This window comes from Rhodococcus sp. H-CA8f, assembly GCF_002501585.1.
Lineage (GTDB): Bacteria > Actinomycetota > Actinomycetes > Mycobacteriales > Mycobacteriaceae > Rhodococcus_F > Rhodococcus_F erythropolis.
Window position 1 is genome coordinate 2,476,463 of record NZ_CP023720.1, and the last position, 446,038, is coordinate 2,922,500.

Annotated in this window: 386 protein-coding genes, 4 tRNA genes, 1 other RNA gene, 2 pseudogenes and 1 riboswitch (2 of these 394 cut by a window edge); of the genes and pseudogenes, 248 read left to right on the forward strand and 145 right to left on the reverse strand. The window is 62.6% G+C overall.

From position 1 onward, the window contains the following. Positions 1 to 449 carry the 3' portion of a helix-turn-helix transcriptional regulator gene (locus CPI83_RS11700; RefSeq protein WP_097387245.1) on the forward strand. The gene continues 358 nt to the left of window position 1, outside the view, so only the last 449 of its 807 coding nucleotides appear in the window; its start codon lies off the left edge, out of view; it ends in the stop codon at positions 447 to 449. Here the strand turns inward: CPI83_RS11700 and CPI83_RS11705 are convergent. Both CPI83_RS11705 and CPI83_RS11710 read right to left on the reverse strand, forming a co-directional pair. Next, positions 424 to 1,161: a polyprenol monophosphomannose synthase gene (locus CPI83_RS11705; RefSeq protein WP_003944487.1), complete on the reverse strand. Its 738-nt coding sequence runs from the start codon at positions 1,159 to 1,161 to the stop codon at positions 424 to 426. The genes CPI83_RS11700 and CPI83_RS11705 overlap by 26 nt on opposite strands. A 99-nt stretch (positions 1,162 to 1,260) precedes the next feature. Further along, on the reverse strand, positions 1,261 to 3,327 hold the full coding sequence (locus tag CPI83_RS11710; protein WP_097387246.1) for a TPM domain-containing protein: 2,067 nt from the start codon (positions 3,325 to 3,327) through the stop codon (positions 1,261 to 1,263). Positions 3,328 to 3,507: 180 nt separating this feature from the next. Here CPI83_RS11710 and CPI83_RS11715 point away from each other — a divergent pair, with 180 nt between their 5' ends. Next, positions 3,508 to 4,086: a YdcF family protein gene (locus CPI83_RS11715; RefSeq protein ID WP_128638009.1), complete on the forward strand. Its 579-nt coding sequence runs from the start codon at positions 3,508 to 3,510 to the stop codon at positions 4,084 to 4,086. A 5-nt stretch (positions 4,087 to 4,091) separates the two neighbouring features. Continuing rightward, positions 4,092 to 5,390, forward strand: a complete 1,299-nt coding sequence (locus tag CPI83_RS11720; RefSeq protein WP_019748992.1) for a deoxyguanosinetriphosphate triphosphohydrolase — start codon at positions 4,092 to 4,094, stop codon at positions 5,388 to 5,390. A gap of 13 nt (positions 5,391 to 5,403) precedes the next feature. On the opposite strand, the gene CPI83_RS11725 is transcribed toward CPI83_RS11720, so the two are convergent. Then, positions 5,404 to 6,942: a serine/threonine-protein kinase gene (locus CPI83_RS11725; protein ID WP_232816910.1), complete on the reverse strand. Its 1,539-nt coding sequence runs from the start codon at positions 6,940 to 6,942 to the stop codon at positions 5,404 to 5,406. A gap of 84 nt (positions 6,943 to 7,026) precedes the next feature. Here CPI83_RS11725 and dnaG point away from each other — a divergent pair, with 84 nt between their 5' ends. Beyond that, positions 7,027 to 8,946, forward strand: coding sequence for a DNA primase (gene dnaG / locus CPI83_RS11730; protein ID WP_003941578.1), 1,920 nt, complete (start codon positions 7,027 to 7,029; stop codon positions 8,944 to 8,946). 1 nt (position 8,947) lies between these two features. On the opposite strand, the gene CPI83_RS11735 is transcribed toward dnaG, so the two are convergent. Beyond that, positions 8,948 to 9,199, reverse strand: a complete 252-nt coding sequence (locus CPI83_RS11735; protein ID WP_003941570.1) for a hypothetical protein — start codon at positions 9,197 to 9,199, stop codon at positions 8,948 to 8,950. A gap of 136 nt (positions 9,200 to 9,335) precedes the next feature. Here CPI83_RS11735 and CPI83_RS11740 point away from each other — a divergent pair. Then, a tRNA-Asn gene (locus CPI83_RS11740) sits at positions 9,336 to 9,408 on the forward strand. 72 nt (positions 9,409 to 9,480) lie between these two features. Here the strand turns inward: CPI83_RS11740 and CPI83_RS11745 are convergent. Both CPI83_RS11745 and CPI83_RS31200 read right to left on the reverse strand, forming a co-directional pair. Further along, on the reverse strand, positions 9,481 to 9,702 hold the full coding sequence (locus tag CPI83_RS11745) for an HAD-IA family hydrolase (RefSeq protein WP_232816911.1): 222 nt from the start codon (positions 9,700 to 9,702) through the stop codon (positions 9,481 to 9,483). Positions 9,703 to 9,899: 197 nt separating this feature from the next. Next, positions 9,900 to 10,097, reverse strand: coding sequence for a hypothetical protein (locus CPI83_RS31200; RefSeq protein WP_003941659.1), 198 nt, complete (start codon positions 10,095 to 10,097; stop codon positions 9,900 to 9,902). Positions 10,098 to 10,274: 177 nt separating this feature from the next. Between CPI83_RS31200 and CPI83_RS11755 the strand changes: the two genes are divergently transcribed. Then, positions 10,275 to 10,348, forward strand: a tRNA-Ile gene (locus CPI83_RS11755). A gap of 827 nt (positions 10,349 to 11,175) precedes the next feature. On the opposite strand, the gene CPI83_RS11760 is transcribed toward CPI83_RS11755, so the two are convergent. Together CPI83_RS11760 and CPI83_RS30725 are read right to left on the reverse strand one after the other, a co-directional pair. After that, positions 11,176 to 12,138, reverse strand: coding sequence for an HTTM domain-containing protein (locus tag CPI83_RS11760; RefSeq protein ID WP_080910074.1), 963 nt, complete (start codon positions 12,136 to 12,138; stop codon positions 11,176 to 11,178). Continuing rightward, positions 12,135 to 12,626 (reverse strand): hypothetical protein, encoded by a 492-nt coding sequence (locus tag CPI83_RS30725; RefSeq protein WP_020969946.1) that lies wholly within the window; start codon positions 12,624 to 12,626, stop codon positions 12,135 to 12,137. The genes CPI83_RS11760 and CPI83_RS30725 overlap by 4 nt, the downstream gene beginning before the upstream one ends. A 366-nt stretch (positions 12,627 to 12,992) precedes the next feature. Here CPI83_RS30725 and CPI83_RS30730 point away from each other — a divergent pair, with 366 nt between their 5' ends. Together CPI83_RS30730 and CPI83_RS11775 are read left to right on the forward strand one after the other, a co-directional pair. Further along, entirely contained in the window at positions 12,993 to 13,709 is a 717-nt protein-coding gene (locus CPI83_RS30730) for an SGNH/GDSL hydrolase family protein (protein ID WP_024487644.1), read from the forward strand. Positions 13,710 to 14,337: 628 nt separating this feature from the next. Next, complete coding sequence (locus CPI83_RS11775) at positions 14,338 to 14,685, forward strand: hypothetical protein (protein ID WP_024487645.1); 348 nt, start codon at positions 14,338 to 14,340, stop codon at positions 14,683 to 14,685. 194 nt (positions 14,686 to 14,879) lie between these two features. Here CPI83_RS11775 and CPI83_RS31205 read toward each other — a convergent pair whose 3' ends face one another. Next, positions 14,880 to 15,221: a hypothetical protein gene (locus CPI83_RS31205; protein ID WP_020969943.1), complete on the reverse strand. Its 342-nt coding sequence runs from the start codon at positions 15,219 to 15,221 to the stop codon at positions 14,880 to 14,882. Positions 15,222 to 15,464: 243 nt separating this feature from the next. Here CPI83_RS31205 and CPI83_RS11785 point away from each other — a divergent pair, with 243 nt between their 5' ends. Continuing rightward, the gene (locus CPI83_RS11785) at positions 15,465 to 15,983 is read left to right on the forward strand and encodes a DinB family protein (protein WP_020969942.1); all 519 of its coding nucleotides are present in this window, start codon (positions 15,465 to 15,467) and stop codon (positions 15,981 to 15,983) included. Here CPI83_RS11785 and CPI83_RS11790 read toward each other — a convergent pair whose 3' ends face one another. Further along, positions 15,984 to 17,456 (reverse strand): mannitol dehydrogenase family protein, encoded by a 1,473-nt coding sequence (locus CPI83_RS11790; RefSeq protein ID WP_020969941.1) that lies wholly within the window; start codon positions 17,454 to 17,456, stop codon positions 15,984 to 15,986. It lies immediately after the preceding gene. Between the two features lie 7 nt (positions 17,457 to 17,463). Then, positions 17,464 to 18,474 carry an NAD(P)-dependent alcohol dehydrogenase gene (locus tag CPI83_RS11795; protein ID WP_029255625.1) on the reverse strand — a complete coding sequence of 337 codons (1,011 nt, stop codon included), beginning with the start codon at positions 18,472 to 18,474 and terminating at the stop codon, positions 17,464 to 17,466. Between the two features lie 139 nt (positions 18,475 to 18,613). Here CPI83_RS11795 and CPI83_RS11800 point away from each other — a divergent pair, with 139 nt between their 5' ends. The 13 genes from CPI83_RS11800 (at position 18,614) to CPI83_RS11860 (ending at position 33,502) form a co-directional block, all read left to right on the forward strand. Then, entirely contained in the window at positions 18,614 to 19,612 is a 999-nt protein-coding gene (locus tag CPI83_RS11800) for a sugar-binding transcriptional regulator (protein WP_084326281.1), read from the forward strand. A 63-nt stretch (positions 19,613 to 19,675) separates the two neighbouring features. Beyond that, positions 19,676 to 21,028 (forward strand): sugar ABC transporter substrate-binding protein, encoded by a 1,353-nt coding sequence (locus tag CPI83_RS11805; protein ID WP_047887969.1) that lies wholly within the window; start codon positions 19,676 to 19,678, stop codon positions 21,026 to 21,028. Next, complete coding sequence (locus tag CPI83_RS11810; protein ID WP_019748978.1) at positions 21,025 to 21,975, forward strand: sugar ABC transporter permease; 951 nt, start codon at positions 21,025 to 21,027, stop codon at positions 21,973 to 21,975. The genes CPI83_RS11805 and CPI83_RS11810 overlap by 4 nt, the downstream gene beginning before the upstream one ends. Beyond that, a complete protein-coding gene (locus CPI83_RS11815) occupies positions 21,975 to 22,841 on the forward strand; it encodes a carbohydrate ABC transporter permease (RefSeq protein WP_007731137.1) in 867 nt (288 codons plus the stop codon). Before CPI83_RS11810 ends, CPI83_RS11815 begins: the two co-directional genes overlap by 1 nt. 27 nt (positions 22,842 to 22,868) lie before the next feature. After that, entirely contained in the window at positions 22,869 to 23,963 is a 1,095-nt protein-coding gene (gene ugpC / locus CPI83_RS11820) for a sn-glycerol-3-phosphate ABC transporter ATP-binding protein UgpC (protein WP_019748976.1), read from the forward strand. A gap of 95 nt (positions 23,964 to 24,058) precedes the next feature. Further along, positions 24,059 to 24,976, forward strand: a complete 918-nt coding sequence (locus tag CPI83_RS11825; RefSeq protein WP_019748975.1) for a carbohydrate kinase — start codon at positions 24,059 to 24,061, stop codon at positions 24,974 to 24,976. 95 nt (positions 24,977 to 25,071) lie between these two features. After that, complete coding sequence (locus CPI83_RS11830; RefSeq protein ID WP_097387247.1) at positions 25,072 to 27,288, forward strand: MMPL family transporter; 2,217 nt, start codon at positions 25,072 to 25,074, stop codon at positions 27,286 to 27,288. Between the two features lie 18 nt (positions 27,289 to 27,306). Continuing rightward, complete coding sequence (locus tag CPI83_RS11835) at positions 27,307 to 28,509, forward strand: sensor histidine kinase (RefSeq protein ID WP_092763371.1); 1,203 nt, start codon at positions 27,307 to 27,309, stop codon at positions 28,507 to 28,509. Beyond that, positions 28,506 to 29,180, forward strand: a complete 675-nt coding sequence (locus tag CPI83_RS11840) for a response regulator transcription factor (protein ID WP_019748972.1) — start codon at positions 28,506 to 28,508, stop codon at positions 29,178 to 29,180. The genes CPI83_RS11835 and CPI83_RS11840 overlap by 4 nt, the downstream gene beginning before the upstream one ends. 65 nt (positions 29,181 to 29,245) lie before the next feature. After that, complete coding sequence (locus CPI83_RS11845; RefSeq protein WP_097387248.1) at positions 29,246 to 30,550, forward strand: HNH endonuclease signature motif containing protein; 1,305 nt, start codon at positions 29,246 to 29,248, stop codon at positions 30,548 to 30,550. 310 nt (positions 30,551 to 30,860) lie between these two features. Further along, complete coding sequence (locus CPI83_RS11850) at positions 30,861 to 31,988, forward strand: NDMA-dependent alcohol dehydrogenase (RefSeq protein ID WP_019748970.1); 1,128 nt, start codon at positions 30,861 to 30,863, stop codon at positions 31,986 to 31,988. A 36-nt stretch (positions 31,989 to 32,024) separates the two neighbouring features. Then, positions 32,025 to 32,864: a serine hydrolase domain-containing protein gene (locus CPI83_RS11855; protein WP_070386530.1), complete on the forward strand. Its 840-nt coding sequence runs from the start codon at positions 32,025 to 32,027 to the stop codon at positions 32,862 to 32,864. A gap of 128 nt (positions 32,865 to 32,992) precedes the next feature. Beyond that, positions 32,993 to 33,502, forward strand: a complete 510-nt coding sequence (locus CPI83_RS11860) for a DUF3145 domain-containing protein (RefSeq protein ID WP_003941617.1) — start codon at positions 32,993 to 32,995, stop codon at positions 33,500 to 33,502. 125 nt (positions 33,503 to 33,627) lie between these two features. On the opposite strand, the gene CPI83_RS11865 is transcribed toward CPI83_RS11860, so the two are convergent. The 6 genes from CPI83_RS11865 to aceE form a co-directional block, all read right to left on the reverse strand. Beyond that, positions 33,628 to 35,061 (reverse strand): carboxyl transferase domain-containing protein, encoded by a 1,434-nt coding sequence (locus CPI83_RS11865; RefSeq protein WP_092763375.1) that lies wholly within the window; start codon positions 35,059 to 35,061, stop codon positions 33,628 to 33,630. A 108-nt stretch (positions 35,062 to 35,169) separates the two neighbouring features. Next, positions 35,170 to 36,420, reverse strand: a complete 1,251-nt coding sequence (locus CPI83_RS11870; protein ID WP_020969930.1) for a KasA/KasB family beta-ketoacyl-ACP synthase — start codon at positions 36,418 to 36,420, stop codon at positions 35,170 to 35,172. A 7-nt stretch (positions 36,421 to 36,427) separates the two neighbouring features. After that, entirely contained in the window at positions 36,428 to 36,703 is a 276-nt protein-coding gene (gene acpM / locus CPI83_RS11875; RefSeq protein ID WP_003941649.1) for a meromycolate extension acyl carrier protein AcpM, read from the reverse strand. Between the two features lie 84 nt (positions 36,704 to 36,787). After that, a complete protein-coding gene (locus tag CPI83_RS11880) occupies positions 36,788 to 37,696 on the reverse strand; it encodes an acyltransferase domain-containing protein (RefSeq protein WP_020908154.1) in 909 nt (302 codons plus the stop codon). Between the two features lie 127 nt (positions 37,697 to 37,823). Then, positions 37,824 to 39,152, reverse strand: coding sequence for a helix-turn-helix domain-containing protein (locus CPI83_RS11885; protein ID WP_019748966.1), 1,329 nt, complete (start codon positions 39,150 to 39,152; stop codon positions 37,824 to 37,826). A gap of 99 nt (positions 39,153 to 39,251) precedes the next feature. Beyond that, positions 39,252 to 42,107 (reverse strand): pyruvate dehydrogenase (acetyl-transferring), homodimeric type, encoded by a 2,856-nt coding sequence (aceE, locus tag CPI83_RS11890; RefSeq protein ID WP_007735476.1) that lies wholly within the window; start codon positions 42,105 to 42,107, stop codon positions 39,252 to 39,254. A gap of 233 nt (positions 42,108 to 42,340) precedes the next feature. Here aceE and CPI83_RS31210 point away from each other — a divergent pair, with 233 nt between their 5' ends. The 6 genes from CPI83_RS31210 (at position 42,341) to CPI83_RS11925 (ending at position 45,510) form a co-directional block, all read left to right on the forward strand. After that, positions 42,341 to 42,901: a hypothetical protein gene (locus tag CPI83_RS31210; RefSeq protein WP_020969928.1), complete on the forward strand. Its 561-nt coding sequence runs from the start codon at positions 42,341 to 42,343 to the stop codon at positions 42,899 to 42,901. 177 nt (positions 42,902 to 43,078) lie between these two features. Then, positions 43,079 to 43,504 (forward strand): DUF3052 domain-containing protein, encoded by a 426-nt coding sequence (locus CPI83_RS11905; RefSeq protein WP_003941575.1) that lies wholly within the window; start codon positions 43,079 to 43,081, stop codon positions 43,502 to 43,504. Between the two features lie 35 nt (positions 43,505 to 43,539). Continuing rightward, positions 43,540 to 44,004, forward strand: coding sequence for a peroxiredoxin (locus tag CPI83_RS11910; RefSeq protein ID WP_019748962.1), 465 nt, complete (start codon positions 43,540 to 43,542; stop codon positions 44,002 to 44,004). 32 nt (positions 44,005 to 44,036) lie between these two features. Next, positions 44,037 to 44,108 (forward strand) — tRNA-Val (locus CPI83_RS11915). 92 nt (positions 44,109 to 44,200) lie between these two features. Further along, positions 44,201 to 44,425 carry a hypothetical protein gene (locus CPI83_RS11920; RefSeq protein ID WP_003941648.1) on the forward strand — a complete coding sequence of 75 codons (225 nt, stop codon included), beginning with the start codon at positions 44,201 to 44,203 and terminating at the stop codon, positions 44,423 to 44,425. A gap of 65 nt (positions 44,426 to 44,490) precedes the next feature. Next, the gene (locus tag CPI83_RS11925) at positions 44,491 to 45,510 is read left to right on the forward strand and encodes a cobalamin biosynthesis protein (RefSeq protein ID WP_020908150.1); all 1,020 of its coding nucleotides are present in this window, start codon (positions 44,491 to 44,493) and stop codon (positions 45,508 to 45,510) included. Here the strand turns inward: CPI83_RS11925 and CPI83_RS11930 are convergent. From CPI83_RS11930 to CPI83_RS11940, 3 genes are read right to left on the reverse strand one after another with little or no spacing between them, the layout of a single operon-like run. Beyond that, positions 45,451 to 46,389, reverse strand: coding sequence for an SURF1 family protein (locus tag CPI83_RS11930; RefSeq protein WP_097387249.1), 939 nt, complete (start codon positions 46,387 to 46,389; stop codon positions 45,451 to 45,453). The genes CPI83_RS11925 and CPI83_RS11930 overlap by 60 nt on opposite strands. Positions 46,390 to 46,437: 48 nt before the next feature. Further along, positions 46,438 to 46,929, reverse strand: coding sequence for a low molecular weight protein-tyrosine-phosphatase (locus tag CPI83_RS11935; protein WP_029255616.1), 492 nt, complete (start codon positions 46,927 to 46,929; stop codon positions 46,438 to 46,440). Continuing rightward, complete coding sequence (locus CPI83_RS11940; protein ID WP_060938881.1) at positions 46,916 to 47,611, reverse strand: HAD hydrolase-like protein; 696 nt, start codon at positions 47,609 to 47,611, stop codon at positions 46,916 to 46,918. The genes CPI83_RS11935 and CPI83_RS11940 overlap by 14 nt, the downstream gene beginning before the upstream one ends. Positions 47,612 to 47,667: 56 nt before the next feature. Here CPI83_RS11940 and cobC point away from each other — a divergent pair, with 56 nt between their 5' ends. From cobC to CPI83_RS11960, 4 genes are all read left to right on the forward strand, one after another. After that, complete coding sequence (gene cobC, locus CPI83_RS11945; RefSeq protein ID WP_097387250.1) at positions 47,668 to 48,702, forward strand: Rv2231c family pyridoxal phosphate-dependent protein CobC; 1,035 nt, start codon at positions 47,668 to 47,670, stop codon at positions 48,700 to 48,702. Beyond that, complete coding sequence (locus tag CPI83_RS11950; RefSeq protein ID WP_060938883.1) at positions 48,699 to 49,832, forward strand: Nif3-like dinuclear metal center hexameric protein; 1,134 nt, start codon at positions 48,699 to 48,701, stop codon at positions 49,830 to 49,832. The genes cobC and CPI83_RS11950 overlap by 4 nt, the downstream gene beginning before the upstream one ends. Before the next feature lie 108 nt (positions 49,833 to 49,940). Next, positions 49,941 to 50,678 carry a C4-type zinc ribbon domain-containing protein gene (locus CPI83_RS11955; protein WP_019748955.1) on the forward strand — a complete coding sequence of 246 codons (738 nt, stop codon included), beginning with the start codon at positions 49,941 to 49,943 and terminating at the stop codon, positions 50,676 to 50,678. Then, positions 50,675 to 51,799 carry a bifunctional RNase H/acid phosphatase gene (locus CPI83_RS11960; RefSeq protein WP_097387251.1) on the forward strand — a complete coding sequence of 375 codons (1,125 nt, stop codon included), beginning with the start codon at positions 50,675 to 50,677 and terminating at the stop codon, positions 51,797 to 51,799. The genes CPI83_RS11955 and CPI83_RS11960 overlap by 4 nt, the downstream gene beginning before the upstream one ends. Positions 51,800 to 51,828: 29 nt before the next feature. Here the strand turns inward: CPI83_RS11960 and CPI83_RS11965 are convergent, their stop codons facing one another. Together CPI83_RS11965 and CPI83_RS11970 are read right to left on the reverse strand one after the other, a co-directional pair. Next, entirely contained in the window at positions 51,829 to 53,064 is a 1,236-nt protein-coding gene (locus tag CPI83_RS11965) for an SLC13 family permease (RefSeq protein ID WP_019748953.1), read from the reverse strand. 28 nt (positions 53,065 to 53,092) lie between these two features. Continuing rightward, positions 53,093 to 53,620, reverse strand: coding sequence for a DUF1697 domain-containing protein (locus tag CPI83_RS11970; RefSeq protein ID WP_019748952.1), 528 nt, complete (start codon positions 53,618 to 53,620; stop codon positions 53,093 to 53,095). 54 nt (positions 53,621 to 53,674) lie between these two features. On the opposite strand from CPI83_RS11970, the gene rnpB reads away from it, so the two are divergent. The 3 genes from rnpB (at position 53,675) to CPI83_RS11985 (ending at position 56,096) form a co-directional block, all read left to right on the forward strand. Further along, an RNA gene (rnpB, locus tag CPI83_RS11975) (RNase P RNA component class A) lies at positions 53,675 to 54,089 on the forward strand. 319 nt (positions 54,090 to 54,408) lie between these two features. Beyond that, on the forward strand, positions 54,409 to 54,594 hold the full coding sequence (locus CPI83_RS11980; RefSeq protein WP_007735457.1) for a hypothetical protein: 186 nt from the start codon (positions 54,409 to 54,411) through the stop codon (positions 54,592 to 54,594). 92 nt (positions 54,595 to 54,686) lie between these two features. Further along, positions 54,687 to 56,096, forward strand: coding sequence for an RNB domain-containing ribonuclease (locus CPI83_RS11985; protein WP_097387252.1), 1,410 nt, complete (start codon positions 54,687 to 54,689; stop codon positions 56,094 to 56,096). A gap of 4 nt (positions 56,097 to 56,100) precedes the next feature. Here the strand turns inward: CPI83_RS11985 and pip are convergent, their stop codons facing one another. Genes pip through panB form a run of 3 tightly spaced genes read right to left on the reverse strand, consistent with a single transcriptional unit; the run spans position 56,101 to position 58,427 of the window. Then, complete coding sequence (pip, locus tag CPI83_RS11990) at positions 56,101 to 57,084, reverse strand: prolyl aminopeptidase (RefSeq protein WP_029255612.1); 984 nt, start codon at positions 57,082 to 57,084, stop codon at positions 56,101 to 56,103. Next, on the reverse strand, positions 57,084 to 57,524 hold the full coding sequence (locus tag CPI83_RS11995; protein ID WP_020969914.1) for a hypothetical protein: 441 nt from the start codon (positions 57,522 to 57,524) through the stop codon (positions 57,084 to 57,086). The genes pip and CPI83_RS11995 overlap by 1 nt, the downstream gene beginning before the upstream one ends. A gap of 51 nt (positions 57,525 to 57,575) precedes the next feature. Beyond that, entirely contained in the window at positions 57,576 to 58,427 is an 852-nt protein-coding gene (gene panB, locus CPI83_RS12000) for a 3-methyl-2-oxobutanoate hydroxymethyltransferase (protein ID WP_003941624.1), read from the reverse strand. 207 nt (positions 58,428 to 58,634) lie between these two features. Between panB and CPI83_RS12005 the strand changes: the two genes are divergently transcribed. The 3 genes from CPI83_RS12005 (at position 58,635) to CPI83_RS12015 (ending at position 64,665) form a co-directional block, all read left to right on the forward strand. After that, complete coding sequence (locus tag CPI83_RS12005; protein ID WP_097387253.1) at positions 58,635 to 60,206, forward strand: alpha/beta hydrolase; 1,572 nt, start codon at positions 58,635 to 58,637, stop codon at positions 60,204 to 60,206. A 107-nt stretch (positions 60,207 to 60,313) separates the two neighbouring features. Then, positions 60,314 to 61,654 (forward strand): glutamine synthetase family protein, encoded by a 1,341-nt coding sequence (locus tag CPI83_RS12010; protein ID WP_003941637.1) that lies wholly within the window; start codon positions 60,314 to 60,316, stop codon positions 61,652 to 61,654. Then, positions 61,651 to 64,665, forward strand: coding sequence for a bifunctional [glutamine synthetase] adenylyltransferase/[glutamine synthetase]-adenylyl-L-tyrosine phosphorylase (locus tag CPI83_RS12015; protein ID WP_097387254.1), 3,015 nt, complete (start codon positions 61,651 to 61,653; stop codon positions 64,663 to 64,665). The genes CPI83_RS12010 and CPI83_RS12015 overlap by 4 nt, the downstream gene beginning before the upstream one ends. A 9-nt stretch (positions 64,666 to 64,674) precedes the next feature. Here the strand turns inward: CPI83_RS12015 and CPI83_RS12020 are convergent, their stop codons facing one another. Further along, the gene (locus CPI83_RS12020; RefSeq protein WP_198586346.1) at positions 64,675 to 65,526 is read right to left on the reverse strand and encodes a fused MFS/spermidine synthase; all 852 of its coding nucleotides are present in this window, start codon (positions 65,524 to 65,526) and stop codon (positions 64,675 to 64,677) included. A gap of 175 nt (positions 65,527 to 65,701) precedes the next feature. Between CPI83_RS12020 and CPI83_RS12025 the strand changes: the two genes are divergently transcribed. From CPI83_RS12025 to CPI83_RS12040, 4 genes are all read left to right on the forward strand, one after another. Next, on the forward strand, positions 65,702 to 66,829 hold the full coding sequence (locus tag CPI83_RS12025) for an NDMA-dependent alcohol dehydrogenase (protein ID WP_020908136.1): 1,128 nt from the start codon (positions 65,702 to 65,704) through the stop codon (positions 66,827 to 66,829). A 189-nt stretch (positions 66,830 to 67,018) separates the two neighbouring features. Next, positions 67,019 to 67,840, forward strand: a complete 822-nt coding sequence (locus CPI83_RS12030; RefSeq protein ID WP_019748943.1) for an alpha/beta hydrolase — start codon at positions 67,019 to 67,021, stop codon at positions 67,838 to 67,840. 43 nt (positions 67,841 to 67,883) lie between these two features. Continuing rightward, on the forward strand, positions 67,884 to 68,915 hold the full coding sequence (locus CPI83_RS12035; RefSeq protein WP_092763395.1) for a cupin domain-containing protein: 1,032 nt from the start codon (positions 67,884 to 67,886) through the stop codon (positions 68,913 to 68,915). Positions 68,916 to 68,933: 18 nt separating this feature from the next. Beyond that, positions 68,934 to 69,455 (forward strand): hypothetical protein, encoded by a 522-nt coding sequence (locus CPI83_RS12040; RefSeq protein WP_097387256.1) that lies wholly within the window; start codon positions 68,934 to 68,936, stop codon positions 69,453 to 69,455. A gap of 48 nt (positions 69,456 to 69,503) precedes the next feature. Here CPI83_RS12040 and CPI83_RS12045 read toward each other — a convergent pair whose 3' ends face one another. Next, positions 69,504 to 70,190: a GntR family transcriptional regulator gene (locus CPI83_RS12045; RefSeq protein ID WP_020969908.1), complete on the reverse strand. Its 687-nt coding sequence runs from the start codon at positions 70,188 to 70,190 to the stop codon at positions 69,504 to 69,506. Between the two features lie 128 nt (positions 70,191 to 70,318). Here CPI83_RS12045 and CPI83_RS12050 point away from each other — a divergent pair, with 128 nt between their 5' ends. From CPI83_RS12050 to CPI83_RS12060, 3 genes are read left to right on the forward strand one after another with little or no spacing between them, the layout of a single operon-like run. Continuing rightward, positions 70,319 to 71,239 carry a rhodanese-like domain-containing protein gene (locus tag CPI83_RS12050; protein WP_097387257.1) on the forward strand — a complete coding sequence of 307 codons (921 nt, stop codon included), beginning with the start codon at positions 70,319 to 70,321 and terminating at the stop codon, positions 71,237 to 71,239. A gap of 43 nt (positions 71,240 to 71,282) precedes the next feature. Then, positions 71,283 to 72,128, forward strand: a complete 846-nt coding sequence (gene thiM / locus CPI83_RS12055) for a hydroxyethylthiazole kinase (RefSeq protein WP_020908130.1) — start codon at positions 71,283 to 71,285, stop codon at positions 72,126 to 72,128. Then, entirely contained in the window at positions 72,128 to 73,237 is a 1,110-nt protein-coding gene (locus tag CPI83_RS12060; RefSeq protein ID WP_097387258.1) for an LLM class flavin-dependent oxidoreductase, read from the forward strand. Before thiM ends, CPI83_RS12060 begins: the two co-directional genes overlap by 1 nt. On the opposite strand, the gene CPI83_RS12065 is transcribed toward CPI83_RS12060, so the two are convergent. Beyond that, entirely contained in the window at positions 73,230 to 73,580 is a 351-nt protein-coding gene (locus CPI83_RS12065) for an inorganic pyrophosphatase (protein WP_019748936.1), read from the reverse strand. The two genes, CPI83_RS12060 and CPI83_RS12065, sit on opposite strands and share 8 nt — an antisense overlap. 2 nt (positions 73,581 to 73,582) lie before the next feature. After that, entirely contained in the window at positions 73,583 to 74,362 is a 780-nt protein-coding gene (locus CPI83_RS12070; RefSeq protein WP_202022306.1) for a helix-turn-helix domain-containing protein, read from the reverse strand. 56 nt (positions 74,363 to 74,418) lie between these two features. Between CPI83_RS12070 and CPI83_RS12075 the strand changes: the two genes are divergently transcribed. Beyond that, positions 74,419 to 74,811: a VOC family protein gene (locus CPI83_RS12075; RefSeq protein WP_019748934.1), complete on the forward strand. Its 393-nt coding sequence runs from the start codon at positions 74,419 to 74,421 to the stop codon at positions 74,809 to 74,811. A 72-nt stretch (positions 74,812 to 74,883) separates the two neighbouring features. On the opposite strand, the gene CPI83_RS12080 is transcribed toward CPI83_RS12075, so the two are convergent. From CPI83_RS12080 to CPI83_RS12100, 5 genes are all read right to left on the reverse strand, one after another. Further along, the gene (locus CPI83_RS12080) at positions 74,884 to 75,927 is read right to left on the reverse strand and encodes an alpha/beta hydrolase family protein (RefSeq protein WP_020908125.1); all 1,044 of its coding nucleotides are present in this window, start codon (positions 75,925 to 75,927) and stop codon (positions 74,884 to 74,886) included. 150 nt (positions 75,928 to 76,077) lie between these two features. Next, positions 76,078 to 76,443, reverse strand: a complete 366-nt coding sequence (locus CPI83_RS12085; RefSeq protein WP_020908124.1) for a DUF3349 domain-containing protein — start codon at positions 76,441 to 76,443, stop codon at positions 76,078 to 76,080. A gap of 11 nt (positions 76,444 to 76,454) precedes the next feature. Further along, complete coding sequence (locus tag CPI83_RS12090) at positions 76,455 to 76,781, reverse strand: DUF3349 domain-containing protein (protein WP_020908123.1); 327 nt, start codon at positions 76,779 to 76,781, stop codon at positions 76,455 to 76,457. A gap of 34 nt (positions 76,782 to 76,815) precedes the next feature. Beyond that, positions 76,816 to 77,097 (reverse strand): hypothetical protein, encoded by a 282-nt coding sequence (locus CPI83_RS12095; protein WP_003941641.1) that lies wholly within the window; start codon positions 77,095 to 77,097, stop codon positions 76,816 to 76,818. A 14-nt stretch (positions 77,098 to 77,111) separates the two neighbouring features. Continuing rightward, a complete protein-coding gene (locus CPI83_RS12100) occupies positions 77,112 to 78,299 on the reverse strand; it encodes an inorganic phosphate transporter (RefSeq protein WP_097387259.1) in 1,188 nt (395 codons plus the stop codon). A gap of 183 nt (positions 78,300 to 78,482) precedes the next feature. Here CPI83_RS12100 and CPI83_RS12105 point away from each other — a divergent pair, with 183 nt between their 5' ends. The 3 genes and pseudogenes from CPI83_RS12105 to CPI83_RS12120 form a co-directional block, all read left to right on the forward strand. After that, positions 78,483 to 78,791 (forward strand): pyridoxamine 5'-phosphate oxidase family protein, encoded by a 309-nt coding sequence (locus CPI83_RS12105; RefSeq protein WP_019748929.1) that lies wholly within the window; start codon positions 78,483 to 78,485, stop codon positions 78,789 to 78,791. Between the two features lie 96 nt (positions 78,792 to 78,887). Next, positions 78,888 to 79,346: a DUF5994 family protein gene (locus CPI83_RS12110; protein WP_003941615.1), complete on the forward strand. Its 459-nt coding sequence runs from the start codon at positions 78,888 to 78,890 to the stop codon at positions 79,344 to 79,346. Positions 79,347 to 80,115: 769 nt separating this feature from the next. Beyond that, positions 80,116 to 80,398: pseudogene (locus CPI83_RS12120) on the forward strand (ATP-binding protein); the annotation flags it as partial. Between the two features lie 86 nt (positions 80,399 to 80,484). On the opposite strand, the gene CPI83_RS12125 reads toward CPI83_RS12120, so the two are convergent. Further along, positions 80,485 to 81,426, reverse strand: coding sequence for an alpha/beta hydrolase (locus tag CPI83_RS12125; protein ID WP_069146901.1), 942 nt, complete (start codon positions 81,424 to 81,426; stop codon positions 80,485 to 80,487). Positions 81,427 to 81,536: 110 nt separating this feature from the next. On the opposite strand from CPI83_RS12125, the gene CPI83_RS12130 reads away from it, so the two are divergent. The 5 genes from CPI83_RS12130 (at position 81,537) to CPI83_RS31325 (ending at position 85,411) form a co-directional block, all read left to right on the forward strand. Continuing rightward, on the forward strand, positions 81,537 to 82,502 hold the full coding sequence (locus CPI83_RS12130; RefSeq protein WP_097387260.1) for a YafY family protein: 966 nt from the start codon (positions 81,537 to 81,539) through the stop codon (positions 82,500 to 82,502). 122 nt (positions 82,503 to 82,624) lie between these two features. Next, positions 82,625 to 83,119, forward strand: coding sequence for a hypothetical protein (locus CPI83_RS12135; RefSeq protein WP_232816912.1), 495 nt, complete (start codon positions 82,625 to 82,627; stop codon positions 83,117 to 83,119). 57 nt (positions 83,120 to 83,176) lie between these two features. Continuing rightward, positions 83,177 to 84,412 carry an IS21 family transposase gene (gene istA, locus CPI83_RS12140; RefSeq protein ID WP_097387261.1) on the forward strand — a complete coding sequence of 412 codons (1,236 nt, stop codon included), beginning with the start codon at positions 83,177 to 83,179 and terminating at the stop codon, positions 84,410 to 84,412. Beyond that, positions 84,412 to 85,197, forward strand: coding sequence for an IS21-like element helper ATPase IstB (gene istB, locus CPI83_RS12145; RefSeq protein ID WP_097387262.1), 786 nt, complete (start codon positions 84,412 to 84,414; stop codon positions 85,195 to 85,197). The genes istA and istB overlap by 1 nt, the downstream gene beginning before the upstream one ends. A gap of 10 nt (positions 85,198 to 85,207) precedes the next feature. Further along, complete coding sequence (locus CPI83_RS31325) at positions 85,208 to 85,411, forward strand: YdeI/OmpD-associated family protein (RefSeq protein ID WP_269801283.1); 204 nt, start codon at positions 85,208 to 85,210, stop codon at positions 85,409 to 85,411. Positions 85,412 to 85,555: 144 nt separating this feature from the next. Here the strand turns inward: CPI83_RS31325 and glnA are convergent, their stop codons facing one another. Beyond that, the gene (glnA, locus tag CPI83_RS12155; RefSeq protein ID WP_021344608.1) at positions 85,556 to 86,992 is read right to left on the reverse strand and encodes a type I glutamate--ammonia ligase; all 1,437 of its coding nucleotides are present in this window, start codon (positions 86,990 to 86,992) and stop codon (positions 85,556 to 85,558) included. 213 nt (positions 86,993 to 87,205) lie between these two features. On the opposite strand from glnA, the gene CPI83_RS12160 reads away from it, so the two are divergent. Beyond that, positions 87,206 to 87,679 (forward strand): RDD family protein, encoded by a 474-nt coding sequence (locus tag CPI83_RS12160; RefSeq protein ID WP_019748923.1) that lies wholly within the window; start codon positions 87,206 to 87,208, stop codon positions 87,677 to 87,679. A gap of 72 nt (positions 87,680 to 87,751) precedes the next feature. Here the strand turns inward: CPI83_RS12160 and CPI83_RS12165 are convergent, their stop codons facing one another. The 5 genes from CPI83_RS12165 to sucB all read right to left on the reverse strand — a co-directional run bounded on the left by CPI83_RS12165 (position 87,752) and on the right by sucB (position 93,208). Then, positions 87,752 to 88,507 carry a DUF4191 domain-containing protein gene (locus tag CPI83_RS12165; RefSeq protein ID WP_003941625.1) on the reverse strand — a complete coding sequence of 252 codons (756 nt, stop codon included), beginning with the start codon at positions 88,505 to 88,507 and terminating at the stop codon, positions 87,752 to 87,754. Between the two features lie 76 nt (positions 88,508 to 88,583). Next, on the reverse strand, positions 88,584 to 89,594 hold the full coding sequence (lipA, locus tag CPI83_RS12170; RefSeq protein WP_003941610.1) for a lipoyl synthase: 1,011 nt from the start codon (positions 89,592 to 89,594) through the stop codon (positions 88,584 to 88,586). Positions 89,595 to 89,645: 51 nt separating this feature from the next. Continuing rightward, complete coding sequence (lipB, locus tag CPI83_RS12175; protein ID WP_042952174.1) at positions 89,646 to 90,407, reverse strand: lipoyl(octanoyl) transferase LipB; 762 nt, start codon at positions 90,405 to 90,407, stop codon at positions 89,646 to 89,648. 29 nt (positions 90,408 to 90,436) lie between these two features. Further along, entirely contained in the window at positions 90,437 to 91,324 is an 888-nt protein-coding gene (locus tag CPI83_RS12180) for a TIGR01777 family oxidoreductase (protein ID WP_097387263.1), read from the reverse strand. 120 nt (positions 91,325 to 91,444) lie between these two features. Next, complete coding sequence (gene sucB, locus CPI83_RS12185) at positions 91,445 to 93,208, reverse strand: 2-oxoglutarate dehydrogenase, E2 component, dihydrolipoamide succinyltransferase (protein ID WP_097388178.1); 1,764 nt, start codon at positions 93,206 to 93,208, stop codon at positions 91,445 to 91,447. Positions 93,209 to 93,572: 364 nt separating this feature from the next. On the opposite strand from sucB, the gene CPI83_RS12190 reads away from it, so the two are divergent. Continuing rightward, positions 93,573 to 93,923, forward strand: a complete 351-nt coding sequence (locus CPI83_RS12190; protein WP_003941713.1) for a hypothetical protein — start codon at positions 93,573 to 93,575, stop codon at positions 93,921 to 93,923. Positions 93,924 to 93,978: 55 nt separating this feature from the next. On the opposite strand, the gene CPI83_RS12195 is transcribed toward CPI83_RS12190, so the two are convergent. After that, positions 93,979 to 95,496 carry a leucyl aminopeptidase gene (locus CPI83_RS12195; protein ID WP_020908114.1) on the reverse strand — a complete coding sequence of 506 codons (1,518 nt, stop codon included), beginning with the start codon at positions 95,494 to 95,496 and terminating at the stop codon, positions 93,979 to 93,981. A 159-nt stretch (positions 95,497 to 95,655) separates the two neighbouring features. Here CPI83_RS12195 and gcvT point away from each other — a divergent pair, with 159 nt between their 5' ends. Further along, positions 95,656 to 96,756 carry a glycine cleavage system aminomethyltransferase GcvT gene (gene gcvT, locus CPI83_RS12200; RefSeq protein WP_097387264.1) on the forward strand — a complete coding sequence of 367 codons (1,101 nt, stop codon included), beginning with the start codon at positions 95,656 to 95,658 and terminating at the stop codon, positions 96,754 to 96,756. Between the two features lie 32 nt (positions 96,757 to 96,788). Next, positions 96,789 to 97,892: a branched-chain amino acid aminotransferase gene (locus tag CPI83_RS12205; protein ID WP_097387265.1), complete on the forward strand. Its 1,104-nt coding sequence runs from the start codon at positions 96,789 to 96,791 to the stop codon at positions 97,890 to 97,892. Here the strand turns inward: CPI83_RS12205 and CPI83_RS12210 are convergent. The 6 genes from CPI83_RS12210 to CPI83_RS12235 all read right to left on the reverse strand — a co-directional run bounded on the left by CPI83_RS12210 (position 97,886) and on the right by CPI83_RS12235 (position 103,004). Next, complete coding sequence (locus CPI83_RS12210; protein ID WP_232816914.1) at positions 97,886 to 98,722, reverse strand: dienelactone hydrolase family protein; 837 nt, start codon at positions 98,720 to 98,722, stop codon at positions 97,886 to 97,888. The two genes, CPI83_RS12205 and CPI83_RS12210, sit on opposite strands and share 7 nt — an antisense overlap. Before the next feature lie 112 nt (positions 98,723 to 98,834). Next, the gene (locus CPI83_RS12215) at positions 98,835 to 99,809 is read right to left on the reverse strand and encodes a helix-turn-helix domain-containing protein (RefSeq protein ID WP_097387267.1); all 975 of its coding nucleotides are present in this window, start codon (positions 99,807 to 99,809) and stop codon (positions 98,835 to 98,837) included. Positions 99,810 to 99,818: 9 nt separating this feature from the next. Continuing rightward, positions 99,819 to 100,586: an adenosylcobinamide-GDP ribazoletransferase gene (locus tag CPI83_RS12220; RefSeq protein ID WP_097387268.1), complete on the reverse strand. Its 768-nt coding sequence runs from the start codon at positions 100,584 to 100,586 to the stop codon at positions 99,819 to 99,821. 2 nt (positions 100,587 to 100,588) lie between these two features. Then, on the reverse strand, positions 100,589 to 101,647 hold the full coding sequence (cobT, locus tag CPI83_RS12225) for a nicotinate-nucleotide--dimethylbenzimidazole phosphoribosyltransferase (RefSeq protein WP_232816931.1): 1,059 nt from the start codon (positions 101,645 to 101,647) through the stop codon (positions 100,589 to 100,591). Positions 101,648 to 101,757: 110 nt separating this feature from the next. Continuing rightward, on the reverse strand, positions 101,758 to 102,345 hold the full coding sequence (gene cobU, locus CPI83_RS12230; RefSeq protein ID WP_021334110.1) for a bifunctional adenosylcobinamide kinase/adenosylcobinamide-phosphate guanylyltransferase: 588 nt from the start codon (positions 102,343 to 102,345) through the stop codon (positions 101,758 to 101,760). A gap of 2 nt (positions 102,346 to 102,347) precedes the next feature. Next, positions 102,348 to 103,004, reverse strand: coding sequence for a DUF3043 domain-containing protein (locus CPI83_RS12235; RefSeq protein WP_007730051.1), 657 nt, complete (start codon positions 103,002 to 103,004; stop codon positions 102,348 to 102,350). A 134-nt stretch (positions 103,005 to 103,138) separates the two neighbouring features. Here CPI83_RS12235 and CPI83_RS12240 point away from each other — a divergent pair, with 134 nt between their 5' ends. The 3 genes from CPI83_RS12240 (at position 103,139) to CPI83_RS12250 (ending at position 105,880) form a co-directional block, all read left to right on the forward strand. Beyond that, positions 103,139 to 104,206, forward strand: coding sequence for a glycerate kinase (locus CPI83_RS12240; RefSeq protein ID WP_097387270.1), 1,068 nt, complete (start codon positions 103,139 to 103,141; stop codon positions 104,204 to 104,206). Between the two features lie 149 nt (positions 104,207 to 104,355). Next, complete coding sequence (locus CPI83_RS12245) at positions 104,356 to 104,706, forward strand: iron-sulfur cluster assembly accessory protein (RefSeq protein ID WP_007730053.1); 351 nt, start codon at positions 104,356 to 104,358, stop codon at positions 104,704 to 104,706. A gap of 196 nt (positions 104,707 to 104,902) precedes the next feature. Continuing rightward, the gene (locus tag CPI83_RS12250; RefSeq protein WP_003941700.1) at positions 104,903 to 105,880 is read left to right on the forward strand and encodes a carbohydrate kinase family protein; all 978 of its coding nucleotides are present in this window, start codon (positions 104,903 to 104,905) and stop codon (positions 105,878 to 105,880) included. 63 nt (positions 105,881 to 105,943) lie between these two features. On the opposite strand, the gene asnB is transcribed toward CPI83_RS12250, so the two are convergent. Continuing rightward, on the reverse strand, positions 105,944 to 107,869 hold the full coding sequence (gene asnB / locus CPI83_RS12255; protein WP_019748911.1) for an asparagine synthase (glutamine-hydrolyzing): 1,926 nt from the start codon (positions 107,867 to 107,869) through the stop codon (positions 105,944 to 105,946). Positions 107,870 to 108,188: 319 nt separating this feature from the next. On the opposite strand from asnB, the gene CPI83_RS12260 reads away from it, so the two are divergent. Further along, a complete protein-coding gene (locus CPI83_RS12260; protein WP_019748910.1) occupies positions 108,189 to 109,253 on the forward strand; it encodes a cytochrome c oxidase subunit II in 1,065 nt (354 codons plus the stop codon). A 39-nt stretch (positions 109,254 to 109,292) separates the two neighbouring features. After that, positions 109,293 to 109,709 (forward strand): cytochrome c oxidase subunit 4, encoded by a 417-nt coding sequence (locus tag CPI83_RS12265; protein ID WP_003941723.1) that lies wholly within the window; start codon positions 109,293 to 109,295, stop codon positions 109,707 to 109,709. A 107-nt stretch (positions 109,710 to 109,816) separates the two neighbouring features. Here CPI83_RS12265 and CPI83_RS12270 read toward each other — a convergent pair whose 3' ends face one another. Continuing rightward, positions 109,817 to 110,206: a DUF3224 domain-containing protein gene (locus tag CPI83_RS12270; RefSeq protein WP_020908106.1), complete on the reverse strand. Its 390-nt coding sequence runs from the start codon at positions 110,204 to 110,206 to the stop codon at positions 109,817 to 109,819. A gap of 66 nt (positions 110,207 to 110,272) precedes the next feature. On the opposite strand from CPI83_RS12270, the gene CPI83_RS12275 reads away from it, so the two are divergent. Then, positions 110,273 to 110,569 carry an antibiotic biosynthesis monooxygenase gene (locus tag CPI83_RS12275; RefSeq protein ID WP_020908105.1) on the forward strand — a complete coding sequence of 99 codons (297 nt, stop codon included), beginning with the start codon at positions 110,273 to 110,275 and terminating at the stop codon, positions 110,567 to 110,569. A 151-nt stretch (positions 110,570 to 110,720) separates the two neighbouring features. Here CPI83_RS12275 and CPI83_RS12280 read toward each other — a convergent pair whose 3' ends face one another. From CPI83_RS12280 to CPI83_RS12295, 4 genes are all read right to left on the reverse strand, one after another. Next, entirely contained in the window at positions 110,721 to 112,325 is a 1,605-nt protein-coding gene (locus CPI83_RS12280) for a cytochrome bc complex cytochrome b subunit (protein ID WP_044480654.1), read from the reverse strand. A gap of 59 nt (positions 112,326 to 112,384) precedes the next feature. Beyond that, complete coding sequence (locus tag CPI83_RS12285; protein ID WP_020908103.1) at positions 112,385 to 113,527, reverse strand: ubiquinol-cytochrome c reductase iron-sulfur subunit; 1,143 nt, start codon at positions 113,525 to 113,527, stop codon at positions 112,385 to 112,387. Next, the gene (locus CPI83_RS12290) at positions 113,524 to 114,375 is read right to left on the reverse strand and encodes a cytochrome c (protein WP_020908102.1); all 852 of its coding nucleotides are present in this window, start codon (positions 114,373 to 114,375) and stop codon (positions 113,524 to 113,526) included. Before CPI83_RS12290 ends, CPI83_RS12285 begins: the two co-directional genes overlap by 4 nt. A 64-nt stretch (positions 114,376 to 114,439) precedes the next feature. Continuing rightward, positions 114,440 to 115,051, reverse strand: a complete 612-nt coding sequence (locus CPI83_RS12295) for a heme-copper oxidase subunit III (protein WP_020908101.1) — start codon at positions 115,049 to 115,051, stop codon at positions 114,440 to 114,442. A 127-nt stretch (positions 115,052 to 115,178) separates the two neighbouring features. Between CPI83_RS12295 and CPI83_RS12300 the strand changes: the two genes are divergently transcribed. Together CPI83_RS12300 and trpD are read left to right on the forward strand one after the other, a co-directional pair. Beyond that, entirely contained in the window at positions 115,179 to 115,667 is a 489-nt protein-coding gene (locus CPI83_RS12300) for a hypothetical protein (protein WP_037134446.1), read from the forward strand. A gap of 140 nt (positions 115,668 to 115,807) precedes the next feature. After that, positions 115,808 to 116,899, forward strand: a complete 1,092-nt coding sequence (gene trpD, locus CPI83_RS12305) for an anthranilate phosphoribosyltransferase (protein ID WP_020908099.1) — start codon at positions 115,808 to 115,810, stop codon at positions 116,897 to 116,899. An 8-nt stretch (positions 116,900 to 116,907) separates the two neighbouring features. On the opposite strand, the gene CPI83_RS12310 is transcribed toward trpD, so the two are convergent. Together CPI83_RS12310 and CPI83_RS12315 are read right to left on the reverse strand one after the other, a co-directional pair. Next, a complete protein-coding gene (locus CPI83_RS12310; protein WP_003941677.1) occupies positions 116,908 to 117,183 on the reverse strand; it encodes an Lrp/AsnC ligand binding domain-containing protein in 276 nt (91 codons plus the stop codon). Positions 117,184 to 117,261: 78 nt separating this feature from the next. Next, positions 117,262 to 119,022, reverse strand: coding sequence for a DEDD exonuclease domain-containing protein (locus CPI83_RS12315; RefSeq protein WP_198586348.1), 1,761 nt, complete (start codon positions 119,020 to 119,022; stop codon positions 117,262 to 117,264). A gap of 521 nt (positions 119,023 to 119,543) precedes the next feature. Then, positions 119,544 to 119,722, forward strand: a riboswitch (cyclic di-AMP (ydaO/yuaA leader). Between the two features lie 14 nt (positions 119,723 to 119,736). On the opposite strand from CPI83_RS12315, the gene CPI83_RS12320 reads away from it, so the two are divergent. From CPI83_RS12320 to CPI83_RS12335, 4 genes are all read left to right on the forward strand, one after another. Then, positions 119,737 to 120,294 (forward strand): C40 family peptidase, encoded by a 558-nt coding sequence (locus CPI83_RS12320; protein ID WP_019748904.1) that lies wholly within the window; start codon positions 119,737 to 119,739, stop codon positions 120,292 to 120,294. Between the two features lie 324 nt (positions 120,295 to 120,618). Further along, a complete protein-coding gene (locus CPI83_RS12325) occupies positions 120,619 to 121,671 on the forward strand; it encodes a C40 family peptidase (protein WP_020969878.1) in 1,053 nt (350 codons plus the stop codon). A gap of 74 nt (positions 121,672 to 121,745) precedes the next feature. Then, entirely contained in the window at positions 121,746 to 123,104 is a 1,359-nt protein-coding gene (locus CPI83_RS12330; protein WP_232816915.1) for a hypothetical protein, read from the forward strand. A gap of 106 nt (positions 123,105 to 123,210) precedes the next feature. After that, positions 123,211 to 124,338, forward strand: coding sequence for a glycosyltransferase family 4 protein (locus CPI83_RS12335; RefSeq protein WP_019748901.1), 1,128 nt, complete (start codon positions 123,211 to 123,213; stop codon positions 124,336 to 124,338). Positions 124,339 to 124,420: 82 nt separating this feature from the next. On the opposite strand, the gene CPI83_RS12340 is transcribed toward CPI83_RS12335, so the two are convergent. Next, the gene (locus CPI83_RS12340) at positions 124,421 to 126,232 is read right to left on the reverse strand and encodes a long-chain fatty acid--CoA ligase (protein ID WP_019748900.1); all 1,812 of its coding nucleotides are present in this window, start codon (positions 126,230 to 126,232) and stop codon (positions 124,421 to 124,423) included. Positions 126,233 to 126,391: 159 nt separating this feature from the next. Here CPI83_RS12340 and CPI83_RS12345 point away from each other — a divergent pair, with 159 nt between their 5' ends. The 8 genes from CPI83_RS12345 to CPI83_RS12380 all read left to right on the forward strand — a co-directional run bounded on the left by CPI83_RS12345 (position 126,392) and on the right by CPI83_RS12380 (position 133,040). Then, complete coding sequence (locus CPI83_RS12345) at positions 126,392 to 126,778, forward strand: hypothetical protein (protein WP_019748899.1); 387 nt, start codon at positions 126,392 to 126,394, stop codon at positions 126,776 to 126,778. A 63-nt stretch (positions 126,779 to 126,841) separates the two neighbouring features. Further along, positions 126,842 to 127,279, forward strand: a complete 438-nt coding sequence (locus tag CPI83_RS12350) for an SRPBCC family protein (protein ID WP_097387273.1) — start codon at positions 126,842 to 126,844, stop codon at positions 127,277 to 127,279. Next, entirely contained in the window at positions 127,280 to 128,548 is a 1,269-nt protein-coding gene (locus CPI83_RS12355) for an ArsA-related P-loop ATPase (protein WP_097387274.1), read from the forward strand. After that, the gene (locus tag CPI83_RS12360; protein ID WP_019748896.1) at positions 128,545 to 128,940 is read left to right on the forward strand and encodes a hypothetical protein; all 396 of its coding nucleotides are present in this window, start codon (positions 128,545 to 128,547) and stop codon (positions 128,938 to 128,940) included. Before CPI83_RS12355 ends, CPI83_RS12360 begins: the two co-directional genes overlap by 4 nt. Positions 128,941 to 129,064: 124 nt before the next feature. Then, entirely contained in the window at positions 129,065 to 130,105 is a 1,041-nt protein-coding gene (locus tag CPI83_RS12365) for an ROK family protein (RefSeq protein ID WP_020969875.1), read from the forward strand. 94 nt (positions 130,106 to 130,199) lie between these two features. After that, the gene (locus CPI83_RS12370; RefSeq protein WP_020969874.1) at positions 130,200 to 131,006 is read left to right on the forward strand and encodes a lysophospholipid acyltransferase family protein; all 807 of its coding nucleotides are present in this window, start codon (positions 130,200 to 130,202) and stop codon (positions 131,004 to 131,006) included. A 66-nt stretch (positions 131,007 to 131,072) separates the two neighbouring features. After that, on the forward strand, positions 131,073 to 131,564 hold the full coding sequence (locus CPI83_RS12375; RefSeq protein WP_003941683.1) for a polyadenylate-specific 3'-exoribonuclease AS: 492 nt from the start codon (positions 131,073 to 131,075) through the stop codon (positions 131,562 to 131,564). Between the two features lie 90 nt (positions 131,565 to 131,654). After that, the gene (locus CPI83_RS12380) at positions 131,655 to 133,040 is read left to right on the forward strand and encodes a 3-deoxy-7-phosphoheptulonate synthase class II (protein WP_007730070.1); all 1,386 of its coding nucleotides are present in this window, start codon (positions 131,655 to 131,657) and stop codon (positions 133,038 to 133,040) included. A gap of 83 nt (positions 133,041 to 133,123) precedes the next feature. Here the strand turns inward: CPI83_RS12380 and CPI83_RS12385 are convergent, their stop codons facing one another. After that, a complete protein-coding gene (locus tag CPI83_RS12385) occupies positions 133,124 to 133,552 on the reverse strand; it encodes a protein-tyrosine phosphatase family protein (RefSeq protein ID WP_097387275.1) in 429 nt (142 codons plus the stop codon). A 27-nt stretch (positions 133,553 to 133,579) separates the two neighbouring features. Further along, complete coding sequence (pknB, locus tag CPI83_RS12390) at positions 133,580 to 135,643, reverse strand: Stk1 family PASTA domain-containing Ser/Thr kinase (protein ID WP_019748891.1); 2,064 nt, start codon at positions 135,641 to 135,643, stop codon at positions 133,580 to 133,582. A gap of 317 nt (positions 135,644 to 135,960) precedes the next feature. On the opposite strand from pknB, the gene CPI83_RS12395 reads away from it, so the two are divergent. After that, positions 135,961 to 136,329, forward strand: a complete 369-nt coding sequence (locus CPI83_RS12395) for an Rv2175c family DNA-binding protein (protein WP_020969869.1) — start codon at positions 135,961 to 135,963, stop codon at positions 136,327 to 136,329. 20 nt (positions 136,330 to 136,349) lie between these two features. Here the strand turns inward: CPI83_RS12395 and CPI83_RS12400 are convergent, their stop codons facing one another. The 4 genes from CPI83_RS12400 to CPI83_RS12415 form a co-directional block, all read right to left on the reverse strand. Beyond that, positions 136,350 to 137,294, reverse strand: a complete 945-nt coding sequence (locus CPI83_RS12400; protein ID WP_020908087.1) for a phytoene/squalene synthase family protein — start codon at positions 137,292 to 137,294, stop codon at positions 136,350 to 136,352. A 10-nt stretch (positions 137,295 to 137,304) separates the two neighbouring features. Beyond that, entirely contained in the window at positions 137,305 to 138,882 is a 1,578-nt protein-coding gene (locus CPI83_RS12405; protein ID WP_020969867.1) for an alpha-(1->6)-mannopyranosyltransferase A, read from the reverse strand. A gap of 98 nt (positions 138,883 to 138,980) precedes the next feature. Beyond that, a complete protein-coding gene (crtI, locus tag CPI83_RS12410; RefSeq protein ID WP_097387276.1) occupies positions 138,981 to 140,573 on the reverse strand; it encodes a phytoene desaturase family protein in 1,593 nt (530 codons plus the stop codon). A gap of 2 nt (positions 140,574 to 140,575) precedes the next feature. Continuing rightward, a complete protein-coding gene (locus CPI83_RS12415; protein ID WP_021344573.1) occupies positions 140,576 to 141,715 on the reverse strand; it encodes a polyprenyl synthetase family protein in 1,140 nt (379 codons plus the stop codon). A gap of 170 nt (positions 141,716 to 141,885) precedes the next feature. On the opposite strand from CPI83_RS12415, the gene CPI83_RS12420 reads away from it, so the two are divergent. Then, a complete protein-coding gene (locus CPI83_RS12420; RefSeq protein ID WP_097387277.1) occupies positions 141,886 to 142,875 on the forward strand; it encodes a methylenetetrahydrofolate reductase in 990 nt (329 codons plus the stop codon). A gap of 47 nt (positions 142,876 to 142,922) precedes the next feature. Here the strand turns inward: CPI83_RS12420 and CPI83_RS12425 are convergent, their stop codons facing one another. The 3 genes from CPI83_RS12425 to CPI83_RS12435 form a co-directional block, all read right to left on the reverse strand. Beyond that, complete coding sequence (locus tag CPI83_RS12425; RefSeq protein WP_232816916.1) at positions 142,923 to 143,717, reverse strand: DUF3153 domain-containing protein; 795 nt, start codon at positions 143,715 to 143,717, stop codon at positions 142,923 to 142,925. Positions 143,718 to 143,787: 70 nt separating this feature from the next. Next, on the reverse strand, positions 143,788 to 145,386 hold the full coding sequence (locus CPI83_RS12430; protein ID WP_097387278.1) for an NAD(P)/FAD-dependent oxidoreductase: 1,599 nt from the start codon (positions 145,384 to 145,386) through the stop codon (positions 143,788 to 143,790). Further along, positions 145,383 to 145,988 (reverse strand): GNAT family N-acetyltransferase, encoded by a 606-nt coding sequence (locus CPI83_RS12435; RefSeq protein WP_020908081.1) that lies wholly within the window; start codon positions 145,986 to 145,988, stop codon positions 145,383 to 145,385. Before CPI83_RS12435 ends, CPI83_RS12430 begins: the two co-directional genes overlap by 4 nt. Before the next feature lie 147 nt (positions 145,989 to 146,135). Here CPI83_RS12435 and CPI83_RS12440 point away from each other — a divergent pair, with 147 nt between their 5' ends. From CPI83_RS12440 to CPI83_RS12570, 25 genes are all read left to right on the forward strand, one after another. Then, positions 146,136 to 146,687 carry an SAV_6107 family HEPN domain-containing protein gene (locus CPI83_RS12440; protein WP_020908080.1) on the forward strand — a complete coding sequence of 184 codons (552 nt, stop codon included), beginning with the start codon at positions 146,136 to 146,138 and terminating at the stop codon, positions 146,685 to 146,687. Positions 146,688 to 146,924: 237 nt separating this feature from the next. Continuing rightward, a complete protein-coding gene (locus CPI83_RS12445) occupies positions 146,925 to 147,371 on the forward strand; it encodes a DUF3040 domain-containing protein (RefSeq protein WP_019748880.1) in 447 nt (148 codons plus the stop codon). Positions 147,372 to 147,967: 596 nt separating this feature from the next. After that, positions 147,968 to 148,399 (forward strand): division/cell wall cluster transcriptional repressor MraZ, encoded by a 432-nt coding sequence (gene mraZ / locus CPI83_RS12455; RefSeq protein ID WP_003941779.1) that lies wholly within the window; start codon positions 147,968 to 147,970, stop codon positions 148,397 to 148,399. Positions 148,400 to 148,589: 190 nt separating this feature from the next. Further along, positions 148,590 to 149,603 (forward strand): 16S rRNA (cytosine(1402)-N(4))-methyltransferase RsmH, encoded by a 1,014-nt coding sequence (gene rsmH / locus CPI83_RS12460; RefSeq protein ID WP_097388180.1) that lies wholly within the window; start codon positions 148,590 to 148,592, stop codon positions 149,601 to 149,603. Beyond that, positions 149,600 to 150,244 carry a hypothetical protein gene (locus CPI83_RS12465; protein ID WP_019748878.1) on the forward strand — a complete coding sequence of 215 codons (645 nt, stop codon included), beginning with the start codon at positions 149,600 to 149,602 and terminating at the stop codon, positions 150,242 to 150,244. The genes rsmH and CPI83_RS12465 overlap by 4 nt, the downstream gene beginning before the upstream one ends. Next, the gene (locus CPI83_RS12470) at positions 150,241 to 152,115 is read left to right on the forward strand and encodes a penicillin-binding protein 2 (RefSeq protein ID WP_020908076.1); all 1,875 of its coding nucleotides are present in this window, start codon (positions 150,241 to 150,243) and stop codon (positions 152,113 to 152,115) included. The genes CPI83_RS12465 and CPI83_RS12470 overlap by 4 nt, the downstream gene beginning before the upstream one ends. 168 nt (positions 152,116 to 152,283) lie before the next feature. Then, on the forward strand, positions 152,284 to 153,918 hold the full coding sequence (locus CPI83_RS12475) for a UDP-N-acetylmuramoyl-L-alanyl-D-glutamate--2,6-diaminopimelate ligase (protein ID WP_097388181.1): 1,635 nt from the start codon (positions 152,284 to 152,286) through the stop codon (positions 153,916 to 153,918). Beyond that, complete coding sequence (gene murF / locus CPI83_RS12480; protein ID WP_097387279.1) at positions 153,915 to 155,474, forward strand: UDP-N-acetylmuramoyl-tripeptide--D-alanyl-D-alanine ligase; 1,560 nt, start codon at positions 153,915 to 153,917, stop codon at positions 155,472 to 155,474. Before CPI83_RS12475 ends, murF begins: the two co-directional genes overlap by 4 nt. Next, the gene (gene mraY, locus CPI83_RS12485; protein ID WP_003941699.1) at positions 155,471 to 156,553 is read left to right on the forward strand and encodes a phospho-N-acetylmuramoyl-pentapeptide-transferase; all 1,083 of its coding nucleotides are present in this window, start codon (positions 155,471 to 155,473) and stop codon (positions 156,551 to 156,553) included. Before murF ends, mraY begins: the two co-directional genes overlap by 4 nt. Positions 156,554 to 156,558: 5 nt before the next feature. Next, entirely contained in the window at positions 156,559 to 158,082 is a 1,524-nt protein-coding gene (murD, locus tag CPI83_RS12490) for a UDP-N-acetylmuramoyl-L-alanine--D-glutamate ligase (RefSeq protein WP_097387280.1), read from the forward strand. Further along, positions 158,079 to 159,557: a putative lipid II flippase FtsW gene (ftsW, locus tag CPI83_RS12495; RefSeq protein WP_020908072.1), complete on the forward strand. Its 1,479-nt coding sequence runs from the start codon at positions 158,079 to 158,081 to the stop codon at positions 159,555 to 159,557. The genes murD and ftsW overlap by 4 nt, the downstream gene beginning before the upstream one ends. Continuing rightward, positions 159,554 to 160,723, forward strand: a complete 1,170-nt coding sequence (murG, locus tag CPI83_RS12500; RefSeq protein WP_021334090.1) for an undecaprenyldiphospho-muramoylpentapeptide beta-N-acetylglucosaminyltransferase — start codon at positions 159,554 to 159,556, stop codon at positions 160,721 to 160,723. The genes ftsW and murG overlap by 4 nt, the downstream gene beginning before the upstream one ends. Then, the gene (gene murC, locus CPI83_RS12505) at positions 160,720 to 162,228 is read left to right on the forward strand and encodes a UDP-N-acetylmuramate--L-alanine ligase (protein ID WP_019748871.1); all 1,509 of its coding nucleotides are present in this window, start codon (positions 160,720 to 160,722) and stop codon (positions 162,226 to 162,228) included. Before murG ends, murC begins: the two co-directional genes overlap by 4 nt. Continuing rightward, positions 162,225 to 163,031 carry an FtsQ-type POTRA domain-containing protein gene (locus tag CPI83_RS12510; RefSeq protein ID WP_019748870.1) on the forward strand — a complete coding sequence of 269 codons (807 nt, stop codon included), beginning with the start codon at positions 162,225 to 162,227 and terminating at the stop codon, positions 163,029 to 163,031. Before murC ends, CPI83_RS12510 begins: the two co-directional genes overlap by 4 nt. Positions 163,032 to 163,289: 258 nt before the next feature. Further along, positions 163,290 to 164,477 carry a cell division protein FtsZ gene (gene ftsZ, locus CPI83_RS12515; RefSeq protein ID WP_003941788.1) on the forward strand — a complete coding sequence of 396 codons (1,188 nt, stop codon included), beginning with the start codon at positions 163,290 to 163,292 and terminating at the stop codon, positions 164,475 to 164,477. 108 nt (positions 164,478 to 164,585) lie between these two features. After that, positions 164,586 to 165,353: a peptidoglycan editing factor PgeF gene (pgeF, locus tag CPI83_RS12520; protein WP_051296029.1), complete on the forward strand. Its 768-nt coding sequence runs from the start codon at positions 164,586 to 164,588 to the stop codon at positions 165,351 to 165,353. A 6-nt stretch (positions 165,354 to 165,359) separates the two neighbouring features. Next, positions 165,360 to 166,109 carry a YggS family pyridoxal phosphate-dependent enzyme gene (locus CPI83_RS12525; RefSeq protein WP_019748868.1) on the forward strand — a complete coding sequence of 250 codons (750 nt, stop codon included), beginning with the start codon at positions 165,360 to 165,362 and terminating at the stop codon, positions 166,107 to 166,109. An 85-nt stretch (positions 166,110 to 166,194) separates the two neighbouring features. Beyond that, on the forward strand, positions 166,195 to 166,845 hold the full coding sequence (locus CPI83_RS12530; protein ID WP_003941752.1) for a cell division protein SepF: 651 nt from the start codon (positions 166,195 to 166,197) through the stop codon (positions 166,843 to 166,845). Between the two features lie 189 nt (positions 166,846 to 167,034). Then, the gene (locus CPI83_RS12540) at positions 167,035 to 167,313 is read left to right on the forward strand and encodes a YggT family protein (RefSeq protein ID WP_003941780.1); all 279 of its coding nucleotides are present in this window, start codon (positions 167,035 to 167,037) and stop codon (positions 167,311 to 167,313) included. 126 nt (positions 167,314 to 167,439) lie between these two features. Further along, positions 167,440 to 168,267: a DivIVA domain-containing protein gene (locus CPI83_RS12545; protein ID WP_003941722.1), complete on the forward strand. Its 828-nt coding sequence runs from the start codon at positions 167,440 to 167,442 to the stop codon at positions 168,265 to 168,267. 49 nt (positions 168,268 to 168,316) lie between these two features. Next, a complete protein-coding gene (locus CPI83_RS12550) occupies positions 168,317 to 168,631 on the forward strand; it encodes a hypothetical protein (protein ID WP_020908069.1) in 315 nt (104 codons plus the stop codon). A gap of 291 nt (positions 168,632 to 168,922) precedes the next feature. Then, positions 168,923 to 172,036: an isoleucine--tRNA ligase gene (ileS, locus tag CPI83_RS12555; RefSeq protein ID WP_097388182.1), complete on the forward strand. Its 3,114-nt coding sequence runs from the start codon at positions 168,923 to 168,925 to the stop codon at positions 172,034 to 172,036. Positions 172,037 to 172,104: 68 nt separating this feature from the next. Further along, positions 172,105 to 172,443 (forward strand): TfoX/Sxy family protein, encoded by a 339-nt coding sequence (locus tag CPI83_RS12560; RefSeq protein WP_084326173.1) that lies wholly within the window; start codon positions 172,105 to 172,107, stop codon positions 172,441 to 172,443. A gap of 36 nt (positions 172,444 to 172,479) precedes the next feature. Next, on the forward strand, positions 172,480 to 173,844 hold the full coding sequence (locus CPI83_RS12565) for a DNA polymerase IV (RefSeq protein ID WP_019748863.1): 1,365 nt from the start codon (positions 172,480 to 172,482) through the stop codon (positions 173,842 to 173,844). A 131-nt stretch (positions 173,845 to 173,975) separates the two neighbouring features. After that, on the forward strand, positions 173,976 to 174,467 hold the full coding sequence (locus CPI83_RS12570) for a hypothetical protein (RefSeq protein ID WP_228117853.1): 492 nt from the start codon (positions 173,976 to 173,978) through the stop codon (positions 174,465 to 174,467). A gap of 83 nt (positions 174,468 to 174,550) precedes the next feature. Here the strand turns inward: CPI83_RS12570 and CPI83_RS12575 are convergent, their stop codons facing one another. From CPI83_RS12575 to CPI83_RS12585, 3 genes are all read right to left on the reverse strand, one after another. Further along, positions 174,551 to 175,942 (reverse strand): glutamate decarboxylase, encoded by a 1,392-nt coding sequence (locus tag CPI83_RS12575; protein WP_097387281.1) that lies wholly within the window; start codon positions 175,940 to 175,942, stop codon positions 174,551 to 174,553. A 142-nt stretch (positions 175,943 to 176,084) separates the two neighbouring features. Continuing rightward, complete coding sequence (locus tag CPI83_RS12580; RefSeq protein ID WP_232816917.1) at positions 176,085 to 176,849, reverse strand: sensor domain-containing protein; 765 nt, start codon at positions 176,847 to 176,849, stop codon at positions 176,085 to 176,087. Next, on the reverse strand, positions 176,846 to 177,772 hold the full coding sequence (locus CPI83_RS12585) for a hypothetical protein (RefSeq protein ID WP_097387282.1): 927 nt from the start codon (positions 177,770 to 177,772) through the stop codon (positions 176,846 to 176,848). Before CPI83_RS12585 ends, CPI83_RS12580 begins: the two co-directional genes overlap by 4 nt. Before the next feature lie 68 nt (positions 177,773 to 177,840). Between CPI83_RS12585 and lspA the strand changes: the two genes are divergently transcribed. The 5 genes from lspA (at position 177,841) to dnaE (ending at position 184,746) form a co-directional block, all read left to right on the forward strand. After that, the gene (lspA, locus tag CPI83_RS12590) at positions 177,841 to 178,542 is read left to right on the forward strand and encodes a signal peptidase II (protein WP_097387283.1); all 702 of its coding nucleotides are present in this window, start codon (positions 177,841 to 177,843) and stop codon (positions 178,540 to 178,542) included. Then, positions 178,539 to 179,465, forward strand: a complete 927-nt coding sequence (locus CPI83_RS12595; RefSeq protein WP_007733161.1) for an RluA family pseudouridine synthase — start codon at positions 178,539 to 178,541, stop codon at positions 179,463 to 179,465. Before lspA ends, CPI83_RS12595 begins: the two co-directional genes overlap by 4 nt. Next, a complete protein-coding gene (locus tag CPI83_RS12600) occupies positions 179,462 to 180,145 on the forward strand; it encodes a hypothetical protein (protein ID WP_019748857.1) in 684 nt (227 codons plus the stop codon). The genes CPI83_RS12595 and CPI83_RS12600 overlap by 4 nt, the downstream gene beginning before the upstream one ends. Before the next feature lie 26 nt (positions 180,146 to 180,171). Next, a complete protein-coding gene (rarD, locus tag CPI83_RS12605; RefSeq protein ID WP_037120403.1) occupies positions 180,172 to 181,110 on the forward strand; it encodes an EamA family transporter RarD in 939 nt (312 codons plus the stop codon). Between the two features lie 99 nt (positions 181,111 to 181,209). Continuing rightward, complete coding sequence (gene dnaE / locus CPI83_RS12610) at positions 181,210 to 184,746, forward strand: DNA polymerase III subunit alpha (RefSeq protein WP_007733155.1); 3,537 nt, start codon at positions 181,210 to 181,212, stop codon at positions 184,744 to 184,746. 94 nt (positions 184,747 to 184,840) lie between these two features. Here dnaE and CPI83_RS12615 read toward each other — a convergent pair whose 3' ends face one another. Continuing rightward, on the reverse strand, positions 184,841 to 185,074 hold the full coding sequence (locus tag CPI83_RS12615) for a hypothetical protein (protein ID WP_020908060.1): 234 nt from the start codon (positions 185,072 to 185,074) through the stop codon (positions 184,841 to 184,843). 220 nt (positions 185,075 to 185,294) lie between these two features. Here CPI83_RS12615 and CPI83_RS12620 point away from each other — a divergent pair, with 220 nt between their 5' ends. From CPI83_RS12620 to ilvA, 3 genes are all read left to right on the forward strand, one after another. Then, a complete protein-coding gene (locus CPI83_RS12620; RefSeq protein WP_019748853.1) occupies positions 185,295 to 185,729 on the forward strand; it encodes a nitroreductase family deazaflavin-dependent oxidoreductase in 435 nt (144 codons plus the stop codon). A gap of 116 nt (positions 185,730 to 185,845) precedes the next feature. After that, on the forward strand, positions 185,846 to 187,621 hold the full coding sequence (locus tag CPI83_RS12625) for a pyruvate dehydrogenase (RefSeq protein ID WP_097387284.1): 1,776 nt from the start codon (positions 185,846 to 185,848) through the stop codon (positions 187,619 to 187,621). Positions 187,622 to 187,700: 79 nt separating this feature from the next. Continuing rightward, entirely contained in the window at positions 187,701 to 189,056 is a 1,356-nt protein-coding gene (ilvA, locus tag CPI83_RS12630; RefSeq protein WP_019748851.1) for a threonine ammonia-lyase IlvA, read from the forward strand. Between the two features lie 13 nt (positions 189,057 to 189,069). On the opposite strand, the gene CPI83_RS12635 is transcribed toward ilvA, so the two are convergent. Then, positions 189,070 to 189,591, reverse strand: coding sequence for a TetR/AcrR family transcriptional regulator (locus tag CPI83_RS12635; RefSeq protein ID WP_019748850.1), 522 nt, complete (start codon positions 189,589 to 189,591; stop codon positions 189,070 to 189,072). Between the two features lie 128 nt (positions 189,592 to 189,719). Between CPI83_RS12635 and CPI83_RS12640 the strand changes: the two genes are divergently transcribed. Beyond that, positions 189,720 to 191,264: an MFS transporter gene (locus CPI83_RS12640; RefSeq protein ID WP_019748849.1), complete on the forward strand. Its 1,545-nt coding sequence runs from the start codon at positions 189,720 to 189,722 to the stop codon at positions 191,262 to 191,264. 50 nt (positions 191,265 to 191,314) lie between these two features. Here CPI83_RS12640 and treZ read toward each other — a convergent pair whose 3' ends face one another. Both treZ and CPI83_RS12650 read right to left on the reverse strand, forming a co-directional pair. Continuing rightward, positions 191,315 to 193,036 (reverse strand): malto-oligosyltrehalose trehalohydrolase, encoded by a 1,722-nt coding sequence (treZ, locus tag CPI83_RS12645; protein WP_097387285.1) that lies wholly within the window; start codon positions 193,034 to 193,036, stop codon positions 191,315 to 191,317. Between the two features lie 69 nt (positions 193,037 to 193,105). Continuing rightward, on the reverse strand, positions 193,106 to 194,467 hold the full coding sequence (locus tag CPI83_RS12650) for an NAD(P)-binding domain-containing protein (RefSeq protein ID WP_097387286.1): 1,362 nt from the start codon (positions 194,465 to 194,467) through the stop codon (positions 193,106 to 193,108). A 95-nt stretch (positions 194,468 to 194,562) separates the two neighbouring features. Between CPI83_RS12650 and CPI83_RS12655 the strand changes: the two genes are divergently transcribed. From CPI83_RS12655 to CPI83_RS12670, 4 genes are all read left to right on the forward strand, one after another. Then, positions 194,563 to 195,447, forward strand: a complete 885-nt coding sequence (locus CPI83_RS12655) for a metalloregulator ArsR/SmtB family transcription factor (RefSeq protein ID WP_097387287.1) — start codon at positions 194,563 to 194,565, stop codon at positions 195,445 to 195,447. A 64-nt stretch (positions 195,448 to 195,511) separates the two neighbouring features. Then, positions 195,512 to 195,898: a metalloregulator ArsR/SmtB family transcription factor gene (locus CPI83_RS12660; RefSeq protein ID WP_020969839.1), complete on the forward strand. Its 387-nt coding sequence runs from the start codon at positions 195,512 to 195,514 to the stop codon at positions 195,896 to 195,898. After that, positions 195,895 to 196,998: an ACR3 family arsenite efflux transporter gene (gene arsB / locus CPI83_RS12665; RefSeq protein ID WP_020969838.1), complete on the forward strand. Its 1,104-nt coding sequence runs from the start codon at positions 195,895 to 195,897 to the stop codon at positions 196,996 to 196,998. The genes CPI83_RS12660 and arsB overlap by 4 nt, the downstream gene beginning before the upstream one ends. Then, positions 196,995 to 197,408, forward strand: coding sequence for an arsenate reductase ArsC (locus CPI83_RS12670; RefSeq protein WP_019748843.1), 414 nt, complete (start codon positions 196,995 to 196,997; stop codon positions 197,406 to 197,408). The genes arsB and CPI83_RS12670 overlap by 4 nt, the downstream gene beginning before the upstream one ends. A gap of 21 nt (positions 197,409 to 197,429) precedes the next feature. Here the strand turns inward: CPI83_RS12670 and CPI83_RS31330 are convergent, their stop codons facing one another. From CPI83_RS31330 to CPI83_RS12680, 3 genes are read right to left on the reverse strand one after another with little or no spacing between them, the layout of a single operon-like run. Beyond that, positions 197,430 to 197,561: a hypothetical protein gene (locus tag CPI83_RS31330; protein WP_007733137.1), complete on the reverse strand. Its 132-nt coding sequence runs from the start codon at positions 197,559 to 197,561 to the stop codon at positions 197,430 to 197,432. Continuing rightward, the gene (locus CPI83_RS12675; protein ID WP_019748842.1) at positions 197,558 to 198,148 is read right to left on the reverse strand and encodes a TetR/AcrR family transcriptional regulator; all 591 of its coding nucleotides are present in this window, start codon (positions 198,146 to 198,148) and stop codon (positions 197,558 to 197,560) included. The genes CPI83_RS31330 and CPI83_RS12675 overlap by 4 nt, the downstream gene beginning before the upstream one ends. A gap of 40 nt (positions 198,149 to 198,188) precedes the next feature. Further along, positions 198,189 to 200,201, reverse strand: a complete 2,013-nt coding sequence (locus tag CPI83_RS12680) for an MFS transporter (RefSeq protein ID WP_024487828.1) — start codon at positions 200,199 to 200,201, stop codon at positions 198,189 to 198,191. Positions 200,202 to 200,379: 178 nt separating this feature from the next. Between CPI83_RS12680 and CPI83_RS12685 the strand changes: the two genes are divergently transcribed. Genes CPI83_RS12685 through CPI83_RS12695 form a run of 3 tightly spaced genes read left to right on the forward strand, consistent with a single transcriptional unit; the run spans position 200,380 to position 201,669 of the window. Continuing rightward, the gene (locus CPI83_RS12685; RefSeq protein WP_003941743.1) at positions 200,380 to 200,574 is read left to right on the forward strand and encodes a DUF1918 domain-containing protein; all 195 of its coding nucleotides are present in this window, start codon (positions 200,380 to 200,382) and stop codon (positions 200,572 to 200,574) included. A gap of 57 nt (positions 200,575 to 200,631) precedes the next feature. Continuing rightward, the gene (locus tag CPI83_RS12690; protein WP_019748839.1) at positions 200,632 to 201,255 is read left to right on the forward strand and encodes a TetR/AcrR family transcriptional regulator; all 624 of its coding nucleotides are present in this window, start codon (positions 200,632 to 200,634) and stop codon (positions 201,253 to 201,255) included. A gap of 57 nt (positions 201,256 to 201,312) precedes the next feature. Continuing rightward, the gene (locus CPI83_RS12695; protein ID WP_097387288.1) at positions 201,313 to 201,669 is read left to right on the forward strand and encodes a PLD nuclease N-terminal domain-containing protein; all 357 of its coding nucleotides are present in this window, start codon (positions 201,313 to 201,315) and stop codon (positions 201,667 to 201,669) included. Between the two features lies 1 nt (position 201,670). Here the strand turns inward: CPI83_RS12695 and CPI83_RS12700 are convergent, their stop codons facing one another. After that, entirely contained in the window at positions 201,671 to 202,561 is an 891-nt protein-coding gene (locus CPI83_RS12700) for a LysR family transcriptional regulator (RefSeq protein ID WP_097387289.1), read from the reverse strand. An 83-nt stretch (positions 202,562 to 202,644) separates the two neighbouring features. On the opposite strand from CPI83_RS12700, the gene CPI83_RS12705 reads away from it, so the two are divergent. After that, complete coding sequence (locus CPI83_RS12705) at positions 202,645 to 203,541, forward strand: EamA family transporter (RefSeq protein WP_097387290.1); 897 nt, start codon at positions 202,645 to 202,647, stop codon at positions 203,539 to 203,541. A 34-nt stretch (positions 203,542 to 203,575) separates the two neighbouring features. Here CPI83_RS12705 and CPI83_RS12710 read toward each other — a convergent pair whose 3' ends face one another. Next, positions 203,576 to 204,169 (reverse strand): TetR/AcrR family transcriptional regulator, encoded by a 594-nt coding sequence (locus CPI83_RS12710; protein ID WP_046378694.1) that lies wholly within the window; start codon positions 204,167 to 204,169, stop codon positions 203,576 to 203,578. Between the two features lie 55 nt (positions 204,170 to 204,224). Here CPI83_RS12710 and CPI83_RS12715 point away from each other — a divergent pair, with 55 nt between their 5' ends. Continuing rightward, entirely contained in the window at positions 204,225 to 204,644 is a 420-nt protein-coding gene (locus CPI83_RS12715) for a PaaI family thioesterase (protein ID WP_020908051.1), read from the forward strand. A 16-nt stretch (positions 204,645 to 204,660) separates the two neighbouring features. Here CPI83_RS12715 and CPI83_RS12720 read toward each other — a convergent pair whose 3' ends face one another. From CPI83_RS12720 to CPI83_RS12740, 5 genes are all read right to left on the reverse strand, one after another. After that, entirely contained in the window at positions 204,661 to 205,590 is a 930-nt protein-coding gene (locus tag CPI83_RS12720; protein WP_092763462.1) for an NADP-dependent oxidoreductase, read from the reverse strand. Positions 205,591 to 205,656: 66 nt separating this feature from the next. Next, positions 205,657 to 206,469 (reverse strand): mycofactocin-coupled SDR family oxidoreductase, encoded by an 813-nt coding sequence (locus CPI83_RS12725; RefSeq protein ID WP_019748832.1) that lies wholly within the window; start codon positions 206,467 to 206,469, stop codon positions 205,657 to 205,659. 94 nt (positions 206,470 to 206,563) lie between these two features. Continuing rightward, positions 206,564 to 208,930 (reverse strand): malto-oligosyltrehalose synthase, encoded by a 2,367-nt coding sequence (treY, locus tag CPI83_RS12730; RefSeq protein WP_097387291.1) that lies wholly within the window; start codon positions 208,928 to 208,930, stop codon positions 206,564 to 206,566. A gap of 13 nt (positions 208,931 to 208,943) precedes the next feature. After that, the gene (gene glgX / locus CPI83_RS12735; protein WP_097387292.1) at positions 208,944 to 211,283 is read right to left on the reverse strand and encodes a glycogen debranching protein GlgX; all 2,340 of its coding nucleotides are present in this window, start codon (positions 211,281 to 211,283) and stop codon (positions 208,944 to 208,946) included. A 57-nt stretch (positions 211,284 to 211,340) separates the two neighbouring features. After that, positions 211,341 to 212,633 (reverse strand): adenosylmethionine--8-amino-7-oxononanoate transaminase, encoded by a 1,293-nt coding sequence (locus CPI83_RS12740; protein WP_020908047.1) that lies wholly within the window; start codon positions 212,631 to 212,633, stop codon positions 211,341 to 211,343. Positions 212,634 to 212,671: 38 nt separating this feature from the next. On the opposite strand from CPI83_RS12740, the gene CPI83_RS12745 reads away from it, so the two are divergent. From CPI83_RS12745 to CPI83_RS12755, 3 genes are all read left to right on the forward strand, one after another. After that, the gene (locus tag CPI83_RS12745) at positions 212,672 to 213,817 is read left to right on the forward strand and encodes an 8-amino-7-oxononanoate synthase (protein ID WP_097387293.1); all 1,146 of its coding nucleotides are present in this window, start codon (positions 212,672 to 212,674) and stop codon (positions 213,815 to 213,817) included. After that, positions 213,814 to 214,497 carry a dethiobiotin synthase gene (gene bioD, locus CPI83_RS12750; protein WP_097387294.1) on the forward strand — a complete coding sequence of 228 codons (684 nt, stop codon included), beginning with the start codon at positions 213,814 to 213,816 and terminating at the stop codon, positions 214,495 to 214,497. The genes CPI83_RS12745 and bioD overlap by 4 nt, the downstream gene beginning before the upstream one ends. Positions 214,498 to 214,577: 80 nt before the next feature. Next, entirely contained in the window at positions 214,578 to 215,990 is a 1,413-nt protein-coding gene (locus tag CPI83_RS12755) for a GGDEF domain-containing protein (protein WP_230091164.1), read from the forward strand. Between the two features lie 59 nt (positions 215,991 to 216,049). On the opposite strand, the gene CPI83_RS12760 is transcribed toward CPI83_RS12755, so the two are convergent. The 7 genes from CPI83_RS12760 to CPI83_RS31335 form a co-directional block, all read right to left on the reverse strand. Next, the gene (locus CPI83_RS12760; RefSeq protein ID WP_003941745.1) at positions 216,050 to 217,432 is read right to left on the reverse strand and encodes a tripartite tricarboxylate transporter permease; all 1,383 of its coding nucleotides are present in this window, start codon (positions 217,430 to 217,432) and stop codon (positions 216,050 to 216,052) included. Further along, complete coding sequence (locus CPI83_RS12765; protein WP_020969828.1) at positions 217,429 to 217,935, reverse strand: hypothetical protein; 507 nt, start codon at positions 217,933 to 217,935, stop codon at positions 217,429 to 217,431. Before CPI83_RS12765 ends, CPI83_RS12760 begins: the two co-directional genes overlap by 4 nt. A gap of 61 nt (positions 217,936 to 217,996) precedes the next feature. Next, complete coding sequence (locus CPI83_RS12770) at positions 217,997 to 218,965, reverse strand: hydroxymethylglutaryl-CoA lyase (RefSeq protein ID WP_080910802.1); 969 nt, start codon at positions 218,963 to 218,965, stop codon at positions 217,997 to 217,999. Positions 218,966 to 218,970: 5 nt separating this feature from the next. Then, complete coding sequence (locus CPI83_RS12775) at positions 218,971 to 220,260, reverse strand: hydroxymethylglutaryl-CoA reductase, degradative (protein ID WP_020908041.1); 1,290 nt, start codon at positions 220,258 to 220,260, stop codon at positions 218,971 to 218,973. Positions 220,261 to 220,366: 106 nt separating this feature from the next. Beyond that, positions 220,367 to 222,340 carry a helix-turn-helix domain-containing protein gene (locus tag CPI83_RS12780; RefSeq protein WP_069146908.1) on the reverse strand — a complete coding sequence of 658 codons (1,974 nt, stop codon included), beginning with the start codon at positions 222,338 to 222,340 and terminating at the stop codon, positions 220,367 to 220,369. Positions 222,341 to 222,350: 10 nt separating this feature from the next. After that, on the reverse strand, positions 222,351 to 222,866 hold the full coding sequence (locus CPI83_RS12785; RefSeq protein WP_097387295.1) for a tail fiber domain-containing protein: 516 nt from the start codon (positions 222,864 to 222,866) through the stop codon (positions 222,351 to 222,353). Next, positions 222,850 to 222,978 carry a hypothetical protein gene (locus CPI83_RS31335; RefSeq protein ID WP_021333694.1) on the reverse strand — a complete coding sequence of 43 codons (129 nt, stop codon included), beginning with the start codon at positions 222,976 to 222,978 and terminating at the stop codon, positions 222,850 to 222,852. The genes CPI83_RS12785 and CPI83_RS31335 overlap by 17 nt, the downstream gene beginning before the upstream one ends. Before the next feature lie 288 nt (positions 222,979 to 223,266). On the opposite strand from CPI83_RS31335, the gene CPI83_RS30990 reads away from it, so the two are divergent. Further along, on the forward strand, positions 223,267 to 223,431 hold the full coding sequence (locus CPI83_RS30990) for a hypothetical protein (protein WP_019748819.1): 165 nt from the start codon (positions 223,267 to 223,269) through the stop codon (positions 223,429 to 223,431). Between the two features lie 5 nt (positions 223,432 to 223,436). On the opposite strand, the gene CPI83_RS12790 is transcribed toward CPI83_RS30990, so the two are convergent. From CPI83_RS12790 to CPI83_RS12800, 3 genes are all read right to left on the reverse strand, one after another. Next, positions 223,437 to 223,811: a VOC family protein gene (locus CPI83_RS12790; protein WP_019748818.1), complete on the reverse strand. Its 375-nt coding sequence runs from the start codon at positions 223,809 to 223,811 to the stop codon at positions 223,437 to 223,439. Positions 223,812 to 223,840: 29 nt separating this feature from the next. Continuing rightward, positions 223,841 to 224,254 carry a VOC family protein gene (locus tag CPI83_RS12795; protein ID WP_019748817.1) on the reverse strand — a complete coding sequence of 138 codons (414 nt, stop codon included), beginning with the start codon at positions 224,252 to 224,254 and terminating at the stop codon, positions 223,841 to 223,843. A gap of 101 nt (positions 224,255 to 224,355) precedes the next feature. After that, positions 224,356 to 224,928 (reverse strand): XRE family transcriptional regulator, encoded by a 573-nt coding sequence (locus CPI83_RS12800; RefSeq protein WP_097387296.1) that lies wholly within the window; start codon positions 224,926 to 224,928, stop codon positions 224,356 to 224,358. Positions 224,929 to 224,992: 64 nt separating this feature from the next. Here CPI83_RS12800 and CPI83_RS12805 point away from each other — a divergent pair, with 64 nt between their 5' ends. After that, complete coding sequence (locus CPI83_RS12805) at positions 224,993 to 225,688, forward strand: AzlC family ABC transporter permease (protein WP_198586349.1); 696 nt, start codon at positions 224,993 to 224,995, stop codon at positions 225,686 to 225,688. Beyond that, positions 225,685 to 226,005 carry an AzlD domain-containing protein gene (locus CPI83_RS12810; protein WP_065352568.1) on the forward strand — a complete coding sequence of 107 codons (321 nt, stop codon included), beginning with the start codon at positions 225,685 to 225,687 and terminating at the stop codon, positions 226,003 to 226,005. The genes CPI83_RS12805 and CPI83_RS12810 overlap by 4 nt, the downstream gene beginning before the upstream one ends. On the opposite strand, the gene CPI83_RS12815 is transcribed toward CPI83_RS12810, so the two are convergent. Beyond that, complete coding sequence (locus tag CPI83_RS12815; RefSeq protein WP_097387298.1) at positions 225,991 to 226,647, reverse strand: TetR/AcrR family transcriptional regulator C-terminal domain-containing protein; 657 nt, start codon at positions 226,645 to 226,647, stop codon at positions 225,991 to 225,993. The genes CPI83_RS12810 and CPI83_RS12815 overlap by 15 nt on opposite strands. Before the next feature lie 164 nt (positions 226,648 to 226,811). Here CPI83_RS12815 and bioB point away from each other — a divergent pair, with 164 nt between their 5' ends. From bioB to CPI83_RS12830, 3 genes are read left to right on the forward strand one after another with little or no spacing between them, the layout of a single operon-like run. Next, positions 226,812 to 227,825, forward strand: coding sequence for a biotin synthase BioB (gene bioB, locus CPI83_RS12820; RefSeq protein WP_024487821.1), 1,014 nt, complete (start codon positions 226,812 to 226,814; stop codon positions 227,823 to 227,825). Then, positions 227,822 to 228,046, forward strand: a complete 225-nt coding sequence (locus tag CPI83_RS12825) for a hypothetical protein (protein WP_019748812.1) — start codon at positions 227,822 to 227,824, stop codon at positions 228,044 to 228,046. Before bioB ends, CPI83_RS12825 begins: the two co-directional genes overlap by 4 nt. An 11-nt stretch (positions 228,047 to 228,057) precedes the next feature. Beyond that, positions 228,058 to 228,648, forward strand: coding sequence for a DUF2567 domain-containing protein (locus CPI83_RS12830; RefSeq protein WP_019748811.1), 591 nt, complete (start codon positions 228,058 to 228,060; stop codon positions 228,646 to 228,648). Positions 228,649 to 228,693: 45 nt separating this feature from the next. Here CPI83_RS12830 and CPI83_RS12835 read toward each other — a convergent pair whose 3' ends face one another. After that, positions 228,694 to 229,524 carry an SDR family oxidoreductase gene (locus CPI83_RS12835; protein WP_019748810.1) on the reverse strand — a complete coding sequence of 277 codons (831 nt, stop codon included), beginning with the start codon at positions 229,522 to 229,524 and terminating at the stop codon, positions 228,694 to 228,696. 83 nt (positions 229,525 to 229,607) lie between these two features. On the opposite strand from CPI83_RS12835, the gene CPI83_RS12840 reads away from it, so the two are divergent. Further along, positions 229,608 to 230,210, forward strand: a complete 603-nt coding sequence (locus tag CPI83_RS12840) for a TetR/AcrR family transcriptional regulator (RefSeq protein WP_019748809.1) — start codon at positions 229,608 to 229,610, stop codon at positions 230,208 to 230,210. 113 nt (positions 230,211 to 230,323) lie between these two features. Further along, the gene (locus tag CPI83_RS12845) at positions 230,324 to 230,656 is read left to right on the forward strand and encodes an SDR family NAD(P)-dependent oxidoreductase (protein WP_019748808.1); all 333 of its coding nucleotides are present in this window, start codon (positions 230,324 to 230,326) and stop codon (positions 230,654 to 230,656) included. 14 nt (positions 230,657 to 230,670) lie between these two features. Here CPI83_RS12845 and CPI83_RS12850 read toward each other — a convergent pair whose 3' ends face one another. Then, positions 230,671 to 231,399 carry an NUDIX domain-containing protein gene (locus CPI83_RS12850; RefSeq protein ID WP_007733069.1) on the reverse strand — a complete coding sequence of 243 codons (729 nt, stop codon included), beginning with the start codon at positions 231,397 to 231,399 and terminating at the stop codon, positions 230,671 to 230,673. Positions 231,400 to 231,501: 102 nt separating this feature from the next. On the opposite strand from CPI83_RS12850, the gene nadA reads away from it, so the two are divergent. Genes nadA through nadC form a run of 3 tightly spaced genes read left to right on the forward strand, consistent with a single transcriptional unit; the run spans position 231,502 to position 234,979 of the window. After that, complete coding sequence (nadA, locus tag CPI83_RS12855) at positions 231,502 to 232,539, forward strand: quinolinate synthase NadA (protein ID WP_020908027.1); 1,038 nt, start codon at positions 231,502 to 231,504, stop codon at positions 232,537 to 232,539. Further along, on the forward strand, positions 232,536 to 234,107 hold the full coding sequence (locus CPI83_RS12860; RefSeq protein WP_097387299.1) for an L-aspartate oxidase: 1,572 nt from the start codon (positions 232,536 to 232,538) through the stop codon (positions 234,105 to 234,107). The genes nadA and CPI83_RS12860 overlap by 4 nt, the downstream gene beginning before the upstream one ends. Continuing rightward, positions 234,107 to 234,979, forward strand: coding sequence for a carboxylating nicotinate-nucleotide diphosphorylase (gene nadC, locus CPI83_RS12865; protein ID WP_003941805.1), 873 nt, complete (start codon positions 234,107 to 234,109; stop codon positions 234,977 to 234,979). Before CPI83_RS12860 ends, nadC begins: the two co-directional genes overlap by 1 nt. 6 nt (positions 234,980 to 234,985) lie before the next feature. Here the strand turns inward: nadC and CPI83_RS12870 are convergent, their stop codons facing one another. Beyond that, positions 234,986 to 235,894 carry a LysR family transcriptional regulator gene (locus CPI83_RS12870; RefSeq protein ID WP_020908025.1) on the reverse strand — a complete coding sequence of 303 codons (909 nt, stop codon included), beginning with the start codon at positions 235,892 to 235,894 and terminating at the stop codon, positions 234,986 to 234,988. A 107-nt stretch (positions 235,895 to 236,001) separates the two neighbouring features. Here CPI83_RS12870 and dapA point away from each other — a divergent pair, with 107 nt between their 5' ends. The 6 genes from dapA (at position 236,002) to CPI83_RS12905 (ending at position 243,368) form a co-directional block, all read left to right on the forward strand. Then, positions 236,002 to 236,895 (forward strand): 4-hydroxy-tetrahydrodipicolinate synthase, encoded by an 894-nt coding sequence (dapA, locus tag CPI83_RS12875; protein WP_060938946.1) that lies wholly within the window; start codon positions 236,002 to 236,004, stop codon positions 236,893 to 236,895. Positions 236,896 to 236,943: 48 nt separating this feature from the next. Beyond that, on the forward strand, positions 236,944 to 238,248 hold the full coding sequence (locus tag CPI83_RS12880) for an HNH endonuclease signature motif containing protein (protein WP_097387300.1): 1,305 nt from the start codon (positions 236,944 to 236,946) through the stop codon (positions 238,246 to 238,248). Between the two features lie 123 nt (positions 238,249 to 238,371). Further along, the gene (locus CPI83_RS12885) at positions 238,372 to 238,884 is read left to right on the forward strand and encodes a GNAT family N-acetyltransferase (protein ID WP_042952066.1); all 513 of its coding nucleotides are present in this window, start codon (positions 238,372 to 238,374) and stop codon (positions 238,882 to 238,884) included. A 93-nt stretch (positions 238,885 to 238,977) separates the two neighbouring features. Next, complete coding sequence (locus CPI83_RS12890; protein ID WP_097387301.1) at positions 238,978 to 241,002, forward strand: glycosyltransferase family 39 protein; 2,025 nt, start codon at positions 238,978 to 238,980, stop codon at positions 241,000 to 241,002. Positions 241,003 to 241,036: 34 nt separating this feature from the next. Next, positions 241,037 to 242,290: a hypothetical protein gene (locus CPI83_RS12895; protein ID WP_097387302.1), complete on the forward strand. Its 1,254-nt coding sequence runs from the start codon at positions 241,037 to 241,039 to the stop codon at positions 242,288 to 242,290. Between the two features lie 574 nt (positions 242,291 to 242,864). Then, positions 242,865 to 243,368 (forward strand): MarR family transcriptional regulator, encoded by a 504-nt coding sequence (locus CPI83_RS12905; RefSeq protein ID WP_020908019.1) that lies wholly within the window; start codon positions 242,865 to 242,867, stop codon positions 243,366 to 243,368. 36 nt (positions 243,369 to 243,404) lie between these two features. On the opposite strand, the gene CPI83_RS12910 is transcribed toward CPI83_RS12905, so the two are convergent. Together CPI83_RS12910 and CPI83_RS12915 are read right to left on the reverse strand one after the other, a co-directional pair. Continuing rightward, on the reverse strand, positions 243,405 to 244,436 hold the full coding sequence (locus CPI83_RS12910; RefSeq protein WP_020908018.1) for an iron-siderophore ABC transporter substrate-binding protein: 1,032 nt from the start codon (positions 244,434 to 244,436) through the stop codon (positions 243,405 to 243,407). Positions 244,437 to 244,618: 182 nt separating this feature from the next. Next, entirely contained in the window at positions 244,619 to 246,478 is a 1,860-nt protein-coding gene (locus CPI83_RS12915) for a DUF4012 domain-containing protein (protein ID WP_097387303.1), read from the reverse strand. 192 nt (positions 246,479 to 246,670) lie between these two features. On the opposite strand from CPI83_RS12915, the gene CPI83_RS12920 reads away from it, so the two are divergent. After that, positions 246,671 to 262,864: a non-ribosomal peptide synthetase gene (locus tag CPI83_RS12920; protein ID WP_097387304.1), complete on the forward strand. Its 16,194-nt coding sequence runs from the start codon at positions 246,671 to 246,673 to the stop codon at positions 262,862 to 262,864. 350 nt (positions 262,865 to 263,214) lie between these two features. Here the strand turns inward: CPI83_RS12920 and CPI83_RS12925 are convergent, their stop codons facing one another. Next, positions 263,215 to 263,784, reverse strand: a complete 570-nt coding sequence (locus CPI83_RS12925; protein WP_097387305.1) for a DUF5655 domain-containing protein — start codon at positions 263,782 to 263,784, stop codon at positions 263,215 to 263,217. Between the two features lie 41 nt (positions 263,785 to 263,825). Next, entirely contained in the window at positions 263,826 to 264,479 is a 654-nt protein-coding gene (locus CPI83_RS12930; protein WP_097387306.1) for a GNAT family protein, read from the reverse strand. A 123-nt stretch (positions 264,480 to 264,602) separates the two neighbouring features. On the opposite strand from CPI83_RS12930, the gene CPI83_RS12935 reads away from it, so the two are divergent. From CPI83_RS12935 to CPI83_RS12955, 5 genes are all read left to right on the forward strand, one after another. Next, positions 264,603 to 266,000 (forward strand): MFS transporter, encoded by a 1,398-nt coding sequence (locus tag CPI83_RS12935; RefSeq protein WP_020969800.1) that lies wholly within the window; start codon positions 264,603 to 264,605, stop codon positions 265,998 to 266,000. Next, the gene (locus CPI83_RS12940) at positions 265,997 to 267,565 is read left to right on the forward strand and encodes an aminotransferase class V-fold PLP-dependent enzyme (RefSeq protein WP_179154750.1); all 1,569 of its coding nucleotides are present in this window, start codon (positions 265,997 to 265,999) and stop codon (positions 267,563 to 267,565) included. The genes CPI83_RS12935 and CPI83_RS12940 overlap by 4 nt, the downstream gene beginning before the upstream one ends. Before the next feature lie 127 nt (positions 267,566 to 267,692). Further along, positions 267,693 to 269,024, forward strand: a complete 1,332-nt coding sequence (locus CPI83_RS12945) for a class I SAM-dependent methyltransferase (protein ID WP_019748788.1) — start codon at positions 267,693 to 267,695, stop codon at positions 269,022 to 269,024. A 20-nt stretch (positions 269,025 to 269,044) separates the two neighbouring features. After that, entirely contained in the window at positions 269,045 to 270,364 is a 1,320-nt protein-coding gene (locus CPI83_RS12950; RefSeq protein WP_084326985.1) for a lipase family protein, read from the forward strand. Positions 270,365 to 270,432: 68 nt separating this feature from the next. Then, positions 270,433 to 271,104, forward strand: a complete 672-nt coding sequence (locus tag CPI83_RS12955; RefSeq protein ID WP_020908009.1) for a DUF1345 domain-containing protein — start codon at positions 270,433 to 270,435, stop codon at positions 271,102 to 271,104. A 4-nt stretch (positions 271,105 to 271,108) separates the two neighbouring features. On the opposite strand, the gene CPI83_RS12960 is transcribed toward CPI83_RS12955, so the two are convergent. Next, a complete protein-coding gene (locus tag CPI83_RS12960; RefSeq protein ID WP_020908008.1) occupies positions 271,109 to 271,738 on the reverse strand; it encodes a LysE family transporter in 630 nt (209 codons plus the stop codon). 110 nt (positions 271,739 to 271,848) lie between these two features. On the opposite strand from CPI83_RS12960, the gene CPI83_RS12965 reads away from it, so the two are divergent. Further along, entirely contained in the window at positions 271,849 to 272,505 is a 657-nt protein-coding gene (locus CPI83_RS12965; RefSeq protein WP_003942413.1) for a nitroreductase family protein, read from the forward strand. Further along, on the forward strand, positions 272,499 to 273,122 hold the full coding sequence (locus CPI83_RS12970; RefSeq protein ID WP_047889943.1) for a dihydrofolate reductase family protein: 624 nt from the start codon (positions 272,499 to 272,501) through the stop codon (positions 273,120 to 273,122). The genes CPI83_RS12965 and CPI83_RS12970 overlap by 7 nt, the downstream gene beginning before the upstream one ends. Here the strand turns inward: CPI83_RS12970 and CPI83_RS12975 are convergent. Next, positions 273,119 to 273,922: a sulfite exporter TauE/SafE family protein gene (locus tag CPI83_RS12975; RefSeq protein WP_223258000.1), complete on the reverse strand. Its 804-nt coding sequence runs from the start codon at positions 273,920 to 273,922 to the stop codon at positions 273,119 to 273,121. The two genes, CPI83_RS12970 and CPI83_RS12975, sit on opposite strands and share 4 nt — an antisense overlap. A gap of 92 nt (positions 273,923 to 274,014) precedes the next feature. Between CPI83_RS12975 and CPI83_RS12980 the strand changes: the two genes are divergently transcribed. Next, a complete protein-coding gene (locus CPI83_RS12980) occupies positions 274,015 to 274,818 on the forward strand; it encodes a helix-turn-helix transcriptional regulator (protein ID WP_020969793.1) in 804 nt (267 codons plus the stop codon). Here CPI83_RS12980 and CPI83_RS12985 read toward each other — a convergent pair. The 3 genes from CPI83_RS12985 to CPI83_RS12995 all read right to left on the reverse strand — a co-directional run bounded on the left by CPI83_RS12985 (position 274,796) and on the right by CPI83_RS12995 (position 279,940). Continuing rightward, entirely contained in the window at positions 274,796 to 275,245 is a 450-nt protein-coding gene (locus tag CPI83_RS12985) for a hypothetical protein (protein WP_020969792.1), read from the reverse strand. The genes CPI83_RS12980 and CPI83_RS12985 overlap by 23 nt on opposite strands. A gap of 46 nt (positions 275,246 to 275,291) precedes the next feature. Further along, positions 275,292 to 276,545, reverse strand: coding sequence for a family 1 glycosylhydrolase (locus CPI83_RS12990; protein ID WP_097387308.1), 1,254 nt, complete (start codon positions 276,543 to 276,545; stop codon positions 275,292 to 275,294). A 140-nt stretch (positions 276,546 to 276,685) separates the two neighbouring features. Further along, entirely contained in the window at positions 276,686 to 279,940 is a 3,255-nt protein-coding gene (locus tag CPI83_RS12995; protein WP_097387309.1) for an arabinosyltransferase domain-containing protein, read from the reverse strand. Positions 279,941 to 280,100: 160 nt separating this feature from the next. On the opposite strand from CPI83_RS12995, the gene CPI83_RS13000 reads away from it, so the two are divergent. From CPI83_RS13000 to hisF, 11 genes are all read left to right on the forward strand, one after another. Then, positions 280,101 to 280,556: a hypothetical protein gene (locus CPI83_RS13000; RefSeq protein WP_232816919.1), complete on the forward strand. Its 456-nt coding sequence runs from the start codon at positions 280,101 to 280,103 to the stop codon at positions 280,554 to 280,556. Between the two features lie 152 nt (positions 280,557 to 280,708). Further along, on the forward strand, positions 280,709 to 282,031 hold the full coding sequence (gene hisD, locus CPI83_RS13005) for a histidinol dehydrogenase (RefSeq protein ID WP_020908000.1): 1,323 nt from the start codon (positions 280,709 to 280,711) through the stop codon (positions 282,029 to 282,031). After that, positions 282,028 to 283,170: a histidinol-phosphate transaminase gene (locus tag CPI83_RS13010; RefSeq protein WP_021333660.1), complete on the forward strand. Its 1,143-nt coding sequence runs from the start codon at positions 282,028 to 282,030 to the stop codon at positions 283,168 to 283,170. Before hisD ends, CPI83_RS13010 begins: the two co-directional genes overlap by 4 nt. Next, positions 283,167 to 283,781: an imidazoleglycerol-phosphate dehydratase HisB gene (hisB, locus tag CPI83_RS13015; protein ID WP_003942383.1), complete on the forward strand. Its 615-nt coding sequence runs from the start codon at positions 283,167 to 283,169 to the stop codon at positions 283,779 to 283,781. Before CPI83_RS13010 ends, hisB begins: the two co-directional genes overlap by 4 nt. Then, the gene (locus CPI83_RS30995; RefSeq protein ID WP_007732248.1) at positions 283,778 to 283,927 is read left to right on the forward strand and encodes a hypothetical protein; all 150 of its coding nucleotides are present in this window, start codon (positions 283,778 to 283,780) and stop codon (positions 283,925 to 283,927) included. Before hisB ends, CPI83_RS30995 begins: the two co-directional genes overlap by 4 nt. Before the next feature lie 68 nt (positions 283,928 to 283,995). Then, positions 283,996 to 285,117 carry an MFS transporter gene (locus CPI83_RS13020; protein ID WP_024487482.1) on the forward strand — a complete coding sequence of 374 codons (1,122 nt, stop codon included), beginning with the start codon at positions 283,996 to 283,998 and terminating at the stop codon, positions 285,115 to 285,117. A 9-nt stretch (positions 285,118 to 285,126) separates the two neighbouring features. Continuing rightward, entirely contained in the window at positions 285,127 to 285,762 is a 636-nt protein-coding gene (gene hisH / locus CPI83_RS13025; RefSeq protein WP_003942389.1) for an imidazole glycerol phosphate synthase subunit HisH, read from the forward strand. Then, a complete protein-coding gene (locus CPI83_RS13030; protein ID WP_042952048.1) occupies positions 285,759 to 286,010 on the forward strand; it encodes a hypothetical protein in 252 nt (83 codons plus the stop codon). The genes hisH and CPI83_RS13030 overlap by 4 nt, the downstream gene beginning before the upstream one ends. Positions 286,011 to 286,029: 19 nt before the next feature. Continuing rightward, on the forward strand, positions 286,030 to 286,764 hold the full coding sequence (gene priA / locus CPI83_RS13035) for a bifunctional 1-(5-phosphoribosyl)-5-((5-phosphoribosylamino)methylideneamino)imidazole-4-carboxamide isomerase/phosphoribosylanthranilate isomerase PriA (RefSeq protein WP_003942371.1): 735 nt from the start codon (positions 286,030 to 286,032) through the stop codon (positions 286,762 to 286,764). A 9-nt stretch (positions 286,765 to 286,773) separates the two neighbouring features. Next, a complete protein-coding gene (locus CPI83_RS13040) occupies positions 286,774 to 287,607 on the forward strand; it encodes an inositol monophosphatase family protein (protein ID WP_021333657.1) in 834 nt (277 codons plus the stop codon). Then, positions 287,604 to 288,377, forward strand: coding sequence for an imidazole glycerol phosphate synthase subunit HisF (hisF, locus tag CPI83_RS13045; RefSeq protein ID WP_003942380.1), 774 nt, complete (start codon positions 287,604 to 287,606; stop codon positions 288,375 to 288,377). The genes CPI83_RS13040 and hisF overlap by 4 nt, the downstream gene beginning before the upstream one ends. Here hisF and CPI83_RS13050 read toward each other — a convergent pair. Then, positions 288,374 to 289,003 (reverse strand): TetR family transcriptional regulator, encoded by a 630-nt coding sequence (locus CPI83_RS13050; RefSeq protein ID WP_020907998.1) that lies wholly within the window; start codon positions 289,001 to 289,003, stop codon positions 288,374 to 288,376. The two genes, hisF and CPI83_RS13050, sit on opposite strands and share 4 nt — an antisense overlap. A gap of 106 nt (positions 289,004 to 289,109) precedes the next feature. Between CPI83_RS13050 and CPI83_RS13055 the strand changes: the two genes are divergently transcribed. Further along, positions 289,110 to 290,591, forward strand: a complete 1,482-nt coding sequence (locus CPI83_RS13055) for an NAD(P)/FAD-dependent oxidoreductase (protein WP_031333481.1) — start codon at positions 289,110 to 289,112, stop codon at positions 290,589 to 290,591. 21 nt (positions 290,592 to 290,612) lie between these two features. Here CPI83_RS13055 and CPI83_RS13060 read toward each other — a convergent pair whose 3' ends face one another. After that, complete coding sequence (locus tag CPI83_RS13060) at positions 290,613 to 291,134, reverse strand: universal stress protein (RefSeq protein WP_021344483.1); 522 nt, start codon at positions 291,132 to 291,134, stop codon at positions 290,613 to 290,615. Between the two features lie 101 nt (positions 291,135 to 291,235). Between CPI83_RS13060 and hisI the strand changes: the two genes are divergently transcribed. The 4 genes from hisI to CPI83_RS13080 all read left to right on the forward strand — a co-directional run bounded on the left by hisI (position 291,236) and on the right by CPI83_RS13080 (position 292,994). Beyond that, complete coding sequence (gene hisI / locus CPI83_RS13065; RefSeq protein ID WP_003942390.1) at positions 291,236 to 291,583, forward strand: phosphoribosyl-AMP cyclohydrolase; 348 nt, start codon at positions 291,236 to 291,238, stop codon at positions 291,581 to 291,583. 6 nt (positions 291,584 to 291,589) lie between these two features. Further along, a complete protein-coding gene (locus CPI83_RS13070; protein ID WP_019748768.1) occupies positions 291,590 to 291,883 on the forward strand; it encodes a DUF1905 domain-containing protein in 294 nt (97 codons plus the stop codon). A 24-nt stretch (positions 291,884 to 291,907) separates the two neighbouring features. Next, complete coding sequence (locus CPI83_RS13075; protein WP_046378659.1) at positions 291,908 to 292,534, forward strand: SRPBCC family protein; 627 nt, start codon at positions 291,908 to 291,910, stop codon at positions 292,532 to 292,534. 73 nt (positions 292,535 to 292,607) lie between these two features. Next, positions 292,608 to 292,994: a DUF2784 domain-containing protein gene (locus CPI83_RS13080; RefSeq protein ID WP_075833371.1), complete on the forward strand. Its 387-nt coding sequence runs from the start codon at positions 292,608 to 292,610 to the stop codon at positions 292,992 to 292,994. A gap of 60 nt (positions 292,995 to 293,054) precedes the next feature. On the opposite strand, the gene CPI83_RS13085 is transcribed toward CPI83_RS13080, so the two are convergent. Continuing rightward, positions 293,055 to 293,480 carry a nitroreductase/quinone reductase family protein gene (locus tag CPI83_RS13085; protein WP_031333478.1) on the reverse strand — a complete coding sequence of 142 codons (426 nt, stop codon included), beginning with the start codon at positions 293,478 to 293,480 and terminating at the stop codon, positions 293,055 to 293,057. Between the two features lie 109 nt (positions 293,481 to 293,589). Between CPI83_RS13085 and CPI83_RS13090 the strand changes: the two genes are divergently transcribed. After that, a complete protein-coding gene (locus tag CPI83_RS13090; protein WP_097388183.1) occupies positions 293,590 to 294,012 on the forward strand; it encodes a metalloregulator ArsR/SmtB family transcription factor in 423 nt (140 codons plus the stop codon). Then, the gene (locus CPI83_RS13095; protein WP_097387310.1) at positions 294,009 to 295,061 is read left to right on the forward strand and encodes a cation diffusion facilitator family transporter; all 1,053 of its coding nucleotides are present in this window, start codon (positions 294,009 to 294,011) and stop codon (positions 295,059 to 295,061) included. The genes CPI83_RS13090 and CPI83_RS13095 overlap by 4 nt, the downstream gene beginning before the upstream one ends. 13 nt (positions 295,062 to 295,074) lie before the next feature. Here CPI83_RS13095 and CPI83_RS13100 read toward each other — a convergent pair whose 3' ends face one another. Further along, complete coding sequence (locus tag CPI83_RS13100) at positions 295,075 to 295,686, reverse strand: glyoxalase (RefSeq protein ID WP_097387311.1); 612 nt, start codon at positions 295,684 to 295,686, stop codon at positions 295,075 to 295,077. 317 nt (positions 295,687 to 296,003) lie between these two features. On the opposite strand from CPI83_RS13100, the gene CPI83_RS13105 reads away from it, so the two are divergent. Then, entirely contained in the window at positions 296,004 to 299,108 is a 3,105-nt protein-coding gene (locus tag CPI83_RS13105; protein ID WP_232816932.1) for a multicopper oxidase domain-containing protein, read from the forward strand. Positions 299,109 to 299,224: 116 nt separating this feature from the next. Further along, a complete protein-coding gene (locus CPI83_RS13110) occupies positions 299,225 to 300,463 on the forward strand; it encodes an HNH endonuclease signature motif containing protein (RefSeq protein ID WP_097387313.1) in 1,239 nt (412 codons plus the stop codon). Between the two features lie 85 nt (positions 300,464 to 300,548). Here CPI83_RS13110 and CPI83_RS13115 read toward each other — a convergent pair whose 3' ends face one another. The 3 genes from CPI83_RS13115 to CPI83_RS13125 are packed head-to-tail and all read right to left on the reverse strand — an operon-like array spanning position 300,549 to position 305,031. Continuing rightward, positions 300,549 to 301,520 carry an antibiotic biosynthesis monooxygenase gene (locus tag CPI83_RS13115; RefSeq protein ID WP_097387314.1) on the reverse strand — a complete coding sequence of 324 codons (972 nt, stop codon included), beginning with the start codon at positions 301,518 to 301,520 and terminating at the stop codon, positions 300,549 to 300,551. After that, positions 301,517 to 304,210 (reverse strand): molybdopterin cofactor-binding domain-containing protein, encoded by a 2,694-nt coding sequence (locus CPI83_RS13120; protein ID WP_097387315.1) that lies wholly within the window; start codon positions 304,208 to 304,210, stop codon positions 301,517 to 301,519. Before CPI83_RS13120 ends, CPI83_RS13115 begins: the two co-directional genes overlap by 4 nt. After that, positions 304,207 to 305,031: an FAD binding domain-containing protein gene (locus tag CPI83_RS13125; RefSeq protein ID WP_097387316.1), complete on the reverse strand. Its 825-nt coding sequence runs from the start codon at positions 305,029 to 305,031 to the stop codon at positions 304,207 to 304,209. Before CPI83_RS13125 ends, CPI83_RS13120 begins: the two co-directional genes overlap by 4 nt. 259 nt (positions 305,032 to 305,290) lie before the next feature. On the opposite strand from CPI83_RS13125, the gene CPI83_RS13130 reads away from it, so the two are divergent. The 3 genes from CPI83_RS13130 to CPI83_RS13140 all read left to right on the forward strand — a co-directional run bounded on the left by CPI83_RS13130 (position 305,291) and on the right by CPI83_RS13140 (position 334,208). Next, positions 305,291 to 332,152, forward strand: coding sequence for a non-ribosomal peptide synthase/polyketide synthase (locus CPI83_RS13130; protein ID WP_097387317.1), 26,862 nt, complete (start codon positions 305,291 to 305,293; stop codon positions 332,150 to 332,152). A gap of 94 nt (positions 332,153 to 332,246) precedes the next feature. Further along, entirely contained in the window at positions 332,247 to 333,269 is a 1,023-nt protein-coding gene (locus tag CPI83_RS13135; RefSeq protein WP_046378652.1) for an alpha/beta hydrolase family protein, read from the forward strand. Between the two features lie 102 nt (positions 333,270 to 333,371). Beyond that, positions 333,372 to 334,208: a GNAT family N-acetyltransferase gene (locus CPI83_RS13140; RefSeq protein WP_019748689.1), complete on the forward strand. Its 837-nt coding sequence runs from the start codon at positions 333,372 to 333,374 to the stop codon at positions 334,206 to 334,208. 10 nt (positions 334,209 to 334,218) lie between these two features. On the opposite strand, the gene CPI83_RS13145 is transcribed toward CPI83_RS13140, so the two are convergent. From CPI83_RS13145 to CPI83_RS13165, 5 genes are all read right to left on the reverse strand, one after another. Then, complete coding sequence (locus CPI83_RS13145; RefSeq protein ID WP_097387318.1) at positions 334,219 to 335,685, reverse strand: FAD-dependent oxidoreductase; 1,467 nt, start codon at positions 335,683 to 335,685, stop codon at positions 334,219 to 334,221. Between the two features lie 87 nt (positions 335,686 to 335,772). Next, entirely contained in the window at positions 335,773 to 336,234 is a 462-nt protein-coding gene (locus CPI83_RS13150; protein ID WP_097387319.1) for a carboxymuconolactone decarboxylase family protein, read from the reverse strand. Next, a complete protein-coding gene (locus CPI83_RS13155) occupies positions 336,231 to 337,175 on the reverse strand; it encodes an NAD(P)-dependent oxidoreductase (RefSeq protein ID WP_097387320.1) in 945 nt (314 codons plus the stop codon). Before CPI83_RS13155 ends, CPI83_RS13150 begins: the two co-directional genes overlap by 4 nt. Further along, positions 337,172 to 337,921: an SDR family oxidoreductase gene (locus CPI83_RS13160; RefSeq protein WP_007728639.1), complete on the reverse strand. Its 750-nt coding sequence runs from the start codon at positions 337,919 to 337,921 to the stop codon at positions 337,172 to 337,174. Before CPI83_RS13160 ends, CPI83_RS13155 begins: the two co-directional genes overlap by 4 nt. Positions 337,922 to 337,981: 60 nt before the next feature. Beyond that, positions 337,982 to 339,448 carry an aldehyde dehydrogenase gene (locus tag CPI83_RS13165; protein WP_097387321.1) on the reverse strand — a complete coding sequence of 489 codons (1,467 nt, stop codon included), beginning with the start codon at positions 339,446 to 339,448 and terminating at the stop codon, positions 337,982 to 337,984. Between the two features lie 243 nt (positions 339,449 to 339,691). Here CPI83_RS13165 and CPI83_RS13170 point away from each other — a divergent pair, with 243 nt between their 5' ends. The 20 genes and pseudogenes from CPI83_RS13170 (at position 339,692) to CPI83_RS13265 (ending at position 359,215) form a co-directional block, all read left to right on the forward strand. Then, entirely contained in the window at positions 339,692 to 340,549 is an 858-nt protein-coding gene (locus CPI83_RS13170) for a mycofactocin-coupled SDR family oxidoreductase (protein WP_019748684.1), read from the forward strand. A 136-nt stretch (positions 340,550 to 340,685) separates the two neighbouring features. Further along, positions 340,686 to 341,252: a TetR/AcrR family transcriptional regulator gene (locus CPI83_RS13175; protein ID WP_024487471.1), complete on the forward strand. Its 567-nt coding sequence runs from the start codon at positions 340,686 to 340,688 to the stop codon at positions 341,250 to 341,252. Continuing rightward, positions 341,249 to 342,454, forward strand: a complete 1,206-nt coding sequence (locus CPI83_RS13180; RefSeq protein WP_019748682.1) for a cytochrome P450 — start codon at positions 341,249 to 341,251, stop codon at positions 342,452 to 342,454. The genes CPI83_RS13175 and CPI83_RS13180 overlap by 4 nt, the downstream gene beginning before the upstream one ends. Beyond that, the gene (locus tag CPI83_RS13185) at positions 342,454 to 343,260 is read left to right on the forward strand and encodes an SDR family oxidoreductase (RefSeq protein WP_020907946.1); all 807 of its coding nucleotides are present in this window, start codon (positions 342,454 to 342,456) and stop codon (positions 343,258 to 343,260) included. Before CPI83_RS13180 ends, CPI83_RS13185 begins: the two co-directional genes overlap by 1 nt. Next, complete coding sequence (locus CPI83_RS13190; protein WP_097387322.1) at positions 343,257 to 344,651, forward strand: cytochrome P450; 1,395 nt, start codon at positions 343,257 to 343,259, stop codon at positions 344,649 to 344,651. The genes CPI83_RS13185 and CPI83_RS13190 overlap by 4 nt, the downstream gene beginning before the upstream one ends. A gap of 2 nt (positions 344,652 to 344,653) precedes the next feature. Further along, positions 344,654 to 344,845 carry a ferredoxin gene (locus CPI83_RS13195; protein ID WP_029255487.1) on the forward strand — a complete coding sequence of 64 codons (192 nt, stop codon included), beginning with the start codon at positions 344,654 to 344,656 and terminating at the stop codon, positions 344,843 to 344,845. A 58-nt stretch (positions 344,846 to 344,903) separates the two neighbouring features. Beyond that, entirely contained in the window at positions 344,904 to 345,455 is a 552-nt protein-coding gene (locus CPI83_RS13200) for a hypothetical protein (RefSeq protein WP_020907944.1), read from the forward strand. Positions 345,456 to 345,460: 5 nt separating this feature from the next. Beyond that, positions 345,461 to 346,708, forward strand: a pseudogene (locus CPI83_RS13205) (hypothetical protein). Positions 346,709 to 346,734: 26 nt separating this feature from the next. Then, a complete protein-coding gene (locus tag CPI83_RS13210; protein WP_070797316.1) occupies positions 346,735 to 348,372 on the forward strand; it encodes an acyl-CoA synthetase in 1,638 nt (545 codons plus the stop codon). Positions 348,373 to 348,425: 53 nt separating this feature from the next. Then, entirely contained in the window at positions 348,426 to 349,679 is a 1,254-nt protein-coding gene (locus tag CPI83_RS13215; protein WP_020969761.1) for a cytochrome P450, read from the forward strand. Positions 349,680 to 349,740: 61 nt separating this feature from the next. After that, positions 349,741 to 350,454 carry an ABC transporter permease gene (locus CPI83_RS13220; RefSeq protein ID WP_085989611.1) on the forward strand — a complete coding sequence of 238 codons (714 nt, stop codon included), beginning with the start codon at positions 349,741 to 349,743 and terminating at the stop codon, positions 350,452 to 350,454. Beyond that, positions 350,451 to 351,323, forward strand: a complete 873-nt coding sequence (locus CPI83_RS13225) for an ABC transporter permease (RefSeq protein ID WP_003944051.1) — start codon at positions 350,451 to 350,453, stop codon at positions 351,321 to 351,323. Before CPI83_RS13220 ends, CPI83_RS13225 begins: the two co-directional genes overlap by 4 nt. A gap of 9 nt (positions 351,324 to 351,332) precedes the next feature. Continuing rightward, positions 351,333 to 352,502: an MCE family protein gene (locus CPI83_RS13230; protein WP_097387323.1), complete on the forward strand. Its 1,170-nt coding sequence runs from the start codon at positions 351,333 to 351,335 to the stop codon at positions 352,500 to 352,502. Next, a complete protein-coding gene (locus CPI83_RS13235) occupies positions 352,499 to 353,521 on the forward strand; it encodes an MlaD family protein (protein WP_020907939.1) in 1,023 nt (340 codons plus the stop codon). The genes CPI83_RS13230 and CPI83_RS13235 overlap by 4 nt, the downstream gene beginning before the upstream one ends. Beyond that, on the forward strand, positions 353,518 to 354,540 hold the full coding sequence (locus CPI83_RS13240) for an MCE family protein (protein WP_037134411.1): 1,023 nt from the start codon (positions 353,518 to 353,520) through the stop codon (positions 354,538 to 354,540). The genes CPI83_RS13235 and CPI83_RS13240 overlap by 4 nt, the downstream gene beginning before the upstream one ends. Further along, positions 354,537 to 355,802 (forward strand): MCE family protein, encoded by a 1,266-nt coding sequence (locus CPI83_RS13245; RefSeq protein WP_232816920.1) that lies wholly within the window; start codon positions 354,537 to 354,539, stop codon positions 355,800 to 355,802. The genes CPI83_RS13240 and CPI83_RS13245 overlap by 4 nt, the downstream gene beginning before the upstream one ends. After that, on the forward strand, positions 355,799 to 356,932 hold the full coding sequence (locus CPI83_RS13250; protein ID WP_198586350.1) for an MCE family protein: 1,134 nt from the start codon (positions 355,799 to 355,801) through the stop codon (positions 356,930 to 356,932). Before CPI83_RS13245 ends, CPI83_RS13250 begins: the two co-directional genes overlap by 4 nt. Then, positions 356,929 to 358,248, forward strand: coding sequence for an MlaD family protein (locus CPI83_RS13255; RefSeq protein WP_097387325.1), 1,320 nt, complete (start codon positions 356,929 to 356,931; stop codon positions 358,246 to 358,248). The genes CPI83_RS13250 and CPI83_RS13255 overlap by 4 nt, the downstream gene beginning before the upstream one ends. Next, positions 358,215 to 358,751, forward strand: coding sequence for a hypothetical protein (locus CPI83_RS13260; protein ID WP_232816921.1), 537 nt, complete (start codon positions 358,215 to 358,217; stop codon positions 358,749 to 358,751). Before CPI83_RS13255 ends, CPI83_RS13260 begins: the two co-directional genes overlap by 34 nt. Continuing rightward, the gene (locus CPI83_RS13265; protein ID WP_097387327.1) at positions 358,748 to 359,215 is read left to right on the forward strand and encodes a hypothetical protein; all 468 of its coding nucleotides are present in this window, start codon (positions 358,748 to 358,750) and stop codon (positions 359,213 to 359,215) included. The genes CPI83_RS13260 and CPI83_RS13265 overlap by 4 nt, the downstream gene beginning before the upstream one ends. Here CPI83_RS13265 and CPI83_RS13270 read toward each other — a convergent pair. Then, entirely contained in the window at positions 359,212 to 359,802 is a 591-nt protein-coding gene (locus CPI83_RS13270) for a TetR family transcriptional regulator (RefSeq protein ID WP_003943994.1), read from the reverse strand. The two genes, CPI83_RS13265 and CPI83_RS13270, sit on opposite strands and share 4 nt — an antisense overlap. A 244-nt stretch (positions 359,803 to 360,046) precedes the next feature. On the opposite strand from CPI83_RS13270, the gene CPI83_RS13275 reads away from it, so the two are divergent. Then, positions 360,047 to 361,585 carry an FAD-binding protein gene (locus tag CPI83_RS13275; RefSeq protein ID WP_097387328.1) on the forward strand — a complete coding sequence of 513 codons (1,539 nt, stop codon included), beginning with the start codon at positions 360,047 to 360,049 and terminating at the stop codon, positions 361,583 to 361,585. 29 nt (positions 361,586 to 361,614) lie between these two features. Here the strand turns inward: CPI83_RS13275 and CPI83_RS13280 are convergent, their stop codons facing one another. Next, complete coding sequence (locus tag CPI83_RS13280; protein WP_029538195.1) at positions 361,615 to 362,124, reverse strand: MarR family transcriptional regulator; 510 nt, start codon at positions 362,122 to 362,124, stop codon at positions 361,615 to 361,617. 175 nt (positions 362,125 to 362,299) lie between these two features. Between CPI83_RS13280 and CPI83_RS13285 the strand changes: the two genes are divergently transcribed. Then, entirely contained in the window at positions 362,300 to 363,082 is a 783-nt protein-coding gene (locus CPI83_RS13285; protein ID WP_097387329.1) for a class III extradiol ring-cleavage dioxygenase, read from the forward strand. A 39-nt stretch (positions 363,083 to 363,121) separates the two neighbouring features. Here the strand turns inward: CPI83_RS13285 and CPI83_RS13290 are convergent, their stop codons facing one another. Next, complete coding sequence (locus CPI83_RS13290; protein WP_020907928.1) at positions 363,122 to 363,580, reverse strand: peroxiredoxin; 459 nt, start codon at positions 363,578 to 363,580, stop codon at positions 363,122 to 363,124. Positions 363,581 to 363,637: 57 nt separating this feature from the next. On the opposite strand from CPI83_RS13290, the gene CPI83_RS13295 reads away from it, so the two are divergent. The 12 genes from CPI83_RS13295 (at position 363,638) to CPI83_RS13350 (ending at position 380,074) form a co-directional block, all read left to right on the forward strand. Further along, positions 363,638 to 365,224: an anthranilate synthase component I gene (locus CPI83_RS13295; protein WP_019748660.1), complete on the forward strand. Its 1,587-nt coding sequence runs from the start codon at positions 363,638 to 363,640 to the stop codon at positions 365,222 to 365,224. Further along, positions 365,221 to 365,928, forward strand: a complete 708-nt coding sequence (locus tag CPI83_RS13300; RefSeq protein WP_019748659.1) for a TIGR02234 family membrane protein — start codon at positions 365,221 to 365,223, stop codon at positions 365,926 to 365,928. The genes CPI83_RS13295 and CPI83_RS13300 overlap by 4 nt, the downstream gene beginning before the upstream one ends. A gap of 125 nt (positions 365,929 to 366,053) precedes the next feature. Continuing rightward, the gene (trpC, locus tag CPI83_RS13305) at positions 366,054 to 366,863 is read left to right on the forward strand and encodes an indole-3-glycerol phosphate synthase TrpC (protein ID WP_003944016.1); all 810 of its coding nucleotides are present in this window, start codon (positions 366,054 to 366,056) and stop codon (positions 366,861 to 366,863) included. Between the two features lie 74 nt (positions 366,864 to 366,937). Continuing rightward, positions 366,938 to 368,287 (forward strand): tryptophan synthase subunit beta, encoded by a 1,350-nt coding sequence (trpB, locus tag CPI83_RS13310; protein ID WP_021334015.1) that lies wholly within the window; start codon positions 366,938 to 366,940, stop codon positions 368,285 to 368,287. Next, entirely contained in the window at positions 368,284 to 369,087 is an 804-nt protein-coding gene (trpA, locus tag CPI83_RS13315; protein ID WP_003944010.1) for a tryptophan synthase subunit alpha, read from the forward strand. Before trpB ends, trpA begins: the two co-directional genes overlap by 4 nt. Continuing rightward, the gene (gene lgt / locus CPI83_RS13320; protein WP_198586351.1) at positions 369,084 to 370,157 is read left to right on the forward strand and encodes a prolipoprotein diacylglyceryl transferase; all 1,074 of its coding nucleotides are present in this window, start codon (positions 369,084 to 369,086) and stop codon (positions 370,155 to 370,157) included. Before trpA ends, lgt begins: the two co-directional genes overlap by 4 nt. Then, positions 370,154 to 370,579: a TM2 domain-containing protein gene (locus CPI83_RS13325; RefSeq protein WP_019748655.1), complete on the forward strand. Its 426-nt coding sequence runs from the start codon at positions 370,154 to 370,156 to the stop codon at positions 370,577 to 370,579. The genes lgt and CPI83_RS13325 overlap by 4 nt, the downstream gene beginning before the upstream one ends. Before the next feature lie 127 nt (positions 370,580 to 370,706). Then, positions 370,707 to 371,585 (forward strand): TM2 domain-containing protein, encoded by an 879-nt coding sequence (locus CPI83_RS13330; protein ID WP_030245814.1) that lies wholly within the window; start codon positions 370,707 to 370,709, stop codon positions 371,583 to 371,585. Positions 371,586 to 371,717: 132 nt separating this feature from the next. After that, positions 371,718 to 376,196, forward strand: a complete 4,479-nt coding sequence (gltB, locus tag CPI83_RS13335) for a glutamate synthase large subunit (RefSeq protein ID WP_097387331.1) — start codon at positions 371,718 to 371,720, stop codon at positions 376,194 to 376,196. Then, positions 376,189 to 377,691, forward strand: coding sequence for a glutamate synthase subunit beta (locus CPI83_RS13340; protein WP_097387332.1), 1,503 nt, complete (start codon positions 376,189 to 376,191; stop codon positions 377,689 to 377,691). Before gltB ends, CPI83_RS13340 begins: the two co-directional genes overlap by 8 nt. Positions 377,692 to 377,773: 82 nt before the next feature. After that, complete coding sequence (pyk, locus tag CPI83_RS13345; protein ID WP_003944038.1) at positions 377,774 to 379,192, forward strand: pyruvate kinase; 1,419 nt, start codon at positions 377,774 to 377,776, stop codon at positions 379,190 to 379,192. After that, positions 379,193 to 380,074 (forward strand): acyl-CoA thioesterase II, encoded by an 882-nt coding sequence (locus tag CPI83_RS13350; protein ID WP_019748651.1) that lies wholly within the window; start codon positions 379,193 to 379,195, stop codon positions 380,072 to 380,074. Between the two features lie 33 nt (positions 380,075 to 380,107). Here CPI83_RS13350 and CPI83_RS13355 read toward each other — a convergent pair whose 3' ends face one another. After that, on the reverse strand, positions 380,108 to 380,611 hold the full coding sequence (locus CPI83_RS13355; protein ID WP_003944006.1) for an SRPBCC domain-containing protein: 504 nt from the start codon (positions 380,609 to 380,611) through the stop codon (positions 380,108 to 380,110). Positions 380,612 to 380,889: 278 nt separating this feature from the next. Here CPI83_RS13355 and CPI83_RS13360 point away from each other — a divergent pair, with 278 nt between their 5' ends. Beyond that, positions 380,890 to 381,861 carry a tetrahydrofolate dehydrogenase/cyclohydrolase catalytic domain-containing protein gene (locus CPI83_RS13360; RefSeq protein ID WP_097388184.1) on the forward strand — a complete coding sequence of 324 codons (972 nt, stop codon included), beginning with the start codon at positions 380,890 to 380,892 and terminating at the stop codon, positions 381,859 to 381,861. A 111-nt stretch (positions 381,862 to 381,972) separates the two neighbouring features. Here the strand turns inward: CPI83_RS13360 and CPI83_RS13365 are convergent, their stop codons facing one another. After that, a complete protein-coding gene (locus tag CPI83_RS13365; RefSeq protein WP_021344398.1) occupies positions 381,973 to 382,605 on the reverse strand; it encodes a hypothetical protein in 633 nt (210 codons plus the stop codon). Between the two features lie 75 nt (positions 382,606 to 382,680). Next, positions 382,681 to 382,757 (reverse strand) — tRNA-Leu (locus CPI83_RS13370). A 107-nt stretch (positions 382,758 to 382,864) separates the two neighbouring features. On the opposite strand from CPI83_RS13370, the gene CPI83_RS13375 reads away from it, so the two are divergent. Together CPI83_RS13375 and CPI83_RS13380 are read left to right on the forward strand one after the other, a co-directional pair. After that, positions 382,865 to 383,482: an ANTAR domain-containing response regulator gene (locus tag CPI83_RS13375; RefSeq protein ID WP_003944029.1), complete on the forward strand. Its 618-nt coding sequence runs from the start codon at positions 382,865 to 382,867 to the stop codon at positions 383,480 to 383,482. Positions 383,483 to 383,700: 218 nt separating this feature from the next. Then, complete coding sequence (locus CPI83_RS13380; RefSeq protein WP_003944031.1) at positions 383,701 to 385,032, forward strand: ABC transporter substrate-binding protein; 1,332 nt, start codon at positions 383,701 to 383,703, stop codon at positions 385,030 to 385,032. Between the two features lie 56 nt (positions 385,033 to 385,088). On the opposite strand, the gene CPI83_RS13385 is transcribed toward CPI83_RS13380, so the two are convergent. From CPI83_RS13385 to CPI83_RS13400, 4 genes are read right to left on the reverse strand one after another with little or no spacing between them, the layout of a single operon-like run. Then, the gene (locus CPI83_RS13385; protein ID WP_097387333.1) at positions 385,089 to 385,895 is read right to left on the reverse strand and encodes an ABC transporter ATP-binding protein; all 807 of its coding nucleotides are present in this window, start codon (positions 385,893 to 385,895) and stop codon (positions 385,089 to 385,091) included. Continuing rightward, positions 385,892 to 386,920 carry an ABC transporter ATP-binding protein gene (locus CPI83_RS13390; protein WP_029255470.1) on the reverse strand — a complete coding sequence of 343 codons (1,029 nt, stop codon included), beginning with the start codon at positions 386,918 to 386,920 and terminating at the stop codon, positions 385,892 to 385,894. The genes CPI83_RS13385 and CPI83_RS13390 overlap by 4 nt, the downstream gene beginning before the upstream one ends. After that, positions 386,913 to 387,902 (reverse strand): branched-chain amino acid ABC transporter permease, encoded by a 990-nt coding sequence (locus tag CPI83_RS13395; protein WP_003944088.1) that lies wholly within the window; start codon positions 387,900 to 387,902, stop codon positions 386,913 to 386,915. Before CPI83_RS13395 ends, CPI83_RS13390 begins: the two co-directional genes overlap by 8 nt. Positions 387,903 to 387,907: 5 nt before the next feature. Next, positions 387,908 to 389,218, reverse strand: a complete 1,311-nt coding sequence (locus CPI83_RS13400) for a branched-chain amino acid ABC transporter permease (RefSeq protein WP_037120375.1) — start codon at positions 389,216 to 389,218, stop codon at positions 387,908 to 387,910. A 303-nt stretch (positions 389,219 to 389,521) separates the two neighbouring features. Between CPI83_RS13400 and polA the strand changes: the two genes are divergently transcribed. After that, positions 389,522 to 392,269: a DNA polymerase I gene (polA, locus tag CPI83_RS13405; RefSeq protein WP_097387334.1), complete on the forward strand. Its 2,748-nt coding sequence runs from the start codon at positions 389,522 to 389,524 to the stop codon at positions 392,267 to 392,269. A gap of 75 nt (positions 392,270 to 392,344) precedes the next feature. Here the strand turns inward: polA and trxA are convergent, their stop codons facing one another. Together trxA and CPI83_RS13415 are read right to left on the reverse strand one after the other, a co-directional pair. After that, entirely contained in the window at positions 392,345 to 392,716 is a 372-nt protein-coding gene (gene trxA, locus CPI83_RS13410) for a thioredoxin (RefSeq protein ID WP_003944106.1), read from the reverse strand. Positions 392,717 to 392,790: 74 nt separating this feature from the next. Then, on the reverse strand, positions 392,791 to 393,786 hold the full coding sequence (locus CPI83_RS13415; RefSeq protein ID WP_097387335.1) for a helix-turn-helix domain-containing protein: 996 nt from the start codon (positions 393,784 to 393,786) through the stop codon (positions 392,791 to 392,793). A gap of 213 nt (positions 393,787 to 393,999) precedes the next feature. Between CPI83_RS13415 and CPI83_RS13425 the strand changes: the two genes are divergently transcribed. Then, positions 394,000 to 394,929 (forward strand): DMT family transporter, encoded by a 930-nt coding sequence (locus CPI83_RS13425; protein ID WP_097387336.1) that lies wholly within the window; start codon positions 394,000 to 394,002, stop codon positions 394,927 to 394,929. Here CPI83_RS13425 and CPI83_RS13430 read toward each other — a convergent pair. After that, entirely contained in the window at positions 394,874 to 395,449 is a 576-nt protein-coding gene (locus tag CPI83_RS13430) for a 2'-5' RNA ligase family protein (RefSeq protein ID WP_021344392.1), read from the reverse strand. The two genes, CPI83_RS13425 and CPI83_RS13430, sit on opposite strands and share 56 nt — an antisense overlap. Here CPI83_RS13430 and CPI83_RS13435 point away from each other — a divergent pair. The 4 genes from CPI83_RS13435 to CPI83_RS13450 all read left to right on the forward strand — a co-directional run bounded on the left by CPI83_RS13435 (position 395,415) and on the right by CPI83_RS13450 (position 399,305). Beyond that, positions 395,415 to 396,512, forward strand: coding sequence for an isocitrate/isopropylmalate dehydrogenase family protein (locus tag CPI83_RS13435; RefSeq protein WP_060939360.1), 1,098 nt, complete (start codon positions 395,415 to 395,417; stop codon positions 396,510 to 396,512). The genes CPI83_RS13430 and CPI83_RS13435 overlap by 35 nt on opposite strands. Positions 396,513 to 396,718: 206 nt before the next feature. Further along, positions 396,719 to 397,591: an ABC transporter substrate-binding protein gene (locus CPI83_RS13440; RefSeq protein ID WP_024487476.1), complete on the forward strand. Its 873-nt coding sequence runs from the start codon at positions 396,719 to 396,721 to the stop codon at positions 397,589 to 397,591. Then, the gene (locus tag CPI83_RS13445; protein ID WP_019748635.1) at positions 397,591 to 398,547 is read left to right on the forward strand and encodes an amino acid ABC transporter permease; all 957 of its coding nucleotides are present in this window, start codon (positions 397,591 to 397,593) and stop codon (positions 398,545 to 398,547) included. The genes CPI83_RS13440 and CPI83_RS13445 overlap by 1 nt, the downstream gene beginning before the upstream one ends. Next, on the forward strand, positions 398,544 to 399,305 hold the full coding sequence (locus tag CPI83_RS13450; protein ID WP_097387337.1) for an amino acid ABC transporter ATP-binding protein: 762 nt from the start codon (positions 398,544 to 398,546) through the stop codon (positions 399,303 to 399,305). Before CPI83_RS13445 ends, CPI83_RS13450 begins: the two co-directional genes overlap by 4 nt. 3 nt (positions 399,306 to 399,308) lie before the next feature. Here the strand turns inward: CPI83_RS13450 and CPI83_RS13455 are convergent, their stop codons facing one another. After that, on the reverse strand, positions 399,309 to 400,154 hold the full coding sequence (locus CPI83_RS13455; RefSeq protein WP_097388185.1) for a class I SAM-dependent methyltransferase: 846 nt from the start codon (positions 400,152 to 400,154) through the stop codon (positions 399,309 to 399,311). A 338-nt stretch (positions 400,155 to 400,492) separates the two neighbouring features. Here CPI83_RS13455 and rpsA point away from each other — a divergent pair, with 338 nt between their 5' ends. Continuing rightward, on the forward strand, positions 400,493 to 401,980 hold the full coding sequence (rpsA, locus tag CPI83_RS13460; protein WP_019748632.1) for a 30S ribosomal protein S1: 1,488 nt from the start codon (positions 400,493 to 400,495) through the stop codon (positions 401,978 to 401,980). Positions 401,981 to 402,154: 174 nt separating this feature from the next. Here the strand turns inward: rpsA and CPI83_RS13465 are convergent, their stop codons facing one another. Then, positions 402,155 to 402,370: a hypothetical protein gene (locus CPI83_RS13465; protein WP_003944056.1), complete on the reverse strand. Its 216-nt coding sequence runs from the start codon at positions 402,368 to 402,370 to the stop codon at positions 402,155 to 402,157. Positions 402,371 to 402,529: 159 nt separating this feature from the next. Between CPI83_RS13465 and coaE the strand changes: the two genes are divergently transcribed. Further along, positions 402,530 to 403,744, forward strand: a complete 1,215-nt coding sequence (gene coaE, locus CPI83_RS13470) for a dephospho-CoA kinase (protein WP_097387338.1) — start codon at positions 402,530 to 402,532, stop codon at positions 403,742 to 403,744. Positions 403,745 to 403,748: 4 nt separating this feature from the next. Here the strand turns inward: coaE and CPI83_RS13475 are convergent, their stop codons facing one another. Beyond that, the gene (locus tag CPI83_RS13475) at positions 403,749 to 404,267 is read right to left on the reverse strand and encodes a DUF402 domain-containing protein (protein ID WP_019748630.1); all 519 of its coding nucleotides are present in this window, start codon (positions 404,265 to 404,267) and stop codon (positions 403,749 to 403,751) included. Positions 404,268 to 404,353: 86 nt separating this feature from the next. Between CPI83_RS13475 and uvrB the strand changes: the two genes are divergently transcribed. The 3 genes from uvrB to CPI83_RS13490 all read left to right on the forward strand — a co-directional run bounded on the left by uvrB (position 404,354) and on the right by CPI83_RS13490 (position 408,078). Further along, positions 404,354 to 406,516 carry an excinuclease ABC subunit UvrB gene (gene uvrB / locus CPI83_RS13480; protein WP_019748629.1) on the forward strand — a complete coding sequence of 721 codons (2,163 nt, stop codon included), beginning with the start codon at positions 404,354 to 404,356 and terminating at the stop codon, positions 406,514 to 406,516. A gap of 45 nt (positions 406,517 to 406,561) precedes the next feature. Next, positions 406,562 to 407,437 carry a hypothetical protein gene (locus tag CPI83_RS13485; RefSeq protein ID WP_029538185.1) on the forward strand — a complete coding sequence of 292 codons (876 nt, stop codon included), beginning with the start codon at positions 406,562 to 406,564 and terminating at the stop codon, positions 407,435 to 407,437. A 188-nt stretch (positions 407,438 to 407,625) separates the two neighbouring features. After that, positions 407,626 to 408,078: a universal stress protein gene (locus tag CPI83_RS13490; RefSeq protein ID WP_019748627.1), complete on the forward strand. Its 453-nt coding sequence runs from the start codon at positions 407,626 to 407,628 to the stop codon at positions 408,076 to 408,078. 1 nt (position 408,079) lies between these two features. On the opposite strand, the gene CPI83_RS13495 is transcribed toward CPI83_RS13490, so the two are convergent. From CPI83_RS13495 to CPI83_RS13505, 3 genes are all read right to left on the reverse strand, one after another. Next, positions 408,080 to 408,541: a DUF732 domain-containing protein gene (locus CPI83_RS13495; RefSeq protein ID WP_084325639.1), complete on the reverse strand. Its 462-nt coding sequence runs from the start codon at positions 408,539 to 408,541 to the stop codon at positions 408,080 to 408,082. Positions 408,542 to 408,624: 83 nt separating this feature from the next. After that, the gene (locus tag CPI83_RS13500) at positions 408,625 to 410,907 is read right to left on the reverse strand and encodes an ATP-binding domain-containing protein (protein ID WP_097387339.1); all 2,283 of its coding nucleotides are present in this window, start codon (positions 410,905 to 410,907) and stop codon (positions 408,625 to 408,627) included. 131 nt (positions 410,908 to 411,038) lie between these two features. Next, the gene (locus CPI83_RS13505; RefSeq protein ID WP_003944048.1) at positions 411,039 to 411,971 is read right to left on the reverse strand and encodes a DoxX family protein; all 933 of its coding nucleotides are present in this window, start codon (positions 411,969 to 411,971) and stop codon (positions 411,039 to 411,041) included. Between the two features lie 217 nt (positions 411,972 to 412,188). Here CPI83_RS13505 and CPI83_RS13510 point away from each other — a divergent pair, with 217 nt between their 5' ends. Next, the gene (locus CPI83_RS13510; RefSeq protein WP_232816922.1) at positions 412,189 to 412,668 is read left to right on the forward strand and encodes a DUF2716 domain-containing protein; all 480 of its coding nucleotides are present in this window, start codon (positions 412,189 to 412,191) and stop codon (positions 412,666 to 412,668) included. 28 nt (positions 412,669 to 412,696) lie between these two features. Here the strand turns inward: CPI83_RS13510 and CPI83_RS13515 are convergent, their stop codons facing one another. Then, positions 412,697 to 413,383 (reverse strand): MBL fold metallo-hydrolase, encoded by a 687-nt coding sequence (locus tag CPI83_RS13515; protein ID WP_020969731.1) that lies wholly within the window; start codon positions 413,381 to 413,383, stop codon positions 412,697 to 412,699. 174 nt (positions 413,384 to 413,557) lie between these two features. Between CPI83_RS13515 and uvrA the strand changes: the two genes are divergently transcribed. Continuing rightward, entirely contained in the window at positions 413,558 to 416,518 is a 2,961-nt protein-coding gene (uvrA, locus tag CPI83_RS13520; RefSeq protein WP_198586372.1) for an excinuclease ABC subunit UvrA, read from the forward strand. 72 nt (positions 416,519 to 416,590) lie between these two features. On the opposite strand, the gene CPI83_RS13525 is transcribed toward uvrA, so the two are convergent. Further along, entirely contained in the window at positions 416,591 to 417,301 is a 711-nt protein-coding gene (locus tag CPI83_RS13525; protein WP_019748620.1) for an alpha/beta hydrolase, read from the reverse strand. An 80-nt stretch (positions 417,302 to 417,381) separates the two neighbouring features. Here CPI83_RS13525 and CPI83_RS13530 point away from each other — a divergent pair, with 80 nt between their 5' ends. Next, the gene (locus tag CPI83_RS13530; protein ID WP_019748619.1) at positions 417,382 to 418,092 is read left to right on the forward strand and encodes a WYL domain-containing protein; all 711 of its coding nucleotides are present in this window, start codon (positions 417,382 to 417,384) and stop codon (positions 418,090 to 418,092) included. Positions 418,093 to 418,097: 5 nt separating this feature from the next. Here the strand turns inward: CPI83_RS13530 and CPI83_RS13535 are convergent, their stop codons facing one another. Next, on the reverse strand, positions 418,098 to 418,514 hold the full coding sequence (locus CPI83_RS13535) for a DUF1801 domain-containing protein (protein ID WP_019748618.1): 417 nt from the start codon (positions 418,512 to 418,514) through the stop codon (positions 418,098 to 418,100). Position 418,515: 1 nt separating this feature from the next. Further along, entirely contained in the window at positions 418,516 to 418,884 is a 369-nt protein-coding gene (locus CPI83_RS13540; protein ID WP_020907885.1) for a DUF1844 domain-containing protein, read from the reverse strand. A 370-nt stretch (positions 418,885 to 419,254) separates the two neighbouring features. On the opposite strand from CPI83_RS13540, the gene infC reads away from it, so the two are divergent. From infC to pheT, 6 genes are all read left to right on the forward strand, one after another. After that, on the forward strand, positions 419,255 to 419,947 hold the full coding sequence (gene infC, locus CPI83_RS13545; RefSeq protein WP_003944008.1) for a translation initiation factor IF-3: 693 nt from the start codon (positions 419,255 to 419,257) through the stop codon (positions 419,945 to 419,947). A 43-nt stretch (positions 419,948 to 419,990) separates the two neighbouring features. Next, the gene (rpmI, locus tag CPI83_RS13550) at positions 419,991 to 420,185 is read left to right on the forward strand and encodes a 50S ribosomal protein L35 (RefSeq protein ID WP_003944043.1); all 195 of its coding nucleotides are present in this window, start codon (positions 419,991 to 419,993) and stop codon (positions 420,183 to 420,185) included. A 63-nt stretch (positions 420,186 to 420,248) separates the two neighbouring features. Then, positions 420,249 to 420,638 carry a 50S ribosomal protein L20 gene (gene rplT, locus CPI83_RS13555; protein ID WP_019748616.1) on the forward strand — a complete coding sequence of 130 codons (390 nt, stop codon included), beginning with the start codon at positions 420,249 to 420,251 and terminating at the stop codon, positions 420,636 to 420,638. 23 nt (positions 420,639 to 420,661) lie between these two features. Next, positions 420,662 to 421,492, forward strand: coding sequence for an RNA methyltransferase (locus CPI83_RS13560; protein WP_097387341.1), 831 nt, complete (start codon positions 420,662 to 420,664; stop codon positions 421,490 to 421,492). A 170-nt stretch (positions 421,493 to 421,662) separates the two neighbouring features. Further along, entirely contained in the window at positions 421,663 to 422,733 is a 1,071-nt protein-coding gene (gene pheS / locus CPI83_RS13565; RefSeq protein ID WP_003944109.1) for a phenylalanine--tRNA ligase subunit alpha, read from the forward strand. Between the two features lie 60 nt (positions 422,734 to 422,793). Next, on the forward strand, positions 422,794 to 425,280 hold the full coding sequence (pheT, locus tag CPI83_RS13570; protein ID WP_019748615.1) for a phenylalanine--tRNA ligase subunit beta: 2,487 nt from the start codon (positions 422,794 to 422,796) through the stop codon (positions 425,278 to 425,280). A 58-nt stretch (positions 425,281 to 425,338) separates the two neighbouring features. On the opposite strand, the gene CPI83_RS13575 is transcribed toward pheT, so the two are convergent. Further along, positions 425,339 to 426,403 carry an Lrp/AsnC family transcriptional regulator gene (locus CPI83_RS13575; RefSeq protein ID WP_097387342.1) on the reverse strand — a complete coding sequence of 355 codons (1,065 nt, stop codon included), beginning with the start codon at positions 426,401 to 426,403 and terminating at the stop codon, positions 425,339 to 425,341. Between the two features lie 56 nt (positions 426,404 to 426,459). Here CPI83_RS13575 and CPI83_RS13580 point away from each other — a divergent pair, with 56 nt between their 5' ends. The 14 genes from CPI83_RS13580 (at position 426,460) to CPI83_RS13645 (ending at position 442,210) form a co-directional block, all read left to right on the forward strand. Then, the gene (locus CPI83_RS13580; protein ID WP_097387343.1) at positions 426,460 to 427,779 is read left to right on the forward strand and encodes an NAD(P)/FAD-dependent oxidoreductase; all 1,320 of its coding nucleotides are present in this window, start codon (positions 426,460 to 426,462) and stop codon (positions 427,777 to 427,779) included. After that, positions 427,779 to 428,690 carry a bile acid:sodium symporter family protein gene (locus CPI83_RS13585; protein ID WP_041815009.1) on the forward strand — a complete coding sequence of 304 codons (912 nt, stop codon included), beginning with the start codon at positions 427,779 to 427,781 and terminating at the stop codon, positions 428,688 to 428,690. Before CPI83_RS13580 ends, CPI83_RS13585 begins: the two co-directional genes overlap by 1 nt. Then, the gene (locus CPI83_RS13590) at positions 428,687 to 429,622 is read left to right on the forward strand and encodes an SDR family oxidoreductase (RefSeq protein WP_046378620.1); all 936 of its coding nucleotides are present in this window, start codon (positions 428,687 to 428,689) and stop codon (positions 429,620 to 429,622) included. Before CPI83_RS13585 ends, CPI83_RS13590 begins: the two co-directional genes overlap by 4 nt. Before the next feature lie 116 nt (positions 429,623 to 429,738). Continuing rightward, positions 429,739 to 430,200, forward strand: a complete 462-nt coding sequence (locus tag CPI83_RS13595) for a hypothetical protein (protein ID WP_021344370.1) — start codon at positions 429,739 to 429,741, stop codon at positions 430,198 to 430,200. Between the two features lie 38 nt (positions 430,201 to 430,238). Continuing rightward, positions 430,239 to 431,309, forward strand: a complete 1,071-nt coding sequence (gene argC / locus CPI83_RS13600; protein WP_046378619.1) for an N-acetyl-gamma-glutamyl-phosphate reductase — start codon at positions 430,239 to 430,241, stop codon at positions 431,307 to 431,309. 59 nt (positions 431,310 to 431,368) lie between these two features. Further along, positions 431,369 to 432,580 carry a bifunctional glutamate N-acetyltransferase/amino-acid acetyltransferase ArgJ gene (gene argJ / locus CPI83_RS13605; protein WP_020907877.1) on the forward strand — a complete coding sequence of 404 codons (1,212 nt, stop codon included), beginning with the start codon at positions 431,369 to 431,371 and terminating at the stop codon, positions 432,578 to 432,580. Beyond that, on the forward strand, positions 432,577 to 433,500 hold the full coding sequence (argB, locus tag CPI83_RS13610) for an acetylglutamate kinase (protein WP_019748607.1): 924 nt from the start codon (positions 432,577 to 432,579) through the stop codon (positions 433,498 to 433,500). The genes argJ and argB overlap by 4 nt, the downstream gene beginning before the upstream one ends. Then, positions 433,497 to 434,696 (forward strand): acetylornithine transaminase, encoded by a 1,200-nt coding sequence (locus tag CPI83_RS13615; RefSeq protein ID WP_020969719.1) that lies wholly within the window; start codon positions 433,497 to 433,499, stop codon positions 434,694 to 434,696. Before argB ends, CPI83_RS13615 begins: the two co-directional genes overlap by 4 nt. After that, entirely contained in the window at positions 434,693 to 435,643 is a 951-nt protein-coding gene (argF, locus tag CPI83_RS13620) for an ornithine carbamoyltransferase (protein ID WP_019748605.1), read from the forward strand. The genes CPI83_RS13615 and argF overlap by 4 nt, the downstream gene beginning before the upstream one ends. Further along, positions 435,640 to 436,119 (forward strand): arginine repressor, encoded by a 480-nt coding sequence (locus CPI83_RS13625; RefSeq protein ID WP_019748604.1) that lies wholly within the window; start codon positions 435,640 to 435,642, stop codon positions 436,117 to 436,119. Before argF ends, CPI83_RS13625 begins: the two co-directional genes overlap by 4 nt. A 47-nt stretch (positions 436,120 to 436,166) precedes the next feature. Then, complete coding sequence (locus CPI83_RS13630; protein ID WP_097387344.1) at positions 436,167 to 437,366, forward strand: argininosuccinate synthase; 1,200 nt, start codon at positions 436,167 to 436,169, stop codon at positions 437,364 to 437,366. A gap of 3 nt (positions 437,367 to 437,369) precedes the next feature. Next, positions 437,370 to 438,812, forward strand: a complete 1,443-nt coding sequence (gene argH / locus CPI83_RS13635) for an argininosuccinate lyase (protein WP_092763575.1) — start codon at positions 437,370 to 437,372, stop codon at positions 438,810 to 438,812. A 170-nt stretch (positions 438,813 to 438,982) separates the two neighbouring features. Beyond that, the gene (locus CPI83_RS13640) at positions 438,983 to 441,964 is read left to right on the forward strand and encodes an acyl-CoA synthetase (RefSeq protein ID WP_019748602.1); all 2,982 of its coding nucleotides are present in this window, start codon (positions 438,983 to 438,985) and stop codon (positions 441,962 to 441,964) included. A 39-nt stretch (positions 441,965 to 442,003) separates the two neighbouring features. Beyond that, complete coding sequence (locus tag CPI83_RS13645; RefSeq protein ID WP_092763577.1) at positions 442,004 to 442,210, forward strand: Trm112 family protein; 207 nt, start codon at positions 442,004 to 442,006, stop codon at positions 442,208 to 442,210. On the opposite strand, the gene CPI83_RS13650 is transcribed toward CPI83_RS13645, so the two are convergent. From CPI83_RS13650 to CPI83_RS13660, 3 genes are read right to left on the reverse strand one after another with little or no spacing between them, the layout of a single operon-like run. Next, positions 442,207 to 442,830: a TetR family transcriptional regulator gene (locus tag CPI83_RS13650; protein WP_047888968.1), complete on the reverse strand. Its 624-nt coding sequence runs from the start codon at positions 442,828 to 442,830 to the stop codon at positions 442,207 to 442,209. The genes CPI83_RS13645 and CPI83_RS13650 overlap by 4 nt on opposite strands. Then, a complete protein-coding gene (locus CPI83_RS13655; protein ID WP_003944033.1) occupies positions 442,827 to 443,582 on the reverse strand; it encodes an ABC transporter permease in 756 nt (251 codons plus the stop codon). Before CPI83_RS13655 ends, CPI83_RS13650 begins: the two co-directional genes overlap by 4 nt. Then, the gene (locus CPI83_RS13660; RefSeq protein WP_020969718.1) at positions 443,579 to 444,313 is read right to left on the reverse strand and encodes an ABC transporter ATP-binding protein; all 735 of its coding nucleotides are present in this window, start codon (positions 444,311 to 444,313) and stop codon (positions 443,579 to 443,581) included. The genes CPI83_RS13655 and CPI83_RS13660 overlap by 4 nt, the downstream gene beginning before the upstream one ends. Positions 444,314 to 444,399: 86 nt before the next feature. Between CPI83_RS13660 and CPI83_RS13665 the strand changes: the two genes are divergently transcribed. Together CPI83_RS13665 and tyrS are read left to right on the forward strand one after the other, a co-directional pair. After that, positions 444,400 to 445,008 carry a DNA-3-methyladenine glycosylase gene (locus CPI83_RS13665; RefSeq protein WP_020969717.1) on the forward strand — a complete coding sequence of 203 codons (609 nt, stop codon included), beginning with the start codon at positions 444,400 to 444,402 and terminating at the stop codon, positions 445,006 to 445,008. 19 nt (positions 445,009 to 445,027) lie between these two features. Next, positions 445,028 to 446,038, forward strand: partial view of a tyrosine--tRNA ligase gene (gene tyrS, locus CPI83_RS13670; protein WP_097388186.1) — the 5' portion only. It continues 267 nt past the right edge of the window; 1,011 of the gene's 1,278 nt are visible here — the first part of the coding sequence; it begins with the start codon at positions 445,028 to 445,030; its stop codon lies beyond the right edge, outside the window.

A 446,038-nucleotide genomic window follows, 5' to 3' on the forward strand; every position in this document is an offset into this window, starting at 1 on the left:
GGAACCAGGCCGTGAGAATCCTGACCGAGGGGGCCGCTGAATTCCTCCTGGAACCACCGGTGAACGTATTGCGTTTGAGCTTGCATCCCGAGGGCATGGCGCCGCGGATCGTGAACCTCGCGCAGTGGCGGACCCACCTGCTCGCCAGGTTGGCGCGGGAAGTGGAGGTCAGTGCGGATGCGCAGTTGGCGTCGTTGCTCGACGAGTTGCGCACCTATCCGAGCGGCGGAGACTGGCACGACGACCGCGCGAATTCCCTGCTGGTTCCGTTGCGCGTACGCGCGGGCGATACCGAATTGGCGATGTTCAGCACCACCACCGTGTTCGGTACGCCGCGCGACGTCACGCTTGCAGAGATCGCGATTGAGTCGTTCTACCCGTCGGACACGCAGACCGCCGATTATTTTCGATCAGCCGCGCAGGTCAGAGAGACTTCTTGCCGAACTTGAGCTTCCACGGCACCAGAGCGGACTCCAACTGAACCGAGAGGCTCATCTTGGAGACACCTTCGGTGCGTTCCTCGAAGCGGATTGGCGTTTCGGCGATCTTCATGCCGCGCTGAACAACTCGGTAGTTCATCTCGACCTGGAACGCGTAGCCGTTGCTCTGCACCGATTCGACGTCGATGTCGCGCAAGGTCTTTGCATGCCACGCCTTGAAGCCTGCAGTTGCATCCTTGACGTGCAGTCGCAGAATAGCGTTGACGTAGAAGTTCGCCCAGGCGGACAAAGCCTTGCGATGCCACGGCCAGTCGCCGGCAACTGCGCCACCCTCGACGTAACGGGAGCCGAGAACGACTGCCGCATCGGTCGTGGTGAGGATCTCGATCATGGCGGGGATCGCTTCGGACGGATGGGAGAGATCCGCGTCCATCTGAATGACGATGTCGGCGTTCTCCGCCAGAGCCCGGCTCATGCCCGCGACGTAAGCACGGCCGAGTCCGTCCTTGACCGTGCGGTGAAGCACTCCGACCGGGATGGGTCCATCGATACCCAACTTGTCCGCAACCTCGCCCGTGCCATCGGGGGAGTTGTCATCCACCACGAGGACGTGCAGGTTCGGGATCTTCAACGCGGCGAGGCGATCGACGAGCTTTGGCAGGTTCTCACGCTCGTTGTATGTAGGTACAACGACGGTTATCTGCGGGGCGACGCTTTCCATAACACCTTCGTATGATCTGTGATCCCGACTTGCCGGATGAAGCGTACGACGAGTGCGGTCGTGAACAAAGTAGGGATTTTACTACCTCGACGGGATCCGTCAGAACCGGCCGCCGCCGCCTCGACTGGTTCGGCCGCCGCCACCACCGCCGAAACCACCGCCGCCGCCACCGCGACCGGAGCGTCCGCTGCTGCTCGGTCCGCCGTACGAGCGGGGCCCGCCGCCACCTCGCAGAATGCTGTTGATCAGGATGCCGCCGAGGATCGCTCCCGTCGCATCGCCGCCGCCACCGCGGGGTCGTTGGTTTGCTTCCCAGGTGTTGACGTCGTTCTGCGCGGCGCGAAGTGAGTGCGTCGCCAAGGTTGTCGCGGCCTGGGCGTGTTGCAGTGCCTTCGACGGATCCGAAGCCTGCAATTGCTGGGCCGCCTGCAGGTGCCGCTGAGCCTCCGCGTAGCGAGTGCGCGCCTCCGCCCCGATCGCGCCGCGCCTGGTTCCGAGGAAGTCGCCTGCAGCGGTCACCTGAGCCTGTGCGGCCAGAATGTCCTGGGCGAGGCGCTGCTGTGCACGTTCGAGCTGCTGCTTCTGCTCCTGAGCGTCGGCAAGCAGTGCGTCGAGTTGGGCGTCGGCCGCGACGATCTGGTTGAAGGCTGTCAGCGGATCGCTGTCCTTCGACGTCTGAGCATTCGCCAACGCTGCCTGGGCCGCGGCCTTCGCGTCCGCCAACTTCTGCCCGCCCTGCGCCAGGTAAGCGTCCGCAGCAGTGATGCCCTGCTGGACGTCGTCCATCGCGGACGGAAGTGTCGCGATGGCGTTTCGGATGTCGTCGGCGGCGTGATCGACGCCGTCGAGTAGTTTGCGTGCCTGATCGAGAGCCGCTTCGGCAGTGCGAATCGCGGTGACGGCAGCGCCTTGCTTACCAGCCGGCAGCGCGGTGGCATCGCGGCCTTCCTCGATCGACTTCTCGGCGAGCGTCAGGCGTTCGCTGGCCATCGTGACGTTGTTCACGACAGATGCCAGCGTCGGCGCGGGGAACTGATCCTTCAATTTGGTCAGAATCGCCTCGGATTCGGGCAAGCGCACGCTGAGAGAAACAACACTCTGCGTCAACGCATCGAGACGTGCGGGGGCGTTGATGAGAAGGTCGCGAAGCCCGTCGAACTCCTCGACGCGAGCTTCGAGTTCTTGGTCGGCTCGACCGCACGAGGAAATGATGTCGATCAGCATCTGTCGGCGTTGATCGGGAGTTTCCGGGATGGCGTCGTCGAGTCGCTGCCTGATCGCGAAGGCTTCGGCGAGGGTGGCCTTGGCCTTGTCGAATGCTGCCGAGAAGGGTGCGACGGCGAAATCTCCGAACTCGCTGCGGGCCAGATCGAGCTCCTCCTGGCTGCCGGCGATCGCGTTGTCCGTCTCGACGAGGATCTCCTTCGCGCGTTCGTCGAGCGTCGGCAGCGGGAGTGCGTTGAGGCTGGCGATGTCGTCGGGGGAGATGTTCTTCGCGGCTTCGACGCTTGCCTTGTTCTTGTCGTTCTTGCGCTTACGTGAGTACAGGACCACGCCGCCCGTCCCGACCACCACAGCGCCGCCCGCGATGAGGAGTGTTCCGACTCCCATTCCGCCGCTCGTGTTGTTCGCGTCGCCGAGTGTTCCAGCTGCGGCAATTGCCGCGCCGGTCCAATCATCCTCGGCGAGAGCCGGTTCCACCGCGTCGGAATTGATCGATTCGATGTCGGAATCCGTGATGTTGCTCAGCTCAGCGGGGACGTCGAGGTAGTAAGCACGCTCCGCCGTGGCAACTGCAAGCAGGACGGACTTGGTACTCAGCGTCGACTTCGTGGCTGTCTGCTGTGCCCACGCCTGGCCACCCAGGTTGTTGAAATCGGGGACGAACGCAACCCACAGATCGATCTGGTGGTCCTCGCTGAGTTGATCGATCGCAGCTTGTATGTCGCTGCGTTGCCCGGCGTCGAGAACCCCGGAGGTGTCGGTGATGTGATTCGGCAACACCATCGGGGCGTCTGCCGAGGCGAGCGCAGGACTGAAGACGAGCGCCAGCAAAGCGAAAATCGCAGCGACGGCGGCGGCGCTTCCCCGACGGCGAACGGGTCGGGTGATTGTCCGACTCTGCTCTACCGAGGACAACTGCGCGAAGTGTGGTGCGAGGGCCATGACGCAAATCTATCCGTTGTGGCGCGTCGGCATCGGAGGTGATCGCCGCGAACTGGCAGAATTGCGGGAGTGAAACCTGCTTTCGGTAACCGCCCCCACGACCCATCACCCTCACGGGCGGGCGGCTTCGGGGCAGGATTGGCTCGCTGGACGCGCCGACTGATCGCCGGTGCCGTGTTGATGGCCGTGGTTCTGGTCGGGGGTACTGCGTTCCGGGTGTGGCAGGTGGCGCGCATCGACGACACGCGGCCGGCCGACGCGATAGTCGTTCTGGGCGCGGCTCAGTATTCCGGCACTCCGTCGTCCGTCTTCGAGGCCCGACTCGAGCAGGCGTACAAGCTGTACAAGCGCGGAGTGGCGCCGCAGATCATCACTGTCGGCGGTAAACAAGAAGGTGACGAGTACACCGAAGCGGCGTCGGGAAAGATGTATCTGACCGATCGCGGAATTCCGTCGAGTGCGATCACTGCTGTGGAGACCGGTTCGGACACACTTCTCAGTATCGACGCGGTGAGCGCCGAGATGTCCTCGCAGGGAATCAATTCCGCTGTCCTGGTCAGTGACCCGTGGCACTCCTTGCGAACGCGGACGATGGCCCGCGACACAGGACTCCAGGCGTGGACCGCACCTACTCGTCAGGGCCCGGCTGTCTTCACCCGCGAATCCCAGTTGCACGGAATCGCTCGCGAAACCGGCGCGCTGCTCTGGTATCAGCTCACGCACTTCTCGGCAGACTTCCCCTACACGGCAGGGCAATAGAGACCATGACAGCTCACACCACCTACGGAGGCGGCACATACTCCGAACACGACCTCGAACGTCGTGTCGTCGAGGCGCCGAAGCGTGCGGGGTTGCCGGGTTCGCAGATCGCAGCGGCGCAGCATCGTTCGGACTTCTCGCGAGATCGGGCGCGTGTCCAACACTCCGCGGCTTTGCGGCGCTTGGCCGACAAGACCCAGGTTGTCGGCCCGCGCGACGGTGACACACCTCGCACGCGGTTGACGCACTCGATGGAGGTCGCACAGATCGGGCGAGGGATCGCCGACGGACTCGGTTGCGATCCGGACCTGGTGGACCTCGCCGGTCTCGCGCACGACATCGGGCACCCGCCGTACGGTCACAACGGCGAGAAGGCCCTGGACGAAGTCGCCAAGGACTGCGGAGGTTTCGAGGGCAACGCGCAGAATCTGCGGATATTGACCAGCCTCGAACCCAAGATCCTGCGCCCCGACGGTCTGAGTGCCGGCCTCAATCTCACCAGGGCATCACTCGACGCAGCCATCAAGTACCCCTGGACACGGCCGCAGCCCGGCGCGAAGTTCGGGGCATACGACGACGACGCAGAGGTGCTCGCCTGGGTTCGAGAGGGGGCGCCCGAGCGTCGGCAATGCCTGGAAGCTCAGGTCATGGACTGGGCCGACGACATCGCGTATTCCGTGCACGACGTGGAGGACGGGGTGATCGCAGGCCGTATCGACCTGCGCTCGCTTGCCGATCCGTCCGAGCAGCGCGCACTGGCAGAACTGGGGGCCTCCGAGTTTCGGGGATTGGTAGTCGACGATCTGATCGACGCCGCTCAACGGTTGTCCGAACTCCCCGTCGTACGCGGGGTCGGAAGTTTCGACGGAACACTCGGAAGTTCCGTCGCGTTGAAGAATCTCACGAGTGAATTGGTGGGTCGCTTCGCCACCGCAGCGATCGCCAGCACCCGGCTGACACACGGTGACCGACCCCTCTCGCGGTATCAAGCCGACCTCGACATACCCGAGGCCGTCGCATCCGAGGTGGCGTTGCTCAAGACCGTGGCGCTGTACTACGTGATGTCCGACGCCGGACACAAGGCGCGTCAGGATCGGCAGCGTGATCGTGTTCATCGCGTCGCGGAATGGCTGCTGGCGACTGCGCCGGCCGGGCTCGATCCGATCCTGCTGCCCGCGTGGGAACGCGCCGCGGACGACGGTGCTCGGGTCCGGGTAGTGGTGGATCAGATCGCGTCGTACACGGAGAGTCGGCTGGAACGGGTGGACAAAGCGAGCCTGGGCGCGCAGGCCAGCTGGGGCTGAGCCGCTTACGCCTTCAGCAGGTCATCCGCGTCGACGGGTCGGTAGTGGTATCGAGCCACTTGCCGTAAGCGTCGCCGCCTGCTGCGCGAACGTCCTTGCAGATCTTCGACTCGGTGTTCCCGGATTCGCGATACACCGTGTAGATCGCCGTCCCCGAATCGGAGACTTGACGCAGTGACGGGCAGGACTGGTCTGTGCGTAGGTATTTCGAGCCGGGGAACGCGTCGAGGTAGTTCTGGATCTCGCTGGCGTACGTTGCCGGATCGGTGGCATTGGCCAACACCACGATTCCGGTTCCTTTGCACGAGGGGACGGTGATCGGCTTGCTGACCCTGAGGTCGCCATTTCTCGCGGACGGGTTCGACGCCCGGGTGGTCGTGGTCGCCTGCAGTCCGGCGGTGGGTAGCGGCTCGAGCTTGGGCGTTCTGGCCGGCTCCTGAGTCGGTGCCGGTGCCGACGTGGAGATGGAAGCTGCTGCAGTGGTGGGTGATTCGGGTCCCGAGTTCCCCAGCATTACCCAGGCCGCCGTGCCTCCTGCGGCCAGAACGAGTGCAACTCCAGCCGCACCGATCGCGATCGGGGCTCGGTTTCGCTTGGTCTTTGTCGCGATGTGCGTGTAGTTCCCGTGAGCGGGATTCGCCGTGGTGTAGATGGGCGGCCCGACGATCGTGGGGTGCAATCCGCCGGCGGAACCGGGGGTGTCGGTCGTCGAGAGGGCCTGCCGCGCTTGGAGTGCGAGCGCTCCCGTAGTCGGATAGCGGTGTGCGGGATCCTTTGCCATGCCGCGAGCCACGATGGCGTCAAAACCTTGCGGGAGCGACGGAACTGTCAGTGTGGGGCGTGGCGGCGGAGCGTTCAGGTGCGAATTGACCAGATGCTCGATGCTTGTGGTGTTGAAAGGTGTTGTTCCGGTGAGTGATTGGTAGAGGACACAAGCCAGGGAATAGACATCCGCTGCGGCCGTCGGCGTTTCGATTCCGAACCGCTCCGGCGCCATGTACGCATAGGAACCGACTGCGCTTCCCTCGGTGGTGATCTTCGTGTCCGTCTGTGAGTATGCGATTCCGAAGTCGACGAGGTAGGCGAAGCCGTTGTTCGTGAGAATGATGTTGTCTGGTTTGACGTCGCGATGGATGAGCCCGCGGGCATGTGCGGCGTCCAACGCCGAGGCGATTTGCGAGACGATGTCGACGGCTCGTACAGGCGTGAGTCGGCCGAATTCGGCCAACTCGGCGCGCAACGTATGACCTTCGACCAAACGCATGTCGATGAAGAGGACTCCGTCGATCTCGCCCCAGTCGTGTACCGGGATCACGTGCGGTTCGTTCAAGGCGGCGGTGGTGCGAGATTCTCGGCGGAAACGAGCCTGGAATGACGGGTCGGCCGCAAGTTCGCGATGGAGCAACTTGAGTGCGACCAGGCGATCCTTCGAGGTGTCGTACGCCTCGTACACTTCACCCATTCCGCCTCGGCCGAGGAGGCGACGCAACTCGTACACGCCGAATCGGGTTCCTGATCGCCCTTCGTGCGAGCTCGAGGCGTTTTCAGTCATCGTCGGTCCCATCGCTGCGGTGCAGAGTCGGCCATCAACATATCGTTGTCAGGAGGTGCCGGGGGACCGCCTAGACTGATGTACGTGGCGGGCCGAATTTCTGACAGAGACATCGCGGCCATTCGCGAACGCACTCGCATCGAGGACATCGTCGGTGAATACGTTTCACTCAAGCGTGCCGGTGGCGATTCGATCAAAGGTCTGTGTCCCTTTCACGACGAGAAGTCGCCGTCGTTCCACGTGCGACCCAACCACGGCCTCTACCACTGCTTTGGCTGCGGTGAGGGCGGGGACGTGTACTCGTTCCTGCAGAAGATGGATCACATCAGCTTTGTCGAGGCTGTCGAGCAGTTGGCGGATCGGCTCAGCTACACGATTTCGTACGAGGGTGGTGGGCCGTCCGTTCAGCGCGATCGCGGCACTCGTGCACGCTTGATCGCAGCAAACGCGGCGGCTCAGGAGTTCTACGCCGCTCGTCTGCGCGAACCCGATGCCCAGGCGGCTCGCGACTACCTCACCGAGAGAAACTTCGACGGTGCCGCAGCACTGCAGTTCGGGTGTGGATACGCGCCCGAAGGTTGGGACACTCTCACAAAACACTTGATGTCCAAGGGCTTCGAATTCAAGGAACTCGAAGCAGCCGGGCTGTCCAAAGAGGGGCGACGAGGTCCGATCGACCGGTTCCATCGCCGTCTTCTGTGGCCGATCCGCAGCGTCGCCGGTGACGTCATCGGCTTCGGTGCCCGCAAGCTTTTCGACGACGACACCATGCCGGGTAAGTATGTCAACACGCCGGAAACGATTCTCTACAAGAAGTCTCAGGTCTTGTTCGGCTTGGACCTCGCCAAGCGCGACATCGCCAAGGGACACCAGGCAGTAGTCGTCGAGGGCTACACCGACGTCATGGCGATGCACTTGGCCGGCGTCAAGACTGCCGTCGCTTCGTGCGGAACCGCCTTCGGTGAGGAGCACCTTGCGATGCTCCGCCGACTCCTGATGGACGACAGCTACTTTCGCGGTGAGATCATCTACACCTTCGACGGTGATGCCGCAGGGCAGGCCGCTGCGATGAAGGCGTTCGAGGGTGATCAGAAGATGGCCGGGCAGACGTTCGTCGCCGTCGCGCCCGATGGAATGGACCCGTGCGACTTGCGTCTGAAGTCTGGTGACGCCGCCGTTCGCGACCTCGTGGCACGGCGCACTCCGATGTTCGAGTTCGTGGTGAAGTCCATCCTCACCGAACACGATCTGGAGACCGCTGAAGGTCGCGTCGAGGCACTGCGTCGTACCGTTCCCGTCGTTGCGCAGATCAAGGAATCAACTCTGCGCGACAGCTATGCGAATCTGTTGTGCGGATGGGTCGGTTGGGACGATCTTCCGTCGGTTCGACGACGAGTGCGTGACGAAGCTCGCAAACGGGCGTCGACGCGCGGATCTTCGCCGGCGCCCAAGCGTCGTCAGGTTGTCGAGGCACCTGCTGCCGATGCGCTCGCGCTGCCGATCGGAATTTCCAGGCCCCGGCCCAACGATCCGGCGCTCTCGACGCAGCGAGCTGTCCTCAAGGCCGCATTGCAGCACCCTGGCATCGCCGGCAGTGTCTTCGACTCGTTGCCTCCCGAGACATTCACCCACCCCGCCTACGTTGTCATCAGACAGGCAATGGCTGACGCCGGTGGAACGAGCAAGGGGCTCGGTGGCGCCGAGTGGATCGAAGTCGTCACCAAGGGCGTCGAGGACATGACGGTGGCCTCGGTTGTATCTGAGCTGGCCGTCGAACCGATGCCGTGCGACGAAGACACGGTTCCGCGCTACATCAACGGAGTGCTCGCACGACTGCAGGAAGCGTGGGTGGGCGAGCAGGTTGCCGACCTCAAATCCAAGCTTCAGCGCGTTTCACCTGCTGCGGCCCCGGAGGAGTACAACTCACTGTTCGGAGACCTCGTGGCGCTGGAGCAGTATCGCCGACAGCTGCGTGAGCAGGCTGTCGGCGACCAAAGCGTCTGACCTAGCGGTTTTTCTTCAACTGGTCGTGGGGGACCAGAATCGTGGTCTCCTCGTTGATCGGCTTCATCGGCTCGAGCTTGGGCTGAGTACTCAGTGAGTCGGCCAGCTTCTGCCGTGACGCGTCCAACACCTTCTTTGTGGCCGGACTAGTGGCCACCGCCTTCGCGGCCCGGCTGATCTGCTCGTATCGTGCGCGGCCCGCTTTGGTTCCCAGGACGTACCCAGCTGCAACACCGATCAACAAACGCATCATTCCTGCTTCCCTCCAGCACCGATCGTCCTGACTCCATCCTGCCTGATGACTCGCTGGGCAGGCGATTTGGTACTTCGGTGGAGGATTCGCTACAGTTTCTCAGGCAACGCCGGAACGGGCGAAGCGAGCAAGACAATCCCCTGTAGCTCAATTGGCAGAGCTTCCGACTGTTAATCGGACGGTTGCTGGTTCGAGTCCAGCCGGGGGAGCAGCAAAGCCTCTCACCTGAGAAATCGGGTGGGGGGCTTTCTTGTTGTGGTCTGACCTTGTCTTTGTCTGACCTAGCGCGCTCGCAGCAGACCCACCGATCGAAGTGCCGATTCGACGTCTGCAGCCTTGTTTGCTTGTTCGCCGCGAATTCCCAGCCGTCGAGCGCTGAGGACGTTGACCGGGTTGTCGTCGACGAAGAAGGTCTGCTGTGGACGCGCATCGAGAAACTCCAGCGCAGCCAGGAAGGCCGCAGGGGTCGGGTTTGGTAGCTCCGAGCATGCAGGAGAAAACATGCTTGTCGATTGCCACTGGAGTTACAACACTTTCGATGGCGGCCAACAGGACAGGCCCGTTGTCGTTTTCAGTGACGCCGATGGCCGCTGCACCCGTGAACGCGACGCGTAGATATTGGCGACAGATACACCAAAGCCCGACGCAAGTGTCTGCGTCGGGCTTTCGGTGGAACCGCCGAACTGTTTGACGGGTGCGCTTACTTCGCTGCGCGATCCGACGGCTCGAACAGCCGGATGATGTGGCTGGGGTTGATGTAATAGACACCATTCGGAGAATTGAGGACGAGAGTGTCTTCGGTGAAATCGGTGACGGTGCCGTTCAGCTTCGCGCCGTCGGACATGATGATCCGGATCGTGGCCTTCGAGTTCTTGAATTCGGTCAGTGCAAGCTTCATGTGGTGATCCTGTTCCGTGGGGTGTGCACTCCCACGGTATCGGCTCATCGCTCCTGTGCCGACCAACCTTGGAAGACTCGACTCGAAAGAGTGCAACGCGTCACCGCCTGCCCGATTGTGATCCGCGTCGGATGTGCCGGTAACATTCGGATTCGCCGCGATGCATCGCATCCGGATGGGGCGGTAGCTCAGTCGGTTAGAGCCGTGGACTCATAATCCATTGGTCGCGGGTTCGAGCCCCGCCCGCCCCACGTTCAGGTGCCGTGAGCCCGCGGGTCAGCCCCAATGACTTTTGTCGAAGATCATGCTGCAGACGATCGCCAAGGCGACTAGTGCGCAAAGTGCAATCACCAGGACAGTTGCCCACACGTTGTTGGGATTGAATCGCCTGGCAATGCGCCTGCGGTTGCGTCTGAGTCGAGCGTTCGTGGTCACACAACGAATCGTCGCATCATGATCGTCGATCGCAGATGAGGTGAAAGTCTCGGATCCAGATGACCAATTTCCCGACAGTGTCGGATGTGCAACGCTTCTGGACGTGACCGAGATGGCGACCACTCGGAAGACGAAGGAAAAGTAGGTACCTATCCAGGTATTTCAGCGTATGTGCTCAACCAGCCGAAGTGTCACGCTCTAGATGTACCTACGCACGGCGATCGAAGGTGATTTCGACGATCGAACTCAGGGGTCACTGAACAATTGTCTGTACCTGCCGACGCGAGCCCGGCCCACAGGTGACGACGATGCGTTCCAGTGACCCCCTGAGCGTCGACGCACGCTGGTTAAGCAGATAGCTGGCACGAAACCTTCTTCGCCTGGTGTAGGTGCAGGCAGTCGAGCCGACCCCCCGCGGCTCGGCTGCCCTCAACACGCGATGTGGGGTCCGAATGGCGGCGCCGAATTGGCGATTAGGGCGCCCGTCTGCGAACCGAATGTCAGTGAATGTAGAAGTTCTCGGAATTTCATTGGGAGACAGTAGGTTTGTTTGATCCCCAGGTTGAGGGAGTCTGGGGATCGCCTACCTGTGATTGGGGCACTCACGAACTGTGACGGAAAGGTCCGCTCCCGGATATTAGATTTACGGTGCGTCCGAACTGGCCGGAGATACTTGACGTGGAGTTTCCGGCGCCGACGTTCTACCGATATCGGGCCTTCTGCCCAGGACTCGCTTGGTGACCCATACGGCAGGTGCCGACAGGAACGGCAGATACACGAAGATATAGCTGTCGAACTCGATGCCCAACGCGAGATAAACCCCAAGGTGAAACCCGAGTAAGACGACGATCCCGATTCTGAACAAGACAGGGAAGAGCACGGCAACGATCAACCAGCCTTCAGCGAAGACAGTGGCGTAGTCGAGTGCTTTCCATAGCCACTCCGAATGGATGTCGAATAGTTCGTGGGTCAGCGGACCGAGCTTGGTGGGGTCAGCGACGTCTCGCGCAACGTAGCCCCGGGTTGCCTGCAATTCGGGGTTCAGCCAGCCCGACGCAGCTTTGGGTAGTGCCGCTGTAAACAGGGCGTAGGCGACCGTCACTGCCCAGATGAGCATGGGCAGTCCGCGGGTTTGAAGTGCTTTGCGTTGTGTGCGTGAACGTCGTGCGTCGAGGGACCATGCGGCGCCCCATCCAGCGGCTGCCATGGCCACCGGCAAGATTTCGAAAAGAATGAAGTGGTCGACCTTGCCGAAGGAATTGACCAACCCGCTGCCGGTCATGAGCGTGAGGGTCATTGCGATGGACGCGGCCGTCGTTCGATATCCGACCAAGATGGCGATCGCCAGGATGAATCGGGCGACTTCGAGTCCGACGAGGAAGTTCTCGGAGGGTGGTGACGACAGCAGGGAGAACGGACCGGATTGCGGATGAAACAGAATCGAGGGAACCTCGCCCGCCCACGTGTAGTCGATGGGAAACGCGATCACATATAGCGCGAAGAGGATTCGAATGACAGCGAGGAACCTCGCATCCCCGCGGTACGCCTCGCACAACTGATCGATGTGGTCGCGCAGGAACAACAGAGTTCCCGCACGGGCACTCATAGATCAACCCTTGTCGTTTCGCACGGGTCAGTTGACGCATCGGTTCCGTCGGTGATGTCGATAATTGTTTTGCGCCAGCAGAACTCGATACTGTCCGGGATGGCACCACTTCCGACTTCGACGCTGCGGTTTCGGAGCCATTCGACCAATTCAGGGTCCGCGGTTCGGGTGTTGCGGTCGCCTGCCCCGCTGGGGCGGAACGCATAATCGAGTGATGCTCTCGCGGATGAGTAGCGAATATCGCCGGCGAGATCCACTGGGTTGGGACTGATCGTGGATCCGTCGGTGTAATGGAGAGTGATATCCAAGCCACTTCCACTGAACTCGCCGTCTGCATTGGGCACGCCACCGAAGCTGGGCATGCGAATTGTCGGGTACGGCTCAGGGCGGACACCGAACGAGTAGGCGCCTTGCACGAGGAGTACGACTGCGAGTGCTGCGATCGCGATCAGTCGCCGATTGCTGCGCTTTGCTTCTGTTTCCGGCATGTCGACGTTCTTCCTGGCACCTGGTGCCGGTTTCTTCGAATGAGAAAAATAGAGGGGATTGCCGAGCGAGGGGACTGGGTGTTGTCGCGCGTCCGTGCAGATGTGCCGAAAGTAGTTGAAGTGTCGACGAAATATAGCTGCGCGATTGCCGCTTGTCGCAGTGTTGATTTGAAAATGGACTTTGGTCCGTCGAATGGGGGACGGTGTGCCCTGAATGCTTTGCCGCGCCTTAACTTCCAGCAAGCTTGGCCCCAGTCTGCTGTGAGAGCGGGATTTCACTCCTTCGTTGATGGCCGATTCAAGCGGAACGACAGATGCTTGACACTCGCTCAGAGGCAACATGATTCGACCCCGTATGTTTACGGGGTGACCAAACCCAACAAGCGAACTGTCGCCGTCATCGGTGCCATGGTTTTCACCGTCGTAGCGGTGATCGTAGGATTTGCGTACGAGCAATCCCGAGACAGTCGGGCAACTGCCTCTGTATCGCAGCCTGACAGTTCGGCGCCGGCGCTGAATGCCCCTACCGACGACTTCGACACGGTCGCAATTTTGGGGGACTCGTACTCGATTCCGAACACGACGGGAGATCATTGGCCGGCGCTGCTCGCCTTCGATCGTCGCTGGTACCTGGCAGATTTTGCGAGCGGTGGCACCGGCTACGTCCAGGGAAACGAGGAAAAAGGCAAGCTACCGTTCGGTGCGAAAATTGATCAGGTCGTTGCGGTGAATCCCGAGGTCGTCATCATCGCCGGCGGTCGGAACGATGTTTCGTACCCGCTCGAGGTGCGAGATGCGACTCGGGAGTTGTATGCGCAGCTACGAGATCGGCTTCCTCACGCCAAGGTTGTCGTCATCGGCCCCATCATGGACAACCGGCCTCCATCCGAGACCGCTGTCAATGTCAACGATCGAATCCGTTCCGCCGCTGAGCAGTACAAGCTGCCTTTCATTGATGCGCTCGCCGAGAACTGGCTGTCGGACCCGACGTTACTCAAGGAAGACGGCATGCATCCCACGCCGGCAGGTCAAAGGCTCATGTTCGAGAAGATCAGCGAGCACCTTCACTCGCTCGGTCTCTAGCTCTGAAGGAAAGCGAAGAGGACCCCGCAGGCGCGGGGTCCTCTTTTTCGTGAAAAGTATTGTCGGACTTAGGTCATCAGTAGCGAGGACTTTGGGCGCAGTCTTGGCTGGCCGGCTGCCTCGCACGGTGATGGAAAAGTTCGGGTAAGAAGGCTCTCGCGGGCTGTGTCGCCGCCCCTATCCGCGTTGCGGCTTTTGTGAATCGCAGTTCACCGCAGGTGATGCACGCGCGGCGATACCTACGCTGGGAGGTCGTCGGCGGAATGTCGTTTCTTGTGCCTTGCCGGTGGCTCGACCATCACTGCAGCCTGAACGGAGATGGAAGGGGCGGCGTAGATCATGTCGACAAGTTGGCCACCCTTGATGTTCTGCGCCACCCGTGATCAAACCGGGCAATCGGAACAAAGTGCTTGTCGAAGAGTTACAGTTGATGTTAATATGTAACGATAAGTCGCAAAATGAACATCGGCTTCGAGGTCGCGCTACCGGAAGCCGATGGGCGCCGGGGGAGATTGGTCTGCTGTCGATGGACGCGACGCCCGTTGGGTGGCACAGATCAAGGCTCTGCGAGTTGCTCCCGGTCGCACCTCTGATCAACCTGACAGACCAACGTAACGGAGAACATACTGTGGCAATCAAGAACTCGATCGCGCCTGGTGTCATAGCGGATCATGGAAACAGGCTGTTCGGCAACACTATTCGATCAGCTGAAGGTGAGGAACTCGTCCAGCGGCTGAATGCCATGTTCGAGCGAGCGAACAGCACAGGTCAGGTGGTGAATCAACGAGAACTCGCGACCGTGCTTTCTGCGCGGAGATCCGAGGATTCCCCGGGCGACCGGTCGATTCCGGCGCCTGACAGGCTGATGCATGCAACCGAGGGACTCTCGTACGAATCCCTCTCCTTGTTGATTTGTGCGGCCGAGCATTTGCTGCGTTCGGAAGGCGTACATGTCGACTCGGCGCCCTTCACCTGAGGGACGACGAGACTCGTCGAAGCCTCGGCCACGAACGCGTCACAGAATCTTCGAAAAACGAATCGAAAACCCTGGAAAATCGAAGTGGCCGGTCCTTCGCTGACGAACGAATATTTGTCACGAACGGAATGACGTTCATACGTCGTTGTTTGTAATTCCGTTGTGCGATAGGCGAATCGGACGCCCCGCGTTGCTCAACCGCAAGATCCCGATTCCGCAGCTTCGAAGGCTTCCTGGATGCGCTGACGCCCCTCAGCGTCGAATCCCCTCCAGTCGCGGTATGGTCCGCTCATGTATTCGCGGACTCGATCGATCGGTGACGCGGAATCGCTAGGAGTACGTCCCAATTCTTCGGCCAATCCGAGTATCGACTGGCAGATCTTTTCGACGGAGTCTGGTACTTCGAGCCTTCGGACCCACGTTCCGCCCGTTTCGGTTGTTGTCGTTGCGGTGTCGGGTTGCTGCACTGTCTGCGACCCGCAGCCCGCAATCAACAAGCCGGCAGCGAGAGTGGACAAGGCGAGCGAAGAGCGCATGTTTCGAATCAAACCAGATGCCGCAAACGATGATGGAAATACGGATCAACATTCGGCCCGGGCACTCGAATGAAGTGAATTGACGACCACCGCCTGCTCTTGCTGTTGCGCGGCTAGGGTGCGCCCACTTCCGCGCCACACGCGGAGAGCGTCAGCACGAAGGTAACCGCAAGACCGAGCATGATTCGCTTCATCGGCCGATCGAAGCAGGCTGACCCCGCCCTGGCGGACTATTCTCGATCCATGCCGATCACCCCGGATACAAAGAACTGGACCTGGGTCCTCGAACGCCCATGCGGCGAGTGCGGGTTTGATTCGTCCGCTGTTGCGTTCGCGGATGTTCCAGATCTTGTGCGTAGCAATGCCGTCTCGTGGGCCGAGGTACTGGAGCGCGAGAATGTGACGGAGCGACCGGACACCGAAACATGGTCAGCGCTGGAGTATTCCGCCCACGTACGCGACGTGTTCAGGATCTTCAAGGTGCGGTTGGAACAGATGCTCGAATTCGACGATCCGCGATTCGAGAACTGGGATCAAGACGCAACAGCTGAGGCCGAGCGGTACAACGACCAAGATCCGGCAACGGTGGCATCGGAATTGTCCGACGCCGCCGCGGAGGTCGCGAATGCCTTCGAAACCGTGCCAGAGGGTAGCCGCCAACGACGGGGTCTCCGCAGTGACGGATCGGCGTTCACCGTCGAATCGTTGGCGGCCTACTTCATTCACGATCCGATCCATCACCTGCACGACGTCTCGGCGTAGTCAGAGCCCGCGCACCTCCTCGAGGGTTCTTCTGGCTCCGACGGAGTGCAACGAGTCGAGGGTCTTTCGGAAGCTTGCGACAAATCGGCGATCGTCCACGAGATCGCCGAACACTTGGCGGTACCCGATGAAGGCCAACGGGTCGCTCGACTGTTTCTGGGCGAGCGGCACTAGAGCGTCCGACAGCTGATCGACGACGGTGATGGGATCTCCGTTCTCGTCTGTGCCCTCGGCGTAGCGGGCCCAGCTGGCGACAATTGCGGTGGACAGGTTGATCGACCCACCGGTGTCGAGTTGGGTCCGGATGACGGGCAACAGCCACTTGGGAATTCGATCGGACGACTCGGCGCACAGACGCGCAATCGTGTCGCGGACCTGGGGGTTTGAGAATCGTTCGATGAGGGTCTTCTTGTACTGATCGAGGTCGACGCCGGGTACCGGATCAAGGGTCGGCGTCGCTTCCAGATTCATGTAGTCGAGCAGGAACCCTGACAAGAGTTCGTCCTGGCATGCCTCGTGGACCAGGCGGTATCCGGCAAGGTAGCCGAAGTACGCGATGCCTTGATGGCTGGCATTGAGAAGGCGCAGTTTCATCAGTTCGTACGGGCGAACATCCGGCACGAGATTGACGCCGGCATTCTCCAGAGGTGGCCTGCCTGAGGTGAACTCGTCCTCGAGGAACCACGCGGTGAACGGCTCAGCTGCGACCGGCCACTGATCGTTCACACCAAACGTCTCGGCGATCTCGGTGGTCACCTCGGCTGTCGTGACGGGTGTGATCCGGTCGACCATGGAGTTGGGGAAGGCGCCGTTCTCTTCGATCCACTCCGCAAGTTCGGGATCCTTCAGAGCGGCGAACGCTCCGACTGCCGTCCTGGCGACCGATCCGTTGCCTTCGATGTTGTCGCAACTCATGATCGTGAACGGGGTGAGGCCCCGGTCGCGACGGAGTGCGAGTGCCGCACAAATCAGACCGAAGGTGGTGCGGGGGAGTGTTCCCGGCTCGAGATCGTGCATCACATCGGGATGGGACGCGTCGAACTCGCCCGTGGTGTGCGAGATGTTGTATCCGCCCTCGGTGATGGTGAGAGATACGATTTTCGTCGATTCGGATGCCATCTTTTCGATCACCGCCTCTGGATCCTCCGGAGCGAACAGGTACTCGACGATCGACCCGATGACCCGGCCTTGGAGGGTTCCGTCAGCATGCTTGAGCGCCAGCGTGTAGAGGCCGTCCTGCGCGCGGAGAGCGTCTTTCATTTGCTTGTCCGACGGCATCACTCCCACTCCGCAGATTCCCCAGTCGAAGGCTTCACCTCGTCGCAGGAGGGTATCGATGTACATGGCCTGGTGTGCACGGTGAAAGCCTCCGACACCGAAATGCACTATGCCGGTAGTGACTTTGCTCCGGTCGTAGGTCGGCACTTCGAGTGCAGCATCGAAGTCGAGCAAGGTCTTCGTATTGAGTTCCATGAAAGTTCTAGTCTCCTTCGGCGACGATGACTACGGCTTTGATGCTGCCGGGAATGCGATCGGCCACCAGGGCCTCTTGCGATTGTTCGAGTGAAAAGCGTGCTGTGACCATCGAATCCAGGTCGACGCGCCCGGCAGCGACCAGTGCGGCGGCGATCGGCCACGTGTTGGCGTATCGGAACACTCCGGTGAGCATCAGTTCGCGATTCTGAATGATCGGGACCGGCAACGGTATCTCGTCGGCACCCATTCCGACCAGAACGACGGTCCCAGCGGGCCGAACTGCGTGAATCCCGTCGATCACTGCGGCCGTGGCACCCGAGGCGTCGATGAACGCATCGACGGCCAGCGAGCGTACGTCGCTTTCACGAGGATCAACGACGGTTGTTGCGCCGAATTTCAGTGCCACATCACGCCGGGCCGCATCGATGTCCGAGACGATGACTTCCGTCGCGCCGAATGCCTTGGCCACCTGCGTCGTCACGATTCCTACCGGGCCGGCGCCGGCGATCAACACACGAGAGCCGGCAGTGATTCCCGCTTTCTGGGCTGAGGCGATCCCTACGGAGAGTGGCTCGAACAGCGCAGCTGCCTCGTAGGACACGGAATCTGCGATGGGATGGGCGAAGTCGGCACCGATCGTGACGTAGTCGGTCAGCGCACCGTCGATCGGCGGCGTCGCGAAGAACTCCATCTGAGGGCAGAGGTTGTATCTGCCTGCCTTGGATTCGGAACTGGTCGGATCCGGCTTCTGAGGCTCGATGGAGACGCGCTGCCCGATGCGTCTTGGGTCGACGCCGTCACCGACTGCGGCGATGCGTCCAGATGCTTCGTGTCCGAGAACGAGCGGTGAGTTGACTACGTAAGGGCCGATGCGACCTTCGTGAAAGTAGTGCGCGTCCGACCCGCACACGCCCACTGCATGGATGCGAACGAGGACTTCACCCGTCTTCGGGGACGGTCGTGGTCTCTCGACCATCTGCATCTTTCCGGTCTCAACGAGGACATTTGCCCGAATTGTCGCAGGTAGATCGACGGATTCTCCGGAAACTGTTGTGTGGGTCACAGCGTAGATGTTAGCTTAATGAGCATAAGAACATCTAGTGAGCATTTGCTCACGATCGAGAAACTTTGAACCTGATGCACAAGGAGACCGTGTGAACCAGTCGGCTCAGCCCACAGGACTCAAGTCGTCGAAGTTGCCGGCTTCCGAGGATGTGCGGCTCGCCTTGCGGGCAGCGACCATGTATCACCTCGAAGGCGCTACTCAGGCGGAGATTGCAGCGAAGTTGGGCGTCTCGCGGCCTACGGCCGGGCGGCTGTTGGCCAGGGCGCGGACGCAAGGTTTGGTCAGGGTCGAGATTATGGTGCCGCCGGAGCTCGAAGGTTCGGTGAACACGGAGTTGGAATCGAAACTGGAGAAGCACTTCGGGTTGGCCGAAGTTTTGATTGTGCCCGAAGCAAATTCGGACTCGGACGATCCGGACTTCGACGCGCTCGGCCGACGAGCAGCGGAAGTTCTGGTTCGTCGTCTGCAGCCGTCGAGCGTTCTCGGGTTTACCTGGGGTCCGGAAACCGTTGCGGTAGCAGGATCTTTGCCAGACAAGGCGGCGAAGTGCTCGGCTGTGGTACAACTTGACGGCTCCATGACGGTGACCGACTACCAAACCGGTGTCGACTTCACCATCGGCCGATGTGCACAACAGTTGCAGGCCAATCCTATTCGCCTCAATGCTCCGCTATACGCCGACCCGGCGACTGTGGAGTCGATGCGAAACGACTCGGTCATCTCGAAGGCGCTGCAAGCCGGAACTGATTCCGACATCATGGTTTTCGGAGTTGGTGCCGTCTCGACTGCCACGACCTTGTTTGCCGGTAGCTTCGTCGACTCGACCATGCTGGACGAGTTGGAAAGTCGAGGCGCTGTCGGTGAAATCGGCGGCCGTTTCTACACGATCGACGGCAATCCAGTGGAGGGGCCACTGCCTGAGCGAACGGTCTCCGTATCGCTCGACGCAGTGAAATCCTGCGATCAGACGATTCTGATTTCGGGGGGAACACACAAACGCCAGGCCGTTCTGGGCGCATTGCGCGGAGGTTTGGCAAACGTACTCGTCACCGACGTCGAGTGCGCCCAGTGGCTGCTCGAAGGCTAGCGATCTCACGAGTTTCGCTGTCCGAGCGCGCGACTGACACGCAAGTGTGAAGGAAGGTAATCCGTGAAAACAGGAAGACGAGTGTGGGGCGCTGCCGCGGCGGCGCTCTGCCTCCTGGTGTCGGGATGTGCGGGCGCTGGTGCGCTCGGTGGTTCCGGCGAACGAACAGTCACCATCGCGATGGTGTCGAACTCGCAGATGCAGGACGCCATCAAACTGGCGCCGGCTTTCGAAGCCGAGAACCCTGGCATCGACCTCAAATTCGTCAGCCTTTCCGAGAACCAGGCGCGTGCCAAGATCACAGCGTCGACGGCAACCGGCGGCGGTGAGTTCGACGTCGTGATGATCAGCAACTACGAGACACCTCAGTGGGCCGCCAACGGTTGGCTCACGAACCTGTCCGAGTATGCAGACAAGACGCCCGGTTATGACGAGGACGACTTCATACCGTCGATCAAGACTTCTCTGTCATACGAGGACAGTATGTACGCGGTCCCGTTCTACGGGGAGTCGTCGTTCCTGATGTACCGCAAGGATCTGTTCGATCAGGCGGGGATAACAGTTCCCGAAGACCCGACGTGGCAAGAAGTTGCAGGTTGGGCAGCGCAGTTCGACAACCCGGATGCCAAGATGGCGGGAATCTGTTTGCGTGGAAAGCCTGGCTGGGGCGAGGTACTCGCGCCGCTGAACACCGTGATCAACACCTTCGGTGGACGCTGGTACGACGAGAATTGGAATGCGCAGCTGACCAGTCCGCAGGTCGAGGATGCGGTTCAGTTCTACGTGGACACGGTCAAGGAGCATGGTCAGCCGGGCCCTGCCACAAGCGGATTCGGTGAATGTGCAACACAATTCGCGCAAGGCAACACGGCGATGTGGTACGACGCGACGTCGGCTGTGTCGGTTCTCGAGGACCCTGCGTCGTCGAAGGTAGTCGGCAACATCGGATATGCGAAGGCCCCGAAGGCCGAGAAGTCCGATCCTGGTTGGCTCTACACCTGGGCGCTCGGAATCCCGGAGTCGGCAAAGAACAAAGATGACGCCTGGAAGTTCATTTCCTGGATGACGAACAAGGACTACATCCAGAAGGTCGGAACCGAACTCGGCTGGTCGAGAGTTCCTCCGGGAAGTCGCCTATCGACCTACGAGATTCCGGAATATCAAGAGGCCGCACAGGCATTCGGTCCGATCACCCTCGAATCGATCAACAATGCAGATCCGAAAAACCCGACAGTGCAACCGGTTCCGTACACCGGCGTCCAGTTCCTCACCATCCCTGAGTTTCAGGACCTGGGCACTCGCGTCAGCCAGCAGATCAGTGCTGCCATCGCGGGTCAGAAGAGCGTGAAAGAAGCACTCGAACAATCCCAGCAGTATGCCGAGGTGGTCGGCAAGACCTATCAGGAGAACCGATGACTACGGTTGCCGAGCCCAGAACTACGGTGGACGACGCGCCACCGGTCCGTGTCGAAAAGAAGATCTCCCGCGCCGAGGGTTGGCGTCGTAGAGGTCCCCTGTTGCCGGCGTTGATCTTCTCGATCGTCGTCACCCAGATTCCGTTTCTGTTCACCCTCTACTACTCGACGCAGTCGTGGAACCTTGTCCGGCCGGGATCGCGGCACTTCAACGGGTTCGACAACTACATCGAGGTTTTCAAGGACAGTCAGTTTCGGGAAGTCGCGGTCAACACGGTCATCATGATCGTGGGTACGGTCATCGTTTCGGTGATCCTCGGACTCGCGTTGGCACTCCTACTCGACAGAGCCTTCCTCGGTCGCGGGATCGTGCGGACACTGCTGATCACGCCATTTCTCATCACCCCCGTCGCTGGCGCATTGCTCTGGAAGACAACAATGTTCGACCCGGTATTCGGTATCGTGAACTTTGTCCTCCAGCCGTTCGGTGTCGGCCAGGTCGACTGGGTCAGCAAGTTTCCGCTCGCCGCCGTCATGATCAATCTGATCTGGCAGTGGACGCCTTTCATGATGCTGCTCATTCTGGCCGGCTTGCAGTCCATGCCCCGAGACATCCTCGAAGCCGCACGGGTGGACGGAGCCAAGCCGTTTGCGATGTTCCGCGAACTGACACTGCCGCACCTGCGCCGTTTCATCGAACTCGGTGCAGTTCTGGGTGCGATCTACCTCGTGAACACCTTTGACGCGGTGTACATGATGACGTCGGGCGGGCCAGGCGTGGCCAGCTCGAACCTGCCGTTCTACATCTACCAGCGCGCATTCCTCGGCTTCGACGTAGGTCAAGCTGCGGCGATGGGTGTCGTGACAGTGATCGCGACCATCATCGTCTCGACACTCGCGCTCCGATTGATCTTCAAGAGCTTCACCGGCAACGAGGAGGCGGCGTGATGACTGCCGTAGAGACGACAAGCGTGACGACCGACAAACCCGTCGTCAAGAAAAAGAAGAGCAGTAAGTTCAGTCCGTGGTCGGTCGTGGCGTGGATCGCCGCTCTCGGGTTCTTCTTCCCGGTCTTCTGGATGGTCCTGACCGCGTTCAAGACCGAGGCAGACGCCTACACGGATCCGCCGAAGTTGTTCTTCACCCCGACACTCGAGCAGTTTCGTGCCGTTCTCGATTCCGGTCTGGGTACAACGCTGGCGAACTCGGCATTTGCCACAGGAATGTCGACGATTCTTGTTCTGCTACTGGGTGTTCCGGCTGCGTTTGCATTGTCTCTTCGCCCGGTGAAGAAGACCCAGGATGTGCTGTTCTTCTTCATCAGTACCAAGATGCTCCCAGTCGTCGCCGCAATCGTGCCGCTGTACGTGATCGTCAACGACATCGGATTGCTCGACAACATCTGGGCGCTGGTCATCTTGTACACATCGATGAATCTGCCGATCGCAGTGTGGATGATGCGTTCGTTCTTTCTCGAAGTCCCCGGCGAGCTTCTCGAAGCCGCCAGCATGGATGGCGCGAGTTTGTGGACCTCGGTTCGAGAGGTGATCCTCCCGCTGATCTCGCCCGGAATTGCTGCGACTGCGCTGATCTGCGTGATCTTCTCGTGGAACGAATTCTTCTTCGCAGTCAACCTGACAGCTGTTCAAGCGCAGACGATTCCGGTCTTTCTGGTCGGGTTCATCACCGGCGAGGGCCTGTACTGGGCTCGGCTCTCCGCGGCAGCGACCATGGCGGCATTGCCCGTCATCCTGGCCGGTTGGTTCGCCCAGAACAAACTGGTGCGCGGCCTGTCCTTCGGTGCAATCAAATAATTCTCCTCACCCTCTCAGGAGTTCGTCATGGCTGAAATCTCGTACCAGAAAGCGTCTTGCATCTACGAAGGTGCCGGGACCCTCGCTGTAGATTCACTCGATCTTGACATCAAGGACGGGGAGTTCATCGTGCTCGTCGGTCCGTCAGGTTCCGGAAAGTCCACGGCCCTGCGCATGTTGGCAGGGCTCGAGGACATCGATTCCGGTGCGATCACCATCAACGGCAAGGACATGACCGATGTCCCGTCGAAGGATCGCGACATCGCAATGGTCTTCCAGAATTACGCGCTGTACCCCAATAAAACCGTCGGCGAAAACATGGGGTTCGCGTTGAAGATGCGCGGTGTGCCCGTCGAGGAGCGTAAGAAGAAAGTTGCCGAAGCGGCCAAACTGCTTGACCTGACGGAATACCTCGACCGCAAACCGGCCAAGCTTTCGGGTGGTCAACGGCAGCGAGTTGCCATGGGCCGAGCAATCGTTCGTGAACCGCAAGTGTTCTGCATGGACGAGCCGCTCTCCAACCTCGACGCAAAGCTACGCGTCCAGACCCGCACGCAGATCGCGGCGTTGCAGCGTCGTCTCGGAACCACCACCGTCTACGTCACGCACGATCAGGTGGAAGCGATGACGATGGGTGATCGCGTGGCAGTGCTCAAGGGCGGCAAGTTGCAACAATTCGCTTCTCCGACCGAACTTTACGATCGGCCGGCCAATGCGTTTGTTGCCGGCTTCATCGGATCTCCAGGTATGAACTTGGTAACGGCGCCGGTCAGTTCGGGTGGGGTGCGTTTCGGCGACGTCGAGGTTCCGCTGGACCGCGAGCAGATGGCGGCAATCGCCGCGGCCGGTCTGGCTTCGGTCACAGTAGGAATTCGGCCCGAGCAATTCCAGGTGGTTGCTGCCGGAGACGGAATCGCAGCTCAGATCGACCTGGTAGAGGAACTGGGCAACGAGTCGTACATCTACGCACACGTGCCTGGTACCGAAGCCGACCCGATCTCGCTCGTTGCACGCACCGGCGGGCGATCGAAGCTGCAGTACGGCCAGACGCTGGGCTTCGAGCGGGTGGACGGTCCTGTTCACCTCTTCGACCCGACTACGGGTGAGCGCGTGGGTAGCTGAATCCCATCACAATCGTGACCTGCTCGGCACCCGAACTCGTTCGTGCCGAGCAGGTCACATCCATCTTCGACTGGTGAGAAGGTTAGGGTCTACCGATGAGTGATACACGCGAACGATCCGTCGTGGTGTGTGGTGAGGGACTGGTTGATCTGGTTCCGGTGGGGGAGAACTTCTCACCCAAGTTGGGCGGTGGACCGTTCAACGTTGCGATAGCGGTGGGTCGACTCGGATCCGACGTGGGATTCGTCTCTCGCTTGTCCACCGACGCGTTCGGAGATCGGATGATCGACTCGCTGGCCGCGTCGAATGTCGACACGACCGGAGTCGAACGTGGGCCCGAGCCGACAACTCTGGCCGTCGTGAACCTTGCAGCGGACGGAGGTGCGCGGTATTCCTTCTACCTCGAGGGAACGGCGGATCGACAGTTCGCGCTGCCGAAACTTCCCTCTGCGCGGGCATTCTCGTTCGGAACGCTGTCGCTGGTGCTCGAGCCCGGGGCCTCCGCTTACGAAGCCATGCTGCACGAAGCGCACGCCCGCGGTCGACTCACCATGGTGGACCCCAACATTCGTCCGGCGGTGATCTCGGACCCGGAAGCATATCGACGACGATTTCGTTCGTGGTTGCCCGCCATCGATATTCTCAAAGTGAGCGACGACGACGCCAAGTGGTTGGGTTCGGTCGACGGCGCCGAGTGGCTCGACGAAGGCGTCGGCGCCGTACTGCTCACCCGTGGCGGTGACGGGTTGCGGTTGATCACCAAGGAACTCGATGTTTCGGTGCCGGCGCCCGCAGTCGACGTCGCGGACACGATCGGTGCCGGAGATACCGTACACGGAGCCCTGCTGGCCTACCTTGATCGTCACGACGCACTCGATGTCGCCGTTGTGCGCGGGTTCTCCGAGGCAGACTGGTCGGCCGCGTTGACCTTTGCCGCACGCGCGGCAGCCGTCACCGTGTCACGACCAGGGGCGGATCCGCCGTGGTCAAGGGAGTTGGGCCTGCCCGTCTAGCACTGGGGACCACCGCCCTACTGCGAGCGCAGTACGTCGAACTGCCTACCTGTGCACGATGTGCGACGGGGTCGTGTATCGGCACAGTGATACGCATGTCGATATTCTTGTACAAACTCTCACGACTCGCGTTTCGCCGCCGCTGGGCAATGGTGGGCTTCTGGGTCGTCCTGCTGGTGGCGGGCGGAGTTGGCGCAGCAACGCTGTCCGGTCCGACCGTCAATACATTGTCGATCCCGGGCACAGAATCGCAAGCGGCACAGTACCTTCTGGCTGAACGGTTCCCGGAATCGTCCACCGGCGGAGCCAGTGCTCGCATAGTCTTCGAATCTCCGGCGGGCACGACGCTCGCCGATCCGGCCATTCGACAATCCGTCAGTGAATTGGTCTCTGCGCTCGGGAAGGACCCCGAGGTTGCAGCGGTATCGGATCCGTATGCATCCGGCGGAGTGTCGCCGACTGGGACGATCGGATACATGCAGGTCTCCTATACCGCCGACTCGATGGACTTGCCGGACAGTTCGAAAGAACTGCTCGAGTCCGCCGTCCACGACGCCTCGGATTCAGGGCTGGCAGTCGATGTTGCCGGCAACGTGCTGATGGAAAGCAGCGCCGAATCCATGGGAGAGGTGATCGGAGTCGCGATCGCCGCGGTGGTGCTGACCGTCACCTTCGGTTCCTTGGTTGCGGCGGGGCTTCCTTTGATCAGCGCGCTCATCGGCATCGGCATCGCGATCTGCACGATCACCATCGCAACTGGTTTCATCGAATTGGGTTCGAGCACAACCGTCCTGGCAATGATGCTGGGGCTCGCCGTGGCGATCGACTATTCGCTGTTCATCGTCTCGCGCTACCGCTCCGAACTACGTGACGGACATGATCCGGAAATTGCTGCGGGCCGCGCAGCGGGGACTGCGGGTTCGGCCGTAGTGTTCGCGGGGTTGACCGTCCTCATCGCACTGGCCGGACTGTTCGTCGTGAACATCCCGTTCCTGACAAGCATGGGTCTGGCTGCAGCATTCGCAGTTGCTGTTGCAGTGGTGATTTCACTGACGCTGCTGCCCGCCACACTCGGATTTGCAGGGTCGCGCGTCCTGAGTCGGTCTGATCGTCGACTGCTGGCGTCCGGCGGTGAACTGACACACCGGAAACAGTCGGAGGGGGCGGGCTCGCGATGGGCCAAGTTCGTGATCCGGCGTCGAGTTCCGGTTTTGCTCGCGTCAGTCCTCGGGCTGGGATTGCTGGCGATCCCCACCTTCGGAATCAACCTGAGTTTGGCGAGCCCACCAGTGCCCGACACAACTGCCGCCAGGGCTACCGACCGACTATCCGAGGGGTTCGGTGCCGGGTTCAGCGGTCCGCTCATGGTGGTTGTCGACGTTGCCGACGCCGCAGATCCGGCAGCGGCATTGAGCGGCGCCCAGGAAAAGCTCGGTGCTCTGCCCGACGTAGCGGCAGTGACGCCGCCAGCACTCAATCAGGCCGGCGATACAGCAGTCATCACGGTGGTTCCCTCGAGTGGCCCGGAAACCGAGGCAACAAAGGCGCTCGTCGCAGATATACGTGAGGTCGCCGGATCACTGACCGACGAGACCGGGGCCACGATGTCGGTCACCGGTCAGACAGCGTTGACGATCGACGTCTCGGACCGCTTGGCTGATGCCCTCGTTCCCTACCTCGCATTGGTCGTCGGCCTCGCCTTCATTCTTTTGATGCTGGTGTTCCGCTCGATCTTGGTACCGCTCAAGGCAACTCTCGGATTTCTGCTCTCGATCGGCGCGACGTTCGGTGTGCTGGTCGCGATCTTCCAGTGGGGTTGGTTCGCCGGCATTCTCGGAATCGAAGGCCAAACCGGATCAGTTGTGGCGATGTTGCCCATCTTCATGATCGGCATCGTCTTCGGGTTGGCGATGGACTACCAGGTGTTCCTCGTGACCAGAATGCGTGAAGCGTTCGTCCACGGTGACGGACCGGACGAAGCAGTCGTGAAGGGCTTCGACCAGGGCGCCCGAGTCGTCACGGCCGCGGCGCTGATCATGATCGCCGTTTTCGCGGGCTTCATCTTCGGCGGCGACGCCTTCATCATGCAGATCGGACTCGGACTCTCGTTCGCGGTTCTGTTCGACGCCTTCGTGATTCGTATGACCGTCGTACCGGCCGTCATGTCCCTGTTGGGCTCGAAGGCATGGTGGTTCCCCTCATGGCTGGACCGGTTGGTCCCGAACGTCGATGTCGAGGGGGAGCAGTTGACTGCGCTGCTCGCAGATTCGAAGGAATCCAGTGAACCCACGAGCGACAAGTTGTCGGTATGACCCGGATACGGTAGATCGATGACTTCGACATCGACGTGGGGTCGATGGTGTGCGGAACACCCGCGCACCATCGACCTGGCACTGACGATCCTCGTGCTCCTTGCCACGTGGACGGCGCACCGCATCGCGCTCGATGGCAATGACACCCGCGAAGTAACAGTTGTGGGAGTCCTTGTAACAGCGATCGCAGCGGCAACCATCGTATTCCGGAGGCGCTACCCGTTCTCGGCGCTGGCGGTGGCAGTACTTCTCGGCGTATTGATGATTGCACTGTCAGCGCCGCCGAATGCCGGCACAGGTTCCGCGGCGATGGTGTGCCTCTACTACGTTGCCAGCACGAGTGACCGCCGGAGGACCTTCTTCGCAGCGGCGAGCACAGTCAGCTCGCTGATGCTCGTCACAATCATCCTGGGAGTGGGGAACAATCTCCTGCAGGAGGCACTGGGGTTGTTGGCCTGGTTGCTGATGGCAAGTTTCGCCGGCGCCGAGGTCCGTTCTCGCCGAGCCTATCTGGAGTCCGTCGAGGCGCGCGCGGTGCAAGCGGAAAGAATGCGCGAGGACGAGGCCCGACACCGCGTCGTCGAAGAAAGGATGCGGATTGCGCGAGACCTGCACGACGTTGTCGCGCACCACATTGCCTTGGTCAACCTGCAAGTCGGGGTCGCGTCGCACTTGATCGGGAAAGACCCCGAGAAGGCGACGACTGCACTACGCGGAGTGGAGGAAACGTCCAAGGCGGCACTCGATGAAATTCGGGCCACGGTCGGAGTTCTCCGTGACGCTCAGGACGGTGATCGCTCGATGAAACCGGCACCGGGGCTTTCGGATCTACCGGCACTGGTGGATCAATTCGTCAGTGCGGGAATGGAAATCGAAGTGCGCGCAGTGGGTTCGCTGCGCCCTCTCGGGCCAGCAGTAGACCTCACGGCGTACCGAATTATCCAGGAAGCACTCGTGAATGCGAGCAAGCATGCGTTGCCAGGGGCCGTCACCGTGTCGTTGTCGTACGAAGCCGAGGTTCTGGTGCTGTCGGTCGAAAACTCCGGAACGGCAGTGCCTTCGACGTCACCGCCCGGGTACGGACTGCTGGGAATGAAGGAGAGGGCACAGGCAATGGGAGGCGAGGTCTCAGCAGGATTCCGCGCGGACGGGGGATTTCGTGTGGACGCCCAACTGCCGCTGGTCTCGGTCTCCAGCGGTTCGGAGCGTGAGGAGTCGTGAGTATTCGGGTGGTAGTGGCAGACGATCAGGCGCTCTTCCGTCAAACGCTTGCGCTGCTGATCGGTTCGGAAGACGACATGGAGGTGGTCGCCGAGGCGGCAGACGGAGAGCAGGCATTCCAGGCGGCGCTCGAGCACCGACCCGACGTTGTACTGATGGACATTCGCATGCCGGGCACCAGCGGAGTCGAAGCGACCGCCATGATCGCCGATCATCCGGATTTGTCCGACGTACACGTACTGATCCTGACGACCTTCGAAGTGGATGAACATGTGGCACAGGCGATCCGGGCGGGAGCGAGCGGCTTCATCGGCAAAGGAATCCGAGCGGAGGATCTACTCGATGCTGTTCGGACGGTCGCAGGTGGGAACTCTTTGTTGTCGCCGATTGCGACCAGCGCGTTGATTTCTCGATTCCTTTCCACTCCGTCGCGGGCCGACTCGACTTCCGGGATTTTCGGTCAATTGACACCACGCGAACTCGAAGTGGTCACCCTCGTTGCCCTCGGGATGTCCAACGACGAAATCGCCGCGGAATTGGTGATCAGCGCGGTCACGGCAAAAACCCATGTGAACCGGGCGATGACGAAACTGGATGTCCGCGACCGCGCGCAACTGGTGGTTCTCGCCTATCAATGCGGTGTGGTGATTCCGGGACGCTCGGTGGATTGACTCGAGAAACTCTTGACTCGAACGGGTGTTCGAGTATTCTCCTGAGTAGGGGATCGGGGGATTCAATGAGCGTGCTGTTGTCGGATGTGGTGTCCGGTTCTGCAGTGGGGTTGCGCGGACGACTGTGGCGGTTGACGGCTTCTGAGTTGCGTGCTGCTGCGGTGTCGGCGAGTGTGGAGATTCTTCGTCTCGAGGCTGTGCGGGTGGCGGTGGTGGACGAGTTGTCGTTGCGGCCGGATGATCAGGTGATCGCCAGCCGCGGGGTGGGTTGCTGGTTGGCGGCGAACACGATGCTGCAGGTTCGGGACGGGAAGAAGATCGCCGCGTTGGGTGCGGCGCTGCGGCTGTTTCCGGCGGTGGCTGCCCGGTTCGATGTCGGGGACTGCTCCTTCGATCATGCCGTGTTGATCGTGGCGTTCTGCGAGTCACCACCGAAGGGCATGCCGGAGGAGGCGCTCCCTCGCTGTATCGATTTGTTGTTGGCTGCGGCATCCGGTGTGGAGGCCACGACCACGAAGGTACGGAACGTGATCGCGACCTTGGAGCGAGTGTTCGAATCCGATGAGATTCCGCCCGCCGAAGATACCGATCGGAACGAGCTCCGGATCGCGTCGACGTTGAACGGTCGGGTGGTGGTGCGCGGAGATTTCGATGCCCTCACCGGGGAAATGTTGTTGTCGGCGTTGTCGAACCTGACGATGCCCACCCCGGCACCCGATGGAACCCCCGATGCTCGGTCTGCGGCGAAACGGACGGCGGACGGGTTCACGGAACTGATCCGCCGCTATCTGGACTGCGCGAAGACCGGTTTCGATGGTGGGCAGCGTCCGCACGTGAACGTGCACATCAACGCCCGTGATCTTGCGGAGCACCGGGACTGCGCCGCCGCACCCTCGCCCGATGGTGGTGGAGTGGCTGTGTCGGATCTCGATGTCGGGCACATGCCCTGGCTGGGGCCACTGTCTGTATCGCAGACCAGACTCCTCGGCTGCGACTGCTTCCTCTCGACCGTGCTGCTCGACGACCACGGGGCGCCACTCGATGCGAAACCCGGGAAACGGTTGGTCTCTGCGGAGCAGCGCGTGGCGTTGATCGCCCGGGACAAGGGGTGCGCGTTCCCGGGCTGCGCGTGCGTGCCCGCGTGGACGGATGCGCACCATATCCGGCACTGGGCGAACGGCGGGCCGACGGTGATGAGCAACCTTGTCCTGCTGTGCCGTTCGCATCATCGATTGATGCACCGCAAGTCCGGGTTCGTCGGGAAATGGGTGATCCGCATCGGGGTCGACAACAAACCCTGGTTCATCCCACCGCCCTCGATCGACCCCGGCCAGCACCCGCGGCCGGCGAACACCACATTCAAAACCTGAGGGGTCAAACCTCACATGCACCAGAACATGTCCAGGCCTGTTTCAGACCCGCTGCTCTGTGTCCGACCGATTGGGGGGAGGTGGAGTCGAATGGGTGCGTGCTTTCGGGGTGACTCTACTTTCGGGTGCCCGTGTGGCCTGTCCCACTCAGTGGGTCATTCTTTCGTCGTCGCCAAGCCGGTTGTGCCAGGTCATTTGGACGTCTGACCTGCAGTGCAAAATCTTTCGTTAGAACACGTTCCAATTTCGCGGATTTGTGGCTATGGTCACAGAGATAGATGCGGGTGTGCGAATGAAAGGGTGAAGTGACGTGAAGACCAAGGGTGCAATCCTGTGGGGCCTCAATGAGAAGTGGTCCGTCGAGGAGATCGAGATCGGCGAGCCGGTGGCCGGCGAAGTTCAAATTCGCATGGAAGCGGCCGGAATGTGCCACTCCGATCACCACATCGTCACCGGCGCGACCCCGATGCCGTCGTTCCCGGTCATGGGCGGGCACGAGGGTTCGGGCGTCATCACCAAGCTCGGCCCTGAGGTCAAGGGACTGGAGGTCGGCGACCACGTCGTTCTGTCCTTCATTCCGGCTTGTGGAACCTGTCCGGCGTGTTCGGCCGGGCATCAGAATCTTTGTGACCTCGGGATGGGCCTCCTCAGCGGCCAAGCCATCAGCGACGGCACGTACCGGATCCAGGCTCGCGGCGAAAACGTGATCCCGATGTGCCTGCTAGGGACGTTCTCGCCCTACATGGTCGTGAACCAGTCGTCAGTGGTGAAGATCGACAAGGACATTCCGTTCGAGGTTGCCGCACTCGTCGGTTGCGGCGTCCCGACCGGTTGGGGATCGGCAACCCACATCGCCGATGTGAAGCCCGGCGAAGACGTTGTGATCATGGGCGTCGGCGGCGTCGGTATCAGTGCGCTACAGGGTGCGGTTGCATCGGGCGCCCGGTACATCTTTGCCATCGACCCCGTGCCGTGGAAGCGTGAGCAGGCTCTGAAGTTCGGCGCAACGCACGCTTTCGAAAGCGCTGCCGCTGCCATTCAGCCGATCATCGACGCCACGTACGGACGCATGGCGCAGAAGACGATCATCACCGTTGGCGAAATGAAGGGTGAGTACGTCGAAGAAGCGATGATTCTGACGGCAAAGGCCGGTCGTTGTGTTGTCACTGCAATGGGGCACCTGACGGACATGGATGTGAAGCTGAACCTGTTCCTGATGTCGATGCTTCAGAAGGACCTTCAGGGCAACATTTTCGGCGGTGGCAACGCTCGTCAGGACGTGCCTAACCTCCTCGCGATGTACAAGGCAGGCAAGCTGAACCTCGACGACATGGTCACTCGGACCTACACGCTCGAAGGCGTGAACGACGGGTACCAGGACATGTTGGATGGCAAGAACATCCGCGGCGTCATCCGCTACACCGAAGCTGACTGGTGATCGAAAGCGCAACTCTTGTGCCAGTAGTCTGATCGGGTGCCCAGTACTCACAGTCTCGACGTAATTCAGCAGTGGCCGGTCGACAATGCGGCAGCGGTCGTCCTCTCCGGGAAGAATCCGGGTGAGGGCGACCGCATTCGTGGTTTCAGCGGCGACCAGTCGCATGTTTTCCCCCTGGCTTCGGTGACAAAACTGTTGTGCGCCTACGCGATTCTCGTGGCGGTGGAGGAAGGGGCGGTCGAGTTGGATGGGCCGGCCGGGCCTGAGGGGTCGACCGTTCGTCATCTCCTCGCACATGCTTCCGGGTTGGCATTCGCCGAACGTGTTGTTCAGGCGCCGGTGGCGTCGAAGCGGATCTACTCGAGTGCGGGATTCGAGGTGCTTGCCGAGTTGGTTTCCCGGGAGACCGAGATCGAATTTGCCGACTATCTTGCCGAGGCGGTGTTCGCGCCGTTGGGGATGACCAGCGCGGCTCTTGTCGGTCCTGCCGGTCACGGTGCGCAGGCATCGGCAGACGACTTGGCCAAGTTCGCGGCTGAACTGCTCTCGCCGACCCTGATCTCGACGCAGACGTTCGCAGAGGCGACAACCGTGCAGTTCCCGGGGCTCAACGGAATTCTTCCGGGATACGGCTCTCAGCGCCCCAACGACTGGGGACTCGGATTCGAAATTCGCGGCGAGAAGCGTCCGCATTGGACAGGTCTCGAGAACTCGGCCGCAACTTTCGGTCATTTCGGCCAGTCCGGGACGTTCCTGTGGGTCGATCCCACGATCGATACTGCGTGCGTCGTGCTTACCGATCGCGACTTCGGTGATTGGGCCAAGCCTTTGTGGACTGAATTGTCAGATGGCGTAGTCGGTGAAGTTTCGCGATAGAGCACAAATTTCTCTCCTTCCACTGGCGCAACACGGGTAACACAAGGCACACTGTTCAATCGAGCGTGCTGCACGAACTCGACAGAGGTCGTTGGGGAAGACGTCCCTCGTCGAAGCAGGAGGCTCGAGTGCGCGAAATGAATCAATTCGCGGACGTGACGACTGGTGTGGTTTACATCCACTCGTCGCCCGCGGCGCTGTGCCCGCACGTGGATTGGGCTTTGTCCGCCACGTTGGACAGCCCTGCCAAGCTCAGATGGACCTCACAGCCTGCCTACGACGGACTTCTGCGTGCGACGACGGACTGGACAGGTCCCGTCGGAACCTGTGCCCGCCTGGTCGATTCGCTACGGGCGTGGCCGATGTTGCGCTTCGAGGTCACCGAGGACCCGAGCCACGGCGTCGACGGCGAACGGTACAGCCATGTGCCCGGTCTGGGCTTGTGGCGCGGATCCACCAGTGCGAACGGTGATGTCGTCGTTGGGGAGATGAAACTGCGGTCCATCATGAATTCCGGTGGAGACATCGCCGCGGAGATCGATCGGGCGATAGGCGCACCGTGGGACGAGGAACTCGAACCCTTCCGGAGTTCAGGCGAAGGCGCCGAAGTGACATGGCTGCGAAGGCGTGTCAGCTGATTCGGGTCCATCCTGAAACTCGGGGCGACCCTTTAGCTGGAATGACACAGACGTGCAGACAAAGACTTGAATGACAAAGGTGGGCCCCGCCGTATCGGCGAGGTCCACCTTGCTGTCCAGGGTTGTCAGAGCGGAATGTTCTTGTGGCGCGCACGGACAGATGGTGCAGACGCGAGCGCAGCGGTGACGATGCTGCGAGTCTTCGCCGGGTCGATTTCCTCGTCGACGACGCCGATTTCGACAGCGCGGTCGACGCCGCCTGCGATCGCCTCGTGTTCGGCAGCGAGACGGTCGTGCAATGCTTCACGCTCGTCGTCCGGTGCCGCAGCGAGAGCCCGCTTGTGAAGGATGCCGACAGCAGCCTTCGCGCCCATCACGGCTACTTCGGAGTTGGGCCAAGCGAAAACGGCCGTGGCTCCCAGTGCTCGCGAGTTCATTGCGATGTATGCGCCGCCGTAGATCTTTCGAGTGACGACGGTGACGCGGGGGACAGTCGCCTCGGCGAAGGCGTGAAGTAACTTCGCGCCGCGCCGAACCACGCCTTCCCACTCCATCGACACGCCAGGCAGATACCCGGGAACATCGACGATGACTACGAGCGGCACGCCGAATGCGTTGCACAGTCGCACGAATCGAGCGGCCTTCTCTGCACTTTCGGAGTTCAGGCACCCCCCGAGTCGCAGTGGGTTGTTCGCGATGACGCCAACCGTGCGTCCGGCCATCCGGCCGAAACCGGTGACGATGCTCCGCGCGTAATTGCCTTGCAGTTCTTCGAAGCTCGACTCGCCTTCGACGTTGTCGAGCATTTCGTGAACGATGGGACGAACGTCGTATGCACGTTTTGCGGACGCAGGCATCATGGCGCGCAGATCGCTGTCGCCGAGTTCCGCTGCCCGCTGATCGAATTCGCCCTGCTCGCACATCATCGAGACCAGGCGGCGTGCGCGGTGCAATGCGTCGGCCTCGTCGTGTGCGGCGATGTGCGCGACACCCGACTTCTTGGTGTGTGTGTCCGGACCGCCGAGTGACACCATGTCGACCTGTTCACCGGTGACACTGCGAACTACGTCTGGGCCGGTGACGAACACTCGGCCTTCCGGCGCCATGATCACGACATCGGTGAGGGCTGGACCGTACGCGGCTCCACCAGCGGCAAAGCCGAGCACGACGGAAATTTGAGGTATGAGACCCGACGCACGGACCATGGCCTCGAAGACCAGTCCGACTGCGTGGAGTGCTTCGACGCCTTCAGCCAGACGCGCGCCACCGGAGTGCCAGAGACCCACGATGGGGGACTCTTCCTCGATGGCGGTATCGATGGCTTTGACGAGGTGTTTGCAACCGTCGACGCCCATTGCGCCGCCCATGACGGTGGCATCGGAGCAGTATGCGATGGTGCGGACGCCGTCGATGTTTCCGGACGCAGCGAGCACGCCGGACTTGTCACGGGCGTGGAGCGGCACTGTTGTGCCGGGGTCGAACAGATTTTCCAGGCGCGCAAGAGGATCGCGCGGGTCTGTCGATGATTCGGACTTTGTCACGGGGGCCAGGATGGTCATCGCGTCCTCCTTCAGTACGAGCCTTGGGTGGAACGAAAGGTCGGTGTTGTCCGCGGGTGACGTTGTGTTGCAACGACACCCGCGGACAGGTGCAAACCGCGGTTCGGGCTAGGCCCGACCGAAGGCGAGCGCGACATTGTGCCCACCGAAACCGAACGAGTTGTTCAGTGCGAAATCGAAAGAGCCGGTTCGGGGTTCACCCTTGACGACATCGAGATCGATTTCTGGATCCTGGCTGTCAACATTGAGCGTGGGCGGGATGATCCCGTCACGCACCGCCAGAACCGTGAGGACTGATTCGAGGGCGCCGACAGCGCCGATCGAGTGTCCCAGCGCGGATTTCGGGCCGTACACCGCAGCGTGATTGCCGACCGCTGCGTTGATTGCCTTTGCCTCTGCGATGTCACCGATCGGCGTCGCAGTGGCGTGGGCGTTGATGTGCTTGATGTCGGACTTCGTCAGTCCGGCCATCTCGATTGCTCGGGTCATGGCTCGCGCCGCGCCCAGGCCTTCCGGATGCGGTGCCACGATGTGGTACCCGTCCGAAGTGATTCCGGAACCGAGCAGGCGGGCATGAATGGTGGCCCCGCGTGCCTTTGCGTGTTCCTCGGTTTCGAGGATCATCAGTGCGCCGGCTTCGCCGAAGACAAATCCGTCACGGTCCTTGTCGAAAGGACGTGAAGCTGCGGTCGGATTGTCGTTGTTGGTGCTCATTGCACGCATCATGGCGAAGCTCGCGATCGGAACCGCGTCGATGAAGCTCTCGACTCCACCAGCCACAACCATGTCCGCGTCACCCATGACAAGCATGCGGTGAGCGTGAGCAATTGCCTCGGATCCCGACGAACATGCCGAGACCGGGGTGATGACTCCACCGCGGGCCCCGAGTTCGAGCCCGACCGTTGCGGCCGGTCCGTTGGGCATGACCATCTGCACCGAGAACGGGGACACCTTGCGGTATCCGCCGCCACGGAGTTTGTCGACGGCGTCGATGAGCGTGTCGCCGCCGCCGAGTCCGGTGCCGATGACAACCGCGAGGCGGTCCTGATCGACTTCGGGGCTGCCGGCGTTGCTCCAGACCGTGCGACTCAACGTGAGGGCAAGGCGTTCCACCCAGCTCATCCGTCGAATTTCGACGCGGGACAAGCCCTCGTCTGGTGAAACCTTCAGGTGCCCGCCGATGCGAATGGGAAGGTCGAACTCGTCGATGAACGGGTCATCGAGGATTCCGATGCCGCTTTCGCCGGCGAGTAGCGCCTTCCACGTGCCATCCACATCACCAGCCACCGAGGTCGACGTCGCGAGGCTCGTGACGACGATGTCGGGGAATTTCCCTTTGCGGGTAGAAGCGGAAGTCACGGTCGGCTCACTCTGCGTTCTTGGCTTCGGCGCCTTCGGCTTCGAGCTTCTGGATGTACGCGACGATGTCGCCGACAGTGCGCAGGCCTGCGAGATCCTCGTCGGGGACCTTCACGCCGTACTTGTCTTCGGTCTGAACAGCGATCTCGACCATGGACAGGGAGTCGATATCGAGGTCGTCCACGAAGGACTTGTCAACGGTGACCTCGGAAGGCTCGATACCGGTGACCTCCTCCACGATCTGGCCGAGTTCCGCGATGATTTCTTCCTGAGTGTGGGCCACTGGTGTGGCTCCCTTCTTGATCGATTGAGGTGGGGTGAAACGTCCGGCCGCCGTTCGGGCTGATCGGCCGGGTGGGCGTCCGAGCTAGGTCAGCTCGGACAGTGCGGAGATATCCTCCGGGTTCTTGAGGGCCACCGTCGGCGTGCCACGCATTTCGCGCTTGGCAATTCCGACGAGGGTTCCGGCCGGCGGGAGTTCAACGATCGCGCTGACTTCTGCTGTCCGCAACGACGCGGAGCAGAGGTCCCAACGAACGGGGCGGGTTACCTGCGCGGCAAGTTTGGTGAGGGCGTCGGCGCCCGAGGAGACGGGTGCGCCATCCGAGTTGGAAAGCAGCGTGCGCGTCGGATCGGACGGGGTGATCTTGGCGGCAGCAGCTGCGACGGCGTCCTGTGCAGGTGCCATGAAGCGGGTGTGGAAAGCGCCGGCGACGGGCAGTGCGCGGACTCGGGCCTTTTCGGGTGCGTTTGCTGCGAGTTCTTCGAGCGCGGTGAGCAGTCCGGCAGCCACGATCTGGCCGGCCGCATTGCGGTTGGCCGCTTCCAACCCGAGTTCTTCGAGTCGTGCGAGCACTTCGGCTTCGTCGCCACCGAGAACGGCTGACATGCCGGTGGGCTCGAGCGCACAAGCCTTGGCCATCTCGGCGCCGCGGAGGGCGGCAAGCGCGACCGCGTCGTCAGCGGAAATAACACCGGCGACCGCAGCAGCGGCAAGTTCACCCACTGAATGGCCGGCAGCGATGACGTCGGCGCCGAGGAGCCCACGTGATTCGATTTCCTCGTACGCCAGCAGAGCAGCGGCAACGACGAGGGGCTGGGTTACCGAGGTGTCGGTGATTTCTTCTGCAGTCGCGGTCGTGCCGAGTCGGACGAGGTCAAGGCCGGCTGCCTTCGACCACACTTCGAGGCGGTCTTGCGCTCCGGGCAGTGCCAGCCATGGGCTGAGCATGCCGGGTGTCTGAGAGCCCTGTCCCGGGGCGAGCAACGAAATCACTTATTAAGAGAACACCGCCGCGAGTGACCTGCGAGATGTCGGTCGCGATGAACTCTGGCGAAGTGTTTTGTAGGGTTCCCACAAAATCCCACGTCGCGCCCGGCCATCGAAATTGGACGCTCCGGGGTTACAGGTTTGTTTGTCCGGATGTTAAAGATGTGACTGAAGTAACCGAATTGTTCGATTTGAGATCGATTTGTGTCAATCGGCCCACGGTAGCGGCGATCCGTAGTACGTACGCGTCGCGTGGATTCGTAGGATCCCGGCCGGTAACTTCCGCGATTCGCTTCAAGCGGTACCGAACGGTATTTGGATGAACAAACAGAAGACGTGCACAAGTCTCAACCGCACCTCCACAGTCGAGATAACTGTCTAAAGTATCGGTCAAGACTGTGCCGGATTCCGCTAAAGGTGCGACCAGGAAATCGCGAAGAGCCTTTACGGCAGCGTCGTCTCCGAGTAGTGCCCGTTCCGGGAGCAGTTCAGTCGCGAAAACGGGACGAGGTGCGCCGCGCCACCCGGCGACGGCCTTGATTCCCGCGAGAGCTTCGGACGCACTGAAGTGTGCTGCGCTCAACGAGGGCGTTGTCGGGCCGATCACCACCGGTTCGTCGGCGAAACTCATGAGCAGGTCTTGAAGGAATTGGCTGCCTTCCGTCTTACTGCTCAGCTCGCCGCTGACGATCATCACCAGTCGCGGACCCTGCACCACGGCGAGAACAGCGCGCCCGTGCGCGGCGGCAGTGGCGTGGACGGTGCCGGCAACCGAGACCCGCTCGTCCGGCGGGGGAGACCCGACGATGACGGTGGCCGGAGCCGTGGCGTCCCAGTTCAAGGTGGCTGCGCGGGAGAGCATGTCCGAGCCGGTGTCTCCCTGCACGACGGCGTCGACGACGAGCGCTTCCAGTCGCGTGTCCAGGGCACCGCGCGACTCGGCGGCGCTTGCGTACACCGTCGCTGCTGCGAAACCGAGTTCACGCCCGTAGCGCAGGACGGCTTCCGTCAGCGCGATCAGCTGCTGATCGTTGCGGGCGAGAGCCGGCAGCCATTTCTCGAAGAACTCCATCGCCACCCGGACCATGTCGACGGTCTGGCGCAACGTGAGCTGTCGAGCAAGATCCTGAGGGATGACCGGGAAAGACTCGTATCCGAAGCTGATCTCCGAGTCGAGTTGCCGCAGCCATTCCAGGAAATTCACCACCGACGTCTGCACCAAGAGTTGAACGTCGGCACGTTGCGAAGCGTCGAGACTGTCGAAGAACGGAAGCTGCTCCTCCATCACGGTCACGGCCTCGGTGGAGAGTCGACCGGAGAACTGTTTGACGCGGCGGAGCAAGGCTTCTGGAAGTGGATCGCGAACCTGACGACGGCGGGCGAGTACAGCCTGCAACCCGGACGACTGTGGTCGAGTGCGGCGTACGCCCTCTTCGGGTTTCTCGGGATCAGGTTCGGGCATGAGAAAAACCTACGCCCATCGCCGCAGCGGATGTCGAGATGACACCCTCGGCGATGGGCGTAGGTCTGTTTTCGATCGCTGGGACTGTTGCCCTACGACTTAGGCGCTACCGGTGTCCCCGGTCTGCTCGGGAGCAGCATTCACGTCGTCGATGCGGTATCGGCTCGCTGCTTCGACGGCCTTCGACCGCTCGATCGATCCTTCCTTCGCCAAGCCGATCAGCACGGCAACGACGATGGACTCGGCATCGACGTTGAAGTAGCGACGCGCTGCAGTGCGGGTATCGGAGAACCCGAACCCGTCCGTGCCGAGCGTGGTGTAGTCGCCGGGAACCCACTGACGGATCTGATCCGAGACCGCCCGCATCCAGTCCGAAGCCGCGACGACAGGGCCTTGGGCCGAGGACAACGCCGTGGTGACGAACGGAACCGGAGCATCCTCGGACGGATTGAGCAGCGCCTGACGTTCGCATTCGACGCCTTCGCGGCGCAGCTCACCCCAGGACGTGACCGACCAGACATCGGCCGAGACGCCCCATTCGTCGGCGAGCAGCTTCTGCGCACGCAGACCCTCAGGCATCGCGACACCGGAGACGAGGATCTGTGCCTTCGGGCCGGCTGCTTCGGACGTCTTGTAGAGGTAGATGCCCTTGAGCAAGCCCTCGACGTCGAGACCTTCGGGCTCGGCCGGCTGAACGTAAGGCTCGTTGTAGATGGTCAGGTAGTAGAAGATGTTCTCGCCACCGAAACCGTCGACGCCCTCGGTGCCGCCGTACATGCGGCGCAAGCCGTCCTTGACGATGTGCGCCAACTCGTACGAGAACGCGGCGTCGTACGTGACAGCGGCCGGGTTGGTCGATGCCAGGAGCAGCGAGTGTCCGTCGGCGTGCTGGAGACCTTCACCGGTCAGAGTTGTACGACCGGCGGTGGCGCCGAGAACGAATCCGCGAGCCATCTGGTCGGCGGCCGCCCACAGGCCGTCGCCGGTGCGCTGGAAACCGAACATCGAGTAGAAGATGTACAGCGGAATCATCGGTTCACCGTGGGTGGCGTAGGACGTGCCGACTGCGGTGAACGATGCCGTCGAACCGGCCTCGTTGATGCCCTCGTGCAGGATCTGGCCGATCGGGCTCTCCTTGTAGGCGAGCATGAGTTCGGCGTCGACGGAGGTGTAGAGCTGTCCGTTGCGGTTGTAGATCTTCAGCGACGGGAACCACGAGTCCATACCGAACGTACGGGCCTCGTCCGGAATGATCGGCACGATCCGCTTGCCGATCTCCTTGTCGCGCAACAGTTCCTTGAGGATGCGCACGATCGCCATGGTGGTGGCGACTTCCTGCTTGCCCGAGCCCTTGCGGATGACGTCGTACGTCTTGTCCTCGGGGAGCTTGAGCGGAGCAGCGTCGGTGTTGCGGGAAGGCAGGAACCCGCCGAGTGCTTTGCGACGGTCGAGCATGTACTTGATCTCGGGAGCGTCCGCGCCCGGGTGGTAGTACGGAGGCAGGTACGGATCCTTCTCGAGCTCGGCATCCGAGATCGGGATGTGCTGCATGTCGCGGAACGCCTTGAGATCGTCCAGCGTCAGCTTCTTCATCTGGTGTGTGGCGTTGCGGCCCTCGAAGTGCTTACCGAGGGTGTAGCCCTTGATGGTGTGCGCCAGGATGACCGTCGGCTGGCCCTTGTGTGCCATGGCCGCTGCGTAGGCGGCGTGGACCTTGCGGTAGTCGTGGCCACCGCGCTTGAGGTTCCAGATTTCCTGGTCGGTGAGGTCCTTGACCAGTTCCTTGGTGCGGGGGTCACGTCCGAAGAAGTGATCGCGCACGAACGCGCCGTCGTTGGCCTTGTACGTCTGGTAGTCACCGTCCGGCGTCACGTTCATCAGGTTGACGAGTGCGCCGTCGCGATCGGCGTGCAGCAGCGCATCCCACTCGCGACCCCAGACGACCTTGATGACGTTCCAGCCGGCACCGCGGAAGAACGATTCCAGTTCCTGGATGATCTTTCCGTTGCCGCGGACCGGGCCGTCGAGGCGCTGGAGGTTGCAGTTCACGACGAACGTGAGGTTGTCGAGGCCTTCGGTTGCCGCGACGTGAGCGAGGCCGCGTGATTCGGGCTCGTCCATTTCGCCGTCGCCGAGGAATGCCCACACGTGCTGATCGGTGGTGTCCTTGATGCCGCGGTCGTTGAGGTAGTGGTTGAACCGGGCCTGGTAGATGGCGTTCATCGGGCCGAGGCCCATCGAGACCGTCGGGAACTCCCAGAAGTCGGGAAGCAGCCGCGGGTGCGGGTAGGACGGCAGTGCGCCGCCGAAGTCGGCGTGGGACTTCTCCTGGCGGAATCCGTCGAGCTGTTCCGCGGGGATGCGGCCCTCGAGGAAGGCGCGTGCGTAGATGCCGGGGGAGGCGTGACCCTGGATGAAGATGTGGTCGCCACCGCCCGGGTGGTCCTTGCCGCGGAAGAAGTGGTTGAAGCCGACTTCGTACAACGCTGCCGAGGATGCGTAGGTGGAGATGTGACCGCCGACGCCGACGCCCGGTCGCTGCGCGCGGTGGACCATGATCGCGGCGTTCCAACGGATCCAGGCGCGATAGCGGCGCTCGACCTCTTCGTCGCCGGGGAACCACGGCTCGTTTTCGGTCGGAATCGTGTTGACGTAGTCGGTCGAGGTGAGCGCGGGGAGTGCGACGTGCTTCTCACCGGCGCGTTCGAGCATGCGGAGCATGAGGTAGCGGGCACGCGTGGGTCCGGATCGATCCAGAAGTCCGTCGAATGATTCGAGCCATTCGGTGGTCTCGTCCGGATCGATGTCCGGCAGGTACGACGCAACACCTTCGCGAATGACGCGAACGCGACCGTCGGTTCCCCCCGGCGTGTTCGACGCGGGCGAACCCGACTCGCCGGCGGCGCCGGAATCGGCGTTCTGCCCGGACGCGGGACCCTGGATCAGGTCAGACAACGTGTGCTCCTCATTGGTTTGGGGACGCGTGGTGGGGCGTCCTTACATAGGTGATCGAGGCCTTGTTAGGTCCGACGCACTTCCATCGTGAATATGGCGCGTACCTCATCTTTCACCATCCCGGTCGGTCCGGCACACCTCGCCTCTGGTTACTCTCGGGTAGCGTTTTTCGGCGTGACGCAGGGGTGTGATGGTTCCCCGTAGTCACAGGCTTGGGGGATCGATCGGAACGTATGAAGGGGTGGGAAAAAATAAACAAAGAAATCAATTACGGCAGGGTCGGGGCGTGGGTCTCGGTCGGATCGATCGCAGTGGGACTGTCGGTGATCGTGGGATGTTCGGCGGCGGTGACCGGATCGGCAGTACCCAATGAAGCGCACGTGGCTGCATACCAATCCGAGGTGAGTATTTCGATGGCCGCCGCGTCCTCGTCGAAAGCGGCGGCAGATGCGGCAGAGGCAGCTTTCGCGATCTGTGAGGAAGCGGTCTCTCGATCGAAAAACGACGTGGTCGCGTTCAATGCCTACGTCGACGCCGGAAATCATGGTGAGACCGACCTGAGAGCCGAAGCAAGCGCTGCTGCTTCGTCGGCCAGGGACACCGCCTCGTGGTTCGACTCGGTCGCGAGTGAACTTCCGGCGCAACTTTCCGGACTGTTCGACGAATTGGCCGCGAACCTACGTTCATCTGCAGTCGTGATCGAGAGTGATCATTCGGCGGATGAAATCAATTCGATCAGCGATACGAGCAATTCGATTCGCAAGTCGATCTTCGATGAATGTGGATCCCTGTGACCTGCGGTAATCCGCAGGCGTAAGGTTCGCCGTGTGTCAGAAGACGATCTTTGGTGAAAGTTTTCGGCGTGGTCGGCTTGCGCTAACGCCTCAGACCATGTTCGCTTTCCCTAATTGATCGTCAAACGGTAGGTGTGCGGGGTCGCCACACACCATCAACAAAAGGAGGACCCCACCGTGGTCGCCGCGGCGGATGCCCAGAACTACGCTCAGAAACTCGGGATTACCACTGACATGGTGGTGCAGGAACTGGGCTGGGATGAGGATACCGACGACGGCATTCGTGCCGCGGTTGAGGAAACCATCGGCGGGGAAATGCTCGACGAGGATTCCGACGAGGTCATCGACGTTGTGCTGCTGTGGTGGCGCGACGAGGACGGTGACCTGGTGGATGCCTTGATGGATGCCATCGGGCCCCTCGCCGACGAAGGCTTCGTGTGGGTTCTCACTCCCAAGACCGGTCTCGACGGACATGTCGAGCCCAGCGAGATCGCCGAATCGGCGCCGACTGCCGGCTTGACGCAGACATCGGCAGCCAACCTCGGTGACTGGTCGGGAAGTCGACTGGTTCAGCCGAAGGCTCGTCCGGCCAACAAGCGCTGACCCGGCCCTTTCCGCACTTTCCCAAGGAATTGCACATGCCTCTCGAAGTTGGTGCCCAGGCACCGGATTTCACCTTGAAGGACCAGAACAACCAGGAAGTCTCGCTCGCAGATTTCCGCGGTAAGAAGAACGTTCTGCTGGTCTTCTATCCGTTGGCCTTCACCGGGACTTGTCAGGGGGAACTCTGCAAGGTCCGTGACGAGCTTCCGAAGTTCGAGAACGACGACACTGCCATTCTCGCGATTTCTGTCGGGGCTTCGCCGACTCACAAGATCTGGTCAGCTGAGCAGGGATACACATTTCCCTTGCTTTCGGACTTCTGGCCGCACGGTGAAGTCGCTCAGAAGTACGAGGTGTTCAACGACAAGTTGGGCTTCGCGAATCGTGGCACCTTTGTCATCGACAAAGACGGAGTCATTCGTTTTGCCGAGATGAACGGCCCCGGAGAAGCCCGTGACCACGGACTTTGGGCAAACGCGCTTGCCGCGCTAGAGTCTTAGAGCATTCCCGGTGAGGGTCTCACCGGGAGTTCGGGCGTGTAGCTCAGTGGTAGAGCTCTGGTTTTACACACCAGCGGTCGGGGGTTCGAAACCCTCCGCGCCCACCGAAGAATTCAAACCCCGATCTGCATGTCGACGCAGATCGGGGTTTTTCATTTTCGGCAACGAATTGTCCGCAATACGCCATTCTGGACGCATGTCCAGTTCTGTGATCGAAGTAGCCGTCGACCCGACGCGCGTGCATCCCACCCGTCCGCACATACATATCGCCGAGATGCCCAGTCTCAGTGTTGCGTTGTTCCCGGGGCAGACGATCCGGGTTCGTTCCCAAAGCGACGCACTGGCGACCGGGATTGCCCGAGTCTGGGAAATCAACCGAATGCACCGCTTGATCTACCTGACGATCGACTGGGACGGATAGAGCTCAGCTCGGGCAGACATGTGACGGTTGGCCAGAGAACGAGCGTCGCTGCTACAACTACGCTCGTGCAGATTTCGGTTCGTTCGTCCCAATCTCGATTCAATGCGCGAGCTGCCGGGCTTCTCCTCGGCTTCGTTGCGGATCGGGCATTCGCCGATCCGGGGCGGTTCCATCCGGTTGCCGGCTTCGGAACCGCGGCTATCGCGCTGCAGAAGATGTCCTACCGGGACTCGCGCGCGGCCGGAACACTTCATGTTGCCGTGCTCTTGGCCGGCACCGCAGGACTTGGCCTCACAGCCGAAGCAGCGTCGCGCCGGGCCGGTTGGGTGGCCGTCACGGGTACGACGGCGATAGCTACCTGGGCCGTGCTCGGCGGAACGTCGCTTGCACGCACCGGCATCGACATGGCCGCTCGATTGGAGGCGTCACAGGTCGACGGCGACCTGACGACAGCGCGTGAGCTACTTCCTTCACTCTGCGGACGCGATCCCTCGGTGCTGGGCGAGGAGGGCCTCACGCGTGCAGCGCTCGAGTCGGTTGCCGAGAACACCTCGGATGCAACCGTCGGCGCAGTGTTCTGGGGTGCAATTGCGGGCGTGCCAGGTCTGTTCGTCTACCGCGCTGCCAACACACTCGACGCGATGATCGGCTACCGCTCCGAGAAGTACCTCAGATTCGGGTGGGCTGCGGCGAGGTTCGACGACCTGGTCAACATCGTCCCGGCTCGGCTGACCGGTGCGCTGACGGCTGCGTGTGCCCCGGTGGTGGGCGGCTCGGTTCAGGAATCACTGGCAGCGTGGAAACGCGACGCAGCGGCTCATCCAAGCCCCAATGCGGGCGTCGCGGAAGCGTCGGCGGCAGGGGCGTTGGGCATTTCGTTGGGTGGTCGGACCGAGTACGCGCACGGGGTGGAGATGCGTCCCGTCCTCGGCCGCGGGCCTGTGCCGACGCCGAATGATCTGCGCCGCGCGGCGAGGCTTTCGTCGGCGGTGCAGATCAGTGCAGCTGTGGTGTCAGCGGGTATTTCAGCGGGTATTGCCGTATCGATCGGCAAGTTTGGCTTCCTGCGCCGTGAGCGGCACTGATTCCGGCTCCGGCTTCTTGCGACGGCTGAAGGAACGAGCCGGTTCGGCGGGGGGTGCGGCAGGCGCGGACACTGCCGCTTCCGGGGTCGTCTCGGCAGCGGCGTCGTCGGCTGCGAAGCCGTCCACAGCTGCTTGAGCTGCCTTTTCCTTGCGACGTTCGCGCCACTCGGCGCGAATGAAGTAAGCCAGACCGAGCGGCGCCATGATGCCGAACGCCAGCCATTGGAACCCGTAAGAGAGGTAGGGGCCCGCGTCGAGTTGGGGGAGCGGGATCGTGCCGAGACCGCCGGGCTGGTCGGGTTCGAGTTGGATGTACGCGTCGATCAGGTCCGTTCCGATGAACTCGCCGATCGGCTGTGCGTCGATGGAGTAGACCTGCTTCGCGCCGTCCTCGAACATCGGAACTCGGCCGGGAGCGGTGCCTTCCGACAGGCGCACGCGGCCGTTGAGAGTGACCGGATCGGTCGGCGGCGCAGCGATGGGCGGTGCCTCGGCGCCGTTGATCGGCCGAACGTATCCGCGATTGACGAGGATCGTGCGGCCGTCGTCCAGGCGGAAAGGCGTCAGGATCTCGTACGACGGCGCGCCCTCGATGGACTGCAGGCGGACGAGGATATCGGCGTCGGGCAGATAGGTACCTGCCGCGGTGATGTTTCGCCATTCGTCGTCCGGTGCGATCGTCGAATCGGCGATGACATCACCGATCGGCACGGTCTCCGCGTTGATCGAGTTCGAGATCAGATCATTGCGGTGCTCGGTCTTCGTGTTCTTGCCGAGCTGCCACGGAGCGAGCACGGTGAAGCACAGGTAGGCGAAGAGCCCGACCACAGCTGCCAGTACCAACCAACCGGGCCGCAACAGGAATTTCAGTCTTCGCACACGTCCACGGTATCCGTTGCCCGAACGGGAGTGAATTTTGCTCCGGGTTCAGGCTCGCTCGCGGATCCAGTCGAGTATGTCGGGAATGGCCGCTTCGATCTGGTCTCGAACCAGTTCGAAGTCCTCCTGATCCCCGTAGTACGGGTCCGGAACCGATTCTCCGTCCGCCTCGGGGTCGAACGATCGCAGTAGGCGCCGACGCTCGGTGGGCACGCCGAGATGAGCAAGCTCACGTTCGTGCCCGGTGTCGAGGGCGACGACAAGATCGGCGGCGAGATGATCTGCATTGACCCGCGCGGCGCTGTGGCCCGTCGGATATCCGGCCGCTCGGAGCACGACGTTGGTCCGCTCGTCGGCCTCGCTACCGGTGTGAAACCCCTCGGTACCGGCGCTGCTGACACGCACCCGGTCGGCTAGGCCTTCACGGCCCAGATGCGCGAGCAAGATCTTTTCGGCCATTGGTGACCGGCAGATATTGCCGGTGCACACAAACGTCACGTGGAGTGGTTCAGTCACACGGAGTGGTTCAGAGGCGGCCATCGAGAAGTCCTCCCAGTTCGGATGCCGACGATACGGAGCGAAACGCTTGCCGCGCTTCCTCGGCGGAACCGTAGCCCCATTCGACGACGACGGTGGGGATGCCGTACTTCGCGGCGCCGAGCACGTCGTGATCACGATCGCCGATCATGAGCACGTCGGGGGTTCCGCCGTCGGCGGCGAGGACGGGAGTGATCCCGAGTGAGGTCAGCGAGTGCGCGATCACATCGGGTTTCGCCCGACGAGTTCCGTCGTCACTTGCGCCGCCGATGAACTCGAAGTGCTCGGCCAGGCCGAAATGCTCGAGGATGCGAATGGCGAATCGCTCCGACTTCGAGGTGGCGACGGCCAGTCGGGTGCCGCTCGCGCGAGCCTTACCCAGGACGACGTCCATACCCTCGTACACCGAGTTCTCCTGCCACCCGGTCGCGTCGTAACGCTCGATGTACGCGGCGATCGCCCGATCCACGTCCGCCGGGGCCATGCCGAGTGACCTGAAGGTATCGACCATCGGCGGGCCGATCACCGATGCCAACATCGCTTCCGTCGGCTCCGGATGGCCGACAGTTGTCAACGCATGTCGGAAGCCGCCGTGAATGCCGGGAGCGGAATCGGTGATGGTTCCGTCCAGATCGAACAGAACTACAGGAAAACGGTCGAGGGGTGGTGTCGTCACGGCACTCATTGTCCCGGACGGCAGGGGTGATGTCCGCGCACGGTGCTCGACCGTAGGCTGACCGGGTGAGTACCGGAACGGTTGACCTGGAGAGCTTGCGACATCACGGCGATGTCGAAGCGGAGCCCGGGTTACTCGATTTTGCCGTCAACGTTCAAGGCTCCGGCCCACCGAAGTGGTTGCGGGATCGGCTGGCCGCAGGGCTGTCGACGCTCGGTTCGTACCCGTCAGCTGCAGCGGAACTGAAAGCCCGCGAAACCGTCGCGCAGCGGCACGGGCGCCGGCCCGAAGAGGTGTTGTTGCTCTCGGGCGGTGCCGAGGGATTCGCGATGCTGCCGCGGCTGGGCTCTCGTTCGGCAGCGCTGATCCATCCGTCCTTCACCGAGCCGGAACTGGCGCTGCGAGAGGCCGGTGTACCGGTGACGCAGGTGATTCTGGAGCCGCCTTTCGCGCTTCGGGCCGCGCAGGTACCAGAATCCGCGGACCTTGTCGTTCTGGGCAATCCGACCAATCCGACGTCCGTGCTTCACCCCAAGGCCGATGTGTTGGAGTTGCGTCGGCCGGGCCGGATCCTGGTGGTGGACGAGGCATTCGGCGACGCGATCCCCGGCGAAGCGGAGAGCATCGCAGGTGTCGAGTCGGCGGATGTACTGGTGCTTCGGAGCCTGACCAAGACGTGGGCACTGGCGGGATTGCGGTGTGGGTACGCGATCGGCTCTCCGGATCTTCTCGCTCGACTGGCTCAGGGCCGAGCCCACTGGCCATTGGGCAGTCTGCAGATCGAGGCCATCACGGCCTGCTGCGAACCGTTCGCGGTCGACCAGTCGAGGATCAAAGCCGAATCGATTGCCACAGACCGCCAAGACATGTCCCGGCGACTGACCGAGATCGGGATTGCCGTGCACGAACCCGCTGCGGGGCCGTTCGTGCTCATCGACGTCCGCGACGGCGCCTCGATGCGAGAGCACCTGCGTGCCTGCGGTATCGCCGTCCGCCGGTGCGACACCTTTCCCGGACTCGGGCCCGATCAGTTGCGCGTTGCCGTCCGTCCAGCCGAGCAGGTCTCGGTACTGATCGAAGCGATGAAGGAGATCTTGTGAGCGGCCCAATTCTTGCGGACGTCATAGCCGTGCTGGAATCTGCTTATCCGCCCGCCCTGGCGGAATCGTGGGATTCGGTCGGTCTGGTCTGCGGCGATCCTGCGGACGCGGTGACGAGAGTGGTTTTCGCGGTGGATCCGACCGAGGCAGTGGTCGACGACGCCATCGCCTCCGGTGCCGACCTTCTGGTCGTTCACCATCCACTTCTGCTGCGTGGGGTGGACACCGTCGGTGCTCACACACCCAAAGGTGCGTTGGTCCACAAGCTCATCAAGGCGGGGTGCGCACTGTTCTCGGCGCACACCAATGCGGACTCCGCCGACCCTGGAGTGTCCGACGCGTTGGCGCAGGCTCTGGGCCTGACCGTGCTGCGCCCGATCGAACCCAAGCCGACGCAGCCGCTCGACAAGTGGGTCGTCATGGTTCCGGTGGAGAATGCATCGGCCGTGCAGGATGCACTTTTCGAGGCCGGGGCTGGGCGGATCGGCGACTACAGCCAGTGCAGTTGGACGGTCACCGGTACGGGTCAGTTCTTGCCAGCCGACGGTGCGAATCCGACGATCGGGACTGTCGGCGCTGTGGAGCAGGTTCGCGAGGATCGTGTGGAAGTGATTGCCCCACGCGGAAAGCGAAGTGCGGTGCTGGGCGCATTGCGTGCCGCCCACCCGTACGAGGAACCAGCCTTCGATGTCTTCGAACTCGCAGCGTTCCCCAGTTCGCTCGGTCTGGGGCGGGTGGGTGACCTCGAGCACCCCGAAACATTGCGAGAGTTCACTGCGCGAGTGGCGCGCTCACTGCCCTCGACCGAGTGGGGTGTTCGCGCTGCCGGAGATCCGGACGCGACCGTTCGTACCGTGGCGGTGTGCGGCGGTTCCGGCGACTCGTATCTGGACGTGGTGGCGGCGCTGGGCGCCGACGTCTACGTCACTGCGGACCTGCGGCATCATCCCGCGGACGAGCATCTTCGTGCCGGTGGCCCGGCACTGGTCGATGTCGCCCATTGGGCTAGTGAATACCCGTGGTGTGCGCAGGCGAAATCGGTGCTCGACGCCGCGTTTGCCGACAATCCGGGGTGGGAAAGCCGGGTTTCGACAATTCGCACCGATCCGTGGTGTTTGAGTGCGCATTAGTGCAGCGCTCTGCAAGGTACGGTTGCACGAACAATTCAAGAGCAGTTCTTCGAGAGCCGTCCTTCGCGAGCACTGCCGACATCGGACTTACAGCAGGAGTTATACAGCGTGAACGTCGAACCACAGGTGCAATCCAAGCTTCTCGACCTCGCCGGGGTGGATGCTGAGCTCACTCGGATCACCCACCGACGCGGAGCGCTTCCCGAGCAGCAGGAAGTCGAACGTCTCGAGGCCGAGCGAATCAGCCGTAAAGATGCGTCCGTAGCCGTCGAAATTCAGATCGACGACATCGATCGCGACATTCGCAAGCTCGAAGGCGAGGTCGACGCGGTTCGTCAGCGCGAGGATCGTGACCGCACTCTGTTGCAGAGTGGGTCGGTCGGGGCGAAGCAGCTCACCGAACTCGAACACGAACTCGGCAGCCTGGTCAGGCGTCAGGGGCTCCTCGAGGACGAGTTGCTCGAAGTGATGGAGCAGCGTGAGGCGTTACAGGCCGATCACGATCATGCCGGTGCCCAGCTGTCCCAGGCCGAAGAAGAGCTGATCGACGCCAAGCGTCGCCGCGACGACGCCGTCGCCGATCTTGACAAGGCGCAAGAGCGTTGCGCCGCCGATCGTGAACGACTTGTCGGTGAATTCCCCGCCGATTTCCTTGCTGTCTACGAGAAGCAGCGCACCCTGGGCGGACCGGGCGCGGCGCTTCTGCAGGCACGCCGATGCGGCGCTTGCCGGATCGAGATCGACCGCGGCGAGATCTCCCGAATCGCCGCGACACCGGCCGACGTCGTCGTTCGTTGCCCAGAGTGCAATGCAATCATGGTGCGTACCAAGGAGTCCGGTCTGTGACTCCCACGCAGGTCATCGTCGAGGCCGACGGTGGATCACGCGGCAACCCTGGCCCGGCCGGCTACGGCGCCGTGGTCTTCGACTCCACCCGCTCGGTGTTGGCCGAACGCAAGGAAAGCATCGGAATAGCGACCAACAACGTCGCCGAGTACCGCGGGCTGATCGCAGGGTTGATCGCTGCCGGTGAACTCGGAGCGTCGACGGTCGACGTCCGTATGGACTCCAAGCTGGTCGTCGAGCAGATGTCCGGGCGCTGGAAGGTCAAGCACCCGGACATGATTCCGCTGCAGCGACGCGCAGCCGAGTTGGCGACGCAGTTCTCGCGAGTGACCTACACGTGGATTCCGCGCGGCGAGAATTCTCATGCCGATCGTCTTGCCAACGAGGCGATGGACGCTGCTGCCGGCATCGAAACCGCGACCCCCGCACCAGCTGCACCCGCCGCGCCGTCAGAAGAGACGTCGGAACCGCAGATCGCCGGCTCTCCGGGATGGATCGCCACCACCGGCAAACCGACACGAATGTTGTTGCTACGTCACGGACAGACGGCGATGTCGGTCGATCGCCGCTACTCCGGACGCGGCAATCCTGAGCTCACGGAATTGGGCCGCGCGCAGGCCGGCGGCGCGGCTGCACGCTTCGGGAACCGCGGCGGTATCGACGCCATCGTCTGCTCACCCCTCGGCAGAACCCGTGAGACGGCAGAAGCATCGGCCCGCGTGCTCGGTCTTCCCGTCGTCGAGCACAAAGGTTTGATCGAAACCGATTTCGGCGACTGGGACGGACTCACCTTCCGCGAGGCAGCCGAGCGCGATCCGGACCTGCATCGCGAATGGCTCTCGGACACTTCGGTGCGCCCACCCGGCGGCGAGAGTTTCGACGAGGTACGAGAACGAGTCGTCGCCGCGCGTGACGACCTGATCTCGACCTACGGCGGCGCGACGCTGTTGGTCGTTTCTCACGTCACCCCGATCAAGACGTTGGTGCAACTGGCCCTCGATGCCGGGCCGTCCTTGCTGTACCGGTTGCATCTGGATCTGGCGTCGCTGAGTATCACCGAGTTCTATCCAGACGGGGGAGCCTCGGTCCGGCTGGTCAACGACACGTCACATCTTCGCTGAAAGAGCCCCGACGGCTGATCAGCCTCTGATCAGATCACCAGCCACAGGGCACTCACGGCGGCGAGCAGCGTCAGTGGCGTCGTGATGACCCCGAGCAGAGTGAACGTCGCCAGCGTGGGCGGTGCGCCCGCGCTGGTGGCAACTCGTCGCCAGAGCATTGTCGCGAGAGAGCCCACGTAGGTGAGGTTGGGCCCGAGGTTGACACCGATCAACATCGCGAGCACCAGGCCTGGAGGTGCTCCCGTCCCGAGCGCCGCGATCATCAGCAAGGTTGCCGGCAGGTTATTGACGAGGTTGGACGCGAGCGCAGCGACCACGGCGACGAATAGCAGTGATCCGTAGCTGGTGTCGCCTGGCAGGATCTGCGCAATCCATTCTCCCACCGGCCCGTTCGCGACTCCGGCGACGATGATCCCGAGAACCAGGACGAACGCGCAGAACCAGAGGTCGGCAGCGTAGAGCATCTTGGCGGCGGTCGTACGGTGCCGAGCCAGAGCGATCGCTCCCAGAACACTCGCACCCACCACAGCGATCCAGGCGGGTTCGATCCCGAAGAAACCCGAAACCGCGAAACCGACCAGCGTCAGTCCGATCACCGCCAGCGGCAGACTCGGCGCAGGCGAGGAAGTTTTACTTGCCGGTGGCTCTGTGTTTTCCGAGCGGACGAGTTCGGAACGGAAGAACAGTCGGAAGATCAGATATTCGACAGCGATCGTCACGACCCACGGCAACGCCATCAACGCGGTGAAGTGCAAGAACGTCAAACCTGTTGCAGCAAAAGCGATGAGATTGGTCAGGTTCGACACAGGCAGGAGCGTCGACGCCGAGTTCGACAGGTGCGCACTGGCATACGAATGGGGCCGCGGACTTGCTCCGATGGATCGTGCGGCCGCGATCACTGCGGGTGTCAGAAGTACGACGGTGGCGTCGAGGCTCAGGACCGCCGTGGTCAGGGCAGCCGCGCCGAATACGTAAATCAGCAACCGGTGCGGATCGGCGAGGGATTTTTGCTGCAGGATCTGGCTGACCCAGCGAAAGACGCCGAGAGCGTCCGCGGCATGAGCGAGAACCAGCACGGCAACCAGGAAGACGACGGTGGGTGCCATGCTCGTCAGTTCTTCGCGGGCTTCGTCGAGAGTGACGACACCGGTCAGGAGAACGACGACAGCTGCCGGCCCGGCGATGACGATCTCGGGAAGCCCACGTGGACGCACTATCGCGAAGACGAGGACGACGGCGACGAGCAGGATCGGTAGAAGAGTCACGCGCTGGTGCTCCGTGTCGGGGCAAGCGTCATTTGAGCAGTTTGTAGAGCGTGTTCAGGTTTCGGGTTGTGGTGAACGCCTTGAACTTCGGTTTTCCGGTGTTCCTGCCGAACGCGCTCTTGACGGTCTGCCCCTTCTCGACCTCCCAGTACAGGACTCCGTCGCCGGCCACCACGCGTTCGACCGAGGCATCGAGTTGCGCTGCCGCAGCACTCAATTCCTCGAGGATTTCCGGCTCGGAGGCAACCATCGCGTAAGCATGCCAACCCTCGCGTTCTCGGTCGAACGGGTAGTTGTCCACGATCGCTTGCAGTGTCGGAATGTCGAGGACGAATACCCAAGCCTCGTAGCCGAACTCGCGGGCGAGGGCGGATTCGATCTGTTTCTTCAGCGACGAGATGTCGGTGCTCGGACTGTCGAACAGAACGTTGCCCGAGGCCAGGACCGTTTTCACGCCTTGGAATCCGAGGTCACCGAAGACTCTCGCGAGGTCCGCCATCTTGATGTTGATGCCGCCCACGTTGATACCGCGTAGCAGGGCCACGTACCGAGTCATAAGGTGACCATAGTGCCGGCCACCGACAGGCGCCCGGTAGCATACGGGGGCGGACGAGTTGGCCGGGCGGCCGCGGCTTCTGGAACCAGCGTGTACCACGCACAGGCCTGGGGCCGAGGAAAGTCCGGACTCCACAGAGCAGGGCGGTTGTTAACGGCAACCCGAGGCAACTCGCGGGACAGTGCCACAGAAAACAGACCGCCTGCCTTTCGAGGCAGGTAAGGGTGAAACGGTGCGGTAAGAGCGCACCAGCACCTCGGGTGACCGGGGTGGCTAGGTAAACCCCGCCCGGAGCAAGGTTGAAGGTCGCATCGCTCGCGGTGCGGCTGCGCAGGTGTTCGAGGGCTGCTCGCCCGAGCCTGCGGGTGAACCGCTCGAGGCACCCGGCGACGGTGTGCCCAGATGGATGGTCGCCACTCGGCACTTCGGTGCCGCAGGACAGGATCCGGCTTACACGCCGACTCGTCCGCCCGCGATCTGCACAGTGAGAAAAGAAGACCCCCACCGGATCGGTGGGGGTCTTCTCTTGTTCGAAAAGCTGTCAGACAGGCTTGATGACCAGCAGCGTAGCCCAGTACGTTGCCGCGTCATGGCCCATGAGCGGGAGGAGGTAATCGTAAAGAATTGCGGACATGCGCACTCCATTTTCTGTTCGTAGCTTGTGTTGGGCATTCAAGCAGAACTCACCGTTCGAATGTCCGGTTCTCACCTGCCAGGCCAAGTAGAAAGAATATCAGTCTCACAGCGATCTACAAGCTTCTATCTCACTCTGATGTCACACTGTGGATATGACTGATGAAGATCGACTCTGGTACTTCGACGTGTCCGACGGTTCCGTCACGCAGGGAAAGGGCGCGTCCTCGTTGACGAGGATGGGGCCGTACCCTGATCGGGACTCTGCCGAGCATGCATTGAAGATCGCTGCCGAACGCAACAAAGCCGCCGATCGGGCAGACGAAGACTGGAACAACTGAGACTTGGAACAACTGGGACTCGAACAACTGGGACCGGTACAGCTGCTACACCGGCCCGAACCGATCATGGAGGATGCGTGCCCGCAAGTCGAATGATGGTGCAGGGAATCGACTTCGGAGTGGTTCGGGCGGAGTTCGACTTGCCGGGAGCATTCTCGGCCGCGGCGCAGGCCGAGGCCGAGAACGCCGTGGATCGTTTCGGTGCCGGGCGTGTCGACGAAACGGGTATCGCCTTCGTGACCATCGACCCTCCCGGATCGATGGACCTCGACCAGGCAGTGCACATCGAGAAGGCCTCGACCGGGTACGTCGTGCACTACGCGATCGCCGACGTCGCGGCGGTGGTGACGCCGGGCGGTGCGCTCGACGTCGAAACCCGCAAGCGTGGCCAAACCTTCTATCTCCCGGACGGTTCCGTTCCGCTGCATCCTCGGGCATTGTCGGAGGGATCGGCGAGTCTGCTGCCGGACGTGGTTCGCCCCGCCGCACTGTGGCGTATCGAGTTGGACGCCCAGGCCGAGCCCACGTCGTGGCAGGTGAGACGCGCTCTGGTGAAATCGGTGGCGCGTCTGGATTATTCGACCGTGCAACGTGACGCCGACGCGGGCACCTTGCATCCGTCGATCGCCGCACTACCGGAATTCGGACGATTGCGCAGTGCCTCGGCGGTTGCCAGGGGCGCCATCGAGCTGAAACTGCCCGAGCAGTCAGTGGTTCGGGATCAGCCAGAGGACGAGTCCTCGGCTCGCTGGCGGATCGAGCTCGAGCCACGCACCGAAGCGGACGACTGGAACGCAGAAGTGTCGCTGCTGACCGGGATGTGTGCCGGCCGCATGATGATCGACGCAGGTATCGGGCTGCTTCGCACGCTGCCGCCGGCCGAGGAGTCCGCGGTTCGCACCCTGCGGAGAACTGCAGTGGCGCTGGGTATCACGTGGCCGGAGGGTCGAAGCGTCGGGCAGATTCTTGCCGGACTCGATTCCAACGAGCCGTCGACGATGGCGCTGATGTCGGTTGCGCCGTCGTTGCTGCGCGGCGCAGACTACGCGGCCTTCGACGGCCAGCTACCGGAGTTGACGGTGCATGCGGGGATCGGAGCGCCCTACGCTCATGTGACGGCTCCACTGCGCCGGCTGTCCGATCGCTTCAGCACCGAGGTGTGTCTGGCGATCACAGCTGGTACGCCGGTACCGGAATGGGTGCGCACCGCCCTTCCCGAGTTGCCCGACATCATGAGTGGGTCCGACTCACTGGCGAACAAGGTCGACCGCGCGTGCATCGATCTCACCGAGTCCACGCTGCTCGACGGCCGGGTCGGCGAGGTCTTCGACGCGGTGGTGATGCGCGCCAAGGACGGAAAGCGCTCGGCGGAAGTGTTTGTCCCGTCGGTCGCAGTGATTGCGAAATGTGTCGGAACGCCCGATGACGGTGAGCGCGCAAAGGTGCGACTCACCGCCGTCGACACGGTCAAACGGACGGTGGAATTCACGTTCCCGGCGTAGGGCGCTACCGGTACGAATCGGTGGCTTCCACCAAGTGATGTGCGATGCCGGGCTCCATCGCGGAGTGTCCCGCGTCGTCGACGATCACGAGCTTGGATTCGGGCCACGCCTTGTGCAGCGCCCAGGCGCTGGTGGCGGGGCAGACGACGTCGTAGCGGCCCTGGACGATCGTCCCCGGAATGCCGTGCAGGGCGGAGCTTTTGCGTAGGAGCTGACCCTCGTCGAAGAATCCGCCGTTGACGAAGTAGTGGTTCTCGATACGAGCGAAGGCCAAGGCGAACCTGGTCTCGGAGTTCTGTTCGATCTTGTCCGCCTGTGGGTACAGGTAGCTCGTCGATCCTTCCCAAGCCGACCAGGCGATCGCTGCCCGGGCCGCGACGTCGGGGTCTTCGGAATGGAGCAGTTGGTGATAGACCGCGACGAGGTCTTCGCCGCGCTGCGCCTCGGGTACCGGTTCGAGGAATTTGTCCCAGCGCTCCGGGAAGATGTTTCCCGCGCCGCCGTTGTAGTACCAGTCGATCTCGCTACGACGCAGGAGAAAGATCCCGCGCAGAACCAGTTCCGTGACGCGCGTGGGAAACGTTTCGGCGTAGGCGATGGAAAGCGTGGAACCCCAGGACCCCCCGAATACCATCCACTTGTCGATCGAGAGATGTTCGCGCAGGGCTTCGATGTCCGCCAACAGCTTGTCCGTGGTGTTCACCGACAGGTCGGCGCCGTCGGCAACGTGCGGGGTGGATCGTCCGCAGCCGCGCTGGTCGAGTAGAACGATGCGGTATGCGGCCGGATCGAAGAACTGGCGTACCGCCGGTTGTGCACCGCCACCGGGGCCACCGTGCAGGAACACCACCGGCTTGCCGTCCGGATTTCCGCTGACTTCCCAGTACATGCTCTGGCCGTCACCGACGTCGAGGAAGCCGGTGACAAAGGGTTCGATCGGGGGATAGAGACTCCGCAGAGTCGACGGCTGTGCTGACGTTTCGCTCATCAGAAGCCCACCAGTCCGGAGGCGAGATCGGGGATCTCGAGTGCGGAAATCGCGCCGCCCCGGACGTCCGGGCACGCGGCCGAGGTTGCCGCGTCGATGCTTTCGCGGTTCTGGGCGAGATCGAGCAGGTTGATGCCGTTCTGCGTCGCCCACGTGATGACGATCGTGTTCAGTCCGCCCTTGCCGAGCGTCGGGGTGACGGTCCGCCAGTTCTGCAGCTGCCCTTCCATATCCGAGCACAACTGCTGGACCTGAGCGTCGGTGAACGTCGAACCGGACGCGGAGGTTGTTGCCGGCGCCGTCTTGGTGGAACTCGCGGGCGTAGTGCTGCTGGGCGCGGGAGAGTTGGTGGACCCTCCCGCGCATCCGCTCAGCACCGTGACGAGAGCTGCCGCGCCGACTACAGCTGCGGCAGTAGAACTTCGACGGTTACCGATCATTGAACGCACCCCTGGCTGGTTGAGAGACAGGCGGCGTTCGCCGGTCTCGGATCAGAAACTGTGTTCTGCGGCCGGGAAAGCGCCAGTGCGAACTTCTGATGCATAGGCGGCGGCTGCGGAACGCAGTTCGTCACCGACGTTACCGAAACGCTTGACGAACTTGGCTGTCTTACCGCTCGTGTAACCCGCCATGTCCTGCCAGACGAGTACCTGAGCGTCGCATTCGGAACCGGCCCCGATGCCGACGGTGGGGATGGTGAGTTTGCGGCTGACCTGGCCCGCAATCTCGGCCGGAACCATTTCCATGACGACGGAGAACGCCCCGGCTTCCTGGACTGCAATGGCGTCCGCCACAAGCTGCTCGGCCGCGTCGCCGCGACCCTGGACGCGGAATCCGCCGAGCGAGTTCACGCTCTGCGGGGTGAATCCGACGTGAGCCATGACGGGGATGCCGGCCGAGGTGATAGCCGCGATCTGCTTGCTCATCCGCTCGCCGCCCTCGAGTTTGACGGCGTGCGCGAGGCCTTCCTTCATGAACCGTGTCGCAGTCGCAAGGGCCTGCTCGGCGGAACCCTCGTAGGTGCCGAAGGGGAGGTCGGCGACGACGAGTGCGTGCGGGGCGCCGCGAACCACGCCACGCACGAGCGGGAGCAGTTCGTCGACGGTGATCGGCACGGTGGTGTCGTAGCCGTAGACGACGTTGGCGGCAGAGTCGCCGACGAGCAGCACCGGGATGCCTGCGTCTTCGAAGATGCGTGCCGTGGAGTAGTCGTAAGCGGTGAGCATCGACCAGCGTTCGCCGTTCTGCTTCATCTCGGCGAGGTGGTGAATGCGCGTCTTACGCTTCGGTGCATCGGTAGAGCTTGCAGTGGGTACAGAACCATAGAGAGGTGTTTCGGACATCGTTGTCCCTTTCTGGCCTCGAGGCCCTGAGCGTTGATCGCCTTCGGGTCCCCGGGTGTGGGTGATGACGTGTTCAGTCTGCCACCGGACATCGCCGACACGAATAGTTGACGGGGTGCAATGGGTCACATCACCGCGTGCCTGTCAGTTAGGTGCCGAACCGAGGCGAACCGCTGGCTACCGAGGTTTCCTGGCACCATCAATGGCATGTCGAAGTTCGTTCGCCTCTCCGGTGCCCTCGCCGGAAGCGCAGCAGTGCTCGTGTTGGTTGTCGGTTGCACCAGTTCGGAAGGCACGCCCGAATCGGTGGAACCTGCTGGTTCTGCCGCGTCCGCGGTGCCGTCCGGCCTCGAGAATTTCTACGAGCAGACGCTCGACTGGGGTTCGTGCGACCAATTTGTCGAAGAAGGAACTGCGCCGCTGGGGCGTGGGGTCGACTGCGCCGAGGTGAGCGTTCCCGTCGACTACGCGAATCCGAACGGCGACACCGCGAAGGTGGTGATCTCGCGTTCGAAGGCAACCGGCGACCGCATCGGCTCACTGTTGCTGAACCCCGGCGGGCCGGGTGGGTCCGGGCTGTCGATGGCGACATCGGGTTCGGGCACCGAACTGCAGGAACGTTTCGACATGATCGGCTTCGATCCGCGGGGGATCGGGGCATCGACCCCGCAGGTTCGGTGTTTGACGCCGGAGGAGACCGACGCGGAGCGTGCGGAGGTCAACGTCGACATGACGCCGGAGGGCATCGCTCTCGCCGAGGCGGACAGCAAGGACTACGCCGCCAAGTGCGCTGAGCGGACCGGTACGGAGTTCCTCGCTCATGTCGGTACCTACGAGGTGGTGCGAGATATGGACGTCATTCGGGGCGTTCTCGGCGATCCGAAGATGAACTACCTCGGGTTCTCGTACGGGACCCGGCTCGGATCCACGTACGCGGAAACCTTTCCGCAGAACGTCCGAGCGATGGTCCTCGACGGCGCGCTCGACCCCGAGCAGGATCCGGTCGACGAAGTGGTCTTGCAGGGGCAGGGCTTCCAAGGCGCGTTCGACGCCTTTGTCGCCGACTGTGTCTCGCGAACGGATTGCCCGCTGGGTGATGATCCGGCGCAGGCGCAGGCACGCTTTCAGACACTCGTCGATCCGTTGATCGAGAAGCCGGCACAGACCACCGATCCGCGCGGGCTGAGTTATTCCGACGCGATCACGGGCGTGCAGCAGGCTCTGTATTCGCCACAGTTGTGGACGCCGCTGCGTGGGGGTCTGTCGAGTCTGGCCGAAGGACGCGGCGACTCGCTGCTCAATCTCGCCGACATGTACGAAGGCCGTGAGGATGACGGCAGCTACTCCAACATCAACGACGCGTTCAACGCCATTCGCTGCGTGGACGATCCGGCAACCACCGACCGCGCCGAGGCCGGCGAATCCGACACTCGGTACCGCGAGGCGGCGCCGTTCCTCGACGACGGCCGCGGGACGGGTCAAGCGCCGCTCGACCTGTGCGCGTTCTGGCCCGTTCCGGCTACCGGTAGCCCTCACGCGCTCGACCCCCAGGCGCTCGCCGATGCCGGCCTGCCTCAGTTGGTCGTCGTCTCCACGACGCAGGATCCGGCAACGCCGTATCAGGCCGGAGTGGATCTCGCCAAGCAGTTGGGCGCTGCCCTGATCACGTTCGACGGAACCCAACACACGGTGGTTCTGGACGGAAACTCCTGCGTCGACGATGCCGTCGTCGACTACTTCGTTTACTTGAAGGCACCGGAAGGGGGTCTGACATGTTAACCGGCGCGACGCCGTACGCTGCGCCTATTCGATGGTGACCAATCACTCTGTTAACCGGGACCACTGATGTAACACAGATTTAACGTGGCTTGCTTAGTCTCGCGTGCATGGATCGCCAAAAAGAATTCGTGCTTCGTACCCTGGAAGAGCGCGACATTCGGTTTGTCCGCTTGTGGTTCACCGATGTTCTCGGGTACCTCAAATCGGTGGCGATCGCCCCCGCCGAACTCGAAGGCGCCTTCGAGGAGGGAATCGGATTCGACGGTTCCGCCATCGAGGGATTCTCACGAGTCTCCGAAGCCGACACCGTCGCTCGGCCCGACGCCTCGACATTCCAGATCCTGCCGTGGGCCCACAAGGACGGTGCGCAACATTCCGCGCGCATGTTCTGCGACATCACGATGCCCGACGGTTCGCCGTCGTGGGCCGATCCGCGCCACGTACTGCGTCGCCAGTTGAGCAAGGCCAGCGACTTGGGCTTCAGCTGCTACGTCCACCCGGAAATCGAGTTCTTCCTTCTGGAGAACGGCCCGATCGACGGCACTCCGCCGATCCCGGCCGACTCGGGCGGATACTTCGACCAGGCCGTGCACGATTCGGCTCCGAATTTCCGCCGCCACGCCATCGACGCACTCGAGTCGATGGGCATCTCGGTCGAGTTCAGCCACCACGAGGCCGCGCCGGGTCAGCAGGAGATCGATCTGCGCTACGCCGACGCACTCTCGATGGCCGACAACGTCATGACGTTCCGGTACGTCGTGAAGGAGGTCGCGATCGGTGAAGGCGTCCGGGCGAGCTTCATGCCCAAGCCGTTCAGTGATCAGGCCGGCTCCGCGATGCACACCCACATGAGCCTGTTCGAGGGCGACACGAACGCCTTCCACAATCCTGACGATCCGATGCAGCTCTCCGAGACCGGCAAGGCGTTCATCGCCGGCATCCTCGAGCACGCCAACGAGATCAGTGCGGTCACGAACCAGTGGGTCAACTCGTACAAGCGACTCGTCCACGGGGGAGAGGCACCCACTGCTGCGTCGTGGGGCCCGTCCAACCGATCGGCTCTCATTCGCGTCCCGATGTACACGCCCAACAAGGCGTCCTCGCGCCGCGTCGAGATCCGAAGCCCAGACTCGGCCTGCAACCCGTACCTGACTTTCGCGGTCCTGCTTGCTGCCGGTCTTCGCGGCATCGAGAAGGGCTACACCTTGCCGCCCGAGGCAGAAGACGACGTGTGGTCGTTGACCTCCGCCGAGCGCCGCGCCATGGGTTACAAGGAACTGCCGAGCAACTTGGACAGCGCTCTGCGCGAGATGGAGAAGTCGGAACTGGTGGCCGAAGCACTCGGCGAACACGTCTTCGATTTCTTCCTGCGCAACAAGCGTCGTGAGTGGGAGGAATACCGCAGCCACGTGACGCCGTTCGAGCTCAAGACCTACCTCGGTCTGTGACGGTGAAACCGCCCGCTGCGAGATCAGCAGTTCCAGGACCGGGTCGACTCGGGCTGGTCGAGCCCACCGCTGCCGACGAGTTGCGTCAGCTCGGTTGGGTCGACGCCGATAGCATCGAACTCTTGTGGTCGCTTTCGCGTGCCGCGAATGCCGACCTCGCTCTGCGCACCCTTGTGCGGATCAAGGACGGGCTCGACGACGGGTGGCGCGAACTCGATCAGGCATTGCGCAAGGACAAAAGCCTGCGAGGCCGCTTGTTCGCACTCGTGGGTGCGTCGTCGGCCTTCGGCGATCACCTGGCCGCGGATCCGATCGGCTGGAAACTGCTCGACGGAACCGCTCTGCCGACCAAGGACGAGGCCACCGCAGCGTTGCTCGAGGCCGTGGGCGCCACCCTCGACGAGGGCGCTACCGAAGGCTCGCTGACCTACCGCGCCACCCTGACCGGGCCGGAAGCTGTTGTTGCTCTGCGTAAGAGCTACAAGGACCAGCTGATGCTGCTGGCTGCGGCTGATCTTGCGGCGACCGTCGAGAACGAACCAGTAGTGCCGTATCAGACCGTGGGTCACCAGCTTTCCGATCTCGCGGACGCTGCGCTGACCGCCGCACTGGCGGTGGCTATCGCAACGGTGTGCCCCGAGGGCAGTTGTCCGATCCGGCTCGCCGTGATCGCCATGGGCAAATGTGGTGCGCGCGAGCTGAACTACGTCTCCGACGTCGACGTCGTGTTCGTCGCCGAACCGGCCGATGCGACGGCCAGTCGCGTTGCCGGCGAGATGATGCGTATCGGTACTTCCGCATTCTTCGAGGTCGATGCTGCGCTGCGCCCCGAAGGCAAGCGCGGAGAACTGGTTCGCTCCCTCGAATCCCACATCACGTACTACAAGCGCTGGGCCAAGACCTGGGAGTTCCAGGCACTGCTCAAGGCTCGTCCGATGACCGGCGACATGGAGCTCGGTCGCCAGTACTCCGAGGCGATGAGCCCGATGGTGTGGATCGCCTCGGAGCGCGAGGACTTCGTCCCCGAAGTCCAGGCCATGCGTCGACGCGTCGAGGAAATGGTTCCCCCCGAACTGCGTGAGCGTGAACTGAAACTCGGCCGCGGAAGTTTGCGCGACGTCGAATTTGCCGTCCAACTCCTGCAATTGGTGCACGGGCGCGCCGACAGTTCGTTGCATGTCCAGAGCACGGTCGATGCACTGACCGCATTGGCGGCGGGTGGATACGTCGGCCGCGACGACGCCGCCAACCTGACTGCGTCGTACGAATTCCTGCGCCTGCTCGAGCACCGTCTGCAGTTGCAGAAGCTCAAGCGCACACACACCCTGCCGCCGCCGGACGACGAGGAAGCGCTGCGTTGGCTGGCCCGCGCCGCGCACATGCGGCCAGACGGTCGTCTGGATTCCCTGGGAGTCCTGCGCGCCGAGATCAAGCGGAATTCGCATCGGATTCGCCGCCTGCACGCCAAGTTGTTCTACCGCCCGCTTCTCGAATCGGTGGCGCGGATGGACAAGGAAGCACTGGTCCTGGGACCAGAAGCCGCGGTTCGGCAGTTGGCCGCTCTGGGTTACACGGCACCCGAGCATGCTCTCGGGCATCTGACTGCACTGACGAGTGGCGCTTCACGCAAGGGTCGCATTCAAGCGCTCCTGTTGCCGACTCTGCTCGAATCACTCGCGGACACACCGGATCCCGATGCCGGGCTGCTCGCTTACCGCAGGCTCTCGGACGCGCTCGTCGACCAGACGTGGTTCCTGCGCCTGCTCCGCGACGAGGCTGCGGTGGCCGAGCGTCTGATGACCGTGCTGGGCTCGTCGGCGTACCTACCGGACCTGCTCATCAAGGCTCCCGACGTGATTCGCTTGTTCGCGGATTCGCCGAGTGGACCGCGCCTTGTCGAGCCGAAGCCCGAGGACGTCGCTCGCGGAATACTCACCGCCTCCGGCCGACACAGTGATCCCAATCGTGCTGTTGCCGCGGCCCGCTCGCTGCGGCGACACGAACTTGCGCGCATCGCGTCGGCCGACATCCTCGGCATGCTCGATGTTCCCGCCGTCTGCAAGGCGCTGTCCTCGGTGTGGGCCGCGGTGCTCAATGCATCGCTCTCCGCGGTGATCAAGGCCAGCGTCACCGAACTCGGGACCGAGGCGCCGGCCAGTTTCTCCGTCATCGGCATGGGCCGACTGGGCGGCGGCGAACTCGGCTATGGATCCGATGCGGACGTGCTGTTCGTGTGCGAACCCCGCGAGGGCGTCGACGAGACCGTTGCGGTCAAGTGGGCCAACAGCATTGCCGACAAGGTGCGCAAGCTTCTCGGGGCACCGAGCACGGATCCTCCGCTCGAAGTCGACACCGGATTGCGTCCGGAAGGTCGTAACGGACCGATGGTTCGCACGCTCGAGTCGTACGACGCGTACTACGCGAAGTGGGCTCAGGCGTGGGAGATTCAAGCGCTGCTTCGTGCGCACCCGGTTGCCGGTGATCCTGAACTGGGACTGCGGTTCCTGCACATGATCGACAAAACGCGCTACCCCGAAGGCGGCGTCAGTGACGCGGCGGTGCGCGAGATCCGGCGCATCAAGGCGCGCGTCGATTCCGAAAGGCTTCCTCGCGGAGCCGATCCGGCGACGCACACCAAACTGGGTCGCGGTGGCTTGGCCGACATCGAGTGGACTGTGCAATTGCTGCAGCTGCGCCACGCCGACAAGATCGAGTCGCTGCACAACACGTCGACGCTCGAGACTCTCGACGCCATCGGCGCCGCGGAACTGCTCAGCGAAGGCGACGTCGAACTGCTGCGTGACGCCTGGATCACCGCGACGAAGGCACGCAACTGCCTCGTTCTTGTGCGGGGCAAGCCGACGGATCAGCTTCCCGGCCCGGGCCGTGTTCTCGCGGCGGTGGCGCAGGTCGCTGGATACGGCGACGACGCAGGGGAGTTCCTCGACAACTACCTGCGCATCACACGACGGGCAAAAGCTGTGGTGGAGAGGGTCTTCGGCGGGGAGTAGCGTTTTCGCTCAGTCCTGCCGAACCGGCGCGTTCGCGGCGAACTTGCGGACTTCGGCGTCCTGCCACACGTGGGCGGGAACGCCGCCGCCGAGTAGCTCGCGCGCGAGCGCGGGTTGCCCGCCGATCGGTACGTCGCTGCCCGCGATGATCATGTTGCCGTAGCGGCGGCCCTTGAGCATCGCGGGATCGGCGATGATCGCCATGTGTTCGAACTGCGCACCGATCGTTGCGGCTTCACTGCGCGCGCCCTGAAGATCCGGGGTGTCGCCGCAGTTGACGATGTAGATACCGCCCGGTGCCAGCACGCGTCGTACGTGGGTGGTGAATTGCCCTGTCGTCAGCGGAGTCGGAGTTGTGTTGCCGGCAAAGACATCTCGAATCACGACGTCTCGGGTGGACTCGGTGAGAGTTTCGGTGACGGCGCGGGCTTCACCGACACGAATGCGCAGCAGCGGTGCGCGCGGTAGGTCGAACCAATCGCGCACCAGTTCGGCCAGGGCGCCGTCGATTTCGACAACCACCTGACGCGCGTCGGGGTAGGTGGCGGCGAAGTACCTGGCCATGGAGCAGGCTCCGCCGCCGAGATGCAGAACCCGCAGACGCTCGGTCTTGTCACGTTCGGAATCGACCAGATGCGCGATCCACCGCATGTACTCGAAATCGAGCACCGTCGGATCTGCGACGTTCACGTGGGAACTGGGCACTCCGTTGATCTGGATGATCCAGCTGTCGTCGGAGTACTGGTCGCGGACAAGTTCGCACGTCCCGGTATCGATCGGGAAAGTACCGGCGACGGGACCGGACTCGCCTCGCTCGGGAGTACCGCTGCGAGTTCTTGTCTTGCGAGTTCCCTTGGCCACTGTGTTGATACTAGCCGTGCGCGTTTCCGGTAACGCCGAGTACCAAAAAGGCGCACGGACCGGCGGTATTCTCGAGTAGTTTCAGGCACACTCGTAGATGGAGTGTGATCGGTGACACAAATGCCGGCGCGTTCTTTCGTCGTCCGTGCATCACGAAGAATTTCGAGGAGTGCAGGTGAAGGTCAAGGCAGCGGTAGTCAAGGCGCCAGGTCAGGCATGGGAGATCGAAGAGGTCGAGCTGGGGGACCCGGTCTCGGGTGAGGTACAGGTCCGACTCGCCGCATCGGGGCTGTGCCATTCGGACGAACATTTGCGTACGGGCGCCAGCCCGCTGCCCTTCTACCCGGCCTTGGGCGGGCACGAAGGCGCCGGAGTGGTGACGAAGGTCGGCCCGGGTGTCGCGAGCGTCGAAGAAGGCGACCACGTGGTTCTCGCCTTCATCCCGGCGTGCGGACGTTGTCCGTCTTGCGCGAAGGGTCTGCAGAACATCTGCGACGAGGGAGCCGGCCTGTTGACCGGGCAGGCGATCTCCGACAAGACGTACCGCGTCACCCTCAACGACGAGCCGGTCATCCAGATGTGCCTGCTCGGAACATTTTCGCCGTACGTGACCGTCAACGAGGCGTCGGTGATCAAGATCGAGAAGGACATCCCGCTCGACAAGGCGGCCTTGCTCGGCTGCGGTGTTGCCACCGGTTGGGGATCGGCCACCGCGATCGGTGGAGCCAAGGTCGGTGACACGGTGGTGGTTGTCGGCGTCGGCGGCGTCGGAATCAACTCGGTGCAGGGTGCGGCGTCAGCCGGAGCACGATTTGTGATCGCGATCGATCCCGTCGAGTTCAAGCGCGACAAGGCAAAGGAATTCGGCGCCACACACACGTTTGCCTCCCTCGAGGAAGCGCTACCGGTGATCGGCGAGATCACCTGGGGCAAGATGGCCGACGTCACCGTGATCACCGTGGGTGAGATTCACGGCGACATCATTCAGCCCGCGCTCAGCGCGACGGGCAAGGGCGGGCAGGTCGTGGTCGTCGGAATGGGGCACTACGCGGATTCGCAGGTGACGCTCAGCCTCTTCGAGCTGACCCTTCTACAGAAGCGTTTGCAGGGAGCCATCTTCGGCGGGGTAGGACCACGGTCCCAGATTCCCAAGTTGCTCGATCACTACCGAAGCGGCGCACTCAAACTCGACGAGTTGGTGACCAAGACCTACAAGCTCGAGGAGATCAACGAGGGTTACGCCGACATGCTCGAGGGAAAGAACCTGCGCGGAATGATCGTCTACACGGAGGACGATTACTGATCGTTCCCCCTCTGCCTGAAGGGTCCGGCCCGACACCACACTTCGTGGTGTCGGGCCGGAGTCTTCTGCCCCCATGCAGATTTCTGTCGATCGATGAGTCGACTGCCCCGATAGTGGGCACTCGCAGAGTGAGGAAACCGGGCACCGTGTCCGGACCTCAGTCCAAGACTCGACAGAGAAGAGCAGAACATGCCCTACATCACCACTTCCGACGGAACCGAGATCTACTACACCGAGCACGGGGTCGGCCGGCCGATCGTCCTCAGCCACGGGTGGCCGCTGAGTTCCGACGCGTGGCAGGTCGAGATGAAGCTGTTCGCCGACGCCGGATACCGGACCATCGCGCACGATCGTCGAGGGCACGGTCGCTCGTCGAAGACGTACACCGGCAACGACATGGATACATATGCCAAGGACCTGGCTGAGCTGATCGACACGCTCGACCTGAAAGACCTGATCGTGGTGGGCCATTCGACCGGCGGCGGGGAAGTGGTCCGCTACGCGGCGCAGCACGGCAAGGGGCGCGTGGACAAGGTGATCACCGCCGGCGCCGTTCCGCCGATCATGGTCAAGTCGGACGGCAACCCCGAAGGCACACCGATCGAGGTGTTCGACGGCATTCGTGAGGGAGTTCTGCGAGATCGATCGCAGTTCTACAAGGATCTCAGCGAGAGCTTCTACGGCGCGAACCGCGAAGGGGCCGACGTCTCGCAAGGGGCGAAGGACGACTTCTGGCGACAGGGGATGTTGGTCAACCTCGCCGCGGCCTACGACTGCGTCAAGGCATTCTCGGAGACGGATCAGACCTCCGATCTCGAAGCCATCGACGTTCCGTTCCTCATCGCTCAGGGCGACGACGATCAGATCGTGCCGATCGGCGCAGCGGCGGAGAAGGCGATCAAGCTGGTGAAGAAGGGCACGCTGAAGGTGTATCCGGGCGCACCGCACGGAATTTACGGCTCGTATCAGCAGACCCTGGACCGGGACATCCTTGCCTTCATCGAGGACTGACGTCAGCGATTCGGAAGGATAAGAGTCGAAAGGATCAAAGGCCATGTCCACACACGTTGCCTCGCTGCGCGATGGTCCCAGTGTCTTCGAGAACGAACTCGGATCGATCTCGCAACTCGACACGAGTTCGTTGCCGATCCTGTCCGGTCTGTCGATCAAACGAATTGTTCTCGGCCCCGGCGCGATCCGCGAACCACAATGGAACGTCAACGCGAACCAGATCGCCTACGTCACCAGCGGAACCGTGCTCGTCTCGATGTTGGGCAATGCCGACGAGTTCGCCAGTTTCGTGGTGCGAACGGGGCAGATGTATCACGTCGAATCCGGCGCGATTTATCACATCGAGAATGTCGGAGAGGAGGAGGCGGAGATCATCGCTGCCCTGCGTACTTCACTCCCGCAGCACTTTTCGTTGCAGAGTAGCGTCAGCGCAATGTCGAACGCGGTGCTCGGCAATACCTACGACCTCGCCGCGTCAGCCTTCGACGTCTTCGGTAGGGCCGATGCGTCCCAGATAGTTCGGCGGGACGGCGCCGCCGTCGTTCCCGATACCGCCGGCTTTCCCAACGCGCATCTCTTCGATCTCGACGGCCAGATCGCGCCCCTCGCATACCCGTACGGACAGGCGGAAGTGGCACGCAAGCAGTATTGGGCGGCGCTGGAGGATCTTTCGATGTACTCGTTGACTATTCGCGAGAGTGGAATGCGTGAGCCACACTGGCATCCCGTCACTGCCGAAATGGGATACGTGCATCGTGGTCACGGGCGGATGACGGTCCTCGATCCGGACGGTTCGCTCGACACCTACCTACTGGAGCCCGGTCAGGTGTATTTCGTTCCGCGTGCCTACCCCCATCACATCGAGGTTCTAGGTGACGAGGACATCAACTTCCTCATCTTCTTCGACCAGCCGACGCCGGGCGACATAGGCTACCGTGCAACGGCTTCCGCGTTCTCGCGCGGCGTTCTCTCGGCCTCGTTCGGTGTTCCGGAACGCGATCTGCCGCAATTTCCTTTCACGCCGGTCGATCCGCTCATTGTCTCGCGTAACAATCCGATCGACCGCCAGCACTGACCGGCAAGGACGCCCATCATGACCGACTCGCTGATCGTGACCGATCACGGTACGACGCTCGACTTCACGTACGAAGATGCTCTGCACTATCACGGGCCGCAGGCACCGGGAGGCGTGGCGCATGCCTACAAAGTCCTCGAGCGCGCACTCGGTGTGCTCGGCGGGGAAGGCTCCGTCGAGCGTCGCGAGCTGGTCGTCACCACCGCACACGGCGGACCAGGAGTGCGCGACGCGTTCGAGTTGGTCACGCGCGCAGTGACCGAAGGGCGGTACACCGTCGACAGTTCCCTGGCCCGGCCTGAACGAGGAAATGCGCTCGCACTGTATGTCTTTCGGGTCGGCTATCGCGGCGCGAGCGCCACGCTGACTGTTCGGGAGGGATTTGTCGTCGACGAGTTGATCACTCTCTCCCGCAAGACTGACCGGACAGCCGAAGACGAGTCACGGCTGACAGTGCTCAAACAGGAGATGGCGGTCCGAGTGATGTCGAGCCCGGCCGAGAGCGTGTACGACGTCGAGATCGGCACGCTCCCCGCCTGACTGACGGCGGCATAGGCGTCGGTATGCAGAACTCTGGGCTGTCTGGAGTCAGCGGCTGGCGAACATCCTTATCCGCTGGTCGCGACTGCGCTCGAGATGGTTGCGCATGTGGCCACGCGCGGACGATTCGTCCCTGGCGCGGATGGCGTTCAGGATCTCTTGATGTTCCGAATTGAGCAGGTCCGGTTCGCCGTAGTTCGACGGCGGGCCGCTGTCGTAGATTCGCAATTGGGTGGTGAGGCGGATCAGCAGTGAGGTGATCGTGGAATTGTGGGCGGCCTGCCAGAGGGCCTCGTGAAACTTGAAGTTCCCGGAACGCACCTCGGTGCCTTCGGTTGCAGTGCAGCAGAACTCGTGTAATCCGTCCAGGCGAGCAAGGTCGAGATCGCTGTGGCGTAGTGCCGCGGCGCCTGCCGCTTCCGATTCGAGGGCTACCCGCGCCGCGTAGATCTCGATGACGTCCTCGGGTGTGCCGGAACGGACACGAAAACCGCGAGCGGCTCGTTCGAGTAGTCCGTCGTGTGCGAGCCAGTTGAGTGCTTCCCGGATCGGGGTGCGGGATGCGCCGTACGATTCGCATAATTGAGTCTCGTGCAGCGGAGCGCCCTGGGGGAACTTGCCGGCCAGGATGTCGGCTCGCAGGCGCAGGTACTGCCGCGAGGTCTGATCGGACCGGCCGAGCGCAGCCTCCGGCACCAGCAGATCGGTGGTGCTCGTATCGGCGTCGAGATCCATGTGTCCCCATTCCTGTGCATGCAAGTAGAGCGCGTTCGATTATGCCATCGACGACGAGTGAGTACTTGCGTATACGCTAGTACTCATTTAGGTTCGTGCTTGTTCGTTTCCGAGGGAGAGGGTCCGAAGTGGCTGGAGAGACCGCGTCGCCGCTGGTGAGTGCCGCTGAACTCGACGCGATGCTGCGTGAGGGAGGCGTCGCCGTGCTCGACGCGACGGTTCATTTTCCTCCCGCGCGATTTGACGGCGACTACCGCCCGGAATCCGGGTACGGCGGCTGGGTCTCCTCGCACATCCCGGGTTCGCGACATGTCGACCTCATGGACGTCTTCTCCGAAAGGGAAGCGGCGCTGCATTTCACACGCCCGCCAACGGAGCAGTTGGTTTCCGATCTCCAATCCAGTGGTATCGAGCCGGGCGCGACAATCGTGATCTACGACCAGGGATCGACCACCTGGGCATCACGGCTCTGGTGGGTGTTTCGCAACGCCGGCATCGAAGCAAGAGTTCTCGACGGTGGCCTCGCCGAATGGACTCGACGCGGCTTCGCGCTCGCGAGCGGCGACGACGAAACCCACACGTCGGCGTCGACGCGTTGGAGCGTGACGGATCTGGGTCTGTGGGTCGATTTACCTCGCGTTGCGTCGCTGTCCAGCGGAGGCGAAGCCGGAACGCTGGTGTGCGCTCTCGCGCCTGAGCAGTACGAGGGAACCGAGAAGACGCGATACTCGCGACGCGGACACATTCCGTCAAGCGTGAATCTGTCCGCGAAGAGTCTTCTCGACTCCGACTCCCGGATGCTTCCGGTCGAGAAAGTCTTGTCGAAATCGGCCGACGTTCTACCAACCGCCACCGGCCCTGTCGTGATCTATTGCGGTGGCGGAGTTTCGGCGTGTTTGACCGCACTTGCGCTGATCCGCAGCGGCTATGCGGACGTCAAAGTCTACGACGGTTCGTTGGAGGAATGGACTGCAGATCCGGTTTTGCCGATGGTTGTCGGCAGTGAGCCCGGTGGCGCGAATCCGGATGTGCGATGTCCGCGGTCCTGAATCGCCGCAGTCCCCAAATACCTCCCGTCCTGAAGGAATTCTCATGTCTGACACTGTCTCTGTCGAAACCGTCGCGTCGGCGATCGACGCACTCCGCGATCAGGTACCGCTTGTCCAGTCGCTGACGAACATCGTTTCGGCGAACTTCTTGACCAATGTTCTGCTCGCTGCCGGCGCAAGCAACGCTCACATCGACAACGTTCATGAAGCGGGTGGGTTCGCTGCCGTCGCCGGGGGAGTGCTCGTCAACCTCGGAACGCCGGACGACGGGACAGCCGAAGCCTTCCTGATTTCCGCAGAAGCGGCCCGAACTGCCGGTACGCCATGGGTTTTGGATCCAGTCGGTGTCGGCGGACTACCCTGGCGGAGCGGTATCGCTGTGGATCTGCTGCGCTTTCACCCCAGCGCCATCCGCGGGAACGCATCGGAGATCATCGCTCTGGCCGGACTCGGGGGTGACACCCGCGGCGTCGACAGTGCCTCCGACTCCGCCGACGCAGTGCCCGCCGCTCTGTCACTCCTGACGCATGCGGATGCCGTGTCGGCATCAGGCCCGGTCGACTACATCGTCGGCCGCGATGGTGGCGGCGACGTTCGGGGCATCCGAGTCTCCGGTGGCAGCGCTCTGTTGCCGCGCGTGACCAGTACCGGTTGCTCTCTGGGAGGCCTGGTCGCTGCCTACCTCGCCGTTACGCCGACCGCGCTGGACGGATTGGTTGCCGCGCATACGCACGTTGCCGTGGCATCGGAGATCGCCGAGGAAAATGCCTCAGGTCCTGGTTCTTTCGCGGTCGCGTACCTCGACGCGCTCTACACCGTGAATGCGGACACCATCCGCTCACGTGCCCGAATCGAATCGTTCGACCTGCCGGCTGGAGTGCAGAACTGATGGGCGTCAAGACATTTTGGTATCTCACCCAGGCCGACGGGGACTACCCGTGGAGCCCCGGTGGGCTGTTCCCCGTGGACGGGGCCAGGCAGATCGAGCTCGCGAAGACCATCGACGACGGCGGATTCGAAGGTGCGCTTGTTGCCACCTGGCCGAACGATCCGTTCATTTCGGCGACGTGGGCGGCAGCGCACACCACGCGCATGAAGTTCCTTGTCGCCGTCTACGCGAACATGACGCCGGCGCGACTGCTGGCGGAGAAGGCATTGACTTTCGACGCCTTCAGCGGTGGCCGACTGTTGATCAACTCGGTCAACGGACGCGAAAACATCCTGACCAAGTACGACATGAACGTGCCCCACGACGAGCGTTACGAGTTGGGGGAGCAGTACTGGGCGGACTTCCGCCGCATCTACGCCGAAGGCACGGAGTCGAACTTTCCCAACACACCACTGCGTATCGATGCGCCCGCTGGGCATCAGGTTCCGCTGTGGGGTACCGGTGATTCGCCTGCAGGCCTGGCGAATTCAGGCAAGGTGCTCGACACCTATCTGGCGATGTTGCGCGAGACTTCGTTCATCGAAGACAAATTCTCTGCCGCACGGGCGGCGGCGGAGGCAGCCGGGCGCGAGTTCACCGACTTCGGTGCGCTGACCGGGGTGATCGTTCGCCCCACCAAGGCGCAGGCGCACGACCGGTTCCGTTCGTTGTTCGAGAAGACGGGCGTCGAGCAGATCGCTCATGTCTTGGACAACGCAGTGCGTCGTCGTACTCAGGGGAAGCAAGACCTCAAGACTTTCACCGCTCGCGACGCACAGCGGCAGGGCTGGGCGGACAAGATTGCTTCCGGCCGACTTCCGGAACCGGAGGAGTTGTACGTCGGTGACGGGCTGTACGCGGGTATCACAGCGTGGTCGCCTCTCGACATCTTCGGCACCGGGTCATCGGCGGTGTACTACGTCGGCGATCCGGATTCGATCACGGACTCGGTACGCACGCTTCGCGGCCGAACCGGTTTGACTGCACTGATCCTGGCAGGTTGGCCGCTGATCGAGGAAGCGAAGTGGGTTGCGGAGCATCTTGTTTCGCGATTCGACGAACTCAGCTGACTTCGCGCCGCAAGACAGTGGTACCGAGACCCAAAGTGTCGCGGAGAAATGCTGCGGCAGTGCCGATTTCATCGGCAGTGCAGTCGAGAAGGATCTTGACTTCCACGTCCTTCTTGTCGATGTCGGCAATAACGGCCATGGCAACAACGCCGTTGCCGACGGCAGAGCCTCGGAACAGATCGATCCCGTCGCCGTCCGCGCTGACGGTCCCGTCGAGATAGCCGTAATCGAGCGGATAAATCGCAGCGGGGTAACGCGGGTGTGCCGACCCTCGGGGGCGATCGATCACGACAGTTGACGTGGCAGCCAGGTGATCGAGGGCGGAGAACAGGTCTTCGCTCATCGTTATCGGTGCTCGCGCAGTAGCTGAGTCGGTGTCAGGCCTGTCAGCGCTCGCGTATCGCGCGCGAGGTGGGCTTGGTCGGCGTAGCCGGCGCGACCGGCCAGCGACGACAGCGTGAGATTTGCATCGCGGCTGAGAGTCAACACGTCCTGGATACGTTGCACTTTCTGAATCATTTTGGGGGACAGCCCGATCGACGACGTGATCGAGCGTCGAAAATGGCGTTCGGAAACACCGAGGTCTGCGGCGATCTCTCGTATCGGAGTCGAAGGGGAGGAGATGAGCGCGGAGTAACCACGCTCGATTCCGTGGTCGGGTTCCAGTCCGCGCCACAACTGGCCCAGTAGGTGAGCGTCGACTGCCTCGTGGCTAAGGGCGTCGGCAAGTACCCGCGCTTGTCTGGAAGTGAGGATGTCGTCGAAGGCGATCTTCGAATCCTGCACCGCGTCGGCCGCTGTGCCGAGCAGGCTCCGCAGAGCCGGCGGATTGATCCGGATGCCCCACATGGTTGTACCGGCGGCGACCGAAACCAGATCGGCACCGGTTGCGGGTCCGACGAGCCACGACTTTCCGGTGCTGTCGACGATGAAGTCTGCGCAGAGATCGGGAAGAATCCGCTTTGCTTCCGTGGGCGCATGGGGGTCAGTAGTGCTTTTCCACGCGCAACTGAAGAGGCCGGCCGAACCGGTGATCCGAGTCTCGACATAGGTGTGGCCGTTTTGTTCAAGACTCGACGCTACCGTCCGACTACCGTCAAGAGCGAGGGTGTCAGTGCCGGTCATCAGATCATCGTCACACACTCGCCGATCACTTCTCGACCCGAAACAGGAGAAATACCGTGTCCGTCTCTCCGAGACTCGATCTCGTCGGAATCGTCACCAACGATCTCGCGCGTTCCCTCGCGTTCTACCGAACCCTCGGGCTCGACATTCCGGAAACACCCGCTGACGCTCCACACGTGGAGTTCACTTTCGACAGTGGGCTTCGGCTGGCCTGGGACGCGCTGTCCACCATCGCGAGCTTCGATCCTGACTTCGTTGTCGGGGAAGGTCGACACCCCGTCGCTTTGGCCTTCGATTTCGGGACACCCGCTGCAGTCGACGAGGCGTATCAGCGCATCACAGCCGACTTCCCCGGACACAAAGAGCCATTTGATGCCGTGTGGGGCCAGCGCTACGCCGTTCTTCTCGATCCCGATGGCAATACCGTGGATCTCTTTGCCGCGCTCTGATTTCGAACGACGCAGGCCCCGACCGAAATTCGGTCGGGGCCTGCGATTGTCGGTGATCGAGTCTTTGTCAGTTCACCAAGCGTTGAGGGTGTCGAGGATCTGGCCTCGGGCCTTCCACAGTTCCGCGCCCCAGTACGGCCACGAGTGAGTGCCGTTGGCCGGGAAGCTGTACGTTGCCGGAATTCCCAGGGAGTTCATGCGCAGCTGGAATGCCCGTGAGTTCATCAGGGCAAGGGCTTCGAGGCCGATGGCGCTACCGGTATTCACGAAGTCGACGGGACGACGCGGTTGATCGAACTGCCCGGGTAGGCCGCTCGCGGCGGAGATGTACAGAGAGAGCCCAGCCAGCTCGGGTGCAAACACGAAGGGGTCGTTGCGGAGCCAAGCGGGGTTCCATGGCGGTCCCCACATGGCATCGACATTGAAGGACCCTGCGCTGACCATGGCCACGCGGATTGCTTCACGCATGCCGGGAGCTGAGATGTTGAGGTATCCCGAGAGCGATCCGGCGAACTTGAACTGATCGCGGTGATAGGCGGCGAGCGTCAGTGCCGCGCTGCCACCCATGGACAATCCGAGCACACCGTTGTTGGTTCGGGAGACGCCGCGCGATTCCAGATAGGCGGGAAGTTCCTGGGTGAGGAAGGTTTCCCATTTGTACGTGACCGGCTGGCGATTCAAATTGCTGTTCGCATACCAGTCCGAGTAAAAGCTGGACTGCCCGCCGACCGGCATGACCAGGGTGACGTTGTCGCCGCGATACTGCTCGAGAGCGTTGGTCTCGAAACTCCATGCGTTTCGGTCGTCGCGTGCTCGTAGACCGTCGAGAAGATAGAGCGCCGCGTTGCCGCCGCGCGAAGCCCACTGGATCTGAACCTTGATCGGCCCCATCGAGGAGTCGACGAACACCTCCTCGTATCCACCGGCCGGGGCGGTGCGCGCGGGCGCTGCGGTCGCTACTGATCCGCTGATCAGGCCTGCGGTCAGGGGGAGTGCGAGTGCTGTCGCGGCGAGGCCGAGGATCCGACGCTTGATTCGTTTCGAAATGCGGTTTCTCGAATCATCCGGGTTCGAAATATCTGGGTTCTTCGCCAAATCTGTTTGAGCCTCGTGCATGTATCACTCCCGCCCCAAAGGTGCTTGCACACCGAAATCCGACCGAGCCCCCCGAGGCACGGAATTCCTGATGACACTAAGTGGTCTGTATTGACGTCGACGGCTCCGTTACCGTTTCGTTATCAAACTGGTCTGATTCAGGTAGTGCCGTCATGCGTCGTCGACCGGAGGTTGCGCGTCGATTTGCCACCCTCCACGAATCAGGTGTTCACGTACCCGGGCGACGTCCGATTCGTGCGGAATATCGTCGGTGACCTTGGTGATGAGGACGCCGATGTCGATCGGATCGACCGAACCGGGAAAGTCGATCGGATCGACCGAACCGGGAAAGTCGATCGGATCGACCGGAACCGGAAAGTCGGCGACGAGATCGTCGGCAAGAACGGCGATCTCGTCGTCGGACAGCTGTCGCCGGAGCAGGGCCATCAAAGGGACGTAGTCCTGCTCCGGCACACCGTTCGGATACCCGGCACGCAGCCAGCCGAGTATCGAAGCCAGAAGTGGTGGAAGACTCAACGAATCGAGCTTCAGTCGTTGTCGAGATCAGCGAGGGGCCACCCGGCGGCGGCCAGGACGGAGGCAACGCGCGCGATGTCCTCGTCCGAGGGAGTCTGGCTCGTGAGATCGGCGATCTGAGCGCTGATCTCGTCGCTCGAGATCACCTGGTCGCTGTTGACGTCGCTCAGTTCTGCGAGTGCAGCGCCGATGGCAATGTCTCGAATTTGCGCGTCCGAGAGCTTGCGTCGTAGCAATGCGACCAGCGGAATGCGGTCCTTGGGCGGTATGCCTTCGGGGTAGCCGGCGCGAAGCCATTCCAGAATGGATTGAGGAAGGGATGGAGTCGGTGCAGTCACGGTGATGTCTTTCCGCTCGTGAGGGCGCACGGGATCAGAAGATCTCGATGCCGAATGTGTGGCTGAGGAAGCCCTGCATGATGAAGAGGATTCCGGTGACGATTGCGATGAGCACTACCGCGAAGCACACCACTGCGCCTGCCACGGCCAACGGACTGCGAGCCGCGACGGCAGTGCTCCCGCCGCCACTGCCACGTTGCCCGGCGTCGAGGGACTTCAGACCGATTGCGAAGATCGCCGGAAGTCCGGCGCCAAGCAAGAGGCCGACAAGTACGACCTGCCAGAGCGAGTCGACGGTGTTTTTCAAGATATCCATGTCGATTCCCTCTTTCAGGCTTTGACGTCGGTGGTGACGCGGGCGTCCGGACCGGGGACCTCTGCAGGCACCAGGCCGCCATCCCACTCGGCGTTGACGTTGCTCGGATCGATGGGCTCCTTGCGGGAGCGCAGATACATCCAACCGGCCAATGCGATGAGCACAGCGAAGACGACCAGGACACCGGGCAGGCCGCCGACGATGTTGGCCAGTCCCCAGCACAGAGCGCCGACGATCGCAGCGGACGGGAGAGTGATCAACCAGGCGACCGCCATACGTCCGGCGACGCCCCAACGAACCTCGGCGCCCTTGCGTCCCAGACCGGTTCCCATGATGGAACCCGTCGCCACATGGGTGGTCGAGAGTGGAAGACCGAGGTGGCTGGAGGTGAGAATGATGGCAGCAGAAGATGCTTCGGCCGCCATGCCCTGCGGCGCGGCGATCTCGACCAGGCCCTTGCCGAGTGTGCGGATGACTCGCCACCCGCCGAGGTAGGTTCCGGCAGCGATCGCGAGTGCGCAGGTGAGCTTGACCCAGAACGGCATGTCCGCGTCGGCGGAGATGGTTCCATGGGCGACCAAGGCGAGGAAGATGACGCCCATTGTCTTCTGAGCGTCGTTGGTGCCGTGGGCGAGGGAAACGAGTGAAGCCGAACCGATCTGGCCGAGTCGGAAACCCTTGTCCTTGGTTTCCTCACCGACGTTGGAGGTGATGCGGTAGATGAGCCAGGTTCCGGCCGCTGCAACCAAGCCGGCTACGACGGGAGCGACAACTGCGGGGATGACAACCTTGCTGAGCACGCCGCTCCAGGCGACACCGCTCATTCCGAGGGACGCGATGGCGGCGCCGATCAGGCCGCCGAACAGTGCGTGTGAGGAACTCGAGGGGATGCCGAGCAACCACGTTGCCAGGTTCCAGATGATGCCGCCGACAAGGCCGGCGAAGACGATGGTGAGCAGCGCTTGGCCACCCACATTTCCGAGGTTCACCACGCCCTTGGCCACGGTGGCAGCAACCTCTACCGAGAGGAAAGCTCCGACCAGGTTCAAGGAAGCAGACAGAGCGACTGCCACCTTGGGCTTGAGGGCGCCGGTTGCAATCGACGTGGCCATAGCGTTGCCAGTGTCATGAAAACCGTTGGTGAAGTCGAACCCCAGAGCGGTTACGACGACGACGAGGAGAACGATGAGTTCCGCATTCACGAGAAGTCATGTTCCAACACCTGCGGGCCACAAATCGACCTGAGACGTGGTCGTTCCGCGACATTTCCATCACTCGGCACCTGTTGTTCATCTTCGTCCGGATAATTGTCCGTTTCGAAACGCGCGAGGCATAGAAAATTCATTCGTGTGCATGGTCGTGGAGTTTGTGGAGGCATACGCCAATTGCCGGACGGACGTATCGGGTTCTGGACTTCCTCGAAATCGGGTAAGGCCAAGCGGCTGCGGAACAACCCACGCGTCACCGTCGTGCCGTGCAACAACCACGGAAAGGTTGCCGACGGCTCTTTGCTGGTTGCCGGGACCGCTCACTTGGTGAGCGGCGGACCTGAATTCGACGAGATCCGCAGCAAAGTGAACGCGAAATACGGTGTGATGGTGCCGATTTCGAAATTCTTCAACACCCTCGGTCACATCGGTAATGGTCCGTTCCCGTATGGCGACACCGGCGTGATCATTTCCGTCGATGCGTAGTCGGGATTGCGCAGCGGAGTAGCCTGAAAGTATGGAACCCACGACCGGGCGCCTCTGCCTGACGGTTCCACGAATCCTCCGTTAAGGAGCCTCGTCATGGCGCACATCAGCACTCTCGACTATGCAATGGAAGCGCCGCAGCGCCATGTCGGGCAACCTTTCCCGTCGCCGACGCGGACTCCGCGGTTCCTGCTTCGTGGTCAAGGCGCCGTCAAGGCATCGGTAGACGGCGCGTGGTTCCCATGGACCACCAACGTCACGGCGGAGCTTCACGATCTGATATCCGCACTTTCGCTGAGGTTGGGGCCGATCGCGCGGGTTGCGTTCGACTGGAACACGATCAGCAGCGCGCAGCGTCGTATCGACGAGGTCGACGGACTGGAAGTGCGGGGTCCGTACCCTGGCCAGCCTCACGATTTGATGTATCTCGACGACATCTATGGTCGTCAACTCGTTCTGATGATGATTCCGCCGTACACGGATCCGGACCGTGCGTACGAGATCATGCGGCGGTTGGTTGATCCTGGCCGTAGCGAAACCTATCGGGTGCAGTGAGATCTTTTCTGACGCGCGGGGTCGAATCTTTCGATTCCTGAACATGCGTCCAGTTTGTCTGGTTTGATGGTTCTCGTAACCACAATCTCAGGCGCATTCCTTCAGGTCAGCGCTTGGGCGCGGCAGCTTGACTCCCTGCCGTGTCGTCGGTCCGGCATGTCCACCACCCTCCCACTGTGCGTGAGCGCCGGATCGAATGAAGCCCCGCCCTCCCCACGGGGGTGGGGCTTCTACTTTGTACGGGCTGACCGGCGTTCGCATTGCCGAATCCGCCGGGTCGTTCGGAAGTTCGGGACGCCCTGGTCCGTAGCATCGCCACTGTGAACATTTCTCTACTCGGTGCGGCGGGGCTTCAGGACTGCGCCGACAGTGGAATGGACTGTATGGACGGATTTGGGGCGTTCGTTCTTCTGTACGTCGGCGGATTCACTCTCGCCTTGATATGGATTTCCGTGTGCCTTGTCGGAACAGCCGATGTGGTTTCCGTGTCCCGGCGAATTGGTGTGTGGCGAGCAGTCGCCTTCTTTTTCGGGATTTGGCTTGTGCCTATCGCCGGGTTGAGTGCATGGCTTGTTTTCCGACGCTCTCGTTAATTCTCGAAAGTGGACCCGGAGAGGTAGACGCGTTTCCGGAGCCCGGTAACTTGTTGGATCAGAGGCGATTTGAATTGTGGCGAGAGGCTCTTGTCGATGCAGCAGGCGACAACGTCCATCCAGGCCATGCCGGAACTGGTTGGGCCTGGGCCAACTGGCAGTGGGTGGTCGGGACCGCCCGCTACGGCCGAGTGGATCTGCTCGGCATCGACGAACTCGGTTACATGGAACTCGACAAACGAGGCGCCGAGCTGCTTTTTCAGGTGTTGACCGAACGGGAGGAAAAGAACTCCGTCGCCATCGCCTCCGACGCGTCGTTCTCCGGCTGGACGACAACGTTCACCGAACCACGACTTTGCGCCGCCATCGTGGATCGGCTCACCTTGCGGCGGCAACATCATCGAAACCGCCACCGACTCTTACCGACTCGTCCACATCCGAGCTCAGCAATCCGCTTGATACACACAAGGTGGGTCCGGATCACGCCCCCTATCGGACTTGAATGAGACTGACATTTTCACTGAGACCCGCACCTAGCCTTGAAACTATGTGGCATCCTGCCGCTTCAGCCAGTTCAAGATCGCTTGGTTGGTCTCTTCGGGTCTTTCTTGCTGGATCCAGTGACCGCAGTCGAGATTGACTACTTCCACATTGGGCACGAACTCTGTCAAGTTCTCAGCCCTCGCGATCGCGTCACGGTCGCCGTAGATCATGAGTGCGGGCTGTTGGATAATCGGGTCCACCTCCGCCAGCAAATGCCAGTTGCGGTCAAGGTTCCTGTACCAGTTCACACTGCCCGTGAATCCTGTCGATTCGAAGGCGGAGACGAAAACGGCCAATTCGCTATCGCTCATCAGAGGCTCACCGAGTGGTGTCTCTGCTCTGGCGAGATCGATCAGCGCCATACCCGGCTGAGGCTCCCTGAGGGGTTCGTTCTTCCGGTACAGGTTGCGGAGGAACCGGAATGTGTTGTCTTCGAACACCGCGTCCGCGACGCCCGGCTGTCGATTGAAATGGACGAAGTAGAAATCACCGCCAAGCACGGCTTCCATGAACTCAATCCAGGGCTGCTCTCCGCGATCCTGGTAGGGCAGGCTCAGGTTGATCACTTTGTTTACCCGGTCCGGGTGCAACAGGGTCAGGCCCCACACGACAAAGGCACCCCAATCGTGACCGACAAAGGTGGCATCTTCGTAGCCGTAGTGATCGAGAAGTGCGATGAGATCACCCGCCAAATGTTCAATGTCATAGTCCGTCACTTCGGTCGGACGTGATGAATTGCCGTAGCCGCGTTGGTTCGGGACGATGACGTGGTAGCCCGCCTCGACAAGGGCGGGCACCTGGTATCGCCAGGAATAGGCGTGCTCTGGCCATCCGTGACACAGCACGATGGGATTCCCGGCATTGTCTCGCCCTGCTTCGAAGACTTCGAGTTCCACGCCGTTGACTTGGATGAGGACGGGCCTGGGGAAGTCGGATGGATTCACGGATGCTCCTTTGAGTTGAGTACCGATCTCGTGTCTGGATCGACCGGTTGCTCCGACGTTAGGGAGCATCGTGGACACATAAAGTCCTAGATCGCTGGCAATCTGAAGAAATGCGGAACGATCCCACAGGCCGAGCACTGCAATTGCTCTCGCTCCTTCAGACCCATCGCTTCTGGCACTGTGCCGAACTTGCCGCACGACTCGATGTCACGCAGCGGACGGTGCGCCGCGACATCGATCGCCTACGCGACCTCGGTTATCCGGTCGATTCCACGTCCGGAAAGTACGGGGGCTACCGACTTGCAACGGGGACACACGTGCCGCCCCTGATCCTCGACGATGACGAGTCCGTGGCGGTAGCCGTCGGACTGCGCTACGCCGCCGAGGCCGCCATCGGAGGCATCGAAGAAACATCGCTGAGCGCGCTGACCAAGATCGAAGCACTCCTGCCCCATCGACTACGCCGACGTGTGTCGGCACTGCATTCGAGCGTCAGTTCCATGCGGCGGGCAGAAGACGACATCGTCGACCCCGAAGCGCTCAGTGTGCTCGCTGCGGCATGTCGCGACCACGAGCACGTTCGTTTCGACTACCGGCGAGGTGATGGCGAGAGCAGCAGACGGCTCGTCGAGCCGCACCGCCTTGTCACGGCGGGACGTCGTTGGTACCTCGTAGCATGGGACCACCATCGTGCGGATTGGCGAACATTTCGACTGGACCGGCTCTCGGAGCCCTGGCTGGCAGGCAGTCATTTCACGCCACGCGAGATCCCGGGCGGTGACGCGGCAGGCTTCGTCGCGAGATCAGTCGGCTCGCCACCCCGTCACCACGATGCAAAACTCGCCATCGAAGCTACGTTCGCCGACCTCGAGGGCGTACTGAGATGGATTGACCACACACCGATCGAGGTGGCAGCGGAACGCTGCCTTGTCGAGATCCGCAGCGAAGATCTCGGCAGGCTCGCCATGACGGTTGCGCGCATTGCGCTCACCGCCCCAGTGGTCGTCATCGAACCAACCGAGCTTGCCGACACCGTCAGTCGGCTCGCCCTTCACCTCAGGGTCTCGCCACCATGACAGTCAGAAGAGGATTGTGCGACAAGACCATTCATGTCCAGGTTGCCGCGGGGACGTGTTCCCTGCGCGGGCCCCTCGTCTATCGAGACACGTATCCGTTCCCCTGTGAGCTTGGAGAGTAAGTGACCAATTCGAAATCATCGCCGGCTTCCATCCACCCCCCGACGTGGAAGTTCGACTACCCGATCATCCACGCCGAGACTCGGGACCAGTGGCGAACTTGGCTGACGGACAATCACACGTCAGGCCGAGGTGTGTGGTTGTGCTCTTGGCGCGCCACCACCAGCCGACCACGCTGCCCCTACCCTCAGGCCGTTGAGGAAGCCATCTGCTTTGGTTGGATCGATTCCACCAACACCATCTTCGACGAAGAGCGCAATTTGCAACTGTTCACGCCTCGTAGACGCAAGAGTTCCTGGACCCGTCTCAACCGCGAACGCGCAGCGGATATGGAGGCGCGTGGCCTTATGACCGCTGCTGGTCGTGGTGCCATTGCTGCCGCGAAATCCACTGGTTGGTGGACGATTCTCGACCAAGTCGAAGACCTCGAGGAACCATCTGACTTGCAGGCGGCGCTGGACCGGGACCCGCAAGTGTTGACGACGGTTGAAAAGTAGTCCAGAAACGACGGTCCAAAACTAGACCACCCAACCAAGATCGAATGGGTGATCTCCATGGAAGACTGGGCATTGATCAGGCACCTCCACCACAGCGAAAAGCTGTCCAAACGTGCCATCGCCACCAAACTCGGTGTCGCCCGTGACACCGTCACCAACGCTCTGGCCAGCGACGGACCACCGAAGTATCAACGACCACCCGTCGAATCCGCGATCAGCACCGTGGAACCGAAAATCCGGGCACTGCTCTCACAGCATCCGATGATGCCGGCAACGGTGATCGCCGAACGGATCGGGTGGAGCGGGTCGATCAGTTGGTTGCGTGAACGAATCCGGGCGATCAGACCTGAATACGCGCCGGCGGACCCGGCGGATCGCCTCGTTCACGATCCTGGGGAGGTTGTGCAGTGCGATCTGTGGTTTCCGCCGGCGTCGATTCCGCTCGGCGGTGGTCAGTCCGGTTCCCCGCCGGTGCTGGTGATGGTTGCCGCATTTTCGCGGTTCATCACCGCGATGATGTTGCCCAGTCGGGTCACGATGGACCTGGTTGCCGGCATGTGGCATTTGCTTTCACATGATCTCGGTGCGATCCCTCACCGTCTGTGGTGGGACAACGAATCCGGGATCGGCCGCCGTGGCCGGCTGACGGATCCGGTGACCGCATTCGTCGGAACGGTCGCCACGACGCTGATCCAGCTCAAACCGTTCGACCCCGAGTCCAAGGGCATCGTCGAACGTGCAAACCAGTTTCTGGAAACCTCGTTCATGCCCGGTCGAACGTTTTGTTCACCCGACGACTTCAACACACAGCTGGCGGAGTGGCTCCCGATTGCGAATTCTCGGGTTGTACGCCGGATCGGTGGTCGCCCAATAGATTTGGTGTCTGTCGATACCTCGGCAATGTTGTCGTTGCCGGCGGTTCCGCCGCCAACCGTCGCATGCTCGCAAATTCGTCTGCCGCGGGACTACTACGTTCGGGTCCTCGGAAACGATTATTCGGTGGATCCGTCGGCGATCGGACACATGGTCGATGTTGCGGCCGACCTGCGTAGGGTTGCAGTGACCCGGGAAGGTCGAGTGCTTGCCGAACATGATCGGCGATGGTCACGGGGGCTGACGGTCACCGATCCACTGCATGTGGAATCAGCCGCCAGGTTGCGAGAGCAGTTCCAGAACCCGACACCTACTTCCGCCGAGGCGGACCAGTTGATCCGGGATCTGGGCGATTACGACCGCGCGTTCGGAGTCGAGTTTCGTTGCGCCGCATCATTTAATGATGAGACGGTGTTGTGATGGCCGATACGGATTCGCTCAAGGACATCGAGCACTACGCTCAGGCATTGAAGGCGCCGCGCATTCGAGAATCGGCAGCACGGCTGGCGGAGCAGGCCCGCAGCGACGGATGGAGCCACGAGGACTACCTCGCCGCGGTGCTGTCGCGTGAAGTCACTGCTAGGGAATCGTCTGGCTCACAGACCAGAATCCGGTCGGCCGGATTCCCGACACGGAAATCGTTGGAGGAGTTTAACTTCGACTATCAGCCATCACTCAGCAGGGAAACGGTGGCACATCTGGGTACCGGGGTGTTCTTGACGCAAGCGCGCAATGTGGTGCTGTTGGGTCCTCCGGGGACCGGCAAAACGCATCTGGCAATCGGGTTGGGAATCAAGGCGGCACAGTCCGGACATCGGGTTGCATTTGCGACGGCGGTCGATTGGGTGGGCAAGCTCAAGGCTGCGCATTCTGCGGGAAAGCTGCCGGCGGAGTTGGTGAAGTTGCGACGGATCGGGTTGATCATCGTTGATGAGGTCGGTTACATCCCGTTCGAGCAGGACGCCGCGAACTTGTTTTTCCAGTTGGTGTCGAGTCGATATGAGCATGCTTCGCTGATTTTGACGTCGAATCTGCCGTTCGGCCGGTGGGGTGACGTGTTCGGCGATCAGGTGGTTGCGGCCGCGATGATCGACCGGATCGTCCATCACGCAGAGGTTTTGACATTGAAAGGATCGAGTTATCGCCTCAAGGACACCGGGATCGATACGTTGCCGTCCGTGAGGGCAGATAACGCGGCACAATGAATACATCGTCGTGGTCTGGTTTTCGTCCGTCGGGGGTGGACTAGTTTTCGACCGTCGTTCACAGCAAGCGCGAAGCAACTGGGACAGTTTTCCGCCCAGCGCCCGCAAACAGATGCTTTGGTGGATAGTCTGTGCCGCTCGAGACGCAACACGGGCAGGTCGAATCGCCCATATCGTCAACAATGCGGCCATCGGCGAACGTGCTCGCGGCTGATCCGCGATTCGACCGCGTCCGGTATGAAGGCCGGTCATCATCTGTCCGAGGGGTTTCCCTCGGACCGAAACAAGTCCACCCGCCCCGCAGAAGCGGGACGGGTGGACTCGGTACTCGCAGGTCTGACTTACGTCAGGATGCGGATCACACGTCGTAGTAGAGCTCGAACTCGTACGGGTGCGGACGCAGGTTGACCGGAGCGATTTCCTGCTCGCGCTTGAGCGAGATCCAGGTCTCGATCAGGTCGGTGGTGAAGACGCCACCCTCGGTCAGGTACTCGTGATCGGCTTCGAGGCGGTTGATGACCGTCTCGAGGCTGGTCGGAGCCTGCGGGATGTTGCGAGCCTCCTCCGGGGGAAGCTCGTAGAGGTCCTTGTCGACCGGAGCCATCGGCTCGATCTTGTTCTTGATGCCGTCCAGGCCGGCCATCATCTGTGCAGCGAAGTTGAGGTACGGGTTACCCGAGGAGTCGGGTGCGCGGAACTCGAGACGCTTTGCCTTCGGGTTGTTGCCCGTGATCGGGATACGGACAGCTGCCGAGCGGTTGCGCTGGCTGTACACGAGGTTGATGGGGGCTTCGTAGCCCGGCACCAGACGGTGGTACGAGTTGATCGTCGGGTTGGTGAAGGCCAACAGCGACGGAGCGTGGTGCAGGATGCCGCCGATGTAGTGGCGAGCCATGTCCGAGAGGCCTGCGTAGCCGGACTCGTCGTGGAAGAGGGGCTTGCCGTCCTTCCACAGGGACTGGTGGACGTGCATGCCCGAGCCGTTGTCACCGAAGAGCGGCTTCGGCATGAAGGTCGCGGACTTGCCGTGCTGCCAGCAGGTGTTCTTGACGATGTACTTGAACAGCTGCAGGTCGTCAGCCGCTGCGAGCAGCGTGTTGAACTTGTAGTTGATCTCCTGCTGTCCGCCGGTACCGACCTCGTGATGGCCGCGCTCGAGCTCGAAGCCCGCGTTGGTCAGGTTGGTGGAGATTTCGTCGCGCAGGTCCACGTAGTGGTCGTACGGAGCGACGGGGAAGTAGCCACCCTTGGCGCGAACCTTGTAGCCGAGGTTGGGGGAGCCGTCGGCGTTGGTCTCAGCGCCGGTGTTCCAGGAACCGGAAACCGAATCCAGCTCGTAGAACGCGGAGTTCATGCCGGAGTCGTAACGAACCGAGTCGAAGATGTAGAACTCGGCCTCGGCGCCGAAGAATGCGGTGTCCGCGATGCCGGTGCTGACCAAGTACTCCTCGGCCTTGCGGGCAACGTTGCGCGGGTCGCGGCTGTAGGACTCACGGGTGAACGGGTCGTGCACGAAGAAGTTGATGTTGAGGGTCTTCGCCTTGCGGAAGGGGTCGATCTGCGCCGTGGTGACGTCGGGAAGCAACATCATGTCGGACTCGTGGATCGACTGGAATCCGCGGACCGAAGATCCGTCGAATGCGAGGCCGTCCTCGAATACGTCCTGGTTGAAAGCAGACGCCGGGATCGAGAAGTGCTGCTGGACGCCGGGCAGGTCGCTGAACCGAATGTCGACGTACTCGATGTTCTCGTCCGCGATGTACTTGATGACCTCTTCGGCCGTGGTGAACGCCACGCTTGTGCTCCTTAAGTCGCTTCAGCCAAGTGATGTCGGTTGAATCCGTCGAGGCAGACGGTAGGGAGCTGGTGTTGCCCGCTCGTCAACCCTTTGTTTCGGCAGTGTTACGCGTCGCAGCATCCTGGGGTTTTCCGAAGTCCATGTGACCGGCCACACAGTTAAAACCCGGCAAATCTGGACTACGGTGCTGCGACGCCTATCCTGGACAGCATGGCACGTATCACCGGAACTTGGCTCTCTGGGCCGCAAGCAGCTTTGCCGAAGAGCACGGACGGCCGTGAGCAGTCGTACCGTGGCGAGTTCCTCGGTTTCCCTCAGGAGGGGCCGGGTTCGCTGGTCGGTTCGGGCCGTCGTATCGCCGCACTGTTGGTGGATTGGGTCATGGCCGTGGGAGTGGCCTCGCTCATCACCGGAGACTTCTTCGACGGTATGACCTCGACGGTCACACTGATGGTGTGGTTCGCCGTCGGTGTCGTCACCGTGGCGCTGTTCAACTTCACCCCGGGGCAGTTCGTCCTCGGACTTCAGGTTGCGCGAATCGAAGGCCCGATCCGAGTGGGCTTCGTGCGCGCGTTGGGGCGTCAGGCGCTGTTGGTGTTCGTCATTCCCGCGACCATCACCGACATCGACGGTCGCGGTATGCAGGACCGCGCGACCGGCACTTTGCTCGTGAAGTCGCGCTGACACAAACTTCTCGAACGAAGAAAGACCCGGGTCCGTATGGGCCCGGGTCTTTCGTTTTGCTGTGGGGGAGTGTCAGCGACGACGAATGGTTCGCTGCATTCCCTTCATCTTCGCGCCTCCGGGCATCGGGCCCTTGGGAAGCGCTGCTCCGCCGCCGCGTGCGCTGAGCGCAGCGAGGCGCCCTTCGATGTTGTCCATGCGCTTGGTGTCGATGTTGCGGGGCAACTTGTTCAAGTAGCGCTGGAGCTGCGAGAGCGGAACCTGGCCCTCGTCGTTGCCGATGATGATGTCGTAGATCGGGGTGTCGCCGATGAGGCGGGCAGTCTTCTTCTTCTCCTGCGCGAGGAGGCCCTTGACGCGTTGCGGCGAACCCTCGGCGACGAGGATGACACCCGGCCGTCCGACGACGCGGTGAACGGCGTCGAGCTGGGTGGTGCCGGCGACGGCATTCGTGACGCGCCACGCGCCCTGCATGTTGTCGAGTGCCCACGCAGCGGCACCGGCCTGGCCTTCAGCCTTCTTGTACACCGATTTCTGGACGCGGCGACCGAAGATGATGAAGGCGCCGAGGAGACCGAGAACGATGCCGATCGGCAGCAGGAACCACTGAAGGCCCCAGATGAGACCGACCAGGAAGAAGACCAGAGCAGCACCGACGAGGGTGCCGATCATCAGCGGAAGGAGGAGCTTGTCGTCCTTGCGCTGCATCTGGAATGCCTGCCAGAGCTGAGTTCTACGTTCCTTGGAAGCCTGCTTGCGGGCAGCCTTCGCTGCAGCCTTTGCCTCTTTGGTGGGTTTGCCCTTACCGGATTTGCTGCCGTTCGCCATGTACCCAGGATACGTCCATTGCTGTGCGCCTTTACTAACCGCCCGCGGTTAATAAAGGCGCACAGCAAAAAGTGGATCAGCGATTCAGGCGCGCCATGAGTGAGCTGGCTTCCTGGGAAGCGTCTCCGCCCTCGGTCAGATGACGCTGCGCCTCGGGAAGTTCACGGCCGTGATGTGCCATGGCCTGCGCATACAGGCGGCCGGCGCGGTACGACGAGCGAACCAACGGACCGGCCATGACGCCGGCGAAGCCCATCTCTTCTGCAGCCTTGGAGTGTGCGACGAACTCCTCGGGCTTGACCCACCGCTCGACGGGGTGGTGCCGGGGCGAGGGGCGCAGGTACTGGGTGATGGTGAGGATGTCGCAACCGGCGGCGTGGAGATCTGCCATCGCCTCGGTGACCTCTTCAGGGGTTTCGCCCATACCGAGGATCAGGTTGGACTTGGTGACCAGTCCGTAGTCGCGTGCTGCGGTGATGACGTCGAGGCTGCGCTGGTACCGGAATGCCGGACGGATCCGCTTGAAGATGCGGGGGACGGTCTCGAGGTTGTGTGCGAGCACCTCGGGGCGTGAGGCGAAGACCTCGTCGAGCAGTTCCGGCTTGCCGTTGAAGTCCGGAACCAGGTTCTCGACGCCGGTGCCCGGGTTGAGTTCGTGGATCTTGCGGACGGTCTCGGCATAGAGCCAGGCGCCGCCGTCGGGGAGGTCGTCGCGGGCGACGCCGGTGATCGTGGAGTACCGAAGCCCCATGGCCTGAACGCTTTCCGCGACGCGACGGGGCTCGTCGCGGTCGAGGGCTTCGGGCTTGCCGGTGTCGATCTGGCAGAAGTCGCAGCGGCGTGTGCACTGCTCGCCGCCGATCAGGAATGTGGCTTCGCGGTCTTCCCAGCACTCGTAGATGTTGGGGCAGCCTGCTTCCTCGCAGACGGTGTGCAAACCTTCACGCTTGACCAGGCCCTTGAGCTCCGTGTACTCGGGGCCCATCTTTGCGCGGGTCTTGATCCAGTTGGGTTTGCGTTCGATGGGCGTCTCCGCGTTTCGGATCTCGAGACGGAGCAGCTTACGTCCTTCTGGGGCGATAGTCACGACAGTGATCCTACGCCCGGTGATTACTGCAACGGGGTTCGGGCGAGCCCGTCAGCTGTACTGAACGGTAGTAAAAGTCGGAGTAGGCGAGGCGCTTTCGAAGGTGACGCGCTCGACGTTCCGTTCGGTGACGGGCATGGTTCCGTCGAGAGCAGCGATCACTGCCTCGGTCACAGCGGGAGTGACTTCGTCCACGGTGACGTCGCGACCGAGTTCGTCCGACAGCGTCGTCACCCCGGCGTCACGGATGCCGCAGGGAATGATGTTGTCGAATCCGGTCAGGACCGAATTGCAGTTCAGGGAGAAGCCGTGCAGTGCCACGCCCCGTTGGACGCGCACGCCGATGGCAGAAACCTTGCGCTCGGGCTTCCATTGCCCGTTTGCGAGTTCGGCGGGCAGCCAGACGCCGGAGCGGCCGTCGATGCGCCCGCAATTCAGCCCGAGGTCCGTGCACACCGTGATCAGTGCTTCCTCGATGCGTCGGACATACCGCACCACGTCGATCGGCTCGGCCAGTTTCACGATCGGATATCCGACCAGCTGGCCGGGGCCGTGCCAGGTGATCTTCCCGCCGCGGTCGACGTCGATGACAGGTGTGCCGTCGACGGGACGGTCTTCGGGTTCCGTGCGTCGTCCTGCCGTGTACACCGGCGGGTGTTCGAGGAGCAGTAGCGTGTCCGGTCCGATGTCGTCTGCCCGCGCTGCCGCGAGCTCACGCTGGCGGTCCCACGCGGCGTTGTAGTCAGTCAAACCGAGTTGCTCGACGGTGATCGGCAGTTTCGAGAACCGGGCGGAAACGTCAGCGCTGCTCATGGACGTAGAGATTACGCCCGACTTCGGAATCATCCGAGTGCGGCCGCCAGCGCTTCGCCGATCGTGTTGTGGCGGAAGGAGAATCCCGCCTTTTCCAAGGCCGCGGGAATGGCGCGCTGGCCACCGAGGATGCCACTCTTGGCGAATTCTCCGATCAACGCTTCGAGTGCGAACCCGGGAACGATCCAGGGAGCCGGTCGGTGGACCGCACGGGACAATGCGTCGTTGAACTGGGCGTTGGTGACAGGTGCCGGACCGGTCAGGTTGACGGGACCGGAGATTTCGGAATTCGTGAGCGCGAACTTGATCGCGTCGCACTCGTCCTCGAGTGAGATCCACGGAAAGTACTGGCGACCGTTGCCCAATCGCCCACCGAGACCGAACGAATAAAGGCGCCGAAGCCGACCGAGCATGCCGCCGTGGGGTGAAATCACGACGCCCGAGCGCAGATTGACCACGCGGGCTCCCGCCTTGCGTGCGGGCTCGGTGGCAATTTCCCAATCGCGACACGTCGTGGCGAGAAAGTCGGTGCCTGCCGGCGAATCCTCGTCGACGATCTTGTCGCCGGTGTCGCCGTAGTAGCCGACGGCGCTCGCGTTGGCGAGTACGGGAACCTTCTGACTTGCGACAGCTTCGGCCAGGACATCGGTCGCGACGATGCGGCTGTCACGGATCGCCTGCTTGTAGGAACCCGACCACCGTTTGTCGCCGATGCCGACGCCGCAGAGGTTCACGACGGCGTCAGCGCCCTGTAGGACGGAGAGGTCCAGACGGTCCTGGTCCGGGTCCCAACGCGATTCGTCGGGTCCAGCGGTCGAGCGTCGCACGAGACGTACGACGTCGTGGTTGTCGGAGCGCAACGATGACACCAAGGCCGTTCCGATCAAACCGGACGAGCCGGCGATGACTACTCGCATTCGGAAAGCCTCCTTCGATTCAGCCTGCTTCGATATCCGACCGTGTATATCCGACCGTACTGAAAAAGCCGGGGCGCCACCTCCTGATGGAGATGACGCCCCGGCCGGCCGAGCAGTTGCTTACAGGCCCAGATCAGCTTCGAACGAGGCTTCTTCCAACCGCTGCTTCACAGTGGTGAGGAATCGGCCGGCGTCGGCGCCGTCGACCAGACGGTGATCGTAGGTCAGCGGCAAGTAGATCATCGAGCGAACGCCGATGGACTCGTTGCCGTTCTCGTCGGTGACCACCATCGGGCGCTTGACGATCGCGCCGGTTCCGAGCATGGCCGCCTGCGGCGGTACCAGGATCGGGGTGTCGAACAGCGCGCCCTGGCTGCCGATGTTGGTGATGGTGAAGGTTCCACCCGAGAGCTCGTCCGGCTTCAGGCCACCCGAGCGTGCACGCTTCGCGATGTCGGCGATGGCGCGAGCCAAACCGGCAAGGCCGAGATCGCCGGCGTTGTGGATGACGGGGGAGAGCAAGCCCTGATCGGTGTCCACTGCGATGCCGAGGTGCTCAGCGTCGTAGTAGGTGATCTGCTTGGCAGCCTCGTCGTAACTGGCGTTGATGTTCGGGTGCGACTTCAGCGCCTCGACGACTGCCTTGGCGAAGAACGGAAGGAACGTCAGGTTGACGCCTTCGCGCTCGATGAAGCCGGCCTTGGCACGGGCCCGCAGGGCGACGATCTTGGTGACGTCCACCTCGAAGGTCTGCGTGAGCTGAGCGGTGTTCTGCAGCGATTCACGCGTCTTGGTGGCCGTGATCTGCCGAATACGGTTGGCCTTCTGCGTGGTTCCGCGCAGGTGTGCCAGTTCCGGTCGGACGCCTGCGGCTGCGGTGGCGGCCGGTGCGGCCGCGGGTGCTGCAGCAGGAGCAGCGGCGGCGGGAGCCTTCTTGGCCTCCGCAGCGGCGAGCACATCCTGCTTGCGGATGCGGCCGCCGACGCCGGTGCCGGTGACGGTCGCGAGGTCGACGCCGTTGTCCGTGGCGAGCTTGCGCACGAGCGGGGTGACGTACGGGCTGCTGTCGCCGGAAGCTGCGGGTGCGGCCGCCGGTGCGGGAGCTGCAGCAGGCTTCGGAGCGGGTGCGGCTGGTGCGGCAGCAGGCTTGGGTGCCTCGGCCTTGGGTGCTTCAGCCTTCGGTGCTTCTGCCTTGGGTGCTTCAGCCTTGGGTGCCGGCGGAGCGGCCGGTGCTGCGGGTGCGGCCTTGGGTGCCGGAGCCGCGGCGGGTGCGCCGGATCCGACGACGGCCAGCTGGCCACCGATCTCGACGGTGTCGTCTTCCTGCGCATTGATCTCGAGCAGGATTCCGGCGACGGGGGACGGGATTTCGGTGTCGACCTTGTCGGTCGAGACTTCGAGCAGCGCCTCGTCGACGGCAACCTCGTCGCCGACGGCCTTGAGCCAGCGGGTGACGGTGCCTTCGGTGACGGATTCGCCGAGGGCGGGCATCGTCACGGCGGTGCCTTCAGCGGAACCGCCGGAAGCAGCGGGTGCCTCGGCGGCGGGAGCTTCTTCGGCGGGAGCTTCGGCAGCCGGGGCTTCCTCGGCGGGAGCTTCCTCTGCGGCGGGGGCGGGTGCCTCTGCCTCGGGTGCTGCGGCTTCGCCGGCTTCACCGATCTGGGCGAGCTCGCCACCGATTTCCACGGTGTCGTCTTCCTGCGCGACGATCTTGGTCAGGACGCCGGCGACGGGAGACGGAATCTCGGTGTCGACCTTGTCCGTGGAGACTTCGAGCAAGGGTTCGTCGACTTCGACCGTGTCTCCTTCCTGCTTGAGCCACCGTGTGACAGTTCCCTCGGTGACGCTCTCACCTAGGGCTGGCATCTGGACGGAGAAGGCCATGTCTTTTGACTCCTCGACAGTTGTGTTCGGGTTGTTGAATTTTGTCGACTTGTGGTCGTAATGCATTGTGCTCGAGTGGCGCGCGACGTGCGGCTACTTGTAGCTATTTTGCCGATGTCGACGCGCGGGCGCGGCGTCACCGTCGTTCATCTTTCCATTGATACGCCGGGCGTGTCCGATGAGGGGGATGCCGTCCGTTTCGGGTGTGTCGGCTACTGGCGAGTAGGTATGCGTTGGGGGTCCGGCTGTAACGTCGTAAGCGGACCAAACGGTATGTCGTGCGCAGGCACAACGGACATCGCCTGGCAAACTTGACATATCGCCGGGGTGCATCCGCGGCGTCGGTACCGAGGAGGGTACGACCGTGGGACTGTTCGATCGTTTCAAGCGTCCGCCGAGTGCGGCTCAGGCCGCAGCGCAGAGTGATGCGGATCATCTGGCGAATTGGGCGCACTCGCACGAAGGCGTCGAGGCCTATGTGGAACCGCAGACGACGGTGACCGAGGTGACCGTTGTCCTCGTCGCGAAGGACGGGGAGTGGACTCGTCGTCGTGTCGGCGGCGAGCGTGGTGCCCGCAAATTGGGACAGGACTTGAAGATCCCTGTCTACGACGTCAGAAAAACGGGATATCCGCAGCGTATGCGTGATCATGACGAGCGTAAGCGAATCGAACGCAAGCGGGCACGAGAGCAGGAATTGCGCGACGGCGCCTGAACTGCTGTGCGCCTTTATTAACCGCGGGGGGTTAATAAAGGCGCACAGCAAGTGGTCAGCCGTTGACCGCGATGTCCTCCAGGACCGAGATCATCGTGCGAACCGGAACGCCGGTGCCGCCCTTGCCGGTGTAACCCCACGGCCCTGACGTGTTGTACGCCGGACCCGCGACGTCGATGTGCGCCCACTGGACACCCTCGGGAACGAATTCCTTGAGGTAGTGAGCGGCGACCAGCATGCCGCCCCAGCGGTGCGGGGTGACATTGGCCATGTCGGCGACCTTGGAGTCGAGATCTCCGCGCAGTTCCTCGGGCAGCGGCATGGCCCAACCGTTCTCGCCGACGCTCTGCGAGATGGAGGCGACGCGGTCACGGAACTCGTCCGTGCCCATGACGCCGGGGGTGCGGTTGCCGAGCGCCACCATCTGCGCACCGGTGAGGGTTGCGGTGTCGATCATGTAGTCGGGGTTGTCCTCACCCGCGCGAACCATCGCGTCGGCCAGGATCAAACGGCCCTCGGCGTCGGTGTTGACGACCTCGATGGTGATTCCGCCGTACTGGGTCAGCACGTCGCCGGGACGTTGGGCGGTCGCGGACGGCATGTTCTCGGCCATCGGGACGTATGCGACGACGTTGACGGGCAGACCGAGCTTGGCGGCAAGCACGACGGTGGAGATGACGGCTGCGGCGCCGCCCATGTCCGAGGTCATGTTCTCCATCCCGGCGGCGGGCTTGATGGAGATTCCGCCGGTGTCGAAGGTGATGCCCTTACCCACCAGTGCGACCTTGCGGGCGCCACGCTTCTTCGACGCGTATTCGAGGCGGACGAGACGAGGCTGGCGTGACGAGCCCTTGCCGACGCCGATGATTCCGCCGTAGCCACCCTTCTCGAGTGCCTTCTCGTCGAGCACCTGGACGGTGAGCCCGGCCTCGACGCCCAGTGCCTTGGCGCGCGCGGCGAACTCGGCGGGGTAGAGGTGGCTCGGGGGAGTGTTGACGAACTCGCGTGCGGTGGCGACGGCCTCGGCGATCGCTGCCGACCGTGCCAGCGTTGCCTTGGTCTCCTTGGTGCGCGGCGAGGGCACCAGAAGTTCGACGCGGGCCAGTGGCTGCGAATCAGGACCGGGAGCCGTCATGGACGACTTGAATTCGGTGAAGCTGTACGCGCCCAACGCAAATCCCTCGGCGGCTGCGCCGAGATCGAGGATCGAGAGCGTGGTTGCGACGGTGTCGATGCCGGACAGTGAGCGCGCTGCAGCGCCCGCGGACTTGCGGATCTGCTCACTGTCGAGCTTGTCGGCGGAGCCGAGTCCGACGGCGAGGACGCTGGTGACCGACAGCGCGCTCGGTGCCGGGACGCGGGTGAGCTGCTCGGGCTTGCCGGTGGCGCCGACGGCGATGAGGCTGTCGAGGATCTCGGCGAGCACGTCTTCGGCGACGATGCCTTCGCTGAGTGCGATCTCGGGGCCGTCCGGACCCGACGTCAGACCGACGACCAATATCTCTGCGCGCTTGGCGACTGTGCCGGCGAGAACGAGGTCGGGTCCCAACGATCGGGCTGTGCGAGTGCTCAAGGTGTCTCCTGTGAGGTGAGTGTGCGATGCGTCCGGTTCTGGCGGATGCCTGAGTCGATGTTAGGCCCTTTGCCGTTTGCGGACGGGGCGATCGTCGCGGCCGGGTGAGCTCTCGCTGCGGACATGTTTCGATCGGCGAAGTCCGATAGGTTGTGGGCCATGACCGACGAACAACTGATGCAGGGCCCGATCCACCCCGTCCACGTCGAACTCGGCGCGACGTTCGCGCCGTTCGGGGGATGGCAGATGCCGGTTTCGTACGCCGGCGTCGTGGCCGAACACACCTCTGTGCGTGAGAATGTCGGACTCTTCGACGTCAGTCACCTCGGCAAGGCCGTCGTGCGTGGCGCGGGCGCCGCGGAATTCGTGAACTCCGCACTGACCAACGATCTGAACAAGATCGGGCCGGGTAAGGCTCAGTACACGTTGTGCTGCAACGAGTCCGGTGGTGTCATCGACGACCTCATCGCGTACTACGTCAGCGACGACGAGATCTTCCTCGTCCCGAACGCGGCCAATACCGCGGACGTCGTTGCGGCTATGGTCGCCCTCGCACCGGACGGAATCACCGTCGAGGATCAGCATCGTGCCTACGGTGTGCTGGCTGTGCAGGGTCCGAAATCGGTGGCGGTTCTGACGGCGCTGGGACTTCCCACCGAGATCGAGTACATGGCGTACGAAGATGCGGAATGGAACGGCGTGCCTGTTCGTGTGTGCCGCAGCGGTTACACCGGTGAGGTCGGCTACGAACTCCTGCCGCGGTGGGAGGACAGCGAGCCGTTGTTCCGTGCGCTTCTCGAGGCAGTGCGCGCCGAGGGTGGGCAGGCCGCCGGACTCGGCGCCCGTGACACTCTTCGTACCGAGATGGGTTATCCGCTGCACGGGCATGAGCTTTCGCTCGAGATTTCTCCGCTCGAAGCGCGCTGCGGATGGGCGATCGGTTGGAAGAAGCCGACATTCTGGGGCAAAGAGACCTTGACCGACGAGAAGGCTGCCGGCCCGGCTCGCAAACTCTGGGGGATCAAGGCTCTCGATCGCGGCGTGCTTCGTGCCGGCCTAGGTGTTCTGCGTGACGGCGAGGCAATCGGCGAGACCACCTCGGGGACGTTTTCGCCTTCGCTCAAAGTGGGAATTGCGTTGGCGCTCCTCGATTCCGGTGCCAATGTCTCGGCCGGCGACGAGATCGAAGTCGACGTCCGTGGTCGTGCTCTTCGGTGCGTCGTGGTGTCTCCTCCGTTCGTGGAGACCAACACCAAGTAGAGAGCTTTTTCACGTTCGATAGGATTGCGCCCATGACAGGTGCCGCCGATTTCGTTCGTGTTCAGAGCTCGTCCCCGAAGTCCGACGCCGAGCGCCGTGACATTTTGGCGGCGCCCGGCTTCGGGCGGCACTTCACCGACCACATGGTCTCGATCGACTACACCGCGGGCAAGGGCTGGCACGACGCCCAGGTGTTGCCGTACGGAAACATCGAGCTCGATCCGGCCGCAATGGTTTTGCACTACGGACAGGCCATCTTCGAGGGCCTCAAGGCATACCGTCAGCCGGGTGGCGAGATCAGCTCGTTCCGCGTCGAGGCCAACGCCGAGCGTTTCGCAGCATCTGCGCGCCGTCTGGCCATGCCGGAGCTCCCGTCGCAGATGTTCATCGATTCCATCACCGAACTGATCGACGTCGATCTCGAGTGGGTTCCCGCAGCCGGCGGTGAGGACGCGCTCTACCTTCGTCCGTTCATGTTCTCCACCGAAGCCGGACTCGGTGTCCGTCCCGCCGACGAGTACCGCTACCTGCTGATCGCCTCACCCGCCGGTGCGTACTTCCCGCGCGGCGTCAAGCCGGTCAGTGTGTGGCTGTCCACCGAATACGTTCGCGCGGCCCCCGGCGGTACCGGCGCGGCCAAGTTCGCCGGCAACTACGCCGCTTCGCTCCTCGCCCAGGCGCAAGCCGCCGACGAGGGTTGCGACCAGGTGGTCTGGCTCGACGCCATCGAGCGCACGTACGTCGAGGAAATGGGTGGAATGAACCTGTTCTTCGTCTTCGGCTCCGGCCCCGACGCTCGCCTCGTGACGCCGTCGCTGTCCGGTTCGTTGCTGCCAGGCATCACGCGCAACTCGCTGCTCGCCCTTGCCGCCGATTCCGGTTTCGCCGTCGAGGAGCGCAAGATCAGCACCGACGAATGGCGCACCAAGTGCAAGAGCGGTGAAATCACCGAGGTCTTCGCTTGCGGCACAGCAGCAGTCATCACCCCCGTCGGACGTGTCAAGTCCGCCGAGGGCGAGTTCACCATCGCCGACGGCGAGCCGGGTGAAGTGACGATGGCACTGCGCGACACCCTCACGGGCATTCAGCGCGGCACCTTCGCCGACACCCACGGTTGGATGACCAAGCTTCACTGATCGCTGGTTCGTTCCGCGAGCAACCGCTCGCGGAAGAACTGCAGAATCTCGTCTCGAGCGACGGTGGTGGGCGATCCCGCCTCGTCGACGAGATGAGCCGTCACCACGCTGTGTGGATTGGCAATGACGTGTTCGAAGAATGGTGACGTTGTCGCGTTGGCCGCTTCGTCGGGCAATACCTTCCCGACAAAGCGCTCGCCCATGGCCTTCGAGTAGGCCGCGAATCGCTGTGCGCGGCAGAACGGGTCACCTTGAAACCGGTATGCAAGCACCGTGAGGTCTTCGGCCTCGAGTCTCGAGCACACGGCTTCGAGTTCTTCTGGCCCGCTGTCGGTTTCGTCCGGTCGATCGAGCGGTAACGACGGTTGGGCGAGAACTGGCGCGATGACCGAGGGTTCGAGCATCATCGACAACGCGAAGTTGCCGGTGAAGCACATCCCGATCACGCCAACGCCAGGACCGCCGCACTCCTCATGCGCCGAAGCGGCGAGTGAACGCAGCCAACGGACCGCCGGACTCGGTTCGTCGACAGCGAGGGCGCGGAACTCCGCACTGACGCAGGCTCTCTTGAACACCGTCAGCCCCTCGTCCACTGTGGGGACCGCTCCGTCGCGCCCGAACAGTGACGGAACGAAGACAGTGAAACCGGCGTCGCGCACCCAGCGGGCGAATCGCGCTACATGGGGGCTGATGCCTGGCATTTCCGGCATGACGATTACTGCGGGACCGGTGCCGGCCACGTACACGGACTTCGACACTGCGCCGATCGTGATCGTTCGACGGTCGAAGTCTTCGAGTGGATCATCTTTTGTCATACTTCGGTTCGGCACGATGAGCCCTCCCAAGTAGTCGAAGTAATTCCTCTGCAAAGTCTTTCGGTGCGGGATCAACTACAGAAGAGGGCGGTTCGCCACGTTTTCGGGCGGGCTCGCCACGCACGGCCTATCCGGCGCCGCCGTTGCGGAATCGCTTTCGATAGTCGGCCGGGCTGATGCCGACGCGGTCGGTGAACAGGCGACGGAAGGTTCCAGGATCCTGATAGCCGATGTGCCCCAGGATCTTTCCGAGAGACCAGTCGGTCGATTCCAACAACCGTTTCGCTTTTCGGATCCGTGCACGCTGCAGATAACTGCGCGGCGATTCCCCGGTCTCGTCCTTGAACTTCCGAAGCATGGTTCGGGTGCTGAGGTGAAAAGCATCCGACAGCAGATCCAAGTCGTATGGCTCCGCCATCCGTTCGACCAACCAACTTCCGACGTCGTCGGCGAACTGTGTGTGATTGACGGGCAGCATCGAGTCGACGATGTACGGAGATTGACTGGTTCGATTTTCCGGCGCCAGAGTAATTCTTGCAGTCGTTCGCGCAATCTTGTCGCCGAGATGCTCGCGCACGAGTGCTGTTGCGAGGTCGAGCGCGGCAGTGAACGCCGCAGTGGTGGTGACGCCGTCGTCCTGGACGATCAACGAGTCGGTTCGAACCGTCGCACCGGGGTAACGACTCGCGAGGTCCGCACCGTACAGCCACGACGTCGTACATCGGCGTCCGTCGAGCAGTCCCGCTTCGCCCAGCAGATACGCGCCGACGCAGACCGACGACACCCGAACGCCGCGCGCCTCGCACGCACGGATCAACTCGATTTCTCTGTCCCACAGCGACAAACGCGTCGTAGGGTCTTCGGACGGCACGAGGTCGAACCCCGGCACAACCAGGTGATCGATGTCGTGATGCCCCTCCTGCACCCCGAGCGAAAATCCACCTGCCGCAACTACGGGCGTGCCGGACGCTGCGATGACCGATACCTCGAAGGGGTCGGCGGGCGCTCCATCAGCGACCCGATTCGCGATCAGGAGAAGGTCGGTGAAAACGAAGATCTCGGCCGCGAGGCAACCTTCGTACGCAAGGACACCTACTCGCACGACGTCGGATCACAGTCCGAGAGTGAGGCCGACGGCCGTCAGCGTCACAGTGAGTTCGAGCGCGAATCCGAGAACGTCTCCGTTGAGTCCGCCGAATCTACGGACGCAGTGACGCACGCACAGCACACTGATCAGTAGCGCCGACGCGGTCACGAGAGGGCCGAGCCACCACCGGTCGGTGGCAAAGGCGGAAGTGGCGATCAGCGGAACCGACCATACGATTGCGGCCCAGAGCGGTTGTGAATCGGCGACGAGCGCACCGAATCCGCTCGGGCCAGACGCGAGAATACCTCGGCGGCAGGCAAAAACGACGGCCACACGACCCGCAGCGACAGATACGAGAACGGCGATCCACTGCGTGGGGGAGTCGGCAACAGCGAGGACGCCGAAGGAGACCGATTGCAGCCCAAGGAAGATGAACAGTGCCGCGACCCCGAACGGTCCGGCACCGCCGCTGTGCATGACCTCGCGGGCGCGCTCCGGTGGACCGTAACAACCCAGTCCGTCGACGGAGTCTGCCAGTCCGTCCACGTGCATCCCGCGTGTCCCGAGAGCGAGCGCACCGACCGTCAGCAAGCCTGCGAGATAGGGATTCAGGCCGATACTGGTTGTGCCCCAAAGCAGAAACGTCGCGGCAATGCCGAGTGCGATCCCGGTGAGCGGAGCTGCCGCGATGGCGCGACGACCGGCAGTTCGGTCGATGTCGGAGGGACCACGAACCGGAAGGACCGTCAGCCACGAGAAGGCCAGAGGCACTCCGGACAGCGGGCCCGCCATGCTCACTCCGCCGTATCGGTCTTGGTCAGGTCGATCGACTCCGGTTCGTCGGCAGGTGCGCTGCCCTGAGTGCTGACACCGGCTTCGGAGAATGTCGCCATCTTGCCCAGGATTGCCACTGCGCCCTGAAGAATCGGGAGCGCTGTGACTGCACCTGAACCTTCACCGAGACGCATGTCGAACTCGACGATCGGGTCGAGACCCATTCGGGTCAATGCGATGGTGTGGGCGGGTTCGGTGGAGCGGTGTCCGGCGACCCACCATTCACGTGCGCCGAAAGCCAGTTCGTCGGCAACCATGGCGGCTGCGGTGACCACTACGCCGTCGAGGATCACCGGCGTACGACGCGAAGCTGCCTGGGCCAGAAAGCCGGCCATCGCGGCGAGGTCGGCACCCGAAGACGTGCGCAGCAGCGCGACTGTGTCGCGAACGTGCGGACGGGCACGCCGGAGAGCGTCGCGAATCGCTGCGGTCTTGCGGATCCACCCGGCGTCGTCGATACCGGTACCACGACCCACGACCGCGACGGGTTCACTGTCCGTCAGGGCTGCGATGAGTACGGTTGCGGGCGTCGTGTTGCCGATGCCCATGTCACCGGCGATGAGAAGATCTGCGCCCCCGTCGATTTCCTCGTCCGCGATCGCTCGGCCGGCGGCGATGGCCTGAAGGGTTTCCTCGTTCGACATGGCGTCTTCGCGGTCGATGGACCCGGAAGACCTGCGCACCTTGTGGTTCGAGACGGACGGATCGGTATCGCCGTCCACTGCGATGTCGACGACGCGTACCGTGGCGCCGGCAACCTCGGCGAGGACGTTGACTGCCGCGCCGCCCCCGAGGAAGTTGGCGACCATCTGTGCGGTCACTTCCGGCGGATAGGCGGAGACGCCGTTGCGGGCGATTCCGTGATCACCCGCGAAGACGACGACGCGAGGCCGAGCGAAAGCGTGTGGGGGACAAACTCCTTGGCAGGCTGATGCCCAACCGGCGAGAGCCTCCAGTCGGCCCAGCGAACCGGCCGGCTTGGTCAGATCACGCTGACGCGCGTCGGCCTGTGCCCGCACCTCGCGGTCGGGCGGGGTGACGGGTTCGAAGTCGGCGCTACTGACTGGCGCGACGTCAGGGTTGGCATCTGGATTCGCCCCTGAAACGGCCCCTGGATTGGCCTCGGTACTCACATCGTGCCTTCCGGTTGTGCAGCAGTATCTTTCAAGATGAGCGGTAACCCTGCAACCACTAGTACGACACGATCGCACACCGCGGCGATACGAGCGTTGAGAGTGCCGATCTCGTCGCGGAACAATCGTCCCGACCGCGTCTCGGGGATGACGGCCAAACCCACTTCGGGGCTGACCAGCACCAGGTGTCCGCGATAGTTCTCGACACTGGCGACCAGGCTGTCCGCAGCGGGAGTGACGGTGCCGCGCGGAGCGTCCCAGGCGCCTTGCCGATCGAGTTCCGTGGTCAGCCACGTTCCCAGATCGTCGACCAACGTCGCTGTGTGTGAATCGCTTTCGAGTTGCGCCGCGAGGTCACCGGCAGCTGCGGTTTCGACAGTCGACCAATGGGAAGGCCGTCTGTTGCGGTGCTGGTCGATCCGGCTTTCCCAGTCTGCGTCGGAGACATCACGTCTGGCTGTCGCCAGGTACCGGATCGGTGCCGAACCTTCGGGTAAGTGGCCCGCACAAACCAAATCCTCGGCGTGCGCGGACTTACCAGACCGCGCGCCGCCGAGGACCAATGTTCTATACGTGTTCGTCACGCTCAGATTGCGTCGCCCGGCCCCACACGAGGCTTCGGTGCGCGCAGCTTACGGATCTGCGACGCGCGAACGAACGCGTACCAGCCGAGCTTGAATCCGCCGTCGGTGCTGTCGGGGAAGCGCTCGGCGACGCGGTTGTTGATCATGCGACCGAGCCAGATGCCTTCACCGACCATGAAGAGCATCATCACGAGCATTGCCAGCGTGACGATCTGCTGGAGCGCGGGCGTGACGAACATCGTCATGATGAGGATCAATGCGAGCGGCATGAACAGCCCGACGAGGTTGCGGCGAGCGTCGATGAAATCACGGACGTAGGCGCGAACCGGTCCCTTGTCGCGGGGGAGCAGGTACTTGTCCTCGCCGGCGAGCATGCGGGCGCGGCGGTCTGCCGACGATGCGCGACGCTCGGCGGCTTCGGCCTTGCGGTCCTCCTTGGAGCCGCGGGTCGCCTTACGGCGGGCGCGGGCTTCCTTCGCGGTCAGCGGGGCAGGGGCAACGGGGCCACGCCTCTTCGCCTCGGCGTCACGACGCTTGGGTGTGGGGCGGCCCTTGCCCACCTGCTCGATGGGCGCCTCTTCGGAGGCCGAGGATGCCTCAGTGCCCTCGACGTCACGTTTGTCGGAGTTGTCTGAGTCACCGCGGCGTAGCAATTTCACACCTCCAGGCTATTGGATAAGTGCACGGTCTGGGAAACCGACCTCGGTCTTTCTGAAAAACCCGATCGCCCGAGGCACTGAAACGCGCGAGATCGTGAAACATCGGGGTCATTCGGGACTCTTAGACTTCCGCTATGCGGGTAATAGTTGCTCCAGATTCGTTTGGTGAGACGTTGACTGCCGTCGAGGCGGCTGAGTCCATTTCTGCCGGTTGGCGACGTGGCCGACCCGAAGACGACGTCGTCACCGCGCCACAATCCGACGGTGGGCCGGGTTTCGTCGACGTCTTGGCCACGGCTGGGGGCGACATCCGGACCGCACGGGTGCCTGGGCCACTGACCGCGGGCGTCGACGCCGCGTGGCTGTTGGATTCGGACACGGCGTACATCGAGTCCGCTGAGGCTGTCGGGCTCGGTCTGCTCGGAGGTCCGCCGACACGGGACAGCGCACTCGCCGCGCACAGTCGCGGTGTCGGAGAACTGATCGCTGTTGCGCTCGAGGCAAGCGTGAAGACGATTGTCGTCGGACTCGGTGGGAGTTGCTGCACCGACGGGGGACGAGGGCTGGTGGAGGCGCTGGGCGGCTTGGAGGCTGCAAGGGCGGCTACGGCGGGCATTGCGTTGGTCGCGGCCACCGACGTCGAACACGTACTTCTCGGCGAGCACGGTGCGGCAGCGGTGTTCGGCCCGCAAAAGGGCGCCGACGCCGATGCCGTCTCTGTCCTCGAAGCGAGAAACGCGAGATGGGCCGAACAGTTGGAGTCCGCCACCGGAAAACGAGTGTCGGATTTTCCGGGTGCCGGCGCCGCAGGTGGTATCGGTGCTGCGCTGTTCGCCCTCGGTGCAGAGCGGCGATCGGGGGCCGACGTCGTTGCCGATCGCACCGGCCAGGCGGCGCTATTGGCTTCCGCTGACCTGGTGATCACGGGTGAAGGCAAGTTCGACCACCAATCTCTGCGCGGCAAACTCGTCACGACGCTTGCTTCGGCCGGGGCGGCGCACGGAGTTCCGACGCTCGTCTTTGCCGGTCAGGTCACGCTCGACGCGGCGGACTATTCGTCAACCTCGATAGTCGCGACAAAATCGGTGACGGAGTTCGCCGGGTCGGTGGAACGTGCGATGGAGGAAGCGTCGGCGTCTCTCGAGGGACTCGCCGAACACACGGCACGGGAGTGGAACATCTGGCGCGGCGCCCGGAGCTGAGGATCCACAAGCGTCGACGCGCCGTTGCCGTGTCGGGAAGACCGGATAGGATGAAGACGAATCGCACCCGGTAAGGACTGGCGGGAATAAGTCGGCAGCGGCGTACCGTTGAAGCGTTCACGGGTTGGTACGAACATTAGGGAGAGCCCATGACTGTGCAGAACGAGACCGCCACCCACGGCGTCAAGATGACCGAGGCCGCATCCGCCAAGGCGAAGGCACTCTTCGATCAGGAGGGTCGCGACGACCTCGCGCTGCGTATCGCAGTGCAGCCCGGCGGCTGTGCCGGACTGAAGTACCAGCTGTTCTTCGACGACCGCACGCTCGACGGTGACCTCACCGTCGACTTCAACGGCGTCAACCTGGTTGTCGACCGGATGAGCGCGCCGTACGTCGAAGGTGCGTCCATCGACTTCCTCGACACCATCGAGCAGCAGGGCTTCTCGATCGACAACCCCAATGCAACAGGCTCCTGCGCCTGCGGTGACTCGTTCAACTGAGTCTGTCGATCACAACTCAATTCACGAACAACTGACGCGGAACCGACATTCGGTTTCGCGTCAGTTGTTTGTGGTGACTCGTACGTAGACCGATCCGATCTGACGGCTCGGGCGCCGATGACGGCGCTACGGGCGGTAACGTGAACTTTTGCTCCTCTTTCATTCTTGTACTCACTTCGCTGAAAGGCCACGATCCGTGACTATTGCGGTAACCGGTTCCATCGCCACCGACCACTTGATGCGCTTCCCCGGCCGCTTCGCCGATCAGCTCCTCGCCGATCAGCTCGCCCACGTTTCGCTGAGTTTCCTGGTGGACGATCTCGTGATTCGCCGCGGTGGTGTCGGCGGCAACATCGCTTACGCCATGGGCGTGCTCGGTGGGTCCCCGCTACTCGTCGGCGCAGTCGGTGCCGACTTCGCCGAGTACCGCACGTGGCTCGAGGACAACGGCGTCGACTGCAGTGCGGTCCGTATCTCGGACAAGGCACATACGGCGCGTTTCGTGTGCACCACCGACGAGGACATGGCGCAGATCGCGTCGTTCTACCCCGGTGCGATGAGCGAGGCCCGCGAGATCGAACTCGCGGCAGTGGCCAAGACTGCGGGCGCAGTCGAACTGGTGCTGATCGGCGCCAACGACCCCGAGGCCATGGTTCGCCATACCGACGAATGCCGTCTGCTCGGAATCCCGTTCGCAGCGGATCCGTCGCAGCAGCTTGCTCGCCTGTCCGGTGACGAGGCCAAGGCGCTCATCCACGGTGCGAAGTACTTGTTCACCAACGAGTACGAGTGGGGTCTGCTTCAGCAGAAGACTGGTCTGAGCGAGGAAGAGATCCGCGCGCAGGTCGGCATCCGTGTCACCACCCTCGGCTCCAAGGGTGTGGAAATTGTTGACGCCGAAGGTAATTGGGTGCGCGTCGACGTAGTGCCCGAGACCGGCAAGGTGGATCCGACGGGCGTTGGCGACGGCTTCCGCGCCGGGTTCCTGCTCGCACACGGCGCTGGCCTGAGCTTCGAGCGCGCCGCACAGCTGGGATCTTTGGTCGCTGTGCTGATCCTCGAGACCGTGGGAACGCAGGAGTGGGTGTTCAATCGCGACGAGGCCCTCAAGCGCCTTACCGACGCATACGGCAGTGCGGCTGCGGACGAGATCGCGACGATCCTGCCGAAGTAGGGCTCCGCCCCGTGAGTGGTTGAGGAGTCCGGAGACTCCCTGACCACTCACGGGGCCGAAGGCCTAGATGTTGACCGGGTACACCGGTTCCTGGATCTGCGGCACGATGCGCTTCTCCACGAAGATCCCGTGCCAGACCATGAACGTCAGCACGGTCCACAGGCGTCGGCTGTGGTCGGACACGCCCTCGCGGTGATCGTTGAGCATCTTCACGACGGCCTGCTTGTCGAAGATGTGGTCGGTACCCGACTCCTCGATCTGCAGATGTGCCCAGTCGAAGAGTTCGGTGCCGCGCAGCCAATGGCGCAGGGGAACCGGGAATCCGAGCTTCGCACGGTGCAGAACATGGTGCGGCACAATGCCTTCCAGGGCCTGACGCAGTGCGTACTTGGTTGTGTCCTTCGTGATCTTCTGATCGAGCGGCACGCGTGACGCTACGTCGAAGACCTCGGGATCGAGGAACGGCACACGCAGTTCCAGCGAGTTGGCCATCGTCATCTTGTCGGCCTTGACGAGGATGTCGCCGCGCAGCCAGGTGAACAGGTCGAGATGCTGCATCCGGGCAACCGGATCCCAGTCCCGTGACTGCGCGTAGATCGGCGCGGTGACGTCCTGGTGAGTCCACTCGGGGCGGAAATCGCGAAGGACGGCGCGGAGCTGAGCGTCGTTGAAGCTACGAGCATTGCCGTAGTAGCGCTCCTCGAGGGTCAACGAACCGCGATTGAGCAGACTCTTGCCGCGGGTACCGTCCGGGATGCGTTCGGACAACTTGCCCGCAGCCCGACGCAATCCCTTGGGGAGGTACTCGAAAGGCTTGAGCGACAACGGCTCACGGTAAATCGTGTAACCGCCGAACAGCTCGTCGGCACCCTCGCCGGACAGCACGACCTTGACGTGCTTGCGGGCTTCCTTGGCGATGAACCACAGCGGAATCAATGCCGGATCGGCTACCGGGTCGTCGAGGTACCAGACGATCTCGGGAATGGCAGCGGCGAACTCGGCGGGGGAGACCACCTTGACGACGTGCTTCGCGCCGATCGCCGCGGCAGATTCTGCAGCGACGTCGACCTCGGAATAGCCCTCACGTTCGAAACCGGTCGTGAAGGTGATCAGGTTGGGGTTGTGGCGCATCGCCAGTGCCGCGATCGCCGTGGAGTCGATACCGCCGGACAGGAACGAACCGACGGTGACGTCGGCGCGCATGTGTTTGGCGACCGAATCCTCGAGTGCCTCGGCGATTTCCTGGTAGCGCGCCTTCTCGGTGCCAGGTGCAAAAGGCTTGGCCGGGAACTTCGGCGTGAAGTACCGCGTGAACGTGGGTTCCTCGCCCGGACGGACCCGAGCGAAGCTGCCAGACTCCAGGCGTCGGATCTCCTTGTGCAGTGTTTCCGGCTCCGGGACGTACTGCAGAACGGTGTAGTGCTCGATGGCGCGCGGATCCAGCTCGGTACCGATGCCGATCAGATCGGTGAGTTCGAGCAGGCTCTTCTTCTCACTGCCGAACGCGGTGCCGCCGGCGCCGGTAGCAATGAACAGCGGCTTGATCCCGAACGGATCGCGCGCGATGAACAGCTCGCGTGTGTCGGTGTCCCAGATCGCGAACGCGAACATTCCGCGCAGGCGCCGGACCGCATCCTCACCCCAGTAGTGGAATGCAGCGACGATGGCCTCGGAGTCGCCCTCGGTGAAGAACTTGGCGTCGTGGTCCTTGACCAGTTCGGCGCGGATCTCCAGGTAGTTGTAGATCTCGCCGTTGAACGTGAGCGCATAACGCTCCGGGTTCTCCGGCGGACCCCAACGCAGCGGCTGGTGGGAATGAGCGATGTCGATGATCGCCAGGCGGTTGAACCCGAAGACGAGGTGGTCGTCGTTCCACGTCCCGTGTTCGTCCGGCCCGCGGTGACGAAGGCAATGCATCGCCTGGTCGACCCGCGAGACGGCGTCCTCGCTGGTTCCGCCAGATGTCAGTAGCCCGAGCAGTCCACACACAGCGTCCGGTTCCTCGATTCAGAATTTTTGTAGAGAAGGCTCCCGGACACGAGTGTCGGGGAGAGGTCAACGAACTCTTGTCGAAAGTATGCCGCAGATCGACGTCCCTGCCGATCGCGGCGGAACGAATCGACGTGATGTGCGTCGCCGAAACGACCTGAGCCGTTCCTGAGCAGCACCTGAGAGAGCTGTGTGACGTCCGCCGCGACACGGGCGAGGACCCGAGGATGGATAGCGCCCGGCTTTGGTCTACGCTGCGTAGTAATTGGGCCTTCCCTCCGGGCATGCCCTAGTTGAATTTTGTGGCGATCAGGAAGGCGTGAACGTGGCGCAAGGTCGGATCCTTCGGCGAGCGGGGCTGGCAGTATCTCTGGGCATTGCTGCCTTGCTGCTGTCGGGTTGCTCCATCGACAACGAAGTGCTTCGTTTCGGGTGGCCTTCGGGCATCACCCCGGAGGCGACGCGCATGCGTGAGCTGTGGACGTGGTCGGTTGTAGCCGCCCTCGTCATGGGTGTGCTGGTGTGGGGACTGGTCTTCTGGGCCGTCATCTTCCACCGCAAGAAGAAGGACTCGCCGGAATTCCCGCGTCAGACGGCATACAACGTGCCTCTCGAACTCGGTTACACGGCAGTTCCCTTCGTCATCATCGCGGTTCTCTTCTACTTCACCGTCATCGTCCAGAACCATGTTCTGGACAAGACGGACAACCCTGACGTCGTCGTAGACGTCACGGCATTCCAGTGGAACTGGAAGTTCGGCTACCGCTCCATCGAGTTCGGTGACGGCAGTGCCAAGTACAACGGCATCGACGTCGAAGCCGAAGAGGCTGCCAAGGCCGAGGGCTCCACTGTCAACGATCACGGCGAAGAAGTTCCCGGCCCGATCCACGGCAACAGCACCGAGGACCTGAGCTACCTGCACTACGACAAGATCGAGACTGTCGGCTCCAGCCAGGAGATCCCGATCCTCGTTCTGCCCACCGGCAAGCGGATCCAGTTCGAACTCGCTTCCTCGGACGTCATCCACGCTTTCTGGGTGCCTGAGTTCCTGTTCAAGCGCGACGTTCTCCCGAACCCCAAGGAGAACCACTCGGACAACATCTTCCAGATCAGTGAGATCGAGAAGGAAGGCGCGTTCGTCGGGCGTTGTGCAGAAATGTGTGGCACGTTCCACGCGATGATGAACTTCGAGGTTCGTGCGGTTTCGCCCGAGGACTTCGCCAAGTACATCGAACTGCGCAAGGGTGACGCGGAGGGCAAGGGTGGTCTGACGACCGCCGAGGCCCTGCAGGCAATCGGTCAGTCGCCGGTGGCTACGTCGACCACGCCGTTCAACACCGACCGCGAGTACCGTCAGGCAACCGTCGCCACTGCAGGCAACTGAGCCGGCCAGCCTCTTCACTGAACAAGGACAAGTGCTGATATGAAGATCGAAGCCAAGCTCTTCGAGATCCTGACGATGTTCTTCATTCTCGTCGCGATCATCTACGGAGTGTTCACCGCTCTGTCACGCACAGGTATCGAGTGGGCCGGACTGACGGCCATCGTCCTGTCTGCAGGTCTGACGCTCATCGTGGGTACCTACTTCCGCTTCGTTGCCCGTCGTCTGGACACCCGTCCCGAGGACTACGACGACGCAGAAATCTCGGATGGTGCAGGAGAACTGGGCTTCTTCAGCCCGGGTAGCTTCTGGCCGATCCTGCTTGCCGCCGCAGCTGCACTCGCGGCAGTGTCGCTGGCGTACTTCCAGCCGTGGCTCATCGCAGTCGCAGTTGTCTGTGTGCTCGCCGCAGCCGCAGGCCTGGTGTTCGAGTACTACACCGGACCCGAGAAGCACTAGTTTCACCCGCATTCCAACAGAGGCGCCGCACCCACCCGGGTACGGCGCCTCTGTTGTCGTATCTGCGAGTTGCGGTACGAGGGTGCCGATTACCCAACCGCTCTTTGTCAGTCGTGGAGCGAGTATTCGAGGTCGTAGCGGTGCAGACCGTCGACGATCTCGAGCTCGAGAGTGCCTGAGATGCCCTTCAGCTCGCCGGTTCCGGACCCCGGCACGATCTCGTACAGAAGCTTCTGCGTTCCGTTGATCATCTGACCGAACTGCTGCAGTGCGAACGATCCCACAGCTTCGTCGACCTGCCCGGTGACAAACTCCAAAGCGACGTAGCCCGCTTCACCGGTTGTCGGATCGCCCGCGGACAGCATGAGTCCGGTTGATGTGCCCTCGACGCCGCCGATGAACGTCTTGTCGAACTCGAAGCGCCCGACGCGTCCGGAGAGCTCAGGATCGGCGGGGCGGAGATCGATCTCGAAGGTGCCGCGTGCATGGGATGTCATGGTCCGAGTATCTCACCAGGCGGCAACGCCTCGAGGGGACTACCGAGAACGTGCAACACTCCGTAGATGATCCTCGAACATGCCGTCCTGCAGGTCGATCCGTCGCAGTCAGCGCGATTCGAGGCCGCGTTCGATGTGGCCCGAACCATCATCTCCGAGGTCCCCGGATTCATCAGGCTGCGGCTCTCGCACTGCCTGGAATCGCCGGAGCGGTATCTCCTGCTCGTCGAGTGGGAAGACGTGGAGTCACACACCATCGGGTTCCGTCAGTCCACGGGATACGAGAAGTGGCGAGAACTTCTCCACCACTTCTACGAGCCGTTCCCGACGGTGGAGCACTATTCAACTGTGCTCGAGGTCTAGCAAGGCGTAGTGCCCGCTGTTGTCGGCGCTCAGACGTCGAACCGGGGGAGTGGTGAACCCACTAGAGGTTTGTACATATTGAATCGCTCAGAGAACGAGTGAGGCCCCGAACCGGAATCCGGTTCGGGGCCTCACTGGTCAACTGTCGTCCTTAGTGGAGTTCTCCACTGGAACCATCGGACTTGCCGTTGGTTCGGTTCTGGTAGTCCAGAAGGATCTGAAGCTGCTCGTGCTCAGCTTCGTGATGAGCGGCTTCGAGAGCCTCGCTCTCCTCGACTGGGTCAGCGGTGATGAGGCTACCGCTACCGGGCTTGCCGGCGAGGCCGAGCTTGTTCATCTTCTTCGGGACAGCAGCACCCTGGTACTCGAGCGGGATCGGGTGTCCGTGCTCGTCGACGGGGCCGAGCGGCTGGTGGATCTCGATGTACTGGCCGTTCGGCATCCGCTTGATGATGCCGGTCTCGATGCCGTGTTCGAGGACTGCACGGTCACTGCGCTGCAGGCCGATGCAGAACCGGTACGTCACGAAGTACGCGATGGGCGGAAGGATGACCATGCCGATACGGCCGATCCACGTCATTGCGTTCAGCGAGATGTGCAGGTGGTACGCGATGATGTCGTTGATGCAGGAGATCGTGAGCACCAGGTAGAACGCGATGGACATCGCACCGATAGCGGTACGGACCGGCACGTCGCGCGGGCGCTGCAGGATGTTGTGGTGAGCGTCGTCTCCGGTGAGACGCTTCTCGATCCACGGGTACGCGATCAACAGTGCGAAGACGAGGCCCATGATCAGGGCGACGGCGAACACAGCGGGGATCGTGTAGCGGCCGAACAGGTAGATCTCCCACGCCGGCCACAGTCGAGCAAGGCCGTCCGTCCACATCATGTAGATATCGGGCTGGGAACCTGCCGAGACCTGTGACGGGTTGTACGGACCGATGTTCCAGACGGGGTTGATCTGGAACAGACCACCGAGCAGTGCGAGCACGCCGAAGGTCATGGCGAAGAACGCGCCACCCTTCATTGCGAAGACCGGGAGGATGCGGACGCCGACTACGTTCTGTTCCGTACGGCCGGGGCCGGGGAACTGCGTGTGCTTCTGGTACCAGACCAACGCGAGGTGGCCGGCGATCAGAGCCAGGATGATGCCCGGGAACAGCAGCACGTGAGCGACGTAGAGACGCGGGATGATGAGGTCGCCGGGGAAGTCGCCGTCGAAGATCAGCCAGTGCATCCAGGTACCGACGATCGGGATACTCATCGTGATACCACCGAAGGCGGCGCGAAGGCCGGTGCCCGAGAGCAGGTCGTCGGGGATGGTGTAGCCGAAGAAGCCTTCGAACATCGCCAGGATGAGCAGCAGGCAGCCGATGACCCAGTTCGCTTCACGCGGACGACGGAATGCGCCGGTGAAGAAGATGCGAGCGAGGTGAACGATGATCGACGCCGCGAACATCAGTGCAGCCCAGTGGTGAATCTGGCGAACGAAGAGACCGCCGCGCACCTCGAAGGAGATGTTCAGGGTCGTCTCGTAGGCGCGAGACATCGTGACACCGCGAAGCGGCTGGTACGCGCCCTGGTAGACGACGTGTGCCATCGACGGATCGAAGAACAGTGTCAGGAACACACCGGAGATCAGCAGGATCACGAAGCTGTAGAGCGCGATCTCGCCGAGCATGAAGGACCAGTGCGTCGGGAAGACCTTGTTGATCTGCCGGCGCATGCCTGCGGCTAGGTGGTAGCGGGAGTCCATAGCCTCCGCTTGTCCAGCCGCTGCCGCACTGATCTTGGACGGTTTGGTTGTTGTTGTGGTCACGGTCGACGCTCCCAAAATGCCGGGCCGAGTGCTTCGATGAAGTCACCGTCGGCGACCAGGAAGCCCTCTTCGTTCACTGTAATAGGCAACTGCGGAAGTGCGCGAGCAGCGGGACCGAAGATCGGCTTGCCGTAGGTCAGTGCGTCGAACTGCGACTGGTGGCAGGGGCACAGAATACGGTTGCTCTGCTGTTCGTAGAGCGAGGTGGGGCAACCCAGGTGGGTGCAGATCTTCGAGTACGCGAAGTAATCGCCGTAGTTGAAGCTCTCCTGGCCCTTGCGCTTGGTGACACGCGCGGTGTCTTCCGTGCGGAGGCGGATGAGCATCACCGAGTTACGAATGCCGCGCAGTGCTGCGAGCAGAGCGTGCTCGTCGCCACGGTCGGACTCGCGGAACGGGAAGACCGTTTCCATCGAACCGGCATCGAGATCTTCCGGGCGAACGAGGACGATGTCCTCGGGACGGCCGGTGTCACGACGCAGGTAGATGGTCTCGCCCGGGTAGTTCGGGGTCCAGCCGGACACCCACAGGGGTGAGTCGTCGCCCTTGGCCCACGGGTTCTTGATGAGTCCGCCGAGAGGCATGACCATCATGACGCCGAGTGCGCCACCGCCGAACATCAAGCTGCGCTTGATGGCCTTGCGGCGGGGGAGGGTGGACGTATCGAGGGTGTCGCCGAGCTCGGCGACGATCGTGCGACGATCGACCTCGGTGGATCCACCGTCGTGGCGGTCCTGGATCGAGACCTCTTCGGGGATGAACTTCTTGGTGAACTGAACGGCACCGATGCCGACGCCGAGGATCGCCAGACCCATGGTCAAGCCGATCAGCGGGGTGTACAGGCTGTACTTGCCGTAGTTCTCGTCACCGGCACCTGCATACTCCCAGGGCCAGAACAGGTAGATCGCGATGAATGCGATCGCCGAAACGCCGGCGAGGCCGAACCAGAAGGCGACGTTGCGCTCGGCGCGCTTTTCCGCCCTGGTGCCCTTTACCGACCAACGATCACGGCGGTAGACGACATCGACGCCATCGAGATTGGTACCCAGCTTGACCAGGTCGTCGCGTGACATCGCGTCGAGCTCTTCATCTGTGTACTTCTTAGGCGTATCGCCGCCATGCTGGCCAGCGTCGCTCATGACCTTGCTCCGATCCACAATGCTGCACCGACGACAGCGATGATTCCGACGGCCCACATGGCGAGACCCTCAGAGGCCGGACCGAGGCCACCGAGCCCGTACCCACCGGGGTCCTTCGACTCGCCCGACGACTTGACGTAGGCGATGATGTCCTTCTTCTCCTCGATCGTCAGCTGACGATCCGAGAACTTCGGCATGTTCTGGGGGCCGGTAACCATGGCAGCGTAGATCTGCTGCTCGCTGGCCGGATCCAGGACCGGGGCGTACTTGCCCGAGGACAGTGCGCCACCGCGGCCGGTGAAGTTGTGGCACGACGCGCAGTTGAGCCGGAAGAGCTCACTGCCGCGTCCGATGTCGCCACCGCGCAGCGAGGACTGGGCGATTTCGCCGTTCTCGTCGCGGATGAGCGTCGGGCCGCCGCCGTTGGCCTGGATGAAAGCGCCGAGGGCGTCGGTCTGCGCAGCATCGAACTTGGGGTCCTTGCGTGCAGCCTGGGCCTCGTTGCGAGCTGCGGGCATACGACCAGAGGAGACCTGGAAGTACACGGCTGCTTCGCCGACGCCGATGAGGCTGGGACCGCGGTCCTGCACGCCCTGCAAGTTCGCGCCGTGGCACGTGATGCATGACGTGTCGTAGAGCTGCTTGCCTTCACGAATCAGGGCTGCTGAATCGTCGCTGGCGGTCGCAACCTGCGGAGCTGGTGTCAACGCCGAAGCGAGGAAACCTGCGCTGATCAATCCCATCATCAATACGAGCGCGCCGGTAACGCGCCGGCGGATTTTCCGCTGGCGACGCGACTTCGCGGCATTCGCTGAGTTATCGGATGCGGGAGGGGGGGATGAACTCATCTGTATCCCTTTGGTATGTCGGGACGGAACTGGACGTCAGGGGCTGCCTGGGGCGTACAGCTGATTAACGGATGAAATAAATCGTGGCAAACAGCGCGATCCACACGATGTCGACAAAGTGCCAGTAGTACGAAACAACGATCGCGGCGGTGGCCTGGGCGGGCGTGAACTTGCTGACCCGGGTACGTGCGATCAAGAAGACGAAGGCGATGAGACCGCCGATGACGTGCAGACCGTGGAAGCCGGTGGTCATGTAGAACACCGAGCCGTACACGCTGCTCGAAATCGTGGTGCCCTCGTGCACAAGGTGGTAGTACTCGTAACCCTGGCCGGAGACGAAGAACGCCCCCATGATCAAGGTGATGGTGTACCAGCGACGAAGTCCGAAGACGTCGCCACGCTCAGCCGCGAAGACACCCATCTGGCAGGTGAACGAAGATGCGATAAGCACCAAGGTCACCGGCACGGCCAGATACAGGTTCAATTCGGTTGGCTCCGGCGGCCAATTTCCGTTCGCCTGAGCTCGTGCCACGAAGTACATGGCAAAGAGCCCTGCGAAGAACATGAGCTCACTTGACAACCACACGATGGTGCCAACGCTGACCATATTCGGCCGGTTCAGCGAGTGCACGCGTTGGGTGATTGCCGATCCTGAAGTCCCTACTGCGCTCGTCACAGACAGAAGTATGACGCTTCGTCGTAAGAGACGACCACTCGGGTCCACCATCGGCGCGTCGCTCGGCTCGAGTTCGCGGGATCGGGCGGCGAACGCGCTGGTGGCGTGGTCGGAATATGCTGGCGCGATGGCAGCTACACACAAGAGTAGACCGTGGTTCCTGAGAATTTTCGGCACGAAGATTCCGACGCCGCTCGACGCGGGGCGGTCGGATCTGGTCGTCGTTGCCGAGGGCTTCGACGACGCCGAGGCGAGTTCGACCGCTCTCGAACGTGCCGGCTCCACCGAGCCGGAGTTTCGGGCGGAGTCCGAAGTGGTTCTGCGGCACCATCTCGACCTTCCGGAGGACTCGGTTGCCGATGCCGAGAACATCGTCGCTCAGGACGGATATGTGCGAGGCGCGAGTCGGCCCGAGGACGTGACTCAGGCGGTCGAGAATTCGGTTCGCGTCATCTTCGAGCGTGTCCAAATCCTTGACGCCCTGCATTGCTCCCAGGAGCGATCACGAATGGCCGGTCTGGCGCAGCGACTCGGTGGTTCCGTCGCCGGGTGGGACGCGCTCCAGCCCCCGATTCTTGCGGAGGCGACGCCCAAACGCGGTCGCCGAAAGACCTGAGCGGCCCTATTCGGTTTCCTTGCTACCTCACTGACTAGGCTGCGAGGGTCATCGGCAGCACAAAATGGCAGCACGAAACGACAGCTCGAAACGACAGCTCGAAATCCAGCCCACATGAACGACAAGGGGACCAAGGCACTATGGCCGGCACCGACGCATCCAACGCCGTGAACGTCGATTCGAGTGCAGTGGTGCGGTCGTGGCCGATGATTCTCGGTCTGCTCACGGACGGCAGTGATCTGTCGGAAGCCGACAGTCGGTGGGCGATGGGCGAGATCATGTCGGACAATGCCACTTCCGCTCAGATCGCCGCTTTCGGCGTCGGGCTGAAGATGAAGGGCGAAACCCCCGCGGAGTTGGAAGGGCTCGCCGGCGCGATGCTCGAACACTCCCGGCGCGTGCCGGTCGATTCCGACGTCGTCGACATCGTCGGCACGGGTGGTGACCGCTCCAACACGGTCAACATCTCGACGATGGCCTCGATCGTGGTTGCCGCGTCCGGTGTGCGAGTTGTCAAGCACGGCAACCGCGCTGCTTCGTCCAAGAGTGGTGGCGCCGATGTACTCGAGGCGCTCGGCGTTCGCATCAACCTCGGCCCGGAGCAGGTTGCGAGGTGCGTCGAAGAGGTCGGCATCGGCTTTTGTTTCGCGCCGGTCTTCCATCCCGCACTGCGCTTTGCGGCGGTGCCTCGCAAGGAAATCGGCATCCCGACGGCATTCAACGTGCTCGGTCCACTGACCAATCCGGCTCGTCCGCGTGCCGGGCTGATCGGGTGCGCATTTCCGAAGCTGATCTCGGTCGTCGCGGGAGTCCTTGCGCAGCGCGGTAATTCGGCGTTGGTGGTGCGTGGAGACGACGGACTCGACGAACTGACCACATCGACGACTTCGACGGTTCACATCGTCGGCGGTGGAAGTGTGCGAACTGTCACGCTGGATCCGCGCGACCTCGGAATCGACCGCGTTCCTCTCGAAGAGTTGCGCGGAGGAGACGCCGAATTCAACGCCACCGTCGCCCGAACGCTGCTTTCCGGGCAGAAGGGGCCGGTCCGGGACGCGGTCTTGCTGAATGCGGGAGCGGCCATCGCGGCGTTCAACGGTGTCGGTGACGATCTCGAGGGTGCGATCTCCGCCGGGATGACTGCGGCCGCTGCCGCGATCGACAGCGGCGCCGGCGCTGAACTGCTTCACAAGTGGGCGGCACTCACCGCCGAACTGGCCGACCAAGCCTGATCGACGAGCTACTCGCCCAGCGAGAAACCGGCCTCGACGTCTGCGCTGGAGAATGACTGGAAGGCGATGTGTGTGGCGGTTCGGAGAACGCCGGGCACCTTGTTGATTCCTCCGGTGACCACGTCGGCGATCTGGGCGTGGTCACGTACCTTCACGATGGCGATCAAGTCGACGTCACCTGCGCACGAGTAGACCTCCGTCACCCCGGACAGGTCGGCGACGGCCTGCGCGGTTTCCGGGATCCGAGCGGACTCGGCGTGAATCATGACGATGGCGTTGATCATTTCTCTCCTCGATTTCCCGGTGGGTTGTGATGACCCGGTGGTTTCGATCGAGCTTAGGGGTGCCGCCCCGTCGTTACGTCATCGATGTTCGGATTCGGTACCGGCCCGCGCGAGTCGGCACCAGGCTTCCCACTTGCCGGCGCCGCCCGCAGGTTCGACGTAGCCGGATGTCGCCGACACGATTCGGACACCGTCCGATGCGAGCCACCGTGCGATCAGGCCCAGTTCTTCGGGTGACGCGCCGCGAAACGGTGCGTCGTCCGGTAGGACGGTTTCGGCGGCCGCGGTGATGGCGTCGACGACGGGCATCGGGTGAGTTCCACGTCTGGCGAGCCCGGCGGACGCGAGACGTCCGGAACGGATCACCGACAGCTCCCAGCCGCCGTCCCCGGTGGGACGGGCGAGAATCAGTTGTTCGATCGCCGCGACTGCTGCGAGTCGCTGAGTGCGCCGCACTGCGGTAGAGACTGCGACCGTCCGGTCACGCAGACGAGCAGCATTCTCGAACAACGCGTGTGCGGACAGCTCGTCTATTCGCGCCTGCATTTGTTGGAGGGGAGCGTCGTTGGTTCCCCGGAAGAATCCACGCACAGTCTCAGGGGCGGCCGCGTAGTCCTCCGCAGTGAGTTCCGGTGCCCAGGAGGCGGGACACGCCCCCAGTTCGCGAGCGGGGCAGTCAGGGCCGTGAACGGCGCCGCGCCCGAGACGTTTGGTGCACGTGCGTAGGCGGCTGAACTCTGCGACGGTGTCGGCGACTTCTATTGCGTCGCCGCGAGAGGTGAACGGGCCGATCGAATCGGCCGTAGGCGTGCGAACCACGGACAGTCTGGGAAACGCCTCGTCGGTGAGAGTGATCCACCATCCTCTTTTGGGGAATTTGGAGCGACGGTTGTACGGGGGTGCATGCGCGCTCAGTAGTCGTAGTTCACGCACCCCTGCCTCGAGCGCATGGGCGCACTCGACGTGGTCCACACGGGTGGCGAGCGCGACCATTTCCTTCATCCGGCCGCGGGTCTCCGAACCGGTGAAGTAGTTGCGGACGCGGCGTCGAAGGTCGGTAGCAGTTCCTATATAGAGGGCTTCGTCCGAAGGGCCTCGGAAAAGGTAGACACCCGGGCTTCGCGGCAGGTTTGCGGCGAAGGACCGTTTGGCCCGCTGATGTGAGGAAATGTTGGGCAGGTAGTCGACGAGTTCGCTGTAACTGTGGACGCCTTGGTTCCCGACTCTGTCGATCAACCCGTGTAGGACGTCGACGGTCGCACGCGCGTCGTCGAGCGCGCGGTGCGTCGGTTGGGTGGTCACCTGGAAGAGATGGGCGAGTGCGGAGAGTTTGACCGAAGGCGCCTCGTCGCGGGTGAGCACGCGTCTGGCGAGCTTCACAGTGCACAGCACACGGAACGACGGCCACGGGCGTGCGCTGCGTGACGCCGCTGCTTTGAGGAAGCCGATGTCGAAGGGCGCGTTGTGTGCCACCAGCACCGCACCCTCGGCGAATTCGAGAAAAGCGGGTAGGACACGTTCAATGGGAGGTGCGCCGATCAGCATGGCGGTGGTGATTCCGGTCAGTTCGACGATGTACGGCGGAATCGATCGGCCGGGATCGACGAGTGTTGCCATTTCACCGAGCACTTCGCCACCGCGGATCTTGACGGCGCCGATCTCGGTGATGGAGTCCTGGTCGGCGCTTCCACCTGTGGTCTCGAGGTCGACGACGACGAACGTCGTTTCGCTCAGCGGTGTGTCCAGCTCGTCGAAGCTCAGTTGCCGCCCGACGTCGAACTTCTCCCCGTCGCAGAACGGGGACGGAGACGGAAATTCTCGGGCCGAGGCGGGACTCACACCGCAGACAGTAGAAGGACCCCCCGACACGAATTCGAGAGTGCGTACGCGGAATCCGGCTCACTGCGACTTCCATTGGGAAAGCAACGGATTGACCCCCGACAAAAGTATGAGAGACGAGGATCACACTTGCGGTGGGAACTCGCGAACGCGGTCTCCTACCTACTTACCGGTAGGGCGATTCGTGAGGGTGTTGCTACGGCGATCAGTCGCCGAAACCGCCTGATTGATCGAAACGGGTTCTAGTTTCAAGTAATCGGCGTTGAACTGCATGGAAGATCGGATTGTCGGGTTTGGTGACCCTCGCCAGTGGGTAGCAAGCGCAGGTTTGCGGGCCAGGTGACCCTCGCCGAACAGACCTGTTGTTATCTCTTCGTGACCCGTCCGGCGTATCGCGGGCGCGGCAGCATGATTTCCGGCGAATCGGGCGCGATTGTCACGAAGCGGTCGACATCGTCGCGATCATTTCGTAACCTTCCTGAGACCTAACGAAGTCTTGCCGGACCAAACAGGACCGGCATCGTCAGGAACCGCCTAATCGGGATCTCCGCGAGGAACCCGAACCGGGAACCCAAGTTTCCACTGGGGTGAATCCCGCCTGGGGTGCAGCACGCATGATCGCTGCGGACCACGCGGGTAGGGCTGATCTTCCCAGCCCGAACCCGTCAGCTAACTCGGTCGGCGGATGAATGGAAGAAATGGAGCACCCCTTAAGTGGCGTCACAGAGTTTCAAGCGTTCAGCGCAGTTGGCAGTAGCCGGCGCGCTCGCAGTCGGAGCATTTGCTGCAACCGCTGCACCTGCCTCGGCAGACCCCATCACCATCCCCGGCGTCGGCACCTTCGAGGTTCCGGGCGTTTCTATTCCTCAGTTGCCGGTCATCCCGGGCATCACCGACATCGCACCGGCCGCTCCGGCCGCTCCCATCTCCAGTGTTGGTGAGCAGGCAGTTCGCGCCGCAGAGAGCAAGCTGGGCTCCCCGTACGTGTACGGCGCATCGGGCCCGGACGCATTCGACTGCTCCGGTCTGGTCCAGTGGGCATACAAGCAGGCCGGTCTGAACCTGCCTCGCACGAGCTACGACCAGGCCGCAGCCGGCGTTGCCGTTTCACAGTCCGATCTTCAGGTCGGCGACGTGATCTCCTTCTACGGCGGATCGCACTCGGGCATCTACGCCGGCAACGGCAATGTCATCCACGCGTCGACCGCTGGTCAGCCCGTGAAGCTCGCACCGGTGTCCTCGATGCCGTACGACGGTGCTCGCCGTTACTGATTTCTGAACACGCTCGACGGCTGTCTCCGGTAGACGGTCGGAACGATCCGCCGCTGCAAGGCGGCGGAGCTCGGGGGAGCTCCGGATCTTCGAATGTGGGCCTCGAATCTTTGATTCGAGGCCCACATTTTCGTTTCGCGACAATTCGCCCGGTACTTCACCCCGACACGCCTACCGGCGAGTAGACACAAACGTATGCCGTTCCGTAACCTTATCGAGACATTGCGCGGCCGAGACAGGTACTGTGGATAGTTGACAGCCAGCTAACAGATCGTCGACCGGTCCCGGTCGACGTCGCTTCACCGAGACGGAGAGTTGCATTCCGTGGTTTCATCGAAAAACAACAGTCGAGTACGCGCCGCATTGACAGTGGGAGTGCTGGCGTTCGGACTCGTCGCAGGGCCTTCGATGCAGGCCGGTGCCGACCCCGTCATCACCAACCCCACCGAGGCGCTCGACAAGCTCGGTGAACTCTCCCGGGTATCCGAGCAGACCAACGAAGCGCTGCACAACGCACAGATCGACCTCGACGCGAAGCTGGCGGTCGCGAATGATGCGGACGCGCGTTCGGCAGCCGATCAGGGTCTTCTCGACGCGGCTTCGGCACGTGTCGCCGAGTTCGCTCCGGCGGTAAACCGTATTGCCACAGCGAATTACCAGGGTGCGCGAACCAATCGCCTCTTTGCGTTGATGGTGAGCGACTCGCCGCAGCAGTTGCTCGATCAGATGTCCGCGCTCGACGTGATTTCCAACGACGCGGCGGTACAGGTCTCACAGTTCAACCAAGCCACTGCCGAAGCGCGTGCCGCCTCGGAAGCATCGAAGCGTTCGGCCGAAGAAGCGCGGACCGCCGCCGATCAAGCCCGCGCACTCAGTGACGATTTGCAGCGCAAGCAGAGTGAACTGCAGACGCAGATCGCCGACGTGACCAAAGCTTTCCAGAGCCTCACCGACGACGAGCGTAACCAACTGAGCGGTACGCCATTCCCGCCGGATGTCGATCTCAGCAAAATTCTAGCTAACTTGACGCCTGGTTCGGGTGCTGCTGCTCTGCAGGCAGGCCTCACGCGGATCGGTGACCCGTATGTCTGGGGCGCGACCGGCCCGAACGAGTTCGACTGCTCAGGTCTGGTCGTATGGGCCTACAAGCAAATCGGGAAGACTCTGCCGCGTTCGAGCCAAGCGCAGGCGCAGGGCGGTGTACCGGTGTCGAGGGACCAGTTGCAGCCCGGTGACGTCGTGACTTTCTACAGCGACAACTCGCATGTCGGCATCTACGCCGGCGACGGAAACATTCTGCATGCGTCGACGTTCGGCGTACCGGTGAAGGTTCAGTCGATGGCAGGCATGGAGTTCTCCACTGCGCGTCGTTACTGACGGCTTGCTGCGCCCGAGTGGCGTGTGGCCAGCCGCCGTGAAGCGTCGAGTCGAGTTCTCCTACACTCGGCACCGTGCCGACTGAACCGATGACGACGCCCGACGTCGGCGCAGATCGACCACGCCGTTGGGAGTATCCAGCCCTCGTGGCGCTCGGCGTTGCCGTGGTGCTCGTTCTAGGTTTGACGATCTTCCTGACGAACAGGTCCGATTCCGACGAAAATGCGGCCAGTGAGCAGGATGCCGAACGCACCGCGCAGGTACAAGCATTTCTCGATGCATGGGCTGCGGCGCAGATGTCCGACGATCCCTCGGGGCTGGCGAAGTTCGTCGACAGTGCTGCGGCACCCGGTGTGCTCGAAGCGGAAGTTCGACGAGCCACCGCAGTGGGAGCGCTCGATTTCTCCGACTGGGGATACGAGATTCCCAGCGGCGGCCTGACTCCGGCGCCGCGAACCGGTGCACCGGACGGAGACGTCGAGGTCTGGAATGCGCAGGTTCTGTTGCGATACGCCCTCGACGGCGTTGACGCATTGCCCACTCGCAAGGCAGTGTCCATGACGCTCGCGAAACGCGGCGATCAGTGGTCGGTTCTTGCGGACGGGTCGATCGTCGGACTGGACGGAGCCCGAACGGCGGGCGAATCCTGGAACGGCCCTTGGGACTTCGGCCCGCTGGCCGTCGCCGAAAATACAGCGGGCAATGCACTCGTGATCGGTCACCCGGGTCAGCAGGTGTTCGTCGACGCTTTGGCGGCCGATGTGGACTCAGCCATCGAAAACACGACGCAGTTGTGGGGGCCGTGGTGGTCCGAGCGCGCGGTGCTCATGGTGGCGGGGTCCGCGGAGGAGTTCACCGCACTGGTCGGCTCCCATCACGACGGCGCTTCGATTGCCGCAGTGTCGGTCGCGGATGCAGCGGCGGACGGGTCTTCCGACGTGAGCGGCCAGCGGGTGGTCTTCTCACCTGCCGCGGCTTCGAGGCTGACCGACATCACCAGGCGAACGGTGTTGCGCCACGAGCTCATGCACATAGCCGCCCGATCGAAAACCCGCGACGGGTCGCCGATGTGGGTGTTGGAAGGGTTCGCCGAGTACGCGGGAAATCGTGGATCCTCGCGGGCCTGGGGTGAGATAGCGCCGACTCTGGCAGCAGCGGTCCGCGCCGGCGATACTCCGACAGAGTTTCCGGACGACACACAGTTCGGCGGTGTCCCGGTCGTGAGTTCACTGGCGTACGAATCGGCGTGGTCTATCAACGCGTATATCGCTGATCGATTCGGCGAGGCGAAGCTGACCGACCTCTTTCGAGCCCTCGCCTCCGGAAAGATGACGGCCGAAGACCTCGACTCGCGGATCCGAGCGGTCCTCGGCGTTGGAACCGAGGAACTGCGAGTCGGCTGGGTCGACTGGACCAACAGCCATCTGGGCTGAGCGGTTTGCGGCTGGACGTTCGACTCGGCGAGGTGAGCTTCGCAAGTCTCGAAGCACTGCGTGCCCTTGTCACGACTCGAAGCACAGCGTGCCCTACGGTGGACGGATGCGCCGGACCCTCTTGGTGACCAACGATTTTCCTCCTCGCCCCGGAGGTATCCAGTCTTATCTCCACACGTTTGCCGGGCACCTGCCGGCGGACAAGTTGGTGGTGTACGCACCGCGGTGGCGGGGCGACTCGCACAAGAAGTTCGATGCGGCACAGCCTTTCGAGGTCGTTCGGCACCCGACGACACTGATGCTGCCGTCGCCCTTTGTCGCTCGTCGGGCCGCGAAGCTGGTCAGGAAGCACGACTGTGAGTCGGTGTGGTTCGGTGCGGCAGCGCCCTTGGCGCTGTTGGCGCCGGTTGTTCGACGCGCCGGAGCGAGCCGAGTGATCGCGAGTACTCACGGCCACGAGGTCGGGTGGTCGATGATTCCCGGTGCGCGGCAGTCGTTGCGTGTGATCGGCGATCACACGGATGCGGTGACGTTTGTCAGCAAATACACCCGTGGACGGTTCTCGGCGGCTTTCGGCCCGCAAGCGGCGCTCGAGCACCTTCCGTCCGGAGTGGACACGTCGGTGTTCCACCCGGACTCGGTCGCCCGCGCAGAACTGCGCAAGCGATACGGGCTGGGGGAGCGGCCCACGATCCTGTGCCTGTCGCGGCTCGTGCCACGCAAGGGGCAGGACATGCTAATCAAGGCGCTGCCGACCATTCGCAAGAGCGTCGACGGGGCGGTACTGGTGATAGTCGGCGGTGGACCGTACGAGGACCACCTCCGACAATTGACACGTAAGACCGGGATGGACGATCACGTCGTCTTCACCGGCACGGTGCCCGCCGCAGAGTTGGCGGCTCACCACACGATTGCCGACGTGTTTGCCATGCCGTGTCGCACGCGAGGCGCGGGATTGGATGTCGAAGGACTGGGAATCGTCTACCTCGAGGCCTCGGCGACCGGCGTTCCGGTCATCGCCGGCCGCAGTGGTGGCGCTCCGGAAACCGTGCAGCAGAACAAGACCGGGCTCGTGGTCGACGGCACCTCTGTTCGGGACGTCGCCGAATCCGTGATCGAGGTGCTGTCCGATCGTGATCGAGCGGCCGCGATGGGAGCAGCCGGCCGGGAGTGGGTTGCCGAAGACTGGAAGTGGGACACGCTCGCTTCGAAGCTGCGTAATCTGCTCGGCTGAGCCACCGGGACTCGAACGCAAACGGCCCGCACCGAATTCGGTGCGGGCCGTTCGTTGCTGCGAGAAGCTGCTTGCCGAAAACCTACTTGGCGTAGATCTTTTCGATGTCGGCGGCAAAGCTCTCGTGCACGACGTTGCGCTTGAGCTTCATCGTGGGCGTGAGTTCGCCTGTGTCCTCGGAGAAGTCGACCGGAAGAATGCGGAACTTCTTGATCGCCTCGGCGTGTGAGACGAGCTTGTTGGCCTCGTCGATGGCGTCCTGGATTTCACCGACCAGTTCGCCGTCCGAAACCAGGTCGGCAGCTGTGGTTCCCGCGGCCTTGTTGTTGCGCTCGTTCCAGGCGGGAAGTGCCTCGGCGTCGATGGTGATGAGAGCGCCGATGAAAGGCTTCTGGTCGCCGACCACGATGGCCTGGCTGATCAGGGGGTGTGCGCGAAGGGAATCTTCGAGCTGAGCGGGGGAGACGTTCTTGCCGCCTGCCGTGACGATGATCTCCTTCTTGCGACCGGTGATCGTGATGTAGCCGTCCTTGTCGACGGTGCCCAGGTCTCCGGTGTGGAACCAGCCGTTCTCGATCGACTCGGCGGTCGCCTTCTCGTTGCGCCAGTAGCCGGTGAAGACCACCGGTCCCGAGAGGAGGATTTCGCCGTCTTCGGCAATGCGAACGGAGTTGCCGGCCAACGGCTTTCCGACAGAGCCGACCTTCTGTGCGCCGATGGTGTTGACGGCGAACGCTGCGGTGGTCTCTGTCAGTCCGTAGCCCTCGTAGATCGTGACGCCGATACCGCGGAAGAAGTGGCCGAGTCGAGCGCCCAGGGGTGCACCACCGGAAATGGCCAGCTGGCACTGTCCACCGAGTGCAGCGCGCAGCTTCGAGTACACGAGCTTGTCGAAGAGGGCGTGCTTGGCCTTGAGAACGATGCCCGCGCCGCCCTTGTCCTGAGCCTCGCTCCACGCGACCGCGGTGTCTGCGGCCGCGTCGAAGATCTTGCCCTTGCCGTCACCGTGCGCCTTGGCGCGTGCGCTGTTGTAGACCTTCTCGAATACGCGCGGCACCGAGAGGATGAAGTCGGGCTTGAACTCGCCGAACGTCGGAACGAGGTTCGGGATGTCGCTCGTGTGTCCAAGCGCTGCACCGGCATCGAACGACGCGATGCTGACTGCGCGAGCGAGAACGTGCGCGAGCGGCAAGAACATCAGGGTGCGAACGCCGGGAGTCTTGAGCAGCGTCCCGAGGTTGGAGTCGAGGATGCCCTTCGACTCCGCAATGAGGTTGGAGTGCGTCAGCTGGCAGCCCTTGGGCCGGCCAGTGGTGCCCGAGGTGTAGATGAGGGTGGCGGGATCGGAGGCCTTCAGTGCAGCGACGCGGGCGTGGACGTCCTCGTCGGAGATGTCGGCGCCCAGTGCGGTCAATTCCTCGACGACACCCTTACCGGCTGCCGCGGCATCGATCTGGTAGACCGTGCGCAGCGCGGGTGCGGCTGCGGCGACGTCCTTCACGGTCGCGGCGTGAGTGTCGTTCTCGACGATGAGGTCGATTGCTTCGGAGTCCTCGAGAATCCAACGAACCTGCTCGGCTGCGGAGGTTTCGTAGATCGGAACCGTCACGCCACCGGCTGCCCAGATGGCGTAGTCGACGAGCGGCCATTCGAAACGCGTCGCCGACATGAGGCCGACGCGGTCGCCTTGCTTGACGCCGATCGCGATGAGGCCCTTGGCGACTGCAGTCACCTGGGCGGCGAAATCGCCTGCAGTGACATCGACCCATGCATTTCCGACTTTGCGCTTGTAGACAACCGCCGCCGGCTTCGTCTTCGCGAAGGCGAAGACCGAGTCGACCGCGGAGGCATCCTCGGGAATGGTGAACGTCTGGGGTGCGCTGAACTCAGGCACGAAATACCTCCGACACTGCGAAATACTGACGAGTAGGGTTTTCGTCTCCTACTGTAGTCGCATGTCCGACGCAGTTGTGGCCAGGCTTACAGTCTGTCCGGTATGTAGTGGTGCGACACCCCTCGACGCTTCGCCGACGCGATATGTGAAGCTACTTCGGTGAGCAGCATTCAGGTCGCAGACCAGACTTTCATCGCCGCCCCGCCCGAGCGGGTCGCCGAACTGTTGTCCTCGCGCGCGCGGTGGCGTCGCTGGTTCAGTGATCTTGCGCTCGAAGTCCGGGAAGATCGCGGTCCCGCAGGATTCCGTTGGGGAGTGTCCGGTCAGCTGGTCGGCACCATGGAGGTGTGGCTCGAACCGGTCATGGACGGGACGATCGCGCACTACTTCCTGCACTGTGAACCGGTCGGCGTATCACCGTCGGATCTGGCGAACCTCGACCTCGCCGGGATGAACCGAAAGCGTCGGGTCGACGGCAAGGTCATGTCCTTCCAGCTCAAGCGCGAACTCGAAGCAGGACGTGCCGCCGGGGTAGCACCGGACTGATAATCGAAGTAGTGCTCGTTGTGCAGGTTCTGGACTTTTGACGAAGGAAGGTAGCGCAGTCGTATGGCCGAGAAGACCAAGGGGTTGATCAGCATCGACGCCCCTGCCGACGCCGTGATGGACGTCATCGCCGATTTCGCGCAGTACCCCGAATGGGTGGCCGCGGCGAAGTCCGTCGAGGTGACGGCGCCGGGGCAGGGCGGCCGCGCGGACCGAGTGCGTTTTGTCCTCGACGCGGGGATGGTGAAGGACACCTACGAACTGCAGTATTCGTGGGCGCCGGACGGGATGGCAGTGAGCTGGGAGCTGATCTCGGGTGAGATGCAGAAGTCCCAATTCGGTTCGTACACACTCGAGCCCGGCCCGAACGGCACCACCTCTGTCACCTACGAGTTGACGGTCGACCTGACGATTCCGATGATCGGTCTCTTCAAGCGCAAGGCCGAGAAGATCATTACCGACACAGCTCTGAAAGAACTGAAGAAGCGAGTCGAGGGCTGAGTGCCGGAGCAAAGATCTCGCGTCCAACTGTTCGTCGGTAAAGGCGGAGCAGGCACGACGACGCTTGCCTCGGCGACGGCTGTGTCGGCTGCGTCCGACGGGGCACGAGTGCTTTTGGTGTCGATCGATCAGGCAGGTTCTCTCGCGGATGTCGTGGGCGTGCCGGCGCTGCGAACGACTACACCTCTCACCGAGCGCCTCGACGTCCGGCAACTCGACACTTCCGAGCTCCTCGAGGAAAAGTTCCGAGGACTGTCGGGATTGATCGATGCTGCAGGAAATTTCGGAGCGGGAGATCACGAACACGGTTCGTCGTTCGAGGGGTTGGAACCGGAAGAGTTGACGGGATCCCTGGGGATCCAAGACATACTCGGACTCTCCGAGATCGTCGATATCTCGAGCAGCGGTGACTACGACCTCGTGATCGTGGACTGTCCGGCCGCAGCCGAAGCGCTGCGGATCCTCGGGTCACCGTCGATGGTGTCGGAGTATCTCGAGCGATTGTGGCCGCGGCACAGGCGGATGGTCGCCGTGACGGGCTCGGACATGCGAGTGTTGCTACTCGTGTCCGTCATCGAACGCGTGCTCGCGTCGGTGGATCGAATCGCCGTTCACCTCTCGGATCGGGAGAACACCAGCGTGCGCGTTGTGACGTCGGCCGATGGCGTGTCGGCCGCGGCGACTCGCCGGACGTTGTCCGGTCTGGCTCTGGCCGGATTGCGAGTCGACGGGATTATGGTCAACAACCTTGTCCCGCAGTTCAACTCGTCGGCCGGGAAGGGTGTCGACGATTCGCCGGCGGCGCAGTGGCTCGCTTCGATCAGGGCGTCACAGGCACTCGTCGTCGACGAATTGCGTGGATCGACTGATGGAATGTCCGTCACAACGGTCGAGCGCGCCTGCGCCGAACCGGTAGGGTTGGCGGCTCTGGGCGAGATCGCGGCCACGTTCGAGGGTGGAACGGGCACGGATTCGGACACCGTCGACACAATCGACGCTGTCGACACCGCGGACAACATCGTGGTGTCGTTGGAGTCGGGGGCCGGAGTCGATTCGGTGTACGTGATGCGGATGTACCTTCCGCTCGTGGATCCGTCGTCGTTGTCGTTGGGCCGGGTGGAGGACGATGTGCTGGTGGGAGCAGACGGCGTACGACGCAGAGTTCGTTTGGCGTCGGTGCTGCGTCGTTGTGTCGTGAACGGGGCGGAGTTGGACGGCAGTTACCTGATCATCCGGTTCAGCCCGGATCCCGCGGTGTGGCCAGTATGAGCGAAGAGCACGAGCGCCTCGTCGCGGAATTTCGCGCGCTGGCGGATACCGTTCTGACGCGCCTGGAACCGGTCTTGCAAAAGGCTGCAGCAGCGACGGCCGACGTTGCGGGTGACTCGGCGTCAGCGGACACGCAGCCGGTGTTCACTGGCTGCAGTTGGTGCCCGGTGTGCGCTCTCGCTGCACTGGTTCGCGGTGAGCACCACGAACTACTGGCGTTTCTCGCGGGTCACGCAGCGGCGTTCCTCGCATTGCTTCGCGAGATTCTCGACGAGTTTCTCGGGGGGCCGTCCGGCCCGGATCGCGGACCGGACAGCGGAGCGACGACGCCAGGTGCCGAGCGAACTCGAACGGCGGCATTTGTCCCGATCAACGTGACGGTCAAGGACTGACTTAGTACCCCGGGTAGAGCTGACGGCCCGAGATGAGCACAATCGACACAATGGTCACCGACGCACGAGGCACCGATACAGGGTGCGCACTCCAGCGGGCGCCGCTCGCGCGGGAATTGGCGCGATGAGCGCGCGCCGCTTGAAAGCGGTCTCCGACTCCACCATGGACGACATCTTGACGGTCGGCATCGACGTCGGCGGAACGAGCATCAGGGCCTCCGTCGTGGACGTCGACGGACAAGTGCTCGAGATGATTCAAGCCCCGACCCCGCAGTCCGCACGCGCTCTCGAAGACGGCCTCGATCGCGTCGTACGCGAACTGGTGACCCGGCACGAGGTATCTGCCGTGGGGTTGGCGGTCGCAGGCTTCATCACCTCCGATCGAAGCTCGGTTCGGTTCGCGCCGCACTTGCCCTGGGTGGACGCGCCGGTGGGCAGTGACTTGAGTAAGCGGCTCGGATTGCCGGTCGTTCTCGAGCACGACGCCAATGCAGCGGCGTTCGCGGAGCACCGATTCGGCGCGGCCGCAGGTGGCCGCAATGTCGTGATGGTGGCAATCGGGACCGGAATCGGCGGCGCGCTGCTGATCAACGGTGAGCTGTACCGGGGCAGTCACGGCGTCGCCCCCGAACTCGGCCACATCCAGGTCGTGCCAGGCGGGCGTCAGTGTGCGTGTGGCAAGCGTGGGTGTTGGGAGCGCTATTGCAGCGGAACGGCGCTCGTGGACACGGCAATCGAACTGCTGGCCGCCGACCCGGCTGCGTCGACGGTTCTAGCGCGCGAAGTAGCGGTGGATCCGGGTTCCCTCACCGGTCGCCGGATCGCCAACGCCGCGCAGGACGGTGACCCACTCGCTCTGGCAACCATTGCCGAGTTCACCCGTTGGCTGGCCGTCGGATTGGCGATGGTCGGGGACGTCTACGATCCCGATCTGGTCGTGATCGCCGGCGGCGTCGCGAGTTCTGCCCCACTGTTTCTCGACGACGCCCGTGAGCAGTACGCGACATTGTTGACCGGCGCGAAGCACCGCCCGCTGGCACGAATCCGTTCGGCTCAACTCGGCGAAGCTGCGGGCATGGTGGGCGCCGCCGCATTGGCGCGTTCGGTAGTGCCTCAGGATCTCGGTGGGGTCGACGGCGCTGGAACCACGTCTGCCGGACTGTGATCGGGTCGATCCTCCAGGGGCGTGTGTAGCGGGGGTTACCGGTCGGCAGTAAGGTCGTACTCAGCGAAATTCAGCTGTGAATGGGAGGGACGCCGTGTGGTATTGGCTCTTCAAGTATGTGTTGCTGGGGCCGATTCTCTGGCTGCTCGGGCGTCCGACGGTCAAAGGTCACGAGAACATTCCGACTGACGGCGCGGCCATTCTGGCCAGCAATCACCAGGCGGTTCTGGACTCGTTCTACCTTCCGCTTCGCGTCAACCGCCGCATCACCTTCCTTGCCAAGAGCGAGTACTTCACCGGTTCCGGCCTGAAGGGCGCTTTCCAGAAGTGGTTCTTCACCGCGGTCGGGCAGGTCCCCATCGACCGAACCGGCGCGGACGCGGCGCAGGATGCGCTCAACGCCGGTCTCAAGGTTCTCGGTTCGGGCAGTCTGCTGGGTATCTACCCCGAAGGAACGCGTTCGCCTGACGGTCGTCTCTACAAGGGCAAGACCGGAATGGCGCGCCTCGCGCTCGAATCGGGCGTCAAGGTGATCCCGGTTGCGATGGTCGGTACCGACAAGATGAATCCGATCGGCTCACGGATGTGGCGCCCCGCGAAGGTCACCGTGATCGTCGGTGAACCCATCGATTTCTCCCGCTTCGAAGGCATGGGCGGAAACCGCTTCGTCGAGCGGGCTGTGACCGACGAAGTGATGTACAAGCTGATGAAACTCTCCGGTCAGGAGTACGTGGACATCTACGCGGCGAGCCTCAAGAACCAGGCGCCCACGAAACCCGAAGCTGCCGTCGATGTTCCGGCGGAAGGCGGCGAGTCGGTTGTTGATCTCGTGGTCTCGGCCGAGTCGAAGGAGTCCGCGAAGACCGACAAGGATTCGCTCCCGGACGCACAGGCCAGCTAGAGATTTCCCACACCTGCCGCACGCGCATTGGCTCCAGAGCCTGCGCGTGCGGCATAGTTTTCGGACGTGCGCTACTTCTACGACTGTGAATTCATCGAAGACGGTCGAACCATCGATCTCGTGTCCATCGGCGTTGTCTGCGAGGACGGCCGAGAGTATTACGCGGTCTCGACGGAGTTCGATCCCGCCCGTGCCGGTAGTTGGGTGCGCAAGAACGTGCTGCCGAAGTTGCCGCAGCCTTCGTCGCCGCTGTGGAAATCACGCGAGAAGATCCGCGACGATCTTCTGAAATTCTTCGTTCCGCGGCCGATGGTCGTTCCGGAGCTCTGGGCGTGGGTAGCCGCATACGACCACGTCGCGCTGTGCCAGTTGTGGGGCGATATGACCGAACTACCGCAGTCGATGCCGCGGTACACCCGCGAACTCCGACAGTTCTGGGAAGACAACGGCAGTCCTGCCCTCCCGTCAGCGCCCGCCGACGCACACGACGCACTTGCCGACGCCAGGCACAACCTCGTGAAGTTCGACGCGATTTCGGCAGCACGTTCACTTCGCTGACTCAGGTTTCGGTGCGCGAGAAGTGTCCCGATTGGGCTGCGATCGAGAGCCTGTGTGACGCGCCGACGGGCGAGCGAATATCCTGTAGAGGTGAACTGGACTGTCGACGTGCCGATCGACCGCTTGCCCGAACTCCCGCCGCTGCCTGCCGGACTGCGTAAGCAGCTCGACGAGGCACTCGCGAAGCCCGCTGCTCAGCAGCCCTCGTGGCCCGCTGACCAGGCGGCCGCCATGCGGACTGTGCTCGAGAGCGTGCCTCCCATCACGGTGGCCAGCGAGGTCGAGGCGCTGCAAGAGCGTCTCGCGCAGGTCGCGCGTGGTGAAGCATTCCTGCTCCAGGGCGGTGACTGCGCCGAGACATTTGCGGACAACACCGAGCCGCACATCAAGGGAAACATCCGCACGTTGCTGCAGATGGCCGTCGTGCTCACCTACGGTTCCTCGATGCCTGTCGTCAAGGTTGCTCGCATCGCCGGCCAGTACGCCAAGCCGCGTTCTGCCGACATCGACTCGCTGGGGCTCAAGTCGTACCGCGGCGACATGATCAATTCGCTCGTCGCCGACGAGGCAGTCCGTGCGCACGATCCTTCGCGTCTGGTGCGCGCATACGCCAACGCCAGCGCCGCGATGAACCTGGTTCGCGCGCTCACCGGCGCCGGTATGGCCGATTTGCACAAGGTGCACGACTGGAACCGCGAGTTCGTCGCAGCTTCGCCCGCGGGCGCACGTTACGAGCAACTGGCAGCCGAGATCGACCGCGGCCTGCAGTTCATGAACGCGTGTGGCGTCACCGATCCGAGCCTGCACCAGGCACAGATCTTTGCCAGCCACGAGGCCCTGGTTCTGGACTACGAGCGCGCGATGCTGCGTCTCGACAACGACAGCGACCACCCCAAGCTCTACGACCTGTCGGCCCACTTCCTCTGGATCGGTGACCGCACCCGTCAGCTCGACGGCGCGCACATCGCCTTCGCCGAGTTGGTCTCCAACCCGATCGGCCTCAAGATCGGTCCGAGCACCACGCCGGAAATGGCGGTGGAATATGTCGAGCGTCTCGACCCCACCAACAAGCCGGGTCGACTGACTCTGATCTCGCGCATGGGCAACGGCAAGGTCCGCGACCTGCTGCCGGCGATCATCGAGAAGGTCCAGGCCACCGGCCACCAGGTCATCTGGCAGTGCGATCCGATGCACGGCAACACCCACGAAGCCTCCACCGGGTACAAGACGCGCCACTTCGATCGCATCGTCGACGAGGTTCAGGGCTTCTTCGAGGTCCACAACGGCCTCGGTACGCATCCGGGTGGTATCCACGTCGAGCTGACCGGTGAGAACGTCACCGAGTGCCTCGGCGGCGCGCAGGACATCTCAGATCTCGATCTCGGTGGTCGCTACGAGACGGCGTGCGACCCCCGATTGAACACCCAACAGTCGTTGGAGCTCGCGTTCCTCGTGGCCGAGATGCTGCGAGGCTGAAACCCTGCTTCGCCGAAGCTGATTCGCACTGGCACTGATTTTCGGCAAACGCCCTCACCCGCTCGCGCCGGTGGGGGCGTTCGCTATTTCGTGAATCGTGTGACGAATCGGCGCTGCCAGGGCATTTCGACGGCGCGAGGTGAGTAGCGTGCGCGAACGTACGCGGTGGCGTCCTCACTCGGCACTCCGTCCATAATGGCAAGAGCGGCCAAAGCTGTTCCGGTGCGGCCGAATCCGCCACCGCACGCGATCTCGACTCTTTCGGTTTCCGAACGCACCCAAACTTCGTGCAAGGCGCTGCGCAGCGCGTCGGAATCGCTCGGCAACCAGAAATCTCGCCAGCGGACCCACACCGAATCCCACTCGGTGGCGGGAGGTTCTTTACCGGTCAGATAGACACCGAAGGTGGGGAGAGGCCCGGAAGGAAGTGGATTGCGGAGTCCTCGACCCCGAATCGATCTCCCCGACGGCAAGTCGAGTATCCCTATGCTCTCGGGTTCCCACGTGGCCATGAATTCAGACTAGGCCGAAGCGGACTGTCAGGGAATTGCGACGACGCTGATGTCGGTGCCCTTGGCAACGAGGTCGTTCTTGACGCTCTGGCTGATGATGACCGAGCTGTCGTTCTGGGTGAGCTGACGCACGGTGATCTCGAGGCCGAGGCGGCCGAGTTCTTCGCGTGCTGAGGACACGGAGCGGCCGATCAGCGAGGGAACCTTGACGGAGTCGGAGATGAGGAGAACAACGGAGGTGCCGGCGTTGACGGAGGACCCGACTGCAGGATCTGTGCCGATCACGCTACCGCCCTCGACGGCGTCGTCGAACGTTGTTCTGGTGGTGCTGACGGAGATACCTACCTTGTCGAGGGCGGCGCGCGCAGCGTTCTCGGACATGCCCTTCACATCGGGAATGTCAACGGGCGGTGACCCTTTGGACGTGATGACCTTGACCGAGGAGCCCACGGCAACCTCGGTTCCCGGCGCCGGGTCGAGCGCCGCCACGCCGCCGATCGGGATCTTGGAGCTGAATGTGTCCCCGCCGTCGACCGCGACGAGAGTGCGGTCGGCGAGTTGTGCGCCCAGGGCCGAGACGTCGCCGCCGGCCGGAATGGGCGGAACAGTCGGACGCCCGAGCGAAGTCAGCAGCGCGACGGTCGAGCCTTTGGTAACCCTGGAGCCGGAGGCCGGGTCTGTCCCGATCACCGTGTCGATGGGTTGGGCGTCGGAGTACTGACCCTGGACGTCGGGGGAGAGCCCGGCGTCCTGCAGAGCGGTGACCGCAGTGTCCTTGGTCAGCCCGTCGATCGAGGGAACAGCTGTATAGCGGCCCGAGCCCATCCACCATCCGCCGAAGCCCAACGCAAGCGCGAGGACCGCGATGACGAGCAGCCAGATCAGGGTGGCTCGTCGAGACTTGCGTCGTGCTTCGACAAAATGAGCGTGCGGATCGTCAGGTCCCAGTTGGTCGTCGCCGAAATCGGAACCGTCGTCGAAATCCGAGTCGCCGTCGACCGTCGCCGGACGAGCAGTTTGTGCGGTGACCGCGCGAGTGTGCTGAATGCCGCCGGGGGGAGGAGAGCCCGTGCCGAGCGCCGTGGTGGCTGCCGCAGCCGGGGCCACGCCGGACGCCAATACCGTCGTGGCACCAGGGTTCGGGCGCGCAGCAGAGTTCGGGTGTACATCCGTCGGGGGCGCAGGCGCCGGTTGTGGCCGAGCCGGGGCAACCTGCGCGCTCTGGTGCTGGGCGCTTCGACGCGGAGCAGGAACGCGGTATGACGGAAGTTCCAGTTGCTCGCTCACACTGCGAAGTGCAGCTGCCATCTCACCAGCGTCGGCGAAACGATGTGCCGGCTCGCGGTGAGTGGCTTCGGCAACCAGGCGATCGAACTGCGCCGGTACACCGGGGATGCGTGAACCGGGGCGCGGGACATCGTCGTGGATGCGTTGGTAGGCGATGGAGAGTGACGTATCACCGGTGAACGGTGTTGTACCGGTGAGAAGTTCGAACATCAACACGCCGGTCGAGTAGACGTCGCTTCGAGTGTCGGCAATTCCTGACGTCACCTGTTCCGGCGACAGATAGGCTGCGGTGCCGAGGATCACGCTGTTGGAGGTGGTGGTTGCTGCCGCGGCTGCACGCACCAATCCGAAGTCGGCGATCTTCACTTCGCCGGTGTCCGAGATCAAGATGTTCTCGGGTTTGACGTCACGGTGAACCAGTCCCGCTCGATGCGCCACCGCCAACGCGTCCAGGACAGGTGCCACGACTGCAGCGACGGCGTGAGGCGGCATCGGTCCGCGCTCACGAAGGAGTTCGCGCAAAGTTCCACCGTCGACGAGTTCCATCACGAGGAACACGTGATTGCGATCGCTGCCCTGGTCGTAGACGGCCACAAGGGACGGATGCTTGAGTCTGGCCACGGCCCGGGCCTCGAACTCGAAACGAGTCAGGAACGCCGGATCGCCGGCAAACTGCGGGTCCATCACCTTGATCGCGACAGGTCGATCCAACCGTGTATCGAGGCCTCGATACACGGTCGACATACCGCCGCGCGCGATCGGTGCGTCCACTCGATAGCGGCGCTCGAGCATTTCGCCGATCAACCCTCGACCTCCGTAATGACTATTCCTCCGTGCTTGCGATCTGTGTGGTTGTGCTCTGGGCGGTAGCTGTCAGCATGTAAGTGTGGCCCCCGCCGTACGGGCGCCGATTCGCGGTCACCACGAAATCCCAGTTCACGAGATCCCGGTTCGCGAAATCTCGGTTACTGATACGCCGCATCCCGTCCATCGTAGCCAGCGATACCGACGCGGAAGTCTCGAGAACGTCACAGAGCGCTGTGACCCAAGCGGAGCGGCGGTTTCGAGCACTGCAGCGGGCGGTACACAGCGGGCTCGCCGGACCGGATAAACTTCTCGCGGTGAGCGCGATTCCTTATTGTGATGATGTCCTGGATTCTTCGGTTTCCCTGTTCCAGCTGGTGGATGTGGCGAAGAACGTCGGGTTGCCGGTGAGCAAGGTTCACCAGTTGCTTCGCGATCACAAGATCATCGCAGTCAAGCGGCATGGCGTTCTCGGTGTCCCCGAAGTGTTCTTCGGCGAGGACGGCCAGATCGTCAAGTGGTTGCCCGGTCTGCTGGCGGTGCTGCACGACGGCGGCTACACCGATATCGAAATCCTCCGCTGGTTGTTCCTGGCTGACGATTCCCTGCCGGGGCGCCCGGTGGACGCACTGCATGGTGATCTCGCGCGTGAGGTCATCCGCCGCGCACAGGCCATGGCTTTCTGAGATGCCGGCCTTCTGACAACTCACCTCATGCGGTTTTTCGCCGCGTAGGTTGCCGACCGGACCAGACCCGGCGCAGCGACTCGAAGTCGCGTGCGTCCGGGAACGGACACTCGTCGATGCAGTATCCGGAAGTCGGCGCGCTCGACCTGGTCGAGAATTGCTCCGTACAACACGAAAGCCGTGCGGATCGACGGCTGGACCCGCCGATCGAGCATCGGGATGCCGGATTCGGCAGACCGATACCGCCCCCGCGTCACGGCAATGAAGTGTGCCAGCGCGCGCTTGACCCGAACGTCCACCGTTCCGGTTCTGCGCCCGTGCTCGAGCATCTCGATGTCGACCCCGAATGCGGCGAACTCGCCCGCCGGGAGATACAGACGTCCCCGGTCGAGGTCTTCACCGACGTCGCGGATGAAGTTGGTCAGCTGAAACGCCTCACCGAGATTCGACGCGGGCACTACAGCTTCCTGCTGCGGAACGCTCACTCCGAGAATCGGGAGCATCTGCAAACCGATGACGACGGCGGAGCCGTACATGTACTCGCTGAGTTCGTCCATCGTGTTGTAGACGGGTCGAAACTTCGCCGTGTCGGGGGCGTCCATCCGCATGGACTCGAAGAAGGCGTCGAAGTATGCACGCGGAATGTCGAACGTCTTCACAGCATCGGCGAAGGCAGGGAGTACGCGTGTGAGGTCGAGGGGAACCGTCGACGGGAAGCCACCTGTCGCAGTGGGGTTGTCGAGTGCGGTGACGGCTGCACGTTCGACGTCGGCAAGCACCGTGCCTCGTTCATGCGGACCCGAGGGTTCGTCCACGACGTCGTCGACGACGCGAGCAAATGCGTAGAGAGCGTGAACTGCGCGGCGTCGAGGCTCGGGCAGCAACCGAGTGGCCAGAAAGTACGTTCGGCCGTGTTCCCTCGTCACGTCCTCGCAGAATTCATAGGACGCAGACAATGCGTTCATGACACGCGGATCACGCAGATTCTGACGTCGAGGGCGCCGAGGCGGCTGACGTCATTTCGATCGGTTTCTCGTGTTTGCGTCCACGAAGTCTGAGTGGATCTTCCGTCTGCAAGGACATAGCCGCGATCACGGCAGCGACGATGGCCAGAGCCACATGCGGGAAGGTGTAGAGGCCGATCGATCCGTCAGGCTGGAACACCAGCATCAGCCAGGTGGACAGCCCTGTCAGTACGGCGAGAGTCGTCGGCGACATTGCGAAACCGGCCGCTACTGCCAGCGGCCAGGAGTAGTACCAGGGGAGTGCTGCGGGGGACAGAACGACGATGGCGACCATCACGATCACGATGCCCATGACGGCGTCGCGCTCGGTCTTGCGGTAGCGCCACCACACGACGGCGATGATCGCGATCAACACAACCGCCGAGATGGTCCGGGAGACTTCGAGGATGTCGTTGAAATGGTCACCGGCGAACCAGGAGGTGGCCATGGTTCCGATGTGCGCCACGATCGTGGGCAGCGAGAGCCAGTTGATGATCTTTGCCGAACCCGAGAGTGCGGTCGTCCAGCCGAGGCCGACTCCGGCGATCAGTGAGGTGGATCCGAGTACCGCCACGAATACCGCGAAACCTGCACCGGCCGTTTTGACGAACGATCGGATCGGTGACGCCGGTTCTCGCCCGGCCGCGGCCGCGTCCTCCCGTTCGTGGATCATCCAGATCCAGACGATGAAGGGAAGTGCGACGCCCGCGGTTGCCTTGATCGCGACGGCGAGTGCGATCAGCCCAATTCCGAACAGGTGCTTGCGTTCGAGAGCGAGCGCAATGCCCGCGGCCATGAGGCCGACCATGAGCATCTCGTTGTGAACGCCGCCGATCAGGTGGATCAGGACGAGGGGATTGAGTACTGCGAGCCACAGGGCGATCGAGGTGTTTCCGCCGAGCTTCGTCGCGAGATGGGGAACGGCCCACATCATCAGGGCGAGTCCGGGCAGCATCGTGATCCGCAACAGCATCGTGCCGGCGATGACGTTCTCGCCGGTCAGCCGAACGATGGCGTCGGCAAGGAGAAGGTGAACCGGGCCGTACGGGGTAGTTGTCGTCGTCCACACGTTGGAGACGTTGTCGAGCAGGATTCCCGGATTGACGACGGGGCCGACGGCATACGGGTCGAAGCCGTTGCGTAACAAGGCGCCCTGTGCCAGGTAGGAGTAGGCGTCACGGCTGAACATGGGCACCGCGAACAGCAGCGGAAACGTCCAGACCGGGACGACGTAGCGCAGGCCGCGCAACGAGACGTCACCGCGCAGAGTCGAGCGGCCCAGTCGAACCCAGGCAGCGATCATGCACAGGACACCGATCCAGACGATGGCCGCCGACAGAATCGATCCGTGTCCGAAACGGAGCCAGGACAGATGCATCGACTCGAGCAGCGGATCTTGGCGCCGGACGCTACCGGCACCGAATCCGCCGAACGTGATCATGACTGCGCCGAAGAAACCGAGCAGTGCACTGTGACCTTCGGGAGTCCGAAGGAAATTGGCGGCCCTTAGGTGCCACGGTCTTTCAGTGGCTGCGGCAGAGGACGTCATCGGTGCAGGTTCCTCCCCCGAGGAGATCGGTGTCGATCGGCGCATGCAGCGCCCGAGTCGGTGAATCGTGGATGAATGGTCGGTTACGAGGGGCTAGTTTAGTTGCTCGCACGAGTGCCCACCGCGCTGGCTCGCTCGCGTGTACCGGTAATACGTTCGGCGGCGAGCCGGCCGGACAGCAGAACGGTCGGTACTCCCACCCCCGGAACGGTTCCCGATCCGGCGAGAACGACGTTGTCGAAGCCGCGGGCGAGGTTCTTGCGTCGGAACGGCCCCGTCTGGGTGAAGGTGTGTGCCGCCGCGAACGGGCTACCCGCGGCCATGCCCTTCTCGAGCCAGGTCTGCGGGGTGTCGACGTGATCGATATCGAACCCCTCGACCAGTCCCGTATAGCCACGTTCTTGCAGCGTGAGGATGATTTCACGCACGTAGGCCGGGCCGAGAACTGCCCAGTCGAGCGGCGCACTGTCCAGATTCGGGCACGGCGCGAGGACTGACAGCGGTTCACGGATCCGGCCGTCTCGCGAGAAGGCCAGGCTCGGGTCGGTCTGCGCCGGTCGGGTGACGAGCAGTGACGGATCACTCATCAATTGCCCGCGGCCGCGGCGTGCCGTGATCTCGGCGAAGGTGCGCTTCCACGCCTCGCCGAAGTCGATCATGTGGTGTCGCTGCGCGGGCCATCCGTCGGCGACGGCTGAAGAAACAGTGCCGTGAATCACGACCGCGGACGGCGATGTACGCACCGGTCGCGGGCGCAATCGCGTATGCGGGCGCAAGAGGGAGTCCGTGACGGCCATGTCGGGGGTGAGGACTGCGACATCACAGTCGTAGCTCTCACCGTCGCGTGTGTGTACGGCACGCACGCGACGGTCGCTCGCCTCGAGTCGTTCGACCGTGCGGCCGAGATGCAGAATTCCGCCGGCCTCGGTGAAAGCGTCGGCCATCGACTCGGCGATCGTGCGCATCCCGCCCTCGGGAAAGTAGACGCCCAGTGAGGTGTCCATGTGAGCGATCGCCCCGTACACCGCGAGGGCTCGAGACGGAGCAACTCCCGCATACAGCGCTTGGAAAGTGAAGATCCGCCGGAGGCGAGGGTCGCGGATCTTGCGATCCACCTGCCCGCCCAGTTTCCCGAATCCTCCCAGTGCGACGAGTCGGCTCAGATCCTTGACTGCTTCACGCGAATTGACCAGTCCGAGGGGAGAATCGAAGTCGGCGTCCATGAAGCGGTCGAATTCCGCGTCGAAGATGCGGTTCAGCCATCGCCGCAACGCACGGTATCGCTGCGCTTCTTCCGGCCCGCAGACACGGGAGACTTCGGCAGCCATGTCTTCGGGGTCGGCGTGAACATCGAGAGCGGTGCCGTCTGCGAATCGCGCGTGGTACGTCGGATCGAGCTTGTGCACAACGAATTTGGGGTTTGTCGAGTCGGGGTCGGCGCCGACGGCCGCAAGAGCGTCTTCGACGAGTTCGGGCATCGTGAGCACCGTTGCGCCGTTGTCGATGCTGTAGTCACTGCCCTGGTAGACACCGACTCGCCCGCCGACCGAGCCGTTGCTCTCGAGGATCGTGACGTCGCGGCCGGCGCCACGCAGATACAACCCCGCAGACAGTCCGGCAAGTCCCGCGCCGACGATCACGACTCGATCGGTCGGCGAGCTGACGGTTCGAGTGCGGTGCACGTCTGTCACGGTCAGTAGCTTCGCTTCGTGGCCGCGATCGCCATATCGGTCAGGCGAGCCTTGGACTCTGCCGTTGCCGTGCTCGAGTCGAGGGCGTTCGCAGCTGCCTCGACGAGGGTGTCGATCTGCGTTTCGACGTCGGTGACGGCGCCAAGATCGGTGATCACCTGACGCAGAGTGTCGACTTCGTTGTCGGTCAACTGGGTGCCGATTCCGTTGCGGAGCAGTTCTGCTGCCGCCGGATCTGCGGCGTCGGCGCGGGCAAGCGCCATCGCGAACAGGACAGTCCGCTTGCCGGCGATGAGATCGTCGCCCGACGGTTTGCCCGTGACGGACGGATCTCCGAAGACACCGAGCAGGTCGTCGCGAAGTTGGAAGGCAATCCCGATGTCGGTGCCGAACGTCCGGTAGGCATCGATCAACTCGGCGTCTGCACCGAACAGTGCGGCGCCGAGGTGCAGCGGGCGTTCGATCGTGTACGCGGCGGTTTTGTAACGGTTGACCCGCATGGCTGCCTCGACGGTCTCGTCTCCGCGGGCTTCGTTGCTGATGTCGAGGAATTGGCCACCGAGCACCTCGGTGCGCATTGCCGACCAGACCGGGCTCACTCGTGCGGCCGCGTCGGGGCTGATCCCGGATTCTCGGATCATGTCGTCAGCCCAGGCCAAGGCCAGGTCGCCGAGAAGAATGGCGACGGCCTCGCCGAAGTGCGCGGAGTCGCCGCTCCACTCCTCGCCTCGGTGCTGGTCCTCGAATTCGACGTGAACGGTCGGGAAGCCGCGCCTGGTCGTTGATGCGTCGATGATGTCGTCGTGGACGAGCGCGCAGGCCTGCACCAGTTCGAGGGCCGCGCATGCACGAATCACCGCCTCCGCGTCGCTCCCGTTCGGGTCGCCTCCGGCGCCGAGCCATCCCGTCCAGGCGAACGAGGGCCGGACGCGCTTTCCTCCGCGCAGGACGAAGGCTTCGAGGGTGCTGACGGCTTTCTCGTATCCACCGCCGATGTTCGAGACGAGTTCGCGGCGTGAATCGAAGAAGTCGCGGAGCGCTCCTTCGAACATGCCTGGCAGTTCGAGTGAGGTCGGATGCGGTGCGGTGTTGGTCGAACTCTGTCCAACGCGCGCGGTTCCTGCGGACAGGGTGGCCTCCAAGATCGGTATGTTCTCGCGCCGGAGGGTTACACGGAAGCGAGCTTGGGGCCCAGCTTAGTGGGGGTTGGAATCAACGGGGGTTCGGGCCGTGAACTGCGTGATCCTGACATTCGGGATACGCAGTCCTGGGCGATGAGCTTGTTTGCAGCTGGAAAACATATGCTTGACCGGTGACATTCGATCCAGTCAGGGGCCGCTCCAGCGAGGGGTGGGCCACCCGAACACCGTCGATCGTCGATCGGATCGCTTCCTCGACAGGTAGCCGTATTCCGTTCTCGGTCGAGTTTTCGCCGCCGCGCGACGCTGACGCCGAAGCGCGCCTGTGGCGTGCGGTGCGTACCTTCGAGCGGCTCGGACCGGCGTTCGTCTCGATGACTTACGGCGCAGGTGGCTCGACGCGCGATCGTACGGTGCGCGTCACCGGCGAATTGGCCGAGGAGACGACCCTGCTGCCGGTTGCTCACCTGACTGCCGTCTCGCACAGCACCGAAGAACTTCGCGCCATGGTCGGTGCATACGCCGACCGTGGCATCAGCAACATCCTCGTGTTGCGCGGCGATCCGCCCGGCGATCCGCTCGGCGAGTGGAAGAAGCATCCCGAAGGCGTCGAGTACGCCGAGGAACTCGTGCGGATGGTCCGTGACCTGGGCGACTTCCACGTCGGCGTCGCGTCGTTCCCCGAGGGGCATTACCGCGCTCCGGACTTGGCGTACGACACGAAGTACCTGGTGTCGAAGTTGCGTGCCGGCGCCGAGTACTCGATCACGCAGATGTTTTTCGACGTGGAGGACTACCTCCGTCTCCGTGACCGGGTGAGTGCATACGACGCAGAACAGGGCGCCAAGCCGATCATCCCGGAGATCATGCCGGTGACGTCGCTGCGCTCGGTGAGGCGCATGCTCGAGCTCTCGGGCTCGTCGTTGCCTCCCGCCCTCGAACGCCGATTCGACGCCGCGGCCGGAAGCGGTCCGGACGAGAACCGTGCAGCGGTCCGCAAACTCGGCATCGATCTGGCCACCGAGATGGGAGAGCGGTTGATCGCCGAAGGCGCTCCGTGCCTGCACTTCATCACGTTGAACTTCGCGCGCGCCACCAGTGAGGTCCTCGAGCGACTCGGTCTCACCCCCGACACCTCTGTCGGGACAGCACAAGCCGTCTGATCCCGGTTGCCCCGCTCGACACCTATCGAGGGGGCAATCGTCAGGCGCTACTTCGTGGTGTTTTTCGGATTCCTGTTGTCAGCTTGCTTGCTGCCAGGTGATTTCGTGACAGGCGTCTTCATGGCCGGTGCTTTCGCGGCGGGCGCGCGCTTGATCGGTGCTCGATTGCGCGCCATCCAGGCCATTGCACCGACGATAATCGCGACACCGAGCGCCAGTCCGGCCATGATTCCTGCCCACCCGGCGAAGCTTCGGGTGCTGGGGTCCGCGTAGTTGACCTCGGCGCGCATTGTCGACACCTCGCCGGCGGGCAAAGTCCACGAAACCCGGGAATCGCCGTCTCGTGTTCCGTTGGTCGTGCCGACCCGTGCCGGGAAGGCGATGCTGACCTGGACGTCGGCGCCCTGAGTCGGAACCGTCTTCAGGTCTGCCTTGCCGTCGAGCGTGACGGTGTCCCCGGATCGCTTGAGGGTGATCTGGAACGACCCGGATCCCTCGGCATACATCGAGCCCAGTTGGGCGACGTCACCGAAGGACAAGTCGCTGAAGAACGCCTGGCTGCCGACGTATCCGTCCTTCTTGTATTCCTGAACCCGTATCTTGTCATCCAGCGAGGAAGGCGGGGTCAGCTGCGGACCCTTGTCCGCCTCGTTCGCCGGAATAGCGGCAGCTACCACCTGTCCGGTCACACGATCGTTCGCGGACACTCCCATCGACACCTGCACGCGGATGCACCCGGCAAGCAAGGGAACAAGCATGAGGGCGAGCGCGGCAACCGTCAGGAAACGTTTCCGACTGGTCGGCTTGGCGGCGGGATCGGTGGACTGTTGCACAGTGGTCATCGTGCCAGCCGTGGCGTAGCCAGTCATCGAGGCGGGGGCGTGTCGGCGGGTGAAGTTCGGCGGGTGACCTTCACGACCTGCTCGAACGACGCAGCCACTGACTCGCTTTACCCCGGCGGCCGTCGGACAGTGCGATTCGAGCGGCACTGCGACCACTGGCTCCGGACACACCACCACCGGGATGCGTCGAGGCTCCGGTCAGATACAACCCGTCTGCTCCCGGAACGCGATGGCCGGACAGTTCGGGAAGCGGTCGCCACAACATCATCTGATCGAGTGACATCTCGACGTGCATGACATTTCCGCCGATCATCCCCAATTCCGACTCGATGTCGCGGGGAGTCTGAATGAAGCGGTCGAGGACGGAATCGGCGAATCCGGGTGCAAAAGCCTCCATCTCGCCGACGATCCGGTCGGCCTCGGCCTCGGCGACCGACGCCCAATCGCGATGTCCGCTGAGACGATACGGCTGCCACTGCGACCACAGTGTCACCTGATGCCGCCCGGCCGGGGCGATCGTGGGATCGATTCCGCTGAAACTCATTCCGAGAACCGCAGGGCGAGGAGGCAGTTCCCCTGCCAGTGCTGCGCCGTGTGCAGTGCGCAAGTGGGCGCGATCGGAAACGAGTAATTGCAATCCCGAGGTACTTTCCCGTGTGGTGGCGTCGCCGCGGTAGGAAGGGAGCGCAGATGTCGCCAGTCGCAATACAGCGCCGATGCCGGGGCCGACCCTGATCTTCCGCCTCCAGTGATCGAGCGTGGTTCGGTCGAAGCCTCCGTTGCCCAGGAGATCGAGTGTCGTGAGGATGTGGCAACCCGCGATTACCTTGCGAGCGTGAACTTCTCGACCGCTCTCGGTTGTGACGGTCCAGTGATTCGAGTTCCGGCGGATCGACGTCACGCCGTCACCGAGCGCGACGGTGGCGCCGTCGACAGCCATCCGGGAGGCCAACGCAGCACTCAGTGCGCCGCTCCCTCCGACTGCTCGCCCGGGCGGCAGGACGTGCATGAGGGCCGCGAAGCCGACCATCGGAGCGGTTCCCGGTTCCGACATCGGAGGCCCGGACTGGGCGCCGAACCACGCCAACGCTGCCTTGAGCGCCTCACTGTCGAAATACTCGTCCAGTAGTGCGTCGCCAGGCGCGAGGAACTGCCGCGACAGTTCGCTGTTGCCGCGCGCTGTGGCCAGTCCTCCGAACGCACCGATCAGGTTCGATCCGGTGGGCGGTGTGGAAAATGCCCTCATCACGTGTCGGCTGCGCTCCGACCACACCGCGACGAACCGCCGGTACGCGTCGGCGTCCTTTGTCCCGCAAGCTCGTTCGATGGACCGGCAGGTTGCATCGAGGTCGCGATGAAACACGATGCCCGGCCCGTCGGTGCCAGGGGCGGGCGGAGCGAACGCCCACGGGTCACAGTCGATGTAGCGAAGGCCGTGCGCGCCGAGTCCGAGTTCCTCGATGATGCCGCTGTGTCGGATCATGAGGTGCGCAGACGACCCCCGGTCCACCTTGTATCCGGGAAATCGCTCGACGGTCGAGACGGCACCGCCGAGAACCGTGTCCTTCTCGAGAACCTCGACCGACCAACCATCACGTGCGAGATACGCGGCCGAAACGAGCGCGTTGTGTCCGGAACCGACGACGACGGCGTCGAGAAATGCGCTCACAGCGGCAGTCCACGGCCGAGGACTGCGAACGGTCGGTTGTCGCCGGCAAAACGAAATCTGCGGAGTACGTCGCGAAATCCGAGACGGCGGTACAGCCGCCAGGCTCGGTTGTCCTCGTCGAACACCTCAGGTGTCGACAACAGAACGCTGCGTTCGGTTCGATCGAGGAGGAGGTGGCGCAAGAGCGATTCGCCCAATCGGTGACCTTGACCGTTCGGATGCACGTGGAGTTCGGTGAGTTCGAAGTAGTCGCTCAGAATCGCGTCGATCTCGCTCTGAGGGCGACCCGAGCGCCGAAGCCCGTGCAGTACCTGTTGATGCCACCACTGGTCCGGGCTCCCGCGATACCCGTAAGCGATCCCCACCAGCGGCAGATTTTCGTGTGACGGTTGCTGGGGAACCGCCAATGCGCCGACGGCTTTCCAGCCAGGCCGGTTCGCGTGCTCCTGCCACATCGGTGCGCGATGGAACTCGGTTCCTCGCGGATAGTCCATCGCAGTGACGTACACGGCCAGTGCCTCGTGGAGTCGACTCGCGAATTCTTCACGATCGAGGTCGACCGTATGTGGTGTCCAGGCGATCTGCGGGTCGACCGGTCTCACCTCTTCTCTTGACGGCGTGTCGGTGGGTGCAGTTATATTGAATAGGTCGAACAGATGTTCGATGTGGGTGATCCGGAGATGCCCGAAGGGAAGCGGGCATCTCCGGCCCACCTGGCCTTGGATCCTTACGGTGCAGGAGGTGCCCCGATGTCCGAGCATGTAAAGCCTGATCGTGTGAAGTGCCAACGAACTCTTCCGGCCGAGTTGTCGAGCCCGTCGGATGCCGCAATCTCGCGATTGCCGATATCGGCGAGACGGTCCTTCGGTGCGACGGACGCCAGCCACCGCACTGCGCAAGTGGGAAAGTCCGGTGTGGCGTGGGGGCTCCTCAGGAAGGCGGATGCGCTTCTCGAGGAAGCGATTGGGGCGGGCGATCCTGCCGACCGGTTCCGGTGTGCCTATCTGGCAGCACTACGTGGTGCCGGGGCAGTGTTGGCCGCAGCTCCTGCCGGTGCCGGATCGAAGCGCAAGCGAAGTGGAAACGCGTGGGTTCTGATGGACGCCGCAGCGCCCGCGTTCGGAGCGTGGTCGAAGTTCTTCGCGGGGTGGTCCGCTGCGCGTGCGGCCGTGGAAACCGGTGTGTCGATCGTGATCACGGACTCCGATTCCGATGCATTCTTCGCCGAGGTCGGTCGTTTTCTCACGGCGGTCGAAGATTTCATCGGTCAGGACGCGTCCGAGCATTTGCGAGCGTCGTGAACAAATGGTCCGTGTTGGCAGTTGTTTCCGGGGAATTTCCTGGTCCGCACAGGCAAATGGAGCCGAATCGGGGCCCTTCGGCACGAATACGTACGCTTGTGGCGGAACTCGTACCCGGAGTTGGTGGTCCGAGACCTAAACTGCTCGTATTATGAAAACAGGTAATCGTCCAACTTGATTACCCGCCGCCCCACACCGTGGGGTGGTTGCCAAACTTCCAGTGCCGGGGGAGGTACCGTGCCACTCTCCGAGCACGAGCAGCGCATGCTCGATCAGATCGAGAGCGCTCTCTATGCCGAAGACCCCAAGTTCGCCTCCAATGTGAGGGGCGGCCGTATGCGGGCGCCGTCGAGTAGACGGCGGTTCCAAGCAGCGGCTCTATTCGTGCTGGGTCTGGTCCTGCTGATCGCGGGGGTTGCCCTCCCGCTCAAGCCGGGCGGTTTTCCGATCATCAGCCTGTTCGGTTTCTTGTTCATGTTCGGCGCAGGGGTCTTGTTCCTCTGGGGTGGTGGACGCAAGTCCGCAGCAGCAGCCGAACCCGCTTCCGAAGGTGGCAATCATCCCTCCGGTCCGCCGGGTAGGGGTAGTGCCGGTGGATCCGGGCGGGGACGCGGCCGCAAGTCCGGCGGCGGATTCTCGTCGCGGATGGAAGATCGATTCAAACGCAGGTTCGAGCAGGACTAGCTCTCCCGCCCTTCTTCGGGCGTACTTCGAGAGTGGTGCAGTTCGGACATGACGCCCTCTGTAGGGCACGGACGACCACACGTGTGGCGGTCGGCAACCAAGGTTGCCGACCGCCACACGTCGTTGGTGTGGGTGTTGTACGTGTGTGCCGGCAATCCATCGAAGTGAATCAGTGACGCGCGAGCGAATCACTCGCCACCCACGGTCGCCCCTAGGCGTGCCCGCGAGCTTCCTCCACTTCGCTCCACTCGGCCCTCCACTTTCCTCCACCCTGGTCGAACTGCAACGCACGACCAGACCTCGTCCCGCTCACGTCTATTCGAAAACCGCGCTTGTACTGCGATTTTGTCTGGGGGAGCGACAAATCGTGGCGTGAAGGGTCGATATGACGGCGGTGTGGGCCGGGACACGGTTGCAAATTTCCCCCACGTATCCCCACCTGCTCTGACCTGCTATTTGTCAGCAAATGATGCTGAATAGGGACCATGTGCTCCTTGTTTGTGGGGGAAAGTGGGGTACTGTGGGTTCGGGCGGAGAGCTGAAGCACGATCCGCTCGATAGGGAGGGTTTCAGCGCAAGCTCGCAGGAGGTGTCGAGTGTTCCTCGGTACCTTCACGCCGAAGCTCGACGACAAAGGTCGGCTCACGTTGCCGGCAAAGTTCCGAGACGAACTGGCAGGAGGATTGATGATCACCAAGAGTCAAGATCACAGCCTCGCCATCTACCCCCGGGACGAGTTCGTCAAGCTTGCTCGAAAGGCAGCGGCAGCTCCACGCAATGATCCGGCAGCTCGGGCGTATGTACGTGCCCTGGCCGCCGGTACAGATGAACAGCACGCCGATGCCCAGGGGCGAATCACCCTCTCGGCTGATCATCGGCGTTACGCAAACCTGTCCAAGGAATGCGTAGTGACCGGCTCCGTCGATTACCTCGAGATCTGGGATCTAGCAGCCTGGGAGAGGTATCTCGGAGACAACGAAGAGGACTATTCGCAGGCAACAGGCGAATCTCTCAGCGAGATCGTCTAGGCGAAGAGCCCCCGGCGAATGCCGCGAGGCCTCTGCCCGGAAAGACCCTGACGCACTTCCCCAGCGCCAGGTTCTCCTTCGGGCAGGGACCTCGAAGCATTCGCCTTCTCGAACAGTCATCGCCTTCTCGGAAAGTCAGCACCTTTTCGAAAAGTCATCGGAAATCATGAAAGTAGGAGCCGGAGCAATCATGGTGGATCACGAGGTGAACGAACCCTCGGATGCCGATGGCTTCGCGCACGTCCCCGTACTTCTGCATCGTGCCGACGATCTTCTCGGCCCTGCCATCACCGCCGTCGGTGACGGTGGCGAAGGCGCATACATGATCGATGCGACGTTGGGGCTCGGAGGCCACTCCGAATTCTTCCTCGGCAAGTACCCGGGCCTTCACCTCATCGGTCTCGATCGCGACACCAACGCACTCCGCATCGCTTCCGAGCGTCTGGCGCCATTCGCGGACCGAACCACGTTCGTGCACACCACGTATGACGGGATCGAAGACGCGCTCGAACAGGCAGGTCTGCCGTCGACGGAGTCGGTTCACGCGATCCTCTTCGATCTGGGTGTGTCGTCGATGCAGTTGGACGAAGCCGACCGAGGTTTTGCGTACTCGATCGACGCCCCTCTCGACATGCGGATGGATCAGACGGTCGGGCTGACCGCGGCAGAGGTCCTGAACACCTACAGTCACGGCGACCTTGCTCGCATTCTGAGCACGTACGGCGAAGAGCGGTTCGCCGGAAAGATTGCGTCCGAGATCCTTCGGCAGCGTGAGCGTGAACCATTCACCACCAGTGCAGCTCTGGTCGAGTTGCTGTACCGAACAATCCCGGCGGCCACGCGGCGTACGGGTGGACACCCGGCCAAGCGCACCTTCCAAGCGCTGCGGATCGAAGTCAATGCCGAGTTGGATTCGCTTCGCGCGGCCGTTCCTGCCGGGCTCGATGCACTGGCAGTCGGTGGGCGAGTGGTGTTCATGTCCTACCAGTCGCTCGAGGATCGAGTTGTGAAGGCGGAGTTGGTTCCCCGCTCGAAGTCCTCCAGTCCCGAAGGTCTACCGGTCGAGTTGCCGGGTATGGGGCCGGAGTTCCGCATTCTCACCCGTGGCGCAGAACGTGCGTCTGAGCAGGAAATCGAAGAGAACCCACGATCAGCTCCGGTGCGTTTGCGTGCCGCAGAACGCATTTCCAGGAGGCGGGCATGAGTCGTCAGGGCAAATCCGGTGCAGCGCAACGCGCATACGACAAGCGCACCGCACGGGCGGCAGGCCGGACCGGAACTGCCGCTGCTGCCGGCCCGTCGATCTCTCCTCGGGCGATGCTCAAGGGGCGGGTACCGTTCGTGGCCTCCGTTATCGGACTTCTGTCCATCGGTCTCGCGGTGACTCTGCTGCTGACCACTCGCGCTGCCGAGGATTCGTACCAACTCAGTGATGCACGTGCATACAACCAGTCTTTGGTCGAGCAGAAAGCAGCGCTCGAACGTGACTTCCAGTCGCGTAACTCGGCTCCGGAGTTGGCAAATCAGGCAAGCGCTCTCGGCATGGTCCCCGCCAAGGACCCTGCACGTCTGGTAGTTCATCCGGATGGTTCGGTCGAGGTCGTCGGAACGCCGACTCCCGCGACTGCCGGCGCGATGCCGCCGCTCGATGCGCCCACATCGGTGCCCGCACCGACCGCGACACCGCCGCGCACCACAACGCCGGTTGTTCCTGGAGCCACGCCGAGCGTTCCGAATAACACGCGAAACCTCGCGCAGAGTGAACAATTGGTTCCTGTGATCCCCACGACGACAGCACCCGCCACCACGACGGCGGTGCCTGCTCCGCCTGAGGAACGTCGGTGAGTCAGAACTCCCGTAACAACCCCGGTCGGCGTCCGCGCCGCTCGGCCACTGCCTCATTTCCGTTTCGTCAGCGAGTCGGTCGTATCACCATGTGTGGTGCGCTCGCCGTTGCGGCATTGCAGCTCTTGTGGATTCAGGGAATCGATGCGCCGAGCCTGGCTGCGGAATCTGCGAATCAACGAACCACGACGCAGGTCGATCCGGCCGTACGCGGCTCGATAACCGATCGCAACGGAAACCCCCTCGCGTTCACCATGGAAGCCAAGGCGCTGACTTTCCAGCCGGTGCGAGTACGCAAGGAACTCGAGGAAGCGCGCGCGAAGAGCATCGAGCAGGGCGCCGAGGGTGACAAGCAGGCGCCGGAAGTCAGCGATCGCCTCGCCGAGATCGCCGCCGGAATCCACGCCAAGCTCGGCGATACCGTTCCGGAAAAAGATCTGCTTCAGAAGATGAACAGCAACGAGACTTTCACGTACCTCGCTCGCAGCGTGGATCCGGCGGTTGCTGCCGAGATCTCGGACAAGTTCCGGGAGGTCGGCCTCGAGCGACAGGACATCCGCGAGTACCCCGGTGGCTCTCTGGCGGCGAATCTCGTCGGCGCGACCGGCTGGGACGGGCACGGTTTGCTCGGCCTCGAAGATTCGATGGACTCCACGCTCGCCGGAACCGATGGATCCGAAACGTACGACCGCGGTTCCGACGGCGCTGTGATCCCTGGTAGCTGGCGTGACAAGCAACCGGCCGTCAACGGTTCGGGTGTCGAGCTGACCATCGATTCGGACCTCCAGTTCTACGTTCAGCAGCAGGTCCAGATCGCCAAGGACAAGTCGGGCGCCAAGAACGCTTCGGTTGTGGTCATGGACTCCAAGACGGGACAGGTGTTGGCCATGTCCAACGACAGCACCTTCAACCCCGCGATCGGCATCGACAAGAACGCGCCGACAGCCGAAATGGGCAATCCGTCGGTCAGCACGCCGTTCGAGCCCGGATCGGTGAACAAGATCGTCACCGCAGCAGCGGCCATCGAGGACGGTAAGACAACTCCGGACGAAGTTCTGCAAGTCCCGGGCAGCATCACGATGTCCGGTGCCACAGTCAAGGATGCGTGGGATCACGGTGTGGCCCCGTATACCTCTACCGGTGTGTTCGGAAAGTCCTCGAACGTCGGCACCTTGATGCTCGCTCAGCGAGTGGGCGAGGATCGCTACGCAGACATGCTGAACAGGTTCGGCCTCGGACAACGCACAGACGTCGGACTTCCCGGCGAGAGCGCCGGCAGCGTCCCGAGTCGCGATCAGTGGTCCGGCGGAACCTTCGCGAACTTGCCGATCGGGCAGGGTCTTTCGATGACAACCTTGCAGATGACCGGGATGTACCAGGCCATTGCCAACGACGGTGTGCGAATTCCTCCGCGAATCGTGAAGTCGACTGTCGATTCTTCCGGCACTCGGACCGAGACGCCGCAGCCCGAGGGTGTCGAGGTGGTCAGCGCCCAGACAGCGTCGACGGTTCGGGACATGTTCCGATCGGTCACTCAGGAAGACACCGGCAACCAACGAGGAACCGGTGTTGCCGCGGGCGTCGAGGGATACCAGGTCAGCGGAAAGACCGGCACCGCGCAGCAAGTGGATCCCGCGTGCAAGTGCTACTCCAACTCCAACTACTGGATCACCTTCGCGGGGATCGCGCCCGCGGACAACCCCCGATTCGTGATCGGAATCATGCTCGACGCACCGGTTCGCGGTGTGGACGGCGGCGGCGGTCAATCGGCAGCACCGTTGTTCCACAACATCGCGTCGTGGATGCTGCAGCGTGACAGCGTTCCGATGTCGCCGGACCCCGGTCGCAAGTTGGTGTTGCAGGCGGACTGATTGCGGTGTGTCGGTTTCGACAGGGTCTTCGGGTGAATCCCGGACACGGTAATCTCAAACGTCGCAGTAACCTCATTCATCGCAGTACGCCGAACTTTGCTTGCGCTGCGACCGCCACAGAACAACGACCGCGATAGAACAACGACAATTGCCAGGAGTCGAGTGACAGTGCCGAATCGTTTGCAATCGTCGAACTCGGACGGCGCTCCCGGGACGCGTCCGACACAACCGGTTGCTACCGCGATCACGGCGCTCTCCGAATTGTCCGGAGCTCGCCTCGAATGGGTCGGGCAACCGGGATCACAGTCGTCGGAGGTCGTCGTCAAGGGCGTCGACCTGCGTGCGCAGGGAATCGTGGCCGATGACCTCTTCGCCGCTCTGCCCGGTGCCAGGACGCACGGCGCTCAGTTCGCCGTCGACGCTCTGGGGCGCGGTGCGACCGCGATCTTGACCGACGAGGCCGGTCTCGAATTGATCGAGGCCGCCGGCAAGGCGCCCGACCGGTCCGTCCCGGTTCTCGTTCATCCGAACCCGCGGGATGTGCTCGGTGAGATCTCAGCGGAGGTCTACGGCCGGCCATCGGAGAAGATGCAGGTCGTCGGCATTACCGGCACATCCGGCAAGACGACGACGTCGTACTTGCTCGAAGCGGCGATTGCCGGAGCCGGCCGCAAGCCCGGTCTGGTTGGCACCATCGAGACTCGGATCGACGGCCGCCGAGTACCCAGCGCTCTGACCACGCCGGAAGCTCCGCAACTCCATGCTCTTTTCGCCGTGATGGCAGAGCAGGGGATCGATACCGTTGTCATGGAGGTGTCCAGTCACGCGCTGGCTCTCGGACGCGTCGACGGCATCCGCTTCGACATCGGCGCGTTCACCAATCTTTCGCAGGACCACCTGGATTTCCATCGGGACTTCGAGGAGTACTTCCAGGCCAAGGCTCGACTGTTCGATCCCGAGTCGACGGTGCGAGCCGAGCATGCCGTCGTCTGCGTCGACGACGTATGGGGTCGACGGATGGCTGAGTTGGCCGCGACCGACGAGAGCGATGCGGTGACCACGGTCTCGACCTCGACGGCCGAGGCCGAGTGGAAGGTCGGCGCCGTCCAGGTTGCCGAGGACGGCTCGCAGACCTTCGAGTTGGTCGGACCGGACGGACAATCGTGGCCCGTCTCGCTTCGCCTCCCCGGTCGATACAACGTGGCCAACGCAGCCTTGGCACTGACTGTCAGCTTCGCGGCCGGACTCGATCCGGACGCTGCTGTTCGAGCACTCGGAACGGTGGATGTCCCCGGACGGGTCCAGCGGATCGACCGTGGGCAGAGCTTCCTGGCAGTCGTCGACTACGCCCACAAACCGGCAGCGCTCGAAGCCGTGATCGCCACCCTGCGCAATCAGGTTCCCGGCCGAGTGGCTGTGGTCGTCGGTGCGGGCGGTGACCGCGACGCCGGCAAACGCACCCTCATGGGCGAAGCTGGTGCGAGGGGCGCAGACCTGCTGATCGTCACCGACGACAACCCGCGCACCGAGGATCCCGCGAAAATTCGCGCTTCGGTTATGCAAGGCGCCATCGACGTTCCCGAATCCGAACGCGGCGAGATTCGCGAAGTGGGGGACCGGGCGCTCGCGATCGAGCAAGCAGTCCGGTGGGCGCAGCCAGGCGACGTAGTACTGGTGGCAGGCAAAGGCCACGAAGTGGGTCAAGAAATCGACGGGGTCAAACACCCATTCGACGACCGCGAGGTGTTGGGCGAAATGATCGGCCGATTCGCGATCAACACAGCACATGGAGGCAAGCAATGATCCCGATGACGCTCTCTCGGATCGCCGAGATCGTCGGAGGAACCCTGCATGACGTCGACGATCCGTCGACTCAGGTGACAGGAACCGTCGAATTCGATTCGCGCAAGGCTGGTCCAGGTGGACTGTTTCTCGCACTCCCCGGCGCACGCGTCGACGGTCACGACCATGCGGAAGCGGCGGTGGCCGCCGGTGCGGTGGCGGTGCTAGCAGCGCGGCCGGTCGGGGTTCCGGCGATAGTTGTCCCGTCGGTACCGAACGACGGTCCGAGCGCTGTGATGTTGCTCGAACATGACACAGACGGATCCGGGGCTGCCGTCTTGCATGCCCTCGGCCTCCTGGCCAGGGCCGTGGTCGACGAACTGGCAGCAGAGGGGTCGGCTTCGGGGGGCGGGCTGACGCTGGTCGGTGTCACTGGTTCGGCAGGCAAGACCTCGACCAAGGACCTGATTGCGGCGCTGCTTCGCGAGCGCGGTGAGGTGGTCGCCCCACCAGGCTCGTTCAACAACGAACTGGGTTTGCCGTGGACTGTGCTCCGCGCCGACGAGAAGACCCGCTTCCTGGTCCTCGAGATGTCGGCCCGTGGGGTCGGTCACGTCGGCGAACTGACCAAGATCGCGCCGCCGAAGATCGGCGTCGTTCTCAATGTCGGCACCGCCCATCTCGGTGAATTCGGTTCGCGTGAAGCGATCGCGGTCGCCAAAGGTGAACTGGTGGAAGCACTCCCGTCGGCAGCCGACGGTGGAGTTGCGGTCCTCAACGCCGACGACCGCATGGTCGCCGCAATGGCGAGTCGAACCAAGGCCCGGATCGTATTCGTCGGTCAGTCCGAAGACTGCGACGTTCGGGGGACCGACGTTGTTGTCGACGACCAGGCCCGGGCTTCCTTCACGCTGAACTGTTCACAGGGTTCTGCGCGTATTCGCCTGGCCGTTCACGGCGAACATCACGTGAGCAACGCTCTTGCCGCTGCGGCCGTCGCACTCGAGAACGGCCTCGCGGTTGCAGACATCGCGCGTGTCCTCGAGGGCACGAAGGCAGCGTCCGCGAGGCGGATGGAAGTCACCGAGCGCGCCGACGGCGTCACCGTCGTCAACGACAGTTACAACGCAAATCCCGATTCCATGCGCGCTGCGCTCAAAGCGTTGGTGTCCATGGCGCGATCGGATCGGCACTTCGGGCGCCGTAGCTGGGCTGTGCTCGGTGAGATGGGTGAACTCGGGCCGGAATCGGTCGTCGAGCATGACGCGATCGGTCGCCTGGCCGTCAGACTAGATGTCAGCAAGTTGATCGTCGTCGGAACGGGCCGCACCTCGCGTGCGATGCATCAAGGTGCGGTGATGGAGGGGTCGTGGGGTGACGAGTCCGTCGTCGTGCCAGACGCAGCTGCGGCAATCGCCATTCTCGAAGCGGAACTCGAACCGGGCGATCTCGTCCTGGTGAAGGCATCCAAGTCGGTTGAACTGTGGACGGTCGCCGAAGCGATTCTGGCCGCAACGTCCAGCGACAACACCGGTGACGCGAACACCGATGGCGAGAACGGCGGGGATTCGCAGTGATCCAGATTCTTCTCGCCGCAGGCATCGCGCTGGCGGTCTCCATCATGCTCACGCCGATCCTGATCAAGGCGTTCTCGAAACAAGGTTTCGGGCAGGAGATCCGAACCGAAGGTCCAGCCAGTCACCAGGCCAAGCGAGGCACTCCCACGATGGGCGGCGTCGCGATCCTGACCGGAATCTGGGCCGGCTATCTCGGCTCACACCTCATCGGTCTCGGAATGGACAACGCGGAGGGGCCATCGGCGTCCGGCCTACTCGTTCTCGGTCTGACCACCGCGCTCGGTGGAGTCGGTTTCCTCGACGACTTCATCAAGATCCGCAAGCAGCGCAATCTGGGACTGAACAAGACCGCGAAGCTGGTCGGCCAGTTCGTCGCTGCCATTGCCTTCGGAATCTTGGCCCTGCAGTTCCGCGGTGACGACGGGCTGACTCCGGGCAGTGTTCATTTGTCGTACGTCCGCGACATCGCCACCGTCTCACTCGGTTCCGTGGTCTTCATCGCCTTTTGCTACCTACTGGTCAGCGCCTGGTCCAATGCCGTCAACCTGACGGACGGCCTCGATGGACTGGCCGCCGGAGCGATGAGTTTCGTTCTCGGCGCCTACGTCATCATCACGTTCTGGCAGTTCCGCTACTCGTGCGAGACGAATCCCGGTAAGGGTTGCTACGACGTCCGAGACCCGCTCGATCTCGCGGTGCTCTGCGCGGCCGGCGCCGGCGCGTGCATCGGTTTCCTCTGGTGGAATGCCGCACCCGCCAAGATCTTCATGGGCGACACCGGTTCTCTTGCCCTCGGCGGCATGCTCGCCGGATTGTCGATCACCACAAGCACGGAACTGTTGATGGTGGTCATCGGTGCACTGTTCGTCGCGGAGGCCGCGTCGGTGGTGATCCAGGTAGCGGTGTTCCGGTCCAGCCGACGGCGGGTCTTCCGAATGGCGCCGTTCCATCACCACTTCGAACTCGCCGGGTGGGCTGAAACCACGGTCATCATCAGATTCTGGTTGCTGGCGGCTATTGCGTCGGCTATCGGATTGGCACTCTTCTACAGCGAATACCTCGCAGCGCTCGGAGGCTGAAAACCATGACCAGCTCAGCGGATTCCGAGAACGACCTGTCCTGGCTCCGCGGTACGCGAGTGCTGGTCGCCGGAGGGCGGGTGTCCGGTCAAGCGACCATCGAACCTCTCGTCGCTCTTGGTGCTGTCGTGACGGTCGCCGATTCGACCTTGGACTTCGCGGAGCGCTGCGCCGAGCTCGGCGCGGACATGGTGACCACCACCTCGATCGAGGATGCTCCGGATTCGATCACCGAGTACGGGCTCGTCGTCACCAGTCCGGGCTTTCGGCCCGATGCACCGATCCTTGCAGCGGCCGCCGGTCACGGGATTCCCATCTGGGGAGACGTCGAGTTCTCGTGGCGCGTCGACCACAGCGGGCACTTCGGCGGTCCCCGTAAGTGGCTCGTCGTGACGGGGACGAACGGCAAGACCACGACGACGTCGATGCTGGCGTCGATTCTCGACGCCGCCGGAGTTGTCGGCCGAGCCTGCGGGAACATCGGGCTTCCGATACTCGACGCACTCGCCGAGACGTCGCCGCGCGTGGAGTACCTCGCTGTCGAACTGTCGTCTTTCCAATTGCACTGGGCGCCTTCGGTGCGTCCGGATGCCGGCGTCGTCCTCAATGTCGCCGAGGATCACCTCGACTGGCACGGCGGAATGAGCGCGTACGCCGAGGCAAAGTCGCGGGCGCTGAGTGGAAAGGTCGCGGTGGTCGGCCTCGATGACGCAATCGCTTCCGAACTGGGAACTCGCGCAACTGCAGACATTGTCACCGGGTTCAGATTGGGTGAACCGGGCGAAGGAGAACTGGGTGTCGAAGCGGGACACCTCGTGGACAACGCTTTCGGCGATCACGTCCGCCTGGCCGAAGCAGCTTCCATAGATCCGGCCGGCCCGGCAGGCGTCATGGACGCGCTGGCCGCTGCCGCTTTGGCGCGGGCACTCGGATTCGAGGCCGACGTCGTCGAACGCGGTCTGGCCGCACACAAGGTCGGCCCACACCGAGGGGCCCTGGTCGGTCGTGTCGGGTCCGTTGTGTACATCGACGATTCCAAGGCCACCAATCCGCACGCAGCCAGGCCGTCGATACTCGCGCACGACCGCGTCGTCTGGGTTGCAGGCGGTCTGCTCAAGGGCGCAAGCGTCGAGCAGTTGGTGAGCGAAGTGGGACCGAGACTGTCCGGCGCCGTTCTTCTCGGCCGTGACGCCGGTGTGATCGAGGACGCGCTGGCGCGACACGCGCCCGATGTTCCCGTGGTGCACGTGCTGTCGGGGGACGATGAAGCGGTGAGCGAAAACAGCAGCAACTCGACTCTCACCATCCGGCTGCCGTCGGGTGCCGACGCGGATGCCGTCATGGCCGCAGTGGTCGTCGAAGCTGCCGAGTTGGCGTCCCCCGGTGATGCAGTTGTATTTGCCCCGGCCGCCGCGTCCTTGGACATGTTCGCCAGCTACGGACATCGTGGTGACAGTTTCGCCGCCGCCGTAGCCGCATTACCCGATCCGTTCACGGATTCGCCTGGCCAAGCCGGGAACTTGCGATGACCAAGGGTCCCAAGACCCGAATCGGTGCCTGGTTGGCGCGGCCGTTGGCGTCGTTCCACCTGGTGGTGACGATTGCCACGATGTTGACTGTATTGGGGCTCGTGATGGTTCTGTCGGCGTCGAGCGTCGAGCAGTACGTGTCCGGTGGCTCGGCATATTCGTTGTTCACCCAGCAGTTGATCTTCGCGATTCTCGGGGCGGTGCTCTTCTACGTCGCGCTGCGGATCCCGGCGAGAGTGCTCCGGCAGTATTCGTTTCCGCTGTTCGTCGTCGTGCTGATCATGCTGGTACTCGTCCTGATTCCGGGAATCGGCACCGAAGCGCAGGGTGCGCGTCGCTGGTTCAACGTCGGTGGATTCTCGGTGCAACCATCGGAAATCATGAAGGTCGCCTTGGCGATCTGGGGCGCGCATCTGTTGGCCTCGAGGCGTCCGGACGACCGATCCGTGAAGTCGATCCTGATTCCGCTCGTGCCCGCTGCGATGCTGGTCTTCGCCTTGGTCGTCGCGCAGCCGAACCTCAGTACGACCATCGCACTGGGAATCATCGTCGGGGCCTTGCTGTGGTTCGGTGGGCTTCCACTGAAACTCTTCGGCTCGATAGCGCTGACAGGCGTTGTCGGCGCCGCTGTCCTGGCCATGACGGCCGGGTATCGATCCGACCGAGTCCAGGCCTTCTTCAACAAGAGCGATGACCTGCAGGGCAACAACTATCAGGCCAAGCAGGCCTTGTATTCGCTCGCAGACGGCGGCTTTTTCGGTCGCGGACTCGGGCAGAGCGTCGCCAAATGGAACTACCTACCGAACGCGCACAACGACTTCATCTTCGCGATCATCGGCGAAGAGCTGGGATTTGTCGGCTGCGCTGTGGTGATCGGTTTGTTCGCTGTATTCGTGTACACGGGATTGCGGATCGCAGCCCGCAGCATCGATCCGTTCTGGCGGCTCCTGTCGGCCACCGCAACTACCTGGATCGTCGGCCAGGCGATGATCAACATCGGTTACGTCATCGGACTGCTACCGGTGACCGGACTCCAGTTGCCCTTGGTCTCCGCCGGTGGTTCGTCCTTGGCGATCACGCTGTTCATGTTCGGGGTCATCGCCAATGCAGCGCGCCACGAGCCAGAAGCAGTTGCCGCTCTGAACTCCGGGCAGGACGGCAAGATCTCGAAGTTGCTCAGACTGCCCAAGCCGGTGCTGTACCACCCGCCGTCAGGGGGCCGGCCTATCCGTCGACCGAAGCCCGCACGACAGATCGAACCGGCACGCGGACGCGACGGCCGGCGCGCGATCGAGACGGGCGATCGACGCAAGCGGGCAGATCAAGGCGCTCGCCCTTCCTCGGATTCCAACCGAGGTGCGGCCGCTGGGTCACGGAAGCGCACCGCGGGAGGGCAGAATGGTCAGCGTCGGCAGGCGCCGACACGTAGGGCACAAGATCCACGAGAAGTTCGAGAGCGAGGAATTCGTAGGTGAGCGGCAACAAATCGGCTCTGTCGGTAGTGGTGGCAGGGGGAGGCACGGCTGGTCACATCGAACCCGCACTTGCGGTCGCGGACGCGGTCAAGGCCGCTCAGCCCGACACCAGGATCACCGCACTCGGGACAGCACGTGGTCTCGAAACCACCTTGGTGCCTGCCCGCGGGTACATACTCGAGCTCATTCCGCCGGTTCCGCTTCCTCGTAAGCCCACGATGGATCTCGTCAAACTGCCGACACGCATCCTCGCCTCGGTGCGCAAGACCCGTGAGGTACTCGATTCCGTCGACGCCGACGTGATCGTCGGTTTCGGTGGTTACGTCGCGCTTCCGGCGTATCTTGCCGCACGTGGCGGTGTTCTTCGGCGCCGCCGCAAGATTCCGATCGTCATCCACGAGGCGAACGCCAGTGCCGGCATCGCGAACAAGATCGGTGCTCGCCTGGCGACGCGGGTGCTTGCTGCTGTTCCGGGTTCCGGAGTGAAGAACCGCGGCGATCAGGACGCCGAGATCGTCGGCATCCCGGTTCGCGCGTCGATCGCCAATTTCGATCGAGCGGGACTCCGCTCGCAAGCTCGCGAGTACTTCGGACTGCCTCAGGACGGTCCCGTTCTGCTCGTCTTCGGCGGATCGCAAGGCGCGAAGTCGCTCAACGACGCGGTGTCCGGAGCAGCGGAAGAACTGGCGAAGGCCGGGATCTCGGTCCTTCACGCACACGGACCCAAGAACTCCCTCGAGGTCACGCAGTACTCGGAGACGGCACCGTATGTGGCTGTACCTTATCTTTCGCGGATGGATCTCGCGTATGCCGCAGCCGACGCGACGATCTGTCGTTCGGGCGCGATGACGGTCGCCGAGGTCTCGGCGGTCGGACTACCGGCCGTTTACGTTCCGCTGCCGCACGGCAACGGTGAACAGGAACTCAACGCGAAACCCGTTGTCGCAGCTGGCGGCGCGATCATCGTCTCCGACAACGAGCTCACGCCGACGTTCGTCGCCGGCACCGTCGTCCCGATGCTGAGCGACAGCGCGCGTCTCGACAAGATGAGCAGTGGCGCTGCCAATGTCGGGCACCGCACGGCGGCAACAGAGATCGCACGGATCGTGCTCGACATCGCGGCAAAGGAAAACGCCGTCCAGGAAAATGCAAGGGGAAACCGATGACCGCGCTGCCCGCCCACCTCGAGCGAGTACACATGGTCGGAATCGGCGGTGCCGGTATGTCCGGCATCGCTCGAATTCTGCTTTCCCGCGGGGGCCTTGTCTCGGGTTCGGACGCCAAGGAGAGCCGAGGAGTCCTGGCGCTTCGTGCACGCGGGGCACAGGTCCGGATCGGCCACGACGCCGATGCTCTCGACCTGCTGCCAGGTGGACCGACCGTCGTCGTCACGACGCACGCAGCTATCCCGAAGGACAACCCGGAACTCGTCGAGGCCGCTCGCCGCGGAATCCCGGTGATTCTTCGGCCGGCTGTCCTTGCATCACTCATGCAGGGCAATCGCACGTTCCTGGTTTCGGGTACACACGGCAAGACGTCGACGACGTCGATGCTCGTGGTCGCCCTGCAGCACTGCGGTTTCGACCCCTCGTTTGCCGTTGGCGGCGAACTCAACGAGGCGGGCACGAATGCCCATCACGGCAGCGGTGACGTCTTTGTCGCCGAGGCCGACGAGAGCGACGGGTCGCTGCTTCAGTACGACCCCAACGTGATCGTCGTGACCAACATCGAGGCCGATCACCTCGACTACTTCGGCAGCGTCGAAGCGTATGTGAAGGTGTTCGACGATTTTGTCGACAAGCTACGTCCGGGTGGACTTCTGATTGCTTGCCTCGACGATCCGGGATCTGCGGATCTCGCGAAGCGAATCGTGGCCTCGGGTCGTTCGGACATCCGTGTGCTCGGTTACGGATCAGCGGATGCGCAGGAAGTAGAAGCGGGCACTGCCTTCGAACCTGTCGACGGCGTCGAGGTCGGAGTCCGACTACTGGGCTTCCATGCACACGACGTCGGGGGAGTCCTGCAGTTCCAACTGGCCGGCGAGAGCGCCGCGCGAACCGTGCGGATGGCAGTGCCGGGTCGGCACATGGCGCTCAACGCACTTGCCGCCCTGCTGGCCGCCCGTGATGCGGGCGCCGAGACCGAGGAGATCGTCGAGGGGCTCGCCGGATTCGGTGGCGTCCACCGCCGCTTCCAGTTCACCGGCCGCGAGCGCGGTGTCCGGGTGTTCGACGACTACGCCCACCATCCGACCGAAGTTCGCGCGGTTCTCGGCGCGGCCGCGGATCTGGTTCGACCGGAAGATGATTCGTCGTCGACCAATTCGGCAGCCGGACGTGTGATCGTGGTCTTCCAACCTCACCTCTATTCGCGCACAGCGGCATTTGCCGTGGAGTTCGCGCAGGCACTGGACTTGGCCGACGAGGTAGTGGTTCTCGATGTCTACGGTGCTCGCGAAGAGCCGATGCCGGGAGTCAGCGGTGCGCTTGTCGCTCAATCGGTCACCAAACCTGTTCACTATCAACCCGATCTGTCGCAGGCACCGAAGCAGGTGGCGGCGTTGGCTCACCCCGGCGACATCGTCATCACGATGGGCGCCGGTGACGTGACCATGCTCGGCAAACAGATCCTCGATGCTTTGCGTTCGGCGCCGCATCCCGCGCCGCGATGACACCCGACGCACGAAGTCGTCGCGGGCGTCGAGATCCTCAGGCCAGGCGAGCCACCAGTACGCGTCGGCGCAGTACTCGCACCGAATCGCGATACTCGACGCGGTCGACGGAGCCGGCTCCCGAACCCACGCCGACTCGTAAGTGGTTCAAGCGACCGCTGATCGTGGCACCGCTGGCAATCGTGCTGGTGGTGGGAATTGCGCTGACGGCCTGGTTGTCTCCGGTGCTCTCGGTCCGGGGCACCGAAGTTCTCGGTGCGACGACGGTCAGTGAGGAACAGATACTTTCGCTCCTGGCAGTACCGACCGGTCAGCCGTTGATGCGGGTCGACACAGGCGCCGCCGCCGCACGTGTAGCGACGATTCCGAAGGTGGCCTCCGCCCGAGTGCAGCGGATGTATCCGTCGACCATTCGCGTCACCGTCACCGAACGGGTACCGGTTGTCTTCGTCGACTCACCCGAGGGGGCACACCTGCTGGACGAGAAGGGTGTCGACTTCGAGATGGGAGTCCCGCCGCCGGGGGTTCCGCGTCTGGTGACACCGACGCCGGGATGGAACGACGAGCCGACGCTTGCCGCGCTCGAGGTGTTGTCGGTGTTGCCGCCGGATCTGAGATTTCAGGTGGGAGAGGTTGCCGCTCGGTCGATTTCGAGTGTCACGCTGACTCTGCTCGACGGTCGCGTCGTAAACTGGGGCGGTGTCGAGCACTCGGATCGTAAGGCTGCCGTGACGCTTCCTCTGTTGACTCAACCGGGGCAGACGTACGACGTGTCCAGTCCTGATCTTCCGACGGTCCGATAGCGCACGGTGCACCCGTGCGCCGGTGCGTGGCAAATACTTCGGTGTGTCTCGGCGCGCCTAATGGCGGAACGCGACGACGGTGCATAGCGTTTCGTTTCAGATCGAATACTTGACATAACTCTAACCCTGTGGTTGAGGTTTAGAGTTTATCTCGAACACCAGCAGTAACAAATACACCAGCAGTTACAAATACAGCAGCAGTAAAAAGACAGCAGCACTGACAAACAGCGTGAAACACGACACGGAAGGCGAGAGCCGATGACGCCCCCGCACAACTACCTCGCCGTAATCAAGGTCGTCGGCATCGGCGGCGGCGGCGTGAACGCAGTCAACCGCATGATCGAACAGGGACTCAAGGGAGTCGAGTTCATCGCGGTCAACACGGACGCGCAAGCCCTTCTGATGAGTGACGCCGACGTCAAGCTCGACGTCGGTCGTGAATTGACCCGTGGCCTCGGCGCCGGTGCTGACCCTGAAGTGGGTCGCAAGGCAGCCGAAGATCACAAGGACGAGATCGAAGAGGTCATCAAGGGCGCCGACATGGTGTTCGTGACCGCAGGCGAGGGTGGTGGCACCGGAACCGGTGGTGCCCCTGTCGTGGCAAGCATCGCCCGGAAGCTGGGCGCACTCACCGTCGGCGTCGTGACTCGGCCGTTCTCCTTCGAGGGCAAGCGTCGTGGGGGACAGGCGGATACCGGAATCCAGGCGCTCCGCGAGTCCTGCGACACGCTGATCGTCATTCCCAACGATCGCCTGCTCCAGTTGGGTGACGCGGCCGTCAGCCTCATGGACGCCTTCCGCAGCGCCGACGAGGTTCTCCTCAACGGTGTCCAGGGCATCACCGACCTCATCACCACCCCGGGTCTGATCAACGTCGACTTCGCGGACGTCAAGGGTGTCATGTCCGGTGCAGGCAGTGCGTTGATGGGCATCGGATCCTCACGTGGTGAGGGACGCGCGATCAAGGCGGCGGAATCTGCGATCAATTCGCCTCTCCTCGAAGCATCGATGGAAGGCGCCCGCGGCGTTCTCCTGTCGATCGCCGGCGGTAGCGATCTGGGCCTGTTCGAGATCAACGAGGCGGCTTCGCTGGTGCAGGAAGCCGCGCACATCGACGCCAACATCATCTTCGGAACGGTCATCGACGATTCACTCGGTGACGAGGTTCGTGTGACGGTCATCGCTGCGGGATTCGACGGAGGAGCTCCGGCTCGTCGTCCCGTGGAGTCGACCGCACAGGGACGTGGAGCTATCGGCGCCGGGCGCGCGGGTGAGGTCGGCCGGTCACCGGTGGCCGCCGAACCTGCTGGCGAGCAGCCGATTTCCGCAGCGCGCGAGACGACGGGTTCGGGTAGCTTGCCTCCGATCGGTGGCCCACGCCATGCGCCGGTCCAGGAAGACGAGGGCGACGACGACGTCGATGTGCCTGTCTTCATGCGTCGCTGACGCAGGGCTACAAACAGTTTCGAGAACAGGGTGCCCGGAATTTCTGGGTACCCTGTTCTTGACTGGATGTCCGGTCACGTCTGAGCCGGACGACAACTTTCGACGTTTGTGAGCACACTTATCTTGAGTACCGAGAAGTCGACCATCCGCACCCGCATTCGCCGCGTCGTGACCAGCCGAGCCGGTGGTGTTTCCGCGTCGCCGTACGAGTCGTTCAATCTCGGCGATCACGTCGGAGACGATCCGGCAGCCGTCGAGGCGAATCGCCGTCGTCTGGCACGCGAAATAGGCGTCGAGCCTGACCATCTCGTGTGGATGGAACAGATCCACTCGCGCAACGTCACTGTCGTGACGGAACCGACCGACGAAGTGATTCCCGTGACGGACGCTCTGGTCACCACCGTTCCCGGCCTGGCGCTCGCCACCCTCAGCGCAGACTGTGTTCCCGTTCTGCTCTCCGACGAGGAGGCCGGTGTGATCGCGGCAGTTCATGCCGGACGGATCGGTGCCCGCATCGGTATCGTCCCGCGTGTCCTCGCGGAGATGGTGCGACAGGGCGCGGACGTCTCACGTATCGGTGCCTTCCTCGGCCCGGCAGCGAGCGGACGCCAGTACGAGGTTCCCGCCGCGATGCGTGCGGACGTGGAAAAGCACTTGCCGGGCAGCGCAACTCGCACCGAGAAGGGCACGCCGGGACTCGATCTGCGTGCGGGACTGCGTAAGCAGTTGCTCGCCGCGGGTGTGTCCGGTGTTGCCGAGGACCCGCGGTGCACGATCGAGGATCGCGCGTTGTTCAGTCATCGCCGAGAATCTCTGACCGGGCGTCAAGCTGCAGTGATCTGGATGGAAGCGCCCGCAGCGCAGGAAACCGTCTAGGCAGAAATGCGCCAGACGGATATGCGGCTGACAGAAATATCGACGGCACTCGACTCGGTGCGTGCGCGGCTGGCGGCCGCCTGCCTTGCCGCCGGTCGTGAAGTTTCCGACGTAGCACTGCTGCCAGTTACCAAATTCTTTCCGGCGTCCGACGCCCGAATCCTGTACGAACTGGGTTGCCGTGAATTCGGTGAGTCTCGTGAGCAGGAAGCAGTGGAGAAGGTCGCGGACTTCGACGGCGCTGCACAGAGCGGCGCGATCGACGATCCGGTTCGCTGGCACATGATCGGGCAGTTGCAGCGCAACAAAGCGCGTTCGGTAGCGAAGTGGGCCTACGCAATTCACTCGGTGGACAGTGCACGACTGGCCGATGCACTCGATCGGGCGGCGCTCGGAGCTTTGTCCGACGGGGAGCGTAAAGCGCCGCTGCGGGTGCTCATCCAGGTAAGTCTCGACGGAGACCCTGCGCGTGGCGGAGTTCCGACGGGAGAGCTAACCCCTCTCGCCGAGCGGATCGAATCAGCCGAAGGTCTCGAATTTGCGGGACTGATGGCCGTCCCGCCACTTGGATCAGATCCGGACGAGCAGTTCGAAATCCTCCGCAGGGCACATCTTTTGATTCTCGAATCGCATCCCCGGGCAACCGAACTCTCGGCTGGCATGACCGGTGATCTGGAGGCCGCAGTGCGCCACGGATCAACGTGCGTGCGTGTCGGAACCGCACTGCTCGGCTCACGACCAGTAATCTCGAGGTGATCGCTCAGGTGATCGCCCAACCCGTCCACACCGCTGCGACCGGTCGCAGTCGGATTGATTCCGCCGCGCCAAGGAAGGTCGATCAATGAGCAACCTGCATAAGTTCAAGGCTTACTTCGGCATGGTTCCCCTCGATGACTACGAGGACGAATACGTGGAGGAGCCCGATCAGGCTCGCCGCGCACCCCGTCGTAGTCACGACGGCTATGCCGAGCGCGACGACCGCGAGTTCGTCGAACCTGCCTTCTCGAAGGCGAGCTACGCGCCCAGTCGTCGTGACGAAGAGGACGCGGAGTTCGATCGCTACGATTCCCGGCCCCGCGTCGACACCGTTCCCAGCCGCAGTAGCCGCCCGGCGATGGCGCCGCGTCCGGCAAGCCGTGGAAACCTCGCGGTCGACGCCCGTGCAGAGCGTCCCGAAGCGCGACGTGCGCCTGTTGTCGATGACGGCGGCCCGCTCGCCAAGATCACGACACTGCGTCCGCAGAGCTACGCAGAGGCCCGCACCATCGGTGAGCGGTTCCGCGACGGCACCCCCGTCATCATGGATCTGGTCGACATGAGCAACGCCGACGCGAAGCGTCTGGTCGATTTCGCGGCCGGCCTGGCGTTCGCATTGCGTGGTTCTTTCGACAAGGTAGCCACCAAAGTGTTTCTTCTCTCACCGGCTGACATCGACGTTTCCGCTGAGGAACGCCGTCGTATCGCGGAGACGGGTTTCTACAGCCAGAAATGATGGTCTCGACCGCAGTCCGGCCCCTGAGCAGGGGTGACGTGAGCACATTCGAACGGCGGCCCGTCTCGGCGGACGCCGCATTCGGACCCATCGCCGGCCGTTACAAGACGGACTCGATGCGGGCCGGTTCCGGAATTGCTGCGGTGTGTCTGTTTTGGACACACCGCAGAAGTCAGGCAGAGTGAGGGTGTGGACGCGCTTCTCTCTGTGATCTATCTGGTGCTGGTTGTCTTCTGGCTGTTGCTGATCGGCAGAGTGATCGTCGAGTTCGTTCGTTCGTTTGCCAGAGATTGGCGACCGACCGGATTGGTCGCAGTCATTCTCGAAACCATTTTTACGATCACCGATCCTCCGGTGAAACTGCTCCGCAGGTTGATCCCCCCGATCAACCTCGGTGGAGTTCGCTTGGATCTATCCATCATGGTCTTGCTTTTCATCGTCATCATCCTGATGTCGGTTGTTCGCTGAGCGCAGTCCGAGTGAGTGGTATGCCAGAATGGAAGCCATAACTCATCCGGTGGTTCGCCACTACGTAGACTGTGTTGCAACTGAATGCTTGCTAGACCGCCAAATGACGCGTGAAGGGATCCTTCCATGCCGCAACTGACTCCAGCTGACGTGCACAACGTTGCGTTCAGCAAGCCGCCTATCGGCAAGCGTGGCTACAACGAGGACGAGGTCGACGCATTCCTCGACCTCGTCGAGCAGGCGCTGTCGCAGCTCATCGAAGAGAATGCGGACCTGCGCCAGCGCGTAGGTGAGCTGGATCAGGAGCTCGCGGCTGCCAAGAAGTCGCCGGCACCTGCTCAGCAGGCAGCACCCGTCGCAGCGCAGCCCAAGCCGGAGCCCGCTCGGGTCGTCGAACCGCCCAAGCCTGCACCCGTTGCAGCTCCGGTTCCCGCCGCCGCTGCCGTTGCAGCGCCGCAGAGTGGCGACACCCACATGCAGGCCGCGAAGGTCCTCGGACTGGCTCAGGAGATGGCGGATCGCCTCACCAACGATGCCAAGACCGAATCCGAGCAGCTGCTCGGCAGTGCTCGCACCAACTCCGAGCAGCTCATGAGCGAGGCTCGCAGCAAGGCCGACGGCATGATCGCGGATGCGCGCAACAAGTCGGAGGCAATGCTGACCGACGCTCAGACTCGCTCTGAGACCCAGCTTCGCCAGGCTCAGGAGAAGGCAGACGCTCTCAAGGCAGACGCCGAGAAGAAGCACACCGAAATCATGGCGACCATCAACCAGCAGCGTTCGGTCCTCGAGGGCCGTATCGAGCAGCTCAAGACGTTCGAACGTGAGTACCGGGTGCGCCTGAAGTCCTACCTGGAATCGCAGCTCGAAGAGCTCGAACAGCGTGGCTCGGCCGTTCCGGTCGACGGTGGACAGGATTCCTACAGCCCGTCCTTCGCCAAGGGAAACAGCTGACCGAGAGCGCCTCGTCGGCTCAGCTATCGGACCGGACAAAGGTTGATACGTGCTGGTCGTGACGTTGGTTCTCGCGGGAGTTGGCTTCGCTCTCCTGATCGTTGCCCTGACCACAGGGTCGCTGATCTGGGCGTGGGCATGTATCGCGATTTGTGTAGCAGGTGCCGTCCTCCTGCTGGTCAGTGCGCTGACCAGCAGGAAGGCGGTTCCTTCGTTGGATGACCCGATATCGGGCAGCGGCGTGTCGTCGCCTTACGGTCGAGTCGAGAGTTCCTCGGATTCCTCGACCGATGATGCAGCTACTGCCAACGACGACAATCAGGGAAACCACGGCGGGTCGCCGGGTGCCCCCGACAAGACCTAGGGCGAGTTCCGACAAGGTCCAGGACGAGTATTAGACTGTCCAACACGAATACCAGGCTGTGATCCGGCAATCACCGGGGAGCTTTCGGAAGAACGGTTGTCGACGCTTTCGTACGTGTCGAGGACCCAGTAGAACCGAACGGGTGAGCCCGTCACAGCTCGATCGAGTGGCAGCTCGAGATCCGGTGTGAAAGCACGGATCTGCGGGGTGCAAACGGGGTGGTACCGCGGTGTCGGCGCACAAGCGTCACGTCGTCCCCGTGCCGAGTCCGACTGGCACGAGGAGATCGCCATGGCGAGTAACGGGTATCCCAAAGTCGACTACGGTGTCCCCGCCGACACCGGAGTCAAGTTCCCCGAACTGGAACAGAAAGTCCTGAAACAGTGGGACGACGACGACACCTTCCGTGCGTCGGTTTCCAATCGGGACGGTAACGAAGAGTTCGTTTTCTACGACGGACCGCCATTCGCAAACGGTTTGCCGCACTACGGCCACCTGCTGACGGGGTACGTCAAGGACCTGGTGCCGCGCTTCCAGACAATGCGTGGACGCAAGGTCGAACGACGCTTCGGCTGGGATTGCCACGGCCTTCCGGCAGAGCTCGAAGCGGAGAAGCAGCTCGGCATCAAGGACAAGGCCGAGATCGAAGTCATGGGTCTGGCCAAGTTCAACGAGTACTGCAAGGCCTCGGTGCTCAAGTACACCGACGAGTGGCGTGACTACGTCACCCGCCAGGCGCGCTGGGTCGATTTCGACAACGACTACAAGACCCTGGACGTCGACTTCATGGAGTCCGTCATGTGGGCCTTCAAGGAGCTGCACGACAAGGGCCTGATCTATCAGGGCTTCCGTGTGCTGCCCTACAGCTGGTACGAGCAGACTCCACTGTCCAATCAGGAGACTCGCCTCGACGATGCGTACAAGATGCGTCAGGATCCTGCAGTCACGGTCGACATGCCGCTGGTCGCTCCGGGTTCACCCCTCGACGGCGCAAACGCGATCATCTGGACCACGACTCCGTGGACACTGCCGTCCAACTTGGCCACTGCGGTTCATCCCGAGGTCGACTACGTCCAGGTGCTCGGCGAGGACGGAAAGCGGTACGTGCTCGCAGAAGCACGGGTAGCTCATTACGCACGTGAGCTGGGGGAGGACCCCGAGGTCGTTTCCCGTCACAAGGGCGCCGAACTGGTCGGACTGTCGTACACACCGCCGTTCGACTTCTTCCTCGGACATCCGAATGCGCACGTCGTGCTCTCGGCGGACTACGTGACAACCGACTCCGGAACCGGAATCGTCCACCTCGCACCGGCTTTCGGTGAAGAGGATATGGACGTGGCCACGGCCAACGGTATCGAGGTCGTACAGCCGCTCGATCCGGGTGGAAAGTTCACCTCGATGGTTCCGCCGTACGAGGGTCTGATGGTGTTCGACGCCAACCCGGTCATCATCAAGGACCTCAAGGCTGCCGGAAAGCTGCTGCGGCACGAGACGATCGAGCACTCGTACCCACACAGTTGGCGCAGTGGGCAGCCGCTGATCTACATGGCGGTCCCCTCGTGGTTCGTCGCGGTCACCAAGTTCCGAGATCGCATGGTCGAGCTGAACAAGGACATCACGTGGGTGCCCGAGCACATCCGTGACGGCCAGTTCGGCAAGTGGCTCGAAGGTGCACGAGACTGGAACATCAGCCGAAACCGCTACTGGGGCAGCCCGATCCCGGTGTGGGTGTCGGACGATCCGCAGTACCCGCGTACGGACGTGTACGGCTCGCTCGATCAGTTGGAGGCAGACTTCGGCGTCCGTCCGACCGATCTGCATCGCCCGATGATCGACGACCTGGTCCGCCCGAACCCCGACGACCCGACCGGGAAGTCGATGATGCGCCGCGTTCCCGAGGTGCTCGACTGCTGGTTCGAATCCGGTTCGATGCCGTACGCGCAGGTGCACTACCCATTCGAGAACCGTGAATGGTTCGAGGGCCATTTCCCGGGCGATTTCATCGTCGAGTACAACGGGCAGACTCGCGGCTGGTTCTACACGCTGCACGTGCTGGCAACCGCACTCTTCGATCGTCCGGCGTTCAAAACCGTTGCTGCGCACGGCATCGTGCTCGGCGACGACGGACTGAAGATGAGCAAGTCCAAGGGCAACTACCCGGACGTGAAGGAGGTGTTCAACCGCGACGGCAGCGATGCCATGCGCTGGTTCCTGATGTCTTCGCCGATCTTGCGCGGCGGAAACCTCATCGTGACCGAGCAGGGCATCCGCGAAGGCGTACGTCAGGCGTTGCTCCCGCTGTGGAACGCCTGGAGCTTCCTGCAGTTGTACGCGCCGGAATCCGGTGTGTGGCGTACCGATTCGGAGAACATCCTCGATCAGTACATCCTGGCCAAGCTCGCTACCACCCGCGACGTGATCACCGAGGCCCTCGAGGTCAACGACATCGCCGGCGCGTGCGACGAGCTTCGGTTGTTCTGTGATGCGCTCACCAACTGGTATGTGCGACGGTCTCGTTCGCGGTTCTGGGACGAGGATCGCGACGCGATCGACACCCTGCACACAGTGCTCGAGGTCGTGACGCGTCTCGCTGCGCCGCTGTTGCCGCTGGTATCCGAGGTGATCTGGCGCGGGTTGACCGGGGAGCGCTCGGTTCACCTGGCTGATTGGCCCGAGGCGTCGGAGCTCCCCGCGAACCCCGAGCTGGTAGCGGCGATGGACGACGTCCGGACCGTGTGCTCCACGGTGCTGAGCCTGCGCAAGGCGCAGAATCTGCGAGTTCGTCTTCCGCTGCCCGAGGTCACGGTTGCGGCGCCGGATGCCGAGCGTCTGCGTCCGTTCCTCGGACTGATTGCCGACGAGGTCAACGTCAAGAAGGTCGATCTGACCGATGACGTCGACGTGCACGGGCGCTTCGAGATCGCGGTCAACGCGCGTGCTGCAGGACCGCGTCTGGGCAAGTCCGTTCAGACTGTCATCAAGGCGGTCAAGGCGGGCGACTGGGCCGAGAACGCGGACGGCGTCGTAGTTGCGGCGGGCATCGAACTGCTGCCCGAGGAGTACACGCAGAAACTGGTTGCAGCCGAGCCTGATTCGACGGCGGCATTGCCAGACGGTGCGGGACTCGTCGTACTCGATTCCGTCGTGACGGAGGAACTCGAAGCCGAGGGCTGGGCGAAGGACCGTATCCGTCAGTTGCAGGATGCGCGTCGTGCCGCCGGTTTGGACGTCTCGGACCGGATCAACGTCGTACTCGAGGTTCCGCAGGACTGCAAGGAGTGGGCGGAGCGTCATCGCGAATTGATCGCCGGTGAGGTTCTGGCCACCTCGTTCTCGGTGGGTGAAGCGGGAGACGACGCCGTCGATCTCGGTGACGGTATCCGCGCCGCGATCACGAAGGTCTAATACCGCCGTAACTACTCCGGCTCCCCGATGAATGTCTGTATGTCAGGGTGCCGGAGTAGTTTGCTCTCATGAGTACGAGCAAGGAAACCGTGGCGAGCATTCTCGAGCAGTTGGAACCGCTCGACGTGCGGGCAAGGGCGATGTTCGGCGAGTACGGATTGTATTGCGACGAGAAGATCGTGGGCTTGATCTGCGGAGACGTTCTGTTCGTCAAACCCACCGAGGTCAGTGCCGAGTTCGGATCAGAGGCCGATCTGGCTCCGCCGTACCCGGGAGCGAAGGATTACTACCGGGTGACGGAGGAACGGCTGCAGGACCTCGATCACCTGCACGCCTTCATTCAACGGACTGCCGACGAACTACCCCTGCCGAAGAAGAAGTCGCCCAAGAAGAAGGCGCGGACGTAGATTCTGCACCTACTTTTGAGAGAACCGTAACGCCCGATGAATCAAGGTGATCCCACACGAAGTCGCAGGTGGGTGCTGCATCTCGACATGGATGCGTTTTTCGCTTCCGCCGAGCAGTTGACGCGTCCCACGCTGCGAGGTCGGCCGGTGCTGGTCGGCGGCTTGGGCGGGCGCGGAGTGGTGGCCGGGGCAAGTTACGAAGCGAGAGTTTTCGGTGCGCGTTCGGCAATGCCGATGCACCAAGCACGCCGGATGGTCGGTGGCGGAGCGGTGGTATTGCCACCGCGGATGTCGTTGTATTCAGTTCTGAGTAAACGCACCTTCGACGCGTTGCGCCTTCGTATGCCGATCCTCGAGCAATTGTCGGTGGACGAGGCATTCGGCGAACCAGTGGAATTGGCCGGAGTCGGCGCCGACGAGGTCCGCGCGTTTTGTGAGGACCTGCGGGCGTTGATCAAAGCCGAGACCGGGTTGGTCGCCTCGATCGGTGCCGGCGCAGGTAAGCAGGTCGCCAAGATCGCGTCGGGACTGGCAAAGCCCGACGGCGTCGCAGTGATTCCTCCCGGGATGCAGCACGAGTTGCTCGATCCACTTCCGGTGCGAAAGCTGTGGGGGATCGGCCCTGTTGCCGAGGAAAAGCTGAAGCGTCTCGGCATCGAAACCATCGGAGGGTTTGCCCGCACTCCCATAGCGGAGGTGGCGTCGATACTCGGAACCACTGTCGGACCGGGGTTGCATCGGCTCGCGCAGGGGATCGACGATCGGCCGGTCGCGGAGCGTGCCGAATCCAAGCAGATCAGCGCGGAATCCACGTTCGCCGCAGACATCGTCACTATGGCGCAACTGCGCGCGGCCGTCGAAAGTAGTGGTCGCGCAGCATTTTCCAGGCTGGAGAAGGACGGAAGAGCAGCTCGCACCGTCGTACTGAAGCTCAAGAAGTCCGATATGAGCATTCTGACGCGATCCGTGACGTTGCCGTTTGCCACCATCGACCGCCAAATCCTTGTCGCGACTGCGCAGAAACAGGTCATCGACCCGCAGGAATTGGGGCCGATTCGCCTCGTCGGTGTGGGATTCGCCGGTTTGTCCACCGTTCGGCAAGGATCACTTTTTCCCGAGTTGGATCAGGATGTTCCCGGCTATCCGGTCGAGACTCTCACGGGCGCCCTCGATGAGGCCGAACTCGACGTTCCGGTGGCCGCACGCGTCCCTCAGCGCTACTGGCACCCTGGTTTGGACGTGAAGCATCCAGAATACGGACACGGTTGGGTGCAAGGCGCCGGGCACGGAGTGGTGACAGTTCGCTTCGAAACCCGTTCCAGCGGAACGGGAATAGCCAAAACCTTCGCCGAATCGGATGAGGTGCTCGAGGTAGCAGATGCGGTCGACAGCCTTCTCTGAGGATGTCCTTAGACTTTTTCCGCTTACCGTTGGGTAATGTTGTCGACGATCCTCGAGCAAGCACGATGTTCGACTGACGCTCGAATGTGAACACCCGAATGGATAGGACTGAGAAGTTGAAGCTTCAGAAGATGACCGTTGCAGCCGTGGCGATCGCAGCAGCCCTGACGATGACCGCTTGTGGCTCGGATGACAAGACCGACTCACCCACCACGACGTCCAAGAGTGCGACGGCCACCACCAGCACCACGGACGTTGCAGCTCCCGAGCTCCCGACGTCTGCTGAGCTCAACGGCAAGGTCGCTCAGGCACTCGACGAGACCGTTCCGGCCGCAGACAAGGTCAACCTCGTCCAGGGCGCCGAGCAGGATCCCGAGCTGATCAACCAGGTCGCCGCTGCCGCCAAGGCTGCCGGCGCGCAGGTCGAGATCCTCGACCCGGTCACCGACACGGGTAGCGAGACGGCCGCAGCTTCGCTGAACATCGTCGTCAACGGCCAGCCGCTGCAGCAGGGTCTGCAGGCTTCGTTCGTCTACGAGGACGGCGTCTGGAAGCTCTCGAAGACCACCGCTTGCCAGATCGTGGGCGTTGCAGGTCTGACCTCGCCTGCTTGCGCTGCTTGATCTCTGCGCAACACCTGAAACACCAGAGCGGCCGTCGACCCCCGAAAGGGAGTCGGCGGCCGCTCTTCATGCAGTGAGCGTCGTCAGTGATGGAATCCCTCGGTGACGCGTGGCCGCGGCATCGGGCTGTCGAGTTCGTCGAGGAACGCGGTTTCCTCTTCGATGATGCGCAGCAGATTGGCTGCCAGGTCCATGCTCAGTCCGTTACGAACCACGATGCGCTGCACTGTCAGATCCGAGAGATCGTCCGGCATGGGATAGGCCGGCACCAACCAGCCCTTGCCCCGCAGCCGGTCGGACAGGTCGTACAGCGTCCAGTTGGACGTGTGGCCCTCGGCGAGGCGCCACGCGAAGACCGGGATGTCGGAACCGTCGTTCCACAATTCGAAGGCGTCGAGCTTCCCGATTCCTTCGGCGAGGAATTTCGCCACGTCCTGTGAGGACTGCTGGATCGCGCGATAGCCGTCGTGGCCGAGACGCAGGAACAAGTAGAACTGCAGGATCACCTGAGCGCCGGGCCGCGAGAAGTTCAGCGCGAAGGTCGGCATACTGCCGCCGAGGTAGCTCACCTTGAAGACGAGGTCGTCGGGAAGTAGATCCTGCGATCGCCAGACCACCCAGCCGAGGCCGGGGTAGACGAGTCCGTACTTGTGCGCCGAGGTGTTGATGGAGTGCACGCGCGGGAGCCGGAAATCCCATTCGAGTTCCGGCTGTAGGAACGGGGCGATCATTGCGCCGGAAGCGCCGTCGACGTGGATGGGAACGTCGAGTCCCGTCTTTTCCTGGATCGCGTCGAGTGCCTTCGAGATTTCCAGGACCGGCTCGTACATCCCGGTGTACGTGACTCCCATGATCGCGATTACGCCGATGGTGTTCTCGTCGACGTACTTGTCCAGATCGTGACCGTCGAGGGTCCGGTGTTGCTCGCTGATCGGCACGTAGCGCGCCTCGACGTCCCAGTAGTTGCAGAATTTCTCCCAGCACACCTGGACGGCGGAACTCATGATGAGATTTGGTTTTTCGGTGGATTTCCCCGCGGCTTTTCGTGCGTGCTGCCAGCGTCGTTTCATCGCCAGGCCACCGAGCATGCACGCCTCGGACGAACCGATCGTCGAGGTACCGATTGCGTCCTTGGGGGAGGGCGAGTGCCAGAGGTCGGCAAGGATGCGCCAGCAATAGGTTTCGATCGCGGCGGTCTGTGGATACTCGTCCTTGTCGATCATGTTCTTGTCGAACGACTCGGTATACAGCTTGGTGGCGTGGTCGTCCATCCACGTGCTGACGAACGTCGCGAGATTGAGCCGCGCATTGCCGTCGAGCATCGTTTCGTCGTGGACGATCTGATAGGCGGTCTCGGGAAGCATGCCGTCGGGTTCGAGTGTGTACTTCGATGCAACCGAATCCTCGCCGGGCCTCGAGAAGATCGGATTGACGGCTACGTAATCGGTGTGATCTGACCTTCTGGGTTCCGGCATGAACTCTGGCTCCTCACATCAGTGTGTCGCGTTGGTCTGTTTCGTACCTACTCTCACCGTTCAGTGTGGACGGGCAGTTGTCAAAGGGTCTGTGGTCCCGAATCATTCGCGTAAGGCCGAGACGGGACTAATCCGCTCGTTGTCAGGGCGTTTGTGCGCGCAGGCGATCGGCGGCGGCCGATGCCATCGAGTGCAGCACGTCGGGGGCGATCGGACTCGGCGCAGTTGCGGACACCTGGGTCAACGTGGTCCCGACTGCGGCCACGATCGCATCGGCGACCAAGGTGAAACCGCCACTCTCCGTGATGATTCGGAAAGCGAAAGACGCGTCGCCGACGTTCGGGTCCGACGCTCCGCCGACGCGATAGGTGATTGTCGTTCCGTCGGCATCGGTTCCCGAATATTCCGCGCACCCGGCCAGCGTGGTCTGAAGTTTCTCGAAAGCTGCTGCTGCCGCTGCGCCGTCGGCGTACGAAGCAGAGTCCTGATCGATGCTCGTGAAATCGGGGCCGGTGAACATGTCGGAGAGGTCGGCGACGGATCCGGCGGCCTGGGTGGCTATCGGTGCCAGAACCTGAGCGCAGACGGCGGGGTCGGTGCTCGACTTGTCCGCCTCCGAACTCTCCGGCGCCGGTGCGAGGCCGAGGTCGTCGACCGGGTCGGGAACTATGTCGAAGTCCGCAGGTAGTTCGGAGAGGGTGAGCGCGGCTCGTTGCAGCGCATCACGGTCGAGAGGTGCCCCGCTCAGCGGTGCGGCCGGAGCAGCTGTGAACGGCGCCAAGCCGACCTGTGGGGCGGAAACCTGCGTAGTTGTGTCAGCACTAGGAGAGTCGTCCGAGCCGCAACCGGTGACGACGAACAGTGCCGCCGTTGTTGTCAGGCCCAGTGCGAGCGACCGGCGTGTCACGATTCCCACCGAATGCTGTTGGAGATCGTCTGCCGGATCACCGAGGAACTGTCCGGATCGCCGTACGCCTGGTCGCCGCCGACGGTCATCTGTCCGGCGATCGGCAAGGGGAGTGAGAGGTCGACGGTGAGGTTTCCGGAGCCGGCCATGACGTACTGATCGATGTTCAGCGTTCCGGCGTCACCGGCCAGGTTCCAGACCGGGCTCTGCGGGGTCTGCGATACGTCCACCGCGAGCGAAAGCCGATTGCCCTCCCGCGCGGTGAGCGTGACGGTGGTTGTCTGATCGAGCAGGATTTCACTGCTGACTTGTTGTCGAACCACCCAACGTGCGCCGACACCGACCGGAGCGTCGGGGAGTGCAACGGTCCGGTAGACCGCTTGGCCGAGCGCCTGTTCGATTGCAGCGCGGGCAGCATTGGCCGAGTTGGCGGACGGCTTCAACCGTAGGGCGGTGATGGCGCCCGAATCCGTGACCGACAATCCGGCCGCAGATCCGTCGGCCCCGCTCAGCGCTGCCTGCAGCGTTGCATCCGGCGAGGTCATCGACGACAGCGTCAGGTCCACGACAGCGGTGGGATCGTCAGCGGTCACGTTTGCCGAGAGCGGGATCGTGATCTCCGGCGAAGAGAAATCTTGTGCCGGCTGTTGATCGATCTGCTGACTCACGACCGCCTGGGTGACGAGCGTCGCCGTCTGCGTGGTGCCGACAGGCAAGTTCATGCGCAACACCTCGCGCGGTTCGCTTCCCGCATCGAGTACCTCGACGGTGGCGGCGGTCACCGGAACAGTGACTTCGCTCGGCGACGAGGTAGGTGTGGTGGGAGGTTGATCCGAGTCGCCGCAAGCGGTGAGAACGGTGGTGAGAGCGAGGGCAGCGAGGGCGAACGGAACTCGTCGGCCGGTCGTGGACAGCAGTGGCACGCGCTCCAGGCTAGCCGCAGTTGCAGAGTGCGTGACCCGGTGCGGTGAACATGAGGGATGATGGTTGCGTGAGTACAGACCACCCAGACCGAGATGTCAACGCGGAGGATCAGCCGATTACCGAAATCTCGAAGGCCGACGAGCCCGAAACCGTGAAACCGGAAGCCGTGAAATCGGAAGCCGTGAAATCGGAAGAGGGTGACCTGGCGGTTGCGCCGGTCGCAAAGCCCCGCCGGCTGACCATGCTCATTGCCATCGCCGCTGTCATCCTGCTCTCGGACATTCTCACGAAGGTGTGGGCCGTCGCCGCGGTCAAGCCGGGGCAGCCGATCGAAATCATCGGTGACGTGGTCACATTCACGATGGTGCGCAATCCCGGTGCAGCGTTCTCGATGGCGACGTCGATGACGTGGATCCTCACCCTCGTCGCCATCGGTGTCGTCATCGGTGTGATCAAGATCGGTCGCACGCTCCGATCACCGTGGTGGGCGCTCGGTCTCGGCCTCGTTCTCGGCGGCGCGCTGGGTAACCTCGTCGACCGATTCTTCCGCTCTCCCGGAATCATGCGCGGACATGTGGTGGACTTCGTCTCCGTCGGTTGGTGGCCCGTGTTCAACATCGCGGATTCCGCGATCGTCTGTGGCGCGATCCTGCTTGTCGTACTGACTCTTTTCGGCTTCGAACCCAACGGTGAACGCCTGCGTGATCACAAGGCGGACGACAAGAAGCTCACCGAATCGAAGGCCGCAGCCGAGGGAGAAACCAAGTGAGGGAATCCCGTTCGATGCCCGTGCCCGACGGCCTCGACGCCATGCGGGTCGATGCCGGCCTGGCGCGCCTCCTCGGACTCTCGCGCACCGTGGTCGCGACACTCGCGGAAGAAGGCTCGGTACTCGTCGACGGTGTGGCCGTCGGCAAGTCCGATCGTCTGACCGCAGGATCGTGGCTCGAGGTTGTCCTGCCCGAACCGCCGCGGCCCTTGACCATCGAGGCGACACCGGTCGAGGGGATGGAGATCCTCTACGCCGACGACGACGTCGTTGCAGTCGACAAGCCCGTCGGAGTTGCCGCGCACGCCAGCGTCGGGTGGACGGGACCGACCGTCATCGGCGGACTTGCCGCGGCCGGTTTCCGTATCTCGACGTCCGGTGCCCACGAGCGTCAGGGCATCGTCCACCGTCTGGACGTCGGAACGTCGGGTGTCATGGTGGTTGCCACCTCCGAGCGCGCATACACGTTGCTCAAGCGCGCTTTCAAGCAGCGGACCATCGACAAGCGCTACCACGCTCTCGTGCAGGGACACCCCGACCCGAGCAGCGGAACCATCGACGCCCCCATCGGACGCCACCACGGGAACGACTGGCGATTCACGGTCACGGCCGACGGCAAGCCCAGCGTCACGCACTACGACACCATCGAGGCGTTCCAGGCAGCGAGTCTGCTGGACGTGCACCTCGAAACCGGTCGCACACACCAGATCCGTGTCCACTTCTCGGCGTTGCGCCATCCGTGCTGCGGCGACCTGACCTACGGCGCGGACCCCCGACTTGCCGAGAGGCTCGGTCTCGAACGCCAGTGGCTGCACGCAGTCTCGCTCGGCTTCGCCCACCCGGCGGACGGTCGTTGGGTCGAGATCAAGAGCAAGTACCCGAAGGATCTCGAACACGCACTCGAAGTTCTCCGGTCCTCATGACACCGCGCGGGCTTACCCCCGCGCTGGCCGTCGTCGCGGTGGTGGTCGGCGTGGCGGCGGTGGTGGGCGTGGGGTTCGCGAATCCCGTGCCGACCCCGCCGATCACGACGGACACTCTCGGTCCGGACAGTGGGGAAGCTGTGCCGGGCTACCTCGAGCGAGCGCGAGATTCTGTCGCGTCGGTCGACGGGCCGGTGTGGGCGTTGGTCTCGTTCACGAAGGCACTCACCGTCGACGAGGTCATCACGTCGACCAGCAGTGTTCAGGTGCCGGGCGCTGAGGTCTCGGGCGTTCGCGTGTCCAGGGTCATGTTCCGAGTTCCGATCGAGCGCGTCCAGACGCCGCTCATGTCCGTGCCCGTTCCCGACAACGACGAAGCAGTGCGCAGATCGCCCGGTGTTGCAGCCACGCGACTGATCTCGCTCGGCGGCGACACCGATCGTCAGCAACAGGTGGCGCTCGCGTCGGCGAAGCAATTGTCCGCCGGGTGCGCCTGCGCGGTGGGCGTGCTGGTGCGAGCTACTCCCGAAGGACTCGAAGCGATCGAACATGACTCGAACGTCCGTGCAGTGGAAGCATTGCCGTCCGACGCCTCGCCGTGGTTGGCGGCCGTCCGTCCATTGCTGCCGGAGTACGTGGACGTCGTTGCTCCCGGCCCCGACGACGGCCCGGTCCCGTGAACTCCGGTTCCGTGAACTCCGGTTCTGTGAACAAGGACGAACGCGCTAGGTCCGGTTCGTCCTCGGGGATCTTCTACGGTGTGGCGGCTTTCCTGTTGTGGGGAACGTTCCCGGCATTCTTTGGGCTACTCGACTTCGCCGATCCGGTCGAGATCCTTGCGCACCGGGTGGTGTGGACCCTTCTGTTAATGCTGATCGTGTTGGCCTTTGCCGGCCGCCTCGGATCGCTTCGCGGAATCAGCGCACGCACCTGGCTGCTGGTGACCGCGGCATCAGCGGCGATCGCGGTGAACTGGGGAACGTACATCTATGCCGTGGTGTCAGGCCGCGTCGTGGAGGCGGCCCTCGGGTACTTCATCAACCCGCTGGTCACTGTTCTGCTCGGCGTCGTGATCTTCCGCGAACGATTGCGCCGCGCTCAGATCGCTGCCCTTGTTCTCGCTGCAACGGCAGTTGTCGTGATCACGGTCGACTTCGGTAAACCGCCGATCGTCGCATTGGTGCTCGCCGGTTCGTTTGCCACCTACGGGCTGGTCAAGAAGGTGGTTCCGCTCGATCCCCGAACCAGTTTGACTGCCGAGGGAGTCGTCGCCGCACCCTTCGCGGTCGGCTACCTCGTGTTTCTCGGCCTGACCGGGGCCGGTGCCTTCATCAGCAGCGGCGCCGGACACAGCCTGTTGCTGCTTGCCGCCGGCCCGGTCACTGCACTGCCCCTGCTCCTGTTCGGCGTCGCCGCTCAGCGAGTTCCCTTGGCGACGATGGGCATGCTGCAGTACCTCACCCCGGCGCTGCAGATGGCGTGGGGTGTGGCCGTCATGCACGAGGACATGCCGGCCTCACGCTGGATCGGCTTCGTTCTGATCTGGGCTGCGCTGGTGATCTTCACGACAGATACCTTCGTCGCCAGTCGACGTTCGCGGCGTTCGATGAGGTCGAGCGCCGAACCTGAGGTTCCGGTCACGTGATCGGAGGCGGCACACTGCGACTCCTCGATGGCGGTCGCCGAACGTGTCGGCAACGCGGCATACACTCGATCTCGCTCCCAGACCTTCAGAGAGGCGCACGTGGCTGACTCGTTCGTACATCTTCACAATCACACCGAGTACTCGATGCTCGACGGTGCGGCCAAGGTCGGCGCCATGTTCGAGGAGGCCGCTCGTCTCGAAATGACCGCTGTCGGCATGACCGACCACGGAAACATGTACGGCGCCAGCCAGTTCTACAACGAGGCCAAGAGTGCCGGCATCAAGCCGATCATCGGCATCGAGGCGTACATCGCACCCGAGTCTCGCTTCAACACCAAACGAGTTCTCTGGGGAGATCGCAGCCAGAAGTCCGACGACGTCTCCGGTAGCGGTGCGTACACGCACATGACGATGGTGGCCGAGAACGCCACGGGGCTCCGAAACCTCTTCAAGCTGTCTTCTCTCGCGTCAATCGAGGGACAGCTCGGCAAGTGGCCTCGCATGGACGAGGAACTCATCGCGGCGCACGCCGAGGGCATTATCGCCACCACCGGTTGCCCTTCGGGTGAGATTCAGACGCGTCTTCGTCTCGGTCACGATCGCGAGGCTCTCGAAGCTGCCGCGAAGTGGCAGGAGATCTGGGGACCGGACAACTTCTTCCTCGAACTGATGGATCACGGTCTCTCGATCGAGCGCCGGGTGCGCGAGGGTCTGCTCGACATCGGCAAGCAACTCGGTATTCCGCCACTTGCCACCAACGACTGCCATTACGTCACCAAGGACGCCGCCGAGAACCACGAGGCGCTGCTCTGTATCCAGACCGGCAAGACGCTGTCCGACCCCACGCGCTTCAAGTTCGACGGCGACGGCTACTACCTCAAGTCCGCTGCCGAGATGCGCGCCATCTGGGACAACGAAGTACCGGGGGCGTGCGACAACACCGTTGCCATCGGCGAGCGTGTGCAGTCGTACGAGGACGTGTGGGCGTTCCACGACCGCATGCCGATCTTCCCGGTCCCGGAGGGTCACACGCAGCAGACCTTCCTGCGCGCCGAGGTGATGCGCGGACTCGATCGCCGCTTCCCGAGCGGACCTCCGCAGGAGTACCTCGCCCGCGCCGACTACGAGATCGGCGTCATCAACGAAATGGGCTTCCCGGCCTACTTCCTGGTGGTCGGCGACCTGATCAACCACGCCAAGGACGTCGGAATCCGCGTCGGGCCCGGCCGTGGATCGGCTGCCGGTTCGTTGGTGGCCTACGCGATGGGTATCACCAACATCGACCCCATCCCGTACGGGTTGCTGTTCGAGCGATTCCTCAACCCCGAGCGTGTGTCCATGCCCGATATCGATATCGACTTCGATGATCGCCGTCGCGGCGAGATGGTTCGCTACGCGACGGACAAGTGGGGCAACGACAAGGTCGCCCAGGTCATCACCTTCGGCACCATCAAGACCAAGGCTGCCATCAAGGACTCGGCTCGCGTCCAGTTCGGCAAGCCGGGCTTTGCCATCGCCGATCAGATCACCAAGGCGCTCCCGCCGCCCATCATGGCCAAGGACATCTCGGTTTCCGGTATCACCGATCCGAAGCACGAGCGGTACAAGGAGGCAGTCGAGGTTCGAGCGCTCATCGACTCCAGCCCGGACGTCGCGAAGATCTACAAGACCGCGGTGGGTCTGGAAGGGCTGATCCGTAACGCCGGTGTGCACGCCTGCGCGGTCATCATGTCGTCCGAACCGCTCACCGACGCAATCCCGGTCTGGAAGCGCGCCCAGGACGGCGCCATCATCACCGGTTGGGACTACCCATCGTGTGAAGCTATCGGCCTGCTCAAGATGGACTTCCTCGGTCTGCGAAACCTCACGGTTATCGGCGACACGCTCGAGAACATCAAAGCCAACCGCGGCATCGACCTCGACCTCGACACGTTGCCGATGGACGATGCGGCAACATACGAACTGCTCGCCCGCGGCGACACTCTCGGTGTGTTCCAGCTCGACGGCGGCGGTATGCGCGAGTTGCTGAAACTGATGCAGCCCACCGGATTCGGCGACATCGTCGCCGCATTGGCGCTGTATCGACCGGGACCGATGGGTGTGGACGCCCACATCTCGTACGCCAAGCGCAAGAACGCCTTGGAAGACGTCAAGCCGATTCACCCCGAGTTGGAGGAGCCGCTCGCGGAGATCCTCTCGGAGACGTACGGCCTGATCATCTACCAGGAGCAGATCATGCAACTGGCGCAGAAGGTGGCCGGTTACACCCTGGGTCAGGCCGACTTGCTGCGTCGCGCCATGGGTAAGAAGAAGCTGTCCGAGCTGGAAAAGGCCTACGCCGGCTTCCGGCAGGGCATGTTGGACAACAACTTCAGCGAGGCCGCCATCAAGGCGCTGTGGGACACGGTCCTTCCCTTCGCCGGGTACGCGTTCAACAAGTCGCACTCCGCCGGATACGGACTCGTGTCGTACTGGACTGCGTACCTCAAGGCGAACTACCCGGCCGAGTACATGGCAGGTCTGCTCACATCCGTCGGTGACGACAAGGACAAGTCCGCGATCTACCTCGCCGACTGCCGCAAGTTGGGCATCACAGTTCTCCCACCGGACGTCAACGAGTCACGCGTCGACTTCGCGACGGTCGGCGACGACATCCGTTTCGGTATGGGGTCGGTGCGCAACGTCGGCGCCAACGTCGTTGCCTCGATCATCAAGGCGCGCACGGAGAAATCGAAGTTCACCGATTTCTCCGACTATCTCGGCAAGATCGACGCGATGGCTTGCAACAAGAAGGTCACCGAATCTCTCATCAAGGCCGGTGCCTTCGACTCGTTGGGTCACCCGCGCAAGGGCCTGATGTTGGTCCATGCAGACGCCATCGATTCCGTGATGAGCACCAAGAAGGCAGAGGCGATCGGACAGTTCGACCTCTTCGGCGGTGCCGAGGCGGACGAGTCGATCACCTCGGTGTTCGACGTCAAGATTCCCGAGGAGGAGTGGGACTCCAAGCATCGCCTGGCACTCGAACGAGAGATGCTGGGGCTGTATGTTTCCGGTCACCCGCTCAACGGCGTCGAGCACATTCTTCGCCAGCAGTCCGACACGTCCATCGCCGCGATACTCGAAGGCGGCGTTCAGGACGGTGCCCAGGTAACTCTCGGCGGCATCATCGCCTCGGTGGACCGCCGGGTCAACAAGAACGGTCTGACCTGGTGCATCGTGCAGCTCGAAGATCTCGTGGGTGGAATCGAGGTGCTGTTCTTCCCACAGGCGTACGCGGTGTACGGAATGGACATCGCCGAGGATGCCATCGTGTTGGTCAAGGCTCGCGTCTCGATCCGAGACGATCGGATGTCGCTGATCGGCAACGACCTTGCGGTGCCTGATATTTCGGCGATCGGGGTCGCACGCCCCCTGTCGGTCTCACTGCCCCTTCGGCAATGCACCAAGGACAAGCTCAGTGCTCTCAAGCAGGTGCTGACGAGGCACCCCGGAACGTCCGACGTCCATGTCCGGCTGATCGGCGGAACCGAGATCAGCTTGTGGAAGGTCGACGACGTCCTTCGGGTCGAACCGTCCTCGGCGCTGATGGGCGACCTGAAGGCATTGCTCGGGCCGAGCTGTCTGACGGTCTGACCGCCGATCGAGCGCACCTGAACAGAACGAAGGGACCTGCTGCATCAGCAGCAAGGTCCCTTCGTGGTTCGCGGGAGATCGGGGAGTGGAGTGATCAGGTGGTGCGTGAGTAGTACACGCGACGCGCCCACCAGGTGATCACAGCGGCTGTTGCGGCAGTCAGTACGGCTACCTGCATCGACTGGGTGACAGCTCCGGCGACCACGAACAGCACAAAACCGACCGCGAGAGCTTCGATCTTGTACAGCGGCCACTGAGTCCCGGCCAGATCGACGAAATGGTCGGACGAGGGGCGTGATTCGCGAGTGGAGATATCTGCGGTAGTCATCTCGTCCCCTTCTCGGTGCAGTCTGTTCTCGATGCGGCTTGGCTAGCGATACGGCTGTTCGAAGCTGTGGTTTCAGAGTAGCCAGAGATGAGAGTTCGGGCAAGCGAACTTTATTGATCGGCAGCTCACTTAATCGATCAACCAGGGGAGTGTGCCGACGACGGTCCTGGTCGGTGTGGTTCGGTGGCCAAGGTGCTCGAGTGGGTGTTCACTGGTACACATGCCAATCACAGGTGAGTACGAACCCAGTCCAGCGTCGTGGGCCGCCGATCAGGTCGCACGCATCGAGAACTCCGGTGGCACCGAGGGAAACGACATGAACGGCATGCCCGTCGTCGTTCTCACGACCGTCGGGGCAAAGTCCGGCAAGGTCAGGAAGACGCCGCTGATGCGCGTTGAGCACGACGGCTCGTATGCCGTTGTGGCTTCGCTTGGTGGCGCTCCGAAGAATCCGGTTTGGTACTACAACGTCAAGGCCGATCCGCACGTCACGCTGCGTGACGCGACGCAGGTCTTCGACCTGGTTGCTCGTGAAGTCACCGGAGACGAGAAGGCGATCTGGTGGGAGCGCGCTGTCGCTGCGTACCCCGACTACGCCGATTATCAGACGAAGACCGATCGTGAGATCCCGGTGTTCGTGCTCGAACCCAAGTAACGCACTGCAGTCCTCACGAAACGGCAGTCCACAAGAAGCACTGCATAAACCACAAGCAAATCGTCACTCGCGGGGGTCGGCGATCCCGACTCCCGTGAGTGTGTCATGGAGGTCTGATGAGTCCGAAAACCGTTGCAGATCAATTGGTTCAGCAGCTCGTTGACGCGGGCGTCAGTCGGATCTACGGAATTGTCGGTGACAGTCTCAATCCCATCGTCGATGCGGTACGTCGCACCGGTGGTTCCGAAAAGGGCGGAATCGACTGGATACACGTCCGTCATGAGGAAGCAGCTGCGTTTGCGGCCGCAGCGGATGCCCAGATCACCGGAAAACTCGCAGTGTGTGCCGGATCCTGCGGTCCCGGAAACCTTCACCTGATCAACGGCCTGTACGACGCTCATCGTTCGGGCGCGCCGGTCCTCGCGATCGCCTCACACATCCCCAGCGCCCAGATCGGAATGGGCTACTTTCAGGAAACGCATCCCGAGCGGATCTTCATCGAATGTTCGAGTTACACCGAACTCGTCAGCACGGCAGTCCAATCACCTCGCGTGGTGCAGTCGGCGATTCAGCATTCGGTGGCTCGAAACGGCGTCTCGGTGATCGTGCTTCCCGGGGACATCGCCGATTGCCCGGCAGAAGGCTCCCCGCCGACGCTCGTCGAAACCCGAAGGCCGACAGTCGTTCCGGATGCCGGTGACGTCAAGGCGTTGGCAGATGTGATCAACGGCTCGCGTAAGGTTGCGATCTTCGCCGGCGCAGGCGTGCGAGACGCACGCGCCGAGGTGTTGGCGCTGGCCGAAACCGTCGGGGCTCCCATCGGGCATTCGCTGCGCGGCAAGGAATGGATCCAGTACGACAACCCGTACGACGTCGGGATGACGGGATTGCTCGGTTACGGCGCGGCGCACGACGGTATCCACGGAGCCGATCTTCTGCTCCTCATCGGAACGGACTTTCCTTACGACCAGTTCTTGCCCGATGACGTTCGTACCGCTCAGATCGACATCGCGGCCGAGCGGTTGGGGCGTCGAACCAGCCTGGACCTGGCGGTGCACGGTGACGTCGCGAGCACCTTGAGCGCACTGATTCCGCAACTCGATCGAAAAACCGACCGCGGGTTCCTGGAGGATACGCTCGCAAAGCACAACACTCTGATGACCAAAGTGGTTGGTGCGTACACGGATCCAGTCAAGCAGCGCACACCCATTCATCCCGAGTATGCGGCCTCGATCCTCGACGATCTGGCGGCCGACGACGCAATCTTCACCGCCGACACCGGGATGTGCAACGTGTGGACTGCGCGCTATCTCAATCCGAACGGATCGAGACGCTTCATCTCCTCGGCGCTGCACGGATCCATGTCCAATGCGCTCCCACATGCGATGGGTGCGGCATGGTCGAGTCCGGGGCGTCAGGTCATCTCGGTGTCGGGCGACGGTGGATTGTCGATGCTGCTCGGTGAGTTGGTCACCGTCGCGATGTACAAGTTGCCGGTCAAGATCGTGGTGTTCAACAACTCGACGCTCGGAATGGTCAAGCTCGAGATGCTGGTCGACGGCCTTCCGGATTTCGGGGTCGACGTGCCCGCGGTCGACTACGCGGCGGTTGCTGCTGCGCTCGGTATCTTCTCGCGCCGAATCGAGAATCCCGCGGACATCGAAGCGGGCCTACGCGCCGCGCTCGATCACGACGGTCCGGCCTTGGTTGATCTGGTGACCGATCCGCTGGCATTGTCGTTGCCGCCCACCATCACCGGTGGTCAGATGAAGGGCTTCGCTTTGGCGATGTCGAAGATGGTGATGAACGGCGGCGTCGGCGAGGCTGTGCAGATGGCCAAGTCGAATCTGCGGAACGTGCCACGTCCCTCACAGTTGGATCCTCGCGGCTGACCTACCCGCCGCCCTGCCTCGCAGACCATGTGGGGCGGGGTGGTGGGAAGGTTGATCCCCGACGTGCGAAAATGGCGGAGTGTCTAACTCGCCCGATGTCGTAGTAACGAAGTCCACCGTCCCCGCGCTCGACGCGCAGGAGATCGACGCGGCCATCGAGCGAATTCAGCACGTCATTGCGGCGACACCCCTGCAGTACAGCGACCGTCTTTCGGCGTTGACCGGCGCGCACGTGTACCTCAAGCGCGAGGACCTCCAGGGCGTTCGTTCGTACAAGATTCGTGGCGCGTACAACCTGATCGCTCAGCTCAACGAGGCCGAGCGCGCGGCCGGCGTGGTGACTGCCAGTGCCGGTAACCATGCGCAGGGTGTTGCCTTCGCGTGCCGAACGATGCAGATCAAGGGTCGGATCTACGTTCCGGCAAATACCCCCAAGCAGAAGCGTGATCGCATCCGCGCCCACGGTGGAGCGTTTGTCGAACTGTTCATGATCGGTGAGACCTATGACGCCGCCGCTGCTGCGGCCGCGGAGGACGTAGCCGAAACCGGCGCAACCATGGTTCCCCCGTTCGACGACGTGCGCACCGCTGCGGGGCAAGGAACCATCGCAGCGGAGATTCTCACGCAACTGGACGCACCTCTCGACACGATCGTCGTGCCGGTCGGCGGCGGCGGTTGCATCGCGGGCATAGCCACCTATCTGCACGAGCGATCGCCCAAGACGTCGATCGTCGGGATCGAGCCGTCCGGCGCGGCGTCCATGACGGCCGCTCTCGTTGCCGGGGGCCCGGTGACTCTTCCCGACGTCGATCCATTTGTCGACGGGGCAGCGGTCAAGAGGATCGGCGATGTTCCCTACGAGGTCGTCTCACGTCTGGGTGCCGCCGTGGTGTCGCACGCGTCGTTGCCGCTCGTGGCTCGTCAACTTCAGACACGGTCCGGTTCGGGATCGTTTGTCGTCAATCAGATCGACGAGGGCGCTATCTGCACGGCGATGCTCGAGCTGTATCAGAGCGAGGGCATCATCGCCGAACCCGCGGGAGCGCTTTCCGTTGCGGCACTTCAGAATTTGACGTTCGAGCCGGGTTCGACCGTCGTGTGCCTGATTTCCGGTGGCAACAACGACGTATCCCGTTACGGCGAAATCCTCGAGCGTTCGCTCGTTCACCTCGGGCTCAAGCACTACTTCCTGGTGGACTTTCCGCAGGAACCGGGAGCGCTCCGTCGCTTCCTCTCGGACGTGCTCGGGCCGGACGACGACATCGCGCTGTTCGAGTACGTCAAGCGAAACAATCGCGAGACGGGTGCCGCGTTGGTGGGTATCGAACTCGGTTCCGCCGACGGGTTGGCGGCGTTGCTCGAGCGGATGGAGCGCGCGCCGATGCAGTCCGAGAGGCTCGAGCCGGGAAGCCCGGCGTACCGCTATCTGACGTAAGGGACGCCCCCGGTCAGGGCCGCAGTCGCTCGACCACCTGTCGATGCAATTCGGGATCTGGCTGGGGGAGCCCGAGCATGGCCGCCAAGTACAGACCGTCGCCGACGAGTCGGATGATCTCGGCTTGTATGGGATCGGCGATCTCGGTCTGAAGGCCCTTGTCCCAGCTGCGCATCACGTGGGTAACGGCTTTCTGGATCTCGTCGTGTTGTCCGTCGACTGTTCTCAGTGCCGCGATGATCGACCGGAAGAGTGAGAGTTCTTCGCTTTCGTTCGCATCGGGGATCTGCAGATAGAACTCGGTGACCGTCGTACCGCCTGCTACGGCGTCTTCGAGTTGCTGATCCGAGCGTTCTCCGAGTCTGCGGACCATCGCCGCGAGCAGTGCTTCCTTGCTGGGGAAGTGATAGAGAAGTCCGCCCTTGGAAACCCCGGCTTCGGCAGCAACGCCTTCGAGCGTGACTTGGGCAACGCCGCTGACCAGCAGCAGCTTCTCCAGTGCGTCGAGAATTCGATCGCGAGTGTCGGCAGCCATGTGATGTGACCCTACCCGGAAATAACTTTACCGCTTGGACGGTTCACTGTTACCGTAGACCTACTGTACCGGCTGGACGGTTCAGTGAAATTTTTTCGAAAGAACTCAGAGAAAGTCGCAGGGGAGCAATGTCAGTGTCGGCAGATCAGACGTCTGCAATCAATCCCGACGAGGTTCGGGCGACAAAGCGTGACTGGGCGGGCTTGATAGTCCTTGCCTTTGCTGTGTTGCTCATCGCAGTCGACGGCACGGTGCTCGATCTTGCGCTTCCGTTCATCAGCGCCGATCTCGAGCCGAGCAGCACGCAGTTGCTGTGGATCATCGACGTCTATTCGTTCGTGCTCGCCGGTCTGCTCATCACCATGGGTACGCTCGGTGACCGGATCGGTAGGCGAAAACTGCTCCTGATCGGCGCAGTCGGCTTCGGTCTCGCCTCGATCATCGCCGCTCTTGCTGTCAGTCCCGAGATGCTCATTGCCGCCCGCGTGCTGCAGGGTATTTCCGGTGCAACGCTGATGCCGGCCACCCTCGGTCTGATCCGCACGATCTTCGTCAACCCGCGTCAGCGCACCGAGGCAATCGGTGTCTGGGGCGCGATGGCCGGTGGCGGTACAGCGGCAGGCCCTTTGGTCGGTGGTTGGTTGCTCGAGCACTTCTGGTGGGGTTCGGTCTTCTTGATCAACATCCCGGTCATGATCGCGCTGGTAGTACTCGGCCCGATCCTTATCCCGGAGTCGAAAGACCCCAACCCGGGGCGATTCGACCTCATCAGCGCTGGTCTGTCGATGGCGACCATGTTGCCGTTGGTGTACGCGGTCAAGGAATCCGTGGTGCACGGCGTCAGCATCACGTTGCTGGTGATCGGCCTTGTGGGTCTCGCCGCCGGCTACGTGTTCGTGCGTCGTCAGCGGATGCTGAAGGATCCGATGTTGGATCTGAAACTGTTTGCCAATGCGTCGTTTTCCACCGCCGTCATCACCAACCTGCTCTCGATCTTCGCACTCGCCGGTGTCCTGTTCTTCGGCTCGCAGTACCTGCAGTTGGTGCTGGGTAACTCGGCGCTCGACGCCGGCCTGCTGATGCTCCCGGGTATGTTGCTCAGCGCATTCACCGCGGTTGCGGCGGCCTGGTTGATTCGCCGGTGGTCGGTGTCTCACGTGCTCAGCGCAGGCCTAGCGGTTGCCGGTATCGGTGCTGCGATGCTGCTCGCCCTCGGGGTGGACAGCGGCCCGTTGATGTTCGTGATCGGCTTCGGTCTGGCCGGTGCAGGTGTCGGTGTCGCACTGACCCTGACGTCGGATCTTGTGGTCAGTTCGGTGGAACCCGAGCGTGCCGGCGCTGCGTCCGCGGTGTCGGAGACTGCGTACGAACTCGGTATCGCGCTCGGTGTGGCGATCCTGGGCAGCGTGGTGATGGCGATCTTCCGCAAGGGAATCGACACGTCCATGCTCGAAGCAGATCAGGCGCACGCTGCGCAGGGCACCCTCGGCGGTGCGCTGCAGGAAGCGACGTACCTACCTGGTGAACTCGGTTCGGTGCTTGCCGATTCCGCGAAGGCGGCGTTTGTCGACGGTATGCACGTTGCTGCCGGCGCAACCGCTTTGGTTCTGTTCGTCAGTGCCGCATTGGTATTGCGGATGCTGCGGAGTACACCAGAGAACGCGAAGCGGTAACGCGTGTAACGGTAGAACGCGAAGCGCTAGCTCCTGCAGAATCCGGGTAGTCAGCTTTCGAGTACGACGAACGAGTGCCCAGGCACGACTGTTGCGGACGCGGTCTCGTCCTGTGTCGGCGGATCCCACCAGAGGATGGGGGTTCCGCCGGCTGGGACCGAGGCCGCGTCCGTTCCCAGATTGCACACGATCTGTAATGCGCCGCGGCGCAGGGTGATCCACTGGTCGTCCTCGTCGTAGTCGACGTGCAGGTGCCCCAGCCAGGGGTCGGTGATCTCGATTCGCTTCTTGCGCAGGGCAAGGAGATCGCGATAGCACGCCAGGACGCGAGCGTGTGTCTGGTCGGTTCGCTCGTCCCAGTCCAGTTTGGATCGCAGAAATGTCTGTGGATCTTGCGGATCCGGAATGTCGTCGCTGTTCCAGCCGTGTGCCGCGAACTCCGCCTTACGGCCTTTGGCGGTCGCCTCGCCGAGTTCCCGTTCCGGATGCGAGGTGAAGAACTGGAACGGAGTGGAGGCTCCCCATTCTTCGCCCATGAACAGCATCGGCGTGTACGGCGAGAGCAGGACCAGTGCTGCCTTGATCGCCAATTGTCCTGGCGTCAGATAGGCGCTCGGGCGGTCGCCGATCGCTCGGTTGCCGATCTGATCGTGGGTGCACGTGTATGCAAGCAGAGCACTGGCGGGCTGATGCGTGATATCGATCGGCCGGCCGTGAACCCGCCCACGGAACGAGGAATACGTTCCGGCGTGGAAGAACCCGCGCCGCAATGTACTTGCAAGGGATTCCAAGGATCCGAAGTCGGCGTAATAACCCTGACGTTCGCCGGAGACGGCTGTGTGAATGGTGTGGTGGATGTCGTCGTCCCACTGCGCGTCCAAGCCGAACCCGCCCGCCGCTCGTGGCGTGATCAGAGTGGCGTCGTTGAGATCACTTTCGGCAATCAACGTGAGCGGTCGGCCCAGATGGGCCGACAGTGTTTCCGTTCGGACGGCGAGTTCCTCGAGGATGTGCGTTCCGGTGTGATCGACCAACGCGTGGACGGCGTCGAGGCGTAGACCGTCGATGTGGAAATCACGCATCCATCGCAGGGCATTCCCGATGATGTATTCGCGAACCTCGCCCGACTGCGGGCCTCCGATGTTGATCGTTCGGCCCCAGGTGTTCGCTCCATCGGCAATGTAGGGGCCGAACTTTTCGAGGTAGTTGCCCGACGGGCCCAGGTGGTTGTAGACCACGTCCAGGATCACGCCGAGTCCACGTTCGTGGGCTGCATTCACCAAGCGCTGTAACCCGTCCGGGCCACCGTAGATCTCGTGGACCGTGTACCAGAGCACACCGTCGTAGCCCCAGTTGTGAGTTCCGTTGAAACCGTTGACCGGCATGATCTCGACGAACCCGACACCGAGGTCGACGAGGTGATCGAGACGCTCGATCGCGGCGTCGAAAGTTCCTTCGGGGGTGAACGTTCCGATGTGCAGTTCGTAGACCGACGATCCCGGGAGTTGCCGTCCGGTCCACTGAGAGTCGGTCCAGGACGCCTCGTCGAGCTGGTGCAGTTGGGAGAGAAGGTGCACGCCTTCGGGCTGGCGTGGTGACCGCGGATCCGGGAGTATTTGACCGTCGACGACAAAGCCGTAGCGAGCTTCGTTGTCGCAGTCGACCTCGCCTCGCCACCACCCGTCGTCGGTCCGCTCCATGTCGTGCGTGATGCCATCGACTTCGACCCGGACCGATTCCGGCGTTGGCGCCCAGACCTCGAAAGTATGCACACGATCAGCATGCCTTGTTCGGTCGGATGTGGCAGCCCGGCGGGGTGGATCCGTCGTCATGGACTGTTTCTATCCGCAGGTGTTGCCAGACGGCGCCGATAGCGTGATCAGTTCCGGAGTGGGTGCGCCGCAGCATCCGGCTTCGGTTTCCCCGGTGGCAGCTGCGTCTGCGTCAGCTTCGTCGAAAACACCTGCGCCGCCGCAGACTCCGGTCTCCGGAAGGATCAACTCGACCCGGGCTGCCGCTTCGTGATCGCCGGCGAGTTCGGCGGCGATGCTGCGAACCTGCTCGTAGCCGGTCATCGCCAGGAAGGTGGGTGCCCGGCCGTAGCTTTTCATTCCTGCCAAGTACACGCCTGGCTCCGGATGGCGAAGCTCCTTCGCGCCATGCGGGTACACCGTGCCGCACGAGTGGACGTTCGGGTCGATCAGTGGAGCCAACTCGACCGGTGCTTGTAAGACCGGGTCGAGGCCGAGTCGGATTTCCGAAAGCCAGGAAAGATCGGGGCGGAATCCGGTCAGCGTTATGACGTTGTCCACGTTCTCGATGCGATCACCGGCATCGGAGGCAAGTACGAGTTGTCCCGAAGGGGTTGTTGTCACCTCTGCGGTGCGGAAGCCGGTGACCACTCTCAGTAGTCCGTCCTCGACGGCCTTCTTTGCGCGCAATCCCAGGGCGCCGCGAGCGGGCAGTTCGTCAGCTTCGCCGCCACCGAACGCTGAGCCGACGTTTCCTCGGCGGACCGCCCAGATGATGCGGGTACTCGGAGCCTGCTCCGCCAACCCCGACAGCGCAACGATCGCCGTCAGCGCAGAGTGGCCGCTCCCCGCGATGACCGTGTGTTTTCCGGCAAACTGTGCACGCACCGCCGGATCGTCGAGATCAGGAACCCGGTACCTGATCGCAGTGCCCACAGCGCCCTCGCCGAGGGCGGGAAGACCTTCACCGCCGAGCGGGTTGGGAGTACCCCAGGTGCCGGATGCGTCGACAACCGCCTGGGCGAACACGCGGTCCTCGGTTCCGTCACGGCGGCGCAGATGAATCGAGAGGGGTTCGGTATCGCGGCCGGCGTCGACGACCAGGTCACGTCCGCGTCGGGCTACGCCGATCACTTCGGTGTCGAACTGGATGGCGTCGCCGAGTGCTGAGGCGAGTGGCCCGAGGTAGAGGTCGCGCCATTGCCGGCCGGTCGGGTACGTCTCAGCGGCGGGAGAGCGCCATCCATTCTGCTCGAGGAGTCGCTGCGCGGCGGGGGAGACGAGTTCGGACCACCGGGAGAACAGTCGCACGTGATTCCACTCGGAGATCGCAGCACCGGCTGTGCTTCCGCGCTCGAACACAAGGGGTGTCAGTCCGCGCTCGCGCAGATCTGCTGCGGCTGCCAGGCCGATCGGGCCGGCCCCGATCACGACAACGGGTAGGGGATTCATTTCGCACCTTTCATCGACGAGTATCGATCTATGCGGAACTGTATCGACAATCATCAATGTAGGCAACCATCGACAGCTGTCGATATAGTGGAGAGATGACATCGCTGCAGACTCCGACTGTGCGCGTCGGTGATTCGGACCCGGATCAGATTGGTTCTTCCGTCCTCGCGCAGGGCGATGCCGATACCTACGCGCAGTCGTTCGCCTGCCTTGCCGAGCCGATGCGCGTCCGATTGCTTCACCGGGTGGCGAGCGCGGTCGGTGGTATTACCGTCGGAGCGCTCGCGGAAGCGTTGGGGATCGGACAACCGACGGTGTCGCACCACCTGCGCAAGCTCGCCGATGTGGGTTTTGTGACCATGCGTAAGGAGGGGACGAGCACGGTCGTCGCGGTGAATCCGACGTGTTGCGTTGCCTTGCCGCAGGCGGCGGACGTGGTGATGGGAGTCCTCGCTCCGCGTCCTTGCTGCCCGAGTGATCTGCCCGACGATGTCTCTGTCCGGGCCATGATCGACGACGACTGGGATGCGGTTCGCCGTATTTACGGCGAGGGTATCGACACCCGAAATGCCACCTTTGCTACTGAGGTCCCCTCGCGTGAGCATCTCCACGAACGGTGGCTGTCGAAGCATCGGTGGGTCGCGACTATCGAGGGTGTTGTTGTCGGTTGGGCTGCGTTGAGTCCAGTTTCCGAGCGTGACTGCTACCGCGGGGTGGCGGAAAACTCCGTGTACGTCGCGGGCGGAATGCGTGGTCGGGGTGTCGGAAAGGCGTTGTTGCGCAAGCAAGTCATGGCCGCTGATGTCGACGACCTCTGGACACTGCAGACGTCGATATTTCCCGAGAATCGCGCCTCCATCTCGCTGCATCATTCGGCCGGGTTCAGAACTATCGGTCTCCGCGAGAGGATTGCCCAGCTTGACGGTGTGTGGCGTGACACCGTTCTGCTCGAACGACGTGCGGTGACCGCCGAGGGGTGAGTCCGGGATCCGGCCGACCGGGCACTCGATTGCGCGTTGATTCGATATCTGTCAATATCGAAGAATGTCGAATCAAGAGTCACCGGAGTCCGAGCCTTGCTGCACCCCGCTCGTCCGTGAACCGCTGACCGAGGATTGGGCCGGCGATTTGTCGCGGATGTTCAAAGCCCTCGGCGATCCGGTTCGTCTCCGCTTGCTGAGCTTGGTGGCAAGTCACGAGGGTGGTGAAGCCTGCGTCTGCGACATCTCCGACTCGTTCGATCTGTCTCAGCCGACGATCTCGCATCATCTCAAGGTGTTGCGCCAGGCCGGGCTGCTCGACTGTGAACGTCGCGGGACCTGGGTGTACTACTGGGTGATTCCTACTGCACTGCAACAGCTTTCCGCCGTTCTACTGGTTGAAGGTACGAGCGTGAGTGTCGCGGACGCGTGCGCAGAGGTCACCGCATGAGCAACACCGCTGCCACCACCGAACACCCCGAAGTCGTCGGAAAACTCTCCACCCTCGACCGCTATCTTGCGGTCTGGATCGGCGTGGCCATGGTCGTCGGCCTGCTGGTTGGACGCTGGATCCCCGGTGTGAACACTGCCCTGGACAAGGTGCAGATCGACGGCATCTCGTTGCCGATCGCCCTCGGCCTGCTGATCATGATGTACCCGGTCCTGGCGAAGGTCCGCTACGACCGCCTCGACACTGTCACCGGGGACAAGAAACTCCTCGCAGGCTCCCTGTTCCTGAACTGGGTTCTCGGCCCGGCGCTGATGTTCGCCCTCGCCTGGCTGTTTCTGCCTGACCTGCCGGAATACCGAACCGGTTTGATCATCGTCGGTCTCGCTCGCTGCATCGCGATGGTGATCATCTGGAACGACCTGGCCTGCGGAGACCGCGAAGCCGCCGCGGTGCTGGTCGCCATCAATTCGGTGTTCCAGGTGATCATGTTCGCCGTGCTCGGTTGGTTCTACCTCTCGGTCCTGCCCGGGTGGCTCGGCCTCGAACAGACCACCATCGACACCTCGCCCTGGCAGATCGCGAAATCGGTCCTGATCTTCCTCGGTATCCCGCTGCTGGCAGGTTTTCTGTCCCGCTTCTTCGGTGAACGCGCCAAAGGCCGCGACTGGTACGACAACAAGTTCATCCCCAAGATCAGCCCCTGGGCGCTCTACGGTCTGCTGTTCACCATCGTCGTGCTCTTCTCGATGCAGGGCGAACAGATCACCTCCCAGCCTTGGGATGTCGTCCGGATCGCGCTGCCCTTGCTCGCGTACTTCGCGCTCATGTGGGGCGGAGGCTACATCCTCGGCGCCGCAATCGGATTGGGCTATGAACGCACGACGACCCTGGCGTTCACCGCCGCGGGCAACAACTTCGAACTCGCGATCGCGGTAGCCATCGCCACCTACGGCGCCACCTCGGGGCAAGCTCTTGCCGGTGTTGTCGGCCCGCTGATCGAGGTACCGGTGCTCGTCGGGCTGGTCTATGTCTCCCTTGCTCTACGCAAACGCTTTGCAGTCAAAGAGGTTTCATCCAGTCGAGAAAGAGCGAGGTCATGAGCAAACCATCGGTGTTGTTCGTCTGCGTCCACAATGCCGGCCGATCTCAGATGGCCGCGGGATTCCTGAGCCATCTCGCAGGCGACGCCATCGAGGTCCGTTCCGCCGGATCCGCACCCGCCGAGACCGTCAATTCGGCAGCGGTCGAGGCGATGGCAGAGCGCGGTATCGATATCTCAGCTCGGTCTCCGAAGATCCTCACCGTTGACGCCGTCCAGGATTCGGATGTCGTCATCACCATGGGCTGCGGCGACACGTGCCCGATCTTCCCCGGCAAGAGCTACCGAGACTGGGTTCTCGACGATCCGGCGGGACAGGGCCTCGAAGCGGTTCGCCCGATCCGTGACGAAATCGAGCGTCGCGTTCAAGCCTTGATCGCTGAACTCACCACTGCCGCGAAGTCTCCCTGACCGATCGGGGAATCGAGAGGATCATTCGCCCGCGGGCTCGATGTGTTCGGCACCGAGGACCGAGAGTCGGTATTCCTGTGCGTCCTGCTCGGTTTCGAAATCTTTCTCTTCGAGGAGGTTTCGATCGGCGTCGAGGTATCGGTAGGTAGTCATTCCTCCACCGTGCCACTGATGTCCGATTCGTGCTCGGATACCGGTTCGATTTCGTCGACGACTGTTTGAATCAGACTTCCGTAGCGCCGGATCAGGTCCTTCGACGACAACGAATCCTCACCGAGGAGTTCGAGCGTCCGCATGCCGGTGGCAAGTCCGAGCAACAGTGAGACCACGACCTGACTGCGAACCAAACCGGGCTCGGTGTCGCCGATGCGTCGCGCGATCCCGTGAACGTATCGTTCCTTGATCTCTGCCCGGGCGGCGTCCGGATCTGGCGCCTCGTGAACGTGTACTGCGAGCATTGCCCACGGATCGGTTTCGTCGGATTCTCTACGAGCGACAAGTTTCTCGACCAGTTGACAGCCGATGTTTCCGGTGGCGTCGGCATTCGGATCCTCGTCCATCGGAGGTGCGGACGGGATCGCAGCCGAATACAACCGAGCTTTGCTGCCGTAGATCTTCATGACCAGGGCAGGGGAGTAACCGGCCGCGACCGCGATGTCCTTGATGGTCGTCGATGCGTAACCTCGTTCCGCGAACAAGGCTTTTGCTGCTGTGAGGATGCTGGCTTCACCGCTGCTCATGCCGCTCGCCTCGGTACCCGATCGCCATGCGTTTGGTTGCTCATACTGTCGTCAACGGCTCGGCATCGACGGGTACGTCGAAGTCGACGACGGTGGACTGCGCGATGACCGCTATCTGACGAGCCAATGTGCCGTGTCCACTCTCGGTCAGCGCGGTCAGGATGTACCGGCCGGATGTCGGGAGTGCGATTCCGTAGTGCCCGGTTCCGTCGGTGACGGTGGATGCGACGAATTCGCCGGTCGGTTTCGTGAGTGTGACGACGGTTCCCGAGGTTGTTCGGCCGTCGACTCCGACCTTGCCGGAGATGGTGAGGCGGTCACCGAGTTCGACGGTGTGCGTCGATTGCGCGCTGTCGAAAGCGATCACCTGCGACCGAGGGGACCAGCCGTCGGCACTCGTCACTACCAAATACCGTCCGGGCCGGGGTAGTGCGAGGGAGAAGTTGCCCTCGTTGTCGGCGCGACTCCAGTCGATCGGTCGCCCCTCCATATCCATCACGGTGACAACAGCCTGCCGGATCGGTCGGCTGTCGGCTCGGACCACACGACCGGCAACCACAATTTCCGTTTCGGACACGGCGGCATCGGGAAGCTCGAACCCTTCCGGGGTCACCGGGCGAAGCGCCGTTTCCGGTTTTGCGCCGCGGCGAGGAATGAACGCAGCGGCAGCGGCAGCAGCCACGGCGGCGAGGGCGGCCAGCCAGAAGATGTTCTTGAAGGCGTCGATCGACGGAAGGCCCTCGCCCGGCCCGGACGGGATGACCATCGAGGTGAGCATGGCGGCAACCACTGCACTGGATGTGGACGTACCGACTGAGCGGAGCAGCGAATTGAGGCCGTTTGCCGACGCGGTTTCGGTGATCGGAACCGATCGCATGATCAGCATCGGCATCGCGGAGTAGGCGATTGCAGTTCCGATGCTGACCACCGCCGCGCTGATGATGATCAGTGCTATCGAGCCGGTCAGGAACACGCGCGCGATGTAGGCGAGCGCGAGCACAGTGCCGCCGACGATCAGGGTGATCTTGGCTCCGAATCGTTTCGTGATGTTCGCGGAGACGGGAGCGAAGAAGACCATCGCGAGGCCTGCCGGAATCATGCACAGTCCGGCCGCCATCACTCCCAGTTCGAAGCCGTAGCCGGAGATCTTCGGCATCTGGAGTTGTTGAGTGGTGGAGAGGTTGTTCGCATACATCGAGAAGCCGACGAGGATCGAGGCGACGTTGGTCAGGAGAACAGGCCGCTTGGCCGACGTTCGCAAGTCGACCATCGGCTGGGTGACGCGAAGTTCGTACGGGAACCACAGTGCGAGCGTCACGATTCCGATGACGAACATGAGCAATGTCAGTTCGCTCGTCCATCCCCAACGGGCGCCCTTGGAGATGGCGAGGAGGATCGCCGTGAGTGCTGTCGAGAGCATGACCGCGCCGAGGAAGTCGAATTTGCCGCGGGTGCGAACACTCGATTCCGGGACGACGGCGGCTACCGCGATGATCAACAGGACGCCCACGATTGCCGAGAGCCAGAAGATGGCGGGCCAGCCTAGATGCTCGAAGATCAACCCGGACAGGGGGAGCCCGAGTGCGCTGCCGATTCCGAGAGTGGCACTCATCAAGGCTGTTGCCGACGCCACCTTCTCCTTGGGCAGTTCGTCGCGCATGATGCTGATTCCGACGGGGATCATCGAGATCGCGAAGCCCTGGAGGCCACGTCCGATCAGCAGGGCGACAAAGTTGCCGCCGATCGCCGCGACCAGTGATCCGACCACGATCATCGTCATCGAGATCAGCATCATGCGTCGTTTTCCGAACATGTCTGCCAGGCGGGAGACGATCGGAGTGGCGACGGCGCTCGTGAGGAGTGTGACGGTGACGAGCCAGGAGGCGTCGTCAGCGCTGACGCCGAGGATTTTCGGGAAATCTGGCAACAACGGAATGACCATCGTTTGCTGCAGCGCGACCACGGTGCCGGAAAGACAGAGAATTGCGGTGATGAGCCGACTTGAACGGCGAGTGGTCGGAGACGAGTGCAATGCCAAGAGACGGTCCTTCACGCGGCGGTGGTGAACGGGAATTCACCCATGAGTGAACCACTGTTCACCCCTCGCTGTCACCTTCGGTGAATATGCGATTCCTCACGACGGCAACCCGCCCAGGGTTTCCAAGTCGGTATCGCGGGAACAACGTCAGTGGTTGGTCTGCGCCCGCGCGAGCGGGCAGCGAGGAGGAGTGATGCATGCCGAAGTGGGTGACCGTCTCCACGTCCAGGGACGCGTGGTTGGGCAGGCGGAGGTAACTGCCGAGGTCCTCGAAGTCCACGGGGAGGACGGAGGGCCGCCCTATCTCGTCAGGTACGACAACGGGCACGAGGCGTTGGTGTTTCCCGGTAGCGACGGCTGGATAGATCACCCCGGAAAAGGCTCCTGAACTGCACGATTCTTTCCATGCATGGCCGTTGCATCGAATGCGGCTAAAGTGTGCGCAATGGAGGGCAGACGCCAGTACCACTCCCGCGTGCGTGAAGCTTCCGCACAGCGAACGCGTGAACTCATTCGTGATGCGGCGACGACCTTGTTTGTCCGAGACGGATACGTCAGTGCCACCGTCAAACAGATTGCCGACTCGGCCGGCGTCGCCAACCGGACGGTGTTCACAGCCTTCCCGGGCGGGAAGCTCGAGATCTTCGAAGCGGCCCTCGCCGCGGCGCTCGATGCCGACGAGGTTCCACTCGGCGCGCCGAACCTGGCCTCGGACCCCGATGACGTTCGCCGGATCGTCTCCCAGATCGTGGCACAGGGCATCGGACTGCTCGAACGTGCCGGCGCTCTGATGATGGTCGCGGTCGAATCGTCAGGTGCGGATGCCGACATGCGGCGACTGTCCGAGGAATCGTCGGATCAGTCGGCCGTCAATGCGATGTCGATAGCCGAGGGTCTGTCCGAGCACGGATTGTTGAGGCCCGAGATTTCGCTCGAGAAAGCCGCGGGCATACTTGCCGCTTTCGTCTCGCCTCAGCTTCATCAGCAATTGCGTCGGGTCAGTGGATGGGATGTCGATGCATACCGAGGATGGCTCGAGTTCAACATTCGCCAGAATCTAATGTACTAATCGGTCTGTTTTCGTTAGCATGGCGAGGGTTTTTTATTCTCGGGAGGAATCGCCAGCGTGCCCTATGCCTTGTTCGGCCTCATCACGATGTTGCTGTGGATTTTCTGCATCGTCGACGCCATCACGAGAGATGACGCCTACATCCAGTACCTACCCAAGGTCGTCTGGATTCTGATCATCATCTTCCTTCCCACCTTGGGGTCCGTTCTGTGGCTGGTGGTCGGGCGCGGACAGAACGCGCCCCGCGGTTACGTCGGTCCAACCGGTTACGGCGAATACGAGCGTCCGGGACGCGCCGTTGCGCAGGATCCGGCGGCGGACGAAGCATTCTTGCGTCAGTGCCGCGACCGGGCGGAAGAGCAGCGTCGAATTGCAAAGCAGCAGCGCCGCGACGGCGACGCTGATCGGATTTGAGTTATCGGTAGGCCGTGAGACGGTCCAGCACGAGCCGAAGCGGCGGCCACGACGATCGGCCGCGACGCGTCACCGCATGGGCGGTGAGGATGACAGGCGGATCGGTCAGCGGCACGACGCGTACGCCTTCGCGGGTCGTGCGTTCGAGTGGCATCAGCCCCACGCCGTAACCACTGAGGATCAAGAGTTCGACCAAGTCGAGACTGTCGATCTGGTGAGTGATCCGAGGGGTGAATCCAGCCAGTGACGCGAGGGTTCGCACAGCGCGCTCGTCGGCTGTGTTTCGTGAGTTCACTATCCATGGTGTGTCTGCGAAGGCGCGGAGATCGATCCCGGATTTCGTGGACTCGTCGGGTGTGCGGGCGTTGTCGGGAACGCATAATCCCCACGGCGTCGACCAGAGCGGTAGTGCTTCGAGTAACGAGCTCGGGGATGCGGGGGCGAGGTTGTAGTCGTACGTCAGCGCGAGGTCCAGGTCATCTCGTTCGAGTAGGGCAAAAGCCTCGGCCGGTTCGTACTCGCAGATCACCACGTCTACCTGTGGATGGCTGTGTTGCAGGCTCAGGGCGACGGGGAGCATCGCGGTTCTGACGGCAGTAGCGAATCCGCCGACTCTCAATGTCCCCTCCGGTTCGGCGGTCGGATCGAGGTCCAGGCGAGCTGCATCCACGGCTGCCAGGATGGTGACGGCATGATCGGCGAGTCGTTGACCGGCAGGTGTGAGGCGAACGCGTCGGCCTTCCGGTTCGATCAATGCAGTACCGGTTTCCGCGGTCAAAGCCGCGAGCTGTTGGGACACTGTCGATGTCGTGAGGTTGTGAGCTTCGGCGACCGCGCGCATGGAACCCAAGCGGGAGAGTTCGAGGAGGAGATGGAGTCGACGGGTTTCCATCGTTCGATCATTCACTAATCGTGAACATAATGTAGGTCAAAATCGCGTGGACACGAACGGTTGGCGTCCCGTTCAATTCAGCTATGGATACGAAAGCGCGGGCCGGAGTGGGCCTGGCTGTTCTGGCGATGTTGTGCGTGCAGCTCGGGCTTGCCGTGTCGGTGGGTCTGATCGATCAGCTCGGAGCAGACGGAGCAGCGTGGATACGTCTCGCCTGGGCGGGCATCATTCTTCTGATCATCGTCAGGCCCCGTTCCTCCGCGTTCACTCGCAAAGCGTTTCTGGCCTGCGTGGTCCTGGGTGTGGTCACCGCCGGCATGACGCTGTTGTTCATGGCGGCCGTCGAGCGTCTTCCTCTGGGAACGGCAAGCGCGCTGGAGTTCTTGGGTCCGCTGACGGTTGCTTTGCTCCGGGGGCGTGGCCGCGTTCTGTGGCCGGTTCTGGCAGGCGTGGGCGTAGTCCTTCTCACTGAACCGTGGGCAGGGACAGTCGATCTGGTCGGTGTGGCGTACGCACTTGGCGCGGCGCTCTGCTGGGCGATGTACATACTGCTCACCCAGCGGGTCGGCGACGAGGTTGCCGGTATCAACGGGCTGGCGGTGTCGATGGCGGTTGCCGGGTTGGCCGCGACAATTGCCGTGGGCCACTCGGCCATTGGGCGGCTGACCCCGCACCTGGTTCTCGTGGGCCTCGGACTTGCGATCTTGCTGCCCGTCGTGCCGTTCGTTCTGGAGATGGTCTCACTGCGGCGGCTGTCGACGGCAGCATTCGGCACGCTGATGAGTCTCGAGCCCGCTTTCGCGCAGCTCATCGGTCTTGTTGTGCTGCAACAGGTTCCGAGTTTTCTGGCGGTGGCAGGTATCGCATGCGTCGTCGTCGCGGGGATCGGCGCGGCCCGCGGTGGCACTCGGGGTGGTGGCGGGAAGCCGGCAGGCCCACCCTCCGATTCCGAGCGAACGTACCTTTCAGCGCCTTCATGAGACCGAGAGTGCCGTTCGCTCAGGGTGTGTCGGCTCAGTGCGCGGCCGCCGAAGCGATTGCTCCGTCGAACACGTCGGCGACCTCGCCGAGTGAATCGAGGATCGGCTGACCTGATCGTTCGACGCGAGCCCGCACCAGCGAACCCTCGAGTGCGGACACTGCCAGGACGGCAAGCCGTTCCGCTCGAGTGCGTGCGACACCGGACTCGATCAGTGAGTCGCGCAGTAGCGAAGTCCACTGTCGGTAGACCGCCTGTCCTGCGGCTGTCACGCTCTCCGAATCGGGGGCAAGTTCCAACAACACCGTCGTGATCGGCGAGCCTTCGTGGAAGTCCGAATCGCTCACCCATCCAGCGAGCAACCGCGCATACTCGCGCAGCAGTGCTCCGGCGTCCGGGTGGTTGTCGGCGAGTTCGGTCAGAGTGTCGGTGACCAACTGCCCGCCGACGCGGACGACCTCTTCGCCGATCTGCTCTTTGCCGCCGGGAAAGTAGTGGTAGAGCGACCCTTTCGGGGCGCCACTCGACTTGAGGATCTCGTTGAGCCCCGTAGCCGCATACCCCTGGCGGCGAAACAGATCGGCTGCAGCTCGTACCAGTGCTTCGCGGTGTTTCGGGGGAGTCGCCACGAGTTGGAGCTTAAACACCCCAGCGATCCACCACAATCTATGTAGACTGGTCTACATGGAAAATTCGGAAATGCTGGAACAGTTGCGCGCAGTCAACGCCTCGGCGGCCTTCAACCGGTGGGCCGGATTCGAAGTGACGGAGGCCGAACCAGGACGTGTCTGCCTGCGGCTCGAATGGCGTGAGGATCTCGGCCAGTACTCGGGACACTTGCACGCTGCGCTTGTGGCGGGACTTATCGACACTGCGTGCGGATTTGCCGCCTTTACGCAGGTTGGTGTCGTGGCGGCGTCCAACTGCGCGGTCAATTTCGTGAGCCCTGGAGTCGGAACGGCATTCGTCGCCACGGCACGCTCGGTCAAGGCTGGGCGCAAGCAGGTGTTCGTCACTGCCGAGGTACATGCCGAACGCGAAGGCGAATCCGTGCTCGTCGCGTTCGGCACTACCCTCTTGGTTCCACTCGCCGTTCAGGCTTAGGGAACCTCGGGCAACCTCAGGGAATGAGGATGAACTTCCCGGCGGGATGGGAACTCTGCAACTCGGTGTGAGCGAGTGCGACGTCTGCGAGCGGGAAGGTCTTGGCGATCTTCACGGTGAGGTGTCCGGACCCGGCTTGTTCGACCAGTTCGGAGCGAGCCTTCAAACGTGCTTCGGCACTTGCCGGATTTCCTCCGCCGACAGACGCGAAGCCGTCGGTCTGGGCGCGTCCGAACGCGACGATGGTGACGATACGGCTCCTGTCGGTGACCAACGCCAGAGATGTATCGACGGCTTCGTCAGTTCCGGCGGTGTCGAAAGCGGCGTCGACACCGTTCGGTGCGAGTTCACGAACGCGGGCTTCGAGGCCCTCGCCGTAGAGCACCGGCGTGGCGCCGAGCGAGCGCACGTAGTCCTGATTCGATGCTCCCGCAGTGCCGATCACGGTGGCACCGCGTGCTGCGGCGAGCTGAACCGCAATAGCGCCGACGCCACCGGACGCGCCGTGGATGAGGACGGTGTCCCCGGAGCCGACGCGAATGGTGTCGAGGGCGTCGACTGCAGTTCCGCCGACGAGAAGGAGTCCGGCCGCCTGTTCCCAGCTGATGCCGGCGGGCTTCGCGGTGATCGAGGAGACCGGCACGACTACCTGTTCGGCGTAAAGACCGTTGCCGGGGCTGACGATCACTTCGTCGCCGACTGCAACACCGGTAACGCCGTCGCCGACCGCCGAGACGACGCCCGCTGCCTCGCCGCCGAGGCGGATCGGAAGTTTCTCGGGATCAGTGCCGAAAGCACCGCTGTAGAGCTTGAAGTCGAAGGGATTGACGCCGATCGCCTTCACGTCGACCAGGACTTCACCTGATTTCGGCGCCGGTAAATCGATGTCCACCAGCTCCAGGACCTCGGGCGTGCCGTACGTCTGCGCTACAACAGTTTTGGTCATGTCTCGCGCAACCGTCCTCGGGGAAGCGATATTCCCCGAGGACGGGAAAAACTCGAGAAGATTCGATCAGCGGATCAGGGTGCCCAGATCGAGCGGCATCGCGATGCCGGTGATGTGATGGGCCTCGTCGGAACCGAGGAACGCGACGGCGGCGGCGATGTCCTCCGGCTGGCTGACCGGGTCTGGCAAGGTCTGCATGAAGATCGGACCGAGGGTGTGAGCGTTGGCGTCGATGAGCGGCCGCATGTCCGTCATCTGCATTCCGGTTTCCACGCCGTGCGGGTGGATGGTGTTGACCCGAATGTTGTACTGCCCCAATTCCGAGGCCATCGTCTTGGCCAGACCGGTGATGCCGTGTTTGCTCGCGACGTAGTGGCCGAGGAAGGGGAGCCCACGCAGGCCGGCGACGGAGCTGGTGAAGATGATCGAGCCACCGGTGCCTTGCTTGATCAGGTGCGGGATCGCTGCCTTGGCGGTGTGAAAGACTCCGGTCAGGTTGACGTCGAGCGTTTCCTGCCACTGCTCGGGCGTGATTTCCCAGGACATGTTGGCAGAACAGATTCCGGCGTTCGCGACGACGACGTCGAGGCGCCCCAGTTCGTCGATGCCGGCATCGAGCGCCGCGGACAGCGCAGAGAAGTCGCGGACGTCGGTCTTGGTAGCGACAATTCGTCGGTCCAGAGCCTTGACCAGTTCGACTGTCTCGGCCAGGTCGTCTTCGGTGGCGCCGGCGTAAGACGTGGATTCGAATTGAACACACGCGTCGACGGCGATGATGTCTGCGCCCTCTTCTGCCAGCCGGACAGCTTCCGCCCGCCCCTGACCGCGGGCTGCTCCGGTGATGAAGGCAACTTTTCCGGTGTATCGATTGGCAGTCATGCTCAAACCTCCGAATAGTGGTGACGATCTGCTCTTCGGAAGTTAGCGCGACGAAGTTCTTTTCGGGGGTGAATGTCCAGTCAGCGGAAACCGCTCAGCACACCCTGGTCAACAGGGCACATGGTCCGTCGGCGAAGACATCGCGCGCATCTGCGGACGTGACGGGTTGTCCGCTCAGTGCGTCGAGCCATTCGCCTTCGGGAAGGTCGATTCGGGTGTCTCGCCAGCCGTGCGACGAGAGTCCGAGCGAATGTCGCGTCGCCAGAGCAACGACCATGGGCGGATCACCTGCCGGGCCGCGCGAGAAGCCGACCAGATGACCGGATCCGGAACCTGAAGCGAAGATGGGCCGGTACTCACCGTGATCGAACCACGAGGGGTTCTCCCGCCGCAGTGTCAGTGCCGTGCGAACGAGGTGCAACTTTGCGGTTCCTGTTGCGTCGATCGGCGCGGCGCCGGATTCGAGCAGTGATCGCCTCGTTCCGTAGTCGACAACGCGCCGGTTGTCCGGATCGACCAACGAGTCCTCCCACAACTCCGTGCCCTGGTAGACGTCGGGAACTCCGGGCCCGAGGAGTTGGAGCAGCTTTTGGCCCAGAGAGTCCGCCCAGCCGTGACCCGCGATCCGGCCGACGAATTCGCTGACCGAATCGGCGACAGGACCGTCGATCACCTCGTCGATCCAGCGGTGCACTGCCGACTCGAAGCCGACGTCCGGATCGTTCCAGGAAGTCCTGGCGCCGGACTCGCGGACGGCCTTCTCCGCATAGGCGTGCAAACGCTCGCGCAGCTCTGGAGCCGAGGCTGCCGAGCGGCCGTCCGCCGGCCACACACCGATGATGTTCTGCCACAAGAACAATCCGGTCAGCGGATCAGGGCTGGGGCACACGTCTTCCCACTCGCGAATCAGCCGGGACCACAGGGTCGGCACCTGAGACACAACACCGATCCGTGCCCGCACGTCCTCGCCGCGTTTGGTGTCGTGAGTGGACAGACTCGTCATCGCCCGCGGCCACCGCTTCGCTCGGTCCGCGTTGTGGAGATGGAATTCGGCGACGGAGACGGCAAGTGATGCCGGGTTGCCGCCGACTTCCTGACGTGAGACCAGTCGCGCCGTCCGATAGAAGAGTCGATCTTCGACAGACTTCGCCATGACGGCGCCGCACACCTGCTGGAAGCGAACCGCCGCTTCACCGCCGTTCACCAGGGACTGCGCCAGCACGTTGAACGCTGCTTCATGCCCAGGAGCCAGTTCGTGCATGTCGCCGACGATGCGAGCGGCCAAACCGGCGAGCGGACTGTAGTCGGATCGATAGACCGGCATCCGAGCGATCGCGACGACAACTGCGTCGTTCAGTTCGGTCTCACTGCAACGACTTCCGGTTTCGCGTCGGATTGCGCGCACGAGCCTGCGAACCTCGGGTGCAAGGTCACCGCGCCCGGTGTCGCGTTTGAACTGACGTTCGGTGTGATGCAACCACGTACTGTCCCCGTCGTCGCCGGTCAGATCTGCGGAGAGTTCGGTCAATTCGAGTTCGGCGGCGGGATCGACGAAAATGCCGCCCAGTTGATTGAGTGCGTCGTATCCGGTGGTGCCGTCGATCGGGAGCAGCGGATCGAGTGGTTCCGTATGGCCGAGGATCTTTTCGATCACGAGCCACTGATCTGGTCCGATCAGTTCCCGCAGGCGCCCCAGATACTCCGCCGGATCGGCGAGTCCGTCCGGGTGATCGATGCGAACGCCGTCGATCAGTCCTTCGTCGACCCACGACTTCAATTGCCGATGGCAGAGTTCGAAGACTTTGGGGTCCTCTTGGCGCAGTGCAGCGAGTTCGTTGACGGCAAAGAACCGTCGGTAGTTGATGATTCCGGCGTTCCACGGTACGAGTCGGTACGACTGCCTGGAGTGGACCTCCTGTGGAGATCCGAATTCGGTGCCGGAGGCGACAGGGAAGCGGTGCTCGTAGAACGCGAGAAGTGTTTCCTCACCGTCTTTCTCGACAGTCAGTGCGTCGAGATCGTCCTGGCTGCCGAGCACCGGGAGCGAGAGTTTGCCGTTGGCTCCGTTGGCTCCGTTGTCCTCGGCCCAATCGATGTCGAAGAAGTCCGCGTACTCCGACGACTGCCCGTGCGTGAGAACGTCCCACCACCAAGCATTTTCGCGAGGTTTGGCGACACCGACATGGTTGGGGACCAGATCGACGATCAGGCCCATCCCACGTGATCGAACCGCGCGCGATAACTCCACCAAAGCCTCGCGGCCACCAAGTCCTTCGGACACGGTTGTCGGATCGGTGACGTCGTAGCCGTGCGTCGACCCGGACGTCGCAGTGAGGATGGGGGAGAGATAAAGATGTGAGACCCCCAATGCCTCGAAGTAGTCCACCTGTGCGGCCGCATCACGAAGAGTGAATGCATCCGGTCGCAACTGCAGTCGGTAGGTGCTGGTTATCGGGGCCATGTGCACGTCTCCCTCAGGCGGTTCTGCGAAGTACCGTCAATGCTCGCGCTTTTACATCCAATGTTGTTCCGGCCTTGATCACGGTATCGCTCTCACCAGTGGGGACCGAGGTGTCGAGTACGACGGTCCACTCCGACGCGTAGTCCGCGTTGGGGGTGGAGAATTCGAGATCTTCGTAGTGAGCGTTGAAACACAGGAGGAACGAATCTCCCGTGACACGCTCGCCGCGGTAGTTCGGTTCCGGGATCGCGTCGCCGTTGAGAAAGACGGCCAACGACTTACCGAAACCGCTGTCCCAGTCGGCCGGAGTCATCTCCTCGCCCGACGGCGTGAGCCAGGCGATGTCTCGGCCCTGATCGCCACTTCGAATGGGTCGGCCCTCGAAGAATCGACGACGCCGGAAGACCGGGTTCTTGGCGCGCAAGGCAATTGCGCGCTTGGTGAACTCGACGAGGTCCGCATTGGTTTCCGCGAGAGTCCAATCCATCCATGACAGTTCCGAATCCTGGCAGTAAACGTTGTTGTTACCCTGCTGAGTTCGGCCCATCTCGTCGCCGTGAGCAAGCATCGGGGTGCCCTGGCTGAGCATCAGCGTAGCCAGGATGTTTCGGCTCTGACGTCCACGCAGTTCGAGGATTTCGGGGTTGTCTGTGGGGCCTTCGACGCCGCAGTTCCAGGATCGGTTGTGCGATTCGCCGTCGTTGTTGTTCTCGCCGTTGGCTTCGTTGTGCTTCTCGTTGTACGAGACGAGGTCGTGCAGGGTGAAACCGTCGTGGGCGATGACAAAATTGATGCTCGCGCCGGGGCGACGTCCGGTCGCCTCGTAGAGATCAGAGGATCCGGTGAGGCGGGAAGCGAACTCGCCCAGCGTTGCCGGCTCACCACGCCAGTAGTCGCGGACGGTATCGCGGTACTTGCCGTTCCATTCGGTCCACAGGCCTGGGAAGTTGCCGACCTGGTAACCGCCTTCGCCGACGTCCCACGGTTCGGCGATCAGTTTCACCTGACTGACGATCGGATCCTGTTGCACCAGATCGAAGAAGGCGGAAAGGCGGTCCACGTCGTGCAGTTCACGGGCGAGTGTCGAGGCCAGGTCGAAGCGGAAACCGTCGACATGCATTTCGGTGACCCAGTACCGCAGCGAGTCCATGATCAATTGCAGGGTGTGCGGATGACGGGCATTGAGGCTGTTTCCCGTTCCGGTGTAGTCCATGTAGTGCGCTTCGTCGCCGTCGACCAGTCGGTAGTAGGCGGCGTTGTCGATTCCGCGGAAGCTGATGGTCGGCCCCATGTGGTTGCCCTCGGCAGTGTGGTTGTAGACCACGTCGAGGATCACCTCGATACCCGCCTGGTGGAAACTGCGCACCATTGCCTTGAATTCCGCCACGGCCGCATCGGGTTTGGCGGCCGAGGAGTAGTCGGTATGTGGAGCAAGAAAGCCGAAGGTGTTGTAGCCCCAGTAGTTTCGCAGTCCCTGATCGAGCAGCACCTGGTCGTGCATGAACTGATGGACCGGCATCAGTTCGATCGCCGTGACACCCAGATTGGTGAGGTGCTCGATGATCACCGGATGCGCGAGTCCGGCGTAAGTGCCGCGCAATTCCTCCGGAACTCCGGGGTGCGTCGCGGTCATACCCTTGACGTGCGCTTCGTAGATGACCGTCTCGTGGTACGGACGCTTCGGCGAGCGGTCGGACGCCCAGTCGAAGAACGGATTGATGACGACGGTCGACATCGTGTGACCGAGCGAATCATGTTGGGGGAAAGGGATGGTAGCGGGTTCGTCGACGAGTGGTTCGGGATCGAAGGGTCCTGGGTCGAGGCTCTCGTCCGATTCTTGATCGTCCGTGGGTGACTCGTCTTCGAGGCCCACCTCGCCCGATTCGGCTTCCGAACTCGTTTCGTCGGAGGCTTCTTCCGGCTCCACGGCAGGAGTTTCGTCGTCTCCAGCAGGTTCGGGGTCCGCCGCCGACTCGACGTCGTACGAGAACAGCGAACGGTCTCCGTCGAAGTCTCCGTCGAACGCTTTTCCGTACGGGTCCAGCAGGAGTTTGCTCGGATCGCATCGCAGGCCTGCAGCCGGTTCGTACGGCCCGTGCACGCGGTAGCCGTATCGCTGGCCGGGGGACACGGACGGAAGGTACGCATGCCAGACGTAACCGTCGACCTCGTCCATCCGAATGCGGGTTTCGGTGCCGTCCTTGGCGATCAGGCACAGTTCGACGGCTTCGGCGACCTCGGAGAAGAGCGAGAAATTGGTCCCCGCGCCGTCGTAGGTGGCACCGAGTGGGTACGCACTGCCAGGCCATACCGGGATGGGAGTGGCTGAGGGCGCGCTCGGCGGTTGATCCATGAATCAGACCCTATCGGGTGCAGCCGATCGAATCTTGTCGACTGTCTACGCCGCTGATCACCGTTTCGCCTGGCTGCGGGCGGTTGCAAGCATTCCGGCTGTGATCTGTTCCACCTCCGCGTCCGAACACAGGTACGGAGGCATCGCGTACACCAGGTTGCGGAACGGTCGAAGCCAGACCCCGGCGTCGACGGCCGCATCGGTTGCGCTCTGCATCTCGACCGGCTGCTCGAGTTCGATCACCCCGATTCCGCCTTTGACTCGAACATCCACCACCCCGGGAATTGTGACGGCTTCGGCGAGGCCGCGAGTGAGGCCACGTTCGAGGGTTGCGACGTCACGCCGCCAGTCCATTGCGAGCAGAAGTTCGGTCGACGCGACCGCGACAGCGCACGCGAGTGGATTGCCCATGAAGGTGGGGCCGTGCATCAGTCCGCCGCCCTCGCCGGCAGTGATGGTCTCTGCGATCTCCGTGGTGCACAGCGTTGCCGCCAGACTCATGTACCCGCCGGTCAGTGCCTTGCCGACGCACATGACGTCGGGACTGACGCCGGCATGATCGGCGGCGAACAGTTCACCGGTGCGTCCGAATCCGGTCGCGATCTCGTCGAAGACCAGGAGGACTTGGTATTTGTCGCAGAGGTTACGGAGGTCGATCAGGTATGCCGGGTCGTGAAAACGCATTCCGCCGGCGCCTTGGACTACCGGTTCGACGATCACCGCGGCGAGGTCCTCGTGATGCTCGGCCAGCAGCGTTTCCAACTCCTGCACGTATTCGGGGAGATAGTCCGCCGGGGGAGTCTGCGCGAAGACCTGAGGGCGAAGGACGTCGGTCCAGAGAGAGTGCATGCCGCCGTCGGGGTCGCAGACGCTCATAGGGGTGAATGTGTCACCGTGGTAACCGCCACGCCAGGTCATCAAACGATTTTTCGACGGTTTTCCGAGGCTCCGCCAGTACTGCAGGCACATCTTGACTGCTACTTCGACGGCCACCGAACCGGAGTCGGAGAGGAACACCTTGTCGAGGTGAGGTGGTGTGATGTCGACGAGCAGTCGCCCGAGGCGAGCGGCGGGTTCGTGCGTCAGTCCGCCGAACATGACATGACTCATCTTGCCCAGCTGCCGTGCAGCAGCAGTGTCGAGCACGGGATTGCGGTATCCGTGAATGGCGGCCCACCACGAGCTCATTCCGTCGACCAGTCGGCGGCCGTCGGAGAGCGTGAGGGTAGCCCCCTGGGCAGAGTCGACGATCAGCGGACGAGTCGACGCGGGAAATGATCCGTACGGATGCCAGAGGACATCGGCATCGATGGCGGAGACGTCATGGGGATCAAGTCCGGTTGTGAGCACGGATGCACCCTAACCATTGAGTTGAACGGTGTTCAAGTATGGTCGGAAAAGTGAACACCTCGCTGAATTGGCTCACTGCCGTCGAAGCGGACCGTAGGGCCGCTGGACTGCGCCGCGAACTCCGTCCTCGCACGGTCGACTCCCCGTTGATCGACCTGGCGTCGAACGATTACCTCGGACTCGTGCGGCACCCCGACGTGATCGAGGGTGCAACGGCGGCTCTGCGCCGTTGGGGCGCGGGCGCCACGGGTTCGCGTCTGGTCACCGGCACCACCACCGAACACGAACTGCTCGAAGTCGAACTGGCCGAGTTCGTCGGGGCGGACTCCGGACTGGTCTTCTCTTCCGGCTACACAGCCAATCTCGGCGCGGTGACGGCGCTCTCGGGTCCCGGATCGTTGATCGTCTCCGATGCGGGATCGCATGCCTCACTCGTGGATGCCTGCCGCCTGTCACGTGCCCGGGTTGCGGTTGCTCCGCATTCGGACGTGAGCTTTCTCGCCGACACGTTGCGCAGCAGAGTGGAAGAGCGAGCGCTGGTCGTCACGGATTCGGTCTTCAGCGCCGACGGAGACCTCGCGCCGCTGTGGGAGATGCATCAGGTGTGCCGCGAGTACGGGGCGATCCTGCTGGTCGACGAGGCGCATGGCATCGGTGTGCGCGGTGCCGGTGGACGTGGACTCGTCCACGAGTCGGGCCTGGCGGGTGAACCTGACGTCGTCGTGACGGCAACGCTGTCCAAGTCGCTCGCCAGCCAGGGCGGAGTTGTACTCGGCGACAACAAGATTCGCGCGCATCTCATCGACGCGGCAAGAACGTTCATCTTCGACACCGGTCTCGCTCCCGCCGCTGTCGGCGCGGCCAGAGCTGCACTCGCCGTACTCCAGCGCGAGCCGACGCGAGCGCTCGACGTCCTGGCCCGGGCATCCGAACTCGCCGACGTCACCGGTGCACCGTCGCCTGAATCTGCTGTCGTCTCGGTCGTTCTCGGCGATCCGCAACGGGCGTTCGATGCCGCGTCGGCGTGCCGGGACCAGGGGTTGCATGTCGGTTGCTTCCGCCCGCCGTCGGTTCCGGAAGGAACGTCACGGCTGCGTCTGACCGCACGAGCGACGCTGTCCGCATCCGAGATGGAGCAGATCGCTCTCGTACTGCGCGGCGTCTTGGCCGGTGCCCGAGCATGAGCATTTTCCTGGTGACCGGAACGTCGACCGACGTCGGAAAAACAGTGGTGACAGCCGCATTGGCATCGGTGGCCTTGCAGTCGGGCAAGTCGGTTGCAGTGCTCAAGCCGGCCCAGACCGGCGTCGACGTGGACGGTGCGGGTGATCTGGCCGAGATCGAGCGTCTGACCGGTGGCGGCATGACGCTGGTCGAGTTGGCGCGGTATCCCGAACCTTTGGCGCCGGATACTGCTGCACGTCGAAGTGGTCTCCCGTTGTTGGCGCTCGACGACGTAGTCCGAGTTGCTCGCGACCTGGACACTACCCACGACTTGACCCTGATCGAAGGTGCCGGCGGCTTGTTGGTTCGGTTGGGGGTGGACGGGTTCACCGCGCGCGATCTCGCCGCAGCTCTGGCAGCACCGGTAGTGCTGGTGGTTGCGTCCGGCCTGGGCACGCTCAATCACACCGCTCTGACCGTGGAAGCGCTGGGTGCATCCGGTGTGGAATGCGCCGGGTTGGTGATCGGTTCGTGGCCGCAGGAACCGGACCTCGCCGAGAGATGCAATCGCGAGGATCTTGTCTCGGTCAGTGGTGTCCCCCTTCTCGGGTTGATGCCTGCGGGAAGTGGCAGCAAGAGTGTCCAAGAGTTTGCTCAGACCGCTTCGGGCGCGCTCGGTAAGTCTCCTTTGGCCAACTGACGCCGTAACATCCGATTTGTCTGCATCGATAGCCAAGGCACAGTAGGGCGAATTGTGAGTAGGTCAGCCGAATGTAGGTGGTGAGCACGGTCGAAAAGTCGTTGTCGTCATCGGCCGTACGTCGCGCACTGCTTATCGGCGTAGTCGTCTTCGCCTCGTGCCTGGTCGGAATTCTGAGCCGCCTACCGGGCACGCTTGCTGTCTTCTGGCCGGCCAATGCGCTGCTTCTCGGGATTCTCTTTCGATCGCCGCGCTCGGCCACACCGCTCACCTGGATCTGCGCTGCAGCCGGCTACGTTGGAGCCGACCTCATCACGGGCGGGGCGTGGGAGTCCACGGTGTGGCTCAACGCGGCCAACATCGTCGGTGTTGCGAGTGGCTTTTACGCCTTCCGCTGGGTGGGCGGCGACGATCGTCGACTGACCAGTATTCAGTCCGTCGGCTATCTCGTGTCGATGACTGTCGTGGCCGCGTCGATGGCGGCGCTCGTGGGCGGAATCGCGAACCGCGTGCTGTTCGGCGGGCAGTGGTGGGACGGCTGGTTGCTCTGGTTCTCGAGTGAGTTCGTCAACTACATGACCATCGTCCCGTTGGTGCTGAGTTTCCCTTCGCTTCGGCGGGTGGATCGAGACCCGAAAGCTGTTGCCACACTTCTGCGTCGATCAGTTGTTCCGACAGCGCTGCTGGCCATCTGCATCATCTTGGAGTGGGTGATCGGCGGCGCCGGAGCGATCGCGTTTGCCATGCCGGCGCTGGTGACTGCCGCTTTGCTCACCAATGTCTTTGTCACGTCGGTGCTCACCGCCGCATCAACTGCCTGGACGTTGGTACTGACGGCCGACGGGCATCTCGGATTGTCCAGCGAAGGCGTCTCGCCCGTCAGTGCGTCCGTCCAGATCGGATTGTCGTTGCTGGCGGTAGCGCCGATCGCGGTGGCGTGTGTGATCCTCGAGCGCCGCCGCGCGCTCGAGGCACTCACACAGGCCGTCACCCACGACGATCTCACCGGTGCGTTGCGCCGGGACGAGTTCTTGCGGCGAGGCGGCAGCGTGACGGGTGCGCCCGATCCGCGTCGCCACTCTGGTCGTCCGGTGAGCGTCCTGATGATGGATCTGGATCACTTCAAGATGGTGAACGACAACCTCGGTCATCGCGCCGGCGATACCGCGTTGGTGAGTTTTGCCGATCAGGTGCGGCGGAACCTCGATGACAAGCATCTCTTCGCCCGGTTGGGCGGTGAGGAGTTCGTCGTACTGATGGCCGGCGTCGATCTCGAGGGTGCGACCGAAACGGCCGAGATGATTCGACGCGCACAAGCGGAGAATTCGTCGGCGGTATTGGGTGAACTCGGGCCGACGGTCAGCATCGGCGTCGCATGTTCACCCCACGGCGACGCAGACCTGACACAATTGGTCGATTGCGCCGACGAGGCGTTGTACCGAGCGAAGAAGCTGGACCGGAATCGAACCGTGGCTCTCACGGTCGGTAGCTGAAGAAACACGTGCGGACCCACATTCTTGCGGGTCCGCACGTGTTGGTGGAATCCAGCGATTCAGAACAGATTGATCAGGGCAGGAACGCTGAACAGCGCCACGTAGTAACCCATGAACAGAACCCCGCCGTGAATCTTGAACAGGCGCCCGAGCAAGCCGCCGACCAGGCCGACCGTCACGGTGATCAGAAGCCCGAGGATGCCGCCCTCCCAGATGCTGATGACCACAACCAGTCCCGTGAACACCGCGATCACAGCTTCGTGACTGATGTGCTTGACCACCGCTGACGCAGCGCGGTACGCGTAGTTCATGGCAAACGGGTACGCGATGACCGTTGCCGTGACCACTGCGAGCAGTCCGTAGAGCAGGAACTCCCACTGCGTCAGGTACGTGGAGAGATTGTTGATCACTCCGGTTTCCTGATTGGTCTCGAAGACCGGCGGAGCGTTGAACAGAGGGGCCGCGGGACCTGCTGCCAGCGGGCTGAGCGGAAGGCCGAAGGCCACGAGAGGGATGAGGGTTTCCGCGATGTAGGTGGATTCCGTCGTACCGTTCTTTGCCGAGACCATGGTGGTCAGTCGGTGATAGCCGTTCTTGATCCGCGCACCTACCAGCTCACCCATCAGAACTGTCATGGCGACAGGGCTGAAAACGAACGTTGCGCTGGACACCGTGGAAGCGGCTGCGGTGTAACCGATCTGCTTGCGATCGAGGACCTTCAGAGGATTGGGGAAGTATCCCTTCCATCCTTTGATGTCCGGGGCCAGTGCGACGGTCTTGGGTTCGCTGCGTTCCATGTCCTTGCGGCTCGACGGCCCCAGGGTCAGCGCGAGGTCGGCGATCAGCGGCCCGACCGCAATGGCCAGGAAGTAGCTGATGTTCAGCGACACATCGTAATTCGACGTCAACGCGCGGGCACCGAGGATCAAGATGACAAACGGAACGAGGGCGACCACCCCGGCCCAGCGGCCTGGTGAGGCGTAGGCGATGCCGATGGCGGCGACCAGGAACAGCCACGGTGCTATCGACTGAACGGTGTCGGCGAACGGCGCGAGGATGGTCGCGAACAGAACGGCAACCGGCACGGCGACGAACGCCGAGATCACTGCTCCCGAGATCGCCTTGCGGAGTGCGATGTGCGGGATGCCGAGTGAGCGCATCATCTGCGCTTCCGGCAAGAGCGGAATCGCCATCGTGTCGCCGGGAATGCCCAGCAGCATCGTCGGCACCGCATGCGTCATGTGTTTGGCGATCGCACCGGAGAGGAAGAACGTGAAGACTGCCGCCGGGGGAGCGCCGAGCAGAATCACGAGCAGAGTCAGCGGTGCGATGGTGGCGGTCTCGTCTGTGCCGGAGATCAATCCGATGAACGTGAACGCGACAGCACCGATGATGCCGAAGAGAACGGCGATGAGAATTTCGTTGGTCAGAACCGAACTCATGCGCGCCCACCGCCCTTCGGCGGGTTCGAGGGCGATGTCTTCGAGGCCTGTGCGTGCTCGGCCTCGGCAGCGGCGAAGTGGTCGTACAGACCGAGTTCGCGAAGTTCCTGTCGACTCTGCTCCGGAATGTCGGCGAGAGTGCCCAGACCCTGACGCTGCTCACTCATCGTCGTGATGACACCGTCGATCGACTCCGCGTCGGCGGCGGCCAAGGCGACTATCCGCTTCGGCTTGATGAAGATTCCGCAGACGACGCCGGCGAGCAGGCAGGCAGCGATACCGACCAGCAGGCTGTACGCCTGGGCCAACGACGGTTCGCTGACGACCCGTTCGAACAGAGACTGGGCCGCAAGCAGAGCCGACGCGCCCACGACACTGCCGACTGCGACGGAGATCGCGAGGTGTCGACCGTTGACAGTGTCGCCCCAGACTTCGAGGTATGTCTGCTGATCGGTCGGCGCGGTTGTGGTGGTCGGCGTCGTTGCCGACTGCGGTGGTGACATCAGTCTTCTCCAGTGTCATGCATGGCAGGGGGTCGTACAGGGAGGGGCTTGCGTGCGAGTGTCAGGTGCGTGCTGCGCGGAGGGCGGTGACGACTCGGGACGGACTCGAGTGTCCGATCTGTTCGGCCATCCAACTACTTGTGTCGGTAAGGGAATCCAGGTCGATGCCGGTGTCGATCCCGAGGCCGTGGAGCATCCACACCAGGTCCTCGGTGGCGAGATTCCCGGTCGCGCCCTTGGCGTACGGGCACCGTCCGAGACCACCTGCGGAACTGTCGAATTCGGATACTCCAGCGGTCAATGACGCATAGACGTTCGACAGCGCCTGGCCGTAGGTGTCGTGAAAGTGCATGGCGATCTGCGATGTGGGGATGCCACGTTCTCGGAGGGCGTCGAGTAAGGCGAGCACATGGCCAGGTGTGCCGACGCCGATGGTGTCGCCGAGTGAGAGTGACGTGACACCGCTGTCGACCAGGGTCTTCGCGATGTCGGCGACACGTTCGACGGGCACAGTGCCTTCCCAAGGGTCGCCGAAGCACATCGAGATGTAGCCGCGGACGGGAAGTCCCAGAGCTCTTGCGGCGGCAGTGACCTCGGTGGCCGCGGCTATAGCGCCGTCTACCGTCGAGTTGAGGTTTCGTTTAGCGAATTCCTCTGTAGCGCTGACGAATACTGCAACTTCGCGCGCTCCGGCGGCAACGGCCCGCTCGAGACCCTTGCGGTTCGGGACAAGAACGACCGTACGTACCGAGTCCGGCAGGTGCAGCCGATCCATCAATTCTTCCGCGTCCGCGAGTTGCGGGATCCATCGAGGTGAGACGAAGCTCGTCAATTCGACAGTGCGGGAACCGGCCGCGACGAGGCGTTCGATGAACTGGGCTTTCGTCTCGGTCGGGATCACCGCCGTCTCTGCTTGAAGTCCGTCGCGTGGCCCGACTTCGTAGATCCGGACCGAGGTCGGTAGTCCCGGCGCCGGCACTCGATGAGGCGCCGGCTTCCACACTGGTGATCCTGCAACTGTTTCGGTCATTGTCGTCAGTTTCCGCCGCGGATCTCGGTGAGAACCTTCTCGGCATGTTCGACGCGAATGCTCTTGTCCGCGATCAGGCGTGCGACCACGGCGTCGATCTCGCTCTTCTGCGCTCCGGCGGTGGCAGCGATGTTGCGGGCGTGCAGTCCCATGTGTCCGCGTTGGACACCTTCACTGGCCAGAACGCGGACAGCGGCCAGGTTCTGCGCCAGACCGACTGCCAGGATGATGCCGGCGAGTTCCTCGGCGCTCTCGACGCCGAGCATCTTGATTGCGGCCTGCGCTACGGGGTGCACTTTGGTGGCCCCGCCGACGAGGCCGACCGGCATGGGCAGCTCGAGGGTGCCGACGATGTTTCCGTCGGCATTCTTCTCGAAATGCGAGAGCGAGGAGTAGATTCCGTCGGCGTTGACTGCATGGGAGTGGCATCCGGCTTCGACTGCGCGCGTGTCATTTCCGGTAGCCAGCACTACGGCGCTGATGCCGTTCATGATGCCCTTGTTGTGCGTCGCGGCGCGGTAGGGATCCAGCTCCGCCAAGCGCGCGGCATGGATCAGGTTGTCCACAACCTCTGCGCCGCCGATCAATTCGGCGTCGAACACGGCGCGCACGCGCGTCAGCCGCAGATCGGCCTTGTTGGTGAGAATGCGCAGGACGACGTGTCCGCCGCCGATCTCGGCGACTCGATCCGCGATTGCCTCGGCCATCGTGTTGACGGCGTTGGCGCCCATGGCATCTCGTACGTCGACATGAAGATGGAGGACCACGTAGGTGGCCTTGTCCGAAGGAACGATGCGAACCGAAATGTCCTTCACACCACCGCCGACGCTGACCAACTTCGGGTCCTGCTCGTTGGCGAGTGCAATGATTTCCTCGCGAGCCTCGAGGAGTCGGATTCGGGCGGCCGCCGGATCCACGACGTCGACGAGTTGTATCTGGGCCTGCATGATCGGCGGGGTGCTCGAGACGTGAAAGCCGCCGAGTCCGCGTGCGATGCGGGCAGCGTTACTCGCGGCTGCGACTACCGACGGCTCCTCGGTGGCGAGAGGGATCAGGTAGTCCGTGCCGTTGATCGTGAAGTTGGTGGCGACGCCGACCGGGATGCCGATGACGCCGACTACGTTCTCGACCATGCGATCGGCCTGATCGATGGTGAGACCGTCGGCAGCGTCGTAGACCGCGATGTCTGCTTCGGTCAGGTCCGTCTGGCGGACGATCTCGGCGCGCCGTGCGGCGACATCGTAGGACCGGAAATTGGCGATACGGCTATTGATAGACCGGCTGTTGATTGACACGGGGGGTGGTCCTCCTGAAGTGATTCTGTGCTCCGCTTCACAGTAGGGAGGGTGATGGCTGCCAGGCCACGTGCTCAGGGCACATCGATCGGTCGAAATTGTAGTGTCATGCACCACCGTCTTTGTCGACGGTCTCACCCCCGGCCTCTTCGGCGCCCACTTGCCGAAGCTCGTCGAGCCTCGTCGCCATGGACACCCGAAAGAAGTTCTCGTCTTCACGCCACGAGTGACCGAGGAGCGTGCGGATGCGCTCGAGACGCTGAACGACGGTGTTCGGGTGATAGTTGAGGGCGCGGGCAGCCTTGGTCGGGCTTCCTTCGTTGCGCACGAGGGCGCGCAGGGTCGCAGTGAGATCGGTGTCCTTGTCGCGATCGTAGGCGAGTACCGGGCCGATCACGTCATCGATGAACTGATGAAGTGATTCCGGATTTTCGCCGAACAGAACGGTGTACGGCAGATACGACGCCGTCGTGACCGCGCCGTCGGTCTTGCCCAACGCCGAGAGCAGGCGAGCAGTACGCAGGGCAGAGGTGAAGCGCGCCGGGAGGTCTTCGGGACGCTCCGCCGTTGCCGGCGCAATCACCACGGCGTGAGGTCCCACCGAACCGGTGATCTGGCGGTGGACGACGGTCGCCGCGGCTGCCGGGTTCCCCGAGCGCGAGACCACCGCGATCAATCCGGCGTGCTGCGACGCCAAAGCCCCGACCGGCAAACTCTGCCCGATTGCGCGGAGCGCAGCGGTGCGGAGTTCCGGAGCAACCGACACCACGAGGACGGTATCGAGTTCGCCGAGGGAGATGCCGAGGTTGCGGGTCCGACGTTCGAGATCGCGCCTGCGCTCGGGCGCAGTGCTCAACAGATCGGCGACCAGTTCGTCACGCGCGCGACGATCCGCTGCTGCCGCCGCCGTGTGTTGCAACACGAGGATCGCAGTAACCTGAGCGGCCCGTTCCACGGTCCTGAGTTCGACAGGTCCGATCGGCGCGTCCGAACGATTCAGCAAGATGGCCCCGAGGAATGATTCGCCGGCGGTGATGGCGCTGACGAGTTGGATCACGGTTTCACTGTCATCGGCGACAAACGTGCATCGGCCGCTTCGGCGACTCTGGTCGATGGCCTCGGACACGGCGCGAGGTAGAGACAACGGCACCGTCGTGATCTGCTCGCCCGAGGATTTGACCAGAGGGCGTAGCTCACTGTCGACCACGACGGTGCCGCGCTCGAGTGCGCTGCTGAGGGTTCGTGCAACCTGGGCATAGCCACCGCCGCGCAGAACGGCGTGGATCAGATCCTGGTGGACGATGTTCGACTTGTCCCGCGCGGACACGTGCTCACGCAGTTCGTCGAGTGCTCGCCCGGTCTCGGCGGCGGATTCCTCGGCGCGATCGAGCGCCCGCGCGGTTTGCAGGACCACCGAGGCATGATCCGCCAGCGCCGAGAGCAGGGCTATCTGATCGGCAGTAAATCGTCGTTCCCGGCGGTCGGCGGCAAACAGGACTCCGAGGATCTGGCCGTCCGAGAGCATCGGCACGCCGAGAATCGCCACCAGCCCTTCGGCGACTATCGCGGCGTCGACCACCTCGTCGTGACGCGACTGCGTGTAGTCGCTGTAGTTCTGAACCCATTGGGCTGCTCGAGATTCGGCAATCGCACTGACCAGTCCCGCGCCGGCGGGAACCTGTAGATGCTGTAGTTCCGGCGAGACGGCGCCTGCTGTCTTTCGAACATTCAGATCTCTGGTGACCACATCGAACTCGGAGAGGTACGTGACGTCGGTGCCCATGATGTCGTGTGCTCGGTTGACGAGTCGCTGGAGCAGAGTGTCCACGTCGCGAACTTGCGCGAGTTCACGCGCACTCGAGTAGAGGACCGCCAATTCGTTCTCGCGACGGCGCAGTCGGCGGAATTCCGACCGACTGGCCCGGATGCGGGCCGCGGTCTGCGTGATCTCCGTTGCGCCGAGGCCGAATTCGGAAAGTACCTGTTCGACATGTTCGTCACCGACGGAGTCGGACGTCACGTCGAACAGCGCGGCAATCTCGTTGGGTTCTGAGTCGGAGTCTGAATCAGGGGCGGTCACACCGAACAAACTACAGACCTGCGGACCTACCGAACTCGTCGAGCGGCGGGGGTGTGTGACTGTTGTTGACCTTTAATGCATTTCGATCCGTGCCCGTGCCTCCCAGTTCTTCGTGCAGTCTGTCCATGTCCTTCTCGAGCGCGCTGACCTTTGTCTCGAGGGCGAGAACTTTGCGGTTCAATGCTTGGATGCTCGCCATGCAGACGCCGTTTGCATCGACGGCCGAGATCCGACGGGTGTTGGATCCCAGGCCGAAGACTGCGGCAAAATCCTGTGCCATCGGTCCGAGATGACGGATCGACTTGTGGTCGAAACCGTAACTCCACGTGCTGATTCGGAGAGCCGTCAACCGGTCGAGCACGTCCTGGGCGCTGGTGGGAACGGCTGCGTCTGTGTCCACGCCGCGGCGACGCGTGGCGTGCGAGAGCACCCACTGCGCGGGGTGGCGCATCGCCGCGTTGACCCGAGTGCTGACCCGAGTGCCCAAATATTCAGTGCGCTCGCCCTCGTCAGGCGGTGAGGTCACGTCGCGCAGTTTTGACGGTCTTGTCGCTCAGCAGAATTCCCGCTCCCGCGCCTAGTAGTCCGAGGCCGATTCCGACAGCAGCGCTGCCGAGGCCCAAAGCAATTCCCAACATGATTCCTCCAAAAATTGTGCGGTGAATTGAGGGGCCAGGTGTCCGACGAAAGTGCTGCCGACCTGCTCCGCGCTCATCTTTCACATTGCTCCGCCGTGCGGGCGATGACAACCCGTCTGGACCGAATTTCTCGTGGAAAACACAGGCGTGCAACACTGGGTCAAGAACTGCTGGGTCATCGGCGCCTTGTCGGCGCCGTACGGGCGGCAGTAATCAAGTAGCCATCGACCGATCTCTAACGCAGGTTTATCTGCGCGCGGCAACGATGACCAGGCAAAAGGGTGGCATGTGAACGAATCGAGCAATGGCTTGTTTTCCGACCTCAGCGCGTCGGAGCCCGTTGTCGACGCAAAAAGCGCCGAGCAACTGGCGGCCGAGCGTGAAACTGCGGCAGCAGAACGCTCCAACACCGACACCGCTGAACAGCGGCAGTCACAGCTGTTCAGCGGTTAAGCGCGTCAGGACTCCTTGATTACCGACAGAACATTGCCGGCTGGATCGGTGAACCACGCGATGTCGGGGCCGTTGCCACGCATGATGCCTCGCGCATCCTGGGGGAATCCGTCGTATTTCAGAAACTCCACGCCACGTGCGGTCAGTTGATCGACGGTTGTGTCGATGTCGTCGACGACGAAGTTGAGAATCGTGTACGTCGCCGCTTCGTGATTCGGTTTGGGATAGACGAGGATTTCGGTTCCTCCGGCAAGATGTAGCCGAATCAGCCCCATGTCTTCATCGGTCACTTTCAGCCCGAGTATTTCGCCGTAGAACTTCTTTGCAGCATCGATGTCTGTCACCGAAAATCCGCTGAATGCTTTGGTGTCCGCAAGCATGACTGTCTCCGTTCCTAGCTGTTGTCGGACTAGGTGGGTTGGGAATCCGTCATTCCGGATTCCATGTCGGCCCTGGCTTCCTCGCTGAACTCGATGATCTGAACGTAGTTTCCGTCGGGGTCGATCGCGGTGGCGAACAAACTGCCCCCGCGGACTTCGAGCGGAGCGTGCCAGTTTCCGCCGAGTGCGTCGATGCGCTGTGCGATCGACCGGGCGTCGTCGGTCTCGACGTTGAGGAACATGCGACCCGGTTGGGGGTTGGTCTCACCGACGTCGTCGCGTCTGTCGAGCATTACGTAGAAACCGTTGAAGTCGAGGACGTCGTAGCCAGGGTCACCGGGAGTCCGGTCGACCTTCGGGGCGAACGCCTCGGCGTACCAGTCGCGCAAGCGTTCGGGGTTGGTGCTCGAGAGCAAAATGCTGCTGATGCTGGATCCGGACATGGGTCCTCCTGCTGTCGGTCGTTACTGTCGTCGGCAATCGAGGCTCTGGCCACATCACCTCCCAGATACAGACTTCCCGCAGCGGCGAAACTCATCGCGGCTCAGATGTGTTCCGACACCATGATCGCCGTCGTCCCTGGTTCGAGCGCCCGAAAGATGTGCTCCTCGTCGCCGGGATAAGCGAGATAGTCGCCCGGTCCGAGCTCGATCGGATCTGCAGTGGGCCCGACCTCCGCTCGCCCGGTGCCGATCACGACGTGTTCGGTGGTGCCGCGCGCATGCGGAGTCGAAACACGCGGCTCGCCCGGTTCGGCGACTATCCGATACAGATCACGTCGTGCGTTCGGTGGGCTCGGCGCCAAGAGCGTCGCGATGTACGACGCGTTTGCCGACGCAATCGCGGGACCTTCTCCGGCTCGAATCAATTGAACGGTCTGTGCCTGCGAGTCGACGAGTTGTGAGAACGGCACACCCAACGCGTTGCCGAGTGCCCACAGTGTTTCGAGGCTCGGGTTCCCGAGGCCGGATTCGAGTTGGGAGAGTGTGGATTTGGCGATGTCGGCGCGCCGCGCCACCTCCGAGAGGCTCAAGCCGGCTCGGGCACGTTCGCGTTTGAGTGCGACGGCGACCAGTTTCTGAGGAGTCTCCGCTGTATCCGTTTCATCACTGGTCATCGTTCGATTCTCCGATCGGTCGTTCTACTTGACGAACGGTGTCACTTCGTTCAACATAGAATACATGCGTTCTTTATGGCGAACAGTTGATCGAGACACGGTTCGGGTGAGCGTGCTGATCTGTCTCTCCGTGGCCATCGTCGGTGTGTCCTACGGTGTGACGGCAGGATCGGCTGGATTCTCGTTGTGGCAGCTTTCGGCGTTGGCTGTACTCGTTCTGGGAGCGTCTTCGGAGTTCTTGTTCATCGGAATCATCGCAGCCGGAGGCAGTGCCACCGCTGCTGTTGTGGCGGGCTTGTTGATCAACTCACGTAACTTCGCCTACGGGATGTCGGCAGGATCATTTCTCGGCACGGGTCGCTACAAAGATTCAGGCTGGCGCAGTATGGTCGGCGCGCACCTGGTCAACGACGAAAGCGTCGCGGTCGCCATGGCGCAGGAATCGGTGGAGCGCAAGCGTGCGGCTTTTTGGTTCTGTGGAATCGGGATCGCGGTGTCGTGGCCGATCGGAGCGCTGCTGGGCGGGCTGCTCGGCAGCGTCGTCCGAGACCCCGGCGTGTTGGGATTGGATGCCGCGTTTCCGGCTGTCATTCTGGCCCTTGTCTTGCCTGCGCTGAAGGAAAAGGTGACGCTGCTTGCCGCCCTGATCGGTGCAGCAGTCGCGGTGGCCACGTCGCCGTTCCTGCCGCCCGGTACCGCGCCGCTCGTAGCGCTGCTGAGTATCGCGGTGACGATACCGTTCCGGGAGAAGGTTCGATGAATACCGCGTCGGTCTGGATCGGTATTGTTGTGTTCGCTTGCGGTTCTTACGCTTTGCGGGCAAGTGGCGTTCTGCTCCGCGCTCGGGTGAAGCTTTCGGTTTTTGCCGAGAAAACCCTCGATCGTGCTGTCGTGGTGCTGCTGCTCGCAGTGGTTGCGACATCGACGGTCTTCACCGGGCATGACGTTGCGGGGCCGGCGCGGATGCTCGGTGTGGTGGCGGGAGGCATCTGCGCCTGGTTCAAGGCGCCGTTGGTAATGGTGGTGGTTGTTGCGGCCGGCACTACTGCAGTACTCCGACTGTCAGGAGTGTCGTAGAGCCGATTCGGTGCGCGTTGAATGTGTGGTCGAATTCAGGCGAGTGCGGATGCCGTCGATGAACAGGTCCAGACCGAACTGGAAGCGCACTGTCGGATCGCCGTCGAGGAGGTCCTCGTCGGAACCGCCGCCGATCACCTCGGGGGAGTCGGGGGAAATGGGTGCTCGGGTCAGTGCCCCCATTTCTTCCATCTGCGCTCGGGACTGCTCGTCGACGGTGTGGCCGAGCACGTAGTACAGCAGGGCGTACGCCGCGAGTTGGGCATGCTCGCGTGATAGCCCGGATTCTTCGCCGGCGTGTACGAAGTGCTCGCGCACCTTGCTGCTTGTCATCCGCGAGGCGAAGGTGGCGCTGACCAACTCGGCGCCGTCGCGGTGCGCCAGTAGGGCAGACCGAAGTCTGTGTGCCAGTTCGGAATACGCTTCTTGCCACGTGTCTGCGTCGACGGGGGCGTCGAGGTCTTCGAGGATCTTGTCGACGACCGCGCCGAGCAAGGTCTGTTTGTTCGGGAAGTGCCAGTACAGAGCGCCGGGTTGGACGCCTAGTGAGGTTGCGAGCCTGCGCATCGTGAGGTCGGCAAGTCCGAACTCGTCGAGTATCGCCATGGCGCCGTCCAGCACGTCGCCGCGTCGCAACTGCACTTGTTGTTCCCCTCGTTTCGTCCCGCTGTGGGGCGCTCGCGATCGGATGTCGATCGGACCCGCCTTTGACAGTATTCCACCACGTCTCTAACGTGAACACCGTTCAACTTGTACGGTGTTCAATTTTGCTGGTTTCGAAGGAGACGTCTGTGACCCCGCCCCCGATTAGCACGGCCCCTGCGACGGTCGACATCCTCGACCAGGCGCGCGAGCAAGTTCTCGAAAGAGGAGTTGGCCTGACCGAAAGCCAGGTGCTCGACGTACTCCGACTCGACGACGACAGGCTCGAAGACCTGCTGGCTCTCGCCCACGATGTGCGTATGAAATGGTGTGGACCGGAGGTCGAGGTCGAGGGCATCATCAGCCTCAAGACGGGCGGTTGCCCCGAGGACTGCCATTTCTGCTCGCAGTCCGGACTCTTCCAGTCGCCGGTTCGCGCGGCCTGGTTGGACATCCCGAGCCTGGTGGAAGCTGCCAAGCAGACTGCGAAGTCGGGCGCTACCGAGTTCTGCATCGTGGCCGCCGTCCGCGGACCTGACGCCCGGTTGCTCGCTCAGGTAGCCGCAGGTATCGAGGCGATCCGCAATGAGGTCGACATCCAGATCGCCTGCTCGCTCGGCATGCTGACCCAGGAACAGGTCGACCAACTGGCCGCCATGGGTGTGCACCGGTACAACCACAACTTGGAGACCTCGAAGTCGCACTTCCCGAACGTCGTGACCACACACTCGTGGGAAGAGCGGTGGAACACGCTTCGGATGGTTCGCGAAGCAGGCATGGAAGTGTGCTGCGGCGGAATCCTCGGTATGGGTGAATCATTGGAGCAGCGCGCAGAATTTGCCGCGAACTTGGCTGAGCTCGAGCCGGACGAGGTCCCGCTCAACTTCCTCAACCCGCGTCCCGGCACCCCCTTCGGGGATCTGGATGTGCTGCCCGCCAGCGAGGCGCTCAAGTCCGTGGCGGCATTCCGTCTCGCGCTGCCCCGCACGATCCTGCGCTTCGCGGGTGGACGCGAGATCACCCTCGGCGACCTGGGTGCCAAGCAGGGCATCCTCGGTGGAATCAACGCCGTCATCGTCGGCAACTACCTGACGACCCTCGGGCGTCCCGCCGAGAAGGATCTGGATTTGTTGGTGGATCTGCAGATGCCGATCAAAGCACTGAACGACACTCTGTGAGCACTCCGGTGACCGAGGAGCGGTACAACCCGTTCACCGGGCGTCGGATCGTCGACGGTGTCGACGATCCGACGCCGACTGCGGCGTCGATGGGGCTAGAGCCGCCTCGCTTCTGCGAGCAGTGCGGGCGCCGCATGATCGTTCAGGTCAGCCCTGACGGGTGGTGGGCGAAATGCTCCCGACACGGTGTCGTCGACTCGATCGACGCCGCCCGCAGGTAGCGTCACTCTGTGTGATCTCTCTTCGGCAGACTCGTCTGCGCACCGCGATCGTGATCGCCGCAACCACTGCGGGCGTGAGCGTGCTCGTCGGTGTGGTGTGGGCGTTCTTGGCTCCGGCCGAGCATCTGTTGGTGGTGTCCGAGGGGCGCGGCGTCGCGTTGACGGGTGAGAGCCTCCATCAGTTCGACGCGAGTGCTGTGTTCATCTGGCTGGCACTGATCGTCGGTGTGCTGTCGGCAGTAGCGGCGTGGTTGGCGCGTCTGAGTCGAGGCCCGTATGCCCTGGGCGGGTTGATAGTCGGCTCGGCGGCAGGTGCCGGACTGATGGCACTCGTTGGTTCGGGCGTGACAAAACTGCGTTTCCCCACCGCCGACAATCCGGCGGTCGGGGAGATCATCGCGCGTGCACCGAACATCGGCACCTTGCTCGTGCTTCTGTTTCAGCCGCTCGCGGCGTGCGTCGTGACTTTGGTTCTGGCAGTGCTCAATCCGTACGACGACCTCGGTGTGGGGGACCACCCGGAATCTGGGGATCCGGAATCCGGGGATCCGGCCACCGAGGCCGAACAGACCGACGACGAGGTCCAGCCGAAACTCCCGTAGCCGTTGCTTCTATACAGCCGTTGCTTCTATACAGCTGACGCTTCTCTATACCGCCGACGTCGACGGGCGGTTCGCTGCGGACTTCATTCGCACGTCACCCAACAGTCGACCCGAAATCAACGCTCCCAACCGGCGGGTTGCGAAGCGAGTGCTGATCGAGGACACCCAATTCGGCAAACCTGATACGACTGTCGGCGGTGCGTTGCGTCGATCCAGTGCCCGGAAAGCTGTATCCACCACCTGAGTTGCCGTCTGCATTCGCCCGACCGCAGCATCTTCGGAGCCGACGACGTCGAAGAACTCGGTTCGTGTCGGGCCGGGGCACACCGCCAATACGGTCAATCCGCTGCCGCGAGCTTCTGCCCAGAGTGCTTCGGTGAAGTTGAGTACAAAAGCCTTGGACGCGCCGTAGACGGCCATGCCAGGGGTCGGCTGGAACGACGCCGTGCTCGCGATGTTGACGAGCGCTCCACGTCCGCCCAGGAGATCGGGCAGGAAGGTGTGCGTCAGTTCGACCAGCGTGGCGATGTTGAGCTGAATTTCGGACGTGACGCGCTCGAGATCTTCGTCCACGAATGCTCCGTGTGTTCCGAATCCGGCGTTGTTGATCAGCGAGGTGACGGTGATGCCACGGTTTGTCAGCTCCTGGTGCAGTGTTGCGCCGACGCCGGGCGCCGCCAGGTCGGCAGGCAGAACTGTGACTGTGATGCCGTGGGCGACGCGGAGTTCGGTAGCGAGGGCTTCGAGGCGATCTGCCCGCCTGGCGACGAGAACCAGATTTGCACCGCGAGCGGCGAAGCGGTGAGCGAATTCCACTCCGAGCCCAGCGCTGGCTCCGGTGATGAGGACGGTGGTTCCGGTTACGTCGATGGCCATGGTGGCTCCTTCGGTTCGGGTGATCCCAAATGTAGGCACTGACACCATAGTTGTCAATGACAACATTTTGATATGGTGCCACCATGCCCGCCCACGAACAGCCGTACCACCACGGCAGCCTGCGACAGGAACTCCTGGCGTCGGCTGAAGCGACCCTCGAGCGAGATGGCGTCGACAAGTTGTCGCTGCGGCAGCTTGCGCGCGAGGCGGGCGTGAGTCACGCGGCCCCTGGCAAGCATTTTCGCGACCGTCAGGCTTTGCTCGACGCCTTGGCTGAAAGCGGATTCCATCGGATGACCGGTGCACTCGAGCGAGCAGTTTCGGAGGCGCCGCCGACCGCGAAAGCCCGGTTCTCCTCGCTCGCCAACGCCTATGTGGATTTTGCGCTCGAGCATCCGGGCCTGTTGTCTCTGATGTACAGCAACAAGCATGCACCCGGTGCGGCCGAGACTGTCGTGAATGCGGGGCACGCGACGATGGATCTGACCGTTCGGCTCGTATCGGAAGCGCAGGCTGCGGGTGACATTGCCGCCGGCGATCCGGAAAGTATTGCGCTGGTTGCCTTTGCGACGTTCCATGGCGTCGCGACGCTGGCCGCGGGCGGAATGTTGGGCGACGTGCCGGTCGGCGATGTGGTGAACGCGGCCTCGACGGTCTTCTGGGCGGGATTGTCTCGATCTGCCTGATGTGTGGGCGCGCGCGGAATCCCCAGAGTTCTCACAGAACCAACACAAGGGAGCCACAAGATTGCGGACTTACATGGGAGTCAAGAAGTTTGATTCCGAGTGGAGGTTTCGCAATGAGCGTTTCGGAGATCGCCCCGAACAGGGGAGTTGTACTTGTCACGGACATCGGATTCGAGCACGGTGCGCGTATCGCCACCGAGTTTCTCGACGCCGGTTGGAGCGTGGCGGCCACCGCGCGGACGGTGACAGAATTGGTGCGCGTCATGGCGGGAAAACCGACCCATCGCTTCTTTGCGATAGTCGCTGATCCGACGGATCGTTGGCAGGCCGATCGGATTCTCGATCGGGTGACGACGCGGTTCGGCGCAATCAATCGGGTCATCGATCCGGCCGGCGCGGTGAACTCGGCGTGGCTGCAACGCGGAAGTTTCGAAGCCGTTGCCTGAGAACCTGATCGACGTCAGCTCGGGGGACGCAGTGCAGCGAACTCGTCGGTGACTCGCAAGGTGGAGTCGGTGAAGCGGTACAGGGCCGGTGGGCGTCCGCCCGACTTGCCGGACGGTGCGGTGTTGCCGGTGGGAGTCAGTACGCCTCGGCGACCCAGTACGCGTTGCAAGTTGGTTGCGTCGACTTGGTAACCGAGCGCAGCACAGTAGATTTCGCGCAGTGTCGACATCGCGAACTCTTCGGGAGCCAGCCCGAATGCGATGTTGGTGTAGGAGAGTTTTGCAGCCAGTCGATTACGCGCGTGCCGTACGACGGTTCCGTGGTCGAACGACATCTCCGGCAACTTCGAAACGGGGTGCCAGGCCGTGTCGGGTGGAAGTTGTGGGTCGGCGCTGAGGGGAACGAGTCCGAGGAAGGTCGACGCGATGCGGCGCGGGCCCGGCACTCGTTGTGGATCACTGAAGACGGAGAGTTGCTCGAGGTGGGCGACCTTTCGTAGGTCGACCTTCTCGGCGAGGAGTCGTCGAGCGGAGGTCGTCAGGTCCTCGTCGTCGCGCAAAGTGCCCCCGGGCAGTGACCATGTGCCTTTCTGCGGGTTGAGTGCGCGCTGCCACAGCAGCACGGCCAACTCTTCACGCCCTTGTGGGCAGTGATCGCCGTCACCTGCGGCGATGCTTGCGGGGAAGGTGCGAACTTGGAACACCGCTGCAAGCACTTCGTGGGTGGTGTTACTATTGGGCACGTTTTCGATCCTAAGTCGAAAACCTCGAATACGGAAATCCGGGCCAGCCCGTCCGGATTTGAACTGGGTGACGAGCCCGGGTTCACGGTGAAGGAGAACGCCATGACGACCACGACGTTATGGGAGGGATCGGCCTCGCAGATTCACGACGGCCCCGGCGGATACAACGGAGTCGAAGCGACCCCCGAGTGGGCCGCTGAGATCAAACGTCTGGCTCGCGAACGGGGCGCGACGATTCTTGCGCACAACTACCAGCTGCCTGCGATTCAGGACGTCGCCGATCATGTCGGCGACTCCCTGGCGCTTTCGCGAATCGCTGCCGAGGCGCCCGAGGACACGATTGTCTTCTGTGGTGTGCACTTCATGGCCGAGACCGCGAAGATCCTGTCGCCGTCCAAGACCGTGCTGATCCCGGACGAGCGAGCCGGCTGTTCTCTGGCCGACTCGATCAATGCCGAGCAGCTTCGTGAGTGGAAGGCCGACAACCCGAACGCCCTCGTCGTGTCCTATGTCAACACCACGGCCGAGGTCAAGGGTCTCACCGACATCTGCTGCACGTCGTCCAATGCCGTCGACGTGGTCAACTCGATTGATCCCGACCGGGAAGTTCTCTTCCTCCCGGACCAGTTCCTCGGAGCTCACGTCAAGCGCGTCACAGGCCGCACCAACATGCAGATCTGGGCCGGTGAATGCCACGTCCACGCGGGTATCAACGGTGACGAGTTGACGGCGAAGTCCAAGGCTCACCCCGATGCCGAGCTTTTTGTGCACCCTGAATGCGGTTGCGCTACTTCGGCTCTGTACCTCGCCGGTGAAGGCGCGGTCCCCGCGGACAAGGTCAAGATCCTCTCCACCGGCGGAATGCTCGACGCTGCCCGCGTCACCAAGAGCAAGCAGGTTCTGGTCGCCACCGAGATCGGGATGCTGCACCAGTTGCGCAAGGCAGCGCCCGACGTCGATTTCCAGGCCGTCAACGACCGCGCGTCGTGCCCGTACATGAAGATGATCACGCCTGCCGCGTTGCTTCGCTGCCTTCTCGAGGGCAAGGACGAGGTCCACGTCGATCTCGAGATGGCCAAGCGTGCACAGAAATCGGTGCAGCGCATGATCGAGATCGGTAATCCGGGCGGCGGCGAGTGAGCAGCCCTGCCGGGCGTTTCGCCTGGGAGGCTCATGCCGACCTGGTCGTCGTGGGAGGCGGTGTCGCGGGCCTCACCGCTGCGCGCACCGCTTCTCTGCGGGGGCTGAAAGTACTCACGGTCAGCAAGGGTGGTCCGACGGACACCTCGACTCAGTACGCGCAGGGCGGCATCGCGGTCGTCGACGATCTGAATACGGATTCCGTCGAGTCGCACGTTGCGGATACGTGTGAGGCCGGCGTCGGCTTGTGCGACGAGGAAGCCGTCTATTCCATCGTCGAAGCTGGTCACGACGCAGTTGCGGCGCTGGCCGCGTTGGGCGCGGTCTTCGATCGCGGGCGAGACGGCGAGGTGTCGCGCACCCGCGAGGGTGGGCACAGCACGCGTCGGATCATCCATGCGGGCGGCGACGCCACGGGCGCGGAAGTGCAGCGAGCTCTCAACGCTGCCGGCCTCCCCGTTCTGTTCGGTGCAGCGGCAGTCCAGGTGGTGGCCAACCGGCGCGGGGTGTGTGGACTCATCGTCTCCTCGCCGGAAGGGCTCGGAGTGATCCATGCGCCCGCGGTACTGCTCGCTACCGGTGGACTCGGTCAGCTGTATGCCTGCAGTACAAATCCGCCCGGTGCAACTGCCGACGGAATCGCGTTGGCGCTCGAAGCAGGTGCGGCAATTGCGGATCTGGAATTCGTTCAGTTCCATCCTACGGTCCTCTTCACTCCGGGTGGAGCAGGTCGCCGGCCCTTGATCAGTGAGGCGGTCCGCGGCGAAGGTGCGATTCTTGTCGACACCAACGGCGATTCGGTCACCGCAGGTGTTCATCCGCTGGGTGATCTCGCCCCGCGTGACGTGGTCTCGCGCGCAATCGCAGCACGCCTACGAGATCTCGGCACCGATCACGTCTACCTGGACGCCCGCAAGCTCGACGGCTTCGATTCGCGGTTCCCGACGATCACCGCATCCTGTCTCGAAGCGGGCATCGATCCACGCACCCAACTCATTCCCGTCGCTCCGGCCGCGCACTACTCGTGCGGTGGAGTCGCCACCGACGTCCATGGACGAACGGGAGTGCCTGGACTCTACGCAGCGGGCGAAGTGGCTCGGACGGGATTGCACGGCGCGAATCGTCTTGCGTCCAACAGCCTTCTCGAGGGTTTGGTGGTCGGGGAGCGTGCCGGAATCGCAGCTGCCGAGCGTCGCGAGGTTCATGCCGAAGTGGTCAACGTGGTGCGCAAGCCGATGCCGATCCTCCCACGAGAGACTGTGCAGTCCGTCATGACAGCACACGCGTCGGTGGTTCGCGACGGAGGCGGTCTCCTGACTGCGCGAGCCGCGCTTGCCGACGCCGATCAGACAGTGGCGGTGGCTGCTGGGGACCTCGAAGACGCGGCGCTCACACTGACCGCGACAGCGTTGGTCGATGTAGCCGTGGCACGAACCGAGAGCCGAGGCTGTCACACCCGCACCGACTATCCTGAAACAGATCCGAATCAGCGTCGCAGCACTCGGATCAAGATGAGTGCCGATGGAGCGCTCGAAATACTAGACATGTTGTTGACAGGAGTTCATTGATGACCGAGCAGAAGATCCTGCCCGCGCCGCTCGACCGTGACGAACTGCTCACGTTGGTCAGGCTCGCTCTGGACGAGGATCTGCGCTATGGCCCTGATATCACTTCTACCGCAACGGTTCCCGCCGATGCGGTCGCGAAGGCTTCGGTCGTCTCACGCTCCTCGGGTACTGTCGCCGGCATCGACGTCGGACTGCTTGTTCTCGACGAGGTGATCGGCGCGGGTAACTACGAGGTCGTTGATCGGGTGGCCGATGGAACTCGGGTTGCGCCAGGTCAATCGGTGCTCACCGTCGTCGCGCCCACCCGCGGCCTTCTCACGGCAGAGCGGACGATGCTCAACCTCGTCTGCCATCTCTCGGGAATCGCCACGGCGACGTCGCAGTGGGTCGACGCCATCGCCGGCACTCATGCCAAAGTGCGGGACAGCCGAAAGACACTGCCCGGACTGCGTTCTCTGCAGAAATATGCAGTCCACGTGGGCGGAGGCGTCAACCACCGCATGGGATTGGGTGACGCGGCGTTGATCAAGGACAACCACGTTGCCGCTGCCGGTTCGGTGGTCGCAGCACTTCGTGCGGTCCGTGAGCTCGCCCCGGACATCGAGTGCGAAGTCGAGGTCGACAACCTCACTCAGCTCGACCAGGTGCTGGCGGAGAACGTGGAACTTGTTCTGCTGGACAACTTCCCGCTGTGGCAGACGCAGATCGCGGTCCAACGCCGAGACGCTGTTGCCCCCGAAACCAAGCTCGAGTCATCCGGTGGTCTCACCATCGACGTTGCCGCAGAGTACGCCCGAACCGGCGTCGACTACCTCGCTGTAGGTGCCTTGACGCACTCGGTGACAGTGCTCGACCTCGGGCTCGACATGTAGGTGCCGCTATTGCTCGGCGTCCAGCATTTGCGGGACGGCCGAGCGAAGCGCGCTTGTCACGGTTGCGACCGCCGGGTGAGCGTCGGAGCCCGCTCGGTGTGCGATCTTGGTCCTTCGTCGAATGGGCATCGGCGTCAGGCGCACTCCGAGCGGCGGATGGATTGCTCCGAGTTCCGGGACCAGCGAAACGCCCTGCCCTGCAGCGACGAGGGCGAGAACGGTGGCGAACTCGTCGATGTGGTGTCGCACTTTCGGGGTGAACCCGGCCGCTTGGCACGCGCGAATGGTCATTGCATGACAAGCAGTTCCGGGGATCGCAGTAATCCAGTGCTGCTCCACGCAGTCGGTCAGCGCGGTAATGGTGCTGTCGGGATCTGTAGCGGTGTCGTTCGACGCCAGATAGACCGATTCGCTGCACAGAGGCAACGCTGTCAGGCCCGGTTCGCTGGGACGAGGGACGAAGTCGTAGTCGTGAATCAACGCCAAGTCCAGATTCCCAGCTCGTAGGGCGTCGGCGACGTCCGCTGGGTCGATCTCCGAAACCATCGGTTCCAACCCGGGATGCTCGCGAGAGAGGGCGATCAATGCCGGCGGGAGGATCGCCCGTGCGGCGGTCGGGAACGTTCCGATGCGCAGCGGCCCCGCCAGTCCACGACGCGCGTCGACCAATTCGCCCGACGCCTGCTCCAGGCGTTGCAGGATGACTTCGGCATGACGTGCGAGGTTCTCACCGGCCGGCGTGAGGCGGACGCGACGGCCTGTTCGTTCCAGCAGCGGCACGCCGGCTTCACGTTCGAGGACGGCCAATTGCTGCGACACCGCGGAGGGACTGAACGACAGCGCCTCGGCAACGGCAACGATGGTTCCGCGCAGCGCTAGTTCGCGCAATAGCTTCAGTCGACGAACATCGAGCATCAGCTCAGCTTACGCTCGACGATGGAAATGCGAACTAGACCTACAAGGTCTGTTCGGTGAGGCTGAGTTCTATGACTATGACTATGACTATGACTATGACTATGACTATGACTATGACTCGAGTTGACCTGGCCGGAATCCATGTACCACTGATCACGCCCTTCGAGAGCGACGGTCGTATTGCAACCGACGCACTCGAACAGCTTGCGCACCAGGTCCTCTCCGAAGGTGCGGTCGGACTCGTTGCACTGGGGACTACAGCGGAAACCGCAACCCTCACCGAGGAGGAGAGAGTGACCGTTCTGGATATCTGTGCGAGCGTGTGCCGTGCGAGAGGTGCGACGTTGATCGTGGGCGCGGGTAGCAACGACACGGCGGGCAGTGCGCAGGCGCTCCGGAGGCTGACTCGGTGGCCTGACGTCTCGGCCGCGTTGGTGCCGGTTCCCTCCTTCACGAGGCCGTCGAAAGCCGGTGTGGTGGCGCATTTCGCGCATCTGCAGTCGTCGAGCCCCGTGCCGCTGATCGTCTATCACGTGCCGTACCGAACTGCGTGCGATCTGGACAGCGACACTTTGCGGGAGTTGGGTGCTTTGCCCGGGGTTGTTGGTGTGAAGTATGCCGCGGGCGGTATCGACGCAGCTGCCGTCGAACTCTTCGCGGATCTTCCGGACGACTTCGCCGTACTGGCGGGGGATGATCTGTTTCTCGCGCCGCTTCTGGCCTTGGGTGCGTCAGGTGGAATCTTGGCGTCCGCTCATCTGTCGACCGCCGAGTTCGTACGCCTGGTGAAGGCTTGGGACAGTGGAGATGTGGACAGTGTTCGCGATCTTGGACGACGGTTGTCGACGCTGTCAGGAGCTCTCTTTTCCGAATCGAACCCGACTGTCATCAAGGGCGTGTTGCATGCATTGGGGCAGATTCCGACTCCCCATGTGCGACTGCCGTTGCTGCCTGCGAGTGACGAATCGGTAGCGCGGGCGCTCGAGGTCTACCACTCTTGACTCGAACGAGTGTTCGAGTATTGTCTGGGGTGGGGATCGGGGGATTCAATGAGTGTTCTGTTGTCGGATGTGGTGTCTGGTTCTGCGGTGGGGTTGCGCGGACGTCTGTGGCGGTTGTCTGCTTCTGAGTTGCGTGCTGCTGCTATCGAGGCGAGTGCGGAGATTCTTCGCCTCGAGGCTGTTCGGGTGGCGGTGGTGGACCAGTTGTCGTTGCGGCCCGATGATCAGGTGATCGCGAGCCGCGGGGTGGGTTGCTGGTTGGCGGCGAACACGATGCTGCAGGTTCGGGATGGGAAGAAGATCGCCGCGTTGGGTGCGGCGCTTCGGCCTTTTCCGGCGGTGGCTGCCCGGTTCGATGGCGGGGATTGCTCCTTCGATCATGCCGTGTTGATCGTGGCGTTCTGCGAGTCACCGCCGAAGGGGATGCCGGAGGAGGCGCTCCCTCGCTGTATCGACTTGTTGCTGGCTGCCGCTTCCGGTGTCGAGGCCACGACCACGAAGGTCCGGAACGTCATCGCAACCTTGGAGCGAGTGTTCGAGTCCGATGAGATTCCGCCCGCCGAAGACATCGACCGCAACGAGCTCCGGATCGCGTCGACGTTGAATGGTCGGGTGGTGGTGCGCGGGGATTTCGATGCTCTCACCGGGGAAATGTTGCTGTCGGCGTTGTCGAATCTGACGATGCCCACCCCGGCACCGGATGGAACTCCGGATTCTCGGTCGGCGGCGAAGCGGACGGCGGATGGGTTCACCGAACTGATTCGCCGTTACCTCGACTGCGCGAAGACCGGTGTCGATGGTGGTCAGCGTCCGCATGTGAACGTGCACATCAACGCCCGCGATCTGGCGGAGCATCGTGACTGCGCCGCCGCCCCCTCGCCCGATGGTGTTGCTGTGGCTGTGTCGGATCTCGATGTCGGGCACATGCCGTGGCTCGGGCCGCTGTCGGTATCGCAGACCAGACTCCTCGGGTGTGACTGCTTCCTGTCCACTGTTCTGCTCGACGGTCACGGCGCGCCGTTGGATGCGAAACCCGGGAAACGGTTGGTCACTGCGGAGCAGCGAGTGGCGTTGATCGCGAGGGACAAGGGCTGCGCGTTCCCGGGCTGCACATGTGTGCCGGCGTGGACGGATGCGCACCATATCCGGCACTGGGCCAACGGCGGCCCGACGGTGATGAACAACCTTGTCCTGCTGTGCCGTTCACATCACCGGTTGATGCACCGCAAGTCCGGGTTCGTCGGGAAATGGGTGATCCGCATCGGCGTCGACAACAAACCGTGGTTCATCCCGCCGCCCTCGATCGACCCGCAGCAGCACCCGCGATCGGCGAACACCACATTCAAAACCTGACTGAGTGGTGAGACCCGTTCAGATACACAACTTCACGTCGATAGGCTTCAACTCGGAGATACATCCGGGTTGGGGCCTGGAGGCCGTGTTGTTGTGAACGGCTGCAGATATGGGGGAGGTCATATGGTTGTGGACGTTGTGCAAGCGGTCGAGAGCGATGGGCCGGAGATTCTGGCGCTGCGGCACGCGGCAGAAGACTGGTTGGCAGAACGCGGAATCATCCAGTGGCGCCCACGCGAAGTGTCTGTCGAGCAGGTCGGGGAGCAGATTTCGAGAGGGGAGTTCTTTGTTGCGCGAGACCGGGCGCAGTCAAGGATTGTCGGCGCCCTGCGGTTGATCTGGTCAGACCCCGTGGTCTGGCCCGATTCGAACGAGCCTGCCGGCTACGTGCACGGATTGGTTATCGATCGAGAATTTTCGGGCACTTCGTTGGGCGAACGCTTACTCGTCTGGGCCCATCGACGGTCCGCGGAGGAGGGCGCGCAGTACTTGCGGCTCGATTGTGTCGAAACGAACGTGCGGTTGCGCCGCTACTACCGAGACGCGGGTTTCGCCGAGGTAGGGCGTCGTGACTTCGGAGATGTTGTCTACAACGGTTGGTTCAGCGTCGTGCTGTTCGAGCGTTCCCTGACCTGATTCATTCACAGCAACTTTCCAGCCGGCTCCCAGTGCCGCCGGGGTTGAAAGCGCGATCGTTGGCAGGACAGTAACTCGTGAAGGGACTTCCTGATGACCGCCGTTCTGCATCCGGCCCCGCCTCAGCGGCCGGCACCAACTGCCCATCGAGCCGAGCCCTCGCCGTCGTGGTTCCGCACTCGCCGTACAGGATTGGCGCTGACGATCCTGTTGGCAGCAACGGCGGTCTTGTATTTGTGGAATTTGACCGCGAGTGGCTACGCCAACACCTTCTACGCTGCGGCAGCGCAGGCCGGCTCCCAGAATTGGAAAGCGTGGGTCTTCGGTTCCCTCGATACCTCGAATTTCATCACTGTCGACAAACCGCCCGCTTCATTGTGGGTCATGGGTCTGTCCGGACGAATCTTCGGATTTTCGAGTGCCAGCCTTCTTGTTCCGCAGGCGTTGATGGGCGTCGGATCGGTTGCGCTCGTGTATGCGGCCGTCAAACGAGTGGCGACGCCGGCTGCGGGTCTTGTGGCGGGAGCTGTGTTGGCAGCTACGCCCGCTGCCGCCCTGATGTTCAAGTTCGACAATCCCGATGCATTGCTTGTTCTGCTCATGACTCTCGCCGGCTACTTCGTGATTCGCGCCATGTGCACGGCGGTGGGTCGACGAGCCGCAATGTGGGTGGCGCTCGCCGGAGTCGCGCTGGGCTTCGCTTTTCTCACCAAGATGTTGCAAGGGCTGATGGTGTTGCCTGCATTTGGTGCCGCGTATTTGATTGCCGGACAGGTGCGCTTGCGGACTCGCCTGTTCCACCTGGTGATCGGTACTGCGTCCGTTGTCATATCGGCTGGGTGGTGGGTGTTGGCAGTGTGGCTGTGGCCCGCTGATTCTCGCCCGTACATCGGCGGATCGACCAACAACAGCGTCATGGACTTGGTACTGGGATACAACGGATTGGGTCGACTTTTCGGGAACACCGGTGGCGGAATGTCCGGTGGTAGTAGTGGAATGGCTGGTGGCAGTGCAGGTTCCAGCTTTGGGGGAAGTGCCGGACTCGATCGGCTGTTCGGCAGCGAGATGGGTATCCAGATTTCCTGGCTGATTCCTGCGGCACTGATCGCGTTGGTGTTCGGACTCCTCGCCCGTGGGCGTGCACCGCGCACAGATCTTCTCCGTGCGTCGTTGATCCTGTGGGGTGGTTGGTTTCTCGTTACCGGCCTGATCTTCAGCTACATGTCCGGAACGATCCACCCCTATTACACAGTTGCGCTGGCGCCTGCTGTTGCGGGGATGATCGGCGTCGGTGGATACGCCCTGTGGTTGGTGCGTGCCCGCTCGATCGGACGCTGCGGCTTGGCGGCGATGATGCTGGCCGCAGGAATTTGGAGCTGGGTGTTGTTGCACCGCAATGCCGAATGGCTGCCGATGCTGAAGTGGATTCTGTTGGCGGGCACTGTCGTCGGCGCGATCCTCGTTCTGGTGGGAGCCAAGGGTCGATTTCGCAAGCTCGCTGTCGCTGGATTGATCATCGGTTCGTTGGCAGGGATAACCGGTTCGGCGTCTTACGCGATTGCCACTGCCGCAACAGCGCATGGTGGGTCCATCCCGACGGCAGGACCAACCGGCGCCGTGTCCGACTCGGGAATGGGCGGGGGAGGAGGCATGGGTGGGGGCCAAGGGCAGGGAGACGGTGAGGCTCTGCCGAACTCTGATGTCGCGAGCAGTAATCCGAAGGCGAGTGGGCCAGGAACAACGAGTGGGCCAGGAACAAGCAGTGGTAGCGAAAGTACTTCCGAGTTGACGGCAATGTTGGTCAATGCGGGCACCACGTGGTCGGCCGCGACCAACGGATCGCAAAGCGCAGCAACCTACGAGTTGACCAGCGATACTGCGGTGATGGCGATCGGCGGTTGGAGTTCTGATCCCGCACCGACGCTGGACCAGTTCATCGCGTACGTGGCAGACGGCGAGGTCCACTACTACATCGCCAGTGGCCAGGGCGGAAGCCCGAAAGACAGCCAAGGCGGGGACAGTACGTCGAGTGCTATTCAGGAATGGGTCGAAGCGAATTTCTCGTCGACAACGGTGGGAAATTCCACGATCTACGACCTCAGCGGGTATGTCGGATAGCGACGTAGTTGTTGTCGTAGGCAATGATCGAGAAATGTCTGGGCGCACCGCACACGAGTCGAACCGTCGCCGCGAGCAATGGACCTGGCGCGACGGGCTGGTGATCGTCTCGATCGTCGCATTGGGAACTGTTGTCGCAGCGGTGACGAACGAGGGCACGGGCACGTCGATTCCCGGCTGCGAGTCGGTGGAATCGCCAGGTCCGCCGGTGCGCATCAACTACGGTTTTACCGGTGAGCCCGGTTATGACGACCCGGACTATCCATGGTTCTCGGGACCGAAGGCCACCGCCATGAGCGACGCACTACTCGAATCGTTGCCTTCCGATGTCGACGTTGCATTTGCGAGTCCATCGAAATCGCTCGAGTTTGCGCCGATCCAGAATTACCGGGGCGTTTCGTTTCCCGACGGGGTCGACCCGATCGAGTTCAGCGGTTCGACGTCGGCGAAGGGAACCTTGACTCGCGTCGGGCGGACTGCGGATATCTCGGTTCAGGTTCGTGCATGGGATCAGCCGGTGCCACGGTGCCTGGAGGGGCTGGTGGATCGGCGGGAGTATCTCGCGAACGGAACAGTGCTCGATATCTCAGATTTCGAGGACAGAGCAGATTTCGAAGACAAAGACGGTTCGGAAGTCGGGGGCGAGCGCGGTGTAGTCGCTTATCTCGGTGACGGATCCAGAGTTGTTGCGAGCATCGACACATCGACCGGGACTTCGACGGATACTGGTCCGCTTTTGACGATGGACGAACTGATCGCGGTCGCGACAGCGCCCGGGCTCGCTGTGACTGAGCCGGTCCCAGACTCGACGCCGCCACCGATGGCATCCTGCTACACCGATTCCATGAATGCCGGTCCACCTGCGACGCGCATGGATATCGACCGACTGAATCAGTTGCTCGATGCACGTTGGAAGGATCTCGGCGCAGAAGAGGTCACTTTGGAACGCTCGCTCGGTTCGCTGGTTCCGGATGACTACGGACGGGGAGGGGCGTGCGAACGAATCGTCGTCTCGACATCGGACGGCCGCGGTGATGTCGAGATATCGATTGGTACGGCCGTCCCGGAACCAGGCGCGATCCTGACGTTGCCCAACGCCACCACGGTGACTCGCCTGGTCGATCCCGATGGCTCGGGCGATGACACGGTCCGGGTTGTTCACCCCTCCGGCGAAACAGTAGTGGTGACCCAGTTCGTGACATCGGCTGGCTCCACATCGGCGTCGCCTTTGACGATCGAACAGCTCGAGTTCATCGCAACGACTCCAGGGCTGGTGATTTCGCGGTAGTAGTGGACGCGTCTCGGTTACCGTGTCGCGAATGGCAGGAGAAATTGGTCGGTGGCGTCTGTTGATTTGCGTAGTAGGCATGGCTTCCTCGATCGGGCTCGTGGGATGCACAGTCGATTTGGAGCAATCGTCACCCTCGCGGGAGACACCAGTCGGTGGTCTTTCTGCAGGTTCAGAGTGCCCAGGCGACCCCATTGTGGAGGCGGCATTGGCTGACGCACTGCGCTCACGAGCATCCGAGTTACCTACTGGATTGACAGTCGGCGGCGGGTCGTTCGATAGTGAATCGCGAAATGTCCGCCTCGATCTGTGCGTCGTGGATACCGACCCGCGCGACTCGGCTTCGTTGACCGCCCGGGCCATTCAGGCTTCGCCTCTTGGTGATTCGGTGAGCTCGATGGTCGTCCAAGTCCGCGAGCCGAATGGGTCGGCGACGACGGTGACGTGTGCCGACTTCACAGCGCACGACTTCTCGGGCGACCCTGCGGCGACGCGGAATGCGTGGGTGTAGGCATCAGCTGGCAGAATCGGAAGTCAATGTTCTTGTTGTCGAGTGACGTCGGAGGCTCAACGAATGGGCGATGCCAGCCCTGCTCGCGGTGACGACTTCTCCACGTGGTTCATTGACCAGTTCTCCGTGTACTGGCAGTCCGGTGGTGGAGCTCGCATCGAGGGACGCATTGCGGGCTATTTGTTGATCAGCGAGTCGCCAGGGGTCAGTGCCGAAGAGTTGGCGCAGGCACTGGGAGCCAGTCGCGGATCGGTGTCGACTTACATTCGCCGGTTGATCGACCGGGGGTTCGTCAAGCTCACGCGTAAGCCTCGGGATCGGACTCACTACTACGTCATGGATTCCGACGTGTGGGGCGGATTCCTCGAAACAGAGCATGTGTATCTCGAGAATCAACGCAAACTCGCGACTGAAGCACTGCAGTACGCAAATCCCAACGGCCCCGCCTACATTCGTGTCCTCAACATGCGCGATTACATGGGGTGGATCATCGACAATCGAATGTTGAGTAGCGAGTGGATGCGATTCAAAGCCCAACGCGACGGCAAGAAGCCCGCATCCGAATAGGACGCGGGCTTCTCGATCGCACGATGCTGATCTACATCATTCGTTCAGCTTCGCGATTGCCTCGTCGATCATCGGCACGTAGCGCTCGAGCGACCAGGGCACGGTCAGCGGGTTGATCATCGAGGAACCGGTGACGAAGGGCTGCTCGGTCGGAGCGATGACAGTTCCCCGAGTCACAGCGGGGATGGCCTGGTAGGCCGGCTGCGCTTCGATCTCGGCCCGATTGGCCGGGTCCGAGTAGAAGGTGAAGAGCAGGTCGGACTTGTCGAGGAGGTTTGCGTTCTCGAGGCCGATGACGGCGGAGTCTGTTCCTTCAGATTCCGTCAAGGTGTAGACGACGGGATCCACCTGCAAGCCGAGTGCGCGGACCATGGCCACGCGCTGCTCTTCGGCGAAGAAGACGCCGAGGGTTCCTGGGCCCGTGTTGTAGATGAAGGAGAAGCTGACGTCGGCGTAGTTCGGATGTGCTGCAGTCGATTCCGCGAACTGCGACTTGATCTTGTCGATTTCGGCTGTCGCCTTCTCGGATTCGCCCATGGCTTTGCCGATGACGTCGATCTGGTCTTCCCACGTGATGGTCCACGGACTCTCGGCGTAGGCGACGGTCGGCGCGAACGCGTTCAGTGAGTCGAACTGCTGCTGTGTGATGCCGGACCAGGGGGCGAGGATCAGGTCGGGTTCGAGAGCGATGATCGCTTCGATGTTGAGATCGGTTCCGCCGGTGAACTGCTCTGGCAGTTCGCCACCTTGCTTAGTGACCGCTTCGTGGACCCACGGCAGATATCCGGTGTCGTCGCTGCCCCATGCGTACTTTTCGACGCCGACGGGGATCGTGCCGAGCGCGATCACGGTCTCCGCCGACCCCATGCCGAGGGTCACGATCCGCTCAGGCTTTTCGGTGATGACGGCTTTTCCGAGCGCACTTTCGATAGTGACGGTTTCGAAGTCGCTGCTGCTTGATTCGGTTGCGGTGTCGTTGTTACTGCATCCGCCGATTACCAGGGCGGCAATGACCAATCCACTCAGCGCCACAGTTCGGCGAAGTGAGCACACACGGGCGTATCGCATGGGGAACCTTCCGTTGTCGATGCGCCGAGGAGTGAGACTCCGACGGATCGCAGCCGACGGCCGGTTCCAGGCGCGTCAGGAAGCATAGGCTAGCCTTCATCAAAGTTTCAAATCTGTTGAAAGTTCACTAGCCCGGCAAACGACGACATGCCAGGGGCCTCGTCGACGTTTGCCGGTCAGGCTCAGCAGCTAGGAACGTCGACGGTAATCTTCGGGTCGTCGACAAGCGGCTGGACCGGTACGCGAGCTTCGCCCTCGGCTGTGGGCTCGGTCAGATCGAACTTCAGCTCAACGGTCTTCCCTCGCGGAATGACGGCCCTTGTCATGAATGCCGGGTGACCCTGTTCGGTTCCGTTGACGGCAAACGAAATCTGCCCGCCCACGGAGACGGCGTCGAGTTTGGCGCCGGCTGTCGCCAGTAGGGTGACTGCAGCCACATTGGTGCCATTGGGCAGTCGTCCGGGGTTGTCGACGATCCCGCTGACATATTCGGTCAGTTCGGTGTCAGGTGCGTCGTTGGTCAGTCGAACAGTGACGGTTGTCTTTCGGGTGTCGCCCGTGCAGGGTTTGGCCGTGTAGTCGATTTCTCGTGTGAGGTAGTAATCGAGCTTGTTGCCGGCTTGGTTGTTGATCACCACGCCGGCATACGGCGCAGCATCATCGGGAATCGCATGCCCGAGGACGGTGTCGGCAAGAACCGATTGTTCGTCGGGGTGAGAGCTCCACACTGCGATTCTGCCCTCGCTGACGCCTCTGCCCAGAGCCTCCAGTAATGCGCTCGGCGACTTGATGTTCCCGGTCATCTTCGCCACGACACGGGCCGCGATTGTCTGCAGATACTGCTTTCGTGCCTTGTTGTCGGAGGGAAAGCGAGCGTACGCAGTCGACTCGGTCAACTCAACGACGTTGTCGGCCGTCACCGACTCTCCGTCCGGCATCTCTACTGGCCCCACCGCCTCGAGGAGGTAACTCAGTGCTATCGGATCGGTCGCTATTGCACCGTCGACCATCTCACCCCCGGACTCCTGTGACCACAGGGACTGCCAGATCTGCGCTGCGTAGGGAAAGTGTGAGCTGAGGTTGCTGTTGCGAAAATCGGTGGTCGGTCGACTGTTTCCGTACAGCTGATTGAAGTCAGGACCAAGGTCTATCGGTTGATTGTCCAGTGTTAGTTCGGAGTTGGGGGAGAGCGTGTCCACCCGAGCGGCGCCGTTGTCGACTCGGACGATGCCGTATCCACCCAATAGACCGCCGGTTCCTCGGGCTTCGGCATTGGTCTGGAAACCGATGAAGTAATTCCGCGGTCCGTCGGTGCCGAGCATCGCCGGTGCGATGCGCGCCGCGGTGGCGGTGTTCGTCAGGAGGGTAGCCAGTTCGCTTGTCTGCGACTGCAATTCTGCTCTGGCATCGTTAACTCGGCCCAGGTACTTTGATTCGCGAACTTCCTGTGCCTGCGACGACAGCAATTCCGCGGCGATAGCTGTTTCGTCCAATTTCGGTTCCGCTTCGCGTAACGGTGCGAGTGCCAAGCGTCCACCAGGCTGCACCAATTCCGTTGGTGCGAGTGAAGTTCCGACAGTGACAGCGGGACCGAGAACGTCACGCGTGAGTCCCTGAACGACCTCGGTCATCTGACGCGTCGTGTCGAAGGGCGACCCGATGACCGGAATTGCGGCGGCGATGTTCCAGGGGAGTGAATGGGTGTTGTCGTACGCTGCCGATGCGTTTCGATCGGCTTCCGCCGCGGCGGACTCTGCGACCCCGGTATCCCCGGCCAGAAGTGCACTCTTCGCCGATTGTGCATGGTCGCGAGCTGCTTCAAGGTTGTCTTTCGCCTCGTATGCCGTGTACCCGAGCCAGGCCACGAAACCGCCCACGACCAGTGCCGTTCCCGTGATTGCGAGTGCAGTTCGACGGCCTCCCGGCAGGGTGACCGTCCTCTTCGGTTCGCGCTCCGGGCCCCTCGGTGGGATGGTGTTGGAGCCGCTCGGTTCAGCCCCGGAATCGTCGTCGGACTTTGGTCCCACCGTGTCGTTGTTCATCCGCTGAAGCTCCTGACGTTTGAGTGCGTGAAAGCTGCGTCGACATGTCTAGCAGTGTTGGCCCAGTGGTGAAAACTTAGACGAGACAGTAGGGTTCGGTTCGGCCGTTCGTGGTGTTCGCTCCCATGGATTCACGTGATCAGCCATCGAATGTTCGTGAAAAACAAGGCTGGTGAAATGTGAGGTGACGGGTTGAGTGCTTTTCCGTTGTCTCGGGCTCAGCTCGCGCTGTGGTTTGCGCAGCAACTGAGTCCGTCAACTCCGTTCGTGGTGGCTCAGTACGTGGAGCTACGAGGACCGGTTGACGTCGACGCTCTGATCGAGGCAACGAACACGGCATGTCATGAATTGGAGTCGCCGTTCGTTCGCCTCGTCGCCACTGATGCCGAGCCGGCGCAGATTGTCGATCACTCGATCGTCGACGATCTCGCATACCTCGACTTACGCAGCGACGACGACCCGGTTCAGCGCGCGAACGAGTGGATGACAGCGGAATACTCACGGCCACTTGACGTGATGTCTGACCGCCTGATCTCGGCGACTTTGCTTCATCTGGCAGGCGATCACTATTTCTGGTACTCGCACGCCCATCATCTTGTGCTCGACGGACATGCGGCGATGACACTCACCGCGCGGGTGGCCGAGCGCTATTCGCATCTGGTTCATGGCAAGACGCTGACTCCATTCGGTGGTGTCGGGGTACGTGCACTGCATGACCTCGACGTCGACTACCGATCCTCGTCGCGGTATCGATCGGACAAGCAGTACTGGACGGAGATGTCCGAAGGCCTGCCCCGCCCGGTTCGCCTCACCGACGGCGCCGGCCTGACGTCCATGCCGCAGCACATGATGGTGCGGACACTGAATCCAACTCTTGCAAAACAGCTTTCGAATGTAGCGACCGAGTGGACTACGTCCGAGGTGGCGGTCCTCGTCGGTGCATTCGCGTCCTATCTCGGTCGCATGACTGATTCCGATGACGTAGTCCTCAGCTTGCCGGTGTCCGGCCGCACCACGGCGACGTCGAAACGTTCAGGTGGGATGCTGTCCAACATCGTGCCTGTTCGTGCGCAACTCGAACGGGATCTGTCGCCACAAGAACTGGTGCGTCAGATCTCGGTTCAGATGACCGGTGCACTACGCCACCAGCGATTCCGCTACGAGGACATGGGCTTCCAGGAGGGTCAGGGCAGATCCCGTGAGGCGGCGGGCCCGGCCGTGAACGTCATGATGTTTCACGAAGCCATTCGGCTCGGCGACGTCGTCGGCGAATTTCACGTCCTCACATCCGGACCCACCGAAGATCTGTTCTTCAGCATTTATCCGTCGATCGCGGGGGAGAACGTTCGCCTGTCCTTCGAAGCGAATCCACGCCTCTACAGCGAACGTGACCTGGCGATGCATCATCGTCAGTTCGTTCGGTTTCTCGAGGGATTCCTCGACTCGGCTACCCGTGCGCTCGGTGACCTCCGCATCCTCTCGACGGACGAAGCGAAGGATCTGGTCCCCGCGTTAGGTCCGCGGACGGACGGATTCGCGACGCTCGATTCGGTCGTCAGAGGCGGCGCAGGGCAGGGGAGTGCCGTCGCGATCCGCGAGCAAGGTGTGGACGTCACTTACGACCAGCTCGGCGCTCGCGCGGATGCACTGTGCGCCTTGCTCGTGGAGAACGGCGTCGGACGAGGTGACGTCGTCGGGATCCTCACCGAGCGCTCGACCGATTCCGTAGTTGCATTTCATGCAGTAGCGCGGGCTGGTGCTGCCCTTCTTTTCGTGGATCCTCAAATGCCCTCCGAGCGTGTCGCTTTCATTCTCGACGATGCCAATGTGTCCGTTGTGGTCGGTGGCGAACTCGTGAACGTGCCGGCTTGGGTCTGCGTCGTCGACCCCAGGGAAGACGAGACCGTCGATGGGCCGATCGATCGAGGCACGGGGATCGGTTCGTCTTCGGGCGACGTGTCCCTGGACGACACCGCCTATGTGGTCTACACGTCGGGGTCGACCGGACGACCGAAGGGCGTCGCGGTCACGCACCGAGGCATTGCGCCGTTGCTGCGTTCTCACGCCAGGCGACTGAACATCGATAGTTCCTCCCGCGTCGCGCTCCTGGCAGCTACCTCGTTCGACGTGGCGATCCTCGAGATTCTGCTTGCTCACGGCTGCGGCGCGACCGCCGTGATCGTTCCTCCCGGATTGATCGGCGGAGTGGACCTCGAAGACTATCTGCGGCTCGAGGGTGTCACGCACCTGATCTCGACACCATCGGTTCCGCTGACGATGGATCCTCGGAAACTGCCGGATCTTCGAGTGTTGAACGTCGGCGGCGAGCGACCGCCGGTGGCGCTCGTGGATGTGTGGTCGAGTCATGTCGACATCGTTAATTCGTACGGACCCAGTGAAGCGACCGTCGCGGCATTCATGAGCGAGCCACTCGAGCCTGGCGGTGATACTCCGATCGGGCGCCCGATCGACGGCGTTGCCGCTGTGGTGTTGGATTCGTGGTTGCGTCCGACTCCGGTCGGCGCCGTGGGTGAGCTGTACGTGATGGGACCAGGACTGGCGCGCGGGTACCTTTCCCCGACGCTGACCTCGGAGCGTTTCGTAGCGGCGCCCTTTGGTGCCACTGGTGCCGGCGAGCGCATGTACCGCACCGGCGACGTCGTGCGATGGAACGATGCCGGTCAGCTCGAGTTCTTGGGCCGCTCTGATCAACAAGTCAAGATCCGTGGAGTACGCGTCGAACTGGGCGAGATCGAGGCTGTGCTCCTGTCGACTCCCGGTGTTGCGCAAGCAGCGGTGGTCGAGCGATCCGGGTCGCTTGCGGCGTACGTGACTGCGGCCGAAGGTGGGGACGGCACTGCTCATCTATTGAGTCAGAAGGCGGTCCACGAACATCTGGCTTCACTACTTCCACGTTCCATGCTTCCGGGTTCGGTGACGATTCTGGCAGCGTTGCCCGTCACGAGCCATGGAAAGACGGACCGTTCAGCGCTTCCTGAACCGACATGGTCCGCGGTCGCCGAGCAGCACTCGACCGTGCACCGTCCGATCGAGTACGACGAGGAATTAATTGCCTCGGTGATGGCCGAGGTCCTGGGCGTCGGAGTTCTCGGACCGCACTCCGACTTGTTCGCCTGGGGCGGTAGTTCCCTCGACGCCGTGTATGTTGCCGCGCGCGTGAGTTCTGCACTCGGTAGACGAGTTGGTGTCAGGGACGTGTTCGGCGCCCCGACTCCGGCGCGCCTTGCCCAGAAGATTCGTGAGGACCGGGCGGACTGGGTGGTGGAGCCCGAGCGGATTTCGGACGAGGTCACCGTCGAAATCGCTCCGGCGCAACAACGTCTATGGCTGCTCAACCGTCGCGATCCCCAGTCGTCGGCGTACAACATTGCGTTCGAGGTCGCGTTCAGTGGTGCACTGGATACAGAGGCGATGAGGGCGGCGGTAGCCGACCTGACCGATCGCCATCTCGTCTTGCGTACGGTGTTCTCGTCCGAACAGAATCACGACACGTGGCCGATCCAGGTTGCGACTGCGACTCCGGTGACTCTGATCGAGGTTCCGTCCGAGGATTACGAGGCTGCGTCAGCGGAATTGGTTGCGGCAGGTTTCGATCTGGAGACCGATGCGCCGCTTCGTTTGATCCTCACCTCCGGCAGCGATGCCGACCACCGCTTGACCGTAGTTGCGCATCACATAGCCTTGGACGGCCTTTCGTTCGCCACGATCGTTTCTGACCTGATCTCCGCGTACGACGCTCGCGCCGACGGACGGTCGCCGATCTGGCCTTCGCCCGCGCTCGACTACCGCGACTATTCCGCTTGGCACAGAACCATTCTCGGTGATCCTGCAGATCCACAGAGCTTGGCAGGTCGCCAGCTGGAATTCTGGTCCGACGCACTCGCCGGCGTTGATCCGACTCTTGCTCTTCCCGTGGACAGATCCCGCCGGCCGGACCAACCGTCGTCGGCTCGGGACGTGACTTTCGAATTGCCCTCGCCCGTCCACGCGGCGCTCAACGAGATCGCTCGAGCGCATCACTGCACAACCTTCATGGTGTTGCACGCCTGCCTTGCGATTGCGCTGAGCAAGATCACCGGTGCGTCCGATGTGGTCATCGGAACCCCGACGTCCGGCCGAACACACCCTTCGTTCGACGGCGCCGTCGGTATGTTCGTCGGGACCGTGGCGCTGCGAACGCTCCTTCGCGGCGGAGACACCTTCGGTGAGTTCTTGAGTCGGGTACGCGAGGCCGACGTGGCAGCTTTGTCCAATGCCGACGTCCCGTTCGACTGGGTGGTCGACCGCGCGGTCGGTGGGGCCGCAGGCGACAAGAATTCCTTCCTCAGAGTGGTTCTCGCTGTCGATCCGGTAGCACCGGATTCCGAGCTCGCGGTGGGAACTTTGACGGCCCACGGCACTCCGCTACCTCCCGCGCACCCTCGCTTCGACCTCGAAGTGACTGTGCGCGAAGATCGTACGATTGACGGCGACGCAAGCGGTATTCGCGGCACTTTCCGATATGCCGCCGATCTGTTCGATGCGGGCACCGTGCAGAGCTGGGTCGAGCGACTGCGTCGAGTATGTGACTCGATTACCGAGAACTCGTCAATCATGCTGCGCGACATCGATGTTCTCAGCGTTGCGGAGCGCGAAGAATTGCTGGCTTGGGTGCCGGGGCCTTCGATTGTCGCGCAGTCGCTGCCCGACCTCTTCGGGGCCGTCGCAGCCCGGCATCCGAATGCAATCGCGATGTCGAGTGGCGATACTCGCGTCACCTATGAAGAGGTGCGAGTTCGTTCGGAGTGCCTTGCCGCCGTATTGATCGATCGAGGAATTGGAGTCGGGGATCGCGTGGCGGTCGCCCTGCCTCGATCGGTCGACCTCGTCGTAGCCATCATCGCCGTCGTTCGCGCGGGCGCTGCGTACGTCCCGATCGACTTGCAGTATCCCGACGCTCGCATCCACTACGTACTTGCCGATGCAGGCCCGAAAGCGATTGTGTCGACGGACGAATCAGCTGGGCGGTTCGTTGGGTACGAGCAAGCTGTCATCCTCGTGAACGAGACGGCTGACGCGACGGGCGGTTGGCCTGTTCCGCAGTCGGAGGCCGCCGCCTACGTGATCTACACGTCCGGATCGACCGGAGCGCCCAAAGGTGTGGTGGTGACTCAGGACAACGTGTTGGCTCTGCTGGCCTCGACTCGCGAGATCTTCGACTTCGGCGACGAAGACGTGTGGTCGATGTTTCATTCGCACTCATTCGACTTCTCGGTCTGGGAGATGTGGGGTGCGTTGACCACTGGCGGATCCCTGGTGATGGTGGACGGTGACGTCGCGCGCTCTCCCGAAAGATTCGCGGATCTGATTGTGCGGGAGAAAGTCACCGTTCTGAATCAGACCCCGGCCGCCTTCTATGCGTTGGCGGAAGTTACGCCGGAAATGCTGCTTCCGCTCCGGACGATTGTTTTCGGCGGCGATCGCCTCGACGTCGGGCGCGTGCAGGGTTGGTTCGATCGGCACCCGGACGTGCGGGGTGTCAATATGTTCGGAATCACCGAAACCACGGTCCATGTAACCAATTTCGATCTCGTCTCCGGTAACGAGACTGTCTCGCCGATCGGGTCCCCACTACCAGGGTTTCGCAGCTACGTGCTCGACGCGTCGTTGAAGCCCGTCCCGCCGGGATCTGTCGGCGAACTGTACGTTGCCGGTCCGCAGGTGGCCGAAGGCTACTTGGGTCAACCAGGGATGACGTCTTCCCGATTTGTGTCTGAACCCGGATTCGAAGGATCGCGGATGTACCGCAGCGGCGATCTGGTCCGTTGGCGAGCCGGTCGACTCGAATATGTTCGCCGCGCCGACGGCCAGATGGCCCTGCGCGGTTACCGCGTCGAACCGGGCGAGGTCGAATCCGCGCTGTTGGCTCACACGTCGGTGGAGCAGGCCACGGTGGTGGTGAGAGAACTCGACAGTGGGCCGACTTTGGTCGGTTACATCACCCCTGAGAACGGACACGACCTCGACGGTGTGTTGCGGACTGCTCGTTCGTTGTTGCCCGCACATATGGTCCCGTCGGCTTTGATGCCGCTTGCGTCATTGCCGGTCACGATCAACGGCAAGATCGACCGAGCATCACTGCCGGACCCGACGTCGCAAGTGCAGCCGTCTCGGCAGTCGCGAGACTTCTTCGCTCAGACAGTTGCAGCCATTCTGAGCGATTTGATGGAAGTTCCGCATATAGATCCGGTCCGGAACCTCTTCGATCAAGGGGCCAATTCCTTGATCGCCACCCGTCTTTCGTCGCGCCTGAACTCCGCTTTGGGCTGCAACCTCGACGTCCGCGATGTGTTCGAGCACCCATTCGTCGATCAGCTCGCCGGCATCGCTGCCGCCCGAATCGGCGCGGGGCAAGCGTCTCCGTTGTCTTTGGTACCTCGTCTGTCTTTGGTACCTCGCCCAGGCACTGCGGAGGTGCAGCTTTCGGCTCCCCAACACCGAATGTGGATTCTGAATCAGTTGGATACAGAGTCCTCCGGCTACAACATTCCGATAGTGTTGCGCCTGACGGGTGAATTGGACGTAGCTGCAGCCGAACTGGCAATTCGCGACCTGATCGACCGTCATCGCACTTTGCGGACCGTATATCCGGTTGTCGGCGAGCGTCCGGTTCAGACGGTGCTCGACGCCGAGGATTCGCTTCCGCTGTTTCAGCTCGAGGCACTCGACGGCGACGACGGCGAGAATCGTGTTGCAGAACTGGTGGGTCCGGGCTTCGATGTCACCGTGGATCCGCCCGTACGTGCGGCACTTCTCCAGCTTTCGCCTGACGAGTACATCCTGGCTGTTGTTATCCATCACATTGCCGCCGATGCTCGATCGCTCGACTTGTTGGTACGTGACTTCACGGCGGCGTACATCGCTCGCTCGGCGCAGCAAGCTCCGACGTGGTCGCCGCTCGCGCTCGAATACTCCGATTACAGCGCATGGCAACGGGAATCGGGGATTCCCGAGACGGTATCCAGCTACTGGAAGCAGGCGCTCGAAGGCCTTCCCGAGCAGGTGACGCTACCCCTGGACCGTCCGCGTTCGACGTCCGCCCGCGCGACGAGCTGCCGGGCAGAGATCTCGGGTTCGGTACGGACGGGCCTTCAAGCACTCGCACGATCGAACAACGGAACCATGTTCATGGTTGTCCACGCTGCACTCGCGGCGCTGCTGGCGAGGTACAACGACAGCAATGACGTAGCTGTCGGCACTGTTGTGTCCGGACGCGTCACACCTGAACTCGACGAGCTGGTCGGCATGTTTGCCGGAACGATTGTTCTTCGGACCGAAGTCGATCCGTCGAAGTCGTTCGGCCGGTTGGTCGAGCAGGTTCGTCAGCGAGACGTAGCGGCGTTCGCGCACGCAGAGATGCCCTTCGAATCGCTGGTTGATCTGATCGACCCACCGCGATCGCGTTCGCGACATCCGTTGTTCCAGGTGGCGCTCTCGTTCCAGACAACTCATTCCGCCGCGTGGTCCATACCGGGGTTGTCCGTCACTCAGATCTCGCCCGATGTCAGGCAAGCAAATTTCGATCTGCAGCTCAATGTGACAGACGAGGGGATCGGGGGCGGTCTCGGTCTCGAATTCGTGTACAACGCTGATCTATTCGATGATCTGACGGTATCGAGCTTTGCGGGTCGGTTCGAGCACCTCCTGAATCAAGTGTCTGTCGACCCCAATGTCACGGTAGGGCGAATCGACCTGTTGACGAGTGCGGAGCGAGCTCTTCTCGTCCCCGCACACGGCGCGGTCGACCGGCCCGATGCATCTCGGTGTTCCGGCACGACGCTTGCCTCGATGCTGCGATACGGCGTCGAATTCGCTCCGGACGCCGTGGCGGTCGAAGCTGAGGGCAACACACTCACTTACCGAGACCTCGATGCACAGTCGGACGTCGCAGCCGACGAGTTGCGTTCCGGGGGAGTCGGAGTGGACCACGTCGTTGCCTGGACTGCCGATCGGACCATAGCGTCGATCGTGCGATTGTGGGCGATCGCGAAGGTCGGTGCAGCTCCGGCATTGGTGGACACGGAACAGCCGCAGGCGCGAGTACGCGATGTCCTCGAAGCGCTGGGCGACGGCGCGGTCCGCGGCCTCGACGCCGGTGGTGAGCAGGACGCAGACTGGGCCCGACGTCATTCCGAGAACCTTGCGGCCTACGTAGTTTTCACGTCAGGAACGACTGGAACTCCGAAGGCCGTGGTGGTGACCAACGGCGGGCTCGGCGTGATCGCCGAAGACCTGCCCCGTCGATTCTCGGCTGGTCCGGGTTCGCGCGTATTCCATCGCGGAGCGCCAGGGTTCGACATGACGTTGCTCGAGGTGCTCATCGCGAGTGCGTCCGGGGCGACGCTCGTTCTGGCGAAGGACGACCAACTGTTCGGCTCGGGACTTGCATCAGCACTGAGGCGCGAGCGAATTACTCATCTGTGCGCCACACCTACTGTCGTCGCCTCGATCGGCGATCCGTCGCTGCCGGACCTTGCAACGGTGATGTTCGGGGGCGAGCGACTCGGCGGTGCGTTGGCGAAGCGCTGGCAAGCCGGACGCAGAGTGATCAACGGATACGGACCTGCCGAGTCCGCGATGTATTCGCTTGCTACCGAACCACTGTCGATCGAAAATCTGTCAGCTGACACTCACGACGGATCCGTCGGGTATCCACTGGCCGGGGTCGACGCCGTCGTGCTCGATGATCGACTCGAACCGGTGCCGCCGGGAGTCGCCGGCGAACTGTATCTCTCCGGTCGAATGCTCGCGCGCGGTTACGCCGGCCAACCGGCCCGAACCGCGGAACGATTCGTGGCAACCAGTTCAGGAGCCCGGATGTACCGGACCGGCGATCTGGTGATGTGGAAGCCGGAAAGCCCCAAATCTGAAGGCAATATGTATCGCCTGCATTATCTCGGGCGAACCGACGTGCAGGTGAAGGTCAACGGTGTCCGGATCGAACCGGGTGAGATCGAGGCAGTCATTCAGTCTGTCGCGAACGTCGATTTCTGCGTCGCCGGGGTTCGGTCGGCCCAGGGTGGAAGTCCTCTGTTGGTCGCCTACGTGCGAAGCTCGGATGCCGAAAGAGTTGACACGGGTCAACTTCGCGCCGCTGTCGCAGAAGTCCTTCCGACGTACATGGTTCCGCATGTCATCGTCGAAATCGAGGGCGCGCTTCCGATGCGGAACGGCAAGGTCGACTTCGCCCGTCTCCCGGCGCCGACACTGGATGCTTCCCGTGCACAGGGGCCGGCCACCGCCACAGAACGCCTTGTTGCCGAAGCTTTTACTTCGGTGCTCGGCGGGAATGAGGACGACCGCGACGCAGACTTCTTCTCGCTCGGCGGCAACTCGCTGTCGGCCGCAGAGGTTACCTCGCTCTTGAGTAGTTCCCTTGGGCTGGTTGTTCCGCTCCGGACCGTATTCGAGCATCCAACAGTTGCGGCGTTGGCGGCCCGGATCGATTCGCTCGAGCAGAGTGGCCCGGCGACCGATGTTGTCCGACTGGAACCGCGGCGCGACCCCACGCCCGCACCTCTGTCACGGAACCAGCGTGCGATGTGGGTGCTGAACCAGCGGAACACGTCGAGCGGTGCGTACAACCTGCCGATCTGCATCGAGATCGACGGTGAACTCGACGTGCCCGCGCTGCGGCACGCAGCGACGGATCTTGTCGGCCGTCATGACGTCCTCAGAACCCGGTATCCGGGCACTCCACCGGTTCAGGTCGTGGATCCTCCGACCCCCCTGACAATGGAAACGCGACTGGTCGCCGACATCGAGGTCGAGGTGCTGCTGCGAGAGTTCGGCTCGCGCGGTTTCGATGTAGCGGCAGACCTGCCGGTGCGCTGGATGCTGCTCCAGGTGTCACCGGTCAGGCACGTTCTGGCAGTGAGCTTTCATCACATCGCAGTCGACGGGGTGTCGATGCGAACGGTGGTCGGCGACCTGCTGACCGCTTACGGCAAGCGACGAGCTGGACTGGATCCGCAATGGTCTCCGCTGCCGATCCAGTACGGGGATTTTGCCGCGTGGGAGGCAGCACGTGACGTTTCCCCTGTCGTCGAGGAGTTCTGGCGCCGAACGCTCGACGGTGTGACATCTGTGTCGCCGCTGACGGTGGATCATTCTGATGGCGGGCCGGATTCCGTAGCGCAGCGAGTGAACTTCGTGATTCCAGCCGTCATCACCTTGTCACTGCAGGCGCGAGCCGATCGATTGAAGGTCTCGCTGTTTGCGGTGGTTCATGCGGCGTTGTCCGTGGTGCTTGCCAAGCTGAGTGGAAATCCCGATGTCGTGATCGCGACAGCTGTCGACGGACGGCGTACGCCTGAGCTCGACGGCGTGGTCGGCATGTTCGTGGATACGGTGCCTCTTCGCCTTCGGATCGACGGGGACGTGCCGATCGACCTTCTGTTGGGTGCAGCTTTCCATGCTGATGTGGCAGCATTCGAAAATAGCTCTGTTCCTGCCGAATTGGTTGGTGAGCTGCTCGGCGGACGAACTCCCCAGATTGCGCTGGGTCTGCAGAACTTCGCGATCCCTGCCGTGGAGGTGGCCGGTCTCACGATTGAGGCTCGCGAAATCGAGACCGCGACAACGAAGTTCCCCATGCACGTCTCGCTCGCACCCGCTGTCGACGGATCATTGACCGGAGCGCTCATCTATGCCGCGAGCGCGTTCGATCCTTCGAGCGCCGACGCGGTTGCTCGACAACTGTCGAGAGTGCTCACCTCGATGGCCGAGGATGTGCCAGTACTCGTTTCGGATCTCGCGGTGGGCGCGGCGCCCAGTTGGACTGCTGTCGAGGTCGATTCGTCCCGGACGCTGACCCAGATTTTCGCCGCCACAGCGGCGCGATTCCCTGACAACATTGCTCTCGACGACGGGCAGCGCACGGTTACGTATGCCGAACTCGACTCTGCCTCGGATGCCCAAGCCTGGGAACTGGTGGCTCGGGGCGCAGGACCGGGTGCCGTGTACGAGATTCCGGCGGTACGGACTATCGCGTACCTGGTCCGAATGTTGGCGATCTCGAAAACGGGCGCGGCATTCGTGCCGATCGACCCCGACCTGCCGCCGGCACGGCTGAAGCAACTGCGCACAGTGCTCTCCGACCGCAGCCCCGTTCCCGGTCGGCAGTATCCGGATTCAGTCGCGTACGTCGTTCACACGTCCGGGTCGACTGGTGAACCGAAAGGCGTTGCAGTCACCCACCGAGGTCTGGGCCTTCTTACCGACGACGCAATCCGGAAGTACGGCGTGACTTCGGACTCGGTTGTGCTGCACGGTTACAAACCGACGTTCGATGCGGCGATTCTCGAGATGATGTTGGCGATCGGCGCCGGGGCTACCTTGGCGGTCGCTCCTCGGGAGGCTTTCGGCGGAAGGGCACTCGAAGAATTCGTCGCAGAACGCGGCGTCACTCACATGTTGTCCACTCCGGCCGTACTCGACACCATGGCTCCGGAGCGGTTCGACTCATTGGAGGTGGTGGCAGTCGGTGGCGATGTGCTCTCACCTTCCACCGCGCGTGCATGGAGTCGCCGCGCGCGAATGCTCAACGCATACGGACCGACGGAATGCACGGTGGTCACGACCGTCGCCGAGGTGGATCATCGGGTCACCATCGGAGTTCCGCTCGCCGGAATCGGTGCAGAGGTACTGGATACGCGACTGCGTCCGGTGCCGTGGGCCGGGATCGGTGAGTTGTACGTCAGCGGGCCCGGGCTTGCGATGGGCTATGCCGGAGATCCCGCCGGCACCGCCAGCTCGTTCGTCGCAGCACCAGGTGGACGCCGCCGTTATCGGACCGGTGATCTGGTTCACCGCCGCACCGATGACACGCTCGGATTCGTCGGACGCTCCGACCGTCAGATGAGCGTGCGAGGAATCCGCGTCGAGCCCGCCGAAATCGAATCAGCTCTGCGGCGGTGCACGGGCGTCGAGGCTGCGGCGGTTGTCCTCGTCGACGAGATCGCCGTTGCGTGCGCGGTTGGCGATGGTGTGGAGGCGGATCAGCTGACAATCGAGTTGGCCGCGATGTTGCCTGCGTATCTGATGCCCGGCCGCGTGGTCGTGTTGGAGTCGATCCCGCTCACGACGAATGGAAAACTGGACGCAGATGCGTTGCGGCGCCATGTGTTCGAGAGCCGGGCGCCCGATGCAGCAGTGACGGTTTCGGAGGAACTCGTCACCGCTGTCATGTCGGAACACGTGTCCGGAAGTTTCGGCGCTCTGCACGACCTGTTCGAATCAGGTGGTGATTCGTTGGCCGCAGCAGCGGTGGCAGGTCGACTCGCCTCGATCTTCGCGCGGGACGTGCCTGTTCGCGCCGTCTTCGACAATCCTTCGCCGCGAGCGATGTCTCAGTGGCTGTCGGCGAGCGCGTCCGATGGCAAACGCCGCGAACTGACTCGACGTGATCCCGGCATGCCGGCCCCGCTGGCGCCCTCGCAACAACGACTCTGGCTGATCAATCAGCTTCAGCCGGAATCGACTGCGTACAACCTGACGTTTGCAGCGGTCCTGGCAGACGACATCGATCGTTCGGTCTTGAGCAGCGCCCTCGGCGACGTCGTCGATCACCATGCCGTGTTGCGAACTGTGTTTGTTCCGGGTGAACTCGGTCCACAACAGGATGAAATAGACTCTGTTGCAGTCGATCTCACCGCTGAGTGCGTCGACGATATCCGTGCGAGCGCTTCGGCCTTCGCGACTGTGCCGTTCAACCTCGAACGAGATGTTCCGTTCCGTGTGCGTGTGTTCAGCGAAAAAGCTGGAGCCGATTCTGCAGGATTGACTGTCCTGGTACTGGTTGTTCACCACATCGCAATCGACGGTGCGTCGATGGGCCCGATCCTTGCCGATTTCGCGGCAGCCTTCGAGGCGAGGGTGCTCGGAAGGGAATGGGATCGCTCCGCCGGCGGGATCAGCTACGGCGACTACAGTCTCTGGGCGAGAGAGAGCTTGGGCGATCCGGAGGATCTTCTGAGCGTGGCGCATCGGCAACTCGACTACTGGTCGAACGCACTTGGTGGCGTCGAGGATGTGTTGGCTCTACCCGTCGACAACCCCCGGAGTCCGGTGTCTTCACGATCCGACGAGATGGTGACGGAAGTCCTCGACGGCGCCATCTACGACGCGTTGTCGGCGTTGGCTCGTTCGCATGGCGTTACGGTATTCATGGTTGTCCACAGCGTGATTGCCGTGCTGCTCGCTCGCGAGTGCGTCACAGACGACGTCGTGGTGGGAGCAGCTGTGAGTCTGCGGAACGATCCGGCGCTGCTGAGCGTGGCCGGCATGATGGTGGGTACTGTCGCATTGCGCACGAGGATCAACTCCTCCGACCGCTTCGCTGCTGTCCTGGACGAGGTTCGCCGTGTCGATCTGGAAGCAATGGCGAACGCGGACGTCTCGTTCGACGATGTAGTTGCGAAGGTCGATCCGCCGCGCAGGATGAACGAGCATCCCCTGTTCACGGTCATGCTGGCATATCGGCGAGCGCTCGACGTGCCGCAGATCGACGGCATCACCGTCTTCGACATCGACAAGACAGGGTCGTCGACCGGTTACGACTTGACGTGGGACCTGGTCGACACCGGTGACAGTCTGACGATTCGATTGCTGTATGCCACAGACAGATTCCGCGCGTCGACCGCGGAACTGTTCATGCAGCGGGTGACACGTATCGCCGAAGCAGTGACAGGTGAACCCGAGATCGTGGTCGGGGAGATCGAATTGCTGTCCGGTCTCGAACGCTCGGCGCTGACGGCTGCGAATCCTCGACACGTCGAACCGCTGACGATTGCGGACATTTTCGAACGCGCGCTGCGGCAGGCACCCGACGGCATCGCGCTGGAAGAGAACGGCAGGCGCTGGACCTATCGCGACCTGCACGAGGAGTCGTCGCACTGGACTCGCGAGTTGGCGGTCCGAGGAATCGGACCCGATGACGTGGTGGCCGTTGCGCTCGGTCGCGGGCATCTGTGGATCGTTGCGCTGTGGGCGGTAGCGCGGGCAGGCGCAGCGTGGCTGTCGCTCGATCCGGCGCTGCCGACAGCGCGCCGACAGACGATGGTCGAGGAGTGCGGTTCGGTTGTCGGTTTGACAGCGCGAGGTGCATCCGAGAGTTTGCCGGACTCCGTCGAGTGGGTGGCGATGGATGAATCCTGCACTGCTGGTGGGGCTGTCGAGGTATCGGCAACGCCGGCTCATCCCGACAACCTCGCCTACGTCATCTACACGTCGGGTTCCACGGGAAGACCCAAGGGTGTCGAGGTTTCACACCGCGGCATCATGAACGTCTACACCGCGCACGCCGAGATCGCCGAGCTCGATCGTGGCCCCCGAGTCCTGCAATTGGCGTCGTCGACCTTCGACGCGTCGGTGATCGAGATTCTTCTGGCGGCGGCAGGGTGTGGAACGTTGATTCTGGCTCCTGACTTCGTCTACGGGGGAGAGGAACTCACGAATCTGCTGATCGCTGCCGACGTCACACATCTGATCGTGACGCCAACTGTCCTGGCCACAGTCGATCCGGATGCAGTGCAACCGTTGATCGTCGAATCGATGGGGGAGCCGCTCTCTGCCCGCCTTGCGTCTGCGTGGTCACCCCGACATCGCATCGTCAACGGATACGGACCGACCGAATCAACGATCGCGGCATCGATTTCCGCGCGGATCACTGACGGGGACGTCACCGTCGGCACCCCGGTACCTGGCACGACGCCGTTTGTTCTCGATCAGAGGCTCCGACCGGTTCCGGATGGCGTTGCGGGAGAGCTATTCCTCGCCGGCGAGAATGTGGCACGGGGGTACGTCGCCTCTCCGGGTCTGACTTCCGATCGTTTTGTTGCCAATCCTTATGCGGTGGGGACTCGGATGTATCGCACGGGTGACCTCGTGCGTCGTAGGCGTCACGACCGAGCGCTCGAGTACCTGGGGCGCAACGACGCACAGGTGAAGGTGCGGGGTGTCCGCGTGGAACCGGCGGAGGTCGACGTGGCTCTGTCAAGCCATGGAGCAGTGACCTTCTCGGTTACCGTCGTCTCTGACGACGGGCACGGATCCGCTGAACTCCGGTCGTACGTAACGCTGGCGGAAATCGGTTCGGTGACGGAATCGGAGCTTCGCGGGTTTGTCTCCGGCCTGCTGCCGAAGCACCTGCTGCCTTCTTCGGTGACGGTGGTGGGAGTGGTCCCGCTGCTCGCTTCGGGGAAGATAGACGTAGCGGCACTTCCTGCTCCTTCGCCGCAGGTAGGGTCAAGTGTGGATCGACCCGTCTCGGATACCGAACGTCAAGTGGCACAGGCATTCGAGGGCGTGACCGGCGCGAAATCGGTGGGCCGCTACGACGACTTCTTCGAGCTCGGCGGGACATCCATGGGTGCAGTTCGAGTGGCTTCGCGCTTGCGTGAGACCCTGAACAGGGATTTCCCGGTTCAATGGATTTTCACCGATCGAACTGTGGCGGAGCTTGCCTCTCGGATGGATCTCGTTCATGCCGACGTCTTGGAGGGTGATTCGTTCCATTCGGATCCGCTGGACACGATCGTCATGTTGGGCGGCAATCCTGATGACCTAAGGCCGCCGTTGTTCTGTGTGCATCCGGTCAGCGGAATTGCCTGGTGCTACGTCGGACTCGTCGGTCAGCTCGAAGGTCGACGGGTGTACGGCATCCAGGCAACGGGTGCAGGTGAGCTACCCGGCACGGTGGCGGAGTTGGCGTCGGGGTACGTCGATGCCGTACGGAATGTGCAGCCGTCGGGTGAATACCATCTACTGGGTTGGTCTGCCGGTGGAACGATCGCGCTCGAGATGGCGAGCCAGCTCGAAGAGACGGGCGATCTGGTCGGTTCGGTTGTCATGCTCGACGCGCTGTTGCCGGAGATGATGCCATCGGTACAAGCGGCTCCGAAACCTTCCGAACTGTTTGCGCAGATCGGACTAGCTGAGGTTGAAACTGAAACTGCAGCATTGACTTTCGTAGACGTTGCGGCAGAGATCCGAAGGCAGACCGGTATGGATTTCCTTTCCGATACGGTTCTCGAATCCGTAGTGGGGCGGGTGGAAAAACTGTCGCGAATCGTTCGGGACCACACGCCGCGGCGCTATTTCGGCTCAGTGGAATTGTTTGTGGCGCAGCATGATCTGCCTGAACATCGTCACCTGGTCGAAAAATGGTCCCAACTGGTGGGGCCACTGCGGCCGTACCTGGTCGACTGCTCTCACGCGGAAATGTCGAGCATGGAGGCTTTGGCGAGTGTTGCGAAAGTCCTCGTCGACAATCCTGAAGGCGTCGAATCCGAAGCGGGGGAGAGCAATCATGCTGGGGTGCAGTAGATCTGCGGTGCCGGGACTTTGGTCCGGAGTTGTCACACTCGGGGTCCCCATGCTTCCGTTCCACAAGTAGAACCCGTAGCATTTTCCTTGTGGCAGTAAGCCATTCAGAAACTATCTCCGGAGGATCGTATGTTGGGTTCCCTTTTTTCCATCAGCTCTGAAATCGGTGTCCCGTCCGTTGATGCGCTCTTCGAGGCTGCTCGGACCATCATCGGCGCGATCTTCGGCCTGAGCTGACACGTCGCAGCGACCTTCCCCCGCGGTGAAGAAAGTCCCTGTTCTCCGACAAGGAGAACAGGGACTTTCGTGCAGCGTGCCGGTGAGTGGTTGCGTGGCGGCGAGTTAGTGTCCTACCGGCCGTTCTGTAGATACGCGATGGCTATCAGCGATCCGACTTCGTCGTTCACGTCCTCGGTGCTGGTGAGCCCGATCTTGTGAGTCGACTGCCCGGGAGCTTTGGCCGGCACCAGAAGTTCGGAACCGGGGGCCTCGACAAAACGTAGTCCGAGGTCGACTCGGGCTTTGGTGGCCGCTGCGATGGCAGCAAATTGGCGAACGCGAACAAAGGGCGTGTATGTTCCGCGGCCTTCGACTCGAACATCGGTTCCGAGCTCTTCGATCAGACGTCGGGCTGCATCGAAGATGGGTCGCAGTGCTGCCTTCGGGCCGCTGTACTGCTGGTCGATGTATTGCTCGACGGTCGGCTCCACCCATCCCGACTGTTTGGCAGTCTCGAATGCAATTGCCCACTGCGAGTTCTGCGGTACACCGTGCTCTGCTTTCAGCCACTTGCGGACTTCGTTCTGATCGAGCGGGTCGACCCCCGACGTGCGTACAGCCTCAACCCATTCTTCGAGAGTGCGTCCGGTACGGTCGCGCACGGGCGAGGTGACTGCGGCCATCATGTCGGAGGGTTCCATGCGTCTGTTCTACCGGCTGTCACGGTGCACGGGTAGCTCGCTCAGTCGATACCCAGCATCGCCCTGAGCGCGTCTGCGCCGGTCACTTCGACGGGGTACGGCGGTGCGACAAAATCTTCGCGGCTGAGGGTGAAGAGTCGACGCACGGTCATTCGGCCGTCGGCAGCCAACTCCTCTACTGTGCCGTCGGCGCGGTACCCGACTTTGGTCGACACCGTGATCGAGGCGGGGTTGTCCGTGAACGCCGACGACACGACGCTGCGTGCGCCCAAAGAGTCGAATGCGAATGCGCAGATTGCCTGTCGGGCAAGAGTGCCGATGCCCCGGCCTTGGAACCCGCGCCCGATCCACGAGCCGGTTTCACCGGTACGACTTTTGGGAAAGTCCGTCGCGGCGAACGCCTGGCAGCCGACAATTTCTCCGTCGACGACAATGGCTGTTTCGAATTTCCAGTCGGCCGTGGTCATCGCTCCGCGGACCGACCAGTGGTATTGGATGAATCTTCGCGACACTTCGGTGGGAGTGCCCACCGTCCAGGGGACGAGAAACGGCATCTGTTCGGCAGGGTGAATGCCGGCTCGGACCAGCGCAGCGAGTTCGGGGAAATGGTCGTCGCGCACAGGGACCAAGGTGACGGGCCCACACGTGATCGTGACTCCGTACGGAGGCCAGATCTCTGTCAGTGGACCAACCATCGTCTTCAGGCTTTCGTTCGTGTACGAATCGGTTCACAGTCTGGCATGCCCGGCCCGTCCGAGTGAGCGACTTCTGGTCATCGAGATTCTTTTGCCCTCGCGGTACGGAGTCGTGACATTAGTGTGTGGACGGTGACTACAGACAAACCGGTACGTCTTCGTGAAGGTAGATCGCCTGACAGGCTTTCGCGTGGTGTGGTGGCCGGATACGCAGCGGGAAGTGTCGGCACGGGTGGATTCGGTGTGCTTCCAGGTCTGGTACTGGCGTACTACCTGACCGATACGCTCGGCGTGGCCGCGGCGCTCGCGTCGCTTGTGGTCATTGTCCCGAAAATCGCCGACGTTCTGATCGATCCGCTGATCGGGTCGATCAGCGATCGAAGCTCTCATCGAACTGGTACGCGAGTGCCACTCATGCTCGCAGGCGCTCTGGGACTGCCGTTGCTCTTCATTCTCACGTTCTCAGCCCCCGTGTCTGCGGGCCCCGGAGTCGGGGCGTTGTGGGTGCTCGTCTTCTTCCTGCTCGCGGCGAGTGCGTACAGCCTCTTTCAGGTTCCGTACATCGCGTTGCCGACCGAGTTGACCGGCGATTACCACGAACGCACTCGTTTGGTATCGGTTCGAATTGCGGTGTTGGCCCTGACAATTCTGGTCATCGGCGCTGGTGGACCGGAACTTCGCGACGCTGCCGGGGGCGGAGCACGCGGTTATCTGGTCATGGCCATCGGGGTGTCGGCGCTGATGTGTGGGGCAATGATCTGGGCAGTTCGCGGAGCGGCGCGCCACACGGTGACTCACGCGGACGCGCCGGTCGGCTCGTTGCTCTCGCAGTACCGGGACGGGTTCGACGCGATACGACGTACCCGCGCGTTCCGATTGCTGGTCATCGTCTTTGTGCTCCAAGCACTTGCCACCGCTGTGATGTTGGCGGGTGCGCAATATCTGGCGACCTATGTGATGGGCAGCGAAGGCGCGCTCACCGGTCTGTTCGTTGCACTCGTCGGACCAGCTCTCGTCGTCATGCCGCTGTGGTACCGGTTCTCGCATCGGTACGGAAAGCTTCGCGGTTACGTCGTGTCCTCGGTTCTGTTTGTCGTCGCGACGGCGTTGTTGACCCTTGCGGCTGTCAACGCCGGTTCGTGGATCTACGGTGCCGTCGCCCTTGCCGGCGTCGGATATGCCGGCATGCAGGTTTTCCCGTTGGCGATGCTTCCTGACGTCATCGAGGACGACGCGCGAATCGGTGGACGCCAACGTGGTGGTTCGCTCAGTGGTATCTGGACAGCCTCGGAAACCGCAGGCCTTGCCCTGGGGCCTGCGGTGTTCTTGGGTGTACTCGCGGTGACCGGCTTCGTTTCGAAAACTGCGGGCGAAACTGTCGTGCAACCGGAATCAGCGCTGACCGGAATAGCCCTTGGCTTCTCGGTCGTCCCGGCGATCCTGGTTGCGATCAGCCTGGTCGTACTGCGGAACTACCGCACCGAACAAGAATCCACTCACGAGAACGTAGGTGAACGATGAGTTCCACTCAGGCCGAGGAACTTCAGGGCAAGATCGTCGAGAGCACGAACCTCGAGAAGAGGGCGGCCGACATCTTGACTCGGCTGCGTTCGCTTCGTGAGCAGGACGCCCCGACGCACGGAGGCCGGGTTCTGTCGTACGTGTACGACAGCGGTCTCGCAGCCCTCGACGAGTTGGCAGCGGACGCAGCTCGATTGGTTCAGCCGGTCAACGGTCTCGACCCGACGGTGTTCCCGTCCACGGCGGTGATGGAGCGTGAGTTGGTTGCGTTCGCTCGCGAGTTCCTCCATGGAGCTTCAGACCCAGCCGCAGATACCGATACAGACACAGACACCGGAGGCGTAGTCGTCGGAAATGTCACCAGCGGCGGAACGGAGAGTTGTGTGTTGGCCGTCAAGGCAGCTCGCGACTTCCGCGGGCTCCCGCCGGGTGAGGGTTCGCTGGTTCTTCCGACCACCGCGCACGCCGCTTTCCACAAGGCAGCGCACCTACTCGGACTGGAGCTCGTCCTGGTACCCGTAGATCCCACGTCGGGGCGCGTGGGCGCACACGATATTGCGACGGCAGTTCGGAAGGACACGGTTCTGATCGTCGTCTCGGCGCCCAATTACCCGTTCGCGGCGCTCGACCCGATCGCCGACGTCGCGGAAGTTGCTCGTGCACATTCGATTCCATTACATGTCGACGCCTGCATCGGTGGGCTTGCGTTGCCGTGGTGGGGTGATCTGCCGCCCTGGGATTTCCAGGTGCCCGGTGTCACCAGCATGTCGGTCGACTTCCACAAGTACGGATACTCACCCAAGGGCGTCTCGGTCTTGCTGCACCGCGGGCGTGACCTGCATCGCAAGCAGTATTTCGGGCTCACGGATTGGCCGGGGTATCCGGTGGTCAATCCCACTCTTCTCGGTTCCAAATCCGTTGCTGCACTGGCCGGAGCGTGGGCGATTTCGCAAGTTCTCGGGCAATCCGGGTACGCCGAACTGGTGTCCCGGGCGCAGCGGGCCAACCGTGCGCTGATCGAGACGGTCCAGAGCATCGACGGGCTTCGCGTCGTGGGCTCGCCGGTGGGGCCGCTGTTCGCGGTCGCCACCGATGGTTCGGTGCCCCTCGAACGTCGAGTCGATCCGCATCGCTGGGTAAGCGCTGTCGGTGCCCGCGGCTTCGTCCTTCAAGGGCAGCCGGCGTCGACGCAACCTGACGGAACTGTATTGCCTCGAACAACCCACCTCACCGTCACCCCGGTGACCGAGTCGGTGCTCGGCGAGTTGACCAATGCGCTCGTCCTCGGTGCCGACGACGTTCGCGGCTCGGCGGCAGCCGAGGCGCCGCCGGCCCTGGCAGAATTGGCCGGAGCATTCGAACGTGGCGATGTCACCGTCGCCGATGTTCTCGCGTTGCCAAGTGACGCTGTCGCGGCAGCTTTGAGGTCGGCGGGGCTGGATCCTCGGGGTTCTGCTGATTCGCCCTTGGACATGGCGGCCGTCCTCGCGGCAGTGGAATCGCTGCCACGCGAGGTAACCAAGCGGTTGTTGGTGGAGTTTCTCGCCGGACTGGTGGAGCCCTGATTTCAGCGAGGTATGCCGAAACCGCGATGAGCACTGCCCAAAACTCGGACAAATGGCGCGAAAGATTCGCGAATCGGGCGTAAGTTTTCTGTCATCGGCTAACCATCTTTGTCGGAGGGGTTGATCTGTGACTGGTGCCGCGACCAAAATTTTGACGGTTTTCGAGGAAGTGATCGGGGTTCCGCTTCCGGTTCGCGTGCGATGTTGGGACGGTTCGGAGGCAGGTCCGCCGGACGCCGCTGCGCGGGTACATTTCCGGAATCGGCGTGCCCTACGTCGAGTCCTGTACTCTCCCAACGAATTGGGGCTGGCGAGGGCATACGTGTCCGGCGATCTGGACGTAGACGGCGATATCTTTGCGCTCCTCGATGTCCCGGATCTGGTCACGCGGCTCGGTGAGAATCGTTTGTCGGCGTTGCCGTTGCGCTCGCTGGTGCGCGCCGCCGGTACTTTCGCCGGCTTGGGGGCGGTGGGTCCACCGCCATCGCCTCCGTCGATCGAGATGCGTCGTAAGCGAGGCAAGCGGCACAGTAAATCACGCGATTCGGCCACGGTCTCCCATCACTACGACGTCGGGAACCGCTTCTACGAAATGTTTCTCGGGCCGAGCATGGTCTATTCGTGCGGGTACTGGCCGGAAGGGGTCGAATCCCTCGAAGCTGCTCAGTACGCGAAGCTGGATCTGATTTGCCGCAAGCTCGATCTGAAGCCGGGAATGCGACTGCTCGACGTCGGTTGTGGCTGGGGATCGATGGCACTACACGCTGCCCAGAACTACGGCGTCGACGTCGTCGGAGTGTCACTGAGCAACGAGCAGGTCGAGTACGCCAAGGGACGAGTTGCCGACGCGGGTTTGGCCGATCGTATCGAGATTCGGGTGCAGGACTATCGCGACGTCGACGACGGCCCGTACGACGCGATTTCGAGCATCGGCATGTCCGAGCATGTGGGCCTGGCCAATTTGCCGGTGTACACGGCAAAACTCTACGACCTGCTCGTGCCGCAGGGTCGTCTGCTCAATCACGCCATCGCGGCGGTGAAGTCTTTGTCGGACAACGTCGATGACGGACGCAGTTTCATCGACAGGTACATCTTCCCGGACGGTGAGATCCTTCCGCTGAGCAAAACCATTGATGCGCTCGAACTTTCAGGCTTCGAGACGCGTGACAGCGAGGCGTTGCGCGAGCATTACGCCTTGACACTGCGCGCGTGGGTACAGAACCTTCGCGAGAACTGGGACGCATCGGTCCTACAGGTCGGTGCTCCCCGCGTGCGTACCTGGTTGCTGTATCTCGCTGCCAGTGCCCTGGGTTTCGAGGAGCCGCACAGGCTTACGATTCATCAGGTCCTGGCCGTGAAACCAGGGGATCGGGGGGCCAGTGGCATGGCCCGCTCGCGTAGCAGTTGGTATCGATCGATTGAAGTCCCGCAGATCGAAACCGGTCCGCGCGTCGACTGAGGCCTATACGTTGGATTTCCATGAGCACCCGGAAGGTTGTCCTCGCGGCACTGAAGGTTTCGGCCGTTGCGGTATCGGCGCTGTTGTCGACCTCGCTACTGTTCACACCGGTATCGAACGCCGAACCTGTGAACGATTTCTACGACGCGATTCCGGGCGACGTCGGTGATCCGGGTTCGGTGATTCGGACGGAACCGCTGCCGCTGGCCGGTGCCGTTGGCGGAGTGCCTGGTGTGGGGACCCGGATCCTGTATTCGAGTACCGACACCCACGGATCCAATGTTGCTGTGTCGGGCTCGTACCTGGAGCCGGCCGCCCCGTGGTCAGGCGCGGGCCCGCGCCCGACGGTCGTGATCGGTCCGGGCACTCAGGGCCAAGGTGATCAGTGCGCGCCGTCGAGGATGTTCCCCACTGCCGGTCAACTCCGCCTGGCGGAACCCGGGAATCCGTCGAACTACGGTGCCGGTGTGGACAGTGTCGGTGTCAACTACGAGTCCGCATTTGCTTTCGCATTCCTAGCCCAGGGCGTTCGCGTGTTTGTCACCGACTACATCGGACTCGGAACACCCGGCATCCATACCTACGTCAATCGCGCCGAGGAAGCCCATGCGATGTTGGACGGTGCACGCGCTGCCCGAGCCTTGGCGAAGGCAGGAGAGGACGATCCGATAGCGCTGTGGGGCCATTCGCAGGGCGGCGGCGCCACTGCCGCTGCAACCGAACTGGCACCCGAATACGCGCCTGAGTTGAATCTGGTCGGGAGTTACGCGAGCGCGCCCCCGGCAGACCTGGCAAGCGTTCTGCGTCATATCGACGGTACCGGCCTGATGGCCGCGATCGGCTACACGATCAACGGCGTCCTCGACCGATATCCCGCCGCCCGAGAGCCGATCGAATCTCGACTCAACGACTACGGCCGGTCCGTGCTCGCCGACGTCGCCGGGCAATGCCTCATCGATTCCCGAACCAAGTACGGGAAGCAGTCGACGGCGTCGTGGACCACGGACGGCCGGCCACTTGCCGACGTGGTGGAATCGGTACCGGAGATCCAGCAGGTGATCGAGGAACAACGCATCGGGCGGCGAACCCCGGCCTCGCCGATTCTGGTCAACGGAGCGCTCAACGACGATTTCATCCCGTACGAGCAAACCCGGCGCCTGGTTCAGGACTGGTGCGCGCGCGGGGCCGAGGCGACGTTGTTCACCGACACCCTGCCTGCAGTGAATCCGGGGAGCGGTAACAATCACCTCGCGCCGGCCGTAGCGGACTTCGGTGTCGGATTGCAGTACGTGCTGGACAGATTCAACGGCAAGCCTTTGGTCGACACCTGCAACGCCTGACACGCCTGCTTCTCGATTACCTTGCGGCGTAACCACCGTCTCATTGCGAACGGTGGTTGACTGAGCCCGTGAACGATCGATCGCACGACCTTCCGATCAACCCGGTTCCGCGGAGTGAGCTGGGTGCCGGGCCAGCGCTGAGAGTGTCGACAGGTCTGGTGCTCGGTGTCGCTGCAGGCGTCGTCACGGCGTTGGTCGGCTACCCCCGGTTCGCTTTCCTGATCGGCTGGGATGTCGCGGCGATGGTGTTCACGGTGTGGACGTGGATTCTGGTCTGGCCCTTCGATGCGACGCTCACCGCGAGCCACGCAACGCGGGAAGAACCGGCTCGCAACGTCGCACACCTGCTGATTCTCGGCGCTGCCGTCGCGAGCCTCGTCGGTATCGCGTTCCTGCTCTTGGCGGCACCCGACGGACATCACTACCAAGTCGTGGCGGCATCGGTTGCAGTCGGTAGTGTCGTGATCTCGTGGCTGGCGGTCCACACGCTCTTCGCCCTCGGCTATGCGCGGCTGTACTACTCGGGCCCCGACGGCGGAATCGATTTCAATCAGGAAGAACCGCCGCGGTACAGCGATTTCGCCTACGTGGCCTACACAGTCGGGATGAGCTTCGCGATTTCCGACACCAACTTGAAGTCGTCGGACATGCGCGCGATGGCGCTCGGCCACGCATTGCTCTCGTACCTGTTCGGTTCGGTGATCGTGGCGTCCGTCGTAAACTTGATTGCAGGCCTGTGACCGATCAAGCCGCTGCACGTCCGATGCTCGAGAGGAAGCCGGCGGCTCCGAAGAACAGGCCGGCGAACACTCGATTGGTGGTTCTCTGCTGTTTGGGGGATCGCATCAAGGTGAGCACCCGTGCGGCCAGCCCGGTGTATCCGGTCATCACGATCACGTCGACTGCGCACATCGTGGCGGCGATGATCAGATACTGCGGAAGCAGCGGTGCCGACGGGTCCAGGAATTGTGGGAGCACTGCGAGCATGAAAACGACAGCCTTCGGGTTGCTCGCGTTCACGAGAAAACCGCGAAGCATCATCATCGGGCCGGAACTGCTCGCGGTTGCCTCGTCGGTCTCCACCTCGGTGGGCGCCGATCGCCACTGCCTGATTCCCAGGTAGACGAGGTATGCCACACCGAACCACTTGATCAAGGAAAAGGCCACGGTCGAACTGGCGAGAATTGCACCGACCCCGGCCGCGACAATTCCGATCTGCAGCAGCAATCCCAACTGCAGCCCGAAGATGTTCCAGTATCCGCGCCGCAAGCCGTAGGCAAGCCCTGACGACATCGACGCAATGGCGCCGGCCCCCGGTGACAGGCTGATCACCCAACTTGCTCCGAAGAACGCCAACCAGACGTGCCAACTCATGTCGAAAGTCCTTTGATCGGGAAATACTCCCGACAACCAGCACGCACGGGATCAGAAAAGTGTAGACGGACTGTCCTGCTCACTGCTCGCGACAGTGCAATGATCGGGAGATGACGTCGTATCCCGTACTCGACCTGACACCCGACGAATTACTGACCACAACGCGGACGGTTCGAAAGCGTCTGGATCTGACCCGTCCCGTGCCGTTGGACCTGGTGAAGGAATGCCTCCAGATCGCCCTGCAGGCGCCCTCCGGTTCGAATCGCCAGGGGTGGCAGTGGATGGTGGTGACCGATCCGGCACTGCGTGCAGCAGTCGGGCAGATCTACAAGGAAGTCACCGACGAGTACCTTGCTTCTCACGGTTCGGCGGCAAAACTCTTCGCCGATGATCCCGATCGCGCGCCGATCCAACAGCGAGTAGGCACCAGCGTCGCGTGGCTCGGTGAGCACATGGGCGAGGTGCCGGTTCTTCTCATTCCGTGCATCAAGGCGGGTAAGACGTTGCCGGAGGGGAACCAGGCCGGTCTGTGGGGTTCTCTACTCCCGGCCGCGTGGAGTTACGCTCTGGCCGCACGGGCACGTGGACTCGGTACGGCGTGGACGACATTGCACCTGCAGCGTGAAGCGGAAGTTGCCGAGCTGCTGGGTATTCCGGCCGGATTCCATCAGGCGGCGCTTATCCCGACGGCGTACTTCACCGGCGAGACGTTCAAACCCGCCGCCCGTGAACCGGTCGACAACGTGCTGCACGTGGACCGATGGTGAGCCTGATCTACTCGGCGATCTGCTCGATCGACGGGTATGTGGCTGATGAGCAGGGGAACTTCGACTGGGCGGTTCCCGACGCGCAGGTCCATTCGTTCGTCAACGAGCTCGAGAGGGGAGTCGGCACGTACCTGCTCGGGCGCCGGATGTACGAGACGATGATTCCCTGGGAGACGATGATTCCCTGGGAGACAACGGCACACGAGGACCTTCAAGGTACTTCCGCATCGGTAGGTTCTTCGGTGCCGGACGAGTTTGCCGGAATCGAGGCGGCGACAGTCGAGTTCGTTCAGATCTGGGGTGGCATCGATAAAATCGTGTACTCCACGACGCTGAACGAGGTGTCGACGGCGCGCACAACGATTGCCCGGGACTTCGACGCCGACGCCGTTCGTGCGCTCGAGAGCGAAGCGGTACAAGATATCTCGATCGGCGGGCCGACGATCGCTGCAAGTGCATTCGCGGCGGGGTTGGTCGACGAATGCCGACTGTTCGTCTGCCCGGTCAGCGTGGGAGGCGGATTGCCTGCTCTCCCGCGCGGGCGACTGGACCTGCGGCTGCTGGAACAGAAAACCTTCGACAGTGGCGTCATCTATCTGCGGTACGCCGTCCACTAAGCCGCGATCATCACCGCCGTGACTACGCCGAGTAAAGCGATGTAGGCGGCGGCGTGGATCCGGTCCGGGATGGCGCCGACAATTCGCCGGCTCAGTGCAATCGCAGGTAGAGAGCCGGCCAGTAACGCGCAAACGGCGAGAAGGTCGATTGCGCCGACTCTGCCCGCTGACAGATCCGAGGCGGTGCTGTGCCCTGATGAGGCCGCGTACACCGCAGTCGCGACGACGGCGACAGGCAAGCTCAACGGGTTGGCGCTCGCGGCGGCGTCGGCCATCGGAACTCCGCCGCGACGCATCATCGGAACCGTCATGACGCTCCCGCCGACTCCGAGGAAACTTGCGACGGCGCCGATGCCTATCCCGACAGCGCGGACGCCGTGACGGTCAAGATGTTCTCGAGGTTCAGGTGGTGTCAGAAACCCTTGTCGCAGAAGGCTGTCGAGGATTGTGACCACGAGGTAGAGGACGAACAGAATCCGAACGGCGCCGTCGTCGACGTGACCTGCCGCAACCGCTCCGAGGCCTGCTCCGGCTGCGACGGGGCCGATCAGTGGTCTGATGTACTCCGCCCGAAGCCGTCCTGACTTCCTGAATGCGATTGTGGCACTGAGTGAATTGACCACCATCACTGCCGCCGAGGATGCGACGGCGACATGCATCGGATCGATGACGTCCGCCCGAAGTGTGGATGCAGCGTAAACGACTGGGACGGTGACAAACCCGCCACCGAATCCGAACAGAACGGTAGTGACTCCGGTCAAGGCGCCGAAAGCGAGAAGGATGAGGGCGTAGTGAAGCACTTGATGAACGGTAGCGATTTCTCCGCTGGCGCACATTCGAAGGTTCGCCACGTTCCATTGTCAATCAGACACGGACTCGGTAGGTTCCTCCGGTGCGCAACATCTCGATCAACGACGTCGATCACTCACCTCGCGGTGTTCTCGCAATCGGAACCGACTACCCACCAGGTCACGTGCTGGCCGCCCACAAACATCGACGAGCCCAGTTTCTCTTCGCTGTGAACGGTGCGATGAACGTCGAAACCGATGACGGTGAGTGGACGGTTCTGCCGTCCAATGCGGTCATGATTCCCGCCGGTGTCGCTCATGCAGTGACGATGGACGGTGTCAGCACGCGAAGCCTCTACATCGAACCGTCCGCAGCGCCGTGGTTCCCGGTCAGGTGCCGAGTCGTCGCGGTGTCGTCGCTCCTGCGTGAGCTGCTCGTCGCTGCAGTCGACATGGATGTCGAGCTGAACGTGGAGGACGACTTCCCCGCACACGGACGCGGCGCCGCGGTATTTCAGCTGATCCTGCACGAACTTCGCGATCTTGCGCCCCTACCTGTGGAACTCCCGCTGCCTCGGCACCCGCGATTGCGGGCGTTGTGCACGCGGTATCTCGCCGGCCCGTCGATCCACGACTCGCCCACGCGGTGGGCCGAGCAACTCCACATCAGTGAACGAACACTGCACCGCTTGCTGATCTCGGAAACGGGGATGAGCGCGTCGTCGTGGATGCAGCGTGCCTGCATTCTTCACGCGCTGCCGAAACTCTCTGCCGGTGCCAGTGTGACAGCCGTTGCGTCTGAACTCGGATACTCGACGCCGGCTGCCTTCGCAGCGATGTGCACCCGAGTTTCGGGTGCACCGCCCAGTAGCTATCGGGCGCGCGTCAGGACACAGACACCGGGATGATGTGGGCGACGACGTCGTGGATGAGACCGTCACGGACTTCGAAGGTTTCACGAATCTCCACGGTCATGAGGCGAGTGCCACCGATTCCCGCGTCGAGCAGATAGGTGGTCGAGACGATGTCCCCGGCTTCCGACATCTCGAGGTCTCGTACGCCCTGGATAACGCGGTATTGGATACCGTTTTCGAGGTCGGCGGACATCTGTGGTCCGGAGAACCCCGTCTTGAGTCCGGCTTCGACGCGCGTCGCATCCGGGGCGAAATGAACATCGGAAACGTCATGGGAGACCAGGGCGTCGATGTAGGCGCGTGCCTGCGCCTCGCGGGGTGAATCGGCCGGGTTGGGGGCTGCTGTCGCAGCGCCTCCGGCAACCAGGATCAGGGCAGCCGTGGCAGCGGCAGTTCCGGCGATATTTCGCAGTGTTCGCATGGGACATCCTAACGACGAGGTGTGGAGGAATTTCGGAAAACGGCCGTCATCGAGTAGCCGTACAGCTGCGGGGAGGATCGACGAGCGAGCAGAAAGCCGGGGCCATGACGGGCACGTAGTCGGCCCCGACGCCGTTCTCGTGAATGATCCGGCGGTAGGCGTCGACGCCGTCGGTCGGGATTCGCGCCGCAGTGGGATCGCCGAGAACATCGACCGTGTAGAGGCCGAATCGAGGTCGGTACGAACCCCATTCGTAGTTGTCGGTGATGGACCAGTAGTTGTAGCCGATCACGTCGGCACCGTCTTCTCGGGCGCGTTCCATCCAATAGATGTGATCGCGTAAGTGATTCGCGCGTGTGTAACCGTCGGCGCGCGGCGCTCCATTGTCGGTGGGCATGCCGTTCTCGACGATGTAGAGGGGGAGTTCTGGATACTTGCCCGAGTACCGCATCAATGCGTCGTAGAGGCCTTCGGGTTGTGGTGTGACGTTGTAGAACTCGTCGAGTGCGGCGTACGCGGCAGTCGGATTGTTCAGGGCCACACCGTAGTAGTAGTCGATCCCGAGAAAGTCGAGCTTGTCGCGCACCCGATCCGTGAATACCGAATCGATCGCCTCGGACACGCCGGGAATGAAGGAGAAATTACTGCTCGCGCGGGCACCGGGATCGAGAACATGGATGCGGTCGTAGATCGCCCGGTGGACTCGGACCAATGAATCGAACATCGACGGTGCCTGGGTGAGTGCGATTCCGCCGTAGGTCAATTCACGCTGAACATACACAGTCGGCTCGTTGATCGTGATCCACAGCGCTCCGATTCCGGAGTACCGCTCGACTACCTTCTCTGCGTTGACCAGCCAATCGGCTTCCGTCTTCGGATTTGTCCAGCCGCCTTGATCGACAACCCATCCCGGATACACCCAGTGGTCGAGCGTGATCATCGGAGTCATGCCCCGCGCGCGGATGTGAGCTACCACGTCGTCGTAGTACGCGAATTCGGCCTCGTTCCAGCTCCCGGCGGCGGGCTGAACTCGCGCCCACTCGACGCCGAATCGGAAAACCTTCGATCCCAGATCGGCCGCCCGGTCGATGTCCTCGGCGTAGCGATGCCGGAAGTCGACCGAATCACCGATCTTGTCGTGGGTTCGTCCGGAATCGGAGTATCGAGACCAGTTGCTGTCCGGCGACGAACCTTCCGATTGGAATCCGGAGGTGGCAACGCCCCAGAGGAAGTCATCCGGTACCTCCGCCGAGGCGCGAGTGGGAAAGGCGAGCGCCCCGAGCAGGCACGTCAGTGCCATGAGTGCAGGCGTAACAGACCGTGACAGGGCTCCCATGCCTGGGAGACTAAGTCATACAAGTGTCCAGTCGCAGGCGTTTCGTCCGATCCGCCCGCGACTGGACCGTGTCACTCAGTGACCCATCCGCTCAGAAATTCCGCTCAGAAAACCATGGTCATCGATCCCGGATTCCACGTCCCGGAGCGCTGAACGGTCGCTTCGTCGACCTGGGCAGGCACTGCACTCGGATCGATCGGTGTGTACTTCTCGATCGAACCCCAATCGCGAGCCCAGTCGTTGTCGAGATACGACGGAATGGTCTGAGCGGTCAGGAGCAGATCGATCCACCCCAACGGTCCACCGCCGTAGTGGTCCTGCCAGGCACTGGTCACGAGCGCGCCGGAATGGTCGGGAAGGATCCGATACTCGGGGACCTCGGCGATACCGACCCGATGATCGAAGGGGCGTTGGCACGGGAATGCCAGTCCGACAGCCCAATCCAGCATGACGGGCGCCTGTGAACCGACGACGTCGTTGAGCTTCTGGGTCTTCGGAACCCGCGGCGGGGTGACGGCCACCCATTGGTCGGGCTTGCTGTCGTAGTCGCTGACGACAAGTCGAATGCTGTTGGCTTCGACGGGAATCTGGTCCAGCGGCACACGCAGGTTCCGCCACGACGGTGCCGGACCGATGTCGAGGGGCGCGATCTTTCCGAGTGTTTCCACAGCGTCTGTTTCGGCATCGTCGACGCCACGCGCTGTTCCGTATTCGACCTCGACGTTCTGGCCGTAGGTGACGATTCCGTCCTTGTCGACCGACCGAACACGACCAGCGGTTGCAATCGAGATGATGTCTCCGCGTGTGGCGTTCTCGCCCACGTCGGGGAGTTGGTACCAGTCGCTGGTCAGAGTGCCGGGGGAGGGCTGACCGTAACTACCCATGACGGGTGTTGTCGCCGGGTCGAGACCGAACGGTAACGCGACCGAACTGCCGTTGACCCCGGTCTGTCCGGCGCCTCCGCCGGTTCCGGCCGAGTTACCGGCGGTGTCCTCGGAGGTGTCGACGGTGTTCGCGCCGCCGGTAGCCGTGGCTTCCTTGTCTGCTCGAAGGTCGGAGGCGACGCCATTCGGATCGAATCCCGTAGCCCCACCGGCGGAGAGTGCTGTGGCGACGCTGCCCGAGAGGGGCGTCAGCATCGAGGCGTTCGGATCGGTCTCGAGCAGAACGTCGTTGGCGAGTCCGCAGTGTTGGCCGAGAACGGCGTCGACGTTTGCACGGCCCACCGAATAGGCCGGGTACTGGGTGACCGCGCCCTTGGCCATGGACAGCACCTCGAAGAGGACCATGGCACCTGCGGCAATCGTCAGTGGCGAGATGGCAAGCAGTCGAGCGTGCTTCGCGGACGGTTCCTTCCCGGCGGTGTACGGCTCACGGAAGAAGTACCACGCGGCGACGCCGAGCATCAGCACAGTCAACCCGAGGAGGACGGTGCTCGCGCCGAGTCCGCTGATCGACACCGGCTTGTCAAACCACGGAACGCTGTAGCTGGACACGTAGTAATAGCTGTTGCTGCCGGTGAATGCGACGGCCAGGAGAAACAGTACGGCTGCCGCGAAGAGGGCCCGATTGCGCGGCGAGCGCAGGAGTTTTGTTCCCACGGCGACCGCCGTCATCATCGCCAGAACGGCGGTGAGTCCGGCAAAGATTCCGAAGTGGTGCGTCCACTTGGTCGGCGAGAACATCAGCAGCGGCAGTGCGCCGATCGTCAACCCCACGACGCGGCGTGACGGGCCGGCGGCCAAACCGGGAATCCGGCCGCCCTTGCGCAGCATCATCGCGGTGCAGACGCCAAGGCACAGAACCATGACGAACACACCGAATCTGCGAGTCAGAGAACCGTCGACGGAGATGTTGAAGAGGTATTGATAACGGAGGTACTCGTCGAACCAGGGCTGGTTCGGTGAGATCGAGTGGACGCGTTGCATCTCGATGACGGCGGCGAGGCTCTGATCGCCGAACGCGGGGATGAGGATCGACAGTCCGGCAGCTAGCAGTGGCCCGACGGCCGCGATGTAACCGGTGGTGCGGGCACGTTCGATGATGATGCGCATGATCGGGCGGATTCCGGCGATCAGTGCGGCGAAGCAGATGAGGCCGGAAGGCCCGGCGGTCAAGGTGAATCCGGCGATCAGAATCGCGACTGCGACCGGCAGAAGTCGTCTCGTCGCGACTGCGCGTTCGATCGAGCACCACGTCAGCAGGACGCCGAGAGCAACGATCGGCTCGGGACGCAGTCCGTTGTTGAACGGAAGCCAGAACGCGAGGAAGACAAGCGCGCCGGTCCACAGGGCGAGCCGGTTTCCGCGAATTGCGGCTCCCAGTCGAGGCGCGACCTCGCGGCTGATGACGAGCCAGGTGATGATGCCTGCCAACAGAGCAGGCAGACGAACCCAGGGGCTTGCAGTGCTGACGTGCGCCAGGAGTCCGAGGATGTTGTAGTACGGCGTTCCGAACGGGGTCTCGGGGACCGCGAACCACCGGAAATAGTTGGACATGTAGCCCGATTGCTCGGAGGCCCTGGCCATCGTGAACTGGTAGCCGTCATCGGTGGTGGTAGCGCCGATGAAGTGCCAGAGCACCAGAGTTCCGACGACGACGCCGTCGAGGACGGTGAACTTCCACCATCGGGCGGGCAGAAATTTGCGTGTGCCCCGGCCGTCGCGGTTGTCGAGGCGGTGCAGCGCGAAGAGGGACACGACAGCCGTGAGTGCCCCGAGAATCATGGCGAGAGTCTTGATCACCGACGGGCTCGACGTGAAGCGAGAGTCCGCCTCGATCGAGACGTTCAAACCGGCTGATGCCGAATCGAGGTCGCTGAAGACGCCGACTACCTGTGGTCGGCTGTCGCCCTCGATGACGCGCGGTTCGGAACCGGTGGCGCTGAAGGTGGTTCGGGTCGGCTCGGCGGCGAGCGTGAGTGCGCATCCAGTTTGCAGATCAGCAACGGGTGTCGAGAGCAGCACTTGATCGCGCAGGACAACGTCGACCCGAGCGGGAGCGTCGGCGGATTCGGGGGAGACAGTGGCAACAAATCCGTAGCGGCGCGCATCGGCGGCACCCGGGGGAGCCGTCGAGACGAGTGTTCCGCCGGTGGCGGCCAACTCGCTGATCGACGCGCACGGGATCGATGCCTCCATGCGCAGCGGTGTGTACGAGACCAATGGCGCCTCGACGCTTGTCGTCGACCCGGCCTGCGGCCAGTTGACGACGGCTGTGTCCTGCTCGATCGGCAGGAACGGCACTGATCCGCACAAAACTATGCCGAGGATCGATGCGACAATCGCAACGATCCGTGCTCGGTTCGGTCCGCTGGATCGCTGAGGGGTCGGCAAGGCCGGAGGTGCGGTCGTGGCCACGTCACTGTCTGTCACGACTTTGGACCCTAGCTGTGCGTGACGTGTTTGTTATAAAAGCGCGAGTAATGGGATGGTCGTGTTCCCGGTGCCGTTCCGCGGTGCGGGGGTTGTCGGCGATCGAGGCGGGGGTGCTGTGCACGAAGTTCACGAGTCAATTTCGTTGAGCCCACTTCTGCGGCGTTCGACGGCCGCATTGTGCGTCGTCCTCGGAATTGTCCTGGTGATTGTCTGCGGGTTCGCGGCGATCGTGGAACACGACCCGGCGGGCTACGTCGGCGCCGTGTTGTCCGCGGTCCTGTCCTTCGGGTTGGCCGCGTACATGTGGAAGGTGCGCGTGATCATCACCACAGACGTCGAACGAGTGTCGATCGCGCTGTCTCCGGGGCTGCGTCAGGTGTTTCGGTGGGACGAAGTTGTGTCTGCAACTGCAGTACATATCGGGATGGGCTCCGGAATCGGTTATCGAATGACCGGCCCAGGTATGCGGGTAATTCTCGCGTCACCCGGCGCCGGGGTCCGCTTTCGTCTGCACGACGGACGCGAAATCTCGGTGGCGACCGACCGAAGGGACGAGCTGATCGAACTCGCCCGGCGGCGGGCGCCGGACCTGCAGTGAGCGTCGCAGGTGGACCGGTGAAAAATGGGGTGCGCCTATCCTGGATAATTGACATCAGTTCTGTGTTTCAGGCGCATTGTTTCGGCCTGTAATGCCGGACCGGTTTGCTGCCGCTTGCACAGGCACCCCGTTTGCGTACGAGAGGAACTCTCATGCTTGCCCGCACCGACCTGCGTGGTCGTACCCCATCCACGGCCGAACTTCGCGCCGCGCTTCCCCGAGGTGGAGTGGATGTGGACGCGGTGCTGCATCAGGTTCGCCCGATGGTCGAAGCTGTTCGTGATCGCGGGGCAGAAGCCGCCCTCGAGTTCGGCGAGAAGTTCGACGGCGTTCGTCCGGCTTCGGTTCGTGTACCCGCAGCCGAGCTCGAGCGCGCACTTCGTGAACTCGACCCCGCAGTCAAGGAAGCCCTCGAGGTTGCGATCGAGCGCACCCGCAAGGTGCACGCCGATCAGCGTCGCAAGGACACCGTCACCGAGGTCGTTCCGGGTGGCACGGTCACCGAGCGTTGGGTGCCGGTCGAGCGCGTCGGGCTGTACGTACCCGGCGGCAATGCCGTGTACCCGTCGAGCGTTGTCATGAACGTCGTGCCGGCTCAGACGGCCGGCGTCGGGTCGCTTGTTGTCGCCTCGCCGCCCCAAGCCGACTTCGGCGGATTGCCGCACCCGACCATTCTTGCCGCCGCAGCCATGCTCGGCGTCGACGAGGTGTGGGCCGTCGGCGGCGGGCAGGGCGTCGCCCTCCTTACCTACGGCGGAACCGACACCGATGGAACCGAGCTTGTCCCGGTCGACCTCATCACCGGTCCCGGCAACATCTACGTCACTGCGGCCAAGCGTCTGTGCCGCGGACTGGTCGGCATCGACGCAGAAGCCGGTCCCACCGAGATCGCGATCCTCGCCGACCACACCGCTGACCCGGTCCACGTTGCCGCCGACCTCATCAGTCAGGCCGAGCACGACGTGATGGCCGCCAGCGTTCTTGTCACGACCAGCGTCGAATTGGCCGACGCGGTCGACAAAGCTCTGGCTGCGCAGCTCGAGATCACCAAGCACCGCGAACGCGTCACCACGGCACTGACCGGCAGCCAGTCGGGCACCGTGCTGGTCTCCGATGTTTCCGCTGGTCTGCGCGTCGTCAACGCTTATGCGGCCGAGCACCTCGAGATTCAGACCGAGGACGCAACCGGTGTCGCAGCTCAGGTCACCAGCGCTGGTGCCGTGTTCGTCGGCCCATGGGCGCCGGTCAGCCTCGGCGACTACTGCGCCGGCTCCAACCACGTTCTGCCGACGGCCGGGTGTGCACGTCACTCCTCCGGTCTGAGCGTGCAGACCTTCTTGCGTGGGATCCACGTGATCGACTACTCCGAGTCGGCTCTGAAAGACGTTGCCGGACATGTCATCACGCTCGCCAATGCGGAGGACCTGCCTGCTCACGGCGAGGCTGTGCGTCTACGATTCGAGGCTCTGCGATGAGTAGTGCTCCTGGAGAATCGATTACGGTCGACGCCCTTCCGATTCGCGAGAACCTGCGTGGAAAGTCGGCATACGGCGCACCGCAATTGGCGGTGCCGGTTCAGCTCAACACGAACGAGAACCCGCATCCGCCGACGCAGGCGCTCATCGACGATGTCGCCGAATCCGTGCGCGAAGCCGCGAAGGAACTGCACCGCTATCCCGACCGTGACGCTGTGGCGTTGCGGACGGATCTGGCTGCGTACCTGTCGAAGCAGACCGGGGTGCCGGTCACCGTCGACAATCTCTGGGCGGCAAACGGATCGAACGAAATTCTGCAGCAGTTGTTGCAGGCGTTCGCAGGTCCGGGGCGCAGCGCGATGGGTTTTGTGCCCTCGTACTCGATGCACCCGATCATCGCCGACGGTACCGATACCGAGTGGGTCGAGGTCTTCCGTCGGGACGATTTCGCACTCGACGTGGATGCTGCCGTCACAGTGATCGAGGAGCGTCGACCGGACGTCGTGTTCGTGACCAGCCCCAACAACCCGACCGGACACAGCGTCGGTATTGCGGAACTGCGACGCATTCTCGACGTGGCGCCGGGCATCGTGATCGTCGACGAGGCGTACGCGGAGTTCTCCGCTGCCCCCAGCGCGATGACGCTGATCGACGAGTTCCCGGCCAAGCTGGTTGTCACCCGCACCATGAGCAAGGCGTTCGCGTTTGCCGGTGGCCGACTCGGCTACCTCGCCGCAGCTCCCGCATTCATCGACGCACTGTTGTTGGTGCGCTTGCCGTATCACCTCTCGGTGGTCACGCAAGCTGCGGCACGTGCCGCACTGCGTCACGCCGACGAGACCCTCGGCAGTGTCCACGCCTTGTCTGCCGAGCGTGATCGGGTGTCGAAGGCGCTGGCGGACACCGGTTTCCGAGTGATTCCCAGTGACGCGAACTTCATCTTGTTCGGTCAGTTCACCGACAGTGCACAGGCGTGGAAGGAATACCTCGACCGCGGGGTTCTCATCCGCGACATCGGCATCCCCGGATACCTGCGGGCCACAGTGGGACTCGAAGCCGAGAACGACGCGTTCATCAAGGCCAGTGACGAAATCGCAGGCACCCAGCTGGTCGACACGAATTCAGGAGAGACGGCATGAGCGATCGCATCGCGCGGATCGAACGAACAACTCGGGAATCAAGCATCGTCGTCGAACTGAATCTGGACGGGACCGGCATCGTCGACGTCTCCACCGGCGTTCCGTTCTTCGACCACATGCTAAATGCCTTGGGTACGCACGCCAGCTTCGATCTGGACGTCAAGGCGAAGGGTGACGTCGAGATCGACGCCCACCACACCGTCGAGGACACCGCGATCGTTTTCGGCCAGGCGCTCGGCCAGGCACTCGGCGACAAGAAGGGCATCCGTCGTTTCGGCGACGCTTTCATCCCGATGGACGAAACGCTGGCGCACGCGTCGGTCGACGTCTCCGGTCGCCCTTACTGCGTGCACACCGGTGAGCCCGACTACATGGTGCATTCCGTCATCGGCGGGTACCCGGGCGTTCCGTATCACGCGGTGATCAACCGCCACGTGTTCGAGTCGATCGCATTGAATGCACGTATCGCACTGCACGTTCGGGTTCTGTACGGCCGCGATCAGCATCACATCACCGAAGCCGAGTACAAGGCCGTTGCGCGCGCTCTGCGTGAGGCGGTCGAGCCGGATCCGCGCGTGAGTGGCGTGCCGTCGACGAAGGGCACACTGTGAGCGTCCTCTTCACCTACTTGCTGTTCATCGGCGCGGGTATTGCCGTGGGCGGCGCCTACTCGATGTTCAAGGTCAACAAGCTTGCGTCGGGAATCCTTCTGGCGTTGGCGGTTCTGGCGGCGGTAGCGGGCGCACTGCGTCTGTGACGCGAAAAGTGACTGTGTCTGAGTCGCGAGATCCTGCTCCATCGCCGGGGTTGCTTCGCACTCCGGGCATGATCGGTGTCCTGATCATGGCGGCGGCAGCTTTCGGTGGCTGGTCGTTGCTGTTGCCGGTGGTGCCGTTGCTGGTTGCGCATTCCGGCGGATCGGATGCGCTCGCCGGATCGGTGACCGGTGTCTTCATGGCGGCCACGGTCGTGACGCAACTGCTCGTGCCTCGGTTGTTGCGGACGCAGGGCTACCGGCGCGTGCTGGCGGTCGGATGTCTGCTCCTCGGTCCACCGTCGTTGGTGCTGTTGATCTCGGCCGACGCCGGCCCCGTCCTGGCGGTTTCCGCGGTGCGAGGAATCGGTTTCGGCATGCTGACTGTTGCCGGCAGTGCGCTCGTGGCGGAGTTGGCGCCCAAACGAATTCTGGGCCGTGCCACCGGCGCTCAGGGAATCGCGATCGCAGCGTCACAAATGGCGGGGCTTCCGCTGGGGCTTGCGATCATGGAACGGTGGTCGGCAACACCGGTGTTCGTTCTCGGTGCGCTGATCCCGGCACTCGCGCTGGTGGCCATTGCCGGGTTGCCGAAGATCTTCGCCCAGCCCACCGGCGAATCCGCCCGGTTGAGTGTGTTCGTCGTCTTGGTCCCGGTGCTCGCTCTGGCGTGTGTATCCGCGTCGTTCGGCGGGCTGTCGTCTCTACTGCCGATCGCAATCTCGGAGCGCGCGGCCGTTGCAGGTGTGGTGTTGGCGACCGCCAGTGGATCGATGTTGATCGGCCGGTACTCGGCGGGCCTGATCGCCGATCGTCTCGGCAGTGGTCGGACACTCGCGCCGGCATTGGCGTCGTCGACCATCGGATTGGTGCTGTTCGCGATCAACGTCGACGGCGGGTCGACGCCGGTCTTGTTCTGCGCGGCGGTCCTTTTCGGGCTCGGGTTCGGGGCGGTGCAGAACGAATCCTTGGTCATGGCGTTTCAGGCTGCCGGCCCGAGGCAACTCGGATCCGCCAGCGCGATCTGGAACATCGGCTACGACGCCGGCACCGGAATCGGTGCACTGGCGTTGGGATTCGTGGCCACGACTGCCGGCTATGCGTGGGTCTTCGCGGTCTCTGCGGTCGTTGTCGCTCTGCTCCCGGCACTGGCCGCGGGCGGCAAAGTGATCGGCAGCAGGGTTGCCCGATAGAGTTGGGGCATGAGCGCTTCCACGATTGCTGTACTCGATTACGGCTCCGGCAACCTGCATTCGGCTACTCGCGCACTGGCGCGCACCGGGGCGCAGGTGGAGGTGACCAACGATATGAAGGTTGCATTGGCGGCGGACGGTCTGGTGGTGCCCGGCGTCGGTGCGTTCGCGGCCTGCATGGAAGGTCTGCGCGCAGTCCAGGGTGACCGAATCATCGGTAGACGCTTGGCCGGTGGCCGACCGGTGCTGGGTATCTGCGTCGGCATGCAGATTCTGTTCGACCGCGGAGTTGAATTCGGTGTCGAGGCGGAGGGCTGCGGCGAATGGCCTGGCACCGTCGAGAGGCTGCAAGCAGAGGTTTTGCCGCACATGGGCTGGAACACCGTGGAGGCTCCGGAGTCGAGCACGCTGTTCAAGGGTATCGACGCCGACACCCGCTTCTACTTCGTTCACTCGTACGGTGTGCAGAGTTGGGAACTCGCGCCGTCCGAGCACATCGCACCTCCGAAGCTGACGTGGGCAGATCACGGCGGAAAGTTCCTCGCTGCCGTCGAGAACGGTGCGTTGTCGGCAACGCAGTTCCACCCCGAGAAATCCGGCGACGCAGGCGCCGAGTTGCTGAGCAACTGGGTGCAGAGTTTGTGACCGGGAGATCCGGCCCGAACCGTGGCGACGACTTTTCCCTCGCTCGTCTGGCGTTGTTCTCGCTCGGCGCCGCTGTGGCTGCGTTGGCGGTCGCCACCGTCGTCATCGTCGTGCTCAAACCCTCGCCGGGTGTCGGTCTCGCGATCGGTCTCGTGGGGGTCGTTGCTGCGATCGCGGCAATGGGCGTCGTATCCAAGCGGATGACCCGAAAAGCGTTCGGTGACCCGGAAGACGGTTCGAGGTCCTGACCTACTAGGGTTACCGCACGTGAGCCTGGTCCTTTTGCCTGCTGTAGATGTTGTCAACGGTGAAGCTGTTCGCCTCGTGCAAGGAGAGGCGGGAAGTGAGACCGGTTACGGGTCGCCCCGCGACGCTGCTCTTGCGTGGCAGAACGACGGTGCCGAATGGGTGCATCTTGTCGACCTCGACGCCGCTTTCGGGCGTGGGTCCAACAGCGAACTGCTGGCAGGCGTCATCGGCGACCTGACGGTCAAGGTGGAACTCTCCGGAGGAATCCGCGACGACGCTTCCCTGGAAGCTGCACTGGCCACAGGCTGTGCCCGCGTCAATCTCGGAACCGCCGCTATCGAAGATCCCGAGTGGTGTGCCCGTGCATTGGCCAAGTACGGCGACAAGATCGCCGTCGGACTCGACGTTCGTCTGGTCGACGGCCAGTACCGCACCCGTGGGCGCGGCTGGGTCACCGACGGCGGCGATCTGTGGGAGACCCTGGCCCGTCTCGATCGCGACGGCTGCACCCGTTACGTCGTCACCGACGTCTCCAAAGACGGCACCCTCACCGGTCCCAACCTCGAACTTCTCAGTCAGGTCTGCGCTGTCACCGACGCTCACGTCGTCGCCTCCGGTGGTGTGTCGACCATCGAGGATCTGCTCGCCATTTCCAGCCTGGTTGATCAGGGTGTCGAGGGCGCGATCGTGGGCAAGGCGCTGTATGCCGGTCGCTTCACTCTCCCCGAAGCGCTGGCAGCAGTTTCCGGATAGATTTTCCAGATGACTCCGACGCGTGACCTCGACGAACTTCTCGCGATTGCGGGTCGGCTTCTCGATGGCGTCCACGATCAGTTCGTCGCCGGTGTCGGCGCCCCGAGTGCGGTCCGCAAGGGCTGGGGTGATTTTGCCACCGAGGTCGATCTCGCGCTCGAGAAGCGGTTGACCGCGGAGTTGTTCGAGCAGACCGGCATCGAGGTGCACGGCGAGGAATTCGGCGGCCCAGACGTCGGTTCGGGGCTCGTCTGGGTTCTCGACCCCGTCGACGGTACTTTCAACTACTCGGCCGGATTGCCCACTGCCGGAACACTGTTGGCGCTTCTCGACGATGGTGTCCCGGTACTCGGATTGACCTGGCTTCCGTTGATCGGTCACACGTACGCCACTCGTGCCGGCGGTCCGTTGTTGGTCAACGGAATCGCCGTACCGCCGCTGGAGCCAACCGATCTGGCGTCGTCGATCGTCGGATTGGGTGCCCTCAACGTCAACAGTCGCGGCCGGATCCCCGGCAGTTTCCGTCTCGACCTCCTCGCCGAGATCAGCAAAGTGTCCTCGCGGATCCGGATACACGGCTCCACCGGAGTCGATCTCGCTTTCACGGCGGCTGGCATCCTGGGCGGAGCGATCGTCTACGGCCGCAACGCGTGGGACAACGCGGCCGGGGTCGCTCTCGTTCGCGGTGCGGGTGGGGTGGTCACCGATCTGGCCGGCAACCCGTGGACCGTAGAATCGGAGTCGGTGCTCGCTGCCGCCCCGGGCATCCACGGTGAGATTCTCGATATCCTCAACGCGCTCGGTGATCCGCGCGCTTCGTCCTCAGGAGGACCACAGTCATGACCCTCGCAGTTCGTGTGATTCCGTGCCTCGACGTCGACGCCGGACGAGTGGTCAAGGGTGTCAACTTCGAGAATCTTCGCGACGCCGGAGATCCGGTGGAACTCGCGGCAGCGTACGACGCTCAGGGCGCCGACGAACTGACCTTCCTGGACGTCACCGCCTCCACGTCGGATCGTGGCACGATGCTCGACGTCGTAAGTCGTACTGCCGAGCAGGTTTTCATTCCTCTGACCGTCGGCGGTGGAGTGCGCACGGTCGCGGACGTCGATCGTCTGCTGCGTGCCGGTGCCGACAAGGTCAGCGTCAACACCGCGGCGATTGCGCGCCCGGAACTGCTCAAGGAACTGAGTGAGCGTTTCGGCTCGCAGTGCATCGTCCTCTCGGTCGACGCCCGCACCGTTCCTCAGGGGCAGCCGGACACACCGTCGGGGTGGGAGGTCACCACGCACGGGGGCAAGCGCGGCACCGGGATCGACGCTGTCGAGTGGGCCGAGCGTGGTGCCGAGTTGGGAGTGGGGGAGATCCTGCTCAACTCGATGGATGCCGACGGTACTAAAGCCGGCTTCGACCTTCTGATGATCCGCGCTGTCCGGGCGGCAGTCCACGTACCGGTGATCGCCAGTGGCGGTGCCGGCCTGGTCGAGCACTTTGCCCCGGCAGTCGAAGCGGGTGCAGACGCAGTTCTCGCAGCGAGCGTCTTCCACTTCGGCGATCTGAGCATCCCAGAGGTCAAGGATGCGATGCGTGCCGAGGGAATCGTCGTTCGCTAGGCGTTCTCGGCGCGGATTCCGTCGAACATGAGGCGGCTGATGGCTTGGTTCAGCGTGGTGCAGTCGACGGACGAATCGGCTCGCAATCCTTGAATCGCACTTGCCAGCATCATGCCGTTGACGGCCTGCGCAGTGTTGTCGACGTCGAGGTCGGCGCGTAGATAGCCGCATTCGACTCCGTGATGCAGGTACGCCGCGGTCAAGGATGCCGACTGGTCGAGTAGATCGAGCATCCGGCCAGTGAGATCGGCGTCGACGCCTGTCGTCTCGAAGAGCAGAACCCGCGGAATGCGCGGGTCGTCGAAGAAGATGCGGGGGAGCGCTTCGGCGATGCGACCGACCTGGGCGCGGTACTCGTCCAATGTATTTGCTGCGTCAGGGGCATTTTCGACGGCGAGTGCGCTGATGATCTTTGCGATCAGATCGTCGATGACGTGGTCGATGATGTCGCGCTTGTTCTCGAAGTACCGGTAGAAGGTCCCGTGACCGATTCCGAGAGTTGTTGCGATATCGGCAATTCCGGTCGCGTGGTAGCCGCGTTCCGCGAAGCACTCGAATGATGCGTCGATGATCTCGCGGCGCAATTCCGCTTTTTTTCGTTCCGCTCGGGTCATGGCCTTCGTCACGTCTGGAATGATACCGTTCTCAATAACGGAATGACGTGTCAGTTTCTGATGTGCAGTTCACGGGTGCGTGGTTCATGGGTGTGCAGTTCATGAGAGGGATTCTCCGATGGCAGTGCAGTACGACGCAGTAGTGGTGGGGGCGGGCTTCGGCGGAATGGGTGCGGCCATTCAACTCAAGCGGATGGGCCTGGACAACCTGGCGATTCTCGAGCGTGAGGACGATCTGGGTGGAACCTGGCACGTCAACCGCTATCCCGGTTTGGCTGTCGACATCGCGTCGGTCACCTACTCGTATTCGTTCGAGCCCAATCCGAACTGGTCCAGGCTCTTCGCACCGGGTGCCGAACTCAAGAAGTACGCCGATCATGTCGCGGACAAGTACGACCTGCGGAAGCACATGACGTTCGGTGCCGTGGTCAACGGAGCCCGCTGGGACGAAGATTCCTCGCACTGGGTGGTCTCCGTGGAGGGGGCACCGGACATCACTGCCAAGTACCTCCTGACTGCGACGGGTTTCCTCTCGCAGCCCCATCGACCGGACATCTCCGGTATCGACGAATTTGCGGGCAAGATCATCCACACCACCGCCTGGGACGATTCCTACGACTTGTCGGGCACCAAGACTGCAATCATCGGAACCGGCGCCACCGCCGTGCAGTTGATCCCCGAGGTGGCGCGGCAGGCCGCAGAGTTGACCGTCTACCAACGCACCCCGATTTGGGTCGTTCCCAAGATCGACGTCCCCATTCCGAGCGCAGTGCAGAAGCTGTTCTCGCGCATTCCGCTCACCCAGCGAATCGCCCGCGCTGTCAGTTCGTCGATACTCGAAATGATCATGGTCAGTGCGGTCCTGCATTACAAGCAGGTCAAACTGTTGAACAAGGGCGCTGCAGCCGCATCACGAGCGTTTCTGCGATCGCAGGTCCGTGACGCGCATCTCCGCGAGCAACTCACACCGGACTACGACTTCGGGTGCAAGCGACCCACATTCTCGAACAGCTATTTCCGTACCTTCACCAAAGACAACGTGCACCTCGAAACCACGTCGATCGACCACATTGCTGCCGACGGAATCGTCACGGCCGACGGCCGCAAGACCGAGATCGACACGCTGGTGCTGGCAACGGGATTCAACCTCTGGGATGTGAACTTTCCGGCCATCGAGGTTATCGGCCGTGAGGGCCGAAACCTCGGTAAGTGGTGGCGCGACAACCGTTTCCAGGCCTATGAGGGGGTCACGGTTCCCTACTTCCCCAATTTCCTCACGCTCGCCAGTCCGTACTCGTACAGCGGGTTGTCCTACTTCACGACTATCGAATCCCAGATGCAGCACATGGATCGACTGTTCGGTGAGGTGAAACGGCGTGGCGCGGAGACGTTCGAGGTCACCGAAACCGCCAACGCCGAGTTCCTGGACCGGATGACGGCGAACCTCGCGGACTCCGTCTTTTACGGCGGCAGTTGCCAGACTGCGCGGAGCTACTACTTCAATCAGCACGGGGAGGCTGCGATCCTGCGGCCCACGTCTACACACAATGCGTTTGTCGAAGCGAAACGCTTTCCGCTCGAGGATTATTCGATCAGCTAGGCGGGCATGCCCCGTGTTCGGCTATCTCGCCGATCTGACTCCGCTCGGAACCGATATCACGGGATAACGGTTCTGCCGGTTCAGTCGGGAAGAGACCGAGCTGTGTATCAGTTGGCTCACCGCGGAGGCAGCGCCTTTTCGCGGTGATCCGATCACGATGGTGAAGGCGTCGTACTTGTCCGCGGTCGCGAGGATGACACCGGCCGGGTCTCCGTAGGTGCAGTCGTATGTCCAGGTGTCCGTGTGCGAGGCAAGTGTCGAGGTTGTCTGTTCGCGTTGCGACACCATCTCGTCGTGCAGACGCGTTTCGAACTGTGGTGAGTCGGTTTCGACCGGCAAGTCCTCGGCGGTGATGCAGTGAACGACGTGGAGTGCTGAATCATCCTTGGCGGCAAGCGTCAATCCGTAGCTGACGACATTCTTGCTGCTCAGGCCTGTGCCGATCCCGACAACGATGTGGCGGGCCGGGACGCGATCGGTGCTCGCGTTCACGAGGTGGCAGGTGTACTCCGGGTGTGGGCCGTCATGACGTTGATGGTTCATGTCGGATCCTCTTCCAGAGCGAGAAGCGAAGAAACTTCCATTCTACGGCGACCAAGCAGGGGAATTCCACGGAAGTCACAGGTGGAAGGTATAAACGTCATATGAGTCTTGATCCCGCAATCGCGGCGAAGCTGAAGCGAAACGACGCCGGACTGTTCAGCGCGGTTGCTCAGGAGAAGTCGACCGGTGATGTGCTGATGGTCGCGTGGATGGACGACGAAGCGCTCGCGCGAACACTGGAAACCCGTAAGGGGACGTACTATTCGCGCTCGCGCCAGCAGTACTGGGTCAAGGGTGAGACGTCGGGGCACACTCAGTACGTCCACGAAGTGCGACTCGACTGTGACGGCGATTCGGTCTTGCTGATCGTCGATCAGGAGGGCGCCGCGTGCCACACCGGCACTCACACCTGTTTCGACACCGACGTCCTACTCGCTGCGGAACAGTGACACGAGATGGCCGCTGACAAGACTCCACAACCGCTCGATTACGCCTTCACCGCTCCCATCGAGAAAGACGGGGCGTTTGCGACATTTCTGACGGTGCCTGGTTCGGCGGAACTTCTGGGAACCAGGCGCGCTGTGAAGGTGGTCGGGACTCTCGATGGTGAACATCCCTTCGAGGCGACGCTGATGCCGTCCGGTGACGGTCCACACTGGCTTCCGCTGCGCGTGGCGCTCTGCAAGGCGATCGGCAAGAGCGCCGCTGGAGAAGAAGTATCGGTACATCTACAGCAGCGACTGAGCTGAAGTTTTCCCGAACCAAGGAGCGTCGTGGTCGACAGAGCGGTTGATTCGTTGCAGGTGGTAGCGCGAGAGCTGAGCCCGTTCGGCGGTGACGAGTCGAAAACACGCACGTTGCGCATGTCGCGGACCCTCGCGGCGCCCATCGGCACGGTCTGGGCGGCGATCACCGAGTTCGACCGCATTCCCCAATGGTTCATGCCGGTCGGGGGAGAAGCCAGGATCGGCGGCCACTATCAGCTCGAGGGCAACGCCGGCGGCGAAATTTTGGCGTGCGATGCTCCTCGAACACTTCGCATCACCTGGGAATACGGCGGCGATGTGAGCTACGTGACTGTGAATCTCGCCGAAAAAGGCAGTGGTGCAACGCTGTTCGACTTCGAACACGCCGCGGACGTAGCGCCGGATCGGTGGGCCGAGTACGGTCCAGGTGCCGTCGGTGTCGGGTGGGACATGGGACTGCTCGGGCTGGCTCGCCACGTGGAACTGGGGATCGCGACGCCACTCGAGACACCTGAGTGGTCGGCGAGCGACGAGGCCAGGGCATTCATCGCGGGAAGCAGTGAACTGTGGGCCGAAGCTGCGATCGCATCGGGCGACGACCCGGATGCGGCTGCAGCCGCCGCTGCTCGCACGACCGCTGCATACACCGGGTAGATCACCTCTACGAGGACTAACATCGGATTAGTCTGGTTGTTGCGGGACTTCCGCGCCACGAGCGGAGACGACGATGGTGTATCGGCTCATCGAAGTAGTAACGGTGTTCGTTCACTTCGGGTTTGTCCTCTATGTGGTGCTGGGTGGGTTCGTGGCGTGGAAGTGGCGTCGTACCATCGGTTTCCACCTACTTGCAGTCGTCTGGGGAGCCGGTTCGATAGCGGTCGGATATGACTGCCCGCTGACCAATCTCGAGAACTGGGCCCGCCGAATGGCCGGTATCGCGGAGTTGCCGTCCACCGGATTCATCTCGCACTACATCACCGGCGTGTTCTATCCGGCGAGTATCGAAGGCCTTGTACAGGCGCTCGCGGCGACAGTGGTTGTCGGATCCTGGGTCGGATACGTGCTGCTCGGACGGCATTCGAAGGCTGAGGTCAAAGCGTCTTCAGTGTCGTGATTCCGTACAAACGATCCCTGCCGTTTCCAGATGAAAACGGCGGGGAGGCGCGATCAGGATTTACGCGCGAGTCAGTGCCACCACCGGAATTGTGCGGATCCCAGCTGTCTTCTCCGCGTATTCGGCAAATCCCGGGTATCGACTGGCCTGCTCGTCGTAGATGCGGTCACGCTTCTCGCCGGTTACTTCGCTGACGGAGACCGGGTATGTTTCGGTGCCGATCTCGGCCTCTGTCTGGTCGGTGGCAACGAGGTTGTAGTACCAGTCGGGATTGGTCGGGGCACCGGCCTTGGATGCAAAAACGTAGATGGTCTTCGGATCCTGCTCGTCTGCCAGATACATCATGGGACTCACGAAATCGCGTCCGGATTTGCGTCCTGTGTGGTGGACCAACACCATGGGCGCACCTTCGAAGGGGCCACCTACCTTGCCCGCGTTCTCCCGAAATTCCGCAATGATTCCTGCGTTCCAATCGTCGGTACTCATCGTTGTCTCCCGGTCTGCGAGTGGCGAAGGGCTCTGCCGCCAAGCTTTGCACAACTGGTGAATCGACGAGAGGTCATCTTCGGCGTCCAGCATGATCTACTATCTACGTATGAACGCAGATAGTGGTGTTTGTCGCCGCAAGCTTTCCGATGATCAAGTCGACCTCGTAGTCGAGGTGTTCCGCATGCTGGCCGACGCAACCCGTGTGCAGGTTTTGTGGGCATTGGTAGACCGCGAGTGCTCGGTGAACGAACTGGCGGAACGCGTCGGCAAGCCGGCGCCCTCGGTGTCGCAGCACCTGGCGAAATTGCGCATGGCAAGGTTGGTGCGAACGCGCCGCGATGGTACGACGGTGTTCTATCGCCTGGAGAACGACCATGTGCGCCAACTGGTTACGGATGCGGTCTTCAATGCCGAGCATGCCGGACCAGGATTGCCGGGGCATCACCGTAGTGAAGGTGAGCTTCGGGAGATACACCCGGAGCGTTCGGCGAAGGTCGATCGTAGCGATCAAGAAGAAGGTGCGTCATGACGCACGAACCAAAGATGTCCCACGGCCACGGCCACGGCCACAGTCACGGCCACGGCCATGTCCACGGCCCGAAGGGGTTTCGATCGGCAGTTCGCGAAGTGTTCTCCCCGCACAGTCACGACGCTGCCGACAGTGTCGACGACGCATTGGAATCGAGCGCAATCGGCATCCGGGCGGTCAAGATCAGTCTTGTCGCGCTCGGAGTCACCGCAGTTGCTCAGGTTGCGATCGTGGCGATCTCGGGTTCGGTGGCGCTGCTGGCGGACACCATTCACAACTTCTCCGACGCGCTCACAGCAGTCCCACTCTGGATTGCCTTTGCGCTCGGTCGGCGCGCTGCAACCAGGCGCTATACCTATGGTTTCGGGCGTGCGGAGGATTTGGCCGGACTGTTCGTGCTCGCCATGATCGCACTGTCGGCAGTGATCGCCGGTGTCGAGGCGGTGAGGCGATTGATCAACCCGGTCGAGATCGAGCACCTCGGTTGGGTAGCGGCGGCAGGTTTGATCGGTTTCATCGGAAACGAATTGGTGGCGTTGTATCGGATCAGGGTCGGCAGGCAAATCGGTTCAGCGGCCCTGGTGGCCGATGGATTGCATGCTCGGACAGACGGATTCACCTCGCTCGCAGTCCTTCTGGGGGCCGGGGGAGTTGCGCTGGGTTTCCCGTTGGCAGATCCGATCATCGGCCTTGTCATCACCGTGGCCATCGTGGCGGTGCTGAGGACTGCAGCGCGAGACGTCTTCCGGCGGTTGATGGACGGCGTCGAACCGGAGTTGGTGGACGGCGCCGAGCATGCATTGATGCACGAACCCGGAGTCCTCGGTGTTCGTAATCTGAAGATGCGGTGGATCGGACACCGACTGCATGCCGATGCAGAACTCGACATCGATCCCCGGGCAACGCTTGCCGAAGCTCACGCGATTGCACACAGCGCCGAGCATTCGCTCACTCACGCGGTACCCAAACTCGGTACCGCCTTGGTGCATGCGTACCCGGCGCATGACGCGCCGAACTCCGAGGTCGGATACCGATCGCCTTCCCGGTGATCTGTGCCTGATGTCAAGCGGACGCGACTTCCCAGGCGAAACCGTCAGGATCCGCGAAGGGTTCGGACGCACCGGCGATGGTGATTCGGTGCGATCCGGTGCCCTCGGGAGCGAGCCCGGCGTCCTTTGCCAGGGCGCCTCGGCCGTACAGTGCCAGCGTGACATTGTTTGCTGCGCTGGTGAATTCGACGTACTTGCGGCCGAAGCTCTTCGACACCTCGAGGCCGTGGTCGAGGTAGAACTGCTTGCTGGCCTTGACGTCTTCGGCGCCGAGCAGCAGCACGAGGCTGTCGATTGTGCGGGTGGCGGGTTCATTGTTCTTCTTCGACGACGTGGCGATCTTCCAGATCGAACCGTCCGGAGCCTGAAGGACTCCGCCGTATCCCCAGAGGGATTTCTTCACCGGCTTCAAGACGGCGGCACCGGCTGCGAGTGCGGCGCCGACGAAGGCGTCGACGATGTTCGGTTGGGAGACGACGAGCGAAAGGGTGTACCCACGAAACCCGGTTGTCGGTTCGTTCGATTCGCGTAGCTGGATTCGATCTCCGACGCCGAGAGCGTTGTAGAAGGCTTCGGCTGCGACGAGGTCGGGTACGTCGAGGATCACGGATTGCGCGGTGGTCATCTGGGCGCTCCCTGCTGATGTGTGGATTGACGACGTGTGGTCGGAAGTGGACTTCTGTGGTGTGTTCATGTGTTTCAACGTAATTGCGGGTCCCTTGGCTGTGCTTCTCGATTTCTGATCGGTTTGCTGAGACTGCTTGCAAGGTGCAGCGCTCGAGCGGGCACTAGGTGGGCAGTTTGTCGTGAATGTACTGTTCAGCCGATGTTTTCTCGATAGGCTGATGAGCGCTGATCGGACGTATCTCACGCCACCATGGAACGGGGAAACCAGTGATCGCACTGCGAGGAAAGTCGTTAGCCGCAGCAGTAGTGGTGTCCATGACGATGGCGTTGGCCGCGTGTACGTCCGCTGAATCGGCGCCCGAGGTGGGCGCCAACTACGGCTCGGACGGAACCGCCGTCGACTACCGGGAGCCGGTGAAACTGAGTAGCCGAGATGGTGTTCTCGAGGTGCGCTTGTCCGCTCATCAGGGAGTGATTCCGCTCGATACCGCTTCGGCGCCCGTGTCGAATTTTCTGCTCTTCGGGTACGAGGTCATCCGCGGTACGGCGTCGGACGGATCGACCTCGGCGAGTGACGTCTATCCGGCGCCGACTCTCCGCGTCAATCCCGGAGAGCGATTGATCATTCATTACGACAACGATTTGCAAGATCTCACGATCGAGGACTTCTACGATCCGGCATTCACACCGGCGGGCGGGGACGTGCCGATCTATCCGCCGGCGCTGACGTCGGCTCCGCTGAATCTGCACACGCACGGAGTGCACGTGAGTCCGGACGGCAACGCGGACAACGTGTTGCTCAACATTCCCGCCGGCCAGGGAAACGTGTACGACTACGCGATTCCGGGGACGATGCCGAACGGTCTCTACTGGTACCACAGTCACCGGCACACCCTCACCGCCCAGCAGACGTACATGGGCTTGGCCGGGCTACTGGAAATCGGCCGGCCGGACGGGAATTTGCCTGTCGTGACGGCAAACGACGTTCCGGTTCGCGATATGGCACTGCAGTACAACTTCGTATTCGACCGCAAAGGAAAGGGCCGACAGCTCAACGACGCGAACTGGCCCCAATTCGTCAGTACGTTGACGCCACCCGCCGGTACGGAATTGGCCGACGGGACGTACCGTCCGAGCCTTGCTCCGGTGAATTTCTCGGACACTACCGAGGGCGCGCAGTATTTCACCAACTGGTACGCGGGACCGTTGTCCCCGGCCAATCATCGTGGACAGAATCAATTCGTTCCAGGCAATCTGCAGAGCTTCGTGGGTGAATCGACGAGAGTTCCGGCCGATCCCTCACTACCGGACAACCAACGCGATGTGCAGTACACCGTGAACGGTCAGTTCCAGCCGTCGCTGAAACTGAAGCCGGGGCAGACCGAGATCTGGGTGCTTGCCAACATCAGCGACTTTGCCTACATGCCGGTTACGTTGACGGAAACCGCAACCGGCACCCATCCGAAGTTCGCAATCGTGGGGCAGGACGGAAACCCGTTCGACGAGGTCAGGCCACCCGTGGACGGGGACGGAACCAGGCTGGTGATTCCGCCGGCCTCGCGCTATGCAATCGCCGTGACGATGCCGGAGTCCGGCGATCTGGTGCTGGAGATGCCACCGCTGGAAGGTGCGAAACCGGAGAGCAATCCGGGCATTCTCTATACCAACAACGGTACCGACAATCCGCCCGCCGAACTCGGAACCGTCACCGTCGACCCGTCGGTGATCAGTTACGCGGACGGATTCTTCACGTTCCCGACTCAGCAGTTGATCCGCGCGACGCCAGACGAGGGCGAAGGGAAGACGACTCCCTTCGAGTTCGGACAGAAGCTCGATACCTACACCTCGTTCGTGGATACAGCAGCGATGACGCCCGACGTGACCCGCAACCTCACAGTGTCCGGTGGGTTCGGAAACGAGAAGGCCAGCAACAGCGATCCGAAGGCCTTCACCTACGAATTCGCCGACAACACGTTCCCCAACATCCCGCTGATTCAACCGCGGCTGAATTCCGTTGAAGAATGGAAGATCACGAACCTCAACAACGACGAACACCCGATGCATATTCACGTGAACGACTTCCAAGTGATGGAAGTCGTTGATCCCGTCGCAGGGACGACGACAGGGGTTCAGCCCTGGGGGATCGACAATGTGAACGTGCCTGCTCCGGTGACTGACGAGAATGAGAATGCTCTCGAGCCTGCGTCAGTGACGTTGCGAACGAAGTTCACCGAGTACACCGGAACCTTTGTGATTCACTGCCACCGACTCAATCACGAGGACAACGGTTTGATGGCTACCGTCAGCGTGATTCCCGAGGTATCGACGTATGCCGTCGCGATACCTGGTTCGGCCGGCGTGCCCGCCAAGGTGCAGATATTCGATGCCAACGGCGACAAACTGATCACCGCTGTGACGCCCTTCCCGTCGTTCGAAGGCACCCCGAGTGTTGCGATGGCGGACGTGAACGGAGACATGGTGCTTGATCTGGTCGCTGGAACAGGTGCAGGCTCGGCTCCGGAAGTGGTGGCGTACAACGCAGTCGGCGGCGTGCCGTTCACCGACGAGTTGGCAAGATTCGCCCCCTTCGATGTGGGTTTTCGTGGCGGAGTGAACGTCGGCGGCGTCGATATCGACGGAAACGCATTGGCGGACAACATCATCGTTGCGTCGGGCCCGGGGATGGAGTCGCAGGTCAAGATTTACTCCACCGACCTTCCGGCGGACAAGAGGTCCGCACCCGCAGAATTCGGTTCGTTCTCGCCGTACCCGGGATCGAGTAGCGGAGTCACGTTCGCAACCGGAATGGTTGACAGTCACTCCGGTCGAGCGAGCATCGTGACCGCACCGGGTGCGGGCGAGGAGTCGTTGATCAAGACGTTCCGCTACGACCTGTACGAACCGACTGCGGCTGCGAAGGGCGACTCGGATGAACACGCAGGTCATACGAATGGTCCGGTGACGACATCGCAGTTCTTGGCATTCGATCAGGGCTACCGCGACGGGGTGTCTCTGTCGACGGGTTGGGTGGCCGGCGCCGAGGGTGGCGCAAAGTCGATAGTGGCAGGCATGCTCGGAGGAGAAGGATCAATCCGTGTCTTTTCGAGTGGATCCAGGCTCGACGGTGCACCCGAGATGTACCTCGAGAGTCCAGATCACCATTCGACGGACGTGGCATTTCGGGAGGTTGCAGCGTTCGACCCGTTCACCGCTCCAGGGTCGGGTGTGGGAGTGGCCACGACGAGCACGACTACCGGCGCGGATCTCCTCGTCAGCGGCAACAACGGAACGGGTGCCGAAGTTCGGAAATTCACTCTCGGTCGTGCCGATCCGTCTGCGACCACACTGACACCGACGCTTGTAGGAACGCTTCCGCCCTATCCCGTCGGTGGGGGAGCGCTGCCGCTCGGGGGTCGATGAGCGCACTTTGCGTGGAATTGAAAGTAGCTTTGTTTCAATAGGTCTCGAGGGTGAAACATTTGAAGTTGTCCGCTTTGTCTCTGGTTATCGAAAGTATGTTCGATTAAACTTTGAGTATGGACAGTCGGGAAGCGTGGCAACTGGATGGCGAGGGCCTCAAGAGTGAGGTTCTCGATCTGGTGCGTGTCCGACACGAGTTGCAGTCGCGGATGGTGTTGTTGATCGTGGAAATGTTTTCCCGTGAGGTTCTCGGCGGGAAGGGTTTTCGAGCGATCGCGCAGTGGTTGCACGGTTCGACGAATCTCGAGATCGGTGAGTGCAGTCTGCTGGTCGGGTTAGCGCGGTTGCTGATGCTCGAACCCGTTGTCGGCGATGCGTTTCATCGGGGTGACGTGGATGCGTTGAAGGCGCGGCAGGTGGCGTCGTTTTGTCAGCATCCGCCGAAGAACATGACTTTGGCGGATGTGGACAAGGCTCGCGGGATTCTGTTGGGGTTGGCGTCGAAGAACATCGCGGATTGTGATGCGGTGCGGGCGGCGATTCGGCGGATCGAGAAGCAGTACGGCAAGCGTGAGGACGGTGTTCCGGTCGGTGAGGATTCGGAGCGTAACGAGTTCTACGCGTCGAAAGGCTTGTACGGGCGTGTCACTGTAAAGGGTGACTTGGATGCTGTGAACGGGGCACGGTTGATCACGTTGCTGTCGAGCCTGTCGGCTCCGACACCGGAGAAGGACGGCGTCAAGGACACGCGTACTCCGGCATTACGGCGTGCGGATGGGTTTTGCGAACTACTGCGCCGGTACGAGCGGGCGGGGCTGGGTCCAATCGAGGGCGGGTTGAAACCACACATCACGGTGACCGCGTCGGCCAAGGACATGACGGACCTTAAAGTTCTGAAAGACCTGTTGCCGTCCACCGAGGAGTTGGGGTTCGCGTGGACGGATTGGGTGGGTCCGATCAGCATCGACACCGCACGGATGTTGGCCTGCGACTGCACGGTCACCCGGATTCTGTTGGATGAGAATGGTGTTCCGCTCGACTGCGGCAAGGAAGCGAGAACGGCGACGGTTCCGCAGCGGCGGGCTCTTGCGGTTCGGGATGGCGGTTGTGCGTTTCCAGGGTGTGGGACTCCGTCGGGGTGGTGCGATGCCCATCATATTGTTCACTGGGGTGATGGTGGCCCAACGGATCTCGATAACCTGATCTTGTTGTGCGGTCACCATCATCGGACACTGCACCACACCGAATGGCGGGTGGAGATCGGCCAGGATCGGAAGCCGGTGTTCTATCCACCGATGTCCGTTGATCCGTATCAGCATCCGATCGGCGGGAACAGCCCACCGACGGCCGCCTGAACGGCCATAACTGGAAATGCCAGCGTATGCACCGGGGAAGAATCATGCCCCGGTGCATACGCTGGCATTTCGCGTTCTGGAGAGTTCAGGGCAGCGACCAGAACTGAGTAGTCACCAGGTAGAAGACGACCACCCAGAACAAGGTCACCGCAGCGACGATCGCCACCCCTTGCGCGTTGGTTTTTGCGACAGGAATCCCCGGAGGTGGACGCAGCCAACGGTGCAGGAGCCGATTCACGTAGTACGGCATCGTGAAGAAACTCATGATGAAGCTCGACAACAGGTTGCCGATCAACAATCCGAGCCAGAGTGGCAGCTTCAGCGGTGACAGCGCCAAAGTTAGCAAGACGACAGTCGGGTAGAGACCGACCCAGACCGCGATCGAGGTTTTTGTCTCCGAAGGTGGAGGGGCCTCGTTTCCGTTCTCGTCGAAGGCAAACCAACTGCCGAACGAATTGTCCACGGTTCGCAGTTCGAAGTCGTGGAACTTGCGACCCTCGGCGAGAAGCTGTTGTCGCTCAGGGGAAGTCAGCCACGTGTCGAGATGGGCAGCATTGTCGAAGCGATACAGCAGGGTCCACTCATCCTGCACACCGTCGACTGGGCGAAACAGTTCGGTGCCGCGGAATCCGTCGAAAGCACTCTCCACCTCCCGAAGGCGATCCTGCCAGGCAAGGAACTCGTCGATACTGTCGTCACCTACTCGGTGCGTCACTACGACAGTCAGCAGTGGGTCCGGAGGCCTGATCCCGCCGCTCACTACCTGCTGCGTGGCCGGGCCGTCGAAGAACTGACGACCGCTGTCGAGGTAGTCCTGCCTCGTCGCGCTGTTGATCCACGCCTGAACATGAGCGATGGAGTCGAATCGGTACACGATCACCCAATCAGGTTGGGTGGGCGTCGGAGCCGTGATTTCTGCCCCGAGGAAGCCTGCATAATCTGCGGCCGCCCGGTTGAGATCTTTCTGCCAGACCTCGAATTCTTTCTCCAGTCCGGCACGCACTCGCTGGCCGATGATGACCGTCGCGGCGCTGTCCGCCGACGTGTTCGCGGTCATCGGTTCAGGCCTGAGTAGATGCGTTCCGGGGTGAGCGGTAGTGACCGGAATCGTGACCCGGTGGCATCCTGCAGTGCGTTCGCCAAAGCAGGGGCAACCGGATTGATGCAGCACTCCGCCATGCCCTTGGAGCGGAGTGGGCCGACGGAGTCTGATGACTCGACGAGGATCACGTCGGTGCGTGGGACATCCGCATAGGTCGGGATCCGGTAGTTACGTAGATTCGGGTTCATAATCGCGCCGTTTGCGTCTACGTGGAAGTTCTCGGTGAGTGCGAAGCCGATGCCCTGGGCGACGCCACCTTCGATCTGTCCCCGCACCTGCGCCGGATTGATGATCACCCCAGCGTCGGTGGCTTGGACACTGTAGAGGATGCGGATCTCGCCGGTGATGCGATGGACGGCGATCCGGAAGCCATGAGTGTTGGACACCACGCTGCGCGGCGACCCGTACGCTTTCCGTGCTTCGGTGAATCGGATCCCGCGCGGGCGTGCAGCCTCGAGTACCTCTTGCAGTGTTAATCGAGTACTACCGCAGACGATCTTGTCGTCGTCCATCGAGCACTGGTCAATCGAGACGCCGGTGTGATGTGCGGCGAAGGCCAGTAATCGATCGCGGAGCGCATTCGACGCGCGAAGTACCGCGTTCCCAGCGACAAACAGGCCGGCGCTGGCGAAAGCGCCTGTGTCGAAACCGGTTCGGTCGGTGTCCGACTGAATGATTCGTACACGTGACGGTGTTGTGCCCAGCTGATTCGCGGCGATCTGCACGTGGGCGGTAGAAGTTCCCTCACCGAATTCGACTGTGCCGATGGCAAGTTCGTATACACAGTCTTCGCCGAGGGTGAGCCAAGCCTCGGAAATGTGCTCGGTGGGTGGCGCGGTCTCATGTAGTGAACTGGCGGTACCGGTGCCGATCAGCCAATCGTCTCCGAGCGAGGGAACCGGTTGGCGCTTCAATGCCGCGTCGATCAGATCGATGCATTGCCCCAGTCCGTCTTCGGTGAAGATCACGTCGTCCGGGCCGTCTTCGAGTGCGACGAGCGAATCGCCAGGTCGGACGATATTGCGTCGACGCAGTTCGAGCGGATCCATGTTCAGCGCGATGGCCAATTCGGTCATGGCCGATTCCACGGCAAAGGCCGGTTGAGTCATCCCGTACCCACGCAAAGCGCCGCTCGGGACGTTATTGGTGTACACGGAATACGCATCGAACTTCTTGTTCGCACAGCGATAGAGCGAGACTGCCGCGCCGCCGGCAAAGAGTGTCTCCCCGCCGTGGTTTCCGTATGCACCGGTGTTCGAGACGTTGCGATAGTGGAACGCGGTGAGTGTCCCGTCCGACTTTGCTCCGAGCTTGATTGTGAGTTTCATCGGATGACGCGGTGACGCGGTGGTGAACTCTTCTTCTCGGGTGAATTCGAGGCAGACGGGACGACCGGTGTCCAGGGTGGCGAGCGCCACCAGATCTTCGCTGATCACTTCCTGTTTTCCTCCGAACCCGCCGCCCACGCGTTTGCAGAACACGCGCAGCTGATCCGGGCGGAGGTCGAAGAGATGGGCGAGTTTGACCTTGGCGATGGAGGGGGACTGCGAACTCGTGCGAACGTGAAGGCGTCCGTCTTCCATCCATGAAATCGAACCGTGCGTCTCGAGATGTGCGTGCTGCACTCGCGGCGAGAAGTAGGTGCCTTCGTGGATGACGTCGGCCTCGGCGAACCCGGCCTCGACGTCGCCCACGTGACCGTGAAGTTCGAGCAGGATGTTGTGCTCGGGATCTCGAACAAAGGGATCGTCGGATCCGTGCAGGGCTGGAGCGCCGTCGGCCATGGCCTCTTCCGGATCGAACACGGAAGGCAGGATCTCGTAATCGACCTTCACCTTCCGACGGCCTTCTTCCGCAGCGACGACGGAGTCGGCGAGGACGGCCACCACCCGCTGACCCACGAACCGCACGACGTTGTCGAGGATGTACGTGTCGTCCGGATCAACAAGGTGGTCGGTATGAATTGCCGTTGTAAAGAGCTTGCGCGGCACGTCTTTCCAGGTGTACACGCGATGGACACCGGGGACGGCGAGCGCCTCGGTGGTGTCGATGGAGGTGATGCGTGCATGCGCGTGGGGCGAGTGCAGCACTTTCAGGTGCAGCATGCCGTCGATCGCGGTGTCCATAGTGTATTCGGCTCGGCCGGTCACGACGTCGGTGGCCGCCGGCGCCCCGACGCTGGTCCCGACCGCCTGTCCGGGGAGGGCAACTTCGACAGCGCCGACACCGTTGACCGCGTCTTCGATGGATCGGTAACCGGTGCAGCGGCACAGGTTTCCCTTGAGCGCTCGCGGCAAGTCTTCTTTCTGCGCGTCGGTGAGCGCCGCGGAGGTCATGATCATTCCGGCGGTGCAGAACCCACACTGAAAGCCGGGTGCATCCCGGAACTGTTGCTGAATCGGATGGAGATCTTCGGGCGTACCGAGTCCCTCGATCGTGGTCACCGCGCGACCGTCGGCGCGAAAGGCGGGCGTGATGCAGCTGTGTATCGGCGCTCCGTCGAGCCACACTGTGCACGCCCCGCAGTCCCCGCCGTCGCAACCCTTCTTCACCCCGTGGTGTCCGAGGTGTCGAAGAAACGTCCGGAGACACTGTCCTGGGAACGGTTCCTCGTCGAACTTCCGGTCGTTCACCGTGTAGCTCATGACTGGCTCCCCGTGAGTTCGATTCGGAGCTCGTCGGCGTAGTGACGGGCGAGGTGCAGGCGGTGGTCGGGGGTTCCGTTGGGATCGTCGAACCAACTGTCGGCCGAAATGGAGTCGACCGCTCGTCGCAGAGAGTGCTCGTCCGGCATCGCGTCGAACGTCAGCCGGATCGGATGCGTAGTGCCGGCGGTGATGGTGAGGTGAAAGTCGTCGGCTCCCGGAGTCTGCGTCGCGATCATGAAGATCGTCGAACGGCCGAGGTGCGTGAGACTGAAGCGGCGGTGGGCGTGGCGTTTGGTGAGCGCGTGCACCGGGAACTCGATGCTCCGAAGAACTTCGCCCGGCTCCAGGACATTCTGGTGGTCACCGGTCACGAAGTCGCACGCGTCGACGGTCCTCACTGTTCCGGCGGTGGCCCACAGCGTGAAAGTAGCCTCGAGTGCAACTGCCAGGGTGATCATCGGTCCGGCGGGAAGCGACATACAGATGTTGCCGCCTACGGTGGCCGAATTCCACACCTTGAAAGACGAGAGGAAGTACTCGCAGCTGACGCGAATAAGTGGACTCGCACGCCAATTGTCCGGCGAGACAAACGCATACAGTTCGGCAACGGTGCACGTAGCTCCGACACGGAAATGAGTCGCGCCGACCTCCAGTGGTGTCCACCCGAGCGCGGTGAGGTCGACGAGTCGACGTGTGTCGGGTTGTTCCGCTGAGAACAGCCACGTTCCTCCCGCGAGCCAGGCGTCGCCGGGACGCCACACGTCCCCTGGGCGATCCGGTGGTCGGCGTATCACGTCGGTAATGGTGGTGATGTCCATGCGCCTGCTCCCCTCGGGGGATGTGTCGTCTCGGAGTGGGACATTACCGAGGTGACGGGACACATTCACACTTTTAGTGCATATCGGGCACGTGAAACATGAGCGATACGTACGTGACATCACCTGGTGGTCCGTGCATGTGCTTGCCGATTCTGGGTACGACTGCTTGAGAGGCGCGATCAGCCTCTTGCTTTCGCGCTGTTGATTCGGACGCGGCTACGCACTCGGCGGCCGCGGAGATCATGCGGGGCGGGGCGCTGTGAAACCTCTCGAGGTAGGACGGACCGACCCTTTCGATGAGACCCTCTTCCCGCTCTCGGCCGCCCAACGGGCAACCTGGTTCGCTCAGCAATTCGATCCCGAAGTCCCGATTCTGATAGCGCACTACGTGGAGTTGCGCGGCGAACTCGACGTCGAATTACTGGATCGCGAAACGCGGGCAGTTGCTTACGAGTTTCAATCTCCCATGCTCAAAGTGATCGAGGTCGATGGTCAGCCGATGCAGTACGTGGACGAGAAGGCCGAAATCTCGGTCGGTTTGGTCGACTTCCGCTGGACCGAGGATCCCTTCGAGGCTGCGCGCGAGTGGATGCGTCGAGATTGCCGGACGCAGCTCGACCTGGCAGTCGACGGAATCGTCGCGACCGCTGTGCTGCGCGTGGGTGACGCGCACTATCTGTGGTACAGCCGTATCCATCATGTCGCGCTCGACGGTTTCGGTGCCATGACCATGATGAACCGCATTGCGCATCGGTACTCGGCCTCGGCGGCGAGAAAAGATCTGCAGCCGAGTCGTGCCGCGACACTGCGCACGCTGTACGACATCGACGAGCGGTACAGACAGTCGGATCGATTCGCTGCCGATCGTGAGTACTGGGCAGGGCGCAATACAGTCGGTGCCGGATCCAGCTTGGCGGAGGCTTCTGGGCCCGCACACATCGAGAGCCGACTCGAAAGCACACTGATGTCGGACCGGAGCTGTGCCCTTCTCCACGAATCCGAGAACCACGCTGCAACGGTCGTCGCTGCGCTCGCGTTGTACCTCTCGCGAATGACGGCGAAAGAGACTGTCCAGATTCATGTTCCGATGTCCGGACGGACTACGGCGGTGTTGCGGGACTCGGGCGGCATGATGGTGAACGTCGCGCCGCTGCTCATCAGTGTCGCCGCCGTCGACACCGTCGGTGAACTCTTCGCCCAGGTCCAGCATGAGCTCATGGGTGCATTGCGGCACCAGCGCTGCAGCCTCGACGACATCCGTCGGGACGCAGGCGTGACGAGCGGTCTGGAAGGCGAAGACTCATATGCCGGGCCCATGGTCAACGTCATGCTGTTTCGCCAGGAGGTGCAGTTGGGCGAGGTGGTTGGGGAGTATCACATCGTCACCTCCGGGCCGGTGGAAGACCTTCTGGTCAACGTGTATCCGAGCGGCGACAGGCTGCGTGTCGACTTCCGGGCAAACCCGATCCGATACGAGGAGGCGGGTTTACGCGAGCACCACCGGAATTTTGTCGGCTTGCTGGAAGAGTTGATCGCGTCTGATTCCGGTGCCGAGCTCGCAGACATTCACGGCCCGACGGCCCGGGAGGGCGAGCGACGACAACGCGAAGTGCGGCACCTCGAGTATTGGAGACATGAGCTCACCGGGGCGCCCGAACTTTTGCAACTTCCCTTCGATCGACCAAGGCCTGCAACGCAATCGCTGGACAGTGCACAGGTTGAGGTCGTGATCGCCGCAGACACCCACGCGCGGATTACAGAAATGGCAAGTGATCTCGGGACGGACACACGCGCGGTCCTACATACGGGCTTCGCGCTAGTGGTGAGCCGATTGTCCGGGGCTTCGGACGTGGTAATCGGTACGCCGACGGGATCCGACACGAACATCGTTGCCATCCGGAGTCGCATCGATCTGGAGACGCCGTTCACGGCGCTCGTGGGCAGTGTCGTCGAGGTCCGAAGTAATGCGCTGCCGCACAGTGGGATACGGCTCGAGCAGGTGGCGCAGTCGCTCGAGGTGGAGGATGTACCTGCGTATGCGCCGGTGATACAGGTGACGTTCGAGTCCGTCGCCAGCGCTGACGAGCACCCTCCCGACCTCGGCCGCTTCGATCTCGGAGTGTCTGCAGTCGAACTGTTCGACGAGGTGGGTACGCCGTCCGGAATCACGGTGACGCTCGCGTTTGCCACCGATCTGTTCGACGCCGAGACGGCACGTGGCCTCGGTTTGCGGTTCGCGCGCGTCCTGGAATCCGTCACCACAGATCCGGCAATGATGGTCGGCGACATCGACATCTTGTCCGACGACGAGCGATCCGCGATGCAGCCTGTCCGCAGTGACCCTCGCGCTTCGCACCGCACCCTGGCCGAACTGTTCGACGGTGCGGCGCGCACACACTCCGACGGCGTGGCCCTGTCGTATCTCGATGGCGAGTTGACGTATCGAGAACTCGACGATCGTTCGTCGAAGTTGGCCCGAGTCTTGATCGACCGCGGCATCGGTCCGGAAAACAGTGTGGCGCTGGGTTTGACGCGTTCGATCGAATCGGTTGTCGCGATGTTGGCGGTGACCAAAGCCGGCGCGGCATTCGTGCCGGTGGATCCGACCTATCCGGGTGAACGTGTTCGCTTCATGCTGAACGATTCCGGCGCCGTACTGGGGCTCACGGTCGTTTCCGAACTTCATCGTTTGCCGGATTCGATTTCCTGGATAGCAATCGACGACGCTGAGTTCCGTGGCCGACTTGCACGGCTGTCCGTGCGCTCCATCTCCGACGTCCATCGGGTGCACCCGATCCGGCCCGACAATCCCGCATACGTGATCTACACTTCGGGTTCCACCGGACTCCCCAAGGGGGTGACGGTATCGCATCGTGGACTGGAAGCGCTTGCTGCCGAACAGCGTTCGCGGTTCGGTGCGACCCAGGATGCGCGAACATTGCACTTCTCGACCCCGAGTTTCGACGCCTCGATTTTCGAATACCTGCTGGCTTTCGGGGCCGGAGCGACCATGGTGATTGTACCGAGCACGATCTACGGCGGTGACGAGCTGTCTCGCTTCCTCGAATCCCAGCGTGTCACGCATGGTTTTGTCACTACTGCGGCGCTCGGAACAGTTTCGCCCGAGGGCCTTTCGGACTTCGGCGACGTGGTGGTCGGTGGTGAGGCCTGTCCGCCGGATCTTGTGCAGCGGTGGGCTCCCGGCCGACGGCTGTGCAATGCCTACGGGCCGACCGAGACCACCGTCATGTCGAACATCGGCGAGCCGATGGTGTCGTCGGAGAACATCACAGTGGGCGGTCCGCTCCGCGGTTTCGAGGAGATCGTGCTCGATCAGCGATTGCACCCCGTCCCCGACGGTGTTGTGGGCGAGCTGTACATCTCGGGAGACGCGCTCGCACGCGGATATCACCGGAAGTATGCGTTGACCGCAGGACGATTCGTGGCCGACCCGTTCGGTCTCCCGGGCCGGCGGATGTATCGAACGGGGGACTTGGTGCGGCGGCGCCGTGGCCGTGCACTCGAGTACGTCGGCCGCAGCGATTTCCAGGTGAAAGTTCGCGGATTCCGTATCGAGCTCGGGGAAATCGACAGCGTCGTGCAGTCGTGTCCGCAGGTCGAGAATGCAGTTACCGTGGCGCGTGCGGCTCCCTCCGGTACAACGATGATTACCACGTACGTCGTGCCTGCCGGCGGAAGTGCGCTCTCGACGGCCGATCTGACGCAGTACGCCGCGAGCCGTGTGCCGTCGTACATGGTTCCTGCGGCCTTTGTTCTTCTCGACGAGTTGCCGGTAACTCCATCGGGAAAGGTCGATCGCGCTGCCTTACCGGCACCTCGGTTCGATGCTCGGTCGGACAACTTTCGCCCGCCCGAGGGCGCCGAAGAACTACTGCTGGCCGAGATTTTTGCCGACGTTCTAGGTGCTGAGGCGGTGGGTGCGGGTGACGACTTCTTCGAGCTGGGTGGGAACTCACTGATCGCCACAAAGCTGATCGCACGAGTCAATGCCGCTGAAGCAATCGATTTCGGGGTGCGGACTTTGTTCGAAGCACCGACGATCGAATCACTGGCTCTCCACGTGCGTGACGCGAAGTCCTCCGGCGTTGATCCCTCGCGTTCGAAGCGTCCAATCCTGCAGACACATTCGTACAAGGACAAGATTCCGGTGTCTCTGGCGCAACAACGCCTGTGGTTTGTCAATCAGTTCGACACGTCGTCCCCGGCCTACAACATCCCGATGGTGGTCCGACTGTCAGGGGCGTTGGATGTGGCTGCGCTGAAACTCGCGATGGGAGATGTTGTCGATCGACATGAATCGCTTCGCACCGTCTACCCGGCGTCGGTCGACGGTCCACATCAGGTCGTGGTTCCTTCGGAACGTGTGACGTCGGAGATGGCGTGGGAAGTATCCGTTGACGAGGAAGCCTTGGACAGGCGCGTCGCCGATCTCGCTCGCGAGGGGTTCGACGTGAGCGCGAACGTGCCCGTGCGCGGCTCCCTTTTTCGAATCACTCGGGACGTTCACGTCCTCGCGTTGGTGGTTCACCATATTTCGGCGGATGGAGCATCACTCGAGCCGCTGGCCCGCGACCTGACCCGCGCCTACGCGGCGCGGGCTGCCGGTCGGGCACCGGACTGGCCGCCTTTGCCTGTGCAGTACGCCGACTACAGCCAATGGCAGATCGAACTGCTCGGCAGTGACGCCGATCCGGACACGCTCCAGGCGAAGCAGTTGGACTACTGGACGTCCACCCTGTCCGGTCTACCTGACGTGATCGACCTTCCGCTGGATCGACCGAGGCCGGCGGAACGATCCATGCGCGGTGAATCGGTCCGATTCTCGGTGCCCGCAGACGTGCACAGTGACCTCCTCGAACTCGCTCGGAATCACAACGCGACACCGTTCATGGTGATGCACGCAGTGCTGGCCGTTCTGTTGGCACGGCTGAGCGCCTCGCCGGACATAGCGATCGGCACTCCGGTAGGAGGGCGCGCCGAGCAAGTCCTCGACGATCTGGTCGGGATGTTCGTCAACACGGTCGTCCTGCGAACCGCCGTTGATACCGCCGCGACTTTCGAGGAAATCCTTTCACGAACTCGCGAAGTTGATCTGGCAGCGTTCGGGCAAACCGAGGTGCCGTTCGAGCGAGTCGTCGATGCAGTTGCTCCGGAGCGTTCACCATCTCATTCACCGCTCTTCCAGGTTCTGTTGGAATTTCAGAACACCGCAGATCCTCACCTCGAACTACCAGGACTCGGTGTCGATGTTGTTTCAGTCGACATCGGTGTCGCCAAATTCGACTTGCAATTGTCGCTCTCCGAAAAGCGTGGCAAGGACGGAATCCCGGTGGGTTTCGACGCCGCCTTCACCTACGCCTCCGATATCTTCGAGCGCACCACAGTCACCGAATTCGGGGAGCGCTTCGTCCGCCTACTGCGGTCCGTCGTATCGGATCCAACTGCCCCAGTGGGTGATACGGAGATTCTGGGTGCGCCCGAGCGTGGGTTGGTGGTGGGTGGTTGGGATGGTGTGGGGGTTGCGGTGGGGGGTTTGACGTTGGTGGATGTGTTGGATGGTCGGTTTGCTGGTGTGGGTGGTGGGGGGTTGGTGTGTGGTGGGGTGGTGTTGTCGTGGGGTGAGTTTGATGTTCGGGTGAATCGTTTTGCGCGGTTGTTGATTTCGTTGGGGGTGGGTCCGGAGTCGCGGGTGTGTGTGGTGTTGTCGCGGTCGGTGGAGTTGTTGGTGGCGGTGTTTGCGGTGGTGCGGGCTGGTGGGGTGTTTGTTCCGGTGGATGTGGGTGCGCCGGTGGAGCGGGTGGGGTTTGTGGTGGGGGTGGTGGATCCGGTGGTGGTGTTGTCGCGGGGTGGTGATGGTGGGTGTTTGCCGGTGGGGGTGGGGTTTGTTGATGTGGGTTGTGTTGATGTTTCGGGGTTTTCGGGTGATCCGGTGGGGGTGGGGGATCGGTTGGGGGTGTTGTTGCCTGAGCATGCGGTCTATGTGATGTTCACGTCGGGGTCGACGGGTCGTCCGAAGGGGGTGGTGGTTTCGCATGCGGGGGTGGTGAATCGGTTGTTGTGGATGCAGGGGGAGTTTCCGTTGGGTGTGGGGGATGTGGTGTTGCAGAAGACGCCGGTGTCGTTCGATGTGTCGGTATGGGAGTTGTTTTGGCCGTTGATGGTGGGTGCGCGGTTGGTGGTGGCGGATCCGGGTGGGCATCGTGATCCGGTGTATTTGGTGAGTGTGATCGAGCGGTGGGGGGTGTCGGTGGTGCATTTTGTGCCGTCGATGTTGGAGGTGTTCGTGGGGGAGCCTTCGGTGGTGGTGGGGTGTTCGAGTGTGCGTCGGGTGTTTGTGTCGGGTGAGGGTTTGTCGTCGGTGTTGGCGGGGCGGTTTGCGGGGGTGTGTGGTGCGGAGTTGGTGAATTTGTACGGGCCGACGGAGGCGTCGGTGGATGTGACGTTTCATGTGGTGGATGGTGTTGTGGGGGTGGGTGTTCCGATTGGTCGGCCGGTGTGGAATACGCGGGTGTTGGTGTTGGATTCGCGGTTGCGGCCGGTTCCGGTGGGTGTGGTGGGGGAGTTGTATGTGGGTGGGGTGCAGGTGGCTCGGGGGTATGAGGGTCGTGTGGATTTGACGGTGGGTCGGTTTGTGGCGGATCCGGTGTCGGGGGTGGTGGGTGCTCGGGTGTATCGGACGGGGGATGTGGTGCGGTGGGGGTGTGGTGGGGTGTTGGAGTTTTTGGGGCGCACGGATTTTCAGGTGAAGGTGCGGGGGCAGCGGGTGGAGTTGGGTGAGGTGGAGGCGGTGTTGGCTGCTCAGGTGGGGGTGGCTGGTGCGGTGGTGGTGTTGCGGTCGGGTGTGGGTGGGGATTTTTTGGTGGGGTTTGTGGTGGGTGAGGTGGGGGCGGTGGTCGATGAGGTGGTGGTGTTGGAGGGGGTGCGGAGGTCTCTTGCGGGGTTCATGGTGCCGTCGGTGGTGGTGGTGTTGGGGGAGTTTCCGGTGACGGTGCATGGGAAGTTGGATCGTAAAGCCCTCCCGGACGTCAACTTCGAACCTCGATCGCTGCAGTATGTTGCGCCGCGAACGCCGGTCGAGGAGACGGTTGCCGCAATCTTCGATGATCTGTTGGGAACGTCGACGGTGGGCGTGTACGACGATTTCTTTGCCCTTGGTGGGAACTCTCTGAGTGCAGTCAGGTTGGTTGCGCGAGCGAATTCTGTTCTCGGCGAACGGATCGACATCCGCGACGTCTTCGATGCTTCTACCGTTGCAGCGCTGGCCGAGTTGGCGCAGTGTCGCGGAGGAGAGGGGGCCAAGCCGGCGTTGAGGCCGCGGGGTGCGACGACGGATATCCCACTTTCGCCGGCGCAGGAGCGAATGTGGTTTGCGAATCAGTTCGACCCCGAGTCCGCCGCCTACAACGTCGCGTGCGCGTTGAGGCTCGACGGCTCAGTGAATCTGAGTGCACTTCACGCGGCATTTGTCGACGTCGTCGAGCGGCACGAGTCCTTGCGCACTGTTTTTCCTCTCACTGACGACGGCCCGCGTCAAGTGATCATGTCTACCTCACAGGTGGTATCGGATCTTGCACCGATACTTGTGCAGGGAGAGGAAGAGCTGCGCGAGCGTTGCCGGCAGATCGTTTCGGATGGTTTCGACGTCCTGCAGCAGGTCCCGATGCGCGCCACCTTGTTGCGGCGAGACGACCAGGTCCACTCGCATGTCCTGGTGATCGTGATTCACCACATCGCCGCCGACGGATTCTCCACGGTACCGCTGGCCCGAGATCTCATGAGCGCATACACCTCCCGTGTGAGCGGCGAGGCTCCTCGGTGGGCGCCGCTCGAGATCCAGTACGCCGACTATGCGTTGTGGCAACGTGGTTGGTTGGGTTCGGAATCCGACTCTCGGTCTTTGATCTCGAAACAGCTCGCCTATTGGGTCGAGAATCTTGCGGGTGCACCGGAAGTTCTCGACATTCCGACCGATCGTCCGCGCGGTGATGTGCGTTCGCTTCGACGCGGACGGATTCGGTTCGAGTTCAGTCCGGAGGTTCATGCCGGTGTGGTTGCCCTGTCGCGCAAACACAACGCCACCGTCTTCATGGTTGTGCACGCAGCCTTGGCAGTGCTGCTGGCGAGGCTCAGCGATGAGGAGGACGTAGCCGTCGGAACTCCGATCGCCGGGCGTGGGGAGCGCGAACTCGACGACCTGGTGGGCATGTTCGTCAACACGTTGGTCTTGCGCACTGCAGTGGACCGCGGCGCGACTTTCGGGGAGTTCCTCGACCAGGTCCGAAACGTAGATCTGAGCGCCTTCACTCATGCGGACGTGCCGTTCGAACGAGTCGTCGAGATAGTGAATCCTTCACGTTCGACGGCATACTCGCCCCTGTTTCAAGTCATGTTGGAGTTCCAAGACATCGAGCGACCGACACTGGAACTTCCCGACCTGCAGGTGACCGACGTGGGTGTCGAGATCGACACCATCACCTTCGATATGCAGTTGACGGTGGCGCAGAACACTGGCACCGCCGGTGAATCGGATGGTATTCGTGCTGAATTCGGATATGCCGCAGATATTTTCGACGAGGAAACAGTGGGGAGCTTCGTCGACCGCCTGCAACGGATTCTCGAGTACGTCACCACGGATCCGCAATCGCGGATCGGAGATATCGATATCCTCGACGCCCGTGAGTCAGCCGAACTGGTACCCGTGCGAGGTGTGATCTCCACCGCTGTTCAGACCCTTCCCGATTTGCTCACGACAGCAACAGATATGGCGACCGCCCAGGATCTCGGCGCCGTCGCGCTGGTGTTCGAGGAACGTGAAGTGACCTATCTCGAACTAGACGCACAGTCGAATCGATTGGCCCGCATGCTGATCGAATCCGGAGTGGCTCCCGAAACGGTGGTGGCGATGTGTCTCCCACGCTCCGTCGAGTCCGTTCTGGCGGTGTGGTCCATTGCCAAGACAGGTGCAGCATTCCTTCCCGTGGACCCGGGACTTCCTGCTGCACGTATCGAGTACATGCTGGGCGACTCCGGTGCAGCGTGGGGGATAACGACCCGAGCTCACCACGCAGCATTGTCCGGCCTCGTGCCGTGGCTGGTCCTCGACGATGCCGGTTTCGAGGAACGGCTGTGGGCGTACTCGCCATCGAAAGTCACCGACGAGGATCGGAAGGCACGGATTCGAATCGACAATCCGGCCTATCTGATTTACACCTCGGGATCAACGGGAACACCCAAGGGTGTGACGGTCACTCATCGCGGGTTGAGCAACTTTGCTCTCCAGGAGCGCGAGACATTCGCCGCCACGACCCGATCCAGAACTCTGCACTTCGCTTCGCCGAGTTTCGACGCTTCGGTTCTCGAACTCATGTTGGCCGTTGGTGCGGGATCCACGATGGTGATCGTGCCACCGACCGTCTACGGCGGGTCGGAGCTGGCGGCGTTACTGGAGCGCGAGCGCGTCACCCATTGTTTTGTGACTCCGGCGGCTTTGGCGTCCGTCGCCCCAGACGGACTCACCACTGTCGGTTGTGTCGTGACAGGTGGGGAGGCCTGCCCGCCGGAATTGGTGGCCCGCTGGGCGCCGGGCAGAAAGATGTTCAACGCCTACGGTCCTACCGAGGCAACTGTGGTGTCGAGCATCAGTGCGGCACTGGCTCCGAACGACCCGGTCACCATCGGCGCACCTACTCGCGGATTCAGCGAGGTAGTGCTGGACTCGCGTCTGAGAGCGGTGCCGGTAGGTGTCGCGGGAGAGTTGTATCTTGCCGGACCGGCTCTCGCTCGCGGCTATCACCGGCGATCCCCGTTGACCGCCTCGCAGTTTGTCGCAGATCCCTTCGGTGCGCCGGGAACGCGGATCTATCGCACGGGCGATCGCGTGCGGTGGACGCCCGACCGACAGCTGGAGTATCTCGGGCGCACCGATGCCCAAGTGAAAGTCCGTGGGTTCCGCATCGAACTCGGGGAAGTCGAGGTGGCACTGCAGACGCACCCGCGCGTGGCCCAGGCGGTGACGGGCGTCTGGAACGGCGACGGCAGGGATCGGTTGAACGGCAGGGATCGGTTGATCGGATACGTGGTTCCCGATCGCGGAGCGAGTGTCGATCCGCGAGACGTCCTCGCGCATGCAGGCAAGCGTCTGCCGTCGTATATGGTGCCTGCGGCGGTGGTGGTGCTCGACGCACTTCCGCTGACGGTTCACGGAAAACTGGACCGCGCAGCGCTTCCCGCACCCGATTTCTCGTCCACGGCCACACCCGACCGGACACCGCGAACGGAAACCGAGAATCTTCTTGCCGCTCTGTTCGCGCAGGTTCTCGGCCTGGACACCGTAGGAGTGCACGATTCCTTCTTCGAGCTCGGCGGAGACAGCATCATGTCCATCCAATTGGTGGCCCGCGCTCGCGATGCTGGTGTGATCATCTCGCCCCGAGACGTATTCGACCACAAATCTGTTGCTGCGCTTGCCGAGTCGGCGCACGTGGAGCAGGACGGTCCTGATGTGCTCGTGGAGCTACCCGGATCCGCTGTCGGAACTGTTCCACTGAGCCCGGTGGCGCAGTGGATGCTCGACCGCAGCAGTGGCGGGCTGCGTGGCGGCGAATTGAAACGGTTCTCCCAGGCGCTCTTGCTGACAGCTCCCGCTGATCTCACCCAGGATCTCCTTGTCCGTGGTCTCCAGGTGTTGCTGGACCGCCACGGAATGCTTCGAGCGCGCTTGGGCGAGAGTGACCGGGTCATGGAAGTCCTACCACCCGGCTCGATCTCGGCCGAAGGACTGATCCATCGAGTAGCTGTCGGTTCGGTGGACGACGAACGTTTCAGGGCCTTGGCGTCGGGAGAGCTCGAGGCCGCTGCCGACAGCTTGGATGCCGCCGCGGCCGACATGGTGCGCGTGATCTGGTTCGACCTGGTCGACAAACCCGACTTGTCGAACCAGCGGGGCCGACTACTTGTGGTGATTCATCACCTGGTTGTCGACGGCGTCTCGTGGCGCATTCTGGTCACCGACCTGGCGACGGTGACAGCACAACTCCGGGCCGGTGTCACGCCCGAACTGCCACAGATCGGAACGTCGTTCCGGCGATGGGCGCACGGGCTTGTCGAGCACGTGGGCGACCGGGGCGTCGAACGGGACATGTGGAAAACGATCCTTGACGGCGATGACCCGCTGATCGGTTCGCGCCCAATCGATCCCACGATCGACGTCGACGGCACGGTCGACACCGTCACAGTGGACATCCCGCCTCCGGTGACCACGAACCTACTCACCACGGTTCCTGCGGCATTCCACGCCGGCGTGAACGACGGACTCCTCACTGCTGTTGCGTTGGCCTCGATCGAGTGGCGACGACGCCGCGGTATGGATACCGCTGCCGCCCTGATCACGCTCGAAGGACACGGCCGCGAGGAAGGAGCGGTTCCTGGCGCAGACCTCGCGCGCACCGTTGGTTGGTTCACCACGCTCTACCCGGTGCGCGTGGACCTCGGCGGACTCGACGTCGACGACGCGCTGGCAGGTGGCGCCGACGCCGGACGGGCTCTCAAAGCCGTCAAGGAATACGTGCGTGCGATCCCCGATCATGGAATCGGATTCGGGATGTTGCGCTACCTGTCGGGCGGGAGCGAACCACTCGGCCGATTCCGTTCTCCTCAGATCAGTTTCAACTATCTGGGCCGGATCAGCTCCTCTGACGGAACACAGGACTGGCTGCCGGTGGAGGGCAATCGAAAGCTCGGCGGAACCCAGAATCGGTCCATGCCTGTGGCGTCCGTGATCGACATCAACGCGGCGGTTGAGGACCATGTCGACGGGCCCTGCCTGACAGCATCTTTCACCTTTCCCCGCGGAGTGCTCGACAGGTCTGACATCGCGGAGTTCGCGGAACTGTGGCGTCGTGCGCTCGACGGACTCACCGCGCACGCATCGCGACCTGATGCGGGCGGTCTGACGCCGTCGGACATTCCCCTGGTCTCGGTCGCCCAACAACAGATCGAACGCTGGGAGAACGACTTCCCCGGATTGCACGATGTCTGGTCGGTGTCGCCCCTTCAGGCCGGGCTGATGTTCCATGCCTCACTGGCGGCCACGTCGACGGACGTCTACACAGCGCAGTTGTGCGTCGAGCTGGAAGGAGCGGTTGATTCCGAGCGTTTGCGCGGCGCTGCTGCCGGACTACTGGCAAACCACCCGAATCTGTGTGCAGCGTTCGTCTACGACGCACACGGCCTACCGGTGCAGTTGATTGTCGACGATGCAATGATTCCCTGGACCGAGGTCGACCTGAGTGATTGCGGATCGGCAACCGAAGCAGAGCTGGAGCGCCGCCTCGACGAGGATCGCAGCGCACCCTTCGACCTCGCCTCGCCGCCACTGCTTCGGCTGACGTTGCTGCGAACCTCGCCGACGAGGTGCGTGTTGGTGGTGACAAACCATCACATCGTTCTCGACGGTTGGTCGATGCCGTTGCTGGTACGCGAACTGCTGATGAGATACGCGGACGACAGTCTCCCGGTCGAGAGCGTCCCGGCCGATCAGCCCCAGACTCCGTCGTACCGCACCTATCTGGAATGGTTGGCGCACCGCGACATCGAGACCTCGCTCGCGGTCTGGGAGGACGCCATGGAAGGCGTCGACGAGCCGACGTTGTTGGCGGCTTCGACGCCGACCGCCGATCAGGTGGTACCCGAAGAGGTCACCGTCGATCTGCCCGATTCGGTCCTCGACGGACTCGGTGCGCTCGTCCAGCGGAGCGGGATCACGATGAACACGGTGATCCAAGCGGCGTGGGGTGTCCTGTTGTCTCGAATGCTTTCCCGCGAAGACGTAGTCTTCGGCGTCACAGTGTCGGGCCGCTCACCTGAATTGCCTGGTGTGGAAAACATGATGGGGCTGCTGATCAACACATTGCCTGTCCGCGTGCAACTGGATCCGGACGAGACGTGTGCACAGCTGCTCGCGCGACTACAAGGCGAGCAGACAGCCCTGCTCGATCATCACTATGTCGGACTCGGCGCGATTCAATCTGCCGTAGGGACAGGCAATTTGTTCGACACACTGTCGGTCTTCGAGTCGTATCCGATCGATACCTCGGGGGTGGACGGGAACACCGACATAGCCGGTATGCGCGTCACCGCTGTGAATGCCCGCGACGCCACGCATTACCCGCTCACCGTGCTGTCGGTCGCGGAACCGACGCTGCAGGTGAGCCTGCGGTATCAGCCGGCGGCATTCGACCGCGCCGCGGTCGGCACCATTGCACAGCGAATGTCGCGGATTCTTGCCGCCTTTGCAGCGAACGCGGATACACCGGTCGGTGAGGTCGACGTGTTGGTCGCCGGTGAGCGTGGGTTGGTGGTGGGTGGTTGGGATGGTGTGGGGGTTGCGGTGGGGGGTTTGACGTTGGTGGATGTGTTGGATGGTCGGTTTGCTGGTGTGGGTGGTGGGGGGTTGGTGTGTGGTGGGGTGGTGTTGTCGTGGGGTGAGTTTGATGTTCGGGTGAATCGTTTTGCGCGGTTGTTGATTTCGTTGGGGGTGGGTCCGGAGTCGCGGGTGTGTGTGGTGTTGTCGCGGTCGGTGGAGTTGTTGGTGGCGGTGTTTGCGGTGGTGCGGGCTGGTGGGGTGTTTGTTCCGGTGGATGTGGGTGCGCCGGTGGAGCGGGTGGGGTTTGTGGTGGGGGTGGTGGATCCGGTGGTGGTGTTGTCGCGGGGTGGTGATGGTGGGTGTTTGCCGGTGGGGGTGGGGTTTGTTGATGTGGGTTGTGTTGATGTTTCGGGGTTTTCGGGTGATCCGGTGGGGGTGGGGGATCGGTTGGGGGTGTTGTTGCCTGAGCATGCGGTCTATGTGATGTTCACGTCGGGGTCGACGGGTCGTCCGAAGGGGGTGGTGGTTTCGCATGCGGGGGTGGTGAATCGGTTGTTGTGGATGCAGGGGGAGTTTCCGTTGGGTGTGGGGGATGTGGTGTTGCAGAAGACGCCGGTGTCGTTCGATGTGTCGGTATGGGAGTTGTTTTGGCCGTTGATGGTGGGTGCGCGGTTGGTGGTGGCGGATCCGGGTGGGCATCGTGATCCGGTGTATTTGGTGAGTGTGATCGAGCGGTGGGGGGTGTCGGTGGTGCATTTTGTGCCGTCGATGTTGGAGGTGTTCGTGGGGGAGCCTTCGGTGGTGGTGGGGTGTTCGAGTGTGCGTCGGGTGTTTGTGTCGGGTGAGGGTTTGTCGTCGGTGTTGGCGGGGCGGTTTGCGGGGGTGTGTGGTGCGGAGTTGGTGAATTTGTACGGGCCGACGGAGGCGTCGGTGGATGTGACGTTTCATGTGGTGGATGGTGTTGTGGGGGTGGGTGTTCCGATTGGTCGGCCGGTGTGGAATACGCGGGTGTTGGTGTTGGATTCGCGGTTGCGGCCGGTTCCGGTGGGTGTGGTGGGGGAGTTGTATGTGGGTGGGGTGCAGGTGGCTCGGGGGTATGAGGGTCGTGTGGATTTGACGGTGGGTCGGTTTGTGGCGGATCCGGTGTCGGGGGTGGTGGGTGCTCGGGTGTATCGGACGGGGGATGTGGTGCGGTGGGGGTGTGGTGGGGTGTTGGAGTTTTTGGGGCGCACGGATTTTCAGGTGAAGGTGCGGGGGCAGCGGGTGGAGTTGGGTGAGGTGGAGGCGGTGTTGGCTGCTCAGGTGGGGGTGGCTGGTGCGGTGGTGGTGTTGCGGTCGGGTGTGGGTGGGGATTTTTTGGTGGGGTTTGTGGTGGGTGAGGTGGGGGCGGTGGTCGATGAGGTGGTGGTGTTGGAGGGGGTGCGGAGGTCTCTTCCGGGGTTCATGGTGCCGTCGGTGGTGGTGGTGTTGGGGGAGTTTCCGGTGACGGTGCATGGGAAGTTGGACCGTAAAGCCCTCCCGGACACTACTTTTACCGCCGCGGACTATCGGACGCCGAGCACACGAGCCGAAGTTCTGGTCGCTCGAGCCATCGCCGAGGTGCTCGATCTCGACCAGGTGGGCGCCGACGACAATTTCTTCGAACTGGGTGGAGACTCGCTCAGCGCCACTCGCGTCGCAGCGCGCATCAGATCCGAATCGAGCACGAATGTCGGTGTGAAGGCCTTGTTCGACACTCCCGTGGTCGCTGATCTGGCGGCATCGATCGATCAGCTGCAAGCTGTGCTGCGAGGTTCAGGGCTGGAAGGTTCGGGGCCGGAAGGTTCGAGGATTTCAGAAATCGCGGGTAAGACCCGGCCAGAACATATTCCGCTATCGCTCTCACAGGCGCGCATGTGGTTCGTCAACCAGTTCGACACCTCGTCTCCGCTTTACAACATCCCCGTCGCACTACAACTGGACGGCTTCCTGGATTCGGGTGCGCTCCAAGCCGCACTGGGTGATGTGGTGGAACGGCACGAAACCCTTCGAACGATCTTCCCGACGTCCGCGAACGGGCCCCACCAGGTGATCGCCGAACCAGCGCTCGCTGCTCCTCGAATCCACCCCGTCCCGATTTCCGGTGAGCGGCTTTTTACGGATTTGCACGCGTTCTTCGACGTCGGATTCGATGTGGCCGAAGAGTTCCCGCTGCACGTGAGGTTACTCCGAATCGGGCCGGAGCAGCATGTTCTTGCGATCGTCGTCCACCACATCGCCGCGGACGGTTTCTCGATGGCGCCACTGGCACGTGACCTGATGCGCGCCTATACATCCCGTGCTCAGGAGCAGAATCCGGACTGGGAGCCACTGCCCATCCAGTATGCCGACTACAGTCTGTGGCAGCGGGAGATCCTCGACGCAGAAGTTGGTCCGGGAACGTCGACGTCGGATGAATTCGATTACTGGACAGCGAAGCTGTCGGATATTCCAGAAGTCTTGCCGCTCCCTCTCGACCGACCACGAACGCCGAAACGGTCTACCGAGGGCGCGGTGGTTTCGATGGACTTCTCACCCGAGATCCATCGAGTTTTGACCGACCTCGCACACCAGAATGCTGCGTCCCTGTTCATGGTGATGCATGCGGCGCTCGCGGTGTTGCTGGCACGGCTTTCGGCGTCGGACGACGTAGTGATCGGCACTCCGGTCGCAGGGCGCGGTGCTTCGGTGTTCGACGATGTGGTCGGGATGTTCGTCAATACGCTCGTGCTTCGCACACCCGTCGAATCCGGAGCAACCTTTGCCGAGGTGTTGGCCGCGGTGCGGTCAACGGATCTCGGTGCACTCGACCATGCAGACATTGCCTTCGAGAGGTTGGTGGATGACCTCTCGCCCGACCGTTCCACCGCGCATTCACCCCTCTTTCAAGTACTCCTCGAATTCCAGACCGATACGGGACTGAGCTTCGAATTGCCGGAACTGACGGCTCGCTCGCTCGACATCGATCTCGCGGTTGCAAAATTCGATCTACAACTGAGTGTGATGGAACACGTCGACGAGCACGGTGGGCCGGCCGGTATCAGCGCCGGTTTCCGTTATGCAACAGATATTTTCGATCGAGTATCGGTGACGCGCATCGCGGAGCGCTTCGAGAGAGTGATCGGCGCCGTGATCGAGGATCCGTCGGCAGTCGTCGGCGACATCGACATACTTCTGGCCGGCGAATACAGCGAGATGCTGGTTGCGCCCTCGGCCTCGGCCTCGGCCTCGGCCTCGGGCTCGGCCTCGGTCTCGGGCGTCGGAACCCACGAGGATTCGCTGTCGGATCTCTTCGATCGTGCGGTGCTGACGTCCGGTGATGCCGTGGCGGTGCGCTGCGACGGATTGTCCGTCACCTACGGCGAACTCGACGAGCGAGCAAACCGCCTCGCTCGACTGTTGGTGGCTCAGGGTGTGGTGCCGGAAACCCTGGTGGCAGTCGCGATGACCCGCTCGATCGACCTGGTGGTGGCATTGCTGGCGGTGGTGAAGGCGGGTGGCGGATACCTACCGGTGGACCTGACTTCTCCGGTCGACCGGGTGGACTTCGTGCTGCGTGACTCCGCGCCGAAGTGTGTGCTGACCACTGGGGCCGACGGCGCCGACATACGAGACAGTGACGCAATCGCAGACAACGAGATTCCAGTGATTGCCGTGGACGACCCGGCGATTCTCGAAGCGCTGCTTAGGAGTTCTCCGTTTCCGGTGACCGACCAAGACCGGCTGCGACCGCTCCGACCCGATTCGGTGGCCTACGTGATTTACACCTCGGGGTCTACTGGGCGTCCGAAGGGGGTGCAGGTTTCCCACCGCAGTGTCGTGACGTTGCTGGCAAACACCGGAGCGCTCTTCGGCTTCGGCAGCGGCGATGTGTGGACGATGTTCCATTCCGAGGCATTCGACTTCTCGGTCTGGGAAATGTGGGGCGCACTCGCACACGGTGGCCGGCTGGTGCTGGTCGACTACTTCACGGCCCGTTCACCAGAGGCATTCCTCGAATTGCTACGGCACGAACGTGTCACGGTGCTCAATCAAACTCCCACTGCCTTCTATCAATTGGCGGAAGCCGACCGGCGTATCGGGAGCGCGGCCCTGTCATTGCGCTACGTGATCTTCGGTGGAGAAGCCCTCGACTTCGGACAGTTGACGCGCTGGTACGCCCGCCATGGGACGTCGTCACCAGATCTGGTCAACATGTACGGCATCACGGAGACCACGGTGCACGTCAGCCACCTACCGCTCGATCGTGAGCTGGCGCGTGACGGATCGGCCTCGGTGATCGGTCGGGCGTTGCCCGGATTGCGTGTGTATGTGTTGGATCAGCGGTTGCACCCGGTGCCGCCCGGTGTGGTGGGTGAACTGTATGTCTGCGGCGATCAGGTTTCACGCGGATACCTCGGCCGGTCCGGTCTGACCTCCGCGCGGTTCATTCCCGATCTCACCGTCAGTGGGGCGCGTATGTATCGATCCGGTGACCTGGGGCGCTGGAACGACAGCGGGCAGCTGGAGTACCTCGGACGAAACGATCTGCAGGTGCAGGTGAAGGGGTACCGAATCGAACTCGGCGAGGTGGAGGCTGCGCTGCTCTCCGGAGTGGGCGTGTCTCAGGCGGCGGTCGTGGCTCGCAGAGACCGGTTGGTGGGCTACGTGGTGCCGGAGGCCGTTGCCACTGTCTCTCCGGCGGCGTTGCTCGAGTATCTCTCACAGAGGTTGGCGGCACACATGGTCCCCGCTGTCGTGACGGTTCTCGAGGCGTTGCCGCTGACGGTGAACGGCAAACTCGACCGGAAAGCGTTGCCTGAACCTGACTTCGGGCTACAGACAACCGTGAGTCGTGGCCCCGCCTCCGAGACGGAAAGCATCCTTGCGGGCCTGTTCGCCGAGGTTCTGGGACTCGGCGAGGTGGGGGTCGACGATTCGTTCTTCACTCTCGGCGGTGACTCGATCATGTCCATCCAGTTGGTGACGCGAGCCAAGTCTGCCGGAGTTTTGATCTCACCGCGCGAGGTATTCGAACGCAAAACCGTTGCGGCGCTGTCCGAGACGGCCGGTACGTCTGGCGGTCACGCTGTTCTCGACGAGTTGCCCGGTGGCGGCGTCGGGGAGATCGAGTTGACACCGATCGCGGAATGGATGCTCGATCGCGGCGGAGACTTTCGGCGGTACTCACAATCTGTTCTCCTCGCGGTTCCTGCCACGCTCGACGAGGTCACGCTGACACAGGCGATGCAGGCCGTGCTGGACCACCACGACATCCTCCGCGCGGGCATCCGGGCGACGCTGCATCCTGAATCCGCTCGGCGGATGGACGTTGCGCCAGCAGGTACGGTGCGGGCGGAGACCGTCGTACGCCACGCGAGCCTGGAGGGTGCTGCCGCGGAGACGGTCTCGGCTGAACTCGACGCAGCTCTGGGGCGGCTCGACCCGGAGACAGGTGTGATGGTGCAGGCAGTCCTGCTCGACACCGACGGACAGATTCAAAAGGAAGGACAGCGCCAGAAACGGTTGCTACTGGTAGCGCACCATCTGGTGACGGACGGTGTTTCCTGGCGAATCCTGATCCCCGATCTTGCACTTGCCTGTGCGCAGGTGCAATCAGGCGTCGACCCGTCACTGGCTCCGGTCGGGACCTCGATGCGTCGATGGGCACGTGGCCTCGTCGACGCCGCGCGCGAGCCGGATCGGGTTGCTGAACTCGACTATTGGCGAGAGGTGCTCGCGGGTCCAGATCCGACTCTGGGTGTGCGCGCCCTGACGAAGAGGGACACCGCCTCGGCCACCACCGACATCGAAGTACGAGTTCCCACGGCATTGACCGATGCCGTGTCGACGACAGTGCCGCAGGCGATTCACGGGAGCGTCGAGGACGGGTTGTTGACGGCTTTGGCTCTTGCGATGGTCCGCTGGCATAGGGAGCGCGGGATCGAAAATCCGGAGACATTGATCAGCCTCGAGGGACACGGACGCGAGGAACAGGTGGTTCCCGGGGCAGATCTTGCTCGCACAGTGGGATGGTTCACGTCGATCTTCCCGGTGCGGATCGATCTGAGCGGAGTGGATCCGATCGACGCCTTCGCCGGCGGCCCGGCCGCGGGCGTCGCTGCCAAGGCCGTCAAGGAACAACTCCGGGCGGTGCCGGACCGCGGCATCGGCTTCGGGTTGCTGCGCTATCTGAACCGCGAAACGGCACACACCCTTTCGCAACTTCCGGAGCCCCAGATCAGTTTCAACTACCTCGGACGCGTCGGTGGATCCGAGGCCGACGCTTCAGCGGGATGGGTACCGATCCGCGACGAGAACTTGCGGACGGTTACGGCCGTCGATCTCCCACTCGCCGGCGTCCTCGAGGTCAACGTGATGACCGTCGACGACAGCGACACCGACAACAGTGATACCGAGGACGGCCCGCAGCTCGTTGCCAGCTGGACGTTCCCACCGGACATTCTGGGCGCGGATGATGTTCGGCAACTGGCGCAGTGGTGGCTCGACGCATTGGTCGGGCTCGGAGAGTACGCGACGGACAGCGGCGGATTCACACCCTCGGACTTCGATCTGGTCGATCTTCGACAGGACGCGGTCGACGACCTCGAAAGCCGGTGCCCCGACCTGACCGACGTATGGTCGCTCTCTCCATTGCAAGCGGGGTTGTTGTTCCATGCCGAACTGGCCGAACGATCGGTCGACGCATACCTCGTACAAGTGGCTCTCGATCTAGCCGGCGCAGTCGATTCGGAGCGCCTGCGTCGCGCCGCCGACGCGCTGCTCCACAGGCATGAGAACCTGCGTACCGCCTTCCTTCACGGCGCGGACGGCCGTGCCGTCCAGGTGGTCCGAAGCGCCGTGGCAGCGCCGTGGCAGGAAATCGACCTCACTGGTGCAACAGATCAGGATCTTGATCGAGCACTGGCGGAGGACCGAGCGCGCCCGTTCGACATGGCGCAGGCGCCGTTGATCAGATTCACCCTGATTGCTCTCGCCCCCGAAAAGTTCACGCTGGTGCTCACCAACCATCACATCCTTCTGGACGGCTGGTCCATGCCACTGCTGATCCGGGAGTTGGCGACGCTCTATGCCGCTGACGGTGAAGTGGCGGCCTTGCCTCACGCGCGCGCGTATCGCGACTATCTGACCTGGATGAGCCGCCGCGATCAGCAAGCTTCTCGAGCTGTATGGGCGAGGACGCTGAGCGGAGTCGAAGGACCGACGCTGTTGGCTCCGGCGGTTCGATCTCGTCGACTCTCCACCATGGCGGCCGAGTGGGTGTTCGATCTGGACGAGGAGTTCACAACCTCACTTCGCGGGATGGCGCGTGAACTCGGACTGACGATCAACACAATTGTTCAGGCATCGTGGGGGATCGTCCTCGCTGCACTGACCGGGAGAGACGATGTGGTGTTCGGGGCGACGGTGTCGGGTCGACCTCCCGAGCTGACCGGGATCGAAACCATGATCGGGCTTTTCATCAACACAATTCCGGTCCGAATCACTCTGCGCCCGAGAGAAAGTATCGGCACACTCCTCGCGCGGATCCAGGCCGAGCAAGCAGAGCTGTCGGATCACCACTATCTCGGGCTTTCCGAGATCCAAGTAGCCACGGGGCCGGAGACCGGATTCGATACGTTGACTGTCTTCGAATCGTATCCCGTTGACCGTCAGGGGCTTTCGTCCGATACCGATATTGCGGGGATCCGGATCGCCGATGTCGAAGCCAAGGACGCTGCCCACTACCCGCTCAGCCTGGTGGCATCGGTCGACACCAGACTCCGCCTGAAATTCGAGTACCTACCCGAGGTTTTCGGTGCCGCCGACATCGAAGAGATCGCCGGACGACTGCATCGTGTACTCGAAGCGTGTGCCCAGCCGGATCGCCCCTTGGCTGTGGTGTCGGTGCTCGCCCCGTCCGAACGTGCCGAATTGGTGCCGGCCCGTGGCACGGCTGGTGGGTCGTCTCGCATCTTCCCCGAGATCTTCGACGCGGCAGCCCAGCGTGATCCGAACGCGCTCGCCGTGGAATCGGCGGACGGCAGCCTGACCTACGGCGAGCTGGACATCGTCTCCAATCGCATTGCTCGCGTGCTGGTCTCGCGAGGACTGGGAACCGAGGACTACGTAGCAGTCGGTGTCCCACGTTCTCTCACGTCCGTGGTGTCGATACTTGCCGTCGCCAAGACGGGCGCTGCTTTCGTGCCGATCGATCCCGCCTATCCCGACGAGCGGATCAATCACATGCTGATCGATTCGAAGGTCAGCTTCGGATTGACCACCACCGCGGGCCGAGATCGATTGCCCGATATCGCGGAGTGGCTGATTCTCGACGATCCGCATTTCACGAAGAAGTGCGAGGACTTCTCGGGGAGCCCGTTGACCGACAACGACCGACTCCGTCCGATCGGGTTGGATTCAGCTGCCTACGTGGTGTACACCTCGGGGTCGACCGGCGTGCCCAAGGGAGTCGTGGTCACACAGCGAGGGCTCGACAACTTCGCCCGAGACCAGGTCGAACGCTACGGCGCAACTCCACAATCACGCACGCTGCACTTCTCCACTCCGAGTTTCGACGGGTCGCTCTTCGAATATCTGCAGGCTTTCGGCGCCGGGGCGACGATGGTTATCGCTCCACCCGGGATCTACGGGGGCGAGGACCTGGCGCAGCTTCTGGCCGAGCACGCCGTCACGCACGCGTTCATCACCACGGCGGCATTGGCAACGGTGGACCCGGGTGGGCTGGAACAACTTTCGGAAGTCGTATTCGGGGGCGAGGCGTGCCCACCCGATCTCGTCGCTCGCTGGGCACCTGGCCGCCGCCTGTACAACGCGTACGGACCGACCGAAGCAACGATCATGTCCAACGTCAGTCCGCCCATGACCGCCGGGGAACGCATCACGATCGGTGGACCTGTCAGTGGCGTCAGTGAACTGGTGCTCGACGCTCGACTTCAAGCGGTTCCCGTCGGGGTCCCCGGCGAGCTGTATCTGGCCGGACCAGGCGTGGCGCGGGGATATCACCGAAGGCCGGGGTTGACGGCAGAGCGCTTTGTTGCCAATCCGGCCGACCCAGGAACGCGGATGTACCGCACCGGCGACATCGTGCGATGGACGGCGGACATGTGTGTCGAGTACGTCGGGCGAAGCGACTTCCAGGTCAAGGTTCGAGGCTTCCGTGTCGAACTCGGTGAGATCGACAGTGTGCTGATGGCGGAGCCCAACGTCGGATTTGCCGTTACGGTTGCCGATTCCGCCCCCACCGGAGACACCCGACTGGTGTCGTACGTCATGCCCACCGCGGGTCGACTGGACACCAGGCTCCTGATTCGCGCCGTGGCCCGGCGCTTGCCTTCGCACATGGTGCCTGCCGTTCTCACGGTGCTGGAGAACATACCATTGACCGCTGTCGGAAAAGTTGACCGTTCGGCATTGCCCGGCCCCGAAATCGAGACGACCACAGGGGATTTCCGTCCCCCTGTCGGCCCGGTCCAACAGGCAGTGTCGGACGTGTTCGCCGAGGTGCTCGGCCTCGAACGAGTCGGTACCGACATCAGTTTCTTCGAGCTCGGTGGAAATTCTCTGAGCGCCACTTCGGTCGCGGCGAGGCTACGGGCGGTGCTCGGAGCTACCGTCGGCGTGCGGGACCTGTTCGATACGCCGACGGTGGCCGAGTTGGCTACGGTGATCGACCAGTCGGTCGCCGAACGGTCGGAGCGACTGGAACCGCGCCCCCGACCCGACAACATCCCCTTGTCGTTTGCTCAGCAGCGGATGTGGTTCGTCAATCAACTCGACACCAGTTCTCCTGCATACAACATTCCGCTCGTGGTGCGGTTGAGCGGTGAACTCGACAAACCGGCCTTGAGATCAGCGATGTCCGATGTCATCGCCCGCCACGAATCGCTGCGAACGATGTTCCCGGTCCACGGCGACGGACCGGTCCAGCACATCGTGCCCACCGAAAGCGCCGCGCTGCCACAACTGGCCGAGACATCGGTGACCGACGAACATCATCTCCGTGACGAGCTTGCCCGAATGGTCTCGGCCGGTTTCGACGTCGCCGCACGAATTCCCCTGAGGGCAGCGTTGTTCACCATCGATGAGCGCGAACACGTACTTGCCGTAGTGGTGCACCACATCTCGGCTGACGGCTTCTCGATGTCTCCACTGACCCGAGACGTGATGATTGCATACGAGGCCCACGCGTACGGCAGGGAACCCCAGTGGACGCCGCTTCCAGTCCAGTACGCCGACTTTGCGCTCTGGCAACGGGAGATTCTGGGCTCCGGCGACGACCCTGGGTCGGTGATCACCGAGCAGTTGGCTTACTGGCGACGCGCACTGTCAGGCGCTCCCGACCTCTTGGAACTTCCCCTCGATCGAGACCGGCCGACACAACAGAGTTTTCACGGCTCGCGGATTCACTTCTCGATCAGCAGTGATCTTCACCGCCGTATCCGAGACGTGTCGAGGCAGCAAGAGTCCACTGCATTCATGACTGTGCATGCAGCGCTCGCGCTCTTGCTGGCACGTTTGGGCAGCACCGACGACATCGTGATCGGAACGCCGATCGCCGGCCGGGGAGATCGTGCCCTCGATGATCTGGTCGGCATGTTCGTCGGCACGCTCGCACTGCGCACACAGGTCGACCCGGCTCAATCGTTCTGGGAGTTGGTTGCGCATTGCCGCGAAGTCGACCTCGCCGCGTTCGCGCATTCCGACGTTCCCTTCGAGCGGGTAGTGGACGCGGTCGGGCCGAAACGGTCGAGCGCCTATGCACCGATTTCCTCGGTGTCGCTGGAATTCCAGAACAACGATCGGCCGATTCTGAAGCTGGCGGGACTGGAAGTCCGCGGGATCGACCCAGAACTCGAGGTAGTGAAGGTAGACCTGGAATTCCTCCTCGCCGAAGAGTACGACGATCGCGGTGCACCGGGAGGAATGAGCGGAGCCGTCGACTTTGCCACCGATCTCTTCGACCCCGGTACGGTCAGCGGGTTTGCCGACATGTTCGTTCGTGTACTCGAGGCCGTGACCCGGAATCCGCAGGTACCGATCGGTGACATCGATCTACTCGGCGATCTTGAACGTCGCGAGTTGACGCCGGCGCATGGGCTCCCCGAAGTACCTCCGAAATTGTGGCCTGAGTTGTTGGCGGACGCCGTGGCGATCGATCCGGACTCGGTGGCCCTGTCGCTCGAGAACCGGCAGCTCAGTTATCGCGACCTGGACGAGTGGTCGAATCGTGTTGCCCGGGAGTTGTGCGGTCGCGGTGTGGGCCCGGAGACCTTGGTGGCACTGGGAATGCCTCGCTCGATCGAATCGGTGGTGGCGATCTGGTCGGTGACCAAAGCCGGAGCGGCTTTTGTGCCTGTCGATCCGGCCTATCCGCGCGAGCGCGTCGAATACATGCTCGCCGATTGCCGAGCCTCGCTCGGTTTGACCGTTCAGTCCAGCCGAACTCACCTACCCGACGTTGTTCCCTGGCTGGAACTCGACGACCCACAATTCGCCCGGCGGGTAGCCGCGCTGTCGCCGGAACCGATCACCGATGACGATCGAACCGGTGAACTGAACCTCGATCATCCGGCCTACCTGATCTACACCTCGGGATCTACCGGGAAACCCAAGGGAGTGAACATTACTCATCGAGGTTTGGCGAGCTTCACGGCCGAAACTCGTGAGAGGTTCGAGGTCACTCGCGACTCTCATGTCTCACAGTTGGCATCGCCGAGTTTCGACGCTTCCATCTTCGAGTTGACGATGGCATTCAGCGCCTCGGCGCAAGTCGTGATCGTTCCGCCTGCTGTGTACGGTGGCGCCGAATTGGCCGATGTTTTCCGGCGCGAGCAGGTCACTCATGCCACCATTACACCGACCGCGCTGGCGGCGTTGGGGGACAACGGTTTCGAGGCGCTCCGTGTTCTCGATCTGGTGGGCGAGGCCTGCCCGCCGGAGGTCGTCGCGCAATGGGCGCCGGGTCGGAGGCTGCACAACGGCTACGGCCCGACTGAAACCACCGTGCAGGCGAGTGTCAGCGATTCGATGAAACCCGGTGCGGGAGTGAACATCGGCTCGCCGGCAGTGGGCTTCGGCTTCCTGGTGCTGGACGAGCGTTTGCAGCCCGTCCCGGTGGGCGTGCCGGGGGAGTTGTACATCATCGGCCCAGGTATGGCACGTGGATACCATAATCGGGCGTCGCTCACGTCGGAACGATTTGTCGCTTGCTTGTACGGATCGCCGGGGCGCCGGATGTACCGCACCGGAGATGTCGTGCGTTGGCGTGAATCCGGCGGTGACAGTGCCAAAATCGTTGGGTCCGGCGATGGAGTGCATTACACACTCGAATACATCGGGCGCAGCGACTTCCAGGTCAAGGTCCGTGGTTTTCGGATCGAACTCGGGGAAATCGATGCAGTTCTCTCACGCCATCCGTCAGTGGACTTCGCCGCGACTGTCGGCTACACGGGACCGTCGGGTGAAACGGTCCTGGTGTCGTACGTGCGTACGTCAGCTGCCGACGCCACCGGCACCGACGAGATACGGGCGTACGCAGCCTACCGACTTCCCTCGCACATGGTTCCGTCGGCAGTGGTATTTCTCGAGCGGATTCCGATGACACCGGTGGGCAAGCTCGACCGAAAGGCTCTACCGGAACCCGAATTCAGTTCGGCTGCAGCCGAGTTCCGCGAGCCGGTCACCGACACCGAGCGCGCCGTGGTCGACTCGTTTGTCGAGGTTCTGGGTGTCAGCCGGGTGAGCACTACCGACAGCTTCTTCGACCTGGGCGGGTCCTCCCTGGTAGCCACCCGAATCGTCAGCGCACTGCACTCCCGTTTCCAACGCAGAATTCCGCTTCAGTGGATGTTCCTCGACCCGACACCCGTTGGAATCGCTCGACGCCTCGACATGCCGACAGTGGACGCCGGCATGGAAGAGCTTCTCGCCGTGGTTGTTCCGCTGCGGACAGAAGGAAGTGGGCGACCGCTGTTCTGTGTGCACCCTGGTATCGGCCTGTCCTGGGGGTACGCCGGTTTGGTGCGGTATCTGCCCGAGGACCGACCGGTGTACGGACTTCAGCTACCCGCACTCAGCGACGACGGTGACTATCAGTCGATCGAACAGTTGGCGCATCGCTACGTCGAAGAGATGGAAGCCGTTTCGCCGGACGGGCCGTACGACTTGCTCGGTTGGTCCCTCGGCGGAGTCATCGCGCACGCCATGGCCGTCGAACTGCAATCGTCCGGCCGCGAAGTTGCCACACTGACGATGATGGACAGCTACCCCGACAACGGCGATGCCTCTGCGTCAGCCGCACTCGACGTCCGAGACCTACTGCGAGGACTCGGCCTCGAGATCGAGACCGACCGAGATCTGACCTTCGACGAGGCGGCGGCCGTGTTGGCCCGGAGGCTCGGGCCCGAGACGGGAGTCGACGGTCGGGACCTCGAGCGGATTGCCAGAGGGTACGAGACTTCGCAGAGAATCACGCACCAGTTCGTTCCCCAGATCTACGAGGGAGACCTGCTGATCTTCCCGGCTGACGGAAAAGACGACACGATTCCGCGGGAGAGGTCGCCACAGGAATGGCGTCCGCTCGTGACGGGCCGGATCGTGGAGGTACCGGTGCGATGCGGACACAACGAGATGATCGAGGCACCGGCCATGGCGGTCATCGGACCGGAGATGGCTCGGGTGCTCTCGATGTTTTCCGGATACTCCGAACGGGCATGACAACTTGAAGCCACTAAGCCACCGAGCCGCACGCCCGTGAAGCGAGCGCCACCGAGCTGTTGCCGGGCACCGCAATCGAGCACGAGGAGCGGCAATGAGAAGGATCGGACGTACTCGGGCGATACTGGTCGTCGCCCTCGTTGCATGGACGGGATTGTTCGGTGAAGCAGCGCTTGCCTCGGCTGATCAGGCGCGAACATCCCCTCCAGACAGTTCAGCTCTCGATCACGTCGAGGAAATCAACGCCCGTCAGCTGACGATGTACGTCTACTCCGCTGCAATGGACAAGGTGATTCCGCTCGAGGTGATTCGGCCGGCAGACACTAGTGCGCCCCGGCCGACTCTCTACCTGCTCAATGGCGCGGGCGGAGGCGAGGACACGGCGACGTGGCAGACACGCACAGACGTCGTCGACTTCTTCGGCGACAAGAACGTCAACGTCGTCAACCCGATCGGCGGTGCCTACAGCTACTACACCGACTGGGAGAAGCCCGATCCTGTTCTCGGGCTGAACAAGTGGACCACGTTCCTCACCGAGGAGTTGCCACCGATCGTCGATGCCACGCTCGGGACTACGGGTGTGAATGCCGTTGCCGGATTGTCGATGGCAGGTACCTCGGTTCTGAGCCTGGCCGAGGCGGCGCCATCCGTTTACCGTGCCGTCGGTGCCTTCAGCGGGTGCGCCGAGACGAGTACTCAACCCGGTCAGGACTACGTGAGATTCGTGGTCGGATTCCGCGGCGGCAACGTGGACAACATGTGGGGTCCTCCCGGCGGTCCGGGCTGGGTAGCCAACGATCCTGTGGTCAACGCCGAGAGATTGCGGGGGGTCGACCTCTACATCAGCAATGGATCGGGCCTGCCCGGCCCACACGAGAATCTGGGCGGACCGATGGTCAACGGCGACCTCGGCGTTCTGGCGAACCAGGTGATCGTGGGTGGAGTCATCGAGGCTGGGACGAACCAGTGCACCCAGCGTTTGGCCGAGCGGCTCGACTCCCTGGGCATCCCGGCCACCTATGATTTCCGGGCAACCGGCACTCACTCCTGGGGTTATTGGCAGGACGATCTTCACAACTCGTGGTCGATGATTGCCGAGTCGATCGGTGCGCGTTAGCCGGTGAACCCGAGGATCGGCGGCTGAGTTGTTTCTCACTTCGGGGCCCGCTCGCCCCACCTAGCCGACCGAACTGCAGGTCAGCGGCGTTATAGTCGCCACATGAGTTCAGAAACACTCGCGCCCCTCGACACCGATGTACTTGCGCGCAGGTTTGCGTGCCTGGGTGATCCGACGCGGCTGCGAGTGCTCCGACTCGCTGCCGGCGGTCCGATCGACGTCGACACGATTGCACACGCCGCATCACTCGAGCCGTCGGCGCTGAGTGCTCACCTCGAGGCCTTGATCGAGGTCGGTTTTGTCGAGGCTTCGGTGCGTGAAGGCACTTCGGTTGTCAGTGTTGCCGGAACGGCATACTCCGATCTGATGGCAGCGGCCGCCGTCGTGGCTGCGCGTGGCCCGGTCGAAGACACACTGGGAGTTCTTCCCGACGATGTGGTGCTGCGCCGCATGGAATCCGGCGACTGGGATGCCGTGCGCTCGATCTACCGCGAAGGAATCGACACCGGAACCGCGACGTTCACCACGTCGGTGCCGTCAGCCGAGAAGCTCGACGCGCAATGGTTGCCCGATCATCGATGGGTCGCCGAGATCGACGGCCGAGTCGAAGGCTGGGCGAGCCTGAGCCCGGTGTCCTCGCGTGATTGCTACCGCGGGGTCGCCGAGAACTCCATCTACATCGGTAGCGGCGCTCGCGGGCGCGGCGTGGGCAAGCTGCTGCTTCGCCGACAGGTGCAAGCCGCCGACGCCAGCGAGATCTGGACGGTGCAGTCGTCGATCTTCCCGGAGAACCGGGCGAGTGTCGCCTTGCATCAGGCCGTCGGATTCCGGATCGTCGGCACTCGCTCGCGTATCGCTCAACTCGGTGGCAGGTGGCGTGACACGTTGTTCCTCGAACGTCGCAGCGAGGACGCTGACATTGAGGACGCTGACATTTGAGAAGAGACGCTCAGCCCTTGGCAGCGCTGATTCCCGCGCGTCGCCCGTAGAAGCTGCCGTCACCGAGGGACGTTCCGGAGGCGTATCCACCGGCGCAGACGCCGGCGGTGCAGCGTCCAGCGGCAAACAAACCCGGGATCGGTTCGCCGGAGACGTGGATGACCTCCGAGTTGATCGACGTGCGCAGGCCGCCGAGCGTGAATCCGGCGGTGAAATTGCGAAGATCGAGCGCAGCGACGGGTGAGCCGATCGGCTTGACCCACTCCTTCTTCTTACCGAGTACCGGGTCTTCACCACGGGCGGCGTGCCGGTTGTAGACCTCGACGGTCGACTGAAGGGTGCCTTCCGGCAGGCCCATGTCGGATTCGAGTTCCTCGACGGTCTCGGCCACCCACTTGGGCTGGAATCTGAAGAACGGTGTGGAACTGTCGGCGGCGCAGCCCTCTTCGTAGGAGGCTTCGTCGATGATCAGGTAGGCTTGATTCTCGTTGCGCAGCAGCGTCTCCTGGCCGATTCTTCCCGGATACGTGTCTTCGTTGACGTAGCGCTGGCCGCGCCCGTTGACGAGAATGCCGCGGATCATCAACTGGGGGTCGCCGAAGAATGCGACCTCGGTTGCGTCCATGTGTGCGAGGTCGGCCCCGAGTGCCTGCGCCATCTGGATGGCCTTGCCGTCGTGCTCTTCGATAGCCGCACCGGGGCGCCCGATCAGCCGTGGGGCGTACGACTGGATCATCGCTTCGTTGTAGGCGAAGCTTCCCGTCGCCAGTACGACACCCGTGCGTGCTCGAACTGCCACTTCCTTGCCGTACTGCTTGGCGATGATGCCGACTACTCGATCTCCGTCGACGACCAGGCGCTGGACTCGCATGTCGTATTCTGCTCGTACGCCGAGGCTTTCGGCCGTCTCGATCAGTGGCTTCATCAACATGAAACCACCGCCCTTCTCCCCGGTGCGCTTGCCGCTCATCTGCGGCACGTGCCCGCGAGGGGCCGGTGTCGCGATCGTGTTGAACGGTGCCGAGTTCTCGCCGCCGGAATACATGAGTCCGTCGTCGAAGGGTGTTTCCCAGCCGGGTTGGCCGTAGAAACTTTCCTTGAACGGCACACCGTTGTCGACGAGCCAGTTGTAGTGCTCGACGCTGCCTTCGCAGTAGTCGGTGATCTTCTCCTCGTCGGCGCCGGGACCGAGTGCGGCCATCATGAACGATTTCATGTTGGCGGGGGAGTCCTCGAACCCGAGTGCCTGCTGCAACGGGGTCCCGCCGCCCAGATAGATGAATCCGCCTGCCAGCGCCGCAGCGCCGCCCCAGCCGCTCGTGCGCTCGAGCACCAACACGTCGGCGCCCGCTCGCGCGGCCTCGATCGAAGCACTCACTCCGGCAATGCCGTAGCCGGCGACGACGACGTCAGCCTCGAAGTGCCACTGCTCGATGCTTGCGGCGGACTGCGGACGGATTGAGCTGGCCTCGGCCATGGATTCGGATCCTTCGTTCTTCTGGTTGGTTGGTGGGGGAATCGGTGGGTGTGATTGATGCCCTGATGGCAGTATCTCGATCGAAAGTCAGTCGGTGTCCGTTTTCGCGGAATCGGCTGCGGCCTTCTCCCTGGCGCGCGCGGCTTTACGTCTGTCGGCCTTCACGGCGATCAGCGCATTGTTGAGTCCGGTGGCCAGCGGCCAGCCGACGTAGTGGCATAGGAAGATCGCGGCCTCTTCGAACTGCTGCTCGGTCAACTCCTCGTTGTGGAGAGCAGCGTTGATCTGGATCTTTGCCACATCGTTCTGCCCCTGGGCGGTGATGGCACCGATCAGGAGTAGTCGTCGGTCACGCACCGACAGTCCCGGTCGCGTCCAGATGTCGGCAAAGAGGTGGTCGGCGGTGACCGCGAAGAAGTCGCCGGGAACGTCGGCGGGAAGCTCCCAGCCGTACACCTCGTTCATCTTCGCGACGCCACGAGCGCGGGCCTCGGAGATGCGGCTTTCGTCGGTTCCACCGGCATCGGTCAGGTGAGTGGTGTCGGTCATGCGTGCTCCCGAGTAGTAGATGCCGAAGACGCCGTTGAAGGTTCGGCCGGCCTGTCTTCGCTGTCATTCCCGACGCCCAGACCGGCACCGAGTCCGGCGAGCGCAAGGTGCGCGAGCGGCAGATCGAGATTCAGCCGATCACCGAGGTCGATGGCCAAGGCCAAGTCCTTCTCCCCGAGATTGCGAACATGCCGCAGTATCGAGAACCACGGGTCGTCCTCCGAGACCGGTGCGGTGGTGTCACGGAGCATGATCGCGCCCGCGCCACCAGTGATCGCATCGGTGTGCCTGACGACCTTTCCGAGCGTGCGGAGATCGAGTCCTGCTGCTTCGGCGAGTCGCGCGGCCTCGGTCGTGGCGGTGAACGAGACGAAGTGAAGAAGGTTGCGTGCGAGCTTCATTCGCGTTCCCGCGCCGACGTCACCGGCGTGAACCACCAGCTCGGCCCAGGATCCGAAGGGCTCGCGGACGGCTTCGAACGCCTCGTCGGAGCCGCCGATCATCACTGCCAGCCTGCCCTGCGCTGCGCCGCCGGCACCGCCACTGATCGGCGCGTCGACCAGCAGAACACCACGCTGTTGACAGATGTCAGCGAGTTCCACCGCCGTGGTGTCCGAGATAGTGGAGTGAATCGCGACGACAGTGCCTGGCTGTGCGGTCGACAGGATCCCGTGCGGCCCGCACACAACCTCGCGTACCTGCGCGTCGTCGAGCACCGTGACGGAGATGATGCTCGCCTGCGCTGCAACGTCGGCGGGCGTCGATGCTGCGCTCGCGCCCGCAGTGGTGAACGGTTCGAGCGCTTCTGCGCGGGCATCACACACCACCAGTCCGCCCGGCCAGTCCAGGAGGCGCTGCGCCATCGGCGCGCCCATGTTGCCTAGGCCGATGTATCCCAGTCTGGTTTTCGAAGCGCTGGCTTTCGGCGCCGATTCCGTCATGACCGGTACACCTGGCCTCCGTCGACGTTGAAGATCTGCCCGGTCACCCAGCCTGCGTCGTCGGAGAGAAGGAACAGGCACATGCCGACGAGATCCTCCGGTGTTCCCATGCGCTGCAACGGGATTCGCTTTACCATGTCCTTGACGATGTTGCCGGGGGTGACGGTTCGAGTCGCCTCCGTGTCGATGGGACCGGGAGCGATGGCGTTGATCCGGATGTTCGACCAGCCGAGTTCGGTCGCGAGTTGTTGTGTCAGGCTGTTGACGCCGGCTTTTGCGAGTCCGTAGTAATTCGAGTACAGCCAGGCTGCTGTGGAGGACTGGTTGACGATCGAACCGCCCTTCGCGCGCATATGAGGTACGACCGCCCGGCACACGTGCAATGCGCCGTCCATGTTGACGCTCATGAACTTTCGGTAGTAGTCCCAGTCCACCGTCAACAGGGAATCGATCTTCATTCCGCCGTAGATGGCAGCGTTGTTCACCAGATGCTCGATGCTACCGAACTGCTCGATCGTGAAGTCGGCAAGTGCCGCAGTCGACTCCCCGTCGGCGACGTCGACGTCCTTGAACACGGCACTTCCACCGTCCGCCGTGATCTGCTTGGCGACAGCTTCACCGAGTTCGCGATTGAGGTCCGCCACGACCACGTTGGCCCCCTCCGCGGCCAGAGCGCGGGCATACGCCTCTCCGATACCCTGCGCTGCTCCGGTGACTATCGCGGTGCGACCGTCGAAACGTCCCATGTCGACCTACTTTCGTGGTGATGATTCTGTGGTGAGGGTGTGGGGTGAGGGTGTGGAATGTCAGGAAGGTGAAGCGACGAGCTTGGTTTCGAGGTATTCCTCGAAACCTGCGAGGCCCATTTCGCGGCCGATCCCGGATTGTTTGTAGCCGCCGAACGGTGCGTCGGCCGAATACCAGACGCCGCCGTTGACGCTCAGCGTTCCGGTTCTGACACCGGCAACCACGTGCGCGACGCGATCGGGATCGGCGCCCCACACCGACCCGGACAGGCCGTAGGGGGAATCGTTGGCAATCCGGATAGCGTCGTCGTCGTTGTCGTACGGAATGATCACGAGAACGGGCCCGAAAATCTCCTCCTGCGCTACGCGAGACGAGTTGTCCAGCCCGGCAATGAGAGTGGGTTCGACGAAGAAGCCGCTCTGGTGATCGTCGGGTCGGCCTCCACCCGTCACGATCGTGCCGCCCTCTTCGACCGCGAGGGCGAGGTAGCTCTCCACCCTGGCGCGCTGGCGCGCGGAGATGACCGGACCACACACCGTTCCGCGCGCGCTGGGGTCACCGGCTCGGATACCCGCCATCGCGGCGCAGGCCGCGGCCAGAGCATGTTCGTACCGAGCGCGCGGCACGAGAAGTCTGGTACTGAGTGCGCATCCCTGACCGGCATGAACGCACACGGAGAACGCGGCAACCGAGCATGCACCCTTGATGTCAGCGTCGTCGAGGACGATGAATGCGGACTTGCCCCCGAGTTCGAGGAAGACCTTCTTGAGGGTTTGCGCGGCCGTGGCCATCACCGTGCGTCCGGTGGCGGTGGAACCGGTGAAAGACACGAGATCGACGCGCGGATCGCTGCACAGCTGCGCGCCGAGAGAGTGATCTGTCGACGTCACCACGTTGACGACGCCCGCCGGGATCTCGGTTTCTTCTGCAATCACCTTGGCGACAAGCGCGGCGCACCAGGGCGTGTCCGGCGCGGGTTTGAGAACGATGGTGTTGCCGGCCGCGAGGGCGGGGCCGAGTTTGGCGAAATTGATCTGGTGCGGGAAGTTCCACGGTGTGATTGCGCCGACGACGCCGACCGCTTCCTTGAGCAGTCGGCGATGGGTCGGAATCCCCATGGGTGACGCGTGCCCGAGATCTTGTTCCCACGAATAGGTTTCGATCAGGTCAGCCCAGTAGCGAAGATCTTCGATCGGGCCTTCGAGTTGCGGACCGCTCGTCAGCATGACGGGTGCGCCGACCTCGGCGACGGTGATCTCACGCAACTCCTCGATGTGGGACTGGAGTGCGTCGCACAGTTGGCGCAGGCAGCGAGCGCGAAACCCGTGATCGCGTGCCCATTCGGTCTCGTCGAACGCACGGCGCGCCGCGGCAATGGCCGCGTCCATGTCCGCGGTGGTGCCTTCGGCCGCACGGCCGATCAGTTCCTCGGTGGCCGGGTTGAAAACTTCGAAGGTTCCACCCGATCCGGGAACCAGCTTTCCGTCGACGAGAAGTGCAGAACTGTCTGCGGGTCGAAGCGTCATAACGCGAACCCTCTCTTTCTGGACATGTGTCTGGACTCTAGTTCACACTCGTGGTTGAGGCAATGGTTTCTGGGGCATAAGAGATTTCGAGAGCGTCTCGGGATCTGCTTCGGTGAAAAGCGCCTCGTGTCCGGGGCGGCGCGGCTACGGTTCACCGCACATTCACAACCACGCCTTCACATGCACGCCTTCACGTACACGCCTTCACATACACGCCTTCACGTACACGGGAGAGAGGTCGAAATGAACAGAGTTGACGGAAAAGTGGTGCTGGTGACCGGTGCTGCTCGAGGTCAGGGGCGCAGTCATGCCGTTCATCTCGCACGGGAGGGCGCGCACATCATCGCCTTCGATCTGTGCGCAGACATCGCCAGCAACGAATACCCGCTCGCCAGTCCTGCCGATCTCGAGGAAACGGCTCGACTGGTGAAAGAGACCGGACAGCAGGTGGTGACGGCCCGTGTCGACGTCCGCGATCGCGCCGGACTCGAAACGGCACTTGCCGAGGCGGTAGGTCAGTTGGGCGGATTGCATGTCGTCGTGGCGAACGCCGGTATCTGTCCGCTCGGCAAGCACGTGTCGACTGCCGGTTTCGTCGACGCGTTCGATGTGAACTTTCTCGGTGTTGTCAATACAGTGCACGCGTCGATGGAATACCTCGGCGAAGGGGGTTCGATCATCGCGATCGGCTCTGTTGCCGGTCTGGTGCCACAGACCGGATTCAACGGGCAGCAGGCGCTCCAGGGTCCGGGTGGCGACGGATACGGACTGGCCAAGAAGCTGATTCAGGCATATACGAGTTCGTTGGCACTGACTCTCGGGCCGAGTTCCATTCGCGTCAACGCGATTCATCCGACCAACGTGAACACCGACATGTTGCAGAGCATGCCGATGTACCGGACGTTCCGTCCCGACCTCGAGAATCCGACCGCCGAGGATGCGGCAGTGACGTTCCCGTTCATGCAGGCGATGCCGACTCCGTGGGTCGAGCCCGCGGACATCTCGCATGCGGTCGTGTACCTGTCCTCGGACGAGTCGCGATTCGTCACCGGGCAGCAACTGCGCGTGGACGCTGGTGCCGGGATGAAGATCGGTCTGTAGTAGAACTTTTCGCTTCGTGGCTGCCTGTGAGTGGTGAATTTTCGAAGTTTCCCCATTTCGTTGCCCTGGACAGGGTGCTGTAGTAACGTCCAGACACGTGTCCAGCAAACGGGGCGATTCAAGTGGCGGGGGATCGATTGTCTATGAATCCACTCGCAGGCGCCTCACGGGCAAACAGGCGGAAACTGTGGCCAGGCTTGCCGAAGCAACAGTGAAAGTTCTACGCAAACAAGAGTTTTCCGGACTGACTGTCCGTTCGGTTGCGGCCGAAGCGGGTGTCGGAACTGCGACCGCCTACACGTATTTCGCGTCCAAGGAGCATCTGGTCGCAGAGGTTTTCTGGCGAAGACTTCAGAACTCGTCGGCACCTGATGGCTCAGGGTTGGATCGCACCGCGCACGTGCTGTCTGTACTTCGAAACATCGCGCTGCTTCTCGCGGACGAACCGGAGGTATCGGCCGCCGTGACCAATGCACTGCTTGGATCCGATCCTGAAGTGGAACATCTTCGCGGGCGGATCGGACTCGAGATCCATCAACGACTCGCTTCGGCGTTGGATCCGAATGGCGAACCCGAAGTGTTGGAAGCGCTCGAAATGCTTTATGCCGGGGCGCTTCTGCGAGCGGGGATCGGCTACGGAACCTACGCGCAAATCGCTGGACGCCTCGAGGCCTCAGCTCTACTGATCCTGGAGAAATCATGACAGAAGCTTTGATCGATCCGGTGGTCTTCAATCCGTACGACTACCACTTTCACGACGATCCGTATCCGACGTACAAGCGTCTGCGCGAAGAATCACCGTTGTATCACAATCCGGACGTTGGCTTTTGGGCGTTGTCGCGATATGCGGACGTGGTCGACGGATTCAAGGACAACAAGCGTCTCTCGAGCGCCAACGGGGTATCGCTCGACCCAGCAGCCTACGGTCCACACGCGCATTATGTGATGTCGTTTCTCGCGATGGACGATCCCCGCCATATGCGGTTGCGCCAGTTGGTTTCTCGCGGATTCACGCCGCGACGGGTTGCGGAGCTCGACGGCCGGATACTCGAACTCACGAAGCAACATCTGGTACCTGCGTTGGGCGCGGGGGAGTTCGACTGGATTACGGAGGTGGCGGGAAAGCTGCCGATGGACGTCATCTCCGAACTCATGGGGGTTCCCGAACCCGACAGAGCCGAACTGCGGCGCAAGGCGGATCTGGTGGTGCATCGAGAGGCGGGTGTTCTCGACGTGCCGCAACCTGCGGTGGAGGCTTCGATCAGTTTGATGGGCTACTACAAGGAGATGATCGCGCAGCGTCGCCGATCGCGGACGGACGATCTGACCTCGGCCTTGCTCGATGCCGAGATCGACGGAGACAAACTCTCGGACCAGGAGATCCTCGGATTCATGTTTCTGATGGTCGTGGCCGGAAACGAGACCACGACCAAGCTTCTCGGAAACGCTCTGTACTGGGGTTCGCACCACCGGGAGCAGATCACACCGGTTCTCGACGATCCCGAACGAGCCTCGGAATGGGTGGAAGAGACTCTTCGCTACGACACGTCGAGCCAGATCGTGGCTCGGACTTCGGTTGTCGACCTCGAATATCATGGACGCACCATTCCGGCGGGGGAGAAGGTCCTGCTCCTGATCGGATCGGCCAACCGAGACGCCGACGTCTTCGAGGATGCCGACAGCTTCCAGATCGGCCGGAGTTCGTCGGGAAAACTCGCGAGTTTCGGTGGTGGCGTGCACTTCTGTCTCGGTGCCCACCTTGCCAAGCTCGAAGCCAAGATCGCCCTCGCAGAGTTCGGGCGTCGGGTCAGCGACTACGAAGTCGACGAGTCCGGAATCGAGCGTGTTCATTCGACAAACGTCCGGGGCTTTGCGGCCCTGCCGGTGAAAGTGCAGGTGCGCTGATGCCTCGTTTCGAACCCAATCCAGTTCGCCGGCCGGCATTGATCAGTGGTGCATCGTCGGGAATCGGCACCGCTACTGCGTATGCCCTGGCCGAACTCGGCCATCCGGTTGCGCTCGGTGCGCGTCGAGTCACCGAATGCGAAGCCATCGCCGAGAAGATCCGCAGCAATGGTGGTGAAGCGTTTGCCCACTTCCTCGACGTCACGGACGGTGATTCGGTCGACGGATTCGTCTCGGCCGCAGAGGCAGTCCACGGTCCCACCGAAATGGTCGTCTCCGGTGCCGGTGACCTCGAATTCGGGGCTGCGGACGAGATGGATCCAGAGGCGTTTTCACGGCAGATCCAAGTCCACCTCGTTGGTGCGCAGCGATTGGCGCATCGCGTACTCCCCGGCATGAGGCAACGACAGCGCGGTGACTTCGTACTGATCGGCTCGGATTGTGCCGAGCGCCAGCGTCCACTCATGGGTGCTTACGACGCGGCCAAGGCCGGGCTCGAAGCAATGGGGCGCCAGATGCGAATGGAGCTCGAAGGAACAGGCATTCGCGCGTCGATCGTGCGACCCGGGCCGACACTGACCGGCATGGGGATGGACACGACGCCGGAGATCATCGGACCGGTTGGGGAATCGTGGAGTAAGTGGGGGTTCGCCCGCCATGGTTACTTTCTGCGCGCCTCGGACATCGCCAATGCCATCGTCGCCGTTGTGTCGGCGCCGCGAGGAGCACACATCGTGCTCGTCGAAGTTCAGCCCGAGGCACCACTGGACAAACTTCCCACTGCGAACTCACAGGAGACGACATGACGCACGGAGTGCAGGAGACGTCGCGAACACTGCCCGAGCCGCCGCGGGTGTCCGGCGGGGATCTCCCGCACGGGCATCTCGAGGAACTGCGAACCGACCCGATAGCGCTCATGCGCCGGGTGCGTGAGGAATGTGGTGACGTCGGCGCCTTTCAACTTGCCGACCGCACAGTGATCTTGCTGTCCGGAGCCGAGGCAAACGAGTTCTTCTTCCGCTCCACCGACGAGGATCTCGACCAACAAGCTGCGTACCCCTTCATGAAGCCGATATTCGGTGAAGGCGTCGTCTTCGATGCCAGCCCGGAGCGGCGTAAGGAGATGCTGCACAACTCGGCTCTGCGCGGCGAACAGATGCGTGGGCACGCCGCCACGATCGGCCGCGAGGTCGAGGCGATGGTCGCGCAGTGGGGAGACGAAGGCGAGATCGATCTGCTCGACTTCTTCGCCGAGCTGACCATCTACACCTCGTCGGCGTGCCTGATCGGCAAGAAGTTCCGCGACGAACTGGACGATAGCTTCGCCAAGCTGTATCACGAGCTCGAACAGGGAACGGATGCATTGGCTTTCGTGGATCCGTACGCGCCGATCGAGAGTTTCCGCCGCCGCGACGAGGCCCGGTTGGCGTTGGTCGCTCTGGTACAGGACATCATGAACGGGCGCATCGCGAATCCTCCGCAGGGCAAGGAGGACCGCGACATGTTGGACGTGTTGGTCTCGGTCAAGGACGAGAACGGCGACCTCCGGTTCAGTGCCGACGAGATCACCGGCATCTTCATCTCGATGATGTTCGCCGGCCACCACACGACTTCCGGCACGGCAGCGTGGTCGCTGATCGAGATGTTGCGGCATCCCGACACCATGACGGACGTCGTCGACGAACTCGACAATCTGTACTCCGACGGCGCCGACATCAGTTTTCATGCCCTGCGCCAGATTCCGGTTCTCGAGGCTGTGGTCAAGGAAACCCTTCGACTGCATCCGCCGTTGATCATCCTGTTGCGGGTGGCACGTGGAGATTTCGAAGTGGGCGGCTTCGAGATCCGAGAGGGCCATCTTGTCGCTGCGACGCCCGCGATCTCCAATCGAATCGCCGAGGACTTCCCCCGACCGGACACCTTCGATTCCGGGAGGTACATCGACCCGAATCAAGAGGACATCGTCAACCGCTGGACGTGGATTCCGTTCGGAGCCGGCCGGCATCGCTGCGTCGGCGCTGCATTCGCCCAGATGCAGCTCAAAGCGATCTTCTCGATCCTGCTGCGGGACTTCGAGTTCGAGATGGCGCAGCCGTCGGAGTCCTACCGAAACGACCACAGCAAGATGGTCGTCCAGTTGCAGCAGCCGTGCGCGGTGAGGTACCGGCGCAGAACACGTCCCGGGCGTGAGGGGTGATCATGCACGTCGAAGTAGACCTCGACCTGTGCCAAGGCCATGCGGCGTGTGAGCTCGAGGCACCGGAGATCTTTGTCGTCCCGAAGCGGGGGAAGGTCAGTCTTCTGGACTCGGACCCACCTGAGTCGCTCCGCGGTGAAGCCGAGCTGGCGGTCAGGTACTGCCCGACCGGCGCCCTGAGAATTGTCGACTGATTACAGCGGATTGTCGATTGATTGCAGCGAATTCAAGTACTCGAGGGAGGAAGTTCAGATGACGGGTTTCGACCGCGCAGAGCTCGACGAGATGGTCCAACGCTGGATCGAGGCGAACAAGAAGGCCGAAGCCGCCGGTGATTGGAAACCGTTGGCGGACATGTACACCGAGGACGCCACGTACGGGTGGAACTATGGTCCCAAGCAGGATTTCATGGCAGTGGGGCGCGAGGAGATTCGCGAAGTCGCGCTCGGCCTCGAGATGAAGGGCCTCGAAGGTTGGGAGTACCCGTATCAAGACTTTGTGATCGACGAACGTAGCGGAAACGTGATCGGCTTGTGGAAGCAGATTTCCGATGCCAAGCGTGAGGACGGGAGCAACTACTCCGTCTACGGTATCGGCGGTAGTTGGTTCCGTTACGGCGGGGACTTCCAATGGTCCTGGCAGCGTGACTTCTTCGACTTCGGGAACGTGTCGGCTCTGTTCATGGAGATGATCGGCAACAACGCTCTCTCGAAGGGGATGCAGGGCCGGATCCAGCGATCGATCTCGGGCGACCCGCTACCGGGCTGGTATCCGGTGGGCACCGCGCCGGTCCCGCTGTGGTGAGTCCGATGACGGTACGCGATTCCTTCGAGACACTCTCGCAGCGCGACCTTGCCGTGTTGGTGCCCGAGTTGCTCCTGTGCGGGCAGCTGATCGATCGCTCGGGCATGGCGCATCTGATCGTCGAATTCGGACGCGAGGGTATGGCGCAGGTGGCCGTCGAGGAGTGGGAATCGGCCAGCCCCTGGTACACCCGCCGCATGCAGAAGGCCCTCGGATACGAGGGCGACGACGTCGTGACGATCTTCAAAGGGCTACAACTCGACATCGGCGCTCCGCCACAGTTCATGGACTTTCGATACCGGGTCGACGATCCGCTGCACGGTTAATTCTGGCTCGATCATTGTGGAGCACTCATGGACGTCGAGCCGTTGGGTGATGAGTTCGTGACCTCGATGTGTCACGACATCGAGGATCCGACTTTCGATGCGACAGCCATCGCGACCAACCCGCACGCCCAGATCCGGCCGATTCACCGACCACCGCGCAGGCCCGCGGACCGACATCCGCACTGCGCCTGGACCGTTTCCATCGACCCGTCGCACACGCCTCCCGTGATGACCGCGCACACCGAGCAGATCGGACGCACCGCCGCGGTGACGGTCGAGCTGAGCCCGATCGATCACGGTGGGGACGGTAGGGCGGACTACTCGGGTCCGTTGTTGTCCGACCTGAGGTTTTCCGACTTCTCGCGATCAGCCTTGGTTCGTATCGCAGAGGAGATCTGCGTGCAGCATCATCTGTTGGCGTTGGGCTTTCTGGCAGCGGTTCGCCGCCGTGCCGACGAAGACAAGGCGCGCGAGATCACGCGAAAGCAATTGACCGGAATCGCGGGAGTTGCGGCACAGCGTATTCGAGATGCGCTCGGGCTTCCTTCGACTCTGGAATCGTTGGCATTGGTCCTGTCCGTGCATCCCTTGCTGAATCCGAAGCAGTATGTGGAGAGTGAGATCCGACCGGACGGCGGTGCTCTGGAGCTGTGGATCTCGCGAGACGCTCTTGTCGACCGCGACGGCGGTTGGCCGACCTTGCTCGGCAGCGAGCACCTCGATCCCCTCCAGGCTTTGGTCCGCGGCGTGAATCCGCACTTCACCGTGAGAGTGGTGGCCGAAGATGCCGCGGGGCTCCTTCTGGCCGTCGACATCACCGAAGCTCCCGCTCCGGAATGCGTCGAAGTCGCCATTACGAAGGTCAGTACCGGCGCGGCATTCGTATTCGAAGATCGCGGAATCCCTTTGCCTCTCTTCGTCGTCTGACCGGCCGAACCCGAAGGACTCAACCTATGGCGTACACGTTTGCAGACCTGTTCGAGCATTCCGTCGATGTGATGCCCGATCGCCTCGCGCTGATCGTTTCCGGCGAGGAGGTGACATACCGTGAGCTCGACGAGCGGGCCAACCGATTGGCGCATTACTTCCAGTCCGTCGGGTTGGGTGTCGGTTCGCACATCGGTATACAACTGCACAACTCGATCGAGGCGATGGTTGCTGTCCTCGCGGCCTTCAAGATCCGCGGCGTTCCCATCACGGTGAACTACCGCTACACGAGCGACGAATTGGTTTATCTGTACGAGAATGCGGATCTCACGGCGTTGGTTTTCCATCGTGGTTTCGCTGAGCGGGTCGCCGAGGCGTTGGTGTCCACGCCGCGGGTCAAGTACGTGATCGAGGCGGCGGACGAACTCGCTCTCGGGAACGAACCGTCGATTCCGGGGGCAGTGGCGTATGAGGATGCGCTCGGCAACCAATCCCCGCTGCGCGTAGGTGAACATGCTTTTCCCGAGCGTTCCGGCGACGACGTCTACGTTCTTTACACCGGCGGAACAACCGGACGACCGAAAGGCGTCGTCTGGCGGCAGGAAGACATCTGGCGCGTGTTGGCCGGCGGTTACGACTTCTATTCGGGTGAGCCGATCGCCGACGAGTACCAGCAGTCGCGCGGTGGCGCCGCGGCAGCCGAACCGATGCGGTGGTGCATGCTTCCACCGCTGATCCACACCTCGGCACTGATGCCGACGTTCAACGCTCTGTTTTCCGGAAACACCGTCATCTTCGAACCGAAGTTCGATGCGGCACAGGTCTGGAAAGTCGTCGCCGAATATCGCCCGCAGGTCATGGTCATCACCGGCGACGCCATGGGCCGTCCACTGGTCGAAGCCCATCACGAATTGCAACCGGATGCGTCGAGCCTGGCTGTGCTCGCCTCCGGCGCTGCGCTCTTCTCCGGATCGGTCAAAGACGCGTTCTTCGACGTCTTTCCGAATCTGATGATTTCTGATTCGGTTGGATCGTCCGAAACAGGCTTCGGCGGAATCGGATTCGCAACCAAAGGGCTCGAGCAGCGTGGCGGACCCAAAGTGGGCGCCAACAGATTCACGGTCGTCGTCGACGACGACAACCGTGTGTTGGAGCCGGGTTCGGGGGCCGAAGGATGGTTGGCGAAACTCGGCAACGTCCCACTGGGCTACTACAACGATCCGGTGAAGTCGGCGGAGATATTCCGAGAGGTGAACGGCGCGCGGGCAGTGGTGACCGGAGACCGAGCGCGGATCGAGGACGACGGCTCGGTCACTCTCCTCGGCCGGGGAAACATGGTGGTCAACACCGGCGGTGAGAAAGTCTTCGTGGAAGAGGTCGAAGCCGTGGTGAAGGCCCATCCCGACATCTACGACGCAACAGTGATCGGCATTGCCGACGAGCGGTGGGGCAATCGGGTGGCGGCGGTGCTCCGCGTCCGCGATGGTGTGGAACCGGATTTCGATTCCATCGAAAAACACACCCGCACTCAGCTTGCCGGCTACAAGATTCCGCGTTCCTTCTGGATCGCCGACGAGGTCGTTCGAGCGCCGAGCGGCAAGCCGGACTACCGCTGGGCCAAGGAGTTCTCACAGAACAGCGACCCGGTCCACCGGATCGACTAGCGCTCACACGCAACACCCGGCACCCGGCACCCATCCGTAAAGGAGCATCTGCAATGCCTGAGATCGACCTTCCCGACGGGTTCGACGTGACCGACCCGCATCTGTACGGCGAGCGCGTCCCGCTTGCCGAGTTCGCCGAACTACGACGATGCGCTCCGGTCTGGTGGAACGCCCAGGAACCGGGTACCGGCGGATTTCACGACGGTGGTTGTTGGGTTGTCTCCCGCCACGCAGACGTCCGCGACGTCTCGTTGCGCAGCGAGGAGTTCTCGAGCAACGTCAACGGCTGCATTCCGCGGCATGAAGACAACATCTCGGCGGAGGAGTTGGAGGCGACAAAACACGTCCTCATCAACAAGGACGCCCCTGAGCACACACAGCTGCGCAAGTTGGTGGCGCGCTTGTTCACTCCGCGGTCGGTGGAAGCGATGCGGGCCGGGCTGGAAGCGCGGGCAGAAGACATAGCGTCGGCTGCCGTGGCGGAAGGTAGCGGTGATTTTGTCAGCCAGGTCGCCAGCGAGTTACCGATGCAGGCGATCTCGGAGCTGATCGGTGTACCGCAGGACGGGCGCCGTCAGCTGTACGAATGGTCGAATCAGATGACGGGATACGACGACGAGTCGCTCGCCGGCGAGTCGCGGATGGCGTCGGCGCAGATCCTGGGCTACGCCTATCAACTGGCCGAGGCGAGACGGGAGGAACCGCTCGACGACATCATCTCGCGCTTGGTGCATGCCGACATCGACGGGCAGAAACTCACCCCGGAACAGTTCGGTTTCTTCGTCATCATGTTGGCTGTCGCGGGCAACGAAACGACGCGCAACGCAACGACACTCGGCATGATGGCATTTCTCGAGCATCCGGATCAGTGGGAACTGTACAAGCGTGAGCGTCCGCGCACCGCCGCGGACGAGATCATCCGCTGGGCTTCGCCACTGACGTCCATGCAACGAACAGCATTGGTGGACACACAGATTGCCGGCACTGCGATTGCGAAGGGGCAGCGTGTCGTACTGCTCTACGGCTCGGCGAACTTCGACGAAACCGTCTTCGAGAACCCCGACGTCTTCGACATCACCCGAGACCCGAACCCGCACCTCGCGTTCGGAGGAACCGGACCGCACTACTGCGTCGGCGCCAACCTGGCCAGAATGGAGGTCGATCTGATCTTCGGCAAGATCGCCGATCACATGCCCGACATCAGCAAGCTCGGCGATCCGAGCAGGCTCTCGTCCGGTTGGCTCAACGGGATCAAGGAATTCAAGGTCGACTACGGCAACTCCACGTCATGTCCTTCGGGGCATTGACGTGTACAGCGGAAGAGTTGCACTTGCGGGCCCGATGCGCGAACTCGGCCAGTTCTACCGGATGGGCGCCGATGTCGCAGTGGGCTTGTTCCGCACCCGCTTTCAGGTGCAGGAGTTTCTCGAGCAGAGTTGGATGATCGCCCGGGTGTCGATCGTGCCGACAGTGTTGGTAGCCGTGCCGTTCACGGTCCTGGTGAGTTTCACCCTCAACATCCTTCTCCGCGAGATCGGTGCCGCCGACCTCAGCGGCGCCGGGGCCGCGCTCGGTGCCGTGACTCAGGTCGGTCCGGTGGTGACGGTGCTGATCGTGGCAGGTGCGGGCGCGACAGCCATCGCCGCCGATCTGGGATCGAGAACGATTCGTGAAGAGATCGACGCCATGGAGGTGCTCGGGATCGATCCGATCAATCGGTTGGTGATTCCGCGTGTGGTCGCGTCGACCGTGGTGGCTTTGCTGCTCAACGGACTCGTCTGCGTCATCGGCATCGCCGGCGGTTACGCCTTCTCGGTGTTTCTCCAGGGCGTGAACCCTGGCGCCTTCGTCGAGGGAATCACGTTGCTGACCGGCCTGCCCGAGGTGGCGTTGTCGATGGTCAAAGCTGCACTGTTCGGGATGCTGGCGGGATTGGTGGCCTGCTATCGCGGACTGTCGGTACGGGGTGGGCCGAAAGGCGTGGGGGAGGCCGTCAACGAAACGGTGGTGTACGCATTCATGGCGTTGTTCGTCGTCAACACCATCGTCACCGCGGTCGGCATCCGATTGACGGCGGGGTGATCGAAGTGACGCTGTCGGATTCGCTGGCACAAATCGGCAAGTTCGGACGCACGCGGGCGCGGGTGGCTCGAACGTCACGCTCGATCGACGATGTTGGGCGACAAGCTGTCTTCTTCGCGCGCGCCATCGCTCACATCCCGTGGGCAATTCGCAAACACCCGAAAGAAGTGTTGAGGCTGGTAGCCGAGATCAGCATGGGCACCGGAGCTTTGGCAGTGATCGGCGGCACGGTTGCGGTCGTAGGATTTCTGACTCTAGCCTCGGGCGGCACCATTGCGATCCAAGGCTTCAGCTCACTGGGAAATATCGGAGTCGAAGCGCTCACCGGATTCTTCTCCGCCTTCATCAACGTTCGTATCGCTGCGCCGGTCATCGCGGGAATCGGCCTGTCGGCCACGATCGGAGCAGGTTCGACCGCGCAGATCGGTGCCATGCGCATCAGTGAGGAAATCGACGCCCTCGAATCGATGGCGATCAGTTCGGTCCCGTACGTCGTCAGCACCCGCGTCACCGCAGGGATGATCGCGATCTTGCCGCTGTACTCACTGGCGCTCGTAGGATCATTTCTGGCCGGACGATTCACCACGGTCGTGCTGTTCGGTCAGTCCTCCGGTCTTTACGACCACTATTTCACGACGTTCCTCGATCCGGTCGACGTCGCATGGTCCTTCGTTCAAGTGCTCGTGATGGCACTACTGGTGATGCTGATCCACACGTACTACGGATACAACGCGTCCGGGGGACCGTCGGGCGTGGGAACTGCAGTGGGCCGCGGGGTTCGGCTCTCGCTGATCTGCGTCGTGGCGGTGACCCTGCTCGTCTCACTCGCGCTCTACGGCGGTTCCGGCAACTTCAATCTGTCCGGTTAGGGGGACTGCGTGCACAGATACGGCTACAAGTTGGCTGCTCTGGGCTTGGCTGCGGCGATCGTCGGGGTCATCGCTTTGTCGGTCGCGTCTTTCAACCAGGTGTTTGTCGCTCGCGTCCCGATCACGGTGATCGCGGAGCGCGCGGGGCTCGTGATGGATCCGGGCGCACGGGTGAAGATGGCCGGGGTGACCGTGGGCTCGGTGGAGTCCATCACGCCGACTGACGACGCCACCGCACAACTGTCGTTGTCGATCGATCCCGAAGCGCTCGAATCTATTCCGTCAAACGTGGATGTGGCGATCACGTCGAACACGGCCTTCGGCGCGAAGTTCGTCAGCCTGTCCTCGCCGGAGCAGCCGAGCAGCGCGCGACTTGCCGCCGGGGCGACGATCGACGCATCCCGGGTGACTGTCGAGCTGAACACGGTGTTCGAGAAACTCACCACCGTGCTCCGGACGGTGGACCCGGGCAAGCTCGATTCGACATTGGGTGCCCTCTCGACTGCTCTGCAAGGACGCGGCGAACGGCTCGGGGTCGCACTCGAACAAGCAGATTCCTCGTTGCTCGAATTCAACACTGCACGTGAGGCTCTCGATCATGTGTTGACGGATTTACCAGCCGTCACACAGACCTACCGCGACGCTGTTCTCGACTTGATGGACACCCTCGACTCGCTCACGACGACGGGAACCACTGTTCTCGACGAGCAGCAGAATCTTGATCTCCTCTTGCTCAACGTGATCGGGGTCGCCCGCACCGGAGAAGATGTACTGGGAGCCAACGCCGACGGTATCGACACCGTTCTGTCGTTACTGCGGCCGACCACCGCACTGCTCGAGGAATACTCCCCGGTGATTCCCTGCATGTTCCACGGACTGCAGGAGAGCAAGAAGATCGGCGACGGCGCCTACAACGGACAACCAGGAATCAAGATGTCGATCGGTCTGATCGCCGGAACCGAACCGTACCGATATCCCGACGACCTTCCGAAGGTCGCGGCAACAGGTGGCCCGCAGTGTATGGGTCTTCCACTGCGCGACCCGAACGTCAATGCTCCGTACCTGGTGACCGATACCGGGGGGAATCCGTTTGCGCCCGAGCGTCAGTCGAATGGTGGGCAACCGATGAACACGGTCCCGGATCTGATGAGCTACCTGTTCGGGACGGAGATCCGATGAAAGTTCGTGGGTACACCGTCAAGTTCGGAATTTTTGTTCTGGTGATGATCCTCGTCAACGCCGGGCTGATCCTCGTGTTCGGCCAGATGCGAGGTGGCGACGCGAGGTCGTACTCGGCGGAGTTCGTCAACGCCTCCGGGCTCAGAGCCGGCGACAAGGTGCGCATCGCGGGTGTGCCGGTCGGTTCTGTCGGCTCCGTCGAATTCGGTGGGAATCACCGTGCCCACGTGAGTTTCAGTGTGGATACGGGTGACACCGTGACTGTATCGACCAGAGCCGCTGTTCGATATCAGGATCTGGTGGGTAATCGATACCTCGAACTGCTCGACGATCCGGGGATCGCGGAACCGCAGCCACAGGGCGAGAGCATTCCCGTCGATCGCACTGCGCCGGCACTCGACCTCGATGCGCTACTCGGTGGTTTCAAGCCGCTGTTTCAAGCCCTGGACCCGGAGCAGGTCAACGCGTTGTCGATGTCCTTGCTCGAGGTGTTTCAAGGCCAGTCCGGAACTGTGGCATCGGTGCTGGCGCACACCGGATCGATCACGAACACTCTCGCGGACCGCGACCAACTGATCGGTCGAGTGATCGGCAACCTTGACGGTGTGCTCAGTGAATTGCGCAGCCGCGGTGGTCAGTTCAGTGACACTCTCGATCACCTACAACAGCTGGTCAGCGGGCTCGCGGCGGACAGGGAGATGATCGGGACTGCCGTCGAGAGCGTGAATACCGCATCAGGCACCTTCGCCGATCTCCTCGCCGGAGTTCGCCCGGACATCGCGGGAAACCTGTCGAAGCTGGACGCAAGCCTGAATCCGCTGATCGAGCAACAGAGTGAGCTCGATCGGATTCTCGCGTCCATGCCCTCGAACTACAAGCAGCTGATCCGAGTCGGCTCGTACGGGTCGTTCTTCAACTTCTATCTGTGCGGAATCGCACTGAAGGTCGACGGTGCCGACGGTACGCCGCTCACTGTCGACCTGGTGGATCAGACGACCGGAAGGTGCGCACCACGATGAGAGAGATGGCACAGAGCCAGGCCGTACGCGTGGGGGTCGTGGGATTGGTCGTCACGGCCGCCGTCGTATTGGCATCGCTCCAGTATCAGAATCTGCAGTTCCTGAAATCGGGTGTCGGGTACAGCGCGGTGTTCGCCGACGCCAGCGGTCTCGCGCCGGGAGACGAAGTCAACGCCGCCGGAGTGAAGATCGGAACGGTGGACCGGATCGAGGTCGAGCACGGACTCGCGCGCGTGGATTTCACACTGGAAGGCTCGATCGGATTGGGAGAAAGCACGTCGGCAGCCGTCACCACGATGTCGTTGCTCGGCAAGCGAGCGGTATCGCTCGATCTGGACGGTACGGGAAGGATCGCGGTCGGCGGCGAGATCCCGGTCGAGCGAACAAGATCGGCGTACTCGCTGCCCGACGTGCTCGGTGACCTCACCACGACGGTCGAGGACATCGATCTCGACCAGCTCTCCGAATCACTCGACGCAGTGGGGCAGGTGATGTCCGACAGTGCGCCGAACCTGAGGCCGGCGCTGGACGGTGTCGCACGGATCTCCGACAGCGTCAATAGACGCGACGACATGTTGCGCACCTTGCTGTCCGATGCAAACGACGTCGCCGGGACGCTGGCCGAGCGTGGACCACAGGTCAACGCGCTACTCGTCGACGGCAATGCCTTGTTGGGAGAACTGGATCGGCGACAGGCGGCGCTGGGGGAAGTGATCACGAACATCTCGGCGTTGTCGACCCAGCTGAGCGGACTCGTCCACGACAACGAGGCGCAGTTGCAGCCGGTCCTCGGCAAACTCGACACGGTTGTCGGCATTCTGCAGAACAACAAGGACAACCTTTCTCAGGGAATCGACGGTCTCGGTACGTACGTGGGCACGCTCGGCGACACCGTGGCCAGCGGTCCCTTCTATTACGCCTACGTCCAGAACCTGGTACCGGCGCAATACACCCAACCGTTGATCAACGCGATGTTCGGGCTACCACCTGCGCCGCTACCGATTCCGGAGGTTCGATGATGGGTGCCTTACGAGTTCGCAAACCGGTGAACTGGCGTCGAATCGCCGTCGTCGGTGGAAGCGTCGTCGGCGCGGCGATCGTCGTCGCGTCGGGATACCTTGCGGTGCAACATCTGCGCTACTACAACGTGACCGCCTACTTCACCTCGACGACTGGTCTGTATGTCGGTGACGACGTTCGTGTCGTGGGAGTCGACGTCGGCCGCGTCACCGAGATCGCCCCACAGGGAGATCGAATGCGCGTCGAACTGAAATTGGCGCGCGAGGTTCCCGTCGCCGAGGACGCGAAAGCGGTGATCGTTGCCCAGTCTCTGGTCTCGGCCCGCTTCGTGCAGTTGACGCCGGCGGTGACGGACGGCGCCGACGTACTGAATGACGGTGCGGAGATCGGGCTCGACCGAACAGCCGTCCCGGTCGAGTGGGACCAGATCAAGGAACAGCTGGGCCGGGCTGCCGATGCTTTGGGTCCCGACGGGGACGATCGCGGTCCCGCCGCCAACTTCCTCGACGGTGCCGGATCCGCACTGGCCGGCAACGGGGAAGCGCTGGGGCGCTCGGTGACCGAACTCTCGGAGGCTATGAGCACACTCGACGAAGGCGGAGCCGATCTGTTCGGCACCATCCGCGGCCTGCAGACCTTCACGACCGCACTCGCCGCAAGCGACGAACAGATCGTTCAGTTCCAAGGACGGCTGGCAAATGTCTCGAGTGTGCTCGCCGAGAGCCGGACGCAATTGGCTCCGGCTCTCGCCGATCTGGACGCCGCCGTCGTCGACGTACAGCGGTTTGTCGAACAGAACCGAACCGGCTTGACGGAGCAGATCGCGAAGTTGGCCGACGTGTCCCAGGTATTGGTCGACAAGCGCGCAGGTCTCGAGAAGGTACTGCATCTGGCTCCGACAGCGTTGTCGAACTACTACAACGTCTACCGGCCGGCCCAAGGAGCGATGGTGGGTGTGCCCGCATTCCAGAACGTCGGCAACCCGATCGACTTGATCTGCGGCGGAATCGCCGGCCTGGCCAACGACACCTCGAAGAAGGGCGCGGATTTGTGCATCGAATACCTCGGCCCGTTGCTCAACACGATCAAGGCGAACTACCCGGACCTGAGCATCAATCCGACCCGGGCGCTCGGCGCTCTTCCGGACCAACTGGTGTACAGCGAGCCTGATCTGGAACCGACTGGCGCCTTGAGTTTTCCGACGGTACCGGTGGCGTCTGATCTGACCGGCTTGCTCATGCCGTCGACAGGATCACGATGACTGGCCGCCGGTGGGGAACAATGTGTGTGGCGGCGAGCGCCGTGCTCGTTCTGACGGGTTGTCAATGGAGCGGGCTGAATTCGGTGTCGCTGCCGGGCGCGGCCGGCCGCGGTGAGGGAAGTTTCTCGGTCGTGATCGAGATGCCGGACGTCACGTCGATCAGTCCCAACTCTCCGGTCATGGTCAACGATGTGACAGTCGGAAGTATCAGTGCGATCGAGACCGACAACTGGCACGCACGGGTGACGGTTGCGCTCGACGGTTCGGTGTCGCTGCCCGCCAACGCGACTGCCAAGATCGGCCAAACCAGTCTGCTCGGATCCAAACACGTCGCGCTCGCGCCGCCCACCGAGGTGGCGCCGGAAGGGCGGTTGTCGGAGGGATCCGTGATTCCCCTTGCATCGGCCAGTGTCTATCCCACCACCGAGGAAGCGTTGACGGCACTGTCCTTGGTGCTCAACGGCGGTGGGCTGGCCCAGATTCACAGCATCACCACGGAACTGAACACTGCTCTCGGCGGGCGGACCGATGCGGCGCGCGACCTGCTGAGCCAGATGGACACCGTGACCGAGACACTCGACCGTCAACGCGAGGCGATAGTCACGACCATGGAGAATCTAGACGTGTTCGCCGGCGAGATCACGGCTCAGCGAGACGTTCTCGGTGAGGCGTTGGAGACCCTTGATCCGGCCTTGGCGGAACTGAGCGCCCAACGCGTCGACCTGACCACCGCCCTCGATGCGGTCGGCAGGTTCGGGGACGTCGGGACCGATCTGGTCGACCGGACCCGCGACGATTTGAAAGCCAATTTGAGCGCCTTGGAATCGACGCTGCAGAAGGTGGTCGAAACAGGACCGGACCTGATCAACAATTTGGGCAATCTGAGTACCTTCCCCTTCCCCCAGACGACCATCGACGACGGAATGCGCGGTGATTACACCAATTTGTGGGCGCTGATCGACCTCACGAGTAATCGCCTTCAGTCAGGTCTGGGCTTCGGTACTCCGTTCGGGGCGCCGCAAACTCCGGTGGAGAACGGAATACTGGTCGATCCTTTGACCGCGCCTCTGAGTACCGGGCGGACCGACCCAAGTAGCACCGGGCGGACCGCCCAGGACGGTGGACGATGATTCTCACGAAGTTGGTGCGAAGGCAATTGACGATCTTCGCGATCCTGGCGGTGATAGGCATGAGCGCAGCGGCTATCTCGTACCTGAGAGTTCCGACCATGCTCGGCATCGGGCGCTATTCGGTGACAGTCGAACTGCCCGACGCCGGCGGCCTGTATCGGAACGCGAACGTGACCTATCGCGGCGACACCATCGGTCAGGTCAGGTCGGTGCGTCTCACTCCGGGAGTGGTACGCGCCGAATTATCTTTGGAGAGTGCGGTTCCCGTTCCCTCCAGCGGACTCACAGTAGCGGTGCGAAGCGTGTCGGCAATCGGTGAGCAATACGTCGACATGCAGCCGAGCACCGCGGACGGACCCTTTCTGGCCGACGGAGACGTGATCGGCCCCGACGCTGTCACGATCCCGACCGAGATCGGACCGGTCCTCGATCAGGCGCAGGCGATGCTCGCATCCGTACCGCAGGACAAGTTGCGATCGGTGATCGACGAGTCCGCGGCAGCTTTCGGAGGCAGGGGAGAGGATCTGGCCCGTCTGCTGGATTCGACCACTTCGTTCGTCGATCAGATGTCCGCTGCCACAACGCCGGCTACGACGCTCGTACAGCAGTTGGATCCGCTCCTGCAGACACAGGTGGTGACGGGCGATCAGATTCGCCAGTGGGCGTCCAGTGTCGCTCAACTCAGTGGACAGTTGGAGGTCGCCGACGGGTCCGTGCGCAATATCCTCGAGACCGGACCGGGCTTCGCGACTGAAGCCGACCTGCTGTTTCAAGGCCTCAAACCCACTTTGCCTGTGCTGCTTGCCAATTTCACCAGCACCGCTCAGGTGGCTTTGACGTACAACGCCGGGTTGGAACAGGTGCTCGTCATCTTGCCGCCACTGGTCGCGGCACAGGAAACCGTCGTACAACGCGGGCAGGTGGACGGCGCCGCGAACGTCAACTTCCACCTCCAAGCGCAGGACCCTGCGGCGTGCTCGACCGGTTACCTTCCCGCCGATCAGCGACGGGACCCGACCCAGACGAGTGTGCCGGACACCCCGGCTGATCTGTACTGCAAAGTGCCACAGAACTCGGTCTTCGCCGTTCGTGGATCTCGGAACATTCCCTGCATGGAGGTACCGGGCAAACGAGCACCGAGCCCGGAGATCTGCCGGAGCCCCGAAGCGTACGTGCCGTCGGGGACCAATGCGCCCGGCGAGTTGTACACCGGGCCTGACGGAGTCGACTATCAACACACGGAGTTGGCTCCGGCTGACTCCGGTCCGGGGGAGGGTGAGCCGTGGCAACAGTTGCTGACGCCGACGAATCGCTGAGAGGTGAGGTGCTGGATCCGGTCGGAGGGAAGCGCGGTGTACTCACTGCCCTGGTCTGGATTGCACTCGCGACTCTGAGCGTCGTTGTCGTCTTCGGTTGTCTGGCAGTTCGATCGGACCGCGCGCGAGAGTCCCAGCGTCAAGGGTTCGTCGACGGTGCTGTCGCAGGAACCCTTGCTCTGATCGACGTTCACTCTGCCACGCTCGACGAGGATCTCGCGGAGCTGAAGTCGCTGACTACGGGAACTTTTGCAGACGAACTGAAGTCCGGTGAATCTGCGTTCGTCGCATCGATCCGTGATTTCGCCGTCGATTCCGACGGTCGTGTCGACACCGCAGCCCTGGCATCGGAATCCGGAACCTCGGGGGTGGTACTGATCGCGGCATCGGCTCAGGTCGGCAATTCGGCGGGAGAATCTTCGGCGCGAACCTACCGTCTTCGCGTCGGTGTCGAGGAGGTCGACGGTCGGGTACTGATGTCGAGTGTGGAGTTCGTCCCGTGAAGCGCGTGGTCTTGGCGTTTGCAGCGCTGATCTTGGTGGGAGCCGGCGGGACTCTGCTCTGGAGTCACCACCGTTCGGCAGCCGCTGAAACCGCACGTGTAGAGGTGATCGGTGTGGCGCCGATGCTCGTCGAGAATCTCTTGACCTACAACAGCGACACGGTGGACGAGGATCTTGCACATGCTGCCGAGGGCGCAAGTGGAACATTTCAGGACGGCTTCGCCGAATTCGGATCGAAAACCGTTGCACCCCAGTCGAAGGAGCAAGGAATCAGCACGAAGGCGCGAGTAGTCGACGTCGGAGTGCTCTCCGCTGCTGCAGACCGAGCAGAATTGCTCCTGTTCGTCGATCAGATCACGACGAGTATCGCGCGGCCGGCACCAGCGTCGACGTCGAGCCGAGTCGAGGTGACACTCGATCGAGTCGACGGCACATGGCTGGTGAGTGCCATGACCCCCGTCTAGTGAAGGTTGTCGCGGCCCGCCATGATCAGCCTGGCAGTGACTTCGAGCCGGTCTGCGATCTGCGAATAGGACTCGTAACCCATGCCGGCTCGGACAAGCGCTCCGGACCAGGAGATTTCGAGTGCTTCGAGTACGTCGGGATCGTATGACGGCCCCAGCGCCTCGATGAGCCGCTCGCGGATGTTCTTGCCGATACGTCCCCGAAGGTGTTCGACGTCGGGATCGTTGCCCATCATCGCCGTGGTCACGGCCGCGGCCAGCTCCGGTTCGTCGGAAACGAGGAGTGCGACGCTTCGAAGGACCGAGCAGACCTGCGCTTCTCGTTCCGCCTCGGGGGAGGGTTCGTGAGGTACCGCGTCGAGTCGGCGCCAGAACAGTTCTGCCACAAGGTGACTCTTGGACGAAAAATAGGTGTATGCCGTGGCTGCGGCGACACCGGCTTCCGCTGCCACCATTCGCACAGTCAGATCGGCAAACCCTTTGTCGCGCAGGACCGTGATCGCTGCCGCGGTCAATCGATCGACGGTTTCGGCTTGCTGCTGTGTGAGCCGTCGACGAGTGGACTCGAACTTGGTCTTACCAGACATGTGTCCAGACACTACGGGATCAGACCCGTGCGAGCAAAGTGTGCGCTATCGCTGCTCGTTCTCGCTCCCCGCTCGGTGTCATGTCTCGCTGCCCGCTCGGTGTCATGTCTCGCTCCCGCTCGGCGTCATGTCTCGCTCCCGCTCGGTGGGACAGAATTTCGATCCCCCGCGATCGCTAAGTCCATGTGTTAGAACGATTTCTAGAACACGTTCGGAAATGTGCCCAGGATCGGAGAGGCTGATTATGACGAAGTGGGACGAGACATGCGACGTACTCGCTGTGGGATCGGGCGGCGGACTCGCCGGCGCGTACACGGCAGCACGCGAAGACCTCGACGTCATTGTGATCGAAGCGACCGACAAGTACGGCGGAACAACGGCGTACTCGGGCGGCGGCGGAATGTGGTTCCCGTGCAACGCCGTTCTTCGCCGGGGCGGGGACGACGACACCATCGAAGATGCGCTGGAGTACTACCGTTCGGTGGTGGGTGATCGGACACCTGCCGACGTCCAGGAGGCATACGTTCGAGGCGGCGCCGGGTTGATCGACTATCTCGAAGAGGACTCGAATTTCGAGTTCCAGATACTGCCGTGGCCCGACTACTTCGGGGAAAAACCCAAGGCTCGCGCGAGCGGTCGACACATCGTTCCCAAACCGATGAACGCTAAGAAGCTTGGTGTGCTTCGTGATTCACTTCGATCGCCGCTCGCGACGGAGCGGTTGGGAGAAGAGTTGCCGGCGTACCTCGTCGGCGGGCAGTCGTTGATCGGTCGATTCTTGCTGGCACTTTCGACATTCGCCAACGCCGCCATGCACCTGAACACCACTCTCGAAGAATTGGTCGTCGAGGACGGATCGGTCGTCGGCGCGGTCGTCGAACAAGGTGGTCGACGTCGAACCATCCGAGCCCGCAGAGGAGTGATTCTGGCCGCGGGCGGATTCGAACAGAACGAGACCCTGCGAGCCGAATTCGGTGTTCCCGGCTCTGCGCTCGACACGATGGGTTGTCCCGGCAATCTCGGCAAGGCGCATCAGGCGGCTATCGCCGTGGGCGCCGATACCGACCTCATGGGGGAGGCCTGGTGGTCGCCGGGGCTCACCCATCCGGATGGCCGCTCCGCATTTGCGCTGTGGTTCACCGGCGGAATCTTCGTGGACGACAACGGTCGTCGATTCGTCAACGAGTCTGCGCCGTACGACCGCTTGGGTCGCTCCGTCATCGAACACATGCGGACACGAAAAGTAACCACACCGTATTGGATGATCTACGACAACAGGGAAGGTGCAGTGCCGCCGGTGAAGGCGCCCAACGTGCCCATGGCACAGACGGAGCACTATGTGGATGCGGGGTTGTGGAAGAGTGCCCAGACGCTCGAAGACCTCGCCGCCCAGATCGATGTTCCCGCAGCGGAACTGGTGCAGACCGTGAAGCGATTCAACGAGTCTGCGGCGACCGGCGTCGACACGGACTTCGGCCGAGGAGACACTGCGTACGACCGTGCCTTTTCGGAGGGGGCTTCACCGCTCGTACCGATCGACCAAGGACCGTTTCACGCTGCCGCTTTCGGTATCTCCGACCTCGGGACCAAAGGTGGTCTACGTACCGACGCAACCGGGCGGGTGCTCAAAGCCGACGGTACGGCGATTGCCGGGTTGTACGCGGCGGGCAACACGATGGCAGCGGCCAGCGGGACTACGTATCCCGGAGGTGGAAACCCGATCGGAGCGAGCATGCTGTTCAGTCACCTGGCTGCACTCGACCTCACGAAGCCGCCGTCGTAAGGATCGGGCCGCTCGTGTCGGGAAAGGGGTCAGGCCTTGCCGAGTCCGGCGGCGATTCCCTTGTCCAGTTGGCTGAGCATTGCAGTCCCCAAGGACGAAAGCTGGGCGACCTGGCGATCATCGAGGCCCTCGAAGAGGAGACCTTGAACCGAGGCGACGTGTGGCGGCGCGGCCGCGACGACCTTTGTCATTCCTTCGTCGGTGAGTACTGCGTTGGAGCCGCGGCTGCCGCGAATGACTTCCCGTTTCACCCAGCCGGCTTTCTCCATCTTCGTGATGACGTGCGAGAGGCGGGACAGGGAAGCGTTCGCGCGCTGGGCCAGTACCGACAACTGGAGCTTGTGGTCGGGGGCGTCCGAGAGTGCGGCGAGCACGAAGTATTCGAAGTGGGTGAGTGCCGAATCGCGTTGCAGTTGAGTGTCGAGTGCGGCAGGCAACCGTGTCACGAGAGCGATCAGTGTCAGCCAGGCTTCCTGCTGCTCGGCTGTGAGCCACTTCGTCTGAGACTGCGCGTCGGGCTGCGCGGTCGGTTCACTCATCGGTGACTTCTCCTTCGGGTCGAGCATTCTTCGTGCACGGAGCGTGCTGGTGTACAGCGTCTCAGACGCATGTCCAGAAGAATATTGCGGGGAATAGTTGCGGGACGCAAGTGTTGAGTCCTATATTAGGTTGAACCTTCAACTTAATGACGAATGTCTATCCCGAGGAGCCCATATGTCCACCACAACCATGCCTGCGCTGTATCTCAGCCACGGTGCTCCGCCGCTGGTGGACAGCGCGTTGTGGGTCGACCAATTGGGGGCGTGGGCCGGCGATCTTCCGCGGCCGACGGCAATCCTCGTCGTCTCGGCGCACTGGGAATCAGCACCGCTGACGATCGGTTCGACGACCACGGGCACCCCGCTCATCTACGACTTCGGTGGTTTTCCCGAGAGGTTCTACCGCGCGAAGTACAACTCTCCCGGCGCTCCGGAACTCGCCGCTCAGGTCGCCGCGTTGATGCCGGACAACGAACGAGGGGTTCAGCAGCCGAATCGAGGACTCGATCACGGTGCCTACGTGCCGCTCACGGTGATGTACCCGGACGCAGACATCCCGGTACTGCAAATTTCGCTGCCAACCCTCGATCCCGAGCGTTTGCTCCATCTCGGAGAACGCCTGCGGCCACTCCGTGAGCAAGGTGTACTGATCGTGGGATCCGGATTCACCACGCACGGGCTGCCGTTCCTGCGCGATCCGTCACCGGAGGCGCAGGCCCCGGGATGGTCGGCGGAATTCGACGCGTGGGCAGGGGAGAGGTTCGCTGCCGGAGACGTCGATTCGTTGATCGACTTCCGCGCCCAAGCTCCCGGGATGCCGTACGCGCATCCGACCATCGAGCACTTCGCCCCGTTGTTCGTCACGCTCGGTGCGTCGTCCGATCCGGAGCAGGTGCCCACCCAGGTGATCGACGGATTCTGGATGGGACTTGCGAAGCGCTCGATTCAGGTCGCCTAGAGAATCAGGTTGCCCAGAGAATCATTTCGCCCAGGTGAGTCAGCTTCGATTGCGAAGGAACTCGAGTGCCTGGTCGCCGTGCGTGTTGGCGCGAAGTTCACTCGAGATGACTTTGAGAACGGTGCGGTCGGTGTCGATCACGAAGGTCGAGCGTTTGACCGGAGCCAGCTTGCCCAGGAGTCCGCGCTTGACGCCGAACTGTTCGGCTACCTTGCCGTCGGTGTCGGCGAGCAGGGGGTAGTCGAAGGATTGTGCGGTGGCAAAGGTGGACTGAGCTTCGACCGTATCGGTGCTGATACCTGCCCGCGAAGCGCCCACCGCGGCGAATTCGCTGCCCAGGTCACGGAAGTGGCACGCCTCGGCGGTGCACACCGGCGTCGAGGCTGCCGGGTAGAAGAAGAGGACCAAGGGGCCGTTCGCGAGCAGGCTCGTCAGCGAGCGCGGAGTTCCGTCCTGGTCGGGCAGCGAGAAATCGGGGGCGAGTTGGCCTGGTTTCATTCGGCCGAGGTTACCCGCGCACGACGACCGTGTGGGGGAGCCTGGGATGATGGAGGCATGCACGGCGAGCCCACCTCCATGTCCGCACGGTCGTCCGACACCGCGATCGTCGGTGACGCGTCCGATTCCACCACCACTCGGGAGCAGTTCCGTGCCCTCGCAGCTGAGCACCGGGTCGTTCCGGTCACTCGGAAAGTGTTGGCGGACTCCGAAACTCCGCTCTCGGCGTACGAGAAGTTGGCCGGCAATCGTCCAGGCACCTTCTTGCTCGAGTCGGCCGAGAACGGTCGTTCGTGGTCGCGGTGGTCGTTCATCGGCGTCGGGAGTCCGGCTGCACTGACCGTCGTGGACGGAGAGGCGGCTTGGTACGGCAATGTTCCGGCCGGTGCTCCGGCCGGCGGTGACCCGATCGATGCACTCGGTGCCACCCTCGAACTACTTCGTTCGGAGCGACTTCCCGACCTACCCCCGCTGACCGGCGGAATGGTCGGGTTCCTCGGTTACGACGCGGTGCGGCGCCTCGAGAGATTGGGTGACTCCGCGGTCGACGACCTGCAGATACCCGAGATGGTCATGCTGCTCGCTGCCGACATCGCCGCTGTCGATCACCACGAAGGGGCGATCACCCTCATCGCCAATGCGGTCAACTGGGACGGCACCGACGAGCGTGTCGACACGGCGTACGACGACGCGGTCGCCAGGTTGGACGCGATGACTCGCGCTCTCGCGGCGCCGGCGAAATCGACGGTGTCGACATTCTCGAAAGCGACTCCGAACTACCGTCGTCAACGCACCACCGAGAGCTTCGGTGTCGACGTCAAAAAGTTGATCGGCGACATCGAAGCGGGCGAGGCATTCCAGGTAGTTCTCTCGCAGCGATTCGAGATCGATTGCACTGCAGCACCGATCGACGTGTACCGGATGCTGCGCGCGTCGAACCCCAGCCCGTACATGTATCTGCTCAACGTGCCGAACGGTGACGGAGAGACGGCGTTTTCGATCGTCGGTTCGAGCCCTGAAGCACTGGTCACCGTCGCCGAGGGCGTCGCGACAACACACCCGATCGCTGGAACCAGATGGCGCGGTGCCACAGAGGAGGACGACATCCTGCTCGAGAAGGACCTCCTCGCCGACGAGAAGGAAAACTCCGAGCACCTCATGCTCGTCGATCTGGGGCGAAACGATCTGGGTCGTGTCTGTCGCCCGGGCACGGTGAAGGTGCACGACTACCGGCACATCGAGCGGTACAGCCACGTGATGCATCTCGTATCGACCGTCACCGGTCATCTGGCCGAGGGAAAGCACGCTCTCGACGCGGTCACCGCATGCTTCCCCGCTGGAACCCTGTCAGGGGCACCCAAGGTGCGTGCGATGCAGCTGATCGAAGAACTCGAGCCCACCAGGCGGGGTATCTACGGCGGCATCGTCGGCTACCTCGACTTCGCCGGCGACGCCGACACCGCGATCGCGATCCGAACGGCATTGATCAAGGACGGGATCGGATATGTCCAGGCGGGCGCCGGCGTCGTCGCCGACTCCGATCCGGTCTACGAGGACACCGAGGCCCGCAACAAGGCGATGGCAGTGCTGAGCGCCATCGCGTCGGCGCACACCCTGCGCACCATCGGAGGTGACGATCAGTGAGTGAGAACGAGTCGATTGCAGCGGAGCAGCCTACAAGGGCTTCTCGTGGCACCGCTGTGCCGAGGACGCTTTTGCTTGCACTGTCGGCAGCAGCTCTGTGGGGCAGCTCACGAATGACGTGGGTTCATCTGACCTCGAGCGACGGCAAGACGCTGGAGCGGACGACGGACCTCGACGGCAGCACCTGGGCGGCGGCGATGACTCCGCTCGCGCTCGCGCTTCTGGCGGCGATCGCGGCGTCGTTCGCGGTGCGAGGTTGGGCGCTTCGTGTGGTCGGACTGTTGGTGGCACTCGTCGCCGTCGCGGTAGCGGTTCCGGCGGTGCAGTTGTTGGTGTCCGGAGCCTCTGCGGACCGAGCGGTGGAGTTGGCCGAGTTGTCCGGTCACCCGGAAGATCTCTCGACGACTGTTTCGGTACTGCCTGCCTTGCTTGCGTTGCTCGGAGCGGTGGCGGCGCTCGGCGCAGCAGTACTTCTGATGCGCAAACCTCCAGTGCGAGGCGGGTTGTCGTCGAAGTACGACAACCCGGCCGCGCGCCGCGAAGCTGCAGCCAAGCTCGGTCAGGGAGACACGCCCGCGTCGGACGAGCCTGTGACACAACGGATGTTGTGGGACGCGCTCGATGCCGGAGAGGACCCGACAGTGGCTGACGGGGACGACGGAGCTGGGGGAGGCAACGGTGCGAAACCGGGGTCGTCGCACTGAGTAAGACTGAACCCTCACCTGCGTGGGTACCCCGGCGGAGTAGCAAAATTTCGTCCCACTAGGCTGAGACCACCCTGATGACGTATCTCACATCGGGCTCTTGCCCAGAAAGGATTCGGGCCACGATGACCGTACTCGACTCGATTCTCGACGGGGTGCGCGCTGATGTCGCCGCCCGCGAAGCCGTACTCGACTTCGCTGCAGTCAAGGCTGCTGCGGCCGCTGCACCGCCTGCACTCGATGCTGCAGCAGCACTTCTGGAATCGAGCATCGGCGTCATCGCCGAGGTCAAGCGAGCGAGCCCCTCAAAGGGTGCGCTGGCCGACATTGCCGATCCCGCAGAGCTTGCCGCGGCTTACCAAGCCGGTGGCGCACGCATCATCAGTGTTCTCACCGAAGAGCGCCGTTTTCACGGCTCGTTGGCCGACCTCGACGCAGTCCGTAAAGCGGTCACCATTCCGGTGCTGCGCAAGGACTTCATCGTGGGGCCGTACCAGATTCACGAAGCTCGCGCTCACGGCGCCGACGTCATCTTGCTGATCGTCGCGGCACTCGAACAGCAGGCGCTCGCCTCGCTGATCGATCGCACCGAATCTCTGGGAATGACTGCCCTCGTCGAGGTGCACACCGAGGAAGAAGCCAACCGCGCGCTCGAAGCCGGCGCCAAGGTGATCGGTGTCAACGCGCGCAATCTCAAAACCCTCGAGGTGGACAAGAACACCTTCGGTCGCATTGCTCCCGGTCTGCCGACCGAGACGATCAAGATCGCCGAATCGGGTGTTCGCGGAACTGCCGATCTGTTGGCGTACGCCGGTGCGGGCGCCGACGCAGTGCTCGTCGGTGAAGGCCTCGTGACCAGCGGCGACCCTCGCAAGGCCGTCGCAGATCTGGTCAATGCCGGTGCACACCCGTCCTGCCCCAAACCGTCTCGATAAAGCGCTTCACCCGCCCGGCGTGCTTTGATGCACCCGGGCGGTGACCAGCGACACCGTTGGGGCAGACTGGTGGGGTGACTTCACGTACTCAGGAACCAGGCTCCGGTGCAGTATTCAAGGGCGGCAATTTGCCGCCGGCCAGCGCGGGACTCACCGAGCGCTCTCACGACCCGGATGCCGGAGGGCATTTCGGCGTCTATGGCGGACGGCATGTGCCGGAAGCTCTCATGGCGGTTATCGAGGAAGTCACTGCGGAGTACGAAAAGGCTCGCGCGGACGACACGTTCTTGAACGAACTCGATCGCTTGCAGCGCGATTACACCGGGCGTCCGTCGCCGATTTTCGAGGCAACGCGAATGAGCGAGTTCGCCGGCGGCGCGCGCATCATTCTCAAGCGTGAAGATCTGAACCACACCGGTTCTCACAAGATCAACAACGTTCTCGGTCAGGTTCTGCTGGCGAAGCGTATGGGCAAGACCCGCATCATCGCCGAGACCGGAGCGGGCCAGCACGGTGTGGCATCGGCCACCGCCTGTGCACTGCTCGGTCTCGAGTGCGTCATCTACATGGGTGCTGTCGACACCGAACGTCAAGCACTGAACGTCGCGCGCATGCGCCTGCTCGGCGCGGAGGTCGTCTCGGTCGAGACCGGTTCGCGCACGCTAAAGGACGCGATCAACGAAGCCTTGCGCGACTGGGTTTCCCACGCGGACAACACCTATTACTGCTTCGGTACCGCGGCAGGTCCGCACCCGTTCCCCACCATCGTTCGCGACTTCCAGCGAGTGGTCGGCCTCGAAACACGAGTCCAGGTTCAGGCACTGACCGGCCGCCTCCCCGATGCAGTCACAGCCTGCGTCGGAGGCGGCTCCAACGCAATCGGAATCTTCCACCCGTTCATCGACGATCTGTCGGTACGGCTGGTTGGCTACGAAGCAGCCGGCGACGGTGTCGAAACCGGAAGGCATGCAGCAACGTTCGCCGGCGGTACCCCTGGCGCATTCCAGGGTGCCTACTCCTACCTGCTCCAGGACGAAGACGGTCAGACCATCGAATCGCACTCGATCTCTGCTGGTCTGGACTACCCGGGCGTAGGACCCGAGCACGCTTACCTGAGCGATATCGGGCGTGCCACCTACGAACCCGTCACCGACAGCGAAGCGATGGATGCTCTACTGCTGCTCTCGCGCCGCGAAGGCATCATCCCGGCCATCGAATCCGCCCACGCCGTTGCCGGCGCGCTCCGACTGGGCAAGGAACTCGGCGAGGGCGCGATCATCGTCGTCAATCTCTCCGGTCGCGGTGACAAGGACATGGACACCGCCGCAAGCTGGTTCGGTCTCTTCGACGGCGCCTCGAGTCAGGCAACCGCTCCGGATGATGCAGCAGACCAGAACGACAACACGGAAGGCTCGGACAAGTGAGCGAACGACCATCACGCCTCGCACCCACCTTTGCAGCGTGCAAGGCTGACAAGCGTGCCGCCCTCGTCGGTTACCTGCCTGCCGGTTATCCGACCGTTCCCGAATCGATCGACGTGTTCAAAGCGATGGTCGACGGTGGCTGCGACATCATCGAAGTCGGTGTCGCGTATTCCGATCCGGTCATGGACGGTCCGACCATCCAGCGTGCAGCCGAAACCGCACTCACCAACGGCGTTCGCCTTCGCGACATCTTCACCGTGATCGAGCAGATCAGTTCGGTCGGCGGCAAGGCCGTCGTGATGACCTACTGGAACCCGGTACTGCAGTACGGCGTCGACAAGTTCGCACGAGACCTCGCTTCTGCCGGCGGGCTCGGACTCATCACCCCCAACCTCATTCCGGAAGAAGCAGGCGCCTGGATGGAAGCATCCGAGGAGCACCACCTCGACCGGATCTTCCTTGTCGCCCCGTCCTCGACGGAAGAACGGCTCGCGATGACACTCGACGCGAGTAGTGGATTCATCTACGCGGCCTCGACAATGGGTGTCACCGGCGCTCGCGACGCCGTGTCGTCGATGGCTCCGGAACTGACCGCACGAATCCGCGCGCATTCCGACATTCCCGTCGGCGTCGGATTGGGTGTTCGGTCCGGCGCACAAGCTGCCGAAATCGCGGCATACGCCGATGCCGTCATCGTCGGCTCGGCTCTGGTCTCCGCGGTCGAGAACGGCTTGGGAGCGGTTCGCTCGCTCACCGAAGAACTCGCCGAGGGCGTCCGCTCGGCTACCGTGGCGTCGTGACCTCAACTGTGGACCTACTGGCCTATATCCCCAGCCCGCCCCAAGGCGTCTGGTACGTCGGACCGGTAGCGCTGCGCGCCTACGCGCTCTTCATCATCCTCGGCATCATCGTCGCGATCGTGTGGGGAGATCGTCGTTGGGTCGCCCGCGGCGGCGAGAAGGGGACCGTTCTCGACATCGCGATCTGGGCTGTTCCGTTCGGTCTGATCGGTGGCAGGCTCTATCACGTTTTGACCGACTGGCCCGCCTATTTCGGCGAGAACGGCCAGCCTCTCGATGCACTCAAGGTGTGGCAGGGAGGCCTCGGAATCTGGGGAGCTGTGTTCCTCGGCGGCATCGGTGCGTGGATCGGCTGCCGTCGACGCGGCATTCCGGTGTCCGCGCTCGGTGATGCGATTGCGCCCGGAATCTTGCTCGCGCAGGCCATCGGTCGTATCGGCAACTACTTCAACCAGGAGTTGTACGGTCGCGAGACCGCCGTCCCATGGGGCCTCAAGATCTTCGAGCGTGTGAACTCTTCCGGCCAGCTCGATCAACTGGCAGGTGTCTCCAACGGAGAAGTCATTCGGGTCGTTCACCCGACGTTCCTCTACGAAGCTGTGTGGAACGTCCTGATCGTGATCCTGCTGGTCCTCGTCGACCGCCGATTCAAGATCGGTCACGGACGCCTGTTTGCTCTGTACGTCGCGGGTTATTGCCTGGGCCGGTTTGTCGTCGAACTGATGCGCGACGATTTCGCATACGAGATCGCCGGCATTCGAGTCAACACATTCACTTCGGGGATCGTGTTCTTCGCCGCACTGGCCTACTTCTTCCTGGCGAAGAAGGGTCGTGAGGATCCGGCTGATTTGAAGTCGAAGGACTACGTCGCTGCGGTAGCTGCCGGCGAAGCAGGAGTCGCGGCGCCAGTTACCGAAATTGATTCGGCGAAGGCCGACGCGAAAGGCGCCGACGCTGAAGATTCTGAATCCGATGCTGCTGAATCCGCTTCCAGTGAGGCAAGCGCCTCCACGGCAACGTCGGATGAGTCGTCGGACGCGGTGAAGCTGTCGAAGAAAGACAAGCCGTGACAGGTCCCTATTCGCAAGGGGGATTCCCCGAGGATCAGGGACCGGTCTACGGCGCGCCCAATCCGTACGGATATCAGCAGCCACCGCCCGCTCCATCGATGTACGGGTTCGGAGATCCCTATGCGCCGTACGGTCGGCACCCGGTAACGGGGGAACCGTATTCCGACAAGTCGAAAGCTACAGCTGGACTGTTGCAGATCTTGCTGGGCTTCCTCGGAATCTGTGGAGTCGGTCGTCTTTACATCGGGAGCGTCGGCATTGGACTGTGCCAACTGCTCGGCATGTTCTTCGCGCTGTTCATGTCCGCGTTCCTCATCGGAATTCCATTTGCCATCGGAATTTGGATCTGGGCGTTCGTCGACGGCATCGTGATACTTTCGGGCAATGCGCGGGACGGTGTTCGCCGGCCGTTGCGAGGATGATCCGGGAGCACGAACCGAGGAAAGATCTGTGGGGGACCGGCCACGCGAAGTCCGAACCCTTCTCGCGGCCCGATAACAAAAGCTATTACGTACCGTCGTCGAATCGAAGGAAAGTACGTTGCCTAACTTGAACAAGAATCCGGAACCGTCCGAGTCGGGGGACTCGTCAGGATCGCAGCCGCCGGTTCCACCCCAGTTCGGGTCGCCGTTCGACTACGACGCGACGGCGGATGCGTCGTTGACGGAAACCTCGGCGCCAACGGAGAAGACTCCGTCGACGGAGACCACCGGCACCGGTCCAGGCTGGGACACGTATTCGGGAGTCGGGAACGGCCCGGGCTGGGGAAACCACCCCATCTACCCGCCGCCGACCGGAACCGAATCGACTACAGCGTTCCCCACTGCCGATTCTGATTCCACCCCGAATCAGCCCACGGCGCCGTACACGTCGCAGGAAAGCTACGCCGCCCAGAACTATCCGGCGACCGACTATCCGGCGCCGGACTACTCGAGGCCGACCCAAACCCCGACGGACGGTCCCGTTTACGGTGCGCCGGCAGATCAGACTCCGAATCCCTACGCGGCTCCGCCGCAGGGCTACCCCGCCGCTCCGCCGCAGGGAAGCCAGAATTACGGTCAGCAGCAGGGCTACCCCCAGCCTGGATATTCGCAGCCCGGTTACGGTCAGGCGCAGGGATACCCGCAAGGTCAGGGTTATCCTCAGCCTGGCTTCGGCCTTGTCGACCCGTCCGCACCGTACGGACGTGACCCGATGACCGGCGAACCGTATTCGGACAAGTCGAAGACGACCGCCGGATTGCTGGGCATTCTGCTCGGCGGTTTCGGAGCAGGACGTTTTTACCTCAACCAGCCCGGCATGGCTGTCGCACAGATCGCGGTCACTTGGTTGACGTGTGGAATCGGTGGCATCTGGCCGCTCATCGACGGCATCATGATGTTGACCGGCAGTGTGCGCGATCAGTACAACCGACCTTTGCGTAGCTGATCGAAAACGATGTTCGGAACTGTGGCCCCCTGACGCTCGTCGTCAGGGGGCCACAGTTTTACTCTCGCGACCTGCGGTTATGTGCTGATAAACTAGCGAACGTCGGCTGCATGACCGTGTGGAGGTCGCCGAGTGCCGTTTTCTCGAATACCTGATCCTCGAGGCCTGTACGACCCCGATCAGGAAACCGATTCATGTGGTGTAGCCGTGGTAGCAGACACCTCTGGACGTCACCTGCATTCCATTGTCGACGAGGCGCTCGCGGTCCTGGCCAATCTCACCCACCGTGGCGCGGTCGGGCGCGAGTGCAACAGTGGTGACGGCGCGGGCATCCTTCTTCAGCTGCCGACGGAATTCTTCGATGCGGTGACCGCGTTCGAGCTTCCACCACCCAACGCGATGGGTGAGAACACCTACGCAGCCGGAAACTGCTTTCTCCCGGTGGATCAGGAAGCACGTCGGCGCGCGGTAGTTCGGATACACCGGTACGCAGCGGCAGAAGGACTGCGGATTATCGGGTGGCGGGCGGTCCCAGTCGACCGTGACTGCGTCGGAACCGTTGCCGCGCAGTGCGCTCCGTACATCAGTCAATGTTTTGTGACGTGCGCCGAGCCAAGAGATCGCAGTGTGGGCGGAATTGCCTTGGACCGACGAGTGTTCGCGCTCAGGAGACAAGTCGAGCGAATTCATTCGGCCGATGATGCGGTGTATTTCCCCTCGTTGTCCGCCCGAACCATCGTGTACAAGGGCATGCTCACGCCGACGCAGTTACCCGGTTACTTCACCGACCTATGCGACGCCCGAATGCGAACTGCCTTGGCGGTCGTGCACAGTCGGTACTCCACGAACACTTTTCCGTCGTGGTCACTTGCTCAGCCGTATCGCTGCATCGCTCACAACGGCGAGATCAATACGATTGTGGGAAACAGGAATTGGATGCGCGCTCGCGAGCCGATGTTGCGGAGCGCACTTTTAGGTGGGGACATCGATCGCATGTTTCCGATCTGTACCCCGGGTGGATCCGACTCTTCGTCGTTCGACGAAGTGCTCGAGTTTCTGACGCTCGGGGGCCGCAGTGTGCAGCACGCCATCGCGATGATGATTCCCGGTGCATGGGAGAACGATTCTTCGATGCCAGACGAGATGAGGGCCTTCTACCAATTTCACGCTTGCCTGATGGAACCATGGGACGGTCCGGCGTCGGTGACGTTCAGCGACGGCACTGTTGTCGGGGCGGTGTTGGATCGCAACGGTCTTCGCCCAGGGCGATGGTGGCGGATGAGGAACGGCCGTATCGTGTTGGCGAGTGAGAGCGGTGTGTTCGACGCTCCGACGTCCGAGGTGTTGGAGAAGGGGCGCCTCGAACCGGGTCGAATGTTCCTCGTCGACACCGCTCGCCGTGGCATCGTTTCCGATGCGGAGATCAAATCCGAACTCGTGAGCACAGACCCCTACAGGGAATGGGTCGACGGGGGATTGGTCGATCTCGAGGAAATCCCCGAGTCGGCGCCTGCCCGAGGCGATCCGGCTCCGCTGTTGCAAAGGCAGCTGCTCTTCGGATACCAGGCAGAGGACTTGCAGGAAGTTCTCCTTCCAATGGCTCGCTCAGGATCGGAGCCGTTGGGATCGATGGGAGTCGACACACCTCTCGCCGTTCTCTCGGATCGGCCGAAGCTGTTGTACGACTATTTCGTCCAGCTCTTTGCTCAGGTGACGAACCCGCCTTTGGACGCGATTCGCGAGGAAGTCGTCACTACGCTTGGTGTCACCCTCGGCGCTGAGCAGAACTTGTTCGAAGCGTCGGCGCTGTCGTGCCGAAGGATTGTTCTCGATAAACCGGTGATTGGACCGGGGAAGATGGCGAAGGTCGCCGAACTATGCGGCGCAAGAACTCCGAGAAGCGCTGTCCTACAGGGAGGTTTCGATCCGAGAGGCAGTCTCGGCGAAGGCGTCGAGAGGCTTCGTGAGTCCGCCCGAACGGCCGCCGCGGCCGGAACCGAGATTCTGGTGATCTCCGACCGTGGATCGGGCCCTGAGCAGGCTCCCATTCCGTCATTGCTCGCAGTATCTGCCGTGCATCACGATCTGGTTCGGCATGGCCTGCGAACCAAGGTTTCCCTCGTCGTCGAGTCGGGTGACGCGCGCGAAGTTCATCACATCGCGCTGCTGATCGGCTACGGTGCTGCGGCTGTCCACCCCTATCTTGCTCTCGAATCGGTAGAAGCACTCAGCGAGCAAGACGAGCTTCCCGGAATAGATTCGAAAATGGCATCGGACAACTATCTGAGAGCGGCAAATTCCGGCGTGCTCAAAGTGATGTCGAAGATGGGAATCGCTACGGTTCACTCCTATACGGGCGCACAGGTATTCGAGGCAGTGGGCTTGGGCCGAGAATTGGTCGACGAATACTTCTGCAACACACGAAGCAGGATTGGCGGGATCGGTATCACCGAAGTCGCGCGAGAAGTTCTGATGCGTCACGCGGCCACGTATCGTACGGTGCGGCATCGTCAGTTGAGCAGCAGTGGAGAGTTCCGGTATCGCCGCGGTGGTGAATTGCATGTGTTCACACCCGAGTCCGTGTTCTTCCTTCAGCATGCGACCCGGACGGGGCGAAGTGAGATATTTCGTCGCTACAGCGATGAAGTCGATCGACTGAGTGCGCAGGGCGGAACACTTCGGGGGCTGTTTCGATTTCGGCGTGGGATTCGTCCGCCGATTCCGCTCCGTCAGGTCGAACCCGTCGAGTTGATTCTCGCTCGATTCAACACCGGTGCGATGAGCTACGGCTCCCTCTCTGCCGAGGCGCACGAGACGATGGCGGTTGCGATGAATGCTCTCGGCGGACGTTCGAACACCGGTGAGGGCGGAGAGTCACCGGAGCGGTTGCGTGACAACAAGCGTCGAAGCGCAGTCAAGCAGGTCGCGAGTGGTCGCTTCGGGGTGACCGGCGATTACCTGGTCAATGCCACTGACATTCAGATCAAGATGGCCCAGGGCGCCAAGCCCGGTGAAGGAGGGCAGCTTCCGGGGTCCAAGGTGTACCCGTGGATCGCGGAAACCCGGTACTCGACACCTGGAGTCGGCCTCATCTCTCCGCCCCCGCACCACGACATCTATTCGATCGAGGATCTCGCCCAATTGATCTACGACCTCACATGCGCAAACGATCGTGCGCGGATACACGTGAAGTTGGTCAGCGCAGTCGGAGTCGGGACAGTTGCGGCAGGTGTGGCCAAAGCGCACGCCGACGTGGTGCTGATCTCCGGTCACGACGGCGGGACGGGCGCGGCGGCACTCTCGTCCATCCACCACGCTGGTACGCCCTGGGAGATCGGGCTGGCCGAAACTCAGCAGACCTTGGTGCTCAACGGGTTACGCGATCGGATCGTCGTCCAGTGTGACGGGGGTCTGCGCACGGCGCGGGACGTCGTCGTCGCCGCGTTGCTGGGGGCGCAGGAGTACGGGTTTTCCACGGCGCCACTCATCGCGGCCGGCTGCGTCATGATGCGGGTATGTCACCTCGACACCTGCCCCGTCGGAGTAGCAACGCAGAATCCCGAACTGCGCGAGCGATTCACCGGCCGGCCGGAGTACGTCGAGAACTTCTTCCGCTTCATCGCCGACGACGTACGACGTTTGTTGGCAGAACTGGGGTTTCGAAGTATCGACGACGCTCTGGGCCACGCAGACGTATTGGAAATGTCTCCGGCGGTGGCGCATTGGAAGAGTCGCACGTTGGACCTCTCACCACTCTTCGACGTTCCGGCCGCGCCGACCGGCGCGGCCTACCCGCCGTGTGTACCTGTTTCGAGCGAACTCGAACGCACCCTGATCGAGTGCGCCGCGAACTCACTCGAGGACGCTCGACCCGTGCATATCGAACTGCCAGTACACAATACGGATCGGGCGGTGGGAACGAGGCTGGGCGCAGAGGTGACCAGACGCTACGGCGCCGTCGGGCTACCTGAAGGCACCATCGACGTCGTGCTCAGTGGAACGGCAGGCCAGTCACTCGGTGCGTTCCTGCCGCCCGGCATCTCGCTGGTCGTCGTCGGCGATGCAAACGATTACGTGGGGAAGGGGCTCTCCGGTGGACGAATCGCGCTTCGGCCGAGTGAGGACGCGCCCTTCGTGGCCGAGGATCAGGTGATTGCCGGCAATACGCTGCTGTACGGCGCTACGAGCGGTGCGCTCTATGCCAGGGGGCGTGTCGGGGAACGATTCGCGGTGCGCAACTCGGGCGCGGTCGCTGTGGTGGAAGGCGTCGGAGACCACGCGTGTGAGTACATGACCGGGGGTTGCGTCGTCATCATCGGCCCAACTGGTAGGAACCTTGCTGCGGGAATGTCCGGCGGAGTTGCCTTCGTACTCGACGTGAAGGCAGAGAAGGTCAACGGCGACATGGTCGTTCTGGAGCGACCTTCGGCGGAAGACTGCAGTCAGCTGGTCGAACTTCTCGGCGAGCATTTGGCTGCGACCGGCTCGCCGGTGGCGGCAAAACTTCTCGACGACTGGGTTGACCAGAGTCCGAGATTCACCAAAGTTTTGCCTGTCGACTACCGGAAGGTCGTGGAACAGAACGAACTGGTGGAGCCGGCTCATGCCTGACGCCCGCGGGTTCCTCAACGTGAAACGATCCGGCTCACCGACCAGATCGACCGATGTGCGTGTCGGTGACTGGGCGTCGGTATACGAGTCGCTGGATCCCGTCGTGCGAAATCGAGACGTATCTGCACAGGCCTCGCGTTGCATGGACTGCGCTGTGCCGTACTGCCATTCGGCCGACGTGGGGTGTCCGCTCGGCAATCTCATTCCGGAATGGAACGACCTGGTTCGGCGTGGACGGTGGTCCGAAGCCTCGGAGAATCTGCATTCCACCAACAATTTCCCCGAGTTCACCGGACATCTGTGCCCCGCACCGTGCGAAACGGCGTGCGTTCTCGCACTCGACGACGAGCACACGTCAGGAGGTGTCACCATCAAGCGCATCGAACAGGCAATCGTGGACAACGCCTGGGAGTCGGGTTGGTTGGGGCCGCAGGCACCGGTAGTTCACAGCGGAAACCGTGTTGCGGTTGTCGGTTCGGGACCGGCGGGACTGGCCGCGGCTCAACAACTGACACGAGCCGGACACAGTGTCACGGTGTTCGAGCGGAGCGATCGGATCGGGGGACTGCTTCGCTACGGAATTCCGGAATTCAAGTTGCCCAAGGCCCTCATCAACCGGCGGCTGGAACAACTGACCGCCGAGGGGACCAGATTCGTCACCGACTGCGCCGTCGGAGTGAACGTGAGCGCGCACGACCTCTCGACGGAATTCGAGGCGGTAGTCCTGGCGGTCGGGGCTGACCGTGCCAGAGACACAGACGTACCGGGTCGTAGTCTTCGCGGAATCCATCGTGCGATGACGTACCTGCGTGCGGCCAACCACGAATGCGAGGGTGACGGAGCGTCGAGCATCTCGGCGCGAGGTAAGAACGTCGTGATCATCGGTGGCGGCGACACGGCCGCCGACTGCCTCGGCACGGTGCATCGACAAGGCGCCCTCTCGGTGACGGAATTGGATTACCACGTCCCACCTCCGGCACGCCGCGATCGAGATCGCGACCCATGGCCGTTGTGGCCGCGGGTCCTACGCAGCTCGCCGGCAGACGAGGAGGGCAGTGACAAACGATTCCGATGGGCGGCGCAGGAATTTCTCGACGACGGTGGGGGTGCGGTCCGCGCAATCCGGATGGTTCCGGTAGCCGTGTCGCGGGGGACGAACGGACAACGGACCCTGGTGGAGACCGGCGACACGACGGATCTGGTGTGCGAGATGGTCCTGCTCGCTCTGGGTTTCGACGGCGTCGAAACCGCCCCACTGCTCACCGACCTTGATGTCGGCACCGATCCACTCGGCAGAATCGAGTGTGATGTCGGGTGGCAGACCCGGACACCCGGCGTATTCGTCTGCGGCGACGCGCATCGCGGGGCGTCGCTGGTGGTTTGGGCGATTGCCGAGGGACGGTCGGCCGCACGTGCCGTCGACATGTTTCTCACAGGCGAGTCGGCGCTTCCGGCTCCGGTTCATCCAAAGGCATTTCCGCTGTTCGTGAGCTGACCAACTGAATCGAGTAAGTACAGAAAGTGCAGGTCGCAAATGCCGGATAGAAGTGCGGTGGGGTAGCGACTAGGCTCGAGCCGTGAACCGACGGACAAAAATTGTATGCACACTTGGACCTGCGACAGCTTCTGGCGACCGCATCCGTGAGCTCGTGGAGAGCGGCATGGACGTGGCGCGCCTCAACTTCAGCCACGGCGAGCATGCCGATCACGAAGAAAACTACATTCGCGTCCGCGCCGCGTCGGACGCCACCGGAAAGGCCGTCGGTGTTCTCGCCGACCTTCAGGGGCCCAAGATTCGCCTCGGCCGATTCAAGGACGAGCGGACCACCTGGGCCAACGGTGAAGAGGTTCGTATCACCGTCGACGACGTCGAGGGAACGCACGATCGCGTCGGGACCACGTACAAGGAATTGGCGCGCGACGCCAAGGCCGGCGATCGACTGCTGGTCGACGACGGAAAGGTCGGCCTGGTCGTCACGTCCATCGACGGCAACGACGTCGTCTGTCGGGTCACCGAAGGCGGTCCGGTCAGCAACAACAAGGGCCTCTCACTGCCCGGTATGAACGTCTCCGTTCCAGCCCTGTCGGGCAAGGACATCGCCGACCTCGAGTTCGCTCTCAAGCTGGGTGTCGACTTCATTGCACTCTCCTTCGTTCGCTCACCGGCGGACGTCGAATTGGTTCACGCCATCATGGATCGAGTCGGGCGCCGCGTTCCCGTCATCGCGAAGCTCGAGAAGCCCGAGGCCATCGACAATCTCGAAGCCATCGTGCTCGCGTTCGACGCCGTCATGGTCGCCCGCGGTGACCTCGGTGTCGAGTTGCCGCTCGAGCAGGTCCCGCTCGTTCAGAAGCGCGCAATCCAGATTGCTCGTGAGAACGCGAAGCCGGTCATCGTCGCGACGCAGATGCTCGAGTCGATGATCGAGAACTCACGTCCCACTCGCGCAGAGGCATCCGATGTCGCCAACGCCGTTCTCGACGGCGCCGACGCAGTCATGCTCTCGGGCGAGACTTCGGTGGGCAAGTACGTCATGGAAACCGTTCGCACCATGGCCCGCATCGTCGAGGCCGTCGAGAACGAATCAACCCGTGTCCCACCGTTGACCCATGTCCCGCGCACCAAGCGCGGAGTCATCTCGTACGCAGCACGCGACATCGGCGAACGTCTCGACGCCAAGGCCTTGGTTGCGTTCACTCAGTCCGGTGACACGGTGCGTCGACTGGCTCGTCTGCACACGCCGCTGCCGTTGCTCGCCTTCACACCGCTGCCCGCGGTGCGCAGTCAGCTGACGCTGACGTGGGGAACCGAGACGTTCCTGGTCGATGCGGTGGCCACCACCGACGAGATGGTGCGTCAGGTGGACAGTGCGTTGCTCTCCCTCGGCCGGTACGTCAAGGGCGACCTCGTGGTCATCGTTGCCGGATCCCCTCCGGGAACTGTCGGTTCCACCAACCTCATTCACGTCCACCGTATCGGCGAAGAGGACCACTGAGTGACCCACGCGAACGCGTCCACCGACCTCGGTACTCTTCTCGGTCTGTTGGATCTGGAGCAGATCGGTGACGACGCGTTCCGTGGATACCACCCGAAACAGGTAGGTTCGCGGACGTTCGGCGGCCAATTGGTGTCTCAGGCACTGATGGCCGCCGGACGGACTGTCGATGGTGATCGCCCCATCCATGCCGTGAACGCCCATTTCATTCGGGGCGGAGATGTGAAGGCGCCTATCGAGTACCGGGTGGAGCGTCATCGTGACGGGAGGGCATTCGCCAACCGTCAGGTGACTGCCTATCAGGGTGAGAACGAATTGTTCGTGATGCTCGCGGCGTTCCAGGACTCCGGCAAGGGGCTCGACCATGCTGTCGAGATCCCGGATGTTCCACTTCCGGAGTCGTTGCCTCCCATCGGCGATCATCTGGTGGGGTACGAGGAAAAACTGCCGCATTTCAGTGCGGCGCTCAAGCCGATCGACATGCGGTACGCCAACGATCCGGCGTGGATCCTCAAGGGCACCGGCGAGAAACTCAACCACAATCGGGTGTGGATGCGCCCCGACGGTGATCTGCCGGACGATTCGCTCATTCACGCTGCGACGCTGGCATATTCGTCCGACACCACCGTGCTCGATTCGATTCTGACCACTCATGGTTTGTCCTGGGGTCATGATCGTATCGTCGCGGCGACGGTCAATCATTCGATCTGGTTCCATCGCCCGTTCCGGTTCACCGACTGGGTTCTGTACGCCACCGAATCGCCGGTCGCCGCAGGTTCGCGCGGTCTGGCCACCGGACGGTACTTCTCGGTGGAAGGACTGCTGTTGGCGACGGTGGTCCAAGAAGGAATGATCAGGCATTTCCCGCGTAAAGGGGAATGAGATGCGGGCCCGAGACTGAACTCGGGCCCAGAATCACGCAGACTTGCGATATTGCGGTGAGAGTTCGTCGGCGCGGTCCCACGGAGACCAGTCGACTTCGCGTCCATCGAGTTGGGCCGCAACAACTTCCAAGCCCGCGTGCCAGCCGGCGGCGTGGGCGTACGCGGACTCTTCGTCTTCCATCGTGTGGGTGAGGGTCAGCCAGCAACCGCCGGTGCCGTCCGGTGCCAGTTCCCAATGCAGAGTATCTGCGTCCCAGAGGAATTCGAGAATTCGGTGCGGGTGGACGCTGATGACCGTCCCGCGCGTCACGTGATCTGCGGGCAGTCCGAATCGCTCGACTTGTTCCGGGGTCACCTTGAACAGCAGATCCGCGCCTGGAGTGAGATTGAAATCGACGTCCGCCGGGAACCAGGCGTCGAGGTACTCGCGTTCCGTTATCACTTTCCAGACCTTGTCCGGTGCGTGCGGAATTGCCAGTTGGAAGCTCAGTGACACCCGACCGTCATAGGTCAGGTTTATCTTGCCGTTGTCCATCGGTGCCTCCAATGCTTGGTGCCCGTGCGGTTGCCCCCATCGTGCCATCTAATTGCTTAGGATGGAATAACTGCAGGTCAGATCGTTACCTATTGATAGGTTATGTCGATTTGTCTCGTTTTGAGAGCGGCGTTCCGGATGCGTTTCGTGGCAGTGAGACAAACGCGCGGTACGCTGACCACGCACGACTGGCGCGGGTGGGAATTACCACCGGGGAGTGCACATCGCGAGGCATCGACCGCCTGGGTGCTTCACACATCTTGTGTGAAGGGGGATTCATGTCTACCGAAAATCTGTCTACTGAAGATCTGTCTACCGAAAATCTGCCCAGCCAGAACGTGGCCGCTCGAATAATCGACGGACGCGCAATTGCCGATGCTGCGCTCGCGGACCTGTCAGTGCGCACGAGGCAGTTTCGTGATGAGACGGGGCACGTTCCTTGCCTGGCCGCCGTCATCGTGGGAGCGGACCCGGCCTCGAAGGCGTATGTACAGATGAAGGCCAAACGGTCTGTCGCCGTCGCAATGACGTCGCGGACGGTCGAACTCCCGGTGAGTACAACCACCGAAGAACTAGTCGACGTGCTGAGAGCGTTGTCGGCGGACCCTTTGATCGACGGCATACTGCTGCAACACCCGGTGCCAGGCCACATCGACGAACGGGTTGCGTTCGATGCCATCTCGGCCGACAAAGACGTTGACGGCGTTACCTCGGCAGCGTTCGCGGCAATGGCGTTGACCGGTGGGGGATTCGAATCATGTACACCGAGTGGCATCCTGCGCCTGCTCGACGCCACAGGCGTCGAACTCTCCGGGAAGCATGCTGTCGTGGTCGGCCGGAGCCCGATACTCGGATTGCCGATGGGAATGCTCCTCCTGCGTCGAGGCGCAACGGTGACGTACTGCCATTCGCGAACCGTCGACCTGGCCGCCCACGTCGCTTCGGCAGACGTCGCTATCGCGGCCGTCGGTGTTCCGGAACTGATCAAAGGGGCGTGGATCAAGCCTGGGGCAGTGGTGATCGATGCGGGGTACAACGAGGGCAACGTCGGAGACGTGGAGTACGTCGCCGCACTCGCACATGCCGGTGCGGTCACACCGGTGCCGGGTGGCGTCGGCCCCATGACGGTTGCCGTCCTGCTGGAACAAACACTGGCAGCAGCAGTTCGAGCAGCGGAAGTTCGGGCATGTAGTGAGAATCATGACAGTCGTGTTGGACCGGACCCAGCAATCGCCTCGGATCGATTGTGAGACCTCGGTTTCGAGACGGAGAATTCATCCGCCCCTCGATAACCGAATTACCGCGTCGAGCACCGCTGCGCTGGAATGGCTGAGCTGAGCGCGCAATTGGGGATTCGACAGTCAGCTGTCTGCCGTGGGGATGTCGATCATCAACTGGGACGGTGAATCGGATGTCGATACGGTGTATGCCGGACGGGTGTCGACCGTGCCGACAAACGACTGCAGGATCGCACTGTTCCTGGCCGCACTGTCTATGCGCGTGATGTTTTCGCCCTCGTGAGATACGGAGTTGAGCGACGAATCCGATTGGACTCCCATCAGGTCGACTTGAAGTATCGATCGACTTCCGACGTCCACGACTGTGCTGTCACCCGCTCGGATTGCTTCGCTGACGTATTCGGTTTTCCAGAACACTGATCCATTTCCGTCGAATCGGTAGGTGATTCGGGTGAAACCATCGTGATCGGTTACGTCGATCTCGGTCACGTCGACGCGCGGATTCGGTGAAGGGATCTCCGTGTCGTTCGGGAACGGAGCAAGCGTGGAGATCTCGGTTGGTGGGGCATCGATCGGGGGAGTGCCGACCTGAAGGGTGCCTGTCTGTGTTGCAGCATCGAGGACGGTCTGGGTGGAAGATTCGCCGGCAGTGTTGGATTCGCCGGCAGTGTCGGATTGGTCGTCAGTCTGACACCCGGTGAGCAGCGCGAAAACAGGTATGGCTCCGAGCAGAGCAATCAGGCGACGACCGTTCATGGATCGAATCTAACTGCGGTCGATCTGGGGTACAGCCGAATGCCGAAACCTTGCGGTACGGCCAACTGCGGCAGGTGGTGCCCTCGGTGAGACTCGAACTCACACTGGACGGGTTTTGAATCCGTTTCCTCTGCCAATTGGGATACGAGGGCTTGTTGCGATGACTACATTAGAAGATGCGATTTCAATGTCAAACACCGGTACCCTCTAATCGTTCGCGTCTCGTGTCGGGGCGGTTCGATGGAGGAGGATGGTGGCCATGAATTCGCCGCAGCCGCAAGGCAATCAGCTCGCACCCCGTCGTGTTGTCGTCGCTGAAGACGAGGCGTTGATCCGCATGGATCTGGTCGAGATGCTCCGCGAAGAGGGCTACGACGTCGTCGGTGAGGCCGGTGACGGGCAGGTTGCGGTGGAGTTGGCCGAGTCGCTCAAGCCTGATCTGGTCATCATGGACGTGAAGATGCCCAGGAGAGACGGCATCGACGCCGCTTCGGAGATTGCCGCCAAGCGGATCGCTCCTGTTGTTATTCTCACAGCGTTCAGTCAGCGCGAGTTGGTCGAGCGCGCACGCGATGCCGGCGCCATGGCTTACTTGGTCAAGCCGTTCTCGATCAGTGACCTCGTTCCCGCTGTCGAATTGGCGGTCAGTCGTTTCCGCGAGGTGACGGCGCTCGAGCGTGAGGTCGCTGATCTTTCCGACCGGCTCGAAGCACGCAAGCTGATCGAGCGAGCCAAGAGTGTTCTGATGGTTCGCCAAGCGCTCACCGAACCTGAGGCGTTCAAGTGGATTCAGCGCGCCGCGATGGATCGGCGCTCCACGATGAAGGCGGTCGCACAGGTCGTACTGGAAACTCTGGGCGGTGAACCGGACGCTTGAGCAAAGTGTCCGGGTTATCCGGCTGCACTGAGTGGCTGCGTCGACCGTCGAAACGTCGCGCAGCGCTACAGCCGTGTAAACACTGTGCGCCTTCAGATAACAGTCAGGTCACAGGGCTTTCTTGAAGGATCGCGAAACGGTTCCAAGGTCTAGCGTCTGATCCCACAGCGAGCGCCAGTTCGGGTGGCGCGAGCACCGGCTGATCTTAGGAGCGTGGGATGGCTAGACGAACACTTGTGCGTACTGCTGCAGTTCTCGGCGCGGCATCACTGGCACTTGCAGGCTGTAGCTCGGACAAGTCGGATGACTCGTCTTCGAGTGGCTCTACGTCCGGCGCTTCCGCCGCGACGACATCCGTCACGACTGATTGCACCCCGGAGCAGGCCAAGGCCGGCGCCACCCCGTCCACGGAAGCGCTGCGTATCGGTACGCTTCTTCCCGATACAGGCAGCTTGTCGTTCCTCGGGCCGCCGATGGTCGCGGGCACCCAGCTGGGAGTCAACGACGTCAATGCTGCCGGAGGCGTTCTCGGCCAACCGGTCCAGCTGATTCCCGGCGATTCGGGTGACACCACAACGGACACCGCCAACACCACCGTCGACCGTGAATTGGCTGCAGGCACTCAGGTCATCGTCGGCGCCGCGTCGTCTTCGGTCTCGCTCAAGGTGATCGACAAGATCGCCAGCGCAGGCGTCGTGATGTTCTCGCCTGCCAACACCTCGGACCAATTCGTCTGCTACCCCGACAAGGGCATGTACTTCCGCACCGCTCCGACGGACGTACTGCAGGCTCAGGCCGTCGCACAGCTCATTTCGGACGACGGTGGTCAGCGCGTAGCGATCATGGCCCTCAACGACCCGTACGGGACGGGTCTGGCGGACAACATCGAAAAGAATCTGATCGATTCGGGCGTCCCCTCCGATCAGATCGAGAAGATCATCTACGACCCGAACGCGCAGTCGTTCAACTCCGAAGTCGATCAAGTCAAGAACTTCAATCCGGATGCAGTGGCATTGGTGGGCTTCGAGGAGTCGGCGAAGATCATCACGCGCATGCACGAAGTGGGCATCGGCCCGTCGGACGGAATGGCGATGTACGGCGTCGACGGCAACATGGGTAACGCGCTCGGCGAATCCGTGGCGAAGCCGTTGCTCGACACCATGCAGGGAACCACGCCCCTGACGGACGTCGGAGCTGCCTTCCAGGATCGTCTGAAGGCTGTGAACCCCTCTCTGATCGACTTCAACTACGCCGGAGAGTCGTACGACGCGGTGGTGATCTCAGCGCTCGCTGCCGAGCAGGCGAAGTCGACGGCCGGTACCGACATTGCAGCCAACATCAACAGCGTCACCGAAGGTGGCACCAAGTGCACGTCCTATGTCGAGTGCCTGCCGTTGGTGAAGGCGGGAACCGACATCGACTACGACGGCATCACCGGTGAGTTGGACTTCAACGATTCGGGAGAACCGTCCATCGGTTCGTACGGAAAGCTCAAGTTCGGCCCTGAGAACACGCTGACCACAGAAGGATTCGTGGTCGTGGGCAAGTAAGCAGCCAACGAGAATGGGCCAGGGTCGAGAGACCCTGGCCCATTCTCGTGTCTGTTCTACTTCTCTTTGCTTCCAGCGAGCGTTCCCAAGTACAACTCGATCACCTTGGGGTCGTTCATCAGATTGGCGCCGGTGTCGGTGTACGCGTTCTTACCCTGATCGAGTACGTAGCCGCGGTCGCAGATCTGAAGGCAGCGGCGCGCGTTCTGCTCGACCATGATGACCGAGACACCCGCAGCATTGATCTTCTTGCAGCGGATGAACACCTCGTCCTGGAACATGGGGGACAGGCCCGCGGACGGTTCGTCGAGCAGCAGCACCGACGGATCCATCATCAGGGCCCGGCCCATCGCGACCATCTGGCGTTCGCCGCCGGAGAGTGCGCCGGCCCTCACCTTTCGTCGTTCACTCAGAAGAGGGAACAGTTCACTCACGAAGGCGAATCGTTCCGCGAATGCCTTGGGCCGCAGATAAATGCCCATTTCGAGGTTTTCTTCGATGGTCAGAGTCTGAAAGACGTTCTGTGTCTGAGGGACGTACCCGACTCCCTTCTGAACGAGGACGTGAGCGGGCGCAGACGTGATGTTGTCCTCGCGTAAGGTGACCGACCCTTCGCGTACCGGTATCAGTCCGAACAGTGATTTCAGGAGTGTCGATTTGCCTGCGCCGTTCGGTCCGATGATCCCGACGATTTCCCCTTCCTTCAGGAAGAAGTTGCATTCACGCAGGATGTTGACGCCGGGAATGTAGCCCGCGACGAGGTTGTCGGCGCGGAGCAGGGCACCTGCCGACAGTCGCTGATGCTCCTCGGCCGTCGCGGCGAACTCTGCAGGCGTGAGTGAACGTGCGTGGTTCTCGCTCATGGCTTCTCGTGCCTTCCGCGCGGTTCCTCGGGACTCGATTCCAGCGTCGCGGCGAGATCGGCCGGAAGGTTGTCGACGTCGGGTTCCGACAGGTCCCCGCCCGACTCGAGGGTTTCGACCTCGGCTTCAGCCAGGGCGGCGGCCAGAACGGCCGTCTCGCCCACCGGATTTCCGTTGTCGTCGAACTCGAGGGCCTGGTCATGGTGGCTGCCCAGATATGCGTCGACGACGGCTGTGTTGGACGAGAGTTCGTCCGGGGTGGATTCGGCGATGACGCTGCCCTGCGCCATGACCACCACCCAATCGCTGATATCCCGGATCACGTCCATGTCGTGCTCGACGAACACGACCGTCATTCCGTCGTCGCGCAATGATTTGATGTGTCCGAGCAGGCTTTGCGTCAGAGCAGGATTGACCCCCGCCATCGGTTCGTCGAGCATCACCACCGAGGGCGAGGTCATGAGTGCGCGAGCCATTTCGAGCAGTTTGCGCTGCCCACCGGAGAGTGAACCGGCGAGGTCGTCTGCCTTGGTGTCGAGTTTGAATCGTGCGAGGAGTTCGTTGGCGCGTTCGGTGATCTCGCGTTCCTGGCCTTTCCAGATCCACGGAACGAGGGATGCAAAAATGCGTTCACCACGTTGGCCGGTGGCACCGAGACGTACGTTGTCCAGCACGGTGAGTTTGGAGAGCGCCTTGGTCAACTGGAACGTCCGTACCACTCCTTTCCTGGCTACCTGGTGGGGATACATGCGGCCCAGCGATTGACCGTCCATCGACCACGTACCGGTGTCCGGCCGGTCGAAACCGGTGAGGAGGTTGAAGAGCGTCGTTTTTCCGGCACCGTTTGGACCGATCAGACCTGTGATGCACCCTCGTTGAATCTCGAGGTGATCGACGTCGACGGCTTTGAGACCGCCGAACGTCCGCGAGACATTGTCAGCGACCAACACCGGGTCGGGTTTCGCCGATCCGGGAAGGTGAGGAACGTCGGCAAAGATCTGTGCTCTGGTATCGGCGTCAAGCATTGAGTTGCACCTCCCGCTTGTTACCCAGTATTCCCTGCGGTCTGAAGACCATCAGGAGAGCAATCATCAATCCGAGCAGGACATACCTGGTGGCCCCGACTTGCTGTTCCGTGAGTGAAAGCAGCGGATTTTCGCCGGAGATCGCCTGACGCAGCAAGGCATCAGGGATGGCGAGGAGGAACCAGAACAACATTGCGCCGACCACCGGGCCGAATACCGTTGCCGCCCCGCCCAGAATCAGTGCGCCGAACGCGAAGAACGTCTGCGCGGTCGAGTAGAAGTCCGGGTTGATGGACTTGGTCTGCAAAGCGTTGAACACACCGGCCAGACCACCGATCACGCCGCCGAGAACCAGCGCCTGCATCTTGTACACGAAGACGTTCTTGCCCAACGATCGCGCTGCGTCCTCGTCTTCGCGTACCGCCTTGAGGACGCGCCCCCACGGACTGTGCGTCAACAAGTAGACAAATCCGCACAAGATCAAGACCAGGGTCCACCCCACGACCATCGACCAGAGGTCGTCTCCGTAGAACTTCACGCCGAGAAACGAGTACTGCTTGGCCGAGTCGAAGGGGCTCAGTGCGGTGAACGGGTCTGCGAAACCGAACAGGCCATTGGTGGAACCGGTCACCGAATCCGACGCGGTCGAGCGGAAGATCAGACGCAGGATCTCCGAGGCCGCGATGGTGACGATGGCGAGATAGTCGGCGCGCAGACGCAGCGTCGGAATACCGAGCACGAGCGCGAGAAGGCCGGCTGCGGTGAGTCCGACGAGGATGCCGAGCCAGAGCGGCTGGTCGTAGGTCACGGTCATGATGCCGACGCCGTAGCCGCCGAGAAGGGCAAAACCGATCTGACCGAAATTGAGCAGTCCGGCGTAGCCGAAGTGCAGGTTCAACCCGATTGCCAGCAGTGCGTAGAAGATTGCCGACGGCCCGATCAGCTGGGCGAAGGAAACCTGGAAAGCTCCCATGATGTCCATGTTCGTCACCCGATCCTTTGTCTGGATCCGAGGATGCCCTGGGGGCGAACCACGAGGATCACGATCAAGACGAGAAGTCCGCCGATGTATTTGAGATCGGGGTTGATGATGAGCGTCGAGAGTTGGACCAGAAGTCCCACGATGACGCAGCCGAGTAGCGCCCCGTACGCGGTTCCCAGACCACCGAGGGTGATTCCGGCGAACATGAGCAGCAACAGTTTGAAGCCCATTTCCCACTGGACGCGTCCGCCGAGTTCGGAGATACCGAACAGCACACCGCCGAGGGCGGCCAGTCCGCCGCCGAGACCCCAGACGAACATGATCACGCGCTCGACGTTGATACCGGACGAAGCGGCGAGGTCACGATTGTCGGAGACGGCACGCATGGCCTTTCCGATGCGAGTCTTCTGCAGAAGCAGTGCGACGCCGACCAGGACGACAAGACTGACGATCATGACTATCGCGTTGGCGTCGGTCAGTGCGATCGGGCCCCAGTTCTTCTCGACCTGGCCCTGGTAGTCGTCGAACGGTTCGGCGCGGTCGGAGAAGAAGATCAGGATCAAGTAGCGCAATGAAATCGCGAGACCGATCGAAACCACCAATTGCGCGATCAACCCGGTTTTGCGCTTTCGCAGTGGTTTCCAGACGATTCCGTTGGTCAGCAGGCCGATGCCGATGCCGACGAAGATCGCGAGGATCGTGGCGGGAATCAGTGGAACGCCGAAGGACGTGTTGATCACCCAGGCAGCAACGGCTCCTAACGTCACCATCTCGCCGTGAGCGAAGTTGGTCAGGCCAGTGGTGCCGTAGATCAGGCTCAAACCCACACCGGCGATCGCGATCACGAGGCCGAACCGCAGACCGTCGACCGTCGTGCGGATCAGCTTCTCGCCGAAGCTGACATTCGAGGCGGTACGTACCTCGCCGAACGAGAAGATCACGGTGTTCGCGCGGCCGGCCACCACCTCGCGTTCGACAGCGGCTTGCACACTGACCCCGTCGGGAAGTGTGTCGGCAACGATCTCGAAGGTGTAGGTGCCCGGTGCCACGGCCAGTTCCCAACGGCCGTTCGATGCCGATTCTCCGGTGGCGACTTCCGTGCCGGAAGAATCGAGCGCACGGACGGTGACGCCCTCGAGGCGTGTGCCGCCGTTGTTGAGATTGCCGCTGACGGGGACAGCGTTGTCGGGAACCGGTGCTGTCGGTGTTGCGGATGCTGTCGGGGTCGGCGGTGTAGGGGAAGTGGTCGGTTCCTGAGCCGAAGCAGTTCCGGCCAGGCTGAGTAATGCGAAGAACGTCAGTAATGCAAAGGCCAGTAGTCGGCTGAGTGTCGCGAGGGTCTGCCGTTTCACTACGGGTGGGGCCACGTACGTCCTCCGAGCGGGTCGGGAATAGCGCGTCTGGACAAAGGTGCCGCGCAGCACAGGGATTGTTTCGTTGCTGCGATTTCCGGACTCTAACGGCTCCGTTCGCTTCAGATGGGGTTCTGAGATTTCCGGGATGTTTCGGTTCCGTATCGAAGGCCGAAGGCTGCATCAATTGTCCGATTCTTGTGTCTGTTCCTGCGTAAACAACGGCGAAGGCGTCGATGTCGGTCGCGATCCCTAGACTGATGAACCGTGAGCCCCGCAACCACAACTCGGTCCAGCACGTCCACCGCTTCAGCCGGCACCGCCGGCAAGGCGGACGATCGCCCTCTTCTGATGCTTCTCGACGGGCATTCGTTGGCATTTCGCGCCTTCTATGCGCTGCCTGCAGAGAACTTCAAGACACACAGTGGGCAGGCCACCAACGCGGTGTACGGCTTCACGTCGATGTTGATCAACCTTCTTCGTGACGAGCAGCCCACCCACTTGGCCGCGGCTTTCGACGTGTCGCGTCAGACGTTTCGCGCCGACCTGTTCCCCGAATACAAGGCGCAGCGCGCGAAGGCTCCGGACGAATTCAAGGGCCAGATCGACATCACCAAGGACGTTCTCGGCGCGCTGGGCATCCCGGTCATGGCCGAGGAAGGTTTCGAGGCCGACGACGTGATTGCCACGTTGACCACGCAGGCGGAGGCACTCGGATACCGGGTTCTCGTCGTGACCGGCGACCGCGACTCGCTGCAGCTGGTGACCGACAACGTCACTGTGCTCTACCCGAAGAAGGGTGTCTCGGAGCTCACCCGATTCACGCCGACGGCCGTCGAGGAGAAGTACAGCCTCACTCCGTCGCAGTATCCGGATTTTGCTGCCCTGCGCGGCGACCCGAGTGACAACCTCCCCGGTATCCCCGGCGTCGGCGAGAAAACCGCTACCAAGTGGATCCGTGAGTACGGTGACCTGCAGGGACTGGTAGACAACGTGGACAAGGTCCGCGGCAAGGTAGGCGACTCGCTACGCGAGAACCTTGCAAACGTCCTGCTCAATCGTCAGCTCACCGAGATGGTTCGCGACGTTCCGTTGCCGTACACGCCCGAGCAGTTGGTGTTGGCCCCGTGGGACCGCGAGAAGATTCATGCGTTGTTCGACGATCTCGAGTTCAAGGTTCTCCGCGATCGACTGTTCGCGACCCTGTCGTCGTCCGAGCCCGAAGCAGAGGAAGGGTTCGAGGTCAGCGGCGACGCACTCGCCCCGGGTGCGGTTGCCGCGTGGCTCGATGCCCACGCGCGAACCGGTGAGCGTCACGGCGTCACAGTGCTCGGAACCAGAACTCCGTTTGCCGGCGACGTCACTGCACTCGCGATCGCGGCCTCCGACGGTGAATGTGCATACATCGCGGCGTCGACGGCAACACCGGAAGACGAAGCAGCTCTCGGTGATTGGCTCGCCGACGCATCGCAGCCGAAGTCGCTGCACGAAGCCAAGTGGGCGATCCACGCTCTGCGTGGGCGTGGTTGGACGCTCGGTGGACTGACCAGCGACACCGCTCTGGCCGCATACCTCGTCCGGCCGGGCCAGCGCAGCTTCAATCTCGACGACCTCTCGCTCCGCTACCTCAAGCGTGAACTGCGCGCCGAAACATCCGGCCAGGAACAGCTTTCACTGCTCGACGACACCGAACAGCTCGATGCCGAAGCGGCCGAGACCGCGATGCTCAGCGCTCAGGCCGTTCTCGACTTGGCAGCTGCACTGGACACCGAGTTGGAGTCGATCGAGTCCAAGTCGCTCCTCTCCGACATGGAACTGCCGTTGACGATCGAGCTCGCTCAGATCGAGGCCACCGGCATTGCCGTCGACAGCGCGCATCTGCACGATCTTCAGAGCCGTTTCGCCTCCCAGGTCGCCGACGCCGCAAACTCCGCGTACGAGGTGATCGACAAGCAGATCAACCTGGGTTCGCCGAAGCAGCTGCAGGTGGTCTTGTTCGAAGAACTCGACATGCCCAAGACGAAGAAGACGAAGACCGGCTACACCACCGACGCCGAGGCGTTGCAGGGTCTGTTCGACAAGACAGGACACCCGTTCCTTGAACACCTTCTCGCGCATCGTGATGCGACGCGTATGAAGGTGACCGTCGACGGTCTTCTCAAGGCCGTGGCCGAAGACGGTCGCATCCACACGACGTTCAACCAGACGGTTGCCGCGACCGGGCGTCTGTCGTCGACCGATCCGAACTTGCAGAACATCCCGGTGCGAAACGACGCGGGGCGCGAGATTCGCGACGGATTCGTAGTCGGGCAAGGGTTCGACGTTCTGCTCACTGCCGACTACAGCCAGATCGAAATGCGCATCATGGCGCACGTGTCAGGCGACGAGGGGCTGATCGAGGCATTCAACACCGGTGAGGACCTGCACAGCTTTGTCGGCTCGCGCGCATTCGGAGTTCCGATCGAAGAGGTCACTCCTGAACTGCGTCGCCGGGTCAAGGCGATGTCCTACGGTCTGGCCTACGGGCTCAGTGCCTACGGATTGGCGTCGCAGCTGAAGATTTCGACCGAAGAAGCGAAGCAGCAGATGGATGCGTACTTCGCTCGTTTCGGCGGCGTGCGGGATTACCTCCACGCGGTGGTCGAGCAGGCACGTAAGGACGGCTACACCTCGACGCTCTACGGCCGTCGTCGCTACCTGCCGGACCTCAACAGCGACAACCGTCAGCGTCGTGAGGTGGCCGAACGTGCTGCCCTGAATGCGCCGATCCAGGGCACCGCAGCCGACATCATCAAGGTCGCGATGATCAATGTTCAGAAGGCTCTCGCCGAAGCCGGATTGAAGTCGCGCATGCTGTTGCAGGTGCACGACGAATTGGTGCTCGAAGTGGTCGCCTCCGAGTTGGAGGAAGTCACCGCACTGGTCAAGGACAAGATGGCCACAGCCATCGAGTTGTCGGTACCCCTGGATGTTTCGGTGGGCACCGGTCGAAGCTGGGACAGCGCGGCTCACTGAGTCGGCGTCAAGGCAGCCTGGCTACGAAAAGAGCGCGCTCCGAATCGAATTCGATTCGGAGCGCGCTCTCTTTCGCTATTCAGCTGAAGCGGTCTGCTCTGCGATCTGCTTGCGGACCTCGTCCATGTCGAGTGCCTTGACCTGAGTGACGAGCTCTTCGAGCTGAGCGGCGGGAAGTGCGCCGGCCTGGTTGAACACGAGTACGCCTTCGCGGAAGGCCATGATCGTGGGGATGGAGCGGATGTTTGCGGCCGCTGCGATTCCCTGCTCGGCCTCGGTGTCGACCTTGGCGTGAACGACGTCAGCGTGCTTCTCCGAAGACGCTTCGAACGTCGGCGCGAACTGGCGGCACGGGCCGCACCAGGAGGCCCAGAAGTCCACGAGGACGACGTCGCTGCCGTTGATCGTTTCGTCGAAGTTCTGCTGGGTGAGTGTCTGGGTGGCCACAGGGGTCCTTTCCATTGTGCGGGCTGTTGGTGTGTGCAACGCCCCGGAACCGCTGATTCTTCCCTGAGGCGATTTCAGCTTGCGTTCTCGGTCGCCCGAAACGTCCGGCGGTAGGCCCGGGGCGTGGTGCAGCGAAGCCGGATGAAGTGCTGGCGAAGCACGGCGCCGCCGCCGAAACCGACGCGTTCCGCGATGACATCGACGGAGAGGTCCGAATTCTCCAGGAGTTGCTGGGCGGCCAGTACTCGCTGATCGCTGAGCCAGCGGGCGGGAGTCGTTCCCGTTTCCGCTTGGAAACGGCGGGCAAATGTGCGAGCGGACATGTTCGCTCGGGCCGCGACCATTCCGACAGTGAGGTCGAGGGCGAGATTCTCCGTCATCCAGTCGAGGAGTGGGGCAAGGGTTGCACTCGGCGTCGAGGTGAGGGGAGTGGCGACGTACTGGGCCTGCCCACCGTCACGGTGGGGTGGCACCACCATCCTTCTCGCGATGCCGTTGGCGACACGAGAACCCTGTTCCTTTCGCACGATGTGCAGGCACAGATCGATTCCTGCCGCGGTGCCTGCGCTGGTGAACACCGGATCTTCGTCCACGTACAACACGTCCGGATCGACCTTGGCTTCCGGATACGTCTGGGCAAGCCTCTCTGCGTGCCGCCAATGCGTCGTGCATCGCCTTCCGTCCAGTAGTCCAGCCGCGCCGAGGACAAACGCTCCGGTGCACAGGCTCGCCACCTTGGCGCCCCGGGCCACGGCCTCGTTGAGTTTGACCAGCAGGGGATCGACACTCGAGTCGGGACTCGGTGAGCACATGTACGCGTCGCCGGCGTCGTAGGTTCCGCCGGCGGAAACGACGATGAGGTCGGCGTCGTCGAGAGAATCGAGGTTGTACGGAACATCGATGTTGTAACCGAACCGCGTTCGGATCGGGCCCGGAACTGCGGCGATCAGCGAGAAGTCGTACGTGGGGAGGCCGTCGTCGGATCGGTCGAAGCCGAAGACTTCACATGCCACGCCGAGTTCGAACGCCTCGGTCATCGGCATCAGTGGGACCACCACTTTCGCGAGCATCTTTCGAGTGTGACAGAAAAACGGGAAAGTGGCAGAAAATCGTCCAAGTCTGGCTTTTCTGCCACTACTGCCACGTGGGACATTCCGTCAGGCTGGACACATGGCAATCATCGTCGTCAGCCTCTTGGTCCTACTGGTCCTGAACGTACTAGCTCTTGCCGGCCGAACGCCCGATACTCGTCACGACGTCAGTCCGCACGGAGACTTCACCCTTTGAGGGCAAGTCTGGCCTTTCAATACACCGCAGCTGCGGTGGTGTGGGGAGCCAGTTTCCTCTTCATGAAGATCGGGCTCGAAGGTCTGTCCGTCACGCAGGTAGTTCTGTGGCGCTTGGTCTTCGGTGCGCTCGCGCTGGTTCTCGTGTCAGCGGTCAGCCGGATCGGCCTACCGAGGGAATTTCGTGTCTGGAAGCACCTGGCTTTTCTCGCAGCGACGCAATGCATCGTTCCGTGGCTGCTGTTCAGTTGGGCGGAGCAGGACATGTCCTCGGGACTCGCGAGCATCTACAACGCCACCACGCCACTGATGACTATGGCTGTCTCCCTTGCCTTTCTGTCGGGGGAGACGCTGACGCGATACAAGTCGCTGGGGTTGCTTCTCGGATTCGGTGGGGTGCTGATCGTGTTGGCGCCGTGGAATCTCGGCGTTGGCGGAAGTGTGAGTGCTCAGGTCGCTTGCCTGGGAGCGACTGCGTCGTACGGGATTTCGTTTGTCTACCTCAGGAGTTTCGTGCTTCCGCTCGGCGTCGACACTCGTACGGTCGCGCTTGTGCAGATCAGTATCGGCGCTTTCGTGATGGTTCTGGCCTCTCCGGTCGTCGCAAACACGCCGATGCACCTGACGCCGGCAGTTGTCCTGTCGATGATCGCTCTGGGCGCGCTGGGGACCGGGCTCGCATTCATCTGGAACACCAATGTCGTTCAGGGGTGGGGGCCGACTGCGGCGTCCACCGTCACTTATCTCAGTCCAGTGGTGGGCGTCGCTCTCGGCGCAATAGTCTTGGACGAAAGCGTTGGCTGGAATCAACCGGTTGGTGCGCTGGCGGTGATCGCGGGAATCCTGGTGACCCGACGTGCAACCCGCTCTGTCACACCGGCGGTGTCAGTAACCATTCCGTCTTCTGTTCGCCGTCCCAGCGCCTGATCCCGCCGCTGCGCCCGTGAATCACGTCGGTGCCGAGCAGGGCGATAGCTTCACCCAGACGTGCAGGTTCGACGCGTCGGGCGAGCGTCACGTGAGGCGTCCACGCGCCGGGCTCGACGTGGGCGGGAAGTGCCGTCGAGCCAACCGTTGACTCGGCTATTTCTCGGTGCAGGTGAAGGAGTGCACGCGAAGGAACAACCGAGCGCGCCAAGACCATCTGCTTGCCGCCGAACACGACGTAGCCACCCAGCCGGACCTCGAAGTCCGGGGCCGAGAAGCGCCGCACCAACAGTTCGTCGATCTCCGCGGGGATCTCACGGGCGACGAACAGCGTGATGTGCGGACGGTTGGACGGGCTGTGATGAGAGGCCTGACTCGGCAATCCGGCGTCGGCGAGTAGCTGCCATTGTGCTCGCACTGCCGACTCACTCACCGGATCGAGGAGCAATTCCACCGACTGGACCATGGTGAGCAATGATTGCCTGATGACAGGTGCGAGCGCAATCGGTACTCCGGCCATGCGGCTGGGACTCATGCACGGCGACGGAATTGGCCACGAAATCGTCCCGGCGACACGGCAGATCGTGGATGCGGCGCTGTCATCGGTTCACGCTCCGCCCGTCGAGTGGGTCGAGCTTCCGCTCGGGAGTACGGCCATCGACACTCACGGCACGCCAATTCCCGACGAAACCATCGATGGGTTGGGGCAGCTGCAAGGCTGGATCCTCGGACCCCATGACAGCGCGTCGTATCCCGAGAGGTTTCGCGGACAACTCACCCCCGGCGGCGTCATCCGGAAAAAGTTCGAGTTGTTCGCGAACATCCGACCGGCAGCAGCGTTCCCCGGCGTCAAGGCGATGGTCCCCGACATGGATCTGGTGATCGTCCGCGAGAACACCGAGGGGTTGTACGCGGATCGGAACATGGCAGTTGGCAGCGGCGAATTCATGCCGACGCCAGACATCGCCCTGGCCGTCGGTGTGTTCACCCGCGCTGCATGCGAACGGATCGCACGCACTGCCTTCGCGTTGGCGTCGCGTCGGCGCAATCACGTCACGATCGTCCACAAGGCCAACGTCCTGACACTGACCACCGGCCTCTTCCGCGACGCCTGCCGAACCGTCGCCGCGGAGTACCCCCACGTAGTCGTCGACGACGAGCACGTCGACGCGATGGCGGCGCACCTCGTTCGACGCGGCGGAGACTTCGACGTCGTGGTGACCGAAAACATGTTCGGCGACATTCTGTCGGATCTGGCGGGCGAGCTGTCCGGTTCACTCGGAACCGCGCCGTCGATCAACGCTTCCGAGACGCAGGTCATGGCTCAGGCTGCGCACGGTGCAGCACCCGACATCGCCGGGAAGAACCGGGCGAACCCGACGGCACTGTTCCTCTCGAGTGCGATGATGCTCGACTGGCTCGGTGATGCGCGGGGAGATCGGTTGTTGTCTGCGGCGGCACGCCGCATTTCAGACGCGGTTCGTACGACCATCGCGTCGGGTATCGCGACCGCGGACCTCGGCGGTTTGGCATCGACCAGCGAATTTTCCGAAGTCGTGTACGCACACACTCTGCGTCGCTGATTCTTGTACGACAGGCCGGAATCTTGCGAAGTCGGCGACGGTGGAACTCCTGCCGTAACCTACCGTTCGACTGAATTTCGGATGGACGTTGCAAGTGCGGCGATCGACGAGTGGAGAGCAGAGTCGTGGTCGATGAAAACGCACGGGCACCAAGGCCACGTGGCGTGGGTTATGGCTCGAGCAGTGGCGGGCGTATCCGCACCAACGTGGTGCGAGTCCTGTTGGTGGGCTTGATCGTCGCACTGTGCGGCGGATGTGTCACCAACAACGAGGGTCTCGTTCCGGAGGGGCCGCCACTTGATGTCCAGAAGGTGCCCGAGATCGCCGCTCTTCTGCCGTCCAAGGTCACGGATTCGGGCAAGCTGCAGGTCGGCGTCAACATTCCGTACGCGCCAAACGAATTCAAGGACGCGGACGGCAACATCGTCGGTTTCGACGTCGACCTGATGAATGCCGTTGCCGCCGTGCTCGGTGTCGAAGCTGTCTTCAACCAAGCCGACTTCGACAAGATCATCCCCGCTATCCAGTCGGGAAGCTACGACCTCGGCATGTCTTCGTTCACCGACTCCAAGGAACGCGAGAAGACGGTCGACTTCGTCACGTACTACAGCGCAGGTATCCAGTGGGCGCAACGGCCGGACAAGCCAGTCGATCCGAACAACGCATGCGGGCTTCGGGTGGCGGTGCAGACCACGACCACCGAGGACATCGACGAGGTGCCTGCCAAGAGCGAGGCATGCGTGGCCGAGGGCAAGCCCCCGATCGACAAGATCAAGTACGACAGCCAGGACGACGCGGCCAACGCGCTCATCCTTGGTCGAGTCGACGCGCTGTCCGCTGATTCGCCAGTGACCGGCTATGCGATCAAACGGAGCAAGGGCCGGATGGAAGCTGCGGGAGAACCCTTTGATTCGGCGCCGTACGGCTGGCCGATCGTGAAGGGTTCCGCCCTTGGGCCCGCCCTGCAGCAGGCAATGCAGTACCTGATCGACAACGGCGTCTATCAACAGATCGCGCAGACCTGGAGTGTCGAGGCCGGCGTCATCGAAGTATCCAAGATCAACGGCGCGGAAAGCTGATGAACATGACAACAACTGAGACCGGCGATCCGGTGCCGATCAAGGCGATTCCACTACGCAGACCTGGTCGTTGGATTGCCGCGGTCGTCGTCGTGGTCCTCTTCGGACTGTTCGTTTACGGCGCGGCGACCAACGAAGCCTTTGCATGGGGGACTTACGGTCAGTATCTGTTCGACAAACGGATCTCCGCTGGTGCGTGGACAACGATCCAGCTGACGGTGCTGGCAATGGTGATCGCGATCGTCCTCGGTGTGATTTTGGCAGTCATGCGACTTTCTCCCAACCCGGTGCTTCGCGCCGCGGCCTGGGGCTATCTGTGGATCTTTCGAGGAACCCCTGTCTACGTGCAGTTGGTCTTCTGGGGCCTGTTCCCGTCGATCTACAAGAGCATCGATCTCGGTATTCCCTTCGTACATCAGTTTGCGCACATCAATCTCCAGGACTTGCAGGCAGCGTTTCTGTTTGCGGTGATCGGTTTGGCATTGAACGAGGCTGCATACATGGCCGAGATCGTCCGTGCCGGCGTGAGTTCGGTCAACGAGGGCCAGACCGAAGCATCTGTTGCATTGGGTATGACGTGGAGTCAGACGATGCGCCGAACCGTTCTACCGCAGGCGATGCGCGTCATCATTCCGCCGACCGGTAACGAAGTGATCAGCATGCTCAAGACCACCTCGCTCGTGACGGCGGTCCCTTACAGCTTCGAGTTGTACGGTCGAGCGCGCGATATCTCGGGCGCCAACTTCGAGCCGATTCCCCTGTTGATGGTGGCGGCAACGTGGTACCTCGCGATCACGAGTCTGCTCATGATCGGGCAGTACTACGTCGAGCGTCACTATTCGAAGGGCGCAACCCGAGCACTGACCACACGCCAGCTTCAGGCACTGGCCGACGCGCAAGGAAAAGCTACGGTAGTGGAAACGCTTCCGGATACCCCCGGAGGAGAACGCAAATGACACCCATGGTGAAAGCAGACCGAGTTTGTAAGAACTTCGGCGCACTGGAGGTCCTGAAAGGGATTTCGCTCGAAATCGACCCTGGCCAGGTCCTCTGCCTGGTCGGTCCGTCCGGGTCGGGCAAGTCGACGTTCTTGCGCTGCATCAATCACCTCGAGCAGGTCAACGCCGGCCGACTGTACGTCGACGGCGACCTGGTGGGCTACTCGGAGAAGAACGGCAAACTGTACGAACTCCACCCGCGAGCAGCGGCCAAACAACGCCGCGACATCGGGATGGTGTTTCAGCACTTCAACCTGTTCCCGCACCGCACCGCTCTCGAGAACATCATCGAAGCGCCGACGCAGGTGAAGCGCGTCAGTAAGAAGAAGGCTGCCGAACGAGCGAAGGACCTCCTCGATCAGGTCGGGTTGAGCGCCAAAGCCAACGCCTACCCGGCCCAGTTGTCGGGTGGTCAGCAGCAAAGAGTTGCCATCGCCCGCGCTCTCGCGATGGACCCGAAGCTCATGCTGTTCGACGAGCCGACGTCCGCGCTCGACCCCGAACTCGTCGGTGAAGTTCTCACTGTGATGAAGCAATTGGCCAAAGAAGGCATGACGATGGTGGTCGTCACCCACGAGATGGGTTTCGCCCGCGAGGTCGCAGATCAGTTGGTGTTCATGGACGGGGGAGTTGTGGTCGAGGCAGGCGAGCCCCGGGAACTCCTGGCCAATCCGCAGCACAATCGGACCAAGGCGTTCCTGTCGAAGCTGCTGTAGCCGTCAGGGTTTGACGGCGCTGAAAATTGCAGTGCCCGGAAAGAGTTGGCCGCGCAGGGGACTCCACTGTCCCCATTCGCGGTCCAACCACTCCGGCCATTCGGGCTCGATGATGTCGCGCACGTGAAGTCCGGCCGCGACGATCTCACGAACCCGGTCGCCGATGGTGCGGTGATGCTCGACGTAGGTGGGGACTCCGTTGTCATCGACCTCGACATACGGGGTGCGGTCGAAGTAGGGGAGGGTCGCGGTCAAGCCCTTCGGCCCGGGATCGTCGGGGAAGATCCATCGGATCGGATGGTTGACGGCAAAGACCCACGATCCGCCGGGACGCAGAACCCGGGCGACTTCGTTCATCACTCGCTGCGAATCGGCAACGAACGGGACGGCGCCGAACGCAGAACAGACGATGTCGAAACTCTCGTCGGCAAACGGCAGGAGTTCCGCACTTGCCTGAATCAACGGGACTGCCGGTCCGCCGGCATTCATCGCGTCCTGCCCGCGGGCGAGCATCCCCATCGAGATGTCGAGACCGACGGCCCGAGCACCGTGTCCGGCGAGCCATCGGGCACACGGTGCCGAGCCGCAACCCACTTCCAATATGTCTTTGTCGACTATGTCGCCGAGTAAGTGGTGATCGCCCTCGTGCAGCCCTTCGGGGCACCAGACGAATTCACCTTCCGCGCTGTTCACGCCCAGAAACTCGCCGTGGGTTCGGTGGTAATCGTCGGCGTCGGCGTCCCACCACGCACGGCTGGCACGGTCGCTGGCATTGGAATCGACACGGACCCGGCCGACACCGCTGGTGCCGAGAATGGAATTGGCGGCGGCATGGCGCTCGTCAGACATGAACAACACAGTAGAACGCGCGATGCGGGCGCAGGGTACCCGGGTTTGCCCGGCAAGATAGCCGACGCGTAGTCTTACTCACGCGAGTGTCTGTCATCCGACCGATTGTCTATACGGGATTTTTACCAAGGTCTCGGAATCAGTTGGAGCGAGGGAGCTCGCGGTGCGCTTCCGTGGTGTGGAATGTGATCCGGTATTCGGTTGTTCGTTATTGATGCAGCTGGGTACTTCGATCTAGTACTTCACAAAAGTACTTCCAACATTTGTACGCCACAGTTGCGCATCTCGTCCGACAAAATCCATCAACCGACCACAACTCGTCCGGAGCAATTCAACATATGCCCTCCACAACCGTCACCTCGCCGCAGGTTGCCATTAACGACATTGGCTCCGCCGAGGACTTCCTCGCCGCCATCGATGCCACGATCAAGTACTTCAACGATGGTGACATCGTCGAAGGAACCATCGTCAAGGTCGACCGCGACGAGGTTCTGCTCGACATCGGTTACAAGACCGAAGGTGTCATCCCTTCTCGTGAGCTCTCCATCAAGCACGACGTCGACCCCAACGAGGTCGTCTCCGTGGGAGATGCGGTCGAGGCTCTCGTCCTCACCAAGGAGGACAAAGAAGGTCGACTGATCCTGTCGAAGAAGCGCGCTCAGTACGAGCGTGCCTGGGGCACCATCGAGGAGCTCAAGGAGAAGGACGAGGCCGTCAAGGGCACCGTCATCGAGGTCGTCAAGGGCGGCCTCATCCTTGACATCGGTCTTCGTGGCTTCCTCCCCGCTTCGCTCGTCGAAATGCGTCGCGTCCGCGACCTCCAGCCGTACGTCGGCAAGGAGATCGAGGCCAAGATCATCGAGCTCGACAAGAACCGCAACAACGTCGTCCTGTCGCGCCGCGCATGGCTCGAGCAGACTCAGTCCGAGGTTCGCAGCGAATTCCTGCACCAGCTCCAGAAGGGCCAGGTCCGCAAGGGCGTCGTGTCCTCCATCGTCAACTTCGGTGCATTCGTGGACCTGGGCGGCGTAGACGGTCTGGTTCACGTTTCCGAGCTGTCTTGGAAGCACATCGATCACCCGTCCGAGGTTGTCGAGGTCGGCACCGAGGTCACCGTCGAGGTTCTCGACGTCGACCTGGACCGCGAGCGCGTCTCCCTGTCGCTCAAGGCAACGCAGGAAGATCCGTGGCGTCAGTTCGCCCGCACGCACGCCATCGGCCAGATCGTGCCCGGCAAGGTCACGAAGCTGGTTCCGTTCGGTGCATTCGTGCGCGTCGAAGAGGGAATCGAAGGCCTCGTTCACATCTCGGAGCTCGCTGAGCGCCACGTCGAGGTTCCGGACCAGGTTGTCGGCGTCGGCGACGATGCACTCGTCAAGGTCATCGACATCGACCTCGAGCGTCGTCGTATCTCGCTGTCGCTGAAGCAGGCCAACGAGGATTACAACGCCGAGTTCGATCCGTCCAAGTACGGCATGGCCGACTCGTACGACGAGCAGGGCAACTACATCTTCCCCGAGGGCTTCGATCCCGAGACCAACGAATGGCTCGAGGGCTTCGACAAGCAGCGCGAAGAGTGGGAGAACCGCTACGCCGAGGCTGAGCGTCGCCACAAGATGCACACCACTCAGATGGAGAAGACCGCTGCAGACGAGGCCGCTGAGGCTGCCACCGCTGCTGCCGGCTACTCCTCGGAGACGGCTGCTGCAGACGATGCTGAGGCTCCGGCTGCTGCCGGCTCCGCTCCGGCAGAGTCCGCTGGCGGATCGCTTGCCAGCGATGCGCAGCTCGCCGCACTTCGCGAGAAGCTGTCGGGCAACGCATAAGGATTACCGCTTGATCTGATCAAGCGAGATCTTTGAAGAACCCCGCCCCTGCACTTGCAGGGGCGGGGTTCTTTTCTCGGTCAGGTACCACTGGCGCGCGAAGAACTCAGTGAGTGAACACAGAAATGACCGGCACCGTAGGGTTGCCGGTCATTTTGTACTTCGTGAAAAAACTCAGTTTGCGGGAGCAGGCACCCAGTAGGTGGCGGTCGCTTCGGCTGTGCGCTTACGCATCGATGCGAAGCTGTGTCGGCCTTGGCTCACGAGCATCGTGAACCACGTACGACGGTGCTCTGCCAGGGCAAAAGCAACTTCGGGAAACTCTATGCAGTGCACGCCGTTCGGCATTCCGAGGCGGTGCTGACCGTGATGGTCGCGATCTGCTCGCATGGCGTCCACTTTCTCGAGAAGGTGCAGGTACAGGTGCGTTCGCTAGAACATAACCGCACGGTCACCGAAATTGTGGTATTTGAGCCTCGAACGCCTCGGCGTGTTCGATCGGTAGGCGTGTCTCAATCTCTCGGGCGCGGAGATGAGAGACTGTCGAGTGTGTTGAGAGTAGGCCTCACTGGAGGCATCGGAGCCGGTAAGTCGACAGTGTCGAAAATCCTCAGCGAACTGGGAGCCGTCATCGTCGACGCCGACCTGATCGCCCGAGAAGTGGTCGAGCCCGGTACTCCTGGCCTGGCCGCTCTGGTCGATGCATTCGGCGACGGGATTCTGTCCGAGGACGGCAGCCTCAACCGCCCCGCGCTGGCCTCGTTGGCGTTTGCCGACGACACGTCACGCGGAACTCTCAATGGCATCCTCCATCCACTTATCGGTGCGCGGACGATGGAGCAGATCTCGTCTGCGCCGTCGGATGCAGTGCTCGTTCAAGACATTCCGCTGTTGGTCGAGGGTTCGATGGCGCCGGCGTTCAACCTGGTCGTCATCGTCTACGTCGACGAGGAGGAACGAGTTCGACGCTTGGTGGGCTCACGCGGTATGCCGGAATCCGACGCTCGTGCGCGCATCGCAGCGCAGGCACATGACGATCAGCGTCGTGCGGTTGCCGACGTGTGGCTCGACAACAGCGGAGAGCCGGGTTCACTCGACGACGTGGTCCGCGACCTGTGGGCGAATCGCCTTGTACCTTTCGAGAAGAACCTCCGCGAGCGCACGGTAGTACGTGTACTGCCGGAGCTGGCTCCAGCTGACCCGTCGTGGCCGGCACAGGCCGAACGGATCATCGGCCGGTTGTCGCTGGCGTCCGGCGACCGCGCGCGCCGTATCGATCACATCGGATCGACCGCGGTGCCTGGTCTCGATGCCAAGGACGTGATCGACATTCAGATCACTGTCGAGCACCTCGGCGTTGCCGACGACCTCGCGGAAGATCTGGCCGCTGCCGGGTTCCCCCGGATCGAGCACATCGTCGCCGACGACCCGAAACCGTCGTACCTCGGTGGTGAAACCGATCCGGCGGTGTGGGCAAAGCGGATTCACGGCAGTGCCGATCCAGGGCGCCGCGCGAATATTCACATTCGGGTGGACGGTTGGCCCGGTCAGCAGTTCGCGATCCTCTTCCGCGACTGGCTTCGCGCCGATGCGTCGGCGCGTGCCGAGTATGCCGAACTCAAGGTCAAGGCAGCCGAGAGTGCCGCAGGCATCGACGACTACGCCGCTGCGATCGACGCCTACCTGGGCGTCAAGACGCCGTGGTTCGACACCGCTTTCCACCGGGCGTGGGAGTGGGCCGAGAAATCAGGCTGGTCCCTCTAACCGCTCAGCGCCACGTGACCGGCATGCCCACCGAGGTGAGCCAGGCGTCGAGATCGTGACCGTGGGCGGCGATGCCGTCGATAGCGCGGGCGGCGTTCAGCATCGCGCGCTCTGACGTCTTCGGGTCGAGAATCCCGGCGGTGTTCGCCTCGAGCAATTCGTCGACGTCGAGCAATTCGATGCTGCGTCCGGTCTGCACGATCAGGTCGAGGTAGTGGTCCTCGGAGGTCCAGACATGTTCGCCGCGGATGAAGTCGCCGATGTCGACATAGAAATCCCAGTCGCGGACATGCTCTGGTGTGAAGTGGAAAATCGATGCTCGAATTCCGAGTTCGGGAATGATCCAGGACTCCAGGTAGTGAAACCGGGGATGGTCGGCGTGGCGCGCCATGTACAGCCCCCACGGTTCTTCGCGGTAGTGCTCGACCGGGCGAACGAAACCCTTGGGATCGACGTTGGTGCGAGCTGCGATGTCGAAGGTTTCGACCTTCGGCCGGTGAATGTGGGGACGTTCCTCGCTCATGGTCGAAGAACCTACCGCCGAACTGCATTTTCGGCTGAACGCGGACGAGCAGGCATTGTGTCGGTGGGTGCGCCTACCCTGGTTTCATGGCGTTTGCTTCCGAACATCCCGTGGTCGCGCATTCCGAGTTTCGGCCGGTTGGTGACATCGAGCGCTCAGACGCGCGCTTCGAGGTCGTCAGCCCGTACGAACCGGCAGGCGATCAGCCGGCAGCTATCGCCGAGCTTGAAAAACGGATCAATGAGGGAGAGAAGGACGTTGTCCTCCTCGGTGCGACCGGTACCGGTAAGTCCGCGACAACAGCGTGGTTGATCGAAAAGCTGCAGCGCCCGGCTTTGGTGATGGCTCCGAACAAGACCTTGGCGGCTCAGCTCGCGAACGAGCTTCGGGAAATGCTTCCCAACAACGCGGTCGAGTACTTCGTCTCGTACTACGACTACTACCAACCCGAGGCGTACATCGCCCAGACGGACACTTACATCGAGAAGGATTCGTCGGTCAATGACGACGTCGAGCGGCTTCGCCACTCGGCAACGTCCAGCCTTCTGTCACGACGGGATGTGGTCGTGGTGGCCTCGGTGTCGTGCATCTACGGCCTCGGTACACCGCAGTCGTATCTCGATCGCTCGATTCAGCTCGACGTCGGTGTCGAGGTACCGCGCGATGCGTTCCTCCGTCTGCTCGTCGACGTTCAGTACAACCGCAACGACATGGCGTTCACGCGAGGTTCGTTCCGCGTGCGCGGCGACACGGTCGAGATCATTCCTTCCTACGAAGAGCTGGCGGTCCGCATCGAATTCTTCGGTGACGAGATCGAGGCGCTGTACTACCTACATCCACTGACCGGGGACATCGTTCGCCAGGTCGACACGGTTCGCATCTTCCCGGCGACGCACTACGTCGCCGGTCCTGAACGCATGGAGCGTGCAGCCAAGGACATCGAGGCGGAACTGGAAGAGCGGCTCGCGGAACTCGAGGGCAAGGGCAAGCTTCTCGAAGCTCAGCGTCTGCGCATGCGAACGCAGTACGACCTAGAGATGATCAAGCAGGTCGGATTCTGCTCCGGCATCGAGAACTACTCGCGCCACATCGACGGCCGTGGCCCCGGAACTGCCCCCGCAACTTTGATCGACTATTTCCCCGAAGATTTCCTACTGGTCATCGACGAGTCACATGTGACCGTTCCGCAGATCGGCGCCATGTACGAGGGTGATATGTCGCGCAAGCGCAACCTGGTCGAATTCGGATTCCGGCTACCGTCGGCAACCGATAACCGCCCTCTGACTTGGGAAGAATTCAGTAAGCGGATCGGTCAGACCGTCTACCTGTCGGCGACGCCCGGTAAGTACGAGTTGGGTCAGTCCGGCGGTGAGTTCGTCGAGCAGGTGATTCGCCCGACCGGATTGATCGATCCCGAGGTCATCGTCAAACCCACCAAGGGGCAGATCGACGATCTCGTTCACGAGATCCGCGAGCGTGCCGAACGTGACGAGCGTGTGCTGGTCACGACGTTGACCAAGAAGATGTCGGAAGACCTGACCGACTACCTTCTCGAACTCGGAATTCGCGTCCGGTATCTGCACTCGGATATCGATACACTCCGGCGAGTCGAGCTGCTCCGGCAGCTCCGCCTGGGTGAGTACGACGTGTTGGTCGGCATCAACCTCCTGCGTGAGGGACTCGACCTCCCCGAGGTGTCGCTGGTCGCGATCCTCGATGCCGACAAGGAAGGCTTCCTCCGTAGCTCCACCAGCCTCATTCAGACGATCGGTCGAGCGGCTCGAAATGTGTCCGGTCAAGTGCACATGTATGCGGACAAGATCACCGCATCCATGGCGCAGGCCATCGAGGAAACCGAGCGGCGGCGCGAGAAGCAGGTCGCCTACAACGAGAAGATGGGCGTCGACCCACAACCTCTACGCAAGAAGATCGCGGACATTCTCGATCAGGTGTACGAGGAGGCAGAGGACACTGCGGCGTCCGTGGACGTCGGTGGTTCGGGCCGCAATGCGACGCGTGGTCGGCGTGCGCAGGGTGAGGCCGGTCGTGCGGTCAGTGCCGGTGTGTACGAGGGGCGCGACACCAAATCGATGCCTCGGGCCGAATTGGCAGATCTGGTGAAGGAACTCACCGATCAGATGATGAACGCTGCACGCGATCTTCAGTTCGAGTTGGCTGGGCGATTGCGAGACGAAATCTCGGATTTGAAGAAGGAGCTCCGAGGGATGGACGCCGCGGGTCTCAAGTAGGTCGCCTCGCGTGGGTTCGTGCTCTCGACCGCTACGGTTTCAGGTATGGATGCACAGACTGCAGGCAAGACCGCGCGGACGCTCGAACTTCTCCACTCGTTGGCGTACTTCGTCCCGGAGACGGAGAAGGAGCTTGTCGGCGTCGGGTTGGAGCCCGGCCGAATGGTGTACTTCGCAGGGCGATCAGCACCGCTCGGCGCTCCACCGGCGACTGTCGTCACGGCCACCTTCTTCAACTTCAATCCCGAACTGATCGCCAGCGTCATCCCACGTGCCTGGGAATTGGCAAGGCCCACAGAGGTTGTCGCCGCGCGGTATCGGGCAATCGACGCGGCGTACGTCCGCCTGTTCGGTGCGGACGTGACAGGATCGGCAGACATGGCCGAGGCCGCCGAACTCGTGTCGATCGCGGCTCAGAACATCCCCGGAGTGGACGGCCGCCCCCTGTACGCGGGTTGGGCGTCGCTCGACTGGCCGACCGAACCGCACCTGCGTTTCTGGCACGCGCTGACACTGCTGCGTGAGTATCGCGGCGACGGCCACATTGCGGCTCTTCAGACCGCGGGATTGAACGGCCTGGACGCGTTGATCACGCACACCGCGACGGGAATCGGGTTTCAGCGTAAGTTCGCGCAGACTCGCCGCGGATGGTCGCAGGAACAGTGGGACGAGGCCGTCGAGAGTTTGAAGGACCGCGAACTGCTGGATCGTTCGTCCGGTGCACTGACCGAGGACGGGCAGGAACTGCGTGACGTCGTCGAAGACCTGACTGACGACCTCGCTTTGGCTCCGTGGGATGCGCTGGGTGAGGAGGGTGCCAAGCGGTTGCTGGAATTGGCGACGCCGTGGCGTACCGCCCTGGTCGAGCAGGAAGTTTTTCCGGCGGCGCTGTTCGGGCCCCGCTTCGGCAAACTTCGCTGAGTGGTCACCGCCGCACAAATGTGTCTGTGACGAAGAATCACATTCATTGTGGGCTTGTGGCGTGTACTGCAAATAACACTATCCGCGGCACAATCCCGCTAATGTCAGCGCAGCGGTTGTCGAGCGGGCGCAACAGCGTTGCGCCCGGTGCCGGCCGTACCGTCCGTCCCGTAACCATGGAGGAATGAATGAGTGCCTACCGGACCGTTGTCGTAGGAACCGATGGCTCCGAGTCGTCACTGAAGGCAGTCGACAGAGCTGCCGCCATTGCCAGTGGCTCGGACGCTCAGCTCGTCATCGCGTGTGCGTACTACCCGGCTGATCCCAAGGACGTGAGCGCTGCCGCTGATGCGTTGGGTAACGAGGCCTACCAGGTCACCGGTTCCGCTCCGACCTACGAGATCCTTCGCACCGCTCGTGAGCGCGCACACGCCCAGGGTGCAAAGGATGTTGTCGAGCGCGCTATCGTCGGCGCTCCCGTCGAATCGCTTCTCGCTTTGCTCGACGAGGTCAAGGGTGACTTGCTGGTCGTCGGAAATCGCGGATTGAACACACTGACCGGGCGTCTGCTCGGATCGGTGCCTTCCGATGCGGCGCGCAAGGCGACATCCGATGTCCTGATCGTGCACACCGTTCGCTGACCTATCGGCAGTAGTCGGCCTCGGCCGCATCGACGAACACTTCAGCCAGCTGATCGGCGCTGGGGGGCGTTGTCGATGCGGCCGAGTCGTTTCCCGTGGTGACCATCGGTTCGCTCGCGCCGTTCAGCGATACCGTCCGCAGATTCGCGATGATCATCTCTCGATCCGTGCCGGCCGCGAGTTGCTGGCAGACGCCGTCACCGAGCGCCTGCAACATGTCGTCGGAAAAGGCGGGCTTGACCCCCGTAGACGCGAGCGCCGCCCGCAACCGTTCGGCATCGTCTACCGGTTTTTCGGTCGGTGCGGCAGCAACGGCAGCGATGTCGTCGCTTCCTGCAGCAGCCGTTGAACTCGAATCATCCTCTGAACAACCGGCTGTCACCGCTGCAAGCATCCCGACACCGATCACCACGCGAGCGATCTTGCGGATGGGTGCGGCGGAACTTGCGGGCAGGCCAAGCACGAGGGGTCATTCCTTCAGTCGTCGACACAAATTGGGGTGACACCACGATTCGTGGTGTCACGCACGAACCTACTCCGTGAGGCTCACGAATCGAAGGCCAACTCTGCTGCCGCGACGCCGTCGAGAACCGCGGGGAGCGACTCGACGTGAATGATGCCGAGCCTCTGGGTAGCGCGGGTCAACGCGACGTAGAGGTCGTTCATTCCGCGTGGTGACTCGTCGAGAATGTCGGCAGGTTCGACGATCACCACAGTGTCGAACTCGAGTCCCTTGACGTCCTTGACCGACAGGACACTTACGGTCTCACTCGCAATGCCCGCCAGATCGGCAACGACCTCGGAACCGGCGATCACTGCGGTGATACCGGGATGCGACTCGGACTCGATGCAACGGCGCACGGTCGATTCCAATTCTTCGGCCGTGGTCTTGAGTGCCCACGGCGCGAATCCGCTGTCGCGTACCGACCGGGGCACGGATTGCTCCGGGTCGATCTCTTCGAGCACACGGTGCGCGACATCCATGATCTCCGAGGGAGTTCGGTAGTTGACGGTCAGTTCGGTGAGCTTCCAGCGCTTGGCGACGTAAGGCTCGAGAATCTTCTGCCAGGACGAGGTTCCCGCGGGATCACCGGTCTGAGCTGTATCGCCGACCAACGTCATCCAGCGATTCGGTATGCGCCGCATCAGCATTCGCCACGCCATTTCGGAGAGCTCTTGGGCTTCGTCGACGATCACGTGACCGTAGGTCCAGGTTCGGTCGCCGGCAGCGCGTTCTGCCGTGGTCTGGCGCTGGCCCTGATCGTGGCGCTGGGCGAGTTGGCTGGCGTCGATCAAGTCGTACGCCATCAAGATCTCGGGGTCCATCTCGTCTTCGAGATCCTGTGGTGCAGAGCCGGTGAGGATGTCGAGGGCGCCCTGGGCGTCGGCGATCTGCGCGCGCCATTCACGTTGTGCGCGTTCGCGTTCGGCGGCATCGTCGACTCCGAGGATCTCGGCCAGTTCATCGAGGAGGGGAGCGTCTGCCGCACTGAAACCCGGTCCGACGCTCTGCAGAAGCTCGTCGCGTTGGGCGTCGTCGAGTTGCGGCGCTGCCTTGGCCAACCTCGCCGGAGAGGTCCACAGTTCCGCGAGGATTTGCTGCGGCGACAATTCAGGCCACAGCTTTCCGATGGCGGACATGATGTCCGCGTCCTCACGCATCTCGTCGCGAATGTCGGCGATGTCGTCGCGACTGAGGAGTGAGCCGCCGTCGATGAGGTTGCCGCCGATGAGTTCGGCCATCTGCAGTGCCAACGCCTCGATGACTGCTGCCACGAAGATCGGGCGCGCCAGGTTGTGTGGGCGACGCGACGACCGAGCACGTCCGCGAGCCTTCGTGACAGTCTTGCGATCCAGCTTCAAGTCGTACGTGTCGAATCGAAGGGTGATCGGCTTCGACGGGACTTCCTGCCGATCCCGGACGGCGTTCTTGAGTACGTCGAGGATCGCGAGGGAACCCTTGATCTCACCGGCGGCGAGGGAATCCGTACGAGTCGCACGCACTCCGGGGTACAGGTCCCCGATCGTCGAGAGCAGAACTCCGGTCTCACCGAGTGAAGGAAGGACCTGGCTGATGTAGTCGAGGAACGTCGCGTTCGGCCCGATGATGAGAACACCGGCTTTGGCCAGTTGCTGGCGGTAGGTGTAGAGCAGGAACGCGGCACGGTGAAGGGCGACTGCGGTTTTGCCGGTACCCGGACCGCCCTGGACCACCAGAACGCTTTTGTGCTCGGAGCGGATGATGGCATCCTGCTCACTCTGAATGGTCTCGACGATGTCGTTCATCTGACCCGTACGCGCTGCGTTCAGAGCGTCCAGGAGTGCGCTCTCACCGGCGACGCCACCGGCTTCGGTCACCACGCCGGCGGCTCGGGCAGCGTCGAGGTCCAGGTATTCGTCGTTGATTCCGGTGACTGTTCGGCTCCGACTGCGGATATGGCGTCGTCGCTTGACGCCCTCAGGTGCCGCGGGCGTCGCCAGATAGAACGGGCGTGCCATCGGAGCTCGCCAGTCGAGCAGTAGCGTTTCGTAGTCGTTGTCGGTGTCCAGAATTCCGAGTCGGCCGACGTAGCGTCGCTCGTCGTCGAAGTCGATGCGTCCGAAACACATTCCGTTCTCGGCTGCGTCGTACTTGGCGAGATCCTCGGTGTACATGGCATTGAAGGATTCGCGTTCACTGCGTGCTTGCGGGGTTCCGCCGGTCTCGAGGAGGACCGTGCTCAAGCGAGTTTGGGCATACTTTCGAAGATCGTCGAGACGGGAGTACAACATCGTCACGTACTGCTGCTCGAGCTCTTGCTCGTTCAGTGACGGGTCCGCGTCGGGCAAAGGATCTCCTAGGCTTGATGAGAAATTCACGCGCTGCAAAAGCGCCAAGACAGTCTAGTTCCCCCAGATGAACTGCCGCATAGATACAGGTCAGGCCACCCGAAGGTGGCCTGACCGTGTTTTCGGTGCACTCAGTGCGTCAATTCGTCCTTCTTGGCGCGAGCCTTTTCGAGCGCCTTCTCGGCGCGCTTTCGGGCACGCTTACCCAGCACCTCGGTCTGCTCCGACGCCGTTTCGGCCCACTCGTTGCTCTTTTCGAGCGCGAGTTCGGCGAACTCGGAGCTGCGCTTGCTCGCCAGCTCTGCCAGTTCGGCGCTGCGCTCGCGTGCGGTCTCGGCCAGTTCGGAGCCGCGCTTCTGCGCGACTTCGAGGATGTCCGGGCCGCGTTCTTTGGCGACCTCTCCGAATTCAGCGGCACGCTTGCTCGCGATCTCCGCGAACTCGGAGCTGCGCTCCTTGGCAAGTTCGAGCCAATCCGTGCCGTGCGCCTTCGCGGTTTCGGCAAGTTCGGAACCGCGTTCGGACGCCACCGACAGAGCGTGTTCGACGCGATCGCTCGTGTGATCGGTCTGCGATGCGACCAACGGAAGTGCCGCGGCGATAGACGCCTGAGCCTTCTTCGCGGCGCGGCGGCCACGCCAGCCGAGCGACGGCTTGCCCTCGGTGTCGACGGACGCGATCATCAGTCCGCCGAGCAGGCTGACGTTCTTGATGAAGTTGGTCCGCTGCATCGCTCGCAGTGACGGATCGGTTTCGTTCCAGAAGTCGTGACCGGCAAGCGTGGTCGGTACCAGGCTCCCCGCGAGGACCAACGACGCGAGGCGCGGCGCCTTGCCGGTGGCCAGCAGGGCACCGCCGCCGATCTGGACGGCGGCGTTGATCTTGACGAGTGTTTCCGGATCAGCAGGCACCTTCTGCGTCACTGCTCCTGGCAGCGTCTCGACGGATTTGTCGATCAGCGGTGACGCTTTGGCTGCTCGCTGAGCGGGGTTGCGCAAAGCATCGATTCCCCCGGCGATGAAGATCGTGGAAAGCAGTGGACGAGCAATTCGACGTACCAGCATGTTTCAAGCCTCCCGATGTAGGTTCGTTTTCCACCCTAGCGATCTCACAAGGAATTGGTCCGGTTCGGCGATCCCGCGACGCCTGACCCGGTTGACGGATTCCTGGTCGCCGAAGCGCGCTGTACTGCGTCGATGACTTCTCCACCGATCCGGACACACCGTTCTGAAGTATCCGTTACCGCGTATCCGCATACGGCGTGTTCGAAGGTGTCACACAATGCACACCGATCAACCACCATGGTGGGGTGACCACGAAGGTATCGCTGAGCCGACGCCGTCCGTGGTCTTCGATTTGGGTGCGGCGCCAGCTGCGACTCCAGGGGCGTGGGCCGCTCGCGTGGATGCGATCAACGCCGAAGCGTTGCGCTGTTTTGTCACCGATTGGAACGACGATCCCAACTTCGTCGTTCTGGATTGGCAGCATCCGGGCTACACCTTCGACGCGGAGGCGCATGCTGCCGCGAAAGAGTTGGCGGAGTGGCGTGTCCCGATCTATCCGAACGGCGACTACTACATATTCAGTCGAGACGACTTCACGGAAGGGACCTTCGGCCATCCGTGGGAACGCACGCTGTGTGTGTTCGGGGAACGGATGGTCGAAGGACTCGGCCGGACTCTCTCGACCTGGCTTCCGCGACTTCGCGTCGACGGTGAACAGGTCGACGATGAACAGGTCGATAGTCAGGAAGTCGGCTAGCAGGGTCCAGTACGGAGCAAGCGGAACGTCACCAACCGCGCTCGCGCCATTCCGCCAAGTGCGGGCGCTCGGTACCCAGCGTCGTGTCCTTGCCGTGCCCGGGGTAGACCACAGTCGCGTCGTCGTACCTTCCGAACAGCTTGTTTTCCACGTCGTCGAGCAGGGAAGTGAACTTCTCGGGGTCGGCGGTCTTTCCGACGCCTCCGGGGAAGAGTGAGTCGCCGGTGAAGAGGTGAACCTGCCCGTTCGGTTCGGTCAGAGCCAACGCAATGGAACCGGGCGTGTGGCCGGACAGGTGAATGACGTCGAGGCTCAGATTGCCAACTGTCACCTTGTCACCGTCTTCGAGGAGTACGTCCGGGGTGACGGGAAGGACCTCCGCGTCGAGAGGGTGAGCGGCGGTCGGCACCTTGGTGGCAGCGTGGACGTCCTGCAGAGCCAACCAGTGATCACCGTGTTGGTGGGTGGTGACGATGGAATCGAAAACAGGTGCTTCCTGTTCGATGAGCGCAATGATCTTCTCGGCCTCGTTGGCCGCATCGATCAGGAGAGATTTCCCGGTCGCGGAACAGACGACGAGGTAAGTGTTGTTGTCCATGGGGCCGACCGACATCTTCGTGATGACGGCGCCGTCGACTGTGCGCCGCTGAGGGGCAGAATCGGGGGAGACCTGACCGGTGTAGGAGTCGTCGATCACGATGGGCTGATTCGTCATGAAACGCAGGCTACCTTCGAATAGGGGCAGGTAGAGCGATGGGCTCGCCTGGTGAGAAAAACGTGTCGGTGGCTCGGCCTACGATGACGATCGCTCGAGGACTCGCGTTTGCGAGGCCACTCGAGACTTCTCCGGGGGGACGGCCCCGGACGATTGACAATGAAGGGAATTGGTGTGGCGGATCGCCTGATCGTGCGGGGTGCGCGTGAGCACAATCTGCGAGGAGTCGATCTCGACCTCCCGCGAGACAGCCTGATCGTCTTCACCGGGTTGTCCGGCTCCGGCAAGTCCAGCCTCGCGTTCGACACGATCTTTGCCGAAGGTCAGCGTCGCTACGTCGAGTCACTCTCGGCATACGCGCGTCAGTTCCTCGGTCAGATGGACAAGCCCGATGTCGATTTCATCGAGGGTTTGTCGCCGGCGGTGTCCATCGACCAGAAGTCGACCAACCGCAACCCCCGTTCGACGGTGGGCACGATCACCGAGGTCTATGACTACCTCCGGCTCCTTTATGCCCGCGCAGGTTCTGCGCACTGCCCGGTCTGTGGTGAGAAGATCGCACGTCAGACCCCGCAGCAGATCGTCGACCAGGTGCTCGAGATGGAAGAGGGCATCAAGTTCCAGGTCCTCGCACCGGTAGTCCGTACCCGTAAAGGCGAGTTCGTCGATCTCTTCGATCAGCTCAACACCCAGGGCTACTCGCGCGTGCGCGTCGACGGAGTCGTCCATTCACTCGCAGATCCGCCGAAGCTCAAGAAACAGGAAAAGCACGACATCGAAGTAGTGGTCGACCGATTGCAGGTCAAGGCGAGCTCGAAGCAGCGCCTGACCGACTCGGTCGAGACCGCACTTCGATTGGCCGAAGGCATCGTGGTCCTCGACTTCGTCGACCGCGAGGAAAATGCACCTGATCGCGAGCGTCGTTTCTCCGAGAAACTGGCCTGCCCGAATGGCCACGCACTCGCGATCGACGATCTCGAACCGCGCTCGTTCTCCTTCAACTCGCCCTACGGCGCCTGCCCGGAATGCACCGGCCTCGGTATCCGCAAGGAGGTCGACCCGGATCTGGTGGTTCCCGATCCTGACCTGAGTCTCGAAGACGGTGCAATCGCGCCGTGGTCGATGGGCCAGAGTTCCGAGTACTTCGGACGCCTGCTGTCCGGCATCGGCGACATTCTCGGATTCGACATGAAGACGCCGTGGAACAAGTTGCCGGCGAAGGCCCGCAAAGCAATCCTCGAAGGCAGCGAAGAGCAGGTGCACGTCCGGTACAAGAATCGGTACGGCCGTACCCGTTCTTACTACGCGGAGTTCGAAGGTGTGATGCCCTTCCTGCATCGCCGCCTCGAGCAGACCGAATCCGATCAGATGAAGGAACGCTACGACGGGTACATGCGCGACACCCCGTGCCCGGCGTGTGGTGGTGCTCGCCTGCGCCCCGAAATCCTGTCGGTAACTATCGCGGCGGGAGACTTCGGCAGTAAGTCCATCGCCGAGGTCTGTGAACTGTCGATCTCCGATTGCGCGGATTTCCTGAACAGCCTCACTCTCGGTTCGCGTGAAGAGGCAATCGCGGGTCAGGTCCTCAAGGAAGTTCAGGCGCGCCTCGGCTTCCTGCTCGACGTCGGCCTGGAATACCTTTCCCTCTCGCGAGCCGCGGGCACGTTGTCCGGTGGCGAAGCCCAGCGAATTCGCTTGGCAACGCAGATCGGATCCGGACTCGTCGGTGTGTTGTACGTGCTCGACGAGCCGTCCATCGGCCTGCACCAGCGTGACAACCGGCGACTGATCGAAACCCTGACGCGCCTGCGCGACCTCGGCAACACGCTGATCGTCGTCGAACACGACGAAGACACGATCCGTACATCCGACTGGGTGGTCGACATCGGACCGTACGCCGGCGAGCACGGCGGCAAGGTCGTCCACAGCGGACCGTACGAAGAACTGCTGACGTGTGAAGAGTCTTTGACCGGGGCCTACCTGTCGGGTCGCAGCTTCATCGAGGTTCCGGCCATTCGTCGGCCGGTGGATCGCAAACGCCAGGTCACGGTCGTCGGAGCTCGCGAGCACAATCTCGACGGCATCGACGTAAGTTTCCCGCTGGGTGTTCTCACCGCTGTCACCGGTGTCTCCGGTTCGGGCAAGTCGACGTTGGTCAACGACATTCTCGCGACCGTCATGGCGAACAAGCTCAACGGTGCACGCCAGGTGCCTGGCCGTCACACACGAATCAACGGTCTCGATCAGCTGGACAAGCTCGTGCAGGTCGATCAGTCTCCGATCGGCCGGACTCCGCGATCGAATGCGGCGACGTACACCGGTGTGTTCGACAAGATTCGAACCCTGTTCGCGGCCACCACGGAAGCGAAAGTCCGCGGTTACCAGCCCGGCCGATTCTCGTTCAATGTCAAGGGCGGACGCTGCGAAGCGTGCTCCGGCGACGGAACCTTGAAGATCGAGATGAACTTCCTGCCGGACGTGTACGTGCCCTGCGAGGTATGCCACGGCGCTCGGTACAACCGCGAAACGCTCGAGGTCCACTACAAGGGCAAGTCGATCGCCGAGGTACTCGACATGCCCATCGAGGAAGCAGCCGAGTTCTTCCAGCCGGTCACCTCTATTCACCGGTACCTCAAGACGCTGGTCGACGTCGGACTGGGCTATGTCCGACTGGGTCAGCCGGCTCCGACCCTGTCCGGTGGTGAGGCGCAGCGCGTCAAGCTGGCCGCCGAGTTGCAGAAGCGGTCCACCGGTCGCACGGTGTACATCCTCGACGAGCCCACCACGGGTCTGCATTTCGAGGACATCCGCAAGCTCCTGATCGTGATCAACGGTCTGGTCGACAAGGGCAACAGCGTGATCGTGATCGAGCACAACCTCGACGTGATCAAGACATCGGACTGGGTCGTCGATATGGGGCCCGAAGGTGGATCCGGCGGCGGAACCGTTGTGGCGCAAGGTACCCCGGAGGACGTTGCCGCGGTCCCCGAGAGCTACACGGGCAAGTTCCTCAGTGAGGTTCTCACCGCACAACACGCGCCCGTCAAGGCCAAGCCGATCACCAAGAAGCGTGCAACGAAGGCAGTTGCCGCAAAGAAGGCGGCGCCACGGAAGAAAGCTGCTTCCGTGAGCTAGTAGAAGGTGAGCAAGTAGAAGTCGGTCAGTGATGCCGGGTCGGAATCCGATCCGGCATCACTGCTTTGTCGATCAGGAAGCGGCGGCCTCGAGGATCACCTGGGCGACGTCTTCGGGGCGCGACCACATCGGCCAATGGCCGGTCGGGAGGTCGACGTACGTCACGGGGAGTTTCGCCAGTTCTGCGGCCATCGGATGACCTCCGTCTGCCATCTGGGCAATCACCGCGGACGGGAACGTGCTGCAAACGACGGTTGACGGCACCTGGTAGCGCTTTTCGTTCGTCAGGACAATCGGCTCACGCGCCGGCCCGGCCGGTTCGGGGACGGCGTTGGCGCGAAACGCCTCGAGAGCCTTCTCGTCGAGTCCTTCGAGGCTGCTGCCGTCTGCTTCAAGTTCTGCCCACGTCGGCAGCGGTATCTCGACGACGTCAGCGGCCAGATCCGGTCGCAGCGCCGCGCCGTCGGGCATGGGACCTGAATCGACGTAGACGATCCGCGCGACCCGATCCGGGATGCGATCGGTTACCGCGTATCCCACCGGGCCGGCGCCGCTGTGCACGACCAGGACCGTACGTTCGTCTGAATCCGATACAGCGTCGATGACTGCGCGGACGTGGGCGTCGAAGGTGACCGCTGATCTATCTGCATCGACGGCGTCGAGTCCGGGCAGCGTCAGGCTGGTCACGCGGGTGGTGTCGGAGCGCTCGAGGTGGGGGAGGACTGCGTCCCAAGCCCATGAGCCGAGCCAGAATCCGGGAACAAGAACGATGTGAGTTTTCATGGACTCACTGTGCAATCAGGTTGGTGACAACAGAGTGTCACCAATTATGTCACTGTTTGGTATCGAAATCTGCGACACTGGTGAACGTGAATCGAGCTGCGAGATTGCACGCTCTCGTCGAAGAGCTTCGGCGACAGGGCGATCGAGGGGCTACGTGTTCCCGATTGTCCGAGGAATTCGGTGTCACCACCCGGACGATCAAGCGGGATATCGAGACTCTGATGATGTCGGGCGCGGCGATCGAGGCGCGCTCGGGCCCCGGGGGTGGATACCGACTCGTAGGTCGCGCCACGCTACCGCCGGTCAATTTCACTGTTCCGCAAGCAGTTTCAATCGCGTTGGCATTGACGGCGGCCGGTGACGCCCCGTTTGCGCCGGACGGACGAGCAGCTCTGGCGAAACTGCTCGACGTGATGGACGAGGAGAGTCGTCGTAAGGTCGCCGAACTCGGTGGCCGTGTGTGGATTCGCGGCGACGGCGGGGTAGTAGCGGATTCGCGCACGAACCGGCGGGCCGTCGAGCAGGGGCTCGAACAGAGTCGCGTCGTGTCGTTGCACTACGTGGATGGGGACGGTGCGGAGACGGTGCGGGCAGTTGAGCCGCACATTCTGGCGCAGGACCGTGGGCAGTGGTTTCTCATCGGCTGGTGTCGCCAGCGCGACGCGGTGCGGTGGTTTCGACTCGATCGAATGCGTCGGGCCACGCTCACGAACGATCACTTCACACCACGGGATTCGACCCTGTTCGGCCAACCGCCCGAAGACGCTCGGCCTGTAGCCCCACGAAGGTGACCTGTTCAGTCGATCATGTTGCGGGCTGCGGCAACGGAATCCGCGATCAGTTCGGTCAGGACTGCCATGTCGACGTCGCTCAGCCGTTTGACGTACAGGCAGCCCTTGCCGATCTTGTGCTTGCCGAGGCGCGCCAGTGTGTCGGTGTAGTCGTCGAAGTTCAGCGACAAATACAACGTGAGCGCGGTGGCCCTGGGGGAGAACCCGATCAGTGGGGTGTCACCTTCGTGGCCACTCGCATACCGGTAGTGCCGTGCCCCGAAACCGATGATGCTCGAGCCCCACATGACGGCAGGCTCGCCGGTCGCGGCCGACAGCAAGGAGATCAGCTCCACGCTGTCGGCACGCTTGCGGTCGTCGACGCGTGAAATGAATGCGTCGACGTCCTCGGGCGTCGGTTGGGTCTTGTTGGCGGTTGCCAACTCAGTAGACCGGACCGGTGAACTTCTCGCCCGGTCCCTTTCCTGGCTCGTCCGGGTGCGAGGAGGCCTCACGGAATGCGCGCTGCAGGGCTTGAAGGCCTTCACGGATGGGTCCGGCGTGGGGGCCGAGGTATTCGACCGACGCAGTCACCAGTCCGGCAAGCGCCGTGATGACTCGACGAGCTTCGTCGAGGTCCAGATAGGGACTGGAAGACGGATCGGCGTCGGAGAGGCCGAGTTTTTCGGCAGCCGAACTCATCAGCATCACTGCGGCGCGGCTGATGACCTCGACCGCGGGAACTTCGGAGAGTTCGCGGACGTCGGGGTTCGCGCCGTCGGTGTTCTGATCTGCCTCGAAGTTCTCACTCATGGTTGTAAGGATTCCATCAGGCCGTGGTGGTGTTGAATCGGGCCTCTCCCGGCAGCACTGGGAGCGGCACCGATTTCTTTCATCTGTGGCGACCTGTTACTCTTGTTGCAACGACCGCCTCCGACTTGTTCGGGGGCAGCAAGTGGAGTCCGACTCCCACCTCTGCGCGGCAGGTGAAACTGCAGTTCAGTGGTTCCGGTCACCTGTTATCGGAGATCAATTCTTCGTCAGGTTCCTCGCTCAGTCGAGGAGATAGGTTTCGGCGTGAGCTGGATCTTATGTGATCGGTCGACATCGGGCCCCGCGGATGAGCAATCATCACAGCGGGGCTTTTTTGTTGGGGTGCGGGCGGTACGGGCTGCGTGCGGTCATGAAGACCGCACCGTTCAACCTAGGAGGCCCCATCAGCACTGAGACCCGCATCAACGATCGTATCCGCGTTCCCGAGGTTCGTTTGGTCGGACCTGGCGGGGAACAGGTAGGCATCGTGCGTGTTGAAGATGCACTCCGCTTGGCCCTTGAGGCCGACCTCGACCTGGTCGAGGTAGCTCCTGATGCCCGTCCACCGGTCTGCAAGATCATGGACTACGGCAAGTTCAAGTACGAGGCTGCACAGAAGGCACGTGAGTCACGTAAGAACCAGCAGCTGACGGTCATCAAGGAGCAGAAGCTCCGACCCAAGATCGACGACCACGACTACGAGACCAAGAAGCGCAACGTCGTTCGCTTCCTCGAAGCCGGTTCCAAGGTCAAGGTCACGATCATGTTCCGCGGACGTGAGCAGTCACGCCCCGAACTCGGCTACCGCCTTCTGCAGCGTCTGGGAGCAGACGTCGCAGATCTCGGATTCGTCGAAACCTCGGCAAAGCAGGACGGCCGAAACATGACGATGGTCCTGGCACCGCACAAGGGCGCCAAGACTCGCGTCAAGGCGCAGGAGAGCGCTCAGGCGCCAGTGGCTCAGGCTGCTCCGCGTCCGGCTCCGGCCGCACCGGCTTCCAGTGAAGCAGCTCCGGAAGCACCGGCGACCGGCGATGCCGCTCCCGAGGCTCCGGCCAGCTAGTCGATTTCCCAAGATCCACCACGTAACAAGAACTGAGGACTCCATGCCCAAGATGAAGAGCCACAGCGGCGCCTCGAAGCGATTCAAGGTGTCCGGCAGCGGAAAGCTCATGCGCCAGAAGGCCGGCCGTCGCCACCTTCTCGAGCACAAGTCCAGCAGGGTTACCCGTCGTCTCGACGGTGTCGCTGTTGTCAGCCCTGACGACGCTCCGCGCATCAAGCGCATGCTCGGCATCTGAGTCGCCCCCTTACTGACCACCCGGGGCCGTACTTTCAGCCCCTAGATTGACAGGATTTTTCAAGTGGCACGCGTAAAGAGGGCGGTCAACGCCCAGAAGAAGCGTCGTTCAATTCTTGCTGCATCCAGCGGCTACCGTGGACAGCGTTCGCGTCTGTACACCAAGGCCAAGGAGCAGCAGCTCCACTCGCTCACCTACGCGTACCGCGACCGTCGTGCGCGCAAGGGCGAGTTCCGCAAGCTGTGGATCACGCGTATCAACGCTGCAGCTCGCGCAAACGACATCACGTACAACCGCCTCATCCAGGGCCTGCGTCTGGCAGAGGTCGAGGTCGACCGCAAGATCCTGGCCGAGCTCGCTGTCTCCGATGCCGAGGCCTTTGCCGGCCTGGTCGCACTCGCGAAGGCCGCTCTGCCGGCTGACGTGAACGCTCCTGCCGGAGAAGCAGCCTGATTCACGCATCACAGCAACGGCCCGTGGACCCGCTCACCGAGCGGACTCCGCGGGTCGTTTCTGCTGTCAAGCTCCTGCGCACAGCAGAACGACGCAAAGCAGGACGTTTCCTCGTCGAGGGCGAGAACTCGGTCACCGAACTGTTGAACGGTGCACTCTCGCACGGCGAGGCCTGCCCGGTACACGACCTCTTCTACACCGAGGACGCAGCCGAGCGCTATCAGCACGTCATCGATCGGGCGCTGACCGCTGGAGTTCGTGTTGCTCTTGTGACCGATCGAGCAATCAAAGCTCTGAGCGACACCGTCACGCCGCCCGGTCTCGTTGCCGTCAGCGATCTACTGGATGTACCGCTGAGCGCAGCCGTCCATCAGGAGACCCGCCTGCTCGCAGTGCCGGTCGAGGTCAACGAACCAGGTAACGCGGGCACCGTCATTCGCATCGCCGACGCAGTGGGTGCCAATGCGGCAATCCTCGCCGGTGACAGCGTCGATCCGCACAACGGCAAGGTCGTTCGTTCGTCGGCGGGCAGCCTCTTTCACCTGCCAGTCGTCCGCGATCGAGACACGGTGTCGGTGATCGAGCAGATTCGCGCAGCCGGCATTCAGATTCTCGCGACTGCAGCTGACGGCGAGGTCGATCTCGACGAGGCCGACGAGTTGCTGAGCAAGCCGACGGCCTGGCTGTTCGGTAACGAAGCTCACGGTCTCGATCCGGCGATCGCCGCACAGGCTGATCATCGGGTCAGGATTCCGATCCATGGCCGCGCCGAAAGCTTGAACCTCGCGACAGCGGCGGCAATTTGCCTGTACGCAAGCGCGCGGGTGCAAAATCGCGCCACCGATCACGGCTGAAAACGCACGCGGAGACCTCACGGAATCCCATTTGCGGAAGCCTGAGACAATACAAGAGCAGAGACAATGCTCGAGCGAGTTCGAATGCTCGCTCGCAGTACAAGAAGTAAGCAGTACAAGAAGCACGCAGTACGAGAAGTAAACCGAGAAGCGACAGGAGCGTCACAGCCGTGGCCAAAAATGAGGGCGCGACACCGCCGGAGGTCGACGCGAGTGTACTCACCGAAGAGGCGTTGACCGCTGCGGCTGAGAACGCCGAGAAGGCGCTGGCGGACGCCGCTGACCTGGACGCGCTGGCGCACGTCAAGGTGGAGCACCTGGGGGACAAGTCCCCGATCGCCCTCGCGCGCCGGGGACTCGGCAGCCTTCCGGGCAAGGAAAAGGCGGACGCCGGTAAGCGCGTCAACATCTTCCGCACTCGGATCAACAACGCGTACGACGCTCGTCGTGAGGTTCTCCTCGCCGAGCGTGACGCTGCGGTGTTGGTTGCCGAGGCAATCGACGTCACTCTGCCTTCCGATCGGCACCCCGTCGGGGCTCGTCACCCGATCAGCCTGATTTCCGAGCAGGTCGCCGACGTATTCGTCGCGATGGGTTGGGAAGTTGCCGAGGGTCCGGAGGTGGAGACCGAGCACTTCAACTTCGACGCACTCAACTTCTTGCCGGATCACCCTGCGCGCACGATGCAGGACACCTTCCACCTGGCACCCGAGAACTCGCGCCAGGTGCTGCGTACCCACACCTCGCCGGTGCAGGTCCGCACCATGCTCTCGCGTGAGGTGCCGATCTACGTGGTGTGCCCGGGCCGCACGTTCCGCACCGATGAACTCGATGCGACCCACACGCCTGTCTTCTCGCAGGTCGAAGGCCTGGCCGTCGACAAGGGCCTGACCATGGCCAACCTGCGCGGGACTCTCGACGCGTTCGCTCGTGCCCTTTTCGGCCCCGAGACGCGTACCCGTATGCGCCCCAACTACTTCCCGTTCACGGAACCGTCGGCCGAGGTCGACGTCTGGTTCGCGAACAAGAAGGGCGGCGCAGGCTGGGTCGAGTGGGGCGGCTGCGGCATGGTCAACCCGAACGTTCTGCGCGCCAGCGGTATCGATCCCGACGAGTACTCGGGTTTCGCATTCGGCATGGGCCTCGAGCGGACCCTGCAGTTCCGCAACGGTATCCCGGACATGCGCGACATCGTCGAAGGTGACGTGCGTTTCACGCTGCCCTTCGGTGTCGCAGGCTGACCGATCCGGTCCGCGGAACCTTCACAAAGACTTATCGACAAACGAGAGAGCTGAGCAGACGTGCGAGTAGCGCAATCCTGGCTGACCGAGATCCTGCAGCGGGCAACTCCGGACTGGGAGGTGACCCCGGAAGAGCTGGACGCCGGGTTCGTCCGGGTGGGACTCGAAGTCGAGGAACTCGACACACTCGAGGCGATCGACGGCCCGTTGGTCGTCGGCAAGGTCGTCTCCATCACCGAACTGACCGAGTTCAAGAAGCCGATCCGCTTCTGCCAGGTCGAGGTCGGCGAACCCGAGCCTCGCGGCATCGTCTGTGGCGCACGCAATTTCAACGAGGGTGACCTCGTCGTCGTTGCGCTGCCCGGCGCGGTGCTGCCCGGCGGATTCGAAATCGCCACTCGCAAGACGTACGGCCAGGTGTCCGACGGCATGATCTGCTCCGTCTCGGAACTCGGTATCGGCAAAGACCATTCGGGCATCTTGGTGCTCGAGCCTGGTACCGCCGAACCCGGCGCAGACGGCAACGAGTTGCTCGGTCTCGGTGACACGATCATCGAACTGAACATCACCCCGGACCGTGGCTACTGCTTCTCGGTCCGTGGTCTCACGCGAGAGCTCGCGTGCGGCTTCGATCTCGAATACGCCGATCCCGCTTCGGTTCCCGCGCACCCGGCTGAGGGTGAAGCCTGGCCGGTGCGCCTCGAACCGGAGTCCAAGGCTTCGCGTTTCGTGATGCGGAAGATCACGGGTATCGATCCGCAGGCAGTGAGCCCGTGGTGGCTGCAGCGTCGACTTCTGCTCTCGGGTGTTCGCCCGATCTCGCCGGCCGTCGACGTCACCAACTACGTGATGCTCGAACTCGGCCAGCCTCTCCACGCGTTCGATGCGACCTCGGTGCAGGGCGACCTGGTGGTCCGTCGCGCCAAGGCGGGGGAGAAGCTGACGACGCTCGACGACGTCGAACGCACGCTCGATCCCGAAGACGTTGTCATCGCCGACGATTCCGGAGTCATCTCGCTGGCTGCCGTCATGGGCGGCGCAACCACCGAGGTGGGAACGGCAACGACGGACATCCTCCTCGAAGGAGCTACTTGGGATCCGCTCGCAGTCTTCAAGACGGCGCGCCGGCACAAGCTGCCGAGTGAGGCGAGCAAGCGTTTCGAGCGCGTCGTCGATCCGGCGATTCCGCTCGCGGCCGTCGACCGCGCAGCCGCTCTGCTGGTCGAGATTGCCGGCGGACGGATCGAGCCGGTCCTGACCGACGTGGGCGATGTTGCCCCTCGCGCTGCCATTCGCATGGATATCGACCTGCCCGACCGTGTCGCCGGAGTCACGTACCCCAACGGCACCGCAGCTCGCCGCCTCACCCAGGTTGGCTGCAACGTCGAGGTCGGCGTCAGCGAAGAGGGACACGGCCAGTTGGTCGCGACGCCGCCGTCGTGGCGTCCGGACCTGGTGCAGCCTGCGGACCTCGTCGAGGAAGTTCTTCGCCTCGAAGGTCTCGAGCAGATCCCGTCTGTGCTTCCCGCCGCTCCGGCCGGACGCGGATTGACTCCGTCGCAGCGGCGTAAGCGCACGGTGTCGAAGGCCGTGGCTCACGCCGGTTACGTCGAGGTACTTCCTCCGGTCTTCCTGCCCACCAACGTCTTCGACGTCTGGGGCCTCGACGCGGATGATCCGCGCCGCAACACCAGCAAGGTCCTCAACCCGCTCGAAGCCGATCGTCCGGAGTTGGCGACCACGCTGCTCCCGGGTCTGCTGGAGATCCTGGCTCGCAACGCTTCTCGCGGTCAGCGTGATCTTTCGCTGTACGGCATCGCGCAGGTTGTCCTGCCGGGCCCCGATACCAAGCCGGTGGATGCATTGCCGGTGGATCGTCGCCCGACGGACGAGCAGATCGCGAACCTGATCGCGTCGTTGCCGGCTCAGCCCGTGCACATCGCTGCAGTGTTGAGTGGTTTGCGTGAGCCGAGCGGCCCCTGGGGTCCTGGCCGTCAGGCCGAGGCTTCGGACACTTTTGCAGCAGTGCGGGTCATTGCAGCTGCAGCAGGCGTCGAGGTGGAACTGCGTGCGGCGCAGTACCTGCCGTGGCATCCCGGCCGTTGCGCCGAGGTTGTCGTTGACGGCAACGTAGTCGGTCATGCGGGCGAACTGCATCCGGCTGTTCTCGAGCGTGCGGGATTGCCTGCGCGCACTTGTGCACTGGAGATCGACCTCGACGCTTTGCCGTTGGTCGAGAACCTGCCGGCGCCGCGCATTTCGCCCTTCCCCGCAGTGCTCCAGGACGTGGCGGTTGTTGTCGATCGCGATATTCCTGCGGCGAAGGTCCAGGAAGCTCTGCGTTCCGGCGGCGGCGAACTTCTCGAAGACATTCGCCTCTTCGACGTCTTCGAGGGCGAGCAGGTCGGTGAAGGCCGCAAGTCGCTCGCGTTCGCGTTGCGATTCCGTGGTGTCGACCGGACACTGACCGAGGACGAGGCAAGCGCGGCTCGCGATGCCGCGGTCGAGGCTGCCTCCAAGGCAGTCGGTGCGCAGATGCGCGGCTGATCTACTCAACTGATCACAGAGCCCACGTCCACTCCCGGTGGTCGTGGGCTCTGTTGTGTTATCGGTTTTCCGGTGAATCGGTGCGGCTCGGCAACCACACATCCGGGGCGATAGTCGAGGTTCTGCGCCCGTCCTGATCGAGTACGTGACCGAGCAGTTTGCGCAGGTGCAGCACGATGGATCGTTCGGTGACGTAAAGCCCCGAAATCTCCTTGCGCAGACGAATTTCGAATGCATCGAGTTCTGCAGGAGAATGCAGCCACAACTGAACCACCAGGTTGTCGGCGCCCACCACCGCGAAACAGTTTCGGACTTCCGGCGCTCGGCTCAGTAATCGGCCCGCAGTATCGAGAAGTTCGGGTTCGACGCGGCACCACAGTGTGGTGAGCACGGGAAGCCCGGCCAGCGGCCGGGCAAATTCACACCGCAGCGCCACCAACCCCGAAGACGTGAGCCGGTCGATCTGGCGTTTGCATGCAGCCGGACTGACACCGATCGCGTCGGCCAACTCCTTCATGGGAGTGCGCCCGTCGTAGGCGAGGATCGTGAGAACCTTGCGATCCTGTTCGGAAATGCCGGTCGACCGAGCGCGCACGGCAGTACGGTTTTCGCTGGTGGTCAGCACACCCTTCTCGGACGGTGCCAGCGCATTGAGTCTCCATCGCCCACCTTCGGTGAACCAGCGTGTGATGATCGAGGTTCGTGTCGCGAGTACGCCGTCGATGGTTGCGATCTCTTCCGAGATGAAGCGCGACATCGACGCCAAGTCTGCAGTACCGGCTGTGACGAGCAGATCGGCTCTACCTGTTGATACTTCGATGGTCACGGCGTGGGCCAAGACGGTGAGACGTGCCGCGACGGTGTCGAGAAGTTCTGGTGAGCAATCGATTTCGATGATCGCTGTGACGATGGTGCCCAGCACCTGTGGCCCCGGAGTAACCGTGACCCAGGCCAACGACGATTCGGACAGTCGATTCCAACGCCGGGCGAGAGTCGCGGCGTCGAGTTCGAGTGGGCCGGCCAACGAAAGCCACTTCGATCGCGGTGCGAGCTGCAGCGCATTGATTATCCTCAGATCGATTTCATCTATCCCGCGATCGTTGTCGGCATCGAGTGCGCTCATAACGTCATTATCCTGCACATTGCCGCAAGATTCGAACTATCTGCGACGCTCGACCCATGAGCACAGAGGGCAAGTACGCGCTGATCGGAGCGGGTCCGTCTGGATTGGCCGGCGCGCGAAACCTCGATCGAGCCGGCATAGCGTTCGGCGGCTTCGAGAGCCACGACGACGTCGGTGGGCTCTGGGACATCGACAACCCGCACAGCACCGTCTACGAGTCGGCGCACCTCATTTCGTCGAAGGGCACCACCGCATTCGCGGAGTTCCCGATGGCGGATTCGGTTGCCGACTACCCGAGCCACGTCGAACTTGCCGAGTATTTCCGCGACTACGCCGATACCCACGATCTTCGCAGGCACTTTGCCTTCGGCACTACCGTCATCGACGTTTCGCCGGTCGATTCGCTGTGGCAGGTCACCACGCGTAGTCGCAGCGGTGAGACGACAGTCGCGCGGTATCGAGGCGTGATCATCGCGAACGGAACGCTGTCGAAGCCGAACGTACCGACGTTCCGGGGCAACTTCACCGGCACGTTGATGCACACGAGCGAGTACCGCAGCGCCGAGATCTTCCGCGAAAGGCGGGTACTGGTCATCGGAGCGGGCAACAGTGGATGCGACATCGCCGTCGATGCCGTCCACCAGGCCGAGTGCGTCGATTTAAGCGTTCGGCGAGGCTACTACTTCGTCCCCAAGTATCTGTTCGGACGACCCTCGGACACCTTGAATCAGGGAAAGCCGTTGCCGCCGTGGATTAAACAACGCGTCGACACCTTGGTGCTCAAGCAGTTCACGGGAGATCCGGTGCGGTTCGGATTTCCGGCACCGGACTACAAGATCTACGAATCGCATCCGGTCGTGAACTCGTTGATCCTGCACCACATCGGGCACGGTGACGTGCACGTGCGCGCTGACGTCGACCGGTTCGAGGGGAAGACGGTGCGGTTTGTCGACGGATCGTCTGCCGACTACGACCTCGTTCTCTGCGCCACGGGGTATCACCTCGACTATCCCTTCATCGCGCGCGAGGACCTGGACTGGTCGGGCGCTGCCCCGGACCTGTTCCTCAACGTCGCGAGTCGCCGCCACGACAATCTCTTTGTGCTCGGCATGGTCGAAGCATCCGGTCTCGGGTGGCAGGGCCGTTACGAGCAGGCCGAGTTGGTGGCCAAATTGATCACCGCACGCACCGAAGCCCCCGCCGCGGCGCGCGAATTCTCGGCAGCGGCGGCCGGCCCTCCTCCCGATCTGTCCGGGGGATACAAGTACCTGAAGCTGGGACGAATGGCCTACTACGTGAACAAGGACGCCTACCGATCGGCGATCAGACGGCACATCGGACTGCTCGATGCCGCTCTGACGAAGGGAGGACAGTGATGCCGATCGACGACGTGGTGCTCAACTTCAACCCGGGATCGTTGATGATCCTCAACGTGGTGCTGGCCGCGATCATGCTGGGGATCGCCCTCGACACCTCGGTCGACGACTTCCGTCGTGCGCTCACCAAACCCAAGGCGATGGCGGTGGGTATCGCTGCCCAGTTCCTGCTGCTGCCGGCAGTGACTTTTCTGCTGACGCTGATTCTCTCGCCCGCTCCCTCGGTAGCGCTCGGCATGATCCTGGTGGCGTGCTGCCCGCCGGGCAATATCTCGAATGTCCTGACTCACCGGGCGGGCGGTGACGTCGCACTCTCGGTGTCCATGACGGCGGTGTCGAACGTCTTCGCGATCTTCCTCATGCCGCTCAATCTCGCGTTCTGGGGGAGCCGACGCCCGGAGACGGACGCTCTGTTGCAGTCCGTGAACCTGAATGCGCTCGAGATGGTCGCGCAAATCGCCCTGATCATCGGCGTGCCGTTCGTTCTCGGCATCTGGGCGGCACAAAAGTTCCCGGAGATAGCCGCGAAAGCGCAGCCGTGGGTGAAAAACGGTTCGTTGGTGGCGTTGTTGATCTTCATCGTCGCGGGGGTGTCAGGGAATGCGTCGTACTTCGTCGACTACATCGGGGTGGTACTGCTTGCGGTCTTCCTGCACGACACGGTTGCCCTCGCACTGGGATACTTCTGCGGCGCCGTCACCGGGTTGAACGAATACAGCCGTCGCGCCGTCTCTTTCGAGGTCGGCATCCGCAATGCCGGACTGGGGCTTGGCCTGGTGTTCACGTTCTTCGACGGGCTCGGTGGCATGGCCGTCGTGGCCGGCTGGTGGGGAATCTGGGACATCATCGCCGGGTTGGCTCTGGCGACGATCTGGTCCAAGCGACGCGCCCGAAAGGCGGTACCGGCATGACCGTCGCACTCGTCACGGGCGGGAACGGGTTCCTGGGTACCGCTGTCATCGACGCACTGATCGCGCAGGGCATCACCGTTGTCTGTGCCGACCTCACGGTCAAGGACACGCCGGACGATCGCATCCGCCGCGTTAGGGCGGACGTCTGCGACCCCACAGAATTGGGGCGGGTGTTCGGTCAGTACCGACCGAACGTCGTGATCCACCTTGCGTCCATCGTGAATCCCGGCAAGAACACGACAGCAGAGCAGGAGTACCACGTCGACGTCGACGGGACACGAAACGTGCTCGCGGCCTGCGTCGAACACGGGGTTGGACGGATCGTCGTGTCTTCGTCCGGAGCGGCGTACGGCTACCACTCCGACAACCCACCGTGGATCACCGAGGACGTACCTGTCCGAGGCAACGACGAATTCACTTACAGTCGCCACAAACGCCTGGTCGAAGAGATGCTCGCCGAATATCGCGTCGAACACCCGGAGTTGGAACAAGTTGTCTTCCGGATCGGCACGATCTTGGGTGAGAGCGTCGACAATCAGATCACCGCGTTGTTCGATCGCCGCAAGCTGCTCAAGGTTGCCGGGAGCGACAGCCCCTTCGTGTTCGTCTGGCACACCGATGTCGCGGGCGCTTTTGCGGAGGCCGTGACCGGAAACCAAGTGGGCATCTTCAATGTCGCGGGCGACGGCGCGTTGACCGTCGACGAGTTGGCTTCCCGGATGGGCAAGCGCACGGTGACGCTTCCTGCATGGCTGTTGCGAGGCGTTCTACGCGTCGGACGGCGATTGGGCGTAACGGAACACGGTCCGGAGCGCGTCGGATTTCTCCAGTACCGACCCGTTCTCGACAATCGGCGGCTCAAGGAACAGTTCGGGTACGTCCCCGCATATTCGAGCGAGGACGCGTTTGCCGCTTACCTCGCCTCACGCTGACCCCTTCGGCAGACAGTCGTGGAAGGATCGGAGTTGTCCGTCGGCATTTCGAGAAGGGACTGACAGTGTCACGAAATGATGGGCCCGAACATGATGGGTCCGAGCACGATGGTTCCGTGCACCAGGTGGTCGAGGCCGCCAGTGCACTCGACGACAAGGACTTCCTCGCGGTCGTTCGCGCAGTGGTCGAGCGTCGTCCGAGCTTGTCGGTCCTTCTTTCCGTGGTGGACACCGCTGCCGCGAGCCTCGAGCCGCACCGTGTAGAGGACGACAACACGATCACCGACGCCGAAGAAGTTGAACTGCCCGACACCGTTGTGGAGGTCGACGAGATCATCGACGTCCCGGTGGTACTTGCGACCGACCCGAGAATTCCCGAACCCGACTACACCGAAGGGGGAGTCCCCACTTTCGACCGTGTTCGGGAGAAGATAGAGGGGCGCTTCGGTACTTCCATAGGTTCGGCCGAATTGGCACACGAGAGTCCTGCCGGAAAGTCCGTGGACGAGCAGTGGGACGAGCGCCAGAAGGCCGCAAAAGCCAAGCTCGAGGAGATCCGGCGATCCATGGGTAAGTAATTATGCATTCCGATGCACAATGATGCATACTGTGTGACATGACTGAAGGTGGTACGACCGAGAACGCACGCAAGCCGATCAGAGTCGCCGTTGCCGGCGCCAGTGGGTACGCCGGTGGTGAGGTTCTGCGTCTGCTCCTCGGGCACCCGTCCTACGCCGACGGCAGTCTGGTGATCGGTTCGCTGACCGCCGGTGGCAACGCCGGTTCGACGCTCGGTGAGCATCATCCGCACTTGCTCCCACTCTCTTCGCGGGTACTCGAAGAGACCACTGTCGAAATCCTCTCGGGTCACGACGTCGTCTTCCTCGGTCTCCCACACGGAAATTCGGCTCAGTACGCCAAGTTGCTGCCCGAGTCGACGGTCATCATCGACTGCGGCGCGGACTTCCGGCTGCAGGATCCCGCAGCCTGGGAGAAGTACTACAAGAGCACTCATGCCGGTACCTGGCCATACGGTCTTCCTGAATTGCCCGGTGCCCGTGAGAAATTGGTAGGCGCAACCCGCATTGCCGTTCCGGGCTGCTACCCGACGGCAGCGAGCCTCGCGCTGGCCCCCGCCGTTGCCGCGGGGATCGTGGAGTCGCACGTGAACGTGGTTGCGGTCAGTGGCACTTCGGGCGCCGGCCGGGCGCCGAAGGCCGATCTGCTGGGTTCCGAGGTCATGGGCTCCGTCCGCGCATACGGTGTCGGAGGTGTCCATCGCCACACCCCTGAGATCATTCAGAATCTTTCGGCCGCAGGCGGCAAGGACATCAGTGTTTCTTTCACTCCAGTCCTCGCGCCCATGCCGCGCGGCATCCTCGCGACCTGCACGGCAGCCACCACGGCCACCGAAGAGCAAGCGCGCGAAATCTACGAAAAGGCATACAACGACGAGCCGTTCATCCACGTGCTGCCTGCCGGAGTCTTCCCGCAGACCGGTGCCGTGATCGGATCCAATGCCGTGCAGATCGGGGTCACCGTTGACGCCGACGCCGGTCAGCTCGTTGTCATCTCGGCAATCGACAATCTCACCAAGGGCACCGCCGGTGGCGCGGTGCAATCGATGAATCTCGCCCTTGGCCTACCCGAGACCGCAGGTCTCTCTACCGTGGGAGTAGCTCCGTGAGCACCGACAATCCGCAGCAGATCGAGAACGCAACCGAGCCTGACGCGACCGTTGCAGACGTGGTTCACGTCGCCGGGGGACGGCTGCTCCGCACACAGGGCGTCACCGCACCTGCCGGATTCCGCGGTGCCGGAATTGCTGCCGGTATCAAGAAGAGTGGCAAGTCGGACCTCGCATTGGTGCTCAACGAGGGACCCGATCTGGCCGCTGCCGGCGTCTTCACCCTGAACAAGGTCAAGGCCGCTCCGGTGCTGTGGTCTCAGCAGGTTTTGACGACGGGCAAGCTGCGCGCGGTCGTGCTCAACTCGGGCGGCGCAAACGCGTGTACCGGCGCGGGCGGATTCCAGGATGCGCACAAGACTGCCGAGGAAGTTGCGTCGGCACTGAGCAACTGGGGAACCGAGACGGGCGCGATCGAGGTCGCCGTCTGTTCGACCGGCCTGATCGGTGACCGCTTGCCCATGGACAAGCTGATCCCCGGTGTCACCGAGGTAGTGCACGAACTGGCCGGCGGAATCTCCGGCGGTACCGACGCGGCGTACGCGATCATGACCACCGATACCGTGCCGAAGCAGGCGTCGCTGCACCACGCGAACAAGTGGAACGTCGGCGGAATGGCCAAGGGTGCAGGCATGCTCGCGCCCGCACTGGCGACGATGCTGTGCGTCGTCACGACCGATGCTGTCGCAACGGCCGAGCAGCTCGATACCGCTCTGCGCGCCGCCACCCACCTGAGCTTCGATCGCCTCGACGTCGACGGCGCCACGTCCACCAACGACACGGTGCTCCTGTTGGCCTCCGGCGCCAGCGGTGTCACACCGACCCAGGACGAACTCAACGCCGCGGTCTTCGCAGTGTGCGACGATCTCGCGGATCAGTTGATGGCAGACGCCGAGGGCGTCACCAAGCGGGTCAAGGTGACGGTGCGCGGCGCAGCGTCCGAGTCCGATGCGTTGATCGGCGCTCGGACCATCGCCCGCGACAGCCTGGTCAAGACGGCACTGTTCGGATCCGATCCGAACTGGGGCCGCGTCCTCGCAGCAGTGGGTATCGCTCCCATCGAGCTCGATCCCGATCGAATCAGTGTGTCCTTCAACGGGAGTCCCGTCTGCATCGACGGCGTCGGCGCTCCGGGAGCGCGTGAGGTGGACCTGAGCGGGATCGACATCGAACTCGACATCGACCTGGGAATCGGCAACGAGTCCGTGAGCATTCGCACCACGGACCTCTCGCACGCGTACGTCGAAGAGAACTCGGCGTACTCGTCATGACCGAGACGTATCCCGTGATCAGCGAGCATCAGAAGGCGCATGTCCTCGCCGACGCGCTGCCGTGGCTGCAGCGATTCCGAGACAAGGTGGTCGTGGTCAAGTACGGCGGAAACGCCATGATCGACGAGACACTCAAGACCGCCTTCGCCGCGGACATGGCGTTCCTGCGGACTGTCGGCATCCACCCCGTCGTCGTGCACGGCGGCGGCCCGCAGATCAACGCGATGCTGGCACGCCTTGGCATGAAGGGTGAGTTCCGCGGTGGTTTCCGGGTCACGACGCCCGAGGTGATGGACGTCGTCCGGATGGTGCTCTTCGGTCAGGTGGGCCGTGAACTCGTCGGCCTGATCAACGCGCACGGTCCGTACGCGGTCGGTATCTCCGGTGAAGATGCGCACCTGTTCACCGCTACTCGACGCACTGTTGCGGTCGAGGGGGAGCAGACCGACATCGGCCTGGTCGGAGACGTCACCACCGTGAACCCAGACGCGGTACTCGATCTCATTGCGGCAGGACGCATTCCGGTGGTCTCGACCATCGCGCCCGATGCCGACGGCGTCGTCCACAACATCAACGCCGATACCGCCGCTGCCGCACTGGCCGAGGCGATCGGTGCCGAGAAGCTCGTTGTCCTCACCGACGTCGAAGGCCTGTACACCGATTGGCCGGACCGATCCTCGCTGGCCACCGAAATCGACACCGACGCCCTGGCCCAGTTGTTGCCGAGTCTCGATGCCGGCATGGTGCCAAAGATGGAGGCCTGCCTTCGCGCGGTGCGCGGAGGTGTGCCGTCGGCGCACGTGATCGACGGCCGGCTCGAACATTCAGTCCTACTCGAACTTTTCACCGGTGAAGGAATCGGCACGATGGTCGTGCCCGGCTCCTCGGTCGCCGGTCCCCAGCAGGGAGCTACTTCATGAGCACGATCGATCTGCAGCAGCGGTGGTCCGCTTCGCTGATGAACAATTACGGCGTACCCCGGGTTGCTCTCGTCCGCGGTGACGGCGCCGTACTCACCGACGCCGACGGCAAGCAGTACGTCGACTTCCTTGCCGGAATCGCCGTCAACATCCTCGGACACGGACATCCGGCCGTCGTCGAAGCCGTCACTACTCAGTTGTCGACACTCGGCCATGTTTCCAACCTGTACGCCAGCGAGCCGGTCGTCGAGTTGGCGGAGCAGTTGCTCGCTCATCTCGGCAACGTCACCGGGCGCGCGTTCTTCTGCAACTCCGGTACCGAGGCGAACGAGGCTGCCTTCAAGCTCGCTCGCGCCACTGGCCGGAAGAAGATCATCGCGGCCGAGGGCTCTTTCCACGGTCGCACGATGGGGGCACTCGCTCTGACGGGTCAGCCGGCCAAGCGGGCGCCGTTCGAACCGATGCCCGCCGGTGTCGAGTTCGTGCCGTACGGCGATGTCGAGGCACTGGAGCGGGCAGTCGATTCCGACACCGCTGCTGTGTTCCTCGAACCGATCATGGGTGAGGGCGGCGTCGTAGTGCCACCCGAGGGATACCTAGTCGAGGCTCGGCGGATCACCGCCGAACGTGGTGCGCTGCTCGTACTCGACGAAGTTCAGACCGGCATCGGCCGGACCGGCTGGTTCTACGCACATCAGGCAGTCGGCATCGTGCCGGACGTCATCACTCTTGCGAAGGGACTCGGCGGCGGAATGCCGATCGGCGCCTGCATCGCGACCGGGGCAACGGCAGAGTTGTTCGGACCGGGCAAGCACGGTACGACGTTCGGTGGCAATCCGGTGTGCGCTGCGGCGGCGCTTGCCGTGCTGAAAACCATTGCAGCGGAAGACCTGATCTCACGCGCCGACAGCTTGGGCAAATCGATCTCGGCGGGCATCGAAGATCTGGGCCATCCGTTGGTCGACTACGTACGGGGATCAGGACTGTTGCTGGGTGTCGTGCTGACCGAGGACGTCGCGCCGGCGGTGGAAAATGCCGCGCGCGAAGCCGGGTACCTTGTGAATGCAGCGCAACCCGGAGTGATCCGGTTGGCGCCGCCGCTCATCCTCACGGATGAGCAGGCCGAAACCTTCGTGGCAGCACTACCTGCCATCTTCGACAGTGCACTATCGGCTGACCAGCCGGGGGAGAAGTGACTACCGTGGTGAAACACTTTCTCAGGGACGACGATCTGACTCCGGCGCAGCAGGCCGAAGTTCTGGAACTCGCTGCGATTCTCAAGAAGGACCCGTTCGCTCGGCGTCCACTCGAGGGTCCTCGCGGAGTCGGCGTCATCTTCGAGAAGAACTCGACGCGTACACGTTTCTCGTTCGAGATGGGCATCGCGCAGATGGGCGGCCACGCCGTCGTCGTCGACGGGCGCAGTACCCAACTCGGTCGTGAAGAGACGTTGGCGGACACCGGACGCGTACTCTCCCGCTATGTCGACGCCGTCGTGTGGCGCACGTTCGGCCAGAAGCGCTTGGAGCAAATGGCAACGGGTGCAACGATTCCCATCGTCAATGCGTTGTCCGACGAATTTCATCCCTGTCAGGTTCTGGCCGATCTGCAAACGCTGATCGAGCAGAAGGGTGAGCTCAAGGGACTGAAGCTGACCTACCTGGGCGACGGCGCCAACAACATGGCTCACTCGCTGATGCTCGGCGGAGTCACCGCAGGCATCGACGTCACCATCGCAAGTCCCGCTGGCTTCGAACCGGCGGACTGGGTAGTAGCAGCAGCGCGCACACGCGCCGCGGAAACCGGCGCGACCATTACGCTGACGCAGGACCCGCAGGCCGGCGTCGTCGGTGCCGACGCGTTGGTAACCGATACCTGGACCTCGATGGGTCAGGAGAACGACGGGCTCGATCGGGTCGGACCTTTCCGTCCGTTCCAGATCAACAAGGAACTGCTCGCCAAAGCAGATCCGAAGGCTGTCGTCCTGCACTGCCTGCCGGCCCATCGCGGCGAAGAGGTCACCGACGAGGTTCTCGACGGACCCCAGAGCGTCGTCTGGGACGAGGCGGAGAACCGTCTGCACGCCCAGAAGGCGTTGCTCGTGTGGCTGCTGGAACAGCGAACCCAACTGGACCAGGCGTGAGCGTCGCTCCCACTCGGGCCGGTCGCCAGTCGCGCATCATCGCGCTGCTGGCGGCGCACCCCGTCCGAAGTCAGACGGAATTGGCGGCGTTGCTCGGTGCCGAGGGCATCGAAGCGACGCAGGCCACCCTCTCGCGTGACCTCGAAGAGCTGGGAGCGGTGAAACTGCGTGCCGCTGACGGCGGCGCCGGTGTTTACGTGGTGCCGGAGGACGGGAACCCGGTACGCGGTGTGTCCGGCGGTACCGACCGCCTCTCACGGCTGTTGGGTGAGCTGTTGGTCTCCACCGATTTCAGCGGCAACATGGCGGTTCTCCGGACACCGCCGGGAGCCGCGCACTACCTCGCGAGCGCACTGGATCGGTCCTCGATGCCCGACATCGTGGGAACGATCGCCGGAGATGACACCATCTTCGTGGTGGCCCGAGAACCGCTTTCCGGAGCGGAACTCGCGGCCATGATCGAATCCCTCGCCTGACCCCTTATTCTTGATAGAAGATTTTCAACCGAAGGAGCACACACACCATGGCCGATCGCGTCGTACTCGCCTACTCAGGCGGGCTGGACACCTCTGTTGCCATCAGTTGGATCGGTAAGGAGACAGGCGCTGAAGTTGTCGCCGTCGCCATCGATCTGGGACAGGGCGGCGAGGACATGGAGGTCGTGCGCCAGCGCGCACTCGACTGCGGCGCAGTCGAATCCGTTGTCGTCGACGCTCGTGTCGAGTTCGCGGACGAGTACTGCCTGCCCACCATCCAGGCCAACGCCCTGTACATGGATCGCTACCCGCTCGTGTCCGCGATCAGCCGTCCGCTGATCGTCAAGCACATCGTCGAGGCCGCACGCTCGCACGGCGGAACCATCGTCTCGCACGGTTGCACCGGCAAGGGCAACGACCAGGTTCGCTTCGAGGTCGGCTTCGGCGCCCTCGCGCCCGACCTCTCGGTCATCGCACCGGTTCGTGACTACGCGTGGACCCGCGAAAAGGCAATCGCCTTCGCGGAAGAGAACAACATCCCGATCAACGTGTCCAAGAAGTCGCCGTTCTCGATCGACCAGAACGTCTGGGGCCGCGCCGTCGAAACCGGATTCCTCGAGGATCTGTGGAACGCGCCCACCAAGGACGTCTACGACTACACCCAGGACCCGACGGTCAACTGGAACGCGCCCGACGAGCTCATCATCAGCTTCGACAAGGGTCGCCCGGTTGCCATCGACGGCCGCCCGGTGTCGGTTCTCGAAGCCATCCAGGAACTGAACAAGCGCGCAGGCGCTCAGGGTGTCGGTCGCCTCGACGTCGTCGAGGACCGTCTCGTGGGCATCAAGAGCCGTGAGATCTACGAAGCTCCCGGAGCCATGGTTCTCATCACCGCGCACCAGGAACTCGAGCACGTCACCCTCGAACGCGAACTCGGTCGCTACAAGCGTCAGATGGAGCAGCGTTGGTCCGAGCTGGTCTACGACGGCCTCTGGTTCTCGCCCCTCAAGGACGCACTGGATACGTTCGTCAACAAGACGCAGGAGCGCGTCACCGGCGACATTCGTCTCTTCCTGCACGGTGGAGCCATCACCGTCAACGGTCGTCGTAGCCCCGAGTCGCTCTACGACTTCAACCTCGCGACGTACGACGAGGGCGACAGCTTCGACCAGTCCGCATCCAAGGGCTTCGTCGAGATCCACGGTCTGTCGTCGAAGGTCGCCGCGAAGCGCGATCTGGGACTCTGAGCCATGACGGCTCACGGTGACGGAGACGCCCAAAAACACGGCACCAACGAAGGCGCGCTGTGGGGCGGACGGTTCGAGTCCGGACCGGCCGCTGCCATGGCGGCGCTGAGCAAGTCGACTCATTTCGACTGGGTCCTCGCTCCGTACGACGTGCGTGCGTCGCAGGCGCATGCTCGCGTGCTGAACAAGGCAGGCCTGCTCAGCGAGGCCGACCTCGCGACAATGCTCGACGGTCTCGACCGTCTGGCGGCAGATGTCGCCAGTGGCGCCTTCGGACCGAGTGATTCGGACGAGGACGTACACGGCGCACTCGAACGCGGTCTGATCGAGCGTGTCGGGCCTGAGGTCGGCGGACGTCTGCGTGCTGGTCGTTCGCGAAACGACCAGGTGGCCACGCTGTTCCGCATGTGGCTTCGGGATGCGGTTCGCCGTATCTCCACCGGTGTTCTCGACGTGGTCGACGCATTGGCGACTCAGGCCGGGGCTCACCCGGATGCCGTGATGCCGGGCAAGACGCACCTGCAGGCTGCTCAACCGGTCTTGTTGGCACATCATTTGCTCGCCCATGCGCATCCGCTGTTGCGCGACGTGCAACGTCTTCGCGACTTCGACGTGCGAGCTGCGGTGTCCCCGTACGGTTCCGGTGCACTTGCCGGTTCCTCGCTCGGTCTCGACCCCGAAGCCATTGCCGCGGAATTGAAGTTCGACAGCTCGGCCGAGAACTCGATCGACGCAACCGCTTCGCGTGATTTTGCGGCCGAGGCAGCGTTCGTGCTTGCGATGATCGGTGTCGATCTCTCCCGCATGGCGGAAGAGATCATCATCTGGAGCACACCGGAATTCGGCTACATCACGCTTGCCGACGCGTGGTCGACGGGTTCGTCGATCATGCCGCAGAAGAAAAACCCGGATGTTTCGGAACTCACGCGCGGTAAGTCTGGTCGTCTGATCGGTAACCTCACCGGCCTGCTGGCGACGCTCAAGGCTCAGCCGCTGGCGTACAACCGCGATCTGCAAGAGGACAAGGAACCGGTCTTCGACTCGGTTGCGCAGCTGGAGATGTTGCTCCCGGCCATCACCGGCCTGGTGCAGACTCTCGAGTTCCACACCGAACGCATGGCGGAACTTGCTCCGGCAGGGTTCACGTTGGCCACCGACATCGCGGAGTGGATGGTGCGTCAGGGCGTGCCGTTCCGAGTTGCACACGAGGCTGCTGGAGCGTGTGTGCGTGTCGCCGAAGCGCGAGGCGTCGGACTCGAAGATCTCACGGACGAGGAACTGGCCGGCGTCGACAGCGCGCTGACACCCGCTGTTCGTGAGGTGCTGACAGTAGAGGGTTCCATCGCTTCGCGTAATGCGCGAGGCGGCACCGCGGGGGTGCGGGTAGCAGAACAGTTGGACGGAGTCCGAGCAGTGGCGCAGTCGCTGCGGGAATGGACCCTCTGACCTTGCGGTCACGAGTGTTTCCTCTCTCTTTTCGGCAGTAGTCCTTCGGTCGTACGCGGTCAGGGAGCAGAATTTGCTCCCTGACCGCGTACGCGTATTCGTCGTCAGTAGGCTTGTTGCGCGCGGGAAAAATGAGACTGACGTCACATGGTGAGTAACTTGGGAGTGAAATGGTGGGATTGAATTCCAAGTCTGTGCTGGGCCCGATTCGTCGGGTGGTTGCGACAGCACAAAACGGCCTCGAGGTCGTCCGGTTGGGTGGGCTGGAAACGGATGCGACCACGTCGCCGTTCGAGATCGTCGAGCGCGCTGCGATGTACCGGCTTCGCCGCTACTTCCCGGACAGCGATCCGGAAACCGTCGGTGCACCGATCGTGCTGATCCCGCCGATGATGATGTCGGCGAACGTGTACGACGTGACTCGCGACCAGGGTGCTGTGGGAATTCTGCACGAGATGGGCCTGGACCCCTGGGTAGTCGATTTTGGTTCGCCCGACTCCGAAGAGGGCGGTTGGGATCGCAATCTCGCCGATCACATCATCGCTCTCAGCGACATCATCGACCACATCCACCGTCACACCGGTAAAGATGTTCACATCTCCGGCTATTCGCAGGGCGGCATGTTTGCCTATCAAGCTGCCGCGTATCGGCGTAGTCGAAACATCGCCAGCGTCATCACCTTCGGCAGTCCGGTTGACACACTCGCCGCGTTGCCCTTCGGTATCCCGGCCGGACTGGCCACCAAGGGTGCGGATTTCCTCGCCGATCACGTCTTCAATCGCCTGGCGGTCACCGGGTGGATGGCTCGCACCGGGTTCCAGTTGCTCGATCCCGTGAAGACGTTGAAGATGCGCGTCGACTTCCTGCTTCAACTGCACGACCGTGAGGCTTTGCTGCCGAGGGAGCAGCAGCGACGCTTCCTCGCGACCGAGGGTTGGGTCGCGTGGTCCGGGCCCGCGGTTGCCGAACTGCTCAAGCAGTTCATCGTGCACAACCGAATGATGACCGGTGGTTTTGTCATCAAGGATCAATTGGTCTCGCTCGCCGAGATCACCTGCCCCATCCTGGCATTCGTCGGCGAGGTCGACGACATCGGTCAACCTCAGGCGGTTCGCGGGATCAGCCAGGCAGCGCCGCGGGCCAAGGTCTACGAATCTACCTTGCGCGCAGGTCATTTCGGATTGGTTGTCGGTTCCACCGCAGCCAATCACACCTGGCCGACCACCGGTGAATTCGTGCAGTGGACCGAGACGGGTGGACCCCTCCCGGACCGTATCGCGAACATGGTCTACGGCGCCGACCTCGAAGACCAGACCGGTGTGTCGATCAGCAATCGGATCATCCACACCGTCGCCTCGGTCGCTGAAGTAGGTGCAGGAGTCACCAAAGGAATCAGTGACCTTGCAGCCGGTGCGTTGCGCGGGACTTTCGAATTGTCCGGTGAAGCGGCACGCGCGTTGCCACGTCTTGCGCGACTCAACCAAATTCAGCCACACACCAAGATCTCGCTGAGTCAATTGCTCGCGGAGCAGCGTCGAAAAGCACCGAACGGCGAGTGCTTCCTCTTCGACAATCGTGTGCACACCTATGAAGCGGTCAACGCCCGCATCGACAATGTCGTGCGTGGATTGATTTCCGTGGGAGTGCGTCCGGCAGCGCACGTCGGTGTCCTGATGGAGACCCGCCCCAGCGCGCTCGCGGCCATCGCGGCCCTGTCGCGCCTCGGTGCCGTTGCCGTCATGCTTCCGCCGGGGTCCGACATCTCGGCGGCGGTCAAGTTGGGATCGGTTGATCGGATCATCACCGATCCGGAGAACGTCGACGCTGCAGTGGTTACCGGTAGGCCGGTCTTGGTACTCGGCGGCGGCGATGCCCGCGGACTCGAGGTGGATCCGTCACACGACGTGATCGATCTCGAACAAATCGATCCGACGAAGGTCAATCTGCCCGGTTGGTACCGGCCGGATCCCGGCGTCGCCCGTGAACTCGCATTCATCATCTTTGCGGAATCGGGCGGTGTGCTCGAAGCCAAGCAGATCACCAACTACCGGTGGGCACTGTCTGCCTTCGGAACGGCCACGGCGGCAGATCTCGATCGCGGTGACACCGTGTACTGCCTTGCACCACTCCATCATTCGTCGAGTCTGCTCGCGACCATCGGTGGCGCCATGGCCGGTGGCTCACGGATTGCGCTCTCACGCGGACTGAATCCGGCTCGATTTGTCGAGGAAATCCACCGCTACGGTGTGACCGTCGTGAGTTACACGTGGTCGATGATGCGCGAGATCCTCGACGAGGATCTTCTTCTCATCGACGGTAGCCATCCGGTCCGACTGTTCATCGGTTCGGGAATGCCTCACGGGCTGTGGAAGCGGACCACGGAGGCGTTCGACCCCGCGCAGGTGCTCGAGTTCTATGCGTCGACCGAAGGTGACGTGATTCTTGCCAATGTCGCGGGCTCCAAAGTTGGTTCCAAGGGCCGCCCGTTGCCGGGTAGCGCGCAGGTGCGGTTGGCGGCATACGACCCGTTGAGTGGTCGGCTCCTCGAAAATGGAAACGGATTTGTCCGTGAGTGCGCCGAAGACGAAGTCGGGTTGCTACTCGGGCGCGCGGGATTCACTGCCGATCTCTCGGGCGGAGCCATGCGGGGACTCTTCCAAGCGGGTGATTCGTGGATTCCCACGGAGAATCTCTTCCGCCGGGACGCCGACGGCGACTACTGGCTGATCGATCACAAGAACACGGTCATTTCGACGCTCCGCGGTCCCGTGTTCACCCAGCCGATCGTCGACGCGTTGTCGAGTGTGGCGCGGGTGGATCTTGCCGTCGCATACGGCGTCGGTGACGCGCCGCATCAGCTGGCGGTCGCTGCCGTGACATGGCGTCCGGGGCGGCAGTTCCGTTCCGCCGAGCTTGCGGAGGCTCTCTCGCGCATCGCTTTTGATGCGCGCCCGGATATCGTGCACGTGGTAGACGAGATCCCGGTGGGTTCGTCGTACCGTCCGAGCTCCACTGCGTTAGCTGCCGCCGGATTGCCGGCGCCAGGACCACGGACCTGGTTCCTCGATTCCGAGACGCAGTCGTACAAGCGGCTGACCAAGGCAATTGCCGCGCAGTTGATGCCGACGAGGGTGGGCACCGGAGCACGGTAGCCTGAGGACATTCTGTTTGATCGGTTCGAGAGGACTCACGTGGCTATTGATTCGACGTTGCTCAGCATTTTGGCCTGCCCCCAGGACAAAGGCCCGCTGTTGCTGGTCGGGGACGAGTTGCTCTACAACCCGCGCCTGCGGCGTGCATACCCGATCGAGAACGGCATTCCAGTTCTGTTGATCGACGAGGCACGCGATGTGGCGGACGACGAGCACGAGAAGTTGCTCGCGCGGGCTGAAGACTAGATCGGTAATTCACCGGTCAGGTACCGCTGGAGGTTCGGAGCCACCAGCGGTACCAAAGCGTCAACGCTCAATGATGCGAGTGGTTCGAGTCCGAGCACATATCGCGTGACCAGCAGTCCGGCCATCTGAGATGCCACCAATTCCGCTCTGATCAAGCCGGTACCAGGTGGTGTGTCCACCCGCGGAATGATGTCGCGCAATACGACATCGAGCAGAAAGCTCTGGATCAGCTGCGATCCGTCGCCGGAAACCGCCGATCGAAAAGCCGCCAGAATCGCCGGCTGGTGTTCCGATTCCCACAGCCCGATCACTGCTCTGAGTAGATTTTCGCCGAGATTTTCGGTCGGAGAGGCGTGAACCGGTCCCAATACCTGGACTGGATCGATCGGTAGCGCGATCGCAGCGGTGAACAACTGCTCCTTGCTTCCGAAATGATGATGAATCATGGCCGGATCGACGTCAGCGGCCGCAGCTATCGATCGAACGGTTGTTCGTCGAAAACCGTTCTGGGAGAACGCCCGTCGCGCCGAATCGAGGATCTGCGCGCGAGTCTCCGACTTGCCCGGTCGTCGCCCCGAACGAATCGGTGCCGGTGCGGGCGCCGTGTCGTTGTCGGTCATGGAGTGCGGCGATCGAGTGTTGCCGCGGCCAGCGAGAGTGCTGCGGCGGCGAAGCCCGCCATGACGGCGAGATCACGCCACATCTGACCCGTCGCGTCGGCATGCATCGACACTTGCTGAAGTGCGTCGACGGCGTAGCTCAAGGGGAGGACGTTGCTGATCCATTCGAGCCAGGTCGGCAATTGATCGCGGGGCACCAGGAGTCCACAGAGGAACAGTTGGGGGACCACAACTACCGGCATGAACTGCACCGCTTGGAACTCGGTCTTCGCGAATGCGCTGGCCAACAGGCCGAGCGCAACGCCGAGTATTGCGCCGAGAACTGCAATGACGATGACCCAGGCAAGACTGCCGGCGATGGTGAGTCCGAGGAATCCGAAAGCAACCGCGCACGCGAGAGCTGCCTGAGCGGCGGCCGAGAGCGAAAATGCCGCGCCGTATCCCGCCAGAAGATCGAGTTTGCCCATCGGTGTGGTGAGCAGGCGTTCGAGTGTTCCTGAACTGCGTTCGCGCTGCATGGCGATGGACGTGACCAGGAACATGACTACAAACGGCAAGATTCCCAGCATGGTGATCGCCACCCGTTGGAACAGTGAAACCTGGCCGGGCGGCGTGGGTACGTCTTGGTAGAGGAAATACAGCAAAATCATCAACAACGACGGGACCAACAAGATCATGGCCACCGTGCGATGGTCCTGGCGGAGCTGAAGCAGAATGCGTACGGTCGTAGCACCGAAGATCCTGATGCTCATGATATTTCGCCTCCGACGGGTGAAGTCCGAATCAGCTCGAGGAAGGCGTCCTCGAGGCGTTCACATCTGGTTTTGGCGCGCAATTCATCGGGTGTGAGTTGAGCGAGGAGATGCCCGTCTCGCATCAGGATCAGTTCAGCGCAGTGGTCGGCCTCATCCATGACGTGGCTGGAGACCAACAGGGTGGTTCCGCTGCGAGCAAGGTCGGCAAATCGTTCCCACAATTCGACACGAAGCACCGGATCGAGACCGACGGTCGGTTCGTCGAGGATCAACACATCAGGTGATGCCACCAACGCGCATGCCAGCGAGACTCGACCGCGTTGACCTCCGGACAGATCGGCGGCGGTCCGGTCGGCGTATCGGCTCAATCCGACGGCGTCGACCGCTGCTGCGACGTCTGCGCCGGACTTGCCGTACAGAGCTCCGAAGTACTGGACGTTTCGAGTGACCGTCAGGTCGCCGTACACGCTGGGGGATTGGGTGACGTATCCGACCCGGCGGCGAAGGGCAACGGACCCCGCGAGGTCGCCCAGGACTCTGACCTCACCACTTTCGACGATCTGGGTTCCGACTATCGCGCGCATCAGGGTTGTCTTGCCGCAGCCGGACGGGCCGAGCAGTCCGGTGATCGATCCTGCCGAAACCTGCAGGTCGAGTGAGTGAAGAACTTCGTGCTTGCCGCGAATGACTCGTAGTCCGCGGATGTCTATTGCCGGCGTGGTGGTCACGGTTCGCCTCATTTCAATAATTCATCACTTGTTGAATTATGCGACTCGGCCGACCGATGAGTCAACGGCGTGGGCACAATCGAAGGGTGAGTATCGAGACCTTGGAAAATGTGAAGAACCCGTTGGAAGCGGGCCTGACAATTCTCGGCTCGACCTTGATCGTCGACGACATCTCGCTGAGGATTGTCGAGGTCGAGGCGTACGGAGGGGAGAAGGACGGGCCCTGGCCAGATCCGGCAGCACATTCGTATCGGGGGCAAACGCCGCGGAACAGCGTGATGTTCGGGCGGGCGGGCCGTCTCTACGTCTACCGCAGCTACGGAATGCACTTTTGTATGAACATCTCGTACGGCCCGGATGGTGTCGCGGGTGGTGTTCTGCTCCGAGCGGCCGAAATCGAGGCCGGTCACGATGTGGTGTCGGCTCGGAGATCGCCGGATCGACCATCTCACCAATGGGCCAGAGGGCCAGGTAATCTCGGCGCTTCCGTTGCAATCACGTTGGCGGACAACGGAACAGACGTGTTCAACCCCGCTTCGCGGGTTCGGCTCGAATTGGGGGAGTCGAAGGAATGGGTCAGTGGACCGCGGGTGGGGGTCAGTACTGCGGCCGAGGTCCCGTGGCGCCTCTGGATTCCGGACTCGCGAGCGGTGTCCGCGTACCGCCGAAGCCCGCGAGCGCCGGTCATTTCGTGAAGATGGGATGATCGAGTCCGTGACTGAGAATATTCTCGACGAACTGACCTGGCGTGGGCTGATCGCCCAATCAACTGATCTCGACGCTTTGCGTAAAGATCTCGAGGCCGGACCGGTCACGTTGTATGCGGGCTTCGACCCGACCGGACCGAGCCTGCACGCAGGTCACCTGGTTCCGCTCCTCGCGCTCAAGCGGTTTCAGCGTGCCGGTAACCGTCCGATCGTTCTTGCCGGCGGTGCAACAGGCCTGATCGGTGATCCCCGTGACGTCGGGGAACGGACGATGAACTCCGCCGATACTGTCGCGGACTGGGCAGGTCGCATCCGTGGTCAGCTCGAACGATTCGTGGATTTCGACGATTCACCGACGAGTGCGGTCATCGAGAACAATATGAACTGGACCGGCAAGATGTCGGCCATCGACTTCCTGCGTGATGTCGGCAAACACTTCTCTGTGAACGTCATGCTTGCGCGTGACACCGTGAAGCGTCGTCTCGAGTCGGACGGGATGTCGTACACCGAGTTCAGCTACATGCTGCTCCAAGCCAACGACTACCTGCACTTGCGACGCGATCTCGGCTGCACTCTGCAGGTCGGTGGGTCCGATCAGTGGGGCAACATCATCGCGGGCGTCGAACTCAACCGTCGTGTCGACGGCGAGAGTGTTCACGCAATGACCGTTCCGCTGGTGACCTCGGCTGACGGGAAGAAGTTCGGAAAGTCGACCGGTGGCGGCAGTCTGTGGCTCGAGCCCGAGATGACCAGCCCGTACGCGTGGTACCAGTACTTCGTGAACACCGGCGACGCCGACGTGATCAAGTACCTGCGCTGGTTCACGTTCCTGACCGCAGACGAACTCGCGGAACTCGAGACGGCAACGGCGGAGCGTCCGCATGCGCGCGAAGCGCAGAAGCGATTGGCTGCGGAGATGACGACCTTGGTTCACGGAGAACACAACACTCGCGCCGTCGAGCTCGCCAGCCAGGCGTTGTTCGGCAAGGCGGAATTGGCGGAACTCGACGAGTCGACG

Excerpts from the sequence above, each read along its gene's own strand:
- argC (WP_046378619.1), top strand. The coding sequence starts at position 430,239 with ATGACTGAAGGTGGTACGACCGAGAACGCACGCAAGCCGATCAGAGTC.
- CPI83_RS12405 (WP_020969867.1), bottom strand. The coding sequence starts at position 138,882 with ATGACGTCCTCTGCCGCAGCCACTGAAAGACCGTGGCACCTAAGGGCC.
- CPI83_RS13290 (WP_020907928.1), bottom strand. The coding sequence starts at position 363,580 with ATGAAACCAGGCCAACTCGCCCCCGATTTCTCGCTGCCCGACCAGGAC.
- CPI83_RS11835 (WP_092763371.1), top strand. The coding sequence starts at position 27,307 with ATGACTTCGACATCGACGTGGGGTCGATGGTGTGCGGAACACCCGCGC.
- CPI83_RS12940 (WP_179154750.1), top strand. The coding sequence starts at position 265,997 with ATGAGTTCCACTCAGGCCGAGGAACTTCAGGGCAAGATCGTCGAGAGC.
- CPI83_RS12035 (WP_092763395.1), top strand. The coding sequence starts at position 67,884 with ATGTCCACACACGTTGCCTCGCTGCGCGATGGTCCCAGTGTCTTCGAG.
- CPI83_RS12835 (WP_019748810.1), bottom strand. The coding sequence starts at position 229,524 with ATGGCCATCGACGTAACCGGAACCACCGTCCTCATCACCGGAGCCAGC.
- CPI83_RS13210 (WP_070797316.1), top strand. The coding sequence starts at position 346,735 with ATGGCGTACACGTTTGCAGACCTGTTCGAGCATTCCGTCGATGTGATG.
- CPI83_RS12275 (WP_020908105.1), top strand. The coding sequence starts at position 110,273 with ATGATCCTCGAACATGCCGTCCTGCAGGTCGATCCGTCGCAGTCAGCG.
- CPI83_RS12510 (WP_019748870.1), top strand. The coding sequence starts at position 162,225 with ATGACACCCGACGCACGAAGTCGTCGCGGGCGTCGAGATCCTCAGGCC.
- CPI83_RS13365 (WP_021344398.1), bottom strand. The coding sequence starts at position 382,605 with ATGAACGGTCGTCGCCTGATTGCTCTGCTCGGAGCCATACCTGTTTTC.
- CPI83_RS11970 (WP_019748952.1), bottom strand. The coding sequence starts at position 53,620 with ATGACTCGGTACGTGGCCCTGCTACGCGGTATCAACGTGGGCGGCATC.
- CPI83_RS13220 (WP_085989611.1), top strand. The coding sequence starts at position 349,741 with ATGGGCGCCGATGTCGCAGTGGGCTTGTTCCGCACCCGCTTTCAGGTG.
- CPI83_RS11745 (WP_232816911.1), bottom strand. The coding sequence starts at position 9,702 with ATGTTTTCTCCTGCATGCTCGGAGCTACCAAACCCGACCCCTGCGGCC.
- CPI83_RS13070 (WP_019748768.1), top strand. The coding sequence starts at position 291,590 with ATGGCCGCTGACAAGACTCCACAACCGCTCGATTACGCCTTCACCGCT.
- CPI83_RS12525 (WP_019748868.1), top strand. The coding sequence starts at position 165,360 with ATGCGCCAGACGGATATGCGGCTGACAGAAATATCGACGGCACTCGAC.
- CPI83_RS12800 (WP_097387296.1), bottom strand. The coding sequence starts at position 224,928 with ATGACCAGTGATGAAACGGATACAGCGGAGACTCCTCAGAAACTGGTC.
- CPI83_RS13140 (WP_019748689.1), top strand. The coding sequence starts at position 333,372 with ATGAGTTCAGAAACACTCGCGCCCCTCGACACCGATGTACTTGCGCGC.
- CPI83_RS12910 (WP_020908018.1), bottom strand. The coding sequence starts at position 244,436 with ATGCGATACGCCCGTGTGTGCTCACTTCGCCGAACTGTGGCGCTGAGT.
- CPI83_RS12745 (WP_097387293.1), top strand. The coding sequence starts at position 212,672 with ATGGTCGGAAAAGTGAACACCTCGCTGAATTGGCTCACTGCCGTCGAA.
- CPI83_RS11810 (WP_019748978.1), top strand. The coding sequence starts at position 21,025 with ATGACTACGGTTGCCGAGCCCAGAACTACGGTGGACGACGCGCCACCG.
- CPI83_RS13190 (WP_097387322.1), top strand. The coding sequence starts at position 343,257 with ATGACGCACGGAGTGCAGGAGACGTCGCGAACACTGCCCGAGCCGCCG.
- CPI83_RS11910 (WP_019748962.1), top strand. The coding sequence starts at position 43,540 with ATGCCTCTCGAAGTTGGTGCCCAGGCACCGGATTTCACCTTGAAGGAC.
- CPI83_RS11790 (WP_020969941.1), bottom strand. The coding sequence starts at position 17,456 with ATGGAACTCAATACGAAGACCTTGCTCGACTTCGATGCTGCACTCGAA.
- CPI83_RS11705 (WP_003944487.1), bottom strand. The coding sequence starts at position 1,161 with ATGGAAAGCGTCGCCCCGCAGATAACCGTCGTTGTACCTACATACAAC.
- CPI83_RS12765 (WP_020969828.1), bottom strand. The coding sequence starts at position 217,935 with ATGTCACCACCGCAGTCGGCAACGACGCCGACCACCACAACCGCGCCG.
- CPI83_RS31330 (WP_007733137.1), bottom strand. The coding sequence starts at position 197,561 with ATGACTACCTACCGATACCTCGACGCCGATCGAAACCTCCTCGAAGAG.
- CPI83_RS12790 (WP_019748818.1), bottom strand. The coding sequence starts at position 223,811 with ATGCTTGCGGACACCAAAGCATTCAGCGGATTTTCGGTGACAGACATC.
- CPI83_RS12575 (WP_097387281.1), bottom strand. The coding sequence starts at position 175,942 with ATGCCGGAACCCAGAAGGTCAGATCACACCGATTACGTAGCCGTCAAT.
- CPI83_RS12720 (WP_092763462.1), bottom strand. The coding sequence starts at position 205,590 with ATGACCAAAACTGTTGTAGCGCAGACGTACGGCACGCCCGAGGTCCTG.
- CPI83_RS13505 (WP_003944048.1), bottom strand. The coding sequence starts at position 411,971 with ATGCTGGTACGTCGAATTGCTCGTCCACTGCTTTCCACGATCTTCATC.
- CPI83_RS12700 (WP_097387289.1), bottom strand. The coding sequence starts at position 202,561 with ATGGAAACCCGTCGACTCCATCTCCTCCTCGAACTCTCCCGCTTGGGT.
- hisF (WP_003942380.1), top strand. The coding sequence starts at position 287,604 with ATGACCCTCGCAGTTCGTGTGATTCCGTGCCTCGACGTCGACGCCGGA.
- murC (WP_019748871.1), top strand. The coding sequence starts at position 160,720 with ATGACCGCGCTGCCCGCCCACCTCGAGCGAGTACACATGGTCGGAATC.
- CPI83_RS12635 (WP_019748850.1), bottom strand. The coding sequence starts at position 189,591 with ATGGCTGCCGACACTCGCGATCGAATTCTCGACGCACTGGAGAAGCTG.
- CPI83_RS31210 (WP_020969928.1), top strand. The coding sequence starts at position 42,341 with ATGAAGGGGTGGGAAAAAATAAACAAAGAAATCAATTACGGCAGGGTC.
- CPI83_RS12655 (WP_097387287.1), top strand. The coding sequence starts at position 194,563 with ATGACATCGCTGCAGACTCCGACTGTGCGCGTCGGTGATTCGGACCCG.
- CPI83_RS12465 (WP_019748878.1), top strand. The coding sequence starts at position 149,600 with ATGAGTCGTCAGGGCAAATCCGGTGCAGCGCAACGCGCATACGACAAG.
- CPI83_RS12350 (WP_097387273.1), top strand. The coding sequence starts at position 126,842 with ATGGCCGAGAAGACCAAGGGGTTGATCAGCATCGACGCCCCTGCCGAC.
- hisH (WP_003942389.1), top strand. The coding sequence starts at position 285,127 with ATGAGCGCTTCCACGATTGCTGTACTCGATTACGGCTCCGGCAACCTG.
- CPI83_RS13540 (WP_020907885.1), bottom strand. The coding sequence starts at position 418,884 with ATGAGTGAGAACTTCGAGGCAGATCAGAACACCGACGGCGCGAACCCC.
- istA (WP_097387261.1), top strand. The coding sequence starts at position 83,177 with ATGGAAGACTGGGCATTGATCAGGCACCTCCACCACAGCGAAAAGCTG.
- CPI83_RS12425 (WP_232816916.1), bottom strand. The coding sequence starts at position 143,717 with ATGACCACTGTGCAACAGTCCACCGATCCCGCCGCCAAGCCGACCAGT.
- CPI83_RS13055 (WP_031333481.1), top strand. The coding sequence starts at position 289,110 with ATGGCAGTGCAGTACGACGCAGTAGTGGTGGGGGCGGGCTTCGGCGGA.
- CPI83_RS12600 (WP_019748857.1), top strand. The coding sequence starts at position 179,462 with ATGACACCGCGCGGGCTTACCCCCGCGCTGGCCGTCGTCGCGGTGGTG.
- CPI83_RS13395 (WP_003944088.1), bottom strand. The coding sequence starts at position 387,902 with ATGGACATCATGGGAGCTTTCCAGGTTTCCTTCGCCCAGCTGATCGGG.
- CPI83_RS12810 (WP_065352568.1), top strand. The coding sequence starts at position 225,685 with ATGAATACCGCGTCGGTCTGGATCGGTATTGTTGTGTTCGCTTGCGGT.
- CPI83_RS11725 (WP_232816910.1), bottom strand. The coding sequence starts at position 6,942 with ATGACTGAAAACGCCTCGAGCTCGCACGAAGGGCGATCAGGAACCCGA.
- CPI83_RS12400 (WP_020908087.1), bottom strand. The coding sequence starts at position 137,294 with ATGAACGCATTGTCTGCGTCCTATGAATTCTGCGAGGACGTGACGAGG.
- CPI83_RS13120 (WP_097387315.1), bottom strand. The coding sequence starts at position 304,210 with ATGAGCTACACGGTGAACGACCGGAAGTTCGACGAGGAACCGTTCCCA.
- CPI83_RS13150 (WP_097387319.1), bottom strand. The coding sequence starts at position 336,234 with ATGACCGACACCACTCACCTGACCGATGCCGGTGGAACCGACGAAAGC.
- CPI83_RS13180 (WP_019748682.1), top strand. The coding sequence starts at position 341,249 with ATGACAGAAGCTTTGATCGATCCGGTGGTCTTCAATCCGTACGACTAC.
- CPI83_RS12770 (WP_080910802.1), bottom strand. The coding sequence starts at position 218,965 with ATGACCGAAACAGTTGCAGGATCACCAGTGTGGAAGCCGGCGCCTCAT.
- uvrB (WP_019748629.1), top strand. The coding sequence starts at position 404,354 with ATGGCGTTTGCTTCCGAACATCCCGTGGTCGCGCATTCCGAGTTTCGG.
- CPI83_RS13390 (WP_029255470.1), bottom strand. The coding sequence starts at position 386,920 with ATGCTTGACGCCGATACCAGAGCACAGATCTTTGCCGACGTTCCTCAC.
- CPI83_RS13200 (WP_020907944.1), top strand. The coding sequence starts at position 344,904 with ATGACGGGTTTCGACCGCGCAGAGCTCGACGAGATGGTCCAACGCTGG.
- CPI83_RS12840 (WP_019748809.1), top strand. The coding sequence starts at position 229,608 with ATGCCCGCCCACGAACAGCCGTACCACCACGGCAGCCTGCGACAGGAA.
- CPI83_RS12440 (WP_020908080.1), top strand. The coding sequence starts at position 146,136 with ATGTCCGAGCATGTAAAGCCTGATCGTGTGAAGTGCCAACGAACTCTT.
- CPI83_RS13445 (WP_019748635.1), top strand. The coding sequence starts at position 397,591 with ATGAACATGACAACAACTGAGACCGGCGATCCGGTGCCGATCAAGGCG.
- CPI83_RS11825 (WP_019748975.1), top strand. The coding sequence starts at position 24,059 with ATGAGTGATACACGCGAACGATCCGTCGTGGTGTGTGGTGAGGGACTG.
- CPI83_RS13415 (WP_097387335.1), bottom strand. The coding sequence starts at position 393,786 with ATGCTCGCGAAAGTGGTGGTCCCACTGATGCCGATGACCGAGGCGTTC.
- CPI83_RS12560 (WP_084326173.1), top strand. The coding sequence starts at position 172,105 with ATGAGTACGAGCAAGGAAACCGTGGCGAGCATTCTCGAGCAGTTGGAA.
- CPI83_RS12240 (WP_097387270.1), top strand. The coding sequence starts at position 103,139 with ATGCGGGTAATAGTTGCTCCAGATTCGTTTGGTGAGACGTTGACTGCC.
- CPI83_RS12705 (WP_097387290.1), top strand. The coding sequence starts at position 202,645 with ATGGATACGAAAGCGCGGGCCGGAGTGGGCCTGGCTGTTCTGGCGATG.
- CPI83_RS12890 (WP_097387301.1), top strand. The coding sequence starts at position 238,978 with ATGACCGCCGTTCTGCATCCGGCCCCGCCTCAGCGGCCGGCACCAACT.
- CPI83_RS13465 (WP_003944056.1), bottom strand. The coding sequence starts at position 402,370 with ATGCGAGCAGATCGCGACCATCACGGTCAGCACCGCCTCGGAATGCCG.
- CPI83_RS12990 (WP_097387308.1), bottom strand. The coding sequence starts at position 276,545 with ATGGCACTGACGTGCCTGCTCGGGGCGCTCGCCTTTCCCACTCGCGCC.
- CPI83_RS11920 (WP_003941648.1), top strand. The coding sequence starts at position 44,201 with ATGTCCAGTTCTGTGATCGAAGTAGCCGTCGACCCGACGCGCGTGCAT.
- CPI83_RS13240 (WP_037134411.1), top strand. The coding sequence starts at position 353,518 with ATGAGAGAGATGGCACAGAGCCAGGCCGTACGCGTGGGGGTCGTGGGA.
- CPI83_RS11715 (WP_128638009.1), top strand. The coding sequence starts at position 3,508 with ATGGCCGTGGTTCTGGTCGGGGGTACTGCGTTCCGGGTGTGGCAGGTG.
- CPI83_RS12270 (WP_020908106.1), bottom strand. The coding sequence starts at position 110,206 with ATGACATCCCATGCACGCGGCACCTTCGAGATCGATCTCCGCCCCGCC.
- CPI83_RS12805 (WP_198586349.1), top strand. The coding sequence starts at position 224,993 with ATGCGTTCTTTATGGCGAACAGTTGATCGAGACACGGTTCGGGTGAGC.
- CPI83_RS13095 (WP_097387310.1), top strand. The coding sequence starts at position 294,009 with ATGACGCACGAACCAAAGATGTCCCACGGCCACGGCCACGGCCACAGT.
- CPI83_RS11865 (WP_092763375.1), bottom strand. The coding sequence starts at position 35,061 with ATGACCATCCTGGCCCCCGTGACAAAGTCCGAATCATCGACAGACCCG.
- lipB (WP_042952174.1), bottom strand. The coding sequence starts at position 90,407 with ATGAGCAGCGCTGACGTTTCCGCCCGGTTCTCGAAACTGCCGATCACC.
- CPI83_RS13100 (WP_097387311.1), bottom strand. The coding sequence starts at position 295,686 with ATGACCACCGCGCAATCCGTGATCCTCGACGTACCCGACCTCGTCGCA.
- CPI83_RS12915 (WP_097387303.1), bottom strand. The coding sequence starts at position 246,478 with ATGAACAACGACACGGTGGGACCAAAGTCCGACGACGATTCCGGGGCT.
- CPI83_RS12615 (WP_020908060.1), bottom strand. The coding sequence starts at position 185,074 with ATGACTACCGCAGATATCTCCACTCGCGAATCACGCCCCTCGTCCGAC.
- CPI83_RS12180 (WP_097387263.1), bottom strand. The coding sequence starts at position 91,324 with ATGCGAGTAGTCATCGCCGGCTCGTCCGGTTTGATCGGAACGGCCTTG.
- hisI (WP_003942390.1), top strand. The coding sequence starts at position 291,236 with ATGAGTCTTGATCCCGCAATCGCGGCGAAGCTGAAGCGAAACGACGCC.
- CPI83_RS12965 (WP_003942413.1), top strand. The coding sequence starts at position 271,849 with ATGACGTCGTATCCCGTACTCGACCTGACACCCGACGAATTACTGACC.
- CPI83_RS13010 (WP_021333660.1), top strand. The coding sequence starts at position 282,028 with ATGAGTAGTGCTCCTGGAGAATCGATTACGGTCGACGCCCTTCCGATT.
- CPI83_RS12335 (WP_019748901.1), top strand. The coding sequence starts at position 123,211 with ATGCGCCGGACCCTCTTGGTGACCAACGATTTTCCTCCTCGCCCCGGA.
- hisD (WP_020908000.1), top strand. The coding sequence starts at position 280,709 with ATGCTTGCCCGCACCGACCTGCGTGGTCGTACCCCATCCACGGCCGAA.
- CPI83_RS12620 (WP_019748853.1), top strand. The coding sequence starts at position 185,295 with ATGCCAATCACAGGTGAGTACGAACCCAGTCCAGCGTCGTGGGCCGCC.
- CPI83_RS12045 (WP_020969908.1), bottom strand. The coding sequence starts at position 70,190 with ATGGATCTCGACGCCGATACGAGCACCACCGATCTGCTGGTGCCGGAG.
- CPI83_RS12030 (WP_019748943.1), top strand. The coding sequence starts at position 67,019 with ATGCCCTACATCACCACTTCCGACGGAACCGAGATCTACTACACCGAG.
- CPI83_RS12065 (WP_019748936.1), bottom strand. The coding sequence starts at position 73,580 with ATGAGCGAAGACCTGTTCTCCGCCCTCGATCACCTGGCTGCCACGTCA.
- CPI83_RS13115 (WP_097387314.1), bottom strand. The coding sequence starts at position 301,520 with ATGACCGCGAACACGTCGGCGGACAGCGCCGCGACGGTCATCATCGGC.
- argB (WP_019748607.1), top strand. The coding sequence starts at position 432,577 with ATGACCGAGACGTATCCCGTGATCAGCGAGCATCAGAAGGCGCATGTC.
- CPI83_RS12070 (WP_202022306.1), bottom strand. The coding sequence starts at position 74,362 with ATGACCGGCACTGACACCCTCGCTCTTGACGGTAGTCGGACGGTAGCG.
- CPI83_RS13170 (WP_019748684.1), top strand. The coding sequence starts at position 339,692 with ATGAACAGAGTTGACGGAAAAGTGGTGCTGGTGACCGGTGCTGCTCGA.
- CPI83_RS12285 (WP_020908103.1), bottom strand. The coding sequence starts at position 113,527 with ATGAGCGACGCTGGCCAGCATGGCGGCGATACGCCTAAGAAGTACACA.
- CPI83_RS12970 (WP_047889943.1), top strand. The coding sequence starts at position 272,499 with ATGGTGAGCCTGATCTACTCGGCGATCTGCTCGATCGACGGGTATGTG.
- CPI83_RS13295 (WP_019748660.1), top strand. The coding sequence starts at position 363,638 with ATGCACGGCGAGCCCACCTCCATGTCCGCACGGTCGTCCGACACCGCG.
- CPI83_RS13485 (WP_029538185.1), top strand. The coding sequence starts at position 406,562 with ATGGATGCACAGACTGCAGGCAAGACCGCGCGGACGCTCGAACTTCTC.
- CPI83_RS12930 (WP_097387306.1), bottom strand. The coding sequence starts at position 264,479 with ATGGTTGGTCCACTGACAGAGATCTGGCCTCCGTACGGAGTCACGATC.
- glgX (WP_097387292.1), bottom strand. The coding sequence starts at position 211,283 with ATGGATCAACCGCCGAGCGCGCCCTCAGCCACTCCCATCCCGGTATGG.
- CPI83_RS12895 (WP_097387302.1), top strand. The coding sequence starts at position 241,037 with ATGTCTGGGCGCACCGCACACGAGTCGAACCGTCGCCGCGAGCAATGG.
- CPI83_RS12950 (WP_084326985.1), top strand. The coding sequence starts at position 269,045 with ATGAGCACCCGGAAGGTTGTCCTCGCGGCACTGAAGGTTTCGGCCGTT.
- CPI83_RS13435 (WP_060939360.1), top strand. The coding sequence starts at position 395,415 with ATGACAGGTGCGAGCGCAATCGGTACTCCGGCCATGCGGCTGGGACTC.
- CPI83_RS11760 (WP_080910074.1), bottom strand. The coding sequence starts at position 12,138 with ATGAGTGCCCGTGCGGGAACTCTGTTGTTCCTGCGCGACCACATCGAT.
- CPI83_RS12110 (WP_003941615.1), top strand. The coding sequence starts at position 78,888 with ATGGCGCACATCAGCACTCTCGACTATGCAATGGAAGCGCCGCAGCGC.
- CPI83_RS11845 (WP_097387248.1), top strand. The coding sequence starts at position 29,246 with ATGAGCGTGCTGTTGTCGGATGTGGTGTCCGGTTCTGCAGTGGGGTTG.
- CPI83_RS12310 (WP_003941677.1), bottom strand. The coding sequence starts at position 117,183 with ATGATCAACGCCATCGTCATGATTCACGCCGAGTCCGCTCGGATCCCG.
- CPI83_RS13360 (WP_097388184.1), top strand. The coding sequence starts at position 380,890 with ATGTCTACCGAAAATCTGTCTACTGAAGATCTGTCTACCGAAAATCTG.
- CPI83_RS12985 (WP_020969792.1), bottom strand. The coding sequence starts at position 275,245 with ATGCGAACACTGCGAAATATCGCCGGAACTGCCGCTGCCACGGCTGCC.
- argH (WP_092763575.1), top strand. The coding sequence starts at position 437,370 with ATGACGGCTCACGGTGACGGAGACGCCCAAAAACACGGCACCAACGAA.
- CPI83_RS13105 (WP_232816932.1), top strand. The coding sequence starts at position 296,004 with ATGACGATGGCGTTGGCCGCGTGTACGTCCGCTGAATCGGCGCCCGAG.
- CPI83_RS13355 (WP_003944006.1), bottom strand. The coding sequence starts at position 380,611 with ATGGACAACGGCAAGATAAACCTGACCTATGACGGTCGGGTGTCACTG.
- CPI83_RS12060 (WP_097387258.1), top strand. The coding sequence starts at position 72,128 with ATGGGCGTCAAGACATTTTGGTATCTCACCCAGGCCGACGGGGACTAC.
- hisB (WP_003942383.1), top strand. The coding sequence starts at position 283,167 with ATGAGCGATCGCATCGCGCGGATCGAACGAACAACTCGGGAATCAAGC.
- CPI83_RS11735 (WP_003941570.1), bottom strand. The coding sequence starts at position 9,199 with ATGATGCGTTTGTTGATCGGTGTTGCAGCTGGGTACGTCCTGGGAACC.
- CPI83_RS12160 (WP_019748923.1), top strand. The coding sequence starts at position 87,206 with ATGGCACGTATCACCGGAACTTGGCTCTCTGGGCCGCAAGCAGCTTTG.
- rpmI (WP_003944043.1), top strand. The coding sequence starts at position 419,991 with ATGCCCAAGATGAAGAGCCACAGCGGCGCCTCGAAGCGATTCAAGGTG.
- CPI83_RS12905 (WP_020908019.1), top strand. The coding sequence starts at position 242,865 with ATGGGCGATGCCAGCCCTGCTCGCGGTGACGACTTCTCCACGTGGTTC.
- CPI83_RS13160 (WP_007728639.1), bottom strand. The coding sequence starts at position 337,921 with ATGGGACGTTTCGACGGTCGCACCGCGATAGTCACCGGAGCAGCGCAG.
- CPI83_RS13255 (WP_097387325.1), top strand. The coding sequence starts at position 356,929 with ATGATTCTCACGAAGTTGGTGCGAAGGCAATTGACGATCTTCGCGATC.
- CPI83_RS13090 (WP_097388183.1), top strand. The coding sequence starts at position 293,590 with ATGAACGCAGATAGTGGTGTTTGTCGCCGCAAGCTTTCCGATGATCAA.
- CPI83_RS12205 (WP_097387265.1), top strand. The coding sequence starts at position 96,789 with ATGACAGGTGCCGCCGATTTCGTTCGTGTTCAGAGCTCGTCCCCGAAG.
- nadA (WP_020908027.1), top strand. The coding sequence starts at position 231,502 with ATGACGACCACGACGTTATGGGAGGGATCGGCCTCGCAGATTCACGAC.
- CPI83_RS13640 (WP_019748602.1), top strand. The coding sequence starts at position 438,983 with ATGGTGGGATTGAATTCCAAGTCTGTGCTGGGCCCGATTCGTCGGGTG.
- CPI83_RS12715 (WP_020908051.1), top strand. The coding sequence starts at position 204,225 with ATGGAAAATTCGGAAATGCTGGAACAGTTGCGCGCAGTCAACGCCTCG.
- nadC (WP_003941805.1), top strand. The coding sequence starts at position 234,107 with ATGACCGAGCAGAAGATCCTGCCCGCGCCGCTCGACCGTGACGAACTG.
- istB (WP_097387262.1), top strand. The coding sequence starts at position 84,412 with ATGGCCGATACGGATTCGCTCAAGGACATCGAGCACTACGCTCAGGCA.
- ugpC (WP_019748976.1), top strand. The coding sequence starts at position 22,869 with ATGGCTGAAATCTCGTACCAGAAAGCGTCTTGCATCTACGAAGGTGCC.
- CPI83_RS11885 (WP_019748966.1), bottom strand. The coding sequence starts at position 39,152 with ATGCCCGAACCTGATCCCGAGAAACCCGAAGAGGGCGTACGCCGCACT.
- CPI83_RS12385 (WP_097387275.1), bottom strand. The coding sequence starts at position 133,552 with ATGGCCACGTGGGAACCCGAGAGCATAGGGATACTCGACTTGCCGTCG.
- CPI83_RS12565 (WP_019748863.1), top strand. The coding sequence starts at position 172,480 with ATGAATCAAGGTGATCCCACACGAAGTCGCAGGTGGGTGCTGCATCTC.
- CPI83_RS12290 (WP_020908102.1), bottom strand. The coding sequence starts at position 114,375 with ATGAGTTCATCCCCCCCTCCCGCATCCGATAACTCAGCGAATGCCGCG.
- CPI83_RS12080 (WP_020908125.1), bottom strand. The coding sequence starts at position 75,927 with ATGCACGAGGCTCAAACAGATTTGGCGAAGAACCCAGATATTTCGAAC.
- CPI83_RS12960 (WP_020908008.1), bottom strand. The coding sequence starts at position 271,738 with ATGAGTTGGCACGTCTGGTTGGCGTTCTTCGGAGCAAGTTGGGTGATC.
- CPI83_RS12265 (WP_003941723.1), top strand. The coding sequence starts at position 109,293 with ATGAAGATCGAAGCCAAGCTCTTCGAGATCCTGACGATGTTCTTCATT.
- ileS (WP_097388182.1), top strand. The coding sequence starts at position 168,923 with ATGGCGAGTAACGGGTATCCCAAAGTCGACTACGGTGTCCCCGCCGAC.
- CPI83_RS12885 (WP_042952066.1), top strand. The coding sequence starts at position 238,372 with ATGGTTGTGGACGTTGTGCAAGCGGTCGAGAGCGATGGGCCGGAGATT.
- CPI83_RS12010 (WP_003941637.1), top strand. The coding sequence starts at position 60,314 with ATGGATCGCCAAAAAGAATTCGTGCTTCGTACCCTGGAAGAGCGCGAC.
- CPI83_RS12365 (WP_020969875.1), top strand. The coding sequence starts at position 129,065 with ATGAGCGCGCGCCGCTTGAAAGCGGTCTCCGACTCCACCATGGACGAC.
- CPI83_RS13455 (WP_097388185.1), bottom strand. The coding sequence starts at position 400,154 with ATGTCTGACGAGCGCCATGCCGCCGCCAATTCCATTCTCGGCACCAGC.
- CPI83_RS13615 (WP_020969719.1), top strand. The coding sequence starts at position 433,497 with ATGAGCACGATCGATCTGCAGCAGCGGTGGTCCGCTTCGCTGATGAAC.
- CPI83_RS13235 (WP_020907939.1), top strand. The coding sequence starts at position 352,499 with ATGAAAGTTCGTGGGTACACCGTCAAGTTCGGAATTTTTGTTCTGGTG.
- CPI83_RS13380 (WP_003944031.1), top strand. The coding sequence starts at position 383,701 with ATGGCTAGACGAACACTTGTGCGTACTGCTGCAGTTCTCGGCGCGGCA.
- CPI83_RS13585 (WP_041815009.1), top strand. The coding sequence starts at position 427,779 with ATGCCGATCGACGACGTGGTGCTCAACTTCAACCCGGGATCGTTGATG.
- CPI83_RS13275 (WP_097387328.1), top strand. The coding sequence starts at position 360,047 with ATGACGAAGTGGGACGAGACATGCGACGTACTCGCTGTGGGATCGGGC.
- CPI83_RS13630 (WP_097387344.1), top strand. The coding sequence starts at position 436,167 with ATGGCCGATCGCGTCGTACTCGCCTACTCAGGCGGGCTGGACACCTCT.
- CPI83_RS13475 (WP_019748630.1), bottom strand. The coding sequence starts at position 404,267 with ATGAGCGAGGAACGTCCCCACATTCACCGGCCGAAGGTCGAAACCTTC.
- CPI83_RS11720 (WP_019748992.1), top strand. The coding sequence starts at position 4,092 with ATGACAGCTCACACCACCTACGGAGGCGGCACATACTCCGAACACGAC.
- CPI83_RS13280 (WP_029538195.1), bottom strand. The coding sequence starts at position 362,124 with ATGAGTGAACCGACCGCGCAGCCCGACGCGCAGTCTCAGACGAAGTGG.
- CPI83_RS12165 (WP_003941625.1), bottom strand. The coding sequence starts at position 88,507 with ATGGCGAACGGCAGCAAATCCGGTAAGGGCAAACCCACCAAAGAGGCA.
- CPI83_RS13250 (WP_198586350.1), top strand. The coding sequence starts at position 355,799 with ATGACTGGCCGCCGGTGGGGAACAATGTGTGTGGCGGCGAGCGCCGTG.
- CPI83_RS12685 (WP_003941743.1), top strand. The coding sequence starts at position 200,380 with ATGCATGCCGAAGTGGGTGACCGTCTCCACGTCCAGGGACGCGTGGTT.
- CPI83_RS12880 (WP_097387300.1), top strand. The coding sequence starts at position 236,944 with ATGAGTGTTCTGTTGTCGGATGTGGTGTCTGGTTCTGCGGTGGGGTTG.
- CPI83_RS30725 (WP_020969946.1), bottom strand. The coding sequence starts at position 12,626 with ATGCCGGAAACAGAAGCAAAGCGCAGCAATCGGCGACTGATCGCGATC.
- CPI83_RS31205 (WP_020969943.1), bottom strand. The coding sequence starts at position 15,221 with ATGCGCTCTTCGCTCGCCTTGTCCACTCTCGCTGCCGGCTTGTTGATT.
- CPI83_RS13215 (WP_020969761.1), top strand. The coding sequence starts at position 348,426 with ATGCCTGAGATCGACCTTCCCGACGGGTTCGACGTGACCGACCCGCAT.
- CPI83_RS12795 (WP_019748817.1), bottom strand. The coding sequence starts at position 224,254 with ATGTCCGGATCCAGCATCAGCAGCATTTTGCTCTCGAGCACCAACCCC.
- bioD (WP_097387294.1), top strand. The coding sequence starts at position 213,814 with ATGAGCATTTTCCTGGTGACCGGAACGTCGACCGACGTCGGAAAAACA.
- CPI83_RS13450 (WP_097387337.1), top strand. The coding sequence starts at position 398,544 with ATGACACCCATGGTGAAAGCAGACCGAGTTTGTAAGAACTTCGGCGCA.
- gcvT (WP_097387264.1), top strand. The coding sequence starts at position 95,656 with ATGACCGACGAACAACTGATGCAGGGCCCGATCCACCCCGTCCACGTC.
- CPI83_RS13165 (WP_097387321.1), bottom strand. The coding sequence starts at position 339,448 with ATGACGCTTCGACCCGCAGACAGTTCTGCACTTCTCGTCGACGGAAAG.
- CPI83_RS13515 (WP_020969731.1), bottom strand. The coding sequence starts at position 413,383 with ATGACGAATCAGCCCATCGTGATCGACGACTCCTACACCGGTCAGGTC.
- CPI83_RS12130 (WP_097387260.1), top strand. The coding sequence starts at position 81,537 with ATGCGGAACGATCCCACAGGCCGAGCACTGCAATTGCTCTCGCTCCTT.
- rpsA (WP_019748632.1), top strand. The coding sequence starts at position 400,493 with ATGCCCTCCACAACCGTCACCTCGCCGCAGGTTGCCATTAACGACATT.
- CPI83_RS11940 (WP_060938881.1), bottom strand. The coding sequence starts at position 47,611 with ATGAGTGCCGTGACGACACCACCCCTCGACCGTTTTCCTGTAGTTCTG.
- CPI83_RS12570 (WP_228117853.1), top strand. The coding sequence starts at position 173,976 with ATGACCGTTGCAGCCGTGGCGATCGCAGCAGCCCTGACGATGACCGCT.
- CPI83_RS12095 (WP_003941641.1), bottom strand. The coding sequence starts at position 77,097 with ATGGATATCTTGAAAAACACCGTCGACTCGCTCTGGCAGGTCGTACTT.
- CPI83_RS12530 (WP_003941752.1), top strand. The coding sequence starts at position 166,195 with ATGAGCAACCTGCATAAGTTCAAGGCTTACTTCGGCATGGTTCCCCTC.
- CPI83_RS11980 (WP_007735457.1), top strand. The coding sequence starts at position 54,409 with ATGACTGATGAAGATCGACTCTGGTACTTCGACGTGTCCGACGGTTCC.
- CPI83_RS11995 (WP_020969914.1), bottom strand. The coding sequence starts at position 57,524 with ATGATCGGTAACCGTCGAAGTTCTACTGCCGCAGCTGTAGTCGGCGCG.
- CPI83_RS13575 (WP_097387342.1), bottom strand. The coding sequence starts at position 426,403 with ATGAGCGCACTCGATGCCGACAACGATCGCGGGATAGATGAAATCGAT.
- CPI83_RS13650 (WP_047888968.1), bottom strand. The coding sequence starts at position 442,830 with ATGACCGACAACGACACGGCGCCCGCACCGGCACCGATTCGTTCGGGG.
- CPI83_RS12220 (WP_097387268.1), bottom strand. The coding sequence starts at position 100,586 with ATGGCGGGCCCGCTGTCCGGAGTGCCTCTGGCCTTCTCGTGGCTGACG.
- treY (WP_097387291.1), bottom strand. The coding sequence starts at position 208,930 with ATGGCCCCGATAACCAGCACCTACCGACTGCAGTTGCGACCGGATGCA.
- CPI83_RS13430 (WP_021344392.1), bottom strand. The coding sequence starts at position 395,449 with ATGGCCGGAGTACCGATTGCGCTCGCACCTGTCATCAGGCAATCATTG.
- CPI83_RS13135 (WP_046378652.1), top strand. The coding sequence starts at position 332,247 with ATGAGAAGGATCGGACGTACTCGGGCGATACTGGTCGTCGCCCTCGTT.
- CPI83_RS13580 (WP_097387343.1), top strand. The coding sequence starts at position 426,460 with ATGAGCACAGAGGGCAAGTACGCGCTGATCGGAGCGGGTCCGTCTGGA.
- CPI83_RS13510 (WP_232816922.1), top strand. The coding sequence starts at position 412,189 with ATGCACACCGATCAACCACCATGGTGGGGTGACCACGAAGGTATCGCT.
- ftsZ (WP_003941788.1), top strand. The coding sequence starts at position 163,290 with ATGACGCCCCCGCACAACTACCTCGCCGTAATCAAGGTCGTCGGCATC.
- CPI83_RS13525 (WP_019748620.1), bottom strand. The coding sequence starts at position 417,301 with ATGAAAACTCACATCGTTCTTGTTCCCGGATTCTGGCTCGGCTCATGG.
- CPI83_RS13375 (WP_003944029.1), top strand. The coding sequence starts at position 382,865 with ATGAATTCGCCGCAGCCGCAAGGCAATCAGCTCGCACCCCGTCGTGTT.
- arsB (WP_020969838.1), top strand. The coding sequence starts at position 195,895 with ATGAGCAACACCGCTGCCACCACCGAACACCCCGAAGTCGTCGGAAAA.
- ftsW (WP_020908072.1), top strand. The coding sequence starts at position 158,079 with ATGACCAAGGGTCCCAAGACCCGAATCGGTGCCTGGTTGGCGCGGCCG.
- CPI83_RS12690 (WP_019748839.1), top strand. The coding sequence starts at position 200,632 with ATGGAGGGCAGACGCCAGTACCACTCCCGCGTGCGTGAAGCTTCCGCA.
- CPI83_RS12725 (WP_019748832.1), bottom strand. The coding sequence starts at position 206,469 with ATGACTGCCAATCGATACACCGGAAAAGTTGCCTTCATCACCGGAGCA.
- CPI83_RS12040 (WP_097387256.1), top strand. The coding sequence starts at position 68,934 with ATGACCGACTCGCTGATCGTGACCGATCACGGTACGACGCTCGACTTC.
- CPI83_RS12845 (WP_019748808.1), top strand. The coding sequence starts at position 230,324 with ATGAGCGTTTCGGAGATCGCCCCGAACAGGGGAGTTGTACTTGTCACG.
- CPI83_RS12545 (WP_003941722.1), top strand. The coding sequence starts at position 167,440 with ATGCCGCAACTGACTCCAGCTGACGTGCACAACGTTGCGTTCAGCAAG.
- CPI83_RS13085 (WP_031333478.1), bottom strand. The coding sequence starts at position 293,480 with ATGAGTACCGACGATTGGAACGCAGGAATCATTGCGGAATTTCGGGAG.
- CPI83_RS13655 (WP_003944033.1), bottom strand. The coding sequence starts at position 443,582 with ATGAGCATCAGGATCTTCGGTGCTACGACCGTACGCATTCTGCTTCAG.
- CPI83_RS31335 (WP_021333694.1), bottom strand. The coding sequence starts at position 222,978 with ATGTTGGGAATTGCTTTGGGCCTCGGCAGCGCTGCTGTCGGAATCGGC.
- CPI83_RS12870 (WP_020908025.1), bottom strand. The coding sequence starts at position 235,894 with ATGCTCGATGTTCGTCGACTGAAGCTATTGCGCGAACTAGCGCTGCGC.
- trpC (WP_003944016.1), top strand. The coding sequence starts at position 366,054 with ATGACCGTACTCGACTCGATTCTCGACGGGGTGCGCGCTGATGTCGCC.
- CPI83_RS12625 (WP_097387284.1), top strand. The coding sequence starts at position 185,846 with ATGAGTCCGAAAACCGTTGCAGATCAATTGGTTCAGCAGCTCGTTGAC.
- CPI83_RS13270 (WP_003943994.1), bottom strand. The coding sequence starts at position 359,802 with ATGTCTGGTAAGACCAAGTTCGAGTCCACTCGTCGACGGCTCACACAG.
- CPI83_RS31200 (WP_003941659.1), bottom strand. The coding sequence starts at position 10,097 with ATGAAGCTTGCACTGACCGAATTCAAGAACTCGAAGGCCACGATCCGG.
- CPI83_RS13185 (WP_020907946.1), top strand. The coding sequence starts at position 342,454 with ATGCCTCGTTTCGAACCCAATCCAGTTCGCCGGCCGGCATTGATCAGT.
- CPI83_RS12660 (WP_020969839.1), top strand. The coding sequence starts at position 195,512 with ATGTCGAATCAAGAGTCACCGGAGTCCGAGCCTTGCTGCACCCCGCTC.
- CPI83_RS12280 (WP_044480654.1), bottom strand. The coding sequence starts at position 112,325 with ATGGACTCCCGCTACCACCTAGCCGCAGGCATGCGCCGGCAGATCAAC.
- sucB (WP_097388178.1), bottom strand. The coding sequence starts at position 93,208 with ATGGCCTTCTCCGTCCAGATGCCAGCCCTAGGTGAGAGCGTCACCGAG.
- CPI83_RS11785 (WP_020969942.1), top strand. The coding sequence starts at position 15,465 with ATGCCGATCACCCCGGATACAAAGAACTGGACCTGGGTCCTCGAACGC.
- CPI83_RS11710 (WP_097387246.1), bottom strand. The coding sequence starts at position 3,327 with ATGGCCCTCGCACCACACTTCGCGCAGTTGTCCTCGGTAGAGCAGAGT.
- CPI83_RS12005 (WP_097387253.1), top strand. The coding sequence starts at position 58,635 with ATGTCGAAGTTCGTTCGCCTCTCCGGTGCCCTCGCCGGAAGCGCAGCA.
- CPI83_RS13385 (WP_097387333.1), bottom strand. The coding sequence starts at position 385,895 with ATGAGCGAGAACCACGCACGTTCACTCACGCCTGCAGAGTTCGCCGCG.
- CPI83_RS11985 (WP_097387252.1), top strand. The coding sequence starts at position 54,687 with ATGATGGTGCAGGGAATCGACTTCGGAGTGGTTCGGGCGGAGTTCGAC.
- CPI83_RS13195 (WP_029255487.1), top strand. The coding sequence starts at position 344,654 with ATGCACGTCGAAGTAGACCTCGACCTGTGCCAAGGCCATGCGGCGTGT.
- trpD (WP_020908099.1), top strand. The coding sequence starts at position 115,808 with ATGGCCGGCACCGACGCATCCAACGCCGTGAACGTCGATTCGAGTGCA.
- infC (WP_003944008.1), top strand. The coding sequence starts at position 419,255 with ATGAAGACCGCACCGTTCAACCTAGGAGGCCCCATCAGCACTGAGACC.
- pip (WP_029255612.1), bottom strand. The coding sequence starts at position 57,084 with ATGAGCGAAACGTCAGCACAGCCGTCGACTCTGCGGAGTCTCTATCCC.
- panB (WP_003941624.1), bottom strand. The coding sequence starts at position 58,427 with ATGTCCGAAACACCTCTCTATGGTTCTGTACCCACTGCAAGCTCTACC.
- CPI83_RS12925 (WP_097387305.1), bottom strand. The coding sequence starts at position 263,784 with ATGGAACCCTCCGACATGATGGCCGCAGTCACCTCGCCCGTGCGCGAC.
- CPI83_RS12300 (WP_037134446.1), top strand. The coding sequence starts at position 115,179 with ATGGCAGCTACACACAAGAGTAGACCGTGGTTCCTGAGAATTTTCGGC.
- CPI83_RS12760 (WP_003941745.1), bottom strand. The coding sequence starts at position 217,432 with ATGAGTTCGGTTCTGACCAACGAAATTCTCATCGCCGTTCTCTTCGGC.
- CPI83_RS13040 (WP_021333657.1), top strand. The coding sequence starts at position 286,774 with ATGACTCCGACGCGTGACCTCGACGAACTTCTCGCGATTGCGGGTCGG.
- CPI83_RS12670 (WP_019748843.1), top strand. The coding sequence starts at position 196,995 with ATGAGCAAACCATCGGTGTTGTTCGTCTGCGTCCACAATGCCGGCCGA.
- CPI83_RS13490 (WP_019748627.1), top strand. The coding sequence starts at position 407,626 with ATGAGTGCCTACCGGACCGTTGTCGTAGGAACCGATGGCTCCGAGTCG.
- CPI83_RS12675 (WP_019748842.1), bottom strand. The coding sequence starts at position 198,148 with ATGAGCAGCGGTGAAGCCAGCATCCTCACAGCAGCAAAAGCCTTGTTC.
- CPI83_RS12245 (WP_007730053.1), top strand. The coding sequence starts at position 104,356 with ATGACTGTGCAGAACGAGACCGCCACCCACGGCGTCAAGATGACCGAG.
- CPI83_RS13245 (WP_232816920.1), top strand. The coding sequence starts at position 354,537 with ATGATGGGTGCCTTACGAGTTCGCAAACCGGTGAACTGGCGTCGAATC.
- CPI83_RS11935 (WP_029255616.1), bottom strand. The coding sequence starts at position 46,929 with ATGGCCGCCTCTGAACCACTCCGTGTGACTGAACCACTCCACGTGACG.
- thiM (WP_020908130.1), top strand. The coding sequence starts at position 71,283 with ATGTCTGACACTGTCTCTGTCGAAACCGTCGCGTCGGCGATCGACGCA.
- CPI83_RS12360 (WP_019748896.1), top strand. The coding sequence starts at position 128,545 with ATGAGCGAAGAGCACGAGCGCCTCGTCGCGGAATTTCGCGCGCTGGCG.
- CPI83_RS13145 (WP_097387318.1), bottom strand. The coding sequence starts at position 335,685 with ATGGCCGAGGCCAGCTCAATCCGTCCGCAGTCCGCCGCAAGCATCGAG.
- CPI83_RS13110 (WP_097387313.1), top strand. The coding sequence starts at position 299,225 with ATGGACAGTCGGGAAGCGTGGCAACTGGATGGCGAGGGCCTCAAGAGT.
- CPI83_RS13285 (WP_097387329.1), top strand. The coding sequence starts at position 362,300 with ATGTCCACCACAACCATGCCTGCGCTGTATCTCAGCCACGGTGCTCCG.
- CPI83_RS13340 (WP_097387332.1), top strand. The coding sequence starts at position 376,189 with ATGCCTGACGCCCGCGGGTTCCTCAACGTGAAACGATCCGGCTCACCG.
- murD (WP_097387280.1), top strand. The coding sequence starts at position 156,559 with ATGACCAGCTCAGCGGATTCCGAGAACGACCTGTCCTGGCTCCGCGGT.
- dapA (WP_060938946.1), top strand. The coding sequence starts at position 236,002 with ATGACTATGACTCGAGTTGACCTGGCCGGAATCCATGTACCACTGATC.
- rsmH (WP_097388180.1), top strand. The coding sequence starts at position 148,590 with ATGGTGGATCACGAGGTGAACGAACCCTCGGATGCCGATGGCTTCGCG.
- CPI83_RS11815 (WP_007731137.1), top strand. The coding sequence starts at position 21,975 with ATGACTGCCGTAGAGACGACAAGCGTGACGACCGACAAACCCGTCGTC.
- murF (WP_097387279.1), top strand. The coding sequence starts at position 153,915 with ATGATCCCGATGACGCTCTCTCGGATCGCCGAGATCGTCGGAGGAACC.
- CPI83_RS13060 (WP_021344483.1), bottom strand. The coding sequence starts at position 291,134 with ATGAACCATCAACGTCATGACGGCCCACACCCGGAGTACACCTGCCAC.
- CPI83_RS13155 (WP_097387320.1), bottom strand. The coding sequence starts at position 337,175 with ATGACGGAATCGGCGCCGAAAGCCAGCGCTTCGAAAACCAGACTGGGA.
- CPI83_RS12650 (WP_097387286.1), bottom strand. The coding sequence starts at position 194,467 with ATGAATCCCCTACCCGTTGTCGTGATCGGGGCCGGCCCGATCGGCCTG.
- CPI83_RS13080 (WP_075833371.1), top strand. The coding sequence starts at position 292,608 with ATGGTGTATCGGCTCATCGAAGTAGTAACGGTGTTCGTTCACTTCGGG.
- CPI83_RS13020 (WP_024487482.1), top strand. The coding sequence starts at position 283,996 with ATGATCGGTGTCCTGATCATGGCGGCGGCAGCTTTCGGTGGCTGGTCG.
- CPI83_RS13125 (WP_097387316.1), bottom strand. The coding sequence starts at position 305,031 with ATGGACATCACCACCATTACCGACGTGATACGCCGACCACCGGATCGC.
- CPI83_RS11830 (WP_097387247.1), top strand. The coding sequence starts at position 25,072 with ATGTCGATATTCTTGTACAAACTCTCACGACTCGCGTTTCGCCGCCGC.
- CPI83_RS13590 (WP_046378620.1), top strand. The coding sequence starts at position 428,687 with ATGACCGTCGCACTCGTCACGGGCGGGAACGGGTTCCTGGGTACCGCT.
- CPI83_RS12640 (WP_019748849.1), top strand. The coding sequence starts at position 189,720 with ATGTCAGTGTCGGCAGATCAGACGTCTGCAATCAATCCCGACGAGGTT.